Raw genomic sequence first — 461,373 nt, 5'->3', positions numbered from 1 at the left:
TAATGCTCGGATAACAATACACATACACGTGTACCACTAAAAGAAAAATGCTCACTGCCCTTCCGAATTCCATTATTTTGGCGAGTGCTCTCAAATCATCTTCTTGTTGCATAAGAATTGTGTATAAAATGGGTTAATATAAATGACTGCTTTTTAGACGCCGCGAGACTTTCGTTTCGCTTTCCTCTTTTTCTTCATGCGGCGCGCAAGGGCCTCTTCTTCATAATCTACCGGACTGGTTTCCATGGAGAATATGCCTGCGGCCTGTTCCAATGCGCTTCCCGGTTCCGCCTTGTGCGAATGATGCTGCCATAGTTCGGTGCCGGTATGTGCAGAACGTTCTGTGGCAGGTATACCGTCCCACCATTTGAAAAGTTCATTGTAAATGTTAGCAGAAAACTCCTTGCCCATGCGCGAACCGTTGAATACTTCCCGCCTGTTATGGTCGATGAACGTGACACCATAGATACGTCCCTTTTCATTTTCCCGGAATATCACATCAATGCGTGCTTTCTTTAATAGCCCTGTCAGTTCTTCACGGGAACGTGCGTGCCGCATGACATAAGCCACCTGTGCATGAATAGCCGGTGCCCATTTACCATCCTTGAAATCCCTGGTGTGTGAAAGCATTTTCTTTTTCAGGCGTTCGTTCCCGAAACGTTTTCCGAAGCGTGAACTCTTGAAAGGCGGGCTGACCACTTTCCCGCTATCATCGGTTGCCGAGTAGATAATACCGGTATAAGGCTGGCCTTTGAATTCTCCCCGTACCTGCCTTGCTTCAATATTAAAGGTAGACAATACTGCACTGTATTCCCCGAATGTCTGGAAGCAGTAACTCCTGAGCACCGCTTTCAGGGTGTTTCCTATCTGATACCGTATATCGCCCCCGGATGCATTGACTTTCTTTAATTCCGCTTTCAGGTTCCGCTCTTCCATGTCCGCGCTGTTGCGCAATCCGAAATCCGTTTCCAATTCCCGGCAGGCGGTCATGGAACGGCGGTGCTCGAAAGAATCGTTGATTTTCCGTCCCTCTTCATCCACACATACACTTACAATGTGAATATGCGTATTGTACGTATCCCCGTGTTTGTAGGTAATGTATGGCTGCTTGCCATATCCCATTTTCTGCATGTACATTTGTGCCAGTTCTGCCAGCTGTTTATCATCAAGTTTGTCCTCCGGTGCCGGACTGAGTGCGATGTGCAGGACAGGTTTCTCCGTGTTCCTGTTTGCTAGCAGGTAATTTTCAAATGAGAGTAATGCAAGGCGCATGTCCTCGCTTGGTAGCCCCAGGCGGTCTGAAATCATCCGGTTGCCGGAGAGTATTTCAGCCGTTCCTCTCTCCACTTTCTCATGGTTGTAATTCAGTGCCCCGTAGAGGCTGGCTCCATGACTTATTTTTGCAACCATTTCTTTTGGTATTCTTCGGTTAGCGCTATAGTTTTTTTAGTCAGTAGCATCAGTTCAAGTGTCATTTTCTCCAGTTTGTAAAGTAGCGACATCGCACGTTTTTCCCCGAAATTGGTCTTGATGGCGCGTACGACCTGATTGTAGTTGTTACCGACAGCCTGGAATTGTTTGTGAAATTCCGTAAGGCGGATGTAGTAATCCATTGTCGCCTTGTCGATTTTAACCACTTTGATTGTACCTCCGAAGATGGCTTTTTTAATGAAACGTGTTTTGTCTTTTGCTTCTGATGCTGTAACCAGCTTTTCAAACCTCGTGTTCTCTCCGGCATTCAGGCGGAAGCTGTATTTGTAGTCCGCCGGATCGCTTTTGGGCTTTCTGCCTGTTTTCGCTCTCGCTTCTTCTTTCATATTCTTTTGGGTATTGGGTCCATACTCTTTTTCTCATTAGAATTTCCGACTTTGGAGGAAATACCCCGACTGTCAGGTCGGGCAAGTGGTTTTCGTCGGACAGGACACTTCCTGTCGGACGAAAACACAACTTGCTATGTTCGTTTGAACATAGAATCCTCCTTCGTCGGATTGCTGCGCGACGTTCACGGCGTGCTGTAGTCCGATGAAGCATGGTTTCCTCCATAGTCTTATTCCGACTTTGCAAAGTTATGACGGATTAAGTGATTGTGAAATAGAAGTTTATGTGACAAGTGATGACATCTGATGACATGTCATGTCAGGTGAAGCGGATTTTAGTTATTGTATCAAAAATCCGTTCTACTTTTGGCGTGACGCAATGCAGTAAGGGATGGAACGGTACGGTATAAAAAATGCTTTATCAATACGGTGCCTATGGTAGTGGGACAATACTGTGTATTCCGGTTGAATGTGACGTTGGTCATGTATGGATACGGCACCGTTCCGTTGCAATGATACGTAGGCGTATCGATGCCATGAGGCAGCTTTTGTATAGATACAGTCGTGCATAACGAATATTGACGTTTGGCATCAAAGGTACATTCCGTTTTTAGCGTGACGCAAGGCTGCATGTATCGTATCGGTCCGGCACAAGAGAAGTCGTATTGATGTGGTGCAGACTGTGACGGGACGGTACTGTGTACCCCGGTTGGATGCGATACCGCCCATGTATGGAAACAGTGATACATAGCCGTATTCATGCTGCTGTACAGTATTGTGCGGCGTCACTTGATGTAAGGATACAGGCGAAAAGAAAATAAGTCATTAACCCTTAATTTCATGAAGTTATGAAGAAGGAACCTTTATTTGTAGCCCTCAGCAATCAGAAGGGCGGAGTCGGTAAATCAACGTTAACCGTGTTGCTTGCCAGCTATTTCCATTACCATAAGGCAAAGAACGTGCTTGTGGTAGATTGTGACTACCCCCAGCACAGCATGATGACTATGCGTGAATGGGACATAAAAAATGTGGAAAAGACCCCTCGTCTGCAAAGTTTGCTGGTGGAGCAGTTCGGGGATACGGGCAGAAAGGCCTACAATATCCTGGCTTCCACGCCCGAACAAGCCAAGGAAACTGCCTATGGTTTTATAGACCGTTCCGATACCGAATATGACCTTGTCCTTTTGGACCTTCCCGGAACGGTCAATACCACAGGCGTTTTCCAGTCCATCATCAATATGGACTATGTTTTTACCCCGATCACCCAGGAGAGGATGGTCATGCAGAGCAGCATGTCATTTGTCCTGTCCATCCGGGAATATCTGCTTCATCACAAGGGAGTCCCCTTGCGTGATATCCATATGTTCTGGAATAAAATGGACAAGCGCGTCTCCAGGGACTTGTATGACGCTTATATGGAAATCATCCGTTCTTTGGGATTACCTGTATTGAATACGGTCCTTCCGGCTGCGGAGCGTTATAAAAAGGATGTCGGTTTGAACGGGCAGATATTCCGCAGCACCCTGTTTCCGCCTTCCGCCGCCGCTCTGAAAGGAAGCAACCTCGATCTGCTTGCCGCTGAAATGGAAACCATACTCGGACTTTAACCGGACATGACTATGGCAAACAAGAACAGATCCGTCTATAATGTGGACGAGGACGCGCTCAAGCGTATGGTAGCCGGAGATACAACGGCCTTGGAAAAGATAAGGAAACAGGATGAACGGCCGGAAGAAGATGCCGGTGCCTCCGGAGTGTCGGAAGAAAAAGAAAAGAAACCTGATGTCTCCATTGAGAAGAAACCGTTCGCGGGGAAGAAAACACCGCGGGCATACGGCTTTGATGATTACCGGGAACAATTCCTGCAACAGAAACTGACTGGAGCCAGAAGACAGACTTATATACATGATTCACTGTATAAGGTCCTGGCCAGGGTGCTTCCGGTCATTGCACCGGAAATGTCTGTCCCCACATTTGTGAACAGTGTACTGTCGGACCATCTGAAAAGGTATCAGGATATAATTAACGGAATGTATAATCGGGAAGCGACCCAAAAACCGGTGGAATGGGAACTATAGTTTATTTGTCGATACGTCTTGCCTGTGCCTGTTATATATTATATAAGGTATGTGGGCAGAAAAAGAAGATACGTGAAATTTGTGACCTGCTGTATACGAAGTTACCTCCCGTAAAAGAGAAAGAGCTGGAAAATGTCTTGTCGGAACCGGGCGGCGAATCCGGCATTATGGGCAGCACCTGTTTTGTCTATCTGGATGAGGATGCAGGAAAGAGCGTTGCCCCCTATATGAGCCAGCCGTTGGAAACGGCTGCGGATTTTATAGGTGAGGAGGAAGATGTCGCTGAGGAAGAAGTGGAATGTAAATTACCGTTGGAGGAGATGAGAATGCTGAAAGAGGAACAGGAAGAACTGGACGGAACGTATCCGGCAGTGGATGCCGTTTCACGGGTCGTAACGCCTGATGATCTTGACAATGCTGGCAACGTATTGTTTAAACTGAATGATGCGGACAAGGATGAGGAGAAATCTCTCCGTGCGGCCCTTACTCTGCACACCATCCGGGAAACAGACCTGTTTGAGATTTTTTCTTCCCAGGTCGAGAATAAGAATGTCATTGACAGTCTGATGGGAAAATATCTGGACGGGAACGGGAACCCTCTGTCCGTGCGGAAAACAAAATCTGTCGTACCTGTATCGGACGGTTGGAAGCAATATCTGTGACCTTTCGGGTATACCAAAAACGCATCCCGGAACAAATGCCGGGATGCGTTTTTATTTTCCTTACGGCTGTTTTCTTCTATTCCTTATTTCCGGACAATTCGTTGTTGATTAACTCTTTGATCTGTTTTTGTGGAATCAGGTAACTGTATTCGGAAACTCCGATCGGAGCCGTTGAGCCTTGCAAGGCCACTTCCACTTCCACATTGTTCCTGTCCGCACACAATATAATACCGATGGACGGGTTCTCGTCCGGCATCTTTACCTGTCTGTCCAACAGGTTCAGGTAAAAGTTCATTTTCCCCACATATTCAGGTTGGAATGAACCTATTTTTAATTCCAGCGCTATCAGGGACCGGGTACAGCGGTTGAAAAAGAGCATATCCACAAAATATTCCTTATCCTCCAGTACTAGGCGGTACTGGTTTCCGATAAAGCTGAACCCCTTTCCCATTTCGAGCAGGAATGTTTTTATCTTGTCCACGAGCCTTCTTTCCAATTCCAGTTCCAGTATAGGTTTTGTGATTCCCAGGAATTCCAGATTATACCTGCTTTTCAACATTTCTTCCGCCTGTTCCTGTAAACATTCCGGCAGGGTTTCCTTGAAATTATGCAATTTGGGTTGTTCCTCCCTTGTTGAGAAAGCGTCCGCTTTGATATAATTCAGCAGCACATCCCTTGTCCAGCCCAGTTCCGTGCTCCTTGTCGCGTAAAAGTATATTTCTTCCGGGTTCTTGCACTTGCTCATTAACAACAGGTTGTGTCCCCAAGGTAAAACTGCAACGCTCTGTTGCAGTTTCCGGCTTTCCCCGCAATATCGTTCATAAAACCGTTTCATTTCCCAGAGGTTCCTCGAAGAAAAGCCCGTAGTTCCGGGAAATTCTTTCTGCAAATCAGAAGCAAGCATTTCCACTACCTGTGCTCCGTATCCTTTGCTCAAATGTTGTGCGGACAGTTCCTTGCCGATGTTCCAATATAATTCCATTGTTGCACTGGTTATCTTGCGTGCAACCTGGATTCTTGAACTTTTGATTTCTGCAACGATGCGCTGCAGAATCTGTTTGTAATCATATTGAACTGTTTCCATTGTCCTGTCAGTTTATTTGCCACGAAGATAGCAATAATATTCCGGAAAACATGGAATTGTCCTTTCTTCATTATGTTTCATTGGCATTTCTTCGCTTCTGTTCTTTTGATGGAAAACCGGCTGTTGTAAACGTCTTTTTGTTTTACGTTTAAGAAAGAACTTCTTATAAGCTTTGATGCTGTTAATGGAGAACTGACAAGCTCTGGAATTAAATTGCTTTTATCAATATGGTTTTCTGGCAGATATTAACAGACTTGTTTCTCTTTCAACCGGGCTGAAAGACGTCTGTGCTTTGCAAGATATGACATCTGCTGACATTTGCTGCCACCTGATGAAATGTTTGTATCATGGTCTTTTGTCCCCTCCTATATTTGCGTTCGAATTCAATTTTATGTCTCACCTTAAACGATTCTACAATGAGAAAGAGAATCCTTTTTTCAGTGCTTTTCGCGTTTTTCGCAGCCGGCTCTTTTGCGCAGGGGCAGGGGCTTGCGGGCATTAACGAAGCCACGAGCATGCTGACCTCGTATTTCGATCCGGCAACCAAACTGTGCTATGCCATCGGCGCGGTGCTTGGACTGGTCGGGGGTATCAAGACCTACAGCAAGTTTTCAAGCGGTGATCCCGATACCAGCAAGACGGCAGCCAGCTGGTTTTTCGCCTGTATATTTTTGATTGTGGCCGCCACTATCCTGCGTTCCTTCTTCCTCTAAAGGCTATGGAATACGAGATAAATAAAGGCGCGGGTAATCCTTTGGAGTTCAAGGGCCTGAAATCACAGTACCTTTTTATTTTTGCGGGCGGGCTTGTCGCGGTGCTGCTTGTGGTGGTCATCCTTTATATAGCCGGTGTGAACCAGTGGATATGCATTCCTTTCGGACTCCTGTCCGGTTCGCTGCTGGTCTGGCTGACCTTCCGCCTGAATGCCCGGTATGGTGAACACGGCCTTATGAAGCTGCTGTCGGGGAAACGCCATCCTCGTTATCTGATCCACCGCAGGAGATTATTCCGATTACTGACCAAAAGAAGAAAGAAATGAGAAATGTATTGAAAGCTGAAACGCTTGAACGTAAGTTCCCCCTGCTGTCTGTGGAAAACGGCTGCATTGTCAGCAAGGACGCCGACCTGACCGTGGCCTTTGAGGTGGAACTTCCCGAACTGTTTACTATGACTGCGGCCGAATACGAGGCTGTCCACTCGTCCTGGGTAAAGGCTGTCAAAGTGCTGCCGGATTTTTCGGTTGTCTGCAAGCAGGACTGGTTCACGAAGGAGATCTACCGTCCTGATTTCCGGGACGGTGAACAGAGCTTCCTGTCGAAAAGCTATGAGCGCCATTTCAACGAGCGCCCGTACCTGAACCACAAATGCTACCTGTATCTGACGAAGACCACGCGTGAGCGCAGCCGGCAGAGGAGTGACTTCAACAGCCTCTGCCGCGGTTCCCTTCTGCCCAAGGAGATGGTTGACAAGGACACGGCGGCCCGGTTTCTGGAAGCTGTGGAACAGTTCGAGCGTATCATGAACGATTCCGGCCATGTCAGCCTGCGCAGGCTGGAGGCGGACGAGATTACCGGCACTGAGGGACGTCCCGGACTGGTGGAGAAATATTTCTCCCTGTCGCTGGAGGATGAAACCGCCGTGCTTCAGGACATCTGTCTTAATCCCGGCGGCATGCGTGTGGGTGACAAGCGGCTGTGTGTGCATACCCTATCTGATACGGAGGACCTTCCCGGCAGGGTGTCCACCGATATGCGTTATGAGCGTATGTCCACCGACCGCAGTGACTGCCGCCTCTCGTTCGCCGCTCCCGTCGGCCTGTTGCTTCCTTGTAACCATATCTATTCGCAGTATGTGTTTATAGACGACGCGCAGGAGATTCTCCGTACAATGGAAAAAACTTCGCGCAACATGCTCTCCCTCTCGAAGTACAGCCGGAGTAATGCGGTAAACCGGGAGTGGACGGAGATGTATCTGGATGAAGCCCATACGAAGGGCGTATTGCCCGTCCGCTGCCATTGCAACGTGACGGCGTGGGCTGAAGACAGGGAGGAACTCAGACGTGTGAAGAACGATACCGGCAGCCAGCTTGCCATGATGGAATGCACGCCGAGGCACAATACGGTGGATGCCCCGGTGCTCTACTGGGCTGGCATTCCCGGCAATGCGGGTGATTTTCCGGCAGAGGAGTCGTTCTACACTTTTCTGGAACAGGCCGTCTGTCTCTTTACGGCTGAAACCAATTACCGGAGTTCTCCCAGCCCGTTCGGCATCCGTATGGCTGACCGCCGGAACGGCATCCCCCTGCATGTTGACATCAGCGACCTGCCGATGAAACGCGGTATCATCACGAACCGCAACAAGTTTGTTCTCGGTCCCAGCGGTAGCGGCAAATCCTTTTTTACCAACCACCTGGTCAGACAATATTATGAACAGGGCACGCATATCCTGCTGGTGGACACGGGCAACAGTTACCAGGGACTGTGCCGTATGATCCATGACCGTACGCACGGTGAGGACGGCATCTATATAACGTATGAGGAGGATAATCCGATAGCTTTTAATCCTTTTTATACGGATTCCGGACAGTTTGACGTTGAAAAACGTGAGAGTATCAAGACGCTGATTCTGACTTTGTGGAAACGGGAGGACGAAGCCCCGAAACGTTCGGAGGAGGTGGCCCTGTCGGGTGCGGTGAATGCCTATATCCGCCGGATTACGGATGACAGGGCGTCCAGGCCGGATTTTAACGGCTTCTATGAGTTTGTCCGTGATGACTACCGCCATATGATCGAGCAAAAGAAGGTGCGTGAAAAGGACTTCGATATTGACGGCTTTCTGAATGTGCTGGAACCGTTTTACAGGGGCGGGGACTATGACTTCCTGCTGAACTCCGACAAGGAACTGGACCTGACGAACAAACGGTTCATAGTCTTTGAACTGGACAACATCTCCTCCAACAAGGTCCTGCTTCCGGTGGTTACGCTTATTATCATGGAAACCTTTATATCCAAGATGAGAAAGCTCAGGGGAATCCGCAAGATGATATTGATTGAGGAATGTTGGAAAGCCCTGATGTCCGCCAACATGAGTGAATACATCAAGTATCTCTTTAAAACCGTCAGAAAGTATTTCGGTGAGGCCGTGGTAGTGACGCAGGAGGTGGACGACATCATCTCCTCGGATATTGTCAAGGAGGCGATCATCAACAACTCGGACTGCAAGATACTGCTTGACCAGCGTAAATATATGAACAAGTTCGAACATATCCAGAAACTTCTGGGACTGACGGAGAAGGAGAGGGGGCAGATCCTTTCCATCAACCGTGCGAACCGTCCCGGACCTTTCTACCGTGAAGTCTGGATCGGGCTGGGCGGAACACACTCCGCCGTTTATGCGACGGAGGTCAGCGCGGAGGAGTATGCGGTGCGCCCGTAAAGGGAATTTGACGAATGTCGCTTTGGCAAGCGACTGGGCAAGTGTTTAAAATGCCCATTAACAACCGCTAACCGGAGGGGAAAACCCCACAAGGGAACATAGCACGTTGGTAAAGCCATAAGTCAGCCAACTGTCAGGCTGCGACCGAATGGCAAGTTAAAATGATAGATATGAGGATAAAGCCTGCATTGGTTGAACGATAGTCCGAGCAGTCGTATCCTTGGGCAATGACGGAAGACAGTTGAATAATTCTTCGGAATTATACCGTTATGTTGTGGTACTACACTGATGACACGTAGCAGGAGTAGCATAAACTTACCGCAAGGCAACTACCATAAGTAGTAAAGGACGAAAGTCGTATCCGACAATCTATCGAGCCAAATAGTCGTCAAATTTCTAAACGGGGATTGCCTAAACCGGAAAGCCAGTTGTAGGGCTATGGGGTCTGCCCCTGAATATCCGGCATGGCAACGGAGCTTCCATAGTAGTCTGAGCAGGGTAACGCCCTGTACATGGCGAAGGGGAGCAGCTAATTAAGTTTAACAATTTAAAGGAAGATGTGAGAGACATGAGAAATCCAGAAAATGTGTTGAACAGTCTGAGTAAACACAGCGGTAACTTGAACTATAAGTTTGAGCGGCTGTATAGAGTGCTGTTTAACGAGGAAATGTTTTATGTAGCCTATCAGAATATTTACAGCAAGACAGGCAACATGACGGCAGGAGCCGATGGAAAAACCATTGACGGAATGAGCATTGACCGAGTTGAACAACTGATTGGCAGTCTTAAAAATGAGACTTATCAGCCTAATCCGTCCAAAAGGACGTACATACCTAAGAAAAACGGGAAAAAACGTCCGCTTGGCATACCCTCTTTTGATGATAAGCTGGTACAGGAAGTAGTCAGAATGATACTTGAAGCAATCTATGAAGGTAGTTTTGAACATACTTCACATGGGTTTCGTCCCAAACGAAGTTGTCATACTGCTCTTATAGATATACAAAAGACATTCACTGCCGTGAAATGGTTTATTGAAGGCGATATTAAAGGATTCTTCGACAATATCAATCATGACGTACTGATTAATATTCTTCGGGAACGTATCGCCGACGAGAGATTTTTGCGGCTTATCAGAAAAATCCTGAATGCCGGATATGTGGAAGACTGGGTATTTCATAGAACGTACAGTGGAACTCCGCAAGGCGGGATTATCAGCCCAATACTGGCTAACATCTACCTTGACAAGTTCGACAAGTACATCAAGGAATACATCAATCGGTTCAATAAAGGGGTAACAAGAAAAGGCGACGCTCGATACAAGCTCTACGAACAGCGAAGATACCGACTGGCAAAGAAACTAAAGAATGAGAAAGATGTAAAGGTAAGGAAACAGATGACCGCCGAAATTAAGCGGCTACGAGAAGAACGGAACAACTATCCGGCACGTAATGAAATGGACAGCAGTATCAAACGGTTAAAATACGTGAGATACGCAGATGACTTTCTGATTGGAATTACCGGTAATCTTGAAGACTGCAAAACAGTAAAAGAGGATATTAAGAATTATTTGAATGAAGCTCTTAAACTGGAACTGTCAGACGAAAAGACACTGATAACCAATGCGCAGAAACCGGCGAAATTTCTCGGATATGACGTATTTATACGTAGGTGTAACGATTTACGTAAGGATAAGTACGGTAAAACGGTTCGTGCATTCGGACACAAGCCTGTATTGTACCTGAATTTTGAAACGATGCGGAAAAAACTCTTTGATTATAAAGCCGCAAGAATCGTGGTCGTCAATGGCAAAGAGGTTTGGAAATCCATCGTCAGAACGTACATGCTGAACTTGGATGACTTGGAAATAGTCAGTCAGTTCAATGCCGAAATCCGAGGGTTCTATAATTACTACTCAATAGCCAATAACAGCTATGTCATCAATTCTTTCTATCACATTATGTCATACAGCATGTATAAGGTATTTGCGAACAAATACAAATCATCTGTAAAGAAAATACTTCTGAAATATAAAAAGAACAAGGTTTTCCAAGTGGCATATGAAAATAGTAAGGGTAAGACACTTTACCAATCATTTTATCATGATGGTTTCAAACGCAAAAAGGTTGCAGGGAATATTTACTGTGACACTATTCCACGGACAGTTTCCATAACAGGTGGACGTAACAGCCTTATGGAAAGGCTGAAGCTCCAAGTCTGCGAATTATGCGGTGCTACCGATAAACTCGAAATGCATCACGTTCGCAAACTTAAAGACCTGAAAGGTAAATCCGACTGGGAAAAGAAAATGATAGCTCGAAGACGAAAAACTTTGGCTGTCTGCTCAAAGTGTCATGCAAAAATAGACCCCGACCGAAGAATCAGACTGAATTAATTAGTGGAGAGCCGGATACAGGGAGACTTGTAAGTCCGGTTCGGAGGCGAGTACTCGGAAACCTACCATAGAAATATGACAAGGCGCTGGGTGCTTAGCCTACGTGTACACGACCGAGGAATCCGAGAAGCTGGAACTCCATGAACTGACGCGGGAACTGGGCGGCAATCTGGAGCTTGCCGTCCAGCGGCTGGCTGAAAGGAAAAGAGAAGAACAAAAACAAGTATCAACCCCTAAATGAACGAAGTTATGAGAAACAGACAATTGGTGAGGCTGGCGGTATGCCTGGTCGGCATGGCCGCCATGGTATTGCAAAGTTGTATGGAAGCAAACGGAACGGATTGTGACAGACTCTGCGGTTCGTGGAGCAGCGTGGAGGGTAAGCCTGATGTGCTGGTCTACAAGGAAGGCGGAGCCTATAAGGTGACGGTCTTTTCCCGCAGCGGAAAGGCACGTGTCCTGAAACCGCGGACCTACCTGCTGGTCGAGGAGAACGGCAACCTTTTCATCAATACCGGATACCGCATTGACGTATCCTATAATGAAGCGACCGACGTGCTGACTTTTTCCCCTCACGGTGATTATGTACGTAATGAAAACAGACGATGAGAACGGGAGGCATATGGAAAAAGGCAAGCCTTGTTTGTACGGTGTTTCTGCTGGCAACCGTACAGTCAAGCGCTCAGTGGGTGGTTACCGATCCCGGAAACCTGGCCCAGGGTATCATCAACATGTCGGACAATATTGCGCATACTTCCAAGACGGCCACGAACACCGCGCAGAGCTTTTCCGAAACGGTCAAGATCTATGAGCAGTCAAAAAAATACTATGACGCCCTTAAATCCGTGAATAACCTGGTGAGGGACGCCCGCAAGGTGCGTGAAATCATCCTGATGGTGGGTGACGTGTCGGATATCTATGTCACCGGCTTCGGCAGGATGATGAAGGATGAGAATTTCTCGGTAAGGGAACTGGACGCCATCGCTTCCGGTTATACGAAACTTCTGGAGGAGAGCAACGGCGTATTGCAGGATCTGAAGCAGGTAATCGATGTCAGCACCCTCTCCATGACGGACAAGGACCGCATGGACGTGGTGGATGAGTGTTACCGTGACATGCGCCGTTACCGGAACCTTGTCAGTTATTATACGAACAGGAATATCGCCGTGAGCTACCTGCGTGCCAGGAAGAGGAACGACATGGACCGCGTAATGAGGCTCTATGGTGATGAAACCTCCAGATACTGGTAGCCATGGTACTGTTGTCGATAGATTTTGCCAGCCTCCATACGATACTGGAGAGTCTGTACAATGAGATGATGCCTCTTTGCGAGGACATGCTGGGTGTGGCGAAGGGCGTTGCAGGACTGGGTGCCCTGTTTTATGTCGCCCTCCGCGTCTGGCAGTCAATGGCCCGTGCCGAGCCGGTGGACGTCTATCCGCTGCTTCGCCCTTTTGCGCTGGGTATCTGTATCCTGCTGTTTCCGACACTGGTGCTGGGAACGATGAACAGTATTTTAAGTCCCATTGTGCAGGGGACCCACAGGATGCTGGAAGGGCAGACACTGGACATGCAGCAGTACAGGGCGCAGAAAGATCGGCTGGAGAGGGAGGCCATGATGCGCAATCCCGAAACCGCCTATCTGGTCAGTGATGAGGAGTTTGACCGCCAGCTGGACGAGCTCGGCTGGTCTCCGGGAGACGCCGCCACCCGTCTGGGAATGTATATGGAAGTGGGCATGTATAATCTGGAGAAGAGTATCCGTGACGCTTTCCGCAGCCTGCTGGAATTGCTTTTTGCAGCCGCTTCGTTGCTGATAGATACGGTAAGGACCTTTTTCCTGGTGGTACTTTCCGTGCTGGGTCCGATAGCCTTCGCCATTTCGGTGTGGGACGGCTTGCAGTCCACGCTCGGGCAGTGGTTCACAAGATATATATCGGTCTACTTGTGGCTTCCTGTCAGCGACTTGTTCAGTTGCATGCTTGCCAAGATACAGGTGCTCATGCTTCAGAACGATATTGCCGAACTGCAGGGAAATCCCGATTATTCACTGGACAATTCGAACTGTGTGTACATCATTTTCATGTTGATCGGGATTGTCGGTTATTTTACCGTTCCGACCGTTTCCGGCTGGATTGTCCAGGCGGGAGGTGGCGGCAACTATTCCCGCAATCTGAACCGTACGGCGACTAAAGCCGGTGGTTTCACTGCCGGTGCCGGCGGTGCGGCACTGGGTAATATCGGAGGGCGTATACGTGGAAAATAAACAATCAAAAACGATTCACAGATGGAATTCAAGTCATTGACCAATATTGAAAGCAGCTTCAGGCGTATCCGCTTGATGCTGGCAGCCTTTGTATGCTGCTGCACGCTCATTACTGGCTATTCGTTGTGGAGTTCCTACAGTTTTGCCGAGAAGCAGCGTGAAAAGATCTATGTGCTGGACGGCGGCAAGTCGCTGATGCTTGCGCTCTCGCAGGATCTTTCCCAGAACCGTCCGGCGGAAGCCAGGGAGCATGTGAGGCGCTTCCATGAACTCTTCTTCAGCCTTTCACCGCAGAAGGACGCCATCGAGCACAATATCCACCGGGCTCTGCTGCTGGCTGACAAGAGTGCCTACCATTATTATGTGGACCTTGCCGAGAAAGGGTATTACAACCGTCTGATTTCGGGTAACATCAATCAGGTTGTCCAGGTGGACAGCGTGTCTTGCGACTTCAACAGTTATCCCTATAAGGCGAGGACGTATGCCCGGCAGATGATCATCCGTGAGAGCAACGTGACGGAGCGCAGCCTGGTGACGGAGTGTCGGCTTCAGAATGCTGTCAGGTCGGATGACAATCCGAACGGGTTCATTATCGAGCATTTTACCATTATGGAAAACAAGGATTTAAGGAGTGCCGACCGATGAGAAGAAGAAAATACCCGTGGAAACAGGCGGACATCCTGATACACCGATACTGCCGCAGACTGACGACAGGGCAGCGGTTGGCTGTCATCGCCGTTGCATTTGCCCTGTTTATGGCAGGCTGCCTGTATATGCTCCTCTCTTCCCTTTTGGGTTTCGGAGAAACGGGCGGGGGATTGCAAATTGAGCATATCCGCCCTTTGGATATAAAGCCGGAGAAAGATACAACCATTCACTTTAAAGACTATTATGATTATGGACATTCAGAAAATCAGGACACTGTTAGGCTTGTCTGCTGACAGACCTTTGAGTCCGGAGGAAAAACGCAGGCGTACCAGGTATATTGTTTATCCCGCCATGTGCCTGCTCTTTGCAGGTTCGTTATGGCTGATTTATTCGCCGTTGGAGAAGGAGAGGGCGGCGGAGGAGAAAGAGAAGGGATTCAATACGGATATTCCCTCCCCCGGACAGCAAAGGATGGACGGCAACAAGGTGGACGCTTATGAGCGTGAAGAATTGGAGAAAAAGGATAAGTACCGTAAAAATGCATTTCAGGAGATGGCTTCGCTGTTCGGCAGTTCCGGTAAGGATACGGTGCACCTGCCTGAAGGCATGGCGGAATTACCGGTGGAAGAGGCGGATAACCCCTCTACAGGTTCCCATAATACTGTCCATTCTTCTGCCGGTGCCTATCGTAACATGAACCGTACGCTGGATAATTTTTATACCCGTGCGGAGAACTCCGAAAGGAATGAACTGCTCCGACGTATCGAAGAGCTGGAGCATGAACGGCAGATGAAAAAGCCGTCGCAGGAGACTACGATGGAAGAGAAAATGGCGCTGATGGAGAAATCCTATGAACTGGCTGCCCGATACAACGGGAAACAGGCGGCGACGACTTCTCCGGCAATGGATAAAAGGCAGCGGACGGCTGTCAAACCGGTAAAACAGGTCCGGCATCAGGTGGTGTCTTCCCTGTCACAACCCGCGAGCAACGGGGAATCCGGAAACGGATTTGCGGGGGAAAGGAATGTAGGGTTCAATACTCCTGTGGGGAAAGTGCTGACTTCTGACAGGAATACCATTCCTGCCTGTGTACACGGTACACAGACTGTTTCGGACGGTCAGGCGCTACGTATCCGCCTGCTGGAACCGATGGTGGTCGATGACCTGTTTATTCCTAAGGGGACGATCCTGACCGGCGGAGCCCGTATGGAAGGTGAACGGCTTGATATCCTTGTTCAGGCGGTTGAATATAAAGGTACGGTTATTCCTGTAGAACTGGAGGTTTACGATGCGGACGGCCAGCGGGGAATACCGGTCCCCAACTCGATGGAGTATGATGCGGCACGTGAGATAGCGGCAAATATGGGAACCTCCATGAACGGCAGTATCAATATCTCTACGGATGCCGGGGCGCAGATCGCTTCGGACCTGGGAAAAGGAGTGATACAGGGCGTGTCGGGATATGTCGCTAAAAAGATGCGGACGGTGAAGGTCACTCTGAAAGCAGGACACAGGCTGTTGCTTCATTCTCCCGAACAGTGAGACACAAAAGCAGTAAAAGAAAATCAATCATTAACCAACCAATCAAGATGTAATCGGATATGAAAAAGATTCTGATGATGTTTTTTGCCCTGATGACGGGTGTGACGGCTGCCAGTGCGCAGTTGAGTAGCGGGGATTTTTTTGAGGGACTGAGTCGCAAGATCGGCTTTAGCCGGATGATAGTCCCGCACGGGCTGGAAATCACTTATGATAAAACGGTACATGTGATATTTCCTTCCCCGATCAAGTATGTGGACTTGGGGTCCACCAATCTGATAGCCGGAAAGGCGGATGCGGCGGAGAACGTGATCCGTGTGAAAGCTGCTAAAAAGCATTTCCGGGATGAGACGAACATGAGCGTGATCACTGAAGATGGAAATTTTTACACGTTCAATGTCAGGTATGCGGATGAACCGCTCCTGCTGAACGTGGAGATGTGCGATTTCATCCATGACGGTGAAACGGTGAACCGTCCGAACAATGCCATGGAAATCTATTTGCAGGAACTTGGCAATGAGTCCCCGCGTCTGGTACGCCTGATTATGAAGTCCGTGCACAGGCAGGACAAAAGGCGGGTCAGACATATCGGCTGTAAACGTTTCGGGGTCCAGTTCCTGCTTAGGGGGCTTTATACCCATAATGACCTGCTGTACTTTCATACACAGCTAAGGAATGAGACGAATGTCCCGTTTGATGTGGATTTCGTGACCTTCAAGATTGTCGACAAAAAGATCGTGAAACGTACCGCCATGCAGGAACAGGTGATCTATCCTTTGCGTGCCTGCAACTATGTGACCCGTGTGGATGGAAAGTCCTCGGAACGTACGGTGTTCGCGTTACCCAAATTTACGATACCGGAGGACAAGAAACTGGTGGTGGAGATGTATGAGAAACAGGGAGGACGCCACCAGATGTTTGAGGTGGATAATGAGGACCTTGTGCGTGCTGAACCCGTCAACGAATTGAAGGTACGATGAGAATGACCGGAAAATTTGTGTTGTTGCTTGCGGCTATGCTTGCCCTGTTTCTGGGGCAGGCGCAGGCCCAACGCTGCCTGCCGGGTATGAAAGGTGTGCAGCTAATGGCGGATATGGTTGACGGTTTTTATTGCGGGAAGGACCGTAATGATACGGGATTCGCTTTCGGACTTGCCGTTTCTACCTATGCCAAGGGAGGAAATAAATGGGTATCGGGCATTGAAATCATGTGGCGGTATTATCCTTACCGTAATACACGTATCCCTTTGGAGCAGTATACTGCGGAAGGCGGCTACTATTACAATTTCTTTTCCGACCCGGGGAAAAATGTATTTCTGAATATTGGTGCTTCAGGATTGATGGGGTATGAAACTGTAAACGGTGGAAAGGGACTGCTCTTTGACGGTGCCGTCCTGAAAAAACATGAATCGTTCATTTATGGCGGTGCAGTGATACTGGAAGCGGAAACTTATCTTTCAGACAAGGTCGTCCTGTTACTGCGTCTTCGTGAACGTGTTCTTTGGGGGAGTGCCGCAAAGCACTTCCATACCCAATATGGTTTGGGAATAAAATACATTTTATAATGACTAAATCCATACGAAAAATGAAAAAGATACTTGATCAGATAATGATATTGTGCTGCATGGCAGCCGCCTTGTTTTGTTTTACCTTTTGTAGTGATGACCTGGATATTCAGCAGGAATATCCGTTCACGGTAGAGGCGATGCCCGTAGCGGACAAGATAGCCGGCGGCCAGACGGTGGAAATCCGTCTGGAAATTACCGAAGAGGGCAATTTTTCCGGAACGCTTTATACTCTCCGCTATTTCCAGCCTGACGGGAATGGATTGTTGAAGCTGGAAGACGGTACGGTTCTGAAACCCAATGACCGCTATTTATTGAGTGAGAAGAAGTTCCGGTTGTATTACACTTCAAGGAGTACGAATGAGGCACAAACGATTGATTTGTACTTTGAAAATAACTGGCAGGATGTCCGGCAGCTGAGTTTCAGTTTCAATAACAGGAATGACGGGGCGGAGAAAACGGAAGGAGGAGTCCGTGCCCAGTAAATTGAGCAGGATGTTCTAGAACTGCAGTGACGAGAAATACACTCCGGGATACGGAGTGGCTCCCATCATCAAGTATCTGCCTGAGGGGAAGATCATATGGTGCCCTTTTGACACGTGCCACAGCGAGTTCGTGCTTCATCTGCAGGAAGCCGGATTTCAGGTAAAATACTCGCATATAAGTACCGGACAGGATTTTTTTGCTTATGAGCCGGATTGTTGGGATATTATTGTATCTAATCCGCCTTTCAGTAGAAAAAAGGACGTTTTTGAACGCTGCCTGCAACTGGACAAGCCGTTCGCCCTGCTGATGTCCAATTTTTGGCTGAACAGTGTCGGTCCGTGCCGGCTGTTTAAGGACAGGGAGCTTCAATTGCTGATGTTTGACAAACGCATCCAGTTTGACAAAGGGGGAGGTGTCCCATTTGGCAGCAGCTATTATTGTCACCGTCTTTTGCCTAAACAAATCGTGTTTGAGGAACTGGCGGTCTGTCGGAATGATTACAGCCGTATGCATCGGGATGTGGATAACTTGAATCGGAATATTGCGGAAGAAGACGCCGGACTTTCCTTCGGCGTTGTTTGAAAGCACAAACGGAAAAATGGATTATGGGAAAAACTTTTTTATTGTTCTTTCGATTTCCGCCTTTTCCGCCCGTGCCGGAAATCCGCCTTCCATGATTGACAAGGCGGAAGAGGGAGTTTGAACTTTTCTATATACCTTAGATTACATGTTACCGGAGCCGTGAACAGTATGCCATATTGCTTGCGGCTCTTTTATTATAGGGTTCTGCCCAGCAGTACTGACAGACGGTAGATATATTTGTTGTATTTTTTGAGACACTCCATATCCAGTGTTCCGTTATGGTAGGGACTGGATTTGTCCGTGTAGAAGAATACATCCACTTTACTGCTGTTTCTTTGAATATCCACCCCTTCAACCGGTATTTCTTCCGGGTTGTCATATTCTTCCAGCGGTAATTCCTCAATTGAGTTCCATTTGTCCATTCCAAGCAGGTTCAGTTTCCGGTTGAACAGGACGAAACCTTTTCTGGAGTAATCAATTCTTATACCGTATGGACGGTCCAGATAGAAACTTTCAACGGCCTTTTGTGCATACAGGCTCGAATTATTATTTTCCATTTTGAGTATTGATATAAGTTTTCTCTTTCAATAAATGTCTGTAAAAGGGAAGCAAAGATACAAAAAATAGTTTCTGTGTAAATTTATAGACGGATGAATTTGAATTTAATAAAGTAGGGGAACTGGAAGAACGGTTGACTGTTTATGGGGAGATGCAGAGAGAGTATAGGGGAACTAGAATAAGTTGGTGAATACGACAATTCTATCTGCTCTTTTGGTTAAAACATCCGTTTCATCATATCAACTATTTTTATAGTCCGGCAATTTGTCCATTGTGAATGATTCTGTTTTACAGTTGCTTGCCGGACAATGGAAGGTCCGGCAAGTTCTGCTGATTTTTCATTCTATGATTGTCGTTTTTCCATTTCAGTTGTTTTTCACCCGGTTCATCAGTTGCCCGGATATCTCATGCAGCTCCCTGCTGCGTTCCGGCTCCTGTTCCCGTGCAAAGGCGGTGATGCCTTGTGCCAGTTTCCAGAGTGTTGCCCCTCCTGTTATGCCGTCGTCGGGGTTGTTGTTCATCAGGAGCTTTTCGACTTCCCGTCCTTCGTTTTTCAGCAACGCGCCACGCTGTACCAGGGATTTAAGCTCCTTGTCAAAGTCCACGTCTATTTCTGACGCTCCCTGAATTTCGATGGCTTTTTGCATGATAGTATCCTTGCTGTAAAGTCCTTTAGTCAAATCTTTGACAGCCGATACGGTAGTTTTCGTATCCAGTTCATAAGTTCTTTGCGAGAGCGCAAGCGTATCCGGCAGGCGTCCTCCCAGATGAATCTGCCGCATGACCGATTCACGTACCATGCCGTTCAGACAAGCTCCGTTGAGCAGGAACGAGCGCATGTCCACCGAACCGTTTCCGAAATCGGATGTGCTGAATCTTGCTCCAGCGAATATGATTACCGTTCCGTTTTTACGGGTGGGTATTTCAACCGGTGTAGGAAGAATCGTCTCGCACCATACTTTGGTGTCATTCATATAGGCGTCGGACACGACGGCTCCGTTGTTTGCCGCTTCCCTGATGAATGCGGTGAGTATGTCCACGGAGTTGAGCCGCCGGTACGAGTCTGAGAGTACACCCCTGATTTCCGTTCCTACCGCACGGATGAGCACGCGTGTGCGCCCCGTCCATCCCGAATGTTCGTTGAGAATGGTTGCGCACAGCTGTTTCTGCCAGGCGTCTCCTGCGGAAAGCTCCCTGAGATATTTTGCCGGGATGCCCATTTTCTCGGAAATCTGGCTGATGGCATTTCCGTGCAGGTTGAAATTCCCTTCCGGCATGTTCATCTGTACCTGTTCCTCTGCCTGGAATGTGATGACCGGATGGCGGTCCTCATTACGCAGATTCACTCCTATAGGTGCGATGAAGTCCTGTGCGATTTTTCCCTCTTCGAGCAGGCGGGTGATTGTAGCCATGACACCCTGCTGCTTTCCTTCGATCATTTTTTGAACCTTGTTTATGACTACCTGGTTCAATCCCTGCTGCTTCTGTACCGGTGCAGCGGCCGGCATTACTGTAACTTCCATAATTGCTGTATTTAATGGGTTAATAAATAAATTTAGCATACCGGTGGTATGCTTATAAAATATAGTATATAATCATTTTTCATGCTGATGATCGGGTTTGGTATCATATTTTATGTCGTTATTACATCTTGAAAACGTCTGTAAAGGCGGAGGGGAATCCGCCTTACGCTTCCTGCCACCCGCTGGCATCGTTTTTCGTATGATATAAGGGGATGCTGGAAGATTCCTGCCTGCCCGGTATTCCTTCATGTTCATTCTTTTTACCGTGGGTATGCCTGTCCATGCAAGCATGGGATTGACCTTCCAACCGTCCACGAAGTTTCCGGGATTCAGGCTGTCATGGCAGATGACTTCCCCTACGCATCCGTGTATGAGCATATTGCATACGGTCATCAGGCAGCAGGTCCGGTTGATATCCTCCCCTATGAGGTAGTTTCCCGGATTCCGTGCATGATAGGCCAGCAGCAGCCTTCCGCTTCCGCAGGTCGGGTCACCCATCCTCTGTCCGGTCTTTTTTTCTTCCGTTTGGGTGCACAGCACCATGAGGTCGCAGATATGTACCGGAGTGAAGAATTGTCCCTGTGACTGCTGGGCACTTTTGGAAACCAGTGCCATATATAAATCCCCGAAAGGGTCATACCAGCTTGTATCATCCTTTATCCGGCTTGCCATGAGCCGTACCCACCCGGTGAGCATTTGCATAAATTTCATGTTCTGCTGCCGTTTGTACTTCCAGCTCTGCAGTGGGGGAGCACCGGGAGAAAACCCGTGGATGATGTAGGTCAGGAAATCGTTGAATACATTGACGGGATCGAGTCCGTTTGTGTAGGAGAAATCCGTTATCAGCTTCTCAAGCGGACGGACCGGGGGAGGGGTTTCGTATTTTGCCATTGTTATTTCTTTTTATAGACGGTTATTGTATGGGTATCATCGCAGGTTATTATTTTCACGGGGGACTCTCCGAGAAAGGATATGTGTATTTCGGCTTTTGTTTCGTTCCATTCCTGTTCTGTGAGTATTTCCCATTTCATGTGGTATCCCCATAGAACGAGTGAGTTGCTGTATATCCCGTCGAAGAGTTTCCCGTGAAGGATTCCGGTCAGCCTGTCCAGTTCCTCACGTGAGTATAGGGTGAATCCTTCGGTCATGTAGAAGAACTCGCCGTCATGTTCCGGGTCGGGCTGCCTGTTGATGTGGTATTTGCTCCAGTTTCTGGTAGTATATCTGCCATACAGGGGTTCCGGTTCCGTATATTGCCACGCACGGACACAGGCCGTGAAGTATACCTCCCCGTTGGCGCATTTTCCGGCATGTCCCCATGTCCTGAACTGCTTTTCTCTGATGCCTGCCGGTTTCAAGGCGGCTCTCTTCGGATAAGTCCATATCCCTTCATGGACGTTATAGCCGACACCGTCCCCGCTTTCATAACAGAACGGGATGCTTCCGGAAAGGCAGATCTTGAAATGTCCGTCGCATATCTCTTCGATGTGTGCCGATTGAAACCAGTCACCGTTCCGGCAGGTATACTCGATAATGTCACCTGCTGCCGGTCCGATATTCTTTTCCCGTTCTTGCCGGATTATTGCAATGAGACGGTTTACCTTGTCCGTGTCACTTTGGTTTACCCGATACCCGCGGTAATGGAAACCGTTGAAGCATTGCAGGCTTTCCACTGTATAAAGGTCAGTAAATTCCATAGTGTTTTCGATTTTTATGGTATACTTCAATTTGTCGGGCCACCATGTCACAGAACTTCTGTCCGTTTTCACCCTCCCCTCTGAAATAGATGATCATGTCCCGGAGGTCCCGGTTGAAACAGTTCATCCATTTGTCGTAATAATGACTGCCCTGTGTCTTTCCGAAGGTCTCCTCGAAAAGGTGCAGGTTCAGCCCTTCCTCCCCGTGGTGGTTGTACTGCCACAGGAAGATGAGTAATAGACGGTTATAGCTGAGTTCCATAGAATATGTTTTTTGATATTCCTTCCGGGGTTGCTCTTGCACAAAGGAGTTCCTCCCTTATCCAGATTCGGGTGTATTCTTCCAGATATCCCTTGTCTATGAGTTTTTGATAGGCTTCCCTGACATATTTGTAAGCGGGGAAGTCCCGGTCGGGCCCTTCCGGATATTTTTGAGTCGGTATGTTGATTTCTGAAGCCACCGTCATGAGATTTTCGGTAACAGTCCACGGTTTCCTTCTGAAAAGGTCGAATATCCGGTAGTATATGCTTGTTTCGTTTTGCTGCCGGTAAAATTCCAGCTCCTCTTCCTGCGTGAAACTGAATATGAAATCAAGCAGGGTGCACCTAATCAGATGGAATCTCCTGCTTTCCCTGAGTAACCGGATAAGCGTTCCGGTCAGGTGTGTGGCCTCACACTGTCCGGTTATCCATTCGTAATGTGAATGAAGCCTTGTATTCCCTCTGGTTATCCGGCATCCTTTTCCTCTTTTCTCCATCTCTGCCGTATATCCGTCCGTGGTGAATATTTCCGCAATTTCCTCATAAAGTTTCCTTTTCTTTCTGTATTCGTTCTTTTTCCCGTACACATATCCCCAGTCAAGCTCGATCTCTATCCTGTAGATCAGATTTTTTTCATATTCCGGGTTTGTATATCCGAAAGCATGCGTTCTCCCGGTTATCGGTCCCAGTATGAATCCTTCCGGTGTGTAGAGTTCAAGTACATGCAGCAGTTCCGCCAGCAGGAAATCCGGTTCTTTGCTCCTCCACCATTCTGCCTGCCGGTCTTCTTCCGCGTATGCCGGAAGAAGGGGCGAAAGTTGCACATATTCGGGGGTGTCCCTTATGATTTCCATTATCCGTAATATTGCCCCTGGTTTGTCTTCCAGTGTGAAAAGTGTCGTTTCCGTATCCGCATACAGTCTGTTTCGGGTTCTTTCATCCGTAATCATAGCCGATCATTTTTTAGTTATACATGAGCCTGTCGTGAGACGGGCATTTTTATTTCTTGTTGGATGCGTTGTCCGTTTGCCGGGGATTGCGGCAAGGCTTGACGGAAAAAAATACCGGAGCGTAGCGAGGATGATTTTTTCCTGTCAACCTGCCCGCAGGGCTGCCTTGCGCATTCAGTCCGGCAAACGGCTATCTTTGCGGCAAGAAATGGAAATGCGTAATCCGTTTTGCTATTTCCGCATTTCCCGTTGGTGCTTTTCGGCTTTCTTTTGCAGCCTTCTTTCTGCCTCCTGTACATTTTCTTTTTTTATTTTGAGCTTGGCGACAGCCTTTTGGAGCATTTCGTCCGTCTGTTCGTCAAAAAAGAGGTTGTTCTGCTTTTGCCATGCGGTGTATTCCCTTATCCTCCGTTCCATCCTGGTGACCTGTGCCTTGGCTGCTGCCAGCGAGGAGAGGCAGGAGCCGAATGAATAGTCTTCACCGCTGTGCCTGTCATACAGGCAGTAAGTGTGTGTAACATTCCCTTTGGGATATTGGCAGGTCAGTCTTGCCATTCTCCACCGGACGACCCAGTCATATTTGTCCGCCACTTTTCGTGGCAGGTCATATCGGAATAGCAGGACTTTACCGCCCTGCTCCGTAGTCCTGTAAAAGGAGATGATCACCCACAGCTCGATCTCCAGCTCTTTTTCCGCTTTTGCCATGTCCCTGGCATACTGCATCCATTCTTCCATGTTCCGGAAACTTTAAGTGTGTATCTGCCATCCTTTGAAGGGAGTCAACTGTACGGCAAACGATTCATCCGGTGAACCGTGATAGAGCAGCCCTCCGACAATCCCTCTGCTGCCGTCCGGGTACCTTTGGGTGAACCCGAACGAATAGGGCGCCCAGTCGTGGTAGAGCTCTATCTCACACGGGCGGTCCGGATTCTTTTCCCATGCTTCAAGACGTTCCATGCAGTTCTGCAGTGAAGTGTCCTTGATTGATTCCGCATACTGTACTACCTGGTTGTAGTACTCCTGTTTGCACATGATTTTCATGATATTCCGTTTTAATTGGTTGATAATGTTTTTTCCTTCTGTCTGTTCCTGCCTGTATTCCTGACGGTTTTGTATTCAGTTTCCCAGCTGGTGGAGTCGCACCAGTCCCTGCACATTCCGCATACTTCGGTTGCATAGGAATAACGTACCTGTGAGTCTACGAACAGTCTGTCCCTGACGAATGGAAACGTAATGTCCAGGGGCAGGCTGATGTGGTAGCCGGAACCGTTGAAACTGTTGGCGACGGCTATGATGACATCCCCGTGGAAACGGATGGTTCTGAAATCTTTTCCGTTGTCGTTTGTGACAAGTTCATTGAACCCGGCATTGAAATAAATACGTAGTTCACCACCGTATGTGGCATTATCCACCAGTTCTTCAATTAGTGTGTCAAACTGTCCTTTCTTCAGTTTCAGGGCGCGCCTGACCTTGTAACAGGACATGGCTCTGGATTCTTTTCCGATACGTTCCTCTATTTTCGCACCGGGAGAGTAGTACATGTTGACGGCGGCGGAATTTTTTATGAGTTCTTCCGCCGGGTCGGTATCACTCCTGTTCAAGATGAGGTCCGTAATCTCTTCACGGTGTTCCTCGAATTCTTCCTGCCTTTTCTCTTCTGCCATCTTCTCTTTGATTTCCTCAAGTATTTTGAGCAGACTTTCCGCTTCCTGTTCAGCATAACATTCCATGACTGTTTCATATAGCCTCCCCATGTTATTGTTCCGGATGCACTGCTCCTGCAGGTCTTCGCGTTCGTCCAGATTCTCCCGGTAGTCCACATGATACAGGCTGACCGTTTCGGGAACATATTTTTTCCATGACTCCGTATTATTCATGGCGTCTGCATTTAGGGAGGACTGCTTTTGTTTCAGCCGGTGTTTTCTCTCTTTTGACGGCTCTGAGTCTGTGCATAATGTGCAGGAACAGTTCCCGGTCATAAATCCTGTAGAAGAAGTTTTCTCCGGTTTCCTTGACGGTTCCGGTGAATGAGACGGAATCACGGCAGGGAGGAAACTGGAAGAGGCATCCGCTTGTTATTATGGTGTATCTCTTTTCCTCCACTTCATCCAGCAATGTTTCCATGTCGTCATGTCTGCCATATCCGGAGAAATACAGAAAATGATGTTTCCTCAGGCTGATCAGTATGTTCGCCATGTCTTTTCTAGCCTTGCAGGTGTCCCCACCATTATTCCCTCCGGTTACCATGTTACAGATGAAACGTTCCCTGTTTTCCTTGTCGGTGAATGAATAGGGAATGGTGATGATCTCCTGCTTGTCCTTGCTTGTAATTCTCTCCGCTTTTCCTTTGGTGACTTTTCCCTTGAATGTGATGTTGCGGTAATGCTCGTTCATTTGCCGCTCCAGTTCGGCCTGCGGTGTCATGACCGGACGCAGTCCCCGGAAAAAACGTTTTCCGATGGTGAAACAGAACATGTACAGGCTGCCGTGGTAGGGCTCGCCGAAAAAGAATGAATGGTGCTTCAGACGGACGGGAGGCAGTTCGTTCATACAGTTATAATAGTTCTCCTCTGTAATTTCACGGAAGGGTCGGCACAATGACTTGTCATGAATGCGCGACCTCTTGTGTATGGCGTTTCTTGTTACTGCAACTAGAAAAGGATTGTTTTCCTGTTTCTTGAGTTCCTCCAGTGTGCTGCCGTAGTAGTCACAGTGTATGCCGTCCGACATGGATGTGACGCAGCTTCCTCGGAAACAACGGGAGTCAATGACAAATTTCAGATGTTCTTTTTTCATGGTCAGATATTTTGGAGGTTTAAGATTCTCTTTGCCGCAGACACCGCATTCGGATTGAGTTGTCGTTGCCATGCCCTGTTTCTGGGTGACCAGTGGAAACCGGATGATTTGAGTTCCCTGCGTTTGCTCTCTTCCGGTATTTTGTTGAAGAAGACCTGCAGGCGACTTTCCTGATAGTTCCAAACGAGGATTCCACCTTCAAACGTTACTTCCCTGTTTTCCAGCTCTTGGGTTTCCTTTAACTTGTCCCGCATGCGACTGGCTGTTTCAGCCAGCTGGAAGAACCGGTGGCGTGGTGTGATGACAGGCTTCTTTATGCCGGCATTATATTCGGAGATGAAGTCGATTGCCTTCTGTACGATTTCCACGTCGCCATGGTCGGCAAATGTGCTGACCTTGTTGAAGATGCTGCTGACGAAGAGTGCCCGGTTGTATCCTCTGGCTTTTCCCGTATCAATCTCATGGATCGTGTTTGCGCTGCTTGCAATGTCACGTTTCAGCCTGCGCCATGTTTCCTCCCGTTTTTCTTCTTCGGGCCTGTATTTTTCCGTGAGCAGTTGCATGGTTTTCAGAAATTTCTCACGCCATTTCAGGAATTCGTCGTATCTGTTCTGATAGGCATTTTGTGCCTTTTCATTCCTTTGGAAATTGAATCCGCCCCGTCCTGTTACCATCGGGTTTGCGCAGCGTGAGAGGCTGTGGAATAAAACGGATATTTTACTTTTGTAAGTATTGATGTAATCCTGCTTTTTTGCTTCCGGTATTTTCTTCAGGTCTTCATGGAGTTGCTTTTCATATCCCATAATGTCCGTTTCAGCCCTTGTTTCCGGATCATGGGAATTCCAGCGGTAGGCATTGACGGCGATTTCTTCCAGTTCTTCCAGATAGCCGGGATACTTGAATTTTGTTACTTCCCAGTTTTTGAAGTCAGAAGCACGTACTTCCTTTTCTTCACCGTTTTCCGTGTAGGTATGGATATACATATACATACCTTTGCTTTTTTTGCGGAAATGGAAGGCGACCGCATCTTTGTCCGTTCCGATCCGTCGGATGGATTCTGCACGGTGCGCATTTGTTTTTGTGAGCGGAGTGATTGTCGGGTTATCACTGCTACTTTTTACGAGGTTCATTACTCGTTCTTCGTGAACCTGCATTTCGGTCATTTCAGCCATACTTTAATCATTTAAAATTAGACATAACCGGCTCCGTGGAGCCAGTATTTCGATTTCTTACTTGCCGGGTTGTTCGTGTCCGGGATTGTGCAAGGCTTGGCAGGAAAAAATACCGGAGCGTAGCGAGGATGATTTTTTGCTTGCCAACCAGCCCGCAGGGCTGCCTTGGGCAATCCGTAGGACACGGACTATTTTTGCAGGTAAGAAGTTGAAATATAATAAGATATTAATAGGGAAAATAGAGTGTAGGCTTACCAGATAATATTATATTTGTTTTCATACATATATCAAGCTTTCGAGGGATTTGAACGGCGAAACGGACTTTTTTGAAGGAAAGGGTAAAGATTAGGCATAGACAGATTAAAGAAGGGTGAATGGATCTTATCCCTGTCGTCCCACCAAGAAACTGTCCCAGTAGCGCGTCCCACTTAGGAACATCCCAGTAGATGTGCATAGGCAAACTCAGCAAAGGATAATAGGGATGTGGTGAAGTTTCTTTTATTGTTTGTATAAGGATTATTTAATTCTACATTCTTGATAATGTCATGCAGTAGTTTGATGACGAATTCGATTATTGGGGAGCTGCAAATCATAAGAGGCACTCACCGACTATGTCGTGGCTCTGTTTATCGGCATGATGAATGTCTTGACAGTTCCGTTAGGTGGTGAAGGTGGAACTTCTAACGATTTGCCGTGAGGACGGAAAGAGGATGAAATGGAACTGCTCCTTCCTTGATGCCTGATGCCGTAAATACTACACTACGCTCGCAAAGTTCTCTATAAGCCGACTGTACCGAGAGAAGAAAGCGTTTCAACTTGCCATTCGTTGCCATCGCCTTTCGGTTCTCGCTGTTCAGTTTGTTTTTTTGAGCGTTCCACAACTTAGGATCGCACGAGAACTTGTAACTAAATTGGGCAATTGTTTGCTCATATGTTACTCATTTCATTATCGGAGCTTGTTTCGATTTGTACAATTTGCTCTTTTTCAGGTAGAGTAACACCTTGAATTTGCTTGTTTGCATATGCCTCTTTTTATGGACAAAGTTACCTGTTGTTGAACAGATCTTCACTATGCAAAACATTGTATTACAAAGAATAAGCACTGCAATGACAGAAAAATGAGTCGCCGAATACTCTTCTATCAGTTATTTTCTCCTACCTCATTACCATTCAGGAAAATAGATTAACAATCTGATAACAGAACTTCTGCTCAAATTCACATTCTCTGCACTTTGTTTCCCTTGCGTAAAGTGCTGATATATAACGTAAATCCTACTCATCCCCATTTGTTTTCCCTCCACCTCTCTCTAATTTCCTTTTCTCGAGTAGCTCCTGATGAGAAATAGGAAAACAAAAGGATTCTTAGAATTAGGATTAAAATTGAGTATGCTAGCAGCGGTATAAAAATATGCTGTATTGTCAAAGAACGGTTCGGATACCATAAATTCTGCTTCGAAAATATGGTGATTATTATTACATGTGGATTACATTATTTTAGAATCAGCCATAAAATAAACCATGTAGCAATTAATCTATATAATGTTTACTGATATTAATTCTTTAATATTTGCATAGTTATTTTTTTTTTCCGAATATTGTCCCGTGTTAGTTGAATGAATATATTAAGAAGTTTAATTTTGAGAACTAAATTCAGTTTATGACTCTCAATGATCAGAAACGCATAATAGATTTATGGGTACAATTTTGGGGTGGAAATGAAATGGCATTTTCTCAATTGTACTGTTTATGCTTTGATGATTTATTAGCTTATGGTCGTAGAGTGGGGGGAGATAATGAGATGGTAGAAGACTTGATTCAAGACCTGTTTCTGAAACTTTATCAGAAAAAGATAATTCTTGAAGATAATACAAAGTTACGTTCCTTCCTATTTCGTGCATTAAAGAATTTGATTTATAATCAATTACTTCGTAATGCGAAACTTCAATCATTGCCGGATTATGACTTTGCATTTGATTTGGATTATACAATTGATGAGCAATTGGCTTGGATGCATGACCAAGGGCTGTCAGATGAGGTTCATCATATATTGAAAGGACTTACCGGACGTCAGAAAGAAATAATCTATCTTCGCTTTATCCATGAGATGAGTTTTGAAGAAATCTCAGAAATAATGAAAATTAATATCCAGTCTGCCCGAAATCTATTGTTCCGTTCTATGGAAAAGATTAGGAAAGAATCTTCATCCGCTACTATTTTATTTCTTATTAATGTGCTTTCTATATAATTGTATAGTAACTTGTTATAGCATACTTCTTTCATTTTTACTTATCCCGTCTGTCTTTTTTTGATTTTTTTTTCTCCTGATGAGTATAAATTCATCTGCTCGTTTGTCATCATAGAAAATAAGGCAGAAAATGGCTCAATATACATTTAGAGATATAGAAGAATTTTTGTTGGATGATGATTTCTTCCAATGGGCAAGATATGGTTTTTCTGATAATGGGTTTGATATTAAATCCTATAAGATTCAGCATCCCGGTTGTGAAGAAAAGATAGAATTGGCTATTGCGGTGATTCAAAATATGAAAGTGGTTGAAGATAGCAGACCTGTATCTGAGGAATATAAGATGCAAAGTTTTGCCAGAATGATGGATAGGCTTCAACATGAATCTTCGCAACCGGTACAGCTTCACAAAAAAACATTACCTTATCGGAGAGTAATGGCTTATGTGGCAAGTATGGCAGCCTTACTATTCATCTGTTTGGGGACTTATTATATTCTATCCAAATCCAATTTGCAGAAAACTACAGATGTTACAGCCAATATTATAGACTCTTTAGGTCATTCAGGGCAAATACAGATTATTTTGGATGGTAAACAGGCCGTTGGTTTGGACAAGAATAATGCTGAAATCCGGGTAGGTGAGGACGGTACAGTTACAGTGGACGAACAATTGGTAGCTGCTTCCAGAGGAGAAAAGATATCGGTGAATCAGATAATGGTACCTTATGGGAAGCGTTCTAAAATAATCCTTCCGGATGGTTCTTTATTGTGGATTAATTCCGGTTCATGCATATCTTATGCTTCGGACTTTCTGGAGAATAGAAAGTTGAATGTACAAGGAGAAGTATATTTGGACGTTCGTAAAGATGCTAAGCACCCTTTTGTCGTGAAGACGGATCGTTTAGAAGTTACCGTGCTGGGAACATCATTCAATGTAACCGATTATGTAAAAGATACGGAGACAGCAGTGGTACTTGTTCAGGGAAGTGTAGATGTGACAGTAGACAATAAAGAGAAAAAGCGCTTGCTCCCTAATCAACGTCTTTCAAAAGACAACGGTGCAGTAAAAGTGAATGAAGTGGACGTATACAACTATATTTGTTGGAAAGACGATGCTATGAATTTCGATGGACAGAGACTTTCTGATGTGCTGAAATCACTGTCGAGATATTATGATACAAAAATAGAAATATCAGGAAGTTTGAAAGATGAAAAATATTATGGTAGTCTTGATTTGAATTGTACACTTGACGAAGTATTGGAGGCCATCTCATTGACTACGCCATTAAATATAACTAGGCGAGGGGATTTAATATACATCATGCCTTGAGAAACTCAAATGAAGTATAACCTTTAAAAAGAAAGAAATGAAAAACATACCACCTTAAAATAAAACAGAAAAAACCGGATAATATCTGCGAAATATCATCCGGTTCACATTAGAATTAAAAATAACTCAGCAAAGTTATAAATCTAACAATACAAAAATATGAAAAATAACTCTCAGACAAGGAATAAAAGTAAATATTTAACCAATATTGGTTTTCGATTTTTACTTTTATGCATTCTTTTAACGTCCCATTTGCCAAAGATCTCGGCAGAAGACGGGTTTATGCTACTTCAATCCACGGATGTAACGTTAAATCTGACAAATGTCTCTTTGGAAACCCTGTTTAAAACACTGGAAAAGAAAAGTAATTATGTCTTCTTCTTTAAAGAAGATGTCTTGCAGAAAAATGAAAAAGTAACAGTCAAAGCACAAAACGAGTCGGTTGTGTCTATTTTGAATAGAATATTACCCCCTAAACAACTGACATATACAGTAAAAGGGAGACAAGTGATTATTGTCCGCCTTCCCCAAAAAGAAGAAAAGAAAGCAGAAGTACCGGTAGAAATCAAAGAATATACTGTAAAAGGAACAGTGGTTGATGCCAGTGGACAGCCGTTGCCGGGTGTAAATATTACGGTACAGGGAACGACCAATGGTGTTACCACAGATCTGTCCGGTGGATTTACGTTACGGATAAGAGATGGTAAGCGTGTCTTACTTGTTGCTTCTTATATAGGTTTTAGCACAAGAAAAGTCTGGGTATCCGGTGAAACTAATTCTTTGAAAATAATGCTTGAAGAAAGTTCGGCGTCTTTGAATGAAGTCGTGGTAGTAGGATATGGTACACAGAAAAAGCTGAATCTGACAGGAGCCGTGACAACTGCTTCCGGTGAAATCCTTGAAAACCGCCCTATCGCTAATATTGCTCAGGGTTTGCAGGGAATGGTTCCCAATCTGAATATTACTTTCAATAGCGGTCAACCAAACGAAGCAGCCAAGATTAATATTCGCGGAAATACCTCTTTGAATGGCGGGAATGCTTTGATTTTGGTCGATGGAGTGGAAATCTCCGACCTGTCATTGATTAATCCTCAAGATGTGGAGAGTGTGTCAGTGTTGAAAGATGCTTCTGCCGCTGCTGTTTATGGTGCACGTGCTGCCTTCGGTGTGATGCTTGTCACTACAAAGAAAGGAAATCGTAATCAGAAAACGCGGGTGACCTATAATAATAACCTTTCATGGAGTTCACCGGCCCGTTTACCGGAAATGCCCCGTTCGGATGTATGGGCGCGTATGTGGAATAAGGCATACGAGTATGATACTCCGGGTGGATATTACTTTAACGAAAAATTTATGGAGAAACTCGATGCACATATTGCCGATCCAGAACACAATCCTGCAATCTTGGTCGATACCGAAGGCATTCAGAATCCAAATTATAGTCCTAGCAACCCGGGATGGGCCTATGTGGGCAACACCGATTGGTTATCTGAGTTCTATCAAAAGTCGGCTTTCATGCAACAACATAATGTGAGCCTTTCGGGTGGAACCGAACGTAACAATTACTATGCTTCTATTGGTTTCAAAGACCAGTCGGGTATTTTTCGCTATGGAAATGACTTTTATAAGCGCTTCAATTTAGCGTTCAATTTCGATACGAAACTAACTAGTTGGCTGGACGTGAGTTTTGCTACCCGTATGAGTAATATTAAGAATGATGAACCTTATATGGACAATGGTGGTAGCAGTTCTCAAACTTGGTATTATGAGGTATATCGTATGTTTCCTACACTCTCTATCTTTTTACCTAATGGTGATTTTGCAGGTATGTATCTCAACAGTGGTAATTATAACGTTATTGGAAAGATGGCTTTAGCCGGACGTAATAAAAAAGAGACTTGGGACCAATGGTACATCGGGCGTTTCGATTTACATCCATTGAAAGGACTATCTATTAAGGGCGATTACTCTTGGAATCGTTATTCTACTGTTCAGAAATTCCACCGTAAAGAAATTAAGCAAACTTTTCCTGAGGGCGGTCCTGAATGGATTGTAGAGACTCCCAATTATGTGAAAAACTATAACTCGAACAATATTTACCATGCTATCAATGTATGGGCCGAGTATAAAACTTCGTTCAACGATGTTCATAACATTTCGGTAATGGGGGGGTATAACCAAGAGGAGAAGACTTATGCTAATACTTCATATACCATGACTGACTTGTATGATAACGAGTTGCCTATTTCCGACTTAGCCATCAACTATAAAGAGAATGCTGAAGGTGCAGACATCTGGCGTGTACAGGGGGCTTTCTTTCGCTTGAACTATGATTATCGCTCTAAATATCTACTTGAGGTAAATGGTCGTTATGACGGCTCTTCTAAGTATGCTAAAGACGATCGTTGGGCGTTTTTTCCTTCAGCCTCTATTGGTTGGCGTATTTCGGAAGAAAAATTCTTTGAACCACTTTCCAAAGTAGTAGACAATTTGAAACTTCGTGCCTCTGTAGGTGCTTTGGGTAATCAGATAACTAACGGCTATCATGACTATATGTCTATTCTTTCTGGTAAGGTGTTGACCAACTATATGATGGATGGTAAAATGGTCAATGCGTTGAATATTCCTTCTTTGCCTAGTGTAGTGACTTGGGAGAAGGTTGTGACGAAAGACTTGGGTTTGGACTGGTCATTGTTCAACAATCGTTTGATGGGTACATTCGATTTCTATGTACGCGATACCAAAGATATGGTACGTTCGGTTACACTGCCTGCCGTATTGGGTACTTCGGGTGGTAAAGAGAATATTGCTGATATGCGTACCACTGGCTGGGAGTTGGAATTGACGTGGAAAGATCGTATTAAGAATGTATTGGGAAGTCCTATGGACTATTCGCTTACCGTAGGTTTGTCCGATTACCAGGCTGAGATAACCAAATACGATAACCCCAACGGTTCGTTGGCTAGTGGTATGTATTATGAAGGACAGAAACTGGGTGAAATCTGGGGGTATGTGACTGATGGTTATATTATGGACGATTTTGAAGCAGCCAAAATGAACTATGTACAGAAATACATTTCTTCTAAGTGGTATCCGGGCGATATTCGCTACAAAGACTTAAATGGTGATGGCATGATAGACCAAGGTAATCGTACATTGGCCAATCCGGGTGACCAAAAGGTGATAGGTAACTCTACTCCTCGATATCGTTTTAATTTGCAAGGAGGTATTGGTTGGCGTGGTTTCGATATCCGTGCTATTTTCGAAGGGGTGGGTAAACGCGATATGTGGACAAGTAGTGATATCTTTTGGGGATTCTCTAGAGGTATCTATAACTCTTGTGTAACCCAATACCATATCGACAATATTTGGACCTATGAAAATCCTACAGCTTATTATCCTCGTTTGAATGCTAATGGCAATAAACGTAGTAAGCAGATTCAAACTAAATACTTACAAAATGCGGCATATATCCGCTTGAAAGATATTACTTTGAGCTATACTTTACCCAAGAGTTGGTTGACCAAGATGAAAATGGAGCAGGTACGTATCTATGTAAGTGGTATGAATTTGTGGGAGAAGACCGGTTTGCCCCCATTTATGACTCCTGATATTGTAGATCAAATAACTGATAACAGCTTGTCTAGCGAGAACAGTGGTAAAGAATATGCATTTATGAGAAGTTATTCATTCGGTATTAATATAACATTTTAAAAATTGATAGGTATTATGAAAAAATATATATTTTCATGTATTTGCATTTTGTGCTTGTCACTGTCCGGATGTGATTATTTGGATACTGAACCGGGTGACGCAATTTCTAGTGATCGTTTCTGGGAGACTTCTAATGCTGCCGCATTAGAGCAATATTGCAATCTTTATTATCCTAAACTCATCAAGGGACATGGTGATCCTTTGTCTTGGAATATTGGCAATATGATTATGCAAGAGTATCAGTCTGATAATCTTTTAGCAGCTGGTGCTAGTAGTATTACATTTGGTCAAAACACTGTAATGACTAGTAGTGCTGACTGGGACTGGTCTACAGTGAGAGGTTGTAATGCTTTTCTTGAAAATTATGAAAAGTCTCCCGCTTCGGATATTGATAAAAAGAAATTTGCTGGAGAAATCTTATTTTTCAAAGCTTTTGATTATTTCAATAAGGTGTGTCTTTTTGGTGAGGTACCTTGGTATGATTCTACGTTGAATAAAGATAACCCCGAACTATATAAAGGACGTGATTCTCGTGATTTAGTGATGACCAATATTTTGGCTACCATTAATAAGGCTATTGAGTTTTTACCTCGCAAGACTAAAGTTTATCGTGTGAGCCGCGATGCCGCTCTATTACTCAAAGCCCGTATCTGTCTTTATGAAGGTACTTGGCGTCGTTATCGTAATGTAGAGGGCGATGTAAAATTCCTCGAAGAGGCTTACAAAGCTTCTGGAGAGCTGATGGGGTATGGTTATGAATTGTATAAGGCATCGGGTACAGACGATAGCTATTTCGATCTTTTCATACAAGATAATTACAATGATAATTCGGAGGTAATTCTCTCTCGTGAGTATGACCCTGCCCTCAATATGGGGCACAACGTGCCTAATAGTATTCCTAATAGCGAACAGGGTATGAGCCGTGATTGTTTTGAGGAATACTTGTGTGCTAACACAGGAAAACCCATTTCTCTTTGTGGTTGCCACAATCCCAACATGGGATATAATGCAGAGATGAAGAATCGCGACGGACGTCTGTTACAAACAGTATGTTTGCCCGAATCTGGTAGTAAATATGCTCGTTTTTTATATCGTACTACTGGCGGTCTGTTGAAAGGTGGGGCTCCTAATATCTTTTCTATTCTTCCCAACTCGGATACTCGAACCTTCTACGCTGCATCTTGTACTGGATATTCGGTATGTAAGTTCTATAAGGCATCTGAGCACTATGTGGGTAATCACAAAGGTGGTATTGACGCTCCTGTTATGCGTTATGCTGAGGTCTTGTTGATTCGTGCTGAGGCTGGTGCTGAGTTGGGGAAAGATCCCGAATTGGATAAAACCATCAATCAGCTTCGTGCCCGTGTAGGATTTACTTTTAAGTTGGAAGCTGATCCGATAGCTGATCCGGATTTGATTGCTAAATATCCTAATGTGAAAGGTGATAACGCTAACTTGATTCGTGAAATCCGTCGCGAACGTCGCATTGAGTTGTTTGCCGAAGGTTATCGTTGGGACGATGTTTGTCGTTGGAATGTAGGCGAGGTTGTATTTAACCGTGTGCGTCGTGGTGCTAAGATGGATCCCAATTTGTACTCTGCCGATGAGATAAAGACTATTAAAGATCAAGTAGGATTCGATGCCGATGGTTTTATTACTCCCTATGCTAAGCGAGTTACTTATAGTATGAATTTTACGGCTAAAAATTACCTGTACAACATTCCGTTGGACGAAATATCATTGAACCCGAATCTACTTCCTCAGAATCCGGGTTGGGAATAAGTAGTCAATTACTGTAAATGAAAAGAAAGATGGAAAATATGAAATACACTATGTCATACATTGCAAAGAATTTTCGAGTAGCATTGATGCTGTCACTCATGATGTTATTGTGTAGCTGTTCTAGTGAAGATAAATTGGAGCTTCACAAAGGAGCCACACTTCCCATTATGCAAGGAATAGCCGATAATGTGCCTTACATTCAGTCGGTAGAAAAAGAATTAACTTACGACTTGTATGATGGGGTACGCATTACCGATGTCATCTTTACCTATTGCGCTAAACCTACCCGTATGATTATTGCTGAAGTAGATTTAAATAAGAATGTGACCATAGTTACCTCTACGCCTGATAATAAGCCGGAGGTAGGTAAAATTCTGCAACAGGTAACTGTACAGGCCGAGAAAGCTGAAGCAGCCGGACGCAAAGTGATTTTGGGAACTAATGGCGACTTCTATTCTAAGAAAAATGATCTTTGGATTCCTGGTGGGCTATTCTACAAAGACGGTGTAGCTATCAAGACTGAAATAGGTTGGGAGGCTGATCATGTATTCTATATGCTCAAAGACGGTACGGCACATATTACTTCTGTTCCAGAGTTTAAATTAGTAGAGCGAGAGGTGGTGCATGCTATTGGTGGTTGGCAAAGAATGGTGCAAGACGGTGAGGTAGTGAAGAACTTTACCGTAAATGACAACGCCATGCAATTCCATCCACGTACCTTTGTAGGTGTGTCTGCTGACAATCGCAAGGTTTATTTATTTGTTGTTGATGGTCGTCAGCCCGAATACTCTAACGGTATGCGTCTTGAGGACATGATGTTACTCTGTCAAGGTGCTGGTTGTTACCAAGCGTTCAATATGGATGGCGGTGGTTCTACCACTATGGTACGTCGGGTAGAAAAGGGCAGTTCAGTGTCATTTGAGGTAATGAATCAACCTTCAGACAATCCTGCCAGATCGGTGATAAACGGCTTACAAGTTATTGAAAAAACTAATTAAAAAACGGAATAGTATGAATACATATAATATGAAATTCCATGCTTGGTTTAGGGAGGTGTTGGGATTGTTCTTGGTAGCTTTCATAGCTTCGTGCGATGACTCCGATTTGATACGTCGCGTTGAACCAACTCTTGAAATTCAAGATGAATTGTTGATGGGGCCTGTCGCTTCTCGTCAGGTAATTGATTTACACTCTTCGTATCCATGGTTTGCCGAAGCTTCCGCTTCATGGATTAAACTGAAACGCTATCGTGGGCAAGCTTTGTTGCCCGACTCTATAGTGGCTGAAATCGAAGAGAACCCGGAGATGGCATTGCGTGAAGGCTGGATTGAGATTCGTTTGATGGATCAAATGTCGAAACGCATTGTTGTGAAACAAAACGGTCGTGGTTCATTGATTACGTTATCTAAGGAGGTACTTTACTTTAATATTAATGGTGGTGAAGCTGTTTTGGATGTAGTAACCGATCTTGAATGGAATGTAGAAGAGGAACAGATTGGTGGATTTACCTTTAAGAAAGTAGACGATACTCATTTGAAAGTTAAAGTTGCTAAGAACACCACTGGGACCGAAATAAGAAAGAGTATTATTTTATCCGACACGGGTAAGACTACAGAAACCAAATTGACAATTGTCCAGACCAATGTGGAAAAGATGTTGTCTATTTCTTTATCCGAAACAGAGAAAAATATGATTACTGGCAAAAAAGGAACACAATTAAACATTCCAGTCTCTTTGAATTTACAATTTGATTGTAAGGTTTCTCATTCTTGGATTCATGTGGGTGAACTTCCTGAGTTTAGCGGTGATATTGTGCAGGATGTAAACATTCCTGTCGAACTGGATCCTAACGACGGATTTGAAGACAGAACAGGATATGTAGTTGTCAAGAATCAGGGCGATGTGGTAGAAGTATCGGATACTCTCTATGTTACTCAGCGTCTCTACAGTCAGATTGTTTATGTGAAAGCTGGAGCCAATGGTGATGGATCTAGCTGGGAGAGAGCGTTTGGCACTATCGAAGAAGGTCTGTCAGCCTGTGCTCACTATGGTGATATGCAAATGTGGGTAGCTGCAGGTGACTATTATTTGAAAGATTGGACCGAGTTTAAGAAGGTGAATTTCTACGGCGGTTTTGAAGGAAAAGAGACTACTGTGGCTGAACGTACCATGAAGCGTAAATCTATTCTTCATGCTGCACCATCTAATGTCTGGCCTTCTGTTTACATGTATAAATTGACAGAAGGTACAACACGTGTTGTTGATGGTTTTGAATTTGTAGACTCTAAGGGAAAACAAGGTGAAGGCGCTTTGATAGCTTATGAATATTGGATGATTAGAAACTGTGTGGTGAGAAATAATACTTGTGCCCGTGATGCTGGTGGCGCATATTTCTTGTGTACATTGATTAACTGTGTGATACGTGATAACGAAACATTAAGTACATCTTCTACAATGAATGTTCAACAAAGCACTTGTCTATACAATGTGACTGTGGTAAACAATAGAAGTGCTGGTAGTAGTGCCGGTGTTCGTTTAGGTAGTGGTACCTGCCAGATGGTGAATTGCGTGGTATGGGGTAATATTCATACTAAAGGTGATTTACACAGTGGCTATTTGGATCAGAACAAGGCTGCTATTTTTAAGAATTGTGCTATTCAAGGCGGATGGATTTATAATGGTGGAAATACTCCTCAAGTTTCTAATTGTATTAATCTGAATACGGATAATGCCGCTACCGATGGTCCTCAATTTGCTGATGTAGCAGGTAAGAACTATCAGCCCACAGAGAACTCTCCGTTGGTTGATGCCGGTTTGAACTCTGTGGTAAAAGATTGGAATTTGCTACTTGATATTCAAGGAGATGCTCGTATATCGAACGCTGGAATTGATATCGGTGCATTTGAGTGGCAAGCCAATAAATAGAATATAGTGTAATATAGAAAGCAATTCTCTATAGTTCATAATAAAGAATTGCTTTCTTTATTTGTTTACCTAATTAAAAATATTATGAAAAGTAAATTCTTAACAATGAAGCTTATATTGGGAGCACTGGTATTATCTTTTAGTTGTGCTTGTTCTAGTAGTAATTCTGAAGAGGCTATGCCACAAACCGCCATAGGACGGCAATTGGTTGAATCTGGTATGGCCAATGACGTGACTTTAGATAACGAGAGTGTAGTGCGTGATGGAATAAAATTGAATGAATTGGCTTTTAAAACGTTTGGAGAGTCTCAGCATATTTTTGTGGCTACAATCGACTTAAACGAACTAACTTTTACTCCGGCTACAAAAGACGATAAGAATGTGCCGGCAACAGGACCTGAATCTAGTGCGCCTCTCCCGATTCATGCTTTTGCGGCCGAAGCAAACGGAAAAACTGTTTGGCTTGGTGTAAATGGTGATTATTATGCTGACAATCCACGTCGTGTCATGGGTCTTTTCTATAAGGACGGAGTGTGCATCAATTCGCAATATTTTGAAGGGCACGATGAGGTGTTGTATCAACTGAAAAATGGTGAGACCTACGTGGGACAAGCTGATGAGGCATTGGCTCACGAAGCCAATCTGTTGCATGCGTTGGGAGGATATGGGCTATTAGTTAAGGATGGGGTGGTTCAAAATTTTTACGAAGAGATGGGTGATTTGCAGAATACCCATCCGCGTACTAGTGTGGGGCTTTCTCAAGATAGAAAGACTATGTATGTATTTGTGGTGGACGGTCGTAGAAAAGACTCTTTCTTTGCGTTGGGACTTACTTTGCCCCATCTGGCTACCATGATGAAGGCTGTGGGATGTTATAACGCTATCAACCTTGACGGAGGAGGGTCAACTACGCTTATAATCCGAAAAGTGAATGATGGTGGGAAGCCGACTTTTCCTATTTTGAATACACCGGCCGATGATCGGGTACCCCGTAAGGTTACCAACAGTATGTTGATTATAGAAAAGAAGTAATTGTATAAAGCCGACTTAATAGATTTAAAAGAAAATAGAATAATGGAAAAGATTTTATATGCCGCTATGTGTGCGATATTGTTCCTTTGTTGTAGTTCCAGCGATGAATCCGAAGCAAATTCCCAATCCCCTTTTACGCTTCCTGACAAAGCAATTGTACTGGCCGAGCAAGCCTCTAAGTCAGTTGTGATACTCGATGCTTCCACTTATCGTACTGTATGGAGTTGGAATCCGGAGAAGGCCGGTGTACCCTCCAATTGTCAAACATGGTTTCACAATCCTAGTGAGGTTAAGCCAGTGTTCAACAATCAGTATATCTTGATGACTGCATCAGGTGGTGCTGTAGCTCTTATACGTATTGCCGACAGTAAATTGATGTATTATGCGTATGTGGGTGAAAATCCACACTCCGCAGAGATTTTGCCCGATGGAAATCTCGTGGCTGTATCGTCTACCGATGGTAAGTTACGTACATTTATGACTGATACTATTAAAGGAACGGGCAAGTGGTTTGCCTCTTACGAGCTTCCTAGTGCCCACAACGTGGTATGGGATCTCCAAAGAGAGTTGCTTTACACCACCGAAGGGATTAAATTGTGTACTTATAAGTACAATTTCAACCGCAAGGAACCTAGATTGCAAGATCGAAGCGTAATCTTCGAATTACCCAGCACCGAATCGTGCGGGCATGATCTCTTTCCCGTGTATGACAAGACCGATGTGTTATGGATTACTACTAATGAGAATGTGTGGCAATATGATATAAAGAACAACAAAGCTGAATTGATTTATCCGCTTTACGCTGTGAAGAGTGTGTGTAATAGTGCCGACGGGGTACTGATGTTGTATCCTACTACCGAGTGGTGGTCTGATGGTCTGATAAACGAGAAAGGTAAGAAACTATTTAGCATCTACGGTGCTAAAATTTATAAGGGGCGTTGGGTAATGAATAATACCTTCAGCTACCCCAAGGAGCATCAACCCAAGTTTGAGTAATATATAATGAAAGTATGGATATTAGGAGCAGTGGGTCTTTGGACGATATGTAGTTTTGCACAGCAGCAAGAGGTTCCCATTTATTTGGATAATAATCAACCTATAGAGAAGCGTGTGGAAGATGCTTTGGCACGCATGATTTTGGAAGAAAAAGCGGTAATGACCCATGCTCAATCTAAGTTCAGTTCTCCCGGTGTTCTTCGTTTAGGGATTCCTGAAAACTGGATGTCTGATGGTTCCACGATGTACGTGAAGAACTGCTTTGGGATCAATGGAATATAGCTAAGTGGACGAATGATTCTTGTATTGCCTTTCCGGCATTAACCTGTTTGGCGGCTACGTGGAATCCCGAATTATCTTATATATATGGAAGCAATATTGGAGAAGAAGCACGCTACCGCAATAAGAATGTCCTATTGGGGCCGGGAGTTAATATCTATCGTAGCCCGCTGAACGGCCGGAATTTCGAATATATGGGAGAAGACCCATTTGGGGCATCCCGTATGGTAGTACCTTACATAAAAGGTGTACAGAAAAACGGAGTAGCTGTATGTGTGAAACATTATGCACTGAATATTATGACGATGAGAAACACGAATGGGTGGTGGAACCGGGAGAATTTCGAGCTTTAATAGGAGCCTCCTCAGCCGATATTCGTAGTAGTGTAAAGTTTAAACTTAGATAAATAGATTAACCAAAATAAGAGAATATGAAGAAATATATAGGCCTCGTACTAGTGGCGATGTCGGGCTGTATACTTACAGTTAACGCACAGCAATCATTTTCTTATAAGAATCCACTTCTTCCTACAGAACTAAGAGTGAATGACTTGCTGGGCCGGATGACACTGGAAGAAAAGATAGCTCAGATTCGTCATTTGCATTCGTGGGATGTGTTCGATGGACAGATCCTGAATCAAGAGAAGTTGGATAAGATGTGCGGTGGAATAGGATATGGGTTCTTTGAAGGTTTTCCATTGACGGCTGCAAGCTGTCGTAAGACTTTCCGTGAGATACAAACCTATATGGTAGAAAAAACACGTCTGGGTATTCCCGGATTTCCGGTTGCCGAATCTTTGCATGGAGTGGTGCATGAGGGAACAACTATCTACCCTCAGAATATCGCGATGGGGAGTACTTTCAATCCGGAACTGGCTTACGAAAAGACTAAACATATTGCAGGCGAACTGAATACGATGGGAGTGAAGCAAGTGTTGGCACCTTGTATTGATGTTGTACGTGATTTACGTTGGGGACGTGTAGAAGAGTCTTTTGGTGAAGATCCTTTCCTTTGTTCAAAGATGGCGGTTGCTGAGGTAAAAGGATATATGGAACATGGAATTTCTCCGATGTTGAAGCATTACGGTCCGCATGGTAATCCTTTGGGTGGATTGAATCTGGCTTCGGTGGAGTGTGGTGTACGTGATTTATTTGATATTTATTTGAAACCATTTGAGGCTGTGCTTGCTGAAACTGAAATTATGGCTGTCATGTCCAGTTATAATTCTTGGAATAGAATTCCTAATTCTGCTTCTCGTTTTATGCTGACGGATATTTTGCGCAATAGATTTGGTTTCCGGGGATATGTTTATTCGGATTGGGGAGTTGTCAGTATGCTGAAGACTTTCCATAAGACGGCGGCGGATGATTTCGAAGCGGCCCGGCAGGTTTTGACCGCCGGAATGGACGTGGAGGCTTCCAGCTCTTGCTATGCAGTGCTGGCTGATAAAATACGGAATGGAGAGTTTGATATCAGCTATATCGATCAGGCCGTGAGACGAGTGCTTCGTGCTAAATTTGAATTGGGGTTATTTGAAGATCCCTATCAGGAACAAGCAGTCTATCGGCTTCCTCTCCGTTCGAAAGAAAGTGTGAAACTTTCACGTAGGATTGCAGACGAATCGACCGTATTGCTGAAGAACGATGGACAGTTGTTGCCGCTGAATGTTCGGAATTTGAAGTCAGTAGCGGTGATTGGTCCTAATGCGGATAATGTACAATTTGGAGATTATACCTGGAGTAAAAAGAAAGAAGATGGAGTGACACCGCTTCAAGGAATCAAAAACTTGTTGGGTGATAGGGTGAAAATCAACTATGCTAAAGGATGTTCTTTGGCTTCTTTGGATACTTCGGGGATAGCGGAGGCTGTGGATGCTGCCCGTCATAGTGATGTTGCTTTGATATTTGTGGGGAGTTCGAGTACAGCGTTCGTACGTCATACTCAAGAGCCGTCTACTAGCGGAGAAGGAATCGATTTGAGTGATATCTCTTTGACCGGTGCACAAGAACAATTAATACGTGAGGTTTTTGCTGTGGGAAAGCCGGTGGTTGTTATATTGGTGGCAGGAAAGCCTTTTGCCATACCTTGGGTGAAAGAGAATATTCCGGCGATATTGGCACAATGGTATGCTGGCGAACAGGAAGGAAACTCTATTGCGGATATTTTGTTTGGCAATGTGAACCCTTCCGGAAAACTGACTTTTTCATTTCCGCAAAGTACGGGGCATCTCCCTGTCTATTATAACTATTTGCCTACGGATAAAGGATATTATAAAGAGCCGGGAACTTATGAAAAGCCGGGAAGAGATTATGTTTTCTCAAATAGTTCCCCGCTATGGGCATTTGGATATGGATTGAGCTATACTCAATTTGAATATCTGAAAGCTGTTACAGATAAGGAACTCTATCAGGCTAATGATACCGTTTGTGTGACTGTTCAATTGAAAAATACGGGGAAAAGAACCGGGAAAGAGGTGATACAGGTATATATGCGAGATGTGGTCAGCTCGGTGATGACACAGGTGAAGCAGTTGAAAGGTTTCAGAAAAGTAGATTTACTTCCCGGACAGACACGGGAAACGACTATAATGATTCCTGTTCATGAATTTTATCTGACAGATGATTTGGGCAATCGTTATCTCGAATCGGGCAAATTTGAATTACAGGTAGGTACTTCTTCCGACCGGATTTATTTCAACCTTCCGGTGTATATCGGTTCTTCCGGAAAGGGAGGACAGACGGTGTCCGGTACTTCTTTCAAATCACGGACAGATGGAAAAGTGATTCAAGTAAAAGGAACTGTCCGTGATATACAGGCAACTCCGCTTGCCAGAGTGAAAGTCCAGTCCGAAGAATCCGGTGAAAGTGCGTTGACTGACTATCGGGGCACATATACTATCAAGGTGAAAGATAATGGCAGACTTATTTTCTCGAAAAAAGGATTTGCCGATAAAACAATAGAAGTAGAGGGGCAGACTGATGTCAGTATTCAAATGGCTAAAGGTGAGTAGATACATGAAATACTGTATGGCTATTGGTTTGCTGGGTAGTATGACTTTACAAGCTATGGCTCAATATACAGGAAAGGTTTTCGTTGATGAGAACAGAAATGGTCTCCTCGATGAAGGTGAAAAACGATTGCATCGGGTCTCTGTTTCCGATGGGTTAAATGTGGTACAGACAGATTCAAATGGCGCATATCAATTGCCCGGACATTCCCGTATGCATTTTCTGTTTATTACTACTCCTTCCGGATATAAGACTGATAATGCCTACTATTACCGGATAGAGAACGGTCGTACGGAATACGATTTTCCGGTATATCCTTGTTATGGAGGAATTCAAGCTGACGGTAGTCACCGGTTTATACATATCTCTGATACAGAAATACGTGGAAAAGAAGGGAATCAAGCGTGGGTGGATAATCTCCGTGACTATTCGGCCAATGAGAAAATAGCTTTTATCGTGCATACAGGGGATATTTGTTATGAATCGGGACTGAACAGTCATATAGGCTTGCTGAATACCGCTTTGATGGAAGACACGCAAATCTTTTATGGAATAGGCAATCATGACTTGGTGAAAGGTGCTTATGGGGAAGAACTTTTCGAGAAACTCTACGGACCGGTATTCTATTCATTTGATGTGGGGAATACACATTACATAATGACACCTATGCTTCATGGAGATTATTTACCGGAGTATACTAAGGAAGATGTATATCGCTGGATGAAAAATGATCTTGCTTATGTAGGCAAGGAGAAGTCGATCATTGTTTTCAATCATAGCCTGCCGGAAGATACGGTAGCTTTTAAATATGGTATGAGTGATACGGAGTATATAGATTTACCGGCTATGGGATTGAAAGCTTGGTTGTACGGTCACTGGCACGTAAATCATGTGCATAAGCATAAAGTGACAGGGGTGTATACTATCTGTACCTCTACGCCTGCTTGTGGTGGTATTGACCATGCACCTTCTGCTTTTCGTGTACTGACTGTTGATACAGAGGGAAACGTGGCGTCCGAGTTCCGATACAGTTATCTGTCTCCTTCATTACATATTGTTTCGTTGGAGAATGGACAGCTGCCAACACTTCCTTCCGGAAAGATTCCTTTGTCCGTCAATGCCTACTCTACGGTTTCCCCAATACGAACCATGCGTTATTGGTGTGAATCGGAAGGTAAAAAAGTTCTTTCCTCCAATCTTTTGAAACGTCAGAGTGATTTCAATTGGTATGCGGAAATTCCTTTGCTTTCTCAATGGGAACATCGGCAGCTTACTGTAATAGTGGAGGCATTTTTCAATAATGGAGAGGTAAGGCGATGCAGGCGTTCGTTTTTTTATGAAAAGCCTGAAAGGAAACAATTGCCTTTGCGGTTGTCATGGATTAAAAATGTAGGCGCTTCTATTTTTATGTCTGCTCCTTTGGTATATCGGAAACGTCTATTTACGGCATCGGTCGATGATAATGAATCGGGGAAAGCGGCTGTAGTGTGTATGGATGCGCAAAATGGAACAGTCTGTTGGCGGTATTCACTTCGTGGCTCTGTACGCAGTAGTATTGCGATTGCTGATGGACTGGTCTTTGCCCAAGATGTACATGGTTACCTATATGCGATTCAAGCAGAAACTGGGACATTGGTTTGGGAAAAAGATTTAAATATCGGTGTACTTCCTCCTTTGAATGACGGTTTGGTTGCTGTTTCGGATATAGTATATGCCGGTACAGGAAAATCATTATGTGCCTTGAAAGCAGCTACGGGGGAACTTATTTGGAAGAATGGAGCTTGGAGCAGGGGGGAAGGATGCGTGGCAACACTTTCTCTTGGACATAGTATTCTGATTGGGCATGCAAACTGGAAGGGGTTGTATGCCAATAATGCTGTTAATGGTGAGTTGTTGTGGGAGAATAAAGATGCGGAATTAAAATATCGTTCGGCCTCTGTTGCTTGGGAAGGAGAGAATCTCTATCTTCTTTCTTCCCGTTCCTTTTTTATCTTGAATTCAAAGAACGGTGAGATTATAGTACGTAAAAAATTGAATTGTTCGGTCAATGTGAATTCAACTCCTTTAGTCACTGGATCCGAGATAATATTTGGAACAGCTACTAATGGAGTCATAGCTTTAGACAAGCAGACCTTAGAAGAGAAATGGAATTTTAAAACAAACCCCGCTTTGATTTATACATCTCCTTATTCTAAACCATCATCTTCAACTGTAGAGACTAGTCCAGTGTTGGTTGGAGATACTATTTTCTTTGGGGCTTCTGACGGAATACTGTATGCATTGAACCGTATAAATGGCAAACTGCTGTGGAAATACCAAACCGGTGTACCCATATTTTCTACAGTATCTATTGCGGGAAATGCTTTGTATGTAACAGATTTTGCCGGTAATGTGTATGGGTTTATAATGAATAATAAAACACAAGATTAACGCGAATTATCGTAGATTATCACAGAAATGACTTTATAAGTTGTTGATTATTATATCAATATAGGGATATTCAATAAATGTCTTAAAAAAATACGATGGCATATGAAGATGATGTCCTAATATCGGGTAACCATTCTATTTTCCGCCTTGACATAAGTTGTTAGCCGCCATATCTTTGCGCCGTAACCTTTAACAAGAATGATTATGGCAAAAGAAAAAGTAAACTATCAGGAGGTATATGACCTCTACCAGTTATGCAGCGAGACCAAAGATCTTCGAGAGTTCTGTGCTGATTATGGTGTAAATTACGACAAGTTCATGAACTGGCAGCGTCACCAGTTGTGGAGTGAGAAGTTAGGCAAGACAGTCCAGGTTGAGCAGCCCAAGGTTGCCAAAGTCCAGATAACCGGGAAACCATGCAATAGTCCAACTGTGAAGTTGGACGTGAAACATCCTGAAGGTGAACCACCAATAAAATGGATCAAGTTACAGCTGGCGTCTGGCGCAACACTGTTCCTGAGAAACACCACCGTTCTTGATTTGAGCCTGTTGCTTAATAAAATGATAGGATGATATGCTTGGACTGAGTGCTAACCTTAACTATTACCTGTTTAACGGTAATGTTGATTTGCGGAAAGGCATTTTCCGTCTGTGTGAGAGTATAAGGGAAGAAATGTCCCTTGACCCGAGCGATGCGTCCAATGTATATATGTTCATGTCCCGGAACCGAAAGGTTGTGAAGATACTTCATTACGAACGCGGTTTTTATGTGCTTTACGAAAAACGTCCTGTTATGGGCAAATTCAAGAAACCTGTATTTGATGAAGTCTCCAGGTGCTACCGGATACAGTGGTCGGACATGGCTTATCTTACGGAAAGCATTGTAGTTGACAAGATGTACGTTAGTCCGAAAGGCTAATATTAACATACTGATTATCAACAGGATAGTATAAAAAATAAACGGTAAAAAGTTTGCGTAAGTGCCTGATTTTTCGTACCTTTATATCATGATTGATGAAAGAGCATACGAGTTACTTTGCTGCCAGCTGGGTCTGGCGAATGAGGAAAAGGCAGGTCTTCGCAAACAGAATAAAGAATTGATTGCGAGGCTTGAGTCTATTGAAGAATCCAACAGGGAGAACTCTAAAAATCTGATAGATACCATCAATGATCTCAAAGATACCATCGAAAAGCAGTCAACCACGGTTGAACATTACAGGAAAGAAATGGAACTTATGAGAAAGCAGCTTGAAGCAAAGGATGAGGTGAACAGGATGCTGGCAAACGAGATCTCCAATCTCAGACTTCAGCTTGAGGACAGCAGGAAACACCGTTTCGGCCGTACTTCCGAGCAAAGAAGGCTGTTGAACAACCGTAATCTCGACAAGTCCGCTCTGGAACAATCCGAGTATGACGGTTCTGACAGGAAGGATGATAATAATAAGACCGATGATAACGAAACCGGCAGCAATACCTCTTCCGGCAACATACCTGCCCAGAACAGCAAACCTTCAAGGAGAAAGGAAACCGCACCACGTGCCGGGAAAACAAAATTGAAAGTTGACAAGGTGGTAGTACATGAAGTGGACGAGTATTACACGCTTCCAGAAGGGGGACGGTTTATGAACCGCAACGGTATGCCTGATGTGTGGGAATACAGGGTCATAGAACATGTAAGGGCTTATAACGTGGAGCATGTTTACAAGGTGGCAAGGGTAAAGCTTGCGGACGGCACTTTCACAAGCACCATGGAACATCCGCTGAAAAACCTTGGAGGTATCTTCTCTCCTGAACTGCTTGCCCGTCTGCTTTGTCTGAAATATGACTTCAGCATGCCTGAGAACAGACAGATAAGACTGCTTGCAAGAGAGGGTATCCACATAAGCAATACCACGCTGAACAGCTATATCCATAACGGAATCGCCAAACTAAGGGAGTTCATGGAAGATGTCTTCAAGGAGTTTGTACAGAGAGCTAATTACCTTATGGTTGATGAGACTACTGAGCTTGTTGGAGTGGAAACAAAGGAAGGTAAGGCTTACAGGAGAAAGTACTTATGGGCTTTCTTTGCCAAGCATATTAAGATGGTCTATTATCACTATAATAACGGCAGCAGGTCGTCCGATGCGGCAAAATCATTCCTGGAATATTTTATGGGAACCATATCCACTGACGGATATACGGTTTACAGGATGTTTGACGGAGACGACTCAAAGGTGCTTCATATAGGATGCTGGACGCATTGTAGAAGGTTGTGGGTTGATGCCCTGCCTTCAGACAGAACAGCGATGGACATAATAGATCCTATCGGTGAGATGTTCAGAAATGAAGACCTGTTCCGTATGATGAAACTCAGCGGTGAGCAGATTAAGGAAAGAAGGCTTAAGCTAACAGGACCGATTCTTGAACGTATCCATCATAAGGTGGTCATTATGATGCAGGATGCGAAGATTATGGCTAACGAACTGATGAGAAAGGCCGTGAACTATACGATAAACCAGTGGAAATCCTTGAGAAATATCCTCAAGGACGGTTCAGCAGAAATCTCGAACAACCTCTGTGAGCAAAGGATGAAACCTGTAAAGCTGCTGCTCAAGAACTGTATGAACGTTGGCAGTGAGGATGCGGCAGAAAACTCTGCATTCACCTTCTCTCTGATAGAAAGCTGTAAGTTGAACGGCATAGACCCTCAGAATTACCTGAAACACTTGTTTGAATGTATTCTTCATGGTAAGGACTGCGACAAGAAGGCTCTTCTGCCATGTTTCTATAAACCGGAATGTTAAAACAAAAATATTTTCTTACGGGCATTTTTATTTTATCGGCTGAAAGACAGCCGATAAAATTGGCGTGGCGGAAAATAGTATGGTTACTAATATCGGGATGGGACTATCCATCTGATTGTGTAAATAGAAGGAGGCTGTCTCAAAATAGAATTTCAAGAACGAAAAACTTATAGATTGAAATCTCTTTAGAAAAAATCTCCTTATTTTGCCCTTTCTTATAAGGAAATAAGGCTAAAATAAGGGGATTCTTATACTTCAACTTACAGATTATAAGTAAGGCTACCTCATTTTTCTATTTTGAGACAGCCTCATTTCTATCAAGAAAAGGTCTGCATGTATATGCGCCACCTTTTTTCAAAGGCTGTCTCTTATAACCGCTTTGTGGAATTGGAAAAGAGGTGGCCATCCCGTTGGCTTTGTTTATCAAAAAGATACTTTTAGGCAAATGTACAGGCATCAGTTTCGTTGACAGTACTCCTTTACGGGTATGCAAGAACCTCTTTCAAAGATTGTTTGTCAATGGCATACAGCTTATAACCAAGTTAAAAAGCAATATGAAAGGAACGTTGATGTCACTTTCAGACAAACTCCTTCTTAGGAAACGAACCATTATAGAAACCGTTAATGACGAACTCAGGAATATATCACAAGTGGAACATTCAAGACATAGAACCTTTGATAATTTCATTGTCAACCTCTTGGGTGCAATCGCAGCATACTGCTGTTTTCCAAAGAAGCCGTGTATCAATGTTACGAGAACAATTGATATACAGCTTGCCTTATTTTGAATTTGTCGAACTCACGTTAATTTATTGTGTCAATTGCTCCTTAACATGAATCATGGATTTCTTTAGGCTTGCATTCATTACTCGTGCGTAATGTTGCGTCATTCGTGTGGAAGCATGCCCAAGCATAACCGATACATCTTGTAGGGGTACATTGTTAGCGAGCGTAATGGTAGTCCCGAATGTATGCCGGGCGACATGAGTGGTGATATTTTTTTTAATCCCGCAGAAATCTGCTATTTCTTTGAGATAGCTGTTCATTTTCTGATTGCAGGGAACTGGGAGACAATATCCTTTTTTGATACAGACAGGATTATTTTCATACTTTTTTAGTATGGCAAGCGGAACGGGAAGTAGAGGTATGTTACAGATTGAAGATGCTTTACGCCGATGCATCAGTTTGATTCTTCCTTTTCTGATCCACCAGTCTCCATTATTATCTTGCACCATATCTTCTTTTTTGAGCGTGGACACATCGACAAATGCCAGACCGGTGAAACAGGCGAAAATGAAAATATCCCGTACCAGTGCCAGTCGGGGTATAGTGAATTCCTTATTCATAACGGTCTGTAATTCGTCATATGTGAGGAATACAGGAGCTGTTTCATCCTGTTCCATTTTGTATCCATAAAACGCATCTTTCTTCATCCAACCTTTTGCCAGTGCCATATTTGTGATTTTCTTGAAACATTTCATATATCGTACAATAGTGTTGCGGCATAAACCGACTTCTGTTTTTAAATGAAGGTCAAAGGCTTTTATGAATTCCGGAGTGAGTTCATGGAAAGTAATATCTTCTTTGTCATAAAATGTAGGAATGGAATTTTCGAGTTTTTTCAGTACATTTTTGTAACGGTTGATGGTCACTGGTGCATAGTCAATATTCACAACTTTCTCCATCTCCTTGATTTCTTGTCGTATTGCTCCAAGCAGGGTACGCATTTCCGTATCCTTACCGAATACACGTTTTAATATTAAGGAGGGAGTGGATATTGCCTGCTCCAGTATAAGTTCCTTATACTTTTCCAATGCTCGCGTGGCTAATTCAGATAAATAACTGTTGAGTTCATTGGAAGCCCGGTCTTTTCCTTTACTACATCCTTTGGCTGCGTTCCACAGTTTGAGAGGAACGCTTCTTTGGATTCGTGTTTCTTCGTATTGACCGTTAATTGTGATCCTCATTAGAATAGGTGCTTCACCATTTTTTAATAATTTCGTTTTGAGAACGAAAAACAGAATCTTCATTGTTCCTTGTTTCATAACCTTTTTTCTTTAAGTTGGTAAATACAATTAGTTATTCTGTCAACTTGAAAGATGAGTTGGAAGTCGGTAAAAAAGTTAAAATCGGTGGCTTTTTGGTAGACATGGTCTGAAAAACCATCGTTTTTTTTAGTTTTAAGATTCTCTTTGTTTTCCTTCATCTTATATTTGTCAGTAAAGGAAGAATCTTTTTTGCTTTTCTTTTTTCGCTGTTTCCATTACATTCAAGCAGGTATGCAAAAGTATGTTTTTGCTCCTAAAAATGATTGGCGCAAATTATTGTAAATGAGTGAAATATAGTGCAATCGGTGGTTTTTTAAAGGGACTCTGAAAAAGCCACCGAATGGGACATTTCCAGATACTCGAATCGGCTAGAATTTGCGTATTGGAGTATAAAAGAAAACCCATTGAAATGACTGAATTTCAATGGGTTCCGAGAAATTACCGAATCGATAGTGGTGCCACCAGGAATCGAACCGGGGACACAAGGATTTTCAGTCCTTTGCTCTACCAACTGAGCTATGGCACCTCATGCTTGTTCGGTCCGGTAATATCTCTTTTGCGGTTGCAAAGGTAGTGAAACTTTTGGATTCTGCAAGTCTTATGGAAATAAAAAACACTGATAAAAAGTTAGTCGGCTAATTATCAGTGTTGTATAAGATGAAAAATATTTCAGGTATGTGATGAAATCTATTGCTTATCTTCTTTTAATGGATTCCATCCCTGTGCTTTTAGTTCGAATTCTTGTCCATCACGGGTAATCAATGCACAGCCAAGTTCGGGTTTGGTAATATGTCCGATGAGACGAACTCCTTCCATTTGTGAAATTTTCTCATGATCGGCGATGGAAACAGTAAAGAGTAGTTCATAATCTTCTCCACCATTCAAGGCACAAGTCGTAAGATTCATGTTAAACTCTTCAGCCATAACAGCAGTCTGATAATCGATTGGGATATGCTCCTCGTAAACGCGGCAACCAGCATTGCTTTGTTTGCAGATATGCATCAGTTCTGATGACAGGCCGTCGGAAATGTCCATCATAGAAGTAGGGACAATATTGGCGGCTGCCAATTTCTCAATGATATCTTTGCGCGCTTCCGGTTTCAATTGGCGTTCTAATAAATACTCTTTGCCGGAGAAATCCGGTTGGACATCTTTATCACCTTGCAATACGACTTTTTCACGTTCCAAGAGTTGTAAACCCATATAGGCTGCCCCCAAGTCGCCGCTGACGCAGATCAGGTCAGTGTCTTTGGCGCCATTACGGTAAACTACTTTATCCTTGTCGGCATCGCCAATACAGGTGATGCTGATAGCAAGGCCTGTCAAGGAAGAAGTGGTATCGCCTCCCACAATGTCGACATTATATTGCTGGCAAGCCAGACGGATACCGGAATAAAGTTCGTCCATATCTTCCACGCTGAAACGCTTGGAAAGACCAAGAGATACCGTAATCTGCCGGGGAGTACCGTTCATGGCATAAATATCGGAGAAATTAACTACTGCTGATTTATATCCCAAATGCTTCAAGGGAACATAAGTCAGGTCAAAATGCACACCTTCCATAAGCAGGTCGGTTGTTACCAGTACTTGCTTTTCTGAAGGGTAGGAGAGAACGGCGGCATCGTCGCCCACTCCATATTTGCTGGATTCGTTTTCCAGTTTGATTCCCTCGGTGAGGCGGTCAATCAGACCAAACTCACCGAGAGATGCTATTTCAGTTCTCATAAATCGGGATGATTGTTTAGGCACGGTTGATAAGTTCGCGCATGATCGTGGTCATTTTCGGTTGAGCAGCGTCAGCGGCTTTCTGAACTTCTTCGTGTGTTACTTCTACGATTTTTCCTTCTACTCCTAAGTCGGTAATGACGGAAATACCAAAAACTTTGATACCACAATGGTTGGCTACGATAACTTCCGGAACGGTAGACATACCAACTGCATCAGCACCAAGGATATGGAATAATTTATATTCGGCAGGAGTTTCGAAAGTAGGACCTTGCGTACCAATATACACTCCGTGTTGTACTTTAATTCCTTTTTCTTTGGCAATCTCGTCAGCCTTACTAATCAATTCCTTGCAGTATGCTTCGCTCATGTCCGGGAAGCGAGGTCCGTAAGGGATATTTTTTCCGCGAAGCGGATGTTCGGGGAAATAGTTGATATGGTCAGTGATAATCATCAGGTCACCGATTTCGAAATCTGCATTTGTACCGCCACTGGCATTGGATACAAACAAGGTTTTGATACCTAATTCACGCATGACACGTACAGGGAAAGTTACTTCTTTCATCGAATAACCCTCGTAATAGTGGAAGCGTCCCTGCATAGCCATGATATCCTTATTGCCTAGTTTGCCGAAAATCAGCTTACCGCTATGACCTTCGACGGTAGATACCGGGAAGTTGGGGATATCCGAATACTTTATTTCATACTTCTCGGTGATTTCGTTTGCCAAACTGCCAAGCCCGGTGCCTAGTATAATAGCAGTTTCCGGACTGGTATGCATCTTACCTTTCAGATAAGCTGCGGTTTCTTGTATTTTCTCTAACATAGTCAATAATATGTTGGTTAAATTTATCTTGTTGATTTTGTAATATTTCAATTTCAATAGGCAAGGCGTAGATAAATGGTTTCAATTCCTTGTCCAAAGCCGGATGGTTAATCAGGCGTGTTGCATCTTTCTCGGTGGTAATAATCAACCGGTGTTCTCCTTTCAGTTTATGAAACCGTTCTTTGATAAGCTGTATATCCCGATGAGTGAAATTGTGGTGATCGTCAAACGATAGTAAATCTATTTGTTTGGTACAACCTTCCAGTCTTTCGAGAATAGGGGCAGGTGAGGCAATTCCCGTCATCAATAATATATCAGTGTTTGTCAGTGAGGACAAAGCAACCTCATGGTTTGTCGAAATTGCATTTGTGTCCGGAGACATGGTAGGGAACACTGGTTGCAGGTTACCATACCGGAACGATGAGAAGAATAACTGTTGATATGGATAAAGGTTCAGCCGTTTCGTGATAATGTTATAATCAATAGGCTTGATGTCTTGCGGGCATTTGGTGACAATAACGATTTGCGCCCGATTCTTGCCGCTAATTGGTTCACGAAGCCGTCCTGCGGGGAGCAAAGTGTCATCACAGAATAATCGGTGATAATCCGTTAACAGAATACTCAATCCCGGTTTGACGTATCGGTGCTGGAAAGCATCGTCCAATAGGATAACATCTATTGAAGGCTTTTGCAGTGCAAGCAACTTTTCTATGCCATGACAACGCTTTTCATCGACAGCTACTGTGACAGACGGGAATTTTTGATGCATCTGGTAAGGTTCGTCGCCAATGCTTCTTGCCGTACTTTCCGGAGTTGCCAATACATAACCTTTCGTGTGCCGTTTATATCCCCGGCTTAATACAGCTACCTTATATTGATTACAAAGAAACTTTATCAGATATTCAGTGTGTGGAGTTTTTCCTGTCCCTCCTACAGCGAGATTACCCACGCTGATGATAGGTATATCAAAACTCTTTGATTGAAGAACTTCCCAGTCAAAGAGTTTATTTCTCATCATTACCACTGCTCCGTAGAGCCAGGAGGCAGGGTAGAGCCACTTATGTATCTTGATAAAGTGTTCGTCCATGTATTACGGTTTATTTTATATTCAGTTCGAACGGAATACGTGCCTGAATCATGGATTGTTCTTGCAGATTTTTCAGTAAGCCGAATTGCTGGTAGTACTCGCCTAATTTACTTTTCAGTAATTGTGATTCTACATAATTCGTCGGTTTCGTATCAAGCAGGGAAGACAGGAAATCTTGTTTCTCAGGATAAGACACAACGGTATAGCCTTCGATACCGGCTTTTGCAACAGCAATATCCAGTGCCTTGTCAATGCCACCTAATTCGTCTACTAATCCCAGTTCTTTAGCAGTTTCCCCAGTCCATACACGGCCTTCGGCAATCTTCTCGATAGCTTCCTTCGTCATGTGACGTCCTTCGGCACAACGAGTTACAAAGGTATCATATCCTTCAGTTATCATCATTTGAAGCAATGATTTCTCATCCTCGTTAAACGGACGCATGATATTTCCGAAATCAGCGTATTTATTCGTTTTTACGACATCATAACTTAAGCCGATTTTGTCAGTCAATCCTTTCACATTAGGAATCATACCGAAGATTCCGATAGAACCGGTCAGGGTAGTAGGCTCTGCAACAATCGTATCGGCAACGCAAGAGATGTAGTAACCTCCTGACGCAGCATAATCACCCATAGAGACAATGACCGGTTTCTTTGTTTTCAGCTCTTTTACAGCATGCCAGATTTGTTCCGAGGCGAAAGCGCTTCCACCTGGAGAGTTGACACGGAGTACAACAGCTTTCACATCATCATTATCTTTCAATTTGCGCAGGTCACGAATGACTTTCGAACCGACAATCCCGTCTTCGGAAGTTGCAGAGCTCGGATAGTCTGTAATCTCACCGGATGCATAATAAACAGCTACGATATTACCGCTTTTATCTTTCGGCACATTTTTCCTTACGTTCATCATGTCGCCCAATCCTAATATAGGAAGATTATCATCTTCATTGATCTCTACCAATTTCTTAAGATAATTGCGCACATCATTGCGATAAATCAGTGTATCAGCCAATCCGCATTTTATACTCTCTTCTGCCGGATAGAACATGAGCATGCGATCTGCATAAACATTCAGTGAGTCTACAGAAATATTGCGTGAAGTAGATACCCCTTCCGTAACCTGCCCCCAGATAGAAGTGATAAATGTGGTAACCTGTTCGCGGTTGGCAGGACTCATTTCCGTAGCAATAAACGGCTCTACGGCAGATTTGTAAGTTCCTACCTTGAACACCTGCATCTCAACTCCTATTTTTTGCAGCAAATCTTTGTAGAACAGGGGAGCAGAGGCGATACCCCGCCATTCAATCATTCCTTTGGGATTGAGCAACACCTTATCGGCTGCACTGGAAAGATAATAAAGTCCCTGCGTATAGGAGTCTGCATAAGCAATAACGAATTTTCCACTTTCTTTGAAGTCGAGCAGTGCGTTGCGGATTTCCTGCAAAGAAGCATAGGAGGTGCCTAATGAGTTTGCCTGTAGATAAATCCCTTTAATATTTTCGTTTTCTTTAGCCTTCTGGATAGAAGAAAGAATATCGTCCAGTCCGTACGTGTTAGATCCGTCACCCAACAACTGTGATAAAATACCCAGCGGATCTTCTTGCGTACGTTCAACCAACGTTCCGTTTAAGTCGAGCATCATTACAGAATTCTTTTTTACGATTGTTTCCGTGTCCGAAGCAGACATGATGCCAAACAACGTTACCATGCTGATTATAAATAATACAATACTTGACAAAATGATACCTGTCACCGTGGCAAGTGTAAATTTCAAGAAATCTTTCATTATACTTATTGTTTTTTGCGCCAGCTTGTTATTAAGCTAACAAAGATAAATAATTGAGTTGATATTTATTCAATAAGTCGTACGAATTTTTGTTTTATCACAGCGAATCCATATAAATAGGAACTTCCTTCATTTAAGATTTAAGTATATTTGTCTGTATCAAATCCTTTTAAATGAGAAGAAATCTCTAATTTTGTGGCACAACTATTAATACATTGAATAATACTATCATGAAAAAACTCACATCTATCTTTTTATTGCTCTTGTTTGTATGGACGGTACAAGCGCAAACTGCTCGTGAAGAGATCCGTGCAAACCGGTATTTATCCGCTAATAATTATTATGCATATCCCACGCCTACTGCCAAGCAGACAGCTGCTCCTAAGGGGTACGAACCTTTTTATATCAGTACATATATGCGTCATGGTTCACGGTATTTGATTGATCCGAATGATTATCGTTTCCCCAAGCAAACTTTATTAAAAGCCGATTCTTTAAACAAACTTACTGCAACAGGTAAAAACACACTGGATATTGTTTTGCGCATGGCTGATATGGCGGAAGGTCGTCTTGGTGAACTGACTTCGGTGGGAGCACGCCAACACAGAGGAATTGCAAAGCGTATGTATACTAATTTCCCACAAATATTTGCGGATGGAACAGAAGTGGATGCCCGTTCCACAGTTGTCATCCGGTGTATATTATCCATGACATCCGAGTGTCTCCAATTGCAGGCGATAAATCCTAATCTATGTATCAAGAATGATGCAAGTTACCATGATATGTATTACATGAATCCTCCTGCTAAGGATTTGAGTAAAATAGCTAGTTCCGATAAAGTGAAAAAGGTTCAGAAAGATTTTGAGGCTACCCATGTACGTCCGGAACGGTTGATGAAAACATTGTTTACAGACGAAGCGTATGTCAAAGCAAACGTTGATGAAGCGCGCCTGATGAGACGTCTTTTTGATTTGGCTTGTAATATGCAGAGTCATGATACAGATATGCAGCTATATTCTCTTTTCACGGATGAAGAGTGTTATGATCTATGGAGCTGTAACAACTTATATTGGTATCTGACACACGCTTGTTCTCCTGTAACGGATGGTTTGATGCCCTATCGGGAAGCCGACTTGTTACGTAATATTTTAGATAGGGCAGATGCTGCTTTGAAAGAAGGTAAAAAGCAGGCCACTTTAAGATTTGGCCATGAGTCTTGTCTGTTACCGTTGGTCGCTTTATTGGAACTGAATCATTATGGTGAATCTTACCCTGATGTAGAAAAGTTATCCGAACAATGGAGAGCGTATGATATTTTCCCGATGGCTAGTAACGTGCAATTCGTCTTTTTTCATAAAAAAGGAAGTAACGATGTATTGGTAAAAGTATTACTTAATGAAAAGGAAACTAAACTACCGGTGAAAACAGACGTAGCTCCTTATTACCACTGGAAAGATGTAGAAAGCTACTATCGTGAAAAATTAGATAAATATCAGCATATATAATGCGGCATTAACTTAACATTATTATATTTACCATGAGAAGAAAAACCCCTTTTATGGCTGCAACTCTGGCAGCAGGCTTGTTTTTTTATTCTTCTTGTACTCCGGCTGAAAAGACGGATACAAAAGATTATACTCAATACGTTAATACCTTTATCGGTGGCGCAGACAACGGGCATACATTTCCCGGCGCATGTTATCCTTTCGGTATGATACAGACCAGTCCTGTGACGGGAGCAGTTGGTTGGCGCTACTGTTCTGAATATGTTTATGAGGATTCTCTGATTTGGGGATTTACTCAAACACATCTGAATGGAACGGGATGTATGGACTTAGGTGATATTTTGGTGATGCCGGTCACTGGCACACGTGCCCGTGCGTGGGATGCTTATCGTAGTCATTTCCCTAAAGATAAAGAAGCGGCTACTCCGGGATATTACACCGCAGAGCTCTCTGATCCACAGGTAAAAGCGGAACTGACTGCCTCTATCCATGCTGCCCTTCACCGCTATACTTATCACAAGGCTGATTCTGCCTCTATATTGATTGACTTGCAACATGGTCCTGCATGGAGAGAAGAACAATATCATTCACAAGTTAATAGTTGTGAAGTGAACTGGGAAGATGCTCAAACACTGACAGGGCATGTCAATAACACGGTATGGGTCAATCAGGATTATTTCTTTGTGATGAAATTCAATCGTCCGGTAGTCGATTCACTTTATCTTCCGATGGGCGAAACAGAAAAAGGAAAACGCATCATAGCCTCTTTTGACATGCAGCCGGGAGACGAGCTGATGATGAAAGTGGCTCTTTCCACCACCAGCATAGACGGGGCTAAAAAGAATCTGGAAGCAGAAATTCCTGCCTGGGATTTTGAAGGAGTGAGAACTGCCGCCCACAATGAATGGAATAACTATTTGAGCCGTATTGAAATAGAGGGTACCGATGATGAAAAGACAAATTTCTATACTTGTTTCTACCACGCATTGATTCAGCCTAATCAAATTTCGGACGTAGACGGTATGTATCGTAATGCTGCCGACTCTATAGTAAAGGCTGGAACGGGTGCTTTCTATTCTACGTTCTCTTTGTGGGATACTTACCGTGCCGCTCATCCGTTTTATACATTAGTGATTCCCGAACGTGTGGACGGTTTTGTGAATTCTCTCATCGAACAGGGTGAAGTGCAAGGCTTCCTGCCTATTTGGGGATTGTGGGGAAAAGAGAATTTCTGTATGATTGGTAATCACGGCGTATCAGTCATTGCCGAGGCTTATCGCAAAGGATTCCGTGGCTTTGACGCTGAACGTGCTTTCAATATAATAAAGAAGACGCAGACTGTATCTCATCCGTTGAAGTCTGATTGGGAGGTTTATACGAAATATGGTTATTTCCCGACAGATCTGATAAAAGCAGAATCTGTATCTTCCACTTTAGAATCTGTATATGATGATTATGCTGCTGCCGATATGGCACGTCGTATGGGTAAAGAGGAAGATGCCGCTTACTTCGCGAAACGTGCTGACTATTATAAGAATCTTTTCGATCCGGAGACGAAGTTCATGCGTCCGCGCAAAGCTGACGGAACTTGGAAAGCTCCGTTTAACCCAAGTGCGTTGGCACATTCTGAAAGTGTCGGTGGAGATTATACGGAAGGAAATGCATGGCAATATACTTGGCATGTACAACATGATGTTCCAGGATTAATCCAGTTGTTTGGGGGAGAAAAACCTTTCTTGAATAAATTAGACTCATTGTTTACGGTTAAGCTAGAAGGTGAAAGTTTAGCAGATGTTACTGGATTAATCGGGCAATATGCTCATGGAAATGAGCCAAGCCATCATGTGACTTATTTGTATGCACTGGCTGGTCGTCCGGAACGTACACAGGAATTGGTTCGTGAAATATTTGATACTCAATACAAAAACAAACCCGACGGACTTTGCGGAAATGATGATTGCGGACAGATGTCTGCCTGGTATATGCTTAGTGCGATGGGATTTTATCCGGTAGATCCGGTAAGTGCGGAATATGTATTCGGTGCTCCACAGTTGCCGAAGATGACCTTGGATCTGGCCGATGGCAAGACTTTCACGATTATTGCGGAGAATTTGTCGAAAGAACATAAATATGTAGATAGTATTACATTGAATGGCGAACCATATACGAAGAAAACAATCTCGCATGAGGATATTGTAAAAGGAGGAACGCTGGTATACAAGATGAAGTAATAAATTCGTTTCTGTACTGTTATGGGACTAATGACTTTAATTAATAGTGGTTGGGATCATAACTTATAGTAGAGAAGAAAAAAAGATACTGCAAGAATAAATTGTACGACACCCGGGTCTCATGCTGCTTGACACCCGGGTGTCAGCATGTTCAACACCCGGGTGTCGGTGTGCATGAGACCCGGGTGTCGTACAACTTAATACTACCAAATGAAATTAATTTGAAGCCATACGATTAAGTTTGTACTAATACAAACTTATTTCCCTACAATCCTACTCACCTCTATACGCTGCTTTTCAAACTTCTCATTATTGCTGTTGCGGTTACTAACCTCTTTACAGCGAATAGGTGCACTCATTTCAAGCAAGCGCAAAATCTCATTTAAAGATTCACCTTCAAAAGTCGCTTTATAGGAATACTTTCCTAATTCGGCGTCTTTCAGAATAAATTCCACGTTATAAGTCTGTCCCAAACGTTTGAATACATATTCCAGCGGGTCATCTCTAAAAATGAGTATTCCATCTTTCCATGAGCACCATTTATAAGTGTTGGTCTTATTGACGTTATATAAAGAAGTGGCTAGATTATAGTCAATTTTCTCTCCCGGTGAAAGGGAAATCGTCTTTTTCTGGTCAAGAGTAACTGCGACCTTTCCTTTTACTAACGTCACTGCTGCTACATGATCCGGAGCGTATGCGTTCACATTGAATGCAGTGCCGGTAGCTTCTACAGTTAGTTGTTTTGTTTTTACGATGAAGGGATGCTCTTTATCGGATTCTACTTCAAAATAGGCTTCACCCTGCATTGAAACAACTCTTTGCTTATCATTGAATTGAGTCGGATACTTTAAAGAACTTCCGGCATTTAGCCAAACCTTAGAACCGTCAGGCAGATTAACTACCGACCAAGTGCCATAAGGAGTGAATAGCTCCTGATAAGTCTCTGCAATTTGAGAAGCGGGTTTAAAATAAAGATAAGCAGATAATATCAGTAAAGGAAGAAGTAAGATAGCTGCCACTTGCTGCCAATAGTGTAGGAAGGACAACTTAGGACGAACGGAAACCGGCTGGTTTGGATGGAGAATCTGCTCCATTACTTTTCTGTGCGCACTGTTCACATCTATCTCTTCCGGATTAAAAGCCGGGTGACTGACTTCCCACACATTCTTTTGTGATAGAAAACTCCTATAGTTTTCGGGAGTAGCCGATATCCAATCATCCAGTACCTTTATTTCTTCTGGTGTAGCCTCTTTCGAGAGATATCTGGAGATTATAATCTCTATGTCTGAATCTTTATTTATCATAATGCATTTTACCTTATATATAATAGACGTTTCAGAAAGAAAATCCCACATTCATTAGTGGAAAAGAAATAAAAAAAGTAGTAAATAAAAATCTTTTAATAAGATGCGGAGCTGCTTCAATGCTTTGCTGATACGTACTTCTACCGTTCTGACAGAGATATTCAGGCGATTGGCTATTTCCTGATATTTAATGTTTTCTAATCGGCTCATCTCGAACACTTCTCTTTCTTGAGGAGGTAATTGTTCCAATGCATTTTTAAGTTGTCGGCATAAATCAGAATACAGTATGTAGTTTTCTGTCGTATCTATATCTATAGAATCCGATTTAAGTTCGTAAGCAATGTGTTCATCTATAATCCTGCGATGGCGTAATTCGTCCAGACAGTAATTTCTGACCGCTTTCAGTAAATATGATTTTAGTGAGTTCTCAATTACCAATGATTTCCGGTCATTCCATAGTTTGAGAAAGATATTTTGCACAATATCTTCACAGGTAGATTTCTCCGGGATGTAAGTACCGCCAAACAATACCAAATCTTTATAATAAATATGGAATAGTCGGGTAAAAGCCTGTTTATCATCCTGTTTTAGTGCTATTACCAGAAAACGGTCGTCGGAAGTCTGTTGTTGGATATTCGGCATAGTATTGTAGTAAAGGTTCTATTGTCGGGGGTAAAAATAGAAAGATTATTTGGGATAAACGATAGTTTGAAGAAAAAATAATGCAGATGAAAAAATAATGCGATATCCAATGTGGCTTTTATTTTTAGAAACGTCTTATTGATAGAAACGAGAGAAAAACACATTTATTAACCTTTAAATAATACAAGCCATGAGAAAGACATAATCAGTGAATTCAGCTTCCGACAACTGATAAAAAAAAAGGAAGGTCTGACTCACCTTCCTTTCCAAAGATTCAGTTATTCGTTAATCAACTTATTTGTAGAACCAATAACCAAACATGTAAAGGTATGAAACTTATTTCAATTAGAAAAATGAAAAAGAGAATTAATGTACCTGCGAATGTAAAAATGGGGAGAATCTGTGCTATATGGTTGTTTTGTATAGCTTTGCAAGCTATCAGTATACCTATCCTGGCACAATCCGCCAAAATTACATTGCGACTGAAAAATGTGACTGTAGAGGAGGTCTTGACTAGTATCGAAAATCAGACAGAATATCGTTTCTTATACAACAAAGATATTGTTGATGTAAGCCGTATCGTAAGTATTTCTGTGAAAAATGAATTGATGACTCTGGTACTGGATAGACTTTTTAAAGGCGAAGGAGTATCTTATACGATTGAAAAACGTCAGATTGTATTAAACAAAGTTTCATCTCGGGCACAGGATAACAAACAGCCGGTCAAGGTGACAGGCAAAGTAGTGGATGAATCCGGCGAAGCTCTTCCGGGAGTGACTGTGATGATAGAAGGGGCTACTCAAGGAACGATTACCGGTATAGATGGCAATTACCAGTTGCAAGTTCCGGAAGGCTCGACACTGAAATTTACTTCAATAGGTTACACTACATATACGCAGAAAATTACCCGACCGATGACGTTGAATGTGACGATGAAAGAGGATTCAAAACAATTGGATGAAGTCGTTGTGGTAGGGTATGGAACGACCACCCGTAAGAATCTGACCACTTCCATTGCAACGGTAAAAACGGAAAAAATATCGCGAGCCGCAACAAGTAATATGTCACAGATGTTGCTTGGGCGGGCTGCCGGACTGGAAGCTACGTTGACAAGCCCGCAACCGGGTGGAGCAGTTGACCTTTCAATTCGTGGGGCAGGTACTCCTATCTTTATAGTGGATGGAGTAATGATGCCTTCCACTTCTTTAGAGGTTGGAAACGGAAATCAGGTTATGCCCAACTCTATCAATCGTTCGGGATTGGCCGGACTTAATCCTGCCGATATTGAATCTATCGAAGTGTTAAAGGATGCATCTGCCTCCATTTATGGAATTGGTGCAGCCAATGGGGTCGTATTGATCACTACAAAGAAAGGTACTGAAACTCGTCCCCAAATCACTTATGAAGGAAATTATTCTATCGTGAAAAACTATCCGTATCTGGAACCTTTGAGTGGGGAAGAATACATGAATGTTGCCAACATTTTCAATAAAGAAAACTATTTATTTACGAACGGTATGTATCCTTATGGTGATAAACCTTTTGATAATAAATGGGTACCTCAATTCTCACCTCAACAGATAGCTGCCGCTCAAACAACAGACTGGCTGGATTGTGTATTAAAGGATGGTAGCATCAATAATCATAATATCACAATTACGGGCGGTTCTAAACTGCTGAAATATTATCTGTCCGGAAATTACTACAAACAGGAAGGTACGGTAGAAAACTCCGCTATGGAACGTTATGCTCTTCGGACAAACATATCTTCACAATTGCTTCCATTTCTTAAGTTGACAGCAATTGTCAATGTAAATGAGAATGAATATACAAACTCAACTTCCGGTGGCGGTGGGGGTGGAAATGGGTATGATGCCATACAATCGGCTTTAACCTATCCTTCTTATTTACCGATCAGAGGTGAGGACGGAAAACCTACCTTATATTCAAATTACCCTAACCCGGCCGAAATGATAAAAGTTAGTGACCGGACTAAAACAAGCGGTTATTATCTAAATTTTGCTGCCGATGTGGATATAATCAAGGATATGTTGTCTTTCCGCTTGATGTATGGTATCAATAAGGAAAATGCTAACCGTAACTTGTATGTTCCTTCTGATATATATTTTATGGACATGTATAAATCAAGAGGGCATTTGGGATATGTTGAACGTAGAAACCAAACTATGGAAGGCACGTTGACTTTCAAAAAGCAGTTTGGAGATTTGTTACGTGTCGATGCCGTAGTCGGTATGGGAAGGTATACGAACGATTCAAATGGTCTTGAACTTGACTACGAACAGATTAACGATCACATTGCTGCTGATAAGGTGGAAGCTGCGGAAGGCGCTTTCTACCCGACTTCTTTCAGAGCAGCCGATGAACGTCGTTCTCAATTTGCCAGGGCAAGTGTGGATGTGCTCGACAGATATGTAGTTGCCGCTACTATTCGCCGCGATGGAACGGATAAGTTTTTCCCGGGAAAGAAATATGCCTATTTCCCTTCAGTATCATTGGCCTGGAAATTATCTAACGAGCCGTTTATGAAGCATATATCATGGATTGACCAGTTGAAGATTCGTGGTAGTTATGGACAGACAGGTAATGATAATCTGGGTAGTTCGCTTTATGGCACTTTCAGTCTGGCAGCCCAATATATCAAGTTTTCCAACAATTCAGTGACTTATGTACCCTATCTGCTTAGCGGTCCTGATTACCCGAATGTTACTTGGGAAAAGACTACCATGAAAAATATAGGTGTAGACTTTTCTGTTTTAAAAGATAGAATCTGGGGAAGTTTTGATATGTTCCGCAATGATGTAACCAACTTGCTGGGATATGACTCTGCCTCTCCGCTTAGTATGACATCTTCCGTCCCGATGAATTATGGACATTATGTACGTTACGGATGGGATGCGACTATTAACTCACTTAACTTTGAAATCCCCCGTGTGTTTAAGTGGACCTCACAATTGACCTTATCACATCATAATGCTGTTTGGAAAGAACGGATGCCCAATTATTATTATGAAGAATATCGAATCCGTAAGAACGAACCGGTGAATGCTTATTATTACTATGAAACGGAAGGCGTTATCAACATAGATAAAAGTAATATGCCCGAATCGCAAAAATCTTTGCCGGTAGATGCGCAACAGCCCGGTTATCCGATTATTAAGGATGCAAATGGGGATAATAAAATAACGATTGATGATGTAAAGATGCGGAATACACTTCCAAAAATTCACATAGGCTTTGGAAATACATTTGTATACAAAGATTTTGATCTGGATGTATTTATGTATGGACAATTCGGACGTACACGCTATAACTATGCATATCGTTGGGCACTTGTCGGAGATGTGTATTACACGAGTCCCAAGAATTCGAACAAATATGTATATACTATCTGGAATTCTCAAACCAATCAGAATGGAAACCGTCGTGGTATCGCTTCAACAAAGGCTGTCGCTTTGCCTGGTAACGTAGGTTTTGAGGAAGATTATCAGAATGCTTCGTTCGTACGTATCAGGAATATCACTTTAGGATACAACCTTTCAGGAAAGAAGCTGGGAAGAGTGGGTGATTATGTGAGTTCTATCAGAGTTTTTATCGACTGTCAGAATCCGTTTACTTTTACCAAGTTTGTAGGTGTCGATCCTGAAATAAAGACGGGGGGTGACGGCTCCAAAGCGGAGTATCCGATGACGAGAACATACTCCTTCGGAGCAAAAATATGTTTCTAAGAAAACCTGTAACGAAAGAAAAGATTGAAAATATGAATAAGAATAAATTATTTAAGGTGTTTGTCATGATTGCATTTATCATGTGCAGTTGTGAGGATAATTTTGATCCGAAGATGTATGGCACGTTGAATGTTTCTAATTATCCGGTGACTGAAGCCGAATACGAATCATTTATGATGACCTGCTATATGCCTTTTACGACAACATGGACCTATTGGATCGGTGCTGGAACAAGTGGTAATCAGCACGGTTGGTATATCCCTGCCGGAGGTGTACTGAAGTTCTTTGATTATCCGACAGATGAAATGGCTGTGTGGAATAATGGTTGGGGAGGCGGATACTACTTTCTTTCCAAAGCCGATTTCAGTCAGTGTGTCTATTATACGAGTGGTACGTTAAGTGATGAAAGGCCGAATCATTTTCCGAAAGTAAGTGAGATTTCCTACTTCACCAATGTGATTGGAACTTTGGAGAAGGCTTCTACCGAAGTGGTCTCCGAAGAGCGTAAAAGGGAGTTTATTGCCGAGGCCCGTCTTTGTCGGGGATTGATGATGTATTATTTATTGCATGTATATGGTCCTGTTCCTTTGATTGTCGATCCGGACGATCTGATTAATCCTTCAAAGCTGGAAAATCTGGTACGTCCGACATTACAGCAAATGACGGAGTGGATTATGGCTGATTTTGATTATGCTTATCAGTATATTGCAGATACACAGCCAGAACAGGGACGTTACAATAAAGACTATGCACGTGTATGCATCATGCGGCATTGCTTGAATGAAGGCTATTATATGTCTGGTTATTATCAGAAAGCAATTGATATGTATAATGAGTTGAAGGGGCGGTATAGTCTTTTCAAGAAAGGGGATAATCCTTATATTGAGCAATTTAAAAATGCCAATAACTTCAATTCGGAAGTGATTATGGCTGTCAGCTGTGATGAAACGGCGGACGGTACGAATAAGTCCGGTAACTTTAACCCGCTGATGATGCTCGCTACTCCCGATAATGCAGCCAGAGTGGACGATCAGGGAAATCCGACTCCTTTCTACTTGCAAGGGCAGGGATGGGGACAAACCTTCAACGTGTCTCCGAAATTTTGGGATACGTATGATCCTTTGGATAAACGTCGTGAAGTGATCCTTACCAAATATTATACGACTGCCGGAACTTGGATTGACCGGAATACAACCACATGGGACGGATTTATAATTAATAAATTCCCGGTTGAAACGGCCACGGCTTTTCAGGGGACTGATATACCGTTAGCCCGTTGGGCAGATGTATTGCTCATGTATGCGGAAGCCGAAGTACGTAAAAACAATGCAGCTCCGTCCGCTGATGCTATTGCTGCGGTCAATGAGGTGCGTAAGCGTGCCGGACTGGGAGATCTTCCGTCATCGGCAACAGCGAATGTTGAAGCCTTCCTAGATGCTTTACTTACGGAAAGAGGACATGAAATGTTGTATGAAGGGATGCGTAAAATAGATCTCATCCGTTTTAATCAGTATGCGCAACGTACAGCGAAGATCAAAGGAGTGGCTCCTACACATCAATATGTGCCTATTCCTAATTACGCGGTTCAACAAGCTTCGGAATCTTATGGAAAAGTGTTGGTACAGACATTTGAACGTGAGGGATGGAAAGCGGATCTTGCGGCAGCTCGCAATTAATGTCATCATTCATTATTGTTAAACTAGAGATCTTTAGAAAAATGAAAAAGATATATGTATTATTCATGTCGTCGTTATTGCTCCTTTCGTGTGCAAAAGATGATGTTAGTAAGCCAAGTGAATGGCCGGAGTGGCCTACACCTTCAAAACCTAAAATAGAAAATGCCGTATTGCGGGGCGTGAATGGTGAAACGGTTGTGGCGGCTGGTGATAAAGTGAAGTTCACCGCACAGATCAGTGATGAATATAATGATTTGGTTTCATTCCAATTATTAGTGACAATGGATGGGGCCGAAATCTTGAATTTGTCTAAAGGATTGAGTGGGCGTTCTACGGTTATTGAAGAGGAAGCTACTTTACCTTTTGTTGCCGGTTTCCAGAATGGACGTCCTGTGGTAACTATAAAGGCTGTAAACGATTTAGGTGGCAATGAATCGACCCTGACTTTGGATGAGGCCGCAAGTGTGGCGGTAACCCGTCCGGAAACACCTTCCAAATTATACCTTGTTGATGATTTGGGAAATGTGTATGAAATGGACAAGGAGAGTCAGAATGAAACGGATTATAGTTTCCGGACGAGTGCGGCGGATTTGGCAGGGATTGGCGACCATTTTAAAGTTGCCGAAAAGATAATAAACAATAAACCTGATTATTCCGGTTTGGTATGGGGATATTCAGACGATAAGATCGCGATTGTGACTGATGATGCAGCTACATCGATTCCGACTCCTAAGGTAGGGAGTTATACATTGGAGAATATCACTTTTGATATGTTGAGTTTTCTGACTGATAAGACTTTGACATACAGCATTGATATTGATAAGTCCCGCTTCTTTGATGTGGGAGGAGGATATGTCCAGTTGGATGTTCAGCTGGTGGAAAGTGCCAAGATTAATTTTATAGGTTTTGGTAGTGATGTCACTAACATGCTCCGGCCGGAATTCTTTAAAGATGTTTCAGGAAGCAAAGCAAAATTCGATGGTCCGTCGGTACTTTATAATTTGAAATATAATACATCAAACGGTTTTATGTATATGGAGCGGCCGCGGGATGTCTTTTATCCGGAAGTGATGTATATTGTTGGTACTGGAGTTGGATTCCCGCGTGAACCTTATGTGGCTACACTTGCTTGGGATTTCGCATATCCTCACCAATGGTTCTTCTTTAAGAAGGTAGGTGCAAGTGCTTTTGAAGCAGTTGTGTATATCGACCAGACTATGGGATTTAAGTTCTTTAGAGGATATGGTTGGGCACAAGAGGAGGACACGAAGAATCTGTATACGGTTGAACCTGCTAACCTGATTACGAGAAGTGCCCCTGGCGATCTGATTCCCGGTCCTGATTTTAAAGCCGGACTTTATACGATACATATTGATAAAGCCAAAGAAGTGATACGATTGACTCCTTATAATTAAGAGGGGGTCAAGATTAATAGTCTTTAATTTAATATTTAATAGAATTATGTATATATCAATGAAAACATATAGTAAGAAATTACTGGTCGCATTCTTTTTTTCAATGTTGCCAATGGTATTGATGTCCTGTTCGATGGACCCGGAGAAAGCCTCTTTTTCTATTTCCGGAAATTTGGAGAAGTTACAGATCGGTAATGACGGTTTTACGGAGGTTTATTCGATAAAGTCTAATACGGAATGGAAATTTGTAAACGAGACGGATCAGTCTTGGGTTACCATCTCACCGGCCAAAGGGAGTGGAAACGGAACTGTGACAATTACTGCAAATGCAAATACAGGAACCGGACGTACAGCTGTATTCCGTGTGGTGCCTAACGGAGTGAAGACACAGGAAATTGAGATCATGCAGGGTAATTCTTATATTCCTACAACTGATGGAGAGTTTCCGATTATAGCATGGACCGGAGTGGAAGCAGATAAGTCGCTGGAGAAATTCCCGGTGATGAAAGCATCCGGCATTAATATTTATCTGGGATGGTATGATGATTTGGAAACAACATTGAAGGTGCTTGACGCCGCACAGAAGACCGGAGTGAAAATGATAACTTCTTGTAAGGACCTCTTGTCTGTTGGTACTGCCGAAGAGGTCGTAAAAGCGATGATGAATCATCCGGCTTTGTATGCCTACCATTTGAAGGATGAACCGGAAGTGAATGATTTGCCGGGCTTGGGCGAATTGGTGAAGAAGATTAAAACCATCGACAGCCATCATCCTTGTTATATAAATTTATACCCCAATTGGGCATGGGGGAAAGAACTTTATTCTGAAAATATAAAGTCGTTTATAGAACAAGTTCCTGTTCCATTTATTTCGTTTGACAATTATCCTATTGTATCTATAAATGGTGCTCCCAGCATTGTCCGTCCGGACTGGTATCGGAATCTGGAAGAAATATCGGCTGCTGCTAAAGAGAATAATAAGCCGTTCTGGGCATTTGCACTTGCACTTTCCCACAAGCTTGATGAAACTCATTTTTATAAGATACCGACATTGCCCGAGTTGAGATTACAAGTCTTCAGTGATTTGGCTTATGGTGCGCAGGCAATCCAGTATTTTACCTATCGCGGACTTCAACATGACGAACCGACCGAAGTTTATAATTTGGTCAAGACTGTTAATCAGGAAGTACAACAACTTGCGGGTATATTCTTGGGAGCACAAGTAATTTCAGTATCTCATACCGGAAGTGAAATACCGGAAGGAACGACAGCTTTGGGAAGTCTGCCGACTCCTATAAAATCATTGACTACGAGTGATACCGGTGCTGTTGTCTCTTTCTTGGAGAAAGGTAGTAACCAATATCTTGTAGTTGTAAATAAAGACTTTCGTAATGTGATGAATCTGGCAATTGATGTGGATGGTTCTGTTAGCAGAGTGCTGAAGGATGGCTCAACTGTAAGTCCGGATGGTTCTACGATAGCGGTTGAACCGGGGGATATGGTTATATTTACATGGAGAAAATGAATAAAGGTTTCTAATTAGATAAAGTAAAATTCGATTATGAAAAAGATATTACTCTCATTTTTTATTAGCATTATGTTAATTGCCTGCAGTCAGAAAACAGTCTCTGTTCGTGAAGTCTGGACGAAAGAGCAGGCTAATGAATGGTATCAGCAATGGGGATGGCTTCGTGGGTGTGATTTTATTCCGAGCACGGCAATCAACCAATTGGAGATGTGGCAGGCTGATACTTTTGATCCGGTGACTATTGACCGTGAACTAGGCTGGGCAGAAGATATCGGAATGAACTGTATGCGTGTATATTTGCACCATCTAGTTTGGAAAACGGATAAGGAAGGTTTTAAGAAACGTATTAATGAATACCTTACTATTGCCGACAAGCATCATATCTCTACCATCTTCGTCTTCCTGGATGATTGCTGGAATCCTGTATATCAGGCTGGTAAACAGCCGGAACCACAGCCGGGAGTACACAATTCGGGATGGGCGCGTGATCCGGGAGATTTGTATTATAAAGGTGATCCGGCAGTGATACTTCCGGTCTTGGAGAATTATGTGAAAGACATTCTTACCACTTTTAAGGATGATAAGAGAATTGTGTTGTGGGATTTATATAATGAGCCCGGTGGTTCGGGCGGATATAGATACGGTGAAAGAAGTCTGCCGTTATTGCAGAATATATTTACGTGGGGACGAACAGTTAACCCGTCGCAACCCTTGTCGGCCGGAGTCTGGGATATGAGTTTGACTAATCTGAATAAGTTTCAGTTGGAAAACTCGGATGTGATAACCTATCATACGTATGAAGGTCTGGATTCGCATCAACGGCTCATTGACACATTGAAGCAATATGGCCGTCCGATGATTTGCACGGAATATATGGCACGTACTCAAAATAGTACTTTCCAAGATATTATGCCAATGCTAAAGAAAGAAAATATCGGTGCAATAAACTGGGGACTTGTAGCCGGAAAAACAAATACGATCTTTGCATGGGATACTCCGTTGCCTGATGTAACTGAACCTTCCTTGTGGTTTCATGATATTTTCCGTAGCGATGGGACACCTTATTCAACAGAAGAAGTGGAATGTATTCGTTCATTAACTAAATAATTCCCTTATGATAACTATGAGGAATATATGGATAATGATGTTGGGGATATGCTTGTTTGGTTGTGGGGCTGGTAAACAGCCCCTTTCCTCACAGCTCTCTTTAACATGGAAACTGGAAAAAGATAGTGTGGAAGCCAGATATTTTAAGAATACATTCTGTTTAACGAATAACGGGAATAAATCCTTGGCTGATAATTGGGTGATCTATTTTAATCAGACACCAATTTATTATCAGCAACCTATTAATGCCCCGTTGGAAATAGAATGTATTGGTTCGACTTATTATAAGATGTATCCTACTGAACACTATCAGGCATTGGCACCGGGTGAAACAATCACTTTTACCATATTGAGCGAAGGAAATGTGATTAATGTATCTTCGGTTCCTGAAGGGGCTTATATTGTAGCTACCGATGAAAATGGGAAAATGTTGCAGCCGCAAAATATTCCGATTGAGATCGGACTGTTTACGCCCAATGCTCAATGGGTTCGTTCGAAGAATAGTTTTCCCTATGCAGGTGGAAATTATTTCTATAAGCAGAATGATGATTTCAGTAAACCGGTAGATTGTGATATGCTTTCTCTTTTTCCTGCTCCTAAAAAAGTGGAAAAGACGGGCGGTGTTTCTTCTTTCTCTCAAAAGGTTTGTTTGAAGTTTGATGATACATTTAAAGAGGAAGCTCTTTTATTGAAAAGTCAATTGACTTCATTATTAAGATGCAGCGTTTCTGATGAGGATGAACAAACAATCATTGAATTGAAGAAAATGGAGGTTCCTGTTCCCAGTCAATATCCTGATGAGTATTACGAAATCGTGATAAAGAATAACCGGTTGACTCTGAAAGCTAATGATGCACATGGCATATTTAATGCTTGTCAAACATTGCTTGCCTTATTAGATAACATGGAACTAACTTCTGCTCCGCTTCCTAATCTTCATATTACCGATTATCCGGACATGGAGCATCGGGGAATTATGTTGGATGTAGCCCGTAACTTTACAAAGAAAGCGGATCTGCTGAAATTGATCGATATATTGTCATTCTATAAGATGAATGTACTACATTTGCATTTGAGTGACGATGAGGCTTGGCGTGTGGAAATACCCGGATTGGAGGAATTGACAGAAATCGCTTCTCGTAGAGGACATACTACAGATGAACAGACATGTCTTTATCCTGCGTATGCTTGGGGATGGAATGAGACAGATACTACTTCATTGGCCAATGGATATTATTCACGAAGTGACTTCATGGATATTCTGAAATATGCGAAAGAAAGACATATCAGAATTATTCCTGAAATAGACATTCCCGGACATTCCCGAGCAGCGATTAAAGCCATGAATGCCCGTTATCAAAAATACATAGATACGGATCGGCCGAAAGCGGAAGAATATCTTTTGATTGATTTTGCGGATACTTCCCAATATCTGTCGGCACAAAATTTCACTGATAATGTTATCAATGTTGCCATGCCTTCCACTTATCATTTTCTTGAAAAAGTGATTGATGAAATTGTACGGATGTATCAGGATGCAGGAGTAGAACTGACAGCTTTCCATGTGGGGGGAGATGAAGTACCGGAAGGTATTTGGGAAGGTTCTTCTATCTGCCGTACTTTTATGCAAGAGAACGAACTGACCAATATACGGGATTTGAAAGATTATTTTCTGGAACAAATATTGGAAATGTTGGACAAACGTAGCATACAGGCAGTCGGATGGCAAGACATAGTTATGAATCCGGATAATACCGTGAACGAACATTTCAGAAACAGTAAGGTGCTAAATTATTGCTGGAATACCATTCCGGAACAGGGTGGAGATGAAGTCCCGTATAAGTTAGCCAATGCGGGCTATCCGATTATACTTTGTAATGTGGGTAACTTTTATCTTGATATGGCATATTGCTATCATGTGGAAGAACCGGGATTACGTTGGGGCGGTTATGTAGATGAATATGTGACGTTTGATATGTTGCCTTTTGATATTTATAAGTCTTTGCGGCGGAATTTGAAAGGTGAATCTGTTGATGTGAAAACAGCCTCAAACGGTAAACAGCCCTTAACGAAGGAAGGCTATCAGAATATCAAAGGTCTGTCCGGGCAAATCTGGTCAGAGACAATCCGCAGTCTTGAACAGATAGAATATTATCTCTTCCCAAAAGTCTTCGGATTGGCAGAACGTGCTTGGAATGCTCAACCATCGTGGGCATTATCGCCGGATGGCAAAATATATATGGATGCTAAGCGTAAGTATAATGCTGGTATTGTAGATTATGAATTGCCACGTTTGGCAAAGCGAGGAATAAATTTCCGTGTGTCTCCTCCCGGTATTATGATAAGGGATGGATTATTACTGGCTAATACTGCCATTCCCAATGCGGTAATCCGGTACACAACCGATGGTAGTGAACCTACGGAAAGTTCTGTAGAATGGCAAACTCCGATAGCATGCAATGCTCCACTGATAAAAGCAAAGGCATTTTATTTAGGAAAGGAAAGTGTAACTACTGTATTGATAAACGAATCATATTAAATGATATGTTAAACCCTCCGGAGAAGAAACTCTTTGGAGGGTTTTCTTATTAATTTTGCTTTTAATTCGAATATTTCTCTAAATTTGTGCCATTAACTCGACTAATACATTCATGGAGCACACTGAAACTTTAATAGTAGAGCAGTTGAAGATAGGCAACGAAGACGCCTATCAATACATCTATGACCGTCACTATGCCCTACTGTGCCATATTGCCAATGGCTATGTAAAAGACCAGTTTCTGGCGGAAACCATTGTCGGAGATACCATTTTTCATTTATGGGAGATTCGTGAAACACTGGAGATTTCCGTTTCTATCCGTAGCTATTTGTTGAGAGCTGTCCGTAATCGTTGTATCAACTATCTTAATTCAGAATGGGAAAAGCGGGAGATCTCATTCTCATGTCTTATGCCCGATGAGATAACAGATGATAAAATCATGGTGTCCGATTCGCATCCGTTAGGTACATTGTTGGAGCGCGAACTGGAAGAAGAAATATATAAAGCCATAGATAAATTGCCGAACGAATGTCGTCGCGTATTCGATAAAAGTCGTTTTGAAGGAAAATCATACGAAGAAATTTCTCAAGAGTTAGGCATCTCTGTCAATACGGTTAAATATCATATAAAGAATGCATTAGCATCTTTACAAACGAATCTAAGTAAATACCTGATTACTCTGCTTTTATTTTTTTTCGGATAAAAACGAAAAAAAGTCATTTTCTGACTACCCTCAATTAAAAATCTACTGTCTCCTTTATAGAACGCAGAAATATGGAAGAAGAAAAGAAACATATGGATGAATTGATCGTCACCTATCTCACAGAAGGTTTGGACAAAAGTGCTTTAGCCGAGCTGAAAGCATGGATCGCTGCATCAACTGAAAATGAAAATTACTTTATTCAGCAGCGGGAAGTCTGGTTTTCTGCCGTGAGCCGTGAAGCTGCGTTGAAATACAATAAAGATAAGGCCTTCCATACATTTAAGAATCGTATCGAAAGTCAGAAAGAAGTGGAGAAAACTTCCCGTCGGGGATTCCGTCTGTCGGCTTTGTGGCGTTATGCAGCGATTGTCACAGTCATACTTGCAGTCGGCTGTTTCTCTTATTGGCAGGGAGGTGTGGATGTAAAAGACACATTTGCCGATATCTCCGTAGAAGCTCCTTTAGGGTCGAGGACGAAACTCTATTTGCCAGACGGTACATTGGTATGGCTGAATGCCGGTTCACGAATGACTTATTCACAAGGTTTCGGGGTAGATAACCGTATGATCGAACTGGAAGGTGAGGGATATTTTGAAGTCCGGAGAAATGAAAAGCTTCCTTTCTTTGTAAAGACTAAAGATTTGCAATTGCAAGTACTGGGAACTAAATTTAATTTCCGTGATTATCCGGAAGATCATGAAGTCGTAGTATCTTTATTGGAAGGAAAAGTAGAACTGAATAATTTACTGAAAAAAGAGAAAGAAGCAGTTCTTGCCCCTGACGAAAGAGCGATATTAAACAAAACGAACGGACTGATGACAGTAGAAACAGTCACAGCCTCCAATGCCTCACAATGGACAGGCGGCTATTTGTTTTTTGATGAAGAACTTTTGCCGGACATCGTGAAAGAATTGGAACGTAGCTACAATGTAACTATCCGCATAGCCAATGATTCTTTAAATACCTTCCGGTTCTACGGTAATTTTGTTCGCCGTGAACAAAGTATTCAGGAAGTACTGGAAGCATTGGCATCTACGGAGAAAATACAATATAAGATTGAAGAACGCAATATAACTATCTATTAACCGGTTACCAGAGATTTATAATACTATGATTGTTTAACCTTAGAAATTGAAGAATATGAAGGAGGAATATAATACAGAATAGCCTTTAGTTTATTAAGGAGAGAAAAAATAAAACCGGAAGATCTCGAACATCTTCCGGCTCCTGATCTCTTCTTTCAACAACCCTCAAGAGTGAACATGTTTTCAAAAGAGATATTGCAAAGTTAGCAAAATACATCTCTTTTAAAACGAGTTATTCAAGTTTTAATTAAATAATTTGTTTATTTTATGAATTACAGGAAGAAGGCCATATTAATGGTCGTGGCTCTCTTTTGCCTTAACATAGCAATGCTAGCCCAGGCCGTTTCATTGAAAATGAATAATGTTTCAGTGAAAGAAGCAATGACGCAACTGAAGAATAAAAGCGGATATTCCTTCGTATATAAAGTGGGAGATCTGGATACAAAGAAAATTGTCAGTGTAAAGGCAGAGCAGTTGAATGAGGCTATCGATCAGATTTTGTACGGACAAAACGTTGTTTATGAAGTGAAAGGAAAGAACATTATTGTTCAAAAAGGACAACCCCGTCCGAAAGTTGTGAAAGGCGATAAGAAGCGGAAAATCACAGGTGTGGTGAATGATCTGAATGGTGAGCCTATTATCGGTGCTACTGTAAAGGAAAAGGGAGATGTGAATGGAACTGCGACCGATTTGGATGCGAATTTTACTTTGGAAGTATCACCGGGAGCAATATTGGAAGTTTCCTATATCGGTTATCAGCCACAAGAAGTGAAAGTAGGCGACCGGACAACTTTAGCGATTACCTTAATCGAAGATCAGCAGGTGCTGGATGAAGTGGTAGTAGTTGGATACGGTACCACCTCCCGCAAAAACCTAACCACAGCTATTGCAACCGTAAAGACTGAAAAAATATCGAAAGCTGCCAATAGCAGTGTAGCCAGTATGTTATTGGGACGTGCGGCAGGATTACAGGCTACGGTAAATAGCACTCAACCCGGAGGTGAAATTAATATTTCTATTCGTGGTGGTGGAAATCCTATTTATGTTGTGGATGGAGTAGTGATGCCAAATTCTTCTTTAGAAGTCGGGAGTGGTGAAACCGGATTGCCGGATGGCGTTAAGCGTGCAGCTTTGGCAGGTCTGAATCCTAGCGATATAGAATCTATTGAAGTACTGAAAGATGCTTCTGCAGCTATTTATGGTATTGGTGCGGCTGATGGTGTTATCCTGATTACAACCAAAAAAGGTGTAGAAGGAAAGCCACGCATTACTTATGAAGGGAGCTATTCTGTTCAGAAGCGTTATTCTTACGGCATGAATCGCTTGAATTCACAAGAATACATGAATATGGTCAATTTATTCGGAAAAGAAAACTATCTGTTTATTAATGAGCAATATCCTTATGGAAATGTGGGATATGACGGTAAATGGACTCCGGTATTCACATCCGAGCAAATAGCGAATGCAACTACAACCGACTGGTTGAGTTATGTGTTGAAGACAGGACAAGTCAATAATCAGAACTTGACTATTAGTGGCGGTTCAAAAACACTCCGTTATTATTTAGGATTAAACTATTACGACGAAGATGGAGTGGTTCGTAATGCCGGGATGCAGCGATACTCTTTGCGGACTAATATTTCCGCACAGTTGTTCAGCTTCTTGAAGTTAACGACCATAGCGAATTTGAATCATAATAAATACAGTAATTCTACAGTAGGAGGAGATACCGGTAATCAAGGAAACTCGGCAGCGGGATCTCTTTATACAGCGATGAATTATGCTCCTTATCTCGCTATATATGATAATATGGGAGAATATACCATATTCGGCAGGGAACCGAACCCACTGGCTGCATTGCAAATCCGTGATGGATCTAAACAAAGTAGCTACTATGTGAACTTTGCTCTTGACATTGATATTATCAAAGATATGTTGTCGGCTAAGTTGTTATATGGCGTGAATAAAGAAAATGGTAAACGCTCTGCCTATATTCCTAAAGACGTTTATTGGGGACTTGTTCGTAAATCAAGAGGGAGTCTTGGATATAATGAACGGCAGTATGAAACAATGGAAGGCACTCTTTCTTTCCGCCATAAGTTCTGGAATATGATAGACGTAAATGCTGTGGCAGGTATGGGACGCTATTTAGACAAGGGAACCGGGATGACCGTCTCTTACCAAAATGCAAATGATATGATTAATGATAGCAATCTGGCTGCTGCGGATGGGCCTTTCTCTCCTACTTCATATAAATATGAAAATGAGAAACGTTCTCAATTCCTTCGTGCCTCTTTTGATGTGTTGGACCGTTATGTATTAACGGGCACTTTACGGCGGGATGGAACAGATAAGTTCTTCCCGGATAAAAAATATTCGCTTTTCCCTTCTGCCTCGGTAGCCTGGAAAATGTCTAATGAATCGTTTATGCAACACCTTTCCTGGTTGAATCTATTAAAAGTTCGTGCCAGTTATGGTGTGACGGGTAGCGACAATCTTGGAACATCCTTATATGGTATTATCGGTATCTCCCGTGAAGACGTTAAGTTCTCCAATAGTGGTGTTACTTATGTACCTTATGCATTGCAAAGTGCCAACTACTCGGATGTGACCTGGCAAAAGACAGCGATGAAAAACATAGGATTGGATTTTTCAATCTTGAAAGATAAAATATGGGGAAGCCTTGATTTCTTTCGGAATGATGTGACTAACCTGTTGGGCACAGCTCCTACCTCTTTATTGAATATGTACGGTTATCGCCCTATAAATGGCGGACATTATAAACGGACAGGTGTGGAATTATCCTTAAACACCTTGAATATCCAGACACCGAATTTTAAATGGACCTCTTCACTGGCATTGTCTCATTATAATGCATATTGGATCGAACGGATGCCGAATTTCGATTATAAGAAATACCAGAAACGGGAGAATGAGCCGATGAGTGCTTACTACTATTACAAGACGGTTGGTGTCATCAATGAGGATAGAAGCAACATGCCCGATTCTCAACGCTCATTGCCTCGTGAAGCACAACTGCCCGGATATCCTATTATTGATGACCGCAATGGAGATGGCAAAATAGATATCGATGATATTTATATGGACAATACGTTGCCTAAAGTCTATTATGGTTTTGGCAATACTTTTACTTATAAGAATTTCGATTTGGACATCTATATGTATGGACAGTTGGGCGTGAAGAAATTTAATTCAACCCACGCCAGTAATTGTTCCGCTGCCAATTTAGCAAGCGGTACATTGGCCAGCAATCCTACAGATTACGCCTATGCTATTTGGAACTCACAGACCAATCCGAATGGCACAGTCCCGGGAATTGCTTCCAGTAAATCCGTAGCACTGCCCGAAAACGCTCCTATCAATACATTTTGGGAAAAAGCCTCGTTTTTGAGAGTTAGAAACATAACGCTGGGATATAACTGGGATACAAGGAAACTAGCTTTCCTGAAGGGAAATGTGCAGACTATTCGTCTCTTTGTCGATTTCCAGAATCCATTCACATTGACCAAGTTCGAAGGCGACGATCCGGAAATTACAACAGCCGCTGGTAATCTTGGTCACGGACAATATCCTCAATTGAGAGTTTATTCTTTTGGTGCGAAAATTTCATTCTAATTGATATAAAATGTAGAAATATGATGAAAAAGAAAATATTATTTCCAATACTGTCTTCCTTATTTCTTCTGTTTGGAAGTTGTGAGAATAATTTCGATGCACATATCTATGGCGATCTCATACAGGGAAAATATCCGTCCACAGAAGATGAATATGTTTCTTATATGATGACTTGTTATATTCCGTTCACATCGGTATTTACCTATCAGATCAACAGTGGCACAGGACAGCATGGTTTCTATATCGCTACCGGGGGCAATATTCGTATGTTCGACTCTACGTCGGATATAATGGCACCGGCCGTAGTGAAATGTAGTGATGAATGGCTCCGCCTTTCTCAGGCTAATTATGAAAATTGTTATTATTATTGGAGAGGTTGGGTAGACGATGCCAATAACCTGAATCATTTTCCTAAAACGGCAGAGGTAACTCGTTTTACAGAGATTATTGGTACGTTGGAAAAAGCTTCTGAAGACGTACTGTCTAAAGAAAAAAAGAATAGTCTGTTGGGAGAAGCCCGTCTGTGCCGGGGGATGATGCTTTACTACTTAATGCATATTTATGGTCCGGTGCCGGTGATAATCAATCCGGAGGATGTGTTTAATGAAGAAGCATTGGGAAATACGGTTCGCCCCACATTGACCGAAATGTGCGAATGGATCACAGACGATTTGGATTTTGCTGCCAATAATGCTCCGGAAACTACGTTGGAGAAGGGACGGTATACTCGTGATTACGCTCGTTTCTGTCTGATGCGTCATTGCCTGAATGAAGGAGGATATATGGATGGTTACTATCAAAAAGCGTTGGATATGTATGAGGCTTTGAAAGGAAAATATTCCTTGTTTAAATCGGGAAGCAATCCATATACAGACCTGTTTAAAAATGCCAATAAATTTAATAACGAAATTATAATGGCAGTGAGTTGTGATCCAAATGCTGATGGAAATCCCAAGAACGGAAATGCGAATGTTCTTTCTTGGCTGGTGGTTCCTAATGAAGCATCTGCAATGGACCCGACAGGAAACCGTACTCCTTTCTATCCACAAAATGGCGGTTGGAATGCTTTTTACAATGTAGCTCCTAAGTTCTATAACACTTTTGAAAAGGACGACTTACGCAAAGAGGCCATCCTTACAGAATACTGGACAAAAGATGGAATAAAGGTGACAAAAAATGATATTGGGGTGAAATGGGATGGGTTTATCTGCAATAAATTTCCAGTGGAAACGCCTGGCACTTTTCAGGGAACGGATATTCCTTTGGCTCGGTGGGCGGATGTGTTGCTGATGTATGCCGAGGCGGAAGTTCGCCTATCGAAAGCAGCACCCACAGCAAGTGCGATATCAGCAGTGAATGAGGTACGTAATCGTGCCGGACTAGGTAATTTATCATCTGACGATATATCATCTGCAGATGCATTTCTGACTGCCATACTGAAAGAGCGTGGACACGAACTATTTTATGAAGGATGTCGTAAGATTGATTTGATTCGTTTCAATCGTTATGCACGTGAGACAGCCGGAATGAAAGGTACTGTACCTACTAAGCAGTATATGCCTCTACCCAATTATGCCGTAGACCAAGCAGCGGAGAATGGCAAGAATCTCGTCCAAAACTATGAAAGACCAGATTGGAAAACAGACAAAAATGCAGCTGGTGGAATCTAAGAAAATGATTTTTATTCAATTAAATAACAAATAACATGAAATATATGAATTGTCTAATATGTATGCTAATGATATTTGCCGGATGGGGATGTTCGGACGATACGATACAAGAAAATAAAGAACCGATGGTAGCTACTGATGGCGGATACTTGTTTGCTCATATGACTGATGAAAATTATGCCCGTTTATTTTATTCAGTGTCACGTGATGCGTTTCATTGGGAAACATTGAATAAAAAGCGAATCGTGTTGCCGGACTATTGCGGCCATCCGGATATTTGCCAGGGGAAAGACGGTGTCTTTTATATGATTGGTGTACAGCCTAACACGGGGATACCTATATTGTGGTCATCTTCTGATCTGGTAATCTGGAAGAGTGATAAATTGAAAAAGTCTATATTTAATAAAATATCAGATTTGGGGTATAAAAATGAAGAAACCTATTACGGAGCTCCAAAAATGTTTTATGACGAGACTAGTGGACAATATATCATTACCTGGCATGCCGGTAAAACAGGCAATGACGGGGAGCCATCAGAATGGAAGACGAAACGTACCTTTTATATTTTGACATCGGATTTCAAGACTTTCACCGACCCGAAACATTTGTTCAATTTTACGGGTAGTGACGAAGACATGGCAACCATTGATGTGATTATTCGTAAAGTGGGTGATGAGTATTGTGCTCTCATCAAAGATGAACGCTGGCCGGAAGATGCTCCGGAAGTAGCTAAAACGATTCGTATGGCAAAGTCGAAGACATTGACAGGACCATACACCAATCCGGGAGCTCCGATTACTTCATTAAGTGTGTGGCACGAGGCCCCTATACTCGTTCCTACAGTAGATGGTGAAGGATTTTTTCTCTATGCAGAGCGCTATCCGAAGCAATATGACATGTTTAAAGCTTCTTCGATAGACGGTCCTTGGACTGAATGTTATTTTCAAGGTCCCGATGCCCGTCACGGATGCATTGTTCGAGTGAATGAGAAGGTTTATCAAGCTATTTTAAAGGCTTACAAGAAATAAAAAGGACAAATATATTATGAAGAACTATTATATTGTAATATTATTACTTATTTCAGTCTTCGTTGTATCCTGTACGGACAGTGTGGAGAAATATGATAACTGGCCTGAATGGAAAACACAAGACCCGGTCACAGTGGCCGGAGAAAAAATGACCGAGACATATTATACTCATTATGTAGGGAAAAAACTTCATTTGACAAAGGCGGCGGAAGTCGATTTTACAGGATTCGACGCGTTAGAGTTTGCTTTACAACCCCAGTTCTGGGAATTTATGTCGGATACGAAAGCACGTTTTAAAGGCGAAACCGGGGAATATGATTTAATCTATGATGCGACTAATGAATTGCTTTATGTAGAACAACCGGAGAAAGAATATCCCGACGCTCTCTACCTGATAGGCGCTAATCTGGGACATCCCGGTGCTGGCAGAGTCATTTCTGCTACATGGAATCTGGATACACCCGATAATGGGATGACTTGCTGCCGTGTGTCAGACAATGTGTTTGAAATATCAATCTATCTGGCAGAGAATTTTGGTTTTAAACTTTTCAGACATCATGGCTGGGGCACTCATCCAGAGATTGAGATTTGGGCTCAAGACCTTACTTTAGATAAGCCGACATTGGTTCAGGGACTATCTTCCGGTGATTTTGTGGCGGGGCCGTTATTCCAATCAGGTATCTATCGTTTGACGATAGATATGGGTACTCGCACCTTCTCCATGCAACCGCAAAGTGGGCAGTCTTCTGACATGAACTTCATTGTTAATGGTCAGGAAATGGGTATTCTGCCCGGAGTCCCTTCTTTTCTGGGAGTGAAGCTGAATTTACAAAAAGGAAATGTACTGAGTTTTGAGAATTTCGGTGATATCAGCGCAATGATTCAACCTGATTTCTTTGAAAATGCTACTGAAGACCAAGCCGTTTTCCGGGGAATGAGTGGAGAATATAATCTATACTATGATCCGGGTAATAGATTGATTTATGTTGAAAATATCCAGTCGGAATTTCCCGATGCTCTGTGGACTTGTGGAAGCGGATACGGCCATCCGGCTGCTGAAAGCGTAACAGCTCATGGTTGGCAATTCAATACAGGTGACTCCTATCAGTGTGTGAAAGTGGGGGATGGTATTTTCGAAACAACCTTATTTCTGGATAATGATTTTCATCTGTTATTCTTTAAGAAGCGTGCGGACTGGGGTACAGGCATTGGAACCCAGATACTCGATCCGTTACCGGCTAATCTGCTGGATAAGCATTATCAGGTTTCAAATTTGAGTAGCATAGGCAATGGACATTTTACTGGTGACCTTATTCCTGGTAAGGATTTTACTCCCGGAGTGTATCGTCTTCGTATCGACATCAATAAAAAGGTTATTGCAGCAGTCAATAAGATGAACGAAGGCGACGTTAAATCACTTGAATTTAAAGTGAATGGTAAACTGATGCAGCCAAACGGAGCCTCTGATTTATTGGAAGTGGAACTCGCTTTGACACAGGGGCAAACAGTTACGTTTGAAGGATTCTCCTATTTGGGATATATGCTTCAGCCGGAGTTCTTCGAACGGGTCGACGGACAATATAAGTTTAGAGCTGTCAGTGGAACTTATCGCATCAGTTATCGCTCGGATAGAGAATTTATTTATGTAGAAAGAACAGACAAGACAAACTATCCGGATGCGATGTGGCTTACCGGAAATGGTTTCGGGCATCCCAAAACAGACGGTAGTATATGGAGTTATCTGAGTGTGGATGATACCGGATGGGGATTTGCTACTCCCGGGCAATATCTTTGTTGTGCTAAAACAGGTGACGGAATCTTTGAAACAACCTTCTATTTTCACGCTAATTGGGGATGTGTGGCTTTCTATCAGGGAAAACATGTGACTGGAGCCTGGTATTATGCTATCAAATCTTCCGAAGTAAATATTATTTCAACAGATGGCTCCTTTGGACGTGCATGGGGATATGATGCTGACGGAGGGAATGATGTTAATTTTGGAGCTACAATTAATAACATAGATAGCCAATATGGAGTATATCATCTGAAGTGGGATATGAATACAAATACGTGTACCGTTACAAAACTATAGAGTAGGAATTTTTATACAGAAATAGAAAGGTCGGAAATGTAGAAGTACCGGCCTTTCTTTATTAAAATGATAATCTTTGACTATTTTTTTATATATTGCGAAATGATTACAGTGAAAAAAGCCAGATTGTGTTATGTCTTGCTTGGCATATTATTAGGGTGCTCATGTTCGGATGTCAGCCGCGATGAGGCGGCAGAGATGGATCGTTTTGTGACGGAGCTTATGGGGAAAATGACTCTCCATGAGAAACTCGGTCAACTGAATCTACCTTCGGGCGGCGACATGGTAACAGGTACGGTAATGAATGGAGAGTTGAGCGATATGATCCGTAAGCAGGAGATCGGCGGCTTCTTCAATGTGAAAGGTGTCCGGAGAATCAACGCTCTGCAACGTCTTGCAGTGGAGGAAAGTCGGTTGAAAATACCTTTGCTTGTGGGTGCGGACGTCATTCACGGTTATGAAACGATTTTCCCGATCCCATTGGCGCTTTCCTGTAGTTGGGACACGCTGGCCATCGAACGCATGGCACGTATCTCTGCCATTGAAGCCAGTGCGGATGGCATCAACTGGACATTCAGTCCGATGGTTGATATCTGTCGGGATGCCCGTTGGGGACGTATTGCGGAAGGGAGTGGAGAAGATCCTTACTTGGGCTCCTTGATGGCCAGAGCATATGTGCGTGGTTATCAGGGAAACAGCCTGCAAGGAAATGATGAAATCCTTGCCTGTGTGAAACACTTCGCACTTTATGGAGCGTCCGAATCAGGACGTGATTACAATACGGTGGATATGAGCCGCCTGCGTATGTATAATGAATACCTGGCTCCTTACAAAGCTGCCGTTGATGCTGGTGTAGGCAGCGTCATGAGTTCTTTTAATATCATTGACGGTATTCCCGCCACAGCCAACAAATGGTTGCTGACCGATCTGCTCCGGGATGAATGGAGCTTCGGTGGATTACTCGTAACAGACTATAATTCAATAGCAGAAATGGCTTCTCATGGCATTGCTCCCTTGAAAGAAGCCTCCGTGCGAGCCTTAAAGGCCGGAACGGATATGGATATGGTTTCTTGTGGTTTCCTGAATACGTTGGAGGAATCGCTGAAAGAAGGGAAAATAATGGAAGATCAGATTAATACAGCCTGTCGCCGTGTGCTGGAAGCCAAATATAAATTGGGACTGTTCTCTAATCCGTATAAATATGGCGATACCTTGCGTGTCAAGGAGCAACTTTATACGGCCGAACATCGTTCTGCTGCACGTGCAATCGCATCTGAAACATTTGTTCTGCTAAAAAATGAAAATCATCTGCTTCCCTTAGGCTTAAAAGGCAAGATTGCCTTAGTCGGTCCGATGGCAGACGCCCGTAACAACATGTGCGGTATGTGGAGCATGGCGTGCACTGCTTCCCGTCACGGAACATTGTTGGAAGGAATCCGTTCGGCAGCGGGTGACAAAGCTGAAATACTATATGCAAAAGGCAGTAACGTGTATGAGGATGCGGAAATGGAAAAAGCGGCTGCGGGTATTCGCCCGCTTGAACACGAAGATAACCGGAAACTGTTGGATGAGGCTTTACGTGTGGCTTCACGTGCAGACGTTATTGTTGCCGCTTTGGGTGAATGTGCGGAAATGAGCGGTGAATCGGCTTCACGTACCAATCTTGAAATCCCCGATGCTCAACAGAATTTGTTGAAAGCTTTGCTAAAGACGGGTAAACCTGTCGTACTGCTTCTGTTCACAGGTCGTCCTCTGGTACTGAATTGGGAAGATGCAAATGTTCATTCCATATTGAATGTCTGGTTTGGCGGTAGTGAAACGGGAGATGCGGTTGCTGATGTATTATTCGGTAAAGTAACTCCAAGCGGCAAACTGACAACTACTTTCCCGCGTTCAGTAGGACAACTGCCGCTATTCTACAATCATCTGAACACAGGTCGTCCTGATCCCGACAATCGTGTATTCAATCGTTATGCCAGCAATTATCTGGACGAGAGTAATGAACCTCTTTATCCGTTCGGCTTCGGTTTGAGTTATACGGATTTTGTTTATGGAGATTTACAAATCAGTTCGGAAACACTGCCTAAGAATGGTGAACTGACGGCATCTGTCACTGTAACCAACAAAGGAAACTACGACGGCTACGAGACGGTTCAACTGTATCTTCGTGATATTTATGCGGAGGTTGCCCGTCCGGTGAAGGAACTGAAGGGGTTTGAACGCATCTTCCTGAAGAGTGGAGAAAGCTGTGATGTGAAGTTTGTCATCACGGAAGACGATCTGAAATTCTATAATTCAGAACTGCACTATATTTATGAACCGGGAGAATTTGAAATAATGATAGGTACAAATAGCCGGGATGTAAAGACGAAATGTTTTATTGCTAAATGATAAATAATTAAAACCATGAAAAAACTGAAGATTTTATTATTCTTATGTGTTGTCGCATGTACGCTTACGGTACAGGCACAAAAGCAGTTTACCTTAAACTCTCCGGATGGGAAACTTCAAACAACCATTACCGTTGGTGATAAGCTGACTTATGACATCTACTGTAGCGGACGGCAGATTCTTGCTCCTTCTCCGATTTCGATGACATTGGATAACGGAGAAGTCTGGGGAGAGAAAGCGAAGTTGTCCGGCACTTCCGGAAAAAAAGTAGATCAGGTGATTCCTTCTCCTTTCTATCGTGCCGGTGAATTAAGAGACCATTATAATGAGTTGACTCTCCGGTTTAAAAAAGACTGGAATGTAGAGTTTCGTGCATACGATGATGGCATTGCTTATCGTTTTGTCAGCCGTTCGAAGAAACCTTTCAACGTGGTGGATGAAACGGTGGATTATCATTTTCCATCCGATATGATAGCTTCTGTGCCATATGTAAAAACAGGAAAGGACGGTGATTATGACTCCCAATATTTCAATTCTTTCGAGAATACTTATACGACCGATCCATTGTCGAAACTGAATAAAAAACGTTTGATGTTTTTGCCATTAGTTGTGGATGCCGGCAAAGGTGTTAAAGTTTGTATCACAGAATCCAATTTGGAGAATTACCCCGGTCTTTATTTGTCTGCTGCTGAAGGAGAAAATCGGTTGACAGGTAGTTTTGCTCCCTATCCCAAGAAGATGGTGCAGGGCGGACACAATCAACTTCAGATGTTGGTGAAAGAGCATGAAGCCTACATTGCCAAAGTAGATAAACCCCGGGATTTCCCGTGGCGTATGAGCATTGTTACCACTTCCGATAAGGATTTGGCAGCAAGTAACTTGAGCTATTTGTTGGCTGCCCCTTCCCGTCTGACGGATCTTTCATGGATCAAACCCGGCAAAGTGGCATGGGATTGGTGGAACGACTGGAATCTGGATGGGGTTGATTTTGTGACCGGAGTAAATAATCCTACTTATAAAGCCTACATTGATTTCGCTTCGGCAAACGGTATAGAATATGTGATACTTGACGAAGGCTGGGCAGTGAACCTGCAAGCGGATTTGATGCAAGTGGTGAAAGAGATTAATCTGAAAGAATTGGTAGATTATGCAGCTTCCAAAAATGTGGGCATCATTCTTTGGGCCGGTTATTATGCTTTTGACCGTGATATGGAGAACGTTTGCCGTCATTATGCCGACATGGGTGTAAAAGGTTTCAAGGTCGATTTTATGGATCGTGACGATCAGCTTATGACTGCCTTCAATTATCGGGCTGCCGAAATGTGTGCTAAATACAAACTGATTCTCGACCTGCACGGAACGCACAAGCCGGCCGGTATGAATCGTACCTATCCGAATGTGTTGAATTTTGAAGGCGTCAATGGTCTGGAACAGATGAAATGGAGTCCGGCTTCAGTCGATCAGGTGAAGTATGACGTGATGCTTCCTTTCACACGTCAAGTATCCGGCCCGATGGATTACACGCAAGGGGCGATGCGCAATGCTTCGAAAGGTAACTATTACCCTTGCAATTCGGAACCGATGAGTCAGGGAACCCGTTGTCGTCAACTTGCTCTGTACGTTGTATTCGAATCTCCTTTTAATATGTTGTGTGATACGCCGAGCAACTATATGCGCGAACCGGAATCAACAGGATTTATTGCTGATGTTCCGACAGTGTGGGATGAAAGTATCGTGCTTGATGGTAAGATGGGAGAGTATATCGTAACAGCACGCCGGAGTGGAAATGTCTGGTATGTAGGTGGAATCACCGATTGGACGGCACGTGACATCGAAGTGGATTGCTCTTTCCTGGGTGGTAAGACGTATGATGCTACATTGTTTAAAGACGGAGCAAATGCTCACCGGATCGGGCGTGATTATAAATGTGAATCCATCCGGATAAAAAATGACAGTAAGTTGAAGATTCATTTGGCACCCGGAGGTGGGTTTGCTTTGAAGATTAAGTAAACAACCACTTTACACACTACATTGTCTATTAAATCTTGAAATAGATTTGATATATTTGCAATAGGTTAGATAAGGGTGCGTGCAAATCTTTATAAACGAAGAATAACCCTCGTTACAACTATCTGTAGCGAGGGCTATTACATTAAAAAGAGAGTTCTGGCACATTCCTGTCAGATTCTTATAAGCAAGTCGATTGGGAGGATCACCCTGTAATGACGATGATAGGCAGGGAGGTGTCAGGATAAAGCCGCAATACCTGTCCCTATCAAATTGGCATTATTCATGCTTTTGATATCAACCTCTACATCTTCCAAACCAAACAAACTGAAAAGCTCCCGTAATTTTTCCATGACAATCATGTTATAGTTCTTGTCTTTTCTGTTCTTGCTCCAAAAAAGGCTGCCTTCTGCAACCAGGCAAATTTTTCGTATATTCTTGTTGTATGACTTCAACAACATGATAAGCCCTGTCAGTGAAGCTGCAACTAACTGTGCTGATCTACTATATATCCACTGTGCTACTTCTACATACACCTCCTTATAAATATCGGGATAGTTCATAATAGAGGTGAGCTTTTGTGCATCAAACTTTTCTTCGAACTCCTCCAATGGGAAAGTTGCTTTTAGAATATCTCCCAGGTACATACCGGATACAGCTTTTTCGAAACGTTGTTTTCCCGGATTCCCGGAGATTCCATCCATTGTATTATCTACTGCAGTGAGGAACGGCGGATGAAAATTGCCGGATTCCAGATTGACGGGAATCAATCCATCTACTTTATGTGACGGATTTAATTTTTTAATTTTGTCAGCCGGAATAAAAGTTGCCATATTGGTGCCTGTTCCTACAATCAGACCTATATACGCATCGTAACTACTGTCGGTAAGTCCGGCAAATAAACTGGCAACAGTGTCATTGAGCACTTTTATGTTCGTAAACTTGATTTTATTTCTTTCATTCAGATAGTCGAGCAAAGGTTTTCCAACAACTTCTCCGATCATCTCTTTTATATCAACTCCTTTGGTCCAACGTAGCAGTTTGGCATCTCCACCTGGGACGGACTCTGTCGGATAAGAAAAACAATATCCAATTGGCATCTCTTTTTCCCGTTTTATTCCGGTTATCATATCTGCCATTTCTTTGAACAACTCCTCTCGGGTATAACCGGGAGTTTTCATAATCGACATGTCCTTTTTCCAACCATTGTTAGGATGAATGGTGGGAGGCATTTTGCTGAAGTCAACGATTGCTACCCGGTAATTCGTTCCTCCCAAGTCGAGTACTAATGATTTGCCATTGATACCACTTGCTTTCGGAGTGATGAAAGTGGGAATGCATTGTATCTCTGCATTTTCAGTGTTCAAACCTTCTTCTACTTTCGCTTTAAATGAGCGAGCAATTTCTTTGAGCTGCTCATTATTTAACTGAAAAATATTTTTCTCCATGATATTATTTTTATTGTATAGAATATGTTTATGTATGAATAACAACTGAAGAGGAATTTTGCTCGTTAGGTATACGGTATATGGATCCAATCGGATTCCTGGATTTATCTCTTTCTTTTTGCTCTTTTCCTTTTTGCTCTTTCTTAAAAAAATGCTGAATTCAGTTTACTTACGCACACTTTCTCCTGTCGCCTATTTTTCACTTGCATTTCTCATATTCTCATTGTTTTTCGATAAACGAAAGATAATCAAATAGATATATTATGAGAAATACTTTTCAAAACGGCATTTCTCATAATATTACCAGCTTTTTATGCTGAAAATAGTGTATTTCTCATAGACTTTTTTCTTATTCTCATATTCCTTTTATACATTTTCTCTATTTCTTGTTTTTTGTGGTCGTCATTCTGTTCCTCCCAGTCTTTTTCCGGACTGATTGTTATTCTTCCTTTTTTATATAAGTAGGGATATTCCTAAAATAATAAAATTTAAGGCAACTAATTCATTGCGAGTTAGTTGCCTTTTTTGTATCTTTAAGCATTCCCCCCCAAAAACGGTTTGACGGCCAAAACGGGGGGAATTAAAAATAAAAACACATGGTAAAGATACAAAAAATCTCAGAAATCGAACCTCGTTTAGGTTTTACTGAGTTCGATATGCTAAAAAAATATCGTCAAAGTTTTGCAACGAGTGAATTAGGTCGACTCCATTCTCTGTTCCCTTTCTCGGAACTGGCCCGACAAATGCATTTGAAGTCCTCTCCTTTGGGTCGTAAAAGTTATTTTTCTCCCGAAGGTAAAATAGCCTTGATGGTCTTGAAGTCCTATACCAACTTTTCCGATGCACAACTGATTGAGCATTTAAACGGTAATATTCATTACCAGTTATTTTGTGGTGTTCAGATTGATCCGCTTCATCCACTGACCAATCCTAAAATCGTCAGTGCAATTCGTCAGGAACTAGCGGATCGCCTTGATATTGAGTCCCTCCAGCTCATTCTTGCCGATCATTGGAAACCTTATCTTGAGAACCTTCATGTCTGTATGACCGATGCCACCTGTTATGAAAGTCATCTGCGTTTTCCTACTGATACCAAACTCTTATGGGAAGGTATTGTATGGCTTCATCGTCATCTGTGCAAACATTGCCAGACCTTGCACATACAACGTCCCCGTAACAAGTATCTTGATGTACGCCGTGCCTATCTTGCTTATAGCAAACTGCGTAAACGCAAGAAATCACAGACTCGTATGATTACACGAAGGTTACTTCAGTTATTGGAAAAGTTACTTGACCAGCTGGAGCAGCTTCATTCATCCTACAGGAACAGGCTTACACTATCCTCTGATTACCAAAGACGTTTCTCGGTCATACAGACAGTCCTTGAGCAAGGGAAAAATTTATTTGCAGGCAAAAAAGTGTCCAACCGTATCGTGAGTATCGACCGGCATTACCTTCGCCCCATTATCAGAGGCAAGGAAACCAAATCCGTTGAATTCGGAGCCAAAGTCAACAATATACAGATAGACGGAATCTCCTTTATAGAACATATCTCCTTTAAGGCTTTTAACGAAGGAGTACGTTTGAAAGACTGTATTCATCTGCAACAACAACTGACCGGGGTTAGGGTTAAGGCGCTTGCGGCGGATTCAATCTATGCCAATAATGCCAACCGGAAATTTTGTACAAAATATCATATAAGTACTTCCTTTAAGCGTAAGGGCAGAGCTGCCAAAGATGAGCCGCTTCGTAAGATCTTACGGTCGGAACTCAGCCGTGAAAGAGCTACCCGCCTGGAAGGAAATTTTGGAACGCAGAAACAACATTACTCATTGGCCAGGATAAAAGCTAGAAACAGGAAAACGGAAGTACTTTGGATTTTCTTTGGGATACATACAGCCAATGCGGTATGTATGATAGAAAAGGTCGAAAAGAAAAAAAGAAAGGCAGCATAATCTGACTAAAATAACAGGAAAAACAGGAGAGGTTTTAACTTCCCCTAAAAAAGACATGTACATAATGCAAGGGGGGGAAGGAAAAACAAGAATATGTAAACAATATTATACAAAAAAGATAGAAGATTGGGAGAGTTGAACGAAAAAATCAAGAGAAAAGCTCACGTAAAGCAAAGCTTTTCTCTTGATTTTTTAGAAAGAGGAACATTTACTGAATATCCCTAAGTAACTTTTTATAAAGCAATTACCTTGCCTTACTTTACTGCTTTCCTGTATTAAGTTCTCCTTATCCCTTTATATTTTATCCTAATCATTGTTGTGTTTTGCTATAAGTATTTGTATCGTTTCACTGGAGTGGGCAGATCATTGCACTCTAGTGAACGGTACTGTCTACTCTAGTGCACAGACCTTTCCACTCTAGTGGAACGATATGGCTGCTTATACATAAATATGCTAATGTCTACTCTTTATACTCCGCATGTCCATTTTATAATCTATTATTTAAGTATTACCTGATTACATCTCTAGCTTGGCTTGACTTCATAATAGTCTGATGCTTCCTTTGCCTTGTAGTAGACTCTTTTTTTACTGCGTGTTTCGTTGCAGTCCATGCTAACTATTACGGTTTTGTCGAAGAATAACTTGAATACTCTGCAAAACAAGTAAAAAAGTATTTGGAATCGCTTGGAAAATCTATGAGAAATGTTTTTGAAAGTGATGAAAAGCTATGAGAAATACGTTGTTTTATGGGTAAAACGCTGGTAATACTATGAGAAATGCCGTTTTGAATAGTATTTCTCATAGTGTTATGCATTTGATTTATATATAGTTATTGTATTTACTATGAGAATATGAGAAATGAAAATTGAAAATCGTTTGCAGGAACCTGCCCTGAGCGTTTTTATTTTGATACAATCAGGGCAAACGTCCGCCTGAGTTTAATTCATCAATACATTGCTTTAAGTCGTAAGGACAAATTAGTGTGGATTTGAAAGTTGCCAATATATAGCTATAATAATTTTATGTCTCATACCTATTTCTTTGTCAAAATTGTTTGTTTGCTAAATATAAATTGCTACTTTTGTCGTAGTTTACTTTCGAGCGATGAAGGTAACTTTTTAATATTTTTATTGAGAACGGTTATTTGTTACATTCATATATAAAATCCGCTAAATTTTAACTTTCGTGAATGGAATGAGTGACAAGTCTCGCGCACTTTTGTCTGTATAACCTTGTTATATACTCAGTTGGGCGTGGGGCTATCATTCATGTTCACGAAAGGGGTCTTAGCGGATACCTATATATGGCATGAATAGATAGTTTCCACGCTCTTTCTTTTTTATAAACCCTCGCACCATCGGGAACTGATGCGGTAAATAACGCAACCTATGTACGGAGACTTTAATCGCATTGTTGTCCAGCTGGTTCAGCATCCTGTCATGCACAAACCTCTCTCGGATTTAACCTATACAGAATGTGAACTGGCCTATGCTTTGATAAGTGAATTGATTGATTTGTCAACTGAAGGTGATTATACTTTATTGGACTATATCCAAATGGCTCGCCTGGAGTATTATCTGGGTGAGTTGTCTTGTAAGATCAACTGTAGTAGGGAGGAAACTGCCCTTCATTATGCGGGCGCCCTTCATCTATTAGAAAAAGGCGGCTTTGATTTGGGCATAAAGAAGTGGGTTGAACTTGTCAGCCTGCGGATCGAGAATCCTAAAAAAGAATGATATTCTGATTTTGTATATAGAATCTGATCGGTATCCACTCAGTATTTATCCGGCATATCCATATGGAATAGTCAACCGTTAGACTACTTAGAACAAGTATTCTAGCGGTTGACAATAAATCCTCTTGCTTTTTTCTAATATCTTTTTTCTTGTAGCTTTCTTTTTCTTAGCTGTAATTCGACTGTAATTTCTGTTATTTCTTTCTTCTGCATCTTTTTCTCTCTTGCGTGCGCCTACGCGCCCGCGTGTGATATAATAATGTGTCCCATGTGTACCGTTTCCGCCCGCAATCCACTTATGATAAAAAAATATGTTCTACAACATCATTATCCTTCAGCGCTTTAGCAGATTCTTTCAAAAAAACTTCGAAAAAAGAGTTTAATATATTTGGATTGTATACCAAAAGGGTATACTTTTGCACCCGCTTTCCAAGAGAAGAAAGCCTTGCAGAATTGACATAGTGAAAAAGCGAGATTGCGCTTAAAGAAAAGAACAAAAAAACTTCCGAAAAGTTTTGGAGTATAATAAATAAAGTTCTTATCTTTGCAGTCCGATTCGCAAAGAAAACGGTCTTTGTTTTTTTTCTTTTATACATTCTTTCCCTTTCGCATAGAGAGCCTGAGAAATGAGTAAAAAGAAAAAATAAAAAAACTTCCGAAAAAGTTTGGTAGTTAAAAATAAAGCCTTTACCTTTGCACCCGCTTTTGAAACGAAAGCAGCAAGTTCTTTGAAATATTGATAAACAATACAAGTAGTACAAGTAAAAAAATAGAACCGTCAATACTTGTTTCCAGAGCAGCAATGTTCGAAGAAACGATAGGTATTTGAATAAGGTCAATAAATTTACGGCATCCTGAACAGAGCAAAAAATCATCTTAACAGATGAAAAGATACTTTTACAATGAAGAGTTTGATCCTGGCTCAGGATGAACGCTAGCTACAGGCTTAACACATGCAAGTCGAGGGGCAGCATTTTAGTTTGCTTGCAAACTAAAGATGGCGACCGGCGCACGGGTGAGTAACACGTATCCAACCTGCCGATAACTCGGGGATAGCCTTTCGAAAGAAAGATTAATATCCGATGGTATATTTTCTCCGCATGGTGAGAATATTAAAGAATTTCGGTTATCGATGGGGATGCGTTCCATTAGTTTGTTGGCGGGGTAACGGCCCACCAAGACCACGATGGATAGGGGTTCTGAGAGGAAGGTCCCCCACATTGGAACTGAGACACGGTCCAAACTCCTACGGGAGGCAGCAGTGAGGAATATTGGTCAATGGACGAGAGTCTGAACCAGCCAAGTAGCGTGAAGGATGACTGCCCTATGGGTTGTAAACTTCTTTTATATGGGAATAAAGTGTTCCACGTGTGGGATTTTGTATGTACCATATGAATAAGGATCGGCTAACTCCGTGCCAGCAGCCGCGGTAATACGGAGGATCCGAGCGTTATCCGGATTTATTGGGTTTAAAGGGAGCGTAGGTGGATTGTTAAGTCAGTTGTGAAAGTTTGCGGCTCAACCGTAAAATTGCAGTTGAAACTGGCAGTCTTGAGTACAGTAGAGGTGGGCGGAATTCGTGGTGTAGCGGTGAAATGCTTAGATATCACGAAGAACTCCGATTGCGAAGGCAGCTCACTAGACTGCAACTGACACTGATGCTCGAAAGTGTGGGTATCAAACAGGATTAGATACCCTGGTAGTCCACACAGTAAACGATGAATACTCGCTGTTTGCGATATACAGTAAGCGGCCAAGCGAAAGCATTAAGTATTCCACCTGGGGAGTACGCCGGCAACGGTGAAACTCAAAGGAATTGACGGGGGCCCGCACAAGCGGAGGAACATGTGGTTTAATTCGATGATACGCGAGGAACCTTACCCGGGCTTAAATTGCATTTGAATAATCTGGAAACAGGTTAGCCGCAAGGCAAATGTGAAGGTGCTGCATGGTTGTCGTCAGCTCGTGCCGTGAGGTGTCGGCTTAAGTGCCATAACGAGCGCAACCCTTATCTTTAGTTACTAACAGGTCATGCTGAGGACTCTAGAGAGACTGCCGTCGTAAGATGTGAGGAAGGTGGGGATGACGTCAAATCAGCACGGCCCTTACGTCCGGGGCTACACACGTGTTACAATGGGGGGTACAGAAGGCAGCTACCTGGCGACAGGATGCTAATCCCAAAAACCTCTCTCAGTTCGGATCGAAGTCTGCAACCCGACTTCGTGAAGCTGGATTCGCTAGTAATCGCGCATCAGCCATGGCGCGGTGAATACGTTCCCGGGCCTTGTACACACCGCCCGTCAAGCCATGAAAGCCGGGGGTACCTGAAGTACGTAACCGCAAGGAGCGTCCTAGGGTAAAACTGGTAATTGGGGCTAAGTCGTAACAAGGTAGCCGTACCGGAAGGTGCGGCTGGAACACCTCCTTTCTGGAGCGATGCCGTAAGACGATGCAATTCTACATGAATAATGTAAAACGCCATCGTTAAAAATAATGACTTTAAAGGTTCTGTTTATTGTACTACTGGTACTTGTTTATTTATAATATATAGATCAACCATCTATAGAAGTATAGATAGAGATAAACAAGAGAAAAAAGAAGCCGAGTCTAGACGAAAGGTAGACAAGGTTGAACTAGTCCTATAGCTCAGTTGGTTAGAGCGCTACACTGATAATGTAGAGGTCGGCAGTTCAACTCTGCCTGGGACTACCAAGCTCAAGAACGAGGAATAGTGACAGCTAAAAGCTAAAAACTAAAAACAACATTCTTGAATAACCTCTTGGGGGATTAGCTCAGCTGGCTAGAGCATCTGCCTTGCACGCAGAGGGTCAACGGTTCGAATCCGTTATTCTCCACTCTCTCTGAAAAGAGAAACGATCTTTGACATGATGTACAAAAAGTAAAATTAAAAGTAAGAGCTAAAAGTATATATCAAACCGTACGTGTTCGAATATGCAATATTGACAGCCGGAAGCAATTCCCCAAGTCAATACCAATATGAGAATAAAACGTTTGAAAGAAAGTAAGCAAGGGCGCATGGCGGATGCCTTGGCTCTCGGAGGCGATGAAGGACGTGATAAGCTGCGATAAGCTTCGGGTAGGTGCAAATAACCTTTGATCCGAAGATTTCCGAATGGGACAACCCGTCATTCTGAAGGAATGACATCTTGCATAGCAAGAGGCTAACGCAGGGAACTGAAACATCTTAGTACCTGCAGGAAAAGAAAATAATAATGATTCCCCAAGTAGTGGCGAGCGAACGGGGATTAGCCCAAACCAATGTTGTTACGGCAATATTGGGGTTGTAGGACCACGATGTCGCAAGAACTTTAGTGAGAAGAATTCTTTGGAAAATGAAACCATAGACGGTGATAGTCCGGTATTCGAAGCTAAACGAAGCGTAGTGGTATCCTGAGTAGCGCGGGACACGAGGAATCTTGCGTGAATCTGCCGGGACCATCCGGTAAGGCTAAATACTCCCGAGAGACCGATAGCGAACCAGTACTGTGAAGGAAAGGTGAAAAGCACTTCGAATAGAAGAGTGAAATAGTCCCTGAAACCGTGCGCCTACAAGCGGTCGGAGCAGCGTAAGTTGTGACGGCGTGCCTTTTGCATAATGAACCTACGAGTTACTTTTTCCGGCAAGGTTAAGCATTTCAAAATGTGTAGCCGAAGCGAAAGCGAGTCTGAACAGGGCGATTAGTCGGAAGGAGTAGACGCGAAACCAAGTGATCTACCCTTGGTCAGGTTGAAGGTTAGGTAACACTAACTGGAGGACCGAACCGATAAGCGTTGAAAAGCTTCCGGATGAACTGAGGGTGGGGGTGAAAGGCTAATCAAACTTGGAGATAGCTCGTACTCCCCGAAATGCATTTAGGTGCAGCCTTGGGAATTACTACTGTGAGGTAGAGCGACTGATAAGATGCGAGGGCTTCACCGCCTATCAAGTCTTGATAAACTCCGAATGCGCAGTAGTTCGATCCCAGGAGTGAGGGCATGGGTGCTAAGGTCCATGTCCTAAAGGAGAAGAATCCGGACCATCAGCTAAGGTCCCGAAATAATTGCTAAGTTGAACTAACGAAGTCAGATTGCTAAGACAGCTAGGATGTTGGCTTGGAAGCAGCCATTCATTTAAAGAGTGCGTAACAGCTCACTAGTCGAGGAGTTTGGCGTGGATAATAATCGGGCATCAAGCAATTTACCGAAGCTATGGGATCAGTAATGATCGGTAGGGGAGCATTCCACTCTGCGTCGAAGGTGAAGCGTGAGCTTTGCTGGAGCGTGTGGAAAAGCAAATGTAGGTATAAGTAACGATAAAGGGGGTGAGAAACCCCCTCGCCGAAAGACTAAGGTTTCCTGATCAACGCTAATCGGATCAGGGTTAGTCGGGTCCTAAGGCTCAGCCGAACGGTGAGGCCGATGGCAGAACAGGTTAATATTCCTGTACTACCTTAAGGAGTGACGTGGAGACGGAGGAGTGACAGCGCCGCGGACTGACGGAATAGTCCGTTGAAGGGTGTAGATGTTGATTATCCCAGGCAAATCCAGGATAAGAGTCGAACCTGATAGTATACCAAATTCTTCGGAATAAGGTAATAGTGCGTGTAAGCATACTCCCAAGAAAATCCGCTAAACTTAATCTTTAAGGTACCCGTACCGCAAACGGACACACGTAGTCGGGTTGAATATACTAAGGCGCTTGAGTGATTCACGGTTAAGGAACTAGGCAAATTGACCCTGTAACTTCGGGATAAAGGGTCCCAACGAGAGTTGGGCGCAGAGAATAGGTCCAGGCAACTGTTTAACAAAAACACAGGGCTGTGCCAAATTGAAAGATTACGTATACAGCCTGACACCTGCCCGGTGCTGGAAGGTTAAGAGGAGATGTCATCGCAAGAGAAGCATTGAATTGAAGCCCCAGTAAACGGCGGCCGTAACTATAACGGTCCTAAGGTAGCGAAATTCCTTGTCGGGTAAGTTCCGACCTGCACGAATGGTGTAATGATCTGGACACTGTCTCAACCGTGAGCTCAGTGAAATTGTAGTATCGGTGAAGATGCCGATTACCCGCGATGGGACGAAAAGACCCCGTGAACCTTTACTATAGCTTAACATTGAATTTGGGTAATTGATGTGTAGGATAGGCCGGAGACTTTGAAGCAGGTACGCCAGTATTTGTGGAGTCGCTGTTGAAATACGGCCCTTTGATTATTTGAGTTCTAACTCGTAGATACGAGGACACTGTTTGGTGGGTAGTTTGACTGGGGTGGTCGCCTCCAAAAGTGTAACGGAGGCTTCTAAAGGTGCCCTCAGGACGATTGGTAACCGTCCGTAGAGTGTAATGGCATAAGGGCGCTTGACTGGGAGACAGACAAGTCGATCAGGTAGGAAACTAGAGCATAGTGATCCGGTGTTTCCGTATGGAAGGGACATCGCTCAAAGGATAAAAGGTACTCCGGGGATAACAGGCTGATCCCTCCCAAGAGCTCATATCGACGGAGGGGTTTGGCACCTCGATGTCGGCTCGTCACATCCTGGGGCTGGAGAAGGTCCCAAGGGTTGGGCTGTTCGCCCATTAAAGTGGCACGCGAGCTGGGTTCAGAACGTCGTGAGACAGTTCGGTCTCTATCTATCGTGGGCGTATGAAATTTGCGTGGCTCTGACACTAGTACGAGAGGACCGTGTTGGACTGACCGCTGGTTTACCAGTTGTGCCGCCAGGTGCATTGCTGGGTATCTAAGTCGGGATTGGATAAGTGCTGAAAGCATCTAAGTACGAAGCCAGCCACAAGATTAGATTTCTTAGGGTCGTCAAAGACGATGACGTTGATAGGATGCAGGTGTAAAGGTGGTAACATCAAAGCCGAGCATTACTAATTGCCCGTTCACTTTCTTTCGGACATGTACCGGTTGGGTATATACGTTTAGCTTGCTAGACACTGAAATTTTACTTTTCATCATGTCATAACCTTCTTCAGGTGGTTATAGCACGAGGGTTCCACCTCTTCCCATTCCGAACAGAGAAGTTAAGCCTCGTCACGCTGATGGTACTGCGTAACAGTGGGAGAGTAGGTAGCCGCCGTTTTTAAGAAGCCCCTTGATTCATTTTGAGTCAAGGGGCTTTCTGTTTTTTTATCACTTCTGAATTAGGGCCTTCTCTAAGGTCGGATAAAAGATAACCTCTTCTCTTCTTCTGCAAATAAAATAGCTGTATTTACTAATGCCAGATGTGAATATGCCTGCGGGAAGTTGCCCAACTGTTCTTTGGTTTCGAAATCAATATCTTCACTAAACAATCCGAGGTGATTGGAATATTTCAGAACTTCGTCAAACAGGCAGCGTGCTTCTTCTTTATGGCCGGTTACAAGCAATGCCCGTATAAGCCAGAATGTACAAATCGTAAAAGCAGAAGTAGGCAACCCAAAATCGTCTTTGCTGTTATAGCGATACATAAGTCCTTTATGGAAAAGGGCTTTCTTGACTGCTTCCACTGTTTTATGATAGCGTATATCATCTGCTTCTATAAATCCATAGGGTTCCATCAATAGTAATGAGGAATCCATTGCTTGATTATTATATGTCTGTGTGAAGCTTTGAAGTTCCTTATTCCAGCCATATTTCATCACATCTTTCTTTATTTTTTCGGCTTCCAGTTGCCAACGTTCGCTATAATTATATTTGTTAAGCATTTGAGCGATTTTAGCTCCGCGATCTAAAGCTACCCAACACATCACTTTGGAAGAAACAAAGTGTTGTCCTTCTCCCCGGATCTCCCAGATTCCCTTATCGGGCTTTCTCCAGTTTTCTACTACTTTTGCTAAAATGGTCTTTACCATTTCCCACATGTCTTCAATTTCATCCAGTGTGCCGGGCATGAGGCGATAATATTGGTAAATCAGGTCCATCAGGTAACCAAAAGAGTCGTTTTGTTTCTGATGGTATGCATCATTTCCTATTCGTACAGGTTTGGAGTTCTTATAACCGGATAGATGGTCGAGTATCACTTCGGTTAGTTGGTGCTCGCCCCGGATGCCATACATAATTTGATAATCATGTTTGGAAACGAATGTGGATTGGATAAATTTCATAAAGCGTTTGGCTGCACCGGTATGTCCGATTTGAAACATGGTTTCGATGGACATGGAAGCATCCCGAAGCCAGCAGAAACGATAATCCCAGTTGCGCACTTCTCCTACAGCTTCCGGAAGGCTTGTCGTTAGTGCTGCCAGCACAGCTCCGTTGTGGTAGGACATTAGTTTCAGAACCAATAAACTCCGTTCGATTACGTCATTATATAGAGTGTATTTCTTGCTTCTGTCTGTCCAGTTCAGCCAATATACCAGCGTACGGCAATATTCTATTTTCTCCCTTTCTATGTCGATTGGGATCACTTTCTCGTTATAGGAGAGCAGGAGAAATTCGTCTTTCTCAAGAATGATTTCTTTTTTCTCTTTGATGTCCTGAAGAGACAGGGAAGCATATAAATATTGTCTGTCCTTGTTGTCAAAGGAGCAGTAGGATTCGATATACTGTGGAGTGATATTAAGGATCACTTGTCCCTGCGCATAGTTCGGGGCCGGATGATAGTTGATCTTGAAACGCGGTTTCCCTTTTATCCAATGTATGTAGCGGTATAATTCGGCAGGTAAATAATGCCCTGTTTCGTCTTGTGAACGATAGCAGGGCATATAGTCGAGCACTACGAATTCTCCTTCATCGGAGGAGAATTGGGTAGAAAGAATATTGGTGTGGGGGACATAATTTTGTGTGATGCGATAGTCTCCGGAAACTTCGAATCCGAAAGCTCCTCCTTTCTCCCGGTCGAGCATACTGGCAAAAATAGAAGGAGAATCGAAATCGGGAAAACAGAGCCATTCGATATTTCCGTTCTGCGAAATGAGAGCTGCCGTTCGGCAGTTACCTATCACTCCATAATTTAAATTATTCATATTGATTGCTTTTTATTGAGTTTTTAATAGATCTTTGAGAAAGTCGAAAGCGAAAGTCAGGCGATTCTTAATACTTCCTTCTTTTGTGGCAGTTTTTTGTTTGCCTAGTAAAGACCGTAAGAAAGGAAGTACGTCAGATTGGGCAGACAGGTGATAGTTGGCGGCTTCGGATACGCTACCTATTTTAATGGCGATAGCGCTCATCGGCAATGCCTGAAACATATCTTCATCTGTAGTGTCGTCTCCCATCGCTATAACAAAATCATAACGTCTGTTGGCTAGCAGACGACCCACCTCGGAACCTTTATTGCAATCCGGTGATTTGATTTCGATCACTTTATTTCCTTGTAGAATTTGTAGTTTCTGCCGGGTACAGAGCGAAATCAGTGTGTTGACGAGTTGTTGGGCTCTTAATGTGCCGAGCCATGCGTCACTTTCACGATAATGCCATGCCAGGGCAGTTTCCTTCACTTCCAGATGGGAACGGGGAGTACGGTCTACAAACATTTGAAGAATAGAGAGAATACCTGCTCCCCATTCTTTCTTCTTTATGTTTTTATGCCAAACCCCGTTCTCTTTGTAGAAAGCCCCATGTTCGGCAGCCATAGACACAGGAAGGGAGCCAAGCCATTTTTCTAATGTAAAGTGATCCCGCCCGCTATTGATAACAATATGATTGGCGGGATCGCTAGCCAGTTGTTGTAGAATAGAAATGAGTTCCGGTGTAGGTTGTGCATCCTCGGGACGTGGTTTGAGAGCCGTCAGTGTACCATCATAGTCCAGCAGAATCAGGCGTTGTTTGGCTTGGTTATACTTGAGCTTGATTTGTGCGATGGTGGCAGCTACGATGCGTTTTTTCCGTAACATATCATTTTTCATACATGTCGCGTTCAGTTCATTGACAAAGTCGGCTGCCCATTTGTTGACTGTCTGTACGGACAGAATGCTTTGCATACGTTGCAGGCGTTGTTTTTGTTCCTCTTCGGGCATTTCAAGTGCCTGGCAAATAGCATTTTCTATTTGTTCTGTATCGTTCGGGTTGATTTGGATAGCGTCCGTCAATTCTACGGCGGCACCTGCCATTTCGCTAAGGATAAGTACACCGGGATTGTCGCATTTGGTAGCTACGTATTCTTTGGCTACCAGATTCATTCCGTCCCGAAGTGGAGTGACGAGGGCTATGTCGGCCACATAGTACATGGCAGTCAGTTCTTCCAGTGAAAAGCCATGATAGAAATAACAGACGGGAGTCCAGTTCATTGTGGAGTAACGTCCGTTGATAGAGCCGATTTCTTCGTCAATTTTTGTTTTTAGTTCCGCATAACTGCCTACATGGTCGCGTGAAGGGACAATGACCATTGCCAATGTAACTTTACCGTGATATTCAGCATGATGTTCGAGGAAGGTGGCAAAGCCACGAAGACGGTGCAATATGCCTTTGCTGTAATCCAGTCTGTCTACTGACAGGATCAGTTTATGCTCGCCGAAAAGTTTCCGGGTACGTTCAATAGCTTGGTGCACTTCTTTATTTTCCGAGGCCTTATGATAAGATTCATAGTTGATTCCCATTGGTAATGCCTCTACTCTGGTCACCCGGTTGTTGATCTGTACTTCATCCAATTTAAAATCGAGATGTAATACACGTTCTACAGCACTGATGAAATGACGCATATAGTCGTGGGTGTGGAAAGCAATGAAGTCGGCTCCTAATAAGCCTTTCAGTATCTCGGCGCGCTCCGGCAGAATACGAAAAAGTTCGTAGGAAGGGAACGGGATATGATGGAAATATCCGATACAGAGTTCCGGATATATTTTCCTCAACATTCCCGGAAGTAGCATCAACTGATAATCCTGTATCCATACTTTGTCGCCGGGACGTACCAGTCGGCAAATCTCCTCACAGAAAAGACGGTTGACTTGCTGGTAGGATTGCCAAAAACAGTTCTTATATAAGGTATAAGCATAAAAGTAATGGCATAAAGGCCAGATAGTACTGTTACTGTATCCTTCGTAGTAATTTTCAATTTGCTTTTCCGACAAGAAGACCGGATGAAAATTCATTTCCTGTAGTTTCTCGTTAATCTCCTGTTGGTCCTTTTCTTCATTGGCACATATTCCGGGCCAACCTATCCAGTGCTTCTCATAAGAAGTCTGAAGAGAATCCAAACCTGTTGCCAGTCCGCCTTCGCTACGCGAAAATGCGAATTTACCGTTTGTGCCGGCTACTTTGACAGGTAATCTGTTTGCAATAATATAAAGTTTCATATCTATCTCTTTGCAAAGCATATACCAATAGACCTATATTAGTTGTTAATCTCTTATTATCAGTGTATTATAAGTATTATGTTTCCTTCTCTTGCCTTTTCAAAATGAAAATCCCCCTTTCAAAGTGGTAATTTGCTTATTTTTTCTCTTCTGAAATTCCGGAAAAGTACAAAGCTTTTCAAAATAGAATCCTTTTTTCAAAATGGAAGGGTATGTTGGATGGATAGAAAGTTTCTTGTGATGTGTATTTTGTTGAATATTAGTCTGTTATCTGCTGTGTGTTTTTTGTGGCACGCATTTGGCATGAAGGGTGGCGAGTAAAAAAATAATAGTAATCATTTAAAAGGTAAAAACATGGGAATAACACTATCATTTATTTTCTGCCTGTTAAGCGGTTTCGCTTGTTTCTGGCTATTTTGGAAATGTGTAGACTGGTTTGAAAATATTTAAAGAAAAAGGAGAATTGATTATGTACACAGCATTATTCGTATTAGGTATTGCGATCTTCGGTTATTTGATGTACGTGCTCGTCAAACCCGAAAAGTTTTAAAGTAACACACACAGTTTAAGGTAAAAAGTATATGAATACAGAAATTTTAGGCGTGGTTGTTCAGATAGCCTTGATGGTGATTCTGGCTTATCCACTGGGAAAATACATTGCTAAGGTCTACAGAGGAGAAAAGACCTGGTCTGATTTTATGGCTCCTATCGAAAGAGTCATTTATAAAGTTTGTGGAATCGACCCCAATGAAGAAATGAACTGGAAACAATTCCTGAAAGCATTGTTGATTTTGAATGCTTTCTGGTTTTTCTGGGGAATGGTACTCTTGGTTTCACAAGGATGGTTGCCCTTAAATCCGGACGGCAACGGACCGCAGACTCCGGATCAGGCATTTAATACCTGTATTAGTTTTATGGTGAACTGTAACTTGCAGCACTATAGCGGTGAAAGCGGACTGACTTATTTTACTCAACTGTTCGTCATCATGCTATTCCAGTTTATTACCGCAGCAACAGGTATGGCTGCTATGGCAGGTATTATGAAGAGTATTGCTGCAAAAACAACCAAAACAATTGGTAACTTCTGGCAATTTCTGGTAATAAGCTGTACACGTATTTTATTGCCTCTTTCTCTGATTGTAGGTTTTATCTTGATTCTCCAGGGAACCCCGATGGGATTTGACGGTAAGATGAAGGTAACTACGATGGAAGGCCAGGAACAAATGGTTTCTCAAGGTCCTACGGCTGCGATTGTTCCTATCAAACAATTGGGTACAAATGGTGGTGGTTATTTTGGTGTAAACTCTTCTCATCCATTGGAAAATCCTACTTATCTTACTAACATGGCAGAATGCTGGTCTATTCTGATTATTCCGATGGCAATGGTATTTGCATTGGGATTCTATACCCGTAGGAAGAAATTGGCTTACAGTATTTATGGGGTAATGCTTTTCGCTTTTCTGGTCGGTGTGTGTATTAATGTCAATCAGGAAATGGGTGGTAATCCGCGCATCGATGAGCTGGGAATTGCACAGGATAATGGTGCGATGGAAGGTAAGGAAGTACGTCTGGGAGCTGGAGCAACCGCGTTGTGGAGTATTGTAACGACCGTAACTTCCAATGGTTCTGTGAATGGTATGCATGATTCTACTATGCCTCTGTCCGGTATGATGGAAATGCTGAATATGCAGATTAATACTTGGTTTGGCGGTGTAGGTGTAGGGTGGATGAACTACTATACATTCATTATCATTGCAGTGTTTATCAGCGGTTTGATGGTGGGACGTACACCGGAATTCCTCGGTAAGAAAGTGGAAGCCCGCGAAATGAAAATCGCGACGATTGTAGCTTTGCTTCATCCGTTTGTAATCTTGGTGTTTACGGCTATCTCAAGTTATATTTATGCACATCATCCGGATTTTGTGGAAAGTGAAGGCGGTTGGTTGAATAATTTAGGATTCCATGGCTTGAGCGAGCAACTTTATGAGTACACCTCTTGTGCGGCCAATAATGGTTCCGGTTTCGAAGGTTTGGGCGATAATACTTATTTCTGGAACTGGACATGTGGTATTGTTTTGATTCTTAGCCGTTTTATCCCTATTGTGGGACAGGTTGCCATTGCAGGACTATTAGCACAGAAAAAGTTTATACCGGAAAGTGCCGGAACATTGAAAACAGATACGGTCACTTTTGGAGTGATGACATTTGCTGTAATCTTTATTGTTGCCGCTCTGTCATTCTTCCCGGTACATGCGTTGAGTACAATTGCTGAACATTTGAGTTTGTAATACTGAATTAGAGAAGATATGAAAAATAATACGTCAGCTTCTTTGTTTCCTAAGGAGCAAGTAATAGAAAGTTTGAAACAGTCATTCGTGAAATTGAATCCTCGGATGATGATCAAGAATCCGATAATGTTTACGGTGGAAGTGGCGACAGCGGTTATGTTTCTCGTAACACTTTACTCTATTGTAAATTCTTCGCAGGGTTCGTTTGCTTACAATATTGCCGTGTTTATTATTCTGTTTATAACCTTGTTGTTTGCCAATTTTGCTGAAGCTATTGCGGAGGCACGTGGTAAAGCACAGGCTGATAGCTTACGTAAGACTCGTGAAGAGACACCGGCAAAGAAAGTAGAAGGTAATAAAATTGTTACTATCAGTTCTTCACAGTTGAAAAAAGGAGATGTATTTGTGTGTGATGCCGGAGATGTGATTCCGTCTGATGGTGAGATTATTGAAGGTCTGGCTTCTATTGATGAAAGTGCTATTACCGGTGAATCTGCTCCGGTGATTCGTGAAGCAGGTGGAGACAAGAGTTCGGTAACTGGTGGTACGAAAGTGTTGTCTGATCATATAAAGGTGATGGTGACTACCCAACCGGGAGAAAGTTTTCTTGATAAGATGATCGCATTGGTGGAAGGTGCTTCCCGTCAGAAAACCCCGAATGAGATTGCATTGACTATTTTGCTGGCAGGTTTTACGCTTGTTTTCGTCATTGTGTGTGTGACTTTGAAACCATTTGCCGATTATAGCAACACGGTTATCACCATTGCTTCATTAATTTCTTTGTTTGTGTGCCTGATTCCTACAACTATTGGCGGACTTCTTTCGGCTATTGGTATTGCTGGTATGGATCGTGCACTTCGTGCTAACGTAATTACTAAATCAGGTAAAGCAGTAGAAACTGCTGGTGATATTGATACGTTACTGTTGGATAAAACAGGTACTATTACCATTGGTAACCGTAAAGCAACTCACTTCCATACGGCTCCGGGCGTTGATTTACATGATTTTGTAGAAACTTGCCTGTTGTCTTCTTTGTCTGATGAAACTCCGGAAGGTAAATCAATTGTAGAGTTAGGACGTGAATCTGGTATTCGTATGCGTAGTTTGAATACGACTGGTGCTCATATGATAAAATTTACAGCTGAAACTAAATGTTCCGGTGTTAACTTGGCTGATGGTACACAGATTCGTAAAGGAGCTTTTGATGCTATCCGTAAAATTGTAGAAAGTGCCGGAAACAAATTTCCGAAAGAAGTGGAAGAGGTAATTTCTACTATTTCAAGTAATGGTGGTACTCCATTAGTAGTATGTGTAAACCAAAATGTTGTAGGAGTTATTGAATTGCAGGATATTATCAAACCGGGTATTCAGGAGCGTTTTGAACGTCTGCGTAAAATGGGTGTAAAAACGGTTATGGTAACAGGTGATAACCCGTTGACTGCTAAATATATTGCAGAAAAAGCCGGTGTGGATGATTTCATCGCTGAAGCTAAACCGGAGGATAAGATGGAATATATCAAGAAAGAGCAACAGGCTGGTAAGTTGGTTGCGATGATGGGTGATGGTACAAATGATGCTCCTGCTCTGGCGCAAGCGAATGTAGGTGTGGCTATGAATAGTGGTACACAGGCTGCAAAGGAAGCCGGTAATATGGTTGACTTGGATAATGATCCGACAAAATTGATTGAGATTGTGGAGATCGGTAAACAATTGCTGATGACTCGTGGTACACTGACTACTTTCTCTATCGCCAATGATGTTGCGAAATATTTCGCTATTGTCCCGGCATTGTTTATGGTTGCTATTCCTGAACTGGCCGCATTAAATATCATGCATCTGCATAGTCCTGAAAGTGCTATTCTTTCAGCGGTAATCTTTAATGCGATTATTATTCCGATTCTGATTCCGTTGGCTTTACGTGGTGTGCAATACAAACCGATAGGTGCAAGTGCTTTACTTCGTCGTAATTTGCTAATTTATGGTGTAGGTGGTGTGATTGTTCCTTTTGTCGGAATTAAGTTGATTGATTTATTAGTAGGTTTATTCTTTTAATTAAATAACAATAGCAATGAAAACTTTATTGAAATCATTAAAAATAACACTTGCTTTTTGTGTTTTTTTCTCTATATTCTATATCCTCATCCTGTGGTTATTTGCACAGGTTGCAGGACCTAATAAGGGAAATGCTGAAGTAGCTACACTGGACGGGAAGGTAGTGGGAGCAGCTAATATAGGGCAGATGTTTACAAAAGATATTTATTTCTGGGGACGTCCTTCTTCTGCTGGAGATGGATATGATGCAAGTAGTTCTTCCGGTAGCAACAAAGGCCCTACGAACCAGGAATATCTGGATGAGGTGAAAACTCGTATCGATACATTTCTTGTACATCATCCTTATTTGAGCCGTGCGGATGTACCTGCAGAGATGGTTACGGCCAGTGGTTCAGGACTTGATCCTAACATTACTCCTCAATGTGCCTATGTGCAAGTGAAAAGAGTGGCACAGGCACGCGGATTAACAGAAGAACAAGTTAGAGCAATCGTGGATAAAAGTATAGAAAAACCATTTTTGGGATTTCTGGGAACCGAAAAGGTAAACGTCTTGAAATTGAATATCGCTTTAGAGGAAAGCAATAAGTAGATGAAGATTGAGCAGCGTTCCTGTCCGGGCCGTTTGGGTTATACCACGGTTCAAATTAACAGGGTTGGATGGGGCGCTGCTTTTTTACGGAAACATAAAATAGAAAATAAGATAAGAAGTATGAAAAGTTTTTTTAGTAAAAAGAGTTTTTTAGGCACAATGGCTGTAGCAGCCGTTTGTATGTTAGGAACAACTAATGCACAAGCACAAGAGTTTACTATACAAGGTGATTTGGTAAGTTCGTATGTATGGCGTGGTATTTATCAGGGGGGAGCCGCTTCTTTTCAGCCGACTTTGGGATTTAGCGTAGGTAATTTCTCGCTTACTGCATGGGGATCAACTAGTTTGAGTGAGAGCAATAAAGAAATTGACCTGACTGCAGCTTATAAGTTCGGTGAAGCAGGACCGACACTTTCTGTAGCCACTCTTTGGTGGGACGGACAGGCTGATGTTGCTAATGGAGAATATACAAACAACTATTTCCATTTTAAGAGCGGAGAAACCGGACATCATTTTGAAGCAGGATTAGCTTATACACTTCCCATTGAGAAGTTTCCATTGTCTATTGCATGGTATACTATGTTTGCCGGAGCTGACAGAAAGATTAATGATAAAGGTGAAGATAAGCAGGCATATTCTTCCTATGTAGAACTGAACTATCCGTTCAGCGTGAAAGGGGTTGATCTGAATGCTACGTGTGGTATGGTTCCTTATGAGACACCACAGTACTATGTGAATGGTTTTGCCGTGACTAACCTCGCTTTGAAAGCAACGAAAGCAATAAATTTTAATGATAAGTTTTCATTGCCTATATTTGTACAGGCTATATGGAATCCACGTTTGGAGGATGCTCATTTAGTATTTGGCGTAACTTTAAGGCCATAAAATAAACTCATGAATTTTTGTGAAACCCGTAGTGATCGTGATGATTACTACGGGTTGGAATGTTTAAAATAACAGATAAAATATGGATGATAGAGAACAAAGTGTACAGCATTTTCTGGATCTGATAAAGAGATCCCAGCGGGGTAAATTTAAAGTTTACATTGGTATGATAGCCGGAGTGGGAAAATCATATCGTATGCTTCAGGAGGCGCATGAACTGCTGGAAAATGGTGTGGACGTGAAAATCGGCTATATCGAGACTCATGGACGCGCCGGGACGGAAGCGATGCTACAAGGACTTCCTGTCATTCCGCGACGTAAGATCTTCTACAAGGGAAAGGAGTTGGAAGAAATGGATTTGGATGCCATTATCCGTCTTCATCCCGAAATTGTGATAGTGGATGAACTAGCACACACCAATGTGGAAGGGAGTCTGAATGAGAAACGTTGGCAAGATGTAATGACATTGCTGGATGAAGGAATCAATGTGATTTCGGCAATTAATATTCAGCACATTGAAAGTGTGAATGAAGAAGTACAGGAGATTACGGGTATTGAAGTAAAAGAACGGGTCCCCGATAGTGTGATTCAGGAAGCGGATGAGGTGGTGAATATTGATTTGACAGCAGAAGAACTAATCACTCGGTTAAAAGCGGGAAAGATTTATCGTCCGGAAAAGATTCAGACTGCGCTCGATAATTTTTTCCGTGCAGAGAATATATTACAATTGCGTGAGTTGGCTCTGAAGGAAGTAGCTCTTAGGGTAGAGAAGAAGGTGGAGAATGAAGTGGTGATGGGAGTAGCTGTCGGGTTGAGGCATGAAAAATTTTTGGCATGTATCAGTAGTCATGAGAAAACACCGCGACGAATTATCCGAAAGGCAGCGCGATTGGCAACGCGATATAATACGACTTTCATTGCTTTGTATGTGCAAACTCCGAAAGAGAGTATGGATAGGATTGATTTGGCCAGGCAGCGTTATCTGTTGAACCATTTTAAATTGGTAACGGAATTGGGGGGAGAAGTGTTGCAGGTACAGTCTAGAGATATCTTGGAGAGTATTGTAAAGGCATGTAAAGACAAGCAGATTTCAACAGTTTGTATGGGATCACCTGACTTGAGATTACCGGGAGCCATCTGTTCCGTATTGAAATATAGAAGATTTTTAAATAATTTGTCGCAAGCTAATATAGATTTGATTATACTTGCATAATATTAATCCGTATGAAAGTTATGAATATTAAAACGAAACTGGTGCTAGGCATTGGGATGCTGGCAGGAATGATAATTTTGCTGGTAACACTTTCTGTAGTTAACCTTCAGATTTTGACAGCAACGGAACCTGATAGTCCTGCTGCTATGCCTGGGTTAGAGCGAGCTTTATTGTGGATTTCTATCACTGGGGGTATTTGTATATTTACTGGATTGGGTTTGTTGTACTGGCTACCACGTAGTATTAGCAAACCTGTGAAGGAATTGAAAGATGGTATTCTTGAAATAGCCAATCATAATTATGAGAAACGTCTCGACATGAGTGACAATGAAGAGTTCCGTGAAGTGGCTGACAGTTTCAACCGGATGGCGGAACGTTTGACAGAATATCGTGCAAGTACTTTGTCGGATATTCTTTCAGCTAAAAAGTTTATAGAGGCTATTGTTAATAGTATTGACGATCCGATTATCGGTCTGAATACGGAACGTGAGATTTTGTTTATCAATGATGAAGCATTAAGTATCCTGAATATGAAACGGGAAAATGTGATTCGTAAATCGGCAGAGGAACTTTCTTTGAAGAATGACTTGCTCCGCCGGCTAATTCGTGAGTTGGTGACGCCAAGTGATCAGAAAGAGCCTTTAAAGATTTATGCAGATAATAAGGAAAGTTATTTCAAGGCTTCCTACATTCCGATTAACAATACAGATGCGAAGAAGGATGAATCAAAAAAGTTAGGAGATGTGATTTTATTGAAGAATATAACCGAGTTTAAAGAGCTTGATTCGGCAAAAACTACTTTTATCTCTACGATTTCACATGAACTGAAAACTCCGATCGCTGCTATCATGATGAGTCTTAACCTATTGGAAGATAAACGGGTAGGAGCCTTGAATGATGAGCAGGAGCAACTGTCCAGAAGTATTAAAGAGAATAGTGAGCGTCTACTTAGCATTACGGGGGAACTGCTGAATATGACTCAGGTAGAAGCCGGTAAGCTCCAATTGATGCCAAAGATTACGAAACCGATTGAATTGATTGAATATGCAATTAAGGCTAATCAGGTGCAAGCTGACAAATTCAATATTCAAATTGAAGTGGAATATCCGGAAGAAAAAATCGGCAAACTGTTTGTTGACAGTGAAAAAATAGCATGGGTATTGACAAACTTATTGAGTAACGCCATACGTTATTCAAAAGAGAACGGTCGTGTGATTATCGGTGCCAGACAGGACGGAAATATAATCGAATTGTATGTGCAGGATTTTGGAAAAGGCATTGATCCGCGTTATCATCAAAGTATATTCGATCGTTACTTCCGTGTTCCGGGTACGAAAGTACAAGGTAGTGGTCTGGGATTATCTATTTCCAAGGATTTTGTGGAAGCTCATGGTGGTACGTTGACAGTAGAGAGTGAATTGGGTAAGGGTAGCCGGTTTGTGATGCGGTTGAAAGCGTAGATTTTAAAAGGTTGTATGGAAGAATCAGGTTATTGCTATCCGGCTGCGTACTATGTTGTTTCAGTTCTTTTTGGAATACTATAGTTGTAAGAAAAACGCTACTCTGTTCTGAAACTTTAGAGAATCAATGCATTATAGTCTCTCTAAAAATCTTTATATTTGCAGACCGTTTGGAAAATGATAGTGAATAATAACAATACAATAACTTAAAAACAACCAAAATCAGATGAAGCAGGATATGATTGTTATCCTTGACTTGGGTAGTCATGAGAATACGGTATTGGCTCGCGCCATCCGTGCATTAGGAGTTTATAGTGAGATTTATCCTCACGATATCACAGTAGAAGAACTGAAAGCATTGCCCAATGTAAAGGGTATTATTATCAATGGTGGCCCGAATAATGTAATCGATGGCGTTGCTATTGATATAAATCCGGCTATCTATACTTTGGGAATTCCTGTCATGGCTGCAGGGCATGATAAAGCAACTTGTGAAGTGAAGTTGGCAGAATTTACAGATGATATCGAGGCTATAAAGGCTGCAGTAAAGTCTTTTGTTTTCGATACTTGTAAAGCTGAAGCTAACTGGAACATGAAGAACTTTGTCAATGACCAGATAGAATTGATTAAGCGTCAGGTGGGCGATAAGAAAGTATTGTTGGCCCTGTCGGGTGGAGTTGATAGCTCTGTGGTAGCTGCTTTACTTCTGAAAGCTATTGGTAACAATCTGGTATGTGTACATGTTAATCATGGTTTGATGCGTAAGGGAGAGTCTGAAGATGTGGTTGAGGTATTCAGCAACCAGTTGAAGGCAAATCTTGTGTATGTAGATGTAACCGATCGTTTTCTGAATAAGTTGGCTGGTGTAGAAGATCCGGAGCAGAAACGTAAAATTATTGGTGGCGAGTTTATTCGTGTGTTCGAAGAAGAAGCGCGTAAGCTGAACGGTATTGATTTCTTAGGTCAAGGTACTATTTATCCGGATATTGTGGAAAGTGGAACGAAAACTGCTAAAATGGTGAAATCTCACCATAATGTAGGTGGTTTGCCCGAAGATTTAAAATTCCAACTTGTAGAACCATTGCGCCAATTATTTAAAGATGAAGTTCGTGCTTGTGGCTTGGAGTTAGGTTTACCTTATGAAATGGTTTACCGTCAACCGTTCCCTGGACCTGGTTTGGGTGTACGTTGTTTAGGTGCTATTACACGTGATCGTTTGGAGGCAGTGCGTGAATCCGATGCCATTCTGCGTGAGGAGTTCCAACTTGCCGGACTGGATAAAAAAGTATGGCAATACTTTACAGTAGTGCCTGATTTTAAATCTGTGGGTGTACGTGATAATGCTCGTTCTTTTGATTGGCCGGTTATTATTCGCGCTGTCAATACGGTGGATGCTATGACGGCTACTATTGAGCCGATTGATTGGCCTATCCTGATGAAGATAACAGACCGTATTCTGAAAGAAGTGAAGAATGTAAATCGCGTTTGTTATGATATGTCGCCGAAACCTAATGCGACTATAGAATGGGAATAGAAAAACTTTTTAAATGATATTTCGATAGCCTCAATTTTTTGTAAGTTGAGGCTATTTTTATTGTTCAACGTTGGCTTCTGGTAGAAATGTAATTGAAGATTTCACAATGATTTCGCGAAGAGATAAAAAGAAAAAGGCACCCAGAAGTGGAAGCCTCCCAAATGCCTTATTCTTATCAAGTAGCGGGACCCGCTACAAAACCCAATAAACAAAAGAAAATAAAAGATAGTATATAGCTGATAATCAATGTAAAATGTTTTTTTGAGTTTTCCTTTGTTGCCCTTATTTTTCATCTATTTTCGCTCTTTTGGCTACCCTTTGGCTACCCGGATAGAAAATAATATGTATCTTTGCAAATAAAGGAAACTAAAAGCAACTTGAATACTTATAAAACATGGCAGCAAAGAAAGTGGTAAGGTCTGATAATACTTATATGATAAGCACGGACGATACGGATAATCCGAAATTGGGGGCAAAGATACTCTCTGACGGTCGAGAAAGCTTGTTTCTTGATTATTATTTGGGATATATAATGGTATATGATGAGTCGAAAGATAAGACGGTAGCCAAGAAAGACAGAAAGAGAGAGGCTTTAAAACTTTATCTTTGGCAAGCTCCAAGAACCCCGCTTGAAAGACAGCAAAATAAAGAAACATTAGAACTGGCAAAAAAGATTCGGTTTGAACGCAGTCAAGAATTGTTAGAAAACATTACCGGATACAGGTTGAGGAAAGAGCGAAAGGTTAATTTTCTTGATTATTTTCAAGCATATAACGACCGATACACAAAGAAAGATGTTCGAATGATGAAAGGTGTATTAACCCGTTTTATTGACTTCCTGAAAATAGAATACCCACAATATAGTACATACATTAAGCCCGAACAAATTACAAAAGACATGGTGTCTCTTTTCGTAGAATACTTGCAGAGTAGGAGCAAGGGCGAGGGCGCATTAGATTATTATAGCAAGTTTAAAAAGGTTATCAATTACGCAGTAGATAACGATGTAATAGCAAAGAACCCGTGCAAAGGTGTTGTTTGTAAGTGCGATAAACAAGTCTTAAGAAAGGATGTTCTTTCATTAGAGGAAATGCAAGCTTTGATAAGTACGCATTATGATAACGAGAATCCCGAAATAAGGCGGGCGTTTATATTCTGTTTATATACGGGTATTCGTTTTTGTGATGTGCAGGATTTGAAATACTCGAATGTGGACTACTCAAATAAAATACTTAGTTTCGAGCAGAATAAAACAAAGGGACATAGTGCAAATAGTGGGGTTGTGATTCCTTTAAATGATGATTTGCTACAGTTGATCGGAGAACCTCATACGGAACAATACGAGCAAGAAACTATTTTCAGATTGCCAAGTGCTACAATGTGCCTTAAAGCGCTAAGGCGTTGGACTAAGCGGGCGGGGATAACCAAACATATAACTTGGCATTGTGCCCGCCATTCCTTTGCGGTGAATATCCTGAATAATGGGGCTAATATTAAAACCGTTGCAAGCTTGTTAGGGCATAGCGGATTAAAACACACGGAGAAATACACGCGCGCCGTTGACAGCTTGAAAGAAGCTGCTATAAATAGTTTACCGAAACTTAAATTGTAATGTTATGCTAGATTCCTATATTAAAATAGATGATATAAAGAAGCTGTTAGATGAAACTGTCTCTATAAACGGACTGATTAAGAAAAGCGACTTTCAAAAGGCTATAACTATGATTGAAGAATTTAGAAAGCCGGAAATTAAGCCTAAGAATAGAATAAAGAATAGGTTACATCTTATAAGTATGATCGATAGTTATAAAAAAAATATACTAGACAAAAAAGTAAAACCGGAGATAATTATATATATGGAACGCCTTACTAATATGAATTTTAGTAATAGAAGAATAGAATTATTTAAGACTGACCATTGGGGCGAAGGAGATGAAAATGAAAGAATAGACATTAGCGATATTGTGTTAGACGGAAAAGAAATAATGAAAATGCTTAATATATCAAAGCCGACCTATCTTAGATTTGAGAAATTAGGTTTATTCAAGAAATACAATTTTACGGTAAAACTTTATGTAAGCGGAACGGTTCGCCTATATCGTCATTCTCTTACTTTCTATAAATTAAGTGATATAGCCTCGAATTTATTATCTTTATAATAAGGAACTTACGAAAATAAAATCCCTCAAATCTTTACGGGAATCCCAGATTTGAGACGTTTTTAATGGTTATTGTCTCAAATTTGGGATCATAGTAAAGATTTACACGAAATACACAAAATAGTATCTAACACATTATTTCATTTGTTTTCCTTCCTCTATCTTTGTCATGTAATTACAGCCAAATATAAGGCGTGCACGCCTATTAATGAACCAAAATAAAACATTAGTAGGACATGACGACAGAAGAAAGATTATCAAAATTAGAACAGGCTATTTTATTAGCCGGATTAGGAACAAAGGAAATATTAACCTTTGATGAGGCATGCGTATTTATGGGCGTAACGCGTTCACATCTTTATAAATTAACGTCTGGCGGGAAAGTAATACACTATAAACCAAACGGGAAAATGATTTATTTCAAACGTGATGAGCTATCCGCGTGGCTTTTACAGAATCGCGTGTCTACATCGGAAGAAATCGCGATGAAGGCGACTACCTACACAATGAATCACCGGGCGAGAGTATAACAACCACACGTATTTTATTCAATGGTCGACGGCTTTAAAACAAGTAGTCTAGCCCTTGATGTGCACCAATTAGCCAATAAACTAGGTGTTGATATAAGCCCTAAAGCGGTTTATATCAACATTGAGGGGCTGATATTTGGTTTCACTGACAGAGTAGACGTAACTACGGGAGAAATCCGCAAATTATGTAATTTACACGGTAGCCTACATAAGTACGCTAACGGCGGTTTGCATAATGCCGATTCTTTCCGGCTGTCTGACTTGTGCCGTGTATTTACTGAATTGCAAAAAGTCTACGGGATTAATTCCGATATTACGCGGCTTTATAGCGTCGAATTTGGCATAAATTTAAAACTACCCTATGATCCGCAACGAATATTGAAAGCGATAAGAATGTACAAGGGTTATACATTTACTCCGATAGGAAAGATAGGGTTTATCTATGAAGCCGATTCGTATAAGCTAAAAATATACGATAAGGGAAAACAGTGCGGCGTATCGGGCTTTGATAGTATTCTACGTATTGAGATAAGCGCAACAAATACATATTTAAAGAAAAAGCACATCTATACGCCAATGTTGGGATACTTGCTTAGTGTCGATGTTTGGGAAAGGTTTGAGGCTCTTTTGCTCGATACGTTGGAAGATGTTGTAATTGTTGAGGCTGTACCATTGGAAGGATTAAGCAAGAAAGAACGAGATTTATTTGCGTTATTTCTTGGTGATGATTGGCAAGCACTTGACAAGGTTAAACGATGCAGGATGAAAAAGAAGTTTATTGCATTAGCCGAACGGATCGGAGCTACACAGATAAAAGAGAATTTAAAAAATCTCATTTCAATAGAATGTAAGTATCTGCGAGACATGGATAACGAAAAGTGCAACCAAAACGGAGTTTTTGCAAAGGAAAATTTCGATGATAAAGTAAATGAAAGCAACAATATCCAACAGGAACGAAATGCCAAAAGTGCAACCGAAACGGCGTTTTTGTATGCCTCATCAAATAGTGAAAAGTGCAACCAAAACGGAATTAAGATAAAGGGCGTTTTGGTTGCATTTTCATCACCGGAAAACGAACCACCGCCAAACGCCAACAACCCGCCGTTATTCAATGCGAAAAAGTACGACATCAATTCAAACACCGGAAAATGTAGAGGAAAACCGCCCGATCCGGAAGGATTCGATACAGGATGAGACAACCAAAGATTAATCAAAACGATATATTCACTCAATAAAACACGTTAAAACTATGGATGCAATAAAGAAAGCCGAACGGCGCAAAGCGATGGGAGAAACAAAGAAAGTTCCGGTACGTATCGACCCCAAGCAATGGGAACGACTCGACGAAATCCGCAAAAAGTTCAAGTTTAAAAGCAATTACGAAATCATGCAGTACATTTTATCCTGCTTTCTTCGTGTTGCCGATCCGGACAATGATACGGAGATTGAACCAGTGCCGGAAGAAATCGAAATGATGTTTAGTGATTTGTCCGACTCTGAAAGGCATTTCGAGTATGTGAAGCCGAAACGCTCCATGAATCACGATTCTTTAAACAGCAGTAAACACAATTTAAAATCAAATTAAGATGAACGAGATCACTATTTTCAAAAATGAGAGATTCGGAGAAGTAAGAACCGCAACAAGTGAAAGCGGAGAACCTTTATTTGCGGCTGTAGATGTGGCGCGAGCATTGGGATACGCAAATACTAGGGATGCGATTAGTAAGCATTGCAAGCGAGTGACAAAGCGCGACGGGGTCTCTCGCACAACCAATCAACACGGCGTAGTAACGAATCAGGTAGTAGAAATGTCATTTATCAATGAGGGCGATGTTATTAGATTAATAATGCGATCCAAATTACCGCAAGCGGAAGCCTTTCAAGATTGGGTATGTGAAGAGATATTGCCAAGTATTCGCAAACATGGCGCGTATATGACGCCCGAAACTGTTGTGCAGATGTTCCAGAATCCGGACGCCCTGATACAGTTACTCACCACCCTAAAGAGCGAGCAGGAACAAAACGCCTTGCTCCGTGCACAAAGAGAGGCTAACGCAAAAGCTATCGAAGCGATGCAGCCAAAAGCGGAGTATTTCGATACTGTGTTATCTTCGTCGTCTCTGATTACTACCAACACGATAGCCGCAAAGTTGGGAATAAGTGCCCAAAGGTTAAATAAATTCCTGTGTGAATCAGGAATACAGTATAAACAAAGCGGTTTGTATTTTCTATACTCCGACCTTCGCGGAAAGGGATTAGAAGGTTATCAAACATTTGCCCGCACCGATTCAAGAACAGGTGAAATTAAAACGATAGAGCACATGTATTGGACGGAAAAAGGCGTATATTTTATTATTAATTTATATCAGGAAACGACATCTAAACTACTGAATTAAAGATGAGTAATGATAAATTTCACTACCCCCAACGGTCACCCCCACCCGAAAAAAATATCCCGCGTGTAAAAAGATGGGGTGAAGTGGGTTTCACAGAGTCGCGTCAAAAAATAAAAATCATGCCCCCTTGCCATAACTCGAAGCATCCGCACCCGCTTTGTATCGTTCATCACCGAATACGAAGCCATGAGACAACCGAACGCCTCGCCATCTATCGAGTTATCACACAAAGAAAGATAATTCCGCTACGGGCTTGTATTTGCGTAGCAACATGAAGCGAACCGAACCAAACAAGCGAGACAAAGAAAAGTGTATCAGGTCGAAACGTTTTGTTATTTTCCGGCGTGCCCTGATTAAATCCAAAGCAAACCGGGACAAAGCGAGGGACAGCAAGCGGGACAGGTTGCAGCCGTTTTATCCTGCTATTTATCAACATGTTTCCGCTTTAAGATGGAACGTTCCGGGACAGGTCGAGGGACAGGATAAGAGACAGACAGACACGCAAATCAATCAACTAAGCAAGCAACGGGCGACCGGATAGCTTGCACCAAAGTAGCTTACTACGATTTTTTCGTACTTCGCTACTGACTACCGCAACAACTACCGTAAATTTTACGGTAGATAGTACGCCCGTAATAGTTGCAGCGTCTACTACTGTAAAATTTACAGCCAATCAGATAGCCAATCAGATAGCCAATGTGACAGCCAATCAGACAGCCCAAATTATCCCTTCTTCTTCAATGTTTCATTTATATTTTTGAGGTGATATACAACACTGTTTTTATAGTCATTAGGAGGACTTGAATAATTTTGAGCATCCATTTCCTTAAATGAAAGTTTAAACCTAGAGCGTATTTCTGTTCCTAATATATCCTCGCAGATTATATCAAATTCGACATAGGCATCTTCACGCGAAAAGTCAAAACTTCCGCAACTAGTTAAGATGTAATACTGCAATTTGTATTGTGGAGGAAACACATTTATTCCTGACTTAAAAATTCCCCTATTACAAAGTGGATCACCTTTAATCCATTCGAAATCTTTATATATTTCACACTTTACGTTTCTCGCCACTCCTTCACCTATATTAGTAATATAAAGAATTAGTGTTCCGCTTCCGTGAATTTCTGTTGTAGACAAATACGCCACAATATTAGGAGTTATTTTTTGCAATCGTGTAGCCTTGCTTTCTTTAAGCATTTTATAATTTATCACTGTATAGACCGCCGTACAAATCAACAACATTAAAGGAAGGATTATACTAGCTATGAATTGAGTGTGTGTAGTATCCATGGTATTATAAAAAATTATAGTTCTATTTTGATATTGATATTCTTTCCGCAGTGCGGGCACGTGATTCCGGTTGTGTTGTTCTTTGGTTGGTCGAATAACTCTGTAATGTTCACGCCTAAAGCGGTGGCAATCTTTTCGAGGGTTTCAAGAGTGGGGTTTCCATTAATAGCACGGCTTAAACTCTCCCTTTTCATTTCCATATTATCGGCAAGCTCTTGAATGGTAATTCCTTTCTCCTTGCAAATTTCTTTAACTCTTAGATTCATATTAATGTGATATTAAATGTTACTGGCACAAATATACAACAATGTGTCGTATGTTATCACGAATATCTATATTAAGTAACGTTAAATATCAATTGTTTTCTTTCCTATACTTTGTAAATGTGATATTAAACGTTACTTTTGCAATATCAAAGTAACATTAAATATCACACAACATGAAAGTCTACAATTTAAGCGAAATAATGAAATCAGCTCACACGATGAGAAAGTTTAGACCGGAAAAGTATCCGACCTTCTCGGAAGCATTGAAAAAGGCTTGGAAAGTTGCGAAGTTCAACAAAGAAATAGCAGACCGTAGAGCCGAAACAATCGCTTATCACGAAGCGAAGAAACAAGAAGCGCAGGAACTAGCCGCCCGTATCGCCCGTATCGAATCAGAGACAGCCGCCCGTATCGCAATGGAAGTAGAAGCTGCAAAGCGTGAACGTGAAGAACGTGCCGCAAAGGTCGAGGCTGAATGTCTAGCATACGGTTACGGTCGCGGCGAGCATTATTCATCTTTTAGCGGATGGGGAAATTATTGCGGTGATTGATTATTAACGAACTAAATACATATTCAAATGAAAGAACTAGAGATCAGTATTAAACAGGATTCGGGTATGTGGCGAATAACAGTTAGTTGCGAGGCGAATCTAGCAAATGCGGGAATTATAAAGAATCTATTCGGGTGCCTACGGGAAGATAACGGCGTAATTCGTTCCGGTCTGCTTACTCCCAATGTAATGAAGTTAATTAGTATACAAGCCGAACTATTAAGTTACTCAATATGAAAGCGATTTATTTACTCGGACTAATAGCGGGCGCGGTCCTGCTATTTGCCACGGAAGCGGAGACAGCCGCACCGAATATAACGGGGCTTACGTTGTGTGTAGCCTCATCTTATAAACTCGATTTATTCACATCTAACAAAATATAAAATCATGGAAGAAGTAGTAATTTTGGACGCGGACGGTCGCCCAGTGAAAGGTATGCAACTTGATAGAAACACAATTCATCTAGGCGAAGCAAACGGCGGCTATATGGGTTGTACTAAGGAGAGTGTAATCGAATTACAACAGGAGCGGTTAGAACGTTTCACGAAGAACCGGAAAGCACACCAAAAAGAGTGCATGAGTGCGGCGTGTGACATTACCCCTATTATGTTGGCGGGGTTTGATAATCCATACGACGAAATACACAATCTAATATTACAGGGATATAATAACGTTATAGAGGCGCAAGGTTTGTTTTATCGGGTGGTTAATCAAGATGCAGAGATGAGGCGTTTACGTAGGCGAGTAATCGAGGAAATGACAGCGAAGGAACTTGCGACAGAGTTTATTCTATCATCTGGGAATGTCGAAGCGTTTAGAAAGTTCTGTGAGGAAAGAACCGGAAATACGCCGGGTGATAGAGAGGAAGCGGGAAAGGTTCGGTTATTTGTTCGGTAATATAATAAGGTGGTATATCAAAGTAAGGATAAATTAGTAAGAGGCAACCGGATCGGTGAGCCTCTTTTTTTGCGTCTGTTGGTTGTTCTACAAATAAAAAACCGCCCAAGAGTGGAAGCCTCCCAAACGGTTATTCTTATATACCAAAAGTAGTAGTTATGTTGTTTTTGGCTACCCTTTGGCTACCTGTTTAAATGAAAAAACCTCTGTATCAGAGGCTTAACGGGTATCTTTGGTAGCGGGACCCGGGATTGAACCGGGGACCTCATGATTATGAATCATGCGCTCTAACCAGCTGAGCTATCCCGCCATCGTTTCTCGATTGCGGGTGCAAAGATAGATGATTTTTTATAATCTCCAAAACAATTCATAACTTTTTTGTGTTTTTTCTTTAATACGGGCCTTGATTTTCCCTATAAATAGGGAGTTTGATGCCCGATAATGAAAGAATAATTAATAAAGTGTCTGATTTATGCAGCGTATTTAGAAAAAAGTATTTATCTTGGCACACGTAAAAACAATTCGAAATTGCTATGAAAAAGGAAAAGATTCATTTGGAGTATTTGTTGAATGCAACATCTAAAAATATTCTTTGGGGAGCTATTAGTACACCGACCGGGTTGGAGGACTGGTTTGCAGACAAAGTTATTTCTGACGATAAAATAGTAGAGTTTCATTGGGGGAAGACAGAACAGAGGAAAGCAGAGATTATTGCTATTCGCTCTTTCTCTTTTATCCGCTTCCGTTGGCAGGATGATGAAAACGAACGCGATTATTTTGAAATCAAGATGACTTATAATGAGCTGACTAGTGACTATGTGCTGGAAATTACCGATTTCGCAGAGCCGGATGAAGTAGATGATATGAAAGAATTGTGGGAGTCGCAAGTAGCTAAATTAAGAAGAACTTGTGGTTTTTAGTTAACTTTCAACTAAAAATTTTCGATGCTCCTTTTTTTGTGCTAATTTTGCATCCTAATTGCACGAACCTATTAAGATGCTACGCATAAAGAAATTAGATATATTCATCGTAAAGAGTTTTTTGATGCTCTTTATTGGTACATTCTTCATCTGTCTGTTCATATTCATGATGCAGTTCCTGTGGAGATATGTAGACGAATTGGTCGGAAAAGGGTTGGAGATGAGCGTTATGGCTCAATTCTTCTTTTATTCCGCATTAACATTAGTGCCAGTATCGTTGCCATTGGCAGTGTTACTGGCTTCTTTGATTACTTTCGGTAACTTTGGCGAGCGTTATGAATTACTTGCAATGAAAGCTGCGGGTATTTCTCTACTTAAAATCATGCGTCCGCTCGCTTTCTTTGTTTGCGGACTTGTCGGTGTCTCATTCTATTTCCAAAATGTTGTTGGTCCTATCGCCCAGGCTAAGCTGGGAACCCTGATTCTTTCGATGAAACAGAAATCTCCGGAGTTGGACATTCCGGAAGGAGTTTTCTATTCTGAAATCAAGGACTATAATTTAAAGGTAGCTAAGAAGAACCGGAAGACCGGTATGCTATATGATGTGCTGATTTATAGTATGAAAGATGGCTTTGAGAAAGCACGTATTATATATGCTGATTCCGGGCGTTTGGAGATGACCGCGGATAAACAGCATCTTTGGCTGCATTTGTATAGCGGAGATTTATTTGAGAATCTGAAAGCTCAAAGTATGAAATCGGAGAATGTACCTTATCGACGCGAGGAATTCAGGGAAAAACATTCCATTATTGAGTTTAATTCCGATTTCAATATGGTTGACGGTGAGATTATGGGTAAGCAGTCCAGTGCTAAGGATATGGCGCAGTTGCAAAGCTCTATCGACTCAATGACGGTAGTGGGAGATAGTATCGGACGACAGTATTACAGGGAAGTGGCAGAAGGAAATTTCCGTCCTTCTTATGGATTGACAAAAGAAGATACGGTCAAAATAGAAAAGGCGGATATCCATGAATATAATGTGGACAGCCTTTACGAAGTAGCCTCTTTAACGCAGAAACAGAAGGTGCTTTCTTCTGCTGTCAGTCGGGCGGAGAATGTGGCCAACGATCTTGGGTTCAAGAAATTCACGATGGAGAACAACGATTATAGTATTCGCAAACATAAGACGGAATGGCATAAGAAGATAACGATTTCACTCTCTTGTCTGCTGTTCTTCTTTATCGGAGCTCCATTGGGTGGAATCATCCGCAAAGGAGGGTTGGGAATGCCGGTAATTGTATCCGTGTTGGTATTTATTATTTACTATATCATTGATAATACAGGATATAAAATGGCCCGTGACGGTAAGTGGATAGTATGGATGGGAATGTGGACAAGTAGTGCGGTCCTTGCCCCATTAGGAGTTTTCCTTACCTATAAATCGAATAAGGATTCTGTTGTGCTTAATGCAGATGCCTATATCAACTGGTTCAAGAAGATTATGGGAATCCGTAGTGTACGCCATATATTTAAGAAAGAAGTGATTATCCATGATCCTGATTATCCACGTCTGACTGGTGATTTGGAACAACTCACAGCAGAGTGCAGAGCGTATGCTGCCAAGAAACGATTGGAAAAAGCACCCAATTACTTTAAATTGTGGATGTCAAGCGAAGATGACAACGAAGTAATGGCTATCAATGAGAAGCTGGAAGCGTTGGTTGAAGAAATGTCCAATACGAAATCTGCCACTTTGATCGGTGCATTAAACAATTATCCGGTTATTTCCGTTTCTGCCCATGTGCGCCCGTTCCATATATATTGGTTGAATTTGGTAGCCGGAGTCATTTTCCCTATCGGTTTATTTTTCTATTTCCGCATCTGGGCGTTCCGCGTTCGTCTGGCTAAGGATATGGAACGGATTATAAAGAACAATGAACAAATTCAATTCATCATACAGAAAATCAATAAATAAGTGTTATGAAAGAGACTATTAAAATGGATAGAATAGAGGATGCGATTGCCGACTTCAAAGAAGGCAAGTTTGTCATAGTAGTGGATGATGAGGACCGCGAAAATGAAGGCGACTTGATTATTGCCGCTGAAAAGATAACTCCCGAGAAAGTGAATTTCATGTTGAAGCATGCGCGTGGGGTGCTTTGTGCACCTGTCACAGTGTCTCGTTGCAAGGAGTTGGATTTGCCGCATCAGGTAAGTGACAATACTTCCGTGTTGGGAACTCCTTTTACGGTTACCATTGACAAACTGGAAGGCTGTACAACAGGTGTTTCTGCTTCCGACCGTGCCGCTACTATTCAGGCGTTGGCCGATCCTACTTCTACACCGGCAACCTTCGGTCGTCCCGGACACATCAATCCGTTATATGCACAAGAAAAAGGAGTGCTTCGTCGTGCCGGACATACGGAAGCTACGATTGACATGGCTCGTCTGGCAGGACTTTACCCTGCAGGTGCCTTGATGGAAATCATGAGTGAAGATGGAACAATGGCACGTTTGCCCGAACTCCGTCAGATGGCAGATGAACATGGACTGAAACTGATCTCTATCCATGACCTGATTGTCTATCGTTTGAAACAGGAATCCATTGTGGAAAAAGGAGTGGAAGTAAATATGCCTACTGAACACGGGATGTTCCGTCTGATTCCTTTCCGCCAGAAATCAAACGGATTGGAGCACATGGCTATATTTAAAGGTACGTGGAGTGAAGACGAACCTATCCTGGTACGTGTTCACTCATCTTGTGCTACAGGAGATATCCTTGGTTCGCAGCGTTGTGACTGTGGCGAACAGTTGCATAAAGCGATGGAAATGATCGAAAAAGAAGGAAAAGGTGTAGTGGTTTATCTCAATCAGGAAGGACGCGGCATCGGTCTGATGGAAAAAATGAAAGCATACAAGCTCCAGGAAGACGGTATGGATACCGTTGATGCGAATATTTGCTTAGGACATCTTGCTGACGAACGTGATTATGGAGTAGGCGCACAAATCCTTCGTGAACTGGGAGTACACAAAATGAGACTTTTGACAAATAATCCGGTGAAACGTGTTGGTTTGGAAGCATACGGATTGGAGATAGTAGAAAATGTACCTGTTGAAACAGTTCCTAATCCGTATAATGAACGATACTTGAGAACAAAGAAAGAAAGAATGGGGCATACTTTACATTTTAATAAGTAAATTGCTAATTTGTTTTCATATATCAAATATTATCGCTTATTTTGCAACGATTTTCACTCAACAACAATAAAATAGATACAAAATGAATCAATTATCAGATCGTTTGAACAGCTTGTCGCCATCGGCGACGCTTGCCATGTCGCAAAAGAGCAACGAACTCAAGGCACAGGGTGTTGATGTTATTAACTTAAGTGTAGGAGAACCGGATTTTAATACTCCTGACCACATCAAAGAAGCTGCGAAAAAAGCCATAGATGATAACTTTTCTCGTTACTCTCCGGTACCGGGTTATCCGGCTTTGCGCAATGCTATTGTTGAGAAACTGAAAAAAGAAAACGGTCTGGAATATACAGCCGCTCAAATTTCGTGTGCCAATGGTGCCAAACAATCTGTTTGTAATACCATCCTTGTATTGGTAAATCCGGGTGACGAAGTCATCGTGCCGGCTCCTTACTGGGTAAGTTACCCGGAAATGGTGAAAATGGCAGAAGGTACTCCCGTAATTGTTTCGGCAGGTATCGAACAAGATTTCAAGATTACTCCTGAACAGCTGGAAGCAGCCATCACTCCGAAAACGAAAGCGTTGATTCTTTGTTCCCCGTCCAACCCGACAGGTTCTGTATATACAAAAGAAGAATTGGCCGGACTGTCTGCTGTATTGGCTAAACATCCGCAGGTAATCGTAATCGCTGACGAGATTTACGAACATATCAATTATATCGGCGCACATCAAAGTATCGCTCAATTCCCTGAAATGAAGGAACGTACAGTGATTGTAAACGGTGTATCCAAAGCGTATGCTATGACAGGATGGAGAATCGGTTTTATTGCCGGTCCGGAATGGATTGTAAAAGCTTGCAACAAGTTGCAAGGTCAGTACACTTCAGGTCCTTGCTCTGTTTCTCAAAAAGCTGCTGAAGCTGCATATACAGGAACACAAGAACCGGTAAAAGAGATGCAGAAAGCATTCGAACGTCGTCGTGACCTGATTGTGAAGTTGGCTAAAGAAGTTCCGGGATTTGAAGTAAACGTTCCGCAAGGTGCTTTCTACTTGTTCCCGAAATGCGATACTTTCTTTGGAAAGAGCAACGGCGAACGTAAGATTGCAGATTCGGATGATTTGGCAATGTACTTACTTGAAGAAGCTCACGTGGCTTGTGTAGGTGGTACCTCTTTTGGTGCTCCTGAATGTATCCGCATGAGTTATGCTACAAGCGATGAAAATATCGTAGAGGCTATCCGTCGTATCAAGGAAGCATTAGCTAAATTGAAATAAGAGTTCACCACAGATTACACGGATGAACACAGATTAAAAGATTTTTTTATTGTTCAATATATGTTTAAATTGTAATTCCCTTGCTGCAATATGTTGTAGTGAGGGAATTACAATTTAGTTGAATATAAATAACCTGTGTCCATCTGTGTAATCTGTGGTGAAGACAAGAAATAAAAAAGGCTGCCTTCCGTAGAAAGCAGCCTGTACATTTTTTGTAGCTTGTATTATTCAGCCGGGTGAATTGCTTCAGACGGACAAACGTCTGCGCAAGTACCACAGTCAGTACATACATCTGGGTTGATAGAATAGATATCACCTTCAGAGATAGCTTCTACCGGACACTCGTCAATGCAAGTTCCGCAAGCAATACAATCGTCACTAATTACGTAAGCCATTTTTCTAAGATTTAAATTATTAGTACTAATTTCTTCGGCAAAAATAAGGCTTTTATTGATTAGTTGTTATGCTTCGATGATTAAATTGACTTAATTTGTACGTCTTCTAAATAAGCAACCTCCCTATAATCTGCTATATTTTTCGTATTTTTGCACTCAAATTACTAATATATAGCGATTATGCCTTTAAATTTACCCGATAAACTACCTGCGATAGAGCTTTTGAAGGAAGAAAATATTTTTGTGATCGACACTTCCCGCGCTACGCAGCAAGATATTCGTCCGCTACGGATTGTGATTCTGAACCTGATGCCGTTGAAGATTACAACGGAAACAGACTTGGTGCGCTTACTTTCGAATACACCTCTTCAGGTGGAGATTTCGTTTATGAAGATCAAGAGTCACACGTCGAAGAATACGCCGATAGAACACATGAAAACGTTCTATACGGATTTCGATCAGATGCGTCATGAGAAGTATGATGGTATGATTATCACCGGAGCTCCTGTAGAACAGATGGACTTCGAAGAAGTGACCTATTGGGATGAGATTACGGAAATCTTTGATTGGGCACGTACGCATGTCACTTCTACCTTATATATATGTTGGGCAGCGCAGGCCGGGTTATATCATCATTATGGAATTCCTAAATATCCGTTGGAAGAGAAAATGTTCGGCATCTTTGAGCATCGTGTACTGGAACCTTTCCATTCCATCTTCCGTGGTTTTGACGATTGTTTCTATGTGCCGCATAGCCGTCATACGGAAGTGCGCAGGGAAGATATTCTGAAAGTTCCGGAACTGACGTTGCTTTCCGAATCGAAAGAGGCCGGTGTCTATATGGCAATGGCACGGGGCGGACGTGAGTTCTTTGTCACGGGGCACTCTGAATATTCTCCGCTGACACTGGATACGGAATACCGCCGTGACTTGGATAAAGGCCTGCCAATAGAGATTCCCCGCAATTATTATATAGACGATGATCCTGAAAAAGGTCCGTTGGTACGTTGGCGTGCTCATGCCAATTTGTTGTTCTCCAACTGGTTGAACTACTTTGTTTATCAGGAAACACCTTACAACATCAATGATATTAAATGATAAAGCAGCGTAAAATAGAACTTCTCGCTCCGGCGAAAAACCTGGAATGTGGTATTGAAGCTATCAACCATGGTGCAGATGCTGTATATATCGGTGCTCCGAAATTCGGTGCCCGTGCGGCAGCTGTGAACTCATTGGAAGATATTGAAGCATTGGTGCAGCATGCTCATTTGTATAATGCACGTATTTATGTCACGGTCAATACGATTCTGAAAGAAGAGGAGTTGAAAGAGACGGAGGAGATGATTCATGCACTTTATCGGATCGGTGTCGATGCACTGATTGTACAGGATATGGGAATCACGAAACTGAATCTTCCTCCGATACCACTTCATGCCAGTACGCAGATGGACAATCGTACGCCGGAAAAAGTGAAGTTCCTTTGGGAAGCAGGTTTCCGTCAAGTGGTGTTGGCGCGGGAGTTATCGTTGCGTGAAATAAAGAAGATTCATGAAAGCTGTCCGGAAGTACCTTTGGAAGTATTTGTACATGGTGCTCTTTGTGTCAGTTATAGCGGGCAATGCTATGTTAGTCAAGCCTGTTTCGGTCGTAGTGCCAATCGTGGAGAGTGTGCACAATTCTGCCGTCTGCCTTTTAGTCTGGTAGATGCGGACGGGAAAGTGATTGTCAAAGACAAACATCTGCTTTCCCTGAAAGATATGAATCAAAGCGACGAATTGGAGCAACTACTGGATGCCGGAGCTTCTTCATTTAAAATAGAGGGACGACTGAAAGACGTATCTTATGTGAAGAATGTGACGGCTGCTTATCGCCAGAAACTGGATGCGATCTTTGCCCGTCGTCCGGAATATGTACGTGCTTCTTCGGGTACGTGTAGTTTCGAATTTAAACCACAACTCGATAAGAGTTTCAGTCGTGGATTCACGCATTATTTCCTGAATGGACGTGATAAAGAGATTTTCTCTTTCGACACTCCTAAGTCGCTGGGTGAAGAGATGGGAACCATGAAAGAGGTCCGGGGCAACTATCTGACAGTTGCCGGACTTAAATCCTTTAACAATGGAGACGGTGTTTGCTATATCGACGAACAGGGACGTTTGCAGGGTTTCCGTATCAACCGGGTGGACAGTAACAAACTCTATCCGCAGGAAATGCCCCGTATTAAGCCGCGTACTACACTGTATCGTAATTTCGACCAGGAATTTGAACGAATCCTTTCCCGCAAATCTGCCGAAAGGAAAATCGCAGTGAAAATCTTGCTTGCCGACAATAATTTTGGTTTCTCCCTGACATTGACTGATGAAGATGATAATAGCGTCACAATCACCCTCCCTCGTGAGAAAGAACTTGCCCGCACTCCACAGACGGACAATCTGAAAACGCAACTGTCCAAACTGGGGAATACACCTTTTGAAGCAAAAGAAATAGAAATATCCTTTACCGGAAATTGGTTTTTGCCAGCTTCGGTGTTAGCCGATTTCCGCAGACAGGCAATCGACCAATTGATAACTGCCCGTCGAATCAATTATCGTCAGGAATTGGCAGTATGGAAGCCAACGAGTCATGCTTTCCCGCAAACTACATTAACCTATCTGGGGAATGTAATGAACACCCGTGCAGCTTCTTTCTATCAGGAGCATGGGGTACAACAGGTAGCGGCAGCATACGAAAAAGAAGCAGTGGAAGATGCGGTACTGATGTTCTGCAAACATTGTTTGCGCTACAGTATGGGCTGGTGTCCTATCCATCAACGGGTCCGTTCGCCTTATAAAGAACCCTATTATTTGGTGTCGAATGACGGCAAACGTTTTCGTCTGGAATTTGATTGTAAGAATTGTCAAATGAAAGTAAAGGCGGCACAATGAGGGTAATTAATCACGGAATCATTCGTCACAGAGGACGTAGAGGAGACAATGTTTCAACTCATCCTTCCGGAACCGCTCGTTTGAACGGTTTGTGGAAGAGAGATGGAAAATTCTTCTTCATGTTCTCTGTGTCTTCTATGTCGTCCGTGTCTTATAGTAACTTTGTGTTCTCTGCATTCTCTATGGTGAAGTCTGTCATGGGCTTGCTATTGTGTCTGTTTTTGCTTTCGTCTTGTTATTATAAAACGCCTGCTTTGGATTCGGAGGAGCTGTCGAAGAAAACAAAAGATTCGCTGACTTACCTGTATGAACGCCATTATACATGGAATACAAACTTGGAAGTAGTCGATGATTCCATCTCTTTGGAATGTCTCCCGATAAAAGATACTTTTATTCAGTTGAATAGGGGGGATAGGGTAGTGGTTGCAGAGTTTGCGGTTCATCCTGCCGATAGTGTAGACAGCATTTGGGTGAAACTGGCACATACGCAAGATGAACAGGGCTGGATACGTGAGAAAGAACTCAAGAAGTCATTTGCACCGACTGATAGTATTTCGCAGGCTATTCATCTTTTCAGCGATACACATGCCTCTTATTTTGTGGTTATTTTTGCTTTATTTGTTGGAGCTTATTTGTTTCGCGCTTTCCGTCGGAAGCAGTTGCAGATGGTTTATTTTAATGATATTGACAGTGTTTATCCCCTGTTTCTTTGTTTATTGATGGCTTTCAGTGCAACGATTTACGAATCAATGCAGGTCTTTGTACCGGAAACGTGGGAACATTTTTATTTCAATCCAACTTTGTCACCGTTCAAAGTTCCTTTCATTCTCTCTGTTTTTCTGTTGAGTATTTGGTTGTTTCTGATAGTAGCTTTGGCGGTGTTGGATGATTTGTTCCAACAATTGACTCCCGCTGCGGCTATCTTTTATCTGCTGGGACTGATGTCCTGCTGTATTTTCTGTTATTTCTTCTTTATCCTGATGACACATATCTATATCGGTTATCTATTCCTGACCTTTTTTATTTTGGTTTTTGCGAAGAAGGTCTATCGAAACATTGGGTATAAGTATCGTTGCGGACATTGCGGGGAGAAACTAAAAGAGAAAGGTATATGCCCCCATTGTGGAGCGATTAACGAGTGATTTTATTATCTGTTTTATTTCTGAATAACTTTTCAAATGATGGAAATCAGACCTACCGAAATAAAAGATCTCCCTTTAGTGATGGAGATTTATGACTATGCCCGTGCCTTTATGCGTGCAACCGGGAATACTACCCAGTGGATTGACGGTTATCCGTCGGAAGCATTGATCTGTCAGGAGATTGAAGACGGTCATAGCTTTGTCTGTACCGGTGAACAAGGAGAAATCTTGGGAACTTTTTGTTTCATCTTGGGAGAAGATCCTACTTACCAACAAATTTATGAAGGTGCATGGCTCAATGACGAACCTTATGGAGTGATTCACCGGTTGGCAACGAACGGAAAGCAGAAAGGGGTGTCGGAAGCTTGTCTGGACTGGTGTTTCGAACGTTGGCCTAATGTCCGGGTAGATACTCACCGGGATAATAAGGTCATGCAACATATACTGACGAAGTATGGCTTTCAACGTTGCGGCATCATTTATGTAAAGAATGGGACGGAGCGTATTGCTTATCAGATGAAGCGTTTGCATGGTGGGGTGGAGGAATCTGATCGTACTGAAGTATAGGTCAGGTACGTTGGATTATGAACGAAGCAGTCTTAGGTATAAGCAAACTGATAGCAAGCAGTAGGTAAACTAATGCCGAAGCATTGATAAAGTTCCGGTAAGGTGCCGGTATAATTGTATTAAGCCACCGCAGGGAAAACGCATTATAAATCATGTAAAATAAGTTCCCATAAGAATTCATTATCCCACCCTGCTATTAATCTTTTTCTATTGATTGGTATCTCTCTTTTGTTGTTTCTTAATGTAGCCAATGCAATTTTCGCCAGTACGGAGAAGTTTAATGCTGATATATTTCTTCTTCTGGTATTATCTTCATGGAAATTGACATCTAGCTGCCAATGTAGATTATTCTCAATTTCCCAGTGTTCTCTACTATTTTTAAGTATCTTCTGCGCATCAGGTTCCAAGGAAGATATAAAACATCTTTTTTCCACTGTAGTGCCTTTGTTTGTATTTCTGGTATTCTCTATATATCCGAAAGACTGTATATTTTTCCACTTCTTTCTAATATCTGCTCCCAGAAAACCAGGATCGTTGCAGCAATAGCAGATTCTCGACTCATTCCTGCCATGTCCTTCTTCATGCGTCTCATATTTGTCAAATCGTACTGTTGTACCTTTTGATACAATACTTTCTGTTACTGACAGTACTATTTCCTTTAATTTCGGTTGATTATCTTTCACTATAAAAATGTAGTCACCTTCTCCCTTTATGACTTTCTCTGCAATTGTACGCTGGCATCCTAAAGCGTCAATTGTAATAATACAATCTTTTATACACAACATATCTAATAATTCAGGAATGACAACTATCTCATTTTCCTTTTCTTGTGTACATAACTGTCCAAGGGAGATTCCCAGTTCTGTTGCAAATGCACTGATGACATGCAATTTGTACTTTCCCGTATTCGAATCAGGAAGCACTCCTTGTTTACGATGACGCTTGTCCTGTTCGGATTCATAGGCTCCTCGTATGGTTTTACCATCAATGGCTATATGCCCCGAATAACATTTGAGAATGCTTTGGACCCATTGCCTATAAGATTCTTCAAATTTTAAAGGATCTAATGCCGAGAAAAAGCGATTAAATGTATCATGGGAAGGGATACCATTAAAATTGGAAAGCTTGGCTGCAAAAAAAGATTCTTTACTTTTACCAAAGTCTTCTATTGAATTCCAAGTATCAGCGCCACATATAACAGCAGAAATTGCAATAAGAACAATGGTACTGGCCTGATGTTTTTTACAACGGTCTATCCGGTTATCTATCAATATTAATGAATCAGCAAATTCATGTAGGTTGCTGATCTCAATCTTTCTTTTAGTTTCTTGCTTCATTTTAATTGTGATTTATAATCACGTAAATGTACTCAAATAATATTGTAAATGAAAGATAAATATCTTATTAATAAGATGAAAAGACAATATTGGTGTAAGATAAATGTATAAAAGATTAAGGAAAGAGTATAATGCGTTTTCCCTGTAAGCCACCGCTATCTTTACCTTCCCACGGCCGTGGTAACTTCTTCCCACAGTCGTGACGAGATCCTCCCACGGCCGTGAAGAGATGCTACCACGGCTGTGGAGAGTTAAGGATAGCGTAGGTCTGGTAAGCATTCGGCCTCGCCCGTATTTCTCTCCAAGCTATAATAAAGTCAAAAGCCAGACGAAGCATGTCTGGCTTTTGACTTTATTTATCTTTCTTGTTTATCCTTTCCAATTAAATGGCAGTAAATCGGCGTAGTCGTTTTTCTTTTCTCTTTCATTCTCCTGTACCCTAATCAACACGTCCTGCATCCATAGTTTTGGGTTCACCTTATTTTCCCTGCAACATCCCATCAGTGAAAAGAATATTGCCGCTGCATGTGCCGCTTCATGTGAACCGGAGAAAAGAGTGTTTTTTCTGTTCAAAGTCAATGGCCTTATAGAGCGCTCCACTGGATTATTGTCAATGCAGAACTGTGCATCGTTGACATATCCGGACAGTTGTTCAAAACGTGTGTACATATAGAATATGGCCTTGGCAATAGGCGATTTCTCAACCGTATGTTCATACTCCTGCCTGCACCATTTTTCCAGTCCTTTGATAATAGGGTACGATTCTTCCCGGCGAAGCCTTACTACAGCTCCGCCTTCCAGATGTCCTATCCTGATTTTCTCCTCCACAGCATACAGTCTGCCTATTTGTTCAAGTGCATGCCTTGCTCTAGGAGGATCATTTCCTTCCGCTTCCACAAACTTGCGCCTGACGTGTGCCCAGCAGCACAGGTGCAACTTTCCGGGTAGTGTGTCGAACTCATCATATACTGCAAAGCCGTCACTCTGTACCATCCGAACCTGTCCTGCCAGCAGCGTGTCTATTCCGCTGCTGCCACGTCCCTTGTGATATTCAAAGAATGGGGTATGGAACCGGGGCAGATAGAAGTTCCACATATACCCGCGGTGAAGAGCACCGGGCCGGTCGCTTTCAAGTACGGGATGGGGCGTCTCATCGGCCATGACGTAATAGCTGTCCTTGACCAGTTCACGAAGCTCATTATAGATTGGCTCCAGACGCTGTGCGGCAGCCATCATCCAGTTACTTACGGTAGAAGGACTCAGATGGATGCCTTCACGCTCAAAGATGTCCAGTTGTCTGTACAGAGGCAGGTGGTCGTAATATTTGGCGGTAGCAATGTGTGACAGTACACTTTCCGACGCATTGCTGTGGGGATGTGCCATTACGGGCATGGGAGCAGTTATGATACGACCGTCGGCGAGCCGGTATTTAGGGCGGATGATGCGTCTCACATAGAATCGGGCGGGACTGACGGCATATTGTTCGCTCACTTCCTCTCCCAGCTTCGCCGCTCCCTCCAACGAAAGGCCTTCCGGCATGGGAATGATAATCTCTTCACGGGGAAGGGACGGGTCGATGGGCTTACGGGCGTGGGGAGTAATCTTTTTGGTGAAGCTCTTACGGAAACGGTTGTAACCATTCTCCGATTTGGCAGATTTCTCAGCTGTTTTCTGTTCTTCCGCTACCGGGTCATTGACATCGGACGGAGACTCAAAACAGATGCTCAACTGGCCGGCATCTTCGGGAAGATGGCGTTTTTCACTGGATTTACCCCATAAACGGCGTGTCAAGTCAGCCAATTTCCATCTCAGGTCGGCAATGACGGCTGTACAGGCTGAGATTTCTTCGACCTGGCGGGAATACTCCCGCAAAGAGGATTCGTATTTTCTCTGAAGTTCTGCATGTTCCTTTTCAAGGCGTTCACGTTCCTTGCGCAGCTCTTCGTACTCTTCCAAAGTAAGGGTAATGACCGGTTCTTTCACTGTATATCCACTTTTTTATTATGTGACAAAGTTATCAAAATAAAGCAGAACGGCTTGTAGGACGGGAGATTACTTTTCAACTGTTTTCCGATACTTTTTAACAGTAAGCAGCTCATTCAGGCGATTCCAGGAAATTTGAAGAAAATCCCTCTTCCGTTCGTCCTTTTTCAAGAGAAAAGAGCCGCGATTCAGACGACGGCATTCCAAACGGTATTCGTCGTCGCACCGATAAAGGATATGCAACCTGCTACGGGAGCGGTCAAGAAAAATATGGCAACTCTGCTCTGACACGCAAGAACTCGTGTGCCGGATGACCTCGCCACAAAGACCGTCAATGCCTTTATGGAAATTACAACCTTGGGGATAAAGGTAATAGGACCAGAAAGGACTGCTACGGAAAAGACCAAGGCCTAAAGGGAGAAGTAGGTCCTGAGGGGAATGGATACCAAGGCTGGAAGCCGAAACTTTATAACGACGACCACCATCAAATATGAAAAGAACCGAATCAAAATGGTTAGACTCGGAAAAAAGGCTACGTAGTTTATCACTTTCGCTAGAAAATACTAATACTGAACACATAATGGATTAAGATTGTAATGAAGACACAAAGGTAGGAAGGAAAAGAAGGGAAACAAACACGCACGTGACCGAATGCTTACTAGGTCTGACAGAACAATACCGATTGGGTAAATTAAGTATAACGGCTTTATAATGCAAACTTCATAGGGACATACGTTCTTCTATCCCGTATTCTATGCTGTTAATCTACAAAGAGACAGGCTGACAATAAAAAGACTAAATAATATCCTTATGAGTAAAAATGATTAGAAGCGGCAGCGAAGATCTACCCCAAATTGCATTGGGCGTCCTTTCTGCATGAAACCTTTGTTCATTGTTTCGAAATAGAAGGCTGCATAGTCTTTATTCAGGAAGTTGCGTGCCCAGAAACTAATCATTGCGTCACCGATTTCCAGATTCGTTCTCCAGTTGAGTGTGCCATAGAAGGATTGGCTGACGTCATTTTGTTCAGTCCAATAGATACGTCCGGCAGCGTTATAGTTCGCTTGGAACACAACCCGGTCGAAGATAGAGTGCGGACTACAGGTGATGGCATATTCTCCACCGATATTTAAGGTATGCTTGGGGACGAAGGGAACATATTTGCCATTGTAATCCGTAGTTATGGGAGTGCCATCTTTTTTCTCTTCGGTGATTACATAATCAGTAAAGGTGGCATACGTATATCCATAACTGGCATTCAGGCTAAGTTCTTTAGTCACACTGGCACGAAGAGCAGCTTCTGCACCATAACTGCGGCTTTTTCCCGCATTGATGGTGATACGTCCCAAACCACTTTCTGCAAATTGGGAGAGTTGTTGGTCGCGGGTATCCATGTAGAATGCTGCGACGTCAGCCCAAAGTCTACCTTCCCATAGAGTAAGATGACTACCTACTTCGTAGTTCCACGAATATTCGGGTTTGTAAGTGGTGGACGCTTTTACATTAATTTCTTTTGCAGGCACCATTTGGTCCATCATTTTAATAATAGTTTCTCCCCATATAGCATCTTGCCCTATTGTCGGACTTTCTTTGATGGCATTCATCATCGAATTTTTCAATTCAGTTTGTGATAAATCAGAGAACATCTGGATGTTATATCCTCCCGAACGATATCCCCGGGTAACGGTGGCATAAACATTATTTTGATTCTTCCATTCATATTGAATAGCAAATTTGGGTAGAAGTTGTACGTAATCAGTCGAGAGCTTACCTACGAAAGAGGCCGGAGCTTTCATATTCTGATCGGACAGATTTATTTGCGTGGGACCCATTGCCATGTGGAAGTCGAAACCAAAGTCAATAGGAGTGCTAAGAGAATTATACTTCATACTGATTTTTTCGTAATCGAGTCGGAGTCCGGCTGTAACGGACAACCCTTCGATGAACAGATTGTTGAAAGTGGACTGATGATAAAGTGCACCGCTAAGGGTTGGGGTATCGAAGGTTCCTCCTACGCTTAATGTCGGGTTGTACACGGTCATTCCCATGGTGGGAGCTCCGGGTTTGGCAGAGACTTCTTCAAAAGCGGAATTGGCGTTGTTTTCAATGACTGACTTCACTCCTTCTTCTTTGAACAGAACAGGACCTGTAGTGTGTAGCCATTGATAGAATCCGAAAGCGCCCGTAGCCCACTGCCATCTTTTTCCGGGTTTGGCTTTCAAGACAATTTCTTCGGAAATGGTGTTCGCTCTCTGCTTTTGTTCGATGTTGAAAATATCCCTCTCTGTGAAGTCCTGATCGAGAAACATACGGTCATTCAGGTGCTGATAACCTGTCACGGCACTTAATATAAAGTTACAGGCTTGGTATTCGATGTTAACACCAGAGTTGAGCAATCCACGGCGGTAACTACTACGGTCGTTATATGAAATCTTACCGATGTAGTCTGCCCGGTCTTCTGTCATTTCTTTACCGTCTTTTTGAGCTTTGGCTATGGCACTGGGAGTAATACCGATATAATAATACGGATACCCACCTTGATCGCTATATTCATAGCTAAGTGCCATATCTATTTTCAGATTAGATGTCGGTAGGTAAATTCCACGAAAACGTCCGCCTCCGGCGTTGCTTTTGTCGACCTTTTCGTTATTTCGTGCAGAATTCTCAAAGAAGCCGCCTGTATGCTCGTAGAAACCTCCGGTAGAAAAAGCAAAGCGGTCGGATGTGCGGTGATAGTGGGTGAGTGAAACATTATAATTATTGTAAGTTGCTGCTCCCATGCGAATATCGGTACCTTGATAAGTGAAAGGAGATTTAGTATGTACCTTGATAAGCCCTCCCATCGTGTTACGCCCGTAGAGAGTACCTTGTGGCCCGCGAAGAATATCAATACGTTCGATATCAGCATAGTTGAAGTCGAAAGCGGATTTGTCGATATAAGGGATATTGTCTACATAAAGTCCTACGGACGGAGTATTGATGCGTGAACCGATTCCACGGATATAAATCGAAGTAGTCAGTTTGGAGCCATAGTCAGGGATAAACAGGTTGGGAACAATACCTGTCAGGTTCTTCACGGAATTTACCTGATTGGCGCGCATATTGTCTTGCGATAAAACGGTGGCGGCTACCGGCAGATCACGTAGTTTACGGTTCTCTTTTGGAGTAGCAATCACTACCACCTCTTCGATGTCTACTATTTTTAGTGAGTCTTTGGGGAAATCTTCAGCCCATGCTGTCCCTGTCGTCAGGAGCATGAGGGCAATCATAATCTTCTTTGTCTTCATCTGCTGTTAATTTATCTGGTGCAAAGTAACGGCAAATATAGATGACGGTCAATCCTCATTTATTAGGATTATGACTTATTTTTTAAGAAGTCAGATTCGGTCAGCTTCGATATATCCGTTCATTACAGCATAAATAGTCAGCCCGGAGACGGACTTAATGCCTAATTTCTCCGTGATATTTTTTCGGTGAGTGATAACGGTAGTCAGGCTGATATTCAGTTTATCTGCTATTTCTTTGTTGATTAATCCTTTGGTTATCAGTACGAGCACTTCTATTTCACGGGCGGATAGAATTTCCTGATGAGGCTGCATCGGAGGCATGGGTGACATATCTTTTACCGGATAACCGTCATGGTGAGCATGTTGGTGAAGTTTCAATATGTTTTTCACCAACTCTTCTTCGGATTCATGAATGTTGAGTACGGGTACGCCGGACAGTTGGAATTGCGGACTGTCGCTTGCCAATACAATCGTTTTTCGTTTCCGGGGGAGAAAGAAAGCATTGTGCTCCACGTAAATCTGTGCGGAAATGAAATAGTGGGCATACATATCGGGAGTATCGTCCATCAGTTCGCTGAAGTGATGAAAAGTCCGTATGGTTGCCATAGGAATCATTTCCTCCAGGATTCCTTTCAGACCGAGACAGGTCAATGTATTGGCTTCTACAATTGCTATTTCGGGTTGATAATTCATTTTAGTGTAAGTTTAATTAATGATTGAAATAGTTGGCTACTGCTTCTGCACATCGTTCGCCGTCCACTCCGGCAGACACAATTCCTCCGGCATAGCCTGCCCCTTCTCCGCACGGAAATAATCCACGAACGGTGACATGTTGCAGAGTATCCTTATCGCGTATGATACGAACGGGAGAAGAAGTTCGTGTTTCCACACCAATCATTACTGCCTCATTAGTCAGGAATCCGTGACTGCTGCGTCCGAATTGTTGGAAACCAAGAGATAACCTTTTGCTAATAAATGATGGCATCCAGAAATGAAGTGGAGACGAAATCAATCCCGGACTATAGGATGACTCGGGCAAATTGTAACTCAATTTCTTGCGGGTAAAATCCAGCATGCGTTGCGCCGGAGCGGTCTGTCGTCTGCCTCCCTGCAACCAGCATTGACGTTCCAATTCCTCTTGAAAGTGAAGAACAGATAGTAACTGTGAATTAATCTCTGAAAGTTGTGAACTTTTCAAATTTGGATTCAGTGCCATCAGCTGTTCATCTTGTTGGGCAGCCAATTCTTCATTCCTCATTTTTAATTCTTCATTTCCCAAATCCTCCGGTTGAATTTCCACTACCATTCCCGAATTACTCCACCGTGACCCACGGTTGGCAGGAGACATGCCGTTTACTACCACTTGTTCCGGTCCGCTGGCAGCAGGAACGATAAAGCCGCCGGGACACATACAGAAACTATATACTCCTCTGCCTTCTGCCTGTGTTACAAAGCTGTATTCTGCAGCGGGCAGGTATTTGCCCCGTCCATTCTTATTATGGTATTGTATTTGATCGATCAACATTGCCGGATGTTCGAGACGTACCCCGACAGCGATTCCTTTCGCTTCAATCGTCACATTATTGGCAGCCAGCCAACGATATACATCTCTTGCAGAATGTCCGGTTGCCAGTATCACAGGTCCGAGAAAGGTCTTTCCTGTATTTGTTTCGATACCTTTGACTTCATCGTTCTCAATAATCAATGCATCCATTCGTGTCTGGAAATGTACTTCTCCGCCACATTCGATAATGGTGTTCCGCATATTTTCAATGACACGTGGCAATTTGTCTGTTCCGATATGCGGATGCGCATCCACCAATATCGAAGTTGAAGCTCCATGCTGGCAAAATACGTTCAAGATTTTATCCACATTTCCTCTCTTCTTGCTACGGGTATAGAGTTTCCCATCCGAGTAAGCTCCTGCACCTCCTTCTCCGAAACTGTAATTCGATTCCGGATCAACAGTGTGTTCCCTGTTGATTTGTGCCAGGTCTTTTTTACGTTCGCGCACGTCTTTTCCACGTTCGATGACGATAGGGCGTAACCCAAGTTCAACAAGGCGTAAAGCAGCGAATAATCCGCCGGGACCTGCGCCAACGACAATCACTTGCAGTTTTCCTTCTACATTATTATATATAGTACGTTCGTACTCATCTTCTTGCGGCATTTCCTTGATGTATGCCCTTACCTTCAGATTGACGAAGATAGTCCGCTGGCGTGCATCAATACTCCGTTTCAAGATTCGGGTAGCGGTGATGTCACGTAAATTCAGACCTTTTTCTTTAGAAAGATATTCCTTTAATTTCTGTTCGTTTGCTGCGATTTCGGGAAGTATACGGAGTTGGTATTCTTGTGTCATTTAGTTATTATTGATATTGTTTTCGATTATCCAATTAGAAAAACGGGCTATTTATGCATCAGTGTCTTATCCGAATAAAGCCCTGAACGCCTCTTCTACTTTTCTCACCGGTACTAATTCTATCTTCAGTTTTTGGGTATCGATCCCTTGCAGATTATATTTTGGCAACAAGAACCGTTTAAAACCCAATTTCTCGGCTTCACCGATACGTTGTTCTATTCGATTCACAGGACGTATCTCTCCCGACAATCCGATTTCTCCCGCCATGCAAACTTCCGGCTCAATGGCTGCATCCATATTGGAAGAAAGGATTGCACTGATAACCGGCAGATCGATAGCCGGATCATTCACTTTCAATCCTCCGGCAATATTCAGGAACACATCTTTCTGTGCCAACTTAAATCCCACCCGCTTTTCGAGAACAGCCAGCAGCATATTCATTCTTCTCAAATCGAAACCGGTTGCCGAACGTTGCGGATTTCCGTAGACTGCAGAGCTTACCAAAGCCTGTGTCTCAATCAAAAATGGGCGAATCCCCTCAATGGCGGAGGCAATGGCTACCCCGCTCATCCCTTCATGATCCTGACTTAGCAAAAGTTCGGAAGGATTACTCACTTGGCGCAACCCGTCCTGACGCATTTCATAAATACCTAATTCTGCCGTACTACCGAAACGATTCTTGATACTGCGTAGAATACGATACATATAATGTTGGTCGCCCTCAAATTGAAGAACAGTATCTACGATATGTTCCAGCACTTTAGGTCCTGCAATACTTCCTTCCTTATTAATATGTCCGATCAGCAATACAGGCGTATGTGTTTCTTTCGCAAAACGAAGAATAGACGCCGAACACTCTCTGACTTGCGCTATACTTCCGGGAGACGATTCGATACTTTCGGTGGAAATAGTCTGTATAGAGTCGATAATCACTAAATCGGGATTCGTATTCTTGATATGCACATAAATCTGTTCGAGTGAAGTCTCGCAAACGATCAGGCAATCGCTGGAAGTGTCAGAGAGACGGTCGGCACGAAGTTTCAGCTGTCGTGCACTCTCTTCACCGGATACATAAAGAATCTTCTTTTCCGGCATGTGCAGTACGGTCTGCATGACGAGCGTCGATTTACCGATTCCCGGCTCGCCGCCTATCAGGACAAGAGAACCCTGTATAAGTCCGCCTCCCAATACACGATTCAGTTCATCATCGTGCATATTGATGCGTGGCTCGTCGTCTGCCTCTATATCGCTAAGTGCCAGTGGCTTGGGCTTCTGTGTTTCAATGCCCGACACCGGACGGCGGTTAGTGGGTTCTTTCCGTACGATTTCTTCAACATACGTATTCCATTCTCCACACGACGGACATTTACCCACCCATTTCGGTGAATCCTGTCCGCAATTACTGCATACATATACGGTTTTCTCTTTTGCCATCGAAATTCCTTTCTTCTTGTAGGGTACAAAAATAGGGATAATTTATTAGAAATAAGTTATCCCTGCCTAATAGAAATAGATGAAGCCTACAGAGTTATCTCTCCCGCTATCGAACGGTTCATCCGGTCGCGTACCTCATCCGGAGTATATCCATGTCCCAGTAAGAACATTAATTTAGTGACTGCCGATTCCGTTGTACTGTCATATCCGGAGACAACGCCTACCTGCAACAACTGGTATCCCGTTTCGTAACGTTCCATTTCTACCATTCCTGCGCTGCATTGTGTTACGTTGACAATCACAATTCCACGTTCACTGGCCTGACAGAGCCGGCGTATAAACCATTCCTTTCGGGGAGCATTCCCCGAACCGTATGTTTCGAGCACAACCGCCTTTAAACCTTCAATCCTCAGAATGGTGGCAATTACATTTTCCTGAATGCCCGGAAAGAGCTTCAGTACCACTACATTGGTATCCAGCAAATAGTGCGGTTTCAATTCCCGCTTTTCACCATTTCCGTGAATTTGTACATTATTATATTTAATATGGATTCCCGCTTCCGCCAATACCGGATAATTGAAAGAACGGAATGCATTGAAGTTTTCTGCATTCATCTTTGTCGTACGGTTTCCCCGCATCAGGTGATTTTCAAAGAAGATGCATACTTCGGGCACCAGTGCCCTTCCTTCCTTGTTTTGTGCAATGGCAATCTCGATACTGGTCATCAGATTTTCCTTTCCGTCCGTGCGGAGTACGCCGATGGGAAGCTGTGAGCCTGTGAGGATAACAGGTTTGTCCAGTCCTTCCAGCATAAAACTTAGTGCGGAAGCGGTATAAGCCATCGTGTCCGTTCCGTGCAGGATGACGAAGCCGTGGTAACGATTGTAGTTGTCATGAATAATGCGTACCAGCTTCCGCCACATATCCGGTTCCATGTCCGACGAATCCATCGGAGGATCAAACTGATAGGTGTCAATTGGAAAATTGAACTTTTGCAGTTCGGGGATATACTTTTGCAGTTGCTCGAAGTTAAAGTTCTCCAGAGCACCTGTCGCGGCATTCTCAATCATACCAATTGTTCCACCGGTGTATATTAACAATACGGAAGTATTTAATGGGTTCATAAGCTGATTTTGTGCGATTGTTTTCGCAAATATAATAATAGATTTGATAAATAAGTAACAAAATGTCATAAAAGTGAAGGCGAATGACCGGATAAAGCGCAGGCGAAAGATTCTTTTTATCAGAAAAAAACCGAAAAAAGTGATAGATTGAACGTTTTTATTATTACTTTTGCGACACTTATCAAAAACAAGAGTAGAAACAAGGACTATGATGAAGTACTATCCACATACAGTCACATCCATGTGTACCATGACCCTTAGGGGTTAATGGATAGTTTTTGTGTATCTACGTGATTCACGCTTGTATAAGCAGGCAAAATTCAAATTCAATTTTATTCGTAAACAACCAATCGTTCTGTAAAAAGCAAACTGCAGGACATTGCATTTAAATAAGTATCTTCATGAAAGTAATGAAATTCGGCGGAACATCCGTAGGTTCCGTGAACAGCATTTTAAGCGTAAAGAGAATTGTAGAGTCGGCAAATGAGCCGGTAATTGTAGTTGTTTCCGCATTGGGAGGCATCACTGACAAATTGATAAATACATCGAAGATGGCGGCAGTGGGAGATTCAGCCTATGAGGGTGAGTTTCGCGAAATCGTTTACCGTCATGTGGAGATGATTAAGGAGGTGATTCCTGCCGGAGAAAAGCAAGTATCGTTGCAACGTCAGATTGGCGAGCTGCTGAACGAATTGAAGGATATCTTTCAGGGAATTTACCTGATTAAAGACCTTTCCCCGAAAACTTCGGATACAATCGTCAGCTATGGTGAACGCCTTTCATCGATCATCGTCACCGCACTGATTGAGGGAGCAAAATGGTTCGATTCGCGCACTTTTATCAAGACGGAAAGAAAGCATAGCAAGCACACGCTGGATACAGAATTGACTAATAAACTGGTGAAAGAGGCTTTCCAGTCTATTCCTAAAGTAGCGCTGGTGCCGGGATTCATCTCTTCGGATAAAACGACAGGGGATGTAACAAACCTCGGACGCGGTGGCTCGGACTATACGGCTGCCATTATTGCTGCGGCGCTGGATGCGGCAAGTCTGGAAATCTGGACGGACGTAGACGGATTTATGACGGCTGATCCGCGTGTCATTTCGACTGCTTATACGATTACGGAATTGAGTTACGTAGAAGCGACCGAACTTTGTAACTTCGGCGCAAAGGTGGTTTATCCGCCGACTATCTATCCCGTATGTCACAAGAATATTCCTATTATAATAAAGAATACATTCAACCCGGATGGAGTGGGAACGGTTATCAAACAAGAAGTTTCCAACCCGCAGAGCAAGGCTATCAAGGGGATTTCCTCCATCAACGACACAAGTCTGATTACTGTTCAGGGTCTTGGTATGGTAGGTGTGATCGGTGTAAACTACCGCATTTTTAAAGCATTGGCAAAGAATGGAATCAGCGTGTTCCTCGTCTCACAGGCTTCATCGGAAAACAGTACTTCTATCGGTGTGCGTAATGCCGATGCCGACCTGGCTTGTGAAGTGCTGAACGAGGAATTTGCGAAAGAGATAGAGATGGGCGAGATTTCTCCGATTCTGGCAGAAAGAAATCTGGCAACAGTGGCTATCGTAGGTGAGAATATGAAACATACACCGGGTATCGCAGGTAAACTTTTCGGTACACTGGGACGTAATGGTATCAACGTTATCGCTTGCGCACAGGGAGCTTCGGAAACTAATATCTCTTTTGTTGTCGATTCCAAATCCTTGCGTAAATCATTGAACGTAATCCACGACTCTTTCTTCCTCTCCGAATATCAGGTATTGAACCTCTTTATCTGTGGTGTCGGTACGGTAGGGGGTAGTCTGGTAGAACAGATTCGTTGCCAGCAACAAAAGCTGATGATGGAAAACGGACTGAAACTCCATGTAGTAGGCATCATTGATGCAGCCAAGGCAATGTTCAGCCGTGAAGGTTTCGACCTCGCCAACTTCCGTGAAGAACTGTTGGAAAAGGGTAAGGACAGCAGCTTGCAAACCATCCGCGACGAGATTATCGGAATGAATATCTTTAATTCTGTATTTGTAGACTGTACGGCCAGCGCTGACATCGCATCGCTTTACAAAGATTTCCTGCAACACAATATCTCTGTGGTAGCAGCCAATAAGATTGCGGCTTCTTCCGCTTATGAAAACTATCGTGAACTGAAAACGATTGCCCGCCAACGGGGTGTGAAGTATCTGTTCGAAACAAACGTAGGTGCAGGTCTTCCGATCATCAATACAATTAATGACCTGATTCATAGCGGTGACAAGATTCTGAAGATTGAAGCGGTGCTTTCCGGTACACTGAACTATATATTTAATAAAATCAGCGCCGATATTCCTTTCAGCCGTACCATCAAAATGGCACAGGAAGAACGCTACTCTGAACCGGACCCACGTATTGACTTGAGTGGAAAAGATGTGATCCGTAAACTGGTGATTCTGGCACGTGAAGCCGGATACCGTCTGGAACAGGAAGATGTTGAAAAGAACCTCTTTGTTCCGAATGACTTCTTCGAAGGTTCTCTGGAAGATTTCTGGAAACGTGTTCCAAGTCTCGACGCAGACTTTGAAGCCCGTCGCCAGGTATTGGAAAAAGAAAACAAGCACTGGCGTTTCGTCGCCAAACTGGAGAATGGAAAAGCCTCCGTCGGCCTGCAGGAAGTAGGAGCCAACCATCCGTTCTACGGCTTGGAAGGCAGCAACAATATTATCCTGCTCACTACGGAACGCTATAAAGAATATCCGATGATGATTCAAGGATACGGTGCCGGTGCCGGCGTAACGGCTGCCGGAGTATTTGCCGACATCATGAGCATCGCAAATGTTTAAACGCCTTATGAAACATATTATCATATTGGGAGACGGAATGGCCGATTGGCCAGTGAAGTCATTAGGGGACAAGACGCTCCTGCAATATGCAAAGACGCCTTATATGGATAAGCTAGCTCGCATGGGACGTAACGGCCGCCTGATTACTGTGGCGGAAGGTTTCCATCCGGGTAGTGAAGTTGCCAATATGTCCGTGTTGGGATATAATTTGCCAAAGGTATATGAAGGTCGCGGACCGCTGGAAGCTGCCAGTATTGGTGTGGATCTGAAACCGGGCGAGATGGCAATGCGCTGTAATTTGATTTGTGTGGAAGGAGATATTCTGAAGAATCACTCCTCCGGACATATATCTACGGAAGAAGCAGATGTATTGATTCAATATTTGCAAGAAAAACTGGGCAATGACCGCGTACGCTTTCATACAGGAGTTCAGTACCGCCATCTATTGGTTATCAAGGGAGGTAATAAAGAACTGGATTGTACACCTCCGCATGATGTACCTTTGAAACCTTTCCGTCCATTGATGGTGAAACCATTGGTTCCGGAAGCGCAAGAAACGGCAGATCTGATTAACGACCTGATTCTGAAATCACAGGAATTGCTGAAAGATCATCCATTGAATCTGAAACGTATGGCAGAAGGTAAAGATCCTGCGAACAGTATTTGGCCCTGGAGTCCCGGTTACCGTCCGCAGATGCCTACTTTCTCCGAGACTTTCCCACAGGTAAAGAAAGGAGCAGTCATCTCGGCTGTCGATCTGATAAACGGAATCGGTTATTATGCTGATTTACGTCGCATCGCAGTAGAGGGAGCGACCGGACTTTATAATACGAACTATGAAAACAAAGTGACCGCTGCCTTGGAAGCATTGAAGACGGATGATTTTGTTTATCTGCATATCGAAGCCAGTGATGAGGCCGGACACGAAGGAGACATCGACTTGAAACTTCTCACTATCGAGAATCTTGATAAACGTGCCGTAGGTCCTATTTATGAAGCAGTGAAAGATTGGGACGAACCGGTAGCCATTGCTGTATTGCCCGATCATCCTACTCCCTGTGAGCTTCGGACTCATACATCTGATCCCATTCCGTTTCTTATCTGGTATCCGGGTATCGAGTCGGACGAAGTGCAGACGTATGATGAAATAGCCGCTTGCAACGGTAGTTACGGACTTCTGAAAGAAGACGAGTTTATAAAAGAATTCATGAAATAAGTCACCACAGATTATGAAATATTATAGTACGAATAAACAAGCACCTGTTGCCTCACTGCAAGAAGCGGTGGTAAAAGGGCTTGCTGCCGACAAAGGGCTGTTTATGCCTATGTCTATCAAACCTCTTCCACAGGACTTTTACGATACGATTGATAGTTTATCCTTTCAGGAAATTGCTTATCGCGTAGCCGATGCTTTCTTCGGTGAGGATATTCCTGCCGATACGCTGAAACAGATTGTATATGATACATTAAGTTTCGATGTACCTTTGGTTAAGGTGGCAGATAACATCTATTCACTTGAACTTTTCCACGGACCGACGTTAGCATTTAAAGATGTAGGCGGTCGTTTCATGGCGCGCCTTTTGGGATACTTCATTAAAAAAGAAGGACAAAAGAATGTCAATGTATTGGTAGCTACTTCCGGTGATACGGGAAGTGCTGTTGCCAACGGCTTTCTGGGTGTGGAAGGTATTCATGTGTATGTGCTTTATCCGAAAGGAAAAGTGAGCGAAATACAGGAGAAGCAATTCACTACGCTCGGACAGAATATTACTGCGCTTGAAGTGGACGGAACATTTGATGATTGTCAGGCATTGGTGAAATCTGCTTTCATGGATAAAGAATTGAATGAACACCTTTCGTTGACTTCTGCCAACTCCATCAATGTAGCCCGTTTCTTGCCGCAGGCATTCTATTATTTCTATGCTTATGCACAATTGAAACGTGCCGGAAAAGCTGATAATGCTGTAATCTGTGTACCTAGTGGAAACTTCGGAAATATCACCGCCGGATTGTTTGGCAAGAAGATGGGTTTACCCGTGAAGCGTTTCATTGCTGCTAATAACCGCAACGATATTTTCTATCAATATCTGCAGACAGGTAAATATAATTCCCGTCCGTCTATCGCAACGATTGCTAATGCTATGGACGTAGGCGATCCGAGTAACTTTGCCCGCGTACTCGATTTATATAGTGGTTCACATGCTGATATCTCTGCCGAGATTTCAGGAACAACTTATACCGATGAGCAAATCCGCGAAACGGTGAAGGAAACCTGGAAAGAACATCATTATCTCCTTGATCCTCATGGTGCTTGTGGATATCGTGCGTTGGTAGAAGGCTTGAAAGAGGGAGAAACAGGTGTATTCCTTGAAACGGCTCATCCTGCCAAGTTCCTCGAAACAGTGGAAAGCATTATTGGAGAAGCGGTAGAAATCCCTGCCAAATTGCAGGAATTTATGAAAGGCGAGAAAAAAAGCCTTCAAATGACAAAAGACTTTGCGGACTTCAAGAAGTATTTGTTGACGCTTTAATCCTCTTCTTCCTATGAATGAATTTGTGCCACCTTGTTGGCACGGTTGTGCCATCGAAGTGTCACGGTCGTGCCAACAAGGTGGCACAATTGTGACAATAGGGTGGCATAAACCGGATAATTGCAATATAGTTTATATAGAAGCTAAGAATACTAAATATTCTCCCGTACAATGAACAGTAAACTCATTTGCTGTTGCTTCATTAAGCGTTCCTTGCCACCAATTAGTAAAATCACTAAGAGGATAAACTAATCCCTCTCCTTGCAATCCTTTCGCTCCGAAATTGAAAATAGAAACTTGTTGCCCCGGATGAGAGGCGAAGGTTTGCGTGTCTTTGGCGGGGATAAACATACCATAATCGGTAATGGTACGTACCTCGATACCATCTTTCATGTAGTCGATCAGCAGACTGATGTTTCCTAACGTATGATCTTCCCGTTTGCCGGTGGCTCCGACGATGGCAATTCTCCGGAATCCTTTCTTTTGCAGGAAATGAACGGCTTTGGTTTGGTCGTTCGTTTCTTGATCCGCTATCTGATGTACAATAGGGGAGAAAAGTTCTTTATATTCCGGGGAAAGAGAATCCCCGTCACCGATAATTACATCGGGGGTATGCCCACGCAGGATATATTCATTGGCAGCCCCGTCACAGCAAACTACAAATTCTGCATTTTCCAGCATTTGCAGGGGAAGAGGATGGCTGGGATATTCGCCATTGGCAAGTATCACGGCTTCGGGAGTATAGTGTTCGTATTTCATTGTATGCTCATTAATTTTTTCCACTTAAAGTAGCCAAAGATAGCTATAATGGAGTAAAGTCCGTATAAAGCGGAAGTAAAATAAAGGTCTTTGTAGATATAAAGTCCGCAGCAGACAATATCCACAAAAATCCAGGCAAACCATTGCTCGACGTATTTGCGTGCCAGCATCCACATACCGACAATGCTCAATGCGGTAGTAAAGCTATCTAGCCAGGGAACATTGCTATCCGTATATGCTATCAGTATCCATGCAATACCGAGGAAAGAAACGACGAATACCAGAAAAAGAGGCAAGTAACATTTTCCCGGAGTATGTACGATAGGAAGATCTTTAGGGGTGTCACCGGTTGAAGCATCTGCTGTCGTCAGTTGACCTTTCTTTTTCCTGTGTCCCCACATCCAGAAGAACCAGCCGTAGATGGCAGCTATCAGGTAGTAGATATTGATGCCAAAGTCAGCATACAATCCGGCTTTGTAATATACGAAGATGTAGATGGCAGGCATCACAATACCCGCTATCCAAAGGTAGATACTTGCCCGGTACTCTAACCAAAGGTAGACTAGCCCGACAATCGTACCGAATATTTCCAGAAAATTCAATTCCATAACTCTGTGTGATTAAAAGCGGAAAGAAACATGTCCCATAACGTTTGTTCCTGCTTGAGCTGCATATCCGGCATAGTTTCCCCGATTTTCCAGCGTATCGGTGTAGTCACTTGATGCCCAGCCGTTGTTTTCATATTTTTCATTAAACAGATTGTATACAGTAAATCCTATGGTGACTTCTTTCAGTACTTTCTTGGGACGGAAGCTGTACGCCAGATTGAGGTTGCTGACAAAATACTTATCAAGAGTCAGTTCTTCAACTTCTGCGTTTGTCATATACTGTTTGCTCACGAACTGTGATTGCAGGGCAGCTTCGAATCCCTTATAATTGAATGAGAAACGATTGTTGAGTAAGAAGTCCGGTGAGAAAGCAATGTGAGTGTCTTTATGCTTTATCTGAATAGTCGGGAGAGAAGTAGAGCTACCGTCGTCATTATAGTGGTAGCCCGGCAGGCTCTCTACGAAATCCTGAATACGGTTTTTGCTCCATGTAGCGTTGATATCCCATTGAAACCATTTGCACGGTTTGATTCCCAGCATGATTTCGATTCCCATGCGATAACTGTCCGGCACGTTTTCGGTCAGTGCTTCACCTATATCGTTTAAGGCTCCGGTCAGAACCAGTTGGTCGGTATAGTCCATGTAGTAGAAGTTTGCACCTGCTGTCAGCCATTGGTTGGCAAAGGTATATCCCGCTTCATAGTCGAGCAGCTTTTCTGCTTTGGGGTACGAGTCCGGATCGCCATCCGTATAATTGTTTCTTGTTGGCTCTTTTTGAGCAACCGAGAAAGAGGCATAGACACGATGGTTGGAAGTGATGTTCCAGTTTAATCCTACTTTCGGATTAAAGAAATCGAACTTTTTATCTACTGCCAGTGGACGCAGCGCATTTTTACTCCAGTCATATTTATCATTGTTTCCGTCGATGGTATAGTTGATGTGGCGATACTGGAGATCGGCATAAGCACTTAGTCCTCTAGTAAGATCGTAGTTCGCTTTCAGATAAATATTTCCATCGGTCTTCTTGGATTTGTTGCGGTAATATTCATGGTCGGGAGATAGAGAACCTACGTAGTTTTTCACCCAGGGAACTCTTCCGAAGTTATTGCCCCGGTATTGATTCAAACCACCTCCCAGAGACGCATTTAGCCTGTTAGCCATGTAATTGAGAGAAAAAACGCCGCCGCCGAATTTGTTGTCCATCTTCTTTTGACGGACTAAATCGCTTTTAGATACTTCGGTTCCATCTATTGTAAATGATTTTAAACCATATTCTATCAGGTATCTGCCGTCTTTGTACTCTTCGTAATAACCGTCACCTTTGGTATAATGTAAGGCAACGTTCAGATTCCAGGCTGTCGAGAAAGTATGATTGAAGAGAAGCTGATAATTCTTTTGCAGATAATTATCTGTTTGGTCGTCGTAATAATATTTTTTGCCGTTGGCATCAGTGTACATTTCCCCGCAAGGATTGTAGCGTCTGCCGAATTTTTCCATTTGCTCTTTTGTTGCGTATCCCCAAGCATGATATGTTTTTTCTTTTCCGGCAAATGCAATGAGCTTCACAGATGTGTTTTCTGCAAAATAACCTCCTTGCAGGTAGTAAGAGTTCAAGTCCACCGAAGCACGGTCTATGTATCCGTCCGTACCGATATTGGAAAGGCGGGCGTCAAACGTCCAGTGGTTATTGAGTAGGCCGGTTCCCACTTTCACTGTTTCCTTGTGCGTGTTGAACGAACCGTATGAACCATTGAATTCGGCGTATGGTTTCATAGATGCACCTTCGGTTTGCATATTGACACTGGCTCCGAAAGCACCTGCTCCGTTCGTCGATGTACCTGCTCCGCGCTGCACCTGCATATCTTTTACGGAAGAAGAAAAGTCGGGCATATTCACCCAGAACAGGTTATGGCTTTCGGCATCGTTCATCGGTATGCCGTTTACCGTGATGTTGATTCGTGTGCCATCGGTTCCACGTACGCGAAGTGTCGTATAGCCGATACCAGCTCCTGCATCCGATGTGGTCAGTGTGGAAGGAGTCATACTTAGCAGATAGGGGATATCCTGTCCGAAGTTTACCTTTTTGAGTTCTGCTTTGCCTATATTGGTGAATGCCACGGGAGTTTTGGCTGTGGCACGTGTGGACACTACCTGCACCTCTTGCAGGTTTACTACTCTCATACTATCCTTTGCACTCGTCTGTGCATGAACAGTGATACCTGCGCCCAATAAGGCGACGGCCATCCATACAATTCTTTTCATTTTTGCTTACTAATTAGTTCTCTACGCCGGCATTACCCGGATCAGATTCTATGGGTATGTTCTCAGCCCGTCATGTTAAGGCACCCCTACCAGTGAATCGGTGACAAAAATACTGCTTTTGCAGGAGGAAAGCAAAAAAAACTTTTAGATTCACTAAAAACAATATAACTTTGTAAATTGTTGAAATAACAAAACTGCATTTATTCACTTAATATATATTTAATTATGCTACTATTATTGCAAGCAACACAAGCTGCGGACTCTGTGCAAGTGGCTGCAGACGAATTAATGAAAGAGGCGATTGCCAATGCTGACGGATTGGATAAGCTTTCGCTGATTACTCAACAATTGATAGACTTCGGTATTCGTGCCGGAGAACGTATATTGATTGCGGTCCTTGTCTTTGTCGTCGGACGTTTCCTCATCTCGCTGCTCAACAAATTCATCAGGCGTCTGATGGATAAACGAAAAGTAGATGTAAGTATCAAAACTTTCGTTAGAAGTCTGGTCAATATTCTGTTGACAATCCTGTTAATCATTTCTGTTGTCGGTGCCTTGGGAGTTGAGACAACTTCATTTGCGGCTTTATTGGCTTCCGCCGGTGTCGCTGTCGGTATGGCTTTATCCGGTAATCTGCAAAACTTTGCCGGTGGACTGGTTATTCTTTTGTTCAAACCTTATAAAGTTGGCGATTGGATAGAAACACAGCAGGGATCAGCCGGTACAGTAAAAGAAATTCAGATATTCCATACCATCCTTACTACTGGGGATAATAAACTGATTTATATACCGAATGGTTCATTAAGTAGTGGAGTAGTGATTAATTACAGTCACCAGGAAACCCGCCGTGTAGAATGGATTATTGGTATAGATTATGGGGAAGATTACAATAAGGTTCAGCAGATAGTTCGTGATATTCTGGCTGAAGATAAACGTATCTTGAATGAACCTGCTCCGTTTATAGCTCTTCATGCGCTAGATGCCAGCAGTGTGAATGTGGTGGTACGTGTATGGGTAAATAGCGGAGATTATTGGGGTGTTTATTTCGATACCAATAAAGCTATTTACGAAACCTTCAATGAAAAAGGTATCAACTTCCCTTTCCCACAGCTTACTGTGCATCAGGGAAATTGATTGTTATACTCTGATAATTCAAAAAATAAGGGAGTTGTACTTAACGTGCAACTCCCTTATTTTTTGGAAAACTTGTCTGGTGTGATTGAATAAATCTCTTTTTTATTTTATACCGAAATCTTCGGCTAGTTCATATCTATCTTCTTTGATTCCCAGTACATGATTAATTTTTCTCCTTTTCTCGAGATCTTTAAAGTAGTTTTCCACAACCTGATAGAGATCGAAGTTAGTGGTTGATCCTGCGGCTAAATCGAGTGATTCCACCATCTTTTCTACGGCTTGATGGATTTTCTCTGCGTCTATCAGATGCAGTTCGTTGCTGTGTATTAAATATTTTTCCATGACTGCAATGTTTTTAATGTTATATAGGTATAACATCTTGCAGTCATGGAAAGTTCAATGATTGAATGTTAGATTTTGGCAAGCGCCTGATCCAAATCCGCAATCAGGTCATCAATATGTTCCGTTCCAATTGATAAACGTACGGTGCCCGGATAAATCTCCTGTTCGGCGAGTTCCTGTGCATTGAGCTGTGAATGGGTAGTGCTTGCCGGGTGGATCACCAATGATTTCACATCGGCAACATTGGCAAGCAGGGAGAAAATCTCCAGGCTGTCGATGAAGCGGTGTGCTTCCTCTTGTCCGCCTTTTACCTCGAAAGTAAAAATGGAACCGGCACCATTCGGGAAGTAACGTTGATACAGTGCATGGTCAGGATGATTGGATAATGACGGATGGTTCACTTTCTTCACTTTCGGATGATTGTTTAAGAAATTCACTACCTTCAATGCATTTTCTACATGGCGTTCTACGCGCAAGGAAAGAGTTTCCAAGCCTTGCAACAGGATAAAAGCGTTGAATGGACTGATGGTGGCACCTGTGTCGCGCAGCAGAATAGCCCGGATACGGATGGCATAGGCAGCCGGACCGGCTGCATCAACGAAGCGTACGCCATGATAGCATGGATCAGGTTCGGTTAGTTGTGGAAATTTGCCGGAAGCTACCCAGTCGAATTTGCCCGAATCTACAATGACTCCTCCTAATGACGAACCGTGTCCGCCAATGAATTTTGTTGCGGAATGTACTACGATATCTGCTCCGTGTTCGATAGGGCGGATTAAATACGGGGTACCAAATGTGTTGTCAATAATCAAAGGTATTTTGTGGCGGTGGGCTATTTCAGCTACTGCCTCTATATCAATGATATTTGAGTTCGGATTTCCCAATGTCTCGATAAATACGGCTTTCGTATTTTCCTGAATGGCTTTTTCAAAGTTCGATAAATCACTTGGATCAACGAATGTTGTTGTGATGCCATAACTGGGTAAGGTATGAGCCAGTAAGTTATAGCTTCCTCCATAAATAGTTTTGGCTGCCACAATATGGTCGCCTGCACGAGTGATGTTCTCGAAAGCATAAGTGATAGCAGCGGCACCCGAAGCAACTGCCAGCCCTGCTACTCCTCCTTCAAGAGCGGCTACGCGTTGTTCAAAAACTCCTTGAGTGGAGTTGGTCAGACGACCGTAGATGTTTCCCGGGTCCTGCAGGCCGAAACGTGCGGCTGCGTGAGCGGAGTTGTGAAATACATAAGAAGTAGTCTGATAAATAGGTACTGCACGGGCATCTGTTGCCGGATCTGCTTGTTCTTGTCCTACATGAACTTGTAAAGTCTCGAAATGTAAATTCTTTGTTGCCATAATCGTATATTTTTTAAGTTTAATATTCTTTCTTTATTTTCTTGCAAAGTTATTGGATGAAGATATATCGAACAATATATATCTAAAATATAGAAAATAATGCTATTTTTGTGCCATTATATGGAATAATATAACTGTGCTATTCCTAGAAATCACCTTTTAGAAGAATATTTTTCTTATGGATACTTTTGATAAACTGGATAGAGTCGATTTGCAAATACTCCGTACTTTGCAAGAAAACGCCCGATTGACGACAAAAGAGTTGGCTGCACGGGTGAGCCTTTCTTCAACTCCTGTTTTTGAACGTCTTAAACGGTTGGAGAGTGGAGGATATATAAAGAAGTATATTGCCGTATTGGATGCGGAAAAGCTGAATCAGGGATTTGTCGTATTCTGCAGTGTGAAGCTTAGACGTCTGAACAGGGATATAGCAGCCGAGTTTACACGGATTATACAGGATATTCCTGAAGTAACCGAATGTTATAACATATCAGGAAGTTATGATTACCTGTTGAAGATTCATGCTCCCAATATGAAATACTATCAGGAGTTTATTTTGAATGTGTTGGGGACGATTGATAGCTTAGGATCACTGGAAAGCACGTTTGTAATGGCTGAAGTGAAGCATCAATATGGGATACATATTTAGTTCGTTGTGTGATAGTCTGAAATTTATCTTGTATATTTGCTATGTAATATAAATCCTCTTCTGCTGACACAATGAATTCAAAAACATATCCTCGCACCAATGATTTCCAGACTGTTTATCTGAATACAGTGATTAAGAATCCTGCCATTATGGTAGGTGATTATACAATATACAATGACTTTGTAAATGATCCTGTTCTTTTTGAGAAGAACAATGTATTATATCATTATCCGATTAATAAAGACCGATTGATAATTGGCAAATTCTGTTCCATTGCTTGTGGAGCCAAATTTCTTTTTAACAGCGCAAACCACACATTGGGTTCTTTATCCAATTATACGTTTCCTATCTTTTTTGAGGAATGGAATTTAGATAAAGGAGATGTAACTTCTGCTTGGGATAATAAAGGGGATATAGTAATAGGTAATGATGTCTGGATTGGATATGAAGCTGTTATCATGGCAGGAGTTCATATCGGAGATGGAGCGGTTATTGCGTCGCGGGCAGTGGTTACTAAAGATGTTCCTCCTTATACGATAGTAGGTGGGACACCAGCTAAAGAAATTCGGAAGCGTTTTGATGAGAATACGATTGTTCAATTGCAGAAATTGCAATGGTGGGATTGGAGTATTGAGAAGATATCCGAATGTATACCTTATATTATAGGTGGAAAGATTGAAAAACTGAAAAAGATAAATATCACATCATAGACATGAAGAAACTAATTATTGTATTTGTTCTTTTATTATCAGCACTCTCTTGTTTCTCACAAATAGAGTTTTCGACTTGCCTTTTTGATGCTTCAAGAAACAGAGTGATACCGCTAGCCGTCTATCAGCCGCACAAAGTGAATTCGAAAACAAAAGTCATTATATTTAGCCACGGCTACGATGGAAATAAAAATAATAAGTCCAATCAGACTTATGCCTATCTAACACGATTCCTTTCCCAGAAAGGCTTTTACGTAATAAGCATACAACATGAATTGGCAGATGATCCTCTTTTGGCCATGGAAGGTAATTTCATGGAAACACGCATGCCAAATTGGGAAAGGGGAGTGGCAAATATTCTTTTTACTATTCAGGAATTTAAGAAATTGAAGCCACAATTAAATTGGAATGACTTTATATTGATAGGACATTCCAATGGCGGAGATATGACCATGTTATTTGCTACCCGATATCCGCAGTTGATAAATAAAGCCATATCTATGGATCATCGCAGAATGATAATGCCTAGAACACGGAATCCTCGACTTTATACGTTAAGAGGATGCGATTATGATGCGGATTCAGGAGTATTACCCACTGAAAAGGAGCAGGAACAATTCCGGATGAAGGTTGTGAAATTGGACGGAATAACGCATAGTAATATGGGGGAGAATGGAACGGAAGAACAACACAACCTTATCAATCAGTATATCTATGGATTTCTTACACGGAGATAACTGATGTATTATATTTATTTTATCCAATGGTTTTAAATCGGAAGCCTGTTTTTCTTATAACTTTGCAACTGATTTTAGAAAAAGAAGTTTGGGATGATAAATAAATATGAAGAACGACTGGGGACAGAGCGCATGTTACCGCTTGTTTTTAAGATGGCACTTCCGGCTGTGGCAGCGCAATTTGTTAATTTGCTTTATAGCATGGTCGACCGTATTTATATTGGTCATATCCCTGGGATTGGTACGGATGCATTGGCGGGTGTAGGAGTAACGACTTCTCTTGTTATACTGATTTCTTCTTTTTCAGCGATAGTAGGAGGTGGCGGTGCGCCGTTAGCGGCTATCGCACTCGGACAGGGGGATCGTTCACGTGCCGGAAAAATTCTGGGTAATGGTTTTATCCTGCTGATACTATTCACCTTGTTTACTTCTCTCATCGCATATACCTTTATGGAGCCGATTCTACTCTTTACAGGAGCTTCAGAAAATACATTGGAGTATGCAGTCAACTATCTTTCTATCTATTTATTAGGAACTATCTTCGTAGAAATATCCACAGGATTAAATTCTTTTATCAATGCACAAGGGCGTCCTGCTATCGCCATGTACTCGGTATTAATAGGAGCACTGTTGAATATCGTCCTCGACCCGATTTTCATTTTTTGGCTCGATATGGGAGTAAAAGGTGCAGCTCTGGCTACAGTGCTTTCACAGGCATGTAGTGCAGTGTGGGTTTTAACTTTCCTTTTCTCCCGGCACGCCTCTCTCCCTTTAGAAAAACGTTATATGGCGTTGAACCGGGAAATAATACTTTCTATATTTGCTTTGGGCGTATCACCGTTTATTATGGCAAGTACCGAAAGCCTGGTCGGCTTTGTTCTGAACAGCAGCCTGAAAGATTTTGGAGATATTTATGTCAGCGCATTGACCATCTTGCAAAGTGCGATGCAATTTGCAAGTGTCCCATTAACAGGATTTGCGCAAGGGTTCGTTCCTATTGTGAGTTATAATTATGGGCACGGCGACAAACAACGTGTCAAAGACTGTTTCCGTGTCGCATTGATAACCATGTTCTCATTCAACTTACTGCTGATGTTGTTTATGATTCTTTTCCCCTCAACAGTAGCTTCCGCCTTTACGAGTGATGAAAGATTGATAGAAACAGTCCGCTGGGCAATGCCTGTTTTCTTGGGTGGTATGACTATTTTCGGATTGCAACGAGCCTGCCAAAATATGTTTGTAGCCTTGGGACAAGCAAAAATTTCTATTTTCATAGCCTTGTTGCGCAAAGCAATCCTATTGATCCCATTGGCATTAATATTGCCACATTTTATGGGAGTAGCCGGTGTATATGCGGCTGAAGCAATATCCGATGCGACAGCAGCAATTTGTTGTACTTTGTTGTTCTTCTGGCAGTTCCCCAAAATATTGGGAAAAATCCAAAGGAGCACTTTGCACATAAGCTAAATTTCCTGATGTTTATCCATAAATAGAACTAATTATGTAACGGCTTACGTATTTTTGCGAAAAATGTTTGTTCATATTATAAAAAGCTAATATATTTGCGTAATCAATTACGTATTTAGTGACGCAACTAATAAAAACATGGACTTTTTTAATCAGACAGGCAAATTAGCCATCGGTAGCAGATTACGCATGTTGACCGATAAAATAACAGTAGATGCAGCCGCCATCTATAAAATGTTTGGAGTAGACCTCAAACCGAAATGGTTTCCTGTATTTTTTGTATTATCACGTGGGGAGGCAAAAACCATTACGTCCATAGCCAAAGAGATTGGTCATTCTCATCCTTCCGTGAGTAATATTATTAAAGAAATGGTAGCTAAAGGATTAGTGAAGGAGACAAAGGACAAATCCGACGGGAGAAGAAACATGGTCATGTTATCTGCCAAAGGAAAAAGAATGTCCGACTCTTTTTCGGAACAGTGTATAGATGTTACGGCAGCTATTGAGCAAATCACGCAGCAAACCCGGAATGACCTTTGGGAGGCTATCGAAGAATGGGAGAATCTTTTGTTGGATAAATCCCTGTTGGAGCGGGTGAAGGAAGCGAAAAAGGAACGAGAGAGTAAGGACATCAAAATAGTTCCTTATGAACCTTGCTATCAATCTGCCTTCCGGACCCTTAACGAAGAGTGGATAACTGCTTATTTTCGGATGGAAGAGGCCGATTACAAGGCTTTGGATCATCCAAAGGAATATATTCTGGATAAGGGAGGAGCTATTTTGGTGGCTCTTTATAAAGATGAGCCGGTCGGTGTATGTGCTTTGTGTAAGATGGATCATCCGCTTTATGATTATGAGTTGGCCAAACTGGCTGTCAGCCCTAAGGTTCAGGGCAAAGGTATTGGAGTACTGCTTTGCGAAGCAGTTGTAAATAAAGCGAAGGAGCTTGGTGGTAAAAGAATCTTTATAGAGAGCAATACGCGTCTGAAACCGGCTATCCATATTTATCATAAGTTGGGCTTCAAGGAACTTCCCGAATATCACACGACTTATGAAAGAGGAGACATACAGATGGAATTAATGATTGAAGAGTGAAAATGAAAAAGGTGGATGGTGAATTTATTAAGGGGCGCATTGCCCCTTCATTCCAGTTCCTGCGCATAAATGTTGATAGCGCGTAATGCCTTTGATATTTCAGTCGGGGTGATTCCCTGACATTCTATTCTCAACACTTTTTCCCAGTCCTCCATATCTACATTCCATTTGTAGATTTGGGGACATAGGGTGAACAGCGCTGCGATATGTTTTATATCCCGTGCATTTCTAACCGAGGTTCGAAAAATGAGTATTTGCTCTTCCATAGTTACTATCAATTACTTTTGTTTTCAGTGCAAAGGTAGGTTTAAACAAGGTTCTGTATAGGATTATTCGACGAATGCCCTGATTACTCATGACGAAATAAGTAATCGGGGAGATTAACTTCATATACTTATCCTTTGAAAAGTCAGTCATCTGTACCTGTTAATATATAAAAAAGTGTATCTGTTCTCGTCTTTCTTTTTTGATTTACTTTGCAGTGTTGTTTTAATCTCCTAATATACTTAAAGGTTATGAAGTTGAATTTTGCTAAAAGAATGTCTTATATAAAGGCTTCGGAAATAAGAGAGATATTAAAAGTCACCGAACAGGAAGATGTGATTTCGTTTGCAGGTGGTCTGCCTGCTCCAGAACTTTTTCCGATAGATGAAATCAATGAGATCAATCAGATCGTATTGAAAGAGGCAGGTACGAAAGCGCTCCAATATACTACAACAGAAGGTTATGCTCCTTTGCGCGAATGGATTGCCAACCGGATGAACGAACGTTTGGGCACGGCTTTCGATAAAGATAATATTCTGATTACCCACGGCTCACAACAGGGATTGGACTTATCCGGAAAAGTTTTTCTGGACCAGGGAGATATCGTACTTTGCGAAAGCCCAACATATTTGGCTGCAATCAGCGCGTTCAAAGCGTATGGATGTAGCTTTATTGAAATTCCCACGGATGAGGACGGTATGATGATGGATGTTTTGGAAGAAATTTTGAGCAATACTCCTCATATAAAGCTGATATATGCAATACCTACTTTTCAGAATCCTACCGGAAAGACGTGGAGCCTGGAAAGACGCAGGAAACTGGCTGAATTATCCGCAAAGTATGGTGTTGCAGTTATTGAAGACAATCCGTACGGCGAGTTAAGGTTTGAAGGAGAGTCTTTGCCATCTATAAAGTCTTTTGATGAGGCTGGAAATATCCTGTGTACAGGTAGTTTCTCTAAAATATTCTGTCCCGGTTTCCGGATTGGCTGGATTGCGGGGGATAAAGAGATTATCCGCAAATACGTATTGGTCAAGCAAGGTACGGATTTACAATGCAACACGATTGCCCAAATGACCATCGCCGAATACCTGAAGCGCTATGATATTGATAAACATATTGCCAAAATAGTAGAAGTATACAGAAAACGCAGAAATGTGGCGATTGAAAGTATAGAACGTTATTTCCCTGATACTATAAAGTTTACTCGTCCCGAAGGCGGATTATTTACATGGATAGAACTTCCCGAAGGGATTTCGGCACGTGATGTTTTAGTCAGAAGCCTGGAGAAAAAGATTGCTTTTGTTCCGGGAGGCTCCTTTTATCCGAACGGAAACAAGGAAAATACGCTTCGGATCAACTACTCTAATATGCCCGAAGACAAAATAGAGAAAGGACTTAAAACCCTCGGCGAAGTGGTAAAGGAGTATATCAGTCAATCAAAATGATTCTTTGATAATGTTTCCCAAAACCTGCAAGCGTTCTTCAATGAAAGCACTCCATTGCTGACCGAAACTCAAGCGCATACAGTTTCTGTACTGGTCGTGCAGAGTAAACATGCGTCCGGGAGCAATGCTGATCTTATGTTGCATCGCTTTGTAATATAGCTCCGTGGTATCAATCTTTTTATTCAGTTCCACCCAAAGCATAAAACCTCCTTGTGGAGTGATGATTTTAGTGTCTTCGGGAAAATAGTCGGTAATAGCTTGTGCCAAATGAAGACTATTGGAATGTAGCTCATGGCGCAACTTGCGTAAATGATTCTCATACCTGCCGTTCTCCATGAAGTTGGCAATGGCTTCTTGGTTGAGGGTAGGAGTGGATATTAAATGAATATGTTTCTGACGAATAATAGCATCCTTAAACTTACCGGGGGCAATCCAGCCTACCCGGTAACCGGGAGCTAACGTCTTTGATACAGAACCACACCATAACACAAGTCCCTTTTCATCGAAAGCTTTGCATGGCTTAGGGCGTGAATGTCCGAAGAATACATCGCCGTATAAATCATCTTCAATCAGAGGAATATTGTGTTCCGCCAACATCTGTACTATCTCTTTCTTATGTTCATCGGGCATGCAACTCCCAAGCGGATTACTGAAATTACTGATAAGCAGGCATAGATTGATCTGCGGCAATACTTTTCTTAAAGCATCGGGTTCGATGCCTGTTACAGGATTGGTCGGCAGTTCCAGCACATGAAGCTCCATACTGTTGGCCAACTGTAATATCCCGAAATAAACAGGACTTTCAACAGCTATCGTGTCTCCTCTTTGAGCAATAACAGATAATGCTAAAGAGATGGAATTGGTTACTCCTGTGGTAGTAACAATATCATCTTCGGTCAGATTTCCATTCCAGCTATACGCAAAACGGGCAATATAGTTTCTCAAACGAATGTTTCCTTGAGGGTCTTCATACCTGGTGCCGTTTCCCGGAAGTGAATACATGGCCTTGGCCAGTTCTTTATTGAGTTTGGCAATAGGCAATAAAACATCTTCCGGTATTCCCAGCGAAAAACGGGTGATAGACGAATCTTCGATGGAATGATATACTTCCATGATTAAGTCTGTTTCTTCCTTTCCCGGAGATTGGGCGGAAGGCTGTGTTGTTGCCGGCGCAGACAAATTTAGTGGCTTATAATTGACAATGTACCCTGATTTGGGGCGGGAAATGATGAATCCTTCCTTTTCCAATTCATAATATACTTGAATGGCTGTGTTTAAACTTACGCCATATTCATTGCTGATAGTACGTAAAGAAGGTAATTTCTCGCCTGCTTTCCATATACCTGTTTTTATTTGCCAGGCGATAGTGCCGGCTATCTTTTGATATAGGATTTCTCTTTTCATGTTTATTCTGTACTTGGCAAAGATACAAAAATGATGTCTGTATCTGTTGTTGTTTGATTGCAAATAATTCATTCAGTCATTTTTTATAATTGCTTGCTATTCAGTTATAAATTTATTCCATATCATTATATTTTAGACATGACAAGATTATCATTGAAATATATTTCAACATATACATTCCTACGATAGAAGCGTCAAAAATAAAAGAGACGAACAATTTTCTTAATTTAAGTTTAGGACTTCAACAGTCGATTCGTTTCTCGGTGAGAAACACTTCGTTTCTCGGTGTCGAAAAGGTTGTTTCTCGGTGAGAAACGGGTCATTGGTTTTAAAGGAAAAGCCCGAATAGTAACCGCCTGGATAACAGTGTTTTACAAAATAACGTTATCTATCAGAAATACATAGGAGTTTTATTGACATTTTTTTGGCAACACCGTTTATTTCTATTGCATCTACTACTGTAATAATATTTACATTAGAACTAAAATATGGCATTTATAAAAGAATCTGTTTCATTCCTTTCCGTACCGTTTTGAATCAAATAACAATAATTGGAGCTTGGGAAGAATCTACATGATGAAGTAGATGAAATCAACATTTATAATAGTGGCATTTCTATTCTCGTCACCTGTTCTTCTTCGGGTACGTTGGGATTGCTGTAATAATATTCGATGGATGTTCCCGAAGGTTTGTAACCGTTGTTTTTTATCCATTCCATCATCTCGTTGTACAGGGCAGCCAGTTCCTTGTAAGTTCCTCTATGTAGGCAGGAAACTATTTTTTTTTCTGGTATCGTTATAGACCGTATATCCCCTTCACCTTGTAACTCTCTGGTTGACTTTAGACCAATAATCATTCTGATATTTTGTTCTGTCACGCTTTCGAAATTAGGATATTCAGCGTAGGGGATGTCGGTAGTGACCTCGCCTTGTTCCTTGAATAAAGAGTCTATTTTTACAAAGTTCTTTCCGATAGCTTCCGACATTCCCTTCAAATCTGTTTGTACTTCAACAGCCAAAGCGGATTGTTTCGGTTGCTTCAATAGCATGATTTCTGAAATTTTTCCCATAATACATTGTTTTTAGAGGGTTGATAATTAATTATTTCTTGATGACCGGAATATAGATGTCGGTAATTAGTTCTGTTCTAAGGGTGGAGGCAGGGCGGTTCATATACATTTCAAAGCTAAAGGTGCTTTGAGGACGATATTTACTTTCCGGGAACCACTCTTCATAAATAGTCCGGTAGAATTTATGCAATAAAGAGTAGTCACCGATATGCCTGAATATAGCATAACGACCACCGGGAACTTCTATCACTCCCGGCTGGAAATCATTTTCTTTGTTATCGATTATGACCCCGAGATAGAAGCGACATTTATCTATTGGGGTGATGGCCGGGTCGTCCATACTAAGGCTGACAAACTTATCATTCGACTTTTCTTCATTGCGCTGTCTAGCATAGTTGGTGAGCCTGTCCCATATTAATTTGTATCGGAGTTCATCCTTATACTTTTCACCCACCTCGATACAAAATACTTTCATCGGCAGAATCGACCGGATTTCAGGAGTGATAACCGCATGCTGTTCGTCATACATCGGCTTATACTTCTCCCTATATTGAGAGGTTGACACTCCAAAATGTTTTTTGAAGGCTTTTGCCAGACTGAATTTAGTCTGATAGTTTGTTTGCTCCGAAATCTGATTTAATGTAAAGTCGGTGGATACTAACAGATGTGCTATATGTTCGAGGCGCAAACGTTGTATGTAGCTTCCAATATTTTCTCCGGCAACAGTTTGAAACACTCTTCTGAAGTGATATTTGGAAAGTCCGCTTATCGTGCTAAGCATGTCTGTATCCAAAGTGTCGAATAAATGATTATTGATATAAACGATTATATCCTGAATCTTCTGATGATGGATATTACAGGTTTCCAACTTTTGTTTCCACCGTTTCAGATTGGGTAACCGTTCGTTTAGTATGTGCCTAAGTTCCTCCGGCGAATAAGCAGTATCTGCATATTCATTGTACTTGTCGGTGTATTTTATCCAGATATTAATCATTTCCGACATCGGAATGTCGACGATATATTTTCCATCTTTCAGGCAGTAGTAGCAATATTCGTCACTTCGGGAACCGTCGGAGTTAGTACCCAGATATTTCTCTATATCAAAGCGGAGAGGCATCCCGCAACTTTGACAATACCTTTTATTTATATCTGATTCAATCATCGATTGGGTTTTCGTTTGATGGATAGCAGTCGCTCCATATCATTAAATAAGCAAGTGTCTTTCAATTCGAACATAAGCCACTTCCCATCGTGGAAAGTAGTCGTCTCATCGTATATCTTTTGAGTCTCATTGGAGAATACTTCTCGCAGAGATTCAAATTTGGCACGCTCATCTTTACCTAAAATGACCAAGAAGCCAATCGTTTGTTCTTTGGCGTATAGGGCACACAGCGTTTTTCCGCCTTTGCGATATTTATATTCGTATATCCATTTTTTTCCTCCATGGTTCCATAGTTGTTCCATATTGTACTTTTGCTCGATAAGCTGGCAAAGTGAAGTCCATATATCATAAAGTTCCTTACCTATCAAGGCTTCCAGTGTTTCGGGAGTGGGAATCTGCAAAGTTTCTTTCATGGTATTCTGTATTTACTTTTGATTATCCATATCACAAAGGTAGGCTGATTTTCTAATAGATCGTTGTCCAATATAGGCATTTTGTGTGTAGCTGGTGAACAATCTGCCCGGAAATTAATTTATTTTGTAAAAGCGAAATATTGGCAGTATAACCTTTATCTTTGCATTAATTTAAAAACAAAGCCCCAATTAAAGAAAATGAAAACAATATTATTAGCAGTAGGTACGCTCTGCCTCATGGCAGGTTGCTCGTCAAAAGTGGCAAGCTCAAAAGGAATCGTTAGTGATGCAACCATGAATACGGTAACGATTGTTACTGATAAGAATGATACCCTTTCGTTCAGTACGATAGATGCAAATAAAGATGAAGTCAACGGTTTGCTTCTGAATGATACGCTGGAAGTGTTCTATACCGGAAAATATACACCGGGAATGCCGGCTTCTAAATTAGTTCAGTATCCGCAATCTCCGATTGTGGGAGGTGATCGGGATGAACATGGCTGTATCGGTTCTGCCGGATATGTATGGTGTGAAGTGCAAAAAGACTGTATCCGCTTGTTTGAGAAAGGAATCCGCACGGAATCGGTGGACGATAGCAATGCTTCTGCCTTTATTGTGTTTAGTCCTGACTCTACGCAACTGGAACTTTTCTTTTCCAATAATCAGCCCAATGAAATATTGGAGAGACGTGGCCTGCCTTCAGGAGGTTATGCATGGAACGTGGAAGATGACGATACGAAAAATGTACGGCTAATAGATGGTTTGTGGACAATCAGCCAAAGAAATAAGTTAATTTATAGCCAAAAGGCCGGAAACTGATTTTAAAAGCTCCGGCTTTCTGACGCTCTGTTTGTAGAGTAATGTTCTAGGTAATTAAATTAATAAGTGGATATCAAAGATGCTGAATATATAAACTTCCATCATAATCTTTGTATTTAGCATCTTTGTATATATCAACCAGTTTGTTACTGTAATCAAGAATGGTATCTTTGGAGATTTGTGATAAATTTGTAGCCAAAATACCACTTCCCAAAATGCCCGGATTACATAATATACTGTCTTTTCTTATTGAATTCATAGTAAGCTCTACACCTATGTAATCCTTGATACCTGCCTTTTCCAGACTGGATACAATATAGTTGTCCAAAGATTCTTTATCATCTTCGGTCATGAATCCATACCATAATAAACACTTCATTCCTAATTGAGTAGCCTGTATCAGGATATCGAGATAGGTTACTCCTGAATCTCCTTTCTTGTCTATTTCGTAAGGATCGATATGAATGAAAGAGGATGAAGGAAGTGAAGGCAATAGCTCTATGGTACCTCTCGAAGAGTCGGCATGATGCATCTCTACAGATGCACTTAATCCGACTTGTTTGGCATAGGTACCCACATTTTCCAACGCACTCTTTTCTAAATCAAAGAATACAAACCTTTTTGCTTGCTTCTCTAATACATTCATTGCCAGGGCAGGAGAACCCAGATAATTTCCTTTTGTCATTTCCGGGTTTTCCAGTTGGTAATAAATGGAATCTTTTAGAGATTTGTCATCATCTGCTTTCTCCAGGAAATGATAGATACCATATTGCTGCTCCGGAGTTTGCGTCATGGAGTAGATGGCACATGCGGAATTGGTTTCTACATATACTTGTGGGGCTTCATTTCTAAGAACTTCACAGAGTATCAGATGTTTCAGTACATCGGGTTGTTTTGCGAAATGAGTGTAAGTTGCCATGTGGGTACATCTTAATATTTATAGAATATAAAAGAACTGCAACCGCTATCCTTTTTAGGCATTCATTAATTCATGGATTTCATGAATATGCAGGTGCAAATGACTTAGATAACCTTCTATCATGTCTTGTAGCGTAACCTTTGTTCCTTCAAAATCACACCAGTAGCTATCCAGTTTTGTCTGGTCTACAGATTTTATAACCTGAATGATATGCAGGTTAAAAAACTTCCATAGTTGAATCAGGTTGTTCCAATCTTCATTTTGGTAATCTTGTAATGCTATCCACAGATCATTATCCTGACGGTAATCGGGAAAGAAAAGCAAATCTTTACTGTATTGCAATCTGACCATGCGTTGGTGATTGTTTGATGCCGAATCAATCAAATGTCCGAGAATCTGTTTGATGGTACGATTTTGTTTATTACGTTTCAACGTGATCGTATCATTTTGTAGCCCGGTTAGTATTTTCTCTTCAGTTTCTATCACATGATAGATTCCTTCTGTTATTTTGGAAAAATCGACGTTTGACATACCATTCTTTTCCTTTAGGTGTTTATAGCAAAATTGCTAATGGTACAAATATAGATAAATGTGTCGATATTTATAAATTAAACGGAACTTTTCAATTCTAATTTTATCCCTCTTTCTTAAACCACCTGTAAAACCATTTGCCCACCTTCTCATAATGTCGGGTTTCGGTATCAGTATATAGCTTGGAGAAGAAAGACGTATCCAACGGCTCTCCCGACTGGTTAGGATACAGCACGATGAAGCTATTGTTGGAGAAATATTTCCCGAGCTGTCTCGGTAACTTCTCAAAAGAACTGTCATACGAAAGAGTTCCTGGTCGTGCACTGATAATAACCAATAAATGATCGTAACTTACCTGTCCTGTCAATACCAGCAGGTCATTCCAGTCTTCTAAGAGAGAGAAATCGGTAAGCGTCTGTTTATGCCTTTTCTTTATCCACGCTTGTAGGCGGATGGTAGTCTTTTCATTGGCAAAGAAGTGTACGCGGCATCCAAGAGTGCTCCCCATGCGACAGAAGTGTTCCATCCAATGCGGAAAGCCGGATTCATATTCGGCTTTAGGAGGGACGGCAACGACAATCCGTTTGATTGTATGGACCGGTATCAGAAATTTAGAGATAATTATTTCACAGTTTAATCCGTTCAATAAGTGTTCGGCAAGTATTCCAAAGTATGAATCTGTGATGTTTTTCTTGCGGTGCAGGCCGGTGATAATACTCGTAATCTCATTCTCCTTGACTGAATGGATAATACCGGAAGCTATATTCAAATCATACCGGGTGACCTTTTTGAGTGGTACATTTGCTTCCGTTGCTGTCATTTCGGCTTTTTCCAGATAATGTTTGCTTCGAATTCGTAGATTATCAGAGTTATTATCGTCGTTGATAACATTTAATGCCAGGAGATTGTCTTTCAATTTGGGGTCACGTATGACTAGAGAAAGATTCACCATGTCCTCGATAGTGTCCGGGTTGGCTATGGATATTAAAATTTTCTCTGTTTCTTTCGACGATTCATTTTCAGGTTGTGAATCATCCATCGCTATTTTTCTGGCTGCCCGTTCGGTAATTAGTGAACTCACTACGCAAGTAACCAGGATAAGCAAGACTGTTCCGTTTAGTACATCATCATTCAATAACCGTTCGCCGGTAGGCAGAATAATGTTGTATCCAACTAATACGGCCGCCAATGTGGCTGCCGCCTGTGCATTACTCAAACCATACATCAGATTTCGTTCAAGAACAGACATCTTATATATCTTTTGAGTGAGCCAGCAAGCAATCCATTTGCCTGTCAGCGCCATGGTTATCATCACGGCGGCAACTTTTAAAGCATCCCCTTCTCCGAAAATAACACGTAAGTTGATTAACATTCCCACTCCGATAAGGAAATAAGGAATAAAAAGTGCATTACCAACGAACTCTAAATGATCCATCAATGGAGAGACGTGTGGGATGAGCCGGTTAAGTACCAATCCTGCGAGGAAAGCTCCCAAGATACCTTCCATACCAACAAGCTCCATCAACCCTGCTCCTAAAAAGACCATCGCAAGCACGAAAATAAATTGCATCACGTTGTCATTGTACCGGTGAAAGAACCAACGACCGATGCGCGGAAAGAAATAAATAATTAGTGCCCCTAGAAAGATTACTTTTACCACCAGCCAAATCCAAAACAATCCTCCGGTTTCTCCTTTGAACAATCCGCCTATAACAGCCAGTACCAGCAGCGTGAGTGTATCCGTTACGGCCGTTCCTCCTACGGCAATACTTACGCTACGATGGCATGATATGCCGAAACGGGTGACGATTGGGTAGGCCACGAGCGTATGGGAGGCATACATGCTGGCTAATAACACAGAGGTGATTACACCATATTTCAGATAAGATACATTTGCCACGAATCCAATCCCGATAGGAACGATAAAAGCCAGTAATCCGAGCACCAATGCTTTGTTTCGCGTCTCTTTGAAATCTCCCATATTCATTTCCAAACCAGCCAGGAACATGATGTAATAGAGTCCGACTTTCCCGAATAACTGAAAGCTGTTGTCTCGTGCCAGGATATTAAATCCATGTTCGCCAATAGCCAGTCCTGCCAGGATCATCCCGATAATATGAGGGATGCGCAGTTTATTCAATAATATCGGAGCAAACAATATAATTAGGAGTACAAGGAGAAATATCCATGTAGGGTCGGTAATAGGGAATGTTAAATCAAGGCCAATCCAATCCATAATTTGACGAGTTCGTGATATTTGTTCCGCAAAATAACTTAAAAAAATGCTTCTAAAAAAGCATTAGTTAATAAAATTAGTCATTTATTTTTTCTCTAGATTCATGATTGCCGGAATGAAGAATGCAAGTGTTTCTGGGACATACATTTTTAAATATAGGATGATTTTATCCGTGTGTGCGTTTTGGGGTGATAGTGATTTTATTCGGCTCTACTTTTAGCAATAATAGTAGTACCGGATATGTCTACTCTTCAAATCCTAAATCATGTTCCTGTATTCCTCTTGTTTTTTCTTGGGTAACTTCTTTATAACTTCCTCTACCGAGTGGCTAATCAGTTCTTTGATGAGCCTATCAGGAACGTCACCTTCTAAATAGACAGTTATCCAATGTTTCTTATCCGAAAAAGGTCCCCAAAAAAGGTCTTCGTATTGTTCTATGAGCTCTTCTGATTTATCAGGATTACATTTCATATCCGCCCAGAATCTTCCGTTTTTAGGACGTAATGTAGCAAAAGTGAACATTTTATCCATAACCTTGAAAACCAAAGTATGTTCATCAAACGGCATACATTCTGTTGCTCCTTTGACTGACAGGCAATATTCTCTATACTCTTCGATATTCATGACTTCTCTTTTTTGATTCATTCAAAACACAAATATATTACTTTCTGTTTGCTTTTGAAAAATATGTTTCTATCTCAAAGTACCCGTTTCAATTTCGCCCTTATCCGGCTTAAACTTACCGGAGTTATTCCCAGATAAGAAGCAAGACACTCCAATGGTATTCTCTGTAATAGCTCCGGATTATTTTGTATCAGCTTCATATACCGTTCGGACGCGGTGGTGAATAAGAGAGAAATAAGTCTTTCCTCTGTTTGCAGGAACTCTGATTCGGCAAACTTGCGCCCCCAGTTGGCAATATGGATATCTTCCTTGAATAATTCGTGTAAGTCTTTGCGCTTTAATAGATACAACACCGAGTTTTCCATCAGTTCCATTGACTCATACCCCTGTTGATTATTTACATAGCTTTTCAATGAGACAATGGTTGACCCTTCTTTCCCAATCCAGAACGTTACCTCTTTTCCGTCTACGGGAATATAAGCTCTGGCAATCCCTTTCTCGATGAAAAAGATATTCGTTTCAGTCTTGCCAGCCTCCAATATATGATAACCTTTGGGATATGTGACTTTTGACAGATGTTTGACCACCTTATCCGCTGAAGCCTCCGGCATCCGATATATCCTGTTTATAATCTCGTGTATATCCATATCGCATTGAATCATTATTCTGCAAAAATACAAAAAGTTATATTAGGAAAAGAAGAATTGATGATACTCTTACACCGGCGTTTCTTATCAAATGTAAAGTGAAAGCTCCGGGCATCTTGTTAATTTTGCAGTCTAATATTAAAATAGAATGATATGAATTGGATTATATTGATTATTGCCGGACTGTTTGAGGTTGGTTTTACCTTTTGTCTAGGCAAGATTAAGGGAGCGACAGGCACCGATTTTTATTTGTGGGGAGCGGGATTTGTAATCTCTGTAATTTTAAGCATGTTCCTACTGGCAAAGGCTGCGCAAACATTGCCTATTGGCACTGCATATCCTGTTTGGACGGGGATAGGAGCGGTGGGAACCGTATTGATCGGTATCCTGTTCTTTCATGAACCGGCAACTTTGGGTCGTTTGTTTTTTATGACGACTCTGATTATTTCAATCGTAGGGTTGAAACTGATATAATCAGACGAATAGGATTTAGTTTTAATAGATAGAAAAGTGTAATAAGGACTTTTTCAGTGTAAGTCATATATTGTTGAAAAGATTTCATCCGGTATAATATTGGGGAAGTTTGGAACTGACGAGGTCGATTATGTAATATCTGCTTTCGTAATTCTGCGATTATTAGGCATTTATAAGAAGTCGTTTTGATGGGAAAAAGTTTGGTTTCTAAAATAAATGTATATATTTGCAGAATGTGGGACGCATCTCGTCCGGATTCGAAACTAAACTAAAATTCTATTTACTGTTATCTATTAAACATGAAATCCACTGATTCCGAACCTCAAGGAGTTGGTATGGAACTGGAACAGTACCGTACCAGACTCGAACAGATGGTTGAAGAGAAGTCTAAAGACCTGATCGCTATTCAGGAGAATCTCGAAGCAACCAACCGGCGGCAGGCATTATTTATCAAGGTACTGCAAATTCTGCAACTGGAACCGGATATACCTACTGCTATGAATATGGCACTGGCCGAAATTGGCCGTTATACTGATGTCGACCGTTTGGCGACATGGGAAAACCACCTTGACGGAGTTACGTATGGCTGCACCAACGAATGGTGCAACGACGGTATAGAACCCGCTATCGATTACTTGCGGAGTATGACCATTGAAGCGGGAAAACCTTGGTTCGACATGCTGGAAGAAAACCATATCATTTGTACGTCCGATATTTATTCGCTCGATCCTTTTATTACTCAAATGCTCGAAGTGCAAGGCGTAAAAGCCATCGCTGTCTTTCCCCTGTCACAATTGGGAGTACATTTCGGCTTTCTTTCGTTCAACTTTTGTTGGAACAAACAATGGGATGAAAAAGATGTGGAACTGATGAGCCAGATATCGCAAATTGTATCTACTGCTACTAAACGCTGGCAAGTTGAAACATCGCTGCAACAGTCGCAGCGAACCATGCAAAAGGTATTGGATAATATCAATGCCAATATTTTTGTGAGTGATTACGATACGTTGAAAGTGATTTTTGCCAATAAGCCTTTCAGGGAAGAAGCAGGAGAAGTGCCGGAAAATGCGGAATGTTGGAGAATGTTGAATGCAGGTCTGGAAAATGGGTGTAAACACTGCCCGAAGCCGAAGTTGCTCGATGCCAACCGTAAGTTTACAGGCGTTCATTTTTGGGAAGACTACAATCCGGTCACCAAACGTTGGTATACCATCCAGAGTATGGCAATAAAATGGCTCGACGGACGTTGGGCAATCATGGAACTGGCTACCGATATCACCACCCGCAAACAGGTGGAACTGGAGCTGATTCAAGCTAAAGAAAAAGCGGAAGAATCGGACAGGCTCAAATCAGCATTCCTTGCCAATATGAGCCATGAAATACGTACTCCTTTGAATGCCATCGTCGGTTTTTCCAGTCTGCTTGCCGAAACCGATGAGGCGGAGCTGCGTTATGTATATATGTCTTTAGTGCAGGAGAACAATGAGCTGTTGCTCAACCTTATTTCCGACATTCTGGACATCTCCAAAATCGAAGCCGGTATGATAGATCTTGTTATGGGACGGGTGGATGTACCACAACTTTGCCGGGAAGTGATTGCTACCTTCTCACACAAAAAACGTGACACTGCGGTCGAACTGCGGTTTGATGAAAATTCACCGCAGATTGTGATTGATGCTGATAAAAACCGAATCATGCAAGTACTCTCTAATTTTCTGACTAATGCCTTGAAGTTTACGACTAAAGGCTCAATCACACTTTCCTATTCATTGGAAGATGAGAGTCAGGTGCGTTTTTGTGTAACGGATACGGGCAAAGGGATTCCCGATGAACAAAAACATGAAATATTTAATCGTTTTGTAAAATTAGACTCATTTGTACAAGGTGCCGGATTGGGATTATCCATCTGTCAAAGCCTGGTCAATAGGATGGGCGGAAAGATTGGAGTCGAATCCCGTGAGGGGGAAGGGTCGTGCTTCTGGTTCACTCATCCGTATGTTCCCGGTGCTTAACCAAAAAAAAGAGATTGCATATTGAAGCAAACTACGTATATTGTTCCGCAAAGTACGGGACGAACAAAAAACAATAGTTTTCTTGAGAGAGGTGTCTGCAAACTAAAATAACCCATATTTTGTTGTCTTTATACAGTATTGAGTTTTTAGCAAATAAATATATAAATAATGATGAAGATGACAAAGAACTTATTGCTAGGGATTGCTGCCGTATGTGGCAGCACTTTTCAGGCTGTAGCTTGTACGGGAATCTCGCTGACATCCCGTGACGGCAGTTATGTGCAGGCCCGTACGATTGAATGGGCGCGCGGTGTGTTGCAAAGCGAGTATGTGATTATTCCACGTGGCCAACAGCTCACGTCATTCACTCCTACAGGTGTCAATGGACTAACGTTTACGGCAAAATATGGAGTGGTTGGTCTGGCTGTTGTACAAAAAGAATTTATTGCCGAAGGAATCAATGAGGCCGGACTTTCGGCCGGACTATTTTTCTTTCCTCATTATGGGGGATATAAAACGTATGATGCTGCACAGAACCAGCGGACACTGGCAGACCTTCAAGTGACGGAGTGGCTGTTGTCGCAGTTTTCCACTATCGACGAGGTGAAGGCAGCCCTTTCTTCTGTACGTGTTGTAGGATTGGAAAAGACAGCGGTAGTACATTGGCGTATCGGTGAACCGTCGGGGCGTCAGGTTGTGTTGGAAATTGTAGGTGGTGTGCCGCATTTTTATGAGAATGAAGTAGGAGTATTGACGAATGCCCCCGGTTTTGAATGGCAACTTACAAATTTGAACAATTACGTCAATCTTCATCCGGGTGACGCTTCCGTGCAAAAATTGAGCGGTATTACGTTGCAACCTACTGGTGGCAACTCCGGTTTTCTCGGCATTCCGGGTGATGCCACGCCTCCTTCGCGGTTTGTGCGTGCGGCCTTTTACCGGGGGACAGCTCCGCAACGTGCCACAGGCTTTGATACCGTGCAGCAATGTTTCCACTTGCTTAATAATTTTGATATTCCTATTGGTATAGAACATTCACAGGGTGATATTCCGGATATTCCCAGTGCTACGCAATGGACCTCAGCTATCGACCTCACGAACCGGAAGGTTTATTATAAAACAGCTTATAACAATTCGATACGTTGCATTGACTTAAAAGCTATTGATTTCTCAAAGGTAAAATATCAATCACAACCGTTGGATAAGATACAGGAGCAGCCGGTTGAAATGGTTAAGATTCCCCGGTAAAATATGGAACGGTATGGAGGTGCTCTTGTATAATAGTTGCTCGCATTAAGAATGCTCTCAAATAAATGTTGGTGACGTTTTACCCTCACACCCTCACCCTTTGTGCTCAATCCATTTATTCATCGGGGTTACAGGCGTGAGGGTAAAGGTGAGAGTAGGTGAGGGTAACTTTTTACTCTCACTCTGTCTCGTCCTGATTTGAGTTGACCAATCTTATTCCGTTTTTACACTAACTTCTTTATTATTACCATAATATCCACTTCCCGGCACATAAATCGGCTGCATGGCTCCACCCATATTTTTCAATTTACCCTCGTCGCGCAGACGTCGGATATGTCGCATGGCTGTACTTCTTGCCATTCCGCAAAGATATTGGAAGTCGTGTCTCCGCATAAATGGATGAGTACGGAAGTACTTAGTCAGTTGCAGGTCAATTTCCTCGTTCGTCAGTTGGGTGAAATCCAGTCCACCTTTGAGGTTTTTCACTTTAAGAACGCCGAATTCGTTTTTCAATGTCTGGTCGGCACGAAACTGAATTGCTTTCAGTTTCACTTTAGTTGCTTTCCGTTTGGTACTTATCGTTACGGGTTCCGTAGTGGTCAGGCACGGATGGAAATAACCGATGCCGTTCAGATGAACTTGGCGTCCTTCCGCCAATTCCTGTCCCATGATGTGCGAAAGCGCATCAAGTACGGCTGTGACGTCTGTTTCTGTCAGTGAGCAACGTTCCTGAATACGGCGGCGTAGTACGTCGGTCCCTATGGAACCGTTGTATTTGATGCGTGGATGCAGGGTGTTTTCGTTTTCTTCCTGCTGTTTGTTTGAAGGCTTCGGGTCTTCATACCAATCGAATAATATTGCCATAGCTCTATATTTGTTTTAAATGAACTCTTCTTGTTATGTATTCTCTTAGATAGTAATACATTAATGCTTAATGTTTCTTTTGTTAAACTCTAATGATTTGCAAGGGCTCACCCATGTGAACAAGGCTGTTTACGTCTGTAGACGTTTTTATTTACAATTGATAGCCTGTTTGTTCACACGGGTGAGCCCTTGACAACTACTAAGCAAAGATACATAAATAATAAGGCAAATGCAAATAATATGCAGGTATTTATCGGATAAAATGCTTGTTTACCGGAGGATAAAAGCGTATCTTTACAGGAATTAAATATGTAGATGTGATTGTAGAAAAAATAGACAAAAATAGGATGAAAGTTACTTTAATCAGACAAGACAACGGGAGCGGAAAAGAAACTCTTAGCATTTGTGAGACAGGCACACTATTCGACAAAATGAAAACGGAAACAAAGGCGGGGCATATCACGGCTTTGCGGGGAATCATACCATTGCTGGAAGGTACGTATGCCCGATACGAACATATTGATAAATTGCCATACATTTATTCTGCTGTGGAATATACCCGTACCAAAGAGGGCGAACGGAAAATGAAGCAGTACAACGGTTTGGTACAGTTGGAAGTGAGCCGGTTGGCCGGTGGCTCGGAAGCGGAGTTTGTGAAACGGCAAGCGGCACTTCTGCCACAGACTTTTGCCGCTTTTTGTGGCTCCAGCGGGCGTAGCGTGAAAATATGGGTGCGTTTCGCTTTGCCGGATGACGGAGGATTGCCGACCAAGGAAGCGGAGGCGGAATTATTTCATGTTCATGCTTATTGGCTGGCTGTGAAATGTTATCAGCCGATGTTGCCTTTCGATATTGACTTGAAAGAACCGGTTTTGGCACAGAGATGCCGTATGACGCTGGACGAATCTCCTTATTATAATCCGGATGCGGTGCCGTTCTGCTTGGAACAACCGCTTATGATGCCGGGAGAAGAGACTTTCCGTCAGCGGAAACTGGGAGAGAAAAATCCGTTATTACGGTTGCAGCCGGGATATGAGTCGGCGCAAACATTCACGAAGATTTATGAAGCGGCCTTGAACAGGGCACTTCAGGAAATGGAGGATTGGAAACGTGGGGACGACTTGCAGCCTTTATTGGTTCGCCTTGCCGAGCATTGTTTCAAAGCGGGGCTTCCCGAAGAGGAAGCGATACGACAGACGATGATTCATTATTATCGCGAGGAAGAAGAGCAGGTGATCCGTTCGATACTGCATAATCTTTATCAGGAGTGTAAGGGATTCGGCAAGAAAAGCAGTATCAATAAAGAGCAGGAGACGGCTTTTCTGTTGGAAGAGTTTATGAAACGTCGGTATGAATTCCGTTACAATACGGTGCAGGACGATTTGGAATATCGGCAACGCGATTCTGTTCACTTTTGCTTTAAGCCGGTGGATAAACGGGTGCGCAACAGTATTGCGATCAATGCTTTGAAGGAAGGCATCAGTGCGTGGGACCGTGATGTGGATCGTTTTCTGAATTCGGAATGTGTTCCTTTGTATAATCCTGTGGAGGAATATCTTTATGAGACAGGTCGCTGGGACGGGAAGGATCGTATCCGTGCATTGGCTGGTCTGGTGCCTTGTGATAATCCGCATTGGCAGGAATTATTTTACCGCTGGTTTCTTAGTATGGTGGCGCATTGGAGGGGAGTCGATCGGCAGCATGGTAATAATACTTCGCCTTTGCTGGTTGGTTCGCAGGGGTATCGTAAGTCTACATTCTGTCGCATTATTCTGCCGCCGGAGTTGCGTTTCGGCTATACGGACAGTATTGATTTTAAAAGTAAACAGGAGGCGGAACGCTATTTGGGACGTTTTTTTCTGATAAATATTGATGAGTTCGATCAGATTAATGTCAGTCAGCAGGGGTTCTTGAAGCATTTGTTGCAGAAGCCTGTGGCGAATCTGCGCAAACCATACGGTAATACGATTCGGGAAATGAGGCGTTATGCTTCTTTTATCGGTACCAGCAATCAGAAAGATTTGCTTACCGATCCTAGCGGTAGCCGCCGTTTTATTTGCATCGAGGTGACGGCTCCTATTAATACGAATGTTACGATTAATTACAAGCAGCTTTATGCTCAAGCGATGGAGGCTATTTATAAAGGTGAACGTTATTGGCTGAATGATGAGGACGAAAACATATTAAAACAGACTAACCGTGAGTTTGAACAGGCGAGTCCGCTGGAACAGTTGTTTCATTGCTATCTTAATCCCGTAGAAGAGGACATGGAAGGCGAATGGCTGACTGCTATGCAGATTTTGAGTTATTTACAGACGAAAACACGGGATAAACTGGCTATTAATAAGGTTGGACAGTTTGGGCGTGCACTTCAAAAACTGAATATTCCTTGCCGTAAGTCTCGTAAAGGGACGCTTTATCATTTGATGAAGGTGGAGTAATTGATAAAGGTGGTGTGAAAGGGGGGCAATCAAAATCAGGACGAGACAGGGTGAGGGTAAAAAGTTACTCTCACCTACCCTCACTCTTACCCTCATCACTGAAAGGACGATGAATAGGGGGATGCAGGGAAAGTGTGAGGGTGTGAGAGTAAATCGTGTGATAAAGTATATTGAGAATGACTGATTATATGGAGGAGTGGGAGGAGAGATTGTCTTTTCTACGTAAAAATAGCAATTTTCGGGTCGTTTATTTGTGATGCGTATAGTAATTTTGCAGCATTGGAAATAAGAGTGCGAGTGTAAAAACGAAAATATTATTAGCTGTTATTTCAACTGTAAATATAATAAACGTATCTTTGGAAGTATGGGAGATAAAACGAATGTAACCTCTGTTATGAATGAGCAAAAAACGCTTGACTATGCACGCATTGCGCAGGCAATCGGGTATATAAGGGAGAATTTTAAAAGGCAACCGGGATTGGATGAGATTGCCGGGGAAGTGGCGTTGAGTACGGCGCATTTCCAACGTATGTTTACGGAGTGGGCGGGAGTTAGCCCTAAGAAGTTCTTGCAATATACTAGTATTGAATATGCCAAGAGAATCTTGAATGAAACTCATGCGTCTTTATTCGATGCGGCACAGGAAACAGGGCTTTCCGGTACGGGCAGATTGTATGACTTGTTTGTAAATATAGAAGGGATGACGCCGGGCGAATATAAAAACGGAGGTGAAAGTCTTTCTATCAATTACAGTTTTGCCAAAAGTCCTTTCGGTGAAATCTTCATTGCGTCTACCGATAAAGGTATTTGTTGTATGGAGTTTGCAGACGATCATGACGCGGCTTTTAACTCTTTACGGAAGAAGTTTCCTAATGCAAGGTTTACCTCGATTGTGGATGAAGTGCAGCAAAACGCTTTATTCATCTTCACGCAGGACTGGAGTAAACTCAAAGAAATAAAATTGCACCTGAAAGGTACTGACTTTCAACTAAAGGTTTGGGAAACCCTACTCAAAATTCCTGTCGGTGGCTTGACTACTTACGGAGATATAGCCGCAGGAATCAATAATCCGAGAGCTTGCCGGGCTGTTGGAACGGCTGTCGGTGAGAATCCCGTAGCTTTCCTTATTCCGTGTCATCGGGTCATTCGTGCTTCCGGTGAGTTGGGAAATTACCATTGGGGAGAGATTCGCAAGAGTGCAATGATTGGTTGGGAGGCTGCAAAAGTGGATGTTTGAATAAATAAAAAAGTATGGATATTAAGAATGATAAGATCACAATAAAACCCTTACATGATAAAGATGTAGGCACTTTCAGTAAATGGTTGGCTAAAGAATATATTTATAAATGGTTCTGTCCGGACGGAAAAGAACATAAAATGGCTTGGTTGAATGAGATAAATAATAGAAATACCTAATATCATTATATGAAATATTTCATTGCTTATTATAATAATGTACAGGTGCCAAGATTGATTCCATAGCACCTGTACATATTGAAAATTCTACTTAATATCCCGGATTTTGATACTCGCTGCCATTGGTGATTGTTGCAGTAAATGTAGTTGAAATGGGACGTAATGCATAATTCGGGTGAAAGAATTGTGCTAAGTCCGGATGAGTATTTTCCAGATACTCCGAGTTCTTAAACATTCCTGTCCGTTTCAAGTCGTAGAAGCGGCAATATTCTCCGCAAAGTTCACGGCCTCTTTCGTCTAAGATATCTCGGACCGTAATACTTCCTGTAAGCCGATTTGCTCCGGCACGTTCACGAACCTTGTTGATATAACCGGCTGCATTTGCACCACCATTCAGGTAAATATCAGCTTCTGTCGCAATCAAATAAACTTCTGCCATACGCATGATAAATGTCGCATTCAGATTACCATTTCTCTGTTTGGAAGCATTGGCTACATAATAATTACTGCTGTTATGCTTATTCAGTGACGGATAATAGTAGCGGAACTGGTTCTCGTTTGTGCCGTCATCCTTGTAATTGCCTGTGACGTTTGTATAAGCATAATTCATGTTCACGTTATTATTGTCATTACTATATACATGGTGATAATCAATCAGCAAGTAATCAGAAATATGTTCTTTTTGCTTTTCTGTAGCATAATCAATGTCTTGTGGCATGATAAACTTAATGGCTAAGTCACCTTTATTCAGAGCTTTGCCAATGACGGTTTCTTCTTTGTCATACATGTGTACGGCACTCTCATCCCACGTGTAATTCTTGTTCGCGTTCCATTCAGTAGTGAACGATTCATGAAATCTGGGGTCCAATGTTCCGTCTTTCTGTACATACAAACTCAATAAATGCTGTGTGGGCATAAAGATACCGGTAATTGAGCCTTCCCAAGTAAGGCGTGTTTCCTGATTATCTTCACGAGCACCGAACTTATTGATATTGCATAAGAAATACTCATCGTTGCGATTTAGCTTGTAGTTTCCGTTGCTTGATCCGTGACCGTCTGCTCCTGCATACCAGCGATGTTTCCAGAGAGCTTCCTTGTTTTCCCAGTTATTGCTCTCTTTAAACACTTCGCTATACGATGGATACATATACGTATTGTATTTTCCACCGCCAGTTTCGCAATCGGTAATCAATTTCTTGGCTGTATCCAGAGCTTCCTGCAAATATTCGGTGCTTCCATATTCGTACGTCTGCAAGCAGGCTTTAGCCAGAAAACCGAGAGCGGCTTTCTTTGTCGGGGTGGTAGTAGTTGCATGCGTACCTGTTGGCAACCATTCGGATGCGAATCTTAAATCGGGCAGGATTACTTCCTGGTAGATAGTCATCGGATCGGTACGGGTGGGTGAGTAAGTCAGTGTTTCCGCTGTTATCGGTTCTGTGAGCATCGTCACTGCTCCGAATTGTTCCACTGCATTGAAATAATAGACAGCTCTAAGAAAACGGGCTTCCGCAATCTTGGCATTCCGCTCCTCTTCCGTGGTGTAAGGAGGTTTGTCTCCTAATGCGATAGCTTCGTTACAGGCTCCCACACCGTCGTACGTCCCGTTCCACCAATTGTTAGTGTAAGTCGTATTGGGTGATGTTCCTGCGAAAAACCAGAACCACTGTGTGTAACTTGTTGATTCGTTGGCTTTATACGTCCAAAGATCGGTGTCGCCTTCAGTCAGTGACATCCAGTCCGCAGAACCGTAGTAAAACCTTTCCATAGCAAAATAACACTGGTTAATCAGGGTTTCATATCCATCGATGGAAGTAGCCAAAGCCTCTTTGGTAAATGCGCCCGGGTTGTATTCCTCCAAGGTGCAGGAATGTAGAGATAAGGCCGAGAACAGCACACTGCAAAATATGAATTTTATATATATCCTTTTCATGATTATAATCTTTTGTTAGAATGTCAAATTAACGCCAAAAACAAATTGCCGGTAGGTAGGAAATGCATCCGAACCGTTGGTTTCGGGATCAGTATCTTTCAACTGCTTATCTTTTACGAAGATGAACGGATTGTAGGCTGTGGCATAAATACGGCATTTCTCCATTAAAACTTTGCGGGAAATATTGACGGGTAGTGTATATCCCAGCGTGATATTTTTAATCTTAATGAAGGAGCCATCGCGCACTCTTAATGAAGGATATACGGTTTTTTGTTCGTCTCCCGTTCCGGGACGGGGGAAATAGGCTCCTTGATTATCCTCTGTCCAGTAGTCTACGCCTGCCAGTTGATTTTTGGTTACGCTCTGTTCGGCAGTATAATAACCGAGCAGGTCACTGTTGATTGTCTGTCCGTAACGCGCCATGGCAAAGACGGATAAATCAAAATTTTTGTAGGTGAAGGAATTGCTGAATCCGATGATCCAGTCCGGATTGGAATGTCCTAGAATTTGCCGGTCTTCCGTACTGTATTTATGTACACCTCCATCACCTTTTTGGTCTAAGGTTTCTATCTTGATGAATCCGGGTTTTACGCCGTAGGCATCCAATGTTTCCTGTGGAGTATCGGTTCCCCAGATTCCGGTATATTTATATCCGTAAATAGCTTTAATCGGTTCACCGACAAACAGGTTTTCGGCGATCAGATCACCGTCAGGCAGATCGTCTATTTGTTCCTTGTTCCAGGTGATGGATAAAGTAGTGTTCCAGGTGAAATCCTTGTGCCGTATGTTGTGCGAAGTGATCGTTGCTTCCACACCTTGGTTACTGGTCTGGGCGATGTTCTGCCAGATAGCCAGAGGCGATCCCCATCCGGTCAGACCGCTGGTGATGGGCAATGTACGTTTGAATAATAATCCTTTGGTGGTTGTCTTGAACCATTCTATCGATCCGTCAATGCGACCGTTCAGGATACCGAAATCCAACCCCACATTCCAGTTGTATGACTTCTCCCAGCCGAGATCGGAACTACCGTAAGTACCGGAGTATTGCGTGAAAGGAACAATCTTCCCATTAATGGAAATTCCCGAAGCGGTATATACGTATGCTTGTGTTGTGGTGCTGTATGCGGTGGTTCCTCCCGAGTTACCCGTGATGCCGTAGCTCACTCTCAATTTCAGGTTGTCCAGCCAACTACGTGTCTTTTCCATAAATGCCTCGTCTGATATTCTCCACGCCAGTGCACCTGCGGGGAAAGCATCCCATTTATGTCCGGTAGAAAATTGTGAAACACCGTCCCAACGGGTAGAGAAATTAAATAGGTATTTGCCTTTGTATGAATAGTTCAGACGGAAGGCAAAAGACATTTTCTGTGTCTGTGCGAAGTCGGATTCCACATGTTGGGAAGTGCCCGATGTCAGTCGCCAGAAAGACCATTGATCTACCATCTGACCGCTGGCGGCAGCCATGCTGCTTTCCGACTGGTTCTTATTCCAGGAAGTAATCAGTGAACCTCCCAGATTATGGTCTTTGGCGATGGTTGTGTTGTATGCGAGAATATTTTCCCAAGTGTAATTCCAGGCATTGTTGTTGGTGATGGAAGCATGCGGTGAACCTGCATAAGACGGACGGTTGGCATTGCACTTCTCTCCCCAGTATTGCCCGCGGCGTGAGTGATTCAACGTACCATTGACACGACTGGTAAAAGTCAGGTCTTTGATGGGAGTTAGTTCGACATAGCCACTCATGTTCAGGTAGGTAGAACGCGTGTTGTCTACATACTGGTTCTCTATAAAATCACTCATCGGGGAATATTGTCCCGTGATGTATTCGTGATTGATCTCCCCTTTTTCGGTATAAGCATCACCCAACGGGATGGCGGAGAGAGATTTGGTGAATGTGTTTTTCACGCCGGAGTTCAAGTCCCGGTAGACTAAATTGGAGGTAAAGCCCACCTTTGCCCATGAAAATATCTGCTGATCCAGGTTGAGGCGTAACGAATATCTGTTCAGATTTTCGTTATTAAGTAAACCTTCTTCCCGGTTGTAGGAAGTCGAAGCAAATAATTTTGTTTTTTCAGTGCCACTGCTGACCGAAAGACTGTATTTCTGTGTGGTAGCCGTGTTGCCCGACACTTCATCTATCCAGTCTATCCATTTGCCGTCGTTGTATGCATCTATAAAATCCTGTTTCCCCAGTAGGGCGGACATATCGGTTGGATAGTCACCGTTTTTATATTTATAGGCTTCTTGCTGGTAGGTGACCCATTCATCCCGCGTCATCCCATGTCTGTAGTTGGGTGAACCGCTGAATCCGTAATAAGCATCGAAGTTTACGGTCGCTTTTCCCTCTTTTCCTCTTTTGGTGGTGATGATTACAACGCCGTTTGCTCCTGCGGAACCATAAATGGCGGTGGAAGAAGCATCTTTCAACACATCTACACTCTCGATGTCCGACGGGCTGACCTGGCTATAACTGCCGGGGATTCCATCGATAATAAACAACGGTTCGTTGCTGCCATAAATAGATCGTGAACCACGTAACAGAATAGTGACATCACCTCCTACCTGTCCCGAAGTTTTGGTGATATCCATTCCGGGTATCTTGCCTTGAAGGGCTTCCATCACATTATTGGTAGGGGCGGCCAGTACTTCCGCACTTTTGACGGAGGTTACTGCCCCCGTCAAATCCCGTTTTTTGACCGATCCGTATCCTACCACCACTACTTCATCAATCAATCTGGCATCTTCCGTCAGTATGATTTCCAGCTTGTTCTTGTTGCGTGTATTGACTTCCTGCTCTGTGTATCCCATATAAGATACCTTTAATACTGCATTGGGCGCTATGCGCAGTGTGAACAGTCCGTCTACATTCGTAATCGTCCCGTTACTGGTACCTTTTTCAACGATATTCGCTCCGATAATCGTCTCTCCTTGAGAGTTTTTCACTATACCCGAGATCGTTCTGCTCTGTTGGCAATAAGCCCGTGTTGATCCAAGTATCGACAATGAACCTATTAATAGGAATAATAGGTAAAAATTCATTCTATAAACAGTCTTTAGGGGATTATTCTCCCCTATGTTTGTTTTATCAGAAAATGATTTCATGCTTTTTGTTTAATTGTATGTTTACTAATTTGTTTTTGGATAGCTAAATTTTCGGACAATTTAAAGCTATGTCTCGATTGTAACGACTTTATTTACCCCATAGGCTATTAGATTTTATTGGTTAAATGATGATTGTTCAGAATGTTAATGTCAATTGAACATTATTCTCTTACTGTTTTGAATGTGGCGCCACGATTCATGTCAGTAAAAAAACTGACAGGGCAAAATTATGCATATAGAACTGGGGATTGAAAAAAATAAAGTTGACTTTTATCAGGACAGAGTTGTTTCTTACTACCTATTGTATATTTGATTTTATAAGGTAATATTGTTGTTGATTAAACCTTTACCCGTCGTAAACTTTACAGTAGTAAAGTTTTAGAAGTAGATAAGAATGATAAAGACTGGGATAAAATAGATCTAATTAGGTTATATTCAAAAGAGAAACAGATAGAAAGCTGTCTTTTTCAAAGGGTGATATGTAGTTGCGAATTTTATTTTCATTATCTTTGTCTCAATGTATTTACTAAAGCAACAATGATATGGATATTAAAGTAAAAGACAAGGTGAATCAAAGGCATGTCGGTCGCAATCTGCAAAGAATCCGTGTGTATCTGGGTATGAAACAGGAAGCGTTGGCTTCTGATCTGGGTGTTAGTCAACAGGAGATTTCGAAAATAGAGAAACAAGATGAGATAGAAGACGGACTGTTGACAAAAATAGCTGAAGTCTTAGGAATATCTACTGATGTCATCAAGGATTTTGATGTTGAAAAAGCCATTTGTAATATTAATAACTATAAAGATGCCACGATTTCTCCGGGAGCAACAGCAACTGTTTATGCAGCTCATACGCAACAGATTAATCCTCTTGAAAAGGTGGTTGAACTGTATGAACGCTTGTTGAAAAGTGAACAGGAGAAAATAGAGATTCTAAGAGAGTGCATAAAGCAGGGCAAATAATCAACAGACTGGAATATGGAAACGGAAAAGTACACAAATACGATTCATCTGGGAAGAAAAATTGAACGGGTGCGTCGGCTTCGGGGAATGACTCAAGCGGAACTCGGTGATTTGTTAGGTATAACGAAACAGGCTGTTTCGAAAATAGAACAAACAGAGAAGTTTGACGATGAACGATTAGGCGAGATTGCTTCAGCATTAGGCGTTACTGTAGATGGCCTGAAGAATTTTAATGAAGAGACAATCTTGTATAATACGAATAACTTCTACGAGAATTGCGGTGTTAAAAGTGCTGTCAGTAATACAGGTAATAATCAGACCTTTAATAGTTTTCCTGTTGAACAGGTAATTGAGATTTTCGAAAAGCTGTTGGATAAACAAAAGGAGCAATTTGAAACTTTAAAAAAAGAGAAGAAATAAATATCTCCAAGATATTGAGTTTTATCAGTCGTAATTATACTCCTAATGCAATGATAGCTGAATTGATTTCTTCAAAAAACAAGGAAATAGATTGGTTGAAAGAAGAAATTGAGTTTTTAAGAGAGGAAAATGAAAAATTGCTGCTGATTGTGGGTGAAAAGATATTTTCGCTATAATCATTGGTGATTTAACTACAGAATTCAGGTTTTTATACTTGAATTCTGTAGTTTACTATTTATACAAAAAATGTGGACAGTGCCCTTATCGCATTAAATACCTCTTTTTACTATTGCTTATTTACTAGTTCTTTTCCCGCAAATGTTCCGTATGCTTTTCCTGAAACTTCTCCTGTTTTATAATAATCAGCAAGCATTTTTAATATTGTATCAATGTCTGCTTCTTCTTCAATGCTAAGCTTTCCTTCTTTAACATTGAGCTTAACACCATATCTATTACATACTGTTTTCATTTTCTTTATTATCTTGTCATCTATAGTCCTATAGTTTCCGATTCTTGCGATACGAACTAGCTTTTTGTGTATTGATGGTGTTGATTCTATTTTTTCTTCAATCATTTCTAATCCATTAAATTTTCCTGTTTCTCTTAATTCGTTAACAACAATTTTGGATTGTTCTTTATATTCCTCTTGTAGTCCAACTATTTGTTCGAAATTTACTTTTTTGATAACATAGAAAGTTTCATCGTAGTAAATACAGTCTATCTGTTTGTCTAAATTTACCGTCTCTCCTTTGAGTAGTTCTAATTTTTGATTTGATGTATCAAAATAGGTTCTAATTGTTTTTAGTATACTTTTGTTTTCTTTCTCGTCTATGGCAACTTTCCCTGATTGGATTTTTCTAAAAGTGTAAATCCAATCTCTTTCTTCAGAATCATTGAATCCAACGCAATAAGCCCACAATTCATCTTTATTTGATAAGATAGATTCAATGCTCTGCATTTTTGGAGGAGTGGTATTGAGTTGATTACAAACTACGTCGGAAAAGGAGAAAATCTTATTTTGCATAGAATAAGTAAATAAGTGCTGAGTATCATCACTTATAACGTCATAATCAAGTATTTCATAGTTTTTTTTTATGACTTTATCTAATTGTTCAATAGATAAATCATACAAGTATTGTCTAATTTCATCATCAATATCAACTTGATAAACTTTAAAGAGGTATTTGTCTATGATTTTTGCACTTTTCTTTATGTTATCTTTTAATACTCTAGTGATAAAGTATAAGCGAAGATCATTGACATTGGTGGTGCTAACCTTGTCTAAAATTTCTTGTAGTGTCATATTATTATTTATATTTTGTTATTCTCTGTTTTTAGCGAAGAAAAGTTTGTATCCAATAGGATAAATATTGATCATTGTATCTTCAAGAATGTATTTATCCTCAATTATTATTAGTCCATTTCTTTTCTTTCCTCTTTGTTCTATGTATTCTATTTCAAAGATAGAGTATTTAAAACTCAAAATTGGGTTTATTAATAATAGATTTGAGTTTACATAAATACGATAGATGATTATCATTAAAAAGGTGAATGCGAAAATCTCATATCGCGTGTTAAAACATTGGAAAATAAAAGGAATTATATATGTTGCAATATAGCCTATTGATTCACTATTTCGATTTCGAACATCTGTTAGGATGACAATTTCTCCATTGTTAATGTTTTTTTGAAAATTTGAAAATAAAAACCTACATCCTATAAGGCTAAATATAGAAATTGTAATTAATGAAAACGAAAAACCAAACTTCTCAATGAAAAGATTAATAGATTCTCTGTTTATTCCTCCCCAATTTAAGTATGTAACATTTTCTGAGATTTGTTTGAGTACAATCAAAATAAATAAGGGTGTATAGGATGTAATGAATAGCACTAATTCTGCTATCCTATATAACCTATTGATTTGATTAGTTTGACCCATATTTATGTTATGTGCTATTTTTATTGTCAACTATGTGTCGCTAAAAATAGTCAAATTTTAAGAGATATCCAACTTTTTTGAAAAAACATATTGAATATATTGAAATAGAAGATGAAAGTGTCTAATTAGACACATGAATAGAAAATATTTTGCGAAAAATATGATTAGGAAATTGGGGGAGTAAAGCCGTAAAGTAAGAAAAAAGCCTCTGAGAATCAGAGGCTTTTTTCTATTTTTGTGATCCGCCTGGGGCTCGAACCCAGGACCCCAACATTAAAAGTGTTGTGCTCTACCTGCTGAGCTAGCGAATCAATCCTTATTTGCGAATCAGTTATTTCCTGATTGCGGGTGCAAAGGTAGTTACTTTTATTTAATTTGCAAGCATTCCGTAGAAAAAAGTTTCAATTATTTTTCCTAGTTATGGCTTGTTTCTTGATTATCAGTAGTTTCGGCTTCATCATATTTTATCTTTTCTTTGTTGATAATAAAGCGTTGGTAGTAGGAGAGCATTAAAGTTGTTAGTGGTAAGGCGATGATCATGCCGAGCATTCCCATTAATGAACCCCAGATGGAAAGAGATAAAAGAATGATGGCAGGATTCAGTCCGGTAATCTTTCCCATGATTTTGGGGACAAGGAAGGTATCCTGTATGATTTGTACGATTGCAAAGACAGCTAATGCACATGCAATGATAATCCAGAAGTTCTGTCCGGTGTCGGCAGCTTTGAGGATTGCCAATAGAATGGTGGGCAGGAAACCGATGATTTGTAAGTAAGGAACCATATTCAATGCTCCGATGAAAAGTCCCAAAGCGATAGCCATGGGGAAATCGATAATCAGGAAGCCAATGCTGAAAAGGATACCTACGCAAAAAGCAACCAAAGCCTGTCCACGGAAATATCTGTTCATACCATCCTGTACGTCGTGAACTAGGTTGGAGGCAAACGTACGGTATTTATTGGGTAGCAGATGTAACCATCCTTCAGCTATTGCTTCGTAATCCAATAATATAAAGATTACATATAATAATATAATGAAGGAGGCAAGGATGCTGAATAGAATGTTGAGAGATTCTGCAAGCAAAGTCCACACTCTGGGGACGGTATCCTTGATTGCCGCCAGGATATTCTCTTCACTTAATACACGGTTCAACGCCTGAAGATCAATGTTCTCGTGGATAAATTCAGAAAGGTTCTTAGGTACATTGTTACCGGCTCCATTGGTGAGGTAAGTCACCAACAAATCGTTCATTCTGCCTATTTCCGAAATCATCGGCGGCACTAATAGATAGAATAAAGTGACTCCGATAACCGTAATGAGGAATAAGGAACAGAAGATGGAAATAATGCGGCTTTTTAATCGTAGCTTATACTGGAAGAATTTGACTAACGGATAGACCATATAAGCTATCAGCCACGCAATAAAGAAAGGCAATAACACTCCGCTAAGACGTTCCACGAGCATTAATATTCCTACAACTAACATACATCCGATGGAACCGCGTATAAAACTGTCAAATGTTATCTTTTTCCTTTCCATAATCTGTTTCTTTTATAGAGTTTATACTTTCTGCTCATCTTCCCCTCGTGCACGGAGATAACATTCCCTGCACAGAGGTTCATATTCGGCTGTTTCGCCTAAAAGAACCTGTTTCTCATTCTTGACTGTACGATGTGAGAAAGAAGCCAGCTGACCACATTTCACACAGATCGCATGAACTTTGGAGACTTCATCGGCAATGGCGCACAATTGTGGCATAGGTCCGAACGGATTTCCTTTGAAGTCCATATCCAATCCTGCAATGATAACACGGATTCCATTGTTGGCAAGCTGGTTGCATACATCAATCAAACCGCTGTCGAAGAACTGTGCTTCATCAATACCTACTACATCTATCTCAGAAGTAAACAGTAAAATGCTGGCTGACGAATCGATGGGAGTGGAGGCGATAGAATGGCTGTCGTGAGAGACTACGTCTTCTTCTGAATAACGGGTGTCGATAGCAGGTTTGAATATCTCGACACGTTGTTTCGCGAATTTCGCTCTCTTCATTCTGCGAATCAATTCCTCTGTCTTTCCGGAGAACATAGAACCGCAGATTACTTCGATCCGGCCTCTTCTTCTAGTCTCCTGTATGTGGTCTTCTGAAAATAATACCATGAGATTTTGTGTTTTCTTGATTAAATAAATATGTGGACAAAGGTAAGCAATTCAATGTGCAAGAACTGTTAAATTATCCATTATTTTAAGTTATTGCATAAATTATTCCTACATTCGCACCGTATAAACAATGGACTGACATGAAACAGAAGCTATTAACAGATATTGAGTTGGATGTTCATGAGTTGAAGTATCTCATGGATTCATTTACCAAGGAGCCGACTCCGACTTTGTCTGAACTGTTGAAGCGGAGCATTACACGGATGCAGGGGCGTTTGGACGAACTGCAGCAGGAGGTGGATGCTGTTCAGGTAATTTCTCCGTCAGCTGTGGAAGAGACAGCGGAAGAGGAGGATGAAGTTGCCGGGTCTGAAGAGGATTCCCCCGTGATTATACAATCTCTCGAATCGGTTGTTGTGAAAGAAGATGAGGAAGGAGAAGCCATTGTTGCGGAAGAGAAACCTGTCGTAATAGCGGCAGCTGCAGAGACAGCAGCAGCAGCAGAAGAAGAAGAAGAAGAAGAAGAAGAAGAAGAAGGGAAAAAAGAGGAACCGGCAATTGTTGAGGAACCTGTCGTTGAAACTGTTGTGAAAGAGGAAGAACCTAAATCGGCTGTGTTGGGAGAAAGTCTCAAACTGTCTGCCGGCTTGCGACATGCTATCAGCTTGAATGATTCTTTCCGTTTTTCTCGTGAACTGTTCGGAGGCAACACTGATTTGATGAATCGGGTTATCGAACAGATATCAGTAATGAGTTCCTACAAGACTGCAGTCGCATTTCTGTCCTCGAAAGTCGAATTGAATGAAGAAAAGGAGGCGGTGAACGACTTTCTGGAGCTACTAAAGAAATATTTTAATCAATCAGTATAAAACAAAAACAAGATGGGAAAGCTATATGTAGTGCCTACGCCGGTAGGGAATCTGGAGGACATGACTTTTCGGGCTATCAAAGTCCTGAAAGAGGTCGATCTGATTTTGGCGGAGGATACACGTACTTCCGGTATCTTGTTGAAACACTTTGAAATAAAGAATGCAATGCAATCCCACCACAAATTTAATGAACATAAAACGGTGGAAAGTGTTGTTAATAGAATAAAGGCAGGTGAAACGGTGGCACTAATTTCGGATGCCGGAACGCCTGGAATTTCCGATCCCGGATTTCTGGTTGTTCGTGAATGTGTGCGCAACGGTATTGAAGTGCAGTGCTTGCCGGGAGCAACCGCTTTTGTTCCGGCACTCGTAGCATCGGGATTGCCGAACGAGAAGTTCTGCTTCGAGGGATTTCTCCCCCAGAAGAAAGGACGGCAGACACGACTGAAGACATTGGCGGAAGAACACCGTACGATGGTGTTTTATGAATCACCCCACCGTCTGTTGAAGACGTTAACACAGTTTGCCGAATATTTCGGTGCTGAACGTCAGGCAACCGTGTCGCGTGAAATATCCAAGCTCCACGAAGAAACAGTTCGGGGCAGTTTGGCTGAATTGATAGAACACTTTACCGCTACCGAACCCCGGGGCGAGATTGTGATAGTATTAGCAGGAATAGATGATTAAATAATTTCATTAAAAAACGTAAAACGTAAACGTATGAAAAAGTTAGCTGTTTTATTTGTATGCGTAGCCATGTTAGCTTCGTGTGATAGCTTTAAAGGTGGAAGTAAAGACCTGAAAGCTGAAAATGATTCTCTTTTGATGGAACTGAACCAGCGCAATGCTGAACTGGATGATATGATGGGTACTTTCAATGAAGTTCAGGAAGGTTTCCGTAAGATCAATGCTGCCGAAAGTCGTGTTGACTTGCAACGTGGAACCATCACTGAAAACTCTGCCAGCGCCAAGCAACAGATTGCTTCTGACATCGAATTCATCTCTAAACAGATGGAAGAAAACAAAGCGCAGATTGCAAAGTTGCAGGCACAGTTGAAGAACAGCAATTACAATTCTGCACAGATGAAAAAAGCTGTTGCTGCTTTGACTGCTGAATTGAACGCTAAACAACAACGTATCGAAGAACTTCAAACAGAACTGGCTTCCAAGAATATCCGTATCCAGGAATTGGATGCTGCTGTCAGCGACTTGTCTGCTGCTAAAGAAACGTTGGCTGCAGAAAACGAAGCGAAAGCTAAAACCGTTGCTGAACAGGAAAAGAGCTTGAATGCTGCCTGGTTCGTATTCGGTACTAAATCTGAATTGAAAGCTCAAAAGATTCTTCAGAGCGGAGATGTATTGAAGAGCGCTGATTTCAATAAGGATTATTTCACTCAAATCGATATCCGTACAACCAAAGAAATCAAGTTGTACTCTAAACGTGCTGAGTTACTGACTACTCATCCGTCCGGTTCTTATGAATTGGTAAAAGATGACAAAGGCCAGTTGACATTGAAGATTACTAATCCTACTGAATTCTGGAGTGTATCCAGATACTTGGTTATTCAAGTAAAATAAGGTAGACATCCCTTTTTGAATTGCCAATGTGCTGATTCCTGGATTCAAGAAATTAGCACATTGGCTTTTTTGTTTCTTATTATACGCATAACTACTGATGAAATATAAAAATCTTTTTTTTGATCTTGATGATACCATCTGGGCTTTCTCTCAAAATGCCCGTGATACTTTTGAAGAAGTATATCAGAAATATTCATTCGACCGTTATTTTGATTCGTTCGATCATTATTATACCCTTTATCAGCAAAGAAATACCGAACTTTGGATTGAGTACGGCGAAGGAAAAATAACGAAAGATGAATTGAACCGTCAACGTTTCTTTTATCCTTTACAGGCTGTGGGAGTGGAAGATGAAGCGCTTGCCGAACAGTTCTCGAAAGATTTTTTCGCGATTATTCCCACTAAAAGTACTTTGATGCCTCATGCAAAGGAGGTATTGGAATATCTTGCTCCTAAATATAACCTCTATATCCTTTCCAATGGATTCCGTGAATTGCAATCATGCAAGATGCGGTCGGCAGGAGTGGACGGGTATTTCAAAAAAGTGATTCTTTCGGAAGATCTCGGAGTGTTGAAGCCTTGGCCGGCAATATTTAATTTTGCCTTGTCTGCCACTCAATCCGAATTGCGCGAATCCTTGATGATTGGTGACAGTTGGGAAGCGGATATAACCGGAGCGCACGGAGTAGGGATGCATCAGGCTTTTTACAATGTGACGGAACGGACTACTTTCCCTTTTCTTCCCACTTATCACATACATTCCTTGAAAGAATTAATGGATTTATTATAGGTTTTCTGGATTAAGTCGTATTTTTGTTGCGTTTTAATTTTGCATAAAATACGATATAATCATGGATAGTACGCTTCTGCCTTTTGCCTTACTTTGTTTCACTTCATTCTTTACATTGACCAACCCATTGGGAACGATGCCTGTCTTCCTTACCATGACTCATGGTATGACGGATAAGGAACGTCAGTCTATCGTACGTCGCGCCACCATTGTGTCGTTTATTACAATAATGGTATTTGTCTTTGCCGGGCAGTTTCTTTTTAAGTTTTTCGGTATTTCTACCAATGGCTTCCGTATTGCCGGTGGGGTGATTATCTTCAAGATCGGCTTTGATATGCTTCAAGCCCGTTATACACCAATGAAACTGAAAGATGAAGAAATCAAAACGTATGCGGATGATATCTCCATTACTCCTCTCGGCATTCCTATGTTATGCGGTCCCGGAGCGATTGCCAATGCTATTGTCTTGATGCAGGATGCACATTCTTATGAAATGAAGGGAATTTTGATCGGCACTATTGCCCTGATTTATCTGCTGACTTTCTTTATTCTTCGTGCTTCTACGAAATTGGTAAACGTATTGGGCGAGACGGGAAACAATGTAATGATGCGCCTCATGGGATTGATTCTGATGGTAATTGCGGTGGAATGTTTCGTCAGCGGATTGAAACCGATTTTGGTGGATATTGTGAGAGAGGGGATGCTTCCTTGATGATAAAAGATAGAAGGGTTGAAGAGTCCTTAAAATGAAATTTATCTTTGCTGTAAAAAATGAACTACCCTTATAGAAGTTAATAAGATATATATAAATAAAGCCGTAAATGGATGACAACTATCAGGAATATTTTATTTTAAATTACTTTTGTAAAAAATAGATTCCCGAGTTTTTTTATAACCCCCTTAATAGAAATGAGACTAAAACTCCAAGGCTTGCCAAAGAGTTTAGTCTCATTTTTACCTTTATAAATCAGTATCTTTTTTATATCTTGGAATTGGATATATTGTATCTACTCTTTTTTATTTCATTAAAAAGAAGTGAATTGTTTATGGATTCTGATCAGTGGCAATATTTAAGCTTTCATTACCGTCGAACTCTGTCATTGGAATCATCATCGTCATTTCCCAGTCTTCCGGATCAATATAACGTCTGTAGTCTAATAGACGTGCTCCTTCTCCCCATTATTCGATACGATGTTGAAGTAAATGTTTCTTACGTAAAACTATTTATGTATATATTTATAAATAATAAGACCTGCAATTTCGATTAATTCTAAAATTGCAGGTCTCATCTACTTATTTAAAACTTATCCTTATATGGAGGCAATATTAAAAAATGTTTTATCGAGGTAGATTATCACTCCATCCCTCTGTTTGTATAACTCCAAAACCTGAATTAACTTCAAAAGAAGGTATTGGGTACACAAATTTGGCAATGTTGAAATTAGTATACGCTCCATCTGCCACACTAATAATTTTGCCTAATCTTCTTGCATCAAAGAAGCGATGTCCTTCTTGAACCAGTTCTAATTTTCTTTCTTTGTCAATCACATCAATAATCGTCTGATCCTCTGCAATTTCACTATCATCCAAATCCGGGTTTCTTTTTGCCGCTACTTCCAACAGTTTTTCTTTAGCTTTACCATAATCAGGAGTTGATTGTTTTGCATATGCTTCTGCCTGTATTAAATACATTTCAGGCAGTCTGAAAACCGGCAAGTTAGAAATCTGATTATTGGTTGTGATACCACGCATTTTTCCACCAGTCCACGTACCGCCAAGAAGTGCCAGACGAATATCATTAGATGAATATTCTGCTATTGTTGCGCTGTTAATAGACAAACCGTATTTATTCCATAAAGTATTCAGAGCATTAGCAGATAAATAATCATCTTCGGCTTTTGCTATAAAGAAAATGTCTTCTGTCGAAACAGCCAATGTCGTGTACATATTCTTATAGTCTTCTTTGGTTGATACAATTGTACCACCACTTAGGGTTATTGCCTCTTGAGCCGCCGTAATAGCCCCTTCGTAATTTTTCATATAGAGTTTTACGCGAGCTTCAAGTGCAGCAACTGCAGCCGTATTCATATACTGTTTACCTACATTTTCAACACCTTCTTTAGCATAATATTCTTTAGCCTTCGTTATATCATCAAGAATCAGGCTATAATTTTGTTCTACACTAACTCTTGACACCTGTGAATAGGCAGGGACGGGCTCAGTAACGTTTACGATACCTAATGTCGTTTTGTTGGCTTCCGAATATGGCAAACCAAACATGTTAGTCAAATAGAAAGAACAGAGGGCTTTAATTGCATAGGCTTGAGCGATGCATCCTTCCACTTCTGTCAGATCCCCCTTTGTTACTTCTTTAAATGAAGCACCTTCTTTAATGATACGTGCACAACGGTCGATAGCCCAATATCCGTATGCCCATATTTCTTCTATGTATGAATTAGTATCCAGTATCTGATAGCGGAAGATGTCATAGAAATGGGACGTTGCAACGGAATGTGAAGTGATATCCGTTGGCGCATCTCCAATTGCTAATACATCACGTCCCAGAAAACGATATGAACCTAATGTGTAATATACACCATTTAAAGCATTCTGAAAATCTTGGGTAGTAACCAAGGCTTCTTCTGTCGGAACAGAAGTTGATGGCGTTTCTGTCAAGAAGTCATCGCATGCGGTGAATGAAATTGCCATCCAACCGGTTAATAAAGCAAATAATATTTTCTTCATTGTCATAAATTTCTAAAGTTATTTTTTAGAAGCTAAGATTAAGACCGAACATGATATTTCTAGGTACAGGATATGCCCAAGACTGCATACCGGTAGATCTAGTTTGTGGATCAAATCCTATAAAATCTTTAGCAGTGATAGTGAACAAATTGTCAGCAGAGATATAAACTCTTAAATTGTCAATAGCCACTTTATTCATAAGGTTCTTCGGAAGAGTATATCCTAAAACCATGGATTTCATTCTCAAATAAGAACCGTTCATTAAGAAACGGCTGGAATTAGTTTCTGCTCCCGAGTTGTCTCCAGCTACAAATTTGGGTACGTCGGTTATATCTCCCGGCTTTTGCCAGCGGTTGTCATAAACATAGTTAGATACCGGACCTAAGAAATAATGTCCAACCTGCATATCAAATGCAAATCCGGAGTTATATACTTTATTTCCCAAGGTGAAACTGGTATCAAAAGAGAAGTCAAAACCTTTGTATTTGAAATTCATTCCAAAGCCACCATAAAATTTAGGATCGGCAGAACCTACAATTCGCTGACCGGCCTCATTTACATTTTTTGTTTTCTCATCCCCTTCTTGTCCTTTATACCACATTGCTTCTCCTGTTTCAGGATCCACTCCTGCATATTCCGGCATATAGAATGTATTATACGCCTCGCCAACTTTTCTGATAGTTAGAGTATTCTCAATTGGTTTTTCTGTGGCAAGTTTTATGATTTTATTTTTATTTGCCGTACCAGTGAAACGAACATCCCAACTGAAATCCTTATTTCTAAGTACGTTAGCGTTAATCAAGAATTCTATACCTTTGTTTTCCATCTCACCTACATTTTTTAGGATAGACCCGAATCCAGTTGTGTAAGAAAGTGGTACATCAAATATCATATCTTTTGTCCGTTGGTTATAATAATCTACTTCGAGTGTCAGTCTTTCAAAGAAAACAGCATGGATACCGATATCGGCTTTTGCAACAGTCTCCCATTTTAGATCCGGATTGGCTATTTGGTAAGGAATAGCTCCTGGTTTACCATTATAAGAATATCCATAATTATATAATCCCATTGCTGCATAATAACCAATATCCTGATTACCTACAGTTCCATAACTACCTCTGATAGTCAAATCTGTCAACCAACTTTTGGTATTTTCCATAAAGCTTTCGTTAGAGATGCGGTATTTTGCTCCTATAGACCAGAAAGGAGCCCATTTGTTGTTTACACCAAATCTTGACGAGCCGTCATAACGGAAACTGCCTGACAGATAATATTTATCATTCAAGTTATATTCTGCATTCATAAAGAACGAAGAAAGAGTGCTTGCTTTGGTTGAAGATCCCGCCCCTGTTGGCTTGGAAGCATTGTCCAATTCAAAAACAGCATCACTAGGATATCCACTGGCAGCTGCATAAATTGTTCTATAAGATATTTTCTGTGCTTCTTGTCCCAACAATACATTCAAATGATGCATGTCTTTGAAAGTGCGGTTGAAGTTTACGGTATTGGTAATGGTCAAGGTTGTTGCCCTTTCCTGATTTCTTTGACCAAGCATACCGCTACCGGAATATTGAGGATTATAAATTGAACTGTAAAAGAACTCGTCCAAGTCAATTAAGCTCAATCCTGCATTTGTCTTCCATGTTAAGCCATCAATAATATTATAAGTAAAATATGGATTCACAACCAATGTAATCTGCTTTTGATTACGTTTATCACCTTTTTCTTTATCGTTAATGGCTACAGGATTATAATTAACATTTGTATTATATGTTCCATCTTCATTGCGCACCTGTTCAAACGGACGGATGTCATATACTGCTACAATAGGATTAGTATATTGGCTTTCAGTCATAGTATTGTTTATATCGGAGAGTGCTCCATTCACAGAAAGTCCATATCCTATCCGCCCGCTTTTTCCATCTAAACTAATACGTCCGCTATAGCGTTTCATTCCAGTTCCGATGACGATACCTGTATTCTGAAAATATCCTCCACTAATATAATAGCGCAAATTTTCATTCCCACCTTGAGCACTGATATCATATTCTTGTGAAAAACCATTTTGCAGAATCTCCTTCAGCCAATCCACACTCTTGATATTTTGCGTCAAGTCCACATTATACCAATCCATAACATAGGCATTCAGCCATTCAGCAGAAGTCATGCCATCCTCACCGTCATATCCTGCATTTGTTAGTCCTTCGGTCCAGATCTCTTTGTATTTATCCAGATTTGTCGTACGATAATTATGATCTATCTTACCTACAAAACTAGTTCCGACTTTTGCATTCACATTAAAACGCGCTTTTCCCAGACTACCTTTTTTAGTAGTAACTACAATTACTCCATTCGCTGCACGAGCTCCATAAATAGCTGTAGCTGTAGCATCTTTCAAAACTGTGATGGACTCAATGTCGTTAGGATTGATATTAGCCATCGGACTTGCCGCCATATCCCCTGTCCCGGCTTTGTTATAAGCCCCCATTTTGTCTGTGTAAATGGCAATACCATCAATTACGTATAAAGGTTCGGTTCCAGAATTCATTGAACCAACTCCACGAATAGTAGTAGAAGCGTATGCACCAGGTTGTCCAGTCAAGCTATTTACTTGTAAACCAGCTACTGATCCTTCCAAAGACTTCATAAAGTTTGCATCTGTTTTTTTCATCAAGTCCTTATTATCCACCGTTTGGGCAGATCCCGTAAATGCCGCTTTTTTAGTTACCCCATATCCGGTTACCACAACCTCATCTATTAGCTGTGCATCAGATTTGAGAACCACTCGCAAATTGGGCTTTATCGCCACTTCCTGCGTCTGCATACCGATGTACGAAATCTGCAAAGTCTTTGCAGAACTAAATACAACTATAATATGTTGATTACTAACAATATATATGATGTTTGCTTTCCTTTGGAAATATTTTTCTGTTGTAGTTATTATACAGATTATCAATATATTAAGCACCTACCAAACATATTAGTTTACTGATTTATGATACCAGATTTCTATCAAAAATAGGGCATAACCATCTATTAATTAATTATTTAAGTTCTTATCTTATATGATATAAGCTAAAACTTATTTCCATCTTAACTGTTGAAGATGGTTTTCTTGTTCTAAATTATATCCAATAATTATTGACTATAATAATATATTCATTAGCAAACGGTAATCTAAGAAAAAGAAAAACTCCAGATGAAAAAATGCATATTTTATTACTGTATATTTTAAAATATGCAGGGGTGGATTCAAATATCCTCCAAAATCGCAGAGAATATGATTGATGAATATTTATATTGGATGGTTATATGCTTTTTCTGTATCAAAGAGATTGTGTAATTACATCTAATTATGCAAAAAGAGGTATTTATCATTTATCTGATGCTAAAATGAAAGAACCCCAAATGCCGGATTTTAATAGCTATTAGAGGCTGTCAAGTTTATAAATTAGCTTTTAATCCTTTCCTTTTAAAGAAAGCAAGGGCTTCTCTACGACCAATGACTCGTTCCTTTTAAAGGAACGCTTTATTCCTTTAAATGGGACGAGTGATAATATTCGTAATTATGATGTATCTTTAGATTATATATATGCGTTTTCGGAACTTATATTGCATATTCTTTCATTTAATTATACACACTTTCTTCTATTAGAGAAAATTATACCTTCCATTTCTATAACCAAATCTTAAAAACAGAACACTTTCGTTTAGTTTTTGTGCTTATTATTATTTTTTTGATGAGGCAGTTTTCTCAAGATCACGCACCACTGTAATATCCATTATATTCGCATATACCTGCGTGGTCTTTACACTTTTATGTCCTAACAGTTTTTGTACAGTAGTTATATTGGCACCATTATATAATAATAAGGTAGCATTTGTATGACGGGCGGTGTGAAACGATACACGTTTATCAATTTTAGCCAAGCCTGCCAATATGTTTAATTCCTTATTAATATTAGAATTGTCTTTCAACTTGAAAAAACTATTGAAGTCATCTTTATAGCGTTGCAATATCTGGATTCCTTTACCCTCAAATAATAAATATAAAGGAAGGCGTACCTCCATACCTGTTTTGACAGATTTGTATATTATCCAAGTCTCCTGATGGAACTCAACAATATTTGCAGAGGTCAGATTAGTGAAATCAGAATATCGTAATCCAGCATAACAGCAAAATAAAAAAGCATCTTTTGTTTTTTGCAGTCTCGTATATCTTCCAGTCAGCTGCAAATTCTCAAATTTGTGTAACTCTTCCGGAGCTAAGTGTGTATGGCTTCCTTCTATACTTTTAATTTTATATTTTCTAAAGGCATACTTCTGTATATCCATATACTCCTTATTTATTGCAACATTAATATATCGTTTCAGATGCTTCATGTGCTTGGCAATAGTATTAAGGTGATAACCTTTAGATTGCAGATAATTATCAAATGAAGACACAAACTCAAATGTCAAATCGGTAAATAATACCTCTTTCTTGAACTCCTGAAGTAATTCAAGCGTGGAAAGGTGATTTTGACGGGTACTTTCTTTCAAAGAAGAATTGGCTATCTCCTCTTTAAAAAAAGTCAAAAACGACCTTCCATTGCTTAGAGGTTTATCAATAGAATTTTTTAATAAATCTAACGATATGGACTTTCCCTGTTGCCATAGTCCAAGTTCTGTTTGCTCAATAGCTGCTATATTTTCATATAACATACGATTCAAAACATTCGCATTAGGATGATTCTTCACCATTTTTCGTTTGGCATCCCACTGTTCCGGTTTGAGATATATTTTGGTGGAGAAATACATCTTTTTCCTGTTCAGATAGGCTTCTACCTGAACTAATGCCATTCCTCTTTTATTCAATCTCTTCTTTCTGTTAAACACAAGGTTGTAACTGATCTTTTCCATACTTTCATTTTTTAATTAATAATAGAACAAATTAGACGTAATTCTGTGCTATATCAGAGGCGAATAAGCATTAATATCTCTAAAAAATAAATCTTCAAATCACTTGGTATTCACAAAACTTTAAATTAAATGCCACTTTTTTATTCGCTTTTTCACGAAAAAAGCAAAAAGAATGGCTTTTAAAGGTGTTTTATGACTAAAAACGAGTAAAAGAAATATTAAAAGAGGCATTTTGCTTATGCAAAGTGTCAATTGCTGTTTTAGCAATCAAAGCTTTTGGTTGAAAAAAATATGCTTATCGGCATAAATACAGCTTGTAAAATAACAAAATGTTATATTTGCAACCTTTTTTTATTAATATAATTGCTAGTTTCAGTTTTATTAATATATTTGCAAATTGTTAGAGTAAAGATACAAATAATGTAAAGTTAAACTTTAAGAGAGAATTTATGAAAAGAAAATTAATGCTGTTATTGGCATGCCTTTTTGTGGGCATAGGCCTAGTAACTGCCCAGACTCAAAAGGTCACAGGCGTTGTGATTTCTGAAGAAGACGGGCAGCCAGTTGTTGGCGCTTCTGTGTTGGTAAAAGGTACCACTCTGGGTACAATCACAGATGTAGATGGTAATTTTAATTTGTCGAATGTACCAAGTTCTGCAAAGACTTTGCAGATTTCGTATATTGGTATGCAGACACAAGAAGTGGTGATCAAACCAACTTTAAAAGTTGTGCTAAAGTCTGATTCCCAAAATCTAGATGAGGTTGTAGTGACAGCTATGGGGATTAAGCGATCGGAAAAATCCCTAGGTTATGCCGTATCTAGTGTGAAGGGAGATGAAATAACTAAAGCACGTGAAAGTAATGTACTTAATTCATTGTCTGGTAAGATTGCGGGACTGCAAATAGCCCAATCATCTGGTACGGTAGGTGGTAGTTCAAGTATACAGATTCGTGGAGCTTCGTCTATTGGTACCGTTTCTTCTCCTTTATTTATTATTGACGGGCTTCCAATTGACAATGGTTCCTATAACCCTGACAGAACTAATGGTATAGTTGATGTCGGTAATCGTGCAGGGGATATTAATTCAGATGATATTGAATCTATCAATGTATTGAAGGGAGCAGCTGCAACAGCATTGTATGGAGCGCGTGCAAAGGATGGTGCTATCGTTATTACTACTAAGAAGGGAAAGAAGAACTCACCGGTGTTTGTAACAGTAAACTCTTCTACACGATTTGAAAATGTACTAAAGTTACCTGACTTTCAAAATGAATATGCACAAGGCAGTTATGGTGTATATAATGTGAAAATGTTGAATGGTTGGGGACCGAAGATCTCATCGGTACAAGATCAGCAGTTTACAGATTACAAAGGTGATAAAGTGACTTTGAAGGCAAATCCTGATAATGTAAAGGATTTCTATGAAACGGGAATGAGTTATATTAATAATGTATCAGTTGCGGGGGGTGGTGAAAAGGCGGACTTCCGTTTGAGCTTTACTTCTACTAATCAGACTGGTGTTGTACCTGGATCTGACTATAATAAATACGCTTTTTCTGTCAATGCGGGTATGAATTTTACTAAGAACTTCACAGGTCGTATTTCTGCTCAATATATACGTTCCGACTCTGAAGGTCGTCCAGCGCAAGGTGCAAATGATAGTAACCTACTGATTCCATTGATTAATGGATTGCCGAGAACTATTGATATACATGATATTCAAAAGAATTGGGTGGATGAGAATGGAAAGCAAATCACATTAGATCCGGAAGGTAAAAGTAATAATCCATATTGGATTATTAATAAGAATAAGTTTACCAATAATTTAGATCGTATGATTGGTAATATCACATTGACTTATAAACCGATTGAAGGACTGACTATCACCAATAATGCCGGAACAGATTTTTACACAGAAGGAAGGCGTAAGGTATATGCAAAAGGTACTGTAGGAGCCTTGAACGGAAAGTTCCAGACTTGGAATTTGTATAAAAGAATTATAAATAATGACTTAATGGTTTCTTACGAGAAGACTTTTGCAAATGACTATCATTTTAAGGTAATGATGGGGCATAATCTCTATCAGGAGGAATGGAAGAATGAAAATGTGCAGGCGCAGAATCTGGTTGTTGATGGGCTATACACATATACTAATGCGAAGTCTACTACTCCGGTAAATTATTATGAAAAGAAACGTCTTGTTGGTTTATATGGAGATATTAGTTTGGGATACAAAGATATGCTTTTCGTAAATGTAACAGGACGTAATGACTGGTCGTCTACTCTACCGATCAATAATCGTTCCTATTTCTATCCTTCCATAAGTGGTAGTTTTATTTTTACGGAGTTGATGGAAAACAAAGATATTCTGAATTTTGGTAAGGTTCGTTTGAGTTATGCTAATGTGGGTAGTGATGAAGATCCGTACAATTTGGCATTTAAATATACTCCCGCTAGTACTTACTTTTTGCAATATCTGGGTAATGTTAACACTTTCCCCCATATGGGATTAGTTGGCTTTACGGGACCTCGTGTCTTACCAAATGAGAATTTGAAGCCGCAAAATCAAAGTTCTTTTGAAGTTGGAGCTGATTTGCGTTTCTTCGGTGGAAAAATTAGGTTAGATATGACTTATTATAGCAATATTACAAAGAATCAGATTGTAAGTATTGATGTCCCATTGTCAACAGGCTACTTTGCCAATAATATTAATGCCGGGAAGATTGCCAATAAAGGTGTTGAAGTAACTTTGGGGTTGACTCCTGTGGAAACACGTGATTTTAAATGGGACCTGGATGCAACATTTGCTTCAAATAAGCAGACAGTGGAGGAGTTAGCTGAAGGACTTGATGAATATACGTTAACGAGTGGACTGAGCGGTTTACAAATTAAGGCTGCTAAAGGAGATTCGTTTGGCTTGTATGGCACGGGTTGGAAACGTGATGACCAAGGAAATTATGTGATTAATTCTAAAACAGGTTTGAGAGAAACTGTTAATAACGTGCGTTTAGGAGATGTATATCCTGATTTTACGATGGGAATCAACAATACATTTACTTATAAGGGAGTTACCTTGAGTTTCTTGATTGATATCCGTCATGGAGGTTCTTTGTATTCAGAGACTGTAGCTAATTTAAGAAGTAGCGGTTTGGCTGCTGAAACAATAGCTCACCGTGAAGATGCTTCCTTTATTGAGCCGGGTGTAATCCTTCAGGATGATGGAACATATAGACCTAATGATGTTCCTGTGAAAAGTATGCAGGATTATTGGCAGCATATATCCAATTCTAGTAATAATGAAGGGAATATCTATAATGCATCATTTGTAAAACTCAGAGAGGTACAGTTGTCTTATAGCTTCCCACGCAAATGGTTCAAGAGCTTTTTTGTTAAATCATTGGATTTAGGTTTTGAGGCACGTAACTTATGGATTATTAAAGATCATGTGCCACATATTGATCCGGAAGCTAACTTCTTCGGTCCTTCTCAGATTGGGGGTGGTGTAGAGTTTAACAGCATACCTTCTACCAGAAGTTTTGGATTTAATGTCAGATTAACATTGTAAGATTTAAACGAATATGATAATGAAAAAGAAAATATTAACATACGCATTGAGCGCTTTGGCATGTTTAACTTCATGTAGCGATTGGCTCGATATTAACCATGATCCCAATACTGCCGAGAAAGTTGATCCCGGGTATTTGTTTAACTATGTAGCTGTAAACTGGGCTGGAACACGCACTGGTGGTGACTTTTATATTCCTTTATCTATGAGTTCGCAGTGTCAAGTTGATGGTGGACTTGATTACGGTGGCTGGGATGAATCTGTATATACTATTTCTCCTTATAGTACAGGGAATGTCTGGAAACATTATTATTCTGTAGGTGGCAATAATTTGATGTTAGCTATTAAAAATGCAGAAGAGTCAGAACCGGTGAATCACAATGCTATTGCGCAGTGTAAGATTCTTTTGGCTGAGCATATGTATGAGGCAACGATGTTGTGGGGAGATATTCCTTTCACAGAATCCTGGAACGGAACAATTAAATATCCGAAATTTGATTCTCAGGAAAGTGTATTGAATGGTGTTTTGTCATTACTTGATGAGGCATTACAGCTTATAGATCTGAATGATGCTAATGCAATTGATGAGTACGATATCTATTACAAAGGTGATATGAACAAATGGATGACTTTGGCAAAGTCTTTAAAATTCAGAACATTGATGGTTATGGTAGATAAAGACCCTTCTAAGGCTGCTGCTATTGGTACGTTGCTGCAGGCTGGAGGAATGGTTGCATCAGCAGCGGACAATTTGGTATTTCCTTACTCTACAGATCCGGGTAACCAGAACCCTAAATATGAACTTATAGAATTGGTTGGGGGGACACAAATATTGTTCTTTGCCAGCAATTATATGTTGAAACCGATGCAAGAACGTAATGATCCCCGTATTCCCTGTTATTTTGAACCGGGTGCGGATGGTGTATACCGGGGGTTGGGTAATAGAGAGGCTGCAAAGACGGATGATGAAGAAAATCTACTGTCATCTGTTGTAAGCAACTACCTTTTCAGAAGAGACGCTCCGGAATTGATTTATTCTTGTCAAGAACAGCTACTTTTGGAAGCAGAAGCTTATGCGCGCGGATTAGGAGTTGCTCAAAATCTGTCGAAAGCTAATGAACTGTACCTGAAAGGAATTCGTGAAGCATGTGCTTTTTATGGAGTTGCGGAATCCGATATTGATACATATGTTACAGGTTTACCGGAATTGACAACGATGACCCAGGAAAAAGCTCTGTATGAGATTCATATGCAGCAATGGATTGATTTGATGGATCGTCCGTTTGAGGAGTTTGTACAATGGAGGCGATCTGGTACTGCCGGAAACGAGGTCCCGACATTGCAAGTCCCGGAAGATGCAACTTCAAAAGAATTGATCAGAAGATGGGAATATAGTCCTGAAGAAATGACAGCTAATATTAATGCACCGAAAGAATCTCCGAAAATCTGGGAAAAACTATGGTTTGATTTATAATTGAATTACCATAAATGATACGAAAAAGAGGACAATAAAACATTGTCCTCTTTTTTTTTGTTATATTTGCGCCCACATTATTATATATAATAGAAGTAAAGAATGAAAGAATTTGTAATATCCGAAGCCAAAGTAGAAACAGCAGTGCTTGTAGGACTCATCACACAGACGCAGGATGAGCGTAAAACAAACGAGTATCTGGATGAACTGGCTTTCCTTGCCGAGACGGCTGGGGCGGAAGTTGTGAAACGATTTACACAGAAGTTGCCGACGGCTAACTCTGTGACTTATGTTGGAAAAGGAAAGTTGGAAGAAATCAGACAATATATCCATGACGAAGAGGAAGCAGAACGTGAAGTAGGAATGGTCATCTTTGATGATGAGCTTTCTGCGAAACAGATTCGTAATATTGAAGCTGAACTGAAAGTGAAGATACTGGACCGTACTTCACTGATTCTTGATATATTTGCCATGCGTGCGCAGACAGCCAATGCGAAGACACAGGTAGAACTGGCACAGTATAAATATATGTTGCCGCGTTTGCAGCGGCTTTGGACTCACTTGGAACGCCAGGGAGGTGGTTCCGGTGCCGGTGGTGGCAAAGGTTCCGTGGGACTTCGTGGTCCGGGTGAAACACAGCTTGAGATGGACCGCCGTATCATCCTGAACCGTATGTCATTGCTGAAAGAACGTCTGGCGGAGATTGACAAGCAGAAAGCTACCCAACGCAAGAATCGCGGACGCATGATACGTGTTGCACTGGTTGGTTATACCAATGTGGGAAAATCAACCATGATGAATCTTCTCTCCAAGAGTGAAGTGTTTGCGGAAAACAAACTGTTCGCTACTTTAGACACTACTGTGCGCAAAGTGATTATCGATAATCTACCGTTCCTGTTGTCAGATACAGTAGGGTTTATTCGCAAGTTACCTACCGACTTGGTAGAATCTTTTAAATCTACCCTGGATGAGGTACGTGAAGCAGATTTGCTTGTGCACGTAGTCGATATTTCCCACCCCGGATTTGAGGAACAGATTGAGGTGGTGAACAAGACCCTGGCAGAGATTGGAGGCAGTGGCAAACCTATGATACTTGTATTTAATAAAATAGACGCTTACACCTACGTGGAGAAAGCGCCGGACGACCTTACCCCCCGAACAAAGGAAAACTTAACACTCGAAGAACTGATGAAGACGTGGATGGCAAAAATGGAGGATAACTGCCTCTTTATTTCCGCCCGCGAACGAATCAATATAGACGAACTGAAAAATGTAGTTTATCAGCGAGTGAAAGAATTACACGTTCAGAAATATCCCTATAACGATTTTCTTTATCAGACCTACGAAGAAGAGGAAGAATAATCAATATGCTAATGTGCTGATGTGCCAATTGGTTGCGCATACTGCATCAGAATTGGCACATTGGCATATGGGCACATTAACACATTATTAAGATGAAAGACTATCGTAGATTGACTGAAGATGAGATACTTCAGTTGAAGAGCCAGTCATGTCTGGCCGATGATTGGGGAAATGTATCAGTGGCAGAGGGTTTTAATTGTGAGTACGTCCATCATACCCGTTTCTCGGGTGAAGTAAAACTGGGGGTATTCGAAGCTGAATTTACATTGCCGGGGGGAATCAAGAAACATTCGGGATTACGTCATGTGACGTTGCACAATGTGTCGGTGGGCGATAACTGCTGTATTGAGAATATACAGAACTATATTGCTAATTATGAGATTGGCAGTGACACCTTCATTGAGAATGTAGATATTATTTTAGTGGATAGGTTAAGCACTTTTGGTAATGGGGTAGAAGTGGCTGTCTTGAATGAAACAGGAGGCCGTGAGGTGTTGATGAACGATAAATTGTCTGCGCACCAGGCATATATTCTTGCACTGTACCGCCATCGTCCCGAGCTGATAAACCGTATGAAATCTATTGCGGATTATTATTCCAATAAACATGCTTCTGCTGTCGGCAGTATTGGCAATCATGTGATGATTCTCAATACGGGCTCGATCAAGAATGTCCGGATTGGTGATTACTGCCATATCTGTGGGACCTGCCGCTTATCCAATGGCAGCGTCAATAGTAATGTGACGGCACCTGTACATATCGGACATGGTGTAATCTGTGATGACTTTATCATCTCTTCCGGCTCTAAAGTGGATGACGGCACGATGTTGACTCGTTGTTTCGTCGGACAATCCTGTAAACTGGGACACAATTATTCCGCTTCCGATTCTTTATTCTTCAGTAATTGTCAGGGAGAGAACGGTGAGGCATGTGCTATTTTTGCAGGTCCTTTCACTGTGACACACCATAAATCTACTTTATTGATTGCCGGTATGTTCTCGTTTATGAATGCGGGTTCGGGGTCCAATCAGAGTAATCACATGTATAAGTTAGGTCCTATCCATCAGGGAACGATGGAGAGAGGAGCGAAGACCACTTCCGATTCATATATCCTGTGGCCGGCACGTGTCGGGGCTTTCTCTTTGGTAATGGGACGTCATGTTAATCATGCCGATACTTCCAATCTTCCTTTCTCTTACCTGATAGAGCAGCGGAATACCACTTATCTGGTTCCGGGAGTTAATTTGAGAAGTGTAGGTACTATCCGTGACGCACAGAAATGGCCAAAGCGTGATAAGCGAAAAGATCCGAACCGGCTGGATTATATCAATTATAACCTGCTGAGTCCTTATACCATTCAGAAGATGTTTAAAGGACGTTCCATTTTGAAAGAATTGAAACGTGTATCCGGTGAAACTTCAGAGATCTACTCCTACCAGAGTGCTAAAATCAAGAACTCTTCTCTGAATAACGGAATTCGTTTTTATGAAATCGCCATTCACAAGTTCTTGGGAAACTCCATCATAAAACGATTGGAGGGTATTAATTTCCAGACCAATGAAGAAATCCGTCAGCGACTGAAACCTGACACGGAAATCGGACTTGGCGAATGGGTGGATGTTTCCGGACTGATTGCTCCCAAGAGTGAAATCGACCGATTGTTGGATGGTATTGAGAATGGAACAGTCAATCGTTTGAAATCCATCAATGCAAGCTTTGCAGAAATGCACGAGAATTATTATACCTATGAATGGACATGGGCTTATCATAAGATTCAGGAATTCTACGGCCTGAATCCGGAAACGATTACAGCACAAGATATCATCGGTATCGTGAAAGCGTGGCAGCAAGCTGTTGTCGGATTGGATAAGATGGTATATGAGGATGCCAAGAAAGAATTTTCGTTGTCTTCCATGACCGGATTTGGTGCTGACGGCTCCCACGACGAAATGAAGCAGGATTTTGAGCAAGTACGCGGTGATTTCGAAAGTAATACCTTTGTGACTGCCGTCTTGAAACATATTGAAGATAAAACAGCTCTTGGAAACGAGTTAATCAAACGGATTGAAGCAATCGAATCATAATAGGAGTGGCAGATGGCGAACTGTGGATGATAAACAGGATATGATAAATAGCAAACTGTAAATAAAATAGTGAGCGGTGAACGGCAGATGTCAATGAATGGCATAGCTTGTTTACCGCTCGTTGTTTATTGTTTATGATTGTCTTTTGCTGTTCCTGCTTTTCTCCGTTATTCATTCTTAATTCTTCATTCATCATTCGCCATTCTTCATTCTTAATTACTACCTTTGCCACACTAACTAACATTACGTAATAAAATAAGAAACTTATGGCAACACCTCCGTTTAAGTATCAGCCCATGTTTGAAAAGGGAAAAGATACAACTGAGTATTATCTGCTTACAAAAGACTATGTATCAGTAAGCGAGTTTGAAGGAAATCCTATCCTGAAAATTGAGAAAGAAGGTTTGACTGCGATGGCTAATGCAGCTTTTCGTGATGTATCATTCATGCTTCGTCGTTCGCACAACGAACAAGTTGCTAAGATTCTGAGTGATCCGGAAGCAAGTGAAAACGATAAGTATGTGGCATTGACTTTCCTGCGTAACGCGGAAGTTGCTTCAAAAGGTGTACTTCCTTTCTGTCAGGACACTGGTACTGCTATTATCCATGGTGAAAAAGGACAGCAGGTATGGACTGGATATTCTGATGAAGAAGCGCTTTCACTGGGCGTATATAAAACATACACTGAAGAGAACCTGCGTTATTCACAGAATGCGCCTTTGAATATGTATGATGAGGTAAATACAAAATGTAACCTCCCTGCACAGATTGACATCGAAGCTACCGAAGGTATGGAATACGAATTCCTTTGCGTAACAAAAGGTGGTGGTTCTGCCAACAAGACATATTTGTATCAGGAAACAAAAGCGATCCTGAATCCCGGTACACTGGTTCCATTCCTGGTTGAAAAAATGAAAACATTGGGAACAGCCGCTTGCCCTCCTTATCATATCGCTTTCGTGATCGGTGGAACTTCTGCTGAAAAGAACTTATTGACAGTGAAGCTGGCTTCTACTCATTTCTATGATAACTTGCCGACTACTGGAAACGAATATGGCCGTGCATTCCGCGACATCGAACTGGAAAAAGAAGTTTTGGCAGAAGCTCACAAAATTGGATTGGGCGCGCAATTCGGAGGTAAATATCTTGCTCATGACGTACGCATCATCCGTTTGCCTCGTCACGGTGCTTCTTGTCCGGTAGGCTTGGGAGTATCTTGCTCTGCCGACCGTAACATCAAATGTAAAATCAATAAGGAAGGTATCTGGATTGAGAAACTGGATTCAAATCCGGGCGAACTTATTCCTGTAGAACTGCGTCAAGCAGGTGAAGGTGATGTTGTAAAGATCGACCTGAACCGTCCGATGCCTGAAATCCTGAAAGAGCTGACTAAATATCCGGTAGCTACTCGTCTGTCATTGAACGGAACGATCATCGTAGGTCGTGACATCGCCCATGCTAAACTGAAAGAACGTTTGGATCGCGGCGAAGACTTGCCACAATATATTAAGGATCATCCTATTTATTATGCAGGTCCGGCAAAAACTCCGGAAGGCATGGCTTGTGGTTCTATGGGTCCTACTACAGCAGGACGTATGGACTCTTATGTAGAACTGTTCCAAAGTCATGGCGGCAGCATGGTCATGTTGGCAAAAGGTAACCGTAGCCAGCAAGTGACAGATGCTTGTAAGAAATATGGTGGTTTCTATCTTGGCTCTATCGGAGGTCCGGCAGCTATCCTTGCACAGAATAACATCAAGAGCATCGAATGTGTGGAATATCCGGAATTGGGTATGGAAGCCATCTGGAAAATTGAAGTAGAAAACTTCCCTGCATTTATCTTGGTGGATGATAAGGGTAATGACTTCTTCAAACAGTTGAAACCGTGGAATTGCACAAAATAACCGGTTTTAACCTGTTGGGATAAAACTTTAAGAAGAGGCTAAATGCCCTGAATTTATAAAATCCCCTCACTCTGCAATGTAGTGAGGGGATTTCATCTTTTGAGGACTTAAAGACTTTCCGGATATTTATTTTTGTAGTGTAGATATCAGCCTTTCATCATTTGTGATTACTTGTTCTGTTCTTTTTTCCATTTTTCATATCTCTTCAATACCTTACTACCATCTTTGTTATACCAACTATAACCATTCCGGCGCTCATGCCCGATTTCCGATATATCATATTTTTTAATGCCGTCACGGTCGCAGAAAAAAGGCCGATTCGTTTCCAGTTCATAAAAACGTGCCCAGAGAGTTGGACAGTCTTCACAGGGAACCATACGATAGTCTTTTTTACCTTCACCGTTAGTGAAATATTCCTTCTGTATTCCTTTTATTTTAGACTTTTGGAACCATTTGATTGCTCCTTCTATGGATTTTACAATGTCTGTGGATGGATTAGGAAGTGACATCAACAGCAATACAATATTGTCCGACTCTTGTCCGCTTAGTGACGGAAGTTCATAAGCACGTGCTTTGCAGGGTTCCAAAGTGACACGGTCGTGTTGGGCGCACCATACTGTTAATTCACCATTTTGGCACACCTGCGTTTTGAGTATACACTCTATACCTTTGTTGAATGCATTGCGTGCTTGTTCGCAGATATTGTCAGGAAGAAAAGTATATGGAGCTTTCTTTTCGTATATGCTCCGAAGTTGATTCATGACTCTTACCATTGCATTGTCATTGTAGGTGATTTGTACATAATAACCTTTGGGACGTGGATAAAATTGAGGCCATCCTCCGTTTTCATACTGCGATTTGAGCAGATATTGAATACCGTTCAGCACTCCTTCTTTATATTTCTCTTTCTGTGTAGCCAGATAAAGTCGTGCCAGATATTCTATTTCTGTCGTGGTGGCATTGTTGTCGATTGTGCTTTGGTTGATATCCTCTTTGGCTTTTAGTGCCGCTTTATATTCCTGTTCTGTCAGTTCTGCCGGCATATAGATATTTTTTGGCCATCCTCCGGTGATTTGCTGATACAGTAACACGTTGTCACCAATGCGTTGGGCTTCTTCCGTCTTGAAGAAATCGTCGTCAAATTTAGGAGCGATGTGTACCCATTCTTTGTAATTTTGTTGTTTTCTGTAGTCTGTTGCTTTTTGGGCTGAGGCGTTTGTCAGGATAAAAAGTAGCAGTAAGAAAAAACCTGGTTTTCTCATGGCTTTATTATTTAATGTTTTTATAGTATGCAAATGTATGAAGAAAGAAAAATACTGATATGTAATAACTGTTTTTTATAGAGTAAAAATTGGGTTAACCCTCCCGATAAGAAGATTAACCCAATCAAAAAATAAATGGAAACTACTTCCTTATTCCAGATATTTCGTAATCTTTCCGCTGATTTGTAACAGGGATATTTCGCAAAGTTTCGTATTATATTCAGCAGAGAGGATGCGTTCCTCTGCATCTAACAAACTTTTTTGTGTTTCACGCACTTCAAAACCGGAGAGGTCTCCCTGTATATAACGGTCCATGGCAATATCGTGATTATCTTTGGCGGTTATCAGGTTTTGACGTTCCAGATTCAGCAATTGAAGATTGTTGCGATAGGCTTGCCATAGGTTACTGAGATCAGAGCGAAGTGCTAATTCCAAGTCCTGTCGTTCCAGGCGACGATTCTTGAAAGCCAGACTTGCATTTCTCTTTTCGCGGCGACGATTACCGTCGAAGATATTAAAACCGACAGTTATTCCGGCATTGAAGCCCAGTTCACCTCTTCTGCTGTTTGCATTGATGTCATACTTGTTGAACGTATATCCATATCCGGTATTTAATTTGAGATATGGATAGTTGCGTGAGTTTATTTTCTTGTAGTCCAATTGGGCAAGTACTGTGTTTTGATCGGCCTTGAGCAAAGAAGCATTGGTTGCTAACGTAGAATTCCACAAATCATCAAATTGCAAGTCGCTGTGTACGTCGATAGTGGAGTCTTTGATAATAATGTTTTGATTGACATTGTTGTTAGCCATCAGTTCATTCAACTGGATGCGTGAAGAATGTAGCAATTCCTGTTGTTTGATGTATTGGGCACTGTCTGCATTGAAATCCACCTTTGCCTGCTGATAATCCAGCCCTGAAAACTTACCGACCAGGTGACTAGCCTCGGCTATGCGCAAGCGCTCTTTGGAAAGTGACATTGCATAATGAAAGTTTTTCAGACGAATCTTCTGCTGGATAAAATTATAGTATTCGGAAGTCAGGGCAGCGATAAAATCTTCAATGGCAATACGCGTGTTGGTTTCCCCCTGACGTTCCAGCTCTTTCAACTGTTTGTAGGTGGTACTGATATTGAATCCGTCGAAAATAGTCCAGTTGAGGTTAAGACCGACATTAACTGTCTGATCGTAGACTCCGTTGTTCTTTGTTATTTCTCCGGTAGCACGCGCCTTGGTCTCAATATTGTCCAGGTTTCCGGTATATCCGGCAGAGAAGTCCAGTGTAGGCAGGTAACCTGCATTTCCCAACGTTGCGTTGTTTTTGCTGATCTGCTCTTCGTTATGGATGATACGTAAAGAGTAATTGTTTTGCAATCCTTCTTCCAGACACTCCTTGAGAGTGAGAACTTGTGCCTTTGCAAAAGAGACTGATAAGAAGGCACATGCAATGGTGATATAAATGATGCGTTTCATGCAAATTCCTTTCTGTTTCATTCTTGTAGTTTTTTGATTCGGTTAGTCGAAATGTAACTGTAAATAGCCGGTACAATGTACATCGTAAGCAGAGTGGATACGACCATACCACCCACTACCGCCGTACCCATGGCAATACGCTGGTTACAACCTTCTCCGGTGGCAAATGCCAGCGGGATAAGTCCCAAAACCGTAGAGGCACTTGTCATCAGAATCGGACGGAGGCGTTGAAGGGCAGCATCTTTGATGGCGCTCATTTTATCCTCTCCGGCTTCCTGTTTCTGATTGGCAAATTCTACAATAAGAATACCGTTCTTCGCCACCAGACCGATCAGCATGATAATACCGATCTGACTGAAAATATTCATCGTAATATCTCCGAAATACATGAAGACCAAAGCTCCGGCAATAGCCAGCGGCACTGTCAACATGATAATCAATGGATCTTTGAAACTTTCAAACTGGGCTGCCAGAATCAGGTAAATCAAAAGGATAGCCAGGATAAAGGCGAACATCAGACTGGAAGAACTTTCACGATATTCCTTCGAGTCTCCCGACAGGGCAGTACGGAAAGTGTCATCCAATGTTTCTTTGGCAATCTTATCCATTTCATCCAAGCCTTGCCCGATTGTTTTGCCGTCTGCCAATCCCGCAGAGATGGTAGCTGACACAAAACGATTATAACGATACAACTTTGGAGGTGCAATACCGCTTTCCAATTCAATCAAGTTGTCCAGCTGAATCATATCCCCGCTACTGCTACGGACGTAAATAGCTTTCAGGTCGGCCGGTTTATTTCGTTGCTGGCGGTTGATTTCACCAAGAATTTCGTATTGTTTACCGTTCATATAGAAATATCCCATACGCTGTCCACTTAATCCATATTGCAGCGTTTGAGCAATGTTTTTGGTACTTACCCCCATAATACTGGCCTTGTCACGGTTGATCTGAATACGAGCTTCCGGTTTACTGAACTTCAAATCAACGTCCGCCATCTGGAAAACAGGATTCTCATATACTTTAGCCATAAACTTGGGCAACACTTCTTCCAGCTTTTCCAAATTGGTAGCCTGAAGTACATATTGTACAGGCATGCTTCCACGACGTCCGCCGAAAGAAGACTGCTGCTGTACGAATGAACGCGCCATTGTTTTCTTCTGTACCGCTTTTGATATTTTCTCTGCCACATCCATCTGGGTATAATTACGTTCATTCATATCCTTCAGCGTGATGCGCACGTTTCCGCTACCGCTGGATACACGGGCAGTTACAGCCTCTGCATCAGGCAGAATGGAGTCTACCAGTTGATTGATGTCTTCTGTGTAATCCCTGATATATTCATAGGTGACGCCTTCCGCTCCTCGTGTATTGATACTGATTTGCGAACGGTCTTCAAGTGGGGCCATTTCCGCAGGAACTGCATTCCATAGAATACCAATCAGGCAAATGGTGATGAAAGTAAATGGAAGAGCGATCCAGCGTTTGCTAAGAAAAGCGGCAAGCGAACGGCTGTATAGCCGATTCATTCCTTCAAAGAACGGTTCTGTTTTTGCATAGAACCAACTTTGTTTTTCTCGTTTAATGAGTAACTTCGTTGCCAACATCGGAGTGAAAGTCAATGCGGCAAATGAGGATATAATCACCGAACCCGAAATTACGATACTGAACTCACGGAATAATCGTCCCGTCATTCCATCCATAAAGACGATAGGGAAGAATACCGCTACCAGCGTAATAGTGGTGGAAATAACGGCAAAGAAAATTTCTTTGGCTCCTTCTATTCCCGCTTCTTTCGGGGCCATTCCTTTCTCTATACGGATGTAGATATTCTCTGTCATAACGATGGCGTCATCTACCACCAGTCCCACCGATAGTACGATGGCGAGCATGGAAAGCACATTGATGGAGAATCCTGCCAGATACATGACGAAGAATGCACCGATGAGGGAGACAGGAATTACGATACAAGGCACCAATGTAACGCGCCAGTCACGCAGGAAGAGGAAGATAATGATGATTACGAGTACAAAAGCCTCATACACTGTTGACTTTACCTCATTGATAGACGCACGGATAAACTTGGTATTATCAAAACCGTAGTTATAGTGTACGTCTTCCGGCAAGTCCTTTTTCATCTGCTCCATACGCTGGTATACCGCATCCGCAATCTCAATATGGTTGGCTCCCGGCTGTGGAATGACTACGACACCCACCATAGGAACGCCGTTCATCTTCATATAACTCTTAATATCAGCCGGCCCCAGTTCAGCACGTCCGATATCACTGAATCGTACAATACGGTTATTCTCTTCTTTGACAATCAAGTCATTGAATTCATCTGCGGTATGCATCAATCCTAGTGTACGGATCGTCAACTCGGTGGTATTTCCTTCGATACTACCTGAAGGAAGTTCCACATTTTCGTTATCTACAGCGTTTTTAACATCGACGGGAGTGATACCGTAACCTGCCATCTTTACCGGGTCGAGCCAAAGGCGCATGGAGTAACGCTTCTCTCCCCAGATAGATACACTACTTACATCAGAAATAGTCTGTAATTGTTCTTTCACAGTCAGATCCGCTATTTCACTTAATTCCAACAGAGAACGTTTGTCACTCTGAAGAGCAACCATCAAGATAGGCATGGCATCGGCATCTGCTTTTGAAACTGTCGGTGGGTCACAGTCGCGAGGCAGATAACGTTGGGCACGTGAAACCTTGTCACGTACGTCGTTGGCCGCTGTTTCCAGATCGACGGACAATTCAAATTCTACTGTAATACGGCTTTGCCCCTGTTGGCTCACACTGGACAAAGAACGGATACCGGGAATACCGTTGATATTCTGTTCCAACGGTTCAGTTATCTGGTTTTCGATAACGTCGGCATTAGCTCCCGGATAAGAGCAGCTGACAGAAATAATCGGATTATCTACCGACGGATATTCGCGGACACCCAAATAGTTGTATCCGATGAATCCGAAAAGGAGGATAATAATCGTTAATACTGTGGCTAATACCGGGCGACGTATACTTAATTCGGAGATGTTCATTGATTTATGATTTCTGATTTCTGAATTATGATTTCTGAGTTATGGATTGAAGATTTCTGATTTTTGAATTATGATTTCTGATTTCTGAATGTTTGCTGTATTTTGCTGACTTATAAATCATAAATTATTTGGCTTATAAATCATAAATCAGAATTCATAAATCATAAATTCTCATTCTTCAATATTGTCAAGTGTTACGGCGAGTCCGGTACGGAGTTGCAATGTTCCTGAAGTGATGATTGTGTCTCCTACGTGCAATCCTCTAATCACTTGCACTTCAGATGCGGTGCGGATACCAGTAATGATATCCACCGGTTCGGCCTTTCCTGATTTATACAGATAGACTTTATCTTTACCCATTTCCGGCACAATTGCTTCCGTTGGGATGGCTATTGCATTAGGTATTTCATCCTTTTTCAACAGTACACTGGCATAACGGCCGGGAAGTAGGGTGCGATTGACATTCGGGTATAATGCACGGGCGGTAAATTGATGCAGATTCGGATCGATGGCAGATTCTACAGCGTATACCTGTGCGCCAAAAGCATCCAATGTTCCTTCAACGCTGAAATTGAGATTGGTACCCTTTTTGATTTGCTTGGCATAACGTTCCGGAACGGAAAATTCAACCTTCAGTGGAGCGATTTTTGTCAGCTTGGCAACGACTGTGGTCGGAGACGCATACGTACCGATACTGACTTGGCGAAGTCCGATCACTCCGTCAAACGGAGCACGTAGCTCTGTCAGTTCAATATTAGCTTTGATAATTTCTATATCGGCATTCAGAGTTGCTAAATCCGTTTTCACCTGTTCGTAGGCTTCTTTACTGACAGCATCCCGTTTCAATAAAGCATCCTGGCGGAATACACGGTCTTCTGCCAGTTTCAATTGCGAAATCAACCTTTGCAATTGTGCCTGCAACTGTCTGTCATTCACTTTGGCTAGTAATTGGCCTTTCTTTACGGCTGTTCCTTCTTCAAAGTTGATTTCTACAATCTTTCCCGACGTTTCGAAAGACAAATCCACTTCTTCATCGGGCAGAAGTACACCGGTAGTGGTGAATTCATCTGTCAGAGATTGCGGTTTTATGACCTTGGCATTTACATTTAAAACTTGTTTCCCTCTTTTTTTATTACCGCCCATCACTTTGTCGGCGGCTGCTAGTTCGTCGTTTTTTTTCGGTAATTGTGAGTAGATTCCTCCACCGATAATCCCGGCACCAACAAGAATAATGATGCCCCATTTAGTCTTCTTATTCATGGTTTAGTATTGTATATGGCAATTATAATATAATCTTTGAAGATTAGACTTTCCCTGACTGGAAAGGTTTAATCTGTAAATGATAGAAAAAAAGTTAATGCATCTTTTTCAATTTAATAAGCTCATACACTTAAGGGAACTATTCTTTTATGGCATATAGAAGGGTGGTTGATATGACTTTCCCTTTTTTAGTGATAGTTTCTGATTTTACCAGCCCAATATTTTTGGCATACCAATCTATTGAATATTCGGTTTCTGAAATGAACATGACTTTTCCTTTTTGTTCCGTGTAGATTTTAATGCAATCAAAATCTCCCGCAGGAGTATGTATGGTTTCACGTCCTTTATATTTTCCTTTTAGAGAAGCTTTCATAGTCATTGGTCCTGATTTTTGCAAGAAATTACACTGTGGTATATCATCTCCATTCTGAACATGATCCTTTAAAGGTATGCTAATTCGTCCTTCTGCATATATGTTCTTAGAATATTTCTGATATTCATATTCTGATTTACCATCCAAAAGGATAACTTCGGTCATATCTTGACTCTTATGATAAATATAGAATAACCTGTTGATACCACTTTTTATACTTAGAGAATCATAGTGCTCTCCGAAAGCATCTTCTCTTATGATTAAGCGATCACCTTTATCAACCACGTCTGCGATGCACATAGTATCTTTCAGTGTTTTTCCTTCCTTTACTTCGGTTGTTACATAGTAAGCAGTTCTTCCTTTTTTAATACTGCAATATTGTGCATGTGCGGAAATTATGTATAAAATGAAACATAATAAAACTAAGATTTTTTTCATATTGTTTTTTTGTGTGTACTATTATAACTATAAGTGTGAACAGCATTGGTTTTATAAGCACGCTGCTCGCATTTTTTCTAATAAGCAGCCCGATATTTTCCTTCCTCTTTATCTTCCAACATATTGAGATAAGAGGTATAACGGGATTCGCTGATGAGGTGCTCTTCCACTGCTTTGCGTACGGCACATCCCGGTTCATGACGATGTGTACAGTTGCCATATTTGCAGTCGGCGGAGGTTTTGAATATTTCGGGAAAATAATGTCCGATCTCTTCTTCTTCCATATCGAATGTGCCGAAGCCCTTGATACCCGGAGTATCGATGATATAGCCATCTCCTTCCACAGGGAACATTTCGGAGAAAGTAGTAGTATGCATTCCTTTGTTGTGGTAAGAAGAAATTTCGCCGGTCTTGGCTGCTATGCCCGGCAGTATGGAATTGATAAGAGTCGATTTGCCGACTCCCGAATGTCCGGAAAATAAAGTAATCTTGCCTTCCAGTGCTTTTTTGATTTCAGCCACTCCAGTGCCGCTCTTTGCGGAAACTTTGAAGCAAGGGTAGCCGATTTGTGTGTATAAGTTGATAAGTGCGTCCAGATAGCGGAGTTCATCTTCGTCGTAAGCATCTACCTTATTAAATACCAGTTTTACAGGGACGCGATAGGCCTCTGCGGATGCAAGAAAGCGATCAATAAAAATAGTGGAAGTTTCCGGATAATTGATGGTTACCACCAGCATACACTGGTCGAGATTGGCAGCAAGGATATGAGATTGTTTGGAAAGATTGGACGAGCGGCGGATGATGTAGTTCTTTCTATCTTCTATTTCACTGATAAAAGCAGTGCCTTCCTGATTAAGTATAATCCGGACACGATCACCCACTGCAACAGGATTAGTACTGCGAATCCCCTTCAACCGGAAATTCCCTTTGATTTTACATTCAATAGATTGTCCGTCATCGGTTTTCACCTGATACCAACTACCCGTGTTTTTGATTACTAATCCTTTCATATAAATTATAAATTAAAAATGAAGAATGAAGAATTCAGGCTGTGTTTCAACTGAATAATACAGCATTATAATTCCTCATTCTTCATTCTTAATTCTTCATTATTTTTTAGACGGTCATAATTTCTTTATCCTTTTCAGCCAGCATATCATCGATTTGTTTGATATACTTATCATGGATTTTTTGCAGTTTGGCTTCCGCATTCTTCTGCTCGTCTTCTGCCAATCCGTCTTTTACGGCCTTTTTCAGTGCGTCGATGCCGTCACGACGCGCGTTGCGTACGCTTACTTTAGCCGTTTCGCCTTCTCCTTTACACTGTTTTGCCAGTTGTTTACGACGTTCTTCCGTCAGGGGAGGGATGCCGATACGGATCATTTCTCCATTGTTTTCGGGCATGATACCGAGGTCAGAGTCGATGATTGCTTTTTCGATGACACGGAACATGCTTTTATCCCAAGGCTTGATTACGATACTGCGGGCGTCCGGAGTAGTAATTGCTGCTACATTGCTGATAGGTACCATACTTCCGTAAGAATCTACGCGGATACCATCTAATAAGCGTGCACTCGCTTTTCCGGCGCGGATATGTGCCAGTGCTTCTTCCAGATACATGATGGCCATATCCATCTTTTCTTGTGCATTGTCAAGGCAAGTCTTTACGTCTACCATATTTTTTGAGATTTAAAATTGCATTTTGATTGATTAAGTAGCAAAAGTATATTATTTTTTGTTCATCTGCAACAGCATACCCATCTTTTTTATGAGTGACTTGCCAATGATAATCAGGGTAACGGCGGTGATAATCATTAAAATACCCATCATTAAGCGGGGAGTCAGTTTTTCGTGAAACAGGAGAACACCGAAGAATAAAGCTGTCACTGGTTCCAGAGCACCCAATATTGCCGTTGGTGTAGAGCCTATATAATGGATGGCCAGTGCGGTACAGACCAGTGATACGGCAGTTGGCAGGATGGCGAGTGATAGTACATCGGCCCAGAGCCAGGCAGACGGTATTACTTGCAGTTCCGTACAGAAATTTAAACGGACGATATAAACCGATAGTCCGAACAAAATGGCATAGAAGGTAAGTTTCGTGGTCGGCAGGTTTTTCAATGTCGAACGGTTTACACCTACTATATATATAGCATAAGAGAGAGAAGACAACAGAACAAAGATAATTCCCAAAGTCGATAGCGGTTTGTTGCCGTCTCCCTGATAAAGCAAGGCAATGCCTGAAAGTGCCAGCAGGATGGAGAAAACGGTAATGGCGGAAATCTTTTCCTTGAAGAATATTCCCATAATGACAGCTACCATCACCGGATAAACAAACAGAATCGTTGAAGCAATTCCGGCATCCATATAATTATAGCTCATAAACAAAAGCAGTGATGAAAAAGAGAATAACAGCCCCATAATGACTAAGGGCAAAACGTCTGCCTTATGAAGTGCAAAAGACTGATGCTGCATTTTCATTAGAATACCCAATACGATTGTCGCAAAGAAGTACCGGTAGAATAAAACGGTATCGACACTCATTCCGGCTGCATAGAGCGGAAGTGCAAAAAGAGGATTCATACCGTAGCTCGCAGCGGCAATCGCTCCATAGATAAAACCTTTGGTTTTGTTAGTCATTGTTTTGCTTTTTTTAATGGCGTGCAAAAGTACGCAGTTCACCAATGATAAACAAGTGTTTAGGCGGTTGATAGTATAATTTAATCTTTCGTATGCAAAAAACTATTTCTTGGTAAAGAGATAACTAATCTTGTTTATGCATAAAATTAATCGTCTGACTATAGTCAAACTTGCGTCTGACTACTGTTAAACTTACGTCTAACTATAGTTGAACTTTCGTCTGACTATAGTCAGACGAAAAAGAATTAACCGTTAGATGATTAATTTTATTCGGTAGGGAGATTAGTTATACGCCTCCCGAGTAATAGTCTGCAGGCAATAGGCAATCAGGTTTTTGAATAAACGCTTGCATATATCTTGGATTTTCCCGAATATTGCATCTGAATTATCGAAAAACACAGATGGCCAAAGCTAAATTTCTTGTTGTTTATTGCCTGTTCATATCGGGACTTTGTTGCATGGCAAATGTGACGAAGGATATCAATATGCGCTTTAAGGACGTAAGGCAGGGACTTTCTCATCAAACGGTCAATTGTTTCTATCAGGATGAATTCGGATTTTTGTGGATCGGGACTCAAGACGGGCTGAATCGATTTGACGGACGTAAGTTTGAAGTATTCAAACCGGATAACGCTAATCCTTATTCCATCAATATCAATAATATCAGGCAGGTTTGCGGAAATAAAGCCGGATTGCTCTTTATCCGCAGTTTGCAGAGCGTGACTCTTTATGATATGCGTTTGAATCGTTTTAGGGTGTTGCGTGAAGGAGAAGTTGCGGGAATCTGTTATGCGCACGATGCATTATGGATAGCTACCGGAAAGGAAATCTACCGTTATCGCAACCTCGACCAGGCGCCCGAGTTATTCTTTTCATTTCCTTCAGATGAGGAGGATGTATTGATGAACAGTCTCATGGTTCGTCAGAATCAGACAGTGGTGGTGGGTACTTCTTCGAAAGGTGTATACTGCATCGACCAGTCTGCACATATCACCCGGCGTATGGATGTGGGAGCTGTCAATTCAATAACGGAAGACAGAAACGGGAGTATCTGGATAGCTACCAGAAACAGAGGGCTCATACGGTTGGATGAAGATGGAAAATTTACTCATTTCAAGCATAATAAGGTAGCTGAAAATACGATTAACCATAATAATGTGCGTCATGTGACGCAAGCTAATGATAGTCTCCTGTATATCGGAACCTATGCCGGTTTGCAGACTTTAAACCTGTTTACCGGAGAGTTTACAGATTATGAATATGACTTGAATGTGGAGGCGGCCGATATACGTTCTATTATTTCGATGCATTACGACGCTTCGGGGACTTTATGGTTGGGGACTTTCTATCAGGGAATCCAATATTATAATGTAGCGAATGATGCTTTCCATTTTTACCGCTCGTCTACGGCTGTTGGCGGTCATTTGAATTCTTATATTATCAGTTCCATTGCCGAAGACCGTTCCGGCCGGATCTGGTTTGCAAGTGAAGGAAGTGGGTTGAACTATTATGATAAACATACCAAACGCTTTTTCCCTTTAAAAAAGGTCTATTCTCAAGAGCTTTCTTTTAAGATAGTGAAGTCTCTTTATTATGAGAGAGAGCCGGATTATCTTTGGGTAGCTTCTCTTTATCAGGGAATCAACCGGATTAATCTGTCGACCGGACATATAGAATCTATCCCGGAAAACATCTATACTCCGGAAGGAAAAACAGTTGTTGACAGAGCTTATAATCTGGTGAAAATGATAGAGTTTGCCGGCCACGATTCTTTATTGATAGCTGCCAAGGGAGGATTGCTTGTATTGGATAAGAAACACCTTCGACTTCATCATTTCGAACACCCTTCGTTGGCTGCCAAACATCTGTCGCAGGTTTGGGATATGACGTTTGACAAAGACGGGGATTTATGGCTGACTACCTCTTTTGATCTGATACGAGTCAACCTCAAAGCGGGCACTGCCCATAGTTATCCTTTCTCCCAAATAGCGCAGAGCACAGCGCAGCATCACATCAACCACATTTTATGTGATAAGAAAGGACGTATATGGCTGGGATCGACAGGCTCGGGAATTTATCTATTTGATAAGAAGACAGATTCTTTTGTGGGATACGGAGCGAAACAGGGATTGGAAAATGGATTTATAACCGGATTGGTGGAGAGTCCTTTGGATGGTTCTATCTATGTGGCAACCAATGGTGGTTTCTCTAAATTCAATCTGGCAACGACTACATTCGAGAACTATAACAGACAGAGTGATTTTCCCTTGAATAATGTAAATGACGGAGGGTTGTATATTGCGTCCGACCACGATATTTACGTGTGTGGTCTGGCGGGTATTGTCTCTATCGCCCAGGAAAAGCTGAACAAACAGTCTGTTGACTATGATGTGTTTGTAAAACGGGTGCTTGTGGATAATACGGAAATACAACCACTTGATTCGTTGGGGCTTATCAAAGAAACCGTACTGTATGAACATCGGTTAGTATTGCCGCCCAGATATTCTTCCGTCACTTTTGAGATAGCAAGTAACACCCTGAATAATATTTCTAATATCGGCCTGGAATATAAACTTGAAGGCTTTGACAACGAATATATGAAGGCGGGCGATAATACGATGATTACCTATACCAATCTTCATCCGGGGCATTATACTTTCCATGTCCGTGGCGACCAGGTGGGCGTTCACGGTCAGGAAGCACCTTCCGTTAGTTTTGAGCTGATAGTGGAGGCTCCGGTTTATCAGCGGGCATGGTTTATTTTGCTGATGGTGCTGGCAGCTATCCTCATTGCCGGCTATATTATCCGTATGTTCTGGATACGAAAAACCTTGCGGCACTCTTTATTGGCCGAGAAACGGGAAAAAGAGTATATCGAAAGTGTGAACCAGTCCAAACTGCGTTTCTTTACCAATGTATCGCATGAATTCCGTACCCCGTTAACACTTATATCCAGCCAGCTCGAAATGCTCCTGATGCATAAGGACATTATTCCTGAAGTATATAATAAGATTCTGGATATTTATAAAAATTCCCGTCGGATGAATAACCTCGTGGATGAAGTCATTGATATCCGCAAGCAGGATCAGGGATACTTGAAACTAAAGATTTCTAAAGAGAATATTGTGGCGGTGATAGAGGAAATTTGTGGTTCTTTCTATAGTTATGCCCAACTGAATAAGATAGATCTCCGCTTTTCTTCCACTCTGAAAGAAGCTGATTTGTATATTGATAAAACACAGATAGAGAAAGTATTCTATAATTTATTGTCCAACGCTTTTAAGTATACGAAGCCTGGTGACTGGATTTCTGTTGAGCTGTCAGCGGAAGGAGATAATGACATTGTGATTTCAGTCAACAACCTGGGGGTAGGCATTGATAAATCCAAGATCAAACATGTATTTGAACGGTTTTGGCAGGATGATTCGGCAACAACCACACGAACTGTCAAAGGGTCGGGCATTGGATTGGCGATGGCGAAAGGAATTGTAGAGTTGCATCAGGGAACCATCGGAGTGGAAAGCGAACCGAATAGAGTTACCTCTTTTACCGTTACTCTCCACCGGGATGCGAATATGAATATGGAAGTCTCTTCCTCCGCAGACGAGCACGTTGCCGAACATTATATAATAGAGCCTCAAGAAATCTCGGAAATGGTGAAGCCGGATAAAACGGTGAAAATACTGATTGTAGAAGATAACCCGGAAATGCGTAAAGTATTGACGCAGATTTTTGAACAGATATATGAGGTATATACGGCTGCCGACGGGCAGGAAGGATTGGAACGGGCTTCTTCGCTCCAACCGCAGATGATTGTAAGTGACATCATGATGCCTGTCATGTCCGGACTGGAAATGTGCGAGAAGTTGAAAAGTAATTTGCAGACCAGCCATATACCTGTTGTCTTGCTGACAGCCCGCAACCGGGAAGAACATACTTTGGAAGGCTTGCAGACAGGTGCGGATGATTATATCTCCAAACCTTTTAATATCAAGATATTGGTAGCCCGGTGCAACAATATCATCCAGACTCGTAAACTACTTCAACAACGGTTTGTTCGAAACGACGAACCTAAAGTGGAAGACCTTCCGTTTAATCCGATCGATAAAAAGATGTTGATGGATGCTACGGCGATTGTGGAATCTTATATTGATAACCCAGACTTTGACGTAGCTACTTTTGCACGAGAAATGTGTATGAGCAGAACGTTGCTTTTCACCAAATTGAAAGCATTGACCGGACAGACCCCGAATGACTTTATTTTATCTTTGAGACTGAAAAAAGCAACAGAAAAATTGCGGAATGACCCCAATGCCCTGATTGCTGATATAGCATTTGATTACGGTTTTTCTAATCCAAGTTATTTTATCCGGTGTTTTAAAAATGCTTATGATATTACTCCGGCTGCTTATAGACGGAAATATGCAAACTCTTAATTTATAGTGTTTTATATACTTTCTGCCTGACGAGATTTGTACTATTTGAACTTTTATACGGACGATTCTATTATTCGAAATCATTAATAATTGGGATTTTTGCGCTGTAATCATTCAAATTATTACATAGTATGAAAAACATCGTAATTAAATGGGCTGTGTTCCTGACAGCCTTTCTTATCTCTTTAGAGGTTAGTGCTCAAAACGTCAGAGTTTCTGGAGTGGTGACAGACGCACTTGGACCGATCCCCGGAGTTAATATCATGGAGGAGGGGACTACTAATGGTACAGTGACGGATGTAAATGGAAAATATTCAATCAGTGTATCGGCTAAATCTACCCTTGTTTTTTCTTGTATAGGATATAAGGAACAAAAAATACGTGTCGGTACGAAAACGGTGCTGAATGTGAATATGGTGGAAGAGTCGAAAATGCTCGATGAATTGGTGGTTGTCGGTTATGGAGTTCAGCGTAAGAGTGATGTGGCCACTTCGGTAGCTTCGGTCAAAGCGGATGAAATGAGAACATTTCCCGCCGGAAATGTGGCTGACATGTTACGTGGACGTGCCGCAGGTGTGAATGTAACGAGTAGTTCCGGACGGCCGGGATCGACTCCTTCGATTACCATTCGTGGTTCCCGTTCTATCAGTGCGGACAATGCACCTTTATATATTATAGATGGTTCTCCTTCCAGTGCAACAGAGTTCAGTACGTTGAGTGCGGATGATATTGAATCGGTTGAAATCCTGAAAGATGCTGCGTCACAGGCTATTTATGGTGCACGCGCCAGTGACGGTGTGGTACTGGTGACTACCAAACGTGGTAAAGCCGGAAAAGTGGAAGTCAACTATAATGGTTATCTGGGTATTCAATCTCTCTGGAGAAATTTCGATTTCTACTCTCCCGAAGAATATATGCAGCTTCGTCGTGAAGCAAAGGCGCATGATAAAGGAATAATTGATGCGCGTGAGATTTCTATAGCCGAAGCGTTGGAAGACGAGGTGATGCAGCGGGTATGGGCCAGTGGAAAGTTTATCGACTGGGAAAAAGAAATGTTCAGAAATGCAATCTATCATAATCACGACGTCAGTGTACGTGGAGGAACAGAAAAAATCAAAGTATCGGCAGGTGCCAATTACTTTGACCAACAAGGAATGGTGGTTACCGGATCGGGGTATCAGAAGTTTTCTTTAAGACTGAATCTGGACTTTGAAATAGCCAAATGGATTAGTTTCGGTATCAATTCTTCTTATGCGATGACAAAACAAGATCGTGAGGATGGTAACTTTAATGATTTTATTACCAGTTCTCCATTGGCGGAGATATATGATGCGGATGGCAAGTATACAAAATATATCAACTCGGAAGGAAATTATAATCCTTTGTACCGTGCCGAACATTATGGACGTGAAGTAACCCGTGATAATTACCGCCTGAACTTTTTTATGGATGTGAAACCTTTCAAGGGATTCAATTATCGTCTGAATACTTCTGTTTATAATCAGACGTCTGAAGACGGTTCTTATAAAGATTCCCAATATCCGGGAGGCGGAGGAACGGCCGTTCTTGACGAATCGCGTACACAGAACTGGCTGGTTGAGAACATTGTGACCTATAAAGTGCCTATCCGGAACAAGAAACACCAGTTGACATTGACCGGCGTTCAGTCTGTCGACCATAATGGGTCGAAGTCTATCGGGTACTCGGTTGAGAATCTTCCGGTGGATAAAGACTGGAACTTCATTTCTCAAGGTGAGTTTACAGGCAAGCCTCGTCGTCAGTTTAATGAAAATAACCTGGTGTCTTTCATGGCTCGGGCGCAATATTCGCTTTTAGATCGTTATTTGTTGAACGTGGCTGTCCGCCGTGACGGTTCCAGCCGTTTCGGAAAAGAAAATAAATGGGGAACTTTCCCGTCGGCAGCTTTTGCCTGGCGTGTCAATCAGGAGAGTTTCCTAAGAGATGTGTCGTGGATTGATAACCTGAAACTGCGTGTAAGTTATGGTATTGTAGGTAATCAGAACGGTATCGGCAATTATACTACTTTGGGACTGGCTGATAATAAAGAATATGAGTTTGGAAATGTTTTTCAAATGGGATATTTGCCGAGCAAGGAACTGTCTAATCCAAACCTGAAATGGGAACAGTCTGCAACAGCTAACTTTGGTGTTGACTTTAGTTTCTTCAATGGGCGTCTGAATGGTACGGTTGAGTATTATAATACACATACGAAGGATTTGTTGGTGAAACGTTCCCTGAATGCGTCACTCGGATATACTACCATGCTAGATAATCTGGGAAAGACGAAATCCAGTGGTATCGATCTTTCTTTAAATGGTGACGTGGTACGTACAAAGGAGTTTACCTGGACACTCGGAACTAATTTCAGCATGTATAAGAATGAAATTGTCCGTATTGACGATACTCTCGATGAGAACGGGAAACCGGCAAGTCAGGTAGCCCAGGGGTGGATTATCGGAGAACCGATCAATGTATACTATGATTATCTGATAGATGGAATTTTTCAGTATGATGATTTTGATATCACTCGTGATGGTACGGGAAATCTGGTCTATACCCTGAAAAACACCTATGATAGTGATAATGACGGTGTGGCCGACAGTCCGATTAATTACGGTGGCGCTATTGAACCGGGAATGGTCAAGGTGCGTGATAACAACGGGGATGGAAAGATTACAGCTGATGACAGGGTACCTATCCGTAAAGATCCGAAGTTTACACTCTCCCTTTCTTCTACATGGAACTGGAAAGGATTTGACCTGTTCATGGACTGGTATGGAGTTTCCGGCAGAAAGATTAAGAACGGTTATTTGTACGAGTATAATTCCGGTGGTTCTTTACGTGGAAAATTGAATGGGGTGAAGGTGGATTATTGGACTCCGTTCAATCCTTCGAACAAATTCCCACGTCCTTCTTATAGTGCGGACCCTGCATATTTGAGTGCCATTGCCATTCAGGATGCTTCTTATATCCGTTTACGCACCTTACAACTGGGATATACTTTCCCCACCCGACTATTGAAGAATACTCCGATTCATAAATTACGCTTGTATGCAACAGCTACTAACTTGCTGACATTTACGGAGTTTAAATCTTATAGTCCCGAACTGACTCCAGGGTCTTATCCGGAGTCCAGACAATATGTGTTTGGTGTCAATGTTTCATTCTAAAATAAAGAATCCTTATGAAAAAGTTAATATATACAGCCTTTGTCATTTGCGGAATGTTGACCGCTTCCTGCTCGGATTTATTAAATCTGGAATCAAAAACAGACGTGACGAATAATTATCTGTTCACTACTCCCGAAGGGTTGAATACTGTCGTTACAGGATTGTATTCCCTGGCACGTGAATTGCCGGGTGGAGCGGATAATAACGAATCTAATCTGTACATCGTTACCATGTGTGACTTTAATACGGATATTGCCATACTTAGAGCAGGTGTTTCTACCTCAATCGGACGTTTGAATACAAGTTTTACTCCAAGTACCGGAGATGTCAATAAGTTCTGGAAACATCACTATGGGATTATCGGAAAAGCAAATGAAATTATTGTAGCGGCAGAAGCCTTGGGACTGGATGACAGCGATGTATTGCACGCATGGAGTGAAGCGAAATTCTTCAGAGGACGGAGCTATTTTGAACTTTGGAAACGCTTTGACCGCCTTTATCTGAACATCACTCCAACCACTGTAGATAATCTGAAACGGGAGTATAAACCGGCTTCTCATGAAGAACTGATGACACTGATGACAACTGACTTGGATGATGCGATGAAAGGTCTGGACTGGTCACTTCCTCAAAATAACGGAAATGTATTGTATGGACGGGTAACGAAAGCGACTGCCAAACATGTCCGTGCACAGGTTGCCATGTGGGAATCGGATTGGGATACAGCCATTGAGGAATGTGAAGACATCTTTAAACAGGAGGGCATTTACTCAATGGAAAAGAAGGCCGAGAATGTATTTAATAGCGCAGATTTGAAATCCCCGGAAGTGTTGTGGAGTTTCCAATATTCACAAAACTTGGGTGGAGGAGGTTCCGGAACTCCGGTTGCCGGACATCGTATCTCTATTCAGACCACTACCCGAATCAATAAAATTGCAGGTTGTATCAATACGGCCGATCAGGGTGGATATGGTTGGGGACGTATTTATCCGAATACCTATTTATTGAGTTTGTATGACCAGGCTAAAGATACACGATACAATGAATTGTTCGTACACCGTTTCAAATACAATGATCCTACTTCTCCTAAATATGGCGAATTGATTCCCCTTGCGAAAAGTTCCAGTTATTGTGAGACGCTGCATTTCATGTCGAAAAAATACTTTGATCAGTGGACTATGGCCGATAATCCGGACCGGACAACGGGATTCAAGGATTTGATTGTCTATCGACTGGCTGAAACTTACTTAATGGCGGCAGAAGCGTATATGCGCCGTGACGGAGGAATGAGCACGGATGCTCTGCGCTGCTACAATAAAACATGGGAACGTGCCGGGAATGACAAATTTGCGGGACCTCTGACGCAAGATATTCTTTTGGATGAATATGCCCGTGAACTGAACTTCGAGGGAGTCCGTTGGCCTTTACTAAAACGTTTGGGTCTTTTGGGTGAAAGGGTGAAAGCGCATTATGGCGAGACAAAAGCTGAAAATCCTTATTTAGATAAAGATTATGCGGAATGTCGTACCAGTTTTGTAGTTGGAAAGCACGAATGTTGGCCTATTCCACAGGAGCAGATTGACTTGATGGGGAAAGAGAATTTTCCACAGAATGAGAATTGGTATTAAGCGATTGATTATCTGTAAAACATGAATGAGTATGAAAAAAATAATATATCTGTTATTGATTTTAAATCTGGGGCTGCTTTCCTGTGTCGATGATGCGTCGGTACGTGTGATGCCTGAATTTAATTGTAAAGATACAAAAGTAAACCTGGCAAAAGCGGCGGGTTCTTCCGTCACATCGCTATTATATACTAATGTCGGTCAGGTTGTTGCTCAATATCAAGCGGAGTGGCTTTCTGTAGATGTAAACGCTAAAAGTGTAATATACACTGCCTTGACGCAGAATGACGGTGAGGATGCAAGGAGTACTGTCGTGAAACTGACTTGCGGTTCATATACAGTGGAAGTGACGGTTACACAGGATTCCAAAGAACCGGACCTTTCTTTGAAGGTAGGACAAAGTGTAGATGATGGTATCGGTATGATTTTCTGGGTGGATCCTTCGGACAAGATGGTAGGAAAAGCTGTATCTGTAAAACGTCAGGGAGGAAATCCTTTTGAGGCTTCTGTGATGTCTCATAATGCGCTTTCTACAGTGAATGGATATGCCAACACGGCTTTGTTTACTGCTCCTGCTGCAAATGATGCAGTGGCATACTGTCAGTCGTTGGGTGAGGGATGGTATCTGCCTGCACGTGATGAGTTATGGGAGTTGTTTGATGTTTACAACGGTATTGGACATGCTGATCCGGATTTTGCTTCGGTTGTACCTGATAAGTTGACGGAAGTTGAGAAAGCGGCCCGTGCGGCATTTGATAAGATGTTGACCGATTTGCAGGGTGATGTGATAAACGAGGCTGCCGGTTCGGGCAATGGGGAAAGCTATTGGTCGAGTACGGAAAATGCAGCAGGGGATAAGGCTTATTGGGTACGTTTCGGAAAGTCTGGTGCTGATGCAGGAAATAAAACAGCTACCAACCGTTTTGTGAGATGTATGCGCACAATTGGTGATTATACTTATCCTGAAGAGCCGGCAACTCTGACGGTTGCTCCCAATCCTGTGACATTGGAAGGTGCTAACGAAGCGGAAGCAAATGTTACGTTGACATCCAATAAGAGTGTATTCAGCGTGGTGTTGGCAGATGATTCCTGGCTTTCATATACTATTTCAGGCACAACAGTTACGTTCAAGGCAAAATCAAAAAATACCACTGGTAATATTCGTACGACAATTGCTACAATAACAGCCGGTACTGGCGCAGCCGCAAAAGCAGTGGAGGTAACAGTGAATCAAAATGTAGCTGCCGAGGGAGACGCTTCCCTCGAATTGAGTACCAATACGGTGACTATTACGCCTGATGCGGTAGCAAAATCAGAGGTAATCACAATGATTTCTGATGAGACGGAATTTGCAATAAATATCACTGATGAATCTTGGGTGAAAGCGTATGTTGATGTAACAAATAAAACTCTTTATTTTTGGACATTATCTCCCAATCTGAATAGTTCTAACCGGGTAACGACTGCTACGGTAACAGCCGGAAGCGGAGCGAATGCACCTAAACAAGAGGTTACGATTACACAGAGAGGATTTTTAAGTTCCGAGTTTGCGGTGGGACAGGTAATTGCGGATAATGGTTCGTTAAAAGGAGGCATTGTGTTCTGGGTAGATGGAACTAATCGTGGTAAAGCGAAAATCATGTCGTTGGACAGAGAGAATTTGGCATGGTCTACAGCAGGCTCTCCGGCTTCTACCGGAGTGGATTTATCCGGAGATGATGGATATACTAATACTATGGCGTTGGCTGCATTACCAAATGCATCGGAAATGCCTGCCATTAAGTTCTGTATGGACAAGGGGACAGGTTGGTATTGGTCGGGGAGAAAAGACTTGGAACAAATGTTTGAAACATATAATGGAACCACTGTAGCAAATGCAACAAATGATAATCCGAATGCGATTACTGATTTTGAAAAAGCCAATCGTGCAGCATGGGATCGGGTTGTCAGCAATGCGGGAGGAACTATTATGAATGAGGCTGCGTCATCTTCTACAGGAGATACATATTGGGCTTGTCGTGAGGCTTCGAATGGTGTGAATGGATTTTATGTACGTTTTGGAAAGCCTATATCTTGGAGCAGTGCAACCTCTAAAAAGAGTTCTTTAAGATATATTCGTGCAGTTCGTTCAATCTCGAAATAATGGTATTAGGTATGTATAAGGTATATAGAAAAATAATCTTAGCCTGCTTGTTATTGATTGTTGCCGGCACGGTCTGCGGTCAGCGTGTGACGCAAACGATCAACGATGGTTGGAAGTTCTCCCTCTTTGAGGGAGACGCGTCCACTGCTGACTTTGATGTGTCCGGTTGGACTGACGTTTCCATTCCTCATACTTGGAATGCAAAAGATGCAGAAGATGAAATCCCCGGTTATTTCCGGGGAAAAGGCTGGTACAGGAAAGCCGTGACAGTGGAGGAACTGATTGTCGGTCAAAGAGTTTATCTTTGTTTTGAAGGAGCCAATCAGGAAACAAATGTATTTGTGAATGGAAAGTTGGTAGGGAATCATAAAGGTGGTTATTCTGCTTTTACGTTTGATGTGACTGACTATGTTCATACCGGACGCAATCTGGTAGCAGTGAGTGTTGACAACTCTTATAATCCGGATATTGCTCCTCTTTCGGCAGACTTTACTTTCTTCGGCGGACTTTATCGGGATGTTTATCTGGTGTATACTTCGCCCGTGCAACTGTCTACCACCCATTATGCTTCCAGTGGAGTATATCTCAAAACTGTTGGAATAACAGACGCTCAAGCGGAAGTGTGTGCAAAAACATTCTTGTCCAATGCTTTGAAAAGTAATCAGGCATTGATTCTTGAAACGGAGATTTTGGATACAGACGGCAATAGAGTGGCACTTTCCGCAAAGAAAGTGAATGTGAAGGCAGGGGAGAAGAATGTAGCCTTTGAAGCGTTGATGACTATTGCGCAACCCAAACGGTGGGATGTTGATTCTCCTTATTTATATAAGGTGTATAGCCGTTTGAAGAATAAAAAGGGAGAAGTTCTCGATTGCGTTGTTAATCCGCTGGGAATCCGTGAATATCATTTTGATGCGGAAAAAGGTTTTTTCCTGAACGGGAAATATCGGAAATTGATTGGTACCAGCCGGCATCAGGATTACAAAGGAATGGGGAATGCCTTGCGGGATGAAATGCATATCCGGGATATACAGTTGAGTAAGGATATGGGAAGTAATTTCCTGCGAGTGGCTCATTATCCGCAAGATCCGGTTGTGATGCAGATGTGTGATAAATTGGGGCTGTTGACTTCGGTTGAAATTCCGATTGTAAATGCCATTACTCAAAGTAGGGCGTTTATGGACAACTGTGTGGAACAGGCTACGGAAATGGTTTATCAGAACCATAATTATCCGTCTGTCATCATTTGGGCTTACATGAATGAAGTGCTTTTGCGTCCTCCCTTTAATCCTGACAACAAGAAAGAACGGGCGGAATATATGAAGTCTCTTCATCAAATAGCTTCGGCTGTTGAGGCGCAGATCAGAAGTCTGAACTCGGAACGCTATACCATGTTGCCTTGTCATTCTGCTTCCCAAATCTATCAGGAAGCAGGGATTACTGAATTGCCGATGTTATTGGGATTTAATCTTTATAATGGATGGTATGGTGGTAATTTGGACGGATTTGAAGAGAAACTGGAAGAACTTCACAAGGAGTTTCCTCATAAACCGTTGCTTATTACCGAATATGGGGCGGATGTAGATACTCGTATTCATTCTTTTTCGCCTGTGCGGTTTGATTTTAGTTGTGAGTTTGGCTCTGTCTATCATGAACATTATTTGCCTGAAATTCTAAAGAGGGATTATATCGTGGGGGCTATGGTCTGGAATTTGAATGATTTTTATTCCGAAGCCAGAAGAAATGCCATGCCTCATGTGAACAATAAAGGGTTGGTAAGTACGGATAGAGAACGTAAGGACGGATATTTTCTTTATCAGGCTTATCTGAAAGAGTCACCTGTTCTGCATATTGCTTCTAAATCTTGGAAGAATAGGGCAGGAGCCAGTCGGGATGGAAAGAGTTGTACGCAACCGCTGAAAGTTTATACTAACGCGGATAAGGTGGAGGTCTTTTTGAATGGAAAAAGTTTGGGAGTATATCCGGTAGCAGATAAGGTGGTTTCCGTGGACATTCCTTTTGTAAACGGAAAGAATGTGGTGGATGCTGTGATTGAAAAGGAGGGACGTGAATATCGTGACCAGTATGTTTGTGATTTTAAATGTGTCAATGTGAAGAATGGCTTTACGGAAATCAATGTACTACTGGGTGCTCGACGCTATTTTGAGGACCGGATAGCAGAGATGTGCTGGATACCCGAACAGGCTTATGCAGAAGGTTCATGGGGATATATTGGTGGGGAAGTGGCTCCGAACAAAACTCGTTACGGTTCTTTGCCGGCCAGCGATAAAGATATACTGGGGACGGATCAGGATCCTATCTTCCAGACACAGCGAGTAGGCATTGAAGCTTTTAAGGCAGATGTACCGGATGGTGTTTATGCTGTATATTTGTATTGGACAGAACTTACTTCTGAAAATAAAAGAGAGGCTTTGGTGTATAATTTAGGAAATGATGTGGTGAGGGAGGACTATATTAACCGGGTATTTTCTGTGGATATAAATGGAGTATCTGTTGCCAAACAACTGAATATTGCAGAAGAATACGGTTCCGAACGTGCGGTTATTAAGAAATATATTGTTCCGGTTTCACAAGGAAAGGGGCTTGTCGTTCGTTTTGGAGCGGTGGAGTCTGTGCCCATTTTAAATGCAATACGAATCGTAAAAGAATATTAGATGATGAAAAATAGTATAGTTATATTGTTTTTACTGCTGTTATCCCAGTTTGGTTATGCCCAGGGACGTACATTTAAGGTCACTGCCCGTCCGTGGGTGAAAGGACAGAAAAATCTGCCTTGGAAAGAGTATGATACCCGTACTATTGCTCAATTGGATGGGTTCAAACCTACTGGTAAAGTACGTGTGAATAAGTATGGAAGTGATTTGGATGCTCCCAGGCATCGGGCTACAGGATTTTTCAGGGTAGAACGTATTGGAAATCGATGGTGGATGATTGATCCCGATGGGTATCGGCATTTGCAGAAAGTGGTGGTAGGAGTACGTTTAGGTACTTCCGAACGCAATAAACAAGCAATGCTGGACAAATTCGGTACGGAGGAAAAATGGATCGAAGGAACGGCACGGATGATTCATTCGCTGGGCTTTTCCGGGACCGGCTCCTGGAGTAATGAAGAAGCTATTGCCTCTTACAATGCCTCTCATAAGGAGGTACTGACTCGCTCAATCATTCTGAACCTGATGAGTGGATATGGGAAGAAACGAGGAGGAACTTATCAGTTACCTGGTAATACGGGATATCCTAATCAGTGTATTTTCGTTTTTGACCCGGAGTTCGAAACCTATTGCGATGAGATGGCACAAAAACTGGTCGCAAATAAAACGGATAAAAATATCATCGGCTATTTTTCGGATAATGAACTGCCGTTCGGGCCGAAGAATCTGGAGGGGTATCTGACTTTGAAGAATCCCAATGATCCGGGAAGATTGTATGCAGAATCCTGGTTGAAACAGCAGGGTATTACTTTGCAGCAAATTACGGACGAACATCGGGAAGAGTTTGCGGGGGTAGTAGCGGAACGATACTATAAAGTGGTGTCGGAAGCGATTCGGAAGTATGATCCCAATCACCTTTATTTAGGTAGTCGTCTACATGGAAAACCTAAGTTTATCCGCCAGATTGTGGAAGCGGCAGGCAGGTATTGTGATGTCGTTGCTATTAACTACTATGGTGCATGGACACCGAGTGAGAAGACCATGAAGCATTGGGGCGAATGGGCTCAAAAACCTTTCATCATCACGGAATTTTATACGAAAGGAATGGATTCAGGGCTGGCAAACACAACAGGGGCAGGTTTCACCGTTCAAACCCAGCAGGAACGTGGATATGCCTACCAGCATTTTGTTTTGGGATTATTGGAAAGTGGGAATTGTGTCGGATGGCATTGGTTCCGTTATCAGGATAATGATCCGACAGCAAAAGGGGCAGATCCTTCGAATCTGGACTCTAACAAAGGGCTGGTAGATAATGAATACAATCTTTATAAACCGTTGGCTGATGCTATGAAAGAATTGAATATCAACGCTTATCGTTTGGCTGACTGGTTCGACCAACAATCAACTAATAATAAATAAAATACATACCATGAAAAAACTATTTATATTGGGAACTTTTCTGTTTATAAGTTCTATTCCTATGGTGTCTTGTACGGATGATGATGATAAAGATCCTAATTTTATGCCTCCTGACATAGTGATGGGAGGGGGAGATGTAGAGTCGGAATATCCGGAAGATTTGCCTGCTCCCGGAGCTTCTGTGATGTATACTCCGTCATTAAATGCCAATATGTATCGTCCTATCAGTGTTAAGTATTCCAGTGCTTATCCGCCTATATCTAGTTGGAAAACAGAGAATACACGTATTATTGCGTATATGGACGGGTATAAGCCGGCTATTAAAACGTTGAAAGCGTATCAGGAGTCGGTTAATAAATACGGAAGTTCGACTACACTTCCGAAACAGGCGGCTACGGGAAGATTTTATACGAAGAAAATAGACGGACGTTGGTGGTTGGTTGATCCGGAAGGTTGTCTGCATCTGGAGCGTAGTGCGACTTCTTTGCGTAAGGGAACTTCTAGTCGTAATAAAACGGCCTGGAATAGCAGGTTTGGAGCTGATGAGAAATGGTTATCTACTACTCAACGTGAATTGAGTGAGATCGGCTTTCACGGTACAGGTGCTTTCTGCACAGGAACTTATTCACTGATTCAGACTCATAATGTTTCCAATCCGAGCAGTCCGTTAACTTTGGCGCCTTCATTTGCTTTTTTAAGCCAGTTCAAGAGTGCGAAGTCTTATAATTATCCCGGAGGAAGCGATGATAACGCGGCAGGTCTTGTGTTTTATAATGGATGGGCTGAATGGTGTGAATCATATTTGGCAGGTAGTGCTTTCGCAGATTATTTGCGGGATCCTAATGTGTTAGGTTTCTTTTCAGATAATGAGATAAACTTCTCTTCAAACAGTTCCCGGATTTTGGATCGTTTTCTGGCTATCAGTAACTCAAGTGATCCGGCTTATGTTGCGGCGAAAGCTTTTATGGATTCTAAAGGTACGCAAAGTGTGACGGATGACTTGAATAATGAGTTTGCCGGGATTGTAGCAGAGAAATATTATAAAGCAGTGAAAGAGGCAGTGAAGAAAGTAGATGATAAGTTGCTTTATCTGGGAACTAGATTACATGGAACTCCTAAATACATGGAAGGAGTAGTGAGAGCTGCCGGAAAATATTGTGATGTTATTTCTATCAATTATTATAGTCGTTGGAGTCCTGAACTGACAACAGCGATTGCTGATTGGGCTAATTGGGCGGACAAACCGTTTCTTGTAAGTGAGTTTTATACGAAAGGGGTGGAGGACTCTGATCTGAATAACCAGTCGGGAGCCGGATATTCTGTCCCTACACAAAACGAGAGAGCTTATGCTTATCAGCATTTTACATTAGGATTGCTTGAAGCTAAGAATTGTGTTGGCTGGCATTGGTTCAAATACCAGGATGATGATGGTACGGACAATTCGTCGAAACCTGCTAATAAAGGTCTTTATGATAATTCTTATCAACTCTTTCCTTATCTATCTTTCTTTGCCCGCGAATTGAATTTTAATGCGTATGATTTGATTCAGTATTTTGATAAATAGGTGTTGTTTGTTTCTATATAATATTTGAGAGGAAAAACAAAGTGCGAATTTTACAGGATTAGTTTTGGTTAAAGCTATACTGCAAAATTCGCACTTCTTATTTCTAAATGAATAATCAATGTCTTATCAGAGTAGAGTATCATCTGATAGACAAATGAATATCGGTAGTGAAAAATTAGTTATGTACTAACGTACCTATCTCTTCTCCACTGATAACCTTCTTTAAGTTGCCTACTGTGTCCATATCAAATACGACGATTGGCAGATTGTTTTCTTTACACATACAAGTCGCTGTCAAATCCATGACTTTCAAACCACGTTTCAGTACTTCATCGTATGTAATATCGTCGAATTTGGTAGCGGTAGGATCTTTTTCGGGATCAGCCGTGTAAATGCCATCTACACGAGTACCTTTCAGCATAACGTCTGCTTCGATTTCTATGCCTCTAAGTGAAGAACCGGTGTCAGTAGTAAAGAAAGGATTTCCCGTTCCAGCGGACATAATGACCACTTCGCCGTTCTCCATACATTCGATAGCTTTCCATTTACTGTAGAATTCACCGATAGGTTCCATCCGGACTGCTGTCAACACACGTGCCTTTACACCGGTAGCCACAAGAGCAGAACTTAGAGCGAGACTGTTGATTACAGTAGCCAACATTCCCATTTGGTCTCCTTTCACGCGGTCGAAACCTTTATTGGCTCCGCTTAGTCCGCGAAATATATTGCCTCCTCCGATAACGATACCAATCTGTACCCCTTGCTGGTGGATTTCTTTGATTTGTTCAGCATATTCTGCCAGTCTTTTTTCATCAATGCCATATTGCTTTTCGCCCATTAAGCTCTCTCCACTAAGCTTTAGTAAGATTCTTTTATACTTTGCCATACCTTTTGCTTTTTATTGTTTGCCGCAAATATAGAGATAATTTATCGGATAGCCTCACCGGGATACGATTACTTTTTTCATTATTTGTCTTCCCAAAAGGGTTTGTACAATTCCCCGCAATGAAAGATAAATGAGAAAGGCTAGCCACAGGGCGTGATTTCCTAAAAGGGGATGGAAAGCGTAATAGACTCCAAAGAAGCTGGCAGAGGCAACTAACATGGAGTAAAGCATCTGCCGGGTAGCAGTGGCACCGATAAAAATGCCATCCCATAAGAAAGCGGAGAAACCGGCTAACGGAATAATGAGTGCCCAGTAAAAATAAGTGTCTGAAGCGCTGATTACTGAAGTGTCATTGGTTAGTAATCCTAGGAATTCTTTTCCGCCAGCTGCATAGAGAATCGTGAATACCAGTGAAAGACCGAATCCCCAATAGAAAAGGTGATGTATTGTGTTACGTAAGCCTGTTTGGTTTTTGGCACCAATGTAACGGCCGGTCAGTGCTTCACCGGCATAAGCAAATCCGTCCATAATGTACGAAAACAAAGTAAATAATTGCATGAGCAAGGTGTTCACGGCTAATACGATTTCTCCTTGGGCGGCCCCTGCAGAAGTAAAAAACATAGTGACTATAACAAGGCAGAGGGTACGGAAGAATATGTCCCGGTTGACTTGAAAGAAACGGTACATGGCTTGTTTCTGTATGATTTCTTTCCATACGATTCGTTTTTTAAGCGCACTATAGTAACGCATGTATAGCAGAATAGCCATAAAGAAACCTGCATATTGGGCAATTAAAGTCCCTGTTGCCACTCCTGCCACTTTCATGTCCAATAAGTAGACAAAACATAGACTGGCTACAATGTTGACAATATTTTGAGTAATAGCGATATACATGGGAAAACGTGAATTCTGCATCCCGATAAACCAGCCGGCGAATCCATAAAGCCCTAATGTGGCTGGGGCTCCCCAGATACAAATATAAAAATAGGCTGTTGCCAGTTGCTTGACCTCCGGTGTGGTTTGTATCAGTGTAAATGCCAGTTTCAAGATAGGGTATTGGAGTATCAACAGGCAAAGTGCTATAAATAATCCTACTCCAACAGAACGTAGTAGTAACCGGGTGATTTCGTTTAAATCATGCTGACCGTACGCTTGTGAAGTCATTCCGCTTGTTCCCATGCGTAGGAATCCAAAAATCCAGTAGATAATATTGAATAACATTCCCCCTACTGCAATGGCTCCAATGTACGCCGGAGAACCGAGATGTCCTACAATCGTGACATCGATAAGTCCCAGTAGCGGAACGGTAATATTCGATATAATCGATGGGATGGCTATCTGTAATATTCGTCTGTTTACGGAGGATTTTTTTTTATCTGTCATTGTATAAAAACACTTTTATCAATTTGATTGTTCTTTTCGCGAACAAAGGTACATTTTTTATTTTTTTATTGTATCTTTGTGTGTCACGAACTAAATAGCAATCAGATGGATTATGAGGACCTTAACTATTTTTCTTATCTCTTTATTTTTATTGCCGCTGGTGCTGAATGCGCAGTCGGTTGATGAGATGTTACAAAAAGTGTCTGCTGCCATTGAGGCAGGGCAGAATGGGCAGGCTGTGAGCTATTTCCGGCAGACTATCGCTCTGAATATAGACCGTACGGAAATGTATTATTGGACGAATGTAGACAAGAACAGTGAAATTAGCTCCAAACTGGCTACAGAATTAGCGCTTGCCTATAAAAAGAATCGGAATTACGACAAAGCCTATTTATTTTACAAGGAATTACTGCAAAAGGCTCCTAATAATGTAGATTGTTTGGAAGCTTGCGCAGAAATGCAGGTATGTCGCGGGCAGGAGAAAGATGCTTTGCGTATGTACGAAAAAATATTGCAACTTGAGGCGGATAATCTGGCGGCTAATATCTTTTTAGGAAACTATTATTATTTGACAGCAGAACAGGAGAAAAAAAAGTTAGAGACGGATTATAAAAAACTTTCTTCTCCCACTAAAATGCAGTATGCCCGCTACCGGGATGGATTATCGAAGTTATTTACTACCCGGTATGAGAAAGCGCGTAACTCTTTGCAGAAAGTGATTCTGCGTTTCCCATCAACAGAAGCTCAAAAGACATTGGATAAGATATTGAGGATAGAAAAAGAGGTGAATCGCTAAGCGGTTCACCTCTTTTCAATTATATTCAATTTGTTATTTTATAGTGCGTATTGGTAAATCCAAAGGTCCTTCATTAAGCGCTCGGGTATCAATGTCTCCTTTCTTCGGTCCGGGTATCAGAGGACTATAGGATAAGACATGTCTGATACGTTCACGTTGATTTTGAGTGAATTGGTTTGAATAACTAATAGCATAATCCATGATATTATAAGAGATAAACTCTATACCATCACATCCTGTTCGTTTTACCAAATTTTTAAATGTGTATTTTTCTCTCTCATTCTCATATATGTAATCACAATTGCTATCATACTCTTGTTTATTATAGCTTTTGGTATCTTTGCAATAATCCGTATCTTCACACGTGCCATTATCGGTTTCGGCAAAGACATGATGTAGTCCCAGGTAATGTCCTAATTCATGAGCTAGCGTGACAACAATGTCTGCTGTACTATATTCTGTTGGAGTAGACTCTTCATTAATATATAGGCTATTAATGGAGACACATAGTGGGAATTGTAAATTTGCTAATGTTAGATGAGAGTAGTCTGTTTCACCAAGCCCTTCTAAATAATGCTTGCCTGTAGTAGAAAAAGGAATATGAGAGATACCTAATGTTACTGAATTTGAATTCGGTTCAGTTGTAAAATTATAAACCATAATGTTGATATATGAGTTCGGATCCCATAAGTATTTTACATATTTTCCCGAATTATCCTTCATAAAAGCTTCACAATCGATAGGGTATGACTCTGACCATTGGATATATTCTACGCCAGGATTGGGTAATGTTTCTCCATTTTTATCTGTTGTTGCCAATGTAAAAGTAAGATTCATGTCTACACTGTTATTCTTGCTTTTATACAGACTGTTCACTTTGTCTAGTATATGGGATAAACGGCTTGAATTTACTTTTTGTAGAGAATTCTCATCTTCATACAATACATGAAAGATTACAGGGAGTTCATAATGGTATTCTTCAGCCGTATTGGTAGAGCCATTTTGAATGATTTGAACAGTTTTGCTAACCTTATGACTTATGATAGTGACAGTTGCTGTTCTGGAATTGGATTCCAGATTTGCATTAATAGATAAGATTAACTTTCCATCGTTTTCTCCTTTTTGTGTATTGGGAATGCACCATTGTTTATTACTTGTAACAGTCCATGAGGAACTACAAGTAATATCTATCGTTAATGATTCACCGCTTGCGCTGATGTTATCAAACTTCGATTCTGATATATTCAATGTTGCAGAATCTGAATCATCGCATCCTATTAATATCCATAACAATGGAAGGAGGAAAATTAATTTTGTTTTCATAAATGAAAGAGTTTTATATAAAAACGCATGTTTCAAAGATAATGTTTTGATCTGAAATAGAATAGCTTATTTCAGTAAATATTCTACTTCCTTAAACATGTACCCTCTTTTAGTCAGCTTCTCATCTTCTAATATTAATCTTCCTTCAGGTTCTACACAAACGATTCGTGCAAGAAATTCTCCATTAGCATCTTTATATTGATGCATTCCTTCCCTTCTGAAAAGAGATTCTCCATATTGACAGGCTATTGATGTTGTATCACCTTTTTTGAGCAAGCTATAATAAGATTGGATACGCAGCATGATATTTTTCAGTATTTTGAATAGATCATGCTCTTCTCCTGTGATTTGTAGTAGTGAAACGGGGTTAGGAGCAGAACTGTGAAATATCTCCTGATTAATATTAATTCCGATGCCTGCAATACTTTGATTGATGTTCCGCCCCATCAGATCGTTTTCTATCAACATCCCACATATTTTCTTTTCTTTCCAATAAATATCATTCGGCCATTTGATAGAAATATCGGAGGTATAAGTATCCAATTCTTCTTTAATAGCTAAAGATATAATCTGTGAAATAAGAAACTGACGTCGTGCTTCCAAAAACTCGGGGAAGATAACGGTGCTGAAAAGAAGATTCTTGCCAGGATCTGATTCCCACGAATTTCCACGCTGTCCCCGACCGGAAGTTTGAAAATCGGCGACAATGACAGTTAGTTCCTCCACTTTCTGTTCAGAACAGAGAGATTGCAGATAATTGTTGGTAGAGTTCGTCTCGTTGATATGAATCAATGGAACCGGGAATGTATCAAGGGAGGGCATCATATTCTGCGCGTAACTTTTTAGTAAATTTTTTGATTACCTCATCATAAGAGTGGTCAATAAGCTCTTTCATCAATTTATCATCTACGTCACTGTCAAAGCGGACACTATTCCAGTACTTTTTATTAAAATGATAAGCCCCTTCAATTCCCGAATAATGTTCACGCAATTCGATTGCTTTTTCCGGATCACATTTTAGTGCGATGTGATTAGCTTCTTCCAGGTCAATGAGAGCAAACATCTTGTTCATTACCTTTATAACCAGTGATACATCATCGAAAGGGAAAGATTCGGTGACTCCTCTCTTGCTTAAGCAGTATTCTCTGATAGTTTCTACATTCATAATGAATTAATAATTATAGTATGTTTTCATAATTGGTTATATCATAATTTTAAGCGCAGATTGCACGCATTTCACGGCTCTTATAATGATGAATATGTAAAGCCAAAGCATTCTTTAATATAAAGGAGGATAAAACGCTTCCTCTATGTGTTCAACCTTGAAATGCCCGTCGTTGCCTACTACAGTAATGATATCAAAGCGTACAGGAGAGTCAATCTGAAACAATCTGATATAGGTATCCGCTGCGCGTACCGTACGTCTTATTTTAGGTAAATCAACAGCATCTTCCGGCTCTGCAAATAGGGTATTACTGCGAGTTTTCACTTCTACTACAATCAGTTCATTATCCTTTGCTGCTACAATGTCCAGTTCGAAATGTCCTTTTCTCCAGTTCCGGTCACGGATGAGATACCCCTTCTGTTCAAGATAAGCTACGGCGGCATTTTCTCCGGCTTTTCCTAAATCATTATGTTTAGCCATCTTTTTTTGCAAATTTACTGCTTTTATTCTTTGTATTTACAGAAGTAAAAGTAATTTTGCAGAAGATATGAGAAAAAGGAGTAAGAAGTGCCTGAAAATGCATGTCGAGTGTACCAAAAGGGAACGACGGATGAGCATTTTATTGAGCGACGAAGAACAGCTGATTGTAGATCGTTATCTTGAGAAATATAAGATAACGAACAAGTCACGTTGGCTTCGTGAAACGATTCTCATGTTTATTCATAAGAATATGGAAGAAGATTATCCAACCCTTTTTGGTGAACACGACATGAGACGATAGGGGGATAATAAAAATAATAGATTCAAAATTAAAGGGTGGAATGCTGGACGATATTTACTTCATGAAACAAGCTTTGATAGAGGCAGGAAAGGCTGCCGAGCGGGGGGAAGTTCCCGTTGGAGCTGTCGTGGTTTGTAAGGAGCGGATTATCGCACGTGCCCATAATCTCACAGAAACATTGAATGATGTAACGGCTCATGCCGAGATGCAGGCTATTACAGCTGCTGCCAATGTGCTTGGTGGCAAGTACTTGAACGAATGTACCCTGTATGTCACGGTTGAACCTTGCGTAATGTGTGCCGGAGCTATTGCTTGGGCACAGACTGGTAAACTTGTATTTGGCGCTGAAGATGAAAAACGCGGCTATCAGAAATATGCCGGTTCGGCTCTACATCCTAAAACGGTGGTTGTAAAAGGGGTAATGGCTGACGAATGCGCTACATTAATGAAAGAGTTCTTTGCTGCGAAACGAAAATAAAAGCAGTATCCTGTTTTATTTGATTTCCTCAAAATCTACATATTCACCATCGTCCTGGGTGAATATTTTTTTATGTCTTTTCTCCGGAACATTCTCGGAATATATTTCCTCTTCATCATCATTTGAACGGCGATCTCTTTGGCTATAGTCCTGTTGGCTTGTACGTCCCGATTCCGTTTGTTTCGGGCGTGATGAAGAAGAACCACGTCCTAATCCGAAAATCGTTCTTAGTATGAAGCCGATAATAGAAAGGCCAAATACGAAAATGGCAATAATAAAAATGAGTATGAATAAAAGTATATGCATCGGGCTATGATTTTTATGTTGTTACTTCGATAAAACTCATAGTACAACAAACGTGCCAAGAGATTGTTTATTTACTTTTTCTTGTAAAAAGTGAAAGTAAAATATACCATACAATGATGGCGGCAAAGCTACTGATTCCAAGAAATATAAGAAGAGGAATGCAGATAATCAGGAATATAAAACTGATTTTGTTGTCATTCCATGACAGATTTTTAAATTTCAGCGAAAACATCGGTATTTCTGATACCAGCAGTCCGGAAAACAGACAGACAAGTATAAGAAGGTAGACAGGATGGCAGTTGTCTGATATCAGGAAGTCATGTGCACCCGCCACTAAAGAACCCCAGAACAGAGCGTTGGCGGGAACCGGAAGTCCCACAAAAGAACTGGTCTGTCGCGTGTCATTATTGAATTTAGCCAGGCGCAATGCTGAAAAAACAGAAATCAAGAATGCTAAATAGGGTAGGTAAGGAGCGATGAACTCCATACTTGCCGGATAATACATTTCTTTGAACAGAGAGAATACGATCAGTGAAGGAGCAACTCCAAAACTGACATCATCTGCCAATGAGTCCAAGTCTTTTCCGATAATGGAATGTGCATTGAGCATACGAGCCAACAATCCGTCGAAGAAGTCGAAAATGGAACTTAAAGCAATGAAAAGTAGTGCCAGCTCATAGTTGGCTTCAAAAGCCATGACGCAGGCAATACAACCGGAGAAAAGGTTCAGGCAGGTTACGGTATTCGGAATACTGTTTTTAATAACGTTTGTCATTGTGACAGAATTATTTAAGTTTGGCGATAACCGTTTGGTTACCGGTCGTTAATTGTCCCATGCTGACACATACTTCTGTGCCAATGGGTAAATACACATCCACACGGGAACCGAATTTGATAAATCCCATGTGTTCGTCAATATAACATTCTTCTCCTACTTCAGCGTAGGTGACAATACGGCGTGCCACTGCTCCGGCAATTTGCCGGGTGAGTACTTCCACTCCTTCCGGAGTTTCGATTACTACCGTAGAACGTTCGTTTTCTGTGCTGGCTTTCGGCAGCCATGCTTTCATGAAGTTTCCATTATGATGTGCTACCTTTTTAATGGTACCGTCCACCGGATACCAGTTGGCATGTACATTCACAATGCTCATGAAGATGGATATCATTAACCGGCGGTCATGGAAATATTCGTTTTCATCGACTTCCTCGATAACGACGATTTTTCCATCGGCGGGTGCTACGACAATCTTTTCAGTGTCCTGTCCGAAGAGACGGATCGGACATCGAAAGAAATTCACCATCAGCAGATAGACTGCTATACTCGCTACTGCTACCACATAAAATGGTATTTTGCAATCGATCCCCCAATAAAGAGCCGCATTAATCAATAGCAATAGCAAGAAGCTAGCCCATAATATATGTGTTCCTTCGCGGTGAATACGTATTTTCTTCAATTTCTTTAGTCGGCCCATGAATGCTGTTTAATGATATTGTCTGCAAAAATATACTTAATTTAAAAATTCAGCAAGTAAATGAGCATAGAAATGCGAATGTTGATAACTTTTTGAGGATTATTTTTGTTTATAACCCGGGAGGTAGTAATTTTATGCCTTCAAATTAACTACTTATCATTATGCAGGATTTCGTTCATTTACATGTCCATACTCAATATTCTTTGTTGGATGGTCAGGCTAGCGTAGCTCGTCTGGTTGATAAAGCCATGAAGAATGGGATGAAGGGTATAGCCGTGACCGATCATGGAAATATGTTCGGTATCAAGGAATTTACGAACTACGTCAATAAGAAGAACAGCGGTCCGAAAGGTGAAGTCAAGGACCTGAAGAAGCGAATTGCAGGAATTGAGGCCGGCACGATAGAGTGCGAGGATAAAGAGGCGGAGATTGCTGCTTGCAAAGCTAAGATCGTGGAAGCGGAAAACAAACTATTCAAACCGATCATCGGTTGTGAAATGTATGTGGCACGCCGTACCATGGACCTGAAAGAAGGCAAGCCCGACCAGAGTGGTTATCACCTGATCGTATTGGCTAAGAATGAAACAGGTTATCACAACCTTATTAAATTAGTATCGCACGCGTGGACGCGCGGTTATTATATGCGTCCGCGTACTGACCGTAGCGAACTCGAAAAATATCACGAAGGACTTATTATTTGTTCAGCCTGTCTCGGTGGTGAGGTGCCGAAGCGGATTACTGCCGGGCAATTTGCCGAAGCGGAGGAAGCAATACAATGGTATAAGAATTTGTTTGGCGATGACTACTATCTGGAGTTACAACGCCATAAAGCGACTGTTCCCCGTGCCAATCATGAGTGTTATCCGTTGCAGGTGAATGTGAACAAACATTTGATAGAATATGCTAAGAAATTCAATGTCAAACTGATTTGTACGAATGATGTTCACTTTGTAGATGAAGAGAATGCGGAAGCGCACGACCGTTTGATCTGTTTGAGTACCGGTAAGGATTTGGATGATCCTACCCGTATGCTTTACACCAAACAAGAATGGATGAAGACACGCGAAGAGATGAACGAACTCTTTGCCGACGTGCCCGAAGCATTGAGCAATACACTGGAGATTCTTGATAAGGTAGAATACTACTCGATCGACCATGCACCTATCATGCCGACTTTCGCCATTCCCGAAGATTTCGGAACAGAGGAGGGGTATCGGGCGAAGTTTACAGAAAAAGACTTGTTCGACGAGTTTACTCAAGATGAACATGGTAATGTGGTATTAAGTGAAGAGGATGCGAAAGCAAAAATTAAACGCTTGGGTGGTTATGATAAACTTTATCGTATAAAACTTGAAGGAGATTATTTGGCAAAACTGGCTTTTGACGGAGCTAAAAGAATTTATGGTGAACCTCTAACGGAAGAAGTCAAAGAACGAATGAACTTCGAATTGTACATCATGAAAACGATGGGTTTCCCCGGATACTTCTTGATTGTACAGGACTTTATCAATGCGGCACGTAAGGAACTGGGTGTGTCGGTAGGTCCGGGACGTGGTTCGGCAGCAGGTTCAGCAGTGGCTTATTGTTTGGGTATTACGAAGATAGACCCTATCCAATATGATTTGCTGTTTGAACGTTTCTTGAATCCAGACCGTATTTCCTTGCCCGATATTGATGTGGACTTTGATGATGACGGTCGTGGTGAGGTACTTCGTTGGGTGACAAATAAATATGGTCAGGAAAAAGTTGCTCATATTATTACGTATGGTACTATGGCGACAAAGATGGCTATCAAGGATGTCGCGCGTGTACAAAAGCTACCTTTGTCAGAATCCGATCGTTTGTGTAAACTGGTTCCTGACAAGATTCCTGACAAGAAACTTAATTTGCCGAATGCCATTGCTTATGTTCCCGAATTGCAAGCAGCGGAAGCGTCATCTGATCCTCTATTGCGGGATACGATCAAGTATGCCAAAATGCTTGAAGGCAACGTGCGTGGTACAGGTGTACATGCTTGCGGTACGATTATTTGCCGTGATGATATTACTGACTGGGTACCTGTCAGCACTGCTGATGATAAGGAAACGGGCGAAAAGATGCTTGTTACCCAGTATGAAGGCTCGGTGATTGAAGATACTGGGTTGATTAAGATGGACTTCCTCGGTCTGAAAACTTTGTCTATCATCAAAGAAGCTGTTGAAAATATCCGTTTAAGTCGTAATGTTGAAGTAGATGTCGATGCGATAGATATTTCTGATCCGGCTACTTATAAATTATATAGTGACGGACGTACGATTGGTACATTCCAGTTTGAATCTGCTGGTATGCAGAAGTACCTGCGCGAATTGCAGCCTTCTACATTCGAAGATTTGATTGCCATGAATGCCCTTTATCGTCCGGGACCGATGGATTATATCCCTGATTTTATTGATCGTAAACATGGACGCAAGCCGATTGAGTATGATATTCCGATAATGGAGAAATACTTGAAGGATACGTATGGTATTACGGTCTATCAGGAACAGGTGATGCTTTTGTCACGCTTATTGGCCGACTTTACCCGTGGTGAGTCCGATGCCCTTCGTAAAGCGATGGGTAAGAAGTTGCGTGACAAGCTGGATCACATGAAACCTAAATTTGTTGAAGGCGGACGAAAGAATGGACATGACCCGAAAGTGCTTGAGAAGATTTGGACAGACTGGGAAAAATTCGCGTCTTATGCTTTCAATAAATCACATGCTACTTGTTATTCGTGGGTGGCTTACCAAACAGCCTATCTGAAAGCCAATTACCCTCCTGAATATATGGCAGCTGTCATGAGCCGAAGTTTGTCGAACATTACCGATATCACGAAACTTATGGACGAATGTAAGGCAATGGGTATTCAGACACTGGGACCAGATGTAAATGAGAGTAACCTGAAGTTTACCGTAAACCATGACGGTGATATTCGTTTCGGACTTGGGGCCGTCAAAGGTGTAGGTGAAGCTGCTGTACAAAGCATTATGGAGGAACGGCGTAAAAATGGTCCTTTCCTCGGAATCTTTGATTTTGTGCAACGTGTCAATCTCAATGCCTGCAACAAGAAGAATATGGAATGTCTGGCATTAGCCGGAGGATTTGATAGTTTCCCGGAACTGAAACGGGAACAATATTTTGCTGTAAACTCTAAGGGAGAAGTTTTCCTGGAAACATTGATGCGTTATGGTAACCGTTATCAGGCAGATAAGGCGGCTGCCGTCAATTCTCTGTTCGGTGGTGAAAACGTTATTGATGTTGCAACTCCTGAAATTCCTCAAGGGGTAGAACGTTGGAGTGATCTCGACCGTCTGAACCGTGAGCGTGATTTGGTTGGTATCTATCTTTCCGCTCACCCGTTGGATGAATTCTCTATCGTATTGGAACATGTTTGCAATACACGTATGGCAGATTTGGAAGATAAAGCTGCCCTTGTCGGTCGTGAAATAACGATGGGAGGAATTGTGACCAGTGTTCGTCGTGGAGTCAGCAAGAACGGAAATCCGTATGGTATCGCCAAGATTGAGGACTATTCCGGTTCTACCGAGATTCCATTCTGGGGAAACGACTGGGTGACTTATCAGGGATATCTCAATGAAGGAACGTTCTTGTATATCAAGGCACGCTGTCAGGCCAAGCAATGGCGGCAGGATGAACTGGAAGTGAAAATCACCTCTATGGAACTTCTTCCCGACGTGAAAGAAGAACTGGTGCAGAAGATCACAATCGTCATTCCCCTGTCTGTCTTGAATTCGGCTTTGGTCACTGAACTTGCTACTCTGACGAAGGAACATCCGGGAAATACGGAACTATACTTCAAGGTGACAGATGATGCTGATGTAACTCATATGTCGGTTGATTTGATTTCCCGTCCGGTTAGACTTTCAGTAGGCCGGGATTTAATAACATATTTAAAGGAACGTCCCGAACTGGGATTTCATATAAATTGATTAAGTGTTCATTTATTTTCTTTATAATAAGTAAAATCGCTTATAAACATAAATTATAAGCGATTTTACTTATTATAGTGGATACTTCCAAATTACTGAAAGTCCCCACCCGCACAGCAATGCAACGCCTAAGCTCAACATACGTACCGACCAAAGCATATTCAGTTGCTGAATGTCATAATCGCTGACATGGTTTAATACCTTAAGAATTCCCTGTTTTAATAAGTGATGCTTTCAATAACGACAGGTTCTATCAGTCCGGACTTCTGTAAAGGAGATGATGAATTCCAGGGATTGTTAGGAGTCCAGGTCGGACGTTCTTCAACAGGTAATTTGCTATCTCCGATGAGTCGGTTCACCCATGTATTTACCACTTCAATTTCTACTTTGTTTGTTCCCTGCTTGATGGCTTCCGAAATATTGAGTCGGTAAGGGGGCGTCCATACACCACCGATGTATTGTCCATTGACTTTCACTTTTGCCATAACGGCTACCTCATTGAGGTTGATAAATAATGGACTGTTGGGTACTATATCTTTTAGCGTAAATTCAGTCCGATAGACGGCTGTTCCTGAATAATACCTGATGGCGTCTTCTTTACTTGTACTCCAGTCGTACAGGCTTTGGAAGACAACCGGGGCTTGAGGACCTTTTTGACTCTTATCGAAAGAGACTGTCCACGGACCGGCCAGTGTGGCGATTGTCTGTGGTTCCGGGTAATTGGTGTCCGTATCGTTGACTAACGAAGATGAGGAAACTTCTTTGGCAAATACGACGAAGATACTCTCCAAAGGTTCCAGTTCGAGAGGAATTACTGTCGCATTTGCGTTGCGTTCGTACTTCTTTAAAAGGCGGATAGCACCAGTTGTCGGTTCCCAAAGTTCAGGTTGCTTATTGGTTACACGAAATTCCGGTGAGAATACGACTTTTTCTGAAGATTGGTTGGACAGGAAGTAAACATCCATATCACCGATGCTGCGATGACCGTATACTACAGGAATGTCTTTAGTCAATGCACAGTCGGGAATGCAATGCACTAATTCTAATGCTTCGTGCATATTCATACCGCTTAATATCATGCCATTGCCATAATTGCCGCTTTTCACCTTGATACCGTCTACATTTCCCCACAAGGCATTTGCCATTTCCTGAACTTTCTTATCTGCTTCGGGGAAGTCTTGCAAGCTTGGCGAACGGTTAGGCTTCGGACCGAGAATGACACCTCCGTCTTTCACAAGTTGAGTGATTTTGGTTAATAGTTCGGGACGCATTGTTTCCAATTCCGGTAATACCATGATTCGGTAACTTGTGCCGTGGGGTAGAGTCAATAGACCGTCTTTGACAGTCATATCGCGGAGTATCACTTCTGCATTGATGTAATCGAACTGGTATCCTTTCGGCAAGGGAGGATTCGTGACACCGGTCATTTTGGGAGTATCTTCTCCTATGAAATAGCAAATATCAGCTACGTTGAGTCCCTGTTGGAGCATGAAGTTACAACGTTTCAGGTAGTCGGTGAATAGGTCCAACTGGGAATACCAAGTGTTGAAACGGTTAAATTCGTTGCTGTAAGGTGCATTCAGTCCGGGCAGTTTGCCTTCCGCTTTCTGTGAAATATAGACGTGCAGCAGTGTGTTGTTGATTCCTTCGGAGAAGAAAAGGTCACCACGTTGTTTCATGGTAGCCGGATAACGGCTGTAAGCCATACCGCCACAGGTGAAAGACTCGGAAGAGATTTTTTGTTTACCGTAGATATGACCACACGAAGAAGCAGCCCTGTTTTCTATATTGCCTAGTTCTCCCTCGCTCCAGAATTCTCCTGCCACTTCATCTGCTTGCCCGCCGTATTGCAAAAACTCTCCGGAGAATCCCCAGTGACCGTAGTTTTCCAACCAGGTAGTCATTCCGTATTGGTGGCTTAGACGGGTTAGTTCACCAATATGATCGTATGATAACCGTTCGGCCACCATCTTTCTCATATCCCACAAAAAGCGGTCGGAGGCATCTTCGCTTTCCACAACCACTCCATTGTAGACAGGGAGAAAAGGTAGTGCGCTATAACCGTACTTCTTCTCAAATGATTCAAGGAAATCGTCCGTGAAGTTTTGACCTCCCTTTTCATAACTGTCCGCTACAACTACTTTCCAAGTCTTACGGTCGGCTTCAGGGATTCTCTTGTAAATCTCGCCGATAAAGGCGTCGAAATGGCTTCGGAGGTGCTCCTTACTCATTTTGTCCACTTCAAGACCTATCCCGTCTTTTAATGCAGGACCGTTTTCTACATAAGTGGGTACCATTCCCATTCGCACAATTTCCCATTCTCCGTCGGGAGCGTCCCAGGAAAGTTTGTTTCCTTTCATACAGGCGGTGATGTCTTTCACTTGTTCGGGCTGAACGATCAATGCAGGGTCGTCCACCACTGCTTGCACCGGCCATTGATATTCATTCCAGTAAGGAAGTGGAGTCTGATACATTTTGGCGAATGTTTTCTCCGAATAACTTTCTACTACCGGAGCAGAAGACAATGTTATTTCCCGGATGCCACTATTGGGATTCAGACCGGAGAGTGACAACCGGAAGTCTTTACCGCTGGCTGTGGGGAAAGAGATGGCAATAGGAGCATAAGGATCGAATCCTACAGCCAGATTATCGTTGTATCTTTCTATACTGAACTGCTTGATTTCTTTGTATTCACCGTTATCATTCATTTGCAGAACCGCCTGGCAACGTATAGGTGCGGCGGAGGTAAGCAGGCGGAGGCTTCGCAATGCTACTGTATCGTGGCTCTTAAAGTCTATTACGACTTCGGATTGGTTGCCAAACCGTATTTCTGTCGCCGTTTCTCCATCTATCAGATGATGGATAGCAGTGATGGCGGGGGAAGAGCTAACAGTGCAGTTGGCCGGATTAAGGATCGTAGCTTTGCTTTTCACAGACGGATAAGCCAGTACTTTTACATCTTGAAAATTAGGATTGGTTTTGGGTAACATAACTTCTATTGCCTGTCCGCCTTTGACTTGCGTGCCGACAGATGCCAGATACCGCATGGACTGCTCCGGCTTGATCCACGGACCTCCTGCCTGACTCCATCCCGGAGAGTTGAAGATACCGATTTCTATATTCAGCTCGGTTGCCTTTTTTAAAGCGGCATGCAGTATCTCCCACCATTCGTCGGAGAAAATCTGCACATCTCCGGTGGGTGCTTCCGCTGCACTTAGTCCGATATTCGCTATAAATGCACGGTTGATGCCAGCCTGTTTCATTGATTCCAGATCTTTGATGACTCCCTCTTTGGAAATATTTCCAGAAATCCAGTGCCAGTAGACACTTGTCTGAATGGAATCCGGGAGGTTGGTAAACCCTCCGCGAAGTTGCTCATAACTGACTTCCCGAATTTCTTGGCAGGCGGACAGACAAAGGATGAAACCTATGACTGAAATGAGTTTGGTTATTTTCTTCATTTATAGTTAATTATATGAATCTATATTGGACCTATTTTACAATAAGAAAAAATACAGAGATTACTTTTCAACTTAAGAATTAAAAGCTGGAAAGTAATCTCTGTAGCTTGTTTATTCTGATTACCTATGAAAAATGATTCATCTGCGGAGTGTTTTATTCTTCCAATGTATCATATAATAGTTTAACCTCTTCGGCTGTCAAAGCACGGTCATATATACGAGCTACGGCAATTTGACCTTTATAGGCTCTGTCTGCTTCATTTGCAGCACCAGCGTCTCCACCAATTACGAACCATTTATTTCCTGGAAATTGGAATGAATTACCCTTAGCAGGGGCTCTTTCTGCCTTGATTTCTCCATCTAGATACAATTTAATGGCACCTGCACTTCCTGTACCATCCCAGACACCCACTACATGGTACCATGTTTCTTCTGGCACTTCACCCAGTGGAGGCGTATTACAAGCTGAATAATTACCTATATAGGGTTCAAAAGTCCAATAGTTATCTTTATCTTGCCAAGTAATGGCAACACCGCCACCACCATGACACCCCATCGGAATCGGACCGCTTTCTCCGTAATCTTTAGCAGTTACATATAATTCCATTGAGAATCCATCGGCAATTGCATTTTGGAAAATTAAGTTTTGGGTGAAATCAACAATATAGAAACCACTGGTAATTTTATTCGCATTTATTGTTACCGGGTCGAATTTTGCAATATAACCAAAAGTTTCATTTTCAATCATGCTCAAAGTAGAACCGGCAAATGCTTTAATAGGCATTTTCATCGCAGAAAGATCTTCTGCAGTACCATCTGCATTGAACTTAACATCGAGTAACTCTGCCATATCCACAGCACCCGCTTGCCTGATTTCTATGCTTTTTGTTGTAGGATAAGCGGCCGACTCAGAAGTAATTTCCACCGTTGCAGTACGTATTTTTGCGATATCACTTGCTGCTACTGTAAGAATTAACTGTTTGTTTGTTAATGATTTTTGAGTAATCCATTTAACATTTTCAGGTATGATACATTTCAATGAAGGTAAATTAGTGTTAATTGCAATGGTGACATCTTTCCCTTCTTTTTCGACAGAAGTATTCTCAGGAGTCACTATTAATCTTGGTCCACCTGGCTGAATACAATTCAATACGAAATCTTGAACAGATGAATTCTGGGTGGTCGATAATATCACTGTAGCTTTTCTTTCTTCCAATCCTTCATTTTCGGCTACTGTAAATGAAATCTCTTTTGAACCGCTTCCTTTTGTGATGTCGGCTTTAAACCATTCGTTGCCTTCGGAAATAGTTATTTCCCAGTCTAAATCGGACATCACTCTCAGCGTCAGGTTTTCAGCGCTACCAGTCAAATTACAGTCTCCACCACTGATACCGCCAATTGGATTTCCACTTTTATCAACTAAACGTAATACTTGATGTCCTTTTGTGCCGTCTTCGTCGTTGTCTGAACAAGAAGAAATACCTACACATGTGAATAATGCAAGCATTATCCATACATTCATTAATAATTTCTTTTTCATTTGTTTACTCCTTCTAATTTATACATTACGGCAGTGTAAACTACCTTCTAATTGTTTTATAAAACTCATTATCTATTTGATGACTGATACTCCCTTAGGGGCTTTCACCTCTGATATTACATTGCCATTTGCTTGCTTCTCATGGTAAATTTGTAGTTCGCCATAAGGAGTTGGAAATGTACCTTTCACCCACTGTAAATCGCCTAAATGAGGAGTTATACGTACTTGACGACATCCTGGTTCTATTACTTCCACACCTAAAATGTGACGGCTCAACCAAGAAGTTGGTCCTGAAGCCCAACCGTGACACAAACTATGACGGAAGCCTACATAGCAATAAGCGCCACAGTCACCATGAATATCTTTTTTCCCTTCCGGTACTAGTTCGTCGATGGGGGCTGCATTCGGAATCCAATTGATATCGAAATCTTCCCAAAAACTAGTGGCTCCCAAGTCGATCATTGCTCCCCAATATTCACGAATCACGTCTAATGCTCCTTGATAATTGCCGGCCATAGCCATTGCTTCCAACATATAATAGCCATAAAAAGTAGAGAAGCCCTGTGCACCATTTATTGAGAGGAACTCTTTATCAGCTTTTGGGGCATCAATTAATCCTGTAATCGTCATTAATGCAGTCACTTGCTTGGAGCCGGGCGCATCGGGAGCCGGACAGGAAGCTAAAAACTTTTTATAAACTTTGGATGCAGCTTTTACCAACTTCTTCTCGGCAGCTTTACAGTCATTAGACAATTGTCTGTCTTCAAATAGTTCTGCAAATTCAACTCCGACTCGCATTCCCCAAACCATTAAGGCTTGGAGCCCTGCCGCAATTGCGTCTTTGTTGCTATTCGATGGCCAATCCAAAAAACGAGTGCCATCCAGACATTCCTGCCCATCGGGGGCTATTTGAGTCATTAATTGTCTCAATAAAGCTGTAATATAATCACGTGATTGTTCCAGATAGGCTTTATTTCCATGATAGCGATACCATTCATAATGACACAACAGCCACCAGATAGAATAAGAGGAGAATCCTGCATTCATCCAATGTGGCAATGGCGTGATATCACGCATTAAATCCAAACTTTTAGGTACCACTTCATTGTAACCGAACACGGAGTTTACAGTCATCACCTCTGGATAGGAATCACCTATCCAGACCAAACGGTCTCGTTTAATTCCATCCCAGAGATGATTCTGCATATTCAGGTGAACGGTATAAGCTCCCGTCCGCCATATTGTGTTAAGTTTCTCATCATTACATTGGAAAGAACCGCGATACGGAATATCGCGCATGATAGAGATTGCACGGACCTCCTTAAGCTCAAGTATTGCGTCTGTATCCAATAGATCAATGCGCACAAAACGAAAACCGGAGTTTCCTGTTTCATATACTCCGAGCCATGGAAGGATAAGCTCTTGATCTCTAATAGCATGGTCGTTTGTCGCTCCTCCTTTGCCGTCTATGTCGGACATTGCTTCACTGACCGATTCGCCATAACGAAGACGGATTTTTACCGGCTTATGGCTTGGCCAGGCACCAGTGACTAATTGTACTCCGCCATGAAGTTCTTTCCCGAAATCAAGCAGAATAGCTGGACGAGCCCCATCGGTAGAAGATAGTCGGCAATATGTGGCGGCTTTGACCGTTTTCTCTTTCTTGCCTTGTAAACCGGTATCTATTGATTCGTAATCGTAATACGCTCCCCAATAAGCCTGACCATCTCCCTGGTTTAACAGAAAATTACAATTAGTGATGTGATCACTGTCTTGTTGCCAAACAATCCGGGTGGGAGTAATGTAGGTACGCACACGCGTATCACGCTCTTGGGCAGGCACCAAACATACATTCAACAGCGACAATATAATTATCAGTTGTGTTCTCATGATTATTTATCATTGGTTAATTAATGGTTGTATATTGGTTTTATTTGTTTGCCTGAAGCATCATGCATCTTTAACGACAAACATCCACCATTGAAATCGAAGTAACGAACTTCTAACGGATGCCATCCTTTTGCCAATGCACGTTGACTTGAAACTTCATTCCTCAAATGTCGGCCTCCGTTGTCTATAATCATTTCTTCATCTACTTTTAATGTACTTCCTTCATCAGATGAAAGGCTGAATGAATAGATACCGTCAACCGATACGTAAAAATAACCGGTAAAAATTAAACCTACTTTACTGTTGCCTACTTCTGAAGGAATATATATATCGTCGATGGTTCTCTTTTCTTTTAAATGGTAATTTTCTATTACTTGGCAAGAAGGAATGTCGCCTTCATACCATGTAAGCATTAATCCCTTTTTTTTCGGAGCTTTAATATCTACCGCTGGAATATATCCATTCTGCTTTTTATAAGAAGCATGGAAAACTTTACTTGATTTTCCATTGGGGCGATATGCGCGGAACGCAAAACTTGCAGAATCGCGGATGGATATAGGAGTGGTGTATACTGCCGATTTTTCGGTTGGCTCTGTGCCATCGTCAGTATAATGGATAACAACGTCTGGATCAGGGGAAATGACATTTACTTTAGTTTCACCGATAAAAGTATTTGTGTTGCAAAATCCTTCCAAATCAGCCATGCGGTAATCTATTCCCAATGCATCTAAACGATTGAATTGTCCGGTCATGCGTCTCTGGAAGCTTTTCCAATTGTAATTTGCAGCTTGTGACCAACCTGTCTCTGCGATGGCGAGTAACCGAGGAAATGCCATATAATGCATTCGTTCACGGGAAGGAATGAACTCACCCCAAATGTTTCCTTGTACTCCTAATATTTGTTTGGATTGAGATTCGTTCAATGAGTCCAATAAAGATACTGATTCACAAATCAGACGAGTGGACTGTCCTATTTCGGAATAATCCAAATAGAAATCGTAGTTCGGGCAAAGAATGACCGAATTACCTTGGGCTATGGATTTTTTTACAACCTCTTTTTCATAGCTTTGCCACCACATCACTGTAGCCGTAGGCGACACTCCACCTTGCAATATTTCATCCCAGCCAATCAAACGTTTTCCATTTTCATTGAAATATTGTTCCATTTGATGAATGAACCATGATTGCAGTTCTTCTTCTGTCTTTAAGTTGTTTACTTTCATACGTTTCTGACAGTCTGAACACTTTTCCCAATTCTTTTTTGAAACTTCATCCGCTCCTAAGTGTACATATTCAGAAGGGAATAGTCGGAAAATCTCGTCATACACGTTCTTGCAAAACTCTAAGGCACTCTCTTTACCCGGACAAACAGGAGAAGAAATATTCATCGGTGCTTCTTTTTGTGGAAAACAAGATACATTCGCATAAAGGCTAACTGCTGTTTGCATATGTCCCGGCATGTCTATCTCTGGAATTACGTCGATGCCACGTACTGCTGCATACCTTATAATTTCACGTATATCTTCCTGTGTATAGAACCCCCCATATAGAGTATCCCCTTCTATAATTCGTAATTTATCAGAAGGAATGGCAAGAGAGGGATTTTGTTCTCTTTTTGAACGACTCATGCAAATACGATCTTGGTCATTAAATGTACGCCATGCCCCTTTCTCTGTCAGTAGGGGATATTTCTTGATTTCAATGCGCCACCCCTGATCATCAGTCAGATGCCAATGAAACTTATTCATCTTATAAAGTGCCATAACATCTAACAACTCTTTCACTTCTTCTTTACTGAAAAAATGGCGAGCTACATCAAGTAGTATGCCTCTCCATGCAAAACGTGGTTCATCTATGATAGAAACAGTTGGTATTGACCAAACTGTATCCCAAACAACGGTTGATGCTTCTATTTCAACAGGAAACATTTGACGGATTGTTGATATAGCGGCTATTACACCGGCATAATTCGCCGAAGATATGTGTATTTGGTTCGAGGTAACCTTTAATGTGTAATTGCCTTCTTTGTGAGGTAATTTTTCATCTATACATAGTTGAATATGCCCTCTTCCCTCTTCTGTAACAACAAACTTATAACCAGTGGCACGTTGCAAGATGGTAACTAAATAATCTGCTGCCGATTTTAAAGAGGGGGCATTGATGCTGATAATCATATCGTCCTGTAGAATGAATGCTTCTTTTCCTACTGTTAACTGGGCAGGTTCAGGAAGTAATTTTAATGTCCTTTCCGAATGGTCAACAGAGTTTGTGCATGAAGTATGGACTAACAATAGAACAACCAGCCAACTCCCCAATATTAATATTTTATTAATAATATGCATAAATACTTTTTTAATTTTATGATTATTCATAGATAACTGGACGAACCTTATACAGATTGATGCTGTCTATAGTTAACGTTTTCTTTGGATTCTCCAGATAAATATTGTGAGTCCACCATTCGATTTCGGCTTGTGTATAACTCAAAATTCCATTTTCCTTGTTATAATTAAATGACTTGATGAATTTTTTCCCTTCTAAAGGTTGAAATGAAACAATTTTTTCCGTGTCCAAATCAATTACATAAGTTCCGGACGATGTTGTAAATCCCAATTCATTTTCTGAAATGCGAATCAAATCGTGTCCGTCGTCTGTTGGCAGTTTCCATACTTTTTCCATCTGTAATGTTGGTTGTTCACTTTTCCAATTCTTTAGGGAATAAGCTTTTAATTCATTAAAGCCGAGTGCGTATAACAATTGACGGTTTTCCATCCAGATTACTCCATGCCCCCAAAAAAGACTATCCTGAAAAAGAACTTGGTTAGGGTGGTTGATGTCAAATAATTGTATACAGTCTCCTTCTTCATTATGTGATAATGCTACCACTACCCGATTATCAGGAAGTAGCTCTATGGAATGTGCGGCTGGAACTCTTGCATAAAACAAGCATTTTTCAGATGAACGCTCAATAATTGCTGCTCCTCCAGCCGAAGAAGATGTAAGTAACCAGTCACCATTTTTTGCAGTTTTGCATTCATCCATTCCTTGAAAGTATTTTTTGAAATCGTCAGGGATATTAGACTCTTGTGCATTCCATTTCCATACGATATCTAAATTTTTTCCCTCTGAGTTATCTACATTGACAATCCATACTTTGTCGTCACCACAGACAACAATTTCGTTCTTTTTTTGTCCGGTAGCACATGCGCACAAGACAAAAAAAAGTATAAATATTGCATATATCTTTTTCATATTTTTTTTCTTATATCCATTTTACGAACTATTTAGAAAGCTATTTTTTACAAATTTGTAATCGCTTCTTTCTGTTTATTTATTCCCTTTCAGGTACTGTTCTCACTTTATAAAGATTTACATTACTGATGGTGATTGTTTTGTTGGGATTTTGGATGTGAATATTATGTGTCCACCACTCAATATCTGCATAAGTATAAACTAAGTATCCGCTTTCTTTATCGTAATTGAAGGATTTGATAAATTTGCGACCTTTCATAGGTTCGAATTCAGAGATAGTTCCTGTATTTGTATCGAGTACATATACGTTATAAGCTGTTGTGAATCCTAATTCATGATCTGAAATGCGAATTAAATCATGTCCATCCGGTATTTGCTCTGTCCCACCTAAAGGTAGATTCCATTCTTGCTTCTTCACAAATGAGGGCGTTGATGTATTCCAATCTTTTAGTTCATAAGCGAGTAATTTATCATATCCTAATGCATATAAAAGTTGCTGATTTTCCATCCAAATGACACCATGTCCGCCTTTTTGATCTTCTTTAAAGATAACTTTGTTAGAAGCGTCCCTGTCATATACCTGAAAGCCGCCTGCGTCACCAGAGAGGGCCACTACGACTCGATTGTTGGGCAGCAATTCAATAGAGTGTGCTCCTGGAGCATCCACAGCAGTGAATAAACATTTTTTGGTTTTACGAGAAAGAATAAGAGCTGCTCCTCCCGAAGATGTTAGCAAGACAAGTTGGTCGTTTCCTTCATTTACGACTTTGCATTCATCCATTCCCAATAAACGTCCTTTCAATGTTGCAGAAAGGTCATCGGCTGTTTTCGAATCCCATTCCCACTCATATGGTACTGTGGTCATAGAGGCTTTGCCTATATTGACAATCATGACTTTTGAGTCTCCACATGTAATGATTTCTTTATCTACTTTAGAAGATGAGCCGGAGGTAGTGCCATAAAGCTCATCTAAATTGACATCGTATTCATCTTTACATGCAACAAAAAGTAAAGCCAATACAAGTAATAAATTCCATTTTTTCATATTTTCGATAATTTATAATTTGTAATTAGTAACAGGGGATTCCGTATGAGCTTTTTTCATCTTTTTCTCTATTTCCTTCACTACATTCGGATAAATAGATGAAAGATTGTACTGTTCTTGCGGATCTGTTTCCAGATCATACAACTCTACACAACGGTTTCCGTTTTTAATATTAGAAAGATATCCTTTCCATTTTCCCATGCGGATAGCTTTCGAACCTTTCCCTTCCGGAAGCTCCCAATAAAGATATTCATGCACTCCTTGACGGTTGCCTTTCAAAGTAGGAAAAAAACTGATGCCATCTGTTTTTTTGTAGGAATAGCCGCTAATTTCGCCTAATGTAGGCAACACATCCCAAAAGGCGCAAATATGATCGCTGACAGATCCGGCGGTGATCTGATCGTGCCAATGAACAATCATTGGCACTCGGATACCACCTTCACGTAAACTGCCTTTTCCCCAGCCCTTTTCCGATTTGAAGGGTCCTGCACTATCAAACCAAGGAGCATTCACTCCTCCGTTGTGAGTCGGTCCGTCATCACTGCTGAATAGGATTAATGTGTTTTCATAAATCCCGCATTCTTTTAATAATTCAACCAGACAGCCGACTTGCTCATCCATATAACTAACCATGGCAGCGTATGTAGCTTTTGGATAGCGACAAGGGAAGTATCCTTTGTCACCCAAATAAGGGGACTCGTCACCGAATTTTTTTACATAATAATCAATCCAGCGTTGAGGTGCTTGCAATGGTACATGTGCAATGGGAGTAGGCCAATATAGAAAGAAAGGACGTTCTTTGTGTCGTTTTACAAATGAAAGGACCTCATGAAGCATTAACTCCGGTGCGTAAGATTTGGAGACAAGGAATTCATAACTTTCTTTCTTATTAGGGTCGGCTGTTGCATCGAATTTCTGATTTGGTGAAAGAAGGCGATTAGGCAGATATTCCCGATGTTCGTTTCGCCACAGAAAAGGTGGATAATAATCATGTGCCTGTCGTTGACAATGATACCCATAGAAAAAATCGAAGCCCATTTTGCGGGGAGTAGAACTTGATCCTGGATAGCCTAAACACCATGTACCAACGCAACCGGTTGTATAACCTGCTTGCTTTAATAAGGATGCCACCGTTATCGTACCTTCAGGCATCGGACGTTGCCCCTCTAAAGTAGAATCTGCCAATACAGCCAAATAATTCTCAATATCACCTCGTTCAGGTAATTCGTCATTTCCACGGATATAGGCATGTCCCGTATGTAATCCTGTCATTAATGAACAACGAGAAGGAGAAGAAACCGCAGAACCGGAATAATGTTGGGTAAACCGCATACCTTTTGCAGCTAACTGATCTAGATTCGGCGTTTCTATCTTTTGCTGCCCATAGCACCCTAGATCCCCATAACCGATATCATCCGCCAAAATATAAATAATGTTTGGTCGTTGATCCGGATTCTGAGCTTTTGTTCCTGATGGACACATTACAGGCAAAAAGAACATATATAATAATGGATACTTATTGTTCATTTTAATAAGAAATTTATTTTTACCAACCGGGATTATTGGGTAATAGATTCGGATTATCATTCACTTCTTGCTGTGGAAGTGGAAATAAATAATTCTTATCGTTAAATATACGTCTTTCAATAATGGAACCATCATACTTTTGTACGGTACTACCGTTCATTAGTTCCTTTGCGATTTTCCAGCGGCGTATATCATTGTAATACCAACCTTCACCTGCAAATTCGATGCGGCGTTCATGACGTATTCTTTCACGCATCTGCTCTTTTGTAAAATTATCTTTTGTTTTATCAAATAAAGGCATCTTTACGCTAGGACGATTACGTACCTCGTTTATGCCATCGTATATAGGTTGATCTGGTTTATCTAAACGTTCATTTCGTGCTTCCGCATATATCATAAGTATATCAGCATAGCGCATAAGAATAATATTGATATCATTCTTATCGTCTATGGTGGCGGCAGCTGTGTCATAACGTGAATATTTCTTGAACGTATAACCGGTATTTATGAATTTATCGTTTGTTACAATCTGTCCCATATAAGTGGCACCGGGATGAACGATAGTTGCATAGAAACGAGGATCTCTATCTATATATAAATCTTTTCCATCGGTGTACGATGAACCATCTTTCATATCGTAAGCTTTTACCAAATCTAAGGTTGGAGCAATTGAGTTGAATTGGCGAAGTACGACATCCAACCCGTTACCCGAATGAACAAAAGTTGGGTACAGGTATTGTACATCAAAGATCACTTCTTGATTGTTTTCATGATCTCTTGAAAAGAGATTACGGTAGTCTGAAAAGAGGGAATACTTTTTGGAGTTTATCACTTCTTCAGCTGCTTTTTCTGCCTCTTCCCACATCTCATTGTATAGATAGACACGTGCTAGTAATGCTTTTGCGGCCCATTTATTGGCTCTTCCTGTTTGGGAAGAAGTTGCTGGCAATGCAGAAAAAGCATCTTTCAGATCTTGAATAACCTGAGCTATAATTTTAGCTTTCGGATCTCTAGGCAGAAATGACTGTGTATTTACATCCGGTTTATCTAAAATTAATGGAGCATCACCATACATGTTAGTAAGATCAAAATAAAACAACGCACGCAGGAATTTTGCTTCTCCTACCATCTCCTTTTTATCTTCTTCTGAAATAACAAAAGAAGGAGCACCGGCTATAAATGTATTGCAACGTCCGATACCTTGGTAACAAGCTCCCCATTTACCATTGACAATATCTGAATTTATAGAATTTACTGAGCCATCGCCAATTACTCGCCATCCATAAGTTCCATTATAATTGTAGGCGTTAGGGGTTCCGGTTTCACTAAAAATTAAATTACTTCCGTACATATATACATTATACATCGTACTATAACAGGCTACCAAACCTGCCTCAATTTGTTCAGGGGTTTTCCAAAAATTATCTTCTACATACTGGCTTGTGGGAATCGTGTCTAGAGAACAGCTTGTTATAGAAAGACAAAAAACAAATCCAGTTAATATTTTCTTCATAATTGGCATAATTTAGAATGTAACATTGATTCCACCTGTAAATGATTTTACAGAAGGATATGACCATATATAGTCTGAGGTTAACGATCTTTCCGGATCAAATATGTCAAAGTCCGAGAATGTCAAGAGATTTTCTGCATTCACAAATACTTTTAACGATGCAATTTTTAATGGAGCGATCCATTTTTGGGGAAAATCATAACTTAGTTGAATGTTTTTTAAACGTAAATAGGAGGCATCTCTTAACCAAAATGTGCTGGATTTTGTATAATTATCATGTTGACTGTTAGTAGTCAGTAAACGGGGGAATCCACCACCGGTATTTTCTGGTGTCCATGCTCTTTTCAGCCATTCGTAGGTAACACCTGCTCCATTAGCATAGGGGTACACCAAATTATGAGTAGGGTAAGTGCTAATTCCTGATACTCCTTGAAAAAATACATTCAGTCCTATTCCTTTATAATCTAGATTTAAGCCAAACGAATAGGTGAAATCTGGTACAGAACTGCCTGTTACTACACGATCATCTTCTGTAATTTGTCCGTCAGGTACTCCTTCAGGGCCGGATACATCCCTGAAAATTAAGTCACCGGCATGTGTGTTAGCACTTTGGTAAGCATGGTGTTTTACTTCATCTTCTGATTGGAAAATCCCGTCACAGATATAAAGATAATAAGCGTCAATTGGATATCCTTCTCTCGTAATTCTTTTGCCATTAATCATATCGTCACCACCAATGTGTACTACTTCGTTTTTAACATAAGTCACGTTACCAAATACATGATAGTTGAAGGCTCCTATATTATTGCGATAAGCTAAATTGGCTTCTAAACCGGTATTATCTACTGTGCCGATATTACGCATGGCTCCAGTTAGATTTCCTACCTGTGATGGTTGGTTGACAGAACGGAGAATGTCTTTTGTCCTTTTTTTGAAGAATTCAATTGAACCGCTCAGTGAGTTATTGAAAATTCCGAAGTCCAATGCTAAGTTGGTAATAGTTGTTGTTTCCCAAGAAATTTCCGGGTCGACAGCTTGGGTCATTGCATATCCCGTTGCAGGTGTATTCCCAAATATATAATTTACACCAGAACTCATAACTGGAGTGTATTGGAATAAGCCAATAGATTGATTTCCTAATTGCCCCCATGATACTCTCAACTTCAAGTTTGATAACCAATTTTGAGTATTTTCCATGAAAGTTTCTTGATCGATACGCCATCCGGCAGAGAATGATGGGAAAAGTCCCCAACGATGTCCTTTTGCAAAACGGGAAGAACCATCGTAGCGGAGATTTGCCTCAAAGAGATAGCGATCTGCGTAATCATAATTTATTCTGCCGAAATAGGAAAGTAACCGAACTTTACTGCTTGAACTGCTTGGCTTAAGAAATGTTGTAGCCAGTCCTACTTCTGTCAGTTCATTATCCAGATATCCGTCTTGTCCTTTTGCGCTGAATGACCACGCATTGAATTCTTCGTAGTTCATACCCAACAAGGCAGCAATGTTATGTTTACCGTTAAAACTACGATTCCAATTGACGGTCTGGCTTATTGATGGATTAATATCGTCATTCGCTGCATTCATTGCTGTTGTATTTGCAATCATTTTTTGCGGTTCCAATGTCTTTGGATTGTAAGTGTAGGTTGTTGGTTGGAAGTATCTTCTAGTTAAATCTACTTTTCTGACTCCCAATGTAATGTTGTATTTGATATCATAAGGGAAAATATATTCGGCGAATGCACTGCCGACAATACGAGTCTGTTTGTAATTATTCTCTCCATCCTTGCAAGACAGCAAGTTGTTGAATGTATTCTGTCCGGGAGTTACCACCCAACTACGGCCATAACTGCCATCAGCCAGATAAGGAGTCATTACTGGTAGAGCACGCATTCCCAATTGCATGTAATCGGAGATTCCAGTATGCGGCTCATTGTAATTTCTATAATTAGCCGACACATTGATTCCTGCTTTGAATTGACCGTATTTAATAGTACTATTGAAATTAATAGAAACTTTTTTAGCGTCTGTAAAATTAACAACCCCTTCTTGGTCTAAGTATCCGACAGATAAACCAGTTTGTATATGGTCATTTCCACCGGAGATACGTATATTATGTTCTTGCATAAAAGCATCACGAAAGTAAAGATCGAACCAATCTGTTGCCGGATAGGTATAAGGATCTACTTTCATTCCTTCTTTATATTCTTCTATGATATCTGCATAAAGAGGTGCTCTTCCTTCGTTCTCGTAAGCTTTATCAAAACCTTTCATATAAAGGATCGGATCCCATACGGCATCTGGCAGATAAGTGATTTGCTGTAATCCGAAAGAGTTGTTATATGAAACAGAAAATTTTCCGGCTTCCGCTTTTTTTGTTGTCACCAATACCACTCCATTTGCTGCACGCGATCCATAGATAGAAGCTGAAGCTGCATCTTTCAATACGGAAATGCTGGCAATATCGCTTGGATTCACATCGGTCAATGTTCCAGGAACTCCGTCAATTAGAAATAATGGGTCATTACCTGCACTGGAAAATGTTCCCATACCACGGATACGAATAGTAGCTGCGTCGTTTCCAGGCTGAGCGCCGGCTGCAGAGTTTACATAGACTCCTTGTGCACCTTGTAACGCTTGGGTTGCATTTGTAATCGGACGATTCTGAATTGTTTTGGCATCTACTACGGAAACGGCTCCTGTCAGATTTACCTTTTTTTGTATTCCATAGCCAACTACAACCACTTCATCAAGAAGTTCTGTATCTTCTTTTAAGGTAATGAACATACTTTTTCCAAAAACGGTTTTTATCCGTTGCTCTTGATATCCTATATAGGAGATTTCAATCATTGTGTTGGGAGAAACCATAAAACTAAAGTTACCATCCATATCCGTAATTGTACCGTTCGTTGTTCCCTGTTCCTTGATGGTAGCGCCAACTATAGGCTCGCCATTTGTGTCAACCACTTTCCCTGTTACTTTATTAGACTTGTCAGAGGACTGGTTATCTGTAGCAGGAGTCACAATTATTTTGTTACCTTGTACTATATGAGAGAGGTGATGTTTAGGTAGTTCTTGAATAAGCAGATCCTTAAGTTTAGCATTCTTTACAGAAATGGTAACCCCTTTTTTATTCTCTACTTCTACGCTACGGTATGAGAAACGATAGGGCGTTTGGGATTCAATTGCATTAAATAACTCTTTTACTGATGCATTTTTTAAATTAATGCTGACTTTTCCTGTCTGTGCATTAGCACTTGTGAATGTTAAGAAACAAAAAAATAACAATAAGGAATACAACTTGATTGTATTTTTATTATCTTTCTGCACTAAACTGATTAATTGTTTTTTATTTTTCATAAATACACAACTATTTGGTTTATTTTCTTTTTTATTAAGAGTTGGTATGAGCGGAAACTCATACAAGACTCATTCCTAACTTCGGATAATGGGCAAATTATCCGAAGTTTTTTTGTTTTTCATTCATGTTTTCATATCATTTCATTTTAAGATTAATAATTATTTGTTCATTCGAATATTTATCTTTCCATCCTTAACTGTGTAATTGAATCCATAATGTATTTTCAATACTTCCAATATATCTTCGATTTTCTCATCATCGAATGCACCAGTGTATACATCATCTACGGATATTGAACTATCTATTGAGAATTTCACACGAAATTTCCTTGATAAACATTGGAATACATTCTCCAATTTTTCTTCCCGGAATACTAATTCTTTGTTCAACCAAGCTGTTTCTATTTTAGTAGTGGTCTTTTCTATATTAAGTTTATTATCATATTTGTTATAAGTAACTTTTTCATTGGGTTTAACGCAAATAGTCTGATAGGGAGGCTGCGATGTAGATACATTAACATGTCCTTCTACCAAAGCCATCTCTATAATATCCTTATCCTCATAGGCATAAAGATTGAACTTTGTTCCTAAAACTGTGACATCTATATATCCGGTATTGACAATAAACTTTTTCTCTGTGTTTTTCTTAACTTCAAAATATCCTTCACCCGATAATTTCACCTTGCGATTATCCTGTCCGAAATTTTGTTGATATGTAAGGGATGAGTTTGCATTTAGACGAACCAATGTACCATCAGGAAGAGTCACTTGAGAAGTGCCGGAATCTCCTGAACGTACTATTACATCTTGTTCAGCCAATGTTTGCAACTCTTGGTGTTGTATGTAGTACAGTATGGTTAATCCACTTGCAAAAAGGAAAAGAATTGAGGCTGCAATTTGTCCCCAGTGCCGTGTTATTTTGTAAAAAGGTGAGATCTTCATCTTTTTATGTAGGTGAGAGTACAAGGAGTCAATCTTTTCTTGAGATAAAGAAGGATATGTATCAAATTTATTCCATTCTTCGAAAAGAACGTCCTCCAACTCTTGGTCAGACGAGTCGTTAACTGTTGATACCAATTCTTTAAAATCCGATAGTGAAAGATTACCGGACTGAAACTTCTTTAATAAGTCTTTTGCTTTATTTACTATGTGCATATTTATAACATTTTATATGTTATATCCACAAGTAAGCTAAATGTAACATCAAAAGTATTATGTTATAAAACACATAAACAAGAGAACTTTCAAATATCTTTCAGGAAGAGAAGAAGAAGAGGATAATATTGACGCAATTCTACACGGAGAATTTTTAGAGCCATACATAATTGATTTCTCACGACTTGGTTAGTTATCGACAATTTTTCAGAAATTTCAGAAATTGACATACCATATTCTTTATTCATTTCGAATATGATACGTTGACGAGGAGATAGGTGTTGTTTTCCTTTTTCTAATGCATTTACAAATTGGTCATAGCACATCAATGATTCAGCTTCAGCTGTTTCTGTAGACGACCGATTAAGATATTCAACGTAATCTTCCATCAAGGGGTTATTTAACTGACGGCGCATTTCTTTTAGGAGAAAATGATATGCAATCGTAAATAAGTATGATTTAAACGAAACGTCTGGATTAAGATTGGCACGATTAGACCATATACGTAAAAAAGTTTCCTGAACAACATCATCGGTTGCATCTTTCGACTTTAGGTATTGAAACACGAATCCATATAGCCGAGATACCCATTGCTCATAAAGTTCTTGATAGGCTTTCTCGGAGCCATTCCGAACAGATAATAATATTTTTCTTTGTTTTTCTATAGTTTCACAATGCATCACTTTGGATAATATTTTAATAAACAATTAGGACTGTTGATTGTCAACCTCAAAACGTCTTTATTGTTTTTGGATAGCACTCTTATATCGAACTAATTTATACAGATAGAATATTTGTATAAAATATTGATTGATATTGCAATTTATGTATTTTTTTTAAGAATCGTGTATAAAAACATAAAAATATATTAGGCATGTCCTATTTCTATGTAGACAGCTAATGGAAACATCATGATTGTTGTACTTTGGGTAAGTTTTTAATATGTGATCCGGAAATGGCATAATATAGCATAACTAGTTCACATATAAGTGCAATTATCCATGTCCATTGCCAGCTTCCCCATGTGTCGGCAAGGATGCCTTGAAGTACAGGGAATATGGCACCGCCGAATACTCCCATCATAAGAATGCCGGAAGCTTTGGAAGTGTATTGCTGCAATCCTTTAATAGCTAAAGTGAATATGCAACCCCACATTACAGAATGGCATAGTCCTACAGATACCAATATCCATAAATTGTTGGTAAGAATAGCCACCAATATAAGTATTGTAGCAATAATGGTGGTTACAGTGAGTAATATGCGTGGAGAAACATTGTTGAAAAAACTAAATATAAGCCTTCCTACCATCAAACCTCCCCAATAGAGAGTGGCGAGTAATGCGGGGATACCTAGATCTAACCCCCAGACTACTATATGACTTTTTCCAAAGCAAAAAAATCTGTGCCCATTTTCTATTAGTTCCATTGCATGCAAATTGATATTTACTCCAATTGATACTTCTGCCCCTACATAAAAAAATAGGGCGATGACTCCTAAACTTAAATGTTGATAAGACCAAATACTGTGTTTGGGCTTATTGTTATTGTCAACTCTGGTTCCTTGAATATCAGGCAGGTTTAGTCGGGAGGTGATTAATGTAGTGATAATGATACATAAGGTGATCATTAAAAAGGGAAACATTAATTGGTCGGCCGTAACACTTTCAAGCGTAACACCGGCAAAGATAATTCCTGTAACAAAGAAAGGAGCGATCGTAGTACCAAACGAATTGATAGCACATACGATATTGATACGCTGTACCGGTTGCGTATTTGGCAGTTCATAGGCGGCAATATAAGGGTTGATTACAACTTGTAGTAAGGCTGCTGATGTTCCCATTAAATAGGAGCCCAATAGAAAAATAAAGTAGCCATAAGGAACTTGGTCTTTAAAAATTAGGATGCGAGCATCTCCGTAATGTACTACAAGCCAGGACGAGAGAGAATACATTAATAGACCGATAACCATGATTGACAGTGCGCGTAGTAATGTTTTCTTGTAACCGTGCACGTTTATCCATTTTCCTCCTAATGAACTATTCAGTAAATATCCGAGGAAGAAAAAGAAAGATATAAAAGTCGTTAATGTATTTCTCAATTCATCTGTATGCGAAAGAAACGCAATTTTTAAAGGACCTTGAAACTGCCCGTTCACAGTTGTTAGGAAACCTACTATGAAATATATGAAAGTCAGGACAATGAATGGACCGAGACTGTTATTTTTTTGTGTATTCATAATATTAGGGTGCAAAAAAGAGTTTTGTTATAATATACTTTCCAGTGTTGACATTGTTCCTTTTTCTTTGATTGCATTCACCATTTGCAGATATAATTCAACAAATTCGTCGGCAGCTTTCAGTTCTGTACTTTGGAAAGGTGATAGTGAGAGGAAATCTATTGGGGAATTACTGGCTATAAGGATGTCATCTGTTGCTGTCAGCCATGGCTCTGCAATCTCAAATTTAGTTCCGTTATCATCAGTCTTATATTTCAAGTAATGACGATAAGCAGCAAAAAGATACGCTTGGCGAGTAAGATTTGCACGGTCACGGATCATCTGGATCAGATTTGGCATGATATATACGGGAAATTTGGATGCACCGTCAAAACATAAACGCGCTACTTGGTCGCTAACGGTATGATTACCGAAACGTTCTATTAAAGTTTGTTTGTACAAATCCAGATCCATGTTTCCCGGTGCAGGAACATACGGAGTAATATCAATATCCATGAAGCCACGTACGAACTTTTTAATTCGTTCATCGGATATGGCGACGTCTACTTTACGATATCCGCTCAGGAAAGCAGGATATGAAAGTAAGGTATGAGAGGCATTCAGTAGGCTGAGTTTCATATTTTCATAGGTAGTCACATCCTGCGTAAATTCTACGCCGACCTTTTCCCATGCAGGACGACCGGCGATAAATTTATCCTCCACTACCCATTGGATGAAGTCTTCGCAATATACAGGTGCTCCGTCTTGAGTTCCATTTTGGGTGTTCAGCCGGATAATGTCTTCAGGTTGGGTCGAGGGGGTTATACGGTCTACCATACTGTTAGGGAAAGTGATATTTACTGTTGCCCATTCTGCTAGTTCTGGATCTTGGGCTTGGAAAAAGGAGAGAAATGCTTTGCGTGCGGTGTTACCATTATGTTGTAAGTTGTCACAAGATAAAATTGTGATAGGTCCATTCCCGACAGCTTTTCTTTTCCGTAATCCTTCGGCTACAAAGCCAAAGGTCGTTTTCGGGCTTTGTGGGTGTGCTAAGTCATATTTGATATTTTCATTATCCAGCATAAATTCATTGGTAGCTTTCGCTATATTATATCCGCCTTCGGTGATAGTTAGTGTAATGATATGGATATTTTTATCGGCAATTTTATTAATAATGGCTGCTGGATTCTCGATTCCCCAAATCAACTCGATTAATGAGCCTATCTGATAAGTTTGGTCTTTACCATCTCGTCCGCAAATAGTTAGTGTATATTCCTTTTTTTGCTTTTCTAGTATTCTGTACAAGCGCTCATCTCCAGGCAATAGCATAGCACCGCAAATACCCCAATCCTGTTGGGTAGGATCTTCTAATAATAAATTAGTATAAAATTCTTCATGTGCACGATGGAAGTTACCGACACCAATATGTAAGATACCTGGTTTGATATGTTCGCGGTTGTAATTGTAAGAAAGTACTTGTGTTTTCATGTTTTCTTTATTTTTTAATTCTATATTATTGTTAATGAAGCAAAGATAAGTTTGGTGAATAATAAAAAGCTGTTTTTTGAGGACGTTTTACCTGCAAACGATTGCGGGAACGTTCCCAAAATCTGCAAACGTTCCCAATGATTAGGATTTGTCATTGTAAATGCATATTTTTGCCCTAAGTTAAAATACAAAAGTAGCTATGAAGCACATTACCATTAAAGATATAGCCCGACATTTGTCTTTGTCTGTTTCAACAGTATCTCGTGCGTTGATAAATGATAAGAACATCCGTCAAGAGACTAAGGAAAGGGTGCTGGAAACAGCAAAAATGTTAGGGTATAAGCCTAATCCGGTAGCTACCAATTTGAAATATGGACATACGAATACTGTTGGGGTTATCGTTCCGGAAATGCTCACTCCGTTTGCTTCACAAGTGATAAGCGGTATACAAAGTGTACTTTATGCTAATGGGATAAAGGTTATTATTGCAGAATCAGATGAAGATCCAAATAAGGAAAGAGAGAATCTGCAAACAATGGAAAGGTTTATGGTAGATGGAATTATTATCTGTCTTTGTAGTTATAAGGAGAATTTGGATCAGTATATACGTCTGCAGCAGGCGGAAATGCCCATGGTTTTTTATGATCGTATACCGTATGGAATGAATGTTTCCCAGGTTATTGTAGACGATTATATAAAGGCTTTTTTTTTGGTTGAGCATTTGATCCGGGAAGGTTATAGGCATATTGTTCATTTACAGGGACCTGATGATGTGTATAATTCAGTAGAGAGGGCGAGAGGATATAAAGACGCATTGGCTAAATTTAACATTCCGTTTAATAAAGATAGGATGTTAAAGGCGGGGTTGACTTTCAAGGATGGAGCAAATGCGGCAGATATGTTAATAGAAAAGGGAATTTCCTTTGATGCAATTTTTGCTTTCACAGACACATTGGCTATTGGTGCAATGAATAGACTGCGGGATTTAGGTAAGAAGATTCCGGAGGAGATTGCTATTGCTAGTTTTTCTGGTACGGTGTTATCTACAATTGTTTATCCACAATTAACTACGGTTGAGCCTCCTTTACAACAAATGGGTAAGGTGGTGGCTGAATTGATTATTGAGAAGATTAAGGAGCCGTTGTCTCCAAATCGTTCGATAGTGTTGGATGCTGAGATTAAGTTGCGTGCTTCTTCTAAAAAGGAAAAAAAATAAAAAGGAGAGTAACCGACGAGTAGCTTTTGTATAAAGTGATTTGATAATACTATAAAACAATAAATAGGTATAATCAATTGGATTTAATTTTCTATATTTGTAGCGAGAATAAGCTAACGAGATAATATTTAATCATTAATACTTAAAGAAAATGGCTTTAGAAATTACAGACAGCAACTATAAGGAGATCCTTGCAGAAGGAAAACCGGTTGTGGTAGATTTTTGGGCTCCTTGGTGTGGCCCTTGCAAAATGGTAGCTCCTATTATTGAAGAATTGGCGGCAGAGTTTGAAGGACAGGTAATCATCGGCAAGTGTGATGTGGATGAAAATAGCGATTTGCCTGCTGAATATGGTATCCGTAATATCCCTACCGTATTGTTTTTCAAGAATGGTGAGATTGTAGACAAGCAAGTAGGCGCTGTCGGCAAACCTGTATTTGTAGAGAAAGTAAAGAAACTGTTATAAGCAGCCTACTTAATATCTATCACTTAATACTTAAATTATCATGGGACTGGAAGAAGATTTTTTATTAGCAGATGCCGATGATGAAAAGACCATCGAGTTTATCAAAAACTATCTGCCTCAAGAACTGAAGGAAAAGTTCTCGGACGACGAATTGTATTATTTTCTCGATTTAATCGACGAGTACTACTCTGAAAGTGGCATTCTCGACGCTCAACCCGATGAAGATGGTTATGTCAACATCGATTTGGAAGAGGTTGTGGCTTACATTGTAAAAGAAGCCAAAAAGGATGAAGTAGGAGAATATGATCCTGAAGAAGTCCTCTTTGTGGTTCAGGGAGAGATGGAATACGGAAACTCTCTGGGACAAGTGGACTAAACGACGTCCGGTCTCATTGCAGATAAAATTAAGATAAGGGGTGTGCTCTGTGAGTATACCCCTTTTTTGTGCGGTGTTTTTTCTCAAACATTCTTATGCCTATGAGAAAAAGTTCTCACTGCGATGAGAAAAAATACTCATTGCAATGAGAATTAATTCTCACTATGGTGAGAATAATCCCTTGCCTGAATAGCCTGAAACAGCGTATTCTGGTTATATTTCCTCCAATGCATAATACTGATAATCGCGAAGTACAGTCTGAAGAAATTTTTCCTGATTACCGTCACGAGGAGTAACGGAAAGCAATTCCTGTACTTTCTTAGCAAGTGCCGTGACACGTCTTGCCCGGTCTTTCTCGCTGGATTCCAGTGTTCGGGTAATTACATTCACTTGTTCGAGTGATAAATCAGCCGATTGTGGATATACCGGATGATAATTCTGGGTAAGATAATCGAATTCATCCAAGCTAACATGAATCTTACGGTAGTTTTTCTCTTTAATCACCATCGTACCGGCAGCAAGATCTCCTAGCCGTTGATTATTTTTATTCAATAAAATGACCAGAAGTCCCAGACCGCTTGTGATAGGACCATCAATTGGGAAAAGAATCCATCGTAACAGATAAGATCCTATGCTGGGAGTGGAACCGTCCACTTTTACAACACGGATATTGATGAGTTTCTTTCCAAAACTCTGTCCGTGATTGAACATCTCGCAAAGAAAAGAATAACCGAGAATAGGCAAATAAACGATGCACAGAAAAAAGAATAAACTGAATCCTGACGGTATACTTAATTTAGACAAGAGTGTAATAGTAGACAAGATGTAAAGCCCGATCAGAAAATAATCGATGATTAAAGCCATCAGTCGTTCGCCGATACTGGCGGGCGTTTGGCTGATACGAACGAATTGTCCGGTTATTATCGTAGATTCTGCCATTTCAGGTTAAACATTTTTAGGATTCCGTTGCAAATATATCATAATTCTCTTATTTTTGCTTCCGGTTTCGGACAAAACTTATCCGAAATCTATTGAAAAGCATGAAAGAAGTAACGTTTATTCGTCGGAACATTGAAAAATGGAAGGAGACAGAGAAGGTTGTGGAGCAGGCGGCAAGTCTGTCTCCCGATCAACTGGCCGATGCATATACGGACTTGACAGCTGACCTGGCATTTGCTCAAACACATTTCCCGACTTCCCGTATTACTATTTATTTGAATAATCTGGCTTCAGCGTTACATAACGAGATTTATCGGAATAAACGAGAGAAGTGGACACGCATTATAACCTTTTGGACACAGGAAGTGGCACGAACCATGCACGATGCACGCCGCGAATTACTGACTTCCTTTCTGATTTTTGTAGCCAGTGCATTAATCGGTGTATTATCAGCAGCGAATGATCCGGATTTTGTCCGGCTGATATTAGGAAACGGTTATGTAGATATGACACTCGACAATATAGCCAATGGTGAGCCGATGGCCGTGTATAACGGCTCTTCTGAAGTACCGATGTTTCTAGGCATTACGCTTAATAACGTGATGGTATCTTTCAACTGTTTTGCCATGGGATTGCTGACCAGTTTCGGTACAGGATATATGCTTCTTTCCAATGGCATCATGGTGGGAGCTTTTCAAACATTCTTTTATCAGCACGATTTGTTATGGGAGTCCAGTCTTGCTATCTGGCTACACGGGACGCTTGAGATTTGGGCGATCATCGTGGCCGGCGCCGCCGGATTAGCTTTAGGCAACGGTTGGTTGTTTCCCGGCACGTATTCACGATTGGAATCTTTCAGAAGAGGAGCGAAGCGAGGCTTGAAAATAGTGATCGGCACTGTTCCGGTATTTATTATGGCAGGCTTTATAGAAGGTTTTATTACCCGTCACACAGAACTTCCCGATATGTTGAGGCTCGGTGTGATACTCACTTCTCTGGCATTTATTATATTCTACTATATTTATTTACCAAATAGAAAAAAACATGGAATCACAGAAACCTAAGATTGCGATGTATGTGAAACGTCCTTTCGGTGAGAAGTTGAACGCTTCTTTTGATTTTATAAAAGAGAATTGGAAACAATTGTTTAAGTATTCAACTTATCTGATACTCCCTATATGCTTAATTCAGGCTGCTAACTTTAGTGGTTTAATGGGAAGTATGACAGATCTTAGTGCCATGCAGACTTCAGGAGGAATAGGTGAGAATCCGTTAGCTGCCCTGGGACCCTCATTTGCATTGAATTATGCGGGAGTAATCTTCTTCTTATGCTTGGGAGGTTTGCTGTTGACTTCCCTGATTTATGCGATGGTGCGATTGTACAATGAACGGGAAGAACGCCTGAACGGAATTGTATTTGGCGATATAAAACCGTTGCTGCTCCGTAATGTCAAGAGGCTGTTTCTGATGGGGATTGCTTGTGGCTTCTTGTTCCTCTTTGCGGTGATCCTTGTTGTTCTATTGGCTGTGTTAACACCTTTCACACTCATTCTGACCATTCCGCTTTTATTCGCATTTATGATACCTTTGGTATTAATGTCTCCCATCTACTTATTTGAAGACATTTCGTTGAGCGAGGCATTTGCAAAGACATTCCGGTTGGGATTCGCAACCTGGGGTGGAATTTTTCTGATATTAATTGTAATGGGACTCATTGCCAGCGTATTGCAGACAATTGTTTCTATACCATGGTATGTAATCTATATTGTGAAAATGATCTTTACTATGAGTGACGGAGGTGCAACCTCTTCATCGGTCGGACTGAACTTCGCACAATATTTGTTCTCTATCCTAATGTTGTATGGTTCTTACTTGTCGGCTATATTTAGTATTGTCGGTCTGGTTTATCAGTACGGTCATGCATCGGAAGTGGTAGACAGCATAACGGTAGAAAGTGATATTGATAATTTTGACAAACTCTAAAACAGACCTCAACTAAATGAATCTCACTTCCCCGGCTGATACATTAGTCTGTGATACGGCGCAGATTGCCCTCTGGCAGTCTGATCCGGCATACAACTATAACCGTGAACTGATTACTCCGGAGATGAATATCTTTGAGTGGATCAGCAGACAGTTTGGGGAATTGATGCGTAAGATATTCGGCAGTCGTTTTGCTGAAGAGTATTCAGGGCTTATCCTGGTATGTATTGCCATCCTTCTTTTGTTGCTGATTGTTTGGTTCGTCTATCGGAAACGTCCGGAATTGTTTATGGTCTCGCATAAAAATGCGTTGCCTTATACAGTTGAAGAAGACACCATTTACGGAGTAGATTTTCCGGGAGGGATTGCGGAAGCGCTTTCCCGTCAGAATTACCGGGAAGCAGTACGTTTGCTCTATCTGCAAACTTTGAAACAACTTAGTGACGCTGAACGTATTGACTGGCAACTTTATAAAACGCCTACCCAGTATATCAATGAAGTCCGGCTACCGGCTTTCAGGCAACTGACCAATCATTTCCTGCGGGTACGTTATGGCAACTTTGAGGCAACGGAAGAACTCTTCCGGGTAATGCAGGCCTTGCAGGAAGAAATAGGGAAAGGAGGCGTTTCATGAAAGGAAGTCGCTGGTTCATTGTCTTTATTGTCGCTTTTCTATTCATCATGTTTGCAATAGAATATCATTTGCCGAAGAATTTTGTGTGGAAGCCCACTTTCGGACATCATGACGAGCAACCTTTCGGATGTGCAGTGTTCGATAGTGTGTTGTCTTCTTCTTTGCCACAGGGGTACACTTTTTCGAGGAAGAGTCTCTATCAATTGGAGCAGGAAGATACGACGCAACGCAAAGGTATATTGGTTATCTCTGATAATTTGCGATTGTCGGACGTCGATGTAAACGCTCTGTTGAAAATGGCGGAACGCGGAGATAAGATCATGTTGGTGAGTACCTTGTTCGGCAGATATTTGGAAGATACCTTGCAGTTCAGGTCTTACTATTCTTACTTCAGTCCGATGGCTTTGAAGAAATATGCAACTTCATTTTTGAAAAAAGATAGCTTGCATTGGATAGGAGATTCGACGGTTTATCCCCGTCAGACTTTCTATTTTTATCCCCAGTTGTGCTCCTCTTATTTTTGGGGAGATTCACTTCCGGAAAGGGTGTTGGCGCAAAGAGTTTTTGAGTCGAATGAGTTCCGGTATGAAACAGAGGTGGACTCGTTGACAACGGATAGTCTTGTTTATATGCCTGTAGCGATGTCCCGTCGGTGGGGGAAAGGAGAAGTTATTTTAGTTTCCACTCCTTTGATTTTTACCAATTACGGAATGTTGGACGGCAAAAATGCAACCTATATCTTCCGTTTGTTGTCGCAGATGGGGAAGCTTCCTATCGTTCGCATGGAGGGGTACATGAAAGAAACTGCACAGGTGCAGCAATCACCTTTCCGTTATTTTCTTGCACATGAACCGCTTCGTTCGGCTTTGTATCTGACGATGATTACCATCCTGCTCTTTATGATATTCACAGCGAAGAGGCGGCAACGGGTGATCCCTGTTATTCACGAGCCGGCCAATAAATCTCTTGAATTTACCGAACTGATAGGTACGCTTTACTTTCAGAAGAAAGACCATGCGGATTTAGTTCGCAAGAAGTTTTCCTATTTAGCCGAAGAACTGCGGAGAGAGATTCAAGTGGATATTGAAGAAGTGGCCGACGATGAACGCTCTTTCCACCGGATTGCCCGAAAAACCGGAATGGATGCCGGAGAGATTGCTAAATTTATCCGCGAAGTCAGACCCGTGATTTACGGAGGACGTGTTATTGATGCGGAGCAGATGAAGGTATATATCGATAAAATGAATGAAATAATCAATCATATCTAAAGAAGAAATTTATGGAAGAGAATACAGAACAGCGAGTAGATTTAACTCTCTTTTCCGAGAAGATACAAGAGTTGAAAGACCGGATTGCTTCCGTCATAGTAGGGCAGGAGCAGACAGTGGATTTGGTACTGACGGCAATTTTGGCGAATGGACACGTATTGATAGAAGGTGTTCCGGGAGTTGCGAAGACACTGTTGGCCCGTCTGACAGCTCGTCTGATTGATGCAGACTTCAGTCGTGTTCAGTTCACTCCGGATTTAATGCCGAGTGACGTATTAGGTACGACTGTGTTTAATATGAAAACGAATGGTTTTGATTTTCATCAGGGACCGATTTTTGCGGATATTGTATTGGTCGATGAAATCAACCGTGCTCCTGCCAAGACACAGGCTGCCTTGTTTGAGGTAATGGGAGAGCGCCAGATCAGTATTGATGGAACGACTCACCGGATGGGAGATCTTTATACGATTTTGGCTACCCAGAATCCGGTAGAGCAGGAGGGAACATACAAACTTCCCGAAGCACAACTCGACCGTTTTCTGATGAAGATAACGATGGATTATCCTTCATTGGAAGAGGAAGTGAATATCTTGGAACGTCATCATACCAATGCCGCATTGGTGAAGTTGGACGACATTACTCCCGCTATTACCAAAGAAGAACTGTTGTCGCTCCGTGCTTTTATGAATCAGGTATTTGTAGACCGCACGTTGCTCCAATATATCGCATTGATTGTGCAGCAGACCCGTACCAGTAAAGCTGTATATTTGGGAGCTTCTCCACGTGCATCTGTAGCCATGCTGCAATCGTCGAAAGCGTATGCTCTTTTGCAGGGACGTGATTTTGTGACACCGGAAGATATCAAGTTTGTAGCTCCTTATGTACTTCAGCACCGTCTGATCCTGACTGCGGAAGCTGAAATGGAAGGCTATTCACCGGTGAAAGTGACACAACGCTTAATTGATAAAGTGGAAGTCCCGAAATGAAAAGATTTATGATTTATGAATTCTGATTTATGATTTGGGCTGCGCGTTGGATGTCTGACCCTATTCATAACATAAATCGAAGAAATCATAAATCGTAAATTATAAACTGTACGTAAATTGTAAATTGTAAGTTGAAGAAATTATAAATCATAAATTATAATTCATAAATCATTTGTTTCTAACTCGTCGTTTCTATATTGCCCTTGTCCTGGTTATCCTGTTGTTGGGTAGCGGATATGTTTTTGCTCCGTTCTTTGTTATCGGGCAGTGGGCACTCTTTGTCTTGCTTTTGGTGGTACTGGCAGACGTATATTCTCTTTATCGTATTCGTGGAATCCGTGCTTTCCGTCAGTGTGCCGACCGTTTCTCTAATGGCGACGAAAATGAAGTAAGTATTCGAGTAGAAAGTAGTTATCCGCATCCTGTATCTTTAGAAATCATAGATGAGATCCCTTTTATCTTTCAGAAACGTGATGTCGACTTTCAGGTGAAGCTTGGAGCAAACGAGGGAAAAACAGTTACCTATCGTCTTCGACCTACTCATCGTGGCGTTTACTCTTTCGGTCATATCAGAGTTTTTGTGACCGGAAAAATCGGCTTTATATCCCGGCGCTATACTTGTGCAGAACCTTTGGATATCAAAGTGTACCCGTCATATCTGATGCTCCATCAATATGAATTGCTGGCAATAAGTGATAATCTGACAGAATTGGGAATAAAACGTATTCGCCGGGTTGGGCATCATACGGAGTTTGAGCAGATTAAAGAGTATGTAAAGGGGGATGATTACCGTACGATTAACTGGAAAGCAAGTGCCCGCCGGCATGAACTTATGGTGAATGTGTACCAAGACGAACGTTCACAGCAGATTTATAATGTGATCGATAAAGGTAGAGTGATGCAGCAAGCTTTCCGTGGAATGACCTTGCTGGATTATGCAATTAATGCTTCGCTGGTGCTTTCGTATGTTGCCATGCGGAAAGAAGATAAAGCCGGATTAGTGACTTTCGATGAACACTTCGATACTTTCGTGCCTGCTTCCAAGCAACCGGGATATATGCAGACATTGCTGGAAAGTCTTTATAGCCAGCAGACCACTTTCGGGGAGACGGACTTCTCGGCTCTTTGCGTTCATTTGAACAAACATGTCAGTAAGCGTAGCCTGCTGGTACTATATACTAACTTCTCGAGCATAGGAGGAATGAACCGTCAATTATCTTACCTGAAACAACTAAACCGCCAACACCGTTTGCTCGTAGTCTTTTTTGAAGATGTCGATTTGAAGGAATATATCGCCCAACCGGCAAAAGATACGGAAAGCTACTATCGTCACGTGATTGCAGAAAAGTTCGCTTACGAGAAGCGGCTGATTGTATCTACTTTGAAACAACATGGAATCTATTCTTTATTAACTACACCGGAGAATCTTTCGATTGATGTGATTAATAAGTATCTGGAGATGAAGTCACGACAACTACTATGATAAGTCTTTTATAATTTGTTCAACTGTCTCTTTTAAAGGAGGAAGATGTTTTTGTATGACTACCCAGATAATCTCGTAGTCAATGTTAGCATATTCATGAGAAATGATATTTCTTAATCCAATAACCTTTGCCCATGGAATTTGGGGATAATCTTTAAGAAAGTTCTTTTGTGTTTTGTCGTCAACAGCCTTAATCGTTTCTCCTATTACTTGGATTCGCATGATGCATGCGTCTAAGATGGTCATTCCCCAAGGTGATAACAAAAAATCATCTACGTTCTGAATGTTCTTACACCTTTCTTCAATGATAGATATTGATTCTGATATTTGGAGAAACTTGTCTTGGATTTCTTCTTTAAGCGTATATTCCATCTCTTGCTATTCTTTGGGAAATAAGTGAACGGAGGTTTTTACGCAAACGAAGGAGGTCTATTTTGCAGTTACATATACGTTCCAGTTCTTCTTTAATATCAAACATAATAAAAGGGTCCGGATCCTTTAGTTCAACAAAAACATCCAAATCACTCTCTTCATGTTGCTCTCCACGGGCAACAGAACCAAAAATACCAATAGAAATAATTCCATATTTCTCGGCAAACTGTTGTTTGAATTGGCGAATTTTTGTAAGATATTCATTGGTTGTTTTCACTTTTCTATCCTCCTTTCATACAAAAATAGTAAAAAATGGGAAGAAAACAAAAGGATTCTCTTAAAAACATATTATCCTCCTATGGCTTTCCGTGTTTCCACAAAGAAGAATACAGCCATTCCAATGATGATAATTCCCAGTATTCCATAGAAGAGCCTTGCCCGGTTGCGTCCTACATTCCGGACAATGGTTTGTGCGTTGCGCGTTGTAAAGAACCAGTCCCAGTTCAGCAATGACGCCAACAGGGAGACGATTCCTGCTAGCGCAAAGATTCCTTGTACGATATATTGTCCGGTCATAGTTTGATTACTCTATTTCCGTCTTCCAGTTCTTCAATCGTTACTTTTACGGCATTTCCCGGAAGTAATTCTTCTACCAGTTCCGGCCATTCGATAAAGCAGAGAGCGCCACTGTAGAAATAGTCTTCGTAGCCCATGTCATACACTTCGCTTAGTTTCTTGATGCGGTAAAAATCGAAGTGATAGATTAACTCTCCGGTTTCGTCCGAACGGTATTCGTTGACAATAGCAAAAGTAGGAGAAGTGATAACATCCGTTACGCCCAATTCTTCGCAGAGTGCTTTGACAAATGTCGTTTTGCCGGCACCCATCTTTCCGTATAAAGCAAATACAGTGTTGTCGCCCATAGCAGCGATAAATTCACGGGCTGCTTCATGGATACTTTCCAGTGATTGAATTTTGATTTCCATATACTATCTATTATTATGACTTTTTCCTGCAACAACTCTTTCCGATTTTACAAACAGCGTAAATCAGGATAGAGAAGAATATGATGGAAGCTCCCGAAGGGACTTTCCAGTGATAAGAAATAAATAATCCACCCAGGCAGCCCAAGAAACCGATGCCAATTGATAACCAGATAATCTTCTTGAAACTATAAGTGAACAAGTTGGCTGTCATCTGTGGAATGGTGAGAAGAGAAATGGCCAGTACGATGCCTACCATACGCAGGCAGGCTACAATTGTCAGCGCAATGAACATCATCAACACATATTCGAATATCTCTACCGGAATCTTTTGCGAACGTGCAAACTCACGGTCAAAAGCAATATATACGATAGGGCGGATAAACAGATAAAAGAATCCGGTCAGTATCAGTGCCAATATGCCGAGCATCCATAAGTCAATTTGGTTGATAGTCAGGATATTGCCGAAGAGGTAAGCTGATAAGTCAGGCGCAAATCCCGGCGACAGGAAGCTGAACATAATTCCGAGTGCCATCCCTAACGTCCAGAATACTGCAATGGCAGAATCTTCGCGCATATCTTTCCGTCTGCTAAGCCACTCGACACCAAAAGCCGATAATACCGAGAATACGGCTGCCGAGAGTATCGGAGAAATTCCGGCAAACAATCCTAACCCGATCCCTCCGAAAGAAGCATGAGTGATTCCTCCGCTGATAAATACCAGGCGGCGGGTTACAATATATGTACCGATAATCCCACAGGCAATGCTTGCCAGCAGACTTCCCAATAGGGCGTGTTGAAAGAATGTATATTGTAGTAAATCCATCACATCACCTGTCATCTGCCTTTTTTACTTCTATGTTTCTTCTTTCTCCGATAATCAGAAAAACTTCGTCTTTGAGATCATCCGGTAGTTCAATGCCACGGAGCTGAAGGCTACGTACCCATCCGGCCACTTCTACATCCAGTGTCGTATACAATACATCCCGAAACATTTCTGTTTCTTCTTCTGTATACGCATCTCCTGCCTTGCCAATGAACTGGTCCAGTTCTTCGTCATCGTAATATTCTATCTTTTTGCTGACAGCTGCCAGCAGGCTATCCCGTTCGCATACTTCGTGTTGTCCGCAGCATTCCACATCTACTTCCTTCACTTCCGGCATACGGTCCAGTTCGCCCTTTTCTATTTTCTTTTGCAGTCTTTTGTTGCGGATAATTCCGGCTATCAGCGCAATGACACCCAGCAACACCAGACTTATAATAAGTATCCACATGACAATATAACAGTTACCAATCAATTTTGTGCAAAGTTACTTATAAATTTGTATTCTATCGTGTATGCTATCTATTTCTTTCGTACTTTTGTATGTTACTAACTCAAATATAAGATGAAAAGACAGAGTATATTATTCGTTCGGAGTATGTGGGTGGTTATCTTATTCACTACCCTTGCTGCCTGTAAAGATACGGATAACAGAGTGTTTGGAGATGATTTTGAATTTCCGGCATTGACAGATGAAAACACGATTCGCTTTACAGTGAATGTTGTAGGAGACTGGCGGCAGTTGGACATTGTAGCAAGTGGGGGACGAATGGTGATAGATTGGGGAAACGGTCGTATACAGAAAATAGAAGATCCTTCTTCAATGAGTGGCGGAGTGGTATATAGATATGGAAATAAAGGGTTATATGAAGTGAGGATTTGGGCTGAAGAGCTGTAGCTTATCGATATAAGTGGTTTGCTTCTTCCTTTGAGTCATCTTTATTTGGGAAATATGCCGCGAATGAAATCACTGGCTTTGAATAGCATTTCTGATACTCGCGAATTGGACTTGAATACCTTCTGTCCTAATGTGGAAAGTATTAATATCGGTAGTTTCACTGATTTGGAGCATTTGGAGATTGAGGATTGTTTCCGATTGCGATCTATACAAGTTTATTCTAATCCCAAATTGACTTCAATAGAGTTTGGTAGTCATCCGGAAGCGGAAAGTTTATATTGTTCTTATAATGGTTTTTCTTCCCTTTCCCTTAAAAGCTTGCCGGCATTGCGCGATATTGATTTGAGTTCTAATGAAGTATTGTCACATCTGGAATTGAACGAGAAGACTTCAATTTCTGCGATATTGATACAAGGATGTGCTTTCCAATCAATTACTGATATATTGAAATGTTGCCCTTCTTTAAGGGAATTAAGTTGCTCATACAACAAATTGACCGAACTTGATCTGTCCGATAACTCTAATATTAGTGAATTGCGTTGTGAACATAATCAGCTAACTCGTTTAATGGTACCGCAAGGAAGTCTGTTAGAACATCTTTATTGCCACTCGAATCAATTGGATGAGGATGCCTTGAATACACTGTTTGATTCCTTGGGGCAAGTGCTGGAACCTGCTATTTATTATCCGACTCCTCCCCGGCAATATCGGATTTCTTTTAATGATAATCCGGGAGCAGATGATTGTAATAGAAATATCTTGAATGATAAAAACTGGATAGTTGAAAATAAGTAAAGTATGGACGATTGTTTCTTAAATCTTATATAGATCATGAAGAAAAACATTCTGCTTCTCTCTTTTTTGTGTAATTTTTCATTGTTGTTATCTGCCCAAACTAACGTAGAAAAAGGGTTGCAGAGTATCAACCGTTCCTCTGCCGAAGCTACTATCAACTTTTTGGCTAGTGATGAATTGCAAGGCCGTGAGGCAGGTTTTCATGGTTCACGTGTGACCTCGGAGTATATTGCTTCTTTATTACAATGGATGGGAGTATCACCTTTGGCTGACAGCTATTTCCAGCCTTTTGATGCTTACCGTAAAGAACGTCAGAAAAAAGGACGTCTGGAAGTGCATCCTGATTCCATAGTTAAACTGAAACAGGAAGTTCATCAGAAGCTTTCCATGAGGAATGTATTGGGAATGATTCCTGGTAAAAATACCAAAGAATATGTGATTGTGGGGGCGCATTTCGACCATTTAGGTATTGATCCTGCACTCGATGGCGACCAAATATACAATGGTGCTGACGATAATGCTTCCGGTGTATCGGCAGTGCTGCAAATAGCAAGAGCCTTTTTAGCCAGTGGACAGCAACCCGAAAGAAATGTAATCTTTGCTTTTTGGGATGGAGAAGAAAAAGGACTGCTTGGCTCTAAATATTTTGTACAAACTTGTCCTTTCCTATCTCAAATCAAAGGCTATCTGAACTTTGACATGATTGGCCGTAATAACAAACCTCAACAGCCTAAACAGGTCGTTTATTTTTATACAGCCGCCCATCCGGTCTTTGAGGATTGGTTGAAAGAGGATATCAGAAAATACGGTTTGCAATTGGAACCGGATTACCGCGCCTGGGAAAATCCGATAGGAGGAAGTGATAATGGTTCGTTTGCCAAAGTAGGTATTCCGATCATCTGGTATCATACGGACGGGCATCCTGATTATCACCAGCCTTCCGATCATGCTGACCGATTGAATTGGGATAAGGTCGTAGAAATCACTAAAGCCTCTTTTCTCAATATGTGGAAGATGGCAAATGAGAAGTCTTTTTAATGAAGCAGATAAAATACAATCCTGATAATTAATGGGAAAAGTCAGGATTGTATTTCTTATTTTTTGAGTATTCTTTTTAAATAGTCGATAGGTGGCAAATTCACAGTCTCAAAACTTCCTTTATAAAATACTGCAAAATTATTAAAAACACACGGTAACTCTTTTGCTTTCTGTAGCGTATCTACTTGAATAAAAGAAACAGGGACATCATTTGTTTCACAATATTGTTTGATCATTTCAATGTATTTATAGATGTAGGGGCATTGCATATCATAATAAATCGTCAGTTCCTCACTTTCTATTTTCAGATTTTTGGCATTTGGCGCAAATTGCGGTACTGTTCCGTCGAAAGAAAGAGCAAGCAATTCATATCCGTTATCAGTAGTGTCAACCACCTCAAAACCAAATTTCTTTGCAAATGATTGGTCGGAAAGCCAGCTCTTCTGTTTTTTTGCCCCAAGCATACAAATGCCGGATCTACCTTTTTCTTTGGCATCAGCTATACAGTACTCTATTAATGCTTTCCCATATCCGTTTCCTCGGGGGCTACCTAGCACCCATAAACAATACAGATAATAATAGTTGTCGCCGATGACGGGAACCCAAGCTGTTTCAAGAGGGGCATATTCAATAAAAACAGTAGCTTTGGCGTTTAACTTTCTAAAGACATGGCCTTCATTCAGCCGGTCGGAAAGCCATTGCCGTTTTGCTTCAATACCAGGATGAGACTTTTTGCTGCGGATAATGCAGCATAAATGCTCATTAGAAAGATTTTCTGTTGTTAAGTTTGTAAAGTCAGTATTCATATACACCTTTGTTTCAAGTTAGATATTATCAATCGGATAGTGTAGTAATTGTAATACTTGATTAGCCCGGTTGATAGATAAGCAAATACAAATGTAGTGAATTTTGCGGATAATCTCTGTTGGGTGACTATGGAAATCACAAAGACTTTTTATACATCTGCAGAGGATGTTGAACGAGAACTCATGCGAATGTAAAACTTCATTGCCTAACTTAGGATTAGATTGACCGCAGTTCTACCTAATCTGAAGCGAGACAATGAAGTTTATAAAAATAAAAAGATAACAGATATATAATATTAAGGTCGATATATTTGTAAGCTCAAAGAGTTGTTCTTTTATCTTTTTATTATTCTACAGGTTGTGCGCCGGTGTCGCCTTCAATCTTCCATCCCGGGTTCTGATAAACGACTGAACTTGTAAAATCATTCTTATCCGAGGCTGTCTGACGAAATACAGCCATACCTATCGGATTCAGATAATGAGCAGGTGTAAAGAGGAATCCCTTCTGCCCGGCAATCAGATTATTCTTCGTGATTTTTTCGTATGGAAGAATATATTTACTTAAATCAGGTGAGGACATATTACCTTCTGCCGGATCTACTTTACATAAATCTGCCAGTTGCGTTTCATAGTTGCTTCCCCAGTATAGCATACCTTCTACACGGTAAGGTTTGGATATCAACTGGTCGCATGCACGCCAGCGTTTCAAGTCTTCCCAGCGCAAAGCTTCTGCACAAAGTTCGTTACGGCGTTCACGGCGGATATTATATAACGTCGCGTCTATCAATTGGCCATGAGAATAAGCACCGAAATCGCCTTTAGCCTCTTCGCTCATCTGTGTTGCAGCGATTGTCTTATTATAGTCTTCGTCCACTTTGGCGCGTCGGCGTAAAGCTTTCCAATATCCGTCGGCTGTTCCGTCGATTCTACCATTTTTTTCATACGAAGCTTCCATGTAAATCAACATGGCTTCTGCCGCACGGAAAACAATACCACCTGATGTTCCCGCACTATGGTCATTTGCCATGTGACTGGAGTAGTGTTTGCCTTTTTTGATGATGAATCCGGTTGTTGCCAAACTTCCTTTATCGCCATAAATGAAACGGATTGAGCAATAACTGGGAGTTCCGTCATCACCGTAATAATTCACATCACCTTTATTTTCAGTGTTGGCATCACCCGGCTTTTTGGTAAAGATAACAATGCGTGAATCACGATTCTGTAAAGTGGAATTTACTCCTTCTTTCTCCCAATCGGGATTATAATCGGAACCGGCTGCATAGATGGGAAGCCCATTGCGCATCAGGAATGAATTGACCATGCCACGAGTCCATCCGGAACCACCGCCATTGCGTGCCAACTCCATTTGCAAGTTGCTGGTTACCAATCCTTCCTTGAACAGTTTCCACATCAGTATTTCATCATATCCTTCCATGTTTTCATCGCAGAACATGGTGTAGTAAGGATTGATGGAAACCAGACTGGCGTTCATACCTTCGGGGGTATCGGTATTGTCTGCCAGTTTTCCGACGATATAGTCGCCTACCACTTTTGATGACTTCATTGCTTCATCAAGAAAATAAGCCACTTCTGCATCACTATTAAAACCGCTTACATCTGCGGGATTACCCGGCCATCCTTTTCCACCGGGTACAAAAGCTGTTCCTTTGTGATACTTTTCCCAAGTTGCTTCGAAGAGGGCAACGCGTGCACGTAGCAAGTGAGCTACGTTTTTGCTGATGCGATTCTTGCCACCGGGACTTTTATCAAGCAACAATTCTGTTGCTTTTTGCAAATCGTCCAGAATGAAGCGTGCCACCTTATTACGCGGCTGGCGCTTGCTGGATTCCACCAAGGTCTCTTCTATGTCGGGCAATGCAGTAGTGATAATAGGCAGATCTCCTAAAGAAACCAGTAATTTATAATAATTGTATGCCCGGATCACGTACATTTCTCCGATATAATGCTTCACATTATCCTGATTGCCGGTAATAGTGCCGGCTTCGAATTTCGGTAAAGTATTATCAAAGAAATAGTTGCAGGTTCGTATTTTACTCCAGTCCCATTCGCCTTCACCTGACGGCACCTTCTTTTGCCCGGGTATCCAGAAGGCCGGTGAGTCACCACTGGCTTGGTTATCAGTATCATTATCTTTGCCGAAGAAATTGATGCCATACGCATCGGTCACTGTTTCAAATGGGTAAGCATTGATTGTGTATGCAGCCAGATCACTTTCGGATGCAAAATATTTTTCGGGAATTACTTTATCCAGTGGTTCCCTGTCGAGAAAATCATTGCAACCGGTCAGTCCGCCCAATAGCAATGTTCCTATTGTCAAAAGTTTAATATGTTTTTTCATAATCGTTTATCATTTAAAATGTTGCACTTAAACCGAATGATACAGTCTTGGATAGCGGATAGGTACATCCGTCCCAGTTGCCGATGCCAACAGTTTCGGGGTCAAACGTATCGGCCAGACTGGTAATAGTAAATAAATTCTCTGCTGAAACAAAGAATCGCAGATTGTTTACGCAGAATTTCTCTGTCAAAGATTTAGGTAATGTATAACCTAAAGTAACGTTTTTCAGACGGCAGTAAGCCGCATTTTGCAAATATCGGGTCTGTGGATTACGGTTTCTATCATTCTCGAGAGGACGCGGATAATAACCACCCAGGTTAGCTCCTAGCGGATTAGTCGTATCTTCTCCGCGGAAATAGTCCAGATGAGGTTTGAAAAAGTTGGTTTGCCAGTAGCCTACTGCTCCCCAGAACATTGTAGAACCACTCCCCGGCATATAATCACGTTTCATCGTTCCTTGGAAAAATAATTTAAGGTCGAACCCTTTCCAGGCGGCATCCAGATTCAAACCAAAGTTGTAGCGTGGTGTACTGTTGCCTATTTTCTTCAAATCACCATGATCAGCCAGTGTTTTGTTACCTCTGCTGATCTGGCCGTCACCGTTCAAATCCGCATACATGATGTCACCTGCTCCCCAGCCGGAACCGAGTACATCCTGTGCGCCATTGGGCATACCGGCCAAATGATCTTTCATCTCTTGATCGGTCTTTGCGATGCCGATTGTTTGGAATCCCCATATATCACCTACGTGAGCACCTGCATAATACGTATTATTATTGTCTTTATCTAAAATTGTGTTTGACGGATTGGGGTATTTATCAATAACCACTTGATTGTCTGACAAAGATAAGGTAACTCCATACTTAAAGTCGCGTATCTGGTCGCGCCAGTTCACCTGTATTTCCCAACCTTTGGAAGTCATATCGAGGTTGTTTACTTTGGGAACGGCAATGCCTAAGAGGTTGGGTAGTTCGGGGGCGGGGCCTACCATGTTTTTAGATTTACGCTGGAAATAGTCGAATGTTACATTCAAACGATTGTTGAGCATAGATAAGTCGAAACCTAAATCCAGTGTTTGCGTCTTTTCCCATGTCAGTAAGGAAGATACCAGCGCAGATTCTTTGGAAATATTTGGTTTTACGCCATTTACCAGCCAACTGCCTAGTGCGTAATTGCCCCATTGGTCTTTGTTAATATCAATAGTTCGATAGAATGGATACCAGTTATCTGTGTTTTGGTTGCCCAATTCACCCCATGAACCACGTATCTTGAATGTGCTGATTAAATCGGTCAGATCTTCAAAAAATGCTTCACGGGCCATGTTCCATCCTAAGGAGAATGATGGGAATAGATTCCAGCGGTTATCTCGAAGGAAACGTGAAGTGCCGTCATATCTCATATTTACTTCAGCCAGATAACGTCCTTTGTAGTCGTAATTAACACGTCCGAAGAAGCCGGCTGTAGCCCATTCGGAGTACCCTCCTCTGTTTTGTGCATTTGTCTGCGTGGTGTTCAAGGTAGCCACTTCCGACATGATACCGTCTTGGGAAGCGGTAATATCACGTTGTTTGAATAGTTCGCTCTGAAAACCCAGCATCACTTTAAAGTTGTGCCCGCTTTCTAATGATTTGCCGTATTCGGTAAAGATGTTCGGATTGAAGAAATTACTCTTATAAGCATATTCTGTAACGCTGGAAGTTTGATTGGCAATAATGTAGGGATTTTTACTCACATCATAACCATAAACGGTTTGATAATCGGTATGGTCGAAATTATAGTTGGAACGGTAGTTCAATTCTACGTTAATTTTCCAGTCTTTGATGGGTTCCACGATGAAAGCAAGCTGGTGTGCCATCACGTCTTTTTGTGATTTATATCGGCCTCCTTCTGTTAATTGGTAAATCTTGGATTCGACAGTATAGAATCCGTTTGGGTCTACTACCGGAATGACAGGCCAGTAGCGACATACATCGAAATAGAATACATTACTTTTGATATCGCCTCCGGCAAATGAAGGAGCTTCATAATCCGTCCGGTTAAAACGCATACTATAACTTATTTTCAACCATTTGGTTAAGTCCGCATTGATTTTTGCAGTAAAGGAGTAGCGTTGTTTGTTATCATCTCCAAACTTCAAGAGACCTCCTTGGTCCAGATAATTCGCAGAAAGATAATATTGTATTTTATCCGTTCCACCATTTACGCTCAATGAATGCTCGTGGGTAAAGCTATTACCAAATAACGTTTTTAACCAGTCGGTATTGCCGGTAGGCATCACGTCTTGCCGTTGGGGATCATCGAATGAATTCCATCTTCCCGCATCGGTCGGCCACATATATTGTGTGCTTTTTCCTGCTTGAAAATCCAGAATTTGTTGAAGTTTGGTGGCGCTATACATGGGAGTCTGTCCACCATTAGTTAACTGGTCATTGACTGCCAGAGCAAAATTGTATGAATCTGCCATTTCAGGCATATTCAAGGGAGATACAAAACGGAAGTTGTTATTATAGTTAACTACCGTTTTTCCCGACTTACCTTTCTTTGTTGTAATCAGGATGACTCCACCTGGTGCCCGCGAGCCATAAATGGAGGAAGCGGCTGCATCTTTCAGTACAGAAATATTCTCAATGTCCTGTGGATTGATAGCGTTCATGTCTCCCTCCATACCGTCAATGAGCACCAATGGTTCTACCTTTGAACCAGCTCCAATTGTTCCAACACCACGAATATTGAATTTTTTGTCTGAACCTAAGGAGCCACCACCATCACCAGTAGAGATATTCATCCCCGGAACCATACCTTGCAAAGCTTCTATGGTAGAGTTAACGGGACGTGCCGAAATTTCTTTTGCTCCTACCGTAGATACAGATCCTGTTACATTCACTTTCTTTTGTGTACCAAAAGCAACCACAACAACTTCATCCAATGTTTGTGTATTGTCTTTAAGGATGATATTCAATGATTGTCCTGTGAATTTGATTTCTTGAGTCTGATAACCAACAAAAGAGACTACAATAATATCTCCGGTTTTTACATTGTTTAAAGAGAAGTCACCGTTGATTCCGGTGATTGTACCGTTCGTCGTACCTTTGGCTACGACGGATGCACCGATGATGGTTTCACCTGCTGCATCTTTTACTACACCCTTACAAGTAGTACCCTGTTGTACAACGGAAACTTTTAGAGTGCTTTCACCTATTTCCGGATAAGCTGCTTCTACTGACATTGTCAGTAGGAACAACAACATACTAACTGACTTTAGTTGTTTTAACATAGCATTGAATTTAGAGTTTTTCCTAGAATCCGGAATTACTTTTAATAAGTTCTTTCAGAACTTATTCCGTGCGTAAAACGTTGGATTCAAAGCCTTAAATTCAAAAAAAGAGTCATCTTTTAAGCGATCTTTTCTACTTGTTTTATACCCATTTTATATCTATTTCGTACCTGTTTGTGTTAGATGAAATAACAAGGATGATGAAATAAACAAGTCGTTTCATTTCAATATGAAGATAAAATACGGCTTTGGGTATTCTTAAAAAGAAAAAATGAATGAGAATTTGATATTATTTTTGAAAATACATGCTATGTATTAAAATATATTATATATTTGTGCCGTTAATTCTAATTTTATAAACCATCCTAGTTCTGAAAGAACTTATTTTTTCATCATTGATTACTGAACCCTAAAAGTGTCCTCCAATTGTAAGAGAGCTGTTTATTTGTGAGTTAGCTATTATCATTAATATGATTCCCGTACAGACTTATATACATAACTAGAATTTGGTAGATACCAATATCTGTATAAACAGTTGGGGCAGGTGTTTTTTTATTAGATTTACTTAGACAAATATGTGTTGGCTATGGAGTATCTATCATTACATCCGGCAATAAATAGCAGATGGCAACAGACGAAACAGGATAGTTACATATCTCCATCTTTGGGAAATGAAAGCTACTTTTTTCTTTTTAGAAATAGCCTTTTTAATTTGTTTCACAGCTTTATCAACGGGAGTAACCCAAAACAATCCTTCTCCTTTTGCCATAGCGGTGTCTACAAATCCGGGACGAATATCGGTAGTGTAAATAGAATAAGGAGATTTAGTTGCTTTTTGTCGTAATCCTTCCATATAGTTGATTTGATAGGCTTTCGACGCATTGTAGGCGGGAGCGATGCCACTGCCGCGTGTACCTCCAACAGAGGAAATAGTAACCAGATGCCCGCTTTTTTGCTGTTCGAAATATCGGAAACCCCAGTCTGCGATGTTGGTGAATCCTATCACGTTCGTTAGTAAGGTAGGTTCTTCCAATTGGTAGGAGAGTTCGGGGTTTAGTTCTCCGGTCCCGGCACAGATAATCAATATATCCATTCCACCCATTTTTTGAGTGAGAGTTTCGAGGGATGAAATGGTAGCTTGTGTATCGGTGATGTCGCACACTTGATAGAATAGTTTGTCTTTGTCCCGGGCGCATACCTCTTCTAATAGATTTTCCCTGCGACCGGTAATGCCGATAAGATAATCTTCTTGAGAATAGACTTCTGCCAATCCGCGACCGATGCCGGAAGTTGCACCTATAATTATAATTTTTTTCATGAAATACAATATACTTTGTTTGCCCGCAAAAGTAAGGGTAGAGAATAAATAAACTCTTGATTGAAATCAAGAATTTATTTTTGTACGACTTTTCTTCGGATACGACTTAATGTTTCGGGACGAATCAGAAGATAGGAAGCCAGTTCTTTTAAAGTTATCAGTTTCAGTAAGTCGGGACAACGGTTGATAATTTCAAGATAGCGTTCTTCCGGTGTCAGGCTGTACATTGAAATCATCCGGTCGTAGACTTCCCACAATAACGTTTCTGCGATGCGACGTCCTAACTTTTGGTGAGCGTCGTTGGTATCGTAGAAGTCTGCCATTTGCTGATAATTGATTACGTATACCGAGCAGTCACACAAGGCTTGTATATCTACATTTGATTTATCCTGTAACTGAAAAGCCGGATAGTTGCCAACAAAAGAATGATCGAAAGTATAGCCTACAATGCTGCTCTCGCCTACACTGTTGGTGCAACAGTACCGGAAAGAACCGGAACTGACGAATCCCATTGTTTTGCATACTTCTCCTTGGCGGGAAAAGTAGTCTCCTTTCTTATAATAGGTCTGCTTCCCCTGTTGCAATACAAAATCTACAATAGGGGAGTAGTTGATGTGGGAAGTATATTTGTTGAAATCTTCCACAGCGTATGAAAATTAGCCTTCGTTTATAACCTGAAATCCGGCCTGTTTCAAATCTTCCCAATATCCGGGATATGATTTGGTAACGACTTGCGGATCGGCAATAAGTAAATTGGGATGGCGGATAATTGCCGGTGCAAATGCCATTGCCATCCGATGGTCTTCATAGGTTTCAATCACCGGAGTTTCTTCCGGTTCACATCGTTCGCCATTCCACATTAATATACTGTCATTTTCTTCCTCGATCACATATCCCAGCTTTTTAAGCTCGGCTCGCAGAGCGGCAATACGGTCAGTCTCTTTTATTTTCAGGCTTTGTAATCCGGTGAAACGGAAAGGGATATTCAGCAAGGCACAGGTAACAACGAATGTCTGTGCCAAATCCGGAATGTCGATAAAGTCTTCTTCCAGTCTTTCCGGCGCTTTGCCTGTTTTTTTCAGTTTCACACCTTGCGATGTAAATTCGGTAGTTATACCTAAGCGTGAGAAAACTTCTGCTCCCCGGCTATCTCCCTGATAACTGTTATGAAACAACCCCAATAATTCAATTTCTGCTTTGGGAGATAAGGCGGCAATCTGATACCAATAGGAAGCTGCGCTCCAGTCATTTTCCACTTTGAAAGGAATGCTCTGATAGAGTTGTGGAGCAACGGAAATGCTACTGGGAGAAGTCCATGCAGCTTTGGCTCCAAAGTCCTGCATCAGTTGCAATGTAAGATTGATATAAGGACGGGAAATTATCTCACCGCTTAAATGCAAAGTCAAACCGTCTTTGAGTGCCGGACCTATCATCAATAGAGCAGATATATATTGGGAACTGACATTTCCTTTCAGTGTTATTTCGTTTCCTTTCAATTCTGCACCTTTGATGCGGAGGGGAGGATATCCTTCATTGCGGGTATACTCTATTTCAGCTCCTAACTCACGAAGCGCATTGACTAATATCTGTATCGGGCGTTGCTGCATACGGGCTGTTCCTGTGATTGTCCGTTCCCCCGGGGTCACACTTAAATAGGCGGTAAGGAAACGCATAGCAGTGCCCGCAGCCATGATGTCAATCGTCTCTTTCTCTTCGGTGAGAGCTTTTATCATCACCTGTGTATCGTCACAATCGGACAGGTTTTCAGGAGGATAAATACCTTTGCCCAGCGCATTGATGATTAATGCACGATTACTGATACTTTTAGAAGCCGGCAACTGGATAGTTGCTGTTACTACTGAAGGAGGGATGAGTTTATAGAGCATCATTTCTATTTTCTTTGGTTTGAGATGACAAAAATAGACATAAATTGGTATATATGCAGTTATAAAGTCAGAAAAACAATAGAAAATTTAGAATGGGAAAATTACAATCGTATTTGAAGTAGAGGATAAAATCTCAAGAAATTACAATTGTATTTAAAATAAATGCTATATTTGTGATGTATTGCAATCGTATTTAAAAAGAAGTAGAATGAAAATACCTCGCATAATTAAACAAAGAAACACTTATGTTGACCGCATAAGACCTTTCATGAGGAAAACATTGGTAAAAGTGATGGTCGGTCATCGTCGTGTCGGTAAAAGCTTTATTTTGTATCAACTCATGGAGTTGATACGGAAAGAAGAGAGTGATGCGAATATTATCTATATAAATAAGGAAGATGTCAATTTCATAGATATAAAGACTTATAAAGAACTGAATGATTATATTCTTTCAAAATCGGTAGATGATAGAATGAACTATATTTTTGTCGATGAAATACAGGAAATACAAGATTTCAGGTTGGCTATCCGTTCGTTGGCATTGGATGATAATAATGATATATATGTGACAGGCAGTAATTCAGAGATATTTTCCAGTGATTTAGCGAATGAATTGGGAGGTCGGTATGTTGAATTTGTGGTTTATAGTTTGTCGTATATTGAATTTCTGGATTTCCATGAACTGGAGAATACGGATGCGTCATTGGAGAAATATATTCATTATGGAGGATTGCCTTATCTGATACATTTGCCGATGGAAGAACCTGTTGTTATGGAGTATTTGAGGAGCATTTACTCTACCATTATATTAAAAGATGTGATTCAGAGAAAGAATATAAGGAATACGGTCTTTTTGGAACAACTAGTTTCGTTCTTGGCAGGTAACATTGGCAACTTATTTTCCAGCAAGAGTATTAGTGATTTTCTGAAAAGTCAGAAAGTGGATATTTCTCCTTATGTTGTGAGTGAGTATGCGATGGCATTATCGGATGCTTTTATTGTACATAGGGTAGGAAGGTATGATATTGCCGGAAAGAAATTATTCGAAAGAGGGGAGAAGTATTATTTTGAGAATATGGGGATTCGTAATGTGATTACGGGGTACAAGCCACAGGACAGAGCGATGCGTTTGGAGAACTTGGTTTATAATCATTTGGTATATAGTGGATATGATGTAAAAATCGGGACATTGGGTACGGAAGAAATAGATTTTGTCTGTAAACGGAATGGAGAGATTCTCTATGTGCAAGTCTCTCTTGAACTTTCTAAACAGGAAACTATTGAAAGAGAATTCGGGAATTTATTGAAGATTAAAGATAATTATCCGAAAGTGGTAGTGTCCGGAGAAAAAATGTTTGAAAATACTTATGAAGGGATAGAACATATTTATATTAGAGACTTCTTGTCTTCTGTTTTGTTACATTCCATTACTCGTGTCATTTAATCAAAGAACAACTGTTTTTTCTTTTATAAATAAGTATGATGAAAATACCGAATATACGTTTACTCAACCAACAGTTATTAAGTCCTCTTTTCTTTCAACCCAAGGAACTTGTGTCCTGGATGGGAGCTATGCAGGCACAGAATTATTCCATGGTGAAATGGGCAGTAGGAATGCGTTTGAAGTCAGCAACGATTCAAACTGTGGAAAAAGCGCTCCGTGATGGTGAAATCCTGCGGACTCATGTAATGCGTCCGACATGGCATCTCGTAGCAGCAGAAGATATCCGGTGGATGTTGAAACTTTCCGCCGGGCGTATTATATCTGCTAATGAGTCTTATGCGAAGGGGCATGACTTGGAAATTTCTGAAGAGCTCTATACGAAAAGTCATAATCTGTTGGAGAAAATTCTTTGTGGGAAGAAAAGCCTGACGAGGCAGGAGATTGCCGAGCATTTTAACCGTTCGGGGATTGTAGCGGATAATCATCGTATGACCCGCTTTATGGCTCGTGCGGAGCAGGTGGGGATTGTATGTAGTGGGGAAGATAAAGGAAGTAAATGTACGTATGCGCTTTTGGAAGAGCGTGTTCCGCCGATGCCGGAATTGACCAAAGATGAATCTTTGGCTCGTTTGGCTAGAAGCTATTTTCGTAGTCATGCTCCTGCTGTTTTGCAAGATTTTGTCTGGTGGTCGGGGCTGCCTATTACAGATGCACGTCAAGCTATTTATTTGATTGATTCGGAATTAACGGCAGAAGAATGGAATGGACAGACATGGTATATTCATGAAGATTGCCGGACTCGTGGAAAAGTTACCGGCAGTTTGCATCTTCTTCCTTCTTATGATGAATATTTGCTTGGTTATAAAGACCGGACAGACGTTTTGCCTAAAGAGCATTACTCGAAAGCATTTACCAATAATGGTCTGTTTTATCCGATTGTTCTTCATGAAGGACAAGTGATAGGAAACTGGGATAAGTCTGTTAAAAAGAGAGGCTCATTGATAGAACATTCATGGTTCCGGTTGGGTGATTGTGTCGATGAAGGTGCGTTGGATCGTGAGAAAGATAAGTATATACGGTTTTGGCGATAATATATGAAAAAACGTATATTTTATCGTTGTATAATTCTATATATGCAGGATATATTTAGGCATGAGTTGAAAATGAGACGGATTTGCTGTTTTCGAATTTAGAAAAGAAATAAATCGATTGTGTTTTGGAATAATTTGTTTTAGTCTGCGTCTTTTATAGAATAGATGTATAGAACTTGCCTTTGTTTTGTCTCAAATTGATATGTGGAGTGTTGGCTGTTTCAGGTGTAGGTTAGCTCTGGGATAGCACTTAAAATAAAGTTTTATATGCTCCTTTTAAAGGAATAAAGTGTTTCTCACCGATCAATGAATCGTTCCTTTAAAAGGAACTGGTTACTCCTTTTAAAGAAACGATTGTCAATAAGTTTATTATAGTGTATCTTTTGACTGTTTTTATGTAAAAAACTCCTCGGGAACTGTATATTCTTGCATTATTTTATACAACAGAACTGCTGGAAGAGGAAATCCGTGTGATGCTATTTATACTCATCATATTAAAAATAGAACATTTAAAGTAAGATATACTACCATATTTATATTATAAAGAGCTTTCTCTCTATTTAAATAAATAGCATCAGGACTGATTTTTATTTGTTTATTTGCCTTTTTGCCCATTCCAGTCTTCGTTGATCGGCTAATGGAGTCACTTTAAATTCTTCGAATGTAGCGGTGAACCCTTTCCCGTCCGGACAAGCTCCCATTAATCCTACCATGACAGGACAATTATCTTGTAACCAACAAGTGCGCATCATAATATATTCTTTATCATCACGTGAGAAAAATATTTCTACTGCATCCAGGCGACGGACTGCTTTTATCCATATAGAGCGGGGAGCATCCGGCAATTGTACTACACTCCAGTCACTAGTCCGATGCGTAACCACGGCACTTACATTCTGTTTGCCATCAACGTATTCCACACCTGCTTTTATCCAGTTCTCATGGTCGATGCGCAGCATTAATCCCATTTGGTCAAAGGTGGTGACATAGTTGCCGGTTATCTTTACTTTGGCTTCAAATTCTCCACCATAAGTCGCATAATAGAAAGGTCCGTCGTCCACTGTGAATCCATAATGAGAAATCCTCCAAAAGTCTGTTTTTGCAGGAACATCCATCACTAAGGTTTTGCCATCTTTTATTTCCCACTGTTGAGGCTCGTTCAGCCAGTTCATCTTATTCAAACTTTGTGCCATAGAAGAAGTTGCTACTGCCATAAAGGCTATTGACATGATTTTGATTTTTAAATGTTTCATGATCATTTCTTATTTGATTATCTTTGTGGTGCAAAGATAGCTCATACCTCCGTGTGCAACAATACTGAATAATAACCATTTTATAAGATGGATGTATTACAAAAGGAAATAGATGAAGTTTATGCGACACAACTGATAGCCGATGAAATATTGGACAATGGAGTTGTAGAGCAACATCAACGCTTTATTCATTCATTGACGGAGATTAATGGTGGATGTGCTGTTATTTCAGATCTTTCGAATAGGAAAAGTTACATTGCCGTTCATCCTTGGGCGCATTTTCTAGGCTTAACTCCCGAAGAAGCTGCTTTGAGTGTGATTGATTCTATGGATGAAGATTGTATTTATCGGCGTATTCATCCTGAAGACTTGGTAGAAAAGCGGTTATTGGAGTATCAGTTTTTTCAGAAGACCTTTTCGATGTCTTCCGAAGAACGGTTGAAGTACCGGGGAAGATGCAGAATACGTATGATGAATGAGAAAGGAGTCTATCAGTATATTGATAATTTAGTGCAGATTATGGAAAATACTCCTTCCGGAAGTGTATGGTTGATTTTTTGTCTTTATACCTTGTCTGCAGATCAACGAACGGAGCAGGGGATATGTCCCACTATTACTCATATGGAACGTGGAGAAGTCGAAACCCTCTTTCTTTCGGAAGAACATCGCAATATCCTATCCGAACGCGAAAAGGAAATACTTCGCTGTATACGTAAAGGACTATCTAGTAAAGAAATAGCAGCTGCCCTTTATATTAGTGTGAATACAGTCAATCGACACCGGCAGAATATTTTGGAGAAACTCTCTGTCGGTAATTCGATAGAAGCGTGTCGGGCTGCTGAATTGATGAAACTGTTGGATTTGTAATCCAATAAGATGGCATTATTTACTGATTTCTTTCTTCAGATTCGAAGCTTATCTGAAGAAAGAACAGAACTTATTTAAAACCAAAGCAGCAACTCATCAAATCTTTTCACCTGTTTCAGATGGTCATGTGTGAATGTGTCTACTACTTCATGTTTCCACATCACTTCAAAAGGAATATGTATGCCATATCCTCCCAGCGATAGAACAGGTTGAATGTCCGATTTCAGAGAATTGCCAATCATGACAAATTCGGAAGGAGCAATCTGTAAGATATTCAACATTCGTTGATATTCTTTCTCTGTTTTATCGGACATCACTTCAATGTGATCGAAATAAGAGGCTAATCCGGAACGTCCCAGCTTATTCTCCTGATCGAGCAAATCTCCTTTAGTGGCAACTACTAATTTGTATTTTCCTTTCTCTTTCAATACTTTAAGCGTTTCTTTTACTCCCGGCAATAGTTCAATTGGCATTTTCAGTAATGATTTGCCTAATTCAATAATATGTTGGATGTCTGTTCCTGAAATCTTTTGTCCACTCACATGCAAAGCTGTCTCTACCATAGAAATGGTGAAAGCTTTGGCTCCATATCCGAGATATTTCAGATTATTCATTTCTGTTTGAAATAAAGCGGCTGAAATATCTTCAGAAGTGCCATAAGGCTTTAATAGGTCTGTATATTGTTTCTCTATTTCCTGGAAAAAAGGTTCATTGCTCCACAAGGTATCGTCTGCATCAAAAGCAATGACTTTAATAAGTTCTTTCATCGGTTTTCGTCGTTAATGGTGAATTTTAGATTATATGTTTGGTATTTCGTCGGGTGCAAAGTTACAATAAAAAGAGGAATAAAGGCAGACGGTTTGTTTTTAGAACCGAATCTCCATTTAATTTCATAGAAATCTCTATCTTTGTTACTCGTTTTTTTGAGTTTGAATTTTAATTGGATATACAATAATGAAAATAGGAGATAAAGTACGCTTTCTTAGTGAGGTAGGCGGTGGAATCGTAACTGGATTCCAGGGAAAGGATTTTGTGTTGGTAGAAGATGCAGATGGGTTTGATATTCCAATGCCGATACGCGAGTGTGTCGTGATTGAAACAGATGACTATAATATGAGGCGTAAACCGACTTCTTCTGCTCCGAAACAAGAGGGACCTGCTAAACCGGTAAAACCGGAGATGCCCGTCATTCAACGCCAGCCGGAAGTGAAGGGGGGAGATACGCTGAATGTATTTCTGGCTTATGTGCCTGAAGATGCAAAGGCTATGATGACTACTCCTTTCGAGACTTATTTGGTAAATGATAGCAATTATTATTTGTATTACACTTATTTGAGTGCAGAAGGAAAAGCCTGGAAGAACCGTTCGCACGGGTTGGTGGAACCTAATACGAAATTGCTGTTAGAGGAGTTTACAAAAGATGTACTGAATGATATGGAGCGGGTGGCCGTTCAGTTGATTGCTTTCAAAGATGGTAAGCCTGCGGCTATCAAACCGGCTGTCAGTGTGGAAATACGGATTGATACCGTGAAGTTCTATAAACTTCATACCTTTAGCGATTCTGATTTCTTCGAAGAACCGGCGTTGATTTATGACATTGTGAAAGATGATATGCCTACCAAGCAAGTATATGTTTCGGCAGAAGAACTTCAAGAGGCTTTGCTGCAGAAGAAATCTGTAGATAAGCCCAGATCACAACCTATTGTGAAACCGAATCATGCTCATGGTGGAAAGAGTGAGATTGTTGAAATAGATCTTCATATCGACTCTCTACTGGATGATACTCAAGGAATGGGTAATGCTGAAATACTGAACTATCAATTGGATAAGTTTCGCGAAGTGATGGAAGTCTATAAGAACAAACGTGAGCAGAAGATTGTCTTTATTCACGGCAAAGGAGATGGTGTGCTTCGGAAAGCTATCGTTGATGAATTGAAACGGAAATATAGTAATTGCCGTTATCAGGATGCTTCTTTCCAGGAATATGGATTTGGAGCTACGATGGTGACTATTAAATAATGGGATAAAAAAAGTGGAAGCCCAAACTGGCTTCCACCCTCTCTCTCTTTTGCATATTACTCATTTTACTTATTCAGTTCAATACCTTTATTCTGTAAAGTGATGTTCATCAATGCGGCATACTTGGCATACTGTTCAGCACTAAGAGTCTTTCTCATCAGCTTCAAGTTACCATAAACAGCGTTACGCAATTTAGCTTCTTTATCTTTCTTTGCTGTTGTGGCTCTTGACATCTGTTCGGAGAAATAATCGCAGATGTTTGCAACCTCTTCACTCTGAACTGAATTCAAGTTCAAATATTTACCTAATTTACTAACATTGATGTTACCTTCCCATTTTGCAGTTGTAGGTTGATTTCCGGCTGCAAATGTTGTAGCAGCAAGGCAGAGCGCTGCCACTAATGTTAATCCTAAACGTTTCATAATACCTACTTTTTTAATTGTTATACCTAAAAACTATTCCTAAAAACAAATCTAATACCTATTGAAAATTAGTCTAAGCGCTTAGTTTTTTCTTTTTACCTATGCAAATATAAGAATATGTTTTATAGCATAAAAATAAAGAAAAGGAAAAGATTCTATTTAGCCTCATTTCTTGATGTAAGTCAAGAGATGATATGCTTTTTGATACAAAAACGGTTCTTTATGAAACATATTTGTAATACGTGTGCGAAAACGATAGTGAAAATAATCTGCTTTTTAGGATTTATTCCTATTAAAATGATATTGAGCAAAGGAACGTGACTAGGAAAGGAACACTGAAATCAACAACAAAACCATGGAAAATGGAAATGATTACAAATTCTTTTCCCGAATATCGGGTAATAATAGGAAGAGTGGTATCCATTGTAGTGGCTCCACCAACAGAAATAGGGGCTAGCTTTCCGAAATACTTCACTAATAATGGCGCACACAGCAAAGCGATGATTTCACGCATGATATTGGAAAGTAACGCAATAGTTCCCAATTCGGGACCTTTGTATTCGGTAATGAAAATGCTGGAAAGTGAATAATAGCCAAATCCGGCTCCGACTGCCATACAGTCTAAAGGACCTCGTTGGCTCATAAAGGCTCCTGCTACGGCGCAACCTGCTAATGTGCCAATGATCGTCATGATGGGAAGGAATACAAGCCGCGGATTCAGGGAGCGAAAACTCTTCAAAGTATTCGGATCGTTGCCGATACTGATGCCTACGCAGAACATGAGTCCGCAGAGGGCATAGTAACTGAGCTTGCTGTCGGTGAAGTCGTATGGAATAAGATGATAAACTCCACAAAGAGTACCGATAATGAAGAAAGAGATGATAATCAAACTACCTTTCATGCTTTTGTCTCCTTTCCTCCATTCCATTTATATAATAGGTACCATAATCCCCAGGCGCATAACGTACTTCCTGCAACGGCAGCTACCGTGATGATAATAGCTTCCAGTCCGAGAGTATGCAAACCTTTGATAATAGATTCGTTACCTCCTACATCTATTCCGAGAAGAAAGAGGAGAATCCATATAAGAAGAGTAATTATCCTGTGTATCCATGATAGTCTTTTACTGCGCAACAAGTAGCCAAGAAGCATGCCTGTCAGCATAATTCCAATAATGATAAACATAGTTAGTGTCTGCTTTTTGGCTGCAAAGATAGTATTAAATGTATATCCCGACTAATCTCCTCCACGATTTCTTTCGTAGCCATTGACAAACATTCGGTCATATCATCCAGGCAAGCGGCATTGGCGGATGGTGAATCTTCGAATCTTTGCGCTTTGGTAGTTTGCTGATATTCTGTAGAGTAGGTTTTATCAAGCAGGCAATCTTCCTTTTGAGTGAGGCGGATAGAAATGGCAAGACTGGAAGCTGCCGGGCGAATTTTGTTATTGACAACCTCCAACATTTCTCCCTCAAACCAAGGGATACTTGACTGGTTGAGTTTGATTCTGGCACACGTCTCATTCTTTCTGATTTTTACTTCCAGCCGATAGGCGGAATCGGGAATCATTTTTCCTTTCTGATTATCTATCAGATGACAGCAGGTGCTACTGTTACATTCGGTAAGCAGTGCCTCCGTCAGAAATCATATCCATGGCTTTTCTATATGAATGATTTTGCTTGTCTCCGTACTGATCCCGACAATCCCGACCCCTCCGTGCACATTGCCGGGATATTTGATTGGTTCGTTTATTGTCTCATCATAAGCGTCGGAATCTGCCAGGTTGAGTGCTTTCAGATAGTAATATTCGGTTTCTGTAATGCTTAACAGACGCACAATAATATCCATCTTTACATTCGTTCCATATTTGGAAAGCCCCTCAACATTTGTCTGGTTGTAAACTGTCATGGTATAAGATGTATTTTTGAATCGTGAGTCGTCAAACACCCCATATATATTCTTTACAGTGTCGAACATGCCATTATCTTCGTCATCGCTGTTGGTAGGCTGTCCGTCCGTCAACACAACATCTTCGCGAGATATAAAATGATAACGGTGTGTGGTTTGAGTGACATATTCGCCTATTTCATTATTATAGTCTTTCACTGTCATTTGCTTATCCATGATAAGTCGATAGAAATTATTTTCGTTGGGGCGATCTTTGATGTTGATTTTATATCGGAGATAATTCTGTGTATAATAATACTGTGTCAGTGGAACAGTGACCGTATCGATATCAGTTATTTCGTGGGGACGCTGTGGAACGGTAACTTCAGCCCATGCGTGATACTGTCCGTCGTCAGTGAGAGCGTCGATACGTACTACATCTCCGGGAGAGAACTTGCCGGAAATGTTGAAGCGGCATTGCATATCTCCTTCCGCCTGGGGTGGGAGCGGACGTAAACTTTCTGACAACTGTCCGTTAACACGTACTTCCACGGTGGCTTTTTCTGCATGAGTGGCGTATCCTCTTCCCGTGAAATTGAGGTAAAGAACATTGGTCAGACTATCTGCATTGATTAGTGCGTTCATCACTAGTTTGGGGGGATTGTCCTTTACACTAAACGGGAGTTCGTTTTCGCAAGATACTGTTGTCAGTAATGCTATTAACAGGATAAATGGATAATATATACGAGTTCTCATAATGGGTTTAGAATCTATAAGTGTAAGTGAATGATGGAATTAATGGAAGTATAGTATACTTCTTGATAATCGGTTTGTAGGGATCGTTTTTGCTGGTGCTGCGATATACGAAGGTAGGATTCATCGCATTATATGCATTATACAGACTGATATTCCAGGTACGCATACCATGTTTGGTCTTTTTGTTGAAATTGACTCCCACATTCAACCGGTGACTGGCTGGTAACCGGTAATTATTACGATGCTCCACATACGAAGCTTCTCCGATGGTGGGTGAAGTTATGCCTGAATCAAAATAATCTCCATATCCATATCCTCCTCCAAATCCGTTGTTTGTGCCATCGCTAGGACGGATGACAGCGGTTTTCTCTTCAGGGATTGTACTTGTTCCACCTGTATAAAACACCCAGGAAGCACCGATGTCGATACGTTCGTTGAACTTATGGTTGATTGTCAGGTTGATATTGTGTCTTCGGTCATATTTATATGGAAACCGTTCACCGTTGTTGATACCGCCTTTGGCAAACTGACGATCACTTTTGGACAAAGTGTAGGACAGCCATCCCGTCGTTCTTCCAAGTGTCTTCTGTGCCATAAACTCAATACCTGCCGAACGTCCCTTGCCCATTTCCACTTTATTTTCCCAACCGGCAGAAGAACCGAAGAAGCTGACTCCCTCCTTATACTCCAATACATTATACATATCTTTATAATAGCCTTCTACCGAGAATTCCCATCCCTCGATTCCCGTATAGTATCCGCCTAATGAATATTGGTGAGAGCGCATCGGTTTGATTTTTTTAGTCACGGGAACCCATAAGTCCGTAGGCATTGCGATTGGCATGGATGATAACAGATGTACGTATTGGCTCATTTGTGTATAAGAGGCTTTCAGAGTTACGTCTTTCCCTAGTTGATAACGGGCGGAAACTCGTGGCTGCAAAGAAAAATAACTCTGCTTCTGTACCTGAAACAAGGAGAAGTGTAATCCGAGATTCAGACGCAGACGGTCATTTACCTTGATGTTGTCTTCCAGATAAGCCGATAGCTCATGCCCGTAAATCCGGCTGTTGGCGATGCTGTGGTAAGTGGTGTCGCGATCTACTTTGTCTCCTGTTTTCTCGGAGATTTTGGATGTCATGACCTCCGGACGAAACCGATGATAGATATATCCTGTACCAAATTTAATGTGGTGTGTGGGAGACGGGTTATAATCGAAATCAATCTGATAGCTCCAGTCATTGATCCCAGAACGATAATCGGCTGAATATCGGTTGATTATCGAAGCTCCCATACTGTTAGCATATTTATTGTTGTTGTATGAGTTGACGTCGAATAAATAGTTGTTGTAAGAGACGGTTGTGTTGCTGAACAGACGGTTGTTGAATATATAGTTCCATCTGGCGGAAACAATGGTATTTCCCCAATTCATTGTGCTTCCATCCTTGGAGTCGGTATCTCCATCATAATTGGCGGCAAAATGATCTTTTCCATTGTAAACGCTTAGATAGATACGGCTCCGGTCGGAGAATTTATGATTGATTTTGGCATTGATGTCATAAAAGTAATAACCATATTCTTCATCATTCGGCATAAATGGCTTGGCGATGAGATCGACATACGAACGTCTGGCGGAAATGTTGAAAGAGGTTTTTCCTTTCACAATCGGGCCTTCCAGATTGATTTTGCTGGTTAGTAATCCGATACTAAGCGTACCGTGGTATTTCTGCATGTCTCCGTCATTGGTGCGGACATCAATGACGGAAGAAAGACGTCCGCCGAAACGTGCCGGAAAGGAGCTTTTGAATAGTGTTACCTTTTTGACGGCCTCCGGAGTAAAAACCGAAAAGAATCCGAACATGTGGTCTACGTTGTATACAGGAGTTCCATCCAGTAGAATAAGATTCTGGTCCGGACTGCCGCCGCGTATATACAGTCCGGCTGAACCGTCTACTCCTGCCTGTACGCCAGGCATCAGCTGGATGGCTTTCATGACATCTGCTTCTCCCAGTATGCTCGGCGTATTTTTAATCTGTGTCATCGGAATTTCGATAGAGCCCATCTGGGTAGCTACGGTGCCCGTTTCAGTTTTATCGGAAACGATCACTACCTCTTGCAACTGCGTGTTTCCCTGCATACGGATATTCAGCAATGTATCTTGTGAGAGCGTAAAATGATGCGCTTCTGTGGCATAACCCAGATAGGAGAAACGCAGTTCGGTTTCTCCTTCGGGCAAAGTGATGCTGTAAAAACCGTAAGGATTGGTGGTTGTTCCTTGATTCTGATGACTCTCAATGATATTGGTTCCAATCAACGTCTCGGAAGACGTTCCATCCGTGACATATCCGCTGATAGTGAACTTACGGCCTACGGTTTTTGATTCTTTTTTCTTTTGCAGTAGAATATGGCGGCCGGTGAACTGATAACTGATCTGCTCATTCTTGAATACGAGGTCAAGTATTTCACGCAATGGTTTATCCTTTACCTGCAAATTGATTTTATGTTTGATGATAATTTCCTCGCCATAGATAAAAGAATATCCGGTTGAGTTTTCAATCCGCTTGACGAATTCTTTTAGTGTGGCGTTTCGTAGTGTCAGCGAAAGCCGGGCCTCCGCATTTTGTGCATATATTTGAGTGGTGATAAGGAGTGCCACCCCTATCAGAACAATGGTTCTGACAGGGAAGCGACCTTGGAATATTATATTCATCTTAGTCTGGTTTAGCAGTGATAATAATCTGTTTATTGTTTTGTGAGTAGTTGAAATAACCGGCATTATGTAATACAGATAAAATAGTTGCCAGATCTTCTCCATCGCGGAATCGTGCTGTGATCCGGTAATTTTGCAAAGTTGTATCGGCTATCTGGATCGTCGCTCCGAATGAGTTGGACAGTTCGCGGGCAATCTCTTGTAAAGGCAGGTCGTCGAATATAAACTCTCCTTGTCGCCAGGAAATTTCATCTTCTGCATTCTTTAAAACCTTGCGGGTGAGTTTTTCTTCTACCTTATTATATATAGCAATCTCGTTAGGCTTCAAAACCATACGAACAGATTTACTTTTATTGCTGACTGCTACCGAGCCGGACAATAACGTTGTCTTTATATCCGGATTGTCATGATATGCATCTACATTGAAATGGGTTCCCAGCACCTGAACGTCAATCGTTTCAGTCTGCACGATAAACGGATGCTTTGGGTCCTTGCTTACTTCAAAATAGGCTTCTCCATTTAGCTCCACTTCCCGTTTGTCCGATTGGAACTTTTCCGGATAAGAAAGCGAAGAATAATGGTTGAGCGTGACGGAACTACCATCAGGGAGGCGGACAGAACGTGTCTCTGCCAGAGTGGAAATCGTTTGTATTGCAGCAGGTTGCATATATAAATAAGCTGTCCATACCGATAGGCAAAGTAGAACTACTGCCGCTGCTGCCGAGAAGGTGCGTATCAAAGTCAGATGCCGGGTATGCGACTTCAGTCTTTTTTCTAGTTCCGGGTAACTGGCTGCTGCTGAAAAACGCCCTCGCGGTGAACGCGTGGAAGCAATGAGCTGATTCAGTATTTCTTCTAATTCCGTATCGGTGTGTTTCATATTTTTTCTGTATTACTCTTGATCCATTATTTTCGTTTCAACAGAATGGTCAGTTTGCTGATTCCTCCTTCTTTCCATTGGGGAGTGCAGGATAAAGTGACATTCTGTTTATTCAATACCATCTGTTTGGGATAGATTTTAATGATAGTCGTAGCCGACTTCTTACCCGCTTTGATGATTACTTTCTTTTCCGTCAGTTGTATGACTGCTGCTTGCCCTGTTACCGGAGGAGGTGCGGCAAGTACTACCGTCCGGTCTTCTTTCGCTTTCTCCATCGCCACAATTTTAATTTCCAATTCACACTCTGATTTGTTTCCTTCACATTCTACTGTTTCCTTCGAATGTTCGAACCCTGCATAGTCTTTGGGCAAATTGTCGTTGTCATTGTTGCATGAGAACAGGCACAGGCAAGTTGATAGAAGAACAAGGATTCCAATGTTTGCGTCATTTAGCTTTTTCATTTTTCTGTCTTTTTTAGTGATTGATTTATTTGTTGATAAAGACCGGAGGTTGACAGAAACTCCCTACGCTCTTTTTCTAAATAATTGTTAATCTATTTCTGCCCGGCAAATCATCTCTTTGAGTCGTGTGATTGCTTTCTGAAGTTGTGCGTCCACTGTATTCATGCTGATACCTAATTCTTCCGCTACTTGTGTATAACTTTGTTTTTCTTCGCGGATGCGAATGAATACTTCCCTACAACGTTCCGGAAGCCGGTCGAGTGCCTTTACGTAAAGAGCAAATAATTCTTCACTGATGAGTGATTCTTCCGGTGAATAGCTCTGTTCCTGTGGCTCCGGCAGAGAATCGGGATGAATGTAAGTGTGTTTTGATTCTTTTTCCAGATAATTGAGCGAAGCATTCTTGACGAGAATGAAACAATAATCTTCAATGTTTCTCACATCAAGTAAATTGCTACGCTGTTTCCATAGTTTCAGAAATACGTCGAGAACGATTTCCTGCGACCATTCTTCCTGCTTCACATAGTAGTAGGCTATGCGGAAGAGGCGATCGTAAGTCATGTTGTAAAAGTCCCGGAAAGCAGTTTGCGAATCCAGTTCTTTCATTTGCCGCAATAACTTTCTAACTTCTGATTCGGTCATCGGCTTGCTGTTTGTTTTGTTAATCTACCCAAAGTAAATCACTCATTATACTGTCAGAAATAAAAATACCTTCACGCGTTAGGCGCAAAGCTCCGTTGTATTCCTCCAGTTTACCATTTTTCAGATAAGGTGCAGCCATTTTTTGACAATACTTCCACATTTCATTGCCGAACATCTGTTTCAGTTTCTCTATAGGTGTTCCCCATACGGTACGGATGGTAGTGATAATAAACTCGTTGTAGCGGATGGTTGGGTTCAGATACTCTGTCTCGAAAGCACGGCAGCCTTCTTCTATACCTTTTATATAAGTGTCGATTGAAGACACATTCCATTCCCGTGTCATTCCGTCAAAAGAATGTGCTGATGGTCCGCATCCCAGATAAGCTATTCCTTTCCAATAGGAAGTGTTGTGGTGGGAATATTTTCCGGGGCGGCAGAAATTGGAAATTTCATAGTGTTCAAATCCTGCTTTCTGCAAATGCTCTATCAGTAATGTGAAAAATTCTAAACTGGAGTCTTCGTCTACCTCGGATATTTGGTGCTGTTTTAACATATTATATATAGGTGTATCTTCCTCATAAATCAAGTGATAGGCGGAGATATGTTCTACATTCAGACTGATAGCTTGACGGAGATCGTTTTCCCATCGTTCTTTTGTTTCTCCGGGCAATCCGTAAATTAGGTCGATACTGATGTTCTGGAAATCGGCTTTCCGGCATCTGTCAATTGCTTCGATGGCTGTACGGGCATTGTGGCGGCGTCTCAATAGTTTGAGCGTAGCGTCATCAAAAGTCTGTATTCCCATGCTGAGGCGGTTGAAAGGAAGTGAGGAAAGCATTTCCAGATATTCCTGCGATAAATCATCCGGATTAGCTTCCAGAGTGATTTCCTGACAATGATTCAATCCGTAGTGCTCGCGGATGGTATCAAATATTTGTTCAAAATCCTCTTTTTCCAGTTGAGACGGGGTTCCGCCACCGAAATAAATAGTTTCTATATCTTCTCCTTTCAGGTATTCTTTACGCATCGTCAACTCCCGGCAGAGAGCCTGTACATAACGGGGTTTGAGTTCGCTGCGAGTGGTTGAGTAGAAGTCGCAGTAGATGCAGCGCGTTTTGCAAAAAGGAATATGAAGATAGATACCTGCCATAGCTATGCTGTTTGGGTTTGTGGGTGTAAAAGTAAGACTATTATTAGATATATCAAAAAAGCAGTTGACGGAAATTATTTATAGTGGGGTAGGAATACGCTAAATAGATAATTCCCCATCGATTAGTAGAAGATAATTTCCTGCAATGCTGAATTTAAGATCTTTTCTTTTATAAATAAGATTCGAACTTGTAGCCGGGTTTTCGTTTGACTTAAGTCAAACGATAGAATGACTTAAGTTAAACTATCGCTTGACTTAAGTCAAACGAAAACTGATTAGGCAACGGGGAAACTATTGTATGAAAGGAAAACAACTAAAAATAACATCGTGCCGGATTACTCGTTGCAACTATGAAATTAGTTTATAGCCATGCGAAAATAATTTTTAACCCGTTTCGAAAATGTTCATGTTAAAGATGTGTTACATAACATTGTTTAGTAACACTGCCATAAGTGTTGCTTTTCCCCCAATTAATCCCTAATTTGCGCATCACAAAATTAATGGTATGTGAGAAACATACTGAGTAATTACTAAAATCTTATATATTATGAAAGTATATCAGACTAATGAAATCAAGAACATTGCCTTGTTGGGAAGTTCTGGCTCTGGGAAAACCACTCTCGTGGAAGCGATGCTTTTCGAGAGTGGTGTTATAAAACGTCGCGGATCTGTTGCCGCAAAAAACACAGTTAGCGATTATTTTCCTGTTGAACAAGAGTATGGTTACTCCGTTTTCTCCACCGTTCTCCATGTAGAATGGAATAACAAAAAACTTAATATTATTGACTGTCCGGGATCGGACGACTTCGTAGGCAGCACAGTGACTGCACTAAATGTGACCGACACAGCAATTATCCTTCTTAATGGCCAATACGGTGTCGAAGTCGGTACACAAAATCACTTCCGTTATACAGAAAAGCTGAATAAACCTGTTATTTTTCTAGTCAACCAGCTTGATAATGAAAAATGCGATTATGATAATATCCTCGAACAGCTGAAAGAGGCATACGGCTCTAAGGTTGTTCCCATCCAATATCCGATAGCTACCGGTCCGGGCTTTAATGCGCTGATCGACGTATTGTTGATGAAGAAATACTCATGGAAACCCGAAGGAGGGGCTCCGACAATCGAAGATATTCCGGCAGAAGAAATGGATAAGGCCATGGAAATGCACAAAGCGTTGGTAGAAGCTGCTGCCGAGAATGATGAAAATCTGATGGAGAAATTCTTCGAACAAGATTCCCTGTCAGAAGACGAAATGCGTGAAGGTATCCGTAAGGGATTGATCGCCAGAGGTATGTTCCCTGTATTCTGTGTTTGCGGAGGTAAGGATATGGGCGTTCGCCGTTTGATGGAATTCTTGGGAAACGTTGTTCCTTTTGTATCTGAAATGCCAAAGGTACAGAATACGGAAGGTAAAGAAGTGGCTCCTGACTCCAATGGACCGGAATCTCTTTATTTCTTCAAGACAAGTGTGGAACCGCATATCGGTGAAGTTTCCTATTTTAAAGTAATGAGCGGTAAAGTTCATGAGGGAGACGATTTGCTGAATGCCGACCGTGGTTCGAAGGAACGTATCGCGCAAATCTATGTGGTAGCCGGTGGTAACCGTGTCAAGGTGGAAGAATTGCAGGCCGGTGATATCGGTGCTGCCGTGAAACTGAAAGACGTGAAAACCGGTAATACGCTGAACGGTAAGGATTGTGACTACAAATTCAATTTTATCAAATATCCGAACTCTAAATATACACGTGCCATTAAGCCGGTGAATGAAGCGGATGTGGAAAAGATGATGAGTATCCTGAACCGTATGCGCGAAGAAGATCCTACCTGGGTGATTGAGCAATCAAAAGAACTGAAACAGACTTTGGTACACGGTCAGGGAGAATTCCATCTTCGTACCTTGAAATGGCGTTTGGAAAACAACGAAAAACTTCAGGTAAAATATGAAGAACCGAAGATTCCATATCGTGAAACGATTACAAAGGCTGCCCGTGCCGACTATCGTCATAAGAAACAGTCCGGTGGTGCCGGTCAATTTGGTGAAGTTCACCTGATCGTAGAACCTTATAAAGAAGGTATGCCTGTGCCTGAAACGTATAAGTTCAATGGACAGGAATTTAAGATTACCGTGAGAGGTACGGAAGAGATACCATTGGAATGGGGTGGTAAACTGGTGTTTGTTAACAGTATCGTCGGTGGTTCTATCGATGCCCGCTTCTTGCCTGCTATTATGAAAGGTATTATGTCTCGTATGGAGCAAGGACCGTTGACGGGTTCGTATGCTCGTGACGTGCGCGTTATTGTTTACGATGGTAAGATGCACCCGGTAGATTCGAATGAAATCTCCTTTATGCTTGCCGGACGTAATGCCTTTAGTGAAGCCTTCAAGAATGCCGGTCCGAAAATTCTGGAACCGATTTATGATGTAGAAGTGTTCGTTCCGTCTGATAGGATGGGAGATGTGATGGGAGATCTGCAGGGACGTCGTGCCATGATTATGGGTATGAGTAGTGAAAAAGGTTTTGAGAAACTGGTTGCGAAAGTACCTTTGAAAGAAATGTCATCTTATTCTACGGCGCTTAGCTCTCTCACGGGTGGACGTGCTTCGTTCATTATGAAATTCTCTAGTTATGAGCTTGTGCCGACGGATGTTCAAGATAAGTTAATGAAGGACTTTGAAGCTAAACAAACTGAAGAATAAGTATAAATGATAGGTGATAATTGATTGAATATTCACTATAATATTCGGTATTTATCATCTGTTAGGCATAAAGAATCAACTAAAACGTTAAAACCGCCGCCTTTTTTAAGTAAAAGGGGGCGGTTTTTGTTTAACTATGATTAATAAAGATGGAAAAACACAAGGAGAAGATTTAATTTTTTATTAAATTTGCAAACCAAAGGAGGGGTTTTATTGTTGTAGTAATCAGAATACAACCTAAATAGCTCCTTACGGTTAATTTCCGGGAAGTTCCGGTTAAATCAAGTTAATGCATTAGGAGTGTTAATTAGGGAGTGTTAATTTTGTTGCTATGAAGAAGTCAACAATTTGGATATTAGGTATTGTAATGGGGCTTTCCTTCCTTAGCTTGCTGTATTTGCAGGTAAGTTATATAGAGGAAATGATGAAAACCCGTAAGGAACAGTTTGATTCGGCTGTACGCAATAGCCTGGATCAGGTTTCCAAGGATGTGGAATATGCAGAGACCAGACGTTGGTTGATCGAAGATATTTCAGAAGCAGAAAGAAAAGCGCTGATTGCGAATAATGCTTCCATACAACAAGACAACTTGATTCAGCAAACGCAGCGGTTTACAGTGAAGTCTAAGGATGGAAAAGTATATTCGGATTTTGAGCTGAAAGTGATGACCACTAAGCCCTCCGAGCTTCCGAAGGCTATGATTTCTCCTTACAGGGGGACAAAGACCATTCCGGAAACTTCGCGTTCATTAGTGGAAGCCATCAAGAATCGGTATATGTATCAACGGGCATTACTCGATGAAGTGGCCTGGCAGATGATTTACCGGGGAAGTGACAAGTCGATTGGAGACAGAGTACGGTTTAAAGAACTGGATGACTATCTGAAATCGAGCTTATATAATAATAGTATAGATTTGCCTTATCACTTTACGGTGATCGACAAAGACGGAAGGGAAGTCTACCGTTGTGCGGATTATGAGGCAAAGGGAAGTGAAGACGCTTATCAGCAGGCATTGTTCAAGAATGACCCGCCTGCCAAAATGAGTATCTTGAAAGTGCACTTTCCGGGGAAGAAAGATTATATCTTTGACTCCATCAGTTTCATGATTCCGTCGCTGATATTTACACTGGTATTGTTAGTGACATTCATCTTTACGATTTATATCGTATTCCGGCAAAAGAAACTGACGGAAATGAAGAATGACTTTATCAATAATATGACGCACGAATTTAAAACACCGATATCTACCATTTCATTAGCAGCCCAGATGTTGAAAGATCCCGCGGTGGGAAAATCTCCACAGATGTTCCAGCATATATCGGGAGTGATTAATGATGAAACCAAGCGCTTGCGCTTCCAGGTGGAAAAGGTGCTCCAGATGTCGATGTTCGAACGTCAGAAGGCCACTTTGAAGATGAAGGAGATTGATGCGAATGAATTAATAGCAGGAGTTGTCAATACCTTTGCGCTGAAAGTGGAACGGTATAATGGTAAGATAACATCGAACCTTGAGGCCACCGATCCTGTTATATTTGCAGACGAGATGCATATCACGAATGTAATCTTTAATCTGATGGATAACGCGGTGAAATATAAGAAACCGGAAGAGGATCTGGAACTGAAAGTGAGAACGTGGAATGAGTCGGGTAAACTGATGATTTCGATACAGGATAATGGTATCGGTATCAAAAAAGAGAACCTGAAAAAGATATTTGAAAAGTTCTATCGTGTACATACGGGTAATCTGCACGATGTGAAGGGCTTTGGACTGGGATTGGCTTATGTGAGAAAAATTATATTGGATCATAAGGGAACCATCCGGGCGGAAAGCGACCTGAACGTGGGAACTAAATTTATTATTGCATTACCTTTATTAAAAAATAATTGATATGGACGAGAAACTGCGTATTTTATTGTGCGAGGATGACGAAAATCTTGGCATGCTTTTAAGAGAATATCTACAGGCAAAAGGTTATTCTGCTGAGTTATATCCTGATGGAGAAGCCGGTTATAAGGCTTTCTTGAAGAATAAATATGACTTGTGCGTGTTTGACGTGATGATGCCTAAAAAAGACGGCTTCACACTGGCACAGGATGTCCGTGCAGCAAATGCTGAAATTCCTATTATCTTCCTGACGGCCAAAACGCTGAAAGAAGATATCCTGGAAGGCTTTAAAATCGGTGCGGATGATTATATCACCAAACCGTTTAGTATGGAAGAATTGACATTCAGAATTGAAGCAATCTTGAGACGTGTTCGTGGAAAGAAGAACAAAGAAAGCAATATCTATAAGATTGGTAAGTTTACTTTCGACACACAGAAACAAATTCTGTCGTCAGAAGGCAAACAAACTAAGCTGACTACCAAAGAGTCTGAACTGCTCGGATTGCTTTGCGCACATGCCAATGAGATTTTGCAACGTGACTTCGCTCTGAAAACAATCTGGATTGACGATAACTATTTCAATGCCCGTAGTATGGACGTGTATATCACGAAATTGCGTAAGCACCTGAAAGAAGACGATTCAATCGAAATTATCAATATTCACGGAAAAGGCTATAAGCTGATTACTCCGGAAGTTGAATCTTAATGATTGCGTTTGAGATAACTCCAAATAAAAAATCCCGGGAACATTCGTTTCCGGGATTTTTTATTGATTTTGCGAAATTAATCAGCGATCTTCTTATTAATAACAATATAAGAAATGAGTCCCAGTACTACAAGTACTACTGAAGTACCCAGGATGGCGTTGTTGTTTACATTTCCTGTAAAGGAACAAGCCAGCAGGATGACTACTCCGACCAAGATTAATATCAATCCTAAGTTCTTTAATAAACCTTTCATGTGTGTGTATTTTAATAGATTATAATATTCCAGTCACAAATTAAAGCATAATTCTTTAACGGGCGAAATTATTTGGATAAAAATTCCATTATAAATGCACGATTTAGTGGATTTTATGATTTGGAGAGAAGTTCTTCTATCTAATCTTTTGTATTGTAGAACACCTTTTTCAGTACCTCCTGTCCAATGCTCAATTCGTCGAGAGTGATACCGTGAAGAGCCTCTTTCAGAGTCTGTCCGGCAATGACACGTGCTTTTTCCTCCAGTTCTTTTCCGTCTTTGGTCAGATGGATCAGGTTGGTGCGGCGGTCTTTTTTATCGGAAATGCGCACAACAAGATGTTGCCGTTCCATATTATCTATCAAACGGGTCATGCTGGGCTTGTCTTTAAAAGTTGCATTACACAACTCTTGTTGCGTCACGCCGTCTTTTTCCCACAGGAAAATGAGTACCGTCCATTGTTCGGGACTGATTTCCAATCCGTTCTGACGAAAGTTACGGTACAGTTTCCGGTTGATTGCCGCAGAAACTTTGCCATTTAATATGGCAAATATAAGTCGAATGTCGAAATTAAATTGCTCTATCATGAAATTATTGTTTAAACAACTTTGCAAAGGTAAGTCTCTTCCCGGATAAATCCTATCTTCGGATACAAAAAAAGATTAAATATTTGTAGTTCAAAATAAAATGTCTAACTTTGCACCCGCATTTAAAATCAAATAATTTATTTATTTAATTAAACGAAGTATGAATCAATACGAAACCGTTTTCATTTTAACTCCCGTTTTATCTGATGTTCAGATGAAGGAAGCGGTAGAAAAATTCAAAGGCGTTCTTCAAGCTGAAGGTGCTGAGATTATTAATGAAGAAAACTGGGGACTGAAGAAATTGGCTTACCCAATTCAGAAAAAGTCTACAGGTTTTTATCAACTGATTGAGTTCAATGCAGATCCTACTGTAATTGACAAGCTGGAAATTAATTTCCGTCGTGATGAACGCGTAATCCGTTTCTTGACTTTCAAGATGGATAAGTATGCTGCTGAATACGCTGCAAAAAGAAGAAGTGTTAAATCAAACAAAAAGGAGGATTAATCATGGCACAACAAGTTCAATCAGAAATCAGATATTTGACTCCGCCGTCAGTAGATGTTAAGAAGAAAAAATACTGCCGTTTCAAAAAGAGTGGTATTAGGTATATCGATTACAAAGATCCTGAATTCTTGAAGAAATTCTTGAATGAACAAGGAAAAATTCTTCCGCGTCGTATTACAGGTACTTCTTTGAAGTTCCAACGTCGTATCGCGCAGGCTGTGAAGAGAGCTCGTCACTTGGCATTGCTGCCTTATGTAACTGACATGATGAAATAAGAAGGAGGAAAAGTATGGAAATTATATTGAAAGAAGACGTAGTAAACTTGGGTTATAAGAACGATATCGTAAACGTGAAATCCGGATACGGTCGTAATTATCTGATCCCGACTGGAAAAGCTGTCATCGCTTCTCCTTCTGCAAAGAAAATGTTGGCTGAAGAACTGAAACAGCGCGCTCACAAACTTGAGAAAATCAAGAAAGATGCTGAGGCTATGGCGGCTAAGCTGGAAGGCGTTTCTTTGACTATTGCAACTAAAGTTAGCTCAACCGGTACTATCTTCGGTTCTGTTGGTAACATCCAGATTGCTGAAGCATTGTCTAAACTGGGTCATGAAGTTGACAGAAAGATCATCGTTGTAAAAGACGCTGTGAAAGAAGTTGGTAGCTACAAGGCTATCGTTAAGCTTCACAAGGAGGTTTCGGTAGAAATTCCTTTCGAGGTAGTTGCTGAATAAGAGCAAATTTACTTCATATATGAAAAGCGATTTGTTCTGAACGAATAAATCGCTTTTTTTTGTTATCTTTGCTATTACTATTATGAAATTCAACTATTGTTTTCTAAAGAAGAGGTTTTTGCTTCTGCTGATTGCTTTGGGAATTGGCAGTGTTCTTTATGCAAATAATGAGTTGAAACTATTGACTGATTCTTTGCGTAGAGTGATAGATGAAAAACACGTCTTTGTTAAAGAGAAAGAGGATCGGATAAACCGGATAAAATGTATGTTGAGAAGTCCCGGTTTGACTCTTGAAGGAGAATATAGAATCAATCTACGGTTATATAATGAATATAAAAAGTTTCATATTGATTCAGCCATCCATTATGTTGATCGCAATATTGAGATTTCCCGCCAGTTGAATAGACCTTATTTCACCAACCAGTCGTCTTTACATCTTAGCCTTTTATATTCGATGTGTGGCAGGTTCCGCGAAGCGGAGATTATTTTGAAAAGTATAAAGACTTCAGAACTTCCCAGAGATTTATTAATAAACTATTATCAAACTTATTCCAGTTTTTGGGGACACTATTCGATTTCTGTCGCCAATAATCTGTATGGTAAGCAGCAGGCTGCTTATCAAGATTCTCTGTTTGCCCTCATTGACCACACTTCTTGGGATTATCGAATGTCCCAGGCTTCTTATTATATTTGGCGTGATACATTGAAATCGAAAGAGATTTTTAAGGAACTGTTGGAGATTGAAGAAGTGGGGACGCCTAATTATGCCATGATAACTCATTCGTATTCTAGGTTATGTCACCATCAGAAAAAGTATGATGAGGAAAAAAAATACCTGATGTTGTCGGCAATAGCCGATACCCGGAATGCTACGCGGGAAAATGCATCCCTGCAATCTCTTGCATTGATAGCCTATGATGAACAGAATTTAGCTGATGCCTTTAAATTTACACAGTCTGCTATCGATGACGTTATATCTTCCGGTATTCATTTCCGTGCCATCGAAATTTATAAATTTAATTCTATTATTAATACAGCTTATCAGGCGGAGCAGGCCAGATCACGGTCGCATCTGACTACTTTTCTTATTTCTACAAGTATTATCCTTTTTCTTTTAGTCCTGTTGGTGCTTTTCATCTATATTCAGATGAAAAAGACGTTGAAAATAAAACAGGCATTGGCACAGAGTAATGAGGAACTTTTGCGATTGAACAACAAGCTGAATAGCATGAACAGCCAGCTGAATGATACAAATAATCAGTTGTGCGAAATTAATAGTATAAAGGAATATTATATAGCCGAATTCTTTGATGTATGCTTTAGCTATATCCATAAAATGGAGAAATATCAGAATATGCTGTATAAAATAGCTATTAATAAATACTATGATGAACTGATTAAGAAGCTAAAATCATCTGCGCTTATCGACGATGAACTTAGCGCTTTATACACTCGTTTTGATAAGGTCTTCTTGGGTTTGTATCCTACTTTTGTTTCTGATTTTAACGCTCTGTTGAAAGATGAAGAGAAAATTATTTTAAAACCGGACGCTTTATTGAATAGGGAACTTCGTATTTATGCTTTATTACGCTTGGGTATTACGGATAGTGGAAAGATAGCGAACTTTCTCCGTTGCTCTACAAGTACGGTTTATAATTATCGTACGAAAATGAGAAATAAGGCAGCCGTCGACAGGGATGAATTTGAGAATGAAATTATGAAAATTAGTTCAACACAAGAGACATAATTATCATTTTAACATTATAATACTTTCCAAATCATCTACATTTTTTTGATGTGTCAAGTTAGCTAAGTTGTTGATTAATAGTGAAAAATGCTATTTTTATATCTACATAAAGTAGTGTAAGTCAAATAAGCCGTTATTTATTTGGCTAGATTTGCAATATCAGTTTTTAGCTCATCAGTTTGGTAGTTAGAAGTTGATGTTTTATCTATTATTTGTACTTAAATTCACTATGTTTAATTATGAACACGCAATCTTCAGTAGACACGAGAATTAAAGTTGGAATTATCGGTTTTGGTAGGATGGGAAGATTCTACTGGGAAGCGATGACTAAAAGTGATCGGTGGAATATTGCTTATATTTGTGATACCGATCCGGCATCACGTCAGTTGGCTAAAAAGCTTTCCCCTAACTCTATTATAGTAGAAGATAATCAAAAGATTTTTGAGGATGAAAGTGTGCAGGTAGTCGGGCTTTTCACTTTGGCTGACTCGCGGATGGAACAAATAGAAAAAGCTATTCGTTACGGCAAACACATTATTTCAGAAAAACCAGTTGCAGATACAATGGAAAATGAGTGGAAAGTTGTAGAAATGACAGAAAACACAAATCTCATTTCTACGGTAAATCTGTATCTGCGAAATTCCTGGTATCATAATTTAATGAAGGAATATATCCAGCAAGGGGAAATCGGAGAGCTGGCTATTATTCGTATTTGTCACATGACTCCCGGCTTGGCACCAGGTGAAGGTCATGAGTATGAGGGACCTGCTTTCCATGATTGTGGAATGCACTACGTAGATATTACCCGTTGGTATGCAGGATGTGATTATAGAACATGGAATGCCCAGGGAGTGAATATGTGGAACTACAAAGATCCTTGGTGGGTGCAATGTCACGGAACTTTTCAAAATGGGGTCGTTTTTGATATTACCCAAGGATTTGTTTATGGGCAATTATCTAAAGACCAGACACATAATTCGTATGTAGATATTATAGGTACAAAAGGGGTTGTGCGTATGACGCATGACTTCAATACTGCTGTTGTCGACCTACACGGTGTCAATCAGACCATCCGTGTAGAGAAACCTTTCGGCGGCAAGAATATAGACGTGTTGTGTGACCTGTTTGCTGATTCGGTAGAAACCGGAAAACGCAGTTCACGATTACCGCTAATGCGCGATTCGGCTATTGCATCCGAATATGCATGGACATTCTTAAAAGATACCCGCAAACACGATTTGCCTGCTATTGGTAATTTGCGCACTTTGGAGCAAATACGCGAGCGAAGAAAAAACATGAAAAATGGATATGGATTGTTGCATGGCAACCTTCCAAAGATTATTAACCCTTAAACAAATAAAATCATGTCAAACATTTCGAGGAGAAAGTTTCTCAAAACGGGAGCCGCTGCTTTAGCAGGTATAACCATTGCTCCCAGTACAATTTTAGGTATGAGTCACGGGCATGTTTCGCCTACTGACAAATTAAATCTTGCAGCTGTGGGTATTGGCGGTATGGGACATGCCAACATTAATCACGTAAAGGGCACTGAAAATATTGTGGCTCTTTGTGATGTGGATTGGAAGTATGCAAAAGGTGTGTTCGACGAATTCCCCAAGGCTAAAAAATACTGGGATTATCGTAAAATGTATGATGAAATGGGTAAATCTATTGACGGTGTAATTGTTGCAACTGCCGACCATACTCATGCTATCATCACTGCTGATGCAATGACAATGGGAAAACACGTGTACTGTCAGAAGCCGTTGACCCACTCTGTTTATGAATCTCGTTTATTGACAAAATTAGCTGCCTCAACAGGTGTTGTTACTCAGATGGGTAATCAGGGTTCATCGGATGAAGGTACGGATTTGGTATGCGAATGGATTTGGAATGGTGAAATCGGTGATATAACTAAGGTGGAATGTGCGACAGACCGTCCTATTTGGCCGCAAGGATTGAATGTTCCTGAAAAGGTTGATAAAATTCCTAGCACATTGAATTGGGATTTGTTTACAGGTCCTGCTAAAATGAATCCTTACAATGCTATTTATCATCCTTGGAACTGGCGTGGATGGTGGGATTATGGAACAGGTGCATTAGGCGATATGGCTTGCCATATTTTGCATCAGCCGTTTAGAGCATTGAAATTGCAATATCCAACTAAAGTGGAAGGGTCATCTACTTTATTGTTGAATGCTTGTGCTCCGCAGGCACAGCATGTGAAAATGATTTTCCCTGCTCGTGAAAATATGCCGAAAGTAGCTATGCCTGAAGTGGAAGTACATTGGTATGATGGCGGTATGATGCCTGAACGTCCGAAAGGATTCCCGGAAGGAAAACAACTGATGCAGAGTGGTGGTGGTTTGACTATTTTCCACGGAACGAAAGATACTTTGATTTGCGGATGTTATGGACAGAATCCTTGGTTGCTTTCTGGTCGTAAACCAAATGCGCCAAAGGTTTGTCGTCGTGTTCCCAATGCTATGAACGGTGGTCACGAGATGGACTGGGTACGTGCATGTAAAGAAAATAAATCTAACCGTATCATGACTAAGTCTGATTTCTCAGAAGCCGGACCAATGAATGAAATGGTGGCAATGGGTGTATTGGCTATTCGTTTGCAAGCGCTGAATAAGACTCTTGAATGGGATGGAGCTAACATGTGCTTTACGAATATCGGTGATAACGAAACGATCCGTACCGTTATCAAAGACGGATTCAAGATTCATGATGGTCATCCGACATTTGACAAGACATGGACTGATCCGATTAATGCGAAACAGTTTGCTGCTGAATTAGTGAAACATACTTATCGTGACGGCTGGAGACTGCCTGATATGCCGAGATAAATTAGAAATTAAAGATAAAAAATTAAATCGTTATTATCATGAAAAAAGTATTTTATCCATTAGCTTGTTGTTGTCTTGCTGCAGGAGTTTTTGCTTCTTGCGGTGGTCAGAAAAAAGCAAATGCTCAGGAAGAACCGAGCAAAGTTGCATTGTCTTACTCTAAATCATTGAAAGCACCGGAAACTGATAGTTTGAATCTGCCTGTTGACGAAAATGGTTATATCACAATCTTTGATGGTGAAACATTTAACGGGTGGCGTGGTTATGGAAAAGACCGTGTTCCTACTAAATGGACAATCGAAGATGGCTGTATCAAATTCAACGGTTCTGGCGGCGGTGAAGCTCAAGACGGTGATGGTGGTGACTTGATCTTTGCTCACAAATTTAAAAACTTCGAGTTGGAATTGGAATGGAAGGTTGCTAAAGGTAGCAATTCAGGTATTCTGTATTTAGCTCAGGAAGTTACTTCTAAAGACAAAGATGGTAATGATGTGCTTGAACCTATTTATATTTCCGCACCTGAATATCAGATCTTGGATAATGCCAATCATCCGGATGCTAAATTGGGTAAAGATAACAATCGTCAGTCGGCTTCTTTGTATGACATGATTCCGGCAGTTCCTCAAAACTCTAAACCGTTTGGCGAATGGAACAAGGCTAAGATTATGGTTTATAAAGGTACAGTGGTTCATGGACAAAACGATGAAAACGTACTTGAATATCATTTGTGGACAAAACAATGGACTGATATGTTGCAGGCAAGTAAGTTCAGCGAAGATAAATGGCCTTTGGCATTTGAATTGCTGAATAACTGTGGTGGCGAAAATCACGAAGGTTTCATCGGTTTGCAAGATCACGGTGATGATGTTTGGTTCCGCAACATCCGCGTGAAGGTTTTGGACTAATCAAATAGTAATAAGAAGGCACGGGTTACACGTATTTCACGTTTTTTTGAATGGCGATTGCCATAGAGTAACCGTGAGGTCTGTGTAATCCGTGCCTGTTTTTTCTATATAAATCTAATAATTGTAATCCCCTGATATCTATTATATGAAAACAAAAATTTATTTATGTGCGTTGGCTGCTCTTTTCATGATTCCACAGGCAATGACGGCACAAACTAAGAAGAAAGCTAAAAAAGAAGTAGCTATTCAACTCTATTCTGTCAGAGATATATTGAATAAGGTAGACAATAAAAATGGTAAGTGTGACCCCACTTATACTGCTCTTCTGAAGAAATTGGCAAACATGGGATATACCGGTGTTGAAGCTGCCAATTATAACAACGGTAAATTTTATGACCGGACTCCCCAACAGTTTAAGAAAGATGTCGAATCGGCAGGATTAAAAGTTTTGTCTTCACATTGTACCAGACAATTGTCCAAAGAAGAATTGGCTTCCGGTGACTTGTCAGAGTCTCTTCAATGGTGGGATCAGTGTATTGCCGATCATAAAGCTGCAGGAATGAAGTACATCGTAGCTCCTTGGATGGATGTTCCAAAAACGCTTAAAGATTTGAATACATATTGCACTTATTTTAATGAGATAGGCAAACGTTGCAAACAACAAGGTTTGTCATTTGGATATCATAATCACGCTCATGAATTTCAGAAAGTAGAAGATAAAGTAATGTATGATTATATGCTGGAACATACGAATCCTGAATATGTCTTCTTCCAGATGGACCTTTATTGGGTAGTTCGCGGACAAAACAGTCCTGTTGATTATTTTAATAAATATCCCGGCCGCTTCAAGATATTCCATGTTAAGGATCACAGAGAGATCGGACAAAGCGGAATGGTAGGTTTTGACGCTATCTTTAAGAATGCAAAAACTGCAGGTGTTAACTATCTCGTTGCTGAAATCGAGGGTTATAGTATGCCGGTAGAAGAGAGTGTGGAAGTGAGCTTGGATTATTTGTTGGACGCTCCTTTTGTGAAGAGTTCATACGCTAAATAGCGTGTGAATTGCTAAAATTGAAGCATAAAAAAAGTCTGTGCATGCTTTTGCATGGCAGACTTTCAATTCTCTCTAAGCTGTTTCTGAATTATTCAGCTACAGTTTCAGTTGCAGTGCTATCAGCATTCAAAGAATCTGCTGCTGCGGCTGCTGCTTGTTCAGCTTCAAGAGCTGCTGCTTCTACTGCTGCGATTGAGTCAGCGATACGGATAGAATCCTGAGTTGCTTTTGCTGCGTCAGCTGCTTTGTTACCACATGATGCGAATGATACTGCTACGATAGCTACGGCCATCAAAACTAATTTTTTCATTTTCTTTGCTTTTTAAAAACGTAATACAATCAATTGCTTTATTAAAACGATGCAAAGGTATGTACTTTTTCAATATGTTGTTCTCGAAACGCCAACTTTTTTTATATTTTTTTTTGTAACTGGCCACTTTTCTCCCCTTTTTATATGTTTTAGAACATGCTAATCGACAGCAATACTGTTATATAAGTATCTTTTTATGCTTCTTTTGGGCGTTTTTTCAAATTCAGTAGGGTAGAGTTGGATCTTGCTGATTTTCTCATAAGCGGCTACGTTGCTGTTCAGGTTCTTAAGATTTTCATCCATGATTGTTTTCAGGTTATCCGGATTATTTAATCCGAGAGAATCCAACGCTTCGTAATCGGCATAAACAAGTGCCACTAATTTTTTATTGCGTTCGATAACAAGACTTTCGAGAATGAAAGGCAGGTTATTCAGTTTGGTTTCCAACTCTTCGGGGAAGATATTCTGTCCGCTAGAACTTAAGATCATAGTTTTGAGTCGTCCCCGGATGAAAATATTTCCGTTGCTGTCCATGGAACCGAGGTCACCGGTACGTAGCCAGCCGTCCTGCGTGAATACTTCCTGTGTTGCTTCCTGGTTCTTGTAGTAGCCCACCATCACATTTTCTCCCCGAACCTGGATTTCTCCGGTTTCTGCTTCCGGGGTTTCCTTATAGATACGTGCTTCCATTATATCTAGAATCTTTCCGGAAGAACCTAGTACAAATTCATCCCAGGGGGCGTAGCTGATAAGCGGACCGCATTCTGTCATTCCATAACCGATGGTAAAAGGGAATTTGATTTTGTAGAAGAATTCTTCTACTTCCTTATCCATAGCGGCGCCACCGATAATGATCTCTTTAAACCGTCCTCCCAGTGCATCAATCAGTCTTTTACGTATCTGGTTGTAGATTTGGGTGTCGAGCAGAGGGATATTGAGTGCCCACTTCATACCTTTTTTATTAATGAGTGGCTGGATAATATTCTTATATATCTTTTCAATCACTAGCGGGACAGTAATAATAAGGTTAGGTTTCACTTCCTCAAAAGCTTTCATTATAATTTTAGGAGAAGGCGTTTTTCCAAGCAAAGTGACATGGGTGCCGACAGCCGTTGCTGTCAGAAAGTCGAATGCGCAACCGTATGCGTGGGCGAGGGGAAGGAAAGAAAGCACTTTATCCCCTTTTTTAAGGAGTTCGGTACGAATACCGAAAGTGACATTGCCGGCAAGATTGTTTCCTGTCAGCATCACACCCTTACTGAAACCAGTGGTTCCGGAAGTGTAATTTAACAGCATCACTTTGTCATTGGATAAAGTGGTGTACTGAACATCTTCACGGGTAAATCCTTTCGGATACAAAGCATGCATCTCTTTATCGGTATTTTTCAGAAACTTCTGTATGGTTTCCCCGTCACGTTGATAAAGACACCGGAAATCAGTCAATGAGAATACTCCCCGTAGTCCCGTTAATTTTTCCTCTTCCAAATTCTCCCAAATGCTGTCGCTGGTGAACAGGAATACAGATTCGGAATGATTGACGATATGATGAACGTCATTAGGCGTAAAATCTTGAAGGATAGGGACAATGATCGCTCCGTATGTGATCGTTGCCATATAGGCGATGCACCAATGAGCGTTATTTTTGCCGATAACTGAAATCTTATCTCCTCTGCGAAGGCTACAATGTTTGAATAACAGATGTAAACGGGCGATTTTTTCAGCTACCTCACCGTATGTGTATTGGGTATCTTCTCCATAATCAGTATAACAAGGCAGATCCCAATTCTCACGAAAACTATTTTCGTATAGTTTAATGAAATTCTCTTTAATCATTGCACGTTTTTTAGTGAATTGTGCAAAAATAGGAATAAACTTTCGTATCCTAAAGTGTTTTACTGATAATAATGTGTAACTTTGCAAAGTTAATGTGTTTATAACAGCTTATGATAGATACCACTGTATTTCAAAATAAGACAGCCGTTTATTATACTTTAGGCTGCAAATTAAATTTTTCAGAGACTTCAACTATCGGTAAAATCCTGCGTGAGGCAGGAGTCCGGACTGCGCGCAAAGGAGAGAAAGCAGATATCTGTGTGGTAAATACCTGTTCGGTGACGGAGATGGCGGATAAAAAATGTCGGCAAGCCATTCATCGCCTGGTAAAGCAGCATCCCGATGCTTTTGTGGTAGTGACCGGATGTTATGCGCAATTGAAGCCCGGCGACGTGGCAAAGATTGATGGAGTAGATGTAGTGCTGGGAGCGGAACAGAAGGGAGAACTACTTCAATATCTGGGCGACCTCCAAAAGCATGAAAAAGGAGAGGCTATCACCACTACAACCAAAGATATCCGTTCGTTTTCTCCCTCGTGTTCACGGGGAGACCGTACCCGTTTCTTCTTGAAGGTGCAGGATGGATGCGATTACTTCTGTTCATATTGCACGATTCCTTTTGCCCGCGGGCGAAGTCGTAACGGGACTATTGCTTCCATGGTTGAGCAGACCCGGCAAGCAGCTGCTGAAGGTGGAAAAGAAATCGTTCTGACCGGAGTGAATATCGGAGATTTTGGTAAAACAACAGGAGAGAGTTTCTTTGATCTGGTAAAAGCATTGGATCAGGTAGATGGAATCGAACGTTATCGTATTTCTTCCATAGAACCCAATCTGTTGACTGATGAGATTATCGAGTTTGTGTCTCACTCCCGCAGTTTTATGCCTCATTTTCATATCCCTTTGCAATCCGGTTGCGATGAAGTTTTGCAGTTAATGCGCCGTCGTTACGACACTGCTCTTTTTGCTTCGAAAGTGAAGAAGATAAAAGAGGTGATGCCGGATGCTTTTATCGGAGTGGACGTGATTGTGGGAACCCGTGGAGAAACACCCGAATACTTTGAACAGGCTTATCAGTTTATTGATGGTCTGGATGTGACACAGTTGCATGTGTTTAGCTATTCCGAACGTCCCGGAACGCAAGCCTTAAAAATAGAATATGTGGTTTCTCCGGAAGAGAAGCATCAGCGTAGTCAGCGTCTGTTGGCACTATCGGACCAAAAGACACAGGCTTTTTATGCACGTCATATCGGGCAGACAATGCCGGTGTTGATGGAAAAATCGAAAGCTGGTGCTCCGATGCATGGATTTACGGAGAATTATATTCGTGTAGAGGTGGAAAGTGATGACTCGCTGGATAATCAGGTAGTTAATGTACGTCTGGGAGAGTTTAATGAGGAGATGACAGCACTTAAAGGTACAATTTTGATATAAGTTATGAGATCAAAACTTATCTATTGGTTGGTATACAGTGGAATGTGGCTGTTTTCAGCTCTTCCGTTCCGGGTTTTATATATGCTTTCGGATTTAAATTATCTGCTGATGTATCGTGTTGGAAAATATCGTCGGAAAGTAGTTCGGGGAAATCTATTGAGATCATTTCCGGAAAAAACTGATGCGGAGAGATTACAGATAGAACGCAAGTTTTATCGCTATTTGTCGGATTATATGCTTGAAGATTTGAAATTGTTGCATATGTCTGCCGAAGAACTTTGTGAGAGAATGACTTATAAGAATACGGAACAATATCTGGAACTGACTGAAAAGTATGGAGGTATTATAGTAATGATTCCTCATTACGCCAATTATGAGTGGTTAATAGGTATGGGATCAATCATGAAACCGGAAGATGTCCCTGTGCAAGTTTATAAACCATTGAGAGATAAATATCTGGACGAATTATTTAAACGTATTCGTTCTCGTTTCGGGGGATATAATATCCCGAAACATTCTACAGCACGTGAAATTATTAAGTTGAAACGTGATGGGAAAAAGATGGTAGTTGGGCTGATTACCGATCAATGGCCCAGTGGGTATGATAAATACTGGACTACTTTTTTGGGGCAGGAGACGGCTTTCCTGGATGGTGCGGAGCGTATTGCTAAAATGATGAACTTTCCTGTTTTTTATTGTGAGCTTAGTAAGAAGCGTAGAGGGTATTGTGAAGCGGAGTTCAAGTTAATGACGGAAACACCGAAAGAAACAAGAGAAGGAGAAATCACAGAAATGTTTGCCCATAGGTTGGAGCAAACGATTCGCAGGGAACCGGCATACTGGTTATGGTCTCATAAACGCTGGAAATTAACCAAAGAAGAGGCTGATCAGCTGGAACAGGAGGAATTGAATAAGAAGAAAGAATAGTGATGAAGGTTTCAGTTGTAATCTTGAATTGGAACGGGTGCGATATGCTTCGTACTTTTCTTCCGTCCGTCGTCCGCTATTCAGAGGGGGAGGGGGTTGAGGTCTGTGTAGCTGACAATGGCTCTACGGACACTTCTGTGAGTTTGCTTCAACAGGAATTTCCTTCTGTCAGAACGATTGTGCTCGACCAAAATTATGGCTTTGCCGATGGATATAATTGGGCATTGCAGCAGGTCGACGCAGAATATGTAGTTCTTTTGAATTCAGATGTCGAGGTGACGGAGCATTGGCTGGAACCAATGATTGCTTATTTGGATGCTCATCCGGAGGTGGCTGCTTGTCAGCCGAAGATACGAAGTCAACGACAAAAAGAATATTTTGAATATGCCGGAGCGGCTGGTGGCTTTATTGATAAATATGGTTATCCTTTTTGCAGGGGGCGTATAATGGGAGTTGTGGAGAAGGATGAAGGCCAATATGATACGGTGATTCCTGTTTTTTGGGCAACGGGGGCAGCGTTGTTTATCCGGCACACTGATTATGTGAATGTAGGAGGATTGGATGGACGTTTTTTTGCTCACATGGAAGAAATAGATTTGTGCTGGCGACTTCGTTCGCGGAATCGTGAGATTGTCTGTGTACCTCAAAGTATTGTCTATCATGTAGGAGGAGCTACTCTTAAAAAAGAGAATCCTCATAAGACTTTTCTTAATTTCCGTAATAATCTTGTCATGCTCTATAAGAATCTTCCACAGGAGGAGTTAAATAAAGTGATGCGTATCCGGACTTGTCTCGATTATCTGGCGGCGTTCAATTTCTTGTTGCAAGGGCACTGGGATAATGCTAGTGCTGTGATGCGTGCGCGTAAAGAGTATAAACGATTATGTCCGTCGTTTTCTTTATCCCGTGAAGAGAATATGAGAAAAAAAACTTTGAATCCGATACCTGAACGGACAAAAAGTAGTATCTTGTGGCAGTTTTATGCGAGGGGATGCAAACGATTCTCTCAATTGTCGGATTTAAAAGGATAGCAAATGAAATCAAAGGTTAGAAGAGGCATCGGGCTGGTAGCGCATGATGCAATGAAAAAAGACCTCATCGAATGGGTACTGTGGAACTCGGAACTGTTGATGGGTAATAAATTCTATTGTACAGGTACTACGGGTACTTTGATATTGGAAGCATTGAAGGAGAAACATCCTGATGAAGAGTGGGATTTTACGATTTTAAAATCAGGTCCGTTAGGTGGTGACCAACAGATGGGATCACGTATTGTGGATGGGCAGATTGATTATCTCTTTTTCTTCACGGACCCCATGACATTGCAACCGCATGATACGGATGTAAAAGCATTAACCCGTTTGGCCGGTGTAGAAAATATTGTTTTCTGTTGTAACCGTTCTACGGCGGATCATATTATTTCCAGTCCGTTATTTATGGATCCTGATTACGAACGCATTCATCCGGACTATTCCAGCTATACAAAACGTTTCCAGGATAAACCCGTGGTGACGGAGGCTGTAGAATCGGTAAATAGAAGAAAAAAGAAGAGAAAATAAGCGGTAGTTTACGGCTGTGAAAATAGAAGCAGATCTTGCTTAAAAAGGAATGCAGATGATACGGATTACTTTATTAATATCGTATTATCTGCATTTCGTCATTTATGTTTCATTTCCAGCTGTGATTATCTTATTTCCTGCTGCAGTGTAGCTCAATTCCTGCAGACTCTATATCTGCTCCCATCGGTGGGTTTCGTTTGGAAAGCCGGAGTTCGATTTCTTCAATACAGGGGAATTGGTCAAAGAGTTTTTGTATAATCCGTCCGCTAACGTGTTCCAGCAATTTTGAGGGAACAGCCATTTCATTTTCTATCACCTGATGTACTTCAGCATAGTTGACGGTGTCGGTAACTTCATCTGTCCGGGCAGCTTTGCTGATATCTACTTTCAGTTTCAGGTCAATGAGATATTCATTCCCAATCAGATTTTCTTGCGGTGCAACTCCATGATAGGCGTAACAACGAATTTCTTTCAAAAGGATATAGCTACTGTTTATCTTCATATACTGTCTTTTTAGTGTGATCTTGTTTGACTTTTAACAGGTCTTTCTGTGCAACCATTTGTGGAATCACTTTAAGAAAGACGGGTGTGAGCAGAAGGCAGATGCTTAATGTTATAAGCAGAAGTGCGCTTGCCTGTGCCCAACTATTGTGAATATAACGGCTGACTAATGGACCTAAAAAATGAAGTATCGGTCCATGAATACTCAAGGTGATGATTGAATATCGTCCCAAGTAAGAAACAACCTTTATCTTCTTCACTTTTTTGCAAAGTAACATAATCATAAATATTCCTGCAAACGCAGCGATATATACTTGAAAAATATTTCCCGTATAATTGTTAGTACGCATACCCAATGTGGTAGCGGTAAAGTACATTACCACCAGTGCCAATACAACAAAAACCGGTATCAGTTTGTCGAAACGATGGCTGGGATATAGAAAGAAATTATACCGTCGGATCCAGAAACCGGCTACATAGAAGGGGAGGGCAGTCATGGAAACATCTATATACAGGGGTAATTCTATCTGTAATTTTCCGAGATAAAATCCTGCGCAACCAATCAGGATTGTCACAGCGAACATGACAAGCAGATGCTTTTCGCGCAGAAAGTGAATTAGATAAAACAGGATGTTGCAATTGAATAATGCGAGTAGAAACCAGATCGGTGGATTGAACTTGATAAGGTCGTGTCCATGAAATACAACCAAGAGTTCATTCCACGACACAGGCAGTTGAAATACCCTCGGAGCAATCTTCCAAACAATGTATTTCATTAGAAATGCACTTAGATAGAAGAAAAGAAAAGGAATAATCAATTTGTTTATTTTTCGTAGGATGAATCCGAACAGGCCTTCGTATGATTTGAAAAACACTCCCGAGATAAAGAAGTAAAGCGGCATGCGGAAACAGGATAACATCGAATTCGTATCCAGTTGTTCGAAGGCCCCTCCAACGTGTGCCATTACCACAAGGATAATGCAGACTCCTTTGGTTAAGTCCACAAAATCAATACGTCTGCTCTGGTTGCCTTCCATTATCTCTTTTAATTTCTCTTTTTCGGCGCAAAGATACTTTATAAATCGGAATAAAAAGAGGAACATTGAAAAAATAAACGAATGATGCGAAAAGCGAAAAAGTATGATATATAGTAATGATATTATTGCGAAAAAAATGGTTGACTATGTTTTGAAACTCCTTATTTTACCTCTGTTATCAATATATCCTTGAAAAACGAATGACGCGGATCACATAGATTTTTAGCGTTCTTAATCTAGTGTTATCCGCGTCGGTAGTGTCCGGAAAATATCCTTTTAGAAAGTTACTTGTATCTTTTATTCTATTTATTCGGATCTCTTCCTGTGTATTTAATCAATTCGCTAATCTTATCATTAAGTGTTTTTGCTTTCATCAACTGCTCCAGAGTGAGATGCATCCGGTATCTCCAGTAGTTTCGTGGATTGGATGGAACATTAATTCGCTCTTCCGCCACATTCGGATTTCTCCATTTCCCGTCTATCGATAACCAATCCTGGAAAGACAAGATACAGAGAATGGAATTACTGTTGAGATGGTTGCGTACGATTTCCTCGCACAACTCCGGGGTGGCAGTTGTCGGTGCAACTCCATAATGTCCTAACGTTGCATTATAGTAACGTTGGGTCTGTTGATAATCTTCTTCCCACCAGCCACGCAACGTAGACATATCGTGAGTGGAGATTGTGCAGACAGACCGGTACGGATACTCATTTAAATGCCCGAATTCATGCATCGGATTCTTAGGCATCCGCTGAATTTCCAGACTAAGAATCCGGAGCTCATTCATCACCGACGACACACAAGCAGGAATCATCCCCAAATCTTCTCCACAAACCAACATGCGGGTTGATTGTGTCAGTTGAGGTAACTTCTTCATAGCCTGTTGATACCAGAACTCGTTGTGCCGATGGTAATAATACTGGTCGTATAGTCTGTTAAACGCATTTTTCTCTTCTTCGTTCAGCGACCGGAATACGAAATCTCGTTGCACACCGATACGCGGGTGGTATTTACCTTCCTCTTTCTTATCCGCAACAAATAAGACGTTACTGATTAATGAATAAAGCCCTTCCCGAATCCAGATACTATCTTCATCATTTCTACCAGCAAAGAATTGTTCTACCTCCCGTTGTGTTTCGAATCCCGGTTTCATCCGATAAAGTCCGGAGTCATCAATCAATTGAAGAAAGTCCTGTTTGACTAAATGGGTATGCGGTCCGAACAACTGTCCGAGGAAAGATTCATGGATGAATGGTAGCAGATATTCATCCCGGAACGTTAGACCATAACTTTCGATTTCTTCCCGGCTCATCGGTAAAGAAGGATCAAACTGACCTAACAATCCGTGTACAGCGTGCATTGGTATTTCCCAAATACGGAAGAACCCGAGGATATGATCGATCCGGTAAGCATCGAAGTATTCTGCCATTTTCTGAAAACGCTTCATCCACCAGCGGTATCCGTCTTTTTCCATGACATCCCAGTTGTATGTGGGGAATCCCCAGTTTTGCCCGTTGATCGAGAAATCATCGGGCGGAGCACCCGCTTGTCCGTTTAGATTGAAGTAATGAGGTTCTGTCCAGGCTTCCACGCTGTTGCGGCTGATACCAATCGGAATATCCCCCTTTAATACAACACCGTGTTGGCGGGCATATTCGGTTGCAGACAACAGCTGTAGATGCAGATGATACTGGATATAATAATACAACGAGATGTGCGGATAATCTGCCGTTCCCGGTTGGCACATTTTTTCTATATCTTCCGCTTGGTAAACAGAGTGTCGCGGCCATTTGCGGAAATTGGGCGTTTTGTAGGCATCGCGCAGATAACTAAAGACTGCATAAGGTTGCAGCCATTCCTTGTTCGTTTCAAAGAAATCTTTGAAACCTTTGGAAGCCAATACCTTTTCTCCTTCCTGTCGGAACAGTAAGTTGAAAAACTCCCATTTTGTTTGGTTGACCGCTTCGTAGTCAATAGCAGGGAGGCTGTTCAGTTCCTTTTGCTTCTTGCTGAATTTTGATGCCGCTTCTTTATCTTTCAGAGTTCCCATTTGCCTGATATCCGCATACATCGGATGGAAAGCATAAATAGAAATGCTGTTATAAGGATAAGAGTCCGTCCATGCATGAGTCATGGTGGTGTCGTTGACCGGTAAAATCTGAATAACTTTCTGGCGAGTATTTACTGCCCAGTCTACCATACGTTTCAAGTCGCCGAAATCACCTACTCCGAAACTTTTCTCTGATTTTAAAGAAAATACGGGTATAGCGATTCCTGCCCCTTTCCATGCGGGAATGTCGAAATAAGCATATCGGTCGGAAATCACGAGCGTTTCGTTGGTCTTCAGTTCCGGGTCTGCCAGATAGCGGTTAGGGTTTTTCTCCCAGCAGTCTGCTTTCTTTTCCTGTTTGTTGTAGAGGATGAATTTATATTCCAGCGGATATTTAAGTTTGCTGGCGTCCAGCTCTATCTGCCATTCCGGGAAATTGGTATCACTCATCAATACCGCTTTCTCCGGGTCCCAGTGACCTAATGATTTCTGGTTGCCACAAATTGCCAGGCAATAATCTTTGTTGATACGTGGGGCGTAGGCCTTGATAACCAGTCCCTTCTTATATCTTTGCGGGATATTCTCTTTTTCAGGATGTGCCAGTAAGGCTTCTGTAAAAGCAGAACTATAAAGATACAGTTGTTCCGGAATATTTTTCCAGCAATCATTGATTCTGTATATCTTCCTGGAACTGCCTGATAAGAAAATAGATCTCGAAAAACTGTCCCATTCCTTGCGGATAACTATTCCGTTTTGCTCTATCTGATAGCTATAATTGATGGTCATCCCTTCTTGAGGGACTTCAAGCTCAAGTTCTGCCGTCCAATAGATACCATCGGTGGTGTGTAAAGGAATTGATTCCGGAAATAAGCCGGAAATCCTTACTTCTTCTCCCCAATTGGTGCGGTATTCAATATTAAATGATAGAATCATATATATTAGATTTTGATTGTATATGTAAGACACTGCAAGTATAAGACATTTTTTTGAATAAAAAATAAAAGGAGCCGCACCGGACTCCTTTTAATCTTTTGTTTATATATTAATTAACATACGTAGGACTATTATCCACATCTGGAAGCGCCGCAAGTAGTACAAATCAGACAGCCTTCCTGATAAACCAATGTCTCGTTGCCACAGTTCGGGCACTTCTTACCTTTGGCTTCCGTTCCATCCTGAATATACTTCTTCAATGCACGTTCTACACCGTTTTTCCAAGTGTTGATACTTTCACTGTTCAATTGCAGAGAGCCAACCAGTTTGATAACCTGTTCAATCGGCATCCGGTAGCGAAGCACGCCGGAAATCAATTTTGCATAGTTCCAGTATTCCTTGTTGAACTTCTCTGACAATCCTTCAATGGTCGTCTTATATCCGCGTTTGTTCTCGAATTGGAAGTCGTAACGTTTGGTACCGTCTTCATCCACATTTTTGATGATACGTCCGCAAGTTACGCTCTTAGGCAGCAAGATACCTTCGTCGTCATCTTGCAAACCAGTGAATATTTCATAGGGGTGTCCGTCCAATAATCCGACAAAAGCTACCCATTTTTCCTTGTTGTTCTGGAAACGGACAACGTCTGCTTCCAATATTCTCGGACGTACCTCTACAACCGTAGGCGGTTTGCAAGGAGGAAGTCCTTCTTTCTTGTCCTTATCCGATTTCGTAGAGATCAGTACTCCGGAGCGTGAACCGTCACGATATACGGTACAACCTTTACAGCCGGATTTCCATGCCTCTACATACAGGCGGTTTACTAAATCCTCGTCCACATCGTTCGGCAGATTGATGGTTACGCTGATAGAGTGGTCTACCCATTTCTGGATTCTTCCCTGCATTTTCACCTTCATCAACCAGTCGACATCGTTAGAAGTCGCTTTGTAATAAGGAGATTTGGCAACCAGTTCGTCAATCTCTTCTTGGGTGTAACGTCTGGCCGGATCGTATCCGTTAGCTTCCATCCAGGTAACAAATTTATGATGGAATACGATGTATTCTTCAAATGCGTCCCCTGTTTCGTCTACAAAGTCTACATGCACATTCGTATCGTTCGGGTTTACCTTTCTTCTACGTTTGTAAACAGGCAGGAATACAGGCTCGATACCCGAAGTGGTCTGCGTCATCAAACTGGTCGTTCCGGTTGGAGCAATCGTCAGACAGGCAATGTTGCGGCGACCGTATTTCTTCATGTCCTCATACAGTTTCGGGTCGGCTGCTGCCAAGCGTTGGATGAACGGATTGTTCTGTTCACGTTCGCTATTGTATATTTCGAAGGCACCGCGTTCTTTGGCCATTTCCACTGAAGAACGATAGGCACCGAGAGCTACTGTCTTGTGTACTTTTTCAGAGAATTCCGTTGCTTCTTCCGTTCCGTAACGTAATCCTAAAGCAGCAAGCATATCACCTTCTGCAGTGATACCTACGCCGGTACGACGACCTTGTCCGCTCTTCTTGTAGATTTTCTCCCAAAGTGCACGTTCCGCATGTTTCACTTCTTCGTTTTCCGGATCTTCGTCAATCTTGGTCATGATACGTTCGATCTTCTCTAGTTCGAGATCGATAATATCGTCCATGATCCGTTGAGCGAGAGCCACGTGTTTTTGGAACAAGTCGAAATCAAAATAAGCATCCGGTTTGAACGGATTTACCACATAAGAATATAGATTGATAGCCAATAAGCGGCAAGAATCGTAAGGACATAGAGGAATTTCTCCGCATGGGTTGGTAGATACCGTTCTATACCCCAGGTCTGCATAACAATCAGGCACAGATTCACGGATAATCGTATCCCAGAACAAAACGCCCGGTTCTGCCGATTTCCATGCATTGTGAACGATTTTCTTCCACAAGGTAGAAGCGTCGATTTCCTTGGTGAATGTAGGTTGGGCAGAGTCGATAGGATATTGCTGTACATACGGCTTTTCGTCTACGGCAGCCTGCATGAAAGCGTCGTCCAACTTGACAGAAACGTTTGCTCCGGTCACTTTACCTTCGGTCATCTTGGCATCAATGAATGCTTCCGAATCCGGATGCTTGATAGACACGCTCAACATCAATGCACCGCGACGTCCGTCTTGAGCTACTTCACGAGTGGAATTCGAATATCGTTCCATGAACGGAACAAGACCGGTAGAAGTCAACGCCGAGTTTTTAACGGGAGAACCTTTCGGACGGATGTGTGATAAGTCATGACCTACACCACCGCGTCTTTTCATTAGTTGTACCTGTTCTTCGTCGATTTTGATGATAGCGCCATAAGAGTCGGCTGCACCGTCCACTCCGATAACGAAGCAGTTGGATAGTGAAGCAACCTGGTAGTCGTTACCGATTCCTGTCATCGGGCTACCTTGGGGGACGATGTACTTGAAGTGATCCAGTAAATCATACAGTTCTTTTGCTGTCAACGCATTCGGATACTTCGATTCTACGCGTGCCACTTCATTTGCAATTCTCCAATGCATGTCTTCCGGGGATTTTTCATAGATATTACCGAAAGAATCCTTTACTGCGTATTTGTTTACCCAAACCCTTGCAGCAAGCTCGTCGCCTTGAAAATATCGTAAAGATTCTTCATAGGCTTCGTCGTAAGAATAAATCTGTTTTTCCACGATTCAATTTGTGTTAAATCTCGTTTTTAATAAGTAATATGTAGAAGTTTACTTATCGTTAACAAATGTAGGCGCAAAGCTAAGAATGTTTTTTCATCTATCAAAATAAAAATGAATTAATTTATTAACAGGTTGCAAGTTTTCCATTTGTTTATGCTAAGTATTTGATAAACAGTTAGAATTGAATTTTGTTCAAAGGTTAAAGTTCTCCAAAAAGAAAACTATTCTATTCCACTAGTGTGGTGGATTATTTTTTTCTTTTTATATCTTTGCAAAAAAAAGATATGTTTGAAACCGTAAAGAACAGAAGAACTATCCGGAAATATCTGCCTAAAGATATAAATCCGAGTTTGTTAAATGATTTGCTTGAAACCTCTTTCCGTGCTTCTACGATGGGTGGGATGCAACTTTATAGTGTGATTGTGACTCGCGATGCGGAAATGAAGGAGAAACTTTCGCCTGCTCATTTCAATCAGCCGATGGTAAAAAATGCTCCAGTCGTATTGACTTTTTGTGCTGATTTCCGTCGTTTCAGCAAATGGTGTGAACAGCGGAAAGCAGTGCCGGGCTACGATAATTTAATGTCTTTTATGAATGCGTCTATGGATACTTTGCTTGTTGCGCAGACTTTTTGTACGCTGGCGGAAGAAGCAGGACTCGGCATTTGTTATTTAGGAACTACCACTTATAATCCTCAAATGATTATTGATACCCTCCAACTCCCCGAACTGGTATTTCCTCTCACCACAATAACGGTAGGCTATCCGGACGGTATTCCCGCACAAGTAGACCGTTTGCCTTTGGAAGCTGCCGTGCACGATGAAAAATATCACGACTATACACCGGAAGGAATAGATAAACTCTATGCCTACAAAGAATCATTGCCGGAAAACAAGCAGTTTATCGAAGAAAATAAAAAAGAAACATTGGCTCAAGTCTTTACAGACGTGCGTTACACAAAGAAAGATAACGAATTTATGTCCGAAAATCTATTGAAAGTACTTCGCCAGCAAGGATTCTTGAAATAAGTATTAAGTATCAAGTATTAAGTATTATCCATGCGGATGGACTTTATCATGCGATATTGTATAGCAACGGTAATGCTTAATACTTGATACTTGATTTCAGTTTCTCTTTTTCAGTAACGATTCTATTTCCTGTACTTCTGCACTAAAGCTTTTGTCCACCTCCAATTGTCCTTTTACGGTTTTGCAGGCGTGAAGTACCGTTGCATGGTCTTTGTTACCGATAAACTTACCTATCTTAGAAGTTGAAAAGTCTGTGTGGTTTTTAGCTAGATACATGGCGATCTGTCGTGCTTGAACGACTTCCCTTTTTCTGGATTTTGTATGTATGGCAGACGGTTCCAGATCAAAATGCTTGCATACCACTTTGAGGATATCATCGATGGTAACCGCTTTAGTTTCGTTATGAACCACGCCATGTACAATGTGTTGTGCCAAATCCAAATCTATTTCTTTGTTGAAAATAGTGGAACGAGCCATGATAGCAATGACGATACCTTCCAGATCGCGTACACTTTCATTCACATTTTCGGCAATATAATCGATCACTTCCGGCGGGAATTGTAACCCGTCGCGGTGTATCTTGTTGCGTAGAATGTTTTTGCGAAGTTCTACCGTCGGCTTTTCAAGCTCGGCTACCATACCCCATTTGAAACGGGTCAGGAGGCGTTCTTCAATACCTTGCAACAATACAGGAGCACGGTCTGAAGTTAATATGAGCTGTTTGCCGTTCTGGTGTAAATGATTGAAGATATGGAAGAAGTTGTTTTGAGTCTTGGTGACACCGGCAAACTCCTGAATATCATCAATGATTAATACATCAATCGTCTGGTAAAAGTTAATAAAGTCGTTAGTCGTGTTATTGCGTACAGAATCCGTATATTGTACCTGGAACAAATGTGCCGAAACGTACAATACTCTTTTCTCTGGATAAATTTCTTTGATTTTCGTGCCTATTGCGTTTGCCAGGTGCGTCTTTCCTACTCCGGATGCTCCATAAAGGAATAACGGGTTGAAAGCAGTCCCTCCCGGTTTTTGCGCTACGGCTTCCGCCACACTTCTTGAAAGTTTATTGCTGTATCCTTCAATGAAGTTCTCAAAATTATAATTGGGATTCAAATGCGGGTCCAAATCCTGAACGGCAGGAGCCTGTAGGAAGCTGGGAGCTTTGTTTCCTCCGATTATGCTTTTGGGAGTAACAGCCGTAGAACGATTGCTTGCTTCGAGATTCACGGTTTGATTCGGAATCGAAGTCTTGTCCACCATGACATTGTACATCAACTTGGTTCCTTCGCCAATGACCTTATATAATGTCTTACGTATAAGATCTACGAATCTCTCTTCCAGTATTTCATAGAAAAACTGGCTCGGGATCTGTAAGATCAACGTTTTGTCCTCATATTTCAACGGAACAATAGGGGCAAACCAAGTATTATATGTCGTCTCGGGAACATTGTCTTTAATAACGTCGAGACAGCGGTTCCAAAGTACGACATGATTTGATTCAATCATAGTAACTTTTAATACATTTATTAATTAAGCAAAACTTCTACATTTGCAAAATTGGGAATCTTATTCGGAAAAAACAAATCTATTTTTTCTTGTTTTTTTCATGCTAACAATAATGTGTTTACTTTCAATGACTTATGCGTTTGTTGTCGGACACACTCTGTTTACCCTCTCTTGCAGTTTTATAAGTATCTGTATGTTAATGTCTTATATATATAATTTTAGCCTTTTTTCTCACTTTTGTACGTTTGTACGGGAATATTATTTCGGTTTGTAGATAGACATTTGAAGAGCAATCTACTTTCTTTTGAAAGCCCTTCGTTATTTAGATAAAATCTATATAACGATAATTTGCTACTTGTCTTTCTTGCCGAATAATGAGAAGTGAACGTACCGTTTCGGATGCTCTTTCAGGTCTTCTAATAAGCTGGCTGCATTTTCAGTTGTTGCATTCAGATTATTGTATAAAGTCGGGTCGTTGAAGAGCAGTCCGATTGTGTTATCTTTGCTGTTTAATTTTTCTGTAAGTATTTTTACGTTAGCCAGCGTTTCGTCTATTTTTTTGAAAGTGGCTGCATAGTCTACTTCTTTCAAATTTCCGCTGATAACAACGAAGTTGTCTCCGATGGTGTTCAGTTTACTGGTGAGTTGAGGTATGTCATTACTCATCAGCCCTTTTACCTGCGAACTGACTACTGCCAGGTTGGCGGTTGTCTTCTCTATCGAGTGCAGGGTGGCAGGGATGCTCTTGTCTCCTAATATATTGTTCAGAGAGATGAGGATAGAATCCAGTTTCGGAAGCATTTCTTCTACCTTGGGGATCAGTTTTGCCGCGCTTTCCATCATTCCGTTGTTCAGTGTGCCGGGGATCGTATCTCCTACGGCATATTTTTCGCGCGGGTTGTTTGCCAGAAGAATATTCATGCGTACGCCTCCCATAAGTTCGGATACAAGCTCGGCGCTACTTCCTTTGGGAATCCGCAGTTCCGTGTCCAGTTCCACTTCGACAATTACATTTCCGGGTTTGGCATAATCATAATAGATGTCACGCACGATACCTACACGAACACCGTCGGCAAATACCGGGCTTGATTTGGTGAGTCCGTTTACGTTTTCAAATTTGGCATAGAAATAGCTGGAAGGTTGAAACATGTGTATACCTTTCAGCCAGTTAATTCCGTATATAAGCACACATAGTGCAACGATACCTGCAATACCTATTCTGACTTCTTTTGTAATGTACTTCATTTTATCTTTTTATTTATTTCTTCTTTTTTTGAATTCGGCAATCGCTTCATTGACGTTCATTTTCTCGCCGTTCCGGAAAGCGATGATAAAGGCGTCTTTGAATTGTGCCGTAATGGTGCGCTTCGTACGCAACACCTTGTTATAATCGGAGGAGGCTCCATACGTATATTTGTATATTCCCCCTTCCTTATAATAATCTACCTCTTTCAGTCCTTTCAGCCGTTTGTCGTTTTTGGCGAGAGGTTTGGAAGAAGTAAGTATCTGTATCTTAAACGTAATTTCACTGTCATTGGTTGCACTCTCTACTACAATTGGGCGTTTCGGTGCTGTTTTTGCTGTCGCGGCAGGTTTTGTTTTTGCTTCGGCCAATAGCTTTTCCTGTTGGGGAGCTGTGTTCACGCTTTCGGTATCCTTTTGGGCAATTGCCGGGGCATTGTCTTCTTCCTGTTCGGTTGGGACGATCGTTTTGCTGACTCCTGTTAGGCGCAGTTCATGTTCTCTCTTATAATTTAAGAAAGCACGGTAGATGCCTTTTGCCATGGTGCCGGCCCCTTCTTCAGAATTCAGATAGCGCTCCTCTTCGGGCGTAGAGATAAATCCTAGTTCTATCAGAATGCTCGGCATGGCACTCGCTTTTAAGACAAGGAATCCGGCTTGATGCACTCCACGGTCTGCCCTTCTACAAGTTTGGCGAAATTGTTTCTGCATCAGAGAAGCCAGGTGTACACTCTGTTCCATGTATTTATCTTGCATGAATTCAAATATAATATATGACTCGGCAGAGTTCGGGTTGAAACCGGCATATCTTGTTTTGTAGTCACTTTCGTAGAGGATTACGGAGTTCTCTCGCTTGGCAACTTCCAGATTAGCGTCTGATTTGGCTAAACCCAGTGTCCAGGTTGAAGCACCTTTTGCGGTACGGTTGTTAGCCAGTGCGTTGGTGTGAATGGAAATGAAGAGATCAGCCTTCGCGTTGTTCGCGATTTCTGCGCGTCGGTCTAAAGGGATGAATACATCTTTGCTACGAGTGTAAATCACTTTGACGTCGTCGCAATTCCTTTTAATCAGATTTCCCACTTTCAGGGCAACGTTCAGATTGATATTTTTCTCTTTCGAGATTTTGCCGATGGCGCCCGGATCATGTCCGCCATGTCCTGCGTCGATAACTACTACAAAATCCTTCCCCCATAAGTGGTTAGTACATGAGGGTAGAAAAAGTAGCCAGAGGCAAATGAATATGTATAATATGTACGGTCTATTCAGTTTCATATCTATAATACGGTGCAAATGTAGTAGAAATTTGTAGAAAACTCATTATTTGCCATTAAGTTTTGTGTTTTTTTCGGTTTAATGGTAGCTTTTTTCCTGAAATCTCCGTTACTTTGTGCTTCGAAGTTAAAATGTACGACGATGCTTAAGTTTTTGAAGAATTGGACGTTACCTATTGCTATGCTGGTAGGTGCTATAGGTTATCCGCTGTTTATCAGCCTTTCTTTTCTGACTCCCTATCTTATTTTTACGATGTTGCTATTGACCTTCTGTAAGGTATCTCCTCGTGATTTGAAGCCTAAACCTCTCCATTTGTGGTTGTTATTGATTCAGATTGGCGGAGCGTTGGCTGCTTATTTGTTGCTTTATCGCTTTGATAAAATAGTAGCAGAGGGAGTGATGGTTTGTATTATTTGTCCTACGGCTACGGCTGCTGCGGTGATTACTTCCAAGTTGGGTGGGAGTGCAGCCAGTCTGACTACTTATACATTGATAGCAAATATCGGTGCGGCTATTGCTGTGCCTATTCTTTTTCCTTTGGTGGAGGTGCATCCTGATGTCACTTTTTGGGAGGCGTTTCTTGTTATTTTAGGTAAGGTATTTCCGTTGTTGATTTGTCCTTTTTTGGCTGCCTGGTTGTTGAGTAAGTGTTTGCCAAAAGTGCATCAGAAGTTATTGGGCTATCATGAACTTGCTTTTTATTTGTGGGCTGTGTCTTTAGCTATCGTAACAGCGCAGACATTGTATTCCTTGCTCAATGACCCAGCGGATGGTTTTACGGAAATCATGATTGCTGTCGGAGCACTGATTGCCTGCTGTTTGCAGTTCTTTTTGGGGAAGACAATCGGCTCAATTTATAATGACCGTATCAGTGGCGGGCAGGCGTTGGGACAAAAGAATACGATTCTGGCTATTTGGATGGCACATACTTATTTGAATCCATTGTCTTCTGTGGCTCCCGGTTCGTATGTGTTGTGGCAGAATATTATTAATTCGTGGCAGTTGTGGAAAAAGAGAAAGAATGAATTGAAAAATCAAGCGTAAGACATTAGACAAAGAATCGTAATGGATATAAATCAGAATTCGGATTATGAAAAGACATAAGTGTATATTTATTGTAATAGCATTGTTGTTTCTATCTTGTTCTAGGACAAACAAATTATTTGATGAAGCAGTAAGTCTTGATAATCAGAAGAAGTATCATGAAGCAATTGTAGTCTGGAATAAATTAATTCAAAATGACCCGACTTATCTACCTGCCTATATAAACAGAGGAGCCGATAAGTTTGCGTTAAAACAATATTCTGAAGCTATAAAAGACTATTGTTATGTTATAAGACAAGACTCTACATATATAATGGCTTGGCTTAACAGAGGAAACGCAAATTTAGAATTGAACAATTACCAAAGTGCAATTGACGACTTTAATGCAGCAGAAAGAATAAAGCAGGAAGTGTATGGATGCGCCCAAGTGATATTTTATGATAAAATAGATCCTAAAGATGTTGCGCTGGAAGAAATTTGTTTGCAAAGAGGTATTGCTTATTGGTATGTGGATAGCATTAATAAAGCATATAGTGATTTGAATTATTGTATTGATCAGAAATATGAAGTAGTATGCAGTTACTTCTGGCGTGCTTATGTCTATTGGAAAGCCGGCAAAGAGAAAGAGGCATATAATGACTTCATGACCGTGATTTTGCAAGGGCGAGCCGATGACGATTATGTAATTCAGGCACAACAAAATCTAAAGTTGTTGGACAAACATAGTATTCTCTTAAAATAGACTATAAATAAGGAATATGAAGAATATAGTAAAGTTATTATTAGTTGCTGTGTGCATAATATCTTGCTCTATACAATCTAAGCAGGAAACGCCTAAAAAAGTTTATGAAACAACGTGGATGGAATTGACAAAGACGGATAGCGGATATGTCGTTTATAATTATCCTGATTTAGAAGATGATAATTTTAAAACTCCTCAAAAAATAGTCCTCAAAGGAGATTCTATAATCTGGATTACTTATAGTGAAATGCCGATTATTGATACATGTAATAGTGTTCAAGAATTGGCTGATGAAGAATATTTCTTCCCAGTCGGGAATCATTATAAATTTGAATGGTCGGATAAGGAAAAACATATTGCCAAGTGGACAATATATTATGGAGATGAAAGAATTTTATCGAATCGTCTCTATATAGATAGTGTTTATAATACATATCCGGTTATAGACTACAAATGGTTTGATGATAAGGTAAACAACAATTGATAACAGTTTACTATAAATTCGTATTATGAAAATGCGAGTTGTTTGACGGTATGCAAATCCCAGAACATCAATGCAGCTTGATTGTTGCCGAATCGTTACTCCTAAGAACTTATAAATGTATCGGATTGGTAGGGGAGTTAAAGTTGTTGACAATACCTGTGCTAACGAATAGCGGTGAGCTACAAACCATAAACGAACTATAATGCGTATTTTTTATGAGGAGTGGGATAAGGTTTTAAATCATCAGCCAACGGCTGATGACTTGGTGTTGAATGAAAAATTGCTTCTTGTAGAAATTCATCAGCCAGTGGCTGATGAATTTAACTGGTCTGACTTTCTTTCAATCGGCTTTAGTCATCATACCGAAATCATATCCAAAGCTAAGACTTTGGAAGCAAGGCTATTTTATATACATGAATGCGCCATTCACTATTGGAGTAAATATACCTTAAGGGATTACTTAAAAGCAGACCTGTAAAGCCATCGGGGAACTTTGCCTAACAATTTCGCACAAACCTTGCCTGATCCACACTCTGGCTTCTCTTATTATCATTTAATGGTAGACAACGAAAGTGGCGATCCGAAAGATTGGACGGAGTACAAACCCGATAATCAGTCATTGGAACTATGCTTTGATGATATTATAATAACACGAAAGTAATCTTTTACGTCAGTTATATTTTAGAACTGGTTCTGTTTTGTTATCTTTGCGTCGAAACATTGTAACACACAAAGAAAACATGAAAAATAAAGCCGTTGTAGTCGTTGTTATTTTAGGAAGTTTGATTATATCGATATTTGCAGGTTGCCGACAATCTCCTTTGAAATACATTCTCCCGACAATAGATTCTGTCAATAATGACAAAAGCAGGATGGGGTTGAACGGAAAAGTCAAAACGTTGGATATCTATTATTATCGTCCGGAAAATACATCGTCTTTCTTTTCGACGAAATTCAAAAAAGGCGAGAAATGGGAAGAGGACGGAATACATCACTACCATTTTCATTTCAATATCGACGGCAATCTTGCTCAATGCAACGAGTACGACAAACAAGAAAATATTATCCGAAAGACCGATTATACCTATGAGACTTGGGGACATACATCTACACTTAGCTTTCCGAAAACTAACAGTACGATTGTCAGTAAGTATAATACTGACGGGAAACTGCTGGAAATTGTGTATAGTGATTCCCATGGGGAGATAAATACTTATGACGACAGGGGAAATCTTATCCGAACCAAACAGATTGACGGCACGATTGACAAACCGGCTATGACCGAATATGATTATAACGAACATGATTTGTTGGTAGAGAAGAGGGAATATTATAATATAGGGGAATTATCGGGAAAAACAGTCTATGAGTATGATACAAATGGCTTGTTGGCGCAGACCCAAGTGTATGATTTGTTGAGTCGTGATAGGCCGGAAACGCATTTCATCTATGAATACAGTGATAGTAACCGCGTTGTGAAAAAATATAGGATTGGCGATGAAGGTAATAAAGAGTTAGAGTCCTGGTGTAAACGTGAATATTATCCGAACGGTAAACTGAAAACCGTTGTTCGTAATAGTATCGTGCAAGAGAAATACGATGAACAAGGACGGCCGATTGACGAGCGGCCAGGATTTGAAATACTCTACAAAGACTTCCAAGACTACGGCTGTGATGCGAATGGCAACTGGATTGAAACAAAGAATTTCAAAGATTATGTTGATTTTGGCACGGGGCTCGGTCGTATATTAAAACCTTATGTCGAGCGTATCTTTACTTATTACAAAGAATAAAAGCTTAAAATTGAACAATATGCACACAAACACACCCACATAGCAAGCGGTAAGATTCCAGAAATCATAGTAACATTGTTAGTGCATACTAAAAAAAAGAAAACGATGGGAAAAGTAATGAAAGTATTCAAGACACTGATAAACGAGTTGTTTGGAACTAAGAGAGAGTATAAAGTGGAAGGTTTGGGCATCTTTACCTGTAAGGTTTGTGATTGGTGGCGAGATAAATGCTGCCTTTGGAGTGGTGCAGTGCAATTGCCCTTTTACTCGGTAGAAACTCTTGTTTTGATAGAAGGGGACGCTTCTGCTCCGTTCTCCAGGCAATTATTGGAATTACAGGTGCTATTGCAGAACTGGGTACCTATGGCAGAACAACTAGATAGCATGCTGTCCAGCAAAAGTCAGCAGAAACATAAAGAAAAAATATACGGATCCTGGCAGAATGATTTTTATCCCTATACGATCGTGCCGGCTGTACTATATAGTGACAGTTGGGAGATTGTGTTTTACAGGAATAGTGGTGTAAATTATAATTTCACTGTTTTTTGGAAAGACAACAGAGTACAGGATTTACGTTTAGGAGGTTCTTGAATCCTCCCTTTATTTATAGCATTTCCCGTTCTTTCTTTGTCAAACTTTTAACTACAATATCGTAGGAGTTGCTTACAAGCTCTTTAATTTTCTCATCAGGTACATCTTGGTTGAAATAGACACTGATCCAATATTTCTTGTTCATGTGCCATCCTGGCCTTATGCCGGTATATTCAGTTTGCAGTTCTCCGGATTCGTCAGGGTTGCATTTGATACAACAAAAATCGAAAATCTCAATGTTAACGAAACAGAACCATTTGTCCGCTACATAAAAGCATAGAACGTCACGGCTATATTTGTCGGGCACATTGGGAAACGGCATCTTCTCATGGACTCCCTCAAAAGACAGGCAATATTCTCTAAATTCTTCGATATTCATTTAGTTTTTATTTTGGTATATTTACTAGGTTAGTCGACTGCTTCAGATGAATAGCCGATATTTCTGTAATCGTTCACTAAACCATATACCATTTCTTTAAAATTCGGCAGGTTATAGTAATCATTCTTTATTATCTCTTTTAGAAACTTGGAGTCCTCTCCTTCATCATCCCTTTGGTTTCCTTCTTTATCTTCTAGTGCCCCAATTATTCGAAACAACATATCATTGATTATAAGATACTCGTCACTACCTGAACGTTTGTCGTTTTCTAAATCTATCAGTTTCAGATAATAAGTAATATATGCGGCAATCTTAAAACTTTCATCTCTTGTAAATTTGCAATCCGTTTTTTCTCCTAAACAATAATTCCCATATATATCAAGCATTTTGACATAATCATTGGTCGGATTTTCTTGTATAAACTTTAGTAAATTCTCATGAATCTGTAACTTGCCGTTTAAATCTCTTCCTGCAAAGACCTGCTCCAGACTTTCAATGGAATACCTGTCATTTGCATTATTGGAGATGCTGTCCAGTATCAGTTTATTCAGCTTAGCGTCCTTATCATAGCCAAAGCAGAATAGCAAATCTTTCACTTCCATTTCTTTTCCATTGCTTACCAACCAGGCTAGGCTGGCCTTATTGTCATTTAATATATAATTATTCCAATGATAATCAAAAGCGCTTTTATAAACGTTAATATGATCTTTGTCTGTATTTTTATCTATCTCCAGTAATAGGGCAGAAGGCATTTGCATAACACATATATTGAACTTTTTGAAAAAATACAGATGATTTCTATATGGATAGAATTCTTTATCTTGTATGTTATCTTTGCTGTCCATATCAGGGTTTGGATTTAGGGCTACAATGTAGTTCTCATGACTTTTTAATTTTTTCTTGTCTAAAGCATCAGGGGCGTTCAGGTCAATCCCGAAAACATATTTAATGCGTTCCGCATACTCATTGTCCGGTAAAAAACGATAGTTTTGCTCTTTTAATTTATAATATACAATCATTCCTCCCAAAGAAACATCATCAGGCGTTGCTATTCCGGATAAGTTTATATACAGACTACCTTCGTAATACTCTCCATCCATGATTTCATTTTGAGCCTTAGTTAATTTGTCATACCCGGACTTTATCTCCTGCCATTTTTTATCCGTCAATTTCATTGTAGTAAGCCTTAACGTTTCATTGTTTGTTTCTACGGCTTCTTGTGTTTCTTCGTTTGAAGAACCTGCATCAGTTGTCGTGTTTTTTGTTGTTGTATTATGGCAACCCACAATAGTGCTTGCTATGAACAATAAACTTAAAAGGTTCAGTTTTTTCATTGTCATGTTTTTTATTTCTGTTTTTCGTTGACTAATTGGGATAAGCTATATATTGATATTGTGGCAGTATCTGTAATAAGAACTTTATAATTTTTGCCAAAGAAATTTGCGCAGACCGTATCTCCTGTAATTCGCCATTCAACTGCCAAAATCTGTTTGTCCCTATGATCGAATATGATATCCGAGCCATTTGGCTCTTCCCGATAGTATTTATCAAGAACGGTGCTCCTTTTGAAAAAGCTACGGCAATAGCCGTCTGGATATTTTTTTATCGAATCCAATCGGATTGTCCGGTCATGGAAAGCAATGATGCTGTCAATGAGTGTTTGCTTGCTTTTGAATAAATGATTATAGACTACAAAGTTTTCCTCTTTTTGTGTGGAAGTAGGCCCCGACCAAATCTGACGTTCCCATGCATTTATCGGCATTAAGTAAATCTTGATGGGTGCAAAGTATAATCCTAAACAAATAATTGTTCCTATAGCCAATACATAAATCAATATACGCTCTACTTTCTTCATAATTCAGTATGATTGATTATTTGCAAATCCGATTGTGCGTTCTCCAATTCATTATGTGATAAATCTTTTATTTGTATCAATACAAAAGTAGTGATTAATTTGGAACAATGAAGAGCTATCTCGATAAATAAAAGCTTACCTTAAAACAACTATTATCACTTTTATAACTCTCATTTTTTTATTAATATGCTAATTTACTGATGAATAAGTATGATAGACGCTTTTAAAATCCGGTATCTATCATACTTTCTTTATGAAATATGGGTATCTATCATTCCCGTTTCACTGTTTTTTTGCTGTTTACTCCTTCTTTGTGTTGGCTCGCACATAAATTTTATGACTGCCACTTCCAATGGTGTCAAGTACTCCTTCCTTTACCCAACCGTTCAATTCATTCAGCGCTTTGTTCTTTAGTAGTCCCGTCAGTTGCGTATATTCCTTGCGTCGTATCATCGGTCGTTCATCCAGAAACTTCTCCAGCCTGCGCCGACGTTCTTCCACCGGAACTTCGGCGGAATGTGCAAATCCTGACTTCGCTTTTTCCACAAATCCGCGAACCTTCTTTCGGAAAGAAGATGATGGACGAAAATTTACATTATCGAAATAAATGGACTGTGCATGTATCTCTTTGGCATCCATCACCGGACGTGCTTTTAACTTGGCTGAAAAATATCCAAGGTTCCCCAACTGAACGTGATGTCCGCTGACTAAATATTCGGATATTTTATTTTCAATAGCCAGTTGAACTCCTTCAATATCTGCCGGCGTAAAGCTGGAAGCTTGAGCGATCTCTTTTACAATTTGTTGAAAGTCGATGGTTCCGTTCGATACGATGCGGGGATACAACGGCTGTTCGTCTTCGTCTTCTTTCGAAGACGGCTTTTTGCGAAAATCATACTTTGCGTACATGTCTTTTCTATTATGGGTTAATGTGGATAAAACGCCTTTTAAAAGGCATTTTAATGATTGTCTTGCAGTAAGATAACCTACAATTGTAGCCTGGATAATCAACTGGAATCAGTGGCTTTTCTTGGGCACACATTTGTGGGCTCTACAGCCCACGAATGTAAACTATACAGCCCGCATAGGTGGGCTGTACGGCACACTTATGCGGGCTGAAGTCTTACTGCCTGCAAAGATACATTATCCTGCCTTTATTCGCAAATTTAGTAAGCATTATTTCTATAAAATAAAGTCGTGTGGCGTAGCAAATAAAAGCAGTGAAATTTGTTTGGGCGAAGAGCATGTTGTATCTTTGTATGGCTGTAGTGCAGCTTTCCTTTTATTGGAAATAATAATAAAAAAAGATGAGAATAACATTAGTCAGAGACGATGGCAAGGTAAAAACCTTACGGACGTTGAAAATGGAGCTCCTTTTGGAGCAGATGAAAACGGAAGTCAAGGCGCAGCCCGTCTCAAAGATGAGGGAAGTCTTGCGGTATACTCTTCCGGGAAATTCGATTGAAGAGGTGCGTAAAGTTCCCAAAGTGATGCCTGCCGCAGCTTTTGTCCGTAAAGAAGGGGTAATGACCCTGAATGAATATAACGGCATAGTGATGATGGAAGTCAATAACCTTTCGGGGAGGGCGGAAGCCGACGAAATAAAGGAACTGGTTAAAGAGCTTCCGCAAACATACCTTGCTTTTACCGGATCTTCCGGCAAATCAGTAAAGATATGGGTACGGTTCACCTATTCGGATGACCGCTTGCCGACTTTACGCGAGCAAGCGGAACTTTTTCACGCGCATGCTTATCAGACGGCTGTGAAATATTATCAGCCACAACTGCCTTTTGATATCGAACTGAAAGAACCGTCACTCGAACAATATTGCCGGCTGACGTATGATCCTGAACTTTATTTCAATCCGAAAGCAATGCCCATTTATATGAAGCAGCCCGTCAGTTTTCCGTCCGAAACGACTTTTATCAAACGAACGCGGGAAACTGATTCTCCTTTGCAGCGAATGGCGCCCGGATATGAAAATTATGAAGCATTGTCGGTGCTTTTCTCCGCTGCATTCAACAGGGCGCTCGAAGAACTGGACGGATACCGGGAAGGAGACGATCTGCAACCGCTACTAGTGTGTTTGGCGGAGCATTGCTTTCGGGCAGGTATCCCCGAAGAAGATACTGTGCGGTGGACAAAGGCGCACTACCGGCTCCCTTCGGACGAGTTACTGATTCGCGAAACTGTGAAAAGTGTCTACCGTTCCGCCAAGGGATTCGGCAAGAAGAGCAGTCTGACGGCCGAACAGCTTTTCGCCATGCAGATGGACGAATTTATGAAGCGCCGTTATGAATTTCGATACAATACGCTGACCACGGAAGTGGAATATCGCGAACGGAATAGTTTTAATTTCTATTTTCGTCCGGTGGACAAGCGGGTGCTGGCGAGTATCACGATGAATGCCATGTATGAAGGGGTGAAAATGTGGGATAGGGACGTAATCCGCTATTTGGATTCTGATCATGTGCCTGTTTATCAGCCTGTGGAGAATTTTTTGTATCATCTGCCTCACTGGGATGGTAAAGACCGGATTTTGGAACTGGCCAACCGTGTTCCCTGTGATAATCCACATTGGGCGCCGTTGTTCCGTCGGTGGTTTTTGAATATGGTTGCCCATTGGAGGGGAATGGATAAGAAACACGCCAACAGTACGTCACCTTTGCTGATTGGTCCACAGGCATATCGGAAATCGACTTTTTGCAGAATGCTTCTTCCTCCTGCTTTACAGGCGTACTATACGGATAGCATTGATTTCAGTCGGAAACGGGACGCGGAGTTGTATCTGAATCGCTTTCTGCTTATCAATATGGATGAATTCGATCAGATTAGTCCTACCCAGCAGGCTTTTCTGAAACATATTCTGCAAAAGCCGGTGGTGAACACACGTCGTCCGAATGCTTCGGCAGTGGAAGAGCTTCGCCGGTATGCATCGTTCATTGCCACGAGCAATCATCGGGATTTGTTGACGGATACTTCCGGTAGCCGTCGTTTCATCGGTATTTACATGACGGGAGCTATAGATGTGTCGCGTCCTATTGATTATGAACAGCTTTATGCACAGGCGTTGGAGTTGCTTTATCACAACGAACGTTATTGGTTTGACTCCGAAGAAGAGGCCATCATGACGGAAAACAACCGGGAGTTTGAACAATCTCCTGCCATCGAACAGTTATTTATGGTTTATTATCGTAGGGCAGAAGAAGAGGAAGAAGGAGAATGGCTACTGGCTATTGATATTTTGCGCCGGATTCAGAAAGCAAGTAAAATGACGTTTTCCGCCAGGCAGGCTTCTTATTTCGGGCGTATCTTGCAGCGGCTCGGAGTGAAATCTAAACGGAAAACGTATGGTACGTATTATCATGTTGTACGTTTGGAGGTAGAATAGAATTTGTTATATATTAATTATTTACATCATATATATAATGCTATGACTAAAAAAGATGCTATAAAAGTGTTTGAAGATAAAAAGATCCGTGCTGTTTGGGATGACCAAAAGGAGGAATGGTATTTTTCCATTGTGGATGTGATTGAAGTATTAACAGACAGTGAGCGTCCTCGTAAGTATTGGGGGGATTTAAAAAAGAAGTTGAAAACAGAAGGAAGTCAGTTGTCCGAAGAAATCGGACAACTGAAATTACCCTCTTCCGACGGCAAATTGTATAAGACAGATGTAGCTACAACCCAACAGCTTTTCCGTCTAATTCAGTCTATTCCCTCGCCCAAAGCGGAACCCTTTAAGATGTGGATGGCTCAAGTCGCCAAAGAGCGTCTGGATGAAATGCAGGACCCTGAACTGACTATAAATCGGGCGATGATGGAATATAAATCTTTAGGTTACTCGGATAATTGGATTAATCAACGATTGAAATCAATTGAAGTACGGAAGGAACTAACTGACGAATGGAAAAGAAATGGGATGCAAGAGGGCGTTCAGTTTGCTGCATTAACGGATATAATTTATCAGACATGGGCTGAAAAGTCGGCAAAAGAGTATAAGCAGTTTAAAGGATTGAAGAAAGAAAATCTCCGTGACAATATGACGAACACTGAACTGATCCTTAATATGCTTGCTGAAACGGCTACTACGGATTTGTCCAAAGAGAGAAACCCATCCGGTTTTGCTGAAAATGCCGAAGTGGCAAAAGATGGAGGAAATGTGGCAAGAGTTGCTCGCAAGCAATTGGAAAGTCAGCTAAAACGCCCTGTTATATCTCCACTTAATGCAAAAAGTGCATTGCAAGTTGGTGATGAACGGGAAAAAAATGAAACTTCAGGAGAGAGCGTGGATTGATCAAGTATGATAGATACCTCGTTTTTGATGGTCTAAGTATGATAGATACCGGAAATAATAGTTCTCTATCATACTTATTCTTTTAATTATAAGTGGTTTATGAAAATGAATGAGAGTATGATACTAGTTTTTTGACTCATAGAGAAGATATTTTTTTCTGATCTCCTTGTAATCCTGTAATTCCTTTTGCCAACTATTCCGGATAGCCTCTTCCGATTCTCCTTTGAGGATAGCTTTGCGTACGCTGTCAGTTCCCATCAGCAAATCAAACCATCGGGCACGGGAGAAGAAAGCTGCGTTTTCACCGGATAAGCGATAAAAGTTCAAGAAGTAGCGAAGCGTAAATCCATTTACATCGGTTATATTCCGGAGGTCTTCCCCATAACAGGTGATACCTTTGTGCATCGGATTTTTGTCAAAACCGGGTAAGGAGCGGGGAGTAAAAGTGAAACTTCCGTATTTCTTATTAGGTGCGCCCAATACTTGGAAAGGAAAAGTTGTCCCCCGTCCCACGCTGACGCGGGTGGCTTCAAAAGGACAAAGTGAGGCATACAATCGGATAGACTGGTCGTTCGGGAGGTTGGGCGACGGTTTGATGGGAAGTGAATAAGGTGCTCCGTGTTTCCATCCGGTCATTGGAATTACCTTTAATGAACAAGGATTTTTCTTGTTGGCAATCCATCCTTCCCCGTTTATCATCTGTGCCAGTTCGCCGATGGTACATCCGTGGAGTACCGGAAGAGGTAACATGCCGACAAAACTCCGGTAGGCAGGTTTGAGTATCGTACCATCCACATAATCGCACGGATTGGGGCGATCTAGTACAACCATTTCTTTCTTGTTCTCTGCGCAAGCTTCCATCACATAATACATCGTGCTTATATAGGTATAAAAGCGTGCCCCTACATCCTGAATGTCGAATACAATCACATCGACATCTTTTAGTTGGGCGGCAGACGGCTTTTTGTTGTCACCATAAAGCGATACGATAGGAATGCCGGTGCGGGAATCTTTTCCGTCTTTCACCGTTTCACCCGCATCTGCGTTACCACGGAAACCATGCTCGGGAGCAAATACTTTGACTACCCGGACCTCTCTCTTTAATAAGGTATCGAGAAGATGAACCTGCTTTCTTCCCACAACAGAAGTGTGATTGACCACCATTCCGATGCGTTTTCCTTTCAGCAACGGCAGATATTGATCCATCTGTTCTGCTCCCGTGACAATTTGACTGTTTACACGCATTGGCAACAACATAATGAACAAAAATATAAGAATGAAGGAAACTCTAGTTTGCATATCGGTAATTTTTTTGTAATATTGCACAAAAATATTAATTTCTCATCAAGAGAGCAAAAAATAAAGCACATGAATCCATACGAAATCATTGATAAGTATTATCCGGAGAATACCCAGCAGAGACAAATATTAGTAATACATAGTTTGGCCGTGTCCGGAAAAGCAATGAAAATGCTGGATGCTCATCCCGAATTGCGTTTAAACCGGAGTTTTGTAAAAGAAGCCGCTCTGTTGCATGATATTGGTATTTTTCAGACCGACGCTCCAACTATTCAGTGCTTTGGCACTCATCCTTATATCGCTCACGGATATTTGGGAGCCGAAATCTTGCGGGCGGAAGGTTTTCCCCAACACGCATTGGTGTGCGAACGCCATACGGGAGCCGGACTTTCGTTGGAAGATATCATTGCCCAGCAACTTCCTGTTCCTCATCGCGAGATGCTGCCCATCACCCTGGAAGAACAATTGATTTGCTTTGCGGATAAATTCTTTTCTAAAACCCATCTGGATGAAGAGAAAACAGTGGAGAAAGCACGGCAAAGTATTGCAAAATATGGTGAAGAAGGTCTAAGCCGCTTTGATAGATGGTGTTCTCTCTTTTTATAGCACTAAAAAATAATTAAATAACGAAGATTCTAACTCATATTTGGTGAAGATTGTGTACTTTTGCCACTTCAAGCGTAAACTATTAGTTAATGGCGCCATTGAAAGCAAAAATACTTATATCATTCATACTGCTGATTGTCTTACTGATGCTTCCCGATGAGGCTACGTCTCAACGTCGAAGAAGAGGAATGATTGCCTCCAATACCGCGAAAACGGATTCCCTTCAGGGAAATGATTCGTTGAAAGCAGATACGGTAACGGTACGCATTGATTCTATCGCACCGGTAAAGAAGAAACAACCACTCGATGCACCGGTTGTTTATGAATCTAACGACTCCACTGTCTTTACTTTGGGAGGAGCCGCTACACTTTATGGTAGCGGAAAAGTGAATTATCAGAACATCGAACTGGCTGCGGAAGTTATTTCGATGAATCTGGATAGTACTACTGTGCATGCTTATGGTATCAAGGATACTACCGGAGTGGAAAAAGGTAAACCGGTATTTAAAGAAGGTGATACCTCGTATGATACGGAAACAATCCGGTATAACTTCAAAACCAAGAAAGCGGGAATTACTGATATCGTCACCCAGCAGGGAGAAGGATATGTGACCGGAAGCAAGGCGAAGAAAGGGGCCAATGATGAAATTTTCATGGAGCATGGGCGTTATACAACCTGCGATCATCACGATCATCCCCACTTCTATATGCAGCTGACGAGAGCTAAGGTGCGCCCTAAAAAGAATGTAGTGACAGGACCTGCCTATCTGGTTGTGGAAGATGTGCCTCTGCCGTTGGCTGTGCCGTTCTTCTTCTTCCCATTCTCCAGCAGTTACTCTTCCGGTTTCATTATGCCGACTTATATGGACGACTCCAGCCGTGGTTTCGGTTTGGCAGAAGGAGGATATTACTTTGCCATGAGTGATATCATGGACTTGAAAATAACGGGAGATATCTTCACGAAAGGTTCATGGAGATTGTCCGGATTGACAAACTATAATAAACGCTATAAATATTCCGGTACACTGCAAGCGGATTATCAGGTCACCAAGACAGGAGATAAAGGGATGCCGGACTATACAGTTGCTAAGGACTTTAAGGTGGTATGGAACCATCGGCAGGATGCCAAGGCTAGTCCGAACAGTACATTCTCCGCCAGTGTTAACTTCGCAACTAGTAGTTACGAACGTTCCAATATCAACAACCTTTATAATTCGCAGTTGTTGACTCAAAATACCAAAACATCAAGTATCAGTTATTCTCGTAGTTTCCCTGATATCGGTCTGACCTTATCCGGAACTACCAATATCGCACAGACAATGCGTGACTCTTCTATTGCGGTCACTTTGCCTGACTTGAATATTACATTAAGCCGTCTGTTCCCCTTCAAACGCAAGAAGGCAGCGGGAGCTGAACGCTGGTACGAAAAGATTTCCATTAGTTATACGGGACGTTTGACAAACAGTATTCGTACCAAAGACGACCGTCTGTTTAAAGCCGGACTAAGTGAATGGGAGAATGCAATGAATCACAATATTCCTATCAGTGCTACTTTTACACTGTTCAAATATTTGCAGGTTTCTCCTTCGGTCAATTATACAGAGCGTTGGTATACTCGTAAGGTTAATCAGCAATATAATGAGGTAGACCATAAATTGGAAGCATTGCCGGGTGATACATTGAATGGTTTCTACCGGGTTTCCAATTATTCGGCAAGTTTGAGTTTGAGTACGAAACTGTATGGTATGTACAAACCTCTTTTTGCTAAGAAGAAAGAGATACAGATTCGTCATGTATTCACGCCGCAGGTAAGTCTTAGCGGTGCTCCGGGATTCAGCAAGTACTGGGAAGAATATACAGATTATAATGGCAATACGCAATATTATTCTCCTTTCACGGGGCAACCTTATGGAGTACCTTCGCGCGAAGGGTCGGGAACAGTCAGCTTCTCTATTTCAAATAACCTGGAGATGAAGTATTACGACGCCAAAAAAGATACGCTTAAAAAAGTCAGTCTGATTGATGAATTGGGAGCGAGCATGTCCTATAATATGGCTGCCAAAGAGAGACCGTGGAGTGATTTAAGCATGAACCTCCGTTTGAAACTGACGAAGAATTATACTTTCAATATGAATGCATCGTTTGCTACGTATGCTTATACATTCGATAAAAGCGGTAATGTAGTGACTAGTAATCGTACAGAATGGTCGTATGGTCGTTTTGGGCGTTTCCAAGGATATGGCTCTTCTTTCAACTATACCTTTAATAATGACACATGGAAGAAATGGTTCGGTCCGAAAGAGGAGGATGAAAAAGGAAAAGATAAGAAGTCGGAGGATAGTGATGATGAAGAATCCGACGGAACGGAAGGAGATGGTACTACACCTAAGAAAGTAGAGAAAGCACAGGCAGACCCGGATGGTTATCAGGTGTTTAAGATGCCTTGGTCGTTGAGCCTTAGCTATTCGTTTAATATCCGTGAAGATAGGTCTAAGCCTATTAACCGTTATTCCATGCGATATCCTTATACGTATACGCATAACATCAATGCAAACGGAAATATAAAGATTTCTAATAACTGGTCGCTCTCGTTCAACTCGGGCTATGATTTTCAGGCAAAAGAGATTACGCAAACTTCTTGTACAATCTCCCGTGACTTGCACTGTTTCAACCTGTCCGCCAGTCTTTCTCCTTTCGGACGCTGGAAATATTACAATGTTACCATCCGTGCGAATGCAAGCATCCTGCAAGACTTGAAGTATGAGCAGAGAAGCCAAACACAAAGTAACATTCAGTGGTACTAGGATAAGTTGAGAGTTGAGAGTTGAGAGTGGAAATTCGGACGTGTAATTGTTTTGCTACAATATAGAAAAAGAAAAATGGCTGCGCTATCATTCGACGAATAGTGCAGCCATTTTTTTACTTTTTATTCTTAACTCTCAACTCTCCATTCTCCAACTTCTCCAACTACCATGCGATTTCTGTTTTTCCATGGGTTTTCAGGTAATCGTTTGTACGGCTGAAATGTTTGTTTCCGAAGAAGCCGTTGTAAGCTGAAAGAGGAGAGGGGTGGGCAGAGGTGAGCACCAGATGCTTGTTGCGGTCGATAAACGCTCCTTTCTTTTGAGCGTATGATCCCCATAAGATAAATACCAGGTTTTCTTTTTCTTCTGCCAGGGCACGGATTGCAGCATCGGTAAATGTTTCCCAGCCACGATTCTGATGTGAACCTGCTTGGTGGGCACGTACGGTCAGGGTTGCGTTGAGTAATAATACTCCTTGTTCTGCCCAGCGAGTCAGGTTTCCCGTGGTTGGGGCGTCTGAACCGATGTCGGCTTTGATTTCTTTGAATATGTTCACTAATGAAGGGGGAAAAGGCACTCCGTCGTTTACAGAGAAACAGAGACCATGTGCTTGTCCCGGTCCATGGTAAGGATCTTGTCCTATAATTACAACTTTCACTTTGTCGAAAGGACAAAGGTTGAAAGCATTGAAGATCAGTTTTCCCGGAGGGAAGATCTGATACTGGCTATATTCGCTTTTGACGAAATCGGTCAGTGTGCGAAAGTAGTCTTTGTCGAATTCGGGTTTTAAATGTGCTTTCCAGCTTTCTTCAATTTGTACGTTCATAGTTTGTTATATAAGGTGTATATCAAGTTCTTCACATTCTTTGCGCATATCTTCGGGCCAGATGCTGGCTTGTATCTCTCCAATGTGAGCTTTGCGAAGGTAGAACATACACAAGCGGGATTGTCCGATACCTCCTCCGATGGATAGTGGAAGGGTGTCATTCATCAATCGCTTGTGGAAATAAAGTTCCAGTCTTTTTTCTTCTTTTTCTTCTTTCAACTGACGTTGCAAGGCTTCTTTGTCAACACGGATTCCCATAGATGATAATTCGATGGAGCGTTGCAGTACATTGTCCCACAGAAGGAGGTCGCCGTTTAGTCCGGGCAAGTCGTTCAATCCTTTGGTTGTGTAGTCGTCATAGTCCGGTGCGCGTCCGTCGTGTTTCTTGCCGTCGCTAAGTTTACAGCCTATGCCTATGATAAACACAGCTCCGTATTTCTGACAGATGGCATGTTCGCGACATTTGGGTTCCAGATCCGGATAAAGTTGGCGCAATTCTTCTGAATGGATGAAATGTAGCTTTTGTGGCAGGCACGGCTTGATTTGCGGATACATTTCGTATACCATATATTCTGTACGGATCATAGCTGCATAAATACGGTTGACGATCTCTTTCAGGAAGTTTACGTTCCGGTCTTCATTGGTGATGACACGTTCCCAGTCCCACTGGTCTACGTAGAGAGAATGCAGGTTGCCCAGTTCTTCGTCTGAACGGATTGCGTTCATATCCGTATAAATACCATATCCGGGTTCGATATGATAGTCAGCTAAGGTCAACCTTTTCCATTTAGCCAATGAATGAACCACTTCGGCTTGTGCATCGCCCAGATCTTTAATAGGGAAAGAAACGGGTCGTTCTATTCCGTTCAAATCGTCATTGATACCCATTCCTTTCAATACGAAAAGGGGGGCAGTCACACGTCTAAGGCGTAGCTCGGATGACAAGTTTAATTGGAAGAACTCTTTTATTTGCTTGATTCCCAGCTCGGTCTGTTTGAGGTCGAGTAGCGGATTATAGTTCTTAGGTTTTATCAAGTAACTCATAGGTTTGTTAAATGTTAATTGTCGGCAAAGATAGGAATAAAATTGATATATGTAATGGATATTCTCTAAAAGATTGTCAATTTGATAAAGTAAATGCTCTAAAGCATTTCAAAATAACAATGTCTTAACATGGGGAAGTGCCTTAAGAACTATAAAAAAAGAAGAATCATTAGGAAGATGAGAAGATTTTTTATACTTTTGTCCTCGCATTTAGAAAGAATGGCTTCTTTATTTAAGCGGATGAAGCGTTTTTTTAGCCTGATAAATTTGTATAAGCACCTGTAGTTCAATGGATAGAATGGAGGTTTCCGGTACCTCAGATAAGGGTTCGATTCCCTTCGGGTGTACTTTAAAGCCGTACTTGCAGAGAGTACGGCTTTTTATTATTGTATTTTCAGCCCATGTATGGTATATGATGTTACAGCACAGAGCTTTTTATCTTCGAATATTTTTATAGCATCCTTTTTAGTCATGACCTTTTGTGTTTTGATTCTTTTCCTTGTTCAATCAAAATTGTCGATTATGCAAATGTACAACTTTACATGATATAAAAGCAGTAATAGATAAAATCTTGTGTTCCATATTATTATCTGTAGTTGCATAATTTAGTCTAAATAGAATAAAAAAGTTGTTTTAGATGATTGTTTTCTCATAGAAAATGCTAACTTTGTAACGATGAAGAAGTAAAAAAATGATGTTGATATAGTGTATTTATAGCTTTCCGGAAGTAGATATCTGACGATAAATTATATTAATCCCATAAATATAAATTAGAATGGAAGAAGCTAGAAAAAAGAAATGGGCTAGTGTGGCGCTGATTATCGGAGCTATTGGTTTTATCATTATTATGATTTACTTTACAGTTATTTCAAGTCTCAACATGTAAAACAGATCATTATGGCATTGAAAAATTGAAGCTTGGACATTTCGTTTGAATCTGTCCAAGCTTGTTTTTTGTGGTTCCGGATGAGATTGACCGGTAGTCTGGCAATGCCTCTTCTTTAGCTTCTTGAAACCTGAAGTCCCTTGTCAGAAAGCGTCATTTCTACAAAACGAGCGCGTGGGTTGGGAGCTTGTTCTGTCAATATCCGTCGGATTTGTCCGGCTGCTTGCGGATCTTTGGCTACCATATATAAATAACCGCCACCACCTGCGCCGGGGAGTTTGTATCCTAGGGTATAATCTTTGATTTTCTCGATAATGGCTGCTACTGCCGGCGGATTGGTTCCGCAATCTAATGCCTGGTTTTGTATCCAGGTTTTGCCGACCAATCGACCGAAACTATCGAAGTTGCTGCGCAGGATAGCTTCACTCATATCCATTGCATGGGCTTTCATCTCGGGCAGCAAACTTAGATGTGGACCGGAATTGAGGAACATGGAACTGACAATTTCCGCCAGAATACTTTTGGCAGTACGGGTAATTCCTGTATAATATAACAGATGACAGTCGCGGTAGTCGGGATGAATAAAGAGTTGGTCGGGCAACCAGCGCACTAATGGATGCTGTTCGAAACCTGCTTCGGATTGTAGCAATTTAATGCCGGAGAAGACACCGCCATATTGATCCTGCCAACCTCCTCCTGTGGTCAGTAGTTGTTCCAATACTAATGTGTAACTACATATATCATTCTTGTCCCAAGCCAGTCCGCAGAAATCATTGATTGCTCCGAGCACGGTGGATGCCAGGATAGAACTGGTGCCCAAACCCGAGCCAGCAGGAATAGCAGCCAACAGGGTAATTTCAATTCCCGAGCCGAAAGCTTCCAGCTGTTTGGCTAAAGAAGGGTAGGATTCTGTTGAGAATGCCGGCGCGAAACCTGCCAACGTAAGGGCGGCTTTGGGGATGGAAAATGGAGAACCCACCTTTTTGTAATCTTGCAGTTCCTCATAATTTCGTATCACTTCCATTGCACCCATGTCGATGGAACGAAGGGTAATATGATATTCCTTGCAAGGTTTAACGTATACTTGCAGCGGCGGTTGGCCGTTCAGTTCGATGGCAAGATTGACAACGCTTCCTCCTGAATAAAGAGAGTAGGGAGGAGTGTCCGTCCATCCTCCTGCCACATCAATGCGTACAGGGCTGCGGCTCCATACAATCTGATCGGAATAAACGTTGAGTGTGGGATGACTTTTACGTTCGTTCATCACTCCCAATAAACCGTCGCGGAGCAGTTGGAAGGCTGCCTGTTCTTCTTTTGCGCAATCTTTGTCTTCACGTAGTTTCATGATGCGTGCGCGAAGCATCCGGTTGTGTATCCGTAGCATGGGTGCGGCATCTTCTTGCAGGACATCGGGAGTATCCAGATTGAAACGTACAAATTCGTTTGCGGCATCCAGTAAGTCAAGTTGATAGAATACGCTTTTTTCATAATTAGCCGCCAGTCCTTTCCAGTTCTCTTTACGGAAAGCATTGCGCTGTTCATAAAGACGCTTGAGGTTGGCGCCTGCCGAGATTTCGTCGGCAGAAACTTTCTCTGCTTTGAGCCAACATTTTTTCCCTTCTTCCAGTTGGAGCTCCGATGTCATCCAGCGCACTAATATGCCTAAATCTTCAACAGAAGTTACTTTGGGGAAGATAGATGCTGATTGTAAATCATCGGTGCGTCCTTTTATATCCTCCCAGGTAATTCCTCTTTCTTCCATCCAGCGGGTGAAAGGGATATTAAGATAGGTAGTCGTTGATTTGTCTAACGCTCCTTTGAACACATCATCCAAGCCATACGGACGTGCAACAAAGTCATTGTCGCCGATAGGGATAATGTCGATGCAGACTCCATCCGGCAAGTTGATGTTCCATTGGTTTTCGGGAACTCCTGTTATTATTTGGCGGGACCCCAGTTTCCAGCCTTTTCCCACATGGCTATTCTCAATCCATAAGTTGGCATTGTCTGCAGAAAGGGAAACTTGTGTGATAGAGTTCTGGATAAAGATAGCCGGATTCGGTTTTACTTTCCGGTGCATGATCCTTCTTTGATCGCGTACCTTGTCTTGTATGGCTAAAGTAGAAGAAATCAGTTCATGGCTTGTGCCATAATGATAGAATTCTCCACCGGGCAAAGGCAATATGGCTACGGATAACTGATTGATTTCTTCATCTTTCGTTTTGGGATGCTCTCCCAAAGCCAAGCCGTAGTCCGAGTATAAGTCATAATAATTAATATCATTGGTTCCTTCTTTTAATGACCGTTTCATCAATACTTCGATGGCGCGGTCACTCAAAATCCAGATACCGATGTCCATCAGGAAAAGATGAGTTTTCGATAATCCTTCCAACTCTTCAAGAGAAGGTTTCTGTAACATGAAGTCGAGAACCTCCGGCTTTTTCCGGTCGGAAACAAATACACCATGATGGGTTGCCAAGGAAGGATTTACCCATAAGCCGTAGCACACTACGTCTGCATTCGGAATATCCTGGAGTGGCTTTTCCGAACGGATATATACATCTCCGCTTGCGATCAGCGTATTCAGACCGGCTGGAGCCTGATTCATAATCCTTTCATAGAGCGGGAGCTGCAATGATAATAGATTCTGTCCGAGTTTTTGTCCTCTTTCCCAACTGAAGATCGGGATCGGAGTCAATATTTTGCCGGAAGGTCCGTAGCTGGGCAGGCGACGGCTTTGTCCGCCTGCATGGAGCAATATTCTTTTTTCATCTCCTATCCAGTTGCCGAAAGATTTTTGTGGCGCGAATGCCTGATGGCAGGCCTGCAATAACCATGTCGTTCCGCCGCCGGAGCCTAGTTTGCTCCCAATGGGGTCTGATGTACAAAACCAATCGGTATGGTTGACTTCTTCCAGTTCGTGGAAGCAATGGATCAAATTGGGTGGTAAGGATAATAACTTTTGCATAGTAGAATCTGCGTTGGCTTAGATGGAATCTAAGTGAATTAAACTCCTGTAAAAATACGATTTATATTCCTTCTTTTCAATGTTTTTCTCCTGTTTTGAAGAATAAATTATCTTTTCAGCTTTTAGGTGTTCTTTTCAAACAGCGTATCCCAATGGTCGCTTAGTGCTTGCATGGATGGCAGTAGCAGATCGGCTCCGGCATCCAGCAATACTTGTCCGTCCAAAGGACCTGTATTTACAGCTATTGTAAAGATGCCCGCATTGTGTCCGGCTTCCACTCCTAACGGAGCGTTCTCTACTACGATGGCTTCATCAGCTTTAAGTCCGCCTTTTTTCAATGCCATCAGATACGGTTCGGGATTGGGCTTACCATATTTTACATCGAACGCTGTAACCATCAATTCTTTACGAAACATTCCCGGATAGTTGTGTTCCAACCGTTCGAGCAGGGATAGTTGGCCGGAACCAGTGACCACCATCGGAATCAGTCCATCCTTTTTTACTTTTTGTAGCAACTCCCATGCACCGGGCATACGTTTTGCTTCGGGATACGAATTGAACAAAACACTTTTCTCCTGATAGATACTTTCTATTTCTTCTTGGGTAGCTTCTCTGCCCAGTTCACGTTGGAAAACAATATTAATAGTGGAGGCTCCTGTCCGTCCTTCGTGCATATATGCTTCTTCGCGACTAAGAGTGAGTCCGTGAGATTTCATTACTGTATGCCAGGCTTCCGAATGATAGGGCATAGAGTCAAAAAGTACGCCGTCCATGTCAAACAGGACGGCTTTCAGTTTCTTTTTCATACTTTGGTACGTTGCAGAATCTTTTTAAGATGATATTTTATTTTTTTATGAACATTTTCTTCAGATCAGACACGGGAATAACCACATCGTGTTGCTTGCCGGATTCCTTGCCAATATATCTGTACATTATGTTTTTGTTATTATTCACGCAAGTTTTGATGAATAACTGGGTGGCCGGATCAGTCTGACTTGCCAGCATTGATACAATACCCTCTTTCACTTCTGCTGCGTTTTCTTCAATCTGGCTGATGGGACACAATTCTTCGTCCACACTGCATATATAAACAACCGATTCGCCTATGACCTCGATCTTTTCGACAATGACTTCTTCGCTGGCTTGCATCGGGAATTGCAGGTTCGCCATTTTCAGTTGTGCTTCAAGCTTTGTTTGTCCGCTTTGTGCCGGGTCGGCATTTGTATTAATCACTTCTTTCAGTTCTTCGGCGGTAAGTTCGCAAACTGCTTGTTCGCCCGACTTATTCCCTACAAATATCATGTGTAATCCGGAATTACATTTTGCCATCAACTTGAGCATCTCTTTTACATCTGCTGCCGGATTTTGAAACATCATTGTGATAGATGATTTCATGCTTTCCGGATTGTCTTTCAATATCTTTATATTGGTAATCTCTTCGTTCATGTTCAGCGTGTACACTACATTATTCCCGTCGTAGATGATGCTGGTGATCGTACCGACTGCTCCCATGTCTATTGGACACTGTTTGTTGGCTACCGCGATCACTGTCTTGAGTTTGGCTTCCTGGCAACCGGTCATTACGAGCATTAGCAATGATATGCTACATAATAATATGAATCCACTGGATTTCTTTAATAAATTTCCTGTCATTCTATTTGTTTTTTTAGTTTGATTCGCTTAATCTACAACTGTATACGAGGCAAAGATAACGATAAAAAACGAGAGATAAGTTAGAACGGGGAGATAGTTTAGTGATTAGTTGTCATGTAGTATGTACTATCAACTCTTATCGCGTAGACTGCTCGCCACTACTAAATTGTGGCGTATTACTTGTATAATTATTTGTTGTTTAGAAGAATATGTGTATTTTTGTAACGTTATAAACTCGACGATAGCATGAAAAAGAGAGTATTATTGTTGCTACCATTGTTTTTAGGCGCCTGCTCTGATAGCGGGGAAAGTCCTGTTATCAAGATAGAAAAGCTTTATGCAAAGGTTGAATCGGATGATGAAAATTCCGGTTCCGGTGAAAAAGACTATGCAAATCAGAGGGACGAACTGCCGGCCTTGAAGGTGGGAGATGAAGTGAAAGCTCTTCTGCTTTTGGATGGAAATGGAGCTGAACTGAAAACCTTTAGACTTCAGAATGATGATGAAGTGGATACTAAACTTATCTTTGAGAAAACAGAAGTATCTACAGAGGGAAATCTGACAGATGTGGAAAAGGGGCAGCTTCGTTTTAAGGATGGTGTGTCAAAAGCCAAAATTATGGTGATTGCGACCATCAAACAAGTAGATAAGAACGGCGATGTAAAATTAGAGTTCTATCTTTCTTCCAAAGCCGAATGTGAAGGAGCACAGGAAGAAATCGGCTTAAAGACGAAAGCGGAGGATGATAAGTGAAAATTGACGAGTGGTAGCAACTAACAAAGTAAGTCGGTAAATTGTAACTAAATAGCGACATTTAGGAATGTCTCCATTTTGGATTTCAATGAATAATGAACGGTGAACAAATCCATGCATATAGCATAGTTGTTCACCGTTCATTGTTTATAGTTCACCGTTTATAAAAACGTTCTTGATTACAGTTTTGCACGGATTGCTTTAGATTCTTCTTCATACCCCGGTTTGTCAAGCAACGCAAACATATTCTTTTTGTATGCTTCCACACCCGGTTGGTTGAATGGATTCACGCCTAACAAGTAACCGCTGATACCGCAAGCCTTTTCGAAGAAATAGAGCAGACCACCGATGTTGTATTCGCTCAATTCCGGAAGTACGATACGCATATTAGGTACACCACCGTCTACGTGAGCCAACTGTGTTCCCAATTCGGCCATCTTGTTCACTTCGTCCACACGTTTGCCGGCTAAGAAATTCAAGCCGTCCAGATTTGCTTCATCAGAAGGAACTTCCAGTTTGTGGTTAACCTTCTCTACTGAAATCACCGTTTCAAAGATAGAACGTTCGCCTTCCTGAATCCATTGACCCATAGAGTGGAGGTCTGTTGAGAAATCTACCGATGCAGGGAAGATACCTTTATTGTCTTTTCCTTCAGATTCTCCGTAAAGCTGTTTCCACCATTCGCTTACATAGTGCAGTTTTGGGCAGAAGTTAACGAGGATTTCGATCTTCTTACCATTTCTGTACAACTCATTGCGGGTAGCAGCGTAGATAGCAGCAGGGTTTTCAGCAAATGCAACGTCCGAACCACATACTTTTTCCATGTCGGCAGCACCGGCAACCAGTTTGTCGATATCGAATCCGGCCACTGCAATAGGCAACAAACCAACCGGAGTCAGGACAGAGAAACGTCCGCCTACGTTATCGGGGATGATGAATGTTTTGTATCCTTCTTTATCGGCTGTTACACGGGCAGCACCTTTCTTGGCATCTGTCACGGCAACGATTACTTTCTTTGCAGTTTCTTTGCCGCGCTGATCTTCACACTGCTTTTTCAGCAAGCGGAAAGCAAGAGCTGTTTCAGTAGTAGTTCCTGATTTGGAGATATTGATGACACCGAATTTCTTGTCTTTCAGATATTCAGTCAGTTCGTACAGATAATCTTCGCTGATATTGTGTCCTGCATAGATCATGACAGGAGCTGTTTTCTTTTCCTGCAACCAAGTGAAGCTGTTAGACAAAGCTTCGATGACGGCACGGGCACCCAGATAGCTACCACCGATACCGGCTACGATTACTACTTCACAATTGTCTCTTAATACTTTTGCAGTAGCGTTCAGGTCGGCCAGGTGTTCTTTAGTGATAGAAGAAGGCAAATGCAACCATCCTAAAAAGTCGTTACCTTTGCCTGTACCTTTTTCAAGCATTTCCTGTGCGGCTTTTACTTCAGCTTCGTAAGCAAAAACCTTTTCTTTGGAGATGAATCCAAATGTTTTTTCAATGTTTAAACTAATCATATTTTTTAAGTATTAAGTTTTAAGTATTAAGTATTAGTCATCAAGTATGGATTGTCAAGTATGAGTACCTGCGGGTAATACTTAATGCCTAATACTTAATACTTAATATTTTTTTATCTAAAAGAGTCAGTCAACAGTTTAATCTCGATCATTGGTGAGATACGTTCGTACAGAATGTTGTACACTGCGTCCAGTATCGGCATATTGACATGATGATGTTTATTGATTTCTTTGATACATTTCGTACCATAGTAACCTTCCGCAATCATTTCCATTTCAATTTGCGCACTCTTAACGGAATACCCTTTACCTATCATCGTTCCGAAAGTTCGGTTGCGGCTGAAGTTGGAGTAACCGGTCACCAATAAATCCCCTAGATAAACAGATTCATCCACGTTTCTGTTCAACGGATGCACCGTATTCAAGAAACGGTTCATCTCCTGAATGGCGTTGGAGATCAAAACAGCCTGGAAGTTGTCGCCATATTTCAGACCGCTACAGATACCGGCAGCGATGGCATATACGTTTTTAAGTACCGAACTGTATTCGATACCCGCTACGTCATCACTGACAGATGTTTTGATGAAGCTGCTTCCCAGACGACGTGCGAAGATACGTGCTTTGTCTTTGTCAGGGCAGGCGATAGTCAGGTAGGAGAGGCGTTCCAAGGCTACTTCTTCTGCGTGGCAGGGACCTGCAAGGACTGCTATATTTTCTGGTGGTACACCATATTCTTTTGTGAAGTATTCCGATACAATAACGTTGTCATCGGGTACGATTCCTTTGATAGCGGTGATGATAAACTTATCTTTTATCTTGGTTTTCAGTTTTTTCAGATGCGCCTTCAGATAAGGAGAGGGAGTGACGAAAATCAGTGTATCCGATTCTTTCACCACATCGTTGATGTTGGAACTGAACGTGATGCGTCTTGTATCGAATTTCACTCCTGTCAGATAAGCCGGATTGTGCCCTAATCGTTTAAAATCGGCAATGCGGTCGTCTCGCCGCATATACCAATTGATAGAGTCTTCCTGGGCCAGACACATCTTTGCGATGGCTGTAGCCCAACTTCCTCCGCCCATTATCGCTATCTTGCCGGGTAATTTCATTTGTATGGATTTGGATGAAGAACTTATTAAATTTTCTGTATCCACTCAGTTACGTCGTTTACCGACGGATTGGTCAGTTCTAATTTATATTTCTTGTTAATGCCACAGATGTCCTGGTGCAACTTCTGCGGATTGACATCTTTCATGTCAGCTACAGTGTTGTAACCGGCTTTTTGGATCACCGGAACCCAGTCTTCTGCGATTCCCAATTCCATATATTTAGCGGCAGCGTCTTTTTTCACTACTTTTTCCGGACGCATTTGCGGGAAGAATAATACTTCCTGAATAGTGGTCTGTCCGGTCATTAACATTACCAGGCGGTCGATACCGATACCGATACCCGATGTAGGAGGCATACCATATTGTAAAGCGCGCAAGAAGTCCTGATCGATAATCATCGCTTCATCGTCTCCCTTGTCGGCCAAACGCATCTGCTCTTTGAAACGTTCTTCCTGATCCAGCGGGTCATTCAATTCCGAGTAAGCATTAGCCAGCTCTTTACCGTTCACCATTAATTCGAAACGTTCGGTCAGTCCCGGTTTAGAACGATGCATCTTGGTCAGCGGAGACATTTCAACCGGATAATCGGTGATGAAAGTCGGCTGGATATACGTACCTTCGCAGAATTCTCCGAAGATTTCATCAATCAGCTTGCCTTTACCCATTGTCTCGTCGATTTCTTCCATTTTCAGTTCCTTGCAAACTTGGCGGATTTCTTCTTCGCTCTTGCCGTTCAAGTCGTATCCTGTCTTTTCTTTGATAGCGTCCAGGATAGGCAGGCGGCGGTAAGGAGCTTTGAAACTGATCGTTTTTCCGTCAACAACGCTTTCCGTACAGCCGTTTACAGCGATACAGATACGTTCCAGCAGTTTTTCGGTGAAATTCATCATCCAGTTGTAATCCTTGTACTGAACATAAAGTTCCATACAGGTAAATTCCGGATTGTGAGTTTTATCCATGCCCTCGTTACGGAAGTTCTTACCTATTTCATATACACCTTCAAAACCACCTACGATCAGTCGTTTCAGATAAAGCTCTGTTGCGATACGCAGGTAAAGGTCTATATCCAGTGAGTTATGGTGAGTGATGAACGGGCGTGCACTGGCTCCACCAGCAATAGATTGCAGGATAGGAGTTTCCACTTCCGTGTAACCAGCCTCATCCAAAACGTTGCGCAATGTTTTCACTACAGTGGCGCGTTTCAGGAATGTTTCTTTGATACCGTCGTTTACTACCAGGTCCACATAGCGTTGGCGATAACGGAGTTCGGGATCTTCAAAAGAGTCATAAGCTACTCCGTCTTTGTATTTAACGATTGGCAACGGTTTGATAGACTTTGCAAGTACAGTCAGTTTCTTTGCATGGATACTAATTTCACCCATTTGTGTGCGGAACACGAAACCTTCGATACCTATAAAGTCACCTAAGTCGAGCAGGCGTTTAAATACAGCGTTGTACAGTTCCTTGTCTTCTCCCGGACAGATATCATCGCGGGTGATGTACACCTGGATGCGACCTTTAGAGTCCTGCAATTCGATGAAAGATGCTTTACCCATCACGCGGCGGCTCATGATACGGCCGGCTACGGAAACCTGGCGTGGCTCTTCGTCGTCTTTAAATTCAGCTTTAATATCTGTAGAGAAAGCATTGGTTACATACTCTGCTGCAGGGTATGGATCAATACCCATTGCACGAAGCTCATTCAGACTGTTACGTCGAATAATTTCCTGTTCACTTAGTTCTAATATATTCATTTCGTTACGTATTAACTCAATTTTGTGGGCAAAAATACGAAACTTTTCTCATATATCCTGTAATCCGTCTCTTTTTTGTATCTTTGCACCCTCAAACTAATAGGTATGACAGGACAAAAGACACCCACTGCGTTGGGTACGGAAAAGATTGGAAAGCTTTTAATGCAGTATGCCATTCCGGCAATTATCGCCATGACGGCGTCTTCTCTTTATAATATGGTAGATAGTATTTTCATCGGTCATGGAGTAGGGGCGATGGCTATCTCCGGATTAGCATTAACCTTTCCGCTAATGAATCTTGCCGCGGCTTTTGGCTCTTTGGTAGGGGTAGGTGCGGCTACATTGATTTCTGTGAAGTTGGGCCAGAAAGATTATGATACCGCACAGCGGGTTTTGGGAAATGTGTTTGTATTAAACCTTATTATAGGTATCTCTTTTACGCTGGTCGTTCTGCCTTTTCTTGATCCGATACTTTATTTTTTCGGCGGAAGTGATGAGACTGTCAAATATGCCCGCGAATTTATGCAGGTTATTCTGCTGGGAAATGTGGTAACTCATTTATATTTGGGGCTGAATGCAGTGCTTCGTGCCTCGGGACATCCGCAGAAAGCGATGGTGGCAACCATCACGACCGTGTTAATCAATGTATTACTTGCACCTTTGTTTATTTTTGTATTCGACTGGGGAATTCGCGGGGCGGCCACAGCTACGGTTTGTGCGCAGTTGATCGCCTTGGTCTGGCAGCTTCATCTGTTCTGTCGCAAAGACGAACTGATACGATTGAAAAAAGGTATTTTCCGTTTGAAACGGAAGATCGTGTTGGATTCATTGGCTATCGGTATGTCTCCCTTCCTGATGAATATGGCGTCTTGCTTTATTGTGATTCTGATTAATCAGGGATTAAAAGAGCATGGAGGTGATTTGGCGATCGGTGCATTCGGTATTGTTAATCGTATTGTTTTTGTCTTTATTATGATTGTATTGGGACTGAACCAGGGGATGCAGCCCATTGCGGGATATAATTTTGGTGCGAAGCTCTATCCTCGTGTGACGGAAGTACTGAAAGTAACCATTTATTGTGCAACTGTAGTGACAACGATAGGTTTCCTGATAGGTATGTTCATTCCGGAAATCGTATCTTCCATTTTTACTTCGGACGCAGAATTAATCAGTATTGCGTCTAAGGGATTTCGTGTAGTGGTGTTCTTCTATCCGATTGTAGGTTTTCAGATGGTAGCTTCCAACTTCTTCCAGAGTATCGGAATGGCAAGTAAAGCCATTTTCTTGTCGCTGACCCGACAGATGTTATTCTTAGTGCCCTGTTTATTGATTCTACCTCATTATTATGGACAAATGGGTGTTTGGGCCAGTATGCCTGTGGCAGATTTGGCGGCTAGTCTTATATCCGGAGGTATGTTGTGGTGGCAGTTCCGGCAGTTTAAGAAAGTTACTGTTTGATAAGTTTGTTCCGATATTCTTTAGGAGATATGCCGACATACTGCTTGAAATATTTCCCGAAGAATGATTGTGTGGGGAAGTTGAGCTTGGTCGCTATTTCCTTAATACTTAAATCGGTATTATCGAGCAGATATTTGGCTTCTGTAATGACATTCTGTATAATCCACTGCAAAGCACTACTCCCTGATTTCTCCTTGATGACAGAAGAAAAATATCGGGCGGACAGACATTGCTTGTTTGCATAGAAAGTAACATCCCGTTCCTGATGATAATATCGATAGAGGGTAATCATGAAATTTTGGAAAATCTTATCCTTTTTGTCCTGTGGTAGTGGTGTTTGCGGTTCGTTGTTGAAATAGATGTTTAATAACTCATAGCATATCACTTGTCCCCAGGATTTGATTAATTCAGAAATTAAATGTTGTTTCTGTCGGGAACTGTTACAGATATTCTCCCTGTTAATTCGTTTTTCTACAGATTTGAGCAAGTTCTCTACAAATGTATATTGCTCTTCGGAAAGCGACAGACAGGGATTTTCCCGCAAATAAAGCAAGTTTTCCGAGTTGGCTACTTTGTTTACTATCGGTATGATATAATCCAGATCGACCTCTATCATGATTCCTTCCAGGTCTGCGCTTCTTTGGCGTATCTGTAGAAGGTTGGCTGCAGTATATATGAAAAGATTCCTTTTGTTAATCTGATATGGTCTACCTCCCAGCAGGATTTCCGCCTGTCCTTTCTGGCAGAGGAAAAGTCCGCATTGGTTGAATTCGGAAATAATGCATCCTTCTTTCATGGAAGTATCTTCCGGAGATATTATAACATACTTGAATGGCATCAGTGGTTCCATATTCCTTTTCGTTGAAATGAATTTCTTTACAAAGTAATAAACAAATAAATACAAATAGCAAACTATTTCGGCTTTTTATCTTAGGTAACGTACAAATAGAACAATGTTTCGTCTAAATCAACCTTTCTCCTCATGTTTGCTTGGGATACTTTTGTGGCAACTAACTAATAAGTGAAAATATGAGACGATTAGACTTCTTATTAACAGGATTTTTAGCAGTTCTGTTGACTTCGTGTGGGCAACGTGTACAAAACACAGACAGTAAGCCGGCAGTGAAGATTGATACCGTACTTTCTGCCGACAGACAAATAGCTTTGCAGTTTCCGGGACGGGTGAAAGCGGCACAGGACATAAGTCTGTCTTTCCGGGTGAGTGGTACTATTCAGTATATGCATGTAAATGACGGTGCCTATGTGCGTAAAGGGCAATTACTGGCAGAATTAGATCCGACAGACTATCAGATTCAGCTGGATGCGGCAGAAGCAGAATATCAAAGTGTGAAAGCGGAGGCGGAACGGGTGATGGCACTTTATAAGGAAAATGTGACAACACCGGATGCTAACGATAAGGCCGTGTACGGATTGAGACAGATTACCGCCAAATATAACCATGCTAAAGACCAGTTGGCATACACCCGTTTGTATGCTCCTTTTAGCGGATATGTGCAGAAACGTCTTTTTGATTCCCATGAGACGGTAGCTGCCGGTATGCCCGTCGTTTCCATCATCAGTGAGGGAAGCCCGGAGGTGGAGATTAATCTTCCGGCAGTGGAATATATTCGTCGACAGCAGTTTACCCGCTACTATTGTACATTCGATATTTATCCTCATCAAAGATATGCTTTGGAACTGATTAGTGTCACCCCTAAGGCAAATGCCAATCAGTTGTACACCATGCGGCTTCAACTGAAAAAAGAGGATAAACAGGTAGTTCCATCGCCCGGCATGAATACAATGGTAACTATCGAATGTAGTGAAGGAGATGTGCGTAACCTGTCGGTTCCCGGTGGAGCGATTCTTCGTGAGAACGGGCGTACGAGTATCTTTCTTTATGATGCTTCCAGTCACGCTATTCGCCGTTGTGATGTGACAGTAACCCGTCTGCTTAGTGACGGCAGATGTCTGATTACTTCAGGAGAAGTGAATCCCGGTGACTTGGTTGTCGCTTCGGGGGTACATCATGTAAAAGAGGGAGAACAGGTGGAGCCGCTTCTTCCGGCTACTGAAACCAATGTGGGAGGACTGCTATGATTGATATTAGTAAATGGGCATTTGAGAACAAGAAGTTGATCTACTTCCTGATTGCCGTACTGATTGTAGGAGGAGCTTATTCCAGTTATGAAATGAGTAAACTGGAGGATCCCGAAATAACGGTAAAGCTCGCTATGGTAGTCACTACCTATCCCGGTGCGTCTGCACATCAGGTAGAGTTGGAAGTGACGGATGTGCTGGAGAAAAATATCCGCTCCATGGGGAATATAGATAATGTGGAAAGTTATTCCTACAATGATCTCTCTTTGATTCAGGTAGAACTGAAAACGACTGTCAAAGAGACGGACGTAGAGCAATGCTGGGATTTGTTGCGTCGTAAGGTGGCGAACGCACAGGCAGAACTTCCCGAAGGTGCCAGTCCTTCTATTGTAAAAGATGATTTTGGAAATGTTTACGGAATGTTTTTCGCTTTGACGGGTGACGGACTTTCCGACAGGGAACTGTCTGATTATTCAGAACTGGTGAAACGTGAAGTCAGTGAATTGGATGGGGTGGAGCGCGTTGACTTATACGGTAAACGTCCCGAATGTATTAACATCTCTCTCCTGCAAGACCGGATGGCCAACTTGGGTGTGAAACCCGCCGAAGTGCTAGCTACATTGAACGGACAGAACCAAACTACTTATACTGGTTATTATGATAATGGCGATAATCGTATCCGGGTGACAGTCAGTGATAAGTTTAAGACGGTGGAGGACATCGGTCGTATGCTGATTCAGGGACATGATGCCGATCAGTTGCGGTTGAGTGACATTGCCCGTATTGAGAAAGATTATGAAGACCCTACCCGCAACGAATTGTTTTATGACCGCCAGCGTGCGATAGGAATCATGGTGGCTGCTTCTCCGGATGCCGACATTATTAAAGTGGGGCATCGAGTGGAAAAGAAACTGGAGCAACTAAAGGCTGAACGCCTTCCGGCAGGAGTAGAGTGTCATAAGGTTTTCTATCAGCCGGAACGCGTAGGCACTTCGTTAGGGACGTTCATTCTTAATCTGATAGAATCTGTGATTATCGTAGTCGTTATCCTGATGATTGCTATGGGATTCAAGAGCGGGGTGATTATCGGTATCAGCCTGGTAGTGACGGTATTCGGTTCCTTCCTGTTCCTTTATTTTATGGATGGTACGATGCAGCGTGTTTCATTGGCCTCGTTCGTGCTTGCGATGGGGATGCTGGTGGATAACGCAATTGTTATCATTGACGGTATTTTGGTAGATTTGAAAGCCGGGAAGAGCCGGATGGAAGCAATGACTGCTATCGGACGGCAGACAGCAATGCCTTTGCTGGGAGCTACTCTGATTGCCATCATTGCTTTTCTTCCTATCTTTATGTCGCCTGATACGGCAGGCGTCTATACGCGCGATTTGTTTATCGTACTCGCTGTTTCCCTGTTGCTTAGCTGGGTGCTGGCCTTAGTGCACGTTCCGTTGATGGCCGACCGGATTTTGCGTCCGGAAATCTCTGCGACAACTGCTGCCGGAAAGCGTGTGTATGAAGGAAAGATTTATGCCGTGCTTCGTTCATTGTTGACATTCAGTCTGGCGCATCGTTGGAGCTTTGTGTTTACAATGATCGCTTTGGTATTACTTTCAGCTTTCAGTTACCGTTTCATGAAGCAGGGCTTTTTCCCGGATATGGTCTACGACCAGCTTTATATGGAATATAAATTGCCGGAAGGAACTAACTCCACTCGCGTGGCGCGTGACTTGGAGGAAATCGAAGCTTACTTGAAAAAGCGTCCGGAAGTCACACACGTCACTGCTTCTATTGGTGGTACTCCTGCCCGTTATAACTTGGTGCGTAACGTAGCCAATCCCTCCTTATCTTACGGTGAACTGATTATTGACTTCACCTCTCCGGATGATTTGGTGGATAACATGGCGGAAATTCAACAATATCTTTCGCAACATTATCCGGATGCTTACGTAAAGATGAACCGCTACAACCTGATGTTCAAAAAATACCCTATTGAAGCGCAGTTTACCGGTCCTGACCCTGCTGTTTTGCATCAGTTGGCGGATAGTGCCCGCAAGATTATGGAGAATTGTCCGGATGTTTACCTGATTACTACGGACTGGGAACCACAGATCCCGGTGCTGACTATTGAGTATGACCAGCCTACGGCACGTGCTATCGGATTGAGCCGGAACGATGTAAGCCTTTCTTTATTGACAGCTACCAGCGGCATCCCTATCGGGTCTTTCTATGAAGGTATTCACAAAGATAATATCTACTTGCGTTGCCTGGACGAACACGGAAATCCGATTGAGAACCTGGACAATACGCAGATATTCTCGTCTCTTCCTTCTCTGAACGGTTTGCTGACACAGGAAATGATGATGAAACTGAAGACAGGAACACTATCAAAAGAAGAACTGGTGGAAACGTTGATGGGAACAACTCCGTTAAAACAAATCAGTAAGCGGATTGATGTGAAGTGGGAAGATCCGGTGGTTCCCCGTTATAACGGGCAGCGTAGCCAACGGGTGCAATGTTCTCCTGTTCCGGGGGTAGAAACGGAGAAGGCGCGGCAATCCATTGCCACGCAGATTGAACAGATTCCGCTGCCTGACGGATATCGGCTTCAATGGCAAGGCGAGAGGAACGCCAGCACAAAGTCTATGCAATATCTGTTCAAGAATTTCCCGTTTGCTATCATTCTGATGATATCCATTCTAATCATGCTGTTCAAAGATTACCGGAAACCGGTTATCATCTTCTGTACTATTCCGCTGGTATTTGTCGGTGTTGTTGCTGTAATGCTGCTTACCGGGAAGACATTCAACTTTGTGGCTATCGTCGGTACATTGGGGTTGATCGGTATGATTATTAAGAACGGTATTGTATTGATGGATGAGATCACTTTGCAGATTAATCAGGGAGTAGAACCTGTGACGGCATTGATAGACAGTTCGCAAAGTCGTCTCCGTCCTGTGATGATGGCTTCGCTGACTACGATTTTGGGAATGATTCCATTGTTGCCGGATGCCATGTTCGGTTCGTTGGCGGCTTCTATTATGGGTGGGTTGCTGTTCGGCACGTTGATAACGTTGCTTTTTATCCCGATTTTGTATGCATTATTCTTTCATATAAAAAAGACAGACAAATGAAAAAAGAAATTCTTGTAGCCATTAGTGTAGCGGGTGTATTGTTCGGCCTGTCGGTTTCGCTTGCCGCGCAAGAAAAACTAAGTCTGGCACAATGCCGTGAAATGGCACTGAAATATAATAAGGATATGGCTGCCGCTAATAAGCAGACGGAAGCAGCCCGATTGATGTCTCTTAGTTATAAAGCCAATTTCTTCCCTAATTTTACAGCCAACGGAACGGGTATTTATAGCACAGCGGATGGAAGTCTCGGAGTTCCGGGAGGAAACCTTCCGGTTTTCCTGCCCAATCCTGCTACCGGAGAACTGGTATCGAGCGGTTTCGCTTATTTTCCCGGATTGAATCTGGATTATAAGGTCGGAACTGTTTACTCGGGCGGTATACAAGTGGAGCAACCTCTTTATATGGGAGGAAAAATCCGTGCCGCCTATAAAATGTCACTACTGGGAAAAGAAATGGCACACTTGAACGAAGCCTTAACTACTTCGGAAGTTATTCTGAATACAGATAAAGCATACGTGCAGTTAGTGAAAGCCAAGGAAATGAGAAAAGTGGCGGAAAAATATCATAACTTACTAACGGAACTTTTCAAAAATGTGAAGAGTGCTCACCGACATGGCATGAAACCGCAAAATGATGTACTGAAAGTGCAGGTGAAGCTCAACGAGAGTGAACTTTCTTTGCGAAAGGCTGATAACGCCCTCCGTCTTGCGGGTATGAATCTCTGTCATTACATCGGACGCCCTTTGACAGCACAGATTGATATATCTGATGATTTTCCGGAAGTGGAGCAGGAATGGAAAGTGCAGGTTTCTGATATTACCGCCCGTCCCGAATATGGAATCTTGAACAAACAAATAGCCATTGCCGAGCAGGAAGTAAAGCTGAATCGTAGTGAACTATTGCCGCGTATCGGCGTCAGAGGTAGTTATGATTATCTTCACGGATTGGAAGTCAATGATGAAACTTTGATGAAAAAGGGTGCTTTTTCCGTATTCCTGAATGTCTCTGTCCCTCTGTTTCATTTTGGCGAACGTACCAATAAAGTAAAGTCTGCCAAAGTGAAGTTGGAACAAGCTCGTCTTGAACAGGAAAATGTCAATGAAAAGATGTTGCTGGAGTTGATGCAAGCTGCCAATAATCTGGATGAGGCCCGGTTGGAAACGGAGCTTTCCGAACGTTCGCTGGAACAGGCAGAGGAGAATATGAAAGTCAGTGGTAAGCAATATGAAGTGGGACTGGAAACTCTTTCGGATTATCTGGAAGCACAAGTGCTTTGGCAGCAGGCTTATCAGACGAAAGTGGATGCCCATTTCCAATTGTATGTGAATTATGTGGCTTATTTGAAAGCGGCGGGACAACTGCAATGATAAAACCAGTATTCTGGACATCCTTATGGAATGTCCAGAATACTGGTGATGATTTGTACCTGTCGGGGAGTAAAAGTTCGTGTACGCGGATGATAACCTGTGGCAGTCAATAACCGGAGCAGTTCTTTATTTATTTTAATCCATTTGGTGAATATGCGTATGGCGCAACGGGGTGTAATGTTCGGATTGTACATACAAGCCAATTCCTTTTTCTTATAAGTTTTAATGCGAAACGGAATTTCTTCCTCTTCTGATGGCAATTCTTTCATGTTGATATTTTAATGTTTTAAGATGTTGTAAAGATACAAAATAAAAAAGGCGTTGTCAAGTCTTTTACAGGAATACTTTGGGAAACAGTATCCGCCCGTAGGCGGGTACTGTTTTCCTGCTTTTAAAGGCTGATGATTAGTCTTATGCTGCCGGGTCCGGTGCTTCTCCTTTGCCGTCATCCGGGTTTGGATTCGGGTTGGGATCCGGTTGCTCCGGGCTGATGGAACCATCATCGGAAGCCACCGCTTTTTGAACACTGACTTTACTTAGCATCTCTTTGAATTTGTAGCCCGGAGTGAAAATGATTTTCACTCTGCGTATCGTATCGCTATCTACATCTTTTTCAGCATCCTGACTTTCGCAATTCATACCTGGACGGAAGCATCCGAAATCTCCTAATTGAACAGAGATGCCTTTTCTAAGGTTGAGATTCAATGTATCGATCAAAGCATCGAGTACAAATTTTACCGCTCCACTGGGAACCATTCCTACTTTAGTGATTTCCTCGCACAAATCTCTGAAATCCACCGTATTGGTGATTACATTTTGTGCTACATACTTTTCAGCTTTAGTTTTATCAAAGCCGAATGTTCTTTTTTTAATGACGTATCTAAGTGCCATAGTTTTTTGTTTTTTTTAATTAGTTACTTTACTTATCAATTCTCTTTGTGATCACAATGCAAAGATACTATGGGCACTTTCCGGGGAGGTGCTTTAACGATCCTAGATGTACGTACTTTGATTCACTTTTATTTATTTTGTTTGTATGATTCTGATTTATAGATCCTTATATATTCTGCTTTAATAGCCATTTCCAAATAGGGAATATTTCAATCAGTTTCACGATACTCAAATGTTCTTGATAATCATAAAATATGCCGAAAAACGATGAACGTTGTAAGAATAAACACTATATTTGTACATATTACATTAAGATAATAGAGGTATAGCTATGCTACATTCAAGCCAATCAGCCCCCGTTGTTGATGGCAAAGTCATGGAGTTTGTGATTTTTGCCATTGAGAGTGCCGCCCAGAAGTTGGGTATTCCGGCTCCTACTCTCTATAACCGTTTGGAAAAACTGAATCTTATCCGTCAATACCTGATAAGTGGATATGACATGCTTCACACCCAGAGTCGTGAGTACATAGCCGATACGTTGGTAGAAGCTCTTGAAAACTGGGAAGCCCATTATAAAGAAAAAGGAGAATCTGTATGAAGGTCTATCATGGTAGTACGCAGGCCGTAGAGTATCCTTTGGTCGGTGTCGGACGCGAAAACCTCGACTTTGGTAAAGGATTCTCAATCAACGTCTCATTGACGAGTGTCTCTCTTTCAAAGAATATGTAACAATAAAATAAACTGCGTTTATGATAGATGTATTAGTATGGAATAAATACACTCGTGTGGTGATGCAATTAGCGGAGCGTTTGAATATTTCTCCCGAAAAAGCATTGCACTTGTTCTATAATAGTAAGGTATATGCATTGCTTCTTAATAAACAATATCCGCTTATAACGTTGAGTGATGCCTACATCACTGATGAAATCATACTTGAGTTACAACAGCAATAATCTTGTTGTGGCTCTTAATTCTGTGTTCCAAGAGTTTATACCTTTATATATACAGTCAACTTTCCAACCCCTTCCTTTTGGATTATTCTGTCGGTAATAAAGGAATTTAATTCTTCAATAGCTACTTTTTTATTTCGTCCTGTCAGATGGCTATAATCTGTCCGGCTGATGAATAGGTGATTTTCCAAATATGTGTTGAGGCGCTCGCGACACGTCTCACGGGAGATACTATTTTTCTTAGGGCGTGTGATAGATTCTCCTCGTTGCAGCCTCATTTTGTCGCCTACTTCTTTCTTGAATGGACGACTTGCGCGGAAATTAATATTTTTCATTTGGACAGACGCTGCCCGAATTTCTTTTTTATCTTTAACCGGCGGACATTGTAACGATGTAGAGAAGAATCCGAAGTTTCCCATTTCTACATTCCAGCCGTCGGCTAGTAAATCCCGTGCTTCATTGGCAAAGGCTTCCATGGCTCCTGCCAATAAACTTCTGCTGATACCGGTAAATTTGTGGACACGATCCAGAAACTCTTCTTTATCTACGGTTCCTTTGGAGACAATACGGGCATGTAGCGGTTGTTTCTCTTCTTTGTTTGGACTAGGAGTCTCAAATAGGTCATATATTGCACTCATATACTAATGTTTAGTGGTTTTATAGTTACTGTTAATTCGTTCTACAACTGTTGACTTTTAGTTCCACAGTTGTTTCCCTTTAGTTCCACATCTGTTATTGTTTCGTTCCATATTTGTGGAACGAATTGATGTGTGTTACAAAAGTAGCTAGTTTATGTAAGAGAGAGGTGCTTTAATTGTAGAGTGGTTTCTTATATGAATAAGATAACTTATTGAAGCCTGCCTTTTTATATACATACGCTTTAATTATACAATCATCATTCATTTTCTTTCCTAAACATTTATAACTCTCTCTTGTTATTTTCCGAAAAGTATTTGTACCTTTGTCATTGGAACGTAGCATGCCTTTGTGGTATGCGATTGTGCGTTTCCTCGGTGAACAGGAAATCGTAGCGGATTTTTTTTCAGACACCGGGAGACGCCTGTACTTCTATGACTTCTCATAGGGTACGGGCTGTCTGCCCGTGTCTGAAAGGTAGCCGCTACTACCTCCTGTTTGCGGGATTGTGGCAGCTCCGTACTCTTTTATAATAAAAGGTACGGAACTAGTTGATATTATTAATCTAGTTCCGTTTTTTTATGTCAAATTGGCTCACAACAAAACAGATGTCCGAAAGACACGACATCCAAGAAGCTATTTTAAAGAATTGGGCAAATCTTGGATACATTACGAGTTCCCGAATCGACGATCAGTTGTTTTTGGATGATGAGAGTTTGGATGCTTATCTGGAAGCTCACAAAAGACTTGGTTTAGAAGCAGGTTACCTTTCTAAAATCGTAGAAGAAAAGAAACTGGAACGGGACTTTATCATTTCCAAATACGATGATCTACTATATGTATTGAGAACACAGACGACTTGTAAACCGCTATATGAAATAATCATTCGTGAACTGTCAGCATTGATTCTTCACCCTGTTACCCGCGATATCTTCTATTCAATTTCTACAGGAGAATCAGTAGCGAAAGTGGCTGATCGGCATCGAATTACCTATGGGAAGACATTGCAAATGTATAACTCTATACTTAAAGGGTTGAAACTGAAAAAGATATATTGGCTACTTATCGAAAGCGTGCTATCGATGCTCGTTTTTTATCCTTGGTAGACAATAATAAGAATATAAATGTTGGGCAGGAGGAGTGGATACTTCAATTGCCTGTTCGTAAAGTAGCTGATACCCGGTTGGCTAATATCTTGTATAATCAAGATGTTCGAACGGTGAAAGATTTGTTGGATATAGTATCGGGAAGAGGTTGGAAAAGTCTGTTGAGAATAGAAGGAGTAGGAAAAACTTCCTACTATCATTTATTATCCAAACTTCAGATGATAGGTGTTGTGGATGAAAGTCTGGATCGGATTCTTGCCGGATGCTCTAATGGTAGTTCGATAATAAATGACGGGTAGGACATGATTATGGAAAGAGAGATGATATAAAGAGGTTATTTTAAAGGAAAGATAGAGATTTCAACTTCTAAAATAGCCTCCTTATATTATATATGTATGAACATATGGTCTATCTCTCTGCCTCTATTGTATAAGTAAAGCTGTCTGCCCGATAATATCCGACGTTGTATTCAATAGGTACTCCGTTCACATCATAAACAAATCTTCTCCTTATTAATATAGGGTCATTGGATTTTATCTCCAGTTTCTCTGCAATAAATTCCCCTGCAAGTCTGGCTGAAATCTCCTCCTTGCTGGTCTTTACCACTATATTATATTGGGTTTCCAGCATTTCGTATAATGGGCGTGTATAATCTTCCTCTCCGGTTAGTGGAATATTGGGGTTGAAATAAGAGATGAAGTAAACAAACGGATATTCTTTTTTTCCTCTGACACGCTCCATCACTACACAGCGAGTGTCGGGATTGGAACCTAAATCAAAGAATGTGCCGATTTCTTCGGTTGGACGCTTTAAACTGATATGCAGCTCGAAATTGCGAATCTCGATACCTAACATCTTCATCTCCTGTGAGAAACTAAGCCAGTTCTTTACTCCGCCTACGATACCTTTCTTTACTACCTTCGTTCCGTAACCTTTCTTTCGCACCAAAAGCCCCTCAAACACGAGTTTGTTGATAGCTTGTCTTAATGTGTTCCTTGAAATATGTAATTGTTCAGACAATTCGACCTCGTTGGGAAATAGCTTCCCGTTTTTGTATTCTTCAGATTCTATGAGTCTTCTTAGTATCTCTTCTGCCTGAATATGAAGCGGTTTATCACTATTATGATCTAATTTCATATCTATTCTGATTGGTTTATTTTCAGCAAATATAAGATTTATCAAAAAATAATCCAAGTTTTGTTTGGAATAAAAATAAAATCTATATATTTGCACAATTGAAAGTATGTATGAACATATAAAATTTAAAAACGCTATAAACATGAGAAAAGCTAATTATGATAAATTTCCTTCTACGAAGCTGACGGGGATGCTTGTTCAGGGTTGGGATAGTATCATTTCTATGTTAAAAAAGAAAATGGATGCAAGAAAAGTGCTGGCTGTGGATTTATATACAGGAGTATATGAAGAAGAAGTGCTGGATGCTTTTTCAAAAGAATTCTCCGGAAGAGTGATGAATGTACGTGATTTGATGAAACCGGAAAAAGAAATTCAAACGTTGACAGAACGCTTCATGACTGAAGATGTGTTATTCGGCTATGTTACCAATTTGAAGCTGGAAGATTATTTGGATGCGGATAAGGTGGCTGCTGCACGGAAGCAAATCAGTGAAGCGAAAGAAACCATTGTAATCATAGGTACGGGTGCTGCTGTTGTTGCTCCACAGGATGCGATGGTAGTTTATGCGGATATGGCACGTTGGGAAATCCAACAACGTTTCCGCCGGCATGAGGTAAAAGCTTTAGGTATAGACAATCGGAACGATGCTGTTTCTTTGCAATACAAGAGAGGGTATTTCAACGATTGGAGAGTATGTGATAGGTATAAGGAAAGATTGTTTGACAGGGTAGAATTCTGGATTGACACCCATGTGGCCGGGACACCGAAGATGATTGATAAGGATACTTTCTTTAAAGGGGTAGAGGCAACGGTGAACACACCGTTCCGGGTAGTTCCTTTCTTCGATCCGGCTCCCTGGGGTGGTCAATGGATGAAAGAAGTTTGCGACTTGGATCGTGAACGCGAAAATTTTGGCTGGTGCTTTGACTGTGTGCCCGAAGAAAACAGCCTCTATTTTGAGGTGAACGGAGTGCGCTTCGAACTTCCTTCGGTCGATTTGGTTTTGCTGAAAAGTAAAGAGTTGCTTGGTGAACCGGTGGAAGCACGCTTTGGAAAAGACTTCCCCATCCGTTTCGACTTTTTGGATACGATAGGTGGAGGTAATTTGAGTTTGCAGGTGCATCCTACCACTCAATTTATCCGTGATAGTTTCGGTATGTACTATACACAGGATGAAAGTTACTACATGGTAGATGCGGAAGAAGATGCCGTAGTTTATCTGGGAGTGAAAACGGGCGTTGATAAAGAAGCGATGATCGACGATTTGCGTAAGGCACAAAAAGGCGAATTGGTGTTCGACGCAGAAAAGTATGTCAACAAGATTCCGACAAAGAAACACGATCACTTCCTGATTCCGGGAGGAACGATTCATTGTTCCGGTGCGAATAGTATGGTACTTGAAATCAGTTCGACTCCGAACCTCTTTACTTTCAAACTATGGGACTGGCAACGTCTGGGACTGGATGGAAAACCACGCCCAATCAATGTGGAACGTGGTAAATGCGTAATCAACTGGAACCGGGATACGGAATATGTAAATGAACATCTTCGCAACCAGTTTAAAGAAGTGGCTTCCGGAGATGGGTGGATTGAGGAACGTACCGGATTGCATCCGAATGAATTTATCGAAACCCGCCGTCACCGTTTCTCGTCACCGGTGCTGCATCACACAAACGACAGTGTAAATGTGCTGAATCTGCTGGAGGGAGAAGAGGCCGTCGTTGAGAGTCCTACTCATGCTTTTGAACCTTTCGTGGTGCATTATGCCGAAACATTTATCATTCCTGCCGGGGTGAAAGAATATACCATTGCCCCGTATGGTAAATCTGCAGGAAAAGAATGTGTAACGATCAAAGCTTACGTACGCTTTTAATAATGAAATAAATCATCTAATATCTTGAGAACTATGTATGAACATGATGAACGAATCGTAATGACGCTCGATGCGGGAGGCACTAATTTCGTGTTTTCAGCCATACAAGGCTGTCGCGAAATAGTGGAACCTATTTGCCTTCCGGCAGCGTCCGACGACTTGGAGCGTTGCTTGTCTGTTCTTGTAGAAGGTTTCCTGGAAGTTGAGAAACGATTGCCGAGACTTCCGGTAGCTATCAGTTTTGCTTTCCCCGGGCCTGCTGACTATGAGCATGGAATTATTGGTGACTTGCCCAACTTCCCGGCCTTCAGGGGAGGAGCGGCACTTGGACCTTATTTGAGGGAACAGTTTGGTATTCCGGTTTTTATTAATAATGACGGTAATTTGTTTGCTTATGGCGAAGCCTTGGCAGGCACTTTGCCCGAAGTGAATAAACGCCTGAAAGAAGCAGGCAGCAGTAAGGTATATAAGAACCTGCTCGGAATTACGCTGGGTACAGGGTTTGGTGCCGGAGTGGTGATTGACAGCCGGTTACTGACCGGAGACAACGGTTGCGGCGGCGACGTCTGGATTATGCGGAATAAGAAATATCCCGAAATGATCGCGGAAGAAAGTGTCAGCATCAGGGCTGTCAGGCGAGTATATCAGGAATTGACCGGAAAGGATGCTTCTTCTTTGACTCCCAAAGATATATATGATATTGCCGAAGGGACTGCAGAGGGAGATCAGCAGGCTGCTGTCCGGAGTTTTAACGAACTGGGAGAGATGGCCGGTGATGCTATCATCCGTGCATTGGATATTGTTGATGGCTTGGTAGTGATTGGCGGAGGAGTGGCTGGAGCGGCTAAATACATACTTCCGGGAATTATGAATGAGATGAATCGGCAGATTGGCACGTTTGCAGGAGCTTCTTTCCCTTGTTTGCAGATGGAGGTGTTCAATCTGTCCGAAAAAGAGGCATTTGATAAATTTCTGGAAGAAAAAGACAAGATGGTGAAAATACCATTTTCGGAGAGAGAGGTACATTATGCCTGTCACAAGAAAATAGGCATTGCTGTTTCTACATTAGGAGCAAGCAGGGCTGTTGCTTTAGGGGCTTATTCCTTTGCTTTGTCCCAACTTAATATCTTATAATATATGATAACTCTTCTATTAATTCAAATATAAAATGTTATGAAACAATCTAATCTATTGAACGCGCAATTTGCCCGCCGGCTTTTCAGAACGGCATTTTCGAGTTGGCAATTATTGGCTGTTATGTTGATTGTTTGTATGAATGTGGCTGTTGGTTCCAAACTGTATGCGCAATCTAATACAATCGCAGTGAAAGGTAAGGTAATGGCAGACGGGGAACCCGTGATTGGGGCTACCGTGCTGGTGAAAGGTGTATCTACGGGTACGGCTACGGATATGGATGGAAATTTTTCACTGAATGTTGCTTCGAAAGCGGTATTGGTAGTTTCCTCAATAGGATATGAAACACAGGAAGTTCCGGTGAACGGCCGCCAGTTTATTAATGTGGTGTTGAAGTCGGATGTGGTTGCTTTGAAAGATGTGGTAGTGGTAGGCTACGGTGTGCAGAAGAAAGTCAACCTGACAGGAGCTGTGTCTTCTGTTTCTACGGATGAATTGGAAGGAAAGCCGATTTCCAATGTATTGGAAGCGATGCAGGGAACGACTCCCGGTTTGGTAATTCAGCAGGGAAGTTCTACTCCGGGTAGTGTACCTTCTATTAATATCCGTGGTTTGAATACAATGAACAACAATGATCCGTTGGTGATTATTGACGGAATTGAAGGATCGCTCGCCAATCTGAATCCGGCTGATATTGAGCAGATTTCTATTTTGAAAGATGCTTCTTCTACTGCTATTTATGGTTCACGTGCTTCCAATGGTGTGGTACTTGTCACTACCAAGAAAGGAAAAGCCGGTAAGGTAGAAATCTCTTATGATTTTATGTATGGTGTTCAGCAACCTACTTCATTGCCTAAGATAGCAGACTCGTGGGTATACGCTGAACTGTATAATGAAGCGGCTGTTAATTCGGGAAGAGCTGCAAAATTCACTCCCGAGCAGATTGCGCAATATAGAAATGGTGGTCCGAATGTAAATTGGGTGAAAGAACTTTATAATCGTAATTCTCCTCAAAGTTCACACAATGTTTCGATGACAGGCGGTAACGACCAGTTGTCTTACATGGCTTCTCTGGGTTATCTGGATCAGAGTAGTATGTTCAAGGGACCTGATTATGGTTATAAGCGCTACAATGCACGTCTGAATGTAAGCCATAAGGTGACGAATAACTTTACATTGAATTTGACTTCTCAATTTGCCCGTAATGACATTAAAGAACATGCTTACTGGACGGAATGGATTATCGAGCAGGCAAACCGCATGCCACCGATTTATCCGATCAAGAATGAGGATGGTAGTTATAATTATCCAGCCGGAAGTAACTCAAACGGTTTACAACGTTTGGAAGAAGGCGGTTATCGCCAGAATGTGAATGATGAATTATTGGGAACCATACAAGCCGAATGGGAAGTATATAAAGGACTGAAACTGATTGGAAGTGCTGGTGGACGCGTGTGGAATAATAAATTGCATGAAAACCGGAAAGCTTTTGAAGGTACGGGAGATACTGAAAACAAGTTGACCGAGCAATTCTACCGTTCCAAGAATATCACTACCAATCTGATGGTGACTTATAATACGAAGATAGGAAAGCACTCTATCGGTGGATTACTGGGGTATGCTTATGAAGGTTTCTCTGAAAAACAATTCTCTACCAGTCGTTTGACGGAAGATTCTAAATACGACATTTTTGTAGGTGATTTGAGTGGTGATAAGGTAAGTAATACAGGTTCGGGAAGTGACTGGGCTATCTATTCCGGTTTTGCAAGAGCCACTTATAATTATGATGAGAAATATTTACTGGAATTTAATATCCGTAATGACTACTCTTCTTATTTTGCTAAAGGAAACCGTTCGGGAGTCTTCCCTTCTTTCTCTGCAGGATGGCGTATTTCGGAGGAAAAATTCTGGTCTGTATTGAAACCGTATGTTCCTTCTCTAAAAATTAGAGGTTCCTGGGGATTGGTAGGTAATAACCGTATTGGTGCCTATCAATACATGCAGACGGTGTCTGTGACTAACGGCATCAGCTTCGGAGATAAATTGGCGCAGACGGCTACATTTGCTTCTACAAATCCTGATCTCAAATGGGAAACTACCCGTATGGCTAATATCGGCTTCGAATTGGGATTGTTGAATAATGATTTGAATATTACTTTTGATTGCTTCAATAATCGTACAAAAGATATTTTGGTGAATTTACCGGTTCCCGGATTGTTTGGTAATGGTGCCCCGATTCAAAACGCTGGTAAGGTCGAGACGAGAGGATGGGAATTATCAGTAAGTTATCGTTTGAAGACTGGTCCGGTAGTGCATAACTTCGCCGGAAATATTTCAGATAGCTTTAATGAAGTAATAGATACACGCGGTACGGAAATTATCGGTGGCTCGGATGTACAGACAATTATCAAGGAAGGTTATCCGTTGTACTCTTACTATGCATATCGTTCGGATGGATTTTTCCAGAATGAGGAAGAATGTCAGAAAGGACCGCACTTGGAAGGTATTACACCGAAACCGGGAGATATTCGTTATTTGGATAAGAACGGCGATGGTGTGATTAAACCGGACGATGACCGTTTTATTGTTGGTAATGACTTCCCAAGATATACTTTCGGCTTCACCTATGGTTTGGAATATAAAGGTTTTGATTTCTCGATGATGTGGCAAGGAGTAGGAAAACGTAACAAGTGGATGCGTGGTGAATCTGTAGAGGCTTTCCATAATAACAATGAAGGTCCTGTAATGGATTTCCATCAAGATCGCTGGACTCCGAATAATCCGGATGCTACTTATCCCCGTCTGACAATGGGTGCGGAATCTGCTAATAATGCAGCGAAATCAGATTTCTGGATTCAGGATGCTAAATACTTGCGTTTGAAAAATGCGCAGATTGGATATACTTTCCCGCAACAATGGATGAAAAAACTCTATGTCAAGAATTTAAGAATCTTTGCCAGTGTGCAGAATCCGTTGACTTTCACGAAGATGAAAGGCGGATGGGACCCGGAATATACCGGAGACGGTAGTGGTCGTTCTTATCCTGTGGCAAGAGTATATTCATTTGGACTTAATGTTAAATTTTAAACTGTACCGTGATGAAAACAACTATAAAGAATTTGATTTTATCTGCTGTTTTGGTAGTGGGCGGTGCCTCTTGTGTTGACTTGGATACGGCACCGTATGACAGAGAAACGGACTTGACTTATTGGGAAGAGGACCCTGAAGCAGCTGTCAAGGCGTTGAATACTTGCTATACCTATTTGGGAAATATGGACGAACAGCTTTATTGTGAAGCAATGACGGACAATGCTTATACCAAGCAACCGAACGATGCTACACAGAATATCGGTAATGGTTCATATTCTACAGCAGACCCTTACGTGAAAAAGGTTTGGGACGGACGTTATACGGGGATTCGTATGTGTAATGAACTATTGGAGAATATTGATCGCGTACCCGATTTGGATCCTGAATTGAAGAAACGTTATATTGGCGAGGCAAAAGTGCTTCGTGCTTATAATTATTATGAGTTGTATACGAAATTCGGCGATGTTCCTTATACTACCAAAGTGCTTTCCATTAAAGAAAGTATGTCGATTGCACGTACGGCCAAAGCCACTGTAATAGCAAATGTTTTGGCCGATCTGGATGAAGTGATTAACGGTAACTATTTGCCGACTTCTTATGATGCGGATAATAAAGGTCGGATTACCCGTTGGGCGGCAATGGCGATTAAAGCTAAAATCTATTTGTTTGAAGGTAATTGGACGCAAGTGAAAAATATCACTTCTACCATTATGACAGAGGGAGGCTTTAAACTCTTTGAAAGTTATGCAGGATTGTTTGAGATTGCTAATGAGTACAACTCTGAAGTAATTTTGGATGCACAGTATCGTCCGACTAGTCGTGAACATCAGATGATGTATGTTTTCCTGCCGCCCACTTTGGGTGGATATTCCCAGCTTTCTCCTTTGCAGGAGTTGGTAGACAGTTATATTATGCTGGATGGAAAAACAATTAAGGAAACAGGAACATCGTTTGATGAAAGTCATCCGTATGCCAATCGTGACCCACGTTTGAAGGCAACGGTGATGTACACTGGAAATTCTTATACTTTGGCCGACGGAACAGAAGTTGTTATCAACTGTGAGAAAGGTGAAGGTAAAGATGGTTATGGGGTAGGTTCAGACTGTTCGGCTACCGGTTATTATATTAAGAAATATTGGGATAATACGTATCGTGCTACTCTTTATTCTGGTTTGAATCCGATTCTGATTCGTTACGCTGATATTTTATTGATGAATGCGGAAGCATTGGCAGAATTAGGTGAACTGGATAAGACGGCTTGGGATGCAACTATTAAACCAATTCGTGATAGGGCCGGATTTACACTTGCTTCAGCACTGGAATTCCCAGAGGGAGCTTCTAAAGATAAACTGATTGAGATTGTGCGGAACGAACGTCGGTCAGAACTGGCATTGGAAGGACATCGTCATAAAGATATTATCCGTTGGAGAATTGCGGACAATGTATTGAATGGATGGTGTCACGGACTAAAGACAAATGATGTGGTAGGTACGGATGACGGATACGTTCGGGTTGAAAACAGAACCTTTAATGCAAATAGACATTATTTGTGGCCTATACCACAGGCTGAACGTGACTTGAATGGTAATTTGGAGCAGAATCCGAATTGGTAATTGGTTAAACGACTCAAAAAGGAATAATTATGAAAAAGATATTATGGATATGTTCAGTACTTCTGGCAATGGTATCATGCCAGGAAGATTATGAATTGAACGCAGATTTTGCGGTCCCTACGGAATTGAGTTCTCCTGCTTCTGTCCAGTTGGATGTGTCATCTCCAACGCCTGTTGTGTTGTCGTGGTCAGGAGGTGGCGCGGCAGATGGCGGAATTGTATTGTACGAGGTGTTGTTTGACAAGGCAGACGGCGATTTTTCAAAGCCGCTGGCTACGGTAAAAAGTGATTTGGGAGCTGCGACTAGTTTGTCAATCACTCATGCAGCTATTAATACGATTGCTAGAAATGCAGGCATTTATCCTTTGGAAACCGGAGATATAAAATGGACAGTAAACGCTTCGAAAGGTGGAGTAGTGAAGAGAACCGACAAGGTGGCTACCATCACAGTAACTCGTGGAGAGGGAATTGATAATATTCCGGCGGAATTGTATTTATATGGTTCGGCTACGGAAAACAGTGGACAGGGTGGAATTCCGTTCCGTTGTGTAGAAGAGGGTGTTTTCCAGATTTATACAAAATTGTCAGCAGGAAATATATCATTCAAGTCAGCTACTACAGGTGAAACGTTCAGCTATTATATTGATGATAGCTCGAAGTTAAGAGAAGGAGATGGTGAAACGGCAGTCGCTGCTTCCGAAGAAGTAACCCGCTTGACTGTGAACTTTAATACAATGGCAATGACGACGGAAAAAATAGGTTCTGCTGTTCGTTGTGTTTGGGGAGCGACATTTGGTGATATAGCTATATTGAATTATGTTGGAAACGGTAAGTTTGTGGGAGAAGCAGATATTCGCTTCCTTGATCCATCCAAACCGGAGACCGGCGCTCCTGATTGGTTAAGTTGGATAGAAGAACGTTACTACTTTTTAGCTCAAGTAAATGGTGGAACTATGTGTTGGGGTAGAGGTGATGGCGTGAGTGCCGAACGTCCGGTAGGTGGAGAACCTGCTTCTTTCTATGCTTTGTATGAATTCCAATGGAGTCAGTGGGATCATCTTTGGAAAATGAAAGGTAGTCTGGATTATATGCATGCGACTATCACTATCGATACGAATTCGGATGGATTGATGATACATACATTTACTAATGTGACTCCGATTAATTAATAAAACTAAGTTATGAAAAAGATAAAGACTATTTTAGCTATTCTTCCGGCACTATTATTCTCCTGTGCCGGAGATGACGTAGAGAAATATATCCCGCCTACACCGATTGCTCCGTCAGAACCCGGAGAGGAGGTCGTTTATCATAAACGTGCCAAAGAACAGTTTGACTTGATTAATCAGTGCTACCGGAACAATAGTGGGGCAACAGAAGGACTGTATAATGAAAATTATCCTAAGAAAGACGGGGATAATTCCGCTTCTTTCTTATGGCCGTATGACGGACTGGTTTCCGGGGCAGCAGCTTTACATGCCTTAGGTTATGATGTGAATTATGCAGATATGGTAGACCGGTTTGAAGTTTATTATCGTACTCCTAGTGGAGCTGTGGGTGGTTATGGCTCTCAAACCAATGGTACTACCGGTAGTGGAACACGTTTTTATGATGATAATTCTATTGTGGGGATTGAATTGGTAGAGGCTTTTAATTTGCTAAATAATCAAGATTATGTGACGAAAGCTAAAAGAATCGTTGAGTTCCTGCAAGCTGGTGAAGATGATACGTTTGGAGGAGGCCTTTGGTGGAATGAAGAGCAGAAAGGGCAGCAGGGAGTTGGTGATTCGAATAAACCGACATGCGCTAATGGATATGCAACGCTATTCTTGCTTGAATATTATTCTGTATGTCCTCAAGAGGAAAAAGCGGATGTGTTGGCTCTGGCAAAACGTTTATATGCTTGGACGTTGACTAACTTGCGTGATCCGGAAGATGGCTGTTACTGGAATGATAAACAAGCAGACGGATCCATTAATAAAACAAAATGGACTTACAATACAGGTGTGATGATTTCTAACGGAATCCGTTTATACAAAATAACGGGTGAGCAGACTTATCTGGACAGTGCCATTGCTTCTTCCGAAGGTGCGTATAATTATTTTGTACGTCCGCTTAATGGGTTGGCGTTGGCTTATCCCGATCATGATCCTTGGTTCACAACAAAACTGATCCGTGCATTTATTGATATTGAGCCTTATTATAAAAATGCAGGCAATTATATCAAAACATTCATCAACTTCCTGGATTATGCATACGAAAATGCCCGTTTATCAAACGGACTGTTCTATGAAGACTGGACAGGAGCAACTCCAAAACGTGCTGAACAGTTGTTGATGCAGGATGCTGCGCTCGAATCTTTGGGAATGATTGCTTTGTACAAAGGAGAAACAGTGACAGAGGAATAGGATATGAATAGTAAAATTAGAAATATAGCTTTATTTGTATCGACGGTATTCGTGCTTCTTTCTTGTGCCGGAGAATCAAAAACGACTCCGAATAAAGATAAGGCAGAAGAAATGTTTCAGCGTGTTTGGGAACTCTACAGGGTTCCCAAATACGGCCTCTTCTCTGAATATTACCCAAGCAGTCATCGTCCTGATCTGACTTATTTTAATGATTCCACCCGGCAAGCGCAGGAAGTTTCTTATCTGTGGCCTATGAGTGGTGTCTTTTCTTCGGCAGTGTTGATGGCTACCATCGAACCGGAGAAATATACGGTTTATGTCGATTCGATGGTGATGGCGATGGAGCGTTACTATGATACAACGCGTGTTCCTTTTGGTTATCAGGCTTACCCTGTTCAGTTTGGAAAGGTAGACCGCTATTATGATGACAATGGTTTAGTGGGTATTGATTATATTGATTCTTACCTGGTAACTAAAAATTCTCATTATCTGGAGAAAGCGAAACAGGTATTGACCTTTATTTTAAGTGGCTGGGATGAGAACTTTGAAGGAGCTGTTTCTTGGTTGGAAGGAGTGAAAGATCAGAAACCTGCCTGTTCTAACGGAAAAGCGATGGTGTTGGCTTTAAAACTTTATGAAGCAACTAAAGATGAGTATTATCTGGAGGTGGGAAAGAAGTTCTATCATTGGATTGATAAATATCTGAAAGATCCGGAAAGAGGAGTCGTTTGGAATTCATGGTTAACAACGACTTCGGCAGTATGCCCGGATTTGTATACTTACAATACTGGTACTTTGTTACAAGCAGCTGTAGCTTTATATAATTATACGGGTGAGCAGGCGTATCTGGATAATGCTAAATTTCTGGCAGAAGGAAGTTGCAAAGTGTTCTTTAAATACACGGAAGAAGGTATTCCCTATATTGCTGATTTACCTTGGTTTAATCTGGTTTTGTTTAGAGGTTATCACGATCTGTACAATGTTACGGGGGATTCAAAGTATGTGGATACGATGATAAAAGGACTGGATTATGCTTGGGAACATGCACGTGACCAGGCGGGACTGATGTATCATGACTGGACAGGGCGGACTGATGAAAAACGTAAGCCGAAATGGTTATTGGATGCTTCGTGTGTGCCGGAGTATTATGCACGTGTGGCGATGATTAAAGGAGAAGTTACAAACAGAAAAATAAATAAATGATGAAATTAAAATGGATAGGTAGCCTGTTGATTCTGGCAGGTGTTGTAGGGTGCAAAACACCTGATCGTCCCAATCTGGTAGAGTATGTGAATCCTAATATTGGAACTGTACATAGTCGTTGGTTTTTCTATACTCCGGCTGCGGAGCCTTTTGGAATGGCTAAACTGGGAGCTTCTACCAATGGAACTTACGGTAATAATCAAGGATGGGAAGCTATTGGTTATGAAGATAATCATACTTCGATTGATGGCTTTCCTTGCTTACATGAGTTTCAGATAGGAGGAATTTCACTGATGCCTGTAACGGGAGAAGTAAAAACAAATCCCGGAAAACTGGAAGACCCCGATAAAGGTTTCCGTTCCCGCTTTGATAAGAAAGATGAAACGGCGCGTCCGGGATATTACTCTGTATTATTAAAGGATTACCAGGTAAAGGCAGAACTTACTGCCACTGCTCGTGTCGGATTCCAGCGATATACTTTCCCGGAGACGGAAGCTGCTCATATTCTTTTGAATATTGGAAATCGTCAGGGAGAAAGTGGAGCTGTGCGTGATGCATATATCAAACAGATAGATGGAAATACTATTGAAGGTTACGTGATTACGGAACCGGAATATGTGAAGAAATATCAAGCGGGTTCATCAGTAGCTATGTATTTTTATGCAAAACTAGATCGTATTCCTGAATCGGTAGAGGTTTTTTATCAAGATAGTACTCTGAAAGCGGGAAATGAAATCAAAGGTGCAGGAGCTATTATGTGCCTGAATTATAAAACGAAAAAAGATGATGTAGTAAATGTAAAGATCGGTTTGTCATATACTTCCATTGAAAATGCTAAACTGAATCTGGAAACGGAAGCGAAAGACTTGATTTTTAATGAAGCTTTACAGTCAACTACGGATAAATGGAATGAATCCTTGGGACGTATTCTGGTTTCAGGAGGTACGGATGAAAGCAAAATCAAATTTTATACAGGATTGTATCACGCTTTGTTGGGCAGAGGACTTGCTAGCGATGTTAATGGAGCTTATCCCAAAAATGATGGAACAGTAGGGCAGATACCTTTGGGAAAAGAAGGTAAGCCGATATATAATCATTATAATACGGATGCAGTTTGGGGGGCTTACTGGAACTTGACTTCTCTTTGGGCACTAGCTTATCCGGAATACTACAATGGATTAGTTAACAGTCAGTTGCTGGTATACAAAGATGCTGGCTGGTTAGGTGATGGTATTGCTGCCAGTAGATATGTTTCGGGCGTAGGGACAAATATGGTGAGTATTACCCTGGCAGGTGCATACAATAGTGGTATTCGTGATTTTGATGTTGAAACGGCTTATCAGGCAGCTTTAAAGAATGAATTAGGCTGGGAAGGCCGCATTGAGGGGGCAGGTAAGATGGATGTGAAGCAGTTTGTAGAAAGAGGATATGTACCTTATGAGAACAGTGTTCATTATGGCACACATCCGGATGGCTCTACCTTTTCTGTTTCTCATACATTGGAATATTGCTTTAGTGCTTATGCTGTGGCGCAGTGGGCGAAAGCATTGGGGCATACGGATGATTACAACCGTTTGATGGAATTATCAAGAGGATGGGAAAAACTATTTGATGATTCATTGAAACTGGTTCGTCCCAGAGTTCCTAACGGTGAGTTTATTGATAACTTTAATCCGCTGGAGTCATGGAGAGGATTTCAGGAAGGAAATGCTGTACAATATACATTTTTTGTTCCTCAACATCCATATCGTTTGATTGAAAAAGTGGGTAAAGAGGAGGTTAATAATCGGTTGGATTCTATATTTACCGAAGCGCGTAAATCTATTTTTGGTGGCGGTAAGATAACTTATGCTTTTGCAGGTGTGGAGAGTCCTTACAATCATGGTAATCAGCCAAGTCTTCATATTCCTTGGTTGTTCAATTTCTCCGGTAAACCTTACCTGACACAGAAATGGACGCGCTTGATTTGTGATGAGTTTTACGGAACAAACGGAGAGCATGGTTATGGCTACGGTCAGGATGAAGATCAGGGACAGTTGGGAGCCTGGTATGTGATGGCGGCAATGGGATTGTTCGATGTACAGGGCGGTTCTTGTGAACGACCGACTTTCCAGATTGGCAGTCCGTTGTTTGATAAGATTGAAATCAAACTTAGTCCGATGAATGCGACGGGAAAAACGTTTGTGATTGAAACGACTGGTAATACACCGGATGCCTATTATGTACAATCTGCTACGTTGAACGGTAAACCGCTGGAACAATGTTGGATGTACCGGGATGAACTCTATAAAGGTGGAACATTGAAACTCACAATGGGTAATCAACCGAATGAAAAATGGGGAGTGGAAAATCCGCCTCATTGTTCTGAATAAACAGCTTATTTACCTCGGTGCCGATGTCGCTTGACAATGGCACCGGGGATTCTACATTTTATAATATAGTGAGTTAAACATGAAAACACAAAACTCTATTTATGCCGCCCTTCCCGTTCTCTTCGGGTTCTTTGTAATGGGCTTCTGTGATATAGTCGGCATTTCGTCCGATTATGTTCAACGTACTTTCAACTGGTCTCCTGTGATGACGGGATTTGTTCCTTCATTAGTATTTATCTGGTTCCTGTTTTTAGGTATTCCTATTGGAAATCAGATGAACAAATGGGGACGTAAAAATACAGTTCTTCTTAGTATGGGAATAACGGTAGTGGGTATGTTATTACCATTGATCGTTTATAATAGCGCGACTTGTATGATAGCTTATGCTCTCTTGGGAATTGGTAACGCTATTCTGCAAGTTTCACTGAATCCGTTGTTAAGTAATGTGGTAACTAGCCAACGTTTATTGACTAGTAGCTTGACGGCAGGGCAGGTAATCAAAGCTGTATCTTCTCTCGTTGGACCGGAGATTGTATTGTTGGCTGTAGCTCACTTTGGAGACGACAAATGGTATTATTGCTTCCCGATATTAGGTTTTATCACATTATTATCCGCTGTTTGGTTGATGGCTACCCCTGTTAAGCGAGAAGATTCCAGTGCTGCAACCCAGCAACTTTCTATCAGTGATACTTTTTCTTTATTGAAGGATAAAACGATTCTGTTGTTGTTTTTGGGTATCTTCTTTATTGTGGGGGTAGATGTTGCCACCAACTTTATCAGTTCTAAGCTGATGGCAGAACGTTTTGACTGGACGACAGAACAAGTGAAGTTTGCTCCACAAGTTTATTTTTTAAGTCGTACGGTAGGTGCTTTATTGGGTGCTTTCTTGTTGGCCCGTATCGCTGAAATAAAATATTTCCGTGTGAATATTGTTGCCTGTATTTTCTCTTTGCTTATTCTGGCCTTTGTGAAAAACGATATGGTAAATCTGATTTGTATCGGTGCTGTCGGTTTCTTTGCGTCATCCGTATTTTCTATCATTTATTCGATGGCTTTGCAGGCAAGACCGGAAAAAGCAAACCAAATTTCAGGGTTGATGATTACTGCTGTTGCCGGTGGCGGAGTAGTTACTCCAGTTATTGGGTTTGCGATTGGAACAGTAGGTGTTATCGGAGGCGTTTTTGTCACTTTAGCTTGTGTGTGTTATTTGACTTATTGTGCTTTTGGGGTGAAGACCGCGAAAGCCTAGTATTATTGCGGAGAAGATGCTATCTTCGCCCGAATCCTACTTAGCGACTGCGGAGTTATCCACAAGTAAGACGCAATATGTTTTAAAGGTACATATTGCAATAATTCCGGAGTCTCTTTGATAAGGTTGAGATAGCGTTCTTTAGCCCGTGGGCTTCCCGAGCTGATAAGCCAGTTCTCCTGTTGAAGAAACTGATGATCCATGAGGCGGAGCCCCAAATTAGCGAGTCCGATGGATGAGGCGAATAGCTGATTCAGAGCTGTTCGGGAAATACAATAGGCCACACTGTCACACATGACCTCAATATTTATTAATGAGTAGGCATTATCTACATAGCCCCAGACGGAGAAAGCAGCTTCTCCGTCTGAAGCAAACCAGATGGTAGTATCCACTCCGTCTTTATGATAATAGGCTCGCCATATTCCTGTCTTGATAAAATAAAGATTACAGTTCTTTGTCCCTTCGCGTACTATTAAATCTCTTTTTTTGAAATGTACCTCTTCCATATAGTTCAGTAGAGACTGTACATCGGTTTCAGATACCTTGTATCTATCGCAAAGTTTTTCAATGAATGTTCTCATATTGCAAAGATACTTATCGTCGGCAGACAATGAAACGATCTTTCAAATAAATTCCGAAAATATAGAAAGTGGTTAATAACTCTGCCAATGGTACGGCTAGCCAGATACCCGGTATACCCAATACCGGAGGGAGCGCAAAGAATCCCATCAACATAAATACGACTCCCCGGAGAAGAGTGATAATTGTTGCTCGCTGACCTCTTTCGACACTCTGATAATAACCAATGCCAATCATGTTGACGGCAAAGAAAATGAATCCTACTCCGAAATAAGGAAGCCCGTTTACTGCTATATCAAATGCAGCGTAGCTGCGGTCAATGAATAACGAAACGATGTCTTGGCAGCATAGTACGGTAAGAATGAAAAAGCTGATACCGCAGATTAAAGCGGTCCGAATGGCGAGATGCAGTGTCTTTCGTACACGCTCGGGTTGTCCGGCTCCGAAGTTATAGCTGATAATCGGCTGTGCGGATTGTGCAATGGCATTATAGACCATGAAGATGATAGGGAAGAAGTAACAGGCAATACTGAATGCTGCCACTCCGTCTTCACCGAGATGGCGGATGAAAACGTAGTTCCCCAGAAACATCATACAGGCAATGGAGGCTTCACTGATAAAAGCAGAACTTCCCAGTTTAATCATATAACCGATGTTGCGAAGAGTCAGTAACAGACTTTTGATACTTAACTTTATCCGGCATAGATGGAGGGTACGAGAGAAACGGAGTAAGTAAATCAGTGTCATCAACCCTCCCACGACAGTTCCCAGACTGGTGGCAAAAGCTGCTCCCATTATTCCCCAACCAAGTTCGAAGATGAATATATAATCCAGTATGATATTGAGTATGGCTGCAACCGCATTACACATCATGGTATAGGTGGGTGAACCGTCCAGACGGATGCAGAACATACCTATATTTAAGACTTCGTAGAATACGAGAAAAGGAATGTACCATGCCATATATTCTACAGCTAACGGCAACAATCGGTCCGAACTACCTAATAATCTGGCTAATGGCTCTATAAAATAAAGGCACAGAGCAGACAGGATAAGTATGAGCAATGCGGAAAAAGCAATTGCCTGAGTGATATTAATACTTGCTACTTTGCGTTTTCCCTGAGATAAATGAATGGAAGCCACCACCGAAGCTCCCACTCCGAACATCAGTCCGATACCCGCTGCGATCATAAAAAGCGGTGCAGTGATATTTACTGCCGCCAGCGCGTCACTGCCAATTCCTTTTCCTACAAATATCCCGTCCGTAATAACGAACAGAGCCGAGAATACCATCCCAAGTACCGTAGGAATTAGTAACTTACGGAACAACGTGGAGATGTTCATACTGCCGAAATCAATACTATCTTTCATAACTTTCTACCTTTGTCGTTGAAAATGGCGACAAAGGTAGGGTTATGGGAGGAGATAAAAATTACCATTTGGTAATTTTTATCTCTATATTTAATAGGGAAAAGAATCTCTTATGTATATTCTATCAATTATTTGAGCATGTTGAAATCCTTTATTCCAAAAACTTCAGTGGATATTTCACCCAACCAACCGCTTTTACTATTAACACCCACTTGTACTTTGATAAAATCAACGTACTTCAGGTTTGCATCCTTACCGTCGAAAGTTACAGCATGGGATATCTTGAAATGATTGTCAGACGGTCCGGCATTATAGTTGTCATCATCTGTCAGACGATCAATGGCGCTGAAATTATCAGCATATCCCCATTCATAACTATCATTTACCCAATAAGTACCATTACCGGATTGATCGTAATTACGCTCTTTCAGGCGAGTACCTCGCAAAGTATATTGTTTTTCCTTTACCCAGGCGGGATAATAATAATCTTGCCGGTGAAAAGCACCCAGATAATCAATAGACCCACTTTGACCATGATTGTCTGTCCATGGGGTGGGAAGCTGAATACCAGTTGGTTTATGATAGGTGACGGCATAGTCCTGCCAGGTTTCGGCTTTCCCATATTCGGATCCGCGCAATTCATACCAAGTGTCATTAGGTAACCCATCACCATTTTCGTCCTGCATTACCCATACAATTCCCGGTTCTGACGAACCATCAAAAGCGTTTCCTGTAATAGCAATGTTGTAATCTCCATCATTCACGATACTATGATCGAATCCAACGATGATGTATCCACCGAATCCGCCTAGGGAAACATAAGCCGTCTGATTGATTCGTTCTTCTGCATAGGTGCAGGCTTCTGCCATAGTTATTGTGTTATGATTCTCATTGATGAATTGACCGGGAGCCGGTAAATATTCATATACTTTGTTCATTGACGCAGAACTTGTGGCGCTAATCTTCCGCTGGTATGTTCCTGCGGGAGGGCAAACATTGACTTTTAATGTTTGCGTAGCGAGTATATATGAGTTCTTCATTTCGACCTTTACCGTGTGTTCTCCCTGCTGCTCGGATGTAAACAGATAAGTATCATTTTCTCCGGATTGCACTTGTTCATTGTCCACGGTCCATGTATAGACTGCATCCAGTGCATTATTCACGTCAACCGGTTTGATACGGATAGTTCTGCCGGCTGACATGTTATATTCCGTTTGCAGGAATGTCCAGTTGAAATCTACTTGATCCGGTGAACAAACTTCTACTTTGAAAGTTACTTCGTCATCGCCATCTTCATTGTGAGTAGCAAAACGAACTTGATATTCGCCAAGCTCGATTGTGGGGAGAGTACAGGTTAATTCGTTCGAAATATCTTCACCGTTTATTTGCCAGGAGTAACTGGTTTCCAGAAAAGAATCTACTATAGGTGTAATGGTTAGTTCAGAGCCTTGAAGCACTTTGAAACCTTTGTCGGCATCCGCAATAGAGATAGTAGGTACATCAAGTTGAAAGACATCGATACGTATCTCCTTTTCTGTTGTCCCTCCGGCATTGGTGGCAGAAATCAGAATGAAATACCTGCCTGCTTCATCGGCTGAAAATGTCAGGGTGGAAGTGGTACAGATACTCTTTCCATCTATTGTCCAGTTAAAGGTCGTTTCCGAATCGGTATTTTCATAAATGGGAGCGATGGTTATCTCCCGACCAATTTTTGTTTTATAGATGGAGGATTCTTCTTTCAAGGTAATGACAGGAGCGGAAAGAAGAGGAGAGTCCTCCTCTTCTTTCACGCATGATATTAATGCTAACAGAACAAATAAAAAAAGTATAATATGTTTCATTAGAATCTCACTGCTACATCATCATAAGCAAAATAGGCAGGTTGGCTGAAACCATATCCGTTATCATTACTTCCAGTGACATTAAAGTCTATTTTGACCACTTTGCCTAATGCGGATAAATCCCATTTTGTCCATTCAAGTATATTACCCTCGGCTCCAACCAAATAAAATTCCGGACGTGTAGCTACTTCTTTTCCATCTTCATCATAACCGATAGCAACCAGTTTCACCCAATCATCTTTGCCTGCGGGTGCGGTCAAACCGTTACCGTTGGCCACACAGTTGGCTAGGTAGGTCGTCATAGTCACATACATGTGGTCAACTACACGAGCAACTCCGTCTCCAAAGTAAATATAGGGTAATGGACCGTTGGCATATCCGGAATTGTCTGCATAGCCGTAATGTACGCAGAAGTTTTTGGAACCATTATGTCCTCCAAAACCAGTTTTTGCATCCTGATAATAAACGGCTAGTTGGTGCTGGAAGTCTCCATGAGTAAGATCCATATCCAGATAATTGGAAATTGCGTGTCCGCCACCCCAGTATTGGTAATCACCCCATCCGTTAGGAAGTTCGGAAGCAAGAAAAGTGTTGTTTGCATCACTCCAGTTATAGAGTTGGTTATTCTTAGGATAAAGTAGTGGGCCACCATATTGTTGGCTGTCAATTAATGATGACCAGTTTCTTTCTCCTACCATGTTAGCATCACCTTTATAATCAACATCCTCGAATGTCAAGAAGTGTGCTTCACGCACTGCTCTTAATTGCATTTTTATTACTTTACCGAAAGCTTTGGACGGAGTGACAAGTATTTTAAGTTCACCATCTTTGACATCATCACCTGAAACTGCCGGAGCTGTGATTCTTAAGTCTTTATCATTAAGAACCGCTGTCCATCCTTGCGGAATAGCAATTAATGTTGCGTCGTCTATATTGGCAGTTGTAAGAAGATACGTCCTTGTTTCATTAGACGAGAACAAGGTATAATCCCTATTGGCAATGTCAAATGTATATGTTTCCCCTTTGGGCAATGTGAACGACGTTCCATCTGCAAGAGTAACTAGTACATGATTGTCATTAACTGTAACAGATTTGAAGAAAGAGTCTCCGTCTTGTCCTTCCGCTTTCACAGGTTTTCCGTCTGTTCCGTTAATACGTTTGGCTCCTTCGCCTGTATCAACGGTCCAGTATCCGTCACTATCAACTCCCATAACTGGAGTTGTACCTGTCACTTTTAACTTGTTAGTTGCATCCGGCAGCCATTCTGTAGTACCGTTGGTAGTAATGGTCCAGTAATATATTCCGTCTTCGTCAGCTTTCACTCCAATCACAGGAGCATCTGTACCATTCTTTCCATTTTTGATAGATACGGTGCTTCCATCACTGAAGGTTAATGTGTAGCCATCAGATGTCTGTTCCGTGTTGGTGATTACTTTCCCTTGATTTAATGCGTCTACCAAACTCTGTAAAGTTGTAATTTCAGAGTTCATTTTCTTGACTGTTGTTTCTAGTGTTTCTATTCGTCCGTCGAGATCATTGACTTTATCCCAGAGATCATCGTCATTGTAGCAACTGCATACTGTAACGACAGTGAGCAGTAAAAATAGAATTTTCTTCATTGCTTTTGTTTTTAATTATTAATAGAATTGTGAATTATTGAATCTCTTTTAGTTTCTTATCTGTAAAGGCAATATGTGCCGGAATGTCCCCCGTGATGACTGACCATTTCTTTTTTCCATCCCGGGAGAAACAGTATAATGTGCCGGGAGTCACATAGTCTTTGGCATCGGTGACGAAGAATTCACCTGTTTCCGGATTGATTGCTATTCCATAAGGTATCTTGATAGATTTTTCCGTACCATCTGTAATAAAATTGCGGGTATCAGTTTTCTTTGTTTTTGTATTATAGATGGCGTAAGAGACTGTCCAACTGTTGGTGTAATAACTCCATTCTGTACTGTATACATACAGTGAATCTCTGCAAATAGCCATTTCTGTATTGGGAAGAAGCGGTAATTCATCGACTACTTTATCGGTATTGGAATCTATTACAAATGTTTCGGAGTAAGTGTCATAATAATCTCCCCGGGATGAGACATAAATATTTCCGTATTGGTCTAATTCCATTCTATGCAAATTGATTCCCACATCAATGGTTTTGATAACTTTGAATGTGTTCAAGTCGATGACGGATACCGTGCGGTCATAATTAGGTACGCGATACCCGCCGGAGTTGGCTACATAGAGTTTGTTGCCCACAATCACCATTTCTTCCGGCTGGTAGCCGACCACACAGGTATCCTTGACAGTCAGTGTGGTAGTGTCAACACGTGCTACATACCCCAGTCTGGCGTTGGGATCTATTTTGACAGGGCCTGCATACGAACTGACGTATGCATATTTATCTTTAAAGACGATATAACGGCAATTAGGTATGGAAATTTGCGTGATGTGTTTTGCTGTTTCTACATTCATCACTTCTACGAAATGAGAACAGTTGATGATGGCATATAACTTATTTCCATAGATTTGGATATCATTTCCCACATCCCCCAATTCTTGTACGACTCCCGGGTTCCGTTCCGCATAGATATTCTTATGATAGATACCGGTTTCGTAATCAAAGTAATCAAGGGTAGCCTTGTTGCTTCCCATATTTCCTTCATTGAGTAGAAAGAAACCTTTGACAGAGGTACCGTTTACTCCGGGAGTAACTTGGTTGGGAGTTGACGGAATAATGCGTTCATCTTCGCGACAAGAAGTCGATAGAAGAACAAAACAGATAATGATGGATAGAACAGATATTCTCATAACATGACGTTTAATTTGATTTTAAAACTTGTACCGGGCATAGGATAGCATTGCACTACTTCATATTGCTGATTGAAGATATTATTAATTTCTGCCGTTACACGTATTCCCGTTTTCCCCCATTGAAAAGTTTTGGATAGGGAAAAATCGTGGGTATACCAGGGCTGTGCGTAGTTCTCCGGGATATTGGCGACTGCTTCATAACGTTCACCTGTATAAATGAAACTATAGTTACAGGACCATGTTTGGTAACTTCCATTGAGGATGATGGAACCTCCATGCCAAGGTATATAAGGAATCTGGCCTCCATACCATTCACTGGTAGGATCGGTAAAATCCTGTGCCTTTTGATAGGTGTAATTGAAGAGAGTGCTAAGTTCCACCTTTCCGAAGCCCCATTCTCCTCGTATGGCTGCGTCTAATCCCCGAATTTCCACATGTCCGAGATTAATCATAGTCCAACGGAACTGGTTGGAGGTAGGCATGGCAATGATTTTATCATCTACTTCACTATAGTAACCATCTATTTGTAAGTCCAGGCTTTTCAGCCAATGGTTATTCCAGGTGTGAGAGAAAGTGATACCCACATCGTATTGGGTGGTATATTCTGGTTTTAAGTCCTTATTGCCTATAAAAGTATAATACAAATCATTGAGAGTTGGCATGCGAAAGACTTTCTTATAAAAGGCTCGTACATTCAGAGGGAGCTTGGTCAATGGTTGCCAGGTGGCTATGACAGACGGAGTGTATTTGTTTTTGGTGCCTGCATTGGCTCCTTTGGTACGTGTATTGTCGTCGACATGAGTATATAACAGGCTCGCCTGCAACATGAGGCGGTTGAAGTCAAAGGACGTGGCAGCAGAAGTCAGGATTGTATTACGGGTTGGATAGACAAAATCTATGAGATCGGCCCGTAATGTATTCCATTGGAAATCGTTGGATAATGACATACTCCACCAGGGATAGATGGTGAATAAATGGGCGGCCGAAGCATAGATTTCTTGCTGTCGGTAGTAATTGTCTACGTACATGGTGGTGACATCCAGTCTGGGATCGGATAAATAGTGGAGATAGTCATAAGCATATTTTCCGTTGGCTAGCAGACTGTACCAAGGCTTAAAATAGTTTTGAAAAGAGCCTTGCACAAACAGATTGGTATCCCACTGCCGGTCCTGATGGCGAAACTTACCCGGCTCTTCTCTTACCGCAGCTCCGGGGTATCCTCGTTCTGAATTGTATAGGTATGCTTTGGCTTTCCATTCTCCTTTGGGGATTTTTCCGAAGAATGCATTCTCCAAACGTAACATTCTTACGTCTCCATTTTGACGAACAGCTGTTGTGTCGTAACCATCTTTCTTGGCGTATGTGAATTTATATCGTCCTGATGTATACATATACTCCGTACTGATGGAACTGCTTATTCGTTCGTTGAAACGATGTTCCCAAAGTAGTGACGGATTGATGGTAGAGAATGAACCGCCTTTCACCCCGATGTTCAGGTTGTTTTTCTTTTCCCCTTTGAATAGGGGTTTTCGTGTCTGCATATATATGGCACTTGCGGAACTATAATCTTTGGCAGGTTGGAAGATGGCACTTTTTTGACCATTATATAGTGAAATGACTTCCATATTATCTAATGAAAAACGGCCTAGATCGACGACTCCATTTTGCGCATTTCCTAATTCAATACCATCGTAGAATACTCCGACATGATGACTGCCCATACTTCGTATATTGACGGTTTTTAGTCCTCCAATACCTCCGTAATCTTTTATCTGTACTCCGGAAAAGTAGCGTAAAGCATCGGCGACGGAGTAAACATTTAGCTTCTCAAGTTCTTTGCCGGACAGAATCTGTACAGGAGACATCTTTTTTTGCATCCGGTTGCTGTAGATAGTAACTTCTTTGAGTTTGAGAAGTGTATCAGACAGAGAAGTCTGATGCCGAACCCTGGACTGGGAAATGGCTGGTACTGTGGTAAATAGAGATAGAATCAAACATAATATCCACCGTAAATGGATACAATGCTTATTGTATGAATGGACTTGAATAGAAAGCATGTCTTTTATTTTATAGGTATAAAAAATCCGTTTGTTCAGATCTGAATTCAATCTACACAAACGGACATATAGCTATTATACCAAATAAAAGATAATTGCTTATTTTCTATTTGACTACTACCCGAAATCCCGCAGGTGTAAATCAGAGCATCAAGGCAGGTCTTCTGACTCATCCCATTTTGCAACGCCTTCCCAGATAAACTATCCAGTGACTTTCGTGTTGCAATTTTGCTCTCTGATTACAAGGAGCGGAGATTTACAGCAGCAGGTTCTGTTGCCGGTTTACACGGCATTCCCTTTTCATTCCTTAACAACGCAAAAGTTGTTTAAGGAAACCTTAATGGCACAAAGTTAGAAAGTTTTTATTAATTAGTTTGTTTTATTCTAAAAAAATATCCCACTGACCAATAACAAATATTCCGGCATCTGATTCTGTTTTCCCCATTTGTTAATAATCAATTGGATGGAAAAAGGATATATTAATATGTTATCCCAACGACAGAATCAATATTTGTGCCGTCAATACTCGCAGAAACATGGTGAGCGGATACACCGTAGCGTAGCCGACGGCAGGCGCATCACAGGAGGTCAGGTCATTGGAGTAAGCCAATGCCGGCGGATTGGTGGTAGAACCAGCCAGAACTCCGATAAGCGTGAAATAATTCAGCTTGCAATAATACCGTCCTATCAATCCCGTAATCAGAAGTGGCAGGATGGTTATGATTACTCCGTAGCCTACCCATATATATCCTCCGCCATGAATGACTGTGTCTACAAAGCCTTCGCCTGCTCCTAAACCTACGCAAGCGAGGAAGATGGAAATACCGATTTCACGAAGCATCAGGTTGGCACTCATGGTGGTATAAGTAATCAGCTTGTATTTCGGACCGAAACGGCTAATCAGGATAGAAACGATGAGCGGACCGCCTGCCAATCCTAGTTTCACAGGTTGCGGAATTCCGGGAAATGCGAAAGGAAGACTTCCCAGAATACATCCTAAAGCGATACCTATAAAGATAGGAATCAGGTTCGGATGATTTAAGCGTTTCATGGAGTTGCCAAGTACTTTCTCTGCATGGGCAACAGCCAGTTCGGAACCTACAATGGTGACACGGTCTCCCATTTGTAACTGTAATTGTGGAGAGGCTACCAAGTCTACTCCCGAACGATTGACGCGGGTGATGTTTGCTCCGAAGTTATTTCTGATTTTGAGTTGTGAAAGCGTTTTCCCGTTCAATTCCGGTTTAGTAATCAGGATACGGCGTGAAATGAGCTCTTTGTTCAGTTGTTCCCATTCCATTTTGATTTCCTTTCCGAAGAATACAGTAATTGCTTCCACGTCAATCGGGGTAGAGATCACTAATATGATATCCCCTACATGTAGAATTGTTTCGGAATTGACCAATTCGGTTTCTCCACCCTCGCGGTGTTTGATGCGGGAAATGACAAACTTACGGTTCAGTAACGGGCGGAGTTCTTTAATCCTGATGCCATCTACCGATTCGTTTCTCACTTCAATGGAGATAGGGCGTACGGTAAGTTCCTGGAGATGTCCCAGACCGACTTCTGCTTCTTTTTCTTCTTGAGCAGTATTGATGCGAAGGAGATATTTCAAAGCAAGCAGGGAAAGGATGATACCTACTACACCCAGCGGATAGCTGACAGCATATCCTAAAGCAATTTCGGGAGCATCTATGCCATTCAAATCACTGTTGGCCTGTTGTGCGGCTCCCAGCCCCGGAGTATTGGTGACGGCTCCGGACAAAATACCTACCATTGTGGTAATCGGAGTTCCGGTGGTGAAGTGCAGGATAATAGTAATGGTTACTCCTAATACTACTACGAGCATAGCTAGCATATTCAGGGTAAAGCCCCCCTTTTTGAATGCTGAAAAAAAGCCGGGTCCTACCTGCAAACCAATTGAGTAAACAAACAGAATCAATCCGAATTCTTTTAGAAAGTGGAGCAGGTGTTCGTCCAGATTCATGTTGAAATGACCGAATACGATTCCGACAAAGAGTATCCAGGTAACTCCTAGAGATACTCCCCGCACTTTGATTTTTGCAAGGATGATTCCAAACGCTATGGTTAGTGACAGAATCAGTACGGAGTGTGCCACTCCGCCGCCCCAAAGATTGGGGTAACCTTCAAATAAATTTCTTAGAACTTCCATTGTGATTATTATATGATGATATTTAGTTTAGCTAAAAGTAACCCCGGAGAAATCACTTCTGCGGGGATACGCACACATTGAGCATGACGGTCTAATGCCGTCCTTTTGATATTTTAGCTAGAGAGAATTTATCCTCCTTCAATCATTTCCGATGTCATGACTACTCGATTATTTTTTACAGTTTGCCATTTTCCTATCCCACGAGTAAAAACAGCTATAAAGGTATGAATGGCAGGTCTTCTGACTGACTCCCTTCCTGATTCCTTCCCGACCTTGACTATCTATACCCGGTCAGTGGTAAAAGTAAATATCAAGAAGTTGAATAGAGTTTCACAGCAGCGGGACTGTCCGGGATTTACACCCGATTCCCTTTTAATTCAGATAGTTGATATGGCTATCTGAAACCAATTCAGGGGCAAAGATAGCGAATTTATATAGAACCCAAATGAATGCTACCTATTTATTTTATACACAGTCTGATTCTTGTCGGATATCTGTTTGTTTATTTGATGCGTACTCTCATCTCCTGCACATCAAACGTGACGGATTCATTTCGGAAAAGTCTTTCTATATGTCCGCTGGCCACCATTTCCGGAGTAGGCAGCGTGTACATCTGCGGATTATCTATGAGCATGATGGAGTCGCAAAGCGATAAGGCGATGTCGAGGTCATGAGTGGAGAATAAGACACATTTTTTTTCTTCCTGTGCCAGTTTCTTTAAAAGCAAACAGAGCTCGTAGCGGTTAGGTAAGTCCAGGAAGGCGGTCGGTTCATCAAGCAGGATGACGGGAGTATCCTGTGCAAGAGCACGGGCAATCATAATTCGCTGACATTCGCCATCGGACATTTTATCCATTGTCTTTTCTGCATAACCGGACATACCGACTAGCTGCATAGCGTCATCCACCCGCTTTTGGTCTTCCGGTTGCAGTTGGCCGATCCAGTTGGTATAGGGAGCACGCCCTAAAGCTACTACATCTTTACAGCGGAGATTAGCGATGCGTACTTTATCGGTGGTGACAAAGCTGATATTCCGGGCTAATTTTTCCGGTTTCAATGAAGCTATGTTTTTTCCTTGCAGAGTAATTTCTCCTGATTGAGGCTTTTCCAGTCCCATCATGGCACGGAGTAGGGTGCTCTTTCCCGTTCCGTTACGTCCTAACAGGGCAACGAGTTGTCCGCCTGTGATTCGGGCATTTACCGTTTCCAACAGCGTGCGCTGTCCATATCCTAATGTCAGTTCTTTAAGTTCTATCATTTGAATCTACGCAAGTTTTTAGCAATTACCCATAAAATAACCGGAACACCTAGTAAGGCGGTGATGCAGTTAACCGGAAGTAGGAACTTCTTGGCGATGATGTCGCAGAGAAGCATGCTGATAAGCCCTGTCAGCATGGTGCCGGGGACCAGTATCCGGTGGTCGGCATTGTTGAATAGCAGTCGTGTGACATGCGGTACTGCCAGGCCGATAAATCCTACCGGACCACAGAAAGCGGTGACCGTTCCTGTCAGCAGTGCGGTAGAAACGAAGATGAACATGCGTGAACGTTTAATGTTCATTCCCATCGTTCGTGCATAATTTTCACCGAGCAGTAACAGGTTCAGCGATTTGATACAGGCTACGGAAATTAGTAAACCGATACATAACATTGGTATCATAATTCCCAGTTGGGTGACTGTGATGTGGCTAAGAGATCCCATTGACCAGAGTGTGAACATTTTCAGTTGTTCGGCAGAACTTAGGTATTGGAGTATCTGAATGATAGCACCTGCTACGTAGCCTATCATAACTCCCATAATCAATACACCGAGAATGTTTTTTACTTTCCGGCTGATAATGGCTACTCCCAATAAGATTATGGCAGTTCCTATCCAGCCCGAACCTACGATACCCAGCGACTGAAGAATTGGAAACTCCGCCCATCCAAGTAATGGAGCACCTAGTATGAACAGAGCTACGCCCAGTCCTGCACCGGAACTTACTCCCAGCAGGTAAGGATCTGCCAACGGATTCTGGAATACTGTTTGCATCTGTAAACCGCTAACGGAGAGTGCTATTCCTATCAAAGCCGCTACCACTACCCGTATGAAACGGATAGAAAGGAGAATATTCCGTGTCATTTCGTCACATTCGCCTCCGGTGAGTACAGCCCATACCTTGGTGATAGGAATATATGTATCTCCCGTTGCCATGTCTATCAGTAATAACAGTATGGTAACTATACCCAGTGTAATGAATAAAAAGGGAGTACGTTTATCAGGCTGTTTCATTCCAGGTGTCTGTAATAGTAAAGTGAATCGGATACGAGTTCGGGGTGAAAGATATGAATCAGATCACGCAATACGACGTCGGGACGTACCACTGCAGATTCCCAGTAGTCATTACCTCCTGTCGGTGTTGTTCGTAAATTGTTGTTGTAAACAGTTTTTTCGCGTACAGCTTTGGCGTCTACAAATTTAGGATTGACCGTCTTTAATTCATCCAACGTAGAAGCCATGCCTACATTAATCCAGTAGTCGGCCTTTTGTATCAGTTTGTAAGCTGTTTCCAGTCCGATGGGAGTGGAACTGTTAGAAGTGTTTTCTTTGTAGATGTAATCCGCACCTGCATCAGTTACCAATTGTGCCATATAACTTTGTGTGGAAGGCATCACCCAACTGTCGTTCCACGGGGTATTGAGCATAACGGTAGGACGTTGCTCTACCGATTCGGTGAGCGCTTTCAAAACTTGATAACGTTTAGGGATTTCACGGAATATTTCGATGCCTTTTTCCCTGCTGTCTGTTAATTCGGCAAGAGCTACCAGCCATTCGGCTTTACCAAGCGGTGATTCCTCCAAATATTCTCCTACATACATATAAGGTATATACAGTTCTTTCAGTTTGTCTGTTACGGCAGTTTGCGCATCTCCGATACCGTATAACAGGACAACATCCGGTTTCAGTCCCAATAATAATTCATAATTCATTTCGGGACCCATGTCCTTGATAGAATCTTTGTGTGCAAGAATATATGGATTGGATACATAGTCGATGCCCGATACTCCGACAATTTTGTCCACTTGACCTAGAGCGTCGAACATGGCGATGTAGGAAGAAGCCATACATACGATACGTTTCGCTCCGGCAGGGATGGTAGGCCCGTTGAATCCGGCAGGTGCCTGTTCACCGTTGCGTGAAATGAAATAAGACATTTTTACGTCCTTGGCTCCCTGCCATGGATTGGATACCTGAATAAGTGTGCTGGCGGCATTGTCCGCACCCAGAATCTTGAATCCGGTAGCATATTCAGGTGTATAGACATCCTGTTTGAAAGCCTCGAGAGAAGTCTTCTTGTTGGATATACAACTAGCCAGGAAAAGAAGACATAGCCATGTGAGGATTGAAATAGGAGATTTCATCTTTATTCGTGTATCTTTTAAATGAATAAATAATTTTCGGTGTCCGAAGATTGACATTGCGGGGCAAAGATAAGTATCTTTGGAGATATTCTTTCTTTTTTTATTGCATTTTCTCCGAAATCATTCCTATTTATGTATCCTCCCCTTAGGCAGGCAGAATGGATTAAGTTTATCGGTCTGCTGATTACTTCAGAGAATTTCTGCACCTTAAAGATTCAGAAAAAATTTGGAGATGCTTTTTATCCTCGCACTCTCACCCTGTCTCGTCTTGATTTGGTTGATAGGTTAAACCTGAAGTTTATAAGGATATAGTAAATCCATCGAAAGTATGTAGTTATTTGCAGAATCTATGCAGATAATGGCTTGTTCATATAGGTAAACACTTAGTTTCAAGTAGCGAAACATTTTGTTTCTCGGTGTGAAACACTTCGTTTCATTACTTGAAACATTTCGTTTCTCGGTGCGAAACACTTTGTCCCAAGTAATGAAATAAAGTGGAACTGCCGTCAACCGAAAATTCTCCAGTAAGTAATTATTAAACAGGGTGTGAGGGTAAAGACATCGCAAACTTATTAGAGATATCTACACCTGTTTGTTTACGGGCACTCTTGATATAGAAAAACTCCTCCGTAGGCAGGTACTGCCTGAAATGCTTCTTCCGGGTGAATCAACTTTGCATAAATCTGTGCGCAAATCAATACGCCGCCATGAGCGAATACTACTGTATTTTCACCCTCCTTTTGTCTGACTTCGTCTAAAAACGCGGCTACCCGTTTATATTGATCGGCAAACGATTCTCCATTGGTTGCTTTTACATTCAAGTAGTCGTCGTACCAGCATTGGAGATTCGGGTCTTTGATTTTATGAAAATACTGCATTTCCCAATCTCCGAAGTTAAGTTCCAGTATTCTTGGGTCACGGATGGCATCTCCGAATCCGCAATACTGTGCCAGACGGGTGCATCTGGATAGAGGACTGGTGTAAGCCATATCAAAGTGAATGGATTCGATTTTAGCTTTGGTTACAGCTGCTTCTGCCTCAAATGTAGGACGTAAAGGAACGTCTGACTGACCGTAACAAAGACCTTTAGGAACGTCGACAGAGGTATGTCTGATTAGATAAATATTCATAGGTTTACTTATTTTATATAGATAGACATCACTGCTCCCAGCCAGAAACTCATTTCGCTTAGGAGAAATAATGCACCGCAACAATCTCCGGTATATCCGTTCAGACGTCGTTTCATCATCCGGCAGATAAAGAAGAATACCAGAATGGGAAATATACATACGGGCCAGTAGCTTGGAGGAAGTAATAGGAGAGGCAGTATTCCACCCATCGCAGACATTACGATCTCCCCAAAATTCATTCTTGTATATACTGTTCCGGATTTGCTATCTTCTTCTTTACGTGCATAGGGCAGGTAATTGATGATATTGGAAGAAATGAATTTACTCCAGGTATCTCCGCTTAGTAATAAGAAAGGAGTAACTGCTAAGGGAAGTGCGACCAGTAGATTGTAAGCAAATAAATAATAGATGATTAATCCCAAAACTCCATAGCTTCCGATATGGGAATCTTTCATGATGCGTAACGTGCTTTCCCTGTTCGTTCCACCTCCGAATCCATCGAAGAAATCGGCCAATCCATCCTCATGCAATGCTCCTGTGATAAGTAAACGTGAAGTCAGTGCCAGGATCACGGCTACTCCGTGAGGTAAAATAGTACTGGCTCCCCAGAAAATCAATGCCATCATTCCCCCGGTCAGCCAGCCACTGAAACTCCAATAATTGACAACGTGTTTGAAACACTCCTGCGGAACTTCTTTTATTTTCCAGAAAGGCAATCGTGTAAAGAATATGAGGGCGGCAAGTATCTGGTTCATTTTAGAAATATTTAGTGATGGAAGCATGAGCAAATGAATCCATCTCATTCAGCATTTTCACAGCAGAATCTACAATGGGATAGGCACAAACGGAACCGCTTCCTTCTCCAAGTCTTAGTCCGAGATTGAGTAGGGGACGTGCTCCGAGATAGTCCAATAATAGCTTATGTCCGCTCTCGTCTCCCTGATGACCGAATATGGCATAGCTCATCACTTCCGGATAAAGGCGTGAAGCGGCAAGAATACAATTGGTCATAATAAATCCATCAATTAGAATAACCATTCCCAGTTCGGCAGCTTTGAGCATTGCTCCTACGGCCATTACCATTTCGTAACCTCCGAAACGGCAGAGGATTTCTTCTGCGGAATGCTCTCCCGGATATTGTTCGAGAGATCTTTTCAGAACTTCGTATTTGTGGTTTATTCCCTGGTGATTGAGTCCGCTTCCTGCACCTACACATTGATCTAATGGGATTCCGGTGAAGCAAGTCATCCATAGAGAAGAGGACGAAGTATTTCCGATTCCCATTTCACCGAAACTAATGACATTGCAGCCTTCCTGGTGAGAAGCATCCACACATTGAGCACCACGCTCCAGGCAAAGTTCCATCTCTTCGGGCATCATGGCTGCTTCGTACAGGAAATTGCGTGTTCCTCTTCCGACTTTCATGTTAATGATACCTTTTTCATAAGGTAAATCATAATCGACTCCTGCGTCTACAATTTTAAGAGTGAAACCGTGCTGTCGGCACAGGAAATTGATCCCTGCTCCCCCATGAAGAAAGTTGCTGATTTGTTGCCAGGTTACTTCTTTAGGAGATGGGCTGACTTTTTCTTCTACGATGCCATGATCCGCGGCAAAGATTATATTTTGAGGATGAGTTAATCGTGGAGAAAGGGATTGTTGGATCAGTCCGATTTGCAAAGCAATTTCTTCCAGTCTTCCAAGCGATCCTTTAGGCTTGGTCAGATTATTGATTTTGTCAATCAGAGCTTCTTTGATAGCTTCATCTGGCTTTTGAATATGAAATGTTTTCATGTTTATTTTATTTTTACGGGAATACCACTTGCCATGAGATATACATCGTCGGCATGCGATGCGATGTATTGATTGGTCCAACCTTGCAAGTCTGTGAATTTACGTTGCAGTTTGTTCTCGGAAACTCCCCCCCCAACCAATCTCATTAGTTACAAATATGAAAGTGGCATCCTGCTGGGTAAATTTGTCGAATTCTTTTTTGACGGCTTCCAATGAGGAGGCAACGTTAGAATCAAACTCCATAAAGAAGTTAGTGCACCAAAGAGTTACACAATCTATCACTACGACTCTGCCCGCTACATTGTGACGGCTCAATTCTTTTTCTTCTTCTATATTTATCCATTCAGGACCGCGGTTCTTTTGATGGCGTTCCACCCTTTTTCTGAATTCTTCGTCCCATATCCTGGCAGTGGCCAAGTAAACCGGTGACGTAGTAAGTTCATGCGCTTTATTTTCCGCGAACGAACTTTTACCGGATCGTTGTCCTCCTGTGATTAGTATAATCCTTTTCATTAAGTTGCTGATTGAATAATGGATGGACAAAGGTATAAAAAATAACTCCGGGATTAACCGTTTTACGTAAAAGTTATTAACTTTGTCCCGATTTGTTTTAGATCAACATAAATATCAGACTTAACTACTATTGGATATGAACGCTTGTAAGTTAGTGGGATTGCTTTTGCTGCTACTTTGGGGACATACTGCTCTGTATGCTCAACAAGTGAGAACTGTGCGAGGAAGAGTGCAGACAGTGGAAGCCGGCAGTAATGAGAAGCGGGCATTACCATCTGCCAGCATTGTTATTTTGGCGAAAAGTGATTCTGCCTTTATCAAGGGAATAACAAGTGATAAGAATGGGCGTTTCATTCTTAATTATCAACCGCAGAAGAAAAAGAAATACCTGTTGAAGGTCTCTTTTATGGGAATGCAATCTGTATACCGGGCACTGGAAGACTCTGTATCGGTGAATATCGGTACAGTGGTATTGAAAGATGATGATATTCAGATTAGTGAAGTGACGATAACGGGAAAATTGCAGGAAGTAGTGATGGAGGGAGATACTACGGTTATCAATGCTGCCGCTTTTAAAACTCCTGAAGGAGCTTATCTGGAAGATTTAGTGAAGCGTGTTCCCGGATTGGTATATAATAAGAAAGATAATTCGTTGACATACAACGGACAGCCCATCAGTGAAATCAATGTAAATGGCGAAGCTTTTTTCTCCGGAGATAAAAAGACGGCACTCGAAAATCTTCCGGCAGACCTGATTAGTAAGTTGAAAGTATATGATAAGAAATCGAAAGAAGAGGAGTTCACCGGAATTAGTTCAGGAGAAAAGAAATATGTACTCGACTTGCAGACTAAGGATGAATTGAATAAAACCTGGCTGACAAATGCAACGGTAGGATACGGGAATAACCAGAAGAAGGATTTCGAGGGGCAAGTGAATTATTTTAGTAAAGACGGAGATAATCTTTCTTTTATCGCACAGTCTACCAACAGATACCAGAATAGTACGTACAAGGATAATATCAACAATTCGGTAGGAATGAATATGACTCATAAATTCGGTAAGAAATTCTCCCTGACCGGAAGTGTGAACTATAATTTGAACCGGAACGGAAATCTTTCTTCCATTTATCAGGAACAGTATTTGCCGGCAGGTAATCAATACTCTGCGTCTACTAACGAAAGTAACTCTAAGGGGCGGTCGATTAGTTCTAACTTCATGGGAAGCTGGGAAGTAGATAAACGTACACGTATACATTTTACCGGTAATTTAGGAATCTCTCCTAATAGGAATGAAAACAGTAGCCAGAATGCATCTTTTGATGCTCCTCCCGGCATAAATCATGAGAGCTTGTTTGATGACTTTGAATCTATTCCCCGGGATATAAAAGTGAATCGTAGCGAGAACCGGTCGCGTTCGGAGAATCAGTCGAACCGTTATAGCTGGATGATGAGTATTATGAGACGTCTGAATGAAAAAGGTACAACGCTGGCATTGAATATCCTGAACTCGGATTCGTGGGGAGATAATGAAAGTTTTTCGCTTTCTAAAACTACTTATTTCCGTCTTGAAGATAAATTGGGAAATGATTCGGTGCTTTTTCGTAACCAGTATTTGAAGTCGCCTCAAAAAAATAATTCATGGAGAGTCGGGATTACCTTTGCCCAGCCTATTGGTAAGAAGATGCATTTCCGGGTAGCATATAACTGGGATACTAACTATGAACGTGATAATCGTGATACGTATGAATTATCTTCTCTGACGAAGTCGGAAGTTTTTGGTGAACTGCCTCCCGACTATGAAGCAGGGTATGTGGATAGTTTGAGTAATCGGAGTCATAGTCGTACGAATGGCCATAATCTGGATGTGGGGCTTAATTACTCTGATGATACCTGGATGTTTAATGCCTCATTAGGGATGACTCCGCAAAAACGTGCCATTGAACGGAAAATGGGAAAGCTCTATGCGGACACTACCATGCATACTATCGACTTTCAGCCTATGATATGGGTGAATTGGAAAAAGAAAGAGGCCCGGATCACTTTCAATTATAGTGGTAGAACCCGGCAACCCTCCTTATCAGATTTAATGCCGCTGACGGATAACAGTAATCCGTTGTATATCACCCGGGGAAATCCGGATTTGAAACAGATGTTTTCTCATAGTGTCCGTGTGAGCTTTCAACATTCAAAAAAAGGTATATCTGCGAATATCGGCGGGCAGATGGAACAGAACAGTGTGACGCAGGTAGTGCTATATGATGCAAAAACCGGTGGACGTGAGACATCTCCTATTAATATTAACGGAAACTGGAATGTATATGGAAGTGCCAACTGGTGGAAGCGTCTGGGACATTTTTCCTTGCGGTTGGATATGAACGGTAATCATAGCAATCGTGTCAGTATGATTAATGAAGACAAGAGCCTCGAACCGAAGAAAAGTACGACACGTGATACCGGATTGGGGTGTGACGCGAATGTATCTTATCAGCCCACCTGGGGAGGTATTGATTTCTCTACTTTCTGGAATTATCAGTATTCGCTTAATTCTATCAATGATAACGGTACCTATACGCGTAATTATAGTTTTCGTCTTGAGGGGTACGTTGATCTTCCTTTTGGCTTGCAATTACGGACTGACGGGGCTTATTCTTTCCGTAATGGTACGAATATCCGTAAAGGCGAAGATGACCAGATGTTGTGGAATGCAAGTGCCAGCTGGCGGTTCTTGAAAAAGAAAGAAGCGGAACTGTCTGCTTATTGGGCGGATATTCTCGGAAAGAGGAAAAGTTTCGGCCGTACGACTTCTTCTGATGGTTTTTATGAGTTCCGTAACCAGGAAATAAAAGGATATTTCATAGTCACTTTCAAATATAACTTTCGTTTGATGATGTGATTTTTAGAAAAAAGTCGTATGTTTGCTACAGAACCATAAAACAAAATGTACTATGAGCGGTAATTATGTTATCAATATCGGCCGTCAGTTAGGTAGCGGCGGAAAAGAAATAGGAGAGAAGTTGGCAGCCCGTTTGGGAATCAACTTCTACGACAAGGAACTGATTAATCTGGCTTCGGAGGAAAGTGGATTGTGTAAGGAGTTTTTTGAAAAGGCTGATGAAAAAGCCTCGCAGGGTATTATTGGCGGACTGTTCGGTATGCGTTTCCCTTTTATCAGTGAGGGAGCTATGCCATGTAACAACTGCTTGAGCAATGATGCCTTGTTCAAAGTACAGAGTGATGTGATCCGTCATCTGGCAGCAGAAAGATCTTGTGTCTTTGTAGGACGTTGCGCAGATTATATTCTGAGAGAGCATCCTCGTTGCGCTAATGTTTTTATTTCAGCCTCTAAAGAAGATCGCATAGCGCGGTTGTGTGGCATGCATCATATTGATGCGGAAGCTGCAGAAGAAATGATCGAAAAAGCGGATAAGAGACGTTCGGAATACTATAATTATTATAGCTATAAAACGTGGGGAGCAGCAGCTACTTATCATTTGTGCATCGATTCTTCTTCTTTGGGAATTGAAGAGACAGTGCGGTTCATTGAAGAATTTGTAGTAAAGAAACTGCAGCTTGTATGACAGGATAGAAAAGCAGATTGAAAAAATAAATAAAGCCGGCGTATTCCATTTGGATATAGCCGGCTTTATTGTTTATATGCTAAACTTGATTTACATCATTGCTAATAATATCATCTGTCCCGTCAGAATACGGAGGAACATCGATAACGGATAAACTGTAGAGTATCCCACTGCCGGAGCATCTCCGGAGGTTGTTTGATTGGCATAAGCCAATGCCGGTGGGTCGGTATTACTACCGGCTATCAATCCCATCAGGGTGAAGTAGTTTACCTTATAATATAATCTTGCGATGGTGCCGATGATAAGTAGCGGGATAACGGTGATAAGGAAACCGGAACCTACGTATAGTAATCCGTCTCCCTCGACTACCGTTTGCACGAAATTGGCACCGGCATCTATACCGACACTGGCAAGGAAGAGAACGATACCGATTTCACGAAGCATCAGGTTGGCACTCATGGTTGTATAAGTCACTAAATGCAGCTTATGACCGAAACGGCCGATAAGAATTGCCACTACCAGCGGTCCGCCTGCCAAACCTAATTTTAAGGGAGTCGGCATACCTGGGAATGCAATCGGAAGACTACCCAGAAGGATACCTAAGAAGATACCAACGAAGATCGTAACAATGTTCGGTGTATCCAAGCGTTTTAACTGATTACCCAGTACACCGGCAACACGTTCCACTGCATCTTGCTGTCCTACCACCATAACGCGGTCACCTACCTGAAGTATCAGATTCGGATCGGCAAACAGGTCCATACCGGAACGGTTGATACGAGTGACATTGACCCCATACATACTACGGAAGTGCATAGAACCTAATGTTTTACCATTGATTTCCGGTTTGGTAACCAGAATACGACGGGAAACCATTGGGAGGTCTTGTTTTTCCCAGTCGAGCTCCACTTCTTTTCCGATAAATACTACAATTGCAGGAGCGTCTTCTTCCGAGCAGACGATAAATAACTGGTCGCCTATATTAAACACTGTTTCATGGTCGGGAATACTTACATGACCATCATGGCGAATTCGGGAGCAAACGAACTTACGGCCCAGGAAATTCTTGATTTCAATCAGCGTTTTTCCACTAATTGATTCATTGCGAACTTCCAGGCTCATCATGTGAGGTTTGTGGTGTGAATCTCCACTTTGGATTTTCAGGCTTTCTTCTTCTTTCGCCATATTGACACGGAAGATGTAACGGATGGCAATGATAGAACCAATGATACCTACCACACCGAGGGGATAAGCACATGCATAACCGAGAGCAATCTGCGGACCGGTATAATGCAACTGATTCAGAGCCTCATTGGCAGCACCAAGTCCCGGAGTATTTGTCACTGCTCCGTAAAGGATACCTACCATCATCGGCAGTTCTACCCGGTCGTTCCAGAGGTAATAAAGCCCCAGTGCGACAGCAATATTTAACACTACGATGCCTACAGCCAACAGGTTTAATGTCATTCCTCCTTTTTTGAAAGAGGAGAAGAAAGATGGCCCCACCTGAAGACCGATACAGAATACGAACAAGATCAATCCGAATTCACGGATGAAATGTAGGATGTGTGTATCGGCTGTGAAGCCGAAATGTCCCATTAGGATGCCGGCAAACAAAACAAATGTGACGCCCAAAGAAACTCCGAATATCTTTATCTTACCAAGATACACGCCGGCAGCCACTACAAATGCGTAGAGGAGCACGATGTGAGCTACGGAGCTGGGGTCCCATAATAAACTTTGTAACCAATCCATAATATAGCAGTTTTTATAATGTTTTTCTAAAAACGAGTGCAAAATTACTCATAACATTGGAGCTAATCAAATAAAAGAAGAACTAAAAATGAAGAATTTCTATGCAGATTGTATGCACTTGACGAATCGGGGCGTCCTGTGCGAATTTTCCCTAAAAAAGAGATTCGTTTTAACTTATTGGTTATATTTGCAGGTCGAACGACTGACATTTAGAAAGAGATAGATAAAAATAAAGACAATATTAATCTTGTTTTAATTTTAAATAAACTATGGCAGACAAAAAAGAAAAACTCTTCTCAGACTTTTCTCCTGCCTCCACCGAACAATGGATGGAGAAGGTTACAGCCGATTTAAAAGGTGCTGATTTTGAGAAGAAGCTCGTTTGGAAAACAAACGAAGGGTTTAAAGTGAAACCTTTTTACCGGATGGAAGATCTGGAGGATTTAAAAACTACTGATGCACTTCCTGGAGAGTTCCCTTATTTAAGAGGAACTAAAAAAGACAACAATGCATGGTTGGTCCGTCAGGAAATTAGAGTAGAATGTCCGAAAGAAGCCAATGCGAAAGCACTGGATATCCTAAATAAGGGTGTTGACTCACTTTCTTTCCATGTGAAAGCAAAAGAACTTAATGCGGAATATATTGAAACACTGTTAAGTGATATTCAGGCAGAGTGTGTTGAACTGAATTTCTCAACCTGTCAGGGGCATGTGGTTGAGTTGGCTAATCTGCTGGTAGCTTATTTCCAGAAGAAAGATTATGATGTGAAGAAACTGAAAGGTTCTATCAACTATGATTTCTTCAACAAGATGCTGACTCGTGGCAAGGAGAAAGGTGATATGGTACAGACAGCCAAATCTTTGATTGAAGCCATTCAGCCGCTTCCTTTCTATCGTGTGCTGAATGTAAACGCTTTATCATTGAATAATGCAGGCGCTTATATTTCTCAGGAACTGGGCTATGCTCTGGCTTGGGGAAATGAATATATGGGTCAATTGACTGATGCCGGTATTCCTGCTGCCATAGTAGCCAAGAAAATCAAATTTAATTTTGGTATCAGTTCCAATTATTTCCTTGAAATAGCGAAATTCCGTGCGGCACGTTTGCTTTGGGCAAATATTGTAGCTTCTTACAATCCCGAATGTGTGCGTGATTGCGAGAATAAAGGTCCTAACGGAGAATGTCGTTGCGCAGCAAAAATGGCGGTTCATGCCGAAACTTCTACTTTCAATCTTACTTTGTTTGATGCACATGTAAATCTGCTTCGTACACAGACTGAAGCCATGAGTGCTGCATTAGGAGGCGTAGACTCTATGACGGTAACTCCGTTTGATAAGACTTATGAGACTCCGGACGAGTTCTCAGAACGCCTGGCTCGTAACCAACAACTGCTGCTGAAAGAAGAATCTCATTTTGATAAAGTGATCGACCCTGCTGCCGGTTCTTATTATATCGAGAATCTGACTGTGGCTATTGCAAAACAGGCTTGGGAACTCTTCCTTGCTGTAGAAGAAGCAGGTGGCTTCTATGCGGCATTGAAAGCAGGAACTGTTCAGGCTGCTGTGAATGAGAGCAACAAAGCTCGTCATAAAGCAGTTGCACAGCGTCGTGAAGTGCTGTTGGGTACCAACCAATTCCCGAACTTCAATGAAAAGGCTGGCAATAAGCAACCTGTTGAAGGTAAGTGTTGTTGCGGAGGTGACTCTCATACTTGCGAAAAAGAGGTGGATACTCTGGTGTTCGATCGTGCTGCCAGTCAGTTTGAAGCATTGCGTCTCGAAACAGAAGCATCAGGCAAACGTCCGAAAGCGTTCATGTTAACCATTGGTAATCTGGCCATGCGTCAGGCACGTGCTCAATATTCTTGTAACTTCCTGGCTTGTGCCGGTTATGAAGTAATTGATAATCTGGGATTTGAGACAGTAGAAGCAGGAGTAGAGGCAGCTATAGCTGCAAAAGCTGATATTGTTGTTATCTGTTCCAGCGATGATGAATATGCTGAATATGCAATTCCTGCTTTCAAAGCACTGAATGGTCGTGCTATGTTTATCGTTGCCGGTGCTCCGGCTTGTATGGACGACCTGAAAGCTGCAGGTATCGAAAACTTCATCCATGTTCGTGTCAATGTATTGGATACCTTGAAAGAGTTTAACGCTAAACTATTGAAGTAAGATGAGAAAAGATTTTAAAAACATCGATATATATGCCGCATTTCAGCCGACTAATGGTGCTGAATGGCAAAAGGCTAACGGTATCTCCGCTGACTGGAAAACACCGGAACACATTGAAGTGAAGCCTGTTTATACAAAAGAAGACCTCGAAGGAATGGAACACCTTGGCTATGCTGCCGGACTTCCTCCTTATCTGCGCGGTCCGTATTCAGTTATGTACACTCTTCGTCCTTGGACCATCCGCCAGTATGCCGGATTCTCTACCGCCGAAGAATCAAATGCATTTTATCGCCGTAATTTGGCTGCCGGTCAGAAAGGTTTGTCAGTGGCATTCGACTTAGCTACTCACCGCGGTTATGACCCCGATCACGAACGTGTAGTGGGTGACGTAGGTAAAGCCGGTGTATCTATCTGTTCATTGGAAAATATGAAAGTGCTGTTTGATGGTATCCCATTGAATAAGATGTCTGTGTCTATGACAATGAATGGAGCTGTACTTCCGATTATGGCATTCTATATCAATGCCGGTCTGGAACAAGGTGCTAAACTCGAAGAAATGGCCGGTACTATCCAGAATGATATTCTGAAAGAATTCATGGTGCGTAATACTTATATTTATCCGCCTGCATTCTCTATGAAGATTATTTCAGATATTTTCGAATACACTTCGCAGAAGATGCCTAAGTTCAACTCTATCTCTATCTCCGGTTATCACATGCAGGAAGCAGGCGCAACCGCGGATATCGAGTTAGCTTATACATTGGCCGATGGTTTGGAATATCTTCGTGCAGGAACGGCAGCAGGCATTGATATTGATGCATTTGCACCGCGTCTGTCTTTCTTCTGGGCGATTGGAACCAATCACTTTATGGAAATAGCCAAGATGCGTGCTGCACGTATGTTGTGGGCAAAGATTGTGAAACAATTCAATCCGAAGAACCCGAAATCACTGGCGTTGCGTACTCACTCGCAGACTTCAGGCTGGTCACTGACCGAACAGGATCCGTTCAATAACGTAGGACGTACCTGTATTGAGGCTATGGCTGCAGCTTTGGGGCATACTCAATCTTTGCATACCAATGCATTGGATGAGGCTATTGCTCTTCCAACAGATTTTTCCGCACGTATTGCCCGTAATACACAGATTTACATTCAGGAAGAAACTTACATCTGCAAGAACGTTGACCCATGGGGTGGTTCTTACTATGTAGAATCTCTGACGAACGAACTGGCACACAAGGCTTGGGAGCATATTCAGGAAATTGAAAAACTGGGTGGTATGGCGAAAGCTATCGAAACAGGTATTCCAAAGATGCGTATCGAAGAAGCTGCTGCACGTACACAGGCTCGTATCGACAGTGGTCAGCAGACAATTGTCGGTGTGAACAAGTATCGTTTGGAAAAAGAAGCTCCGATTGATATTCTAGAAATTGATAATACAGCCGTTCGTCTTGAACAGATTGAAAACCTGAAACGTTTGAAAGATGGACGTAATCAGGCTGAAGTGGACAAAGCATTGGCAGCAATTACCGAATGTGTGAAGACTGGCAAGGGTAACTTGTTGGAATTGGCTGTGGAAGCAGCTCGTGTTCGCGCAACATTGGGTGAAATTTCTTATGCTTGCGAACAGATAGTAGGACGTTATAAAGCAATAATTAGAACGATATCAGGCGTGTATTCATCAGAAAGTAAAAACGATAGCGACTTCAAACGTGCTTGTGAACTGGCCGAGAAGTTCGCGAAGAAAGAGGGGCGTCAACCTCGTATCATGGTTGCAAAGATGGGACAGGACGGTCACGACCGTGGTGCTAAAGTCGTAGCAACCGGTTATGCTGACTGTGGCTTCGATGTGGATATGGGACCGTTGTTCCAGACTCCGGCGGAAGCTGCTCGCGAGGCTGTTGAAAACGACGTTCATGTAGTAGGTGTTTCTTCACTGGCTGCCGGACATAAGACATTGGTTCCGCAAATTATTGAAGAACTGAAGAAACTGGGTCGCGAAGACATTGTAGTGATTGCCGGTGGTGTTATTCCTGCACAAGATTACGATTTCTTGTATAAGGCAGGTGTAGCTGCTATCTTCGGTCCGGGTACTCCGGTAGCGAAAGCTGCTTGTCAGATTCTGGAAATCCTAATGGATGAAGAATAAGGAAAACTTTCTTATTGACAGATTGTATATGCAATAAGTGGGAAACCATGAATTAATAGAAAAAAGGGTCAGTTACTGACCCTTTTTTTGTATCCTATTATTGAAAACTTCCTTTTTGGCGTTTTATAAAAAAGTACCTCAAATTTGATTTATTGAAAAAATATTCATAATATTGTCATCACTTTGTTAACTGTTGACCCGTACCTTTGCGCATAAATTTCTAAACTATGGTAGATTTCATGGATGATAAACAATTATTGGGAGAGCTGAAAAGAGGCAATAATGCAGCTTTTGAGTTTCTGTTCAAGAGTTATTATCCTCGTTTGCGAGGGTATGCTATTCGTTTTATAGAAGATGAAGAAACGGTTCGTGATATTATTCAAGAGTGTTTCTTACGATTTTGGGAACGTCGCGAAATGTTATCTGTCTTCTCACTTACTTCTCTTCTTTTTTCTATGGTCCGCAATGGATGTCTAAATTATCTGAAGCATCGCTCGATTGTTGAAAAGTACCGGGTGGAGTACTTGGCAAAGGTGGATGGGGAAGAAAGACTCTACTATGCAGACTTTATGCAGGATGCAGAACATAAATTATTATACAAGGAATTGCAGGAGCAGATTGCCCTTGTGCTTAATCAGTTGCCGGACAGGTCGCGTGAGATTTTTTTGTTAAGCCGTTTCAGGGGATTGAAGAACAGGGAAATCGCAGAAAAACTACAAATATCTACCACAGCAGTCGAAAAGCATATAGCAAGGGCTTTGCAATATTTCTCCCGGCATTTTAGCGAACGCTATCCGGTGGATCTGTATATAGTGATATTGGCATGGCTGATGATGGAGCAGAAATAATCAATGCACTCTTCGGTTATATAAAGAATAAGAAGCAGGAAAGTTTTTTCTGCTTTTTTTGTTTCAGAGGTTGGGTAAAAGAAATATGGGTTGTTACATCTTATAGAAAGTGAATATCATGAAGCAAGAAGAAAATATCCGTGAATTGGCTATTCAGTATTTTGAAGGACGCATATCAAGAGCTGACGAAAAGAATCTGTTCGAATATATCGAACAGGTGGAAGGTGGCTATGGCAGGTTCCGTCAATGGGAGAGAGAATGGATGAATCACCGGAATACCGATTCGGAGACAGATGCCGAATGGGAAGCTTTGAAGCATAAGATGTATACGCAGGAAGCGATTGTTCCGTTATTGAAAAAGTCGAAACCTGGTATATGGAAGATAGCCCGTATTGCTGCCGTTATAGCATTGATTGTCGGTACTACGTTGGGTATTCAACAGGCTATTTACTTGTTTACGCCAAAGACTTTCTTTGTTTGCGAAGCTCCGTTGGGGGATAAGAGTAAGATACAGCTTTCGGATGGTACAGTTGTATGGCTGAATGCAGGTTCCGTATTAAGATATTCGAATCATTTTAATACAGCCGACCGGGTGGTGGAGCTGGAAGGAGAGGGGTATTTTGAGGTGACTAAACAGAATGGAAAGCAATTTACAGTAAAGACGCATGAATATGATGTGGTGGTAAAAGGTACGAAATTTAATGTATCTGCCTATTCAGACGATTCGTATATAACAACCACCTTGCTGGAAGGAGCAGTAGAGTTGAATTATAAAGAAGATCAGATACGGATGTCTCCGGGAGAATCTATTTCTTTGGATTTGGTAACAAGACAGTTGAAAGGAAAGAAAGTAAATGCACGTCAGGCAATGGCGTGGGCGGAAGACAGGATTGAATATGATGACATTACGTTAGGAGAGATGGTGAAGAAGCTTTCACGTCAGTACGATGTGCATATTCAGTTAGAGTCGGAGAAATTGGGCGATATGAAGTTCCGTGTTTCGTTGCGTAATAAAGAGACAATCGTAGATGTAATGGATGCACTGAAAGAAATCATACCTATCAAAGTAGAATATAAGGAAAAGGATATATATATAAGATAAGAACTCAATGTTTAATTGTAAAGAAATCAAGTATGAATATTACTCAAATAGGCAGATTTGGGATGCTGTTGATGATGGCATCTGTTGCAATCTCGTGTTCTGACCCTAATCCTTTGGACTCATACACTCGTGTTCCGTTCGAAAAAACGGAAACGGATGACGGAAATGGTGATGGTGACGGAGACGGTGCCGGCGGTTTGTTCGAGAAAGGAAACGGAACGGACAGCAAACCTTATATGATAATGAATGCTACGCAGATCAGAAATATGCGTAGTGTGTTGAAATCGGGAATGAAAGTTTATTTCCAGTTAGGTGCTGATATTGATATGGCAGGCATTGATGACTGGCAGTCGTTGAATGGTTCCGGTGATTTTCCTTATGAAATAGATTTTGACGGAGACAGCCATGTCATTAAGAACTTCAAATGTTCTGCCGGTGATTATCCAAGTTTCTTCGGAGTATTGTGCGGTGATTGTCGTAATGTGGGCTTTGTGAATGCTTCTGTATCATCTGCTCGGCAGGGGATTGGAATTATTACCGGTTATCTCGGACTTAAAGATAAAGGTAACGGAAATAAGACAGGAAGAATTGTGAACTGCTATACGACCGGCGAAGTAATCGGTTCTGGTGCGGCAGGTGGAATAGCCGGTGTATTGGCAAATAGCTATGATGGGCAGGAAAGTTATATAAAGAACTGTTATTCAAATGCAACGGTCAGCGATCGGGCGGCAAGTGGCGGAAAAGCAGGCGGTATTGCTGGACGGAAAGTAGGTGTCGGCGGATTTATTGAGAACTGCTATGCATACGGAGCAGTCAGTGCAACTAAAGGAGGCGTAGGCGGTATTTTGGGACAAATTGACAAAAGTTGTGACATTGCTATCAAGAACAGCGCAGCATGGAGTAACTTGACCGGAGTGGATGCTTCGTCAACCGTAGGACGCATTGTTGGGGTCTCTGCTTCATTAGGCAGTTATGAGAATTGTTACGCCTGCGAAAGTATTGTACTCAAAGTGAATGAAAAAACGATTACCGCATCAGACGAATCATCAGCCACAGGAACAACTTTTCACGGAGTGGCGAAGTCAGCGGAAGAACTGGGGAATATCATCGTAGCCTGGAATCCGAATCTTTGGAAAAAAGGAACGAACGGTTATCCGATATTCCAGTGGTCTGAATAAATAAAGCCAGTCGATACAAAAAAGCAGAAATAATCTGCTTTTTTGCTTTTATAGGGGTTGGGCAGATGAATGATGAGTTGTTTTATCTTATAGAAGCGATTCAGAGAAATACTACAATCGAATATATATATCCTTAAATATAAATCACTTTAAATTGTAACAACTTAATTGATAAAATTATGAATGACCGAAGAAACTCATTTTTTAGACTGTTTCTCCTGATTCTGTTGTGTTTGGGCGTCCAGTCACTACGGGCGCAGACAGTTACAAAGGTCTTTAAAAATGAGCCGCTGAAGGCGGTATTGAAAGAAGTTGAGCGGCAGACGAAGTACTCCATTATCTATAAAACGGACGAGGTTAATGAAAACAAGAAGATAACGGCTTCCTTTCAGCAGGCAACTGTTAATAATGTGCTTGCTACTGTTTTGGATAAGGATGTAGAGTATAAACTACAAAACCGGATGATTATCATCACAAAGAAAACAGAACGTAATACTACTGCCGTCCCATCGCAGCCTTTACATCGGGTTACGGGGAAAGTGGTCGATGTGAACGGTGACCCGGTAATCGGTGCCAGTGTACAGGTGATGGGACAGTCTATGGGAACGATCACGAATTTGGATGGTGAATTTACATTATCCTCGGTTCCGGCCAATGCCCTAGTCGTTGTGTCCTATATTGGATTTGAGAAGAAAGAAATTAAAGTCTCCGACTTGCAGAAATCTTCGAGAGTAATACTCCGGGAGGATACGGCTACGCTGGAAGAAGTGGTGGTGGTAGGCTATGGTACTCAAAAGAAAATAAACCTGACGGGAGCTGTTGCAGTAGTAGACAGTAAAGCGATGGAAGACAGACCCGTGCCGAGAGCCTCACAGATGTTGCAAGGGACTGTGCCCAATATGAATGTAACTTTTGGGTCTGGGTATCCGGGAGCTTCGGCAACTATCAATATCCGTGGTGTGAATTCTATCAGTGGCAATGCATCGCCATTAGTGCTGATTGACGGAATAGAAGGGGATATCGACCGCTTGAATCCGAATGACATCGCTTCCATTTCCGTATTAAAAGATGCATCTTCGGCCGCTATTTACGGGGCTCGTGCTTCTTATGGTGTTATCCTCGTGACTACCAAGGAAGGCTCCGCCCGCAAGACTACCGTTTCGTATGATGGAAGATATTCATGGAGTAATCAGACGACTTCTACTGATTTTGAAACCAGGGGATATTATTCGGCAGGCATCAACGACTTGTTTTATACCAATTATAACGGAAAGCCTTATACCAACTATACGGAAGAAGACTACCGCCAGCTTTGGTTGCGCCGGAATGATAAAACGGAGAATCCCGAACGTCCCTGGGTAGTTACCGACCAACGTGACGGAAGAGATACATACGTCTATTACGGTAACTTCGACTGGTATAATTATCTTTATCGTAAAAACAGACCGATGTGGGAGCACAATATCAGTGTCAGTGGAGGAAATGAAAAGTTGAACTATTATTTATCAGGAAATACAGTTGACCAAACGGGTATCTTCAGACAGAATCCTGATAAATACAAGGTGTATAATTTCAGAAGTAAAATCTCGGCAAAGATCACTCCACGACTGACAATCAGCAATAACACGAAGTACCATTATAATAGTTACTCTTATCCGGGATTATCGGGTATTAATAACAACTTCAATACTGCGGTGAATCATGCACTGGCGAGCTTTGTACCCATTAATCCGGATGGCAGTGCGGTGTATCTGACTTCGTTGAGCAATTCTGCTGTTTTGGATGGCATGGGAGCTATTCTTGCTTATGGAAAACATAAGAATGAAGACCAGCGGTATGAGTTTTCCACGACTTTCGAAGCAAGTTTCAATGTAATGAAGAACCTGAATGTCCGTGCAAATTACAGCTACCTGCACTATAACTATCAGACCATGAACAGAACAGTAAATGTACCATATTCTAAGTATCCGGGTGAGATATCCTATCTGACTACCGGAAGCGGTGTGAATCAGTTGAAAGAAACGCAGACCAATCATTGGTATCAGGCTTTCAATGTTTATGGTGATTATATGCTGGATATTGCCGACCATCAGATAAAAATCATGGCAGGTTACAATTATGAAACCAAGCGCCTGAAAGATATCAAAGTCTCCCGCCAGGGCTTGCTCTCCGATGACTTGAATGACTTAAATCTGGCAGTCGGAGATGCGATGACTATGTCCGGCGGACAAAATGAATATGCGCTTTTGGGAGCATTTTATCGTCTTAATTACTCCTATAAAGGAGGTCGTTACCTATTTGAGACGAGTGGACGCTATGACGGAAGTTCACGTTTCAGAAGCGGACACCGTTTCGGTTTCTTCCCCTCGGCTTCCGTAGGATGGAGAATCAGTGAAGAACCGTTTTTCGGGAATTTAAAGAAGAATATTGATAATGTGAAATTGCGTCTGTCATACGGTTCGTTGGGAAATCAGCAGGTAGGATACTACGATTATATCCAAACCATTAATACCAACGGTACAATGAATTATATCTTTGGCGATCAGAAGAAAGGCTCTTATGCAAGTGTCTCCGACCCGAATTCCGCCGACCTGACCTGGGAAACCGTTTCGACTTGGAACGTAGGACTCGATCTCGGATTCCTGAACAACCGTCTGAACCTGACTGCCGATGCCTATGTTCGTGATACTAAAGGTATGCAAACTTCCGGCAAAAAGCTTCCCGGTGCTTATGGAGCCAACGAGCCCAAGCAAAATGCAGCCAACTTGCGTACCAAAGGCTGGGAATTGATGCTGACCTGGAATGATGCTTTCAAACTGGCAAACAAACCTTTCCGTTATAACCTGTCCGTAGGCTTGGCAGATAATACATCGGAAATAACCAAATTCGATAATCCTTCCAAGATATTGAGTGATTATTATGTAGGTCAGAAATTGGGAGATATCTGGGGATATGTAGTAGACGGACTTTTCAGAACAGACGAAGAAGCGGCAAACTATAACGTCGACCAAACAGCAGTCAACTTCGTTATCAATACAGCGCAGGTGAATCCGGGACTTCACGCCGGTGATATGAAATTTGTTGATTTAGACGGCGACCATACAATATCTTCCGGCTCGAACACGGCAGATGATCCGGGCGACCGTAAAATAATCGGAAACTCATTGCCGCGCTATACATACAGTATTCAAGGTGGATTCGACTGGTATGGATTCGACTTCTCCATCTATCTTCAGGGAGTAGGACATCAAGACTGGTATCCGGGTACTAATTCTGTATTCTTTTGGGGACCATACGCTCGTCCGTATTCATCGTTCATTCCACGCGATTTCTTGAGCCAGGTATGGAGCCCGGAAAATCCCGATGCTTATTTCCCACGTCCGATAGGGTATCTTTCCCTCGGCAATAACCGTTCTTTGGGAGTGGTGAACGACCGTTATTTGCAGAATCTGGCTTATTGCAGAGTGAAGAATATCACAGTAGGCTATACGATTCCCGCCGTATGGACGAAGAAGGTAAAGATAGAACGCCTGCATATCTATTTCAGTGGTGAGAATCTGTTTACCTTCTCTCCGCTAAAGAGCGACTACATTGATCCGGAACAAGCATCGGCAGAAAATTCCATCCAATCGGCAAATGGTAACGCAAAGTTGTATCCCTGGTCAAAGACCTATTCTTTTGGAGTGAACGTAACTTTTTAAACTAACTAATATTTGAATTATGAAACCTGTTTATATAGTATCTTGGTTGTTCGCGTTGGCGATATCTTTCGTGTCTTGCGACGATTGGTTGGATAAGACACCCAAAGACCGCCTGTATCCGGATGTATATTTCAAGACTGAAGATGAGTTGCGATTATTTACGAATCAGTTTTATAACAATCTGGTTCCGTCCGCTGTCGATATTTATTCCGAGTCGTCCGATTTGATTGTCAAGTCCGACTTGATGCTCGAAATGTCCGGACAGCGCATCATACCCGATGAAGGAAACGGTTGGAATTTTACGGCACTTCGCGATATTAATTTCTATCTGCAGTATTCCCATAACTGCACGGAAGTGAATGTCCGTAACCGTTACGATGGTGTTGCCCGTTTTTTCAGAGCTTATTTCTACTTTGAGAAGGTGAAGAGATATGGCGATATTCCCTGGTATGACAAAGCACTCGACTCGGATGATCCCGAATTGTATAAAGCCCGGGACTCACGTGAATTTGTCATGCAGAAAATGCTGGAGGACCTGGATTTTGCGATAGCCAATCTTCCGAAAACGAAGAATGCGTATGTACTGACCCGGTGGACGGCATTGGCTCTGAAATCCCGTGTCTGCCTGTTTGAGGGTACTTTCCGTAAATATCATGGACTGGAGGATTATGAAAAATACTTGAATGCTTGTGTCTCGGCTTCTGAAACCTTTATGAACGAAAGCGGATATACACTCTATAAATCGGGCAGCACACCTTACAGGGATTTATTCGCTTCCATAAATCTACAAGCGGATGAAGTGATTTTCGGGCGTGACTATGAAGCTTCTCTTTCTGTGCTTCATAATGTGCAGAATTATGAGAACTCCACCACAATGGGACGTCCGGGAATGAACAAGAAGATAGTGAATTCTTATCTGATGGCGGACGGAAGCCGTTTCACGGATAAAGCCGGTTATGAAACGATGACATTCGAACAAGAATGTCAGAATCGGGATCCGCGACTGGCACAAACCATCCGTACCCCTGGATATACGAGAATCGGAAGTACAAAGAAAGAAGCCCCGAACCTGGCTTATACCATGACCGGATATCACCTGATAAAATATTCGATGACGGCTAACTACGATGAATATAATAAATCGTGCAACGATATTCCCCTGTTCCGCACGGCAGAGGTGTATCTGAATTTTGCAGAAGCAAAAGCCGAACTAGGCACTTTGAAGCAAGCCGACATCAATAAATCTATTAAATTACTTAGAGACAGGGTAGGAATGACTAACCTGGATATGGAACTGGCAAATTCAAAACCCGACCCGTATTTGATGAGTGCCGCCACAGGTTATCCGAATGTGAAAGGAGCCAATCAGGGAGTAATCCTTGAAATCCGTCGCGAACGAACCATCGAACTGGTAATGGAGGGTTTCCGTTATTACGACATCATGCGTTGGAAAGAAGGTAAACTATTTGAGAACGATCTGCTGGGAATCTATGTTCCCGGGCCCGGAACTTACGATTTAGATAAAGACGGTACGGATGATGTCTGTTTCTACGTAGGAACAAAACCTGCCGGAAATGTACCTTTATATTTAGAGATCGGCGAGCTGATTCGCTTGTCGAATGGCGAAAGTGGTTATATCATCTGTCATAGTCTGATTACCAAGAAATGGAATGAAGACAGAGATTATTTGTACCCTGTTCCTATCAGCGAACGTACTTTGTCCAATGGTGTGATAACACAGAATCCCGGTTGGAATGACGGATTGAACTTTAATTAATTAGATTCAGAAATATAAATTCTTATGAAAAATATGATTTCTTATATATGTCTTTTGGCAACCGTGTTTGCCAACTTGTCCTGTGCCGACGACATGGACAACTCTAAATTCGATAATATGATACCTTACGGTAAACAGGAAGTTTCCTATACTTATCCGAAAGGGGAGGGGAACCTTAGAGTGTTGACCTTTAATATAAGGCATTGTGCCGGTAACGATGACGTGATTAATTATGACAGGACAGCCGCTGTTATCAACGGAATGGAACCCGATGTCGTTTGCCTGCAGGAAGTGGACTACATGACTACCCGCAGTAATAAAGTCGACCAATTGAAAACCTTGGCGGATAAAACAGGCATGAATCACTATTTTAGTAAGTCAATCGCTTACCAGGGTGGTGAATACGGTAATGGCCTTTTGTTCAAAGGGACGCCGATCAGCACGAAGACTTATCCCCTTCCCGGTGCCGAACTCCGTTCTGCTGCCATAGCCGAATTTGAGAACTATGTAGTTATCTCCACCCACTTGGCTTTGGAAGAGAATAATAGAGTTGAATCTGCAAAACAGCTCACAGACCTTGCCAAAACATATAATAAAGTGGTTTATATGGCTGGTGACTTTAACGAGGACTTGATGAATGGCACATTCTTTACGGAACTGAAGAAAGAATGGGAGGTTGTCAGTTCTACAGAAAACACTTTTCCTACCGGACAGGCTACCAAACGGATTGATTTTGTCGTTACTTTGAAAACTCCACCTACCACTGTGGTAAAATCGAATGTAATATACAACCTGGATGGTGTCAACGTAGCAATAACTTCCGACCATTATCCACTTTATTGTGATTTTAAGAAGCCGACCGGACTTGAAGAATATCCGAAGGCAGAAGGTGACCTGCGCATAGGTAACTATTTCCTGACCTATTGTAAAGGTACAGATGGCGTGATTGATTACGACCGGACAGGACGTATTATCGCCAAAATGAATGCGGATATTGTCTGCTTGCAGGGACTGGATAAGGAGACGGAACGTTCGGAAGGTATCGACCAGTTGAACGTACTGGCACAGAAAGCAAATATGCATGATTATTTTGCTAAAGTCATTGATTATAAAGGCGGTGAATTCGGTGTTGGTATACTGACAAAAGAAGAACCTGTAAGTGTAGACAGATACCAAATGGCGGGAAAGAGCGAGATGCGTGCAGCCATGGTAGTGGAATATGAAAAGTTTGTAGTAGCCAGTACCAACTTCGATACGGATATGGCAAAGCGTATAGAGGCCCTTCAAACGTTAGAAACGAAACTGTCTGCCTATAATAAACCTGCATTCTTGTTAGGATACTTCAATGAGGGCGACTTGGAAAGCGAATTTTTCCAAATGGTGAAGAGTAACTGGAATCTTCTTAGTGCCGATAAGTCTACCGAAGTCAGTGGTAAGAAACGTCGCCTTGACTTTATCGTGTCTTTGAAGAGTCACAACGTAAATGTGACACAGGCTGATGTGATAGAAAGTCTGTCGGGAGTAGATGTGACCGTTGCTTCTACACATTATCCTCTTTTTTGTGATTTCTCCGGTTTAAAATAGAAACGTTATAGAGAGGCTGCACAGAGCTATGCACATATCGTGTGTAGAACTGTGCAGCTTCATTATATAGCTTATCAAACATCAAATGGAGTGGTATAAAAAAGGAGAAAGCGGTACATCTTGAAAACTATTCAGTTGAAGTTATCATTCTTTCTCCGATCTATGCCTTTATGGACTTTTTTCTCTCTTCATGCGGTCAATGAGAAATAATCGTGTAACTTTGTAAGCTGTTAGTGTAAAAACAAGAAGAGAAAAAATGATAGTTTGCATAGCCGAAAAGCCATCAGTAGCACGCGATATAGCCGAAGTACTCGGCGCTCATACCAGAAAAGAAGGATATATAGAAGGAAACGGATACCAGGTGACCTGGACATTCGGGCATCTTTGTACCCTGAAAGAGCCGCATGAATACACGCCTAACTGGAAATCATGGAATTTAGGTAGCCTGCCAATGATTCCTCCACGTTTCGGCATCAAGTTGATAGAGAATCCTACCTACGAAAAACAATTCCACATTATCGAGGGACTGATGCAGAACGCAGATGAAATCATCAACTGCGGTGATGCCGGGCAAGAGGGAGAATTGATTCAGCGTTGGGTGATGCAGAAAGCAGGTGCACGCTGTCCGGTGAAACGTCTGTGGATTTCTTCATTGACAGAAGAAGCTATCCGGGAAGGGTTTGCGAAGCTGAAAGATCAGACAGATTTTCAGTCACTCTATGAAGCCGGACTTTCTCGTGCGATGGGTGACTGGCTATTAGGAATGAACGCCACCCGTCTTTACACCATTAAATACGGTCAAAATAAACAGGTACTCTCTATCGGTCGTGTACAGACACCGACTCTGGCACTGATTGTCAACCGTCAGTTGGAAATAGCCAATTTCGAACCCAAGCAATACTGGGAACTGAAAACCAACTATCGGGATACCACTTTTTCCGCACTTATCCGCAAAAGTGATGAAGAAATTGCTGCGGAAGAAGAAAAGAACGGTGGAAAAAAGAAAATAGATAATCCGGGTATCGACCCTATCGCTAACCGGGAAGAAGGCGAGGCATTGGTAGAACGCATAAAGGATCTTCCGTTTGTAGTCACTAGTGTTGGCAAGAAAGATGGGAGAGAGTTCGCCCCACGTTTGTTCGACTTGACTTCTCTTCAGGTAGAATGTAACAAGAAATTCGCTTATTCGGCTGATGAAACGCTGAAACTAATCCAGTCTCTTTATGAGAAGAAGGTAGCTACCTATCCGCGTGTCGATACCACTTTCTTGAGTGATGATATTTACCCGAAATGTCCCGCTATCCTGAAAGGACTCCGTGATTACGAAGTCTTGACGGCTCCGTTAGCCGGCACTACACTTCCTAAATCGAAAAAGGTATTTGACAACTCGAAGGTGACGGATCACCACGCCATTATCCCCACCGGAGTCTATGCTCAAAACCTGACGGATATGGAACGTCGTGTCTATGACTTGATAGCCCGTCGTTTTATAGCCGTATTCTATCCGGACTGTAAGATTTCTACTACTACCGTCATGGGAGAAGTGGATAAGATAGAATTCCGGGTAACCGGAAAACAAATTCTGGAACCGGGATGGCGTGTCGTGTTTGCAAAGGACGTAAAAGATCCTACTGAAGAAAAAGAGGAAGAGGATGAAAATGTACTCCCTACCTTTGTGAAGGGTGAAAGTGGTCCTCACATTCCCGACTTGAACGAGAAATGGACACAGCCGCCCAGACCTTATACCGAAGCGACACTGCTCCGTGCAATGGAAACAGCCGGAAAACTGGTGGATAATGATGAACTTCGTGATGCCTTGAAGGAGAATGGTATCGGCCGGCCGTCTACCCGTGCTGCCATCATTGAAACACTGTTCAAACGAAATTATATCCGTAAGGAGAGAAAGAACCTGATTGCCACCCCGACAGGAGTGGAGTTGGTGCAGCTCATTCACGAAGAATTATTGAAATCGGCGGAACTGACAGGTATTTGGGAAAAGAAGCTTCGCGAAATTGAAAAGAAGACATACGATGCCCGCCAGTTTCTCGAAGAACTGAAACAGATGGTTTCGGAAATAGTGATGAGTGTACTTTCTGATAATACAAACCGACGCATTACTATTCAGGATGCAGTAGCTGCAAAGGCTGAAGAGAAAGAAAAGAAAGAAACTAAAAAGCGAGAACGTAAACCGAGTGCACCGAAAGAAAAGAAACCGAAAACAGAAAAAGCGGTAAGTGAAGTGAGTTCTAATTCGGCACCTTCTCCGGCTCCGGTTACTACTCCTGCTTCAATTCCTTCTGCTACAGGTGATGTAGATACGTTTGTAGGTCAGCCATGTCCGCTTTGTGGTAAGGGAATTATTATTAAAGGAAAAACCGCTTACGGATGTTCGGAATGGAGAAATGGATGTACTTTCCGGAAAAATTTCTAATAGAAAAGGGATAAAAGTAAAAAGTCCGTCATATCACGAAGAGAGTGAGAGATGGAGGTGCTGCAATTAGCAGGTTAGATTTAATCTGCATGATATGAATGCGGCCTCTTTATTATGCTGTATTGAAATAAATTAAGTATGTTTGCATTCCAGGCAAATTTCCTATCTTACTATTGCTTTTTACTGATTTATTTTGTATCTTTAGTGGTTTTCATCCTTTCAGAGATAGATGGTCACCTTATAGAATGATTAATATCACCTTATAAAGTGACGTTTGTCATTCTATAAGGTGACTATTATCCCGTTGTAAGGTGACAACTACTTGAGTGCATAAAAGATTCTAGTTTTCTGCATAGAAAATCTTAAATCTATGCACTGAATAATCTTAAATACAATAAAGATTATGGAGATATTACTTTATGGAAGTAGAATATCTTACTCCATTTTTATACGAATTTTACTTCGTTCCATAGCTGTTATCTTGCGATTAATGTCTTCTTGTACTGGTGAATTTCATTTTATATACTGCCATACGATAACAAGGTAAAGTACACTGCTGAAAATAGTTAAGTGAAAAACTATTTGATTTGTTGAAAAATACTATATTTGTACACAACTCTAAATATTCTATTTATGAAACACGACTGTCAACCAAACCCATTGATACGGATTATATGGTATTGGTGCATGATATGGTACGATTATCAGAACAAATAGCTCGAAATATACACAATATGGGCAGGACTTGTATGTTTTGCTATCAATAAGTTATAAGCATGAACCGTTTTATAAACTACTACAAGAAGATATTCTCACAAGAGTATATGGATCGCACCATTTCGGGAGGTATCAAGTCGCAGCTCACCCTGTTACTCGTTACTATTGCTACGGTGCTGGCTATCTTCTTTATCATCGTGATGTTCTTTTCTATCCAATTGTATGGACATGAGGAATGGGGCGAAAGGCTCTGGGTGGTGTACAACAACTTTGTGGATCCTGGTAACCAAATGAACGAGACAGCTTGGTCCAGCAGGCTATTGCTGGGAATTGTTAGCTTTTCGGGATCCATTTTATTGGGCGGTGTGCTCATCTCTACCATTTCCAACATTATAGAGCGGCGTGTGGATGTAGTAAACACGGGGCGAATGACTTACCGCAACATAACTCAACATTATGTATTGATAGGCTTCAATGAACTATCTATCAATATGATACGCGAACTATATAACGAATGTTCTTCGGCACGTATCTTACTGATGAGCGGTATAGAGGCGGCAACGGTACGTCATCGCATACAGTCTGCCTTGCCCATCGAAATAGAGCGGCAAGTGCTTGTTTACTTTGGCAACATTGAGTCGATCGAAGAACTTCAGCGGTTGAACATAGCGAGCGCGAGTGAAGTGTATGTACTGGGTGATGAAGAACGTTGCGGACGCGATGCTAAAAATATAGCGATTGTGCATTTGGTGAGTGCTCTGCGTGGCAAATGTTCCGATGGCAAGGTGATGCCTGTATATGTGCAGTTCGACAGTATCCCTTCGTACTCTAACATACAGAAAATGAATCTGCCGCCGGAGGTGTTTTGCATTGAGGGGAAACCTAATATTTTTTTCCGTCCCTTTAACCTCCACGAGAATTTGGCCCGGCAACTATGGAGTCTCTATGCTGCCGATAGTGAAAGATATTATGATCCGCTAGACTATCGCCCCATAAGCATAACGCAACAACCTGATGGAAACTGGACTGCTACTAGTCAAGACTATGTGCATCTGGTTATTGTGGGATTCAATCGGATGGGACGCTCGTTGCTGCTTGAAGCACTACGTATCTGCCATTATGCCAATTACGATGACCGTCTGCCGACAGATGAGCGCATACGTACCCACATCACTTTAGTAGATCGAGAGATGGAATCACAGAAAGACTACTTCAAAGCTCAATTTCCTTATATAGAGAGTCAGATAGGCGATATTGAGGTAGAATATTGCCATGACGACATTTGTAGTACTGCTATGCGCACCCGTCTACAACAATGGGCACAAAATAAACACTGTATGCTTACAGTGGCTATTTGCGTGCATGATCCCGATTTGAGTCTCTCATTAGGACTCAACTTGCCGCATGAGGTTTATCAACATCAATGTCGTGTACTTATCCGTCAGGATTTCAATAACGATTTGTCGTCGATAGTGGACGATGAGCAAGGGCGTTATCGTTATGTCAAGGTGTTTGGTATGGTAGATAGGGGGATGAAGAAAAATATCTTGCAGGATAAACTGGCTTTGTATGTGAATTACCTCTACGATTGCTGCTATACAGATGAAAGCCTCAAGCAGAAAGAGGTGTTGAAGAAGATGTATGAATCTTATGGCAACCACTCTGCCGATTTCATTTTGATGAATCATCAGGCACAGTTTCTGTGGAACAAATTGAGCGAGCCGTTACGTTGGGCTAACCGCTATCAACTGGATGCCTATAGTGTATTTTGTCGTACGCTAGGCTACGGTATTAAGCGGAGCGACCGTTCGCCGGCACGCATATCCGAATCTATGTTCAATGAGAATCTACCGTCTCAAGTTTTGTGTCTGTTGGTGCGCATGGAGAAATACCGATGGAATGCCGAGCGTACAGTGGCTGGCTGGAGACGTGCCGAGGTGAAAGATAAAGTTTTCTTGCAACACCCTCTCATTATGCCTTTCAACGAATTGCTGCAAAAGTACCCCGAAGAGGTGGAGAAGGATGCCGACGTTATTCTTAATCTGCCTTATGTACTGGCATTGGGAGGGTATGAACTTTATAAACTGGCCGATCAATAAGTCGACTTGACATTTGTATATAATAACAGTATTTAGAACAATGAGGAGCTAAAATAATACAGTGAATAATATGCTCCTCTTTTAATTTGGTAGTGACACTACCAACCGTAATCCGTAATCAATATCCCATCGTTGCGGGTTAACTCCGTAGCGGCTGGTGACTTTACAATATTTCTCGAAGGTATAATAACTACCTCCACGCAACACTTTATGCGTATCTTTTTCGCTTATAACCGGAGCGATGTTTCCGGTAAAAGGAACCTTTCTGTCATACCAGTCCATACACCATTCATATACGTTTCCACTCATGTCATAAAGTCCCAGTTCGTTGGGCTTCTTCGTCCCTGTTTCTTTGGACACGTAAGTATTATAATATTTTTCTCTAAACCAGGCAACCTGTTCTGCATTATTGCTGCCGGCATAGATGAAATTCTTGGTTTTTACTCCCCCACGTGCTGCATATTCCCATTCTGCTTCGAAGGGGAGACGGAAGGGTAGACCGCTTAATTGAGAAAGTTTTTTGGTAAATCGTTGAGCGTTGAACCAATTGACTTGGTCTACCGGATAGTTACGTCTGTGTTGGTTAGAAGGATTTTCTCCCATAATGACATACCATTCATCCTGACTAACTTCATATCGGTTGATGAAAAAAGAGGCTACATCCACGGGATAGTTGTTGTTGTCTCCGAGATTGGCTGTACCACCTTCCACATAAACCATATTCCATAGTATATAGCGTATAACCTCTTTTTGTTCTTTATTTATTGTTGGCGACCAGTGCAAGGCTTTTTCCAATTTGGAGGGGAGAGTGTCAATAATACTTGCTTCTCTTCGACATTTATCGTGGTATCGTTGCCACATTTGTTGTTCTTGCGCTCTGCTTGATAATGCGATTCCTTGTAATAGAAAGCAAATGATTATAGTTTGTTTGGTGTACTCTTTTATCATGATAATTGTATGTTTATTTATTGGACGAACTAAAGTAGCAATGACTGCAATAGTAACACTTAAATTTATTTAATATTTTTCGCTAAGAAATGATCTTTGTGATGATAACCCTCATACGTTGAAAACCCAAAATTTCTTCCTGCATTGGATAAATGCCTTTTTTTCATTAAAATCCTCTTTCTTTTAGGCAATAATCGTGGCGCGTTTGTTATTTATAAATAAGAAGATCAATTATTTAAATAGAATGAACATGAAGAAAAAATTAGCAGGAGTTGCATTGGTGTTGGCTGCCGTCTCTTTGATGAGTGTACAGCCTGTAGAAGCATGTACGCGTGCAGTGTATATAGGCCCTGACCAGATGGTGGTAACAGGACGTACAATGGACTGGAAGGAAGATATCATGACGAATATCTATGTATTTCCGCGTGGCATCCAACGTATGGGACATAACAAAGAGAAAACTGTGAACTGGACTTCCAAATATGGAAGTGTGATTGCTACAGGATATGATATAGGTACTTGTGACGGAATGAACGAGAAAGGATTAGTGGCTAGCCTGCTTTTCTTGCCGGAATCCATTTACTCTCTTCCCGGCGATACCCGTCCGGCAATGGGCATCAGCATTTGGACACAGTATGTGCTTGATAACTTTGCCACGGTACGCGAAGCGGTGGATGAATTGAAAAAGGAGACTTTCCGCATTGATGCTCCCCGTATGCCGAATGGAGGACCGGAGTCTACCTTACATCTGGCCATAACCGATGAAACAGGCAATACGGCTGTATTGGAATATCTGGATGGGAAATTAAGTATTCACGAAGGAAAAGAATACCGGGTGATGACAAATTCTCCTCGATATGAACAGCAGTTGGCCATTAATGATTACTGGAAAGAAATCGGTGGCTTACAGATGTTACCCGGAACCAATCGGGCAAGCGACCGTTTTGTACGGGCTTCATTCTACATTCATGCCATTCCCCAAATTGCGGATGCAAAGATTGCAGTTTCCAGCGTATTGAGTGTGATGCGTAATGTTTCCGTGCCATTTGGTATTAATACACCGGAGAAGCCTTATATATCTTCTACCCGTTGGCGTTCCGTATCCGATCAGAAGAATAAGGTATATTATTTCGAATCTACCCTGACTCCGAATTTGTTTTGGCTGGATTTGAAGAAAATTGATTTTAGTCCGAAAGCCGGCATTAAGAAACTGTCTCTGACAAAGGGCGAAATTTATGCAGGTGATGCAGTGAAGGATTTGAAAGACAGCCAATCATTTACCTTCCTTTTCGAGACTCCGGTCATGTAATTTGTCAGTGTGATAGATATATAAAAGAGTGGTGGACAAATGCTTGTAATCAAGCTTGTTCACCACTCTTTTATATGTATCGTTTATAACTTGATTGTTATTTATCCGCTTTATCGTCTGGCATATTCCTGATGAAACTCTATGACTGCCTCTATCCCTTTCCGGAAGATATCCAATGAGCAGTTCTCGTTCGGAGAATGGATCGCATTCGATTCGAGTCCAAATCCCATCAATACGGTTTTGATTCCCAATACCTGTTCGAAAGTAGAGATGATGGGAATACTTCCGCCACGGCGTACCGCCAACGGCTTTTTCCCGAAAGCGATCTCGAAACCTTTCTCTGCTGCCTGATAGGCAGGAAGTGAAATCGGGCACACATATCCTTGTCCCCCGTGCATGGGAGTCACTTTTACCTGTACTGTATCAGGCGCGATACTAAGAATATAATCTGCGAACATTTGCGAAATCTTATGGTGATCCTGATGCGGTACTAACCGGCAAGATACTTTAGCATAAGCCTTTGAAGGCAGTACGGTTTTAGAACCTTCTCCTGTATATCCGCCCCAAATGCCACATACGTCAAAAGACGGACGGCAACTGTTACGTTCCAATGTGCTATATCCTTTTTCTCCGAAAAGCTCTTTTACACCGATTGCTTCTTTGTATTTCTTTTCGTCAAAAGGAATATGGGCTATCATTTCCCGTTCGGTTTGCGGCACTTCTTCCACATCATCGTAGAATCCGGGAACAGTGATACGTCCGTCGGCATCCGTTACTTTGCTAATAATCTGGCAAAGCGCGTTGATCGGATTGGCTACCGCACCCCCGAAATGTCCGGAATGCAAGTCACGATTCGGTCCCGTCACTTCTATTTCCCAATAAGCCAGCCCGCGCAGACCAGTAGTCAATGAGGGCAGTTCAGCTCCTAGCATACTCGTATCCGACACCAGAATAACGTCTGCTTTCAGCAATTCTTTATGTTCTTCGCAGAAAGCTTCCAGACTGGGTGAACCTATTTCTTCTTCACCCTCGAAGATGAACTTCACATTATTCTTCAGTAATCCGTTTTTGACGAGATATTCAAATGCTTTCACCTGAATGAACGATTGTCCTTTGTCATCATCCGCTCCACGTGCCCAGATATGTCCGTCACGTATTTCCGGTTCAAACGGTTCGCTTTTCCAGAGTTCCAATGGTTCGGCCGGCATCACATCGTAATGAGCGTAGATTAATACAGTCTTTGCATCCGGGTTCACGATCTTTTGAGCGAAAACAACCGGATTGCCCTGTGAGGGCATTACCAATGCTTCGTCCACACCTGCTTCCAATAACAGTTGTGCCCAGCGTTCCGCACAAGCCAGCATATCGTCGTGGTGCTCTGGCAGAGCACTGATACTGGGAATGCGAATAAGGCTGAACAAGTCATCCATCATCTTTGGTTCGTGTGCCGCTATGTATTTCTGAATCTCGTTCATTAGAGTTGCGTCGTTTTATCCAGTAAGTAATAATCGAGTATGGTCATGGCAGCCATTGCTTCTACGATAGGTACGGCACGAGGTAATACACAAGCGTCATGACGTCCGCGTGCTTTCAGAGTGGTGTCGACGCCATCAATGTTGACAGTTTCCTGTTCCATCAGCAGCGTGGCAATCGGTTTGAACACTACACGGAAATAGATATCCTGACCATTACTCAATCCTCCCTGAATACCTCCGGAGTGATTGGTGTGCGTCTCGATCCGTCCGTTATTGTTATAGAAAACATCGTTCTGTTCGGAACCTTTCATTTTCAATCCCTTGAATCCTTCACCGTATTCGAATGCTTTGGCAGCGTTGATGCTTAACATGGCGTTACCCAGGGCAGCATGAAGTTTACCGAAAACAGGTTGTCCCAATCCGATGGGGCATCCCTTAATGACACAGGTCAGTGTACCTCCGATGGTATCGCCTTCACCTTTTACCTTATATATAAGGTCTGCCATTTCTTTTGCTTTTTCAGGGTCCGGACAACGTACATCGTTGGTTTCTATCAGGTCGAAATTATAGTCCGAGTAAGTACCCTCCAGTTTGATAGGACCTACCTGCGAGGTATAGGCAGTGATGTTGACTCCCAATTGGCGGAGTGCCAGCTTAGCCAATGCGCCGGCTACCACGCGCGAAATCGTTTCGCGTGCGGAAGAACGTCCGCCGCCACGGTGGTCACGGATTCCGTACTTCACTGTGTACGTGTAATCAGCGTGTGAAGGACGATATACATTTTTCAGATTGTTGTAGTCATTGGAGTGTTGGTTTTCATTCCAAACGATAAAACCAATAGGGCATCCGGTGGATTTCCCCTCAAAAATACCTGAAAGAAACTCAACTTTATCAGCTTCTTTACGTGCAGTGGTAAGAATGGATTGTCCCGGACGGCGACGATTAAGTTCTTGTTGTACAAATTCTTCGTCGATGACAATTCCTGCCGGAAATCCGTCAATCACTCCTCCAACTCCTTTTCCATGAGACTCACCGAAACTTGTGAGCCGAAAGATATTGCCAAATGAATTAAACATAGTTGTGGCTTTTTTAAAATTACTATATGCAAATATAACAAAGTTTTCGATAAGAAAGTTGTGAACTCGAAATATCTTCGAAAAAGGAAGCATATTGAACCTTTTTTCTTCTTTTTAGTTTATAAGGGACGAATTTATTATAATAACTAAACCAAAGACGTATGAAAAAGAATCTATTGTATTTATTGGCATTGGTCTGCTCTCTTACTTTCTTTGCTGCTTGTAGCAGTGACGATGACGACAGTGATAACAAGGATAATGGGAATCCTCCTGAAGAGGAAGCTGTGATAACGGCTCCGGATGTAGTCGGAACGTATTGGGGAAATCTGGATATATCCATGATACCGGATGGTTCTGACCAGGAAATTGTCATAGGAGATGGAATAGAGAAGTTTATTACCCTATCGCAGGTCAGCAATACGGAAGTGAAGATTGAACTGAAGGAGTTTGAATTGTTCATCAATCAACAGATTCTGAAGTTTGGAGATATTGTTGTTGATAAGTGTGAAGTGAAGAAAGGGGAAGGTGTGTCTACATTTACCGGACAGCAAGACCTTACGTTTGAGGGAAATGCCGCTGCTTTGGGTACTTGTCCTGTAACTGTTACAGGAACGGTAGAAGATGGAAATGCAGACATGACCATTAACGTGAAAGTGCCTACATTGCAACAGACTGTAAAGGTGACCTACTCCGGAGTGAAACAGGTGGCAGAGTCTGGTGGAAATTAATTTCTTGTTCACCACAGATTACACAGATTATTTATATTGATAGTCTATGACTTATAAATCAATCTGTGTTAATCTGTGTAATCTGTGGTGAGACTTAAAATGCGTACCCAAAACCTATATTCAAATAGATAGGATACATTGCAAAAGTGATTGTATTAAAATCGCTTTTAAATATATCGTTCAATCCCCAGGTGAGATCAGCATACACATTGAGGTGCTTGAAAGCTCGCCATCCGGCTCCCACCTGTAATCCCCACTGGAAATGTCTCAAGTCGTCCGAGAAATCGTAGGTTGCAATTTTGTCGTCGGTAAATTCTACTTTCGGACCGGTGGGATCATCTTCCCGCAAATATCCTTCGTACACATGACCTGAAAATTCTCTTGAAAGCAGATACGAGAAATAAGGTCCGGCTTTGATGTTCCATCGGTTACTTAGTTTGTAGGTAGCCATTAGAGGTATAGTTAGTCCGGCGGTATGTACTTTGGTTTTCACTCCGCCCGTCCATACTCCGCTGATTCTTTCACCTCCTTGTCCGAGAATTTCCATATTGTAATTTTTTACGGTGGCTTCGGTGGTCATTGCTTTGTTTTCGAGCCGGAGTCCGACTATGATCCCGAGTTTGTTCTGAACGGCAATCCATTTGGTTACTTCGCCCCCTATGCTGATGGCCAGTGTCGGGTTATATCCGTCAATCGAACGGATTTCTACCGGAAGGGGAAGCGGGGCTGTGCCGCCAATGCTGAAACCTGCTTTGATTTCATATTCCAGTCCGTGAAGGGCGGAACGGATCAGTGTTTCATTTCGGTCTACCTGTGAATAGCCGGGGAGAGCTATTCCTATACAGGCTAGTAAACTGAATATATACGGATAGATTCTTATCATTATGATTGTTATAAAGTTATTTAATTCCGTTCGTTTGATAATGTGCACGTTTTGTATGAGTACATTGCTTGAGCGCATTATCAGCGTATTGCTATGGGAAATTCTTCTTCGAAATCCCGCTAATTTTCCGAGCGATAGATTAACTCTGCCTCGTCGATCAGTAATGTACTTCCGATTGCTCCGTTAAAATGATCTCCTTCCAGGCTTGAGGTGAACACGATGGCTATATTATATTTCCCATCCCTTAGCTTCTCCTTATCAATGAATTTTCCGGGGAGAGTGATGAAAGGAAGTTTAAAGTAAGTCCATTCGTTCGTTTCTTTGGCATTATTAATCCGTGCTGTTGAAATCAGGTTCGGACTGGTGAATGCATTCGTTCCGTCAAGAGTAGGAACAGATTCGCTGGTTTCGTACATGATGGCATATATGTCACAGATGTCCCGTTTCCCGTTCACTGGCTTTCCTCCTTCTGTAAACTGATCTCCCGCTTTGTATTTATAATAACCTGCCAGATAAGTGGGTACATGCCGGAAAGGGAGGCCGAATTTGGTTGCTTTCAGAGGATTGCTCATAGCGTTATTCACATCGAAAGAGCCGATAAACAGATTTCCTGCCGCAATAGGCATTCCTGCTATCTGGCCGAAGAATCCGGTACTGCGTGTCACTAAGGAGAGGCATTTGCCGGCTTTTCCGTCTGTTATTTGGAAAGTGGGATAATCATCGGCTGTTTTAGCTACTCCGGTCATGGCATAACCCGCATTTCCGCTGGCCCATTCCATGACGACCTTATCTCCTTCGCGTTCCACAAATATATAGTACTTCTTTCCGCCCAGTGTATCTTCGAAATTATAGTTCGTGGCAAGTTCCGTGTCGATCACTGATACGGTATACATTTTCTTCCAAACACCATCGGCAGCTGTGACAGTATATTCCTGTGGGGTATTGAAGTTTCGTTCCGTGCCGCTAAGCGGACTGATCGCAGCTCCCGGAGTCAGTGTAAATTCAGGCTTGAGTTCTGAAATATCAGTTCCCGGACCAACAAAGATAGTTATGGAATTATTGTTAATAATAGGACTGGTTGTCATGGCTACTCCCGGTAGTATACAACTTAATATGTCTGCTTCTGCATTGAGAGCTTCTTCGCGGATACATGAAGAGGAAACAATAGCTAGTAGCAAATAAACAACTATGTGTTTTGCTTTCATTTTTCTATCAATTCTTTCTGTTAAAGTTTGGTGTATGGGAGGTTTTATAACAATATGAGATTTTATTTGTTCATTATAGAATGTTGGAAAAGAAAGAATTTCCTATTTTTGTGGAACCAAAACTTATAAGTCCATGACTGAATCAGAAAGAAGGCAAATTATAGAATTGATTAAGAAGGAGGTCATTCCGGCTATCGGATGTACGGAACCTATCGCAGTAGCGCTTTGTGTAGCTAAAGCTGCCGAAACACTGGGAGCGAAACCGGAAAAGATAGAAGTCCTGTTAAGTGCTAATATATTAAAGAATGCCATGGGAGTCGGAATACCGGGAACGGGTATGGTCGGGCTTCCCATAGCGGTTGCTTTGGGTGCGTTGATTGGCAAATCAGATTATCAGTTGGAGGTATTGAGGGATTGTACGCCGGAAGCGGTGGAGCAGGGAAAACAATTCATCGCAGAAAAACGGATTTGTATTTCTCTAAAAGAAGATATTACGGAAAAGCTGTATATCGAAGTGATTTGTAAAACGGAAGATAAAACGGCTAAAGCCATCATTGCCGGTGGACATACTACCTTTATATATATAGCCAAAAATGAACAAACGTTGCTCGACAAGCAACAGACAGTCAGCGAGGAAGAGGAAGAGGCTTCGCCCGAACTAAACTTGCGTAAAGTATATGACTTTGCACTGACTGCTCCGCTGGATGAAATCCGTTTCATCCTTGACACAGCCCATTTGAACAAAGCTGCTGCCGAGCAAGCCTTTAAAGGTAACTACGGACATTCTTTAGGGAAAATGCTTCGGGGAACTTATGAGCATAAAGTGATGGGGGATAGCGTGTTTTCTCATATCCTCTCTTATACGTCGGCTGCCTGTGACGCCCGTATGGCCGGTGCTATGATTCCTGTAATGAGTAATTCCGGCAGTGGTAATCAGGGGATATCCGCTACACTTCCTGTCGTTGTCTTTGCAGAAGAAAACGGAAAAAGTGAAGAAGAACTGATCCGTGCTTTAATGCTTAGCCATCTCACTGTTATATATATCAAACAAAGTTTGGGACGTTTGTCTGCTTTGTGTGGTTGTGTGGTAGCTGCCACAGGTTCCAGTTGTGGAATCACCTGGTTAATGGGAGGAAACTACAATCAGGTTGCTTTCGCTGTTCAAAACATGATTGCCAATTTGACAGGAATGATTTGTGACGGTGCAAAACCGAGTTGTGCCTTGAAGGTAACCACCGGAGTTTCGACAGCCGTACTGTCTGCCATGATGGCAATGGAAGACCGTTGTGTGACTTCCGTAGAAGGAATTATAGATGAAGATGTAGACCAAAGTATCCGTAACCTGACAAGAATCGGCTCGCAAGCCATGAACGAAACGGATAAAATGGTACTTGACATCATGACGCACAAAGGATGCTGATTTTAAGTATTAAGTATCAAGTATTAAGTATTAGGCATTAAGTATTAGCCGGAATGACGGCATAAAAAAAGTATTAAGTATTAAAACTCCGGTTATATCCGCACGGAATTAATACTTAATACTTTATACTTAATACTTCAATTAATGACAGTGTCCGCCTTCGCAACCGCAGTCGTCGCCACAGCCATCACCGCAGCTGTCGCATCCGCAACCGCAACCACCTTCGCCACTCATCATTTTCACCAATTCCTGGATTTCTTCGTTAGTAGCAGGACGGCTTTCCAGTATTTCACCTTCGAAAATCAGGTCGGCACCAGCCAACGGGTGATTGAGGTCAACTACTACAACATCCGGTTTGATTTCTACTACGCTGGCATTTACGCGCTGACCGTCGCCAGTCATCAAAGGTACGATGTTACCTTCTTTAATACGTTCGCTATCAAACTTGCCATCTATTTCAAAAATATTTTTGGGGAGGTCAATAACGTGTTGTTCGTCATATTGTCCGTAAGCCTTATCTGCCGGAATGGTAAAATCAAATTTATCACCTTTAGAAAGAGCAGTTATCTGATTTTCGAAATCTTCGAGTGTTGTTCCTAATCCTGAAATGAATTGAAAGGGATGTTCTGCTTTTGCTTCTTCGAACAACTCTTTTTCACCATCTTCCATTGTATATAGTTTGTATGCAACGGTAATGTACTTGTTTTCTACTGTTTCCATCTGATCTTTTTTGTTTCTGATTAATAATTCCCGTAAATACGGGTCTACAAAGATACGAATTATTTGCTTGTACTCCGGTATAGGGAGGGTAAATTTCAGATTATTAAGTGCTTTTGTCAGAAAAAGAAAGTGAGGCGCGCAGTTAGATAATAGTTGTAAATTCAACCTTTAAGTGATAAAATAGAGAAATAATACCTCTCTTTTCTTACAATTATTCGCTTTTAAGTGATTTTTTTCTTCGATTTGTTTGGATATAATAAAAAAGCCCTTACCTTTGCAGCACGAAAATAAAGAAAAGAAGATATGAATATGTTACATACATCTATTAACCTAGCAGTCCTGCATATTATTCGCGTCGTGGTGGTCCCATCAAGAGCGTGAGAAAGGTTTTTGTGTTGTATGTGTTCGTACCATAAAAGATAGAATTTAGAGCCTTTCTCACTTGTGTGAGGAAGGCTCTTTAATTAAAAGATAGATTGAAATGAAAAAGCAATTACGCAGTTCGTTTAGTACACAAGGCCGTCGGATGGCGGGAGCCCGTGCATTGTGGGCAGCCAACGGCATGAAGAAGAATCAGATGGGTAAACCCATTATCGCTATCGTCAATTCGTTCACACAGTTTGTCCCGGGGCATGTACACCTACATGAAATCGGTCAGCTGGTGAAGGCAGAGATTGAGAAGCTAGGATGCTTCGCTGCGGAATTCAATACAATAGCTATCGACGACGGTATAGCAATGGGACATGACGGTATGCTTTATTCGCTTCCTTCACGTGACATCATTGCAGACAGCGTAGAATATATGGTCAATGCGCACAAGGCAGATGCAATGGTATGCATCAGCAATTGCGATAAGATCACTCCCGGAATGTTGATGGCGGCTATGCGTCTGAATATCCCTGCCGTATTTGTATCGGGTGGTCCGATGGAAGCGGGAGAATGGAATGGCCAGCACCTGGATTTGATCGATGCGATGATTAAATCGGCCGACGAAAGTGTTAGCGATCAGGAAGTAGCGAATATCGAGCAAAATGCTTGTCCTACTTGCGGATGCTGCTCCGGTATGTTTACCGCCAACTCGATGAACTGCCTGAATGAAGCAATCGGACTGGCTCTTCCCGGCAACGGAACCATTGTAGCGACACACGAAAACCGTACGCAACTTTTCAAAGACGCTGCGGAACTGATCGTGAAAAATGCAAAATTATATTATGAAGAAGGAGACGAAAGTGTACTTCCCCGTAGCATCGCTACCCGTCAGGCTTTCCTGAACGCCATGACGCTGGATATAGCAATGGGGGGATCTACCAATACGGTTCTTCACTTGTTGGCTGTTGCTCACGAAGCAGAGGTAGACTTCAAGATGGATGATATCGACATGCTTTCCCGCAAGGCTCCTTGCCTCTGCAAGGTGGCTCCCAATACACAGAAATATCATATTCAGGATGTAAACCGTGCCGGTGGTATCATTGCCATTATGGACGAACTGGCAAAGGGCGGTTTGATAGATACATCCGTTCGCCGGGTAGACGGAATGTCACTGGCAGAAGCTATTAATGAATATTCAATCACCAGCCCGAATGTGAGCGAAAAAGCAATTAAGAAATATTCGAGCGCAGCCGGAAATAAATTCAATCTCGTACTTGGTTCACAAGGTATGTACTATAAGGAACTGGATAAGGACCGTGCAAACGGATGTATCCGTGACTTGGAACATGCTTACAGTAAAGACGGCGGACTGGCCGTATTGAAAGGCAATATTGCTCAAGACGGTTGTGTAGTAAAAACAGCAGGTGTAGACGAAAGTATCTGGAAGTTTACCGGACCTGCCAAAGTATTTGATTCGCAAGAAGCAGCCTGTGAAGGCATCCTCGGAGGTCGAGTCGTCAGTGGAGACGTCGTCGTCATCACGCACGAAGGTCCGAAGGGTGGTCCCGGTATGCAGGAAATGCTTTATCCTACCTCTTATATAAAATCCCGTCATCTCGGAAAAGAATGTGCTTTGATTACCGACGGACGTTTCAGCGGTGGAACTTCCGGATTGAGTATCGGACATATTTCTCCTGAAGCGGCAGCTGGAGGCAATATCGGAAAAATTGTAGACGGAGACATTATCGAAATCGATATTCCGGCCCGGAAGATTAACGTGCGACTGACGGATGAAGAACTGGCGGCCCGTCCGATGACTCCTGTCACTCGTGACCGTTATGTACCGAAGAGCCTGAAGGCGTATGCCAGCATGGTAAGCTCTGCCGATAAGGGAGCAGTGAGAATTATATAATATAGTTGGTGATAGTTGATAGGTAATAGTTAGCTGCGCAGCACTTAGCGCAATGATTGTAAACCATTCATTTTCAACTGTCATTTCTCAACTATCATTTATCATTTATCAACTATCAACTAATATGAAAGATTTAATAACAGGTGCAGAGGCTTTGATGCGCTCCTTGGAACATCAGGGAGTGACTACCATCTTTGGTTACCCCGGTGGTTCTATTATGCCGGTATTCGATGCCTTGTACGATCATCAAAATATATTGAACCATATCTTGGTTCGTCACGAACAGGGAGCTGCCCATGCCGCACAGGGTTATGCCCGTGTATCGGGTGATGTAGGTGTTTGCCTGGTGACGAGCGGTCCCGGAGCAACCAATACGGTAACAGGCATTGCAGATGCGATGATCGATAGTACGCCTATCGTGGTGATTGCCGGACAGGTAGGAACAGGCTTTCTTGGGACGGATGCTTTTCAGGAAGTTGACTTGGTAGGTATCACCCAGCCAATCACTAAATGGAGTTATCAGATTCGCCGTGCGGAAGATGTAGCCTGGGCGGTAGCACGTGCGTTTTACATTGCTCGTAGTGGTCGTCCGGGGCCGGTGGTACTGGACTTTGCCAAAAATGCGCAAGTAGAGAAAACGAAATACGAACCGACGAAAGTCGATTTTATCCGTAGTTATGTTCCTGTTCCCGATACGGACGAGGAGACTGTACAGGCTGCTGCCGAACTGATTAATAACGCTGAACGTCCGCTTGTATTGGTTGGACAAGGTGTTGAACTGGGAAATGCACAGAGCGAATTGCGCGAGTTTATCGAAAAAGCGGATATGCCTGCGGGTTGTACGCTGCTCGGGCTTTCGGCTTTGCCGACAGAACATCCGTTGAATAAAGGTATGTTGGGTATGCACGGCAATCTGGGACCGAATATCAATACCAATAAATGTGATGTGCTGATTGCTGTCGGTATGCGTTTTGACGACCGTGTGACCGGTAATTTGGCTACTTATGCCAAACAGGCAAAAGTGATTCATTTTGATATCGATCCTGCGGAAGTTAATAAGAATGTAAAGGTAGATGTAGCTGTATTGGGAGATTGCAAGGAAACACTGGCTTCTGTGACGAAACTCCTGAAAAAGAACACTCATACCGAATGGATTGATAGCTTCAAAGAATATGAGAAAGTAGAGGAGGAAAAAGTAATCCGTCCTGAACTTCATCCTGCCACAAACTCGTTGAGTATGGGGGAAGTGGTACGTGCGGTTAGTGATGCTACTCACCATGAAGCTGTTTTGGTAACAGATGTAGGTCAAAATCAGATGATATCTGCACGCTACTTTAAATATACGAAAGAACGCAGTATCATTACTTCTGGAGGACTTGGAACAATGGGCTTCGGGCTTCCCGCAGCTATTGGGGCAACTTTCGGAGCACCGGAACGTACCGTATGCGTATTTATGGGAGATGGCGGACTGCAAATGAATATTCAGGAACTGGGTACGATTATGGAGCAGAAGGCTCCGGTGAAGATTATCTGCCTGAACAATAATTATCTCGGAAACGTACGTCAGTGGCAAGCTATGTTTTTCAACCGTCGCTATTCGTTTACCCCGATGTTGAATCCGGATTATATGAAAGTGGCCTCGGCTTATGATATTCCTTCCAAGCGTGTTTTCACTCGTGAAGAACTGAAGGAAGCTATTGCTGAAATGCTGGCAACGGATGGTCCGTTCCTGCTCGAAGCTTGCGTGGTGGAAGAAGGCAATGTTTTGCCGATGACTCCTCCGGGGGGGTCGGTAAACCAGATGTTGCTGGAGTGCTAGGAGAAGTTGAGAATGGAGAGTTGAGAGTTCGCATTTAAAAAATTGGAGTTATGAGTGATAAAACGTTATATACAATCATTGTTCATTCGGAGAATATAGCTGGATTGCTGAATCAGGTAACTGCTGTATTTACCCGTCGGCAAATAAATATTGAGAGTCTGAATGTATCTGCTTCTTCTATTAAAGGTGTACATAAGTATACAATAACAGCCTGGACTGATAAGGACATCATTGAGAAGGTAGTGAAACAGATCGAAAAGAAGATCGACGTGATTCAGGCACATTATTTCACAGAGGATGAGATTTATTTCCACGAGATTGCATTATATAAGGTGTCTACTCCTGCTTTTCAGGAGAATCCGGAAGCATCCAAGCTGATTCGTAGATACAATGCACGTATAGTGGAAGTCAATCCGGTATTTTCTATTGTCGAGAAAAATGGAATGAGCGAAGATATAACTTCGCTCTATGGTGAACTGAAGGCTTTGAATTGTGTTTTGCAGTTTGTTCGTTCAGGACGTGTAGCGATTACTACCAGCTGTTTTGAACGGGTGAATGAGTTTCTCGATGGACGGGAAGCTATGTATAACCAAAGTAAAAACCAATAAGAATAATGAGTGAAGAAAATAGAATAGGGACTTATCAGTTTGTGGCAGAACCGTTCCATGTTGACTTCAACGGACGTCTGACTATGGGGGTACTGGGAAATCATCTACTGAATTGTGCAGGTTTTCACGCCAATGACCGTGGTTTTGGTATTGCAACGCTGAATGAGGACAATTATACATGGGTGCTTTCACGTCTGGCTATTGAGTTGGATGAAATGCCTTATCAGTATGAGAATTTCTCGGTTC

Annotated in this window: 358 protein-coding genes, 6 tRNA genes, 3 rRNA genes, 7 pseudogenes and 3 riboswitches (2 of these 377 only partly in view); of the genes and pseudogenes, 203 read left to right on the top strand and 171 right to left on the bottom strand. The window is 41.7% G+C overall.

Annotation, left to right across the window (positions count from 1 at the left end; genetic code table 11):
- From mobC to Bovatus_RS25240, 4 genes are all read right to left on the bottom strand, one after another.
- Positions 1 to 112 carry the 5' portion of a conjugal transfer protein MobC gene (mobC, locus tag Bovatus_RS12200; protein ID WP_004297800.1) on the bottom strand. Its footprint begins 1,934 nt before the window's first position, so the window shows 112 of its 2,046 coding nt (coding positions 1-112); the start codon lies at positions 110 to 112; its stop codon lies off the left edge, out of view.
- Positions 113 to 153: 41 nt separating this feature from the next.
- On the bottom strand, positions 154 to 1,410 hold the full coding sequence (gene mobB / locus Bovatus_RS12195; protein ID WP_004297799.1) for a conjugal transfer protein MobB: 1,257 nt from the start codon (positions 1,408 to 1,410) through the stop codon (positions 154 to 156).
- Positions 1,395 to 1,817: a conjugal transfer protein MobA gene (gene mobA / locus Bovatus_RS12190; protein WP_004297798.1), complete on the bottom strand. Its 423-nt coding sequence runs from the start codon at positions 1,815 to 1,817 to the stop codon at positions 1,395 to 1,397. The genes mobB and mobA overlap by 16 nt, the downstream gene beginning before the upstream one ends.
- A 347-nt stretch (positions 1,818 to 2,164) precedes the next feature.
- Positions 2,165 to 2,578 (bottom strand): hypothetical protein, encoded by a 414-nt coding sequence (locus tag Bovatus_RS25240; RefSeq protein WP_085939367.1) that lies wholly within the window; start codon positions 2,576 to 2,578, stop codon positions 2,165 to 2,167.
- Positions 2,579 to 2,665: 87 nt separating this feature from the next.
- On the opposite strand from Bovatus_RS25240, the gene Bovatus_RS12180 reads away from it, so the two are divergent.
- Genes Bovatus_RS12180 through Bovatus_RS12170 form a run of 3 tightly spaced genes read left to right on the top strand, consistent with a single transcriptional unit; the run spans position 2,666 to position 4,557 of the window.
- A complete protein-coding gene (locus Bovatus_RS12180) occupies positions 2,666 to 3,424 on the top strand; it encodes a ParA family protein (protein WP_004297794.1) in 759 nt (252 codons plus the stop codon).
- A 12-nt stretch (positions 3,425 to 3,436) separates the two neighbouring features.
- Positions 3,437 to 3,895 carry a DUF3408 domain-containing protein gene (locus Bovatus_RS12175; RefSeq protein ID WP_008026391.1) on the top strand — a complete coding sequence of 153 codons (459 nt, stop codon included), beginning with the start codon at positions 3,437 to 3,439 and terminating at the stop codon, positions 3,893 to 3,895.
- The gene (locus tag Bovatus_RS12170) at positions 3,883 to 4,557 is read left to right on the top strand and encodes a DUF4122 family protein (RefSeq protein ID WP_004297792.1); all 675 of its coding nucleotides are present in this window, start codon (positions 3,883 to 3,885) and stop codon (positions 4,555 to 4,557) included. Before Bovatus_RS12175 ends, Bovatus_RS12170 begins: the two co-directional genes overlap by 13 nt.
- Positions 4,558 to 4,633: 76 nt before the next feature.
- On the opposite strand, the gene Bovatus_RS12165 is transcribed toward Bovatus_RS12170, so the two are convergent.
- Entirely contained in the window at positions 4,634 to 5,641 is a 1,008-nt protein-coding gene (locus Bovatus_RS12165; protein WP_004297790.1) for a PDDEXK nuclease domain-containing protein, read from the bottom strand.
- 331 nt (positions 5,642 to 5,972) lie between these two features.
- Between Bovatus_RS12165 and Bovatus_RS12160 the strand changes: the two are divergent.
- From Bovatus_RS12160 to Bovatus_RS25505, 14 genes and pseudogenes are all read left to right on the top strand, one after another.
- Positions 5,973 to 6,354 (top strand): annotated as a pseudogene (locus Bovatus_RS12160) (DUF4134 domain-containing protein).
- Between the two features lie 5 nt (positions 6,355 to 6,359).
- On the top strand, positions 6,360 to 6,680 hold the full coding sequence (locus Bovatus_RS12155; RefSeq protein WP_004297787.1) for a DUF4133 domain-containing protein: 321 nt from the start codon (positions 6,360 to 6,362) through the stop codon (positions 6,678 to 6,680).
- A complete protein-coding gene (locus Bovatus_RS12150; protein WP_052587907.1) occupies positions 6,677 to 9,076 on the top strand; it encodes a TraG family conjugative transposon ATPase in 2,400 nt (799 codons plus the stop codon). The genes Bovatus_RS12155 and Bovatus_RS12150 overlap by 4 nt, the downstream gene beginning before the upstream one ends.
- Positions 9,077 to 9,644: 568 nt before the next feature.
- The gene (locus Bovatus_RS12145) at positions 9,645 to 11,468 is read left to right on the top strand and encodes a reverse transcriptase/maturase family protein (RefSeq protein ID WP_004297783.1); all 1,824 of its coding nucleotides are present in this window, start codon (positions 9,645 to 9,647) and stop codon (positions 11,466 to 11,468) included.
- Between the two features lie 249 nt (positions 11,469 to 11,717).
- Positions 11,718 to 12,077 carry a DUF3876 domain-containing protein gene (locus Bovatus_RS12140; protein WP_052587913.1) on the top strand — a complete coding sequence of 120 codons (360 nt, stop codon included), beginning with the start codon at positions 11,718 to 11,720 and terminating at the stop codon, positions 12,075 to 12,077.
- A complete protein-coding gene (locus Bovatus_RS12135) occupies positions 12,074 to 12,718 on the top strand; it encodes a DUF4141 domain-containing protein (protein ID WP_004297780.1) in 645 nt (214 codons plus the stop codon). The genes Bovatus_RS12140 and Bovatus_RS12135 overlap by 4 nt, the downstream gene beginning before the upstream one ends.
- 2 nt (positions 12,719 to 12,720) lie before the next feature.
- Complete coding sequence (traJ, locus tag Bovatus_RS12130) at positions 12,721 to 13,734, top strand: conjugative transposon protein TraJ (RefSeq protein ID WP_004297779.1); 1,014 nt, start codon at positions 12,721 to 12,723, stop codon at positions 13,732 to 13,734.
- 21 nt (positions 13,735 to 13,755) lie between these two features.
- Entirely contained in the window at positions 13,756 to 14,379 is a 624-nt protein-coding gene (traK, locus tag Bovatus_RS12125) for a conjugative transposon protein TraK (protein ID WP_004297778.1), read from the top strand.
- Positions 14,376 to 14,675: a TraL conjugative transposon family protein gene (locus Bovatus_RS12120; RefSeq protein WP_004297777.1), complete on the top strand. Its 300-nt coding sequence runs from the start codon at positions 14,376 to 14,378 to the stop codon at positions 14,673 to 14,675. Before traK ends, Bovatus_RS12120 begins: the two co-directional genes overlap by 4 nt.
- Positions 14,626 to 15,924: a conjugative transposon protein TraM gene (gene traM, locus Bovatus_RS12115; protein WP_052587906.1), complete on the top strand. Its 1,299-nt coding sequence runs from the start codon at positions 14,626 to 14,628 to the stop codon at positions 15,922 to 15,924. Before Bovatus_RS12120 ends, traM begins: the two co-directional genes overlap by 50 nt.
- Before the next feature lie 59 nt (positions 15,925 to 15,983).
- A complete protein-coding gene (gene traN, locus Bovatus_RS12110) occupies positions 15,984 to 16,901 on the top strand; it encodes a conjugative transposon protein TraN (RefSeq protein WP_004297775.1) in 918 nt (305 codons plus the stop codon).
- Entirely contained in the window at positions 16,898 to 17,485 is a 588-nt protein-coding gene (locus tag Bovatus_RS12105) for a conjugal transfer protein TraO (RefSeq protein WP_004297774.1), read from the top strand. Before traN ends, Bovatus_RS12105 begins: the two co-directional genes overlap by 4 nt.
- Before the next feature lie 20 nt (positions 17,486 to 17,505).
- Positions 17,506 to 17,970 (top strand): DUF3872 domain-containing protein, encoded by a 465-nt coding sequence (locus Bovatus_RS12100; RefSeq protein ID WP_008026727.1) that lies wholly within the window; start codon positions 17,506 to 17,508, stop codon positions 17,968 to 17,970.
- A gap of 55 nt (positions 17,971 to 18,025) precedes the next feature.
- Positions 18,026 to 18,553 carry a hypothetical protein gene (locus Bovatus_RS25505; RefSeq protein WP_004297772.1) on the top strand — a complete coding sequence of 176 codons (528 nt, stop codon included), beginning with the start codon at positions 18,026 to 18,028 and terminating at the stop codon, positions 18,551 to 18,553.
- A gap of 194 nt (positions 18,554 to 18,747) precedes the next feature.
- Here the strand turns inward: Bovatus_RS25505 and Bovatus_RS12090 are convergent, their stop codons facing one another.
- The 12 genes and pseudogenes from Bovatus_RS12090 to Bovatus_RS24790 form a co-directional block, all read right to left on the bottom strand.
- On the bottom strand, positions 18,748 to 19,110 hold the full coding sequence (locus Bovatus_RS12090; RefSeq protein WP_004297770.1) for a hypothetical protein: 363 nt from the start codon (positions 19,108 to 19,110) through the stop codon (positions 18,748 to 18,750).
- Positions 19,111 to 19,476: 366 nt separating this feature from the next.
- Positions 19,477 to 20,634, bottom strand: a complete 1,158-nt coding sequence (locus Bovatus_RS12085) for a hypothetical protein (RefSeq protein WP_052587905.1) — start codon at positions 20,632 to 20,634, stop codon at positions 19,477 to 19,479.
- Positions 20,635 to 20,706: 72 nt separating this feature from the next.
- Positions 20,707 to 21,525, bottom strand: coding sequence for an N-6 DNA methylase (locus Bovatus_RS12080; RefSeq protein WP_004297768.1), 819 nt, complete (start codon positions 21,523 to 21,525; stop codon positions 20,707 to 20,709).
- Positions 21,526 to 21,527: 2 nt separating this feature from the next.
- A complete protein-coding gene (locus Bovatus_RS12075) occupies positions 21,528 to 22,331 on the bottom strand; it encodes a DUF4121 family protein (RefSeq protein WP_004297767.1) in 804 nt (267 codons plus the stop codon).
- The gene (locus Bovatus_RS12070; RefSeq protein ID WP_004297766.1) at positions 22,318 to 22,593 is read right to left on the bottom strand and encodes a hypothetical protein; all 276 of its coding nucleotides are present in this window, start codon (positions 22,591 to 22,593) and stop codon (positions 22,318 to 22,320) included. The genes Bovatus_RS12075 and Bovatus_RS12070 overlap by 14 nt, the downstream gene beginning before the upstream one ends.
- Positions 22,577 to 23,542 (bottom strand): hypothetical protein, encoded by a 966-nt coding sequence (locus tag Bovatus_RS12065; protein ID WP_004297765.1) that lies wholly within the window; start codon positions 23,540 to 23,542, stop codon positions 22,577 to 22,579. The genes Bovatus_RS12070 and Bovatus_RS12065 overlap by 17 nt, the downstream gene beginning before the upstream one ends.
- A gap of 231 nt (positions 23,543 to 23,773) precedes the next feature.
- Positions 23,774 to 24,277 carry a hypothetical protein gene (locus tag Bovatus_RS12060; protein ID WP_004297764.1) on the bottom strand — a complete coding sequence of 168 codons (504 nt, stop codon included), beginning with the start codon at positions 24,275 to 24,277 and terminating at the stop codon, positions 23,774 to 23,776.
- 12 nt (positions 24,278 to 24,289) lie between these two features.
- Positions 24,290 to 24,583 (bottom strand): DUF4120 domain-containing protein, encoded by a 294-nt coding sequence (locus tag Bovatus_RS12055; protein WP_004297763.1) that lies wholly within the window; start codon positions 24,581 to 24,583, stop codon positions 24,290 to 24,292.
- 11 nt (positions 24,584 to 24,594) lie between these two features.
- Positions 24,595 to 25,419, bottom strand: a complete 825-nt coding sequence (locus tag Bovatus_RS12050) for a hypothetical protein (RefSeq protein WP_004297762.1) — start codon at positions 25,417 to 25,419, stop codon at positions 24,595 to 24,597.
- Positions 25,412 to 26,338, bottom strand: a complete 927-nt coding sequence (locus tag Bovatus_RS12045; RefSeq protein WP_052587904.1) for a hypothetical protein — start codon at positions 26,336 to 26,338, stop codon at positions 25,412 to 25,414. The genes Bovatus_RS12050 and Bovatus_RS12045 overlap by 8 nt, the downstream gene beginning before the upstream one ends.
- Before the next feature lie 2 nt (positions 26,339 to 26,340).
- Positions 26,341 to 27,510 carry a hypothetical protein gene (locus Bovatus_RS25500; RefSeq protein WP_004297760.1) on the bottom strand — a complete coding sequence of 390 codons (1,170 nt, stop codon included), beginning with the start codon at positions 27,508 to 27,510 and terminating at the stop codon, positions 26,341 to 26,343.
- Positions 27,511 to 28,238: 728 nt separating this feature from the next.
- Positions 28,239 to 28,532 (bottom strand): annotated as a pseudogene (locus tag Bovatus_RS24790) (Arm DNA-binding domain-containing protein); the annotation flags it as partial.
- Positions 28,533 to 29,167: 635 nt separating this feature from the next.
- On the opposite strand from Bovatus_RS24790, the gene Bovatus_RS12030 reads away from it, so the two are divergent.
- The 16 genes and pseudogenes from Bovatus_RS12030 to Bovatus_RS25665 all read left to right on the top strand — a co-directional run.
- Positions 29,168 to 29,755, top strand: a complete 588-nt coding sequence (locus tag Bovatus_RS12030) for an RNA polymerase sigma factor (protein ID WP_004297753.1) — start codon at positions 29,168 to 29,170, stop codon at positions 29,753 to 29,755.
- A gap of 130 nt (positions 29,756 to 29,885) precedes the next feature.
- On the top strand, positions 29,886 to 31,085 hold the full coding sequence (locus Bovatus_RS12025) for a FecR family protein (protein ID WP_004297752.1): 1,200 nt from the start codon (positions 29,886 to 29,888) through the stop codon (positions 31,083 to 31,085).
- A 282-nt stretch (positions 31,086 to 31,367) separates the two neighbouring features.
- Positions 31,368 to 34,799, top strand: coding sequence for a TonB-dependent receptor (locus Bovatus_RS12020; RefSeq protein WP_224440851.1), 3,432 nt, complete (start codon positions 31,368 to 31,370; stop codon positions 34,797 to 34,799).
- Positions 34,800 to 34,814: 15 nt separating this feature from the next.
- Complete coding sequence (locus tag Bovatus_RS12015; RefSeq protein WP_052587903.1) at positions 34,815 to 36,581, top strand: RagB/SusD family nutrient uptake outer membrane protein; 1,767 nt, start codon at positions 34,815 to 34,817, stop codon at positions 36,579 to 36,581.
- A gap of 29 nt (positions 36,582 to 36,610) precedes the next feature.
- Positions 36,611 to 37,579 carry a phosphodiester glycosidase family protein gene (locus Bovatus_RS12010; protein WP_105096245.1) on the top strand — a complete coding sequence of 323 codons (969 nt, stop codon included), beginning with the start codon at positions 36,611 to 36,613 and terminating at the stop codon, positions 37,577 to 37,579.
- A 13-nt stretch (positions 37,580 to 37,592) separates the two neighbouring features.
- The gene (locus Bovatus_RS12005) at positions 37,593 to 39,506 is read left to right on the top strand and encodes a choice-of-anchor Q domain-containing protein (RefSeq protein ID WP_052587902.1); all 1,914 of its coding nucleotides are present in this window, start codon (positions 37,593 to 37,595) and stop codon (positions 39,504 to 39,506) included.
- A gap of 84 nt (positions 39,507 to 39,590) precedes the next feature.
- The gene (locus tag Bovatus_RS12000) at positions 39,591 to 40,538 is read left to right on the top strand and encodes a phosphodiester glycosidase family protein (RefSeq protein ID WP_004297747.1); all 948 of its coding nucleotides are present in this window, start codon (positions 39,591 to 39,593) and stop codon (positions 40,536 to 40,538) included.
- Positions 40,539 to 40,580: 42 nt separating this feature from the next.
- Positions 40,581 to 41,534: a DUF6528 family protein gene (locus Bovatus_RS11995; protein ID WP_052587911.1), complete on the top strand. Its 954-nt coding sequence runs from the start codon at positions 40,581 to 40,583 to the stop codon at positions 41,532 to 41,534.
- 6 nt (positions 41,535 to 41,540) lie between these two features.
- Positions 41,541 to 42,109, top strand: a pseudogene (locus tag Bovatus_RS11990) (glycoside hydrolase family 3 N-terminal domain-containing protein); the annotation flags it as partial.
- A complete protein-coding gene (locus Bovatus_RS25880) occupies positions 42,085 to 42,219 on the top strand; it encodes a fibronectin type III-like domain-contianing protein (protein WP_349894419.1) in 135 nt (44 codons plus the stop codon). The pseudogene Bovatus_RS11990 and the gene Bovatus_RS25880, both read left to right, overlap by 25 nt.
- A gap of 24 nt (positions 42,220 to 42,243) precedes the next feature.
- A complete protein-coding gene (locus Bovatus_RS11985) occupies positions 42,244 to 44,823 on the top strand; it encodes a glycoside hydrolase family 3 C-terminal domain-containing protein (RefSeq protein ID WP_004297743.1) in 2,580 nt (859 codons plus the stop codon).
- A 4-nt stretch (positions 44,824 to 44,827) separates the two neighbouring features.
- On the top strand, positions 44,828 to 47,251 hold the full coding sequence (locus Bovatus_RS11980; RefSeq protein ID WP_032855575.1) for an outer membrane protein assembly factor BamB family protein: 2,424 nt from the start codon (positions 44,828 to 44,830) through the stop codon (positions 47,249 to 47,251).
- 204 nt (positions 47,252 to 47,455) lie between these two features.
- On the top strand, positions 47,456 to 47,824 hold the full coding sequence (locus Bovatus_RS11975; RefSeq protein WP_170834904.1) for a hypothetical protein: 369 nt from the start codon (positions 47,456 to 47,458) through the stop codon (positions 47,822 to 47,824).
- Position 47,825: 1 nt separating this feature from the next.
- Entirely contained in the window at positions 47,826 to 48,170 is a 345-nt protein-coding gene (gene tnpB / locus Bovatus_RS11970) for an IS66 family insertion sequence element accessory protein TnpB (protein WP_004297053.1), read from the top strand.
- Between the two features lie 88 nt (positions 48,171 to 48,258).
- Positions 48,259 to 50,037 (top strand): IS66 family transposase, encoded by a 1,779-nt coding sequence (gene tnpC, locus Bovatus_RS11965; protein ID WP_004300191.1) that lies wholly within the window; start codon positions 48,259 to 48,261, stop codon positions 50,035 to 50,037.
- Positions 50,038 to 50,522: 485 nt separating this feature from the next.
- Positions 50,523 to 50,825: pseudogene (locus Bovatus_RS25665) on the top strand (transposase); the annotation flags it as partial.
- A gap of 21 nt (positions 50,826 to 50,846) precedes the next feature.
- On the opposite strand, the gene Bovatus_RS11955 reads toward Bovatus_RS25665, so the two are convergent.
- From Bovatus_RS11955 to sppA, 6 genes are all read right to left on the bottom strand, one after another.
- On the bottom strand, positions 50,847 to 52,082 hold the full coding sequence (locus Bovatus_RS11955; protein ID WP_004298933.1) for a site-specific integrase: 1,236 nt from the start codon (positions 52,080 to 52,082) through the stop codon (positions 50,847 to 50,849).
- A 456-nt stretch (positions 52,083 to 52,538) separates the two neighbouring features.
- Positions 52,539 to 52,611, bottom strand: a tRNA-Phe gene (locus tag Bovatus_RS11945).
- Positions 52,612 to 52,772: 161 nt separating this feature from the next.
- Positions 52,773 to 53,810 (bottom strand): thiamine-phosphate kinase, encoded by a 1,038-nt coding sequence (gene thiL / locus Bovatus_RS11940; protein ID WP_004298938.1) that lies wholly within the window; start codon positions 53,808 to 53,810, stop codon positions 52,773 to 52,775.
- Between the two features lie 16 nt (positions 53,811 to 53,826).
- Entirely contained in the window at positions 53,827 to 54,636 is an 810-nt protein-coding gene (locus Bovatus_RS11935) for a purine-nucleoside phosphorylase (RefSeq protein WP_004298940.1), read from the bottom strand.
- Positions 54,593 to 55,723 (bottom strand): tetraacyldisaccharide 4'-kinase, encoded by a 1,131-nt coding sequence (lpxK, locus tag Bovatus_RS11930; RefSeq protein ID WP_004298941.1) that lies wholly within the window; start codon positions 55,721 to 55,723, stop codon positions 54,593 to 54,595. The genes Bovatus_RS11935 and lpxK overlap by 44 nt, the downstream gene beginning before the upstream one ends.
- Positions 55,724 to 55,733: 10 nt before the next feature.
- Complete coding sequence (sppA, locus tag Bovatus_RS11925; protein WP_004298943.1) at positions 55,734 to 57,512, bottom strand: signal peptide peptidase SppA; 1,779 nt, start codon at positions 57,510 to 57,512, stop codon at positions 55,734 to 55,736.
- 230 nt (positions 57,513 to 57,742) lie between these two features.
- Between sppA and Bovatus_RS11920 the strand changes: the two genes are divergently transcribed.
- Entirely contained in the window at positions 57,743 to 59,017 is a 1,275-nt protein-coding gene (locus Bovatus_RS11920; protein ID WP_004298945.1) for a histidine-type phosphatase, read from the top strand.
- Between the two features lie 32 nt (positions 59,018 to 59,049).
- Positions 59,050 to 61,248, top strand: coding sequence for a GH92 family glycosyl hydrolase (locus tag Bovatus_RS11915; protein ID WP_004298947.1), 2,199 nt, complete (start codon positions 59,050 to 59,052; stop codon positions 61,246 to 61,248).
- A gap of 257 nt (positions 61,249 to 61,505) precedes the next feature.
- Here the strand turns inward: Bovatus_RS11915 and Bovatus_RS11910 are convergent, their stop codons facing one another.
- Together Bovatus_RS11910 and Bovatus_RS11905 are read right to left on the bottom strand one after the other, a co-directional pair.
- Positions 61,506 to 62,552: a FecR family protein gene (locus tag Bovatus_RS11910; protein WP_004323722.1), complete on the bottom strand. Its 1,047-nt coding sequence runs from the start codon at positions 62,550 to 62,552 to the stop codon at positions 61,506 to 61,508.
- A 54-nt stretch (positions 62,553 to 62,606) separates the two neighbouring features.
- Positions 62,607 to 63,194 carry an RNA polymerase sigma-70 factor gene (locus tag Bovatus_RS11905; protein ID WP_004298951.1) on the bottom strand — a complete coding sequence of 196 codons (588 nt, stop codon included), beginning with the start codon at positions 63,192 to 63,194 and terminating at the stop codon, positions 62,607 to 62,609.
- Between the two features lie 329 nt (positions 63,195 to 63,523).
- On the opposite strand from Bovatus_RS11905, the gene Bovatus_RS11900 reads away from it, so the two are divergent.
- From Bovatus_RS11900 to Bovatus_RS11835, 14 genes are all read left to right on the top strand, one after another.
- Positions 63,524 to 66,940: a SusC/RagA family TonB-linked outer membrane protein gene (locus Bovatus_RS11900; protein WP_004298953.1), complete on the top strand. Its 3,417-nt coding sequence runs from the start codon at positions 63,524 to 63,526 to the stop codon at positions 66,938 to 66,940.
- 32 nt (positions 66,941 to 66,972) lie between these two features.
- Positions 66,973 to 68,616 (top strand): RagB/SusD family nutrient uptake outer membrane protein, encoded by a 1,644-nt coding sequence (locus Bovatus_RS11895; protein ID WP_004323723.1) that lies wholly within the window; start codon positions 66,973 to 66,975, stop codon positions 68,614 to 68,616.
- Positions 68,616 to 70,031, top strand: coding sequence for a DUF5125 domain-containing protein (locus tag Bovatus_RS11890; protein WP_004298958.1), 1,416 nt, complete (start codon positions 68,616 to 68,618; stop codon positions 70,029 to 70,031). Before Bovatus_RS11895 ends, Bovatus_RS11890 begins: the two co-directional genes overlap by 1 nt.
- A 46-nt stretch (positions 70,032 to 70,077) precedes the next feature.
- Entirely contained in the window at positions 70,078 to 71,556 is a 1,479-nt protein-coding gene (locus tag Bovatus_RS11885; protein ID WP_004323724.1) for a BACON domain-containing protein, read from the top strand.
- 36 nt (positions 71,557 to 71,592) lie between these two features.
- On the top strand, positions 71,593 to 72,666 hold the full coding sequence (locus Bovatus_RS11880; RefSeq protein ID WP_004323725.1) for a cellulase family glycosylhydrolase: 1,074 nt from the start codon (positions 71,593 to 71,595) through the stop codon (positions 72,664 to 72,666).
- A gap of 7 nt (positions 72,667 to 72,673) precedes the next feature.
- Positions 72,674 to 75,205 carry a family 20 glycosylhydrolase gene (locus tag Bovatus_RS11875; RefSeq protein WP_004298963.1) on the top strand — a complete coding sequence of 844 codons (2,532 nt, stop codon included), beginning with the start codon at positions 72,674 to 72,676 and terminating at the stop codon, positions 75,203 to 75,205.
- A gap of 112 nt (positions 75,206 to 75,317) precedes the next feature.
- Positions 75,318 to 75,908 carry an RNA polymerase sigma-70 factor gene (locus Bovatus_RS11870; protein WP_004298965.1) on the top strand — a complete coding sequence of 197 codons (591 nt, stop codon included), beginning with the start codon at positions 75,318 to 75,320 and terminating at the stop codon, positions 75,906 to 75,908.
- 71 nt (positions 75,909 to 75,979) lie between these two features.
- Positions 75,980 to 76,993, top strand: coding sequence for a FecR family protein (locus tag Bovatus_RS11865; RefSeq protein ID WP_004298967.1), 1,014 nt, complete (start codon positions 75,980 to 75,982; stop codon positions 76,991 to 76,993).
- 267 nt (positions 76,994 to 77,260) lie between these two features.
- On the top strand, positions 77,261 to 80,629 hold the full coding sequence (locus tag Bovatus_RS11860) for a SusC/RagA family TonB-linked outer membrane protein (protein ID WP_004298971.1): 3,369 nt from the start codon (positions 77,261 to 77,263) through the stop codon (positions 80,627 to 80,629).
- A gap of 23 nt (positions 80,630 to 80,652) precedes the next feature.
- A complete protein-coding gene (locus Bovatus_RS11855) occupies positions 80,653 to 82,299 on the top strand; it encodes a RagB/SusD family nutrient uptake outer membrane protein (RefSeq protein WP_004323726.1) in 1,647 nt (548 codons plus the stop codon).
- Positions 82,300 to 82,334: 35 nt separating this feature from the next.
- Positions 82,335 to 83,327: a glycoside hydrolase family protein gene (locus Bovatus_RS11850; RefSeq protein ID WP_004323727.1), complete on the top strand. Its 993-nt coding sequence runs from the start codon at positions 82,335 to 82,337 to the stop codon at positions 83,325 to 83,327.
- Between the two features lie 16 nt (positions 83,328 to 83,343).
- Complete coding sequence (locus tag Bovatus_RS11845) at positions 83,344 to 85,419, top strand: DUF5125 domain-containing protein (RefSeq protein WP_004298977.1); 2,076 nt, start codon at positions 83,344 to 83,346, stop codon at positions 85,417 to 85,419.
- 102 nt (positions 85,420 to 85,521) lie between these two features.
- Positions 85,522 to 87,810, top strand: coding sequence for a beta-glucosidase BglX (bglX, locus tag Bovatus_RS11840; protein ID WP_004323730.1), 2,289 nt, complete (start codon positions 85,522 to 85,524; stop codon positions 87,808 to 87,810).
- Between the two features lie 15 nt (positions 87,811 to 87,825).
- Positions 87,826 to 89,820: a glycoside hydrolase family 97 protein gene (locus Bovatus_RS11835; protein ID WP_004298980.1), complete on the top strand. Its 1,995-nt coding sequence runs from the start codon at positions 87,826 to 87,828 to the stop codon at positions 89,818 to 89,820.
- 236 nt (positions 89,821 to 90,056) lie between these two features.
- Here the strand turns inward: Bovatus_RS11835 and Bovatus_RS11830 are convergent, their stop codons facing one another.
- Positions 90,057 to 91,265: a hexokinase family protein gene (locus Bovatus_RS11830; protein WP_004298983.1), complete on the bottom strand. Its 1,209-nt coding sequence runs from the start codon at positions 91,263 to 91,265 to the stop codon at positions 90,057 to 90,059.
- Between the two features lie 596 nt (positions 91,266 to 91,861).
- Here Bovatus_RS11830 and Bovatus_RS11825 point away from each other — a divergent pair.
- From Bovatus_RS11825 to rrf, 7 genes are all read left to right on the top strand, one after another.
- On the top strand, positions 91,862 to 93,220 hold the full coding sequence (locus Bovatus_RS11825) for a transposase (protein WP_004297151.1): 1,359 nt from the start codon (positions 91,862 to 91,864) through the stop codon (positions 93,218 to 93,220).
- Positions 93,221 to 94,608: 1,388 nt separating this feature from the next.
- The gene (locus Bovatus_RS11820; RefSeq protein ID WP_004298987.1) at positions 94,609 to 94,956 is read left to right on the top strand and encodes a hypothetical protein; all 348 of its coding nucleotides are present in this window, start codon (positions 94,609 to 94,611) and stop codon (positions 94,954 to 94,956) included.
- Positions 94,957 to 95,854: 898 nt separating this feature from the next.
- Positions 95,855 to 97,383: ribosomal RNA gene (locus Bovatus_RS11805) — 16S ribosomal RNA — on the top strand.
- A 207-nt stretch (positions 97,384 to 97,590) separates the two neighbouring features.
- Positions 97,591 to 97,667 (top strand) — tRNA-Ile (locus tag Bovatus_RS11800).
- Between the two features lie 69 nt (positions 97,668 to 97,736).
- Positions 97,737 to 97,810: transfer RNA gene (locus Bovatus_RS11795), tRNA-Ala, on the top strand.
- 161 nt (positions 97,811 to 97,971) lie between these two features.
- Positions 97,972 to 100,851: ribosomal RNA gene (locus tag Bovatus_RS11790) — 23S ribosomal RNA — on the top strand.
- A gap of 77 nt (positions 100,852 to 100,928) precedes the next feature.
- Positions 100,929 to 101,039 (top strand): 5S ribosomal RNA (gene rrf / locus Bovatus_RS11785).
- The 16S, 23S and 5S rRNA genes sit together here with 2 tRNA genes alongside, the layout of an rRNA operon.
- 73 nt (positions 101,040 to 101,112) lie before the next feature.
- Here the strand turns inward: rrf and Bovatus_RS11780 are convergent.
- Together Bovatus_RS11780 and Bovatus_RS11775 are read right to left on the bottom strand one after the other, a co-directional pair.
- Positions 101,113 to 102,903: a glycoside hydrolase family 15 protein gene (locus Bovatus_RS11780; RefSeq protein ID WP_004299007.1), complete on the bottom strand. Its 1,791-nt coding sequence runs from the start codon at positions 102,901 to 102,903 to the stop codon at positions 101,113 to 101,115.
- A gap of 12 nt (positions 102,904 to 102,915) precedes the next feature.
- The gene (locus Bovatus_RS11775; protein WP_004299009.1) at positions 102,916 to 105,189 is read right to left on the bottom strand and encodes a bifunctional alpha,alpha-trehalose-phosphate synthase (UDP-forming)/trehalose-phosphatase; all 2,274 of its coding nucleotides are present in this window, start codon (positions 105,187 to 105,189) and stop codon (positions 102,916 to 102,918) included.
- Between the two features lie 448 nt (positions 105,190 to 105,637).
- Between Bovatus_RS11775 and Bovatus_RS25875 the strand changes: the two genes are divergently transcribed.
- The 15 genes from Bovatus_RS25875 (at position 105,638) to Bovatus_RS11705 (ending at position 120,815) form a co-directional block, all read left to right on the top strand.
- Positions 105,638 to 105,718 carry a potassium-transporting ATPase subunit F gene (locus Bovatus_RS25875; RefSeq protein WP_073343870.1) on the top strand — a complete coding sequence of 27 codons (81 nt, stop codon included), beginning with the start codon at positions 105,638 to 105,640 and terminating at the stop codon, positions 105,716 to 105,718.
- Between the two features lie 31 nt (positions 105,719 to 105,749).
- On the top strand, positions 105,750 to 107,456 hold the full coding sequence (gene kdpA, locus Bovatus_RS11770; protein ID WP_004299017.1) for a potassium-transporting ATPase subunit KdpA: 1,707 nt from the start codon (positions 105,750 to 105,752) through the stop codon (positions 107,454 to 107,456).
- An 18-nt stretch (positions 107,457 to 107,474) separates the two neighbouring features.
- Positions 107,475 to 109,508: a potassium-transporting ATPase subunit KdpB gene (kdpB, locus tag Bovatus_RS11765; RefSeq protein WP_004299020.1), complete on the top strand. Its 2,034-nt coding sequence runs from the start codon at positions 107,475 to 107,477 to the stop codon at positions 109,506 to 109,508.
- A gap of 16 nt (positions 109,509 to 109,524) precedes the next feature.
- The gene (locus Bovatus_RS11760) at positions 109,525 to 110,097 is read left to right on the top strand and encodes a K(+)-transporting ATPase subunit C (RefSeq protein ID WP_004323566.1); all 573 of its coding nucleotides are present in this window, start codon (positions 109,525 to 109,527) and stop codon (positions 110,095 to 110,097) included.
- Between the two features lie 120 nt (positions 110,098 to 110,217).
- The gene (locus Bovatus_RS11755; protein WP_044919531.1) at positions 110,218 to 110,982 is read left to right on the top strand and encodes a TorF family putative porin; all 765 of its coding nucleotides are present in this window, start codon (positions 110,218 to 110,220) and stop codon (positions 110,980 to 110,982) included.
- 82 nt (positions 110,983 to 111,064) lie between these two features.
- Entirely contained in the window at positions 111,065 to 112,195 is a 1,131-nt protein-coding gene (locus Bovatus_RS11750) for a sensor protein KdpD (RefSeq protein WP_004299029.1), read from the top strand.
- 20 nt (positions 112,196 to 112,215) lie between these two features.
- Positions 112,216 to 113,655, top strand: a complete 1,440-nt coding sequence (locus tag Bovatus_RS11745; RefSeq protein ID WP_032852173.1) for a sensor histidine kinase — start codon at positions 112,216 to 112,218, stop codon at positions 113,653 to 113,655.
- 226 nt (positions 113,656 to 113,881) lie between these two features.
- Positions 113,882 to 115,189 carry a glutamine-hydrolyzing GMP synthase gene (gene guaA, locus Bovatus_RS11740; RefSeq protein ID WP_004299035.1) on the top strand — a complete coding sequence of 436 codons (1,308 nt, stop codon included), beginning with the start codon at positions 113,882 to 113,884 and terminating at the stop codon, positions 115,187 to 115,189.
- 394 nt (positions 115,190 to 115,583) lie between these two features.
- Entirely contained in the window at positions 115,584 to 116,801 is a 1,218-nt protein-coding gene (locus tag Bovatus_RS11735) for a tyrosine-type recombinase/integrase (protein WP_004299040.1), read from the top strand.
- A 109-nt stretch (positions 116,802 to 116,910) separates the two neighbouring features.
- Positions 116,911 to 117,348, top strand: a complete 438-nt coding sequence (locus tag Bovatus_RS11730; protein ID WP_224440852.1) for a hypothetical protein — start codon at positions 116,911 to 116,913, stop codon at positions 117,346 to 117,348.
- A 236-nt stretch (positions 117,349 to 117,584) separates the two neighbouring features.
- Positions 117,585 to 117,878: a helix-turn-helix domain-containing protein gene (locus Bovatus_RS11725; RefSeq protein WP_004299045.1), complete on the top strand. Its 294-nt coding sequence runs from the start codon at positions 117,585 to 117,587 to the stop codon at positions 117,876 to 117,878.
- A gap of 21 nt (positions 117,879 to 117,899) precedes the next feature.
- A complete protein-coding gene (locus Bovatus_RS11720; protein WP_004299048.1) occupies positions 117,900 to 119,072 on the top strand; it encodes a hypothetical protein in 1,173 nt (390 codons plus the stop codon).
- Positions 119,073 to 119,127: 55 nt separating this feature from the next.
- The gene (locus tag Bovatus_RS11715; protein ID WP_004299051.1) at positions 119,128 to 119,463 is read left to right on the top strand and encodes a hypothetical protein; all 336 of its coding nucleotides are present in this window, start codon (positions 119,128 to 119,130) and stop codon (positions 119,461 to 119,463) included.
- Between the two features lies 1 nt (position 119,464).
- A complete protein-coding gene (locus tag Bovatus_RS11710) occupies positions 119,465 to 120,274 on the top strand; it encodes a phage antirepressor (protein WP_004299054.1) in 810 nt (269 codons plus the stop codon).
- A gap of 271 nt (positions 120,275 to 120,545) precedes the next feature.
- Positions 120,546 to 120,815 carry a hypothetical protein gene (locus Bovatus_RS11705; protein WP_004299060.1) on the top strand — a complete coding sequence of 90 codons (270 nt, stop codon included), beginning with the start codon at positions 120,546 to 120,548 and terminating at the stop codon, positions 120,813 to 120,815.
- Between the two features lie 182 nt (positions 120,816 to 120,997).
- Here the strand turns inward: Bovatus_RS11705 and Bovatus_RS11700 are convergent, their stop codons facing one another.
- Together Bovatus_RS11700 and Bovatus_RS11695 are read right to left on the bottom strand one after the other, a co-directional pair.
- Entirely contained in the window at positions 120,998 to 121,567 is a 570-nt protein-coding gene (locus Bovatus_RS11700) for a hypothetical protein (RefSeq protein WP_004299062.1), read from the bottom strand.
- A gap of 14 nt (positions 121,568 to 121,581) precedes the next feature.
- The gene (locus Bovatus_RS11695; protein WP_004299064.1) at positions 121,582 to 121,833 is read right to left on the bottom strand and encodes a helix-turn-helix domain-containing protein; all 252 of its coding nucleotides are present in this window, start codon (positions 121,831 to 121,833) and stop codon (positions 121,582 to 121,584) included.
- Positions 121,834 to 122,051: 218 nt separating this feature from the next.
- Here Bovatus_RS11695 and Bovatus_RS11690 point away from each other — a divergent pair, with 218 nt between their 5' ends.
- From Bovatus_RS11690 to Bovatus_RS11680, 3 genes are all read left to right on the top strand, one after another.
- The gene (locus Bovatus_RS11690) at positions 122,052 to 122,384 is read left to right on the top strand and encodes a hypothetical protein (RefSeq protein ID WP_224440853.1); all 333 of its coding nucleotides are present in this window, start codon (positions 122,052 to 122,054) and stop codon (positions 122,382 to 122,384) included.
- A gap of 27 nt (positions 122,385 to 122,411) precedes the next feature.
- A complete protein-coding gene (locus tag Bovatus_RS11685; protein ID WP_004299070.1) occupies positions 122,412 to 122,621 on the top strand; it encodes a hypothetical protein in 210 nt (69 codons plus the stop codon).
- 150 nt (positions 122,622 to 122,771) lie between these two features.
- Positions 122,772 to 123,281, top strand: coding sequence for a basic helix-loop-helix domain-containing protein (locus Bovatus_RS11680; protein ID WP_004299075.1), 510 nt, complete (start codon positions 122,772 to 122,774; stop codon positions 123,279 to 123,281).
- A gap of 233 nt (positions 123,282 to 123,514) precedes the next feature.
- Here Bovatus_RS11680 and Bovatus_RS11675 read toward each other — a convergent pair.
- Positions 123,515 to 123,591: transfer RNA gene (locus Bovatus_RS11675), tRNA-Met, on the bottom strand.
- A 223-nt stretch (positions 123,592 to 123,814) separates the two neighbouring features.
- Here Bovatus_RS11675 and Bovatus_RS11670 point away from each other — a divergent pair.
- From Bovatus_RS11670 to Bovatus_RS11655, 4 genes are all read left to right on the top strand, one after another.
- Positions 123,815 to 124,201, top strand: coding sequence for an START-like domain-containing protein (locus Bovatus_RS11670; RefSeq protein WP_004299081.1), 387 nt, complete (start codon positions 123,815 to 123,817; stop codon positions 124,199 to 124,201).
- A gap of 76 nt (positions 124,202 to 124,277) precedes the next feature.
- On the top strand, positions 124,278 to 126,176 hold the full coding sequence (locus Bovatus_RS11665; RefSeq protein ID WP_004299083.1) for an LptF/LptG family permease: 1,899 nt from the start codon (positions 124,278 to 124,280) through the stop codon (positions 126,174 to 126,176).
- Between the two features lie 5 nt (positions 126,177 to 126,181).
- On the top strand, positions 126,182 to 127,399 hold the full coding sequence (locus Bovatus_RS11660) for a bifunctional 3,4-dihydroxy-2-butanone-4-phosphate synthase/GTP cyclohydrolase II (protein ID WP_004299085.1): 1,218 nt from the start codon (positions 126,182 to 126,184) through the stop codon (positions 127,397 to 127,399).
- Between the two features lie 82 nt (positions 127,400 to 127,481).
- Positions 127,482 to 128,675: a pyridoxal phosphate-dependent aminotransferase gene (locus tag Bovatus_RS11655; RefSeq protein WP_004323563.1), complete on the top strand. Its 1,194-nt coding sequence runs from the start codon at positions 127,482 to 127,484 to the stop codon at positions 128,673 to 128,675.
- Between the two features lie 224 nt (positions 128,676 to 128,899).
- Here Bovatus_RS11655 and Bovatus_RS11650 read toward each other — a convergent pair whose 3' ends face one another.
- Positions 128,900 to 129,070: a DUF362 domain-containing protein gene (locus tag Bovatus_RS11650; RefSeq protein ID WP_002559159.1), complete on the bottom strand. Its 171-nt coding sequence runs from the start codon at positions 129,068 to 129,070 to the stop codon at positions 128,900 to 128,902.
- A 180-nt stretch (positions 129,071 to 129,250) separates the two neighbouring features.
- On the opposite strand from Bovatus_RS11650, the gene metA reads away from it, so the two are divergent.
- Genes metA through Bovatus_RS11630 form a run of 4 tightly spaced genes read left to right on the top strand, consistent with a single transcriptional unit; the run spans position 129,251 to position 133,703 of the window.
- Entirely contained in the window at positions 129,251 to 130,168 is a 918-nt protein-coding gene (gene metA, locus Bovatus_RS11645; RefSeq protein ID WP_004299113.1) for a homoserine O-acetyltransferase MetA, read from the top strand.
- Positions 130,165 to 131,994, top strand: coding sequence for a peptidase U32 family protein (locus Bovatus_RS11640; protein WP_004299114.1), 1,830 nt, complete (start codon positions 130,165 to 130,167; stop codon positions 131,992 to 131,994). The genes metA and Bovatus_RS11640 overlap by 4 nt, the downstream gene beginning before the upstream one ends.
- Positions 131,991 to 133,136: a zinc ribbon domain-containing protein gene (locus Bovatus_RS11635; protein ID WP_004299115.1), complete on the top strand. Its 1,146-nt coding sequence runs from the start codon at positions 131,991 to 131,993 to the stop codon at positions 133,134 to 133,136. Before Bovatus_RS11640 ends, Bovatus_RS11635 begins: the two co-directional genes overlap by 4 nt.
- 36 nt (positions 133,137 to 133,172) lie before the next feature.
- Positions 133,173 to 133,703: a GNAT family N-acetyltransferase gene (locus tag Bovatus_RS11630; protein WP_004299116.1), complete on the top strand. Its 531-nt coding sequence runs from the start codon at positions 133,173 to 133,175 to the stop codon at positions 133,701 to 133,703.
- Between the two features lie 143 nt (positions 133,704 to 133,846).
- Here Bovatus_RS11630 and Bovatus_RS11620 read toward each other — a convergent pair whose 3' ends face one another.
- From Bovatus_RS11620 to Bovatus_RS11590, 8 genes are all read right to left on the bottom strand, one after another.
- Complete coding sequence (locus Bovatus_RS11620) at positions 133,847 to 135,040, bottom strand: ISAs1-like element ISBaov2 family transposase (RefSeq protein ID WP_004296414.1); 1,194 nt, start codon at positions 135,038 to 135,040, stop codon at positions 133,847 to 133,849.
- A gap of 369 nt (positions 135,041 to 135,409) precedes the next feature.
- Positions 135,410 to 137,023: an IS66 family transposase gene (tnpC, locus tag Bovatus_RS11615; RefSeq protein ID WP_004299118.1), complete on the bottom strand. Its 1,614-nt coding sequence runs from the start codon at positions 137,021 to 137,023 to the stop codon at positions 135,410 to 135,412.
- Positions 137,024 to 137,092: 69 nt separating this feature from the next.
- Positions 137,093 to 137,602: an IS66 family insertion sequence element accessory protein TnpB gene (tnpB, locus tag Bovatus_RS24760; protein ID WP_004323560.1), complete on the bottom strand. Its 510-nt coding sequence runs from the start codon at positions 137,600 to 137,602 to the stop codon at positions 137,093 to 137,095.
- A 245-nt stretch (positions 137,603 to 137,847) separates the two neighbouring features.
- A complete protein-coding gene (locus Bovatus_RS11610) occupies positions 137,848 to 140,310 on the bottom strand; it encodes a TonB-dependent receptor (RefSeq protein ID WP_004299121.1) in 2,463 nt (820 codons plus the stop codon).
- 90 nt (positions 140,311 to 140,400) lie between these two features.
- Positions 140,401 to 141,003, bottom strand: a complete 603-nt coding sequence (locus tag Bovatus_RS11605; RefSeq protein WP_004299122.1) for a response regulator transcription factor — start codon at positions 141,001 to 141,003, stop codon at positions 140,401 to 140,403.
- Between the two features lie 16 nt (positions 141,004 to 141,019).
- Positions 141,020 to 142,672 (bottom strand): NAD(P)/FAD-dependent oxidoreductase, encoded by a 1,653-nt coding sequence (locus tag Bovatus_RS11600; RefSeq protein WP_004299123.1) that lies wholly within the window; start codon positions 142,670 to 142,672, stop codon positions 141,020 to 141,022.
- 66 nt (positions 142,673 to 142,738) lie between these two features.
- On the bottom strand, positions 142,739 to 144,106 hold the full coding sequence (gene radA / locus Bovatus_RS11595; RefSeq protein WP_004299124.1) for a DNA repair protein RadA: 1,368 nt from the start codon (positions 144,104 to 144,106) through the stop codon (positions 142,739 to 142,741).
- Between the two features lie 86 nt (positions 144,107 to 144,192).
- Positions 144,193 to 145,230 carry an asparaginase gene (locus Bovatus_RS11590; RefSeq protein ID WP_052587945.1) on the bottom strand — a complete coding sequence of 346 codons (1,038 nt, stop codon included), beginning with the start codon at positions 145,228 to 145,230 and terminating at the stop codon, positions 144,193 to 144,195.
- Between the two features lie 401 nt (positions 145,231 to 145,631).
- On the opposite strand from Bovatus_RS11590, the gene thrA reads away from it, so the two are divergent.
- Genes thrA through thrC form a run of 3 tightly spaced genes read left to right on the top strand, consistent with a single transcriptional unit; the run spans position 145,632 to position 150,598 of the window.
- Positions 145,632 to 148,067 carry a bifunctional aspartate kinase/homoserine dehydrogenase I gene (gene thrA, locus Bovatus_RS11585; protein ID WP_004299126.1) on the top strand — a complete coding sequence of 812 codons (2,436 nt, stop codon included), beginning with the start codon at positions 145,632 to 145,634 and terminating at the stop codon, positions 148,065 to 148,067.
- Between the two features lie 7 nt (positions 148,068 to 148,074).
- Complete coding sequence (locus tag Bovatus_RS11580) at positions 148,075 to 149,283, top strand: cofactor-independent phosphoglycerate mutase (protein ID WP_004323558.1); 1,209 nt, start codon at positions 148,075 to 148,077, stop codon at positions 149,281 to 149,283.
- A 13-nt stretch (positions 149,284 to 149,296) separates the two neighbouring features.
- On the top strand, positions 149,297 to 150,598 hold the full coding sequence (gene thrC, locus Bovatus_RS11575) for a threonine synthase (RefSeq protein ID WP_004299128.1): 1,302 nt from the start codon (positions 149,297 to 149,299) through the stop codon (positions 150,596 to 150,598).
- Between the two features lie 132 nt (positions 150,599 to 150,730).
- On the opposite strand, the gene Bovatus_RS11570 is transcribed toward thrC, so the two are convergent.
- The 3 genes from Bovatus_RS11570 to Bovatus_RS11560 are packed head-to-tail and all read right to left on the bottom strand — an operon-like array spanning position 150,731 to position 154,227.
- Positions 150,731 to 151,357: a thiamine diphosphokinase gene (locus Bovatus_RS11570; RefSeq protein WP_004299129.1), complete on the bottom strand. Its 627-nt coding sequence runs from the start codon at positions 151,355 to 151,357 to the stop codon at positions 150,731 to 150,733.
- Positions 151,354 to 151,965, bottom strand: a complete 612-nt coding sequence (gene pnuC / locus Bovatus_RS11565) for a nicotinamide riboside transporter PnuC (protein ID WP_004299130.1) — start codon at positions 151,963 to 151,965, stop codon at positions 151,354 to 151,356. Before pnuC ends, Bovatus_RS11570 begins: the two co-directional genes overlap by 4 nt.
- A 12-nt stretch (positions 151,966 to 151,977) precedes the next feature.
- Complete coding sequence (locus Bovatus_RS11560) at positions 151,978 to 154,227, bottom strand: TonB-dependent receptor (RefSeq protein ID WP_004299131.1); 2,250 nt, start codon at positions 154,225 to 154,227, stop codon at positions 151,978 to 151,980.
- Position 154,228: 1 nt separating this feature from the next.
- Positions 154,229 to 154,325, bottom strand: a riboswitch (TPP riboswitch).
- A gap of 127 nt (positions 154,326 to 154,452) precedes the next feature.
- Here Bovatus_RS11560 and Bovatus_RS11555 point away from each other — a divergent pair.
- Positions 154,453 to 155,361 carry a mechanosensitive ion channel family protein gene (locus Bovatus_RS11555; protein WP_004299133.1) on the top strand — a complete coding sequence of 303 codons (909 nt, stop codon included), beginning with the start codon at positions 154,453 to 154,455 and terminating at the stop codon, positions 155,359 to 155,361.
- A 102-nt stretch (positions 155,362 to 155,463) separates the two neighbouring features.
- On the opposite strand, the gene Bovatus_RS11550 is transcribed toward Bovatus_RS11555, so the two are convergent.
- Both Bovatus_RS11550 and Bovatus_RS11545 read right to left on the bottom strand, forming a co-directional pair.
- The gene (locus Bovatus_RS11550; protein WP_004306417.1) at positions 155,464 to 155,703 is read right to left on the bottom strand and encodes a hypothetical protein; all 240 of its coding nucleotides are present in this window, start codon (positions 155,701 to 155,703) and stop codon (positions 155,464 to 155,466) included.
- A 68-nt stretch (positions 155,704 to 155,771) separates the two neighbouring features.
- Positions 155,772 to 157,058, bottom strand: a complete 1,287-nt coding sequence (locus Bovatus_RS11545) for an O-acetylhomoserine aminocarboxypropyltransferase/cysteine synthase family protein (RefSeq protein ID WP_004299135.1) — start codon at positions 157,056 to 157,058, stop codon at positions 155,772 to 155,774.
- Between the two features lie 178 nt (positions 157,059 to 157,236).
- Here Bovatus_RS11545 and Bovatus_RS11540 point away from each other — a divergent pair, with 178 nt between their 5' ends.
- From Bovatus_RS11540 to Bovatus_RS11520, 5 genes are all read left to right on the top strand, one after another.
- Positions 157,237 to 157,707 carry an Lrp/AsnC family transcriptional regulator gene (locus tag Bovatus_RS11540; protein WP_004299136.1) on the top strand — a complete coding sequence of 157 codons (471 nt, stop codon included), beginning with the start codon at positions 157,237 to 157,239 and terminating at the stop codon, positions 157,705 to 157,707.
- A 71-nt stretch (positions 157,708 to 157,778) separates the two neighbouring features.
- Positions 157,779 to 158,417, top strand: coding sequence for a CatB-related O-acetyltransferase (locus Bovatus_RS11535; RefSeq protein ID WP_004299137.1), 639 nt, complete (start codon positions 157,779 to 157,781; stop codon positions 158,415 to 158,417).
- Between the two features lie 2 nt (positions 158,418 to 158,419).
- Positions 158,420 to 159,154: an alpha/beta hydrolase gene (locus tag Bovatus_RS11530; RefSeq protein ID WP_004299138.1), complete on the top strand. Its 735-nt coding sequence runs from the start codon at positions 158,420 to 158,422 to the stop codon at positions 159,152 to 159,154.
- A gap of 93 nt (positions 159,155 to 159,247) precedes the next feature.
- Entirely contained in the window at positions 159,248 to 160,621 is a 1,374-nt protein-coding gene (locus Bovatus_RS11525; protein ID WP_004299139.1) for an MATE family efflux transporter, read from the top strand.
- 138 nt (positions 160,622 to 160,759) lie between these two features.
- On the top strand, positions 160,760 to 161,716 hold the full coding sequence (locus Bovatus_RS11520) for a bifunctional helix-turn-helix transcriptional regulator/GNAT family N-acetyltransferase (RefSeq protein ID WP_004299140.1): 957 nt from the start codon (positions 160,760 to 160,762) through the stop codon (positions 161,714 to 161,716).
- 47 nt (positions 161,717 to 161,763) lie between these two features.
- On the opposite strand, the gene Bovatus_RS11515 is transcribed toward Bovatus_RS11520, so the two are convergent.
- Complete coding sequence (locus tag Bovatus_RS11515; RefSeq protein WP_004299141.1) at positions 161,764 to 161,982, bottom strand: hypothetical protein; 219 nt, start codon at positions 161,980 to 161,982, stop codon at positions 161,764 to 161,766.
- 249 nt (positions 161,983 to 162,231) lie between these two features.
- Here Bovatus_RS11515 and Bovatus_RS11510 point away from each other — a divergent pair, with 249 nt between their 5' ends.
- Positions 162,232 to 163,428 (top strand): aminotransferase-like domain-containing protein, encoded by a 1,197-nt coding sequence (locus Bovatus_RS11510; protein ID WP_004299142.1) that lies wholly within the window; start codon positions 162,232 to 162,234, stop codon positions 163,426 to 163,428.
- On the opposite strand, the gene Bovatus_RS11505 is transcribed toward Bovatus_RS11510, so the two are convergent.
- From Bovatus_RS11505 to Bovatus_RS11490, 4 genes are all read right to left on the bottom strand, one after another.
- Positions 163,420 to 164,832, bottom strand: a complete 1,413-nt coding sequence (locus tag Bovatus_RS11505) for an aminotransferase-like domain-containing protein (RefSeq protein ID WP_004299143.1) — start codon at positions 164,830 to 164,832, stop codon at positions 163,420 to 163,422. The two genes, Bovatus_RS11510 and Bovatus_RS11505, sit on opposite strands and share 9 nt — an antisense overlap.
- 598 nt (positions 164,833 to 165,430) lie before the next feature.
- Positions 165,431 to 165,901 (bottom strand): GyrI-like domain-containing protein, encoded by a 471-nt coding sequence (locus Bovatus_RS11500; protein WP_004299147.1) that lies wholly within the window; start codon positions 165,899 to 165,901, stop codon positions 165,431 to 165,433.
- Between the two features lie 31 nt (positions 165,902 to 165,932).
- Entirely contained in the window at positions 165,933 to 167,063 is a 1,131-nt protein-coding gene (locus Bovatus_RS11495; protein WP_004299148.1) for a GyrI-like domain-containing protein, read from the bottom strand.
- Entirely contained in the window at positions 167,060 to 167,476 is a 417-nt protein-coding gene (locus Bovatus_RS11490; protein ID WP_004299149.1) for a DUF3788 domain-containing protein, read from the bottom strand. Before Bovatus_RS11490 ends, Bovatus_RS11495 begins: the two co-directional genes overlap by 4 nt.
- 198 nt (positions 167,477 to 167,674) lie before the next feature.
- Between Bovatus_RS11490 and Bovatus_RS11485 the strand changes: the two genes are divergently transcribed.
- On the top strand, positions 167,675 to 168,295 hold the full coding sequence (locus Bovatus_RS11485) for a hypothetical protein (RefSeq protein WP_004306429.1): 621 nt from the start codon (positions 167,675 to 167,677) through the stop codon (positions 168,293 to 168,295).
- Between the two features lie 73 nt (positions 168,296 to 168,368).
- Here the strand turns inward: Bovatus_RS11485 and Bovatus_RS11480 are convergent, their stop codons facing one another.
- The 5 genes from Bovatus_RS11480 to Bovatus_RS11460 all read right to left on the bottom strand — a co-directional run bounded on the left by Bovatus_RS11480 (position 168,369) and on the right by Bovatus_RS11460 (position 173,252).
- Positions 168,369 to 169,214 (bottom strand): 23S rRNA (adenine(2030)-N(6))-methyltransferase RlmJ, encoded by an 846-nt coding sequence (locus Bovatus_RS11480; protein WP_004299151.1) that lies wholly within the window; start codon positions 169,212 to 169,214, stop codon positions 168,369 to 168,371.
- A gap of 54 nt (positions 169,215 to 169,268) precedes the next feature.
- Positions 169,269 to 169,745, bottom strand: coding sequence for a DinB family protein (locus Bovatus_RS11475; protein WP_004299152.1), 477 nt, complete (start codon positions 169,743 to 169,745; stop codon positions 169,269 to 169,271).
- 103 nt (positions 169,746 to 169,848) lie between these two features.
- Positions 169,849 to 171,981: a cation:proton antiporter gene (locus Bovatus_RS11470; protein WP_004299154.1), complete on the bottom strand. Its 2,133-nt coding sequence runs from the start codon at positions 171,979 to 171,981 to the stop codon at positions 169,849 to 169,851.
- 258 nt (positions 171,982 to 172,239) lie between these two features.
- Positions 172,240 to 172,605 (bottom strand): MmcQ/YjbR family DNA-binding protein, encoded by a 366-nt coding sequence (locus Bovatus_RS11465; protein ID WP_052587954.1) that lies wholly within the window; start codon positions 172,603 to 172,605, stop codon positions 172,240 to 172,242.
- 74 nt (positions 172,606 to 172,679) lie between these two features.
- Positions 172,680 to 173,252, bottom strand: coding sequence for a Crp/Fnr family transcriptional regulator (locus Bovatus_RS11460; RefSeq protein WP_032852847.1), 573 nt, complete (start codon positions 173,250 to 173,252; stop codon positions 172,680 to 172,682).
- Positions 173,253 to 173,405: 153 nt separating this feature from the next.
- Here Bovatus_RS11460 and Bovatus_RS11455 point away from each other — a divergent pair, with 153 nt between their 5' ends.
- The 3 genes from Bovatus_RS11455 (at position 173,406) to Bovatus_RS11445 (ending at position 176,986) form a co-directional block, all read left to right on the top strand.
- On the top strand, positions 173,406 to 173,726 hold the full coding sequence (locus Bovatus_RS11455; RefSeq protein WP_004299159.1) for a DMT family transporter: 321 nt from the start codon (positions 173,406 to 173,408) through the stop codon (positions 173,724 to 173,726).
- A 299-nt stretch (positions 173,727 to 174,025) separates the two neighbouring features.
- Entirely contained in the window at positions 174,026 to 175,738 is a 1,713-nt protein-coding gene (locus Bovatus_RS11450; protein ID WP_004299160.1) for a GAF domain-containing sensor histidine kinase, read from the top strand.
- A 168-nt stretch (positions 175,739 to 175,906) separates the two neighbouring features.
- Positions 175,907 to 176,986 (top strand): linear amide C-N hydrolase, encoded by a 1,080-nt coding sequence (locus Bovatus_RS11445; RefSeq protein WP_004299162.1) that lies wholly within the window; start codon positions 175,907 to 175,909, stop codon positions 176,984 to 176,986.
- Between the two features lie 213 nt (positions 176,987 to 177,199).
- Here the strand turns inward: Bovatus_RS11445 and Bovatus_RS11440 are convergent, their stop codons facing one another.
- A complete protein-coding gene (locus Bovatus_RS11440) occupies positions 177,200 to 177,850 on the bottom strand; it encodes an HU family DNA-binding protein (protein ID WP_004299163.1) in 651 nt (216 codons plus the stop codon).
- Between the two features lie 347 nt (positions 177,851 to 178,197).
- On the opposite strand from Bovatus_RS11440, the gene Bovatus_RS11435 reads away from it, so the two are divergent.
- The 3 genes from Bovatus_RS11435 (at position 178,198) to Bovatus_RS25495 (ending at position 181,707) form a co-directional block, all read left to right on the top strand.
- Positions 178,198 to 180,291 (top strand): BT4734/BF3469 family protein, encoded by a 2,094-nt coding sequence (locus tag Bovatus_RS11435; protein ID WP_052587946.1) that lies wholly within the window; start codon positions 178,198 to 178,200, stop codon positions 180,289 to 180,291.
- A gap of 394 nt (positions 180,292 to 180,685) precedes the next feature.
- On the top strand, positions 180,686 to 181,528 hold the full coding sequence (locus tag Bovatus_RS11430; RefSeq protein WP_032812080.1) for a methylated-DNA--[protein]-cysteine S-methyltransferase: 843 nt from the start codon (positions 180,686 to 180,688) through the stop codon (positions 181,526 to 181,528).
- A 14-nt stretch (positions 181,529 to 181,542) separates the two neighbouring features.
- Entirely contained in the window at positions 181,543 to 181,707 is a 165-nt protein-coding gene (locus Bovatus_RS25495) for a hypothetical protein (protein WP_004299166.1), read from the top strand.
- A gap of 91 nt (positions 181,708 to 181,798) precedes the next feature.
- Here the strand turns inward: Bovatus_RS25495 and Bovatus_RS11425 are convergent, their stop codons facing one another.
- Both Bovatus_RS11425 and Bovatus_RS11420 read right to left on the bottom strand, forming a co-directional pair.
- A complete protein-coding gene (locus tag Bovatus_RS11425; protein WP_004299167.1) occupies positions 181,799 to 183,637 on the bottom strand; it encodes a RagB/SusD family nutrient uptake outer membrane protein in 1,839 nt (612 codons plus the stop codon).
- A gap of 15 nt (positions 183,638 to 183,652) precedes the next feature.
- Positions 183,653 to 186,739: a SusC/RagA family TonB-linked outer membrane protein gene (locus Bovatus_RS11420; protein ID WP_004299168.1), complete on the bottom strand. Its 3,087-nt coding sequence runs from the start codon at positions 186,737 to 186,739 to the stop codon at positions 183,653 to 183,655.
- Positions 186,740 to 187,281: 542 nt separating this feature from the next.
- On the opposite strand from Bovatus_RS11420, the gene Bovatus_RS11415 reads away from it, so the two are divergent.
- From Bovatus_RS11415 to Bovatus_RS25765, 3 genes are read left to right on the top strand one after another with little or no spacing between them, the layout of a single operon-like run.
- Positions 187,282 to 187,701, top strand: a complete 420-nt coding sequence (locus Bovatus_RS11415) for a helix-turn-helix domain-containing protein (protein WP_004299169.1) — start codon at positions 187,282 to 187,284, stop codon at positions 187,699 to 187,701.
- 15 nt (positions 187,702 to 187,716) lie between these two features.
- Complete coding sequence (locus Bovatus_RS11410) at positions 187,717 to 188,121, top strand: helix-turn-helix domain-containing protein (protein WP_004299170.1); 405 nt, start codon at positions 187,717 to 187,719, stop codon at positions 188,119 to 188,121.
- A gap of 50 nt (positions 188,122 to 188,171) precedes the next feature.
- On the top strand, positions 188,172 to 188,297 hold the full coding sequence (locus tag Bovatus_RS25765; RefSeq protein ID WP_004299171.1) for a hypothetical protein: 126 nt from the start codon (positions 188,172 to 188,174) through the stop codon (positions 188,295 to 188,297).
- Between the two features lie 110 nt (positions 188,298 to 188,407).
- Here Bovatus_RS25765 and Bovatus_RS11405 read toward each other — a convergent pair whose 3' ends face one another.
- The 4 genes from Bovatus_RS11405 to Bovatus_RS11385 all read right to left on the bottom strand — a co-directional run bounded on the left by Bovatus_RS11405 (position 188,408) and on the right by Bovatus_RS11385 (position 192,220).
- A complete protein-coding gene (locus Bovatus_RS11405; RefSeq protein WP_004299172.1) occupies positions 188,408 to 189,424 on the bottom strand; it encodes a Kiwa anti-phage protein KwaB-like domain-containing protein in 1,017 nt (338 codons plus the stop codon).
- 874 nt (positions 189,425 to 190,298) lie between these two features.
- A tRNA-Lys gene (locus Bovatus_RS11395) sits at positions 190,299 to 190,371 on the bottom strand.
- Between the two features lie 103 nt (positions 190,372 to 190,474).
- Positions 190,475 to 191,599 (bottom strand): AI-2E family transporter, encoded by a 1,125-nt coding sequence (locus tag Bovatus_RS11390; protein ID WP_004299174.1) that lies wholly within the window; start codon positions 191,597 to 191,599, stop codon positions 190,475 to 190,477.
- 21 nt (positions 191,600 to 191,620) lie between these two features.
- Complete coding sequence (locus Bovatus_RS11385; protein ID WP_004299175.1) at positions 191,621 to 192,220, bottom strand: thymidine kinase; 600 nt, start codon at positions 192,218 to 192,220, stop codon at positions 191,621 to 191,623.
- Between the two features lie 140 nt (positions 192,221 to 192,360).
- Here Bovatus_RS11385 and Bovatus_RS11380 point away from each other — a divergent pair, with 140 nt between their 5' ends.
- From Bovatus_RS11380 to Bovatus_RS11360, 5 genes are all read left to right on the top strand, one after another.
- Entirely contained in the window at positions 192,361 to 193,089 is a 729-nt protein-coding gene (locus Bovatus_RS11380; RefSeq protein WP_004299176.1) for a hypothetical protein, read from the top strand.
- Between the two features lie 12 nt (positions 193,090 to 193,101).
- A complete protein-coding gene (gene rsmI / locus Bovatus_RS11375) occupies positions 193,102 to 193,776 on the top strand; it encodes a 16S rRNA (cytidine(1402)-2'-O)-methyltransferase (RefSeq protein ID WP_004299177.1) in 675 nt (224 codons plus the stop codon).
- A gap of 33 nt (positions 193,777 to 193,809) precedes the next feature.
- The gene (locus tag Bovatus_RS11370) at positions 193,810 to 194,667 is read left to right on the top strand and encodes a Cbp1 family collagen-binding glycoprotein adhesin (RefSeq protein ID WP_004299178.1); all 858 of its coding nucleotides are present in this window, start codon (positions 193,810 to 193,812) and stop codon (positions 194,665 to 194,667) included.
- Positions 194,668 to 194,764: 97 nt separating this feature from the next.
- Positions 194,765 to 195,457: a YjjG family noncanonical pyrimidine nucleotidase gene (locus Bovatus_RS11365; protein WP_004299179.1), complete on the top strand. Its 693-nt coding sequence runs from the start codon at positions 194,765 to 194,767 to the stop codon at positions 195,455 to 195,457.
- 61 nt (positions 195,458 to 195,518) lie between these two features.
- Positions 195,519 to 196,169, top strand: coding sequence for a MarC family protein (locus tag Bovatus_RS11360; RefSeq protein ID WP_004323496.1), 651 nt, complete (start codon positions 195,519 to 195,521; stop codon positions 196,167 to 196,169).
- A gap of 626 nt (positions 196,170 to 196,795) precedes the next feature.
- Here Bovatus_RS11360 and Bovatus_RS11355 read toward each other — a convergent pair.
- From Bovatus_RS11355 to Bovatus_RS11340, 3 genes are all read right to left on the bottom strand, one after another.
- On the bottom strand, positions 196,796 to 198,208 hold the full coding sequence (locus Bovatus_RS11355; RefSeq protein ID WP_004299182.1) for a RagB/SusD family nutrient uptake outer membrane protein: 1,413 nt from the start codon (positions 198,206 to 198,208) through the stop codon (positions 196,796 to 196,798).
- Between the two features lie 19 nt (positions 198,209 to 198,227).
- Positions 198,228 to 201,026, bottom strand: coding sequence for a SusC/RagA family TonB-linked outer membrane protein (locus Bovatus_RS11350; RefSeq protein ID WP_230328191.1), 2,799 nt, complete (start codon positions 201,024 to 201,026; stop codon positions 198,228 to 198,230).
- Positions 201,027 to 201,931: 905 nt separating this feature from the next.
- Positions 201,932 to 203,104 (bottom strand): site-specific integrase, encoded by a 1,173-nt coding sequence (locus tag Bovatus_RS11340; RefSeq protein ID WP_004299185.1) that lies wholly within the window; start codon positions 203,102 to 203,104, stop codon positions 201,932 to 201,934.
- A gap of 449 nt (positions 203,105 to 203,553) precedes the next feature.
- Between Bovatus_RS11340 and Bovatus_RS11335 the strand changes: the two genes are divergently transcribed.
- The 4 genes from Bovatus_RS11335 (at position 203,554) to Bovatus_RS11320 (ending at position 211,590) form a co-directional block, all read left to right on the top strand.
- Positions 203,554 to 206,670 carry a SusC/RagA family TonB-linked outer membrane protein gene (locus Bovatus_RS11335; RefSeq protein ID WP_004299186.1) on the top strand — a complete coding sequence of 1,039 codons (3,117 nt, stop codon included), beginning with the start codon at positions 203,554 to 203,556 and terminating at the stop codon, positions 206,668 to 206,670.
- Between the two features lie 13 nt (positions 206,671 to 206,683).
- Positions 206,684 to 208,144 carry a SusD/RagB family nutrient-binding outer membrane lipoprotein gene (locus Bovatus_RS11330; protein ID WP_004299187.1) on the top strand — a complete coding sequence of 487 codons (1,461 nt, stop codon included), beginning with the start codon at positions 206,684 to 206,686 and terminating at the stop codon, positions 208,142 to 208,144.
- 102 nt (positions 208,145 to 208,246) lie between these two features.
- Complete coding sequence (hflX, locus tag Bovatus_RS11325; protein WP_004299188.1) at positions 208,247 to 209,506, top strand: GTPase HflX; 1,260 nt, start codon at positions 208,247 to 208,249, stop codon at positions 209,504 to 209,506.
- A 92-nt stretch (positions 209,507 to 209,598) separates the two neighbouring features.
- Positions 209,599 to 211,590, top strand: a complete 1,992-nt coding sequence (locus Bovatus_RS11320; protein ID WP_004299189.1) for a DUF4954 family protein — start codon at positions 209,599 to 209,601, stop codon at positions 211,588 to 211,590.
- Here the strand turns inward: Bovatus_RS11320 and Bovatus_RS24740 are convergent.
- Positions 211,562 to 211,822 carry a hypothetical protein gene (locus Bovatus_RS24740; RefSeq protein ID WP_224262987.1) on the bottom strand — a complete coding sequence of 87 codons (261 nt, stop codon included), beginning with the start codon at positions 211,820 to 211,822 and terminating at the stop codon, positions 211,562 to 211,564. The genes Bovatus_RS11320 and Bovatus_RS24740 overlap by 29 nt on opposite strands.
- 34 nt (positions 211,823 to 211,856) lie before the next feature.
- Between Bovatus_RS24740 and Bovatus_RS11315 the strand changes: the two genes are divergently transcribed.
- The gene (locus tag Bovatus_RS11315; protein ID WP_004299191.1) at positions 211,857 to 213,494 is read left to right on the top strand and encodes a fumarate hydratase; all 1,638 of its coding nucleotides are present in this window, start codon (positions 211,857 to 211,859) and stop codon (positions 213,492 to 213,494) included.
- Positions 213,495 to 213,661: 167 nt separating this feature from the next.
- Here the strand turns inward: Bovatus_RS11315 and pelA are convergent, their stop codons facing one another.
- From pelA to Bovatus_RS11275, 8 genes are all read right to left on the bottom strand, one after another.
- A complete protein-coding gene (gene pelA, locus Bovatus_RS11310) occupies positions 213,662 to 214,756 on the bottom strand; it encodes a pectate lyase (RefSeq protein ID WP_004299192.1) in 1,095 nt (364 codons plus the stop codon).
- A 150-nt stretch (positions 214,757 to 214,906) separates the two neighbouring features.
- Positions 214,907 to 216,247, bottom strand: coding sequence for a TolC family protein (locus Bovatus_RS11305; protein ID WP_004299193.1), 1,341 nt, complete (start codon positions 216,245 to 216,247; stop codon positions 214,907 to 214,909).
- The gene (locus tag Bovatus_RS11300; RefSeq protein WP_004299194.1) at positions 216,244 to 219,276 is read right to left on the bottom strand and encodes an efflux RND transporter permease subunit; all 3,033 of its coding nucleotides are present in this window, start codon (positions 219,274 to 219,276) and stop codon (positions 216,244 to 216,246) included. The genes Bovatus_RS11305 and Bovatus_RS11300 overlap by 4 nt, the downstream gene beginning before the upstream one ends.
- Positions 219,277 to 219,447: 171 nt before the next feature.
- Positions 219,448 to 220,536, bottom strand: coding sequence for an efflux RND transporter periplasmic adaptor subunit (locus tag Bovatus_RS11295; RefSeq protein WP_004299195.1), 1,089 nt, complete (start codon positions 220,534 to 220,536; stop codon positions 219,448 to 219,450).
- Between the two features lie 139 nt (positions 220,537 to 220,675).
- Entirely contained in the window at positions 220,676 to 221,347 is a 672-nt protein-coding gene (locus Bovatus_RS11290) for a TapB family protein (RefSeq protein WP_004299196.1), read from the bottom strand.
- A 77-nt stretch (positions 221,348 to 221,424) separates the two neighbouring features.
- Positions 221,425 to 222,357, bottom strand: a complete 933-nt coding sequence (rsgA, locus tag Bovatus_RS11285) for a ribosome small subunit-dependent GTPase A (RefSeq protein WP_004299197.1) — start codon at positions 222,355 to 222,357, stop codon at positions 221,425 to 221,427.
- Positions 222,358 to 222,463: 106 nt separating this feature from the next.
- Entirely contained in the window at positions 222,464 to 223,024 is a 561-nt protein-coding gene (frr, locus tag Bovatus_RS11280; protein WP_004299198.1) for a ribosome recycling factor, read from the bottom strand.
- 51 nt (positions 223,025 to 223,075) lie between these two features.
- Entirely contained in the window at positions 223,076 to 223,987 is a 912-nt protein-coding gene (locus tag Bovatus_RS11275; RefSeq protein WP_004299199.1) for an EamA family transporter, read from the bottom strand.
- A gap of 401 nt (positions 223,988 to 224,388) precedes the next feature.
- Here Bovatus_RS11275 and Bovatus_RS11270 point away from each other — a divergent pair, with 401 nt between their 5' ends.
- The 7 genes from Bovatus_RS11270 to Bovatus_RS11240 all read left to right on the top strand — a co-directional run bounded on the left by Bovatus_RS11270 (position 224,389) and on the right by Bovatus_RS11240 (position 241,037).
- A complete protein-coding gene (locus Bovatus_RS11270) occupies positions 224,389 to 228,423 on the top strand; it encodes a hybrid sensor histidine kinase/response regulator transcription factor (RefSeq protein WP_004323491.1) in 4,035 nt (1,344 codons plus the stop codon).
- A gap of 131 nt (positions 228,424 to 228,554) precedes the next feature.
- Entirely contained in the window at positions 228,555 to 231,614 is a 3,060-nt protein-coding gene (locus Bovatus_RS11265) for a SusC/RagA family TonB-linked outer membrane protein (protein ID WP_004299201.1), read from the top strand.
- Positions 231,615 to 231,628: 14 nt separating this feature from the next.
- Entirely contained in the window at positions 231,629 to 233,242 is a 1,614-nt protein-coding gene (locus Bovatus_RS11260; RefSeq protein ID WP_004299202.1) for a RagB/SusD family nutrient uptake outer membrane protein, read from the top strand.
- A gap of 25 nt (positions 233,243 to 233,267) precedes the next feature.
- Positions 233,268 to 235,382, top strand: a complete 2,115-nt coding sequence (locus Bovatus_RS11255) for a BACON domain-containing protein (protein ID WP_004299203.1) — start codon at positions 233,268 to 233,270, stop codon at positions 235,380 to 235,382.
- Between the two features lie 11 nt (positions 235,383 to 235,393).
- Complete coding sequence (locus Bovatus_RS11250; protein WP_004323488.1) at positions 235,394 to 238,057, top strand: glycoside hydrolase family 2 TIM barrel-domain containing protein; 2,664 nt, start codon at positions 235,394 to 235,396, stop codon at positions 238,055 to 238,057.
- A 3-nt stretch (positions 238,058 to 238,060) separates the two neighbouring features.
- A complete protein-coding gene (locus Bovatus_RS11245) occupies positions 238,061 to 239,473 on the top strand; it encodes a hypothetical protein (RefSeq protein ID WP_004323487.1) in 1,413 nt (470 codons plus the stop codon).
- Between the two features lie 10 nt (positions 239,474 to 239,483).
- The gene (locus tag Bovatus_RS11240; protein WP_004323486.1) at positions 239,484 to 241,037 is read left to right on the top strand and encodes a glycoside hydrolase family protein; all 1,554 of its coding nucleotides are present in this window, start codon (positions 239,484 to 239,486) and stop codon (positions 241,035 to 241,037) included.
- Positions 241,038 to 241,212: 175 nt separating this feature from the next.
- Here the strand turns inward: Bovatus_RS11240 and pyrH are convergent, their stop codons facing one another.
- Positions 241,213 to 241,923, bottom strand: coding sequence for a UMP kinase (gene pyrH, locus Bovatus_RS11235; RefSeq protein ID WP_004299207.1), 711 nt, complete (start codon positions 241,921 to 241,923; stop codon positions 241,213 to 241,215).
- A gap of 54 nt (positions 241,924 to 241,977) precedes the next feature.
- A complete protein-coding gene (locus tag Bovatus_RS11230) occupies positions 241,978 to 243,306 on the bottom strand; it encodes an MATE family efflux transporter (protein WP_004299208.1) in 1,329 nt (442 codons plus the stop codon).
- 112 nt (positions 243,307 to 243,418) lie between these two features.
- On the opposite strand from Bovatus_RS11230, the gene Bovatus_RS11225 reads away from it, so the two are divergent.
- Entirely contained in the window at positions 243,419 to 244,102 is a 684-nt protein-coding gene (locus tag Bovatus_RS11225; RefSeq protein ID WP_004299209.1) for a tetratricopeptide repeat protein, read from the top strand.
- Between the two features lie 33 nt (positions 244,103 to 244,135).
- Here Bovatus_RS11225 and Bovatus_RS11220 read toward each other — a convergent pair whose 3' ends face one another.
- The 4 genes from Bovatus_RS11220 to Bovatus_RS11205 form a co-directional block, all read right to left on the bottom strand.
- The gene (locus Bovatus_RS11220) at positions 244,136 to 245,425 is read right to left on the bottom strand and encodes a zinc-dependent metalloproteinase lipoprotein (RefSeq protein WP_004299210.1); all 1,290 of its coding nucleotides are present in this window, start codon (positions 245,423 to 245,425) and stop codon (positions 244,136 to 244,138) included.
- Between the two features lie 66 nt (positions 245,426 to 245,491).
- The gene (locus Bovatus_RS11215; protein WP_004299211.1) at positions 245,492 to 246,250 is read right to left on the bottom strand and encodes a biotin--[acetyl-CoA-carboxylase] ligase; all 759 of its coding nucleotides are present in this window, start codon (positions 246,248 to 246,250) and stop codon (positions 245,492 to 245,494) included.
- Positions 246,234 to 246,590: an MmcQ/YjbR family DNA-binding protein gene (locus Bovatus_RS11210; protein ID WP_004299212.1), complete on the bottom strand. Its 357-nt coding sequence runs from the start codon at positions 246,588 to 246,590 to the stop codon at positions 246,234 to 246,236. Before Bovatus_RS11210 ends, Bovatus_RS11215 begins: the two co-directional genes overlap by 17 nt.
- A gap of 114 nt (positions 246,591 to 246,704) precedes the next feature.
- Positions 246,705 to 247,070 carry a YraN family protein gene (locus Bovatus_RS11205; RefSeq protein ID WP_004299213.1) on the bottom strand — a complete coding sequence of 122 codons (366 nt, stop codon included), beginning with the start codon at positions 247,068 to 247,070 and terminating at the stop codon, positions 246,705 to 246,707.
- Between the two features lie 67 nt (positions 247,071 to 247,137).
- Between Bovatus_RS11205 and Bovatus_RS11200 the strand changes: the two genes are divergently transcribed.
- Positions 247,138 to 247,371 carry a hypothetical protein gene (locus tag Bovatus_RS11200; protein WP_004299215.1) on the top strand — a complete coding sequence of 78 codons (234 nt, stop codon included), beginning with the start codon at positions 247,138 to 247,140 and terminating at the stop codon, positions 247,369 to 247,371.
- Positions 247,372 to 247,411: 40 nt separating this feature from the next.
- Positions 247,412 to 247,849: a nucleoside deaminase gene (locus tag Bovatus_RS11195; RefSeq protein WP_004299216.1), complete on the top strand. Its 438-nt coding sequence runs from the start codon at positions 247,412 to 247,414 to the stop codon at positions 247,847 to 247,849.
- Positions 247,850 to 247,864: 15 nt separating this feature from the next.
- On the opposite strand, the gene Bovatus_RS11190 is transcribed toward Bovatus_RS11195, so the two are convergent.
- From Bovatus_RS11190 to Bovatus_RS11180, 3 genes are all read right to left on the bottom strand, one after another.
- Positions 247,865 to 248,155 (bottom strand): DUF4834 family protein, encoded by a 291-nt coding sequence (locus tag Bovatus_RS11190; protein WP_004299217.1) that lies wholly within the window; start codon positions 248,153 to 248,155, stop codon positions 247,865 to 247,867.
- 67 nt (positions 248,156 to 248,222) lie between these two features.
- Positions 248,223 to 248,930: a CDP-diacylglycerol--serine O-phosphatidyltransferase gene (gene pssA, locus Bovatus_RS11185; RefSeq protein ID WP_004323485.1), complete on the bottom strand. Its 708-nt coding sequence runs from the start codon at positions 248,928 to 248,930 to the stop codon at positions 248,223 to 248,225.
- A gap of 10 nt (positions 248,931 to 248,940) precedes the next feature.
- A complete protein-coding gene (locus Bovatus_RS11180) occupies positions 248,941 to 249,627 on the bottom strand; it encodes a phosphatidylserine decarboxylase family protein (protein WP_004299219.1) in 687 nt (228 codons plus the stop codon).
- A 161-nt stretch (positions 249,628 to 249,788) separates the two neighbouring features.
- On the opposite strand from Bovatus_RS11180, the gene dnaE reads away from it, so the two are divergent.
- Entirely contained in the window at positions 249,789 to 253,595 is a 3,807-nt protein-coding gene (gene dnaE / locus Bovatus_RS11175) for a DNA polymerase III subunit alpha (RefSeq protein WP_004299221.1), read from the top strand.
- Positions 253,596 to 253,813: 218 nt separating this feature from the next.
- Here the strand turns inward: dnaE and Bovatus_RS11170 are convergent, their stop codons facing one another.
- From Bovatus_RS11170 to Bovatus_RS11110, 13 genes are all read right to left on the bottom strand, one after another.
- Positions 253,814 to 257,056: a glycosyl hydrolase gene (locus Bovatus_RS11170; RefSeq protein WP_004299222.1), complete on the bottom strand. Its 3,243-nt coding sequence runs from the start codon at positions 257,054 to 257,056 to the stop codon at positions 253,814 to 253,816.
- Positions 257,057 to 257,210: 154 nt separating this feature from the next.
- Entirely contained in the window at positions 257,211 to 258,596 is a 1,386-nt protein-coding gene (locus Bovatus_RS11165) for a LamG-like jellyroll fold domain-containing protein (RefSeq protein ID WP_004299223.1), read from the bottom strand.
- Between the two features lie 72 nt (positions 258,597 to 258,668).
- A complete protein-coding gene (locus Bovatus_RS11160) occupies positions 258,669 to 260,486 on the bottom strand; it encodes an alpha-L-rhamnosidase-related protein (protein WP_004299224.1) in 1,818 nt (605 codons plus the stop codon).
- A 20-nt stretch (positions 260,487 to 260,506) separates the two neighbouring features.
- On the bottom strand, positions 260,507 to 262,828 hold the full coding sequence (locus Bovatus_RS11155) for a family 20 glycosylhydrolase (protein WP_004323482.1): 2,322 nt from the start codon (positions 262,826 to 262,828) through the stop codon (positions 260,507 to 260,509).
- A 22-nt stretch (positions 262,829 to 262,850) separates the two neighbouring features.
- Positions 262,851 to 263,738: a DUF6528 family protein gene (locus Bovatus_RS11150; protein WP_004299226.1), complete on the bottom strand. Its 888-nt coding sequence runs from the start codon at positions 263,736 to 263,738 to the stop codon at positions 262,851 to 262,853.
- 79 nt (positions 263,739 to 263,817) lie between these two features.
- Complete coding sequence (locus Bovatus_RS11145; RefSeq protein WP_004299227.1) at positions 263,818 to 264,783, bottom strand: DUF6528 family protein; 966 nt, start codon at positions 264,781 to 264,783, stop codon at positions 263,818 to 263,820.
- 12 nt (positions 264,784 to 264,795) lie between these two features.
- Entirely contained in the window at positions 264,796 to 266,283 is a 1,488-nt protein-coding gene (locus Bovatus_RS11140) for an arylsulfatase (RefSeq protein ID WP_044919523.1), read from the bottom strand.
- 46 nt (positions 266,284 to 266,329) lie between these two features.
- Positions 266,330 to 267,823 carry a RagB/SusD family nutrient uptake outer membrane protein gene (locus Bovatus_RS11135; RefSeq protein ID WP_004323480.1) on the bottom strand — a complete coding sequence of 498 codons (1,494 nt, stop codon included), beginning with the start codon at positions 267,821 to 267,823 and terminating at the stop codon, positions 266,330 to 266,332.
- 12 nt (positions 267,824 to 267,835) lie between these two features.
- Positions 267,836 to 271,183 carry a SusC/RagA family TonB-linked outer membrane protein gene (locus Bovatus_RS11130; RefSeq protein WP_004299232.1) on the bottom strand — a complete coding sequence of 1,116 codons (3,348 nt, stop codon included), beginning with the start codon at positions 271,181 to 271,183 and terminating at the stop codon, positions 267,836 to 267,838.
- 159 nt (positions 271,184 to 271,342) lie between these two features.
- A complete protein-coding gene (locus Bovatus_RS11125) occupies positions 271,343 to 272,338 on the bottom strand; it encodes a FecR family protein (RefSeq protein WP_004299235.1) in 996 nt (331 codons plus the stop codon).
- A gap of 89 nt (positions 272,339 to 272,427) precedes the next feature.
- Positions 272,428 to 273,018 (bottom strand): RNA polymerase sigma factor, encoded by a 591-nt coding sequence (locus Bovatus_RS11120; protein ID WP_004299237.1) that lies wholly within the window; start codon positions 273,016 to 273,018, stop codon positions 272,428 to 272,430.
- A 229-nt stretch (positions 273,019 to 273,247) separates the two neighbouring features.
- Entirely contained in the window at positions 273,248 to 274,573 is a 1,326-nt protein-coding gene (locus Bovatus_RS11115; protein ID WP_004299239.1) for an MFS transporter, read from the bottom strand.
- A 27-nt stretch (positions 274,574 to 274,600) separates the two neighbouring features.
- The gene (locus tag Bovatus_RS11110; RefSeq protein WP_004299241.1) at positions 274,601 to 276,040 is read right to left on the bottom strand and encodes a mannitol dehydrogenase family protein; all 1,440 of its coding nucleotides are present in this window, start codon (positions 276,038 to 276,040) and stop codon (positions 274,601 to 274,603) included.
- A gap of 199 nt (positions 276,041 to 276,239) precedes the next feature.
- Here Bovatus_RS11110 and Bovatus_RS11105 point away from each other — a divergent pair, with 199 nt between their 5' ends.
- From Bovatus_RS11105 to Bovatus_RS11095, 3 genes are all read left to right on the top strand, one after another.
- Complete coding sequence (locus Bovatus_RS11105; protein ID WP_004299245.1) at positions 276,240 to 277,256, top strand: LacI family DNA-binding transcriptional regulator; 1,017 nt, start codon at positions 276,240 to 276,242, stop codon at positions 277,254 to 277,256.
- Positions 277,257 to 277,407: 151 nt separating this feature from the next.
- A complete protein-coding gene (gene trxA, locus Bovatus_RS11100) occupies positions 277,408 to 277,722 on the top strand; it encodes a thioredoxin (RefSeq protein WP_004299247.1) in 315 nt (104 codons plus the stop codon).
- Between the two features lie 40 nt (positions 277,723 to 277,762).
- A complete protein-coding gene (locus tag Bovatus_RS11095; protein ID WP_004299249.1) occupies positions 277,763 to 278,098 on the top strand; it encodes a hypothetical protein in 336 nt (111 codons plus the stop codon).
- A 213-nt stretch (positions 278,099 to 278,311) separates the two neighbouring features.
- Here Bovatus_RS11095 and Bovatus_RS11090 read toward each other — a convergent pair whose 3' ends face one another.
- A complete protein-coding gene (locus Bovatus_RS11090; protein ID WP_004299251.1) occupies positions 278,312 to 279,037 on the bottom strand; it encodes an RDD family protein in 726 nt (241 codons plus the stop codon).
- Between the two features lie 101 nt (positions 279,038 to 279,138).
- Here Bovatus_RS11090 and Bovatus_RS11085 point away from each other — a divergent pair, with 101 nt between their 5' ends.
- From Bovatus_RS11085 to Bovatus_RS11060, 6 genes are all read left to right on the top strand, one after another.
- Positions 279,139 to 280,101 carry a stage II sporulation protein M gene (locus Bovatus_RS11085; protein ID WP_004299252.1) on the top strand — a complete coding sequence of 321 codons (963 nt, stop codon included), beginning with the start codon at positions 279,139 to 279,141 and terminating at the stop codon, positions 280,099 to 280,101.
- Positions 280,082 to 281,020, top strand: a complete 939-nt coding sequence (locus Bovatus_RS11080; RefSeq protein WP_004299254.1) for a hypothetical protein — start codon at positions 280,082 to 280,084, stop codon at positions 281,018 to 281,020. The genes Bovatus_RS11085 and Bovatus_RS11080 overlap by 20 nt, the downstream gene beginning before the upstream one ends.
- 16 nt (positions 281,021 to 281,036) lie before the next feature.
- Positions 281,037 to 281,654 (top strand): DUF4129 domain-containing protein, encoded by a 618-nt coding sequence (locus Bovatus_RS11075; protein ID WP_004299255.1) that lies wholly within the window; start codon positions 281,037 to 281,039, stop codon positions 281,652 to 281,654.
- The gene (locus tag Bovatus_RS11070) at positions 281,651 to 282,922 is read left to right on the top strand and encodes a DUF4350 domain-containing protein (protein ID WP_004299257.1); all 1,272 of its coding nucleotides are present in this window, start codon (positions 281,651 to 281,653) and stop codon (positions 282,920 to 282,922) included. Before Bovatus_RS11075 ends, Bovatus_RS11070 begins: the two co-directional genes overlap by 4 nt.
- Positions 282,923 to 282,933: 11 nt before the next feature.
- Entirely contained in the window at positions 282,934 to 283,908 is a 975-nt protein-coding gene (locus Bovatus_RS11065; RefSeq protein WP_004299258.1) for an AAA family ATPase, read from the top strand.
- Positions 283,909 to 284,080: 172 nt separating this feature from the next.
- A complete protein-coding gene (locus tag Bovatus_RS11060; protein WP_004299260.1) occupies positions 284,081 to 285,391 on the top strand; it encodes a DUF58 domain-containing protein in 1,311 nt (436 codons plus the stop codon).
- On the opposite strand, the gene Bovatus_RS11055 is transcribed toward Bovatus_RS11060, so the two are convergent.
- From Bovatus_RS11055 to Bovatus_RS11030, 6 genes are all read right to left on the bottom strand, one after another.
- Positions 285,386 to 285,763 carry a HepT-like ribonuclease domain-containing protein gene (locus Bovatus_RS11055; protein ID WP_004299262.1) on the bottom strand — a complete coding sequence of 126 codons (378 nt, stop codon included), beginning with the start codon at positions 285,761 to 285,763 and terminating at the stop codon, positions 285,386 to 285,388. The genes Bovatus_RS11060 and Bovatus_RS11055 overlap by 6 nt on opposite strands.
- The gene (locus Bovatus_RS11050) at positions 285,747 to 286,040 is read right to left on the bottom strand and encodes a nucleotidyltransferase family protein (protein ID WP_004299263.1); all 294 of its coding nucleotides are present in this window, start codon (positions 286,038 to 286,040) and stop codon (positions 285,747 to 285,749) included. Before Bovatus_RS11050 ends, Bovatus_RS11055 begins: the two co-directional genes overlap by 17 nt.
- A gap of 71 nt (positions 286,041 to 286,111) precedes the next feature.
- Positions 286,112 to 286,339, bottom strand: coding sequence for an immunity 17 family protein (locus Bovatus_RS11045; protein ID WP_004299265.1), 228 nt, complete (start codon positions 286,337 to 286,339; stop codon positions 286,112 to 286,114).
- On the bottom strand, positions 286,336 to 286,749 hold the full coding sequence (gene tsaE, locus Bovatus_RS11040; RefSeq protein WP_004299267.1) for a tRNA (adenosine(37)-N6)-threonylcarbamoyltransferase complex ATPase subunit type 1 TsaE: 414 nt from the start codon (positions 286,747 to 286,749) through the stop codon (positions 286,336 to 286,338). The genes Bovatus_RS11045 and tsaE overlap by 4 nt, the downstream gene beginning before the upstream one ends.
- A gap of 13 nt (positions 286,750 to 286,762) precedes the next feature.
- Positions 286,763 to 287,572, bottom strand: a complete 810-nt coding sequence (locus Bovatus_RS11035; protein WP_004307944.1) for a metal ABC transporter permease — start codon at positions 287,570 to 287,572, stop codon at positions 286,763 to 286,765.
- A gap of 4 nt (positions 287,573 to 287,576) precedes the next feature.
- Positions 287,577 to 288,020: a hypothetical protein gene (locus Bovatus_RS11030; RefSeq protein WP_004299271.1), complete on the bottom strand. Its 444-nt coding sequence runs from the start codon at positions 288,018 to 288,020 to the stop codon at positions 287,577 to 287,579.
- A gap of 114 nt (positions 288,021 to 288,134) precedes the next feature.
- Between Bovatus_RS11030 and Bovatus_RS25660 the strand changes: the two genes are divergently transcribed.
- From Bovatus_RS25660 to Bovatus_RS11020, 3 genes are all read left to right on the top strand, one after another.
- Entirely contained in the window at positions 288,135 to 288,467 is a 333-nt protein-coding gene (locus Bovatus_RS25660) for a hypothetical protein (RefSeq protein ID WP_004299273.1), read from the top strand.
- Positions 288,468 to 288,530: 63 nt separating this feature from the next.
- Positions 288,531 to 289,262: a leucine-rich repeat domain-containing protein gene (locus Bovatus_RS25655; protein ID WP_223225854.1), complete on the top strand. Its 732-nt coding sequence runs from the start codon at positions 288,531 to 288,533 to the stop codon at positions 289,260 to 289,262.
- Positions 289,263 to 289,298: 36 nt separating this feature from the next.
- Entirely contained in the window at positions 289,299 to 290,300 is a 1,002-nt protein-coding gene (locus Bovatus_RS11020) for a M28 family metallopeptidase (protein ID WP_004299277.1), read from the top strand.
- A gap of 56 nt (positions 290,301 to 290,356) precedes the next feature.
- Here Bovatus_RS11020 and Bovatus_RS11015 read toward each other — a convergent pair whose 3' ends face one another.
- The 6 genes from Bovatus_RS11015 to aroA all read right to left on the bottom strand — a co-directional run bounded on the left by Bovatus_RS11015 (position 290,357) and on the right by aroA (position 299,943).
- On the bottom strand, positions 290,357 to 291,106 hold the full coding sequence (locus Bovatus_RS11015) for an N-acetyltransferase (RefSeq protein WP_004299279.1): 750 nt from the start codon (positions 291,104 to 291,106) through the stop codon (positions 290,357 to 290,359).
- A 346-nt stretch (positions 291,107 to 291,452) separates the two neighbouring features.
- Positions 291,453 to 293,465 carry a RagB/SusD family nutrient uptake outer membrane protein gene (locus Bovatus_RS11010; protein WP_004299281.1) on the bottom strand — a complete coding sequence of 671 codons (2,013 nt, stop codon included), beginning with the start codon at positions 293,463 to 293,465 and terminating at the stop codon, positions 291,453 to 291,455.
- Positions 293,466 to 293,478: 13 nt separating this feature from the next.
- Positions 293,479 to 296,712, bottom strand: coding sequence for a SusC/RagA family TonB-linked outer membrane protein (locus tag Bovatus_RS11005; protein ID WP_042994438.1), 3,234 nt, complete (start codon positions 296,710 to 296,712; stop codon positions 293,479 to 293,481).
- 628 nt (positions 296,713 to 297,340) lie between these two features.
- Positions 297,341 to 298,057: an SDR family NAD(P)-dependent oxidoreductase gene (locus Bovatus_RS11000; RefSeq protein WP_004299285.1), complete on the bottom strand. Its 717-nt coding sequence runs from the start codon at positions 298,055 to 298,057 to the stop codon at positions 297,341 to 297,343.
- 74 nt (positions 298,058 to 298,131) lie between these two features.
- The gene (locus tag Bovatus_RS10995; RefSeq protein WP_004299287.1) at positions 298,132 to 298,701 is read right to left on the bottom strand and encodes a Crp/Fnr family transcriptional regulator; all 570 of its coding nucleotides are present in this window, start codon (positions 298,699 to 298,701) and stop codon (positions 298,132 to 298,134) included.
- A gap of 12 nt (positions 298,702 to 298,713) precedes the next feature.
- Complete coding sequence (gene aroA, locus Bovatus_RS10990; protein WP_052587955.1) at positions 298,714 to 299,943, bottom strand: 3-phosphoshikimate 1-carboxyvinyltransferase; 1,230 nt, start codon at positions 299,941 to 299,943, stop codon at positions 298,714 to 298,716.
- A gap of 208 nt (positions 299,944 to 300,151) precedes the next feature.
- On the opposite strand from aroA, the gene Bovatus_RS10985 reads away from it, so the two are divergent.
- Together Bovatus_RS10985 and Bovatus_RS10980 are read left to right on the top strand one after the other, a co-directional pair.
- Positions 300,152 to 301,387: an ATP-binding protein gene (locus tag Bovatus_RS10985; RefSeq protein WP_004299291.1), complete on the top strand. Its 1,236-nt coding sequence runs from the start codon at positions 300,152 to 300,154 to the stop codon at positions 301,385 to 301,387.
- 38 nt (positions 301,388 to 301,425) lie between these two features.
- Positions 301,426 to 302,478: a winged helix DNA-binding domain-containing protein gene (locus tag Bovatus_RS10980; protein ID WP_052587956.1), complete on the top strand. Its 1,053-nt coding sequence runs from the start codon at positions 301,426 to 301,428 to the stop codon at positions 302,476 to 302,478.
- Positions 302,479 to 303,065: 587 nt separating this feature from the next.
- Here Bovatus_RS10980 and Bovatus_RS10975 read toward each other — a convergent pair.
- Positions 303,066 to 303,737: a DUF1349 domain-containing protein gene (locus Bovatus_RS10975; RefSeq protein ID WP_004299298.1), complete on the bottom strand. Its 672-nt coding sequence runs from the start codon at positions 303,735 to 303,737 to the stop codon at positions 303,066 to 303,068.
- 81 nt (positions 303,738 to 303,818) lie between these two features.
- Here Bovatus_RS10975 and Bovatus_RS10970 point away from each other — a divergent pair, with 81 nt between their 5' ends.
- Complete coding sequence (locus Bovatus_RS10970; protein WP_004299300.1) at positions 303,819 to 304,598, top strand: response regulator transcription factor; 780 nt, start codon at positions 303,819 to 303,821, stop codon at positions 304,596 to 304,598.
- 74 nt (positions 304,599 to 304,672) lie between these two features.
- Here Bovatus_RS10970 and Bovatus_RS10965 read toward each other — a convergent pair whose 3' ends face one another.
- On the bottom strand, positions 304,673 to 305,365 hold the full coding sequence (locus tag Bovatus_RS10965) for an HAD family hydrolase (protein WP_004299303.1): 693 nt from the start codon (positions 305,363 to 305,365) through the stop codon (positions 304,673 to 304,675).
- 187 nt (positions 305,366 to 305,552) lie between these two features.
- Here Bovatus_RS10965 and Bovatus_RS10955 point away from each other — a divergent pair, with 187 nt between their 5' ends.
- On the top strand, positions 305,553 to 306,617 hold the full coding sequence (locus tag Bovatus_RS10955) for a DUF2027 domain-containing protein (RefSeq protein WP_004299308.1): 1,065 nt from the start codon (positions 305,553 to 305,555) through the stop codon (positions 306,615 to 306,617).
- Between the two features lie 65 nt (positions 306,618 to 306,682).
- On the opposite strand, the gene Bovatus_RS10950 is transcribed toward Bovatus_RS10955, so the two are convergent.
- The 10 genes from Bovatus_RS10950 to hemW all read right to left on the bottom strand — a co-directional run bounded on the left by Bovatus_RS10950 (position 306,683) and on the right by hemW (position 315,527).
- Complete coding sequence (locus tag Bovatus_RS10950; RefSeq protein WP_004299310.1) at positions 306,683 to 307,039, bottom strand: hypothetical protein; 357 nt, start codon at positions 307,037 to 307,039, stop codon at positions 306,683 to 306,685.
- A gap of 292 nt (positions 307,040 to 307,331) precedes the next feature.
- Positions 307,332 to 307,940 (bottom strand): LysO family transporter, encoded by a 609-nt coding sequence (locus Bovatus_RS10945; protein ID WP_004299314.1) that lies wholly within the window; start codon positions 307,938 to 307,940, stop codon positions 307,332 to 307,334.
- On the bottom strand, positions 307,937 to 308,224 hold the full coding sequence (locus Bovatus_RS10940) for a LysO family transporter (protein ID WP_004299315.1): 288 nt from the start codon (positions 308,222 to 308,224) through the stop codon (positions 307,937 to 307,939). The genes Bovatus_RS10945 and Bovatus_RS10940 overlap by 4 nt, the downstream gene beginning before the upstream one ends.
- 2 nt (positions 308,225 to 308,226) lie before the next feature.
- Entirely contained in the window at positions 308,227 to 308,610 is a 384-nt protein-coding gene (locus Bovatus_RS10935) for a hypothetical protein (RefSeq protein ID WP_004299316.1), read from the bottom strand.
- Positions 308,611 to 308,685: 75 nt separating this feature from the next.
- Positions 308,686 to 309,684 (bottom strand): DUF4249 domain-containing protein, encoded by a 999-nt coding sequence (locus tag Bovatus_RS10930; RefSeq protein WP_004299317.1) that lies wholly within the window; start codon positions 309,682 to 309,684, stop codon positions 308,686 to 308,688.
- Between the two features lie 7 nt (positions 309,685 to 309,691).
- Entirely contained in the window at positions 309,692 to 312,394 is a 2,703-nt protein-coding gene (locus Bovatus_RS10925) for a TonB-dependent receptor (protein WP_004299318.1), read from the bottom strand.
- A gap of 1 nt (position 312,395) precedes the next feature.
- A complete protein-coding gene (locus Bovatus_RS10920) occupies positions 312,396 to 313,274 on the bottom strand; it encodes a FecR family protein (RefSeq protein ID WP_004299319.1) in 879 nt (292 codons plus the stop codon).
- A 26-nt stretch (positions 313,275 to 313,300) separates the two neighbouring features.
- Positions 313,301 to 313,735 carry a hypothetical protein gene (locus Bovatus_RS10915; RefSeq protein ID WP_004299320.1) on the bottom strand — a complete coding sequence of 145 codons (435 nt, stop codon included), beginning with the start codon at positions 313,733 to 313,735 and terminating at the stop codon, positions 313,301 to 313,303.
- A gap of 87 nt (positions 313,736 to 313,822) precedes the next feature.
- Positions 313,823 to 314,377, bottom strand: a complete 555-nt coding sequence (locus Bovatus_RS10910; protein ID WP_004299322.1) for an RNA polymerase sigma-70 factor — start codon at positions 314,375 to 314,377, stop codon at positions 313,823 to 313,825.
- 19 nt (positions 314,378 to 314,396) lie between these two features.
- Positions 314,397 to 315,527, bottom strand: coding sequence for a radical SAM family heme chaperone HemW (gene hemW / locus Bovatus_RS10905; RefSeq protein ID WP_052587947.1), 1,131 nt, complete (start codon positions 315,525 to 315,527; stop codon positions 314,397 to 314,399).
- Positions 315,528 to 316,074: 547 nt separating this feature from the next.
- On the opposite strand from hemW, the gene Bovatus_RS10900 reads away from it, so the two are divergent.
- The 3 genes from Bovatus_RS10900 (at position 316,075) to rprY (ending at position 320,822) form a co-directional block, all read left to right on the top strand.
- The gene (locus Bovatus_RS10900) at positions 316,075 to 318,231 is read left to right on the top strand and encodes an elongation factor G (RefSeq protein ID WP_004299324.1); all 2,157 of its coding nucleotides are present in this window, start codon (positions 316,075 to 316,077) and stop codon (positions 318,229 to 318,231) included.
- Between the two features lie 331 nt (positions 318,232 to 318,562).
- On the top strand, positions 318,563 to 320,119 hold the full coding sequence (locus Bovatus_RS10895) for a sensor histidine kinase (RefSeq protein WP_004299325.1): 1,557 nt from the start codon (positions 318,563 to 318,565) through the stop codon (positions 320,117 to 320,119).
- 1 nt (position 320,120) lies between these two features.
- Positions 320,121 to 320,822 carry a response regulator transcription factor RprY gene (gene rprY / locus Bovatus_RS10890; protein ID WP_004299326.1) on the top strand — a complete coding sequence of 234 codons (702 nt, stop codon included), beginning with the start codon at positions 320,121 to 320,123 and terminating at the stop codon, positions 320,820 to 320,822.
- 77 nt (positions 320,823 to 320,899) lie between these two features.
- Here rprY and Bovatus_RS25490 read toward each other — a convergent pair whose 3' ends face one another.
- Together Bovatus_RS25490 and Bovatus_RS10885 are read right to left on the bottom strand one after the other, a co-directional pair.
- On the bottom strand, positions 320,900 to 321,076 hold the full coding sequence (locus Bovatus_RS25490) for a hypothetical protein (RefSeq protein WP_004299327.1): 177 nt from the start codon (positions 321,074 to 321,076) through the stop codon (positions 320,900 to 320,902).
- A 140-nt stretch (positions 321,077 to 321,216) separates the two neighbouring features.
- A complete protein-coding gene (locus Bovatus_RS10885) occupies positions 321,217 to 321,663 on the bottom strand; it encodes a MarR family winged helix-turn-helix transcriptional regulator (protein WP_004299328.1) in 447 nt (148 codons plus the stop codon).
- A 160-nt stretch (positions 321,664 to 321,823) separates the two neighbouring features.
- On the opposite strand from Bovatus_RS10885, the gene rpsF reads away from it, so the two are divergent.
- The 8 genes from rpsF (at position 321,824) to Bovatus_RS10845 (ending at position 329,459) form a co-directional block, all read left to right on the top strand.
- The gene (gene rpsF / locus Bovatus_RS10880) at positions 321,824 to 322,168 is read left to right on the top strand and encodes a 30S ribosomal protein S6 (protein WP_004299329.1); all 345 of its coding nucleotides are present in this window, start codon (positions 321,824 to 321,826) and stop codon (positions 322,166 to 322,168) included.
- Positions 322,169 to 322,170: 2 nt separating this feature from the next.
- A complete protein-coding gene (gene rpsR, locus Bovatus_RS10875) occupies positions 322,171 to 322,443 on the top strand; it encodes a 30S ribosomal protein S18 (RefSeq protein WP_002562536.1) in 273 nt (90 codons plus the stop codon).
- Positions 322,444 to 322,457: 14 nt separating this feature from the next.
- A complete protein-coding gene (gene rplI, locus Bovatus_RS10870; RefSeq protein WP_004299330.1) occupies positions 322,458 to 322,901 on the top strand; it encodes a 50S ribosomal protein L9 in 444 nt (147 codons plus the stop codon).
- Positions 322,902 to 322,983: 82 nt separating this feature from the next.
- Positions 322,984 to 324,648, top strand: coding sequence for a DUF6377 domain-containing protein (locus Bovatus_RS10865; RefSeq protein WP_004299331.1), 1,665 nt, complete (start codon positions 322,984 to 322,986; stop codon positions 324,646 to 324,648).
- A 239-nt stretch (positions 324,649 to 324,887) separates the two neighbouring features.
- Positions 324,888 to 326,000: a Gfo/Idh/MocA family protein gene (locus Bovatus_RS10860; protein ID WP_004299332.1), complete on the top strand. Its 1,113-nt coding sequence runs from the start codon at positions 324,888 to 324,890 to the stop codon at positions 325,998 to 326,000.
- A gap of 12 nt (positions 326,001 to 326,012) precedes the next feature.
- Positions 326,013 to 327,500: a Gfo/Idh/MocA family oxidoreductase gene (locus tag Bovatus_RS10855; RefSeq protein ID WP_004299333.1), complete on the top strand. Its 1,488-nt coding sequence runs from the start codon at positions 326,013 to 326,015 to the stop codon at positions 327,498 to 327,500.
- Positions 327,501 to 327,538: 38 nt separating this feature from the next.
- A complete protein-coding gene (locus Bovatus_RS10850) occupies positions 327,539 to 328,405 on the top strand; it encodes a 3-keto-disaccharide hydrolase (RefSeq protein WP_004299334.1) in 867 nt (288 codons plus the stop codon).
- A 145-nt stretch (positions 328,406 to 328,550) separates the two neighbouring features.
- Complete coding sequence (locus Bovatus_RS10845) at positions 328,551 to 329,459, top strand: sugar phosphate isomerase/epimerase family protein (protein ID WP_004299335.1); 909 nt, start codon at positions 328,551 to 328,553, stop codon at positions 329,457 to 329,459.
- A gap of 88 nt (positions 329,460 to 329,547) precedes the next feature.
- On the opposite strand, the gene Bovatus_RS10840 is transcribed toward Bovatus_RS10845, so the two are convergent.
- A complete protein-coding gene (locus Bovatus_RS10840) occupies positions 329,548 to 329,769 on the bottom strand; it encodes a hypothetical protein (protein WP_004299336.1) in 222 nt (73 codons plus the stop codon).
- Between the two features lie 159 nt (positions 329,770 to 329,928).
- Positions 329,929 to 331,602: a long-chain fatty acid--CoA ligase gene (locus tag Bovatus_RS10835; protein WP_004299337.1), complete on the bottom strand. Its 1,674-nt coding sequence runs from the start codon at positions 331,600 to 331,602 to the stop codon at positions 329,929 to 329,931.
- Positions 331,603 to 331,712: 110 nt separating this feature from the next.
- Here Bovatus_RS10835 and mtaB point away from each other — a divergent pair, with 110 nt between their 5' ends.
- From mtaB to Bovatus_RS10815, 4 genes are read left to right on the top strand one after another with little or no spacing between them, the layout of a single operon-like run.
- Positions 331,713 to 333,032: a tRNA (N(6)-L-threonylcarbamoyladenosine(37)-C(2))-methylthiotransferase MtaB gene (gene mtaB / locus Bovatus_RS10830; protein ID WP_004299338.1), complete on the top strand. Its 1,320-nt coding sequence runs from the start codon at positions 331,713 to 331,715 to the stop codon at positions 333,030 to 333,032.
- Between the two features lie 3 nt (positions 333,033 to 333,035).
- Entirely contained in the window at positions 333,036 to 333,959 is a 924-nt protein-coding gene (locus Bovatus_RS10825; protein ID WP_052587948.1) for a lysophospholipid acyltransferase family protein, read from the top strand.
- Positions 333,960 to 333,961: 2 nt separating this feature from the next.
- A complete protein-coding gene (locus tag Bovatus_RS10820) occupies positions 333,962 to 334,990 on the top strand; it encodes a glycosyltransferase family 2 protein (RefSeq protein ID WP_004299340.1) in 1,029 nt (342 codons plus the stop codon).
- A 3-nt stretch (positions 334,991 to 334,993) separates the two neighbouring features.
- On the top strand, positions 334,994 to 335,518 hold the full coding sequence (locus Bovatus_RS10815; RefSeq protein ID WP_004299341.1) for a methylglyoxal synthase: 525 nt from the start codon (positions 334,994 to 334,996) through the stop codon (positions 335,516 to 335,518).
- 130 nt (positions 335,519 to 335,648) lie between these two features.
- Here Bovatus_RS10815 and folB read toward each other — a convergent pair whose 3' ends face one another.
- From folB to Bovatus_RS10795, 4 genes are all read right to left on the bottom strand, one after another.
- Positions 335,649 to 336,020 (bottom strand): dihydroneopterin aldolase, encoded by a 372-nt coding sequence (gene folB / locus Bovatus_RS10810; protein WP_004299342.1) that lies wholly within the window; start codon positions 336,018 to 336,020, stop codon positions 335,649 to 335,651.
- Positions 336,004 to 337,056: an acyltransferase family protein gene (locus Bovatus_RS10805; protein ID WP_008998905.1), complete on the bottom strand. Its 1,053-nt coding sequence runs from the start codon at positions 337,054 to 337,056 to the stop codon at positions 336,004 to 336,006. Before Bovatus_RS10805 ends, folB begins: the two co-directional genes overlap by 17 nt.
- 302 nt (positions 337,057 to 337,358) lie before the next feature.
- Positions 337,359 to 340,040 (bottom strand): 4-alpha-glucanotransferase, encoded by a 2,682-nt coding sequence (locus tag Bovatus_RS10800; RefSeq protein WP_004299344.1) that lies wholly within the window; start codon positions 340,038 to 340,040, stop codon positions 337,359 to 337,361.
- A gap of 131 nt (positions 340,041 to 340,171) precedes the next feature.
- Complete coding sequence (locus Bovatus_RS10795; protein ID WP_004299345.1) at positions 340,172 to 342,715, bottom strand: adenosylcobalamin-dependent ribonucleoside-diphosphate reductase; 2,544 nt, start codon at positions 342,713 to 342,715, stop codon at positions 340,172 to 340,174.
- 284 nt (positions 342,716 to 342,999) lie between these two features.
- Here Bovatus_RS10795 and Bovatus_RS10790 point away from each other — a divergent pair, with 284 nt between their 5' ends.
- Positions 343,000 to 343,743, top strand: coding sequence for an NADPH-dependent oxidoreductase (locus Bovatus_RS10790; RefSeq protein ID WP_004321972.1), 744 nt, complete (start codon positions 343,000 to 343,002; stop codon positions 343,741 to 343,743).
- Between the two features lie 96 nt (positions 343,744 to 343,839).
- Here the strand turns inward: Bovatus_RS10790 and dnaA are convergent, their stop codons facing one another.
- The 3 genes from dnaA to Bovatus_RS10775 form a co-directional block, all read right to left on the bottom strand.
- Positions 343,840 to 345,252 (bottom strand): chromosomal replication initiator protein DnaA, encoded by a 1,413-nt coding sequence (gene dnaA / locus Bovatus_RS10785; RefSeq protein WP_004299347.1) that lies wholly within the window; start codon positions 345,250 to 345,252, stop codon positions 343,840 to 343,842.
- Positions 345,253 to 345,603: 351 nt separating this feature from the next.
- Positions 345,604 to 346,497 (bottom strand): MlaD family protein, encoded by an 894-nt coding sequence (locus Bovatus_RS10780; protein WP_004299349.1) that lies wholly within the window; start codon positions 346,495 to 346,497, stop codon positions 345,604 to 345,606.
- Between the two features lie 9 nt (positions 346,498 to 346,506).
- Positions 346,507 to 347,766, bottom strand: a complete 1,260-nt coding sequence (locus Bovatus_RS10775; RefSeq protein ID WP_004299350.1) for an N-acetylmuramoyl-L-alanine amidase family protein — start codon at positions 347,764 to 347,766, stop codon at positions 346,507 to 346,509.
- 81 nt (positions 347,767 to 347,847) lie between these two features.
- Between Bovatus_RS10775 and Bovatus_RS10770 the strand changes: the two genes are divergently transcribed.
- From Bovatus_RS10770 to Bovatus_RS10745, 6 genes and pseudogenes are all read left to right on the top strand, one after another.
- Positions 347,848 to 348,810 (top strand): bile acid:sodium symporter family protein, encoded by a 963-nt coding sequence (locus Bovatus_RS10770; RefSeq protein ID WP_004299351.1) that lies wholly within the window; start codon positions 347,848 to 347,850, stop codon positions 348,808 to 348,810.
- A gap of 46 nt (positions 348,811 to 348,856) precedes the next feature.
- Positions 348,857 to 349,552 (top strand): tetratricopeptide repeat protein, encoded by a 696-nt coding sequence (locus Bovatus_RS10765; RefSeq protein ID WP_004299352.1) that lies wholly within the window; start codon positions 348,857 to 348,859, stop codon positions 349,550 to 349,552.
- 16 nt (positions 349,553 to 349,568) lie between these two features.
- Positions 349,569 to 350,036: a hypothetical protein gene (locus tag Bovatus_RS10760; protein WP_004299353.1), complete on the top strand. Its 468-nt coding sequence runs from the start codon at positions 349,569 to 349,571 to the stop codon at positions 350,034 to 350,036.
- 202 nt (positions 350,037 to 350,238) lie between these two features.
- Positions 350,239 to 350,511, top strand: a pseudogene (locus Bovatus_RS10755) (DUF1016 N-terminal domain-containing protein); the annotation flags it as partial.
- Positions 350,512 to 350,776: 265 nt separating this feature from the next.
- A complete protein-coding gene (locus Bovatus_RS10750) occupies positions 350,777 to 351,829 on the top strand; it encodes a hypothetical protein (protein WP_004299356.1) in 1,053 nt (350 codons plus the stop codon).
- Positions 351,830 to 351,934: 105 nt separating this feature from the next.
- Positions 351,935 to 352,420, top strand: a complete 486-nt coding sequence (locus tag Bovatus_RS10745; protein ID WP_052587949.1) for a hypothetical protein — start codon at positions 351,935 to 351,937, stop codon at positions 352,418 to 352,420.
- 13 nt (positions 352,421 to 352,433) lie between these two features.
- Here the strand turns inward: Bovatus_RS10745 and Bovatus_RS10740 are convergent, their stop codons facing one another.
- The 4 genes from Bovatus_RS10740 to Bovatus_RS10725 form a co-directional block, all read right to left on the bottom strand.
- Complete coding sequence (locus Bovatus_RS10740) at positions 352,434 to 352,799, bottom strand: MmcQ/YjbR family DNA-binding protein (RefSeq protein ID WP_004299358.1); 366 nt, start codon at positions 352,797 to 352,799, stop codon at positions 352,434 to 352,436.
- A 29-nt stretch (positions 352,800 to 352,828) separates the two neighbouring features.
- Positions 352,829 to 354,133, bottom strand: coding sequence for a hypothetical protein (locus Bovatus_RS10735; protein ID WP_004321965.1), 1,305 nt, complete (start codon positions 354,131 to 354,133; stop codon positions 352,829 to 352,831).
- Positions 354,134 to 354,144: 11 nt separating this feature from the next.
- On the bottom strand, positions 354,145 to 354,654 hold the full coding sequence (locus Bovatus_RS10730; protein ID WP_004299360.1) for a hypothetical protein: 510 nt from the start codon (positions 354,652 to 354,654) through the stop codon (positions 354,145 to 354,147).
- Between the two features lie 300 nt (positions 354,655 to 354,954).
- A complete protein-coding gene (locus Bovatus_RS10725) occupies positions 354,955 to 355,563 on the bottom strand; it encodes an HU family DNA-binding protein (protein ID WP_004299362.1) in 609 nt (202 codons plus the stop codon).
- 398 nt (positions 355,564 to 355,961) lie between these two features.
- Here Bovatus_RS10725 and Bovatus_RS10720 point away from each other — a divergent pair, with 398 nt between their 5' ends.
- A complete protein-coding gene (locus Bovatus_RS10720; protein ID WP_052587950.1) occupies positions 355,962 to 358,046 on the top strand; it encodes a BT4734/BF3469 family protein in 2,085 nt (694 codons plus the stop codon).
- A gap of 42 nt (positions 358,047 to 358,088) precedes the next feature.
- Positions 358,089 to 358,952, top strand: a complete 864-nt coding sequence (locus tag Bovatus_RS10715; protein ID WP_004299365.1) for a BRO-N domain-containing protein — start codon at positions 358,089 to 358,091, stop codon at positions 358,950 to 358,952.
- A 123-nt stretch (positions 358,953 to 359,075) separates the two neighbouring features.
- Here Bovatus_RS10715 and Bovatus_RS10710 read toward each other — a convergent pair whose 3' ends face one another.
- Positions 359,076 to 360,251, bottom strand: a complete 1,176-nt coding sequence (locus Bovatus_RS10710) for an exo-beta-N-acetylmuramidase NamZ family protein (protein WP_052587951.1) — start codon at positions 360,249 to 360,251, stop codon at positions 359,076 to 359,078.
- 69 nt (positions 360,252 to 360,320) lie between these two features.
- On the opposite strand from Bovatus_RS10710, the gene Bovatus_RS10705 reads away from it, so the two are divergent.
- Together Bovatus_RS10705 and Bovatus_RS10700 are read left to right on the top strand one after the other, a co-directional pair.
- The gene (locus Bovatus_RS10705) at positions 360,321 to 360,857 is read left to right on the top strand and encodes an HDIG domain-containing metalloprotein (RefSeq protein ID WP_004312347.1); all 537 of its coding nucleotides are present in this window, start codon (positions 360,321 to 360,323) and stop codon (positions 360,855 to 360,857) included.
- A gap of 89 nt (positions 360,858 to 360,946) precedes the next feature.
- Positions 360,947 to 363,661 (top strand): putative LPS assembly protein LptD, encoded by a 2,715-nt coding sequence (locus Bovatus_RS10700; protein WP_004299368.1) that lies wholly within the window; start codon positions 360,947 to 360,949, stop codon positions 363,659 to 363,661.
- A gap of 163 nt (positions 363,662 to 363,824) precedes the next feature.
- On the opposite strand, the gene ung is transcribed toward Bovatus_RS10700, so the two are convergent.
- Together ung and asnA are read right to left on the bottom strand one after the other, a co-directional pair.
- On the bottom strand, positions 363,825 to 364,487 hold the full coding sequence (gene ung / locus Bovatus_RS10695) for a uracil-DNA glycosylase (RefSeq protein WP_004299369.1): 663 nt from the start codon (positions 364,485 to 364,487) through the stop codon (positions 363,825 to 363,827).
- A 6-nt stretch (positions 364,488 to 364,493) separates the two neighbouring features.
- On the bottom strand, positions 364,494 to 365,531 hold the full coding sequence (asnA, locus tag Bovatus_RS10690; protein ID WP_004299370.1) for an aspartate--ammonia ligase: 1,038 nt from the start codon (positions 365,529 to 365,531) through the stop codon (positions 364,494 to 364,496).
- A 275-nt stretch (positions 365,532 to 365,806) separates the two neighbouring features.
- On the opposite strand from asnA, the gene Bovatus_RS10685 reads away from it, so the two are divergent.
- Positions 365,807 to 365,878 (top strand) — tRNA-Arg (locus tag Bovatus_RS10685).
- Between the two features lie 654 nt (positions 365,879 to 366,532).
- Here Bovatus_RS10685 and Bovatus_RS10680 read toward each other — a convergent pair.
- The 3 genes from Bovatus_RS10680 to Bovatus_RS10670 form a co-directional block, all read right to left on the bottom strand.
- On the bottom strand, positions 366,533 to 369,385 hold the full coding sequence (locus Bovatus_RS10680) for a bifunctional fucokinase/fucose-1-phosphate guanylyltransferase (RefSeq protein WP_004299373.1): 2,853 nt from the start codon (positions 369,383 to 369,385) through the stop codon (positions 366,533 to 366,535).
- A gap of 122 nt (positions 369,386 to 369,507) precedes the next feature.
- Complete coding sequence (locus Bovatus_RS10675) at positions 369,508 to 370,191, bottom strand: HAD family hydrolase (protein WP_004299374.1); 684 nt, start codon at positions 370,189 to 370,191, stop codon at positions 369,508 to 369,510.
- A gap of 37 nt (positions 370,192 to 370,228) precedes the next feature.
- Positions 370,229 to 371,038 carry a hypothetical protein gene (locus Bovatus_RS10670; RefSeq protein ID WP_004321920.1) on the bottom strand — a complete coding sequence of 270 codons (810 nt, stop codon included), beginning with the start codon at positions 371,036 to 371,038 and terminating at the stop codon, positions 370,229 to 370,231.
- Positions 371,039 to 371,284: 246 nt separating this feature from the next.
- Between Bovatus_RS10670 and Bovatus_RS10665 the strand changes: the two genes are divergently transcribed.
- Positions 371,285 to 371,791, top strand: a complete 507-nt coding sequence (locus tag Bovatus_RS10665) for a DUF5035 domain-containing protein (protein WP_004299376.1) — start codon at positions 371,285 to 371,287, stop codon at positions 371,789 to 371,791.
- A 179-nt stretch (positions 371,792 to 371,970) separates the two neighbouring features.
- Here Bovatus_RS10665 and Bovatus_RS10660 read toward each other — a convergent pair whose 3' ends face one another.
- The 3 genes from Bovatus_RS10660 to lysS all read right to left on the bottom strand — a co-directional run bounded on the left by Bovatus_RS10660 (position 371,971) and on the right by lysS (position 376,171).
- The gene (locus Bovatus_RS10660) at positions 371,971 to 373,308 is read right to left on the bottom strand and encodes a glucose-6-phosphate isomerase (protein WP_004299377.1); all 1,338 of its coding nucleotides are present in this window, start codon (positions 373,306 to 373,308) and stop codon (positions 371,971 to 371,973) included.
- Between the two features lie 113 nt (positions 373,309 to 373,421).
- Positions 373,422 to 374,417, bottom strand: coding sequence for an NAD(P)H-dependent glycerol-3-phosphate dehydrogenase (locus tag Bovatus_RS10655; RefSeq protein WP_004299378.1), 996 nt, complete (start codon positions 374,415 to 374,417; stop codon positions 373,422 to 373,424).
- A 26-nt stretch (positions 374,418 to 374,443) separates the two neighbouring features.
- Entirely contained in the window at positions 374,444 to 376,171 is a 1,728-nt protein-coding gene (gene lysS / locus Bovatus_RS10650) for a lysine--tRNA ligase (RefSeq protein ID WP_004299379.1), read from the bottom strand.
- 105 nt (positions 376,172 to 376,276) lie between these two features.
- Here lysS and Bovatus_RS10645 point away from each other — a divergent pair, with 105 nt between their 5' ends.
- The gene (locus Bovatus_RS10645; RefSeq protein WP_004299380.1) at positions 376,277 to 377,629 is read left to right on the top strand and encodes an MATE family efflux transporter; all 1,353 of its coding nucleotides are present in this window, start codon (positions 376,277 to 376,279) and stop codon (positions 377,627 to 377,629) included.
- On the opposite strand, the gene Bovatus_RS10640 is transcribed toward Bovatus_RS10645, so the two are convergent.
- Complete coding sequence (locus tag Bovatus_RS10640; protein WP_004299381.1) at positions 377,619 to 378,479, bottom strand: AraC family transcriptional regulator; 861 nt, start codon at positions 378,477 to 378,479, stop codon at positions 377,619 to 377,621. The two genes, Bovatus_RS10645 and Bovatus_RS10640, sit on opposite strands and share 11 nt — an antisense overlap.
- Positions 378,480 to 378,658: 179 nt before the next feature.
- Between Bovatus_RS10640 and Bovatus_RS10635 the strand changes: the two genes are divergently transcribed.
- Genes Bovatus_RS10635 through Bovatus_RS10625 form a run of 3 tightly spaced genes read left to right on the top strand, consistent with a single transcriptional unit; the run spans position 378,659 to position 384,230 of the window.
- The gene (locus Bovatus_RS10635; RefSeq protein WP_004299382.1) at positions 378,659 to 379,729 is read left to right on the top strand and encodes an efflux RND transporter periplasmic adaptor subunit; all 1,071 of its coding nucleotides are present in this window, start codon (positions 378,659 to 378,661) and stop codon (positions 379,727 to 379,729) included.
- A complete protein-coding gene (locus tag Bovatus_RS10630; protein WP_004299383.1) occupies positions 379,726 to 382,863 on the top strand; it encodes an efflux RND transporter permease subunit in 3,138 nt (1,045 codons plus the stop codon). The genes Bovatus_RS10635 and Bovatus_RS10630 overlap by 4 nt, the downstream gene beginning before the upstream one ends.
- On the top strand, positions 382,860 to 384,230 hold the full coding sequence (locus tag Bovatus_RS10625; protein WP_004299384.1) for a TolC family protein: 1,371 nt from the start codon (positions 382,860 to 382,862) through the stop codon (positions 384,228 to 384,230). Before Bovatus_RS10630 ends, Bovatus_RS10625 begins: the two co-directional genes overlap by 4 nt.
- 23 nt (positions 384,231 to 384,253) lie before the next feature.
- Here Bovatus_RS10625 and Bovatus_RS10620 read toward each other — a convergent pair whose 3' ends face one another.
- Positions 384,254 to 384,499: a DUF4248 domain-containing protein gene (locus Bovatus_RS10620; RefSeq protein ID WP_004299385.1), complete on the bottom strand. Its 246-nt coding sequence runs from the start codon at positions 384,497 to 384,499 to the stop codon at positions 384,254 to 384,256.
- 142 nt (positions 384,500 to 384,641) lie between these two features.
- Positions 384,642 to 385,121, bottom strand: coding sequence for an HU family DNA-binding protein (locus Bovatus_RS10615; protein WP_004299386.1), 480 nt, complete (start codon positions 385,119 to 385,121; stop codon positions 384,642 to 384,644).
- A gap of 331 nt (positions 385,122 to 385,452) precedes the next feature.
- Between Bovatus_RS10615 and Bovatus_RS10610 the strand changes: the two genes are divergently transcribed.
- Genes Bovatus_RS10610 through Bovatus_RS10605 form a run of 3 tightly spaced genes read left to right on the top strand, consistent with a single transcriptional unit; the run spans position 385,453 to position 386,074 of the window.
- Positions 385,453 to 385,719: a DUF3791 domain-containing protein gene (locus Bovatus_RS10610; protein ID WP_004299387.1), complete on the top strand. Its 267-nt coding sequence runs from the start codon at positions 385,453 to 385,455 to the stop codon at positions 385,717 to 385,719.
- Positions 385,716 to 385,850 carry a DUF3990 domain-containing protein gene (locus tag Bovatus_RS24725; RefSeq protein WP_004299388.1) on the top strand — a complete coding sequence of 45 codons (135 nt, stop codon included), beginning with the start codon at positions 385,716 to 385,718 and terminating at the stop codon, positions 385,848 to 385,850. Before Bovatus_RS10610 ends, Bovatus_RS24725 begins: the two co-directional genes overlap by 4 nt.
- A 20-nt stretch (positions 385,851 to 385,870) precedes the next feature.
- The gene (locus Bovatus_RS10605; RefSeq protein ID WP_004299389.1) at positions 385,871 to 386,074 is read left to right on the top strand and encodes a DUF3791 domain-containing protein; all 204 of its coding nucleotides are present in this window, start codon (positions 385,871 to 385,873) and stop codon (positions 386,072 to 386,074) included.
- A 35-nt stretch (positions 386,075 to 386,109) separates the two neighbouring features.
- Here the strand turns inward: Bovatus_RS10605 and Bovatus_RS10600 are convergent, their stop codons facing one another.
- Positions 386,110 to 386,709, bottom strand: coding sequence for an HU family DNA-binding protein (locus tag Bovatus_RS10600; protein WP_004299390.1), 600 nt, complete (start codon positions 386,707 to 386,709; stop codon positions 386,110 to 386,112).
- Positions 386,710 to 387,315: 606 nt separating this feature from the next.
- Here Bovatus_RS10600 and Bovatus_RS25820 point away from each other — a divergent pair.
- Positions 387,316 to 388,105 (top strand): annotated as a pseudogene (locus Bovatus_RS25820) (hypothetical protein).
- 116 nt (positions 388,106 to 388,221) lie between these two features.
- On the opposite strand, the gene Bovatus_RS10585 reads toward Bovatus_RS25820, so the two are convergent.
- Positions 388,222 to 388,950 carry a GntR family transcriptional regulator gene (locus Bovatus_RS10585; protein WP_004321898.1) on the bottom strand — a complete coding sequence of 243 codons (729 nt, stop codon included), beginning with the start codon at positions 388,948 to 388,950 and terminating at the stop codon, positions 388,222 to 388,224.
- A gap of 142 nt (positions 388,951 to 389,092) precedes the next feature.
- On the opposite strand from Bovatus_RS10585, the gene Bovatus_RS10580 reads away from it, so the two are divergent.
- The 9 genes from Bovatus_RS10580 to Bovatus_RS10540 all read left to right on the top strand — a co-directional run bounded on the left by Bovatus_RS10580 (position 389,093) and on the right by Bovatus_RS10540 (position 403,892).
- Complete coding sequence (locus Bovatus_RS10580; protein ID WP_004321895.1) at positions 389,093 to 390,823, top strand: class I mannose-6-phosphate isomerase; 1,731 nt, start codon at positions 389,093 to 389,095, stop codon at positions 390,821 to 390,823.
- Positions 390,824 to 390,856: 33 nt separating this feature from the next.
- Entirely contained in the window at positions 390,857 to 391,957 is a 1,101-nt protein-coding gene (locus Bovatus_RS10575) for an ROK family protein (protein WP_004299396.1), read from the top strand.
- Between the two features lie 39 nt (positions 391,958 to 391,996).
- Complete coding sequence (locus Bovatus_RS10570) at positions 391,997 to 395,044, top strand: SusC/RagA family TonB-linked outer membrane protein (RefSeq protein WP_004299397.1); 3,048 nt, start codon at positions 391,997 to 391,999, stop codon at positions 395,042 to 395,044.
- A gap of 11 nt (positions 395,045 to 395,055) precedes the next feature.
- Positions 395,056 to 396,660, top strand: coding sequence for a RagB/SusD family nutrient uptake outer membrane protein (locus Bovatus_RS10565; protein WP_004299398.1), 1,605 nt, complete (start codon positions 395,056 to 395,058; stop codon positions 396,658 to 396,660).
- A gap of 29 nt (positions 396,661 to 396,689) precedes the next feature.
- The gene (locus Bovatus_RS10560; protein ID WP_004299399.1) at positions 396,690 to 397,829 is read left to right on the top strand and encodes a SusE domain-containing protein; all 1,140 of its coding nucleotides are present in this window, start codon (positions 396,690 to 396,692) and stop codon (positions 397,827 to 397,829) included.
- Between the two features lie 12 nt (positions 397,830 to 397,841).
- Positions 397,842 to 399,068 carry a glycoside hydrolase family 76 protein gene (locus Bovatus_RS10555; RefSeq protein ID WP_004299400.1) on the top strand — a complete coding sequence of 409 codons (1,227 nt, stop codon included), beginning with the start codon at positions 397,842 to 397,844 and terminating at the stop codon, positions 399,066 to 399,068.
- A gap of 3 nt (positions 399,069 to 399,071) precedes the next feature.
- Complete coding sequence (locus Bovatus_RS10550) at positions 399,072 to 400,271, top strand: glycoside hydrolase family 76 protein (RefSeq protein ID WP_004299401.1); 1,200 nt, start codon at positions 399,072 to 399,074, stop codon at positions 400,269 to 400,271.
- Positions 400,268 to 402,643, top strand: coding sequence for a GH92 family glycosyl hydrolase (locus Bovatus_RS10545; RefSeq protein WP_004299402.1), 2,376 nt, complete (start codon positions 400,268 to 400,270; stop codon positions 402,641 to 402,643). The genes Bovatus_RS10550 and Bovatus_RS10545 overlap by 4 nt, the downstream gene beginning before the upstream one ends.
- A gap of 79 nt (positions 402,644 to 402,722) precedes the next feature.
- Positions 402,723 to 403,892, top strand: coding sequence for an MFS transporter (locus Bovatus_RS10540; protein WP_004299403.1), 1,170 nt, complete (start codon positions 402,723 to 402,725; stop codon positions 403,890 to 403,892).
- 2 nt (positions 403,893 to 403,894) lie between these two features.
- Here Bovatus_RS10540 and Bovatus_RS10535 read toward each other — a convergent pair whose 3' ends face one another.
- The 14 genes and pseudogenes from Bovatus_RS10535 to cobU form a co-directional block, all read right to left on the bottom strand.
- Complete coding sequence (locus tag Bovatus_RS10535; protein ID WP_004299404.1) at positions 403,895 to 404,473, bottom strand: Crp/Fnr family transcriptional regulator; 579 nt, start codon at positions 404,471 to 404,473, stop codon at positions 403,895 to 403,897.
- 13 nt (positions 404,474 to 404,486) lie between these two features.
- Positions 404,487 to 405,842, bottom strand: a complete 1,356-nt coding sequence (locus Bovatus_RS10530) for an MATE family efflux transporter (RefSeq protein WP_004299405.1) — start codon at positions 405,840 to 405,842, stop codon at positions 404,487 to 404,489.
- 128 nt (positions 405,843 to 405,970) lie between these two features.
- Positions 405,971 to 407,683: a PKD-like domain-containing protein gene (locus Bovatus_RS10525; protein WP_004299406.1), complete on the bottom strand. Its 1,713-nt coding sequence runs from the start codon at positions 407,681 to 407,683 to the stop codon at positions 405,971 to 405,973.
- The gene (locus tag Bovatus_RS10520; RefSeq protein WP_004299407.1) at positions 407,683 to 409,302 is read right to left on the bottom strand and encodes a PL29 family lyase N-terminal domain-containing protein; all 1,620 of its coding nucleotides are present in this window, start codon (positions 409,300 to 409,302) and stop codon (positions 407,683 to 407,685) included. The genes Bovatus_RS10525 and Bovatus_RS10520 overlap by 1 nt, the downstream gene beginning before the upstream one ends.
- Before the next feature lie 34 nt (positions 409,303 to 409,336).
- On the bottom strand, positions 409,337 to 410,494 hold the full coding sequence (locus tag Bovatus_RS10515; protein WP_004299408.1) for a DUF5074 domain-containing protein: 1,158 nt from the start codon (positions 410,492 to 410,494) through the stop codon (positions 409,337 to 409,339).
- Positions 410,491 to 412,554, bottom strand: a complete 2,064-nt coding sequence (locus tag Bovatus_RS10510) for a TonB-dependent receptor (protein ID WP_004326172.1) — start codon at positions 412,552 to 412,554, stop codon at positions 410,491 to 410,493. Before Bovatus_RS10510 ends, Bovatus_RS10515 begins: the two co-directional genes overlap by 4 nt.
- Positions 412,555 to 412,691: 137 nt before the next feature.
- A riboswitch (cobalamin riboswitch) is annotated at positions 412,692 to 412,909 on the bottom strand.
- Between the two features lie 132 nt (positions 412,910 to 413,041).
- Positions 413,042 to 414,727 (bottom strand): putative transporter, encoded by a 1,686-nt coding sequence (locus Bovatus_RS10505; protein WP_004299411.1) that lies wholly within the window; start codon positions 414,725 to 414,727, stop codon positions 413,042 to 413,044.
- A gap of 213 nt (positions 414,728 to 414,940) precedes the next feature.
- Positions 414,941 to 415,152: riboswitch (cobalamin riboswitch) on the bottom strand.
- A 77-nt stretch (positions 415,153 to 415,229) separates the two neighbouring features.
- Positions 415,230 to 415,985, bottom strand: a complete 756-nt coding sequence (locus Bovatus_RS10500) for an ABC transporter ATP-binding protein (protein WP_004299412.1) — start codon at positions 415,983 to 415,985, stop codon at positions 415,230 to 415,232.
- A complete protein-coding gene (locus Bovatus_RS10495) occupies positions 415,982 to 416,998 on the bottom strand; it encodes a FecCD family ABC transporter permease (protein WP_004299413.1) in 1,017 nt (338 codons plus the stop codon). The genes Bovatus_RS10500 and Bovatus_RS10495 overlap by 4 nt, the downstream gene beginning before the upstream one ends.
- Positions 416,995 to 418,128 carry an ABC transporter substrate-binding protein gene (locus Bovatus_RS10490; RefSeq protein WP_004326171.1) on the bottom strand — a complete coding sequence of 378 codons (1,134 nt, stop codon included), beginning with the start codon at positions 418,126 to 418,128 and terminating at the stop codon, positions 416,995 to 416,997. Before Bovatus_RS10490 ends, Bovatus_RS10495 begins: the two co-directional genes overlap by 4 nt.
- A gap of 596 nt (positions 418,129 to 418,724) precedes the next feature.
- Positions 418,725 to 419,258 (bottom strand): alpha-ribazole phosphatase, encoded by a 534-nt coding sequence (cobC, locus tag Bovatus_RS10480; RefSeq protein WP_004299418.1) that lies wholly within the window; start codon positions 419,256 to 419,258, stop codon positions 418,725 to 418,727.
- An 8-nt stretch (positions 419,259 to 419,266) separates the two neighbouring features.
- A complete protein-coding gene (locus Bovatus_RS10475) occupies positions 419,267 to 420,013 on the bottom strand; it encodes an adenosylcobinamide-GDP ribazoletransferase (protein ID WP_032843997.1) in 747 nt (248 codons plus the stop codon).
- Position 420,014: 1 nt separating this feature from the next.
- Positions 420,015 to 421,052 carry a nicotinate-nucleotide--dimethylbenzimidazole phosphoribosyltransferase gene (gene cobT, locus Bovatus_RS10470; protein ID WP_004299422.1) on the bottom strand — a complete coding sequence of 346 codons (1,038 nt, stop codon included), beginning with the start codon at positions 421,050 to 421,052 and terminating at the stop codon, positions 420,015 to 420,017.
- A gap of 2 nt (positions 421,053 to 421,054) precedes the next feature.
- A pseudogene (gene cobU, locus Bovatus_RS10465) lies at positions 421,055 to 421,565 on the bottom strand (bifunctional adenosylcobinamide kinase/adenosylcobinamide-phosphate guanylyltransferase).
- Between the two features lie 136 nt (positions 421,566 to 421,701).
- Here cobU and Bovatus_RS10460 point away from each other — a divergent pair.
- Both Bovatus_RS10460 and Bovatus_RS10455 read left to right on the top strand, forming a co-directional pair.
- Entirely contained in the window at positions 421,702 to 424,458 is a 2,757-nt protein-coding gene (locus Bovatus_RS10460) for an outer membrane beta-barrel protein (protein WP_004299432.1), read from the top strand.
- A gap of 52 nt (positions 424,459 to 424,510) precedes the next feature.
- Positions 424,511 to 425,143, top strand: a complete 633-nt coding sequence (locus Bovatus_RS10455; RefSeq protein ID WP_004299434.1) for a cytidylate kinase-like family protein — start codon at positions 424,511 to 424,513, stop codon at positions 425,141 to 425,143.
- 90 nt (positions 425,144 to 425,233) lie between these two features.
- Here the strand turns inward: Bovatus_RS10455 and Bovatus_RS10450 are convergent, their stop codons facing one another.
- The gene (locus Bovatus_RS10450; protein ID WP_004299436.1) at positions 425,234 to 426,898 is read right to left on the bottom strand and encodes a putative transporter; all 1,665 of its coding nucleotides are present in this window, start codon (positions 426,896 to 426,898) and stop codon (positions 425,234 to 425,236) included.
- Between the two features lie 269 nt (positions 426,899 to 427,167).
- On the opposite strand from Bovatus_RS10450, the gene mutA reads away from it, so the two are divergent.
- The 10 genes from mutA to Bovatus_RS10400 all read left to right on the top strand — a co-directional run bounded on the left by mutA (position 427,168) and on the right by Bovatus_RS10400 (position 446,655).
- Complete coding sequence (mutA, locus tag Bovatus_RS10445; RefSeq protein ID WP_004299438.1) at positions 427,168 to 429,069, top strand: methylmalonyl-CoA mutase small subunit; 1,902 nt, start codon at positions 427,168 to 427,170, stop codon at positions 429,067 to 429,069.
- Position 429,070: 1 nt separating this feature from the next.
- Positions 429,071 to 431,218: a methylmalonyl-CoA mutase gene (gene scpA, locus Bovatus_RS10440; RefSeq protein WP_004299440.1), complete on the top strand. Its 2,148-nt coding sequence runs from the start codon at positions 429,071 to 429,073 to the stop codon at positions 431,216 to 431,218.
- A gap of 227 nt (positions 431,219 to 431,445) precedes the next feature.
- On the top strand, positions 431,446 to 432,066 hold the full coding sequence (locus Bovatus_RS10435) for an RNA polymerase sigma-70 factor (RefSeq protein ID WP_004299442.1): 621 nt from the start codon (positions 431,446 to 431,448) through the stop codon (positions 432,064 to 432,066).
- A 118-nt stretch (positions 432,067 to 432,184) separates the two neighbouring features.
- Positions 432,185 to 433,168: a FecR family protein gene (locus Bovatus_RS10430; protein ID WP_004299446.1), complete on the top strand. Its 984-nt coding sequence runs from the start codon at positions 432,185 to 432,187 to the stop codon at positions 433,166 to 433,168.
- Positions 433,169 to 433,200: 32 nt separating this feature from the next.
- A complete protein-coding gene (locus Bovatus_RS10425) occupies positions 433,201 to 434,346 on the top strand; it encodes a hypothetical protein (RefSeq protein ID WP_004299451.1) in 1,146 nt (381 codons plus the stop codon).
- A gap of 179 nt (positions 434,347 to 434,525) precedes the next feature.
- Positions 434,526 to 438,047, top strand: a complete 3,522-nt coding sequence (locus Bovatus_RS10420) for a SusC/RagA family TonB-linked outer membrane protein (protein ID WP_004299453.1) — start codon at positions 434,526 to 434,528, stop codon at positions 438,045 to 438,047.
- A 19-nt stretch (positions 438,048 to 438,066) separates the two neighbouring features.
- Positions 438,067 to 439,824, top strand: a complete 1,758-nt coding sequence (locus Bovatus_RS10415) for a RagB/SusD family nutrient uptake outer membrane protein (protein WP_004299455.1) — start codon at positions 438,067 to 438,069, stop codon at positions 439,822 to 439,824.
- A gap of 24 nt (positions 439,825 to 439,848) precedes the next feature.
- Positions 439,849 to 441,408 carry an endonuclease/exonuclease/phosphatase family protein gene (locus Bovatus_RS10410; protein WP_004299457.1) on the top strand — a complete coding sequence of 520 codons (1,560 nt, stop codon included), beginning with the start codon at positions 439,849 to 439,851 and terminating at the stop codon, positions 441,406 to 441,408.
- A 256-nt stretch (positions 441,409 to 441,664) separates the two neighbouring features.
- A complete protein-coding gene (locus tag Bovatus_RS10405) occupies positions 441,665 to 443,839 on the top strand; it encodes a DNA topoisomerase 3 (RefSeq protein ID WP_004299459.1) in 2,175 nt (724 codons plus the stop codon).
- A 776-nt stretch (positions 443,840 to 444,615) separates the two neighbouring features.
- Positions 444,616 to 446,655 (top strand): hypothetical protein, encoded by a 2,040-nt coding sequence (locus tag Bovatus_RS10400; RefSeq protein WP_004299462.1) that lies wholly within the window; start codon positions 444,616 to 444,618, stop codon positions 446,653 to 446,655.
- An 81-nt stretch (positions 446,656 to 446,736) separates the two neighbouring features.
- Here the strand turns inward: Bovatus_RS10400 and Bovatus_RS10395 are convergent, their stop codons facing one another.
- Positions 446,737 to 447,603: a formylglycine-generating enzyme family protein gene (locus Bovatus_RS10395; protein WP_004299463.1), complete on the bottom strand. Its 867-nt coding sequence runs from the start codon at positions 447,601 to 447,603 to the stop codon at positions 446,737 to 446,739.
- A gap of 250 nt (positions 447,604 to 447,853) precedes the next feature.
- Here Bovatus_RS10395 and Bovatus_RS10390 point away from each other — a divergent pair, with 250 nt between their 5' ends.
- Positions 447,854 to 448,912 (top strand): linear amide C-N hydrolase, encoded by a 1,059-nt coding sequence (locus Bovatus_RS10390; RefSeq protein WP_052587958.1) that lies wholly within the window; start codon positions 447,854 to 447,856, stop codon positions 448,910 to 448,912.
- 110 nt (positions 448,913 to 449,022) lie between these two features.
- Here Bovatus_RS10390 and Bovatus_RS10385 read toward each other — a convergent pair whose 3' ends face one another.
- A complete protein-coding gene (locus Bovatus_RS10385) occupies positions 449,023 to 450,387 on the bottom strand; it encodes a dipeptidase (RefSeq protein ID WP_004299465.1) in 1,365 nt (454 codons plus the stop codon).
- A complete protein-coding gene (aroC, locus tag Bovatus_RS10380; protein ID WP_004321863.1) occupies positions 450,387 to 451,463 on the bottom strand; it encodes a chorismate synthase in 1,077 nt (358 codons plus the stop codon). Before aroC ends, Bovatus_RS10385 begins: the two co-directional genes overlap by 1 nt.
- 161 nt (positions 451,464 to 451,624) lie before the next feature.
- Between aroC and Bovatus_RS10375 the strand changes: the two genes are divergently transcribed.
- On the top strand, positions 451,625 to 452,191 hold the full coding sequence (locus Bovatus_RS10375) for a calycin-like domain-containing protein (RefSeq protein WP_004299469.1): 567 nt from the start codon (positions 451,625 to 451,627) through the stop codon (positions 452,189 to 452,191).
- Between the two features lie 94 nt (positions 452,192 to 452,285).
- Here Bovatus_RS10375 and Bovatus_RS10370 read toward each other — a convergent pair whose 3' ends face one another.
- Together Bovatus_RS10370 and Bovatus_RS10365 are read right to left on the bottom strand one after the other, a co-directional pair.
- Complete coding sequence (locus Bovatus_RS10370; protein WP_004321862.1) at positions 452,286 to 453,074, bottom strand: porin family protein; 789 nt, start codon at positions 453,072 to 453,074, stop codon at positions 452,286 to 452,288.
- 119 nt (positions 453,075 to 453,193) lie between these two features.
- Entirely contained in the window at positions 453,194 to 454,279 is a 1,086-nt protein-coding gene (locus Bovatus_RS10365; RefSeq protein WP_004299471.1) for a PCMD domain-containing protein, read from the bottom strand.
- A gap of 133 nt (positions 454,280 to 454,412) precedes the next feature.
- On the opposite strand from Bovatus_RS10365, the gene Bovatus_RS10360 reads away from it, so the two are divergent.
- Entirely contained in the window at positions 454,413 to 455,699 is a 1,287-nt protein-coding gene (locus Bovatus_RS10360) for an L-cysteine desulfidase family protein (RefSeq protein ID WP_004299472.1), read from the top strand.
- A gap of 141 nt (positions 455,700 to 455,840) precedes the next feature.
- On the opposite strand, the gene Bovatus_RS10355 is transcribed toward Bovatus_RS10360, so the two are convergent.
- Entirely contained in the window at positions 455,841 to 456,419 is a 579-nt protein-coding gene (locus Bovatus_RS10355) for an FKBP-type peptidyl-prolyl cis-trans isomerase (protein WP_004313581.1), read from the bottom strand.
- A gap of 481 nt (positions 456,420 to 456,900) precedes the next feature.
- On the opposite strand from Bovatus_RS10355, the gene ilvD reads away from it, so the two are divergent.
- From ilvD to Bovatus_RS10335, 4 genes are all read left to right on the top strand, one after another.
- Positions 456,901 to 458,700: a dihydroxy-acid dehydratase gene (gene ilvD, locus Bovatus_RS10350; protein ID WP_004312414.1), complete on the top strand. Its 1,800-nt coding sequence runs from the start codon at positions 456,901 to 456,903 to the stop codon at positions 458,698 to 458,700.
- 124 nt (positions 458,701 to 458,824) lie between these two features.
- Positions 458,825 to 460,519: a biosynthetic-type acetolactate synthase large subunit gene (gene ilvB, locus Bovatus_RS10345; RefSeq protein WP_004299475.1), complete on the top strand. Its 1,695-nt coding sequence runs from the start codon at positions 458,825 to 458,827 to the stop codon at positions 460,517 to 460,519.
- Between the two features lie 50 nt (positions 460,520 to 460,569).
- Positions 460,570 to 461,127, top strand: coding sequence for an acetolactate synthase small subunit (gene ilvN / locus Bovatus_RS10340; RefSeq protein WP_004299476.1), 558 nt, complete (start codon positions 460,570 to 460,572; stop codon positions 461,125 to 461,127).
- A gap of 5 nt (positions 461,128 to 461,132) precedes the next feature.
- On the top strand, positions 461,133 to 461,373 hold the start of the coding sequence (locus Bovatus_RS10335; protein ID WP_004299477.1) for an acyl-[acyl-carrier-protein] thioesterase. The gene runs 503 nt beyond the window's last position; 241 of the gene's 744 nt are visible here — the first part of the coding sequence; its start codon is at positions 461,133 to 461,135; its stop codon lies beyond the right edge, outside the window.

Source organism: Bacteroides ovatus (genome assembly GCF_001314995.1).
In the GTDB taxonomy this organism is placed as follows: Bacteria; Bacteroidota; Bacteroidia; order Bacteroidales; family Bacteroidaceae; genus Bacteroides; species Bacteroides ovatus.
The sequence above is the reverse complement of the archived record's forward strand: the minus strand, read 5'-3'. Positions and strand labels throughout refer to the sequence as shown.

Coding starts and splice junctions, on each gene's coding strand:
- Bovatus_RS10770 (WP_004299351.1), top strand. CDS start 347,848: ATGGTAGCTTTTTTCCTGAAATCTCCGTTACTTTGTGCTTCGAAGTTA.
- Bovatus_RS10375 (WP_004299469.1), top strand. CDS start 451,625: ATGAAAAAGAATCTATTGTATTTATTGGCATTGGTCTGCTCTCTTACT.
- Bovatus_RS11955 (WP_004298933.1), bottom strand. CDS start 52,082: ATGAAACAAGGAACAATGAAGATTCTGTTTTTCGTTCTCAAAACGAAA.
- Bovatus_RS11295 (WP_004299195.1), bottom strand. CDS start 220,536: ATGAATAAGAAGACTAAATGGGGCATCATTATTCTTGTTGGTGCCGGG.
- Bovatus_RS11695 (WP_004299064.1), bottom strand. CDS start 121,833: ATGAATCTAAGAGTTAAAGAAATTTGCAAGGAGAAAGGAATTACCATT.
- Bovatus_RS11030 (WP_004299271.1), bottom strand. CDS start 288,020: ATGTGGATACTTATTATAAGTCTGGTGTTGCTGGGTGTCATTGCGCTG.
- Bovatus_RS12080 (WP_004297768.1), bottom strand. CDS start 21,525: ATGGCAAAATACGAAACCCCTCCCCCGGTCCGTCCGCTTGAGAAGCTG.
- Bovatus_RS10645 (WP_004299380.1), top strand. CDS start 376,277: ATGACAGGACAAAAGACACCCACTGCGTTGGGTACGGAAAAGATTGGA.
- Bovatus_RS10600 (WP_004299390.1), bottom strand. CDS start 386,709: ATGAGTGCAATATATGACCTATTTGAGACTCCTAGTCCAAACAAAGAA.
- Bovatus_RS11140 (WP_044919523.1), bottom strand. CDS start 266,283: ATGTTCTTTTTGCCTGTAATGTGTCCATCAGGAACAAAAGCTCAGAAT.
- Bovatus_RS25655 (WP_223225854.1), top strand. CDS start 288,531: ATGAAATCACTGGCTTTGAATAGCATTTCTGATACTCGCGAATTGGAC.
- Bovatus_RS11550 (WP_004306417.1), bottom strand. CDS start 155,703: ATGGAAAAATATTTAATACACAGCAACGAACTGCATCTGATAGACGCA.
- metA (WP_004299113.1), top strand. CDS start 129,251: ATGCCTTTAAATTTACCCGATAAACTACCTGCGATAGAGCTTTTGAAG.
- mobA (WP_004297798.1), bottom strand. CDS start 1,817: ATGAAAGAAGAAGCGAGAGCGAAAACAGGCAGAAAGCCCAAAAGCGAT.
- tnpB (WP_004297053.1), top strand. CDS start 47,826: ATGCTTGGACTGAGTGCTAACCTTAACTATTACCTGTTTAACGGTAAT.
- Bovatus_RS11095 (WP_004299249.1), top strand. CDS start 277,763: ATGGGACTGGAAGAAGATTTTTTATTAGCAGATGCCGATGATGAAAAG.
- Bovatus_RS12180 (WP_004297794.1), top strand. CDS start 2,666: ATGAAGAAGGAACCTTTATTTGTAGCCCTCAGCAATCAGAAGGGCGGA.
- Bovatus_RS11665 (WP_004299083.1), top strand. CDS start 124,278: ATGCTACGCATAAAGAAATTAGATATATTCATCGTAAAGAGTTTTTTG.
- Bovatus_RS10935 (WP_004299316.1), bottom strand. CDS start 308,610: ATGATTCCCGATTCCGCCTATCGGCTGGAAGTAAAAATCAGAAAGAAT.
- Bovatus_RS11570 (WP_004299129.1), bottom strand. CDS start 151,357: ATGAAATACGAACACTATACTCCCGAAGCCGTGATACTTGCCAATGGC.
- Bovatus_RS10970 (WP_004299300.1), top strand. CDS start 303,819: ATGGATGTATTACAAAAGGAAATAGATGAAGTTTATGCGACACAACTG.
- Bovatus_RS10720 (WP_052587950.1), top strand. CDS start 355,962: ATGAGAATAACATTAGTCAGAGACGATGGCAAGGTAAAAACCTTACGG.
- Bovatus_RS25765 (WP_004299171.1), top strand. CDS start 188,172: ATGATAGCTGAATTGATTTCTTCAAAAAACAAGGAAATAGATTGGTTG.
- Bovatus_RS10865 (WP_004299331.1), top strand. CDS start 322,984: ATGAAATTCAACTATTGTTTTCTAAAGAAGAGGTTTTTGCTTCTGCTG.
- Bovatus_RS10585 (WP_004321898.1), bottom strand. CDS start 388,950: ATGAAATTAGATCATAATAGTGATAAACCGCTTCATATTCAGGCAGAA.
- Bovatus_RS11275 (WP_004299199.1), bottom strand. CDS start 223,987: ATGACTAACAAAACCAAAGGTTTTATCTATGGAGCGATTGCCGCTGCG.
- Bovatus_RS11505 (WP_004299143.1), bottom strand. CDS start 164,832: ATGAAAAGAGAAATCCTATATCAAAAGATAGCCGGCACTATCGCCTGG.
- Bovatus_RS10545 (WP_004299402.1), top strand. CDS start 400,268: ATGATGAAATTAAAATGGATAGGTAGCCTGTTGATTCTGGCAGGTGTT.
- Bovatus_RS11905 (WP_004298951.1), bottom strand. CDS start 63,194: ATGCCGAATATCCAACAACAGACTTCCGACGACCGTTTTCTGGTAATA.
- Bovatus_RS12050 (WP_004297762.1), bottom strand. CDS start 25,419: ATGAATAATACGGAGTCATGGAAAAAATATGTTCCCGAAACGGTCAGC.
- Bovatus_RS11680 (WP_004299075.1), top strand. CDS start 122,772: ATGGAAGAAGTAGTAATTTTGGACGCGGACGGTCGCCCAGTGAAAGGT.
- Bovatus_RS11635 (WP_004299115.1), top strand. CDS start 131,991: ATGAGGGTAATTAATCACGGAATCATTCGTCACAGAGGACGTAGAGGA.
- Bovatus_RS10925 (WP_004299318.1), bottom strand. CDS start 312,394: ATGAATATAATATTCCAAGGTCGCTTCCCTGTCAGAACCATTGTTCTG.
- Bovatus_RS11755 (WP_044919531.1), top strand. CDS start 110,218: ATGAAAAGTTTTTTTAGTAAAAAGAGTTTTTTAGGCACAATGGCTGTA.
- Bovatus_RS10760 (WP_004299353.1), top strand. CDS start 349,569: ATGAAGAATATAGTAAAGTTATTATTAGTTGCTGTGTGCATAATATCT.
- hemW (WP_052587947.1), bottom strand. CDS start 315,527: ATGGCAGGTATCTATCTTCATATTCCTTTTTGCAAAACGCGCTGCATC.
- Bovatus_RS12065 (WP_004297765.1), bottom strand. CDS start 23,542: ATGATTACGGATGAAAGAACCCGAAACAGACTGTATGCGGATACGGAA.
- Bovatus_RS12060 (WP_004297764.1), bottom strand. CDS start 24,277: ATGGAAGAATGGATGCAGTATGCCAGGGACATGGCAAAAGCGGAAAAA.
- Bovatus_RS11845 (WP_004298977.1), top strand. CDS start 83,344: ATGAAGAACTATTATATTGTAATATTATTACTTATTTCAGTCTTCGTT.
- Bovatus_RS10360 (WP_004299472.1), top strand. CDS start 454,413: ATGACTGAATCAGAAAGAAGGCAAATTATAGAATTGATTAAGAAGGAG.
- ilvB (WP_004299475.1), top strand. CDS start 458,825: ATGAAAGATTTAATAACAGGTGCAGAGGCTTTGATGCGCTCCTTGGAA.
- Bovatus_RS11780 (WP_004299007.1), bottom strand. CDS start 102,903: ATGAATAATTTAAATTATGGAGTGATAGGTAACTGCCGAACGGCAGCT.
- Bovatus_RS11705 (WP_004299060.1), top strand. CDS start 120,546: ATGAAGCGAACCGAACCAAACAAGCGAGACAAAGAAAAGTGTATCAGG.
- Bovatus_RS11290 (WP_004299196.1), bottom strand. CDS start 221,347: ATGAAAAAAATCTTAGTTTTATTATGTTTCATTTTATACATAATTTCC.
- Bovatus_RS10515 (WP_004299408.1), bottom strand. CDS start 410,494: ATGAGAATATCTGTTCTATCCATCATTATCTGTTTTGTTCTTCTATCG.
- Bovatus_RS11365 (WP_004299179.1), top strand. CDS start 194,765: ATGAAATATAAAAATCTTTTTTTTGATCTTGATGATACCATCTGGGCT.
- Bovatus_RS10670 (WP_004321920.1), bottom strand. CDS start 371,038: ATGACAGGAAATTTATTAAAGAAATCCAGTGGATTCATATTATTATGT.
- kdpA (WP_004299017.1), top strand. CDS start 105,750: ATGAATACAGAAATTTTAGGCGTGGTTGTTCAGATAGCCTTGATGGTG.
- Bovatus_RS11230 (WP_004299208.1), bottom strand. CDS start 243,306: ATGACAGATAAAAAAAAATCCTCCGTAAACAGACGAATATTACAGATA.
- Bovatus_RS11130 (WP_004299232.1), bottom strand. CDS start 271,183: ATGAAAAATAAAAAACAATTAATCAGTTTAGTGCAGAAAGATAATAAA.
- Bovatus_RS11590 (WP_052587945.1), bottom strand. CDS start 145,230: ATGAACCCATTAAATACTTCCGTATTGTTAATATACACCGGTGGAACA.
- Bovatus_RS10555 (WP_004299400.1), top strand. CDS start 397,842: ATGAAAAAGATAAAGACTATTTTAGCTATTCTTCCGGCACTATTATTC.
- Bovatus_RS12010 (WP_105096245.1), top strand. CDS start 36,611: ATGGAAAATATGAAATACACTATGTCATACATTGCAAAGAATTTTCGA.
- Bovatus_RS11580 (WP_004323558.1), top strand. CDS start 148,075: ATGAAACATATTATCATATTGGGAGACGGAATGGCCGATTGGCCAGTG.
- Bovatus_RS11525 (WP_004299139.1), top strand. CDS start 159,248: ATGATAAATAAATATGAAGAACGACTGGGGACAGAGCGCATGTTACCG.
- Bovatus_RS11360 (WP_004323496.1), top strand. CDS start 195,519: ATGGATAGTACGCTTCTGCCTTTTGCCTTACTTTGTTTCACTTCATTC.
- Bovatus_RS11035 (WP_004307944.1), bottom strand. CDS start 287,572: ATGGATTTACTACAATATACATTCTTTCAACACGCCCTATTGGGAAGT.
- Bovatus_RS10450 (WP_004299436.1), bottom strand. CDS start 426,898: ATGGATTGGTTACAAAGTTTATTATGGGACCCCAGCTCCGTAGCTCAC.
- traN (WP_004297775.1), top strand. CDS start 15,984: ATGAAAAAGATTCTGATGATGTTTTTTGCCCTGATGACGGGTGTGACG.
- Bovatus_RS10625 (WP_004299384.1), top strand. CDS start 382,860: ATGAAAAAAGAAATTCTTGTAGCCATTAGTGTAGCGGGTGTATTGTTC.
- Bovatus_RS11730 (WP_224440852.1), top strand. CDS start 116,911: ATGATTGAAGAATTTAGAAAGCCGGAAATTAAGCCTAAGAATAGAATA.
- Bovatus_RS10530 (WP_004299405.1), bottom strand. CDS start 405,842: ATGAAAGATAGTATTGATTTCGGCAGTATGAACATCTCCACGTTGTTC.
- Bovatus_RS10725 (WP_004299362.1), bottom strand. CDS start 355,563: ATGTACGCAAAGTATGATTTTCGCAAAAAGCCGTCTTCGAAAGAAGAC.
- Bovatus_RS11320 (WP_004299189.1), top strand. CDS start 209,599: ATGAAAGACTATCGTAGATTGACTGAAGATGAGATACTTCAGTTGAAG.
- Bovatus_RS11620 (WP_004296414.1), bottom strand. CDS start 135,040: ATGAAGCAAGAAACTAAAAGAAAGATTGAGATCAGCAACCTACATGAA.
- Bovatus_RS11715 (WP_004299051.1), top strand. CDS start 119,128: ATGGATGCAATAAAGAAAGCCGAACGGCGCAAAGCGATGGGAGAAACA.
- Bovatus_RS10900 (WP_004299324.1), top strand. CDS start 316,075: ATGAAAGTATATCAGACTAATGAAATCAAGAACATTGCCTTGTTGGGA.
- Bovatus_RS11515 (WP_004299141.1), bottom strand. CDS start 161,982: ATGGAAGAGCAAATACTCATTTTTCGAACCTCGGTTAGAAATGCACGG.
- Bovatus_RS24725 (WP_004299388.1), top strand. CDS start 385,716: ATGAAGGTCTATCATGGTAGTACGCAGGCCGTAGAGTATCCTTTGGTC.
- Bovatus_RS11975 (WP_170834904.1), top strand. CDS start 47,456: ATGGCAAAAGAAAAAGTAAACTATCAGGAGGTATATGACCTCTACCAG.
- Bovatus_RS10885 (WP_004299328.1), bottom strand. CDS start 321,663: ATGATAGAGCAATTTAATTTCGACATTCGACTTATATTTGCCATATTA.
- Bovatus_RS11420 (WP_004299168.1), bottom strand. CDS start 186,739: ATGAAATCATTTTCTGATAAAACAAACATAGGGGAGAATAATCCCCTA.
- hflX (WP_004299188.1), top strand. CDS start 208,247: ATGAAAGAATTTGTAATATCCGAAGCCAAAGTAGAAACAGCAGTGCTT.
- Bovatus_RS11500 (WP_004299147.1), bottom strand. CDS start 165,901: ATGGGAAAAATTTCAGAAATCATGCTATTGAAGCAACCGAAACAATCC.
- rpsR (WP_002562536.1), top strand. CDS start 322,171: ATGGCACAACAAGTTCAATCAGAAATCAGATATTTGACTCCGCCGTCA.
- Bovatus_RS11830 (WP_004298983.1), bottom strand. CDS start 91,265: ATGGAGAAAAATATTTTTCAGTTAAATAATGAGCAGCTCAAAGAAATT.
- pssA (WP_004323485.1), bottom strand. CDS start 248,930: ATGACAAACGTTATTAAAAACAGTATTCCGAATACCGTAACCTGCCTG.
- Bovatus_RS10510 (WP_004326172.1), bottom strand. CDS start 412,554: ATGCTTTCTATTCAAGTCCATTCATACAATAAGCATTGTATCCATTTA.
- Bovatus_RS11880 (WP_004323725.1), top strand. CDS start 71,593: ATGAAAAAGATATTACTCTCATTTTTTATTAGCATTATGTTAATTGCC.
- Bovatus_RS11350 (WP_230328191.1), bottom strand. CDS start 201,026: ATGCAGACGCAGGAAGTGGCGATAAAGCCCAATTTGCGAGTGGTTCTC.
- aroC (WP_004321863.1), bottom strand. CDS start 451,463: ATGTTTAATTCATTTGGCAATATCTTTCGGCTCACAAGTTTCGGTGAG.
- Bovatus_RS11215 (WP_004299211.1), bottom strand. CDS start 246,250: ATGATGCCCTCCCTTGATACATTCCCGGTTCCATTGATTCATATCAAC.
- Bovatus_RS11380 (WP_004299176.1), top strand. CDS start 192,361: ATGAAACAGAAGCTATTAACAGATATTGAGTTGGATGTTCATGAGTTG.
- Bovatus_RS11855 (WP_004323726.1), top strand. CDS start 80,653: ATGAAAAAGAAAATATTATTTCCAATACTGTCTTCCTTATTTCTTCTG.
- Bovatus_RS11200 (WP_004299215.1), top strand. CDS start 247,138: ATGAGAAAAAGGAGTAAGAAGTGCCTGAAAATGCATGTCGAGTGTACC.
- Bovatus_RS12145 (WP_004297783.1), top strand. CDS start 9,645: ATGAGAAATCCAGAAAATGTGTTGAACAGTCTGAGTAAACACAGCGGT.
- Bovatus_RS10945 (WP_004299314.1), bottom strand. CDS start 307,940: ATGAAAGGTAGTTTGATTATCATCTCTTTCTTCATTATCGGTACTCTT.
- Bovatus_RS11120 (WP_004299237.1), bottom strand. CDS start 273,018: ATGCATTGTGAAACTATAGAAAAACAAAGAAAAATATTATTATCTGTT.
- Bovatus_RS11155 (WP_004323482.1), bottom strand. CDS start 262,828: ATGCATATTATTAATAAAATATTAATATTGGGGAGTTGGCTGGTTGTT.
- Bovatus_RS10425 (WP_004299451.1), top strand. CDS start 433,201: ATGAATATTACTCAAATAGGCAGATTTGGGATGCTGTTGATGATGGCA.
- Bovatus_RS10790 (WP_004321972.1), top strand. CDS start 343,000: ATGTTTGAAACCGTAAAGAACAGAAGAACTATCCGGAAATATCTGCCT.
- rpsF (WP_004299329.1), top strand. CDS start 321,824: ATGAATCAATACGAAACCGTTTTCATTTTAACTCCCGTTTTATCTGAT.
- mtaB (WP_004299338.1), top strand. CDS start 331,713: ATGATAGATACCACTGTATTTCAAAATAAGACAGCCGTTTATTATACT.
- Bovatus_RS10630 (WP_004299383.1), top strand. CDS start 379,726: ATGATTGATATTAGTAAATGGGCATTTGAGAACAAGAAGTTGATCTAC.
- Bovatus_RS10430 (WP_004299446.1), top strand. CDS start 432,185: ATGAAGCAAGAAGAAAATATCCGTGAATTGGCTATTCAGTATTTTGAA.
- Bovatus_RS11450 (WP_004299160.1), top strand. CDS start 174,026: ATGAAATCCACTGATTCCGAACCTCAAGGAGTTGGTATGGAACTGGAA.
- Bovatus_RS12150 (WP_052587907.1), top strand. CDS start 6,677: ATGAGAAATGTATTGAAAGCTGAAACGCTTGAACGTAAGTTCCCCCTG.
- Bovatus_RS11535 (WP_004299137.1), top strand. CDS start 157,779: ATGAATTCAAAAACATATCCTCGCACCAATGATTTCCAGACTGTTTAT.
- Bovatus_RS11725 (WP_004299045.1), top strand. CDS start 117,585: ATGACGACAGAAGAAAGATTATCAAAATTAGAACAGGCTATTTTATTA.
- Bovatus_RS11245 (WP_004323487.1), top strand. CDS start 238,061: ATGAAAAATAGTATAGTTATATTGTTTTTACTGCTGTTATCCCAGTTT.
- Bovatus_RS12055 (WP_004297763.1), bottom strand. CDS start 24,583: ATGAAAATCATGTGCAAACAGGAGTACTACAACCAGGTAGTACAGTAT.
- mutA (WP_004299438.1), top strand. CDS start 427,168: ATGGCAGACAAAAAAGAAAAACTCTTCTCAGACTTTTCTCCTGCCTCC.
- Bovatus_RS11610 (WP_004299121.1), bottom strand. CDS start 140,310: ATGAAGACAAAGAAGATTATGATTGCCCTCATGCTCCTGACGACAGGG.
- Bovatus_RS11020 (WP_004299277.1), top strand. CDS start 289,299: ATGAAGAAAAACATTCTGCTTCTCTCTTTTTTGTGTAATTTTTCATTG.
- Bovatus_RS10660 (WP_004299377.1), bottom strand. CDS start 373,308: ATGATTAGTTTAAACATTGAAAAAACATTTGGATTCATCTCCAAAGAA.
- Bovatus_RS11410 (WP_004299170.1), top strand. CDS start 187,717: ATGGAAACGGAAAAGTACACAAATACGATTCATCTGGGAAGAAAAATT.
- Bovatus_RS10700 (WP_004299368.1), top strand. CDS start 360,947: ATGGCGCCATTGAAAGCAAAAATACTTATATCATTCATACTGCTGATT.
- rplI (WP_004299330.1), top strand. CDS start 322,458: ATGGAAATTATATTGAAAGAAGACGTAGTAAACTTGGGTTATAAGAAC.
- tsaE (WP_004299267.1), bottom strand. CDS start 286,749: ATGGAAATCAAAATTCAATCACTGGAAAGTATCCATGAAGCAGCCCGT.
- Bovatus_RS10915 (WP_004299320.1), bottom strand. CDS start 313,735: ATGAAAAAGCTAAATGACGCAAACATTGGAATCCTTGTTCTTCTATCA.
- pyrH (WP_004299207.1), bottom strand. CDS start 241,923: ATGGCAAAGTATAAAAGAATCTTACTAAAGCTTAGTGGAGAGAGCTTA.
- Bovatus_RS11045 (WP_004299265.1), bottom strand. CDS start 286,339: ATGACCGGACAATATATCGTACAAGGAATCTTTGCGCTAGCAGGAATC.
- Bovatus_RS25660 (WP_004299273.1), top strand. CDS start 288,135: ATGAAAAGACAGAGTATATTATTCGTTCGGAGTATGTGGGTGGTTATC.
- Bovatus_RS10405 (WP_004299459.1), top strand. CDS start 441,665: ATGATAGTTTGCATAGCCGAAAAGCCATCAGTAGCACGCGATATAGCC.
- Bovatus_RS11890 (WP_004298958.1), top strand. CDS start 68,616: ATGTCATCATTCATTATTGTTAAACTAGAGATCTTTAGAAAAATGAAA.
- Bovatus_RS11870 (WP_004298965.1), top strand. CDS start 75,318: ATGGAGCACACTGAAACTTTAATAGTAGAGCAGTTGAAGATAGGCAAC.
- Bovatus_RS11180 (WP_004299219.1), bottom strand. CDS start 249,627: ATGGGCCGACTAAAGAAATTGAAGAAAATACGTATTCACCGCGAAGGA.
- Bovatus_RS10955 (WP_004299308.1), top strand. CDS start 305,553: ATGAAAATAGGAGATAAAGTACGCTTTCTTAGTGAGGTAGGCGGTGGA.
- Bovatus_RS10815 (WP_004299341.1), top strand. CDS start 334,994: ATGAAATCAAAGGTTAGAAGAGGCATCGGGCTGGTAGCGCATGATGCA.
- Bovatus_RS11865 (WP_004298967.1), top strand. CDS start 75,980: ATGGAAGAAGAAAAGAAACATATGGATGAATTGATCGTCACCTATCTC.
- Bovatus_RS10665 (WP_004299376.1), top strand. CDS start 371,285: ATGAAAAAGAGAGTATTATTGTTGCTACCATTGTTTTTAGGCGCCTGC.
- Bovatus_RS11260 (WP_004299202.1), top strand. CDS start 231,629: ATGAAAAAGTTAATATATACAGCCTTTGTCATTTGCGGAATGTTGACC.
- Bovatus_RS12135 (WP_004297780.1), top strand. CDS start 12,074: ATGAGAACGGGAGGCATATGGAAAAAGGCAAGCCTTGTTTGTACGGTG.
- Bovatus_RS11405 (WP_004299172.1), bottom strand. CDS start 189,424: ATGACACTACAAGAAATTTTAGACAAGGTTAGCACCACCAATGTCAAT.
- Bovatus_RS11015 (WP_004299279.1), bottom strand. CDS start 291,106: ATGAATACTGACTTTACAAACTTAACAACAGAAAATCTTTCTAATGAG.
- Bovatus_RS10740 (WP_004299358.1), bottom strand. CDS start 352,799: ATGAATATCGAAGAATTTAGAGAATATTGCCTGTCTTTTGAGGGAGTC.
- Bovatus_RS11205 (WP_004299213.1), bottom strand. CDS start 247,070: ATGGCTAAACATAATGATTTAGGAAAAGCCGGAGAAAATGCCGCCGTA.
- mobB (WP_004297799.1), bottom strand. CDS start 1,410: ATGGTTGCAAAAATAAGTCATGGAGCCAGCCTCTACGGGGCACTGAAT.
- Bovatus_RS11735 (WP_004299040.1), top strand. CDS start 115,584: ATGGCAGCAAAGAAAGTGGTAAGGTCTGATAATACTTATATGATAAGC.
- Bovatus_RS12025 (WP_004297752.1), top strand. CDS start 29,886: ATGGCTCAATATACATTTAGAGATATAGAAGAATTTTTGTTGGATGAT.
- Bovatus_RS11190 (WP_004299217.1), bottom strand. CDS start 248,155: ATGCATATACTTTTATTCATACTCATTTTTATTATTGCCATTTTCGTA.
- Bovatus_RS12090 (WP_004297770.1), bottom strand. CDS start 19,110: ATGGAAAATAATAATTCGAGCCTGTATGCACAAAAGGCCGTTGAAAGT.
- Bovatus_RS10745 (WP_052587949.1), top strand. CDS start 351,935: ATGGGAAAAGTAATGAAAGTATTCAAGACACTGATAAACGAGTTGTTT.
- Bovatus_RS25875 (WP_073343870.1), top strand. CDS start 105,638: ATGTACACAGCATTATTCGTATTAGGTATTGCGATCTTCGGTTATTTG.
- Bovatus_RS10820 (WP_004299340.1), top strand. CDS start 333,962: ATGAAGGTTTCAGTTGTAATCTTGAATTGGAACGGGTGCGATATGCTT.
- Bovatus_RS10985 (WP_004299291.1), top strand. CDS start 300,152: ATGAAAATACCTCGCATAATTAAACAAAGAAACACTTATGTTGACCGC.
- Bovatus_RS11315 (WP_004299191.1), top strand. CDS start 211,857: ATGGCAACACCTCCGTTTAAGTATCAGCCCATGTTTGAAAAGGGAAAA.
- Bovatus_RS10750 (WP_004299356.1), top strand. CDS start 350,777: ATGAAAAATAAAGCCGTTGTAGTCGTTGTTATTTTAGGAAGTTTGATT.
- Bovatus_RS10520 (WP_004299407.1), bottom strand. CDS start 409,302: ATGAAGAAAATTCTATTTTTACTGCTCACTGTCGTTACAGTATGCAGT.
- Bovatus_RS11670 (WP_004299081.1), top strand. CDS start 123,815: ATGAAAAAGGAAAAGATTCATTTGGAGTATTTGTTGAATGCAACATCT.
- Bovatus_RS10540 (WP_004299403.1), top strand. CDS start 402,723: ATGAAAACACAAAACTCTATTTATGCCGCCCTTCCCGTTCTCTTCGGG.
- rsgA (WP_004299197.1), bottom strand. CDS start 222,357: ATGAAAGGATTAGTAATCAAAAACACGGGTAGTTGGTATCAGGTGAAA.
- Bovatus_RS10610 (WP_004299387.1), top strand. CDS start 385,453: ATGCTACATTCAAGCCAATCAGCCCCCGTTGTTGATGGCAAAGTCATG.
- Bovatus_RS10535 (WP_004299404.1), bottom strand. CDS start 404,473: ATGAGAACATTCATTGAAAAACTTTGCGATAGATACAAGGTATCTGAA.
- Bovatus_RS11330 (WP_004299187.1), top strand. CDS start 206,684: ATGATAATGAAAAAGAAAATATTAACATACGCATTGAGCGCTTTGGCA.
- Bovatus_RS10475 (WP_032843997.1), bottom strand. CDS start 420,013: ATGAACCAGATACTTGCCGCCCTCATATTCTTTACACGATTGCCTTTC.
- Bovatus_RS12155 (WP_004297787.1), top strand. CDS start 6,360: ATGGAATACGAGATAAATAAAGGCGCGGGTAATCCTTTGGAGTTCAAG.
- Bovatus_RS11240 (WP_004323486.1), top strand. CDS start 239,484: ATGAAAAAACTATTTATATTGGGAACTTTTCTGTTTATAAGTTCTATT.
- Bovatus_RS10525 (WP_004299406.1), bottom strand. CDS start 407,683: ATGAAACATATTATACTTTTTTTATTTGTTCTGTTAGCATTAATATCA.
- Bovatus_RS10635 (WP_004299382.1), top strand. CDS start 378,659: ATGAGACGATTAGACTTCTTATTAACAGGATTTTTAGCAGTTCTGTTG.
- scpA (WP_004299440.1), top strand. CDS start 429,071: ATGAGAAAAGATTTTAAAAACATCGATATATATGCCGCATTTCAGCCG.
- Bovatus_RS11370 (WP_004299178.1), top strand. CDS start 193,810: ATGAAAAAGTTAGCTGTTTTATTTGTATGCGTAGCCATGTTAGCTTCG.
- Bovatus_RS11110 (WP_004299241.1), bottom strand. CDS start 276,040: ATGAAAACACAAGTACTTTCTTACAATTACAACCGCGAACATATCAAA.
- Bovatus_RS10420 (WP_004299453.1), top strand. CDS start 434,526: ATGAATGACCGAAGAAACTCATTTTTTAGACTGTTTCTCCTGATTCTG.
- Bovatus_RS10845 (WP_004299335.1), top strand. CDS start 328,551: ATGAAAACAAAAATTTATTTATGTGCGTTGGCTGCTCTTTTCATGATT.
- thrA (WP_004299126.1), top strand. CDS start 145,632: ATGAAAGTAATGAAATTCGGCGGAACATCCGTAGGTTCCGTGAACAGC.
- Bovatus_RS10895 (WP_004299325.1), top strand. CDS start 318,563: ATGAAGAAGTCAACAATTTGGATATTAGGTATTGTAATGGGGCTTTCC.
- frr (WP_004299198.1), bottom strand. CDS start 223,024: ATGGTAGACGTAAAGACTTGCCTTGACAATGCACAAGAAAAGATGGAT.
- asnA (WP_004299370.1), bottom strand. CDS start 365,531: ATGAGTTACTTGATAAAACCTAAGAACTATAATCCGCTACTCGACCTC.
- Bovatus_RS12120 (WP_004297777.1), top strand. CDS start 14,376: ATGAGAAGAAGAAAATACCCGTGGAAACAGGCGGACATCCTGATACAC.
- Bovatus_RS25495 (WP_004299166.1), top strand. CDS start 181,543: ATGGATATTAAGAATGATAAGATCACAATAAAACCCTTACATGATAAA.
- Bovatus_RS11655 (WP_004323563.1), top strand. CDS start 127,482: ATGAATCAATTATCAGATCGTTTGAACAGCTTGTCGCCATCGGCGACG.
- Bovatus_RS11760 (WP_004323566.1), top strand. CDS start 109,525: ATGAAAACTTTATTGAAATCATTAAAAATAACACTTGCTTTTTGTGTT.
- Bovatus_RS10620 (WP_004299385.1), bottom strand. CDS start 384,499: ATGAAAGAATTGCCATCAGAAGAGGAAGAAATTCCGTTTCGCATTAAA.
- Bovatus_RS11075 (WP_004299255.1), top strand. CDS start 281,037: ATGAATCTCACTTCCCCGGCTGATACATTAGTCTGTGATACGGCGCAG.
- dnaA (WP_004299347.1), bottom strand. CDS start 345,252: ATGATTGAATCAAATCATGTCGTACTTTGGAACCGCTGTCTCGACGTT.
- Bovatus_RS11335 (WP_004299186.1), top strand. CDS start 203,554: ATGAAAAGAAAATTAATGCTGTTATTGGCATGCCTTTTTGTGGGCATA.
- Bovatus_RS10505 (WP_004299411.1), bottom strand. CDS start 414,727: ATGGAAGTTCTAAGAAATTTATTTGAAGGTTACCCCAATCTTTGGGGC.
- Bovatus_RS10415 (WP_004299455.1), top strand. CDS start 438,067: ATGAAACCTGTTTATATAGTATCTTGGTTGTTCGCGTTGGCGATATCT.
- Bovatus_RS10825 (WP_052587948.1), top strand. CDS start 333,036: ATGAGATCAAAACTTATCTATTGGTTGGTATACAGTGGAATGTGGCTG.
- Bovatus_RS10675 (WP_004299374.1), bottom strand. CDS start 370,191: ATGAAAAAGAAACTGAAAGCCGTCCTGTTTGACATGGACGGCGTACTT.
- Bovatus_RS11135 (WP_004323480.1), bottom strand. CDS start 267,823: ATGAAGAAAATATTAACTGGATTTGTTTTTTGTCTTTCTATAACAAGC.
- Bovatus_RS11630 (WP_004299116.1), top strand. CDS start 133,173: ATGATGGAAATCAGACCTACCGAAATAAAAGATCTCCCTTTAGTGATG.
- Bovatus_RS11600 (WP_004299123.1), bottom strand. CDS start 142,672: ATGACACAAGAATACCAACTCCGTATACTTCCCGAAATCGCAGCAAAC.
- Bovatus_RS10615 (WP_004299386.1), bottom strand. CDS start 385,121: ATGGCACTTAGATACGTCATTAAAAAAAGAACATTCGGCTTTGATAAA.
- Bovatus_RS11900 (WP_004298953.1), top strand. CDS start 63,524: ATGAAACTTATTTCAATTAGAAAAATGAAAAAGAGAATTAATGTACCT.
- Bovatus_RS11820 (WP_004298987.1), top strand. CDS start 94,609: ATGTACGGAGACTTTAATCGCATTGTTGTCCAGCTGGTTCAGCATCCT.
- Bovatus_RS10850 (WP_004299334.1), top strand. CDS start 327,539: ATGAAAAAAGTATTTTATCCATTAGCTTGTTGTTGTCTTGCTGCAGGA.
- Bovatus_RS11750 (WP_004299029.1), top strand. CDS start 111,065: ATGGATGATAGAGAACAAAGTGTACAGCATTTTCTGGATCTGATAAAG.
- Bovatus_RS10460 (WP_004299432.1), top strand. CDS start 421,702: ATGAACGCTTGTAAGTTAGTGGGATTGCTTTTGCTGCTACTTTGGGGA.
- Bovatus_RS25240 (WP_085939367.1), bottom strand. CDS start 2,578: ATGAATACGGCTATGTATCACTGTTTCCATACATGGGCGGTATCGCAT.
- Bovatus_RS25490 (WP_004299327.1), bottom strand. CDS start 321,076: ATGAAAGGTTTATTAAAGAACTTAGGATTGATATTAATCTTGGTCGGA.
- Bovatus_RS11540 (WP_004299136.1), top strand. CDS start 157,237: ATGGATACTTTTGATAAACTGGATAGAGTCGATTTGCAAATACTCCGT.
- Bovatus_RS10920 (WP_004299319.1), bottom strand. CDS start 313,274: ATGAAACACACCGATACGGAATTAGAAGAAATACTGAATCAGCTCATT.
- Bovatus_RS10395 (WP_004299463.1), bottom strand. CDS start 447,603: ATGATAAAAGAGTACACCAAACAAACTATAATCATTTGCTTTCTATTA.
- Bovatus_RS11415 (WP_004299169.1), top strand. CDS start 187,282: ATGGATATTAAAGTAAAAGACAAGGTGAATCAAAGGCATGTCGGTCGC.
- Bovatus_RS11530 (WP_004299138.1), top strand. CDS start 158,420: ATGAAGAAACTAATTATTGTATTTGTTCTTTTATTATCAGCACTCTCT.
- Bovatus_RS11775 (WP_004299009.1), bottom strand. CDS start 105,189: ATGCTTTGCAAAGAGATAGATATGAAACTTTATATTATTGCAAACAGA.
- Bovatus_RS11475 (WP_004299152.1), bottom strand. CDS start 169,745: ATGTCAAACGTCGATTTTTCCAAAATAACAGAAGGAATCTATCATGTG.
- Bovatus_RS11545 (WP_004299135.1), bottom strand. CDS start 157,058: ATGGCAACAAAGAATTTACATTTCGAGACTTTACAAGTTCATGTAGGA.
- Bovatus_RS11465 (WP_052587954.1), bottom strand. CDS start 172,605: ATGAATATCGAAGAGTATAGAGAATATTGCCTGTCAGTCAAAGGAGCA.
- Bovatus_RS10370 (WP_004321862.1), bottom strand. CDS start 453,074: ATGATAAGAATCTATCCGTATATATTCAGTTTACTAGCCTGTATAGGA.
- Bovatus_RS11520 (WP_004299140.1), top strand. CDS start 160,760: ATGGACTTTTTTAATCAGACAGGCAAATTAGCCATCGGTAGCAGATTA.
- Bovatus_RS11000 (WP_004299285.1), bottom strand. CDS start 298,057: ATGAAAAAAATTATAATTATAGGTGCAACTTCCGGCATCGGTCGCGGA.
- Bovatus_RS11980 (WP_032855575.1), top strand. CDS start 44,828: ATGAAATACTGTATGGCTATTGGTTTGCTGGGTAGTATGACTTTACAA.
- Bovatus_RS11165 (WP_004299223.1), bottom strand. CDS start 258,596: ATGAAAAAGAAATTATTAATGAATGTATGGATAATGCTTGCATTATTC.
- Bovatus_RS11220 (WP_004299210.1), bottom strand. CDS start 245,425: ATGAAAACAAAATTAATTTTCCTCCTTCCATTGTTATGGATATTAATA.
- Bovatus_RS11835 (WP_004298980.1), top strand. CDS start 87,826: ATGAAAAAACTGAAGATTTTATTATTCTTATGTGTTGTCGCATGTACG.
- traM (WP_052587906.1), top strand. CDS start 14,626: ATGATTATGGACATTCAGAAAATCAGGACACTGTTAGGCTTGTCTGCT.
- Bovatus_RS10775 (WP_004299350.1), bottom strand. CDS start 347,766: ATGAAACTGAATAGACCGTACATATTATACATATTCATTTGCCTCTGG.
- Bovatus_RS10965 (WP_004299303.1), bottom strand. CDS start 305,365: ATGAAAGAACTTATTAAAGTCATTGCTTTTGATGCAGACGATACCTTG.
- Bovatus_RS11445 (WP_004299162.1), top strand. CDS start 175,907: ATGATGAAGATGACAAAGAACTTATTGCTAGGGATTGCTGCCGTATGT.
- Bovatus_RS12085 (WP_052587905.1), bottom strand. CDS start 20,634: ATGGAAGTTACAGTAATGCCGGCCGCTGCACCGGTACAGAAGCAGCAG.
- bglX (WP_004323730.1), top strand. CDS start 85,522: ATGATTACAGTGAAAAAAGCCAGATTGTGTTATGTCTTGCTTGGCATA.
- Bovatus_RS12175 (WP_008026391.1), top strand. CDS start 3,437: ATGGCAAACAAGAACAGATCCGTCTATAATGTGGACGAGGACGCGCTC.
- thiL (WP_004298938.1), bottom strand. CDS start 53,810: ATGAGAACTGAAATAGCATCTCTCGGTGAGTTTGGTCTGATTGACCGC.
- ilvN (WP_004299476.1), top strand. CDS start 460,570: ATGAGTGATAAAACGTTATATACAATCATTGTTCATTCGGAGAATATA.
- Bovatus_RS11390 (WP_004299174.1), bottom strand. CDS start 191,599: ATGGAAAGGAAAAAGATAACATTTGACAGTTTTATACGCGGTTCCATC.
- Bovatus_RS11305 (WP_004299193.1), bottom strand. CDS start 216,247: ATGAAACAGAAAGGAATTTGCATGAAACGCATCATTTATATCACCATT.
- Bovatus_RS10455 (WP_004299434.1), top strand. CDS start 424,511: ATGAGCGGTAATTATGTTATCAATATCGGCCGTCAGTTAGGTAGCGGC.
- Bovatus_RS11660 (WP_004299085.1), top strand. CDS start 126,182: ATGAAAGAGACTATTAAAATGGATAGAATAGAGGATGCGATTGCCGAC.
- Bovatus_RS11435 (WP_052587946.1), top strand. CDS start 178,198: ATGAAAGTTACTTTAATCAGACAAGACAACGGGAGCGGAAAAGAAACT.
- Bovatus_RS11255 (WP_004299203.1), top strand. CDS start 233,268: ATGAGTATGAAAAAAATAATATATCTGTTATTGATTTTAAATCTGGGG.
- Bovatus_RS10355 (WP_004313581.1), bottom strand. CDS start 456,419: ATGGAAACAGTAGAAAACAAGTACATTACCGTTGCATACAAACTATAT.
- Bovatus_RS10575 (WP_004299396.1), top strand. CDS start 390,857: ATGTATGAACATGATGAACGAATCGTAATGACGCTCGATGCGGGAGGC.
- Bovatus_RS11460 (WP_032852847.1), bottom strand. CDS start 173,252: ATGGATATACACGAGATTATAAACAGGATATATCGGATGCCGGAGGCT.
- Bovatus_RS10580 (WP_004321895.1), top strand. CDS start 389,093: ATGAGAAAAGCTAATTATGATAAATTTCCTTCTACGAAGCTGACGGGG.
- pelA (WP_004299192.1), bottom strand. CDS start 214,756: ATGAGAAAACCAGGTTTTTTCTTACTGCTACTTTTTATCCTGACAAAC.
- Bovatus_RS10805 (WP_008998905.1), bottom strand. CDS start 337,056: ATGGAAGGCAACCAGAGCAGACGTATTGATTTTGTGGACTTAACCAAA.
- Bovatus_RS11195 (WP_004299216.1), top strand. CDS start 247,412: ATGCTGGACGATATTTACTTCATGAAACAAGCTTTGATAGAGGCAGGA.
- Bovatus_RS10560 (WP_004299399.1), top strand. CDS start 396,690: ATGAAAAAGATATTATGGATATGTTCAGTACTTCTGGCAATGGTATCA.
- sppA (WP_004298943.1), bottom strand. CDS start 57,512: ATGAAAGATTTCTTGAAATTTACACTTGCCACGGTGACAGGTATCATT.
- Bovatus_RS11480 (WP_004299151.1), bottom strand. CDS start 169,214: ATGGCAACTTACACTCATTTCGCAAAACAACCCGATGTACTGAAACAT.
- Bovatus_RS11745 (WP_032852173.1), top strand. CDS start 112,216: ATGAATATTAAAACGAAACTGGTGCTAGGCATTGGGATGCTGGCAGGA.
- Bovatus_RS11105 (WP_004299245.1), top strand. CDS start 276,240: ATGAAGCACATTACCATTAAAGATATAGCCCGACATTTGTCTTTGTCT.
- Bovatus_RS10910 (WP_004299322.1), bottom strand. CDS start 314,377: ATGACCGAATCAGAAGTTAGAAAGTTATTGCGGCAAATGAAAGAACTG.
- Bovatus_RS10655 (WP_004299378.1), bottom strand. CDS start 374,417: ATGAAATTACCCGGCAAGATAGCGATAATGGGCGGAGGAAGTTGGGCT.
- Bovatus_RS11605 (WP_004299122.1), bottom strand. CDS start 141,003: ATGAATTATCAACCCGAAATAGCAATTGTAGAAGCCAATACATTGACC.
- traK (WP_004297778.1), top strand. CDS start 13,756: ATGGAATTCAAGTCATTGACCAATATTGAAAGCAGCTTCAGGCGTATC.
- guaA (WP_004299035.1), top strand. CDS start 113,882: ATGAAGCAGGATATGATTGTTATCCTTGACTTGGGTAGTCATGAGAAT.
- Bovatus_RS10490 (WP_004326171.1), bottom strand. CDS start 418,128: ATGAAATCTCCTATTTCAATCCTCACATGGCTATGTCTTCTTTTCCTG.
- Bovatus_RS10500 (WP_004299412.1), bottom strand. CDS start 415,985: ATGATAGAACTTAAAGAACTGACATTAGGATATGGACAGCGCACGCTG.
- aroA (WP_052587955.1), bottom strand. CDS start 299,943: ATGCTCTATAAACTCATCCCTCCTTCAGTAGTAACAGCAACTATCCAG.
- tnpC (WP_004300191.1), top strand. CDS start 48,259: ATGATTGATGAAAGAGCATACGAGTTACTTTGCTGCCAGCTGGGTCTG.
- Bovatus_RS11490 (WP_004299149.1), bottom strand. CDS start 167,476: ATGAAAGAAACTTTGCAGATTCCCACTCCCGAAACACTGGAAGCCTTG.
- Bovatus_RS11085 (WP_004299252.1), top strand. CDS start 279,139: ATGAAAGAAGTAACGTTTATTCGTCGGAACATTGAAAAATGGAAGGAG.
- traJ (WP_004297779.1), top strand. CDS start 12,721: ATGGTACTGTTGTCGATAGATTTTGCCAGCCTCCATACGATACTGGAG.
- Bovatus_RS10735 (WP_004321965.1), bottom strand. CDS start 354,133: ATGAAAAAACTGAACCTTTTAAGTTTATTGTTCATAGCAAGCACTATT.
- Bovatus_RS11710 (WP_004299054.1), top strand. CDS start 119,465: ATGAACGAGATCACTATTTTCAAAAATGAGAGATTCGGAGAAGTAAGA.
- Bovatus_RS10730 (WP_004299360.1), bottom strand. CDS start 354,654: ATGAAGAAAGTAGAGCGTATATTGATTTATGTATTGGCTATAGGAACA.
- Bovatus_RS11640 (WP_004299114.1), top strand. CDS start 130,165: ATGATAAAGCAGCGTAAAATAGAACTTCTCGCTCCGGCGAAAAACCTG.
- Bovatus_RS11055 (WP_004299262.1), bottom strand. CDS start 285,763: ATGGAATATACGCTTAAAGAAGAAATCCAAGACAAGTTTCTCCAAATA.
- Bovatus_RS12140 (WP_052587913.1), top strand. CDS start 11,718: ATGAGAAACAGACAATTGGTGAGGCTGGCGGTATGCCTGGTCGGCATG.
- Bovatus_RS10550 (WP_004299401.1), top strand. CDS start 399,072: ATGAATAGTAAAATTAGAAATATAGCTTTATTTGTATCGACGGTATTC.
- Bovatus_RS11895 (WP_004323723.1), top strand. CDS start 66,973: ATGAATAAGAATAAATTATTTAAGGTGTTTGTCATGATTGCATTTATC.
- kdpB (WP_004299020.1), top strand. CDS start 107,475: ATGAAAAATAATACGTCAGCTTCTTTGTTTCCTAAGGAGCAAGTAATA.
- ilvD (WP_004312414.1), top strand. CDS start 456,901: ATGAAAAAGCAATTACGCAGTTCGTTTAGTACACAAGGCCGTCGGATG.
- Bovatus_RS10705 (WP_004312347.1), top strand. CDS start 360,321: ATGAATCCATACGAAATCATTGATAAGTATTATCCGGAGAATACCCAG.
- Bovatus_RS10710 (WP_052587951.1), bottom strand. CDS start 360,251: ATGCAAACTAGAGTTTCCTTCATTCTTATATTTTTGTTCATTATGTTG.
- Bovatus_RS11270 (WP_004323491.1), top strand. CDS start 224,389: ATGGCCAAAGCTAAATTTCTTGTTGTTTATTGCCTGTTCATATCGGGA.
- Bovatus_RS11685 (WP_004299070.1), top strand. CDS start 122,412: ATGAAAGAACTAGAGATCAGTATTAAACAGGATTCGGGTATGTGGCGA.
- Bovatus_RS12165 (WP_004297790.1), bottom strand. CDS start 5,641: ATGGAAACAGTTCAATATGATTACAAACAGATTCTGCAGCGCATCGTT.
- Bovatus_RS11070 (WP_004299257.1), top strand. CDS start 281,651: ATGAAAGGAAGTCGCTGGTTCATTGTCTTTATTGTCGCTTTTCTATTC.
- Bovatus_RS11265 (WP_004299201.1), top strand. CDS start 228,555: ATGAAAAACATCGTAATTAAATGGGCTGTGTTCCTGACAGCCTTTCTT.
- cobC (WP_004299418.1), bottom strand. CDS start 419,258: ATGAATATTTATCTAATCAGACATACCTCTGTCGACGTTCCTAAAGGT.
- pnuC (WP_004299130.1), bottom strand. CDS start 151,965: ATGGAATTGAATTTTCTGGAAATATTCGGTACGATTGTCGGGCTAGTC.
- Bovatus_RS11455 (WP_004299159.1), top strand. CDS start 173,406: ATGAATTGGATTATATTGATTATTGCCGGACTGTTTGAGGTTGGTTTT.
- Bovatus_RS11425 (WP_004299167.1), bottom strand. CDS start 183,637: ATGAAAAGGATATATATAAAATTCATATTTTGCAGTGTGCTGTTCTCG.
- Bovatus_RS10680 (WP_004299373.1), bottom strand. CDS start 369,385: ATGCAAAAGTTATTATCCTTACCACCCAATTTGATCCATTGCTTCCAC.
- Bovatus_RS10565 (WP_004299398.1), top strand. CDS start 395,056: ATGAAAACAACTATAAAGAATTTGATTTTATCTGCTGTTTTGGTAGTG.
- tnpB (WP_004323560.1), bottom strand. CDS start 137,602: ATGTGTTCAGTATTAGTATTTTCTAGCGAAAGTGATAAACTACGTAGC.
- Bovatus_RS12105 (WP_004297774.1), top strand. CDS start 16,898: ATGAGAATGACCGGAAAATTTGTGTTGTTGCTTGCGGCTATGCTTGCC.
- dnaE (WP_004299221.1), top strand. CDS start 249,789: ATGCAGGATTTCGTTCATTTACATGTCCATACTCAATATTCTTTGTTG.
- Bovatus_RS10640 (WP_004299381.1), bottom strand. CDS start 378,479: ATGGAACCACTGATGCCATTCAAGTATGTTATAATATCTCCGGAAGAT.
- Bovatus_RS12020 (WP_224440851.1), top strand. CDS start 31,368: ATGCTACTTCAATCCACGGATGTAACGTTAAATCTGACAAATGTCTCT.
- Bovatus_RS10780 (WP_004299349.1), bottom strand. CDS start 346,497: ATGAAGTACATTACAAAAGAAGTCAGAATAGGTATTGCAGGTATCGTT.
- lpxK (WP_004298941.1), bottom strand. CDS start 55,723: ATGGACGAACACTTTATCAAGATACATAAGTGGCTCTACCCTGCCTCC.
- trxA (WP_004299247.1), top strand. CDS start 277,408: ATGGCTTTAGAAATTACAGACAGCAACTATAAGGAGATCCTTGCAGAA.
- Bovatus_RS12000 (WP_004297747.1), top strand. CDS start 39,591: ATGAAAAGTAAATTCTTAACAATGAAGCTTATATTGGGAGCACTGGTA.
- Bovatus_RS10410 (WP_004299457.1), top strand. CDS start 439,849: ATGAAAAATATGATTTCTTATATATGTCTTTTGGCAACCGTGTTTGCC.
- Bovatus_RS10605 (WP_004299389.1), top strand. CDS start 385,871: ATGATAGATGTATTAGTATGGAATAAATACACTCGTGTGGTGATGCAA.
- Bovatus_RS11510 (WP_004299142.1), top strand. CDS start 162,232: ATGAAGTTGAATTTTGCTAAAAGAATGTCTTATATAAAGGCTTCGGAA.
- rprY (WP_004299326.1), top strand. CDS start 320,121: ATGGACGAGAAACTGCGTATTTTATTGTGCGAGGATGACGAAAATCTT.
- Bovatus_RS10940 (WP_004299315.1), bottom strand. CDS start 308,224: ATGTTTATCATTATTGGAATTATGCTGACAGGCATGCTTCTTGGCTAC.
- Bovatus_RS11860 (WP_004298971.1), top strand. CDS start 77,261: ATGAATTACAGGAAGAAGGCCATATTAATGGTCGTGGCTCTCTTTTGC.
- Bovatus_RS11250 (WP_004323488.1), top strand. CDS start 235,394: ATGTATAAGGTATATAGAAAAATAATCTTAGCCTGCTTGTTATTGATT.
- Bovatus_RS11225 (WP_004299209.1), top strand. CDS start 243,419: ATGAGGACCTTAACTATTTTTCTTATCTCTTTATTTTTATTGCCGCTG.
- Bovatus_RS11355 (WP_004299182.1), bottom strand. CDS start 198,208: ATGACAATGAAGAAAATATTATTTGCTTTATTAACCGGTTGGATGGCA.
- Bovatus_RS11700 (WP_004299062.1), bottom strand. CDS start 121,567: ATGGATACTACACACACTCAATTCATAGCTAGTATAATCCTTCCTTTA.
- cobT (WP_004299422.1), bottom strand. CDS start 421,052: ATGAAAACATTTCATATTCAAAAGCCAGATGAAGCTATCAAAGAAGCT.
- Bovatus_RS12015 (WP_052587903.1), top strand. CDS start 34,815: ATGAAAAAATATATATTTTCATGTATTTGCATTTTGTGCTTGTCACTG.
- Bovatus_RS11915 (WP_004298947.1), top strand. CDS start 59,050: ATGAGAAGAAAAACCCCTTTTATGGCTGCAACTCTGGCAGCAGGCTTG.
- Bovatus_RS11080 (WP_004299254.1), top strand. CDS start 280,082: ATGGAATCACAGAAACCTAAGATTGCGATGTATGTGAAACGTCCTTTC.
- Bovatus_RS12170 (WP_004297792.1), top strand. CDS start 3,883: ATGGGAACTATAGTTTATTTGTCGATACGTCTTGCCTGTGCCTGTTAT.
- Bovatus_RS25500 (WP_004297760.1), bottom strand. CDS start 27,510: ATGGCTGAAATGACCGAAATGCAGGTTCACGAAGAACGAGTAATGAAC.
- Bovatus_RS11125 (WP_004299235.1), bottom strand. CDS start 272,338: ATGCACATAGTAAATAAAGCAAAAGACTTATTAAAGAAGTTTCAGTCC.
- Bovatus_RS11340 (WP_004299185.1), bottom strand. CDS start 203,104: ATGGAAAAGATCAGTTACAACCTTGTGTTTAACAGAAAGAAGAGATTG.
- Bovatus_RS11150 (WP_004299226.1), bottom strand. CDS start 263,738: ATGAAAAAGATATATGCAATATTTATACTTTTTTTTGTCTTGTGCGCA.
- Bovatus_RS11010 (WP_004299281.1), bottom strand. CDS start 293,465: ATGAAAAAACATATTAAACTTTTGACAATAGGAACATTGCTATTGGGC.
- Bovatus_RS10365 (WP_004299471.1), bottom strand. CDS start 454,279: ATGAAAGCAAAACACATAGTTGTTTATTTGCTACTAGCTATTGTTTCC.
- Bovatus_RS10930 (WP_004299317.1), bottom strand. CDS start 309,684: ATGAGAACTCGTATATATTATCCATTTATCCTGTTAATAGCATTACTG.
- Bovatus_RS11920 (WP_004298945.1), top strand. CDS start 57,743: ATGAAAAAACTCACATCTATCTTTTTATTGCTCTTGTTTGTATGGACG.
- Bovatus_RS11875 (WP_004298963.1), top strand. CDS start 72,674: ATGATAACTATGAGGAATATATGGATAATGATGTTGGGGATATGCTTG.
- Bovatus_RS10495 (WP_004299413.1), bottom strand. CDS start 416,998: ATGAAACAGCCTGATAAACGTACTCCCTTTTTATTCATTACACTGGGT.
- Bovatus_RS10840 (WP_004299336.1), bottom strand. CDS start 329,769: ATGAAAAAATTAGTTTTGATGGCCGTAGCTATCGTAGCAGTATCATTC.
- Bovatus_RS12005 (WP_052587902.1), top strand. CDS start 37,593: ATGAATACATATAATATGAAATTCCATGCTTGGTTTAGGGAGGTGTTG.
- Bovatus_RS11160 (WP_004299224.1), bottom strand. CDS start 260,486: ATGAGAACACAACTGATAATTATATTGTCGCTGTTGAATGTATGTTTG.
- lysS (WP_004299379.1), bottom strand. CDS start 376,171: ATGAATATATTAGAACTAAGTGAACAGGAAATTATTCGACGTAACAGT.
- Bovatus_RS10800 (WP_004299344.1), bottom strand. CDS start 340,040: ATGATTCTATCATTTAATATTGAATACCGCACCAATTGGGGAGAAGAA.
- Bovatus_RS11090 (WP_004299251.1), bottom strand. CDS start 279,037: ATGGCAGAATCTACGATAATAACCGGACAATTCGTTCGTATCAGCCAA.
- Bovatus_RS11985 (WP_004297743.1), top strand. CDS start 42,244: ATGAAGAAATATATAGGCCTCGTACTAGTGGCGATGTCGGGCTGTATA.
- Bovatus_RS11300 (WP_004299194.1), bottom strand. CDS start 219,276: ATGAACATCTCCGAATTAAGTATACGTCGCCCGGTATTAGCCACAGTA.
- Bovatus_RS11385 (WP_004299175.1), bottom strand. CDS start 192,220: ATGGTATTATTTTCAGAAGACCACATACAGGAGACTAGAAGAAGAGGC.
- folB (WP_004299342.1), bottom strand. CDS start 336,020: ATGAAGATAAACAGTAGCTATATCCTTTTGAAAGAAATTCGTTGTTAC.
- rsmI (WP_004299177.1), top strand. CDS start 193,102: ATGGGAAAGCTATATGTAGTGCCTACGCCGGTAGGGAATCTGGAGGAC.
- Bovatus_RS11720 (WP_004299048.1), top strand. CDS start 117,900: ATGGTCGACGGCTTTAAAACAAGTAGTCTAGCCCTTGATGTGCACCAA.
- Bovatus_RS10390 (WP_052587958.1), top strand. CDS start 447,854: ATGAAGAAAAAATTAGCAGGAGTTGCATTGGTGTTGGCTGCCGTCTCT.
- Bovatus_RS10860 (WP_004299332.1), top strand. CDS start 324,888: ATGAACACGCAATCTTCAGTAGACACGAGAATTAAAGTTGGAATTATC.
- radA (WP_004299124.1), bottom strand. CDS start 144,106: ATGGCAAAAGAGAAAACCGTATATGTATGCAGTAATTGCGGACAGGAT.
- Bovatus_RS25880 (WP_349894419.1), top strand. CDS start 42,085: ATGTGTGAAACATTATGCACTGAATATTATGACGATGAGAAACACGAA.
- Bovatus_RS12075 (WP_004297767.1), bottom strand. CDS start 22,331: ATGGAATTTACTGACCTTTATACAGTGGAAAGCCTGCAATGCTTCAAC.
- Bovatus_RS11470 (WP_004299154.1), bottom strand. CDS start 171,981: ATGGATTGGATTGGCCTTGATTTAACATTCCCTATTACCGACCCTACA.
- Bovatus_RS11430 (WP_032812080.1), top strand. CDS start 180,686: ATGAATGAGCAAAAAACGCTTGACTATGCACGCATTGCGCAGGCAATC.
- Bovatus_RS11885 (WP_004323724.1), top strand. CDS start 70,078: ATGTATATATCAATGAAAACATATAGTAAGAAATTACTGGTCGCATTC.
- Bovatus_RS10950 (WP_004299310.1), bottom strand. CDS start 307,039: ATGAAACGTTTAGGATTAACATTAGTGGCAGCGCTCTGCCTTGCTGCT.
- Bovatus_RS12100 (WP_008026727.1), top strand. CDS start 17,506: ATGAAAAAGATACTTGATCAGATAATGATATTGTGCTGCATGGCAGCC.
- Bovatus_RS11440 (WP_004299163.1), bottom strand. CDS start 177,850: ATGGCAATATTATTCGATTGGTATGAAGACCCGAAGCCTTCAAACAAA.
- Bovatus_RS11690 (WP_224440853.1), top strand. CDS start 122,052: ATGAGAAAGTTTAGACCGGAAAAGTATCCGACCTTCTCGGAAGCATTG.
- Bovatus_RS11825 (WP_004297151.1), top strand. CDS start 91,862: ATGGTAAAGATACAAAAAATCTCAGAAATCGAACCTCGTTTAGGTTTT.
- Bovatus_RS12045 (WP_052587904.1), bottom strand. CDS start 26,338: ATGAAAAAAGAACATCTGAAATTTGTCATTGACTCCCGTTGTTTCCGA.
- Bovatus_RS10980 (WP_052587956.1), top strand. CDS start 301,426: ATGAAAATACCGAATATACGTTTACTCAACCAACAGTTATTAAGTCCT.
- Bovatus_RS10715 (WP_004299365.1), top strand. CDS start 358,089: ATGACTAAAAAAGATGCTATAAAAGTGTTTGAAGATAAAAAGATCCGT.
- Bovatus_RS10400 (WP_004299462.1), top strand. CDS start 444,616: ATGAACCGTTTTATAAACTACTACAAGAAGATATTCTCACAAGAGTAT.
- ung (WP_004299369.1), bottom strand. CDS start 364,487: ATGAACGTACAAATTGAAGAAAGCTGGAAAGCACATTTAAAACCCGAA.
- Bovatus_RS10570 (WP_004299397.1), top strand. CDS start 391,997: ATGAAACAATCTAATCTATTGAACGCGCAATTTGCCCGCCGGCTTTTC.
- Bovatus_RS11995 (WP_052587911.1), top strand. CDS start 40,581: ATGGAAAAGATTTTATATGCCGCTATGTGTGCGATATTGTTCCTTTGT.
- Bovatus_RS11115 (WP_004299239.1), bottom strand. CDS start 274,573: ATGAATACACAAAAAAATAACAGTCTCGGTCCATTCATTGTCCTGACT.
- thrC (WP_004299128.1), top strand. CDS start 149,297: ATGAAATATTATAGTACGAATAAACAAGCACCTGTTGCCTCACTGCAA.
- Bovatus_RS10385 (WP_004299465.1), bottom strand. CDS start 450,387: ATGAACGAGATTCAGAAATACATAGCGGCACACGAACCAAAGATGATG.
- Bovatus_RS11145 (WP_004299227.1), bottom strand. CDS start 264,783: ATGAAAAAATGGAATTTATTACTTGTATTGGCTTTACTTTTTGTTGCA.
- Bovatus_RS11005 (WP_042994438.1), bottom strand. CDS start 296,712: ATGTTGTTGTTCCTACTGACAATGTCAGTAGAAGCAGCTTATCCGGAA.
- Bovatus_RS12030 (WP_004297753.1), top strand. CDS start 29,168: ATGACTCTCAATGATCAGAAACGCATAATAGATTTATGGGTACAATTT.
- Bovatus_RS11065 (WP_004299258.1), top strand. CDS start 282,934: ATGGAAGAGAATACAGAACAGCGAGTAGATTTAACTCTCTTTTCCGAG.
- Bovatus_RS11910 (WP_004323722.1), bottom strand. CDS start 62,552: ATGATAAATAAAGATTCAGACATAGAGATTATAATCTCCAGATATCTC.
- Bovatus_RS12070 (WP_004297766.1), bottom strand. CDS start 22,593: ATGGAACTCAGCTATAACCGTCTATTACTCATCTTCCTGTGGCAGTAC.
- Bovatus_RS11485 (WP_004306429.1), top strand. CDS start 167,675: ATGAAAACAATATTATTAGCAGTAGGTACGCTCTGCCTCATGGCAGGT.
- Bovatus_RS10835 (WP_004299337.1), bottom strand. CDS start 331,602: ATGATTAAAGAGAATTTCATTAAACTATACGAAAATAGTTTTCGTGAG.
- Bovatus_RS11650 (WP_002559159.1), bottom strand. CDS start 129,070: ATGGCTTACGTAATTAGTGACGATTGTATTGCTTGCGGAACTTGCATT.
- Bovatus_RS11555 (WP_004299133.1), top strand. CDS start 154,453: ATGCTACTATTATTGCAAGCAACACAAGCTGCGGACTCTGTGCAAGTG.
- Bovatus_RS10855 (WP_004299333.1), top strand. CDS start 326,013: ATGTCAAACATTTCGAGGAGAAAGTTTCTCAAAACGGGAGCCGCTGCT.
- Bovatus_RS11170 (WP_004299222.1), bottom strand. CDS start 257,056: ATGAAGAAAATAACCAAACTCATTTCAGTCATAGGTTTCATCCTTTGT.
- Bovatus_RS11850 (WP_004323727.1), top strand. CDS start 82,335: ATGAAATATATGAATTGTCTAATATGTATGCTAATGATATTTGCCGGA.
- Bovatus_RS10765 (WP_004299352.1), top strand. CDS start 348,857: ATGAAAAGACATAAGTGTATATTTATTGTAATAGCATTGTTGTTTCTA.
- Bovatus_RS10435 (WP_004299442.1), top strand. CDS start 431,446: ATGGTAGATTTCATGGATGATAAACAATTATTGGGAGAGCTGAAAAGA.
- Bovatus_RS11935 (WP_004298940.1), bottom strand. CDS start 54,636: ATGTTAGAGAAAATACAAGAAACCGCAGCTTATCTGAAAGGTAAGATG.
- Bovatus_RS11210 (WP_004299212.1), bottom strand. CDS start 246,590: ATGAATGTAGAAACTATCAGAGAATACTGCTTAAGCAAGAGAGGAGTC.
- Bovatus_RS11495 (WP_004299148.1), bottom strand. CDS start 167,063: ATGATTGAATCAGATATAAATAAAAGGTATTGTCAAAGTTGCGGGATG.
- Bovatus_RS10975 (WP_004299298.1), bottom strand. CDS start 303,737: ATGATCATGAAACATTTAAAAATCAAAATCATGTCAATAGCCTTTATG.
- Bovatus_RS11560 (WP_004299131.1), bottom strand. CDS start 154,227: ATGAAAAGAATTGTATGGATGGCCGTCGCCTTATTGGGCGCAGGTATC.